This is a genomic window from Streptosporangium sp. NBC_01469, from assembly GCF_036227305.1.
Lineage (GTDB): Bacteria > Actinomycetota > Actinomycetes > Streptosporangiales > Streptosporangiaceae > Streptosporangium.
The window spans coordinates 7,120,258-7,581,630 of the sequence record NZ_CP109465.1; the positions used below are offsets into that span (position 1 = coordinate 7,120,258).

Annotated in this window: 397 protein-coding genes and 3 pseudogenes; 185 read left to right on the forward strand and 215 right to left on the reverse strand. The window is 71.1% G+C overall.

The genetic code is table 11. The features are described 5' to 3' along the window. Positions 1-95 precede the first annotated feature (95 nt). On the forward strand, positions 96-2,780 hold the full coding sequence (locus tag OG587_RS31325) for a hypothetical protein (protein WP_329081484.1): 2,685 nt from the start codon (positions 96-98) through the stop codon (positions 2,778-2,780). 737 nt (positions 2,781-3,517) lie between these two features. On the opposite strand, the gene OG587_RS31330 is transcribed toward OG587_RS31325, so the two are convergent. Together OG587_RS31330 and OG587_RS31335 are read right to left on the reverse strand one after the other, a co-directional pair. Then, positions 3,518-3,925 (reverse strand): HIT family protein, encoded by a 408-nt coding sequence (locus OG587_RS31330; protein ID WP_329081487.1) that lies wholly within the window; start codon positions 3,923-3,925, stop codon positions 3,518-3,520. A 469-nt stretch (positions 3,926-4,394) separates the two neighbouring features. Further along, positions 4,395-5,234, reverse strand: coding sequence for an IS5 family transposase (locus tag OG587_RS31335; RefSeq protein ID WP_329081489.1), 840 nt, complete (start codon positions 5,232-5,234; stop codon positions 4,395-4,397). Positions 5,235-5,571: 337 nt separating this feature from the next. Here OG587_RS31335 and OG587_RS31340 point away from each other — a divergent pair, with 337 nt between their 5' ends. From OG587_RS31340 to OG587_RS31360, 5 genes are all read left to right on the forward strand, one after another. Further along, positions 5,572-6,423, forward strand: coding sequence for an IS5 family transposase (locus tag OG587_RS31340; protein ID WP_329081492.1), 852 nt, complete (start codon positions 5,572-5,574; stop codon positions 6,421-6,423). Then, on the forward strand, positions 6,420-6,851 hold the full coding sequence (locus tag OG587_RS31345) for a hypothetical protein (RefSeq protein WP_329081494.1): 432 nt from the start codon (positions 6,420-6,422) through the stop codon (positions 6,849-6,851). Before OG587_RS31340 ends, OG587_RS31345 begins: the two co-directional genes overlap by 4 nt. A 579-nt stretch (positions 6,852-7,430) precedes the next feature. Continuing rightward, positions 7,431-8,189, forward strand: coding sequence for an endonuclease/exonuclease/phosphatase family protein (locus tag OG587_RS31350; RefSeq protein ID WP_329081496.1), 759 nt, complete (start codon positions 7,431-7,433; stop codon positions 8,187-8,189). 307 nt (positions 8,190-8,496) lie between these two features. Next, positions 8,497-11,250, forward strand: coding sequence for a Tn3 family transposase (locus OG587_RS31355; RefSeq protein WP_329081498.1), 2,754 nt, complete (start codon positions 8,497-8,499; stop codon positions 11,248-11,250). A gap of 355 nt (positions 11,251-11,605) precedes the next feature. Then, a complete protein-coding gene (locus OG587_RS31360) occupies positions 11,606-12,190 on the forward strand; it encodes a dihydrofolate reductase family protein (protein ID WP_329081500.1) in 585 nt (194 codons plus the stop codon). Positions 12,191-12,517: 327 nt separating this feature from the next. Here the strand turns inward: OG587_RS31360 and OG587_RS31365 are convergent, their stop codons facing one another. Both OG587_RS31365 and OG587_RS31370 read right to left on the reverse strand, forming a co-directional pair. Next, positions 12,518-13,525, reverse strand: a complete 1,008-nt coding sequence (locus OG587_RS31365; protein ID WP_329081502.1) for an RNA polymerase subunit sigma-70 — start codon at positions 13,523-13,525, stop codon at positions 12,518-12,520. 290 nt (positions 13,526-13,815) lie between these two features. After that, positions 13,816-13,992: a hypothetical protein gene (locus tag OG587_RS31370; protein WP_329081504.1), complete on the reverse strand. Its 177-nt coding sequence runs from the start codon at positions 13,990-13,992 to the stop codon at positions 13,816-13,818. 48 nt (positions 13,993-14,040) lie between these two features. Between OG587_RS31370 and OG587_RS31375 the strand changes: the two genes are divergently transcribed. Further along, a complete protein-coding gene (locus OG587_RS31375; protein WP_329081506.1) occupies positions 14,041-15,264 on the forward strand; it encodes an RNA-guided endonuclease InsQ/TnpB family protein in 1,224 nt (407 codons plus the stop codon). A gap of 130 nt (positions 15,265-15,394) precedes the next feature. Here the strand turns inward: OG587_RS31375 and OG587_RS31380 are convergent, their stop codons facing one another. Beyond that, complete coding sequence (locus OG587_RS31380) at positions 15,395-15,517, reverse strand: hypothetical protein (RefSeq protein WP_329081508.1); 123 nt, start codon at positions 15,515-15,517, stop codon at positions 15,395-15,397. A gap of 208 nt (positions 15,518-15,725) precedes the next feature. Between OG587_RS31380 and OG587_RS31385 the strand changes: the two genes are divergently transcribed. Both OG587_RS31385 and OG587_RS31390 read left to right on the forward strand, forming a co-directional pair. Next, positions 15,726-16,748, forward strand: a complete 1,023-nt coding sequence (locus OG587_RS31385) for a tyrosine-type recombinase/integrase (protein WP_329081510.1) — start codon at positions 15,726-15,728, stop codon at positions 16,746-16,748. Positions 16,749-16,829: 81 nt separating this feature from the next. After that, positions 16,830-17,366 (forward strand): site-specific integrase, encoded by a 537-nt coding sequence (locus OG587_RS31390; protein WP_329094071.1) that lies wholly within the window; start codon positions 16,830-16,832, stop codon positions 17,364-17,366. Here the strand turns inward: OG587_RS31390 and OG587_RS31395 are convergent. The 3 genes from OG587_RS31395 to OG587_RS31405 all read right to left on the reverse strand — a co-directional run bounded on the left by OG587_RS31395 (position 17,323) and on the right by OG587_RS31405 (position 19,659). Further along, entirely contained in the window at positions 17,323-17,793 is a 471-nt protein-coding gene (locus OG587_RS31395; RefSeq protein WP_329081512.1) for an isocitrate lyase/phosphoenolpyruvate mutase family protein, read from the reverse strand. The genes OG587_RS31390 and OG587_RS31395 overlap by 44 nt on opposite strands. Continuing rightward, positions 17,790-18,647 (reverse strand): cytochrome P450, encoded by an 858-nt coding sequence (locus OG587_RS31400; RefSeq protein ID WP_329081515.1) that lies wholly within the window; start codon positions 18,645-18,647, stop codon positions 17,790-17,792. The genes OG587_RS31395 and OG587_RS31400 overlap by 4 nt, the downstream gene beginning before the upstream one ends. A gap of 307 nt (positions 18,648-18,954) precedes the next feature. Then, positions 18,955-19,659: a CTP synthase C-terminal region-related (seleno)protein gene (locus OG587_RS31405; RefSeq protein WP_329081517.1), complete on the reverse strand. Its 705-nt coding sequence runs from the start codon at positions 19,657-19,659 to the stop codon at positions 18,955-18,957. Positions 19,660-19,736: 77 nt separating this feature from the next. Here OG587_RS31405 and OG587_RS31410 point away from each other — a divergent pair, with 77 nt between their 5' ends. Beyond that, positions 19,737-20,309, forward strand: a complete 573-nt coding sequence (locus tag OG587_RS31410; protein WP_329081519.1) for a LysR family transcriptional regulator — start codon at positions 19,737-19,739, stop codon at positions 20,307-20,309. Continuing rightward, entirely contained in the window at positions 20,246-20,653 is a 408-nt protein-coding gene (locus tag OG587_RS31415) for a LysR substrate-binding domain-containing protein (RefSeq protein ID WP_329081521.1), read from the forward strand. The genes OG587_RS31410 and OG587_RS31415 overlap by 64 nt, the downstream gene beginning before the upstream one ends. Here the strand turns inward: OG587_RS31415 and OG587_RS31420 are convergent. The 4 genes from OG587_RS31420 to OG587_RS31435 all read right to left on the reverse strand — a co-directional run bounded on the left by OG587_RS31420 (position 20,596) and on the right by OG587_RS31435 (position 26,091). Beyond that, positions 20,596-21,951 (reverse strand): serine hydrolase domain-containing protein, encoded by a 1,356-nt coding sequence (locus tag OG587_RS31420; RefSeq protein WP_329081523.1) that lies wholly within the window; start codon positions 21,949-21,951, stop codon positions 20,596-20,598. The genes OG587_RS31415 and OG587_RS31420 overlap by 58 nt on opposite strands. Positions 21,952-22,013: 62 nt before the next feature. Then, positions 22,014-24,401, reverse strand: a complete 2,388-nt coding sequence (locus OG587_RS31425; protein ID WP_329081524.1) for a HelD family protein — start codon at positions 24,399-24,401, stop codon at positions 22,014-22,016. A 371-nt stretch (positions 24,402-24,772) separates the two neighbouring features. Beyond that, positions 24,773-25,708 carry a M56 family metallopeptidase gene (locus tag OG587_RS31430; protein WP_329081527.1) on the reverse strand — a complete coding sequence of 312 codons (936 nt, stop codon included), beginning with the start codon at positions 25,706-25,708 and terminating at the stop codon, positions 24,773-24,775. Then, on the reverse strand, positions 25,705-26,091 hold the full coding sequence (locus OG587_RS31435) for a BlaI/MecI/CopY family transcriptional regulator (protein ID WP_329081528.1): 387 nt from the start codon (positions 26,089-26,091) through the stop codon (positions 25,705-25,707). The genes OG587_RS31430 and OG587_RS31435 overlap by 4 nt, the downstream gene beginning before the upstream one ends. A gap of 222 nt (positions 26,092-26,313) precedes the next feature. Between OG587_RS31435 and OG587_RS31440 the strand changes: the two genes are divergently transcribed. From OG587_RS31440 to OG587_RS31455, 4 genes are read left to right on the forward strand one after another with little or no spacing between them, the layout of a single operon-like run. Then, positions 26,314-27,054: a DsbA family protein gene (locus tag OG587_RS31440; protein WP_329081529.1), complete on the forward strand. Its 741-nt coding sequence runs from the start codon at positions 26,314-26,316 to the stop codon at positions 27,052-27,054. Further along, entirely contained in the window at positions 27,035-27,748 is a 714-nt protein-coding gene (locus tag OG587_RS31445) for a vitamin K epoxide reductase family protein (protein ID WP_329081532.1), read from the forward strand. The genes OG587_RS31440 and OG587_RS31445 overlap by 20 nt, the downstream gene beginning before the upstream one ends. 51 nt (positions 27,749-27,799) lie before the next feature. Continuing rightward, positions 27,800-28,144 (forward strand): ArsR/SmtB family transcription factor, encoded by a 345-nt coding sequence (locus tag OG587_RS31450; protein WP_329081534.1) that lies wholly within the window; start codon positions 27,800-27,802, stop codon positions 28,142-28,144. Beyond that, entirely contained in the window at positions 28,141-28,860 is a 720-nt protein-coding gene (locus OG587_RS31455; protein ID WP_329081536.1) for a cation transporter, read from the forward strand. Before OG587_RS31450 ends, OG587_RS31455 begins: the two co-directional genes overlap by 4 nt. 204 nt (positions 28,861-29,064) lie before the next feature. Here OG587_RS31455 and OG587_RS31460 read toward each other — a convergent pair whose 3' ends face one another. Both OG587_RS31460 and OG587_RS31465 read right to left on the reverse strand, forming a co-directional pair. Beyond that, positions 29,065-29,802 (reverse strand): class I SAM-dependent methyltransferase, encoded by a 738-nt coding sequence (locus OG587_RS31460; protein ID WP_329081538.1) that lies wholly within the window; start codon positions 29,800-29,802, stop codon positions 29,065-29,067. 235 nt (positions 29,803-30,037) lie between these two features. Beyond that, on the reverse strand, positions 30,038-30,922 hold the full coding sequence (locus OG587_RS31465; protein ID WP_329081540.1) for a sigma-70 family RNA polymerase sigma factor: 885 nt from the start codon (positions 30,920-30,922) through the stop codon (positions 30,038-30,040). A gap of 105 nt (positions 30,923-31,027) precedes the next feature. Between OG587_RS31465 and OG587_RS31470 the strand changes: the two genes are divergently transcribed. After that, positions 31,028-31,789 carry an SDR family oxidoreductase gene (locus OG587_RS31470; protein ID WP_329081542.1) on the forward strand — a complete coding sequence of 254 codons (762 nt, stop codon included), beginning with the start codon at positions 31,028-31,030 and terminating at the stop codon, positions 31,787-31,789. A gap of 290 nt (positions 31,790-32,079) precedes the next feature. Here OG587_RS31470 and OG587_RS31475 read toward each other — a convergent pair whose 3' ends face one another. Further along, complete coding sequence (locus tag OG587_RS31475; protein ID WP_329081544.1) at positions 32,080-32,652, reverse strand: helix-turn-helix domain-containing protein; 573 nt, start codon at positions 32,650-32,652, stop codon at positions 32,080-32,082. A gap of 47 nt (positions 32,653-32,699) precedes the next feature. On the opposite strand from OG587_RS31475, the gene OG587_RS31480 reads away from it, so the two are divergent. Further along, positions 32,700-33,536: a class I SAM-dependent methyltransferase gene (locus tag OG587_RS31480; RefSeq protein WP_329081546.1), complete on the forward strand. Its 837-nt coding sequence runs from the start codon at positions 32,700-32,702 to the stop codon at positions 33,534-33,536. A 49-nt stretch (positions 33,537-33,585) separates the two neighbouring features. Here OG587_RS31480 and OG587_RS31485 read toward each other — a convergent pair whose 3' ends face one another. From OG587_RS31485 to OG587_RS31505, 5 genes are all read right to left on the reverse strand, one after another. Beyond that, on the reverse strand, positions 33,586-34,788 hold the full coding sequence (locus tag OG587_RS31485) for an FAD-dependent oxidoreductase (protein ID WP_329081548.1): 1,203 nt from the start codon (positions 34,786-34,788) through the stop codon (positions 33,586-33,588). After that, positions 34,781-35,356, reverse strand: coding sequence for a TetR/AcrR family transcriptional regulator (locus OG587_RS31490; protein WP_329081551.1), 576 nt, complete (start codon positions 35,354-35,356; stop codon positions 34,781-34,783). The genes OG587_RS31485 and OG587_RS31490 overlap by 8 nt, the downstream gene beginning before the upstream one ends. A gap of 120 nt (positions 35,357-35,476) precedes the next feature. Continuing rightward, positions 35,477-36,733, reverse strand: coding sequence for an RNA polymerase sigma factor (locus OG587_RS31495; RefSeq protein WP_329081553.1), 1,257 nt, complete (start codon positions 36,731-36,733; stop codon positions 35,477-35,479). Next, a complete protein-coding gene (locus tag OG587_RS31500; RefSeq protein WP_329081554.1) occupies positions 36,721-37,092 on the reverse strand; it encodes a YciI family protein in 372 nt (123 codons plus the stop codon). Before OG587_RS31500 ends, OG587_RS31495 begins: the two co-directional genes overlap by 13 nt. Before the next feature lie 238 nt (positions 37,093-37,330). Next, positions 37,331-37,939: a dihydrofolate reductase family protein gene (locus OG587_RS31505; protein WP_329081556.1), complete on the reverse strand. Its 609-nt coding sequence runs from the start codon at positions 37,937-37,939 to the stop codon at positions 37,331-37,333. A gap of 534 nt (positions 37,940-38,473) precedes the next feature. Here OG587_RS31505 and OG587_RS31510 point away from each other — a divergent pair. The 3 genes from OG587_RS31510 (at position 38,474) to aspS (ending at position 41,184) form a co-directional block, all read left to right on the forward strand. After that, positions 38,474-38,926, forward strand: a complete 453-nt coding sequence (locus OG587_RS31510) for a nuclear transport factor 2 family protein (RefSeq protein WP_329081558.1) — start codon at positions 38,474-38,476, stop codon at positions 38,924-38,926. Positions 38,927-38,979: 53 nt separating this feature from the next. Continuing rightward, on the forward strand, positions 38,980-39,525 hold the full coding sequence (locus OG587_RS31515) for a YceI family protein (protein ID WP_329081559.1): 546 nt from the start codon (positions 38,980-38,982) through the stop codon (positions 39,523-39,525). 327 nt (positions 39,526-39,852) lie between these two features. Then, positions 39,853-41,184: an aspartate--tRNA(Asn) ligase gene (gene aspS, locus OG587_RS31520; RefSeq protein ID WP_329081561.1), complete on the forward strand. Its 1,332-nt coding sequence runs from the start codon at positions 39,853-39,855 to the stop codon at positions 41,182-41,184. 196 nt (positions 41,185-41,380) lie between these two features. Here aspS and OG587_RS31525 read toward each other — a convergent pair whose 3' ends face one another. Continuing rightward, the gene (locus OG587_RS31525) at positions 41,381-43,396 is read right to left on the reverse strand and encodes an AfsR/SARP family transcriptional regulator (protein ID WP_329081563.1); all 2,016 of its coding nucleotides are present in this window, start codon (positions 43,394-43,396) and stop codon (positions 41,381-41,383) included. Between the two features lie 116 nt (positions 43,397-43,512). Here OG587_RS31525 and OG587_RS31530 point away from each other — a divergent pair, with 116 nt between their 5' ends. After that, positions 43,513-44,391, forward strand: a complete 879-nt coding sequence (locus OG587_RS31530) for an alpha/beta fold hydrolase (RefSeq protein ID WP_329094073.1) — start codon at positions 43,513-43,515, stop codon at positions 44,389-44,391. A 148-nt stretch (positions 44,392-44,539) separates the two neighbouring features. Beyond that, a complete protein-coding gene (locus tag OG587_RS31535) occupies positions 44,540-44,809 on the forward strand; it encodes a hypothetical protein (protein WP_329081565.1) in 270 nt (89 codons plus the stop codon). On the opposite strand, the gene OG587_RS31540 is transcribed toward OG587_RS31535, so the two are convergent. Both OG587_RS31540 and OG587_RS31545 read right to left on the reverse strand, forming a co-directional pair. Beyond that, positions 44,775-45,053, reverse strand: a complete 279-nt coding sequence (locus tag OG587_RS31540) for a hypothetical protein (RefSeq protein ID WP_329081567.1) — start codon at positions 45,051-45,053, stop codon at positions 44,775-44,777. The genes OG587_RS31535 and OG587_RS31540 overlap by 35 nt on opposite strands. A 163-nt stretch (positions 45,054-45,216) precedes the next feature. Continuing rightward, positions 45,217-45,609 (reverse strand): DUF6326 family protein, encoded by a 393-nt coding sequence (locus OG587_RS31545; protein WP_329081569.1) that lies wholly within the window; start codon positions 45,607-45,609, stop codon positions 45,217-45,219. Positions 45,610-45,852: 243 nt separating this feature from the next. On the opposite strand from OG587_RS31545, the gene OG587_RS31550 reads away from it, so the two are divergent. Then, positions 45,853-47,073 (forward strand): sensor histidine kinase, encoded by a 1,221-nt coding sequence (locus OG587_RS31550; protein ID WP_329081571.1) that lies wholly within the window; start codon positions 45,853-45,855, stop codon positions 47,071-47,073. Beyond that, positions 47,052-47,732: a response regulator transcription factor gene (locus tag OG587_RS31555; protein ID WP_329081573.1), complete on the forward strand. Its 681-nt coding sequence runs from the start codon at positions 47,052-47,054 to the stop codon at positions 47,730-47,732. Before OG587_RS31550 ends, OG587_RS31555 begins: the two co-directional genes overlap by 22 nt. Before the next feature lie 613 nt (positions 47,733-48,345). Here the strand turns inward: OG587_RS31555 and OG587_RS31560 are convergent. The 3 genes from OG587_RS31560 to OG587_RS31570 all read right to left on the reverse strand — a co-directional run bounded on the left by OG587_RS31560 (position 48,346) and on the right by OG587_RS31570 (position 50,895). Next, the gene (locus OG587_RS31560) at positions 48,346-48,540 is read right to left on the reverse strand and encodes a helix-turn-helix transcriptional regulator (RefSeq protein WP_329081574.1); all 195 of its coding nucleotides are present in this window, start codon (positions 48,538-48,540) and stop codon (positions 48,346-48,348) included. 46 nt (positions 48,541-48,586) lie between these two features. Continuing rightward, positions 48,587-48,955, reverse strand: coding sequence for a hypothetical protein (locus tag OG587_RS31565; RefSeq protein ID WP_329081576.1), 369 nt, complete (start codon positions 48,953-48,955; stop codon positions 48,587-48,589). A 365-nt stretch (positions 48,956-49,320) separates the two neighbouring features. Beyond that, positions 49,321-50,895, reverse strand: coding sequence for an MFS transporter (locus OG587_RS31570; RefSeq protein WP_329081577.1), 1,575 nt, complete (start codon positions 50,893-50,895; stop codon positions 49,321-49,323). Positions 50,896-50,969: 74 nt separating this feature from the next. On the opposite strand from OG587_RS31570, the pseudogene OG587_RS31575 reads away from it, so the two are divergent. Further along, a pseudogene (locus OG587_RS31575) lies at positions 50,970-51,155 on the forward strand (MerR family DNA-binding transcriptional regulator); the annotation flags it as partial. 162 nt (positions 51,156-51,317) lie between these two features. Here OG587_RS31575 and OG587_RS31580 read toward each other — a convergent pair. Beyond that, positions 51,318-52,535, reverse strand: coding sequence for an MFS transporter (locus OG587_RS31580; protein WP_329081580.1), 1,218 nt, complete (start codon positions 52,533-52,535; stop codon positions 51,318-51,320). A 73-nt stretch (positions 52,536-52,608) separates the two neighbouring features. On the opposite strand from OG587_RS31580, the gene OG587_RS31585 reads away from it, so the two are divergent. Beyond that, on the forward strand, positions 52,609-52,977 hold the full coding sequence (locus OG587_RS31585) for a MerR family transcriptional regulator (protein ID WP_329081581.1): 369 nt from the start codon (positions 52,609-52,611) through the stop codon (positions 52,975-52,977). On the opposite strand, the gene OG587_RS31590 is transcribed toward OG587_RS31585, so the two are convergent. After that, positions 52,947-53,102, reverse strand: a complete 156-nt coding sequence (locus OG587_RS31590; protein ID WP_329081584.1) for a hypothetical protein — start codon at positions 53,100-53,102, stop codon at positions 52,947-52,949. The genes OG587_RS31585 and OG587_RS31590 overlap by 31 nt on opposite strands. 38 nt (positions 53,103-53,140) lie before the next feature. On the opposite strand from OG587_RS31590, the gene OG587_RS31595 reads away from it, so the two are divergent. Both OG587_RS31595 and OG587_RS31600 read left to right on the forward strand, forming a co-directional pair. Then, a complete protein-coding gene (locus OG587_RS31595) occupies positions 53,141-53,275 on the forward strand; it encodes a hypothetical protein (RefSeq protein ID WP_329081586.1) in 135 nt (44 codons plus the stop codon). Between the two features lie 287 nt (positions 53,276-53,562). After that, a complete protein-coding gene (locus OG587_RS31600; RefSeq protein ID WP_329081588.1) occupies positions 53,563-54,984 on the forward strand; it encodes a S1 family peptidase in 1,422 nt (473 codons plus the stop codon). Positions 54,985-55,148: 164 nt separating this feature from the next. On the opposite strand, the gene OG587_RS31605 is transcribed toward OG587_RS31600, so the two are convergent. Next, positions 55,149-55,886 carry a sulfite exporter TauE/SafE family protein gene (locus OG587_RS31605; RefSeq protein WP_329081589.1) on the reverse strand — a complete coding sequence of 246 codons (738 nt, stop codon included), beginning with the start codon at positions 55,884-55,886 and terminating at the stop codon, positions 55,149-55,151. Positions 55,887-56,003: 117 nt separating this feature from the next. Continuing rightward, complete coding sequence (locus OG587_RS31610; protein ID WP_329094075.1) at positions 56,004-57,140, reverse strand: TetR/AcrR family transcriptional regulator; 1,137 nt, start codon at positions 57,138-57,140, stop codon at positions 56,004-56,006. Between the two features lie 103 nt (positions 57,141-57,243). Here OG587_RS31610 and OG587_RS31615 point away from each other — a divergent pair, with 103 nt between their 5' ends. Then, positions 57,244-58,464, forward strand: a complete 1,221-nt coding sequence (locus OG587_RS31615; RefSeq protein ID WP_329081591.1) for a cytochrome P450 family protein — start codon at positions 57,244-57,246, stop codon at positions 58,462-58,464. A gap of 48 nt (positions 58,465-58,512) precedes the next feature. Beyond that, positions 58,513-59,799, forward strand: a complete 1,287-nt coding sequence (clpX, locus tag OG587_RS31620; RefSeq protein ID WP_329081593.1) for an ATP-dependent Clp protease ATP-binding subunit ClpX — start codon at positions 58,513-58,515, stop codon at positions 59,797-59,799. Positions 59,800-59,809: 10 nt separating this feature from the next. Here the strand turns inward: clpX and OG587_RS31625 are convergent, their stop codons facing one another. The 5 genes from OG587_RS31625 to OG587_RS31645 all read right to left on the reverse strand — a co-directional run bounded on the left by OG587_RS31625 (position 59,810) and on the right by OG587_RS31645 (position 66,215). Further along, positions 59,810-61,063 (reverse strand): RNA polymerase sigma factor, encoded by a 1,254-nt coding sequence (locus OG587_RS31625; protein ID WP_329081594.1) that lies wholly within the window; start codon positions 61,061-61,063, stop codon positions 59,810-59,812. A gap of 8 nt (positions 61,064-61,071) precedes the next feature. Beyond that, entirely contained in the window at positions 61,072-61,479 is a 408-nt protein-coding gene (locus OG587_RS31630) for a YciI family protein (RefSeq protein ID WP_329094076.1), read from the reverse strand. A gap of 195 nt (positions 61,480-61,674) precedes the next feature. After that, a complete protein-coding gene (locus OG587_RS31635; protein WP_329081596.1) occupies positions 61,675-63,228 on the reverse strand; it encodes a hypothetical protein in 1,554 nt (517 codons plus the stop codon). 355 nt (positions 63,229-63,583) lie between these two features. Further along, the gene (locus tag OG587_RS31640) at positions 63,584-64,585 is read right to left on the reverse strand and encodes a DUF4394 domain-containing protein (RefSeq protein WP_329081598.1); all 1,002 of its coding nucleotides are present in this window, start codon (positions 64,583-64,585) and stop codon (positions 63,584-63,586) included. Positions 64,586-65,270: 685 nt separating this feature from the next. Next, positions 65,271-66,215: an alpha/beta fold hydrolase gene (locus OG587_RS31645; RefSeq protein WP_329081600.1), complete on the reverse strand. Its 945-nt coding sequence runs from the start codon at positions 66,213-66,215 to the stop codon at positions 65,271-65,273. Positions 66,216-66,403: 188 nt separating this feature from the next. Between OG587_RS31645 and OG587_RS31650 the strand changes: the two genes are divergently transcribed. The 5 genes and pseudogenes from OG587_RS31650 (at position 66,404) to recD2 (ending at position 72,175) form a co-directional block, all read left to right on the forward strand. Next, on the forward strand, positions 66,404-67,351 hold the full coding sequence (locus OG587_RS31650; protein ID WP_329081601.1) for a helix-turn-helix transcriptional regulator: 948 nt from the start codon (positions 66,404-66,406) through the stop codon (positions 67,349-67,351). Positions 67,352-67,644: 293 nt separating this feature from the next. Next, positions 67,645-67,980: a hypothetical protein gene (locus OG587_RS31655; RefSeq protein WP_329081603.1), complete on the forward strand. Its 336-nt coding sequence runs from the start codon at positions 67,645-67,647 to the stop codon at positions 67,978-67,980. Positions 67,981-68,067: 87 nt separating this feature from the next. After that, positions 68,068-68,166 (forward strand): annotated as a pseudogene (locus tag OG587_RS31660) (DNA-binding response regulator); the annotation flags it as partial. 375 nt (positions 68,167-68,541) lie between these two features. Beyond that, positions 68,542-69,780: a serine hydrolase domain-containing protein gene (locus OG587_RS31665; RefSeq protein WP_329081605.1), complete on the forward strand. Its 1,239-nt coding sequence runs from the start codon at positions 68,542-68,544 to the stop codon at positions 69,778-69,780. A 178-nt stretch (positions 69,781-69,958) separates the two neighbouring features. Continuing rightward, positions 69,959-72,175 (forward strand): SF1B family DNA helicase RecD2, encoded by a 2,217-nt coding sequence (gene recD2, locus OG587_RS31670; RefSeq protein ID WP_329081607.1) that lies wholly within the window; start codon positions 69,959-69,961, stop codon positions 72,173-72,175. Here the strand turns inward: recD2 and OG587_RS31675 are convergent. Beyond that, complete coding sequence (locus tag OG587_RS31675) at positions 72,150-72,716, reverse strand: hypothetical protein (protein WP_329081609.1); 567 nt, start codon at positions 72,714-72,716, stop codon at positions 72,150-72,152. The genes recD2 and OG587_RS31675 overlap by 26 nt on opposite strands. A 153-nt stretch (positions 72,717-72,869) precedes the next feature. After that, positions 72,870-73,340 (reverse strand): hypothetical protein, encoded by a 471-nt coding sequence (locus tag OG587_RS31680; RefSeq protein ID WP_329081611.1) that lies wholly within the window; start codon positions 73,338-73,340, stop codon positions 72,870-72,872. A gap of 513 nt (positions 73,341-73,853) precedes the next feature. Here OG587_RS31680 and OG587_RS31685 point away from each other — a divergent pair. Further along, entirely contained in the window at positions 73,854-75,068 is a 1,215-nt protein-coding gene (locus OG587_RS31685; RefSeq protein WP_329081613.1) for a L,D-transpeptidase, read from the forward strand. A 168-nt stretch (positions 75,069-75,236) separates the two neighbouring features. Then, positions 75,237-75,929 (forward strand): HAD family hydrolase, encoded by a 693-nt coding sequence (locus tag OG587_RS31690; RefSeq protein ID WP_329081616.1) that lies wholly within the window; start codon positions 75,237-75,239, stop codon positions 75,927-75,929. Between the two features lie 16 nt (positions 75,930-75,945). Here the strand turns inward: OG587_RS31690 and fumC are convergent, their stop codons facing one another. The 3 genes from fumC to OG587_RS31705 form a co-directional block, all read right to left on the reverse strand. Then, positions 75,946-77,466: a class II fumarate hydratase gene (fumC, locus tag OG587_RS31695; RefSeq protein WP_329081618.1), complete on the reverse strand. Its 1,521-nt coding sequence runs from the start codon at positions 77,464-77,466 to the stop codon at positions 75,946-75,948. After that, the gene (locus OG587_RS31700) at positions 77,430-79,169 is read right to left on the reverse strand and encodes an NAD-dependent malic enzyme (RefSeq protein WP_329081620.1); all 1,740 of its coding nucleotides are present in this window, start codon (positions 79,167-79,169) and stop codon (positions 77,430-77,432) included. Before OG587_RS31700 ends, fumC begins: the two co-directional genes overlap by 37 nt. A gap of 124 nt (positions 79,170-79,293) precedes the next feature. Further along, positions 79,294-80,256 (reverse strand): radical SAM protein, encoded by a 963-nt coding sequence (locus OG587_RS31705; protein WP_329081623.1) that lies wholly within the window; start codon positions 80,254-80,256, stop codon positions 79,294-79,296. Between the two features lie 142 nt (positions 80,257-80,398). Here OG587_RS31705 and OG587_RS31710 point away from each other — a divergent pair, with 142 nt between their 5' ends. From OG587_RS31710 to nhaA, 6 genes are all read left to right on the forward strand, one after another. Beyond that, positions 80,399-80,725 carry a DMT family transporter gene (locus OG587_RS31710; RefSeq protein WP_329081625.1) on the forward strand — a complete coding sequence of 109 codons (327 nt, stop codon included), beginning with the start codon at positions 80,399-80,401 and terminating at the stop codon, positions 80,723-80,725. 65 nt (positions 80,726-80,790) lie between these two features. Continuing rightward, complete coding sequence (locus OG587_RS31715; protein ID WP_329081627.1) at positions 80,791-81,351, forward strand: GNAT family N-acetyltransferase; 561 nt, start codon at positions 80,791-80,793, stop codon at positions 81,349-81,351. A gap of 74 nt (positions 81,352-81,425) precedes the next feature. Beyond that, entirely contained in the window at positions 81,426-81,773 is a 348-nt protein-coding gene (locus tag OG587_RS31720) for a DUF952 domain-containing protein (protein ID WP_329081629.1), read from the forward strand. Then, the gene (locus OG587_RS31725) at positions 81,770-82,318 is read left to right on the forward strand and encodes an NUDIX hydrolase (RefSeq protein ID WP_329081631.1); all 549 of its coding nucleotides are present in this window, start codon (positions 81,770-81,772) and stop codon (positions 82,316-82,318) included. The genes OG587_RS31720 and OG587_RS31725 overlap by 4 nt, the downstream gene beginning before the upstream one ends. Before the next feature lie 130 nt (positions 82,319-82,448). After that, positions 82,449-82,715 carry a hypothetical protein gene (locus OG587_RS31730; protein WP_329081634.1) on the forward strand — a complete coding sequence of 89 codons (267 nt, stop codon included), beginning with the start codon at positions 82,449-82,451 and terminating at the stop codon, positions 82,713-82,715. A gap of 424 nt (positions 82,716-83,139) precedes the next feature. Further along, positions 83,140-85,038: a Na+/H+ antiporter NhaA gene (nhaA, locus tag OG587_RS31735; RefSeq protein ID WP_329081635.1), complete on the forward strand. Its 1,899-nt coding sequence runs from the start codon at positions 83,140-83,142 to the stop codon at positions 85,036-85,038. A 16-nt stretch (positions 85,039-85,054) separates the two neighbouring features. Here nhaA and OG587_RS31740 read toward each other — a convergent pair whose 3' ends face one another. From OG587_RS31740 to OG587_RS31750, 3 genes are all read right to left on the reverse strand, one after another. Then, on the reverse strand, positions 85,055-85,705 hold the full coding sequence (locus OG587_RS31740) for a TetR/AcrR family transcriptional regulator (protein ID WP_329081636.1): 651 nt from the start codon (positions 85,703-85,705) through the stop codon (positions 85,055-85,057). 166 nt (positions 85,706-85,871) lie between these two features. Continuing rightward, positions 85,872-86,555: a sulfotransferase family protein gene (locus OG587_RS31745; protein ID WP_329081638.1), complete on the reverse strand. Its 684-nt coding sequence runs from the start codon at positions 86,553-86,555 to the stop codon at positions 85,872-85,874. A gap of 358 nt (positions 86,556-86,913) precedes the next feature. Further along, positions 86,914-88,143 carry an alpha/beta hydrolase family protein gene (locus tag OG587_RS31750; protein WP_329081640.1) on the reverse strand — a complete coding sequence of 410 codons (1,230 nt, stop codon included), beginning with the start codon at positions 88,141-88,143 and terminating at the stop codon, positions 86,914-86,916. Between the two features lie 154 nt (positions 88,144-88,297). Between OG587_RS31750 and OG587_RS31755 the strand changes: the two genes are divergently transcribed. The 3 genes from OG587_RS31755 (at position 88,298) to OG587_RS31765 (ending at position 91,797) form a co-directional block, all read left to right on the forward strand. Next, positions 88,298-89,557: a sensor histidine kinase gene (locus tag OG587_RS31755; RefSeq protein WP_329081642.1), complete on the forward strand. Its 1,260-nt coding sequence runs from the start codon at positions 88,298-88,300 to the stop codon at positions 89,555-89,557. Then, positions 89,554-90,267, forward strand: a complete 714-nt coding sequence (locus OG587_RS31760) for a response regulator transcription factor (RefSeq protein WP_329081644.1) — start codon at positions 89,554-89,556, stop codon at positions 90,265-90,267. Before OG587_RS31755 ends, OG587_RS31760 begins: the two co-directional genes overlap by 4 nt. A gap of 1,062 nt (positions 90,268-91,329) precedes the next feature. After that, positions 91,330-91,797, forward strand: a complete 468-nt coding sequence (locus OG587_RS31765; protein WP_329081646.1) for an SRPBCC family protein — start codon at positions 91,330-91,332, stop codon at positions 91,795-91,797. 468 nt (positions 91,798-92,265) lie between these two features. On the opposite strand, the gene lepB is transcribed toward OG587_RS31765, so the two are convergent. Beyond that, on the reverse strand, positions 92,266-92,871 hold the full coding sequence (gene lepB / locus OG587_RS31770; RefSeq protein ID WP_329081648.1) for a signal peptidase I: 606 nt from the start codon (positions 92,869-92,871) through the stop codon (positions 92,266-92,268). A gap of 434 nt (positions 92,872-93,305) precedes the next feature. On the opposite strand from lepB, the gene OG587_RS31775 reads away from it, so the two are divergent. The 3 genes from OG587_RS31775 to OG587_RS31785 all read left to right on the forward strand — a co-directional run bounded on the left by OG587_RS31775 (position 93,306) and on the right by OG587_RS31785 (position 97,439). Continuing rightward, the gene (locus OG587_RS31775) at positions 93,306-93,581 is read left to right on the forward strand and encodes a hypothetical protein (protein ID WP_329081650.1); all 276 of its coding nucleotides are present in this window, start codon (positions 93,306-93,308) and stop codon (positions 93,579-93,581) included. 187 nt (positions 93,582-93,768) lie between these two features. Continuing rightward, positions 93,769-96,099, forward strand: a complete 2,331-nt coding sequence (locus OG587_RS31780; protein WP_329081653.1) for an ATP-binding protein — start codon at positions 93,769-93,771, stop codon at positions 96,097-96,099. 458 nt (positions 96,100-96,557) lie between these two features. Beyond that, on the forward strand, positions 96,558-97,439 hold the full coding sequence (locus OG587_RS31785; protein ID WP_329094078.1) for an NAD(P)-dependent oxidoreductase: 882 nt from the start codon (positions 96,558-96,560) through the stop codon (positions 97,437-97,439). A gap of 177 nt (positions 97,440-97,616) precedes the next feature. Here the strand turns inward: OG587_RS31785 and OG587_RS31790 are convergent, their stop codons facing one another. Together OG587_RS31790 and OG587_RS31795 are read right to left on the reverse strand one after the other, a co-directional pair. Then, positions 97,617-98,114 carry a pyridoxamine 5'-phosphate oxidase family protein gene (locus OG587_RS31790; RefSeq protein ID WP_329081654.1) on the reverse strand — a complete coding sequence of 166 codons (498 nt, stop codon included), beginning with the start codon at positions 98,112-98,114 and terminating at the stop codon, positions 97,617-97,619. Between the two features lie 19 nt (positions 98,115-98,133). Beyond that, entirely contained in the window at positions 98,134-99,525 is a 1,392-nt protein-coding gene (locus OG587_RS31795) for an MFS transporter (protein WP_329081656.1), read from the reverse strand. Positions 99,526-99,661: 136 nt separating this feature from the next. Between OG587_RS31795 and OG587_RS31800 the strand changes: the two genes are divergently transcribed. Continuing rightward, positions 99,662-100,186, forward strand: a complete 525-nt coding sequence (locus OG587_RS31800) for a winged helix-turn-helix transcriptional regulator (protein WP_329081658.1) — start codon at positions 99,662-99,664, stop codon at positions 100,184-100,186. A 176-nt stretch (positions 100,187-100,362) separates the two neighbouring features. On the opposite strand, the gene OG587_RS31805 is transcribed toward OG587_RS31800, so the two are convergent. Continuing rightward, positions 100,363-100,638: an isoamylase early set domain-containing protein gene (locus tag OG587_RS31805; protein ID WP_329081659.1), complete on the reverse strand. Its 276-nt coding sequence runs from the start codon at positions 100,636-100,638 to the stop codon at positions 100,363-100,365. A 530-nt stretch (positions 100,639-101,168) separates the two neighbouring features. Between OG587_RS31805 and OG587_RS31810 the strand changes: the two genes are divergently transcribed. Next, positions 101,169-102,236 carry a tyrosine-type recombinase/integrase gene (locus OG587_RS31810; RefSeq protein ID WP_443075274.1) on the forward strand — a complete coding sequence of 356 codons (1,068 nt, stop codon included), beginning with the start codon at positions 101,169-101,171 and terminating at the stop codon, positions 102,234-102,236. A gap of 353 nt (positions 102,237-102,589) precedes the next feature. On the opposite strand, the gene OG587_RS31815 is transcribed toward OG587_RS31810, so the two are convergent. Further along, on the reverse strand, positions 102,590-103,147 hold the full coding sequence (locus tag OG587_RS31815; RefSeq protein ID WP_329081663.1) for a TetR/AcrR family transcriptional regulator: 558 nt from the start codon (positions 103,145-103,147) through the stop codon (positions 102,590-102,592). Positions 103,148-103,286: 139 nt separating this feature from the next. Between OG587_RS31815 and OG587_RS31820 the strand changes: the two genes are divergently transcribed. Next, complete coding sequence (locus tag OG587_RS31820) at positions 103,287-104,243, forward strand: zinc-binding dehydrogenase (protein WP_329081665.1); 957 nt, start codon at positions 103,287-103,289, stop codon at positions 104,241-104,243. A 33-nt stretch (positions 104,244-104,276) separates the two neighbouring features. Beyond that, positions 104,277-105,110 (forward strand): MerR family transcriptional regulator, encoded by an 834-nt coding sequence (locus OG587_RS31825; protein WP_329081667.1) that lies wholly within the window; start codon positions 104,277-104,279, stop codon positions 105,108-105,110. 61 nt (positions 105,111-105,171) lie between these two features. Here OG587_RS31825 and OG587_RS31830 read toward each other — a convergent pair whose 3' ends face one another. Further along, positions 105,172-107,094: an ABC transporter ATP-binding protein gene (locus OG587_RS31830; protein WP_329081668.1), complete on the reverse strand. Its 1,923-nt coding sequence runs from the start codon at positions 107,092-107,094 to the stop codon at positions 105,172-105,174. A 328-nt stretch (positions 107,095-107,422) separates the two neighbouring features. Between OG587_RS31830 and OG587_RS31835 the strand changes: the two genes are divergently transcribed. After that, entirely contained in the window at positions 107,423-107,728 is a 306-nt protein-coding gene (locus OG587_RS31835) for a DUF3817 domain-containing protein (protein WP_329081672.1), read from the forward strand. An 8-nt stretch (positions 107,729-107,736) separates the two neighbouring features. Here the strand turns inward: OG587_RS31835 and OG587_RS31840 are convergent, their stop codons facing one another. From OG587_RS31840 to OG587_RS31860, 5 genes are all read right to left on the reverse strand, one after another. Next, positions 107,737-108,042: a hypothetical protein gene (locus OG587_RS31840; RefSeq protein WP_329081675.1), complete on the reverse strand. Its 306-nt coding sequence runs from the start codon at positions 108,040-108,042 to the stop codon at positions 107,737-107,739. Next, positions 108,020-108,763, reverse strand: a complete 744-nt coding sequence (locus tag OG587_RS31845) for a DUF4037 domain-containing protein (RefSeq protein WP_329081677.1) — start codon at positions 108,761-108,763, stop codon at positions 108,020-108,022. The genes OG587_RS31840 and OG587_RS31845 overlap by 23 nt, the downstream gene beginning before the upstream one ends. 111 nt (positions 108,764-108,874) lie before the next feature. Continuing rightward, positions 108,875-109,624, reverse strand: a complete 750-nt coding sequence (locus tag OG587_RS31850; RefSeq protein WP_329081679.1) for a GNAT family N-acetyltransferase — start codon at positions 109,622-109,624, stop codon at positions 108,875-108,877. Between the two features lie 11 nt (positions 109,625-109,635). Further along, positions 109,636-111,066, reverse strand: coding sequence for an adenylosuccinate lyase (gene purB / locus OG587_RS31855; protein WP_329081681.1), 1,431 nt, complete (start codon positions 111,064-111,066; stop codon positions 109,636-109,638). 124 nt (positions 111,067-111,190) lie between these two features. After that, the gene (locus OG587_RS31860; RefSeq protein WP_329081683.1) at positions 111,191-114,445 is read right to left on the reverse strand and encodes an efflux RND transporter permease subunit; all 3,255 of its coding nucleotides are present in this window, start codon (positions 114,443-114,445) and stop codon (positions 111,191-111,193) included. A 91-nt stretch (positions 114,446-114,536) separates the two neighbouring features. Between OG587_RS31860 and OG587_RS31865 the strand changes: the two genes are divergently transcribed. The 3 genes from OG587_RS31865 to OG587_RS31875 all read left to right on the forward strand — a co-directional run bounded on the left by OG587_RS31865 (position 114,537) and on the right by OG587_RS31875 (position 117,062). Further along, positions 114,537-115,016: a MarR family winged helix-turn-helix transcriptional regulator gene (locus OG587_RS31865; protein WP_329081684.1), complete on the forward strand. Its 480-nt coding sequence runs from the start codon at positions 114,537-114,539 to the stop codon at positions 115,014-115,016. 14 nt (positions 115,017-115,030) lie between these two features. Beyond that, positions 115,031-115,804, forward strand: coding sequence for an SDR family NAD(P)-dependent oxidoreductase (locus tag OG587_RS31870; protein ID WP_329081686.1), 774 nt, complete (start codon positions 115,031-115,033; stop codon positions 115,802-115,804). Between the two features lie 97 nt (positions 115,805-115,901). Then, positions 115,902-117,062: an MFS transporter gene (locus OG587_RS31875; protein ID WP_329081688.1), complete on the forward strand. Its 1,161-nt coding sequence runs from the start codon at positions 115,902-115,904 to the stop codon at positions 117,060-117,062. Between the two features lie 275 nt (positions 117,063-117,337). On the opposite strand, the gene OG587_RS31880 is transcribed toward OG587_RS31875, so the two are convergent. Next, positions 117,338-118,156, reverse strand: a complete 819-nt coding sequence (locus tag OG587_RS31880) for an ABC transporter permease (protein WP_329081690.1) — start codon at positions 118,154-118,156, stop codon at positions 117,338-117,340. Continuing rightward, a complete protein-coding gene (locus OG587_RS31885; protein WP_329081692.1) occupies positions 118,153-119,097 on the reverse strand; it encodes an ATP-binding cassette domain-containing protein in 945 nt (314 codons plus the stop codon). The genes OG587_RS31880 and OG587_RS31885 overlap by 4 nt, the downstream gene beginning before the upstream one ends. Positions 119,098-119,155: 58 nt before the next feature. On the opposite strand from OG587_RS31885, the gene OG587_RS31890 reads away from it, so the two are divergent. Then, complete coding sequence (locus OG587_RS31890) at positions 119,156-120,001, forward strand: TetR/AcrR family transcriptional regulator (protein ID WP_329081694.1); 846 nt, start codon at positions 119,156-119,158, stop codon at positions 119,999-120,001. A gap of 137 nt (positions 120,002-120,138) precedes the next feature. On the opposite strand, the gene OG587_RS31895 is transcribed toward OG587_RS31890, so the two are convergent. Beyond that, positions 120,139-121,242, reverse strand: coding sequence for an epoxide hydrolase family protein (locus tag OG587_RS31895; RefSeq protein WP_329081695.1), 1,104 nt, complete (start codon positions 121,240-121,242; stop codon positions 120,139-120,141). 151 nt (positions 121,243-121,393) lie between these two features. Beyond that, positions 121,394-121,585, reverse strand: coding sequence for a nuclear transport factor 2 family protein (locus tag OG587_RS31900; RefSeq protein ID WP_329081696.1), 192 nt, complete (start codon positions 121,583-121,585; stop codon positions 121,394-121,396). 87 nt (positions 121,586-121,672) lie between these two features. Here OG587_RS31900 and OG587_RS31905 point away from each other — a divergent pair, with 87 nt between their 5' ends. Beyond that, on the forward strand, positions 121,673-122,113 hold the full coding sequence (locus OG587_RS31905) for a MarR family winged helix-turn-helix transcriptional regulator (protein ID WP_329081698.1): 441 nt from the start codon (positions 121,673-121,675) through the stop codon (positions 122,111-122,113). Positions 122,114-122,209: 96 nt separating this feature from the next. Here OG587_RS31905 and OG587_RS31910 read toward each other — a convergent pair whose 3' ends face one another. From OG587_RS31910 to OG587_RS31920, 3 genes are all read right to left on the reverse strand, one after another. Then, a complete protein-coding gene (locus OG587_RS31910; protein WP_329081699.1) occupies positions 122,210-123,073 on the reverse strand; it encodes an LLM class F420-dependent oxidoreductase in 864 nt (287 codons plus the stop codon). 179 nt (positions 123,074-123,252) lie between these two features. Then, positions 123,253-123,732, reverse strand: coding sequence for an RNA polymerase sigma factor (locus OG587_RS31915; protein ID WP_329081701.1), 480 nt, complete (start codon positions 123,730-123,732; stop codon positions 123,253-123,255). Between the two features lie 66 nt (positions 123,733-123,798). Further along, positions 123,799-124,299 (reverse strand): methylated-DNA--[protein]-cysteine S-methyltransferase, encoded by a 501-nt coding sequence (locus OG587_RS31920; protein WP_329081703.1) that lies wholly within the window; start codon positions 124,297-124,299, stop codon positions 123,799-123,801. 426 nt (positions 124,300-124,725) lie between these two features. Between OG587_RS31920 and OG587_RS31925 the strand changes: the two genes are divergently transcribed. Beyond that, positions 124,726-125,118: an ATP-binding protein gene (locus OG587_RS31925; RefSeq protein ID WP_329081705.1), complete on the forward strand. Its 393-nt coding sequence runs from the start codon at positions 124,726-124,728 to the stop codon at positions 125,116-125,118. Positions 125,119-125,249: 131 nt separating this feature from the next. Here OG587_RS31925 and OG587_RS31930 read toward each other — a convergent pair whose 3' ends face one another. The 3 genes from OG587_RS31930 to OG587_RS31940 form a co-directional block, all read right to left on the reverse strand. Beyond that, positions 125,250-126,068: a hypothetical protein gene (locus OG587_RS31930; RefSeq protein WP_329081706.1), complete on the reverse strand. Its 819-nt coding sequence runs from the start codon at positions 126,066-126,068 to the stop codon at positions 125,250-125,252. A gap of 15 nt (positions 126,069-126,083) precedes the next feature. Continuing rightward, positions 126,084-126,638, reverse strand: coding sequence for a hypothetical protein (locus OG587_RS31935; RefSeq protein ID WP_329081708.1), 555 nt, complete (start codon positions 126,636-126,638; stop codon positions 126,084-126,086). A 777-nt stretch (positions 126,639-127,415) separates the two neighbouring features. Then, on the reverse strand, positions 127,416-128,444 hold the full coding sequence (locus tag OG587_RS31940; protein ID WP_443075276.1) for an LLM class flavin-dependent oxidoreductase: 1,029 nt from the start codon (positions 128,442-128,444) through the stop codon (positions 127,416-127,418). A gap of 301 nt (positions 128,445-128,745) precedes the next feature. On the opposite strand from OG587_RS31940, the gene OG587_RS31945 reads away from it, so the two are divergent. Then, positions 128,746-129,696 carry a sporulation protein gene (locus OG587_RS31945; protein ID WP_329081857.1) on the forward strand — a complete coding sequence of 317 codons (951 nt, stop codon included), beginning with the start codon at positions 128,746-128,748 and terminating at the stop codon, positions 129,694-129,696. Between the two features lie 178 nt (positions 129,697-129,874). Here OG587_RS31945 and OG587_RS31950 read toward each other — a convergent pair whose 3' ends face one another. Then, positions 129,875-130,696: an SDR family NAD(P)-dependent oxidoreductase gene (locus OG587_RS31950; protein WP_329081859.1), complete on the reverse strand. Its 822-nt coding sequence runs from the start codon at positions 130,694-130,696 to the stop codon at positions 129,875-129,877. Positions 130,697-130,813: 117 nt separating this feature from the next. Here OG587_RS31950 and OG587_RS31955 point away from each other — a divergent pair, with 117 nt between their 5' ends. After that, positions 130,814-131,413 carry a TetR/AcrR family transcriptional regulator gene (locus tag OG587_RS31955; protein WP_329081861.1) on the forward strand — a complete coding sequence of 200 codons (600 nt, stop codon included), beginning with the start codon at positions 130,814-130,816 and terminating at the stop codon, positions 131,411-131,413. Positions 131,414-131,679: 266 nt separating this feature from the next. On the opposite strand, the gene OG587_RS31960 is transcribed toward OG587_RS31955, so the two are convergent. After that, entirely contained in the window at positions 131,680-133,158 is a 1,479-nt protein-coding gene (locus OG587_RS31960; RefSeq protein WP_329081863.1) for a condensation domain-containing protein, read from the reverse strand. A 939-nt stretch (positions 133,159-134,097) separates the two neighbouring features. On the opposite strand from OG587_RS31960, the gene OG587_RS31965 reads away from it, so the two are divergent. The 4 genes from OG587_RS31965 to OG587_RS31980 all read left to right on the forward strand — a co-directional run bounded on the left by OG587_RS31965 (position 134,098) and on the right by OG587_RS31980 (position 138,081). After that, positions 134,098-135,369: a serine hydrolase domain-containing protein gene (locus OG587_RS31965; protein ID WP_329081865.1), complete on the forward strand. Its 1,272-nt coding sequence runs from the start codon at positions 134,098-134,100 to the stop codon at positions 135,367-135,369. 360 nt (positions 135,370-135,729) lie between these two features. Continuing rightward, the gene (locus OG587_RS31970) at positions 135,730-136,077 is read left to right on the forward strand and encodes a YciI family protein (RefSeq protein ID WP_329081867.1); all 348 of its coding nucleotides are present in this window, start codon (positions 135,730-135,732) and stop codon (positions 136,075-136,077) included. A 5-nt stretch (positions 136,078-136,082) separates the two neighbouring features. Further along, positions 136,083-137,387 carry an RNA polymerase sigma factor gene (locus OG587_RS31975; protein ID WP_329081869.1) on the forward strand — a complete coding sequence of 435 codons (1,305 nt, stop codon included), beginning with the start codon at positions 136,083-136,085 and terminating at the stop codon, positions 137,385-137,387. Between the two features lie 61 nt (positions 137,388-137,448). Continuing rightward, complete coding sequence (locus tag OG587_RS31980; RefSeq protein WP_329081872.1) at positions 137,449-138,081, forward strand: maleylpyruvate isomerase family mycothiol-dependent enzyme; 633 nt, start codon at positions 137,449-137,451, stop codon at positions 138,079-138,081. A 45-nt stretch (positions 138,082-138,126) separates the two neighbouring features. On the opposite strand, the gene OG587_RS31985 is transcribed toward OG587_RS31980, so the two are convergent. Continuing rightward, on the reverse strand, positions 138,127-138,993 hold the full coding sequence (locus tag OG587_RS31985) for a PEP/pyruvate-binding domain-containing protein (RefSeq protein ID WP_329081874.1): 867 nt from the start codon (positions 138,991-138,993) through the stop codon (positions 138,127-138,129). An 86-nt stretch (positions 138,994-139,079) separates the two neighbouring features. Continuing rightward, positions 139,080-139,604: a MarR family winged helix-turn-helix transcriptional regulator gene (locus OG587_RS31990; RefSeq protein ID WP_329081876.1), complete on the reverse strand. Its 525-nt coding sequence runs from the start codon at positions 139,602-139,604 to the stop codon at positions 139,080-139,082. A gap of 127 nt (positions 139,605-139,731) precedes the next feature. Between OG587_RS31990 and OG587_RS31995 the strand changes: the two genes are divergently transcribed. Continuing rightward, positions 139,732-141,330, forward strand: a complete 1,599-nt coding sequence (locus tag OG587_RS31995; protein ID WP_329081877.1) for a DHA2 family efflux MFS transporter permease subunit — start codon at positions 139,732-139,734, stop codon at positions 141,328-141,330. 500 nt (positions 141,331-141,830) lie between these two features. Beyond that, entirely contained in the window at positions 141,831-143,903 is a 2,073-nt protein-coding gene (locus tag OG587_RS32000; RefSeq protein ID WP_329081879.1) for an AfsR/SARP family transcriptional regulator, read from the forward strand. A 71-nt stretch (positions 143,904-143,974) separates the two neighbouring features. On the opposite strand, the gene rfbA is transcribed toward OG587_RS32000, so the two are convergent. The 18 genes from rfbA to OG587_RS32090 all read right to left on the reverse strand — a co-directional run bounded on the left by rfbA (position 143,975) and on the right by OG587_RS32090 (position 156,525). Continuing rightward, a complete protein-coding gene (rfbA, locus tag OG587_RS32005; RefSeq protein WP_329081881.1) occupies positions 143,975-144,847 on the reverse strand; it encodes a glucose-1-phosphate thymidylyltransferase RfbA in 873 nt (290 codons plus the stop codon). Next, the gene (locus OG587_RS32010) at positions 144,844-145,704 is read right to left on the reverse strand and encodes an LLM class flavin-dependent oxidoreductase (protein ID WP_329081883.1); all 861 of its coding nucleotides are present in this window, start codon (positions 145,702-145,704) and stop codon (positions 144,844-144,846) included. Before OG587_RS32010 ends, rfbA begins: the two co-directional genes overlap by 4 nt. 3 nt (positions 145,705-145,707) lie before the next feature. Further along, entirely contained in the window at positions 145,708-146,721 is a 1,014-nt protein-coding gene (locus OG587_RS32015; protein WP_329081885.1) for a methyltransferase, read from the reverse strand. After that, positions 146,718-147,623, reverse strand: coding sequence for an NAD(P)-dependent oxidoreductase (locus OG587_RS32020; protein WP_329081886.1), 906 nt, complete (start codon positions 147,621-147,623; stop codon positions 146,718-146,720). Before OG587_RS32020 ends, OG587_RS32015 begins: the two co-directional genes overlap by 4 nt. 5 nt (positions 147,624-147,628) lie before the next feature. Next, the gene (locus OG587_RS32025) at positions 147,629-148,009 is read right to left on the reverse strand and encodes a SchA/CurD-like domain-containing protein (protein WP_329081888.1); all 381 of its coding nucleotides are present in this window, start codon (positions 148,007-148,009) and stop codon (positions 147,629-147,631) included. Next, positions 148,009-148,749, reverse strand: coding sequence for an SDR family NAD(P)-dependent oxidoreductase (locus OG587_RS32030; protein WP_329081890.1), 741 nt, complete (start codon positions 148,747-148,749; stop codon positions 148,009-148,011). The genes OG587_RS32025 and OG587_RS32030 overlap by 1 nt, the downstream gene beginning before the upstream one ends. Positions 148,750-148,774: 25 nt before the next feature. After that, on the reverse strand, positions 148,775-149,263 hold the full coding sequence (locus tag OG587_RS32035; RefSeq protein ID WP_329081892.1) for an anthrone oxygenase family protein: 489 nt from the start codon (positions 149,261-149,263) through the stop codon (positions 148,775-148,777). Positions 149,264-149,265: 2 nt separating this feature from the next. Beyond that, positions 149,266-149,601 (reverse strand): antibiotic biosynthesis monooxygenase family protein, encoded by a 336-nt coding sequence (locus OG587_RS32040; RefSeq protein WP_329081894.1) that lies wholly within the window; start codon positions 149,599-149,601, stop codon positions 149,266-149,268. An 8-nt stretch (positions 149,602-149,609) separates the two neighbouring features. Beyond that, the gene (locus OG587_RS32045; RefSeq protein WP_329081896.1) at positions 149,610-149,948 is read right to left on the reverse strand and encodes an antibiotic biosynthesis monooxygenase family protein; all 339 of its coding nucleotides are present in this window, start codon (positions 149,946-149,948) and stop codon (positions 149,610-149,612) included. Position 149,949: 1 nt separating this feature from the next. Then, the gene (locus OG587_RS32050) at positions 149,950-150,681 is read right to left on the reverse strand and encodes an SDR family NAD(P)-dependent oxidoreductase (RefSeq protein WP_329081899.1); all 732 of its coding nucleotides are present in this window, start codon (positions 150,679-150,681) and stop codon (positions 149,950-149,952) included. Between the two features lie 16 nt (positions 150,682-150,697). Continuing rightward, complete coding sequence (locus OG587_RS32055) at positions 150,698-151,162, reverse strand: DUF1772 domain-containing protein (protein WP_329081901.1); 465 nt, start codon at positions 151,160-151,162, stop codon at positions 150,698-150,700. Between the two features lies 1 nt (position 151,163). Beyond that, on the reverse strand, positions 151,164-151,631 hold the full coding sequence (locus OG587_RS32060; protein ID WP_329081903.1) for an SRPBCC family protein: 468 nt from the start codon (positions 151,629-151,631) through the stop codon (positions 151,164-151,166). Between the two features lie 16 nt (positions 151,632-151,647). After that, the gene (locus OG587_RS32065) at positions 151,648-151,905 is read right to left on the reverse strand and encodes an acyl carrier protein (RefSeq protein ID WP_329081905.1); all 258 of its coding nucleotides are present in this window, start codon (positions 151,903-151,905) and stop codon (positions 151,648-151,650) included. Positions 151,906-151,937: 32 nt separating this feature from the next. Then, positions 151,938-153,161: a ketosynthase chain-length factor gene (locus OG587_RS32070; protein ID WP_329081907.1), complete on the reverse strand. Its 1,224-nt coding sequence runs from the start codon at positions 153,159-153,161 to the stop codon at positions 151,938-151,940. 94 nt (positions 153,162-153,255) lie between these two features. Then, complete coding sequence (locus OG587_RS32075; protein WP_329081909.1) at positions 153,256-154,527, reverse strand: beta-ketoacyl-[acyl-carrier-protein] synthase family protein; 1,272 nt, start codon at positions 154,525-154,527, stop codon at positions 153,256-153,258. Then, positions 154,527-154,988: a cupin domain-containing protein gene (locus OG587_RS32080; RefSeq protein ID WP_329081911.1), complete on the reverse strand. Its 462-nt coding sequence runs from the start codon at positions 154,986-154,988 to the stop codon at positions 154,527-154,529. Before OG587_RS32080 ends, OG587_RS32075 begins: the two co-directional genes overlap by 1 nt. Continuing rightward, positions 154,981-155,319: a TcmI family type II polyketide cyclase gene (locus tag OG587_RS32085; protein ID WP_329081913.1), complete on the reverse strand. Its 339-nt coding sequence runs from the start codon at positions 155,317-155,319 to the stop codon at positions 154,981-154,983. The genes OG587_RS32080 and OG587_RS32085 overlap by 8 nt, the downstream gene beginning before the upstream one ends. Before the next feature lie 12 nt (positions 155,320-155,331). Further along, on the reverse strand, positions 155,332-156,525 hold the full coding sequence (locus OG587_RS32090) for a nucleotide disphospho-sugar-binding domain-containing protein (protein ID WP_329081914.1): 1,194 nt from the start codon (positions 156,523-156,525) through the stop codon (positions 155,332-155,334). 245 nt (positions 156,526-156,770) lie between these two features. On the opposite strand from OG587_RS32090, the gene OG587_RS32095 reads away from it, so the two are divergent. Next, positions 156,771-157,568, forward strand: coding sequence for an SDR family NAD(P)-dependent oxidoreductase (locus OG587_RS32095; protein WP_329081917.1), 798 nt, complete (start codon positions 156,771-156,773; stop codon positions 157,566-157,568). A 95-nt stretch (positions 157,569-157,663) separates the two neighbouring features. Here OG587_RS32095 and OG587_RS32100 read toward each other — a convergent pair whose 3' ends face one another. The 3 genes from OG587_RS32100 to OG587_RS32110 are packed head-to-tail and all read right to left on the reverse strand — an operon-like array spanning position 157,664 to position 160,225. Next, positions 157,664-157,858 carry a ferredoxin gene (locus tag OG587_RS32100; RefSeq protein WP_329094082.1) on the reverse strand — a complete coding sequence of 65 codons (195 nt, stop codon included), beginning with the start codon at positions 157,856-157,858 and terminating at the stop codon, positions 157,664-157,666. Positions 157,859-157,863: 5 nt separating this feature from the next. Beyond that, a complete protein-coding gene (locus OG587_RS32105) occupies positions 157,864-159,057 on the reverse strand; it encodes a cytochrome P450 (RefSeq protein ID WP_329081919.1) in 1,194 nt (397 codons plus the stop codon). A gap of 25 nt (positions 159,058-159,082) precedes the next feature. Continuing rightward, positions 159,083-160,225 (reverse strand): cytochrome P450, encoded by a 1,143-nt coding sequence (locus OG587_RS32110; RefSeq protein ID WP_329081921.1) that lies wholly within the window; start codon positions 160,223-160,225, stop codon positions 159,083-159,085. 169 nt (positions 160,226-160,394) lie between these two features. On the opposite strand from OG587_RS32110, the gene OG587_RS32115 reads away from it, so the two are divergent. Both OG587_RS32115 and OG587_RS32120 read left to right on the forward strand, forming a co-directional pair. Continuing rightward, the gene (locus tag OG587_RS32115; RefSeq protein WP_329081923.1) at positions 160,395-161,585 is read left to right on the forward strand and encodes a nucleotide disphospho-sugar-binding domain-containing protein; all 1,191 of its coding nucleotides are present in this window, start codon (positions 160,395-160,397) and stop codon (positions 161,583-161,585) included. A 42-nt stretch (positions 161,586-161,627) separates the two neighbouring features. Next, positions 161,628-162,653 (forward strand): methyltransferase, encoded by a 1,026-nt coding sequence (locus OG587_RS32120; protein ID WP_329081925.1) that lies wholly within the window; start codon positions 161,628-161,630, stop codon positions 162,651-162,653. Positions 162,654-162,832: 179 nt separating this feature from the next. On the opposite strand, the gene OG587_RS32125 is transcribed toward OG587_RS32120, so the two are convergent. The 6 genes from OG587_RS32125 to OG587_RS32150 form a co-directional block, all read right to left on the reverse strand. Beyond that, positions 162,833-163,525, reverse strand: a complete 693-nt coding sequence (locus OG587_RS32125; RefSeq protein WP_329081927.1) for an SDR family NAD(P)-dependent oxidoreductase — start codon at positions 163,523-163,525, stop codon at positions 162,833-162,835. After that, positions 163,522-165,024: a peptide MFS transporter gene (locus OG587_RS32130; RefSeq protein WP_329081929.1), complete on the reverse strand. Its 1,503-nt coding sequence runs from the start codon at positions 165,022-165,024 to the stop codon at positions 163,522-163,524. Before OG587_RS32130 ends, OG587_RS32125 begins: the two co-directional genes overlap by 4 nt. A 52-nt stretch (positions 165,025-165,076) precedes the next feature. After that, positions 165,077-167,164, reverse strand: coding sequence for a KedN5 family methylcobalamin-dependent radical SAM C-methyltransferase (locus tag OG587_RS32135; RefSeq protein WP_329081931.1), 2,088 nt, complete (start codon positions 167,162-167,164; stop codon positions 165,077-165,079). Between the two features lie 130 nt (positions 167,165-167,294). Further along, positions 167,295-168,644, reverse strand: a complete 1,350-nt coding sequence (locus tag OG587_RS32140; RefSeq protein ID WP_329081933.1) for an acetyl-CoA carboxylase biotin carboxylase subunit — start codon at positions 168,642-168,644, stop codon at positions 167,295-167,297. Next, complete coding sequence (gene accB / locus OG587_RS32145) at positions 168,619-169,143, reverse strand: acetyl-CoA carboxylase biotin carboxyl carrier protein (protein WP_329081935.1); 525 nt, start codon at positions 169,141-169,143, stop codon at positions 168,619-168,621. Before accB ends, OG587_RS32140 begins: the two co-directional genes overlap by 26 nt. Continuing rightward, positions 169,140-170,813, reverse strand: coding sequence for an acetyl-CoA carboxylase carboxyltransferase subunit alpha (locus OG587_RS32150; protein ID WP_329081937.1), 1,674 nt, complete (start codon positions 170,811-170,813; stop codon positions 169,140-169,142). Before OG587_RS32150 ends, accB begins: the two co-directional genes overlap by 4 nt. A 238-nt stretch (positions 170,814-171,051) precedes the next feature. On the opposite strand from OG587_RS32150, the gene OG587_RS32155 reads away from it, so the two are divergent. Both OG587_RS32155 and OG587_RS32160 read left to right on the forward strand, forming a co-directional pair. Beyond that, the gene (locus OG587_RS32155; protein ID WP_329081939.1) at positions 171,052-172,404 is read left to right on the forward strand and encodes a nucleotide sugar dehydrogenase; all 1,353 of its coding nucleotides are present in this window, start codon (positions 171,052-171,054) and stop codon (positions 172,402-172,404) included. A gap of 4 nt (positions 172,405-172,408) precedes the next feature. Continuing rightward, positions 172,409-173,389, forward strand: a complete 981-nt coding sequence (locus tag OG587_RS32160; protein ID WP_329081941.1) for an NAD-dependent epimerase/dehydratase family protein — start codon at positions 172,409-172,411, stop codon at positions 173,387-173,389. Here the strand turns inward: OG587_RS32160 and OG587_RS32165 are convergent, their stop codons facing one another. After that, the gene (locus tag OG587_RS32165; RefSeq protein ID WP_329081943.1) at positions 173,390-174,520 is read right to left on the reverse strand and encodes a DegT/DnrJ/EryC1/StrS family aminotransferase; all 1,131 of its coding nucleotides are present in this window, start codon (positions 174,518-174,520) and stop codon (positions 173,390-173,392) included. A gap of 443 nt (positions 174,521-174,963) precedes the next feature. Between OG587_RS32165 and OG587_RS32170 the strand changes: the two genes are divergently transcribed. After that, positions 174,964-175,536 (forward strand): SAM-dependent methyltransferase, encoded by a 573-nt coding sequence (locus OG587_RS32170; RefSeq protein ID WP_329081945.1) that lies wholly within the window; start codon positions 174,964-174,966, stop codon positions 175,534-175,536. 11 nt (positions 175,537-175,547) lie between these two features. Then, positions 175,548-176,540, forward strand: coding sequence for an amidohydrolase family protein (locus OG587_RS32175; protein ID WP_329081947.1), 993 nt, complete (start codon positions 175,548-175,550; stop codon positions 176,538-176,540). 397 nt (positions 176,541-176,937) lie between these two features. On the opposite strand, the gene OG587_RS32180 is transcribed toward OG587_RS32175, so the two are convergent. Then, the gene (locus tag OG587_RS32180) at positions 176,938-177,384 is read right to left on the reverse strand and encodes a hypothetical protein (RefSeq protein WP_329081949.1); all 447 of its coding nucleotides are present in this window, start codon (positions 177,382-177,384) and stop codon (positions 176,938-176,940) included. A gap of 544 nt (positions 177,385-177,928) precedes the next feature. Between OG587_RS32180 and OG587_RS32185 the strand changes: the two genes are divergently transcribed. The 4 genes from OG587_RS32185 (at position 177,929) to OG587_RS32200 (ending at position 181,873) form a co-directional block, all read left to right on the forward strand. Next, positions 177,929-178,993 (forward strand): methyltransferase, encoded by a 1,065-nt coding sequence (locus OG587_RS32185; RefSeq protein ID WP_329081950.1) that lies wholly within the window; start codon positions 177,929-177,931, stop codon positions 178,991-178,993. Positions 178,994-179,086: 93 nt separating this feature from the next. Next, positions 179,087-180,106 (forward strand): LLM class flavin-dependent oxidoreductase, encoded by a 1,020-nt coding sequence (locus OG587_RS32190; RefSeq protein ID WP_329081952.1) that lies wholly within the window; start codon positions 179,087-179,089, stop codon positions 180,104-180,106. Positions 180,107-180,373: 267 nt separating this feature from the next. Continuing rightward, a complete protein-coding gene (locus tag OG587_RS32195) occupies positions 180,374-180,838 on the forward strand; it encodes a PPOX class F420-dependent oxidoreductase (protein WP_329081954.1) in 465 nt (154 codons plus the stop codon). Positions 180,839-180,856: 18 nt separating this feature from the next. Continuing rightward, positions 180,857-181,873, forward strand: a complete 1,017-nt coding sequence (locus OG587_RS32200; RefSeq protein WP_329081956.1) for an aldo/keto reductase — start codon at positions 180,857-180,859, stop codon at positions 181,871-181,873. Between the two features lie 121 nt (positions 181,874-181,994). Here OG587_RS32200 and OG587_RS32205 read toward each other — a convergent pair whose 3' ends face one another. Both OG587_RS32205 and OG587_RS32210 read right to left on the reverse strand, forming a co-directional pair. Continuing rightward, complete coding sequence (locus OG587_RS32205; RefSeq protein ID WP_329081958.1) at positions 181,995-183,170, reverse strand: HAMP domain-containing sensor histidine kinase; 1,176 nt, start codon at positions 183,168-183,170, stop codon at positions 181,995-181,997. Beyond that, positions 183,167-183,820 (reverse strand): response regulator transcription factor, encoded by a 654-nt coding sequence (locus OG587_RS32210; protein ID WP_329081960.1) that lies wholly within the window; start codon positions 183,818-183,820, stop codon positions 183,167-183,169. Before OG587_RS32210 ends, OG587_RS32205 begins: the two co-directional genes overlap by 4 nt. 88 nt (positions 183,821-183,908) lie before the next feature. On the opposite strand from OG587_RS32210, the gene OG587_RS32215 reads away from it, so the two are divergent. The 3 genes from OG587_RS32215 (at position 183,909) to OG587_RS32225 (ending at position 186,222) form a co-directional block, all read left to right on the forward strand. Beyond that, positions 183,909-185,279, forward strand: a complete 1,371-nt coding sequence (locus OG587_RS32215) for a S41 family peptidase (RefSeq protein ID WP_329081962.1) — start codon at positions 183,909-183,911, stop codon at positions 185,277-185,279. A gap of 100 nt (positions 185,280-185,379) precedes the next feature. Further along, positions 185,380-185,514, forward strand: coding sequence for a hypothetical protein (locus tag OG587_RS32220; protein ID WP_329081964.1), 135 nt, complete (start codon positions 185,380-185,382; stop codon positions 185,512-185,514). 237 nt (positions 185,515-185,751) lie between these two features. Beyond that, positions 185,752-186,222 carry a hypothetical protein gene (locus tag OG587_RS32225; RefSeq protein WP_329081966.1) on the forward strand — a complete coding sequence of 157 codons (471 nt, stop codon included), beginning with the start codon at positions 185,752-185,754 and terminating at the stop codon, positions 186,220-186,222. A 24-nt stretch (positions 186,223-186,246) separates the two neighbouring features. Here OG587_RS32225 and OG587_RS32230 read toward each other — a convergent pair whose 3' ends face one another. Both OG587_RS32230 and OG587_RS32235 read right to left on the reverse strand, forming a co-directional pair. Beyond that, positions 186,247-186,615: a hypothetical protein gene (locus tag OG587_RS32230; protein WP_329081968.1), complete on the reverse strand. Its 369-nt coding sequence runs from the start codon at positions 186,613-186,615 to the stop codon at positions 186,247-186,249. Further along, positions 186,612-187,241 (reverse strand): ABC transporter substrate-binding protein, encoded by a 630-nt coding sequence (locus tag OG587_RS32235; protein WP_329081971.1) that lies wholly within the window; start codon positions 187,239-187,241, stop codon positions 186,612-186,614. Before OG587_RS32235 ends, OG587_RS32230 begins: the two co-directional genes overlap by 4 nt. 328 nt (positions 187,242-187,569) lie before the next feature. Here OG587_RS32235 and OG587_RS32240 point away from each other — a divergent pair, with 328 nt between their 5' ends. Together OG587_RS32240 and OG587_RS32245 are read left to right on the forward strand one after the other, a co-directional pair. Next, positions 187,570-188,793, forward strand: coding sequence for an SfnB family sulfur acquisition oxidoreductase (locus OG587_RS32240; RefSeq protein ID WP_329081973.1), 1,224 nt, complete (start codon positions 187,570-187,572; stop codon positions 188,791-188,793). Between the two features lie 46 nt (positions 188,794-188,839). Then, complete coding sequence (locus OG587_RS32245) at positions 188,840-189,997, forward strand: LLM class flavin-dependent oxidoreductase (protein WP_329081975.1); 1,158 nt, start codon at positions 188,840-188,842, stop codon at positions 189,995-189,997. A 104-nt stretch (positions 189,998-190,101) separates the two neighbouring features. Here OG587_RS32245 and OG587_RS32250 read toward each other — a convergent pair whose 3' ends face one another. Both OG587_RS32250 and OG587_RS32255 read right to left on the reverse strand, forming a co-directional pair. Continuing rightward, a complete protein-coding gene (locus OG587_RS32250) occupies positions 190,102-190,845 on the reverse strand; it encodes an alpha/beta fold hydrolase (RefSeq protein ID WP_329081977.1) in 744 nt (247 codons plus the stop codon). A 282-nt stretch (positions 190,846-191,127) separates the two neighbouring features. Then, the gene (locus OG587_RS32255; RefSeq protein ID WP_329081979.1) at positions 191,128-192,111 is read right to left on the reverse strand and encodes a helix-turn-helix transcriptional regulator; all 984 of its coding nucleotides are present in this window, start codon (positions 192,109-192,111) and stop codon (positions 191,128-191,130) included. A 57-nt stretch (positions 192,112-192,168) separates the two neighbouring features. Here OG587_RS32255 and OG587_RS32260 point away from each other — a divergent pair, with 57 nt between their 5' ends. Next, positions 192,169-192,927: a DeoR/GlpR family DNA-binding transcription regulator gene (locus OG587_RS32260; protein WP_329081982.1), complete on the forward strand. Its 759-nt coding sequence runs from the start codon at positions 192,169-192,171 to the stop codon at positions 192,925-192,927. 15 nt (positions 192,928-192,942) lie between these two features. Continuing rightward, positions 192,943-194,112, forward strand: coding sequence for an MFS transporter (locus OG587_RS32265; protein WP_329081984.1), 1,170 nt, complete (start codon positions 192,943-192,945; stop codon positions 194,110-194,112). Between the two features lie 82 nt (positions 194,113-194,194). Here OG587_RS32265 and OG587_RS32270 read toward each other — a convergent pair whose 3' ends face one another. Next, positions 194,195-197,806 (reverse strand): AAA family ATPase, encoded by a 3,612-nt coding sequence (locus OG587_RS32270; protein ID WP_329081986.1) that lies wholly within the window; start codon positions 197,804-197,806, stop codon positions 194,195-194,197. Positions 197,807-197,945: 139 nt separating this feature from the next. Between OG587_RS32270 and OG587_RS32275 the strand changes: the two genes are divergently transcribed. Next, positions 197,946-198,983 (forward strand): GTPase family protein, encoded by a 1,038-nt coding sequence (locus OG587_RS32275; RefSeq protein WP_329081988.1) that lies wholly within the window; start codon positions 197,946-197,948, stop codon positions 198,981-198,983. Positions 198,984-199,380: 397 nt separating this feature from the next. On the opposite strand, the gene OG587_RS32280 is transcribed toward OG587_RS32275, so the two are convergent. The 5 genes from OG587_RS32280 to OG587_RS32300 form a co-directional block, all read right to left on the reverse strand. After that, entirely contained in the window at positions 199,381-200,946 is a 1,566-nt protein-coding gene (locus OG587_RS32280) for a glycoside hydrolase family 13 protein (RefSeq protein WP_329081990.1), read from the reverse strand. A 39-nt stretch (positions 200,947-200,985) separates the two neighbouring features. Then, positions 200,986-201,966, reverse strand: a complete 981-nt coding sequence (locus OG587_RS32285) for a carbohydrate ABC transporter permease (RefSeq protein ID WP_329081992.1) — start codon at positions 201,964-201,966, stop codon at positions 200,986-200,988. A 16-nt stretch (positions 201,967-201,982) separates the two neighbouring features. Then, a complete protein-coding gene (locus tag OG587_RS32290; protein ID WP_329081994.1) occupies positions 201,983-202,900 on the reverse strand; it encodes a carbohydrate ABC transporter permease in 918 nt (305 codons plus the stop codon). Positions 202,901-202,971: 71 nt separating this feature from the next. Continuing rightward, complete coding sequence (locus tag OG587_RS32295) at positions 202,972-204,345, reverse strand: ABC transporter substrate-binding protein (RefSeq protein WP_329081996.1); 1,374 nt, start codon at positions 204,343-204,345, stop codon at positions 202,972-202,974. A 423-nt stretch (positions 204,346-204,768) separates the two neighbouring features. Continuing rightward, positions 204,769-205,851, reverse strand: coding sequence for a LacI family DNA-binding transcriptional regulator (locus tag OG587_RS32300; RefSeq protein WP_443075281.1), 1,083 nt, complete (start codon positions 205,849-205,851; stop codon positions 204,769-204,771). 507 nt (positions 205,852-206,358) lie between these two features. On the opposite strand from OG587_RS32300, the gene OG587_RS32305 reads away from it, so the two are divergent. The 4 genes from OG587_RS32305 to OG587_RS32320 all read left to right on the forward strand — a co-directional run bounded on the left by OG587_RS32305 (position 206,359) and on the right by OG587_RS32320 (position 210,245). Further along, positions 206,359-206,775 (forward strand): hypothetical protein, encoded by a 417-nt coding sequence (locus tag OG587_RS32305; RefSeq protein ID WP_329082000.1) that lies wholly within the window; start codon positions 206,359-206,361, stop codon positions 206,773-206,775. Beyond that, positions 206,742-208,313: a multicopper oxidase family protein gene (locus OG587_RS32310; RefSeq protein ID WP_329082002.1), complete on the forward strand. Its 1,572-nt coding sequence runs from the start codon at positions 206,742-206,744 to the stop codon at positions 208,311-208,313. The genes OG587_RS32305 and OG587_RS32310 overlap by 34 nt, the downstream gene beginning before the upstream one ends. Before the next feature lie 94 nt (positions 208,314-208,407). Beyond that, positions 208,408-209,781, forward strand: coding sequence for an FAD-dependent oxidoreductase (locus tag OG587_RS32315; protein WP_329082004.1), 1,374 nt, complete (start codon positions 208,408-208,410; stop codon positions 209,779-209,781). Between the two features lie 176 nt (positions 209,782-209,957). Continuing rightward, positions 209,958-210,245, forward strand: coding sequence for a Fe-S cluster assembly protein HesB (locus tag OG587_RS32320; RefSeq protein ID WP_329082006.1), 288 nt, complete (start codon positions 209,958-209,960; stop codon positions 210,243-210,245). A gap of 105 nt (positions 210,246-210,350) precedes the next feature. Here OG587_RS32320 and OG587_RS32325 read toward each other — a convergent pair whose 3' ends face one another. Together OG587_RS32325 and OG587_RS32330 are read right to left on the reverse strand one after the other, a co-directional pair. Then, complete coding sequence (locus tag OG587_RS32325; RefSeq protein ID WP_329082008.1) at positions 210,351-211,064, reverse strand: CBS domain-containing protein; 714 nt, start codon at positions 211,062-211,064, stop codon at positions 210,351-210,353. 26 nt (positions 211,065-211,090) lie between these two features. After that, the gene (locus OG587_RS32330; RefSeq protein ID WP_329082011.1) at positions 211,091-211,945 is read right to left on the reverse strand and encodes a universal stress protein; all 855 of its coding nucleotides are present in this window, start codon (positions 211,943-211,945) and stop codon (positions 211,091-211,093) included. Between the two features lie 167 nt (positions 211,946-212,112). On the opposite strand from OG587_RS32330, the gene OG587_RS32335 reads away from it, so the two are divergent. From OG587_RS32335 to OG587_RS32355, 5 genes are all read left to right on the forward strand, one after another. After that, entirely contained in the window at positions 212,113-212,277 is a 165-nt protein-coding gene (locus OG587_RS32335) for a hypothetical protein (RefSeq protein ID WP_329082012.1), read from the forward strand. A gap of 33 nt (positions 212,278-212,310) precedes the next feature. Beyond that, positions 212,311-212,739, forward strand: coding sequence for a pyridoxamine 5'-phosphate oxidase family protein (locus tag OG587_RS32340; RefSeq protein ID WP_329082015.1), 429 nt, complete (start codon positions 212,311-212,313; stop codon positions 212,737-212,739). A gap of 139 nt (positions 212,740-212,878) precedes the next feature. Next, on the forward strand, positions 212,879-213,226 hold the full coding sequence (locus tag OG587_RS32345) for a spore germination protein GerW family protein (protein WP_329082017.1): 348 nt from the start codon (positions 212,879-212,881) through the stop codon (positions 213,224-213,226). A gap of 478 nt (positions 213,227-213,704) precedes the next feature. Further along, positions 213,705-214,613, forward strand: coding sequence for a helix-turn-helix domain-containing protein (locus tag OG587_RS32350; RefSeq protein WP_329082018.1), 909 nt, complete (start codon positions 213,705-213,707; stop codon positions 214,611-214,613). Continuing rightward, positions 214,597-215,490 carry an SAM-dependent methyltransferase gene (locus OG587_RS32355; RefSeq protein ID WP_329082020.1) on the forward strand — a complete coding sequence of 298 codons (894 nt, stop codon included), beginning with the start codon at positions 214,597-214,599 and terminating at the stop codon, positions 215,488-215,490. The genes OG587_RS32350 and OG587_RS32355 overlap by 17 nt, the downstream gene beginning before the upstream one ends. Positions 215,491-215,502: 12 nt before the next feature. Here OG587_RS32355 and OG587_RS32360 read toward each other — a convergent pair whose 3' ends face one another. Both OG587_RS32360 and pdxR read right to left on the reverse strand, forming a co-directional pair. Then, positions 215,503-216,372: an LLM class F420-dependent oxidoreductase gene (locus OG587_RS32360; protein WP_329082022.1), complete on the reverse strand. Its 870-nt coding sequence runs from the start codon at positions 216,370-216,372 to the stop codon at positions 215,503-215,505. A 184-nt stretch (positions 216,373-216,556) separates the two neighbouring features. Continuing rightward, positions 216,557-217,951: a MocR-like pyridoxine biosynthesis transcription factor PdxR gene (gene pdxR / locus OG587_RS32365; protein ID WP_329082024.1), complete on the reverse strand. Its 1,395-nt coding sequence runs from the start codon at positions 217,949-217,951 to the stop codon at positions 216,557-216,559. Positions 217,952-218,033: 82 nt separating this feature from the next. Between pdxR and OG587_RS32370 the strand changes: the two genes are divergently transcribed. The 10 genes from OG587_RS32370 (at position 218,034) to OG587_RS32415 (ending at position 226,745) form a co-directional block, all read left to right on the forward strand. Continuing rightward, positions 218,034-218,606, forward strand: a complete 573-nt coding sequence (locus OG587_RS32370; protein ID WP_329082026.1) for a TIGR03086 family metal-binding protein — start codon at positions 218,034-218,036, stop codon at positions 218,604-218,606. After that, positions 218,603-219,376 carry an SGNH/GDSL hydrolase family protein gene (locus tag OG587_RS32375; protein WP_329082028.1) on the forward strand — a complete coding sequence of 258 codons (774 nt, stop codon included), beginning with the start codon at positions 218,603-218,605 and terminating at the stop codon, positions 219,374-219,376. Before OG587_RS32370 ends, OG587_RS32375 begins: the two co-directional genes overlap by 4 nt. 212 nt (positions 219,377-219,588) lie before the next feature. Then, a complete protein-coding gene (mdcA, locus tag OG587_RS32380) occupies positions 219,589-221,241 on the forward strand; it encodes a malonate decarboxylase subunit alpha (RefSeq protein WP_329082030.1) in 1,653 nt (550 codons plus the stop codon). Between the two features lie 7 nt (positions 221,242-221,248). Continuing rightward, entirely contained in the window at positions 221,249-222,178 is a 930-nt protein-coding gene (locus tag OG587_RS32385) for a triphosphoribosyl-dephospho-CoA synthase (protein WP_329082031.1), read from the forward strand. After that, positions 222,166-222,459 carry a malonate decarboxylase subunit delta gene (locus OG587_RS32390; RefSeq protein WP_329082032.1) on the forward strand — a complete coding sequence of 98 codons (294 nt, stop codon included), beginning with the start codon at positions 222,166-222,168 and terminating at the stop codon, positions 222,457-222,459. The genes OG587_RS32385 and OG587_RS32390 overlap by 13 nt, the downstream gene beginning before the upstream one ends. Beyond that, on the forward strand, positions 222,456-223,358 hold the full coding sequence (locus tag OG587_RS32395) for a biotin-independent malonate decarboxylase subunit beta (RefSeq protein WP_329082035.1): 903 nt from the start codon (positions 222,456-222,458) through the stop codon (positions 223,356-223,358). The genes OG587_RS32390 and OG587_RS32395 overlap by 4 nt, the downstream gene beginning before the upstream one ends. Continuing rightward, entirely contained in the window at positions 223,355-224,161 is an 807-nt protein-coding gene (gene mdcE / locus OG587_RS32400; protein WP_329082037.1) for a biotin-independent malonate decarboxylase subunit gamma, read from the forward strand. Before OG587_RS32395 ends, mdcE begins: the two co-directional genes overlap by 4 nt. Next, positions 224,158-224,766, forward strand: a complete 609-nt coding sequence (locus OG587_RS32405; protein WP_329082039.1) for a malonate decarboxylase holo-ACP synthase — start codon at positions 224,158-224,160, stop codon at positions 224,764-224,766. The genes mdcE and OG587_RS32405 overlap by 4 nt, the downstream gene beginning before the upstream one ends. Continuing rightward, positions 224,763-225,749: an acyltransferase domain-containing protein gene (locus OG587_RS32410; protein ID WP_329082041.1), complete on the forward strand. Its 987-nt coding sequence runs from the start codon at positions 224,763-224,765 to the stop codon at positions 225,747-225,749. The genes OG587_RS32405 and OG587_RS32410 overlap by 4 nt, the downstream gene beginning before the upstream one ends. Positions 225,750-225,845: 96 nt before the next feature. Next, positions 225,846-226,745, forward strand: coding sequence for an alpha/beta hydrolase (locus OG587_RS32415; protein ID WP_329082042.1), 900 nt, complete (start codon positions 225,846-225,848; stop codon positions 226,743-226,745). 148 nt (positions 226,746-226,893) lie between these two features. Here the strand turns inward: OG587_RS32415 and OG587_RS32420 are convergent, their stop codons facing one another. Then, positions 226,894-227,706, reverse strand: a complete 813-nt coding sequence (locus tag OG587_RS32420; protein WP_329082044.1) for an aminoglycoside 3'-phosphotransferase — start codon at positions 227,704-227,706, stop codon at positions 226,894-226,896. A 279-nt stretch (positions 227,707-227,985) separates the two neighbouring features. Between OG587_RS32420 and OG587_RS32425 the strand changes: the two genes are divergently transcribed. Next, the gene (locus OG587_RS32425; protein WP_329082045.1) at positions 227,986-228,894 is read left to right on the forward strand and encodes a LysR family transcriptional regulator; all 909 of its coding nucleotides are present in this window, start codon (positions 227,986-227,988) and stop codon (positions 228,892-228,894) included. Beyond that, positions 228,876-229,778: a serine hydrolase gene (locus OG587_RS32430; RefSeq protein ID WP_329094084.1), complete on the forward strand. Its 903-nt coding sequence runs from the start codon at positions 228,876-228,878 to the stop codon at positions 229,776-229,778. The genes OG587_RS32425 and OG587_RS32430 overlap by 19 nt, the downstream gene beginning before the upstream one ends. A gap of 181 nt (positions 229,779-229,959) precedes the next feature. Here the strand turns inward: OG587_RS32430 and OG587_RS32435 are convergent, their stop codons facing one another. The 3 genes from OG587_RS32435 to OG587_RS32445 form a co-directional block, all read right to left on the reverse strand. Beyond that, the gene (locus OG587_RS32435) at positions 229,960-230,883 is read right to left on the reverse strand and encodes a hypothetical protein (RefSeq protein ID WP_329082048.1); all 924 of its coding nucleotides are present in this window, start codon (positions 230,881-230,883) and stop codon (positions 229,960-229,962) included. Positions 230,884-230,906: 23 nt separating this feature from the next. Further along, the gene (locus tag OG587_RS32440) at positions 230,907-231,428 is read right to left on the reverse strand and encodes a SigE family RNA polymerase sigma factor (protein WP_329082050.1); all 522 of its coding nucleotides are present in this window, start codon (positions 231,426-231,428) and stop codon (positions 230,907-230,909) included. Positions 231,429-231,710: 282 nt separating this feature from the next. Next, the gene (locus OG587_RS32445) at positions 231,711-233,333 is read right to left on the reverse strand and encodes a condensation domain-containing protein (RefSeq protein ID WP_329082052.1); all 1,623 of its coding nucleotides are present in this window, start codon (positions 233,331-233,333) and stop codon (positions 231,711-231,713) included. 375 nt (positions 233,334-233,708) lie between these two features. Here OG587_RS32445 and OG587_RS32450 point away from each other — a divergent pair, with 375 nt between their 5' ends. Continuing rightward, a complete protein-coding gene (locus OG587_RS32450; RefSeq protein ID WP_329082054.1) occupies positions 233,709-234,455 on the forward strand; it encodes a hypothetical protein in 747 nt (248 codons plus the stop codon). Here the strand turns inward: OG587_RS32450 and OG587_RS32455 are convergent. Beyond that, the gene (locus tag OG587_RS32455; protein WP_329082056.1) at positions 234,449-235,531 is read right to left on the reverse strand and encodes a hypothetical protein; all 1,083 of its coding nucleotides are present in this window, start codon (positions 235,529-235,531) and stop codon (positions 234,449-234,451) included. The genes OG587_RS32450 and OG587_RS32455 overlap by 7 nt on opposite strands. Before the next feature lie 307 nt (positions 235,532-235,838). Here OG587_RS32455 and OG587_RS32460 point away from each other — a divergent pair, with 307 nt between their 5' ends. Then, on the forward strand, positions 235,839-236,312 hold the full coding sequence (locus tag OG587_RS32460) for a low molecular weight protein-tyrosine-phosphatase (RefSeq protein ID WP_329082058.1): 474 nt from the start codon (positions 235,839-235,841) through the stop codon (positions 236,310-236,312). A 122-nt stretch (positions 236,313-236,434) separates the two neighbouring features. Here OG587_RS32460 and OG587_RS32465 read toward each other — a convergent pair whose 3' ends face one another. Next, a complete protein-coding gene (locus OG587_RS32465) occupies positions 236,435-237,271 on the reverse strand; it encodes an ABC transporter permease (RefSeq protein ID WP_329082060.1) in 837 nt (278 codons plus the stop codon). Beyond that, complete coding sequence (locus OG587_RS32470; protein ID WP_329082061.1) at positions 237,268-238,173, reverse strand: ABC transporter ATP-binding protein; 906 nt, start codon at positions 238,171-238,173, stop codon at positions 237,268-237,270. Before OG587_RS32470 ends, OG587_RS32465 begins: the two co-directional genes overlap by 4 nt. Before the next feature lie 168 nt (positions 238,174-238,341). Here OG587_RS32470 and OG587_RS32475 point away from each other — a divergent pair, with 168 nt between their 5' ends. Both OG587_RS32475 and OG587_RS32480 read left to right on the forward strand, forming a co-directional pair. Beyond that, on the forward strand, positions 238,342-239,688 hold the full coding sequence (locus OG587_RS32475) for a sensor histidine kinase (protein WP_329082064.1): 1,347 nt from the start codon (positions 238,342-238,344) through the stop codon (positions 239,686-239,688). Then, the gene (locus OG587_RS32480; protein ID WP_329082066.1) at positions 239,685-240,356 is read left to right on the forward strand and encodes a response regulator transcription factor; all 672 of its coding nucleotides are present in this window, start codon (positions 239,685-239,687) and stop codon (positions 240,354-240,356) included. The genes OG587_RS32475 and OG587_RS32480 overlap by 4 nt, the downstream gene beginning before the upstream one ends. A 139-nt stretch (positions 240,357-240,495) precedes the next feature. Here OG587_RS32480 and OG587_RS32485 read toward each other — a convergent pair whose 3' ends face one another. The 3 genes from OG587_RS32485 to OG587_RS32495 all read right to left on the reverse strand — a co-directional run bounded on the left by OG587_RS32485 (position 240,496) and on the right by OG587_RS32495 (position 242,441). Continuing rightward, positions 240,496-241,419: a hypothetical protein gene (locus OG587_RS32485; protein ID WP_329082067.1), complete on the reverse strand. Its 924-nt coding sequence runs from the start codon at positions 241,417-241,419 to the stop codon at positions 240,496-240,498. Beyond that, positions 241,416-241,808 (reverse strand): PadR family transcriptional regulator, encoded by a 393-nt coding sequence (locus OG587_RS32490; protein WP_329082069.1) that lies wholly within the window; start codon positions 241,806-241,808, stop codon positions 241,416-241,418. The genes OG587_RS32485 and OG587_RS32490 overlap by 4 nt, the downstream gene beginning before the upstream one ends. Positions 241,809-242,054: 246 nt before the next feature. Further along, a complete protein-coding gene (locus OG587_RS32495) occupies positions 242,055-242,441 on the reverse strand; it encodes a winged helix-turn-helix transcriptional regulator (RefSeq protein WP_329082071.1) in 387 nt (128 codons plus the stop codon). Positions 242,442-242,632: 191 nt separating this feature from the next. Here OG587_RS32495 and OG587_RS32500 point away from each other — a divergent pair, with 191 nt between their 5' ends. Together OG587_RS32500 and OG587_RS32505 are read left to right on the forward strand one after the other, a co-directional pair. Further along, complete coding sequence (locus OG587_RS32500) at positions 242,633-243,268, forward strand: NAD(P)-dependent oxidoreductase (RefSeq protein WP_329082073.1); 636 nt, start codon at positions 242,633-242,635, stop codon at positions 243,266-243,268. After that, positions 243,268-243,690, forward strand: a complete 423-nt coding sequence (locus tag OG587_RS32505) for a nitroreductase/quinone reductase family protein (RefSeq protein WP_329082074.1) — start codon at positions 243,268-243,270, stop codon at positions 243,688-243,690. The genes OG587_RS32500 and OG587_RS32505 overlap by 1 nt, the downstream gene beginning before the upstream one ends. A gap of 73 nt (positions 243,691-243,763) precedes the next feature. Here OG587_RS32505 and OG587_RS32510 read toward each other — a convergent pair whose 3' ends face one another. Genes OG587_RS32510 through OG587_RS32520 form a run of 3 tightly spaced genes read right to left on the reverse strand, consistent with a single transcriptional unit; the run spans position 243,764 to position 247,466 of the window. Then, on the reverse strand, positions 243,764-244,687 hold the full coding sequence (locus OG587_RS32510) for an FAD binding domain-containing protein (RefSeq protein WP_329082076.1): 924 nt from the start codon (positions 244,685-244,687) through the stop codon (positions 243,764-243,766). Further along, positions 244,684-244,956: a hypothetical protein gene (locus tag OG587_RS32515; RefSeq protein ID WP_329082078.1), complete on the reverse strand. Its 273-nt coding sequence runs from the start codon at positions 244,954-244,956 to the stop codon at positions 244,684-244,686. The genes OG587_RS32510 and OG587_RS32515 overlap by 4 nt, the downstream gene beginning before the upstream one ends. After that, a complete protein-coding gene (locus tag OG587_RS32520) occupies positions 244,953-247,466 on the reverse strand; it encodes a molybdopterin-dependent oxidoreductase (protein WP_329082080.1) in 2,514 nt (837 codons plus the stop codon). The genes OG587_RS32515 and OG587_RS32520 overlap by 4 nt, the downstream gene beginning before the upstream one ends. A 91-nt stretch (positions 247,467-247,557) precedes the next feature. Here OG587_RS32520 and OG587_RS32525 point away from each other — a divergent pair, with 91 nt between their 5' ends. Then, positions 247,558-248,103, forward strand: coding sequence for a TetR/AcrR family transcriptional regulator (locus OG587_RS32525; protein WP_329082082.1), 546 nt, complete (start codon positions 247,558-247,560; stop codon positions 248,101-248,103). A gap of 146 nt (positions 248,104-248,249) precedes the next feature. On the opposite strand, the gene OG587_RS32530 is transcribed toward OG587_RS32525, so the two are convergent. The 3 genes from OG587_RS32530 to OG587_RS32540 all read right to left on the reverse strand — a co-directional run bounded on the left by OG587_RS32530 (position 248,250) and on the right by OG587_RS32540 (position 251,295). Next, positions 248,250-249,902, reverse strand: a complete 1,653-nt coding sequence (locus tag OG587_RS32530; protein ID WP_329082085.1) for an SDR family oxidoreductase — start codon at positions 249,900-249,902, stop codon at positions 248,250-248,252. Between the two features lie 110 nt (positions 249,903-250,012). Next, the gene (locus OG587_RS32535) at positions 250,013-250,930 is read right to left on the reverse strand and encodes a helix-turn-helix domain-containing protein (RefSeq protein ID WP_329082087.1); all 918 of its coding nucleotides are present in this window, start codon (positions 250,928-250,930) and stop codon (positions 250,013-250,015) included. Between the two features lie 128 nt (positions 250,931-251,058). Then, on the reverse strand, positions 251,059-251,295 hold the full coding sequence (locus OG587_RS32540) for a DUF397 domain-containing protein (RefSeq protein ID WP_329082090.1): 237 nt from the start codon (positions 251,293-251,295) through the stop codon (positions 251,059-251,061). Positions 251,296-251,600: 305 nt separating this feature from the next. Between OG587_RS32540 and OG587_RS32545 the strand changes: the two genes are divergently transcribed. From OG587_RS32545 to OG587_RS32555, 3 genes are all read left to right on the forward strand, one after another. After that, positions 251,601-252,029: an ATP-binding protein gene (locus tag OG587_RS32545; protein ID WP_329082091.1), complete on the forward strand. Its 429-nt coding sequence runs from the start codon at positions 251,601-251,603 to the stop codon at positions 252,027-252,029. 302 nt (positions 252,030-252,331) lie between these two features. After that, positions 252,332-253,147, forward strand: a complete 816-nt coding sequence (locus OG587_RS32550; RefSeq protein ID WP_329082093.1) for an SAM-dependent methyltransferase — start codon at positions 252,332-252,334, stop codon at positions 253,145-253,147. 105 nt (positions 253,148-253,252) lie between these two features. Then, a complete protein-coding gene (locus OG587_RS32555) occupies positions 253,253-254,071 on the forward strand; it encodes an SAM-dependent methyltransferase (protein WP_329082096.1) in 819 nt (272 codons plus the stop codon). A gap of 64 nt (positions 254,072-254,135) precedes the next feature. On the opposite strand, the gene OG587_RS32560 is transcribed toward OG587_RS32555, so the two are convergent. Beyond that, a complete protein-coding gene (locus OG587_RS32560; protein WP_329082098.1) occupies positions 254,136-255,782 on the reverse strand; it encodes a RecQ family ATP-dependent DNA helicase in 1,647 nt (548 codons plus the stop codon). A 69-nt stretch (positions 255,783-255,851) separates the two neighbouring features. Here OG587_RS32560 and OG587_RS32565 point away from each other — a divergent pair, with 69 nt between their 5' ends. Beyond that, on the forward strand, positions 255,852-256,049 hold the full coding sequence (locus tag OG587_RS32565; protein ID WP_329082100.1) for a hypothetical protein: 198 nt from the start codon (positions 255,852-255,854) through the stop codon (positions 256,047-256,049). Here the strand turns inward: OG587_RS32565 and OG587_RS32570 are convergent. Further along, the gene (locus tag OG587_RS32570; protein ID WP_329082102.1) at positions 256,036-256,710 is read right to left on the reverse strand and encodes a fasciclin domain-containing protein; all 675 of its coding nucleotides are present in this window, start codon (positions 256,708-256,710) and stop codon (positions 256,036-256,038) included. The genes OG587_RS32565 and OG587_RS32570 overlap by 14 nt on opposite strands. A gap of 211 nt (positions 256,711-256,921) precedes the next feature. Here OG587_RS32570 and OG587_RS32575 point away from each other — a divergent pair, with 211 nt between their 5' ends. Continuing rightward, positions 256,922-257,383 carry a PPOX class F420-dependent oxidoreductase gene (locus OG587_RS32575; protein WP_329082103.1) on the forward strand — a complete coding sequence of 154 codons (462 nt, stop codon included), beginning with the start codon at positions 256,922-256,924 and terminating at the stop codon, positions 257,381-257,383. 183 nt (positions 257,384-257,566) lie between these two features. On the opposite strand, the gene OG587_RS32580 is transcribed toward OG587_RS32575, so the two are convergent. Continuing rightward, a complete protein-coding gene (locus OG587_RS32580) occupies positions 257,567-258,202 on the reverse strand; it encodes a hypothetical protein (protein ID WP_329082105.1) in 636 nt (211 codons plus the stop codon). 17 nt (positions 258,203-258,219) lie between these two features. Here OG587_RS32580 and OG587_RS32585 point away from each other — a divergent pair, with 17 nt between their 5' ends. Beyond that, positions 258,220-258,435, forward strand: a complete 216-nt coding sequence (locus OG587_RS32585; RefSeq protein WP_329094240.1) for a hypothetical protein — start codon at positions 258,220-258,222, stop codon at positions 258,433-258,435. 230 nt (positions 258,436-258,665) lie between these two features. Here the strand turns inward: OG587_RS32585 and OG587_RS32590 are convergent, their stop codons facing one another. The 3 genes from OG587_RS32590 to OG587_RS32600 are packed head-to-tail and all read right to left on the reverse strand — an operon-like array spanning position 258,666 to position 261,514. Beyond that, positions 258,666-259,769: a Gfo/Idh/MocA family protein gene (locus OG587_RS32590; protein ID WP_329082107.1), complete on the reverse strand. Its 1,104-nt coding sequence runs from the start codon at positions 259,767-259,769 to the stop codon at positions 258,666-258,668. Then, positions 259,766-260,515: a sugar phosphate isomerase/epimerase family protein gene (locus OG587_RS32595; protein ID WP_329082109.1), complete on the reverse strand. Its 750-nt coding sequence runs from the start codon at positions 260,513-260,515 to the stop codon at positions 259,766-259,768. The genes OG587_RS32590 and OG587_RS32595 overlap by 4 nt, the downstream gene beginning before the upstream one ends. Before the next feature lie 57 nt (positions 260,516-260,572). After that, positions 260,573-261,514 (reverse strand): ROK family protein, encoded by a 942-nt coding sequence (locus tag OG587_RS32600; protein ID WP_329082111.1) that lies wholly within the window; start codon positions 261,512-261,514, stop codon positions 260,573-260,575. Between the two features lie 283 nt (positions 261,515-261,797). On the opposite strand from OG587_RS32600, the gene pgm reads away from it, so the two are divergent. After that, on the forward strand, positions 261,798-263,435 hold the full coding sequence (gene pgm / locus OG587_RS32605; protein ID WP_329082113.1) for a phosphoglucomutase (alpha-D-glucose-1,6-bisphosphate-dependent): 1,638 nt from the start codon (positions 261,798-261,800) through the stop codon (positions 263,433-263,435). A gap of 274 nt (positions 263,436-263,709) precedes the next feature. Here the strand turns inward: pgm and OG587_RS32610 are convergent, their stop codons facing one another. The 4 genes from OG587_RS32610 to OG587_RS32625 all read right to left on the reverse strand — a co-directional run bounded on the left by OG587_RS32610 (position 263,710) and on the right by OG587_RS32625 (position 266,570). After that, positions 263,710-264,585: a diacylglycerol/lipid kinase family protein gene (locus OG587_RS32610; RefSeq protein ID WP_329082115.1), complete on the reverse strand. Its 876-nt coding sequence runs from the start codon at positions 264,583-264,585 to the stop codon at positions 263,710-263,712. 23 nt (positions 264,586-264,608) lie between these two features. After that, positions 264,609-265,157, reverse strand: coding sequence for a hypothetical protein (locus tag OG587_RS32615; protein WP_329082117.1), 549 nt, complete (start codon positions 265,155-265,157; stop codon positions 264,609-264,611). 213 nt (positions 265,158-265,370) lie between these two features. Next, the gene (locus OG587_RS32620) at positions 265,371-265,925 is read right to left on the reverse strand and encodes an NADPH-dependent FMN reductase (protein WP_329082119.1); all 555 of its coding nucleotides are present in this window, start codon (positions 265,923-265,925) and stop codon (positions 265,371-265,373) included. Positions 265,926-266,393: 468 nt separating this feature from the next. Continuing rightward, positions 266,394-266,570, reverse strand: a complete 177-nt coding sequence (locus OG587_RS32625) for a hypothetical protein (RefSeq protein WP_329082121.1) — start codon at positions 266,568-266,570, stop codon at positions 266,394-266,396. Between the two features lie 48 nt (positions 266,571-266,618). On the opposite strand from OG587_RS32625, the gene OG587_RS32630 reads away from it, so the two are divergent. Next, the gene (locus OG587_RS32630) at positions 266,619-267,842 is read left to right on the forward strand and encodes an RNA-guided endonuclease InsQ/TnpB family protein (RefSeq protein ID WP_329082123.1); all 1,224 of its coding nucleotides are present in this window, start codon (positions 266,619-266,621) and stop codon (positions 267,840-267,842) included. A gap of 13 nt (positions 267,843-267,855) precedes the next feature. Here the strand turns inward: OG587_RS32630 and OG587_RS32635 are convergent, their stop codons facing one another. Then, positions 267,856-268,548 (reverse strand): DsbA family protein, encoded by a 693-nt coding sequence (locus OG587_RS32635; RefSeq protein WP_329082125.1) that lies wholly within the window; start codon positions 268,546-268,548, stop codon positions 267,856-267,858. 315 nt (positions 268,549-268,863) lie between these two features. Here OG587_RS32635 and OG587_RS32640 point away from each other — a divergent pair, with 315 nt between their 5' ends. Beyond that, the gene (locus OG587_RS32640; protein ID WP_329082127.1) at positions 268,864-269,490 is read left to right on the forward strand and encodes a GNAT family N-acetyltransferase; all 627 of its coding nucleotides are present in this window, start codon (positions 268,864-268,866) and stop codon (positions 269,488-269,490) included. A gap of 57 nt (positions 269,491-269,547) precedes the next feature. Here OG587_RS32640 and OG587_RS32645 read toward each other — a convergent pair whose 3' ends face one another. The 3 genes from OG587_RS32645 to OG587_RS32655 all read right to left on the reverse strand — a co-directional run bounded on the left by OG587_RS32645 (position 269,548) and on the right by OG587_RS32655 (position 273,812). Continuing rightward, complete coding sequence (locus OG587_RS32645) at positions 269,548-270,924, reverse strand: FAD/NAD(P)-binding protein (protein ID WP_329082129.1); 1,377 nt, start codon at positions 270,922-270,924, stop codon at positions 269,548-269,550. An 86-nt stretch (positions 270,925-271,010) separates the two neighbouring features. Further along, positions 271,011-272,168, reverse strand: a complete 1,158-nt coding sequence (locus OG587_RS32650) for an anhydro-N-acetylmuramic acid kinase (protein ID WP_329082131.1) — start codon at positions 272,166-272,168, stop codon at positions 271,011-271,013. Positions 272,169-272,186: 18 nt separating this feature from the next. Next, positions 272,187-273,812 (reverse strand): glycoside hydrolase family 10 protein, encoded by a 1,626-nt coding sequence (locus tag OG587_RS32655; RefSeq protein WP_329082132.1) that lies wholly within the window; start codon positions 273,810-273,812, stop codon positions 272,187-272,189. A 295-nt stretch (positions 273,813-274,107) separates the two neighbouring features. Here OG587_RS32655 and OG587_RS32660 point away from each other — a divergent pair, with 295 nt between their 5' ends. Then, positions 274,108-275,613: a glycoside hydrolase family 3 protein gene (locus OG587_RS32660; RefSeq protein WP_329082134.1), complete on the forward strand. Its 1,506-nt coding sequence runs from the start codon at positions 274,108-274,110 to the stop codon at positions 275,611-275,613. Positions 275,614-275,640: 27 nt separating this feature from the next. Next, positions 275,641-276,558, forward strand: a complete 918-nt coding sequence (locus OG587_RS32665) for a MurR/RpiR family transcriptional regulator (RefSeq protein WP_329082135.1) — start codon at positions 275,641-275,643, stop codon at positions 276,556-276,558. 128 nt (positions 276,559-276,686) lie between these two features. On the opposite strand, the gene OG587_RS32670 is transcribed toward OG587_RS32665, so the two are convergent. From OG587_RS32670 to OG587_RS32685, 4 genes are all read right to left on the reverse strand, one after another. Next, complete coding sequence (locus OG587_RS32670; RefSeq protein ID WP_329082137.1) at positions 276,687-276,938, reverse strand: hypothetical protein; 252 nt, start codon at positions 276,936-276,938, stop codon at positions 276,687-276,689. Next, positions 276,935-283,150 (reverse strand): RHS repeat-associated core domain-containing protein, encoded by a 6,216-nt coding sequence (locus OG587_RS32675; RefSeq protein ID WP_329082139.1) that lies wholly within the window; start codon positions 283,148-283,150, stop codon positions 276,935-276,937. The genes OG587_RS32670 and OG587_RS32675 overlap by 4 nt, the downstream gene beginning before the upstream one ends. Positions 283,151-283,164: 14 nt before the next feature. Next, on the reverse strand, positions 283,165-286,515 hold the full coding sequence (locus OG587_RS32680) for a DNRLRE domain-containing protein (protein WP_329082141.1): 3,351 nt from the start codon (positions 286,513-286,515) through the stop codon (positions 283,165-283,167). Between the two features lie 403 nt (positions 286,516-286,918). Further along, entirely contained in the window at positions 286,919-289,228 is a 2,310-nt protein-coding gene (locus tag OG587_RS32685; RefSeq protein ID WP_329082144.1) for a helix-turn-helix transcriptional regulator, read from the reverse strand. Between the two features lie 101 nt (positions 289,229-289,329). Here OG587_RS32685 and OG587_RS32690 point away from each other — a divergent pair, with 101 nt between their 5' ends. After that, positions 289,330-291,891 (forward strand): helix-turn-helix transcriptional regulator, encoded by a 2,562-nt coding sequence (locus tag OG587_RS32690; protein ID WP_329082146.1) that lies wholly within the window; start codon positions 289,330-289,332, stop codon positions 291,889-291,891. 95 nt (positions 291,892-291,986) lie between these two features. Here the strand turns inward: OG587_RS32690 and OG587_RS32695 are convergent, their stop codons facing one another. From OG587_RS32695 to OG587_RS32730, 8 genes are all read right to left on the reverse strand, one after another. Next, positions 291,987-293,069 (reverse strand): serine hydrolase domain-containing protein, encoded by a 1,083-nt coding sequence (locus OG587_RS32695; RefSeq protein WP_329082148.1) that lies wholly within the window; start codon positions 293,067-293,069, stop codon positions 291,987-291,989. 149 nt (positions 293,070-293,218) lie between these two features. Continuing rightward, on the reverse strand, positions 293,219-294,148 hold the full coding sequence (gene murQ, locus OG587_RS32700; RefSeq protein ID WP_329082149.1) for an N-acetylmuramic acid 6-phosphate etherase: 930 nt from the start codon (positions 294,146-294,148) through the stop codon (positions 293,219-293,221). Positions 294,149-294,236: 88 nt separating this feature from the next. After that, positions 294,237-295,283, reverse strand: coding sequence for a GNAT family N-acetyltransferase (locus tag OG587_RS32705; protein WP_329082151.1), 1,047 nt, complete (start codon positions 295,281-295,283; stop codon positions 294,237-294,239). Next, positions 295,280-296,290: an ABC transporter ATP-binding protein gene (locus OG587_RS32710; protein WP_329082153.1), complete on the reverse strand. Its 1,011-nt coding sequence runs from the start codon at positions 296,288-296,290 to the stop codon at positions 295,280-295,282. The genes OG587_RS32705 and OG587_RS32710 overlap by 4 nt, the downstream gene beginning before the upstream one ends. After that, complete coding sequence (locus OG587_RS32715) at positions 296,287-297,714, reverse strand: ABC transporter ATP-binding protein (protein ID WP_329082155.1); 1,428 nt, start codon at positions 297,712-297,714, stop codon at positions 296,287-296,289. Before OG587_RS32715 ends, OG587_RS32710 begins: the two co-directional genes overlap by 4 nt. Positions 297,715-297,718: 4 nt before the next feature. Further along, entirely contained in the window at positions 297,719-298,672 is a 954-nt protein-coding gene (locus OG587_RS32720) for an ABC transporter permease (RefSeq protein ID WP_329082157.1), read from the reverse strand. A 97-nt stretch (positions 298,673-298,769) separates the two neighbouring features. After that, the gene (locus OG587_RS32725) at positions 298,770-299,777 is read right to left on the reverse strand and encodes an ABC transporter permease (RefSeq protein WP_329082158.1); all 1,008 of its coding nucleotides are present in this window, start codon (positions 299,775-299,777) and stop codon (positions 298,770-298,772) included. Next, positions 299,774-301,582: an ABC transporter substrate-binding protein gene (locus OG587_RS32730; protein ID WP_329082160.1), complete on the reverse strand. Its 1,809-nt coding sequence runs from the start codon at positions 301,580-301,582 to the stop codon at positions 299,774-299,776. Before OG587_RS32730 ends, OG587_RS32725 begins: the two co-directional genes overlap by 4 nt. A 470-nt stretch (positions 301,583-302,052) precedes the next feature. On the opposite strand from OG587_RS32730, the gene OG587_RS32735 reads away from it, so the two are divergent. From OG587_RS32735 to OG587_RS32750, 4 genes are all read left to right on the forward strand, one after another. Then, positions 302,053-303,363, forward strand: a complete 1,311-nt coding sequence (locus OG587_RS32735) for a M20/M25/M40 family metallo-hydrolase (protein ID WP_329082163.1) — start codon at positions 302,053-302,055, stop codon at positions 303,361-303,363. Further along, positions 303,360-304,193 (forward strand): GNAT family N-acetyltransferase, encoded by an 834-nt coding sequence (locus OG587_RS32740; protein WP_329082165.1) that lies wholly within the window; start codon positions 303,360-303,362, stop codon positions 304,191-304,193. The genes OG587_RS32735 and OG587_RS32740 overlap by 4 nt, the downstream gene beginning before the upstream one ends. A 156-nt stretch (positions 304,194-304,349) precedes the next feature. Next, complete coding sequence (menC, locus tag OG587_RS32745; protein WP_329082166.1) at positions 304,350-305,450, forward strand: o-succinylbenzoate synthase; 1,101 nt, start codon at positions 304,350-304,352, stop codon at positions 305,448-305,450. 323 nt (positions 305,451-305,773) lie between these two features. Continuing rightward, a complete protein-coding gene (locus OG587_RS32750; RefSeq protein ID WP_329082168.1) occupies positions 305,774-306,871 on the forward strand; it encodes a cellulose binding domain-containing protein in 1,098 nt (365 codons plus the stop codon). A gap of 262 nt (positions 306,872-307,133) precedes the next feature. Here the strand turns inward: OG587_RS32750 and OG587_RS32755 are convergent, their stop codons facing one another. Beyond that, positions 307,134-307,691 (reverse strand): ferritin-like domain-containing protein, encoded by a 558-nt coding sequence (locus tag OG587_RS32755; protein WP_329082170.1) that lies wholly within the window; start codon positions 307,689-307,691, stop codon positions 307,134-307,136. 137 nt (positions 307,692-307,828) lie between these two features. Here OG587_RS32755 and OG587_RS32760 point away from each other — a divergent pair, with 137 nt between their 5' ends. Both OG587_RS32760 and OG587_RS32765 read left to right on the forward strand, forming a co-directional pair. Then, a complete protein-coding gene (locus OG587_RS32760) occupies positions 307,829-308,872 on the forward strand; it encodes a YihY/virulence factor BrkB family protein (RefSeq protein ID WP_329082172.1) in 1,044 nt (347 codons plus the stop codon). Between the two features lie 279 nt (positions 308,873-309,151). Next, on the forward strand, positions 309,152-311,251 hold the full coding sequence (locus OG587_RS32765; protein ID WP_329082174.1) for a tetratricopeptide repeat protein: 2,100 nt from the start codon (positions 309,152-309,154) through the stop codon (positions 311,249-311,251). Positions 311,252-311,282: 31 nt separating this feature from the next. Here OG587_RS32765 and OG587_RS32770 read toward each other — a convergent pair whose 3' ends face one another. After that, complete coding sequence (locus tag OG587_RS32770; RefSeq protein ID WP_329082176.1) at positions 311,283-312,818, reverse strand: hypothetical protein; 1,536 nt, start codon at positions 312,816-312,818, stop codon at positions 311,283-311,285. Between the two features lie 659 nt (positions 312,819-313,477). Here OG587_RS32770 and OG587_RS32775 point away from each other — a divergent pair. After that, positions 313,478-314,491 carry a LacI family DNA-binding transcriptional regulator gene (locus OG587_RS32775; protein ID WP_329082177.1) on the forward strand — a complete coding sequence of 338 codons (1,014 nt, stop codon included), beginning with the start codon at positions 313,478-313,480 and terminating at the stop codon, positions 314,489-314,491. A gap of 109 nt (positions 314,492-314,600) precedes the next feature. Here OG587_RS32775 and OG587_RS32780 read toward each other — a convergent pair whose 3' ends face one another. Both OG587_RS32780 and OG587_RS32785 read right to left on the reverse strand, forming a co-directional pair. After that, positions 314,601-314,960, reverse strand: a complete 360-nt coding sequence (locus tag OG587_RS32780; protein ID WP_329082179.1) for a hypothetical protein — start codon at positions 314,958-314,960, stop codon at positions 314,601-314,603. Then, a complete protein-coding gene (locus tag OG587_RS32785) occupies positions 314,947-315,309 on the reverse strand; it encodes a hypothetical protein (RefSeq protein ID WP_329082181.1) in 363 nt (120 codons plus the stop codon). The genes OG587_RS32780 and OG587_RS32785 overlap by 14 nt, the downstream gene beginning before the upstream one ends. Positions 315,310-315,630: 321 nt before the next feature. Between OG587_RS32785 and OG587_RS32790 the strand changes: the two genes are divergently transcribed. The 3 genes from OG587_RS32790 to OG587_RS32800 all read left to right on the forward strand — a co-directional run bounded on the left by OG587_RS32790 (position 315,631) and on the right by OG587_RS32800 (position 317,982). After that, positions 315,631-316,503: a DUF5919 domain-containing protein gene (locus OG587_RS32790; protein WP_329082183.1), complete on the forward strand. Its 873-nt coding sequence runs from the start codon at positions 315,631-315,633 to the stop codon at positions 316,501-316,503. Then, positions 316,500-317,309 carry an inositol monophosphatase family protein gene (locus tag OG587_RS32795; protein WP_329082185.1) on the forward strand — a complete coding sequence of 270 codons (810 nt, stop codon included), beginning with the start codon at positions 316,500-316,502 and terminating at the stop codon, positions 317,307-317,309. Before OG587_RS32790 ends, OG587_RS32795 begins: the two co-directional genes overlap by 4 nt. Positions 317,310-317,520: 211 nt before the next feature. Next, positions 317,521-317,982 (forward strand): NUDIX hydrolase, encoded by a 462-nt coding sequence (locus tag OG587_RS32800; protein WP_329082187.1) that lies wholly within the window; start codon positions 317,521-317,523, stop codon positions 317,980-317,982. Between the two features lie 180 nt (positions 317,983-318,162). Here OG587_RS32800 and OG587_RS32805 read toward each other — a convergent pair whose 3' ends face one another. The 8 genes from OG587_RS32805 to OG587_RS32840 all read right to left on the reverse strand — a co-directional run bounded on the left by OG587_RS32805 (position 318,163) and on the right by OG587_RS32840 (position 327,596). Then, positions 318,163-319,287, reverse strand: coding sequence for a hypothetical protein (locus tag OG587_RS32805; protein ID WP_329082189.1), 1,125 nt, complete (start codon positions 319,285-319,287; stop codon positions 318,163-318,165). Continuing rightward, positions 319,284-319,562: a helix-turn-helix domain-containing protein gene (locus OG587_RS32810; protein ID WP_329082191.1), complete on the reverse strand. Its 279-nt coding sequence runs from the start codon at positions 319,560-319,562 to the stop codon at positions 319,284-319,286. The genes OG587_RS32805 and OG587_RS32810 overlap by 4 nt, the downstream gene beginning before the upstream one ends. Then, complete coding sequence (locus OG587_RS32815) at positions 319,559-320,284, reverse strand: hypothetical protein (RefSeq protein ID WP_329082192.1); 726 nt, start codon at positions 320,282-320,284, stop codon at positions 319,559-319,561. Before OG587_RS32815 ends, OG587_RS32810 begins: the two co-directional genes overlap by 4 nt. A gap of 9 nt (positions 320,285-320,293) precedes the next feature. Beyond that, on the reverse strand, positions 320,294-322,195 hold the full coding sequence (locus OG587_RS32820) for a hypothetical protein (protein ID WP_329082194.1): 1,902 nt from the start codon (positions 322,193-322,195) through the stop codon (positions 320,294-320,296). Continuing rightward, the gene (locus tag OG587_RS32825; RefSeq protein WP_329082196.1) at positions 322,188-322,397 is read right to left on the reverse strand and encodes a hypothetical protein; all 210 of its coding nucleotides are present in this window, start codon (positions 322,395-322,397) and stop codon (positions 322,188-322,190) included. The genes OG587_RS32820 and OG587_RS32825 overlap by 8 nt, the downstream gene beginning before the upstream one ends. Positions 322,398-322,566: 169 nt before the next feature. Continuing rightward, the gene (locus tag OG587_RS32830; RefSeq protein ID WP_329082198.1) at positions 322,567-323,406 is read right to left on the reverse strand and encodes a hypothetical protein; all 840 of its coding nucleotides are present in this window, start codon (positions 323,404-323,406) and stop codon (positions 322,567-322,569) included. A 19-nt stretch (positions 323,407-323,425) separates the two neighbouring features. Further along, positions 323,426-324,070: a Crp/Fnr family transcriptional regulator gene (locus tag OG587_RS32835; RefSeq protein WP_329082200.1), complete on the reverse strand. Its 645-nt coding sequence runs from the start codon at positions 324,068-324,070 to the stop codon at positions 323,426-323,428. A gap of 385 nt (positions 324,071-324,455) precedes the next feature. Further along, on the reverse strand, positions 324,456-327,596 hold the full coding sequence (locus OG587_RS32840; RefSeq protein ID WP_329082202.1) for an AfsR/SARP family transcriptional regulator: 3,141 nt from the start codon (positions 327,594-327,596) through the stop codon (positions 324,456-324,458). A 257-nt stretch (positions 327,597-327,853) separates the two neighbouring features. Between OG587_RS32840 and OG587_RS32845 the strand changes: the two genes are divergently transcribed. From OG587_RS32845 to OG587_RS32855, 3 genes are all read left to right on the forward strand, one after another. After that, positions 327,854-328,798 (forward strand): M23 family metallopeptidase, encoded by a 945-nt coding sequence (locus tag OG587_RS32845; RefSeq protein WP_329082204.1) that lies wholly within the window; start codon positions 327,854-327,856, stop codon positions 328,796-328,798. 177 nt (positions 328,799-328,975) lie between these two features. Beyond that, positions 328,976-330,427: an N-acetylmuramoyl-L-alanine amidase gene (locus OG587_RS32850; RefSeq protein WP_329082206.1), complete on the forward strand. Its 1,452-nt coding sequence runs from the start codon at positions 328,976-328,978 to the stop codon at positions 330,425-330,427. Positions 330,428-330,778: 351 nt separating this feature from the next. Continuing rightward, on the forward strand, positions 330,779-331,477 hold the full coding sequence (locus tag OG587_RS32855; RefSeq protein WP_329082208.1) for a neutral zinc metallopeptidase: 699 nt from the start codon (positions 330,779-330,781) through the stop codon (positions 331,475-331,477). 469 nt (positions 331,478-331,946) lie between these two features. Here the strand turns inward: OG587_RS32855 and OG587_RS32860 are convergent, their stop codons facing one another. After that, positions 331,947-332,981, reverse strand: coding sequence for a tetratricopeptide repeat protein (locus OG587_RS32860; protein WP_329082209.1), 1,035 nt, complete (start codon positions 332,979-332,981; stop codon positions 331,947-331,949). A 215-nt stretch (positions 332,982-333,196) separates the two neighbouring features. Continuing rightward, a complete protein-coding gene (locus tag OG587_RS32865; protein WP_329082210.1) occupies positions 333,197-334,612 on the reverse strand; it encodes a hypothetical protein in 1,416 nt (471 codons plus the stop codon). A gap of 23 nt (positions 334,613-334,635) precedes the next feature. Between OG587_RS32865 and OG587_RS32870 the strand changes: the two genes are divergently transcribed. Continuing rightward, positions 334,636-334,923, forward strand: coding sequence for a hypothetical protein (locus OG587_RS32870; protein WP_329082212.1), 288 nt, complete (start codon positions 334,636-334,638; stop codon positions 334,921-334,923). A 56-nt stretch (positions 334,924-334,979) separates the two neighbouring features. Here OG587_RS32870 and OG587_RS32875 read toward each other — a convergent pair whose 3' ends face one another. From OG587_RS32875 to OG587_RS32885, 3 genes are all read right to left on the reverse strand, one after another. After that, positions 334,980-335,120: a hypothetical protein gene (locus tag OG587_RS32875; RefSeq protein WP_329082214.1), complete on the reverse strand. Its 141-nt coding sequence runs from the start codon at positions 335,118-335,120 to the stop codon at positions 334,980-334,982. A 248-nt stretch (positions 335,121-335,368) separates the two neighbouring features. Beyond that, positions 335,369-338,128 (reverse strand): helix-turn-helix transcriptional regulator, encoded by a 2,760-nt coding sequence (locus tag OG587_RS32880; protein ID WP_329082216.1) that lies wholly within the window; start codon positions 338,126-338,128, stop codon positions 335,369-335,371. A gap of 653 nt (positions 338,129-338,781) precedes the next feature. Further along, complete coding sequence (locus OG587_RS32885) at positions 338,782-338,922, reverse strand: hypothetical protein (RefSeq protein WP_329082218.1); 141 nt, start codon at positions 338,920-338,922, stop codon at positions 338,782-338,784. Positions 338,923-339,128: 206 nt separating this feature from the next. On the opposite strand from OG587_RS32885, the gene OG587_RS32890 reads away from it, so the two are divergent. Further along, a complete protein-coding gene (locus tag OG587_RS32890; RefSeq protein ID WP_329082220.1) occupies positions 339,129-339,578 on the forward strand; it encodes a group II truncated hemoglobin in 450 nt (149 codons plus the stop codon). A 112-nt stretch (positions 339,579-339,690) separates the two neighbouring features. On the opposite strand, the gene OG587_RS32895 is transcribed toward OG587_RS32890, so the two are convergent. The 9 genes and pseudogenes from OG587_RS32895 to OG587_RS32935 form a co-directional block, all read right to left on the reverse strand. Beyond that, positions 339,691-340,371, reverse strand: a complete 681-nt coding sequence (locus tag OG587_RS32895; RefSeq protein ID WP_329082222.1) for a hypothetical protein — start codon at positions 340,369-340,371, stop codon at positions 339,691-339,693. Then, complete coding sequence (gene nagA, locus OG587_RS32900; protein WP_329082224.1) at positions 340,368-341,465, reverse strand: N-acetylglucosamine-6-phosphate deacetylase; 1,098 nt, start codon at positions 341,463-341,465, stop codon at positions 340,368-340,370. The genes OG587_RS32895 and nagA overlap by 4 nt, the downstream gene beginning before the upstream one ends. Further along, a complete protein-coding gene (locus OG587_RS32905) occupies positions 341,462-342,307 on the reverse strand; it encodes a GntR family transcriptional regulator (protein ID WP_329082226.1) in 846 nt (281 codons plus the stop codon). Before OG587_RS32905 ends, nagA begins: the two co-directional genes overlap by 4 nt. A gap of 105 nt (positions 342,308-342,412) precedes the next feature. After that, on the reverse strand, positions 342,413-343,435 hold the full coding sequence (locus OG587_RS32910) for an SIS domain-containing protein (RefSeq protein WP_329082228.1): 1,023 nt from the start codon (positions 343,433-343,435) through the stop codon (positions 342,413-342,415). Beyond that, positions 343,432-344,658, reverse strand: a complete 1,227-nt coding sequence (locus OG587_RS32915; protein WP_329082230.1) for a sugar ABC transporter permease — start codon at positions 344,656-344,658, stop codon at positions 343,432-343,434. Before OG587_RS32915 ends, OG587_RS32910 begins: the two co-directional genes overlap by 4 nt. After that, positions 344,655-345,482, reverse strand: coding sequence for an ATP-binding cassette domain-containing protein (locus OG587_RS32920; protein ID WP_329082232.1), 828 nt, complete (start codon positions 345,480-345,482; stop codon positions 344,655-344,657). Before OG587_RS32920 ends, OG587_RS32915 begins: the two co-directional genes overlap by 4 nt. Beyond that, positions 345,466-346,479, reverse strand: coding sequence for an ROK family protein (locus OG587_RS32925; RefSeq protein ID WP_329082234.1), 1,014 nt, complete (start codon positions 346,477-346,479; stop codon positions 345,466-345,468). Before OG587_RS32925 ends, OG587_RS32920 begins: the two co-directional genes overlap by 17 nt. After that, entirely contained in the window at positions 346,480-347,610 is a 1,131-nt protein-coding gene (locus tag OG587_RS32930) for a substrate-binding domain-containing protein (protein WP_329082236.1), read from the reverse strand. 389 nt (positions 347,611-347,999) lie between these two features. Next, positions 348,000-348,161: pseudogene (locus tag OG587_RS32935) on the reverse strand (transposase); the annotation flags it as partial. Positions 348,162-348,287: 126 nt separating this feature from the next. Here OG587_RS32935 and OG587_RS32940 point away from each other — a divergent pair. Both OG587_RS32940 and OG587_RS32945 read left to right on the forward strand, forming a co-directional pair. After that, positions 348,288-348,848, forward strand: coding sequence for an RNA polymerase sigma factor (locus OG587_RS32940; protein ID WP_329082238.1), 561 nt, complete (start codon positions 348,288-348,290; stop codon positions 348,846-348,848). Next, positions 348,845-349,804, forward strand: coding sequence for a hypothetical protein (locus OG587_RS32945; RefSeq protein ID WP_329082240.1), 960 nt, complete (start codon positions 348,845-348,847; stop codon positions 349,802-349,804). Before OG587_RS32940 ends, OG587_RS32945 begins: the two co-directional genes overlap by 4 nt. Positions 349,805-349,988: 184 nt before the next feature. Here the strand turns inward: OG587_RS32945 and OG587_RS32950 are convergent, their stop codons facing one another. Then, a complete protein-coding gene (locus OG587_RS32950) occupies positions 349,989-350,918 on the reverse strand; it encodes a zinc-binding dehydrogenase (RefSeq protein WP_329082242.1) in 930 nt (309 codons plus the stop codon). A gap of 99 nt (positions 350,919-351,017) precedes the next feature. On the opposite strand from OG587_RS32950, the gene OG587_RS32955 reads away from it, so the two are divergent. The 3 genes from OG587_RS32955 (at position 351,018) to OG587_RS32965 (ending at position 353,224) form a co-directional block, all read left to right on the forward strand. After that, positions 351,018-351,710: a TetR/AcrR family transcriptional regulator gene (locus OG587_RS32955; RefSeq protein WP_329082244.1), complete on the forward strand. Its 693-nt coding sequence runs from the start codon at positions 351,018-351,020 to the stop codon at positions 351,708-351,710. 36 nt (positions 351,711-351,746) lie between these two features. Beyond that, positions 351,747-352,103, forward strand: coding sequence for a FecCD family ABC transporter permease (locus tag OG587_RS32960; protein WP_443075287.1), 357 nt, complete (start codon positions 351,747-351,749; stop codon positions 352,101-352,103). 947 nt (positions 352,104-353,050) lie between these two features. Continuing rightward, complete coding sequence (locus OG587_RS32965; RefSeq protein ID WP_329082245.1) at positions 353,051-353,224, forward strand: hypothetical protein; 174 nt, start codon at positions 353,051-353,053, stop codon at positions 353,222-353,224. Positions 353,225-353,317: 93 nt separating this feature from the next. Here OG587_RS32965 and OG587_RS32970 read toward each other — a convergent pair whose 3' ends face one another. The 9 genes from OG587_RS32970 to OG587_RS33010 all read right to left on the reverse strand — a co-directional run bounded on the left by OG587_RS32970 (position 353,318) and on the right by OG587_RS33010 (position 367,984). Further along, a complete protein-coding gene (locus tag OG587_RS32970) occupies positions 353,318-354,952 on the reverse strand; it encodes a cupredoxin domain-containing protein (RefSeq protein ID WP_329082247.1) in 1,635 nt (544 codons plus the stop codon). Between the two features lie 83 nt (positions 354,953-355,035). Continuing rightward, positions 355,036-358,980, reverse strand: a complete 3,945-nt coding sequence (locus tag OG587_RS32975) for a ThuA domain-containing protein (protein WP_329082251.1) — start codon at positions 358,978-358,980, stop codon at positions 355,036-355,038. 227 nt (positions 358,981-359,207) lie between these two features. Then, positions 359,208-360,194 carry a multicopper oxidase domain-containing protein gene (locus OG587_RS32980; protein ID WP_329082253.1) on the reverse strand — a complete coding sequence of 329 codons (987 nt, stop codon included), beginning with the start codon at positions 360,192-360,194 and terminating at the stop codon, positions 359,208-359,210. 576 nt (positions 360,195-360,770) lie between these two features. Then, complete coding sequence (locus OG587_RS32985) at positions 360,771-361,721, reverse strand: winged helix-turn-helix transcriptional regulator (RefSeq protein ID WP_329082256.1); 951 nt, start codon at positions 361,719-361,721, stop codon at positions 360,771-360,773. Positions 361,722-361,863: 142 nt separating this feature from the next. Then, positions 361,864-363,090, reverse strand: a complete 1,227-nt coding sequence (locus OG587_RS32990; RefSeq protein ID WP_329082258.1) for an acetyl-CoA acetyltransferase — start codon at positions 363,088-363,090, stop codon at positions 361,864-361,866. 204 nt (positions 363,091-363,294) lie between these two features. Continuing rightward, the gene (locus OG587_RS32995; protein ID WP_329082260.1) at positions 363,295-364,674 is read right to left on the reverse strand and encodes a pyridoxal phosphate-dependent aminotransferase; all 1,380 of its coding nucleotides are present in this window, start codon (positions 364,672-364,674) and stop codon (positions 363,295-363,297) included. 298 nt (positions 364,675-364,972) lie between these two features. After that, positions 364,973-365,443 (reverse strand): hypothetical protein, encoded by a 471-nt coding sequence (locus OG587_RS33000; protein ID WP_329082261.1) that lies wholly within the window; start codon positions 365,441-365,443, stop codon positions 364,973-364,975. 236 nt (positions 365,444-365,679) lie between these two features. Then, on the reverse strand, positions 365,680-367,029 hold the full coding sequence (locus OG587_RS33005; protein ID WP_329082263.1) for an MFS transporter: 1,350 nt from the start codon (positions 367,027-367,029) through the stop codon (positions 365,680-365,682). A gap of 13 nt (positions 367,030-367,042) precedes the next feature. Then, positions 367,043-367,984, reverse strand: coding sequence for a DMT family transporter (locus OG587_RS33010; RefSeq protein WP_329082265.1), 942 nt, complete (start codon positions 367,982-367,984; stop codon positions 367,043-367,045). Positions 367,985-368,823: 839 nt separating this feature from the next. Here OG587_RS33010 and OG587_RS33015 point away from each other — a divergent pair. Next, positions 368,824-369,987 carry an epoxide hydrolase family protein gene (locus tag OG587_RS33015; protein WP_329082266.1) on the forward strand — a complete coding sequence of 388 codons (1,164 nt, stop codon included), beginning with the start codon at positions 368,824-368,826 and terminating at the stop codon, positions 369,985-369,987. A 328-nt stretch (positions 369,988-370,315) separates the two neighbouring features. Beyond that, positions 370,316-371,242 carry a hypothetical protein gene (locus OG587_RS33020; RefSeq protein WP_329082269.1) on the forward strand — a complete coding sequence of 309 codons (927 nt, stop codon included), beginning with the start codon at positions 370,316-370,318 and terminating at the stop codon, positions 371,240-371,242. 182 nt (positions 371,243-371,424) lie between these two features. Here OG587_RS33020 and OG587_RS33025 read toward each other — a convergent pair whose 3' ends face one another. The 5 genes from OG587_RS33025 to OG587_RS33045 all read right to left on the reverse strand — a co-directional run bounded on the left by OG587_RS33025 (position 371,425) and on the right by OG587_RS33045 (position 375,874). Then, positions 371,425-372,246 (reverse strand): phosphoenolpyruvate hydrolase family protein, encoded by an 822-nt coding sequence (locus tag OG587_RS33025; protein ID WP_329082271.1) that lies wholly within the window; start codon positions 372,244-372,246, stop codon positions 371,425-371,427. A 187-nt stretch (positions 372,247-372,433) separates the two neighbouring features. Next, complete coding sequence (locus OG587_RS33030) at positions 372,434-373,654, reverse strand: Tm-1-like ATP-binding domain-containing protein (RefSeq protein WP_329082273.1); 1,221 nt, start codon at positions 373,652-373,654, stop codon at positions 372,434-372,436. A 62-nt stretch (positions 373,655-373,716) separates the two neighbouring features. Then, positions 373,717-374,076: a PRC-barrel domain containing protein gene (locus OG587_RS33035; protein ID WP_329082274.1), complete on the reverse strand. Its 360-nt coding sequence runs from the start codon at positions 374,074-374,076 to the stop codon at positions 373,717-373,719. 330 nt (positions 374,077-374,406) lie between these two features. Further along, on the reverse strand, positions 374,407-375,552 hold the full coding sequence (rhaI, locus tag OG587_RS33040) for an L-rhamnose isomerase (RefSeq protein ID WP_329082277.1): 1,146 nt from the start codon (positions 375,550-375,552) through the stop codon (positions 374,407-374,409). Positions 375,553-375,688: 136 nt separating this feature from the next. Beyond that, on the reverse strand, positions 375,689-375,874 hold the full coding sequence (locus OG587_RS33045; protein ID WP_329082279.1) for a hypothetical protein: 186 nt from the start codon (positions 375,872-375,874) through the stop codon (positions 375,689-375,691). 665 nt (positions 375,875-376,539) lie between these two features. Here OG587_RS33045 and OG587_RS33050 point away from each other — a divergent pair. From OG587_RS33050 to OG587_RS33105, 12 genes are all read left to right on the forward strand, one after another. Then, positions 376,540-377,229 (forward strand): nucleotide exchange factor GrpE, encoded by a 690-nt coding sequence (locus OG587_RS33050; protein ID WP_329082281.1) that lies wholly within the window; start codon positions 376,540-376,542, stop codon positions 377,227-377,229. After that, entirely contained in the window at positions 377,229-378,812 is a 1,584-nt protein-coding gene (locus OG587_RS33055) for an Hsp70 family protein (RefSeq protein ID WP_329082283.1), read from the forward strand. Before OG587_RS33050 ends, OG587_RS33055 begins: the two co-directional genes overlap by 1 nt. 4 nt (positions 378,813-378,816) lie before the next feature. Beyond that, entirely contained in the window at positions 378,817-381,480 is a 2,664-nt protein-coding gene (locus OG587_RS33060) for a hypothetical protein (protein WP_329082285.1), read from the forward strand. 10 nt (positions 381,481-381,490) lie between these two features. Further along, the gene (locus OG587_RS33065; RefSeq protein WP_329082287.1) at positions 381,491-382,696 is read left to right on the forward strand and encodes a TRAFAC clade GTPase domain-containing protein; all 1,206 of its coding nucleotides are present in this window, start codon (positions 381,491-381,493) and stop codon (positions 382,694-382,696) included. Between the two features lie 3 nt (positions 382,697-382,699). Beyond that, on the forward strand, positions 382,700-385,315 hold the full coding sequence (locus OG587_RS33070) for a GAP1-N2 domain-containing protein (protein WP_329082289.1): 2,616 nt from the start codon (positions 382,700-382,702) through the stop codon (positions 385,313-385,315). 118 nt (positions 385,316-385,433) lie between these two features. Next, positions 385,434-387,308, forward strand: a complete 1,875-nt coding sequence (locus OG587_RS33075) for a TRAFAC clade GTPase domain-containing protein (protein WP_329082291.1) — start codon at positions 385,434-385,436, stop codon at positions 387,306-387,308. 241 nt (positions 387,309-387,549) lie between these two features. Beyond that, on the forward strand, positions 387,550-388,131 hold the full coding sequence (locus OG587_RS33080; protein WP_329082293.1) for an RNA polymerase sigma factor: 582 nt from the start codon (positions 387,550-387,552) through the stop codon (positions 388,129-388,131). A gap of 34 nt (positions 388,132-388,165) precedes the next feature. Further along, positions 388,166-388,978 (forward strand): zf-HC2 domain-containing protein, encoded by an 813-nt coding sequence (locus OG587_RS33085; RefSeq protein WP_329082294.1) that lies wholly within the window; start codon positions 388,166-388,168, stop codon positions 388,976-388,978. Then, positions 388,975-389,829 (forward strand): ATP-binding cassette domain-containing protein, encoded by an 855-nt coding sequence (locus OG587_RS33090; RefSeq protein ID WP_329082296.1) that lies wholly within the window; start codon positions 388,975-388,977, stop codon positions 389,827-389,829. The genes OG587_RS33085 and OG587_RS33090 overlap by 4 nt, the downstream gene beginning before the upstream one ends. A gap of 308 nt (positions 389,830-390,137) precedes the next feature. Further along, positions 390,138-391,484, forward strand: coding sequence for a hypothetical protein (locus tag OG587_RS33095; protein WP_329082299.1), 1,347 nt, complete (start codon positions 390,138-390,140; stop codon positions 391,482-391,484). After that, positions 391,475-392,191 (forward strand): hypothetical protein, encoded by a 717-nt coding sequence (locus tag OG587_RS33100; RefSeq protein WP_329082301.1) that lies wholly within the window; start codon positions 391,475-391,477, stop codon positions 392,189-392,191. The genes OG587_RS33095 and OG587_RS33100 overlap by 10 nt, the downstream gene beginning before the upstream one ends. A 169-nt stretch (positions 392,192-392,360) precedes the next feature. Then, the gene (locus OG587_RS33105; protein WP_329082303.1) at positions 392,361-392,693 is read left to right on the forward strand and encodes a YnfA family protein; all 333 of its coding nucleotides are present in this window, start codon (positions 392,361-392,363) and stop codon (positions 392,691-392,693) included. 192 nt (positions 392,694-392,885) lie between these two features. Here the strand turns inward: OG587_RS33105 and OG587_RS33110 are convergent, their stop codons facing one another. Further along, a complete protein-coding gene (locus tag OG587_RS33110) occupies positions 392,886-396,773 on the reverse strand; it encodes a S8 family peptidase (protein WP_329082304.1) in 3,888 nt (1,295 codons plus the stop codon). A gap of 179 nt (positions 396,774-396,952) precedes the next feature. Between OG587_RS33110 and OG587_RS33115 the strand changes: the two genes are divergently transcribed. The 3 genes from OG587_RS33115 (at position 396,953) to OG587_RS33125 (ending at position 400,902) form a co-directional block, all read left to right on the forward strand. After that, on the forward strand, positions 396,953-397,975 hold the full coding sequence (locus OG587_RS33115; protein ID WP_329082305.1) for a helix-turn-helix transcriptional regulator: 1,023 nt from the start codon (positions 396,953-396,955) through the stop codon (positions 397,973-397,975). A gap of 81 nt (positions 397,976-398,056) precedes the next feature. After that, positions 398,057-399,751 (forward strand): rhamnulokinase, encoded by a 1,695-nt coding sequence (locus OG587_RS33120; protein ID WP_329082307.1) that lies wholly within the window; start codon positions 398,057-398,059, stop codon positions 399,749-399,751. Between the two features lie 137 nt (positions 399,752-399,888). Continuing rightward, positions 399,889-400,902: a zinc-dependent alcohol dehydrogenase gene (locus tag OG587_RS33125; protein WP_329082310.1), complete on the forward strand. Its 1,014-nt coding sequence runs from the start codon at positions 399,889-399,891 to the stop codon at positions 400,900-400,902. 47 nt (positions 400,903-400,949) lie between these two features. On the opposite strand, the gene OG587_RS33130 is transcribed toward OG587_RS33125, so the two are convergent. Further along, positions 400,950-403,667 (reverse strand): ATP-binding protein, encoded by a 2,718-nt coding sequence (locus OG587_RS33130; protein ID WP_329082312.1) that lies wholly within the window; start codon positions 403,665-403,667, stop codon positions 400,950-400,952. Between the two features lie 126 nt (positions 403,668-403,793). Here OG587_RS33130 and OG587_RS33135 point away from each other — a divergent pair, with 126 nt between their 5' ends. Then, entirely contained in the window at positions 403,794-404,525 is a 732-nt protein-coding gene (locus OG587_RS33135; protein WP_329082314.1) for a DUF2306 domain-containing protein, read from the forward strand. Between the two features lie 195 nt (positions 404,526-404,720). Here OG587_RS33135 and OG587_RS33140 read toward each other — a convergent pair whose 3' ends face one another. Further along, positions 404,721-405,146, reverse strand: a complete 426-nt coding sequence (locus OG587_RS33140; protein ID WP_329082316.1) for a VOC family protein — start codon at positions 405,144-405,146, stop codon at positions 404,721-404,723. A gap of 106 nt (positions 405,147-405,252) precedes the next feature. Between OG587_RS33140 and OG587_RS33145 the strand changes: the two genes are divergently transcribed. Then, on the forward strand, positions 405,253-406,197 hold the full coding sequence (locus OG587_RS33145) for a helix-turn-helix transcriptional regulator (protein ID WP_329082318.1): 945 nt from the start codon (positions 405,253-405,255) through the stop codon (positions 406,195-406,197). Positions 406,198-406,303: 106 nt separating this feature from the next. After that, the gene (locus OG587_RS33150) at positions 406,304-406,786 is read left to right on the forward strand and encodes a metallophosphoesterase family protein (protein ID WP_329082320.1); all 483 of its coding nucleotides are present in this window, start codon (positions 406,304-406,306) and stop codon (positions 406,784-406,786) included. Between the two features lie 24 nt (positions 406,787-406,810). Here OG587_RS33150 and OG587_RS33155 read toward each other — a convergent pair whose 3' ends face one another. Beyond that, positions 406,811-407,641 (reverse strand): PhzF family phenazine biosynthesis protein, encoded by an 831-nt coding sequence (locus OG587_RS33155; protein WP_329082322.1) that lies wholly within the window; start codon positions 407,639-407,641, stop codon positions 406,811-406,813. 268 nt (positions 407,642-407,909) lie between these two features. Here OG587_RS33155 and OG587_RS33160 point away from each other — a divergent pair, with 268 nt between their 5' ends. Then, on the forward strand, positions 407,910-409,673 hold the full coding sequence (locus OG587_RS33160; RefSeq protein ID WP_329082324.1) for a ThuA domain-containing protein: 1,764 nt from the start codon (positions 407,910-407,912) through the stop codon (positions 409,671-409,673). 145 nt (positions 409,674-409,818) lie between these two features. On the opposite strand, the gene OG587_RS33165 is transcribed toward OG587_RS33160, so the two are convergent. After that, the gene (locus tag OG587_RS33165) at positions 409,819-410,667 is read right to left on the reverse strand and encodes an LLM class flavin-dependent oxidoreductase (RefSeq protein WP_329082326.1); all 849 of its coding nucleotides are present in this window, start codon (positions 410,665-410,667) and stop codon (positions 409,819-409,821) included. Positions 410,668-410,935: 268 nt separating this feature from the next. On the opposite strand from OG587_RS33165, the gene OG587_RS33170 reads away from it, so the two are divergent. The 3 genes from OG587_RS33170 to OG587_RS33180 all read left to right on the forward strand — a co-directional run bounded on the left by OG587_RS33170 (position 410,936) and on the right by OG587_RS33180 (position 425,575). After that, positions 410,936-411,241, forward strand: a complete 306-nt coding sequence (locus OG587_RS33170; protein WP_329082328.1) for a hypothetical protein — start codon at positions 410,936-410,938, stop codon at positions 411,239-411,241. Positions 411,242-411,539: 298 nt separating this feature from the next. Beyond that, complete coding sequence (locus OG587_RS33175) at positions 411,540-424,331, forward strand: hemopexin repeat-containing protein (protein ID WP_329082331.1); 12,792 nt, start codon at positions 411,540-411,542, stop codon at positions 424,329-424,331. Positions 424,332-424,339: 8 nt separating this feature from the next. Then, entirely contained in the window at positions 424,340-425,575 is a 1,236-nt protein-coding gene (locus OG587_RS33180) for a T3SS effector HopA1 family protein (RefSeq protein WP_329082333.1), read from the forward strand. A 111-nt stretch (positions 425,576-425,686) separates the two neighbouring features. Here OG587_RS33180 and yjfF read toward each other — a convergent pair whose 3' ends face one another. The 7 genes from yjfF to OG587_RS33215 form a co-directional block, all read right to left on the reverse strand. Then, a complete protein-coding gene (gene yjfF / locus OG587_RS33185) occupies positions 425,687-426,667 on the reverse strand; it encodes a galactofuranose ABC transporter, permease protein YjfF (RefSeq protein ID WP_329082335.1) in 981 nt (326 codons plus the stop codon). Then, the gene (locus tag OG587_RS33190; protein WP_329082337.1) at positions 426,664-427,710 is read right to left on the reverse strand and encodes an ABC transporter permease; all 1,047 of its coding nucleotides are present in this window, start codon (positions 427,708-427,710) and stop codon (positions 426,664-426,666) included. Before OG587_RS33190 ends, yjfF begins: the two co-directional genes overlap by 4 nt. Further along, the gene (locus tag OG587_RS33195) at positions 427,707-429,218 is read right to left on the reverse strand and encodes a sugar ABC transporter ATP-binding protein (protein WP_329082340.1); all 1,512 of its coding nucleotides are present in this window, start codon (positions 429,216-429,218) and stop codon (positions 427,707-427,709) included. Before OG587_RS33195 ends, OG587_RS33190 begins: the two co-directional genes overlap by 4 nt. A gap of 95 nt (positions 429,219-429,313) precedes the next feature. Further along, on the reverse strand, positions 429,314-430,318 hold the full coding sequence (locus OG587_RS33200; protein WP_329082342.1) for an ABC transporter substrate-binding protein: 1,005 nt from the start codon (positions 430,316-430,318) through the stop codon (positions 429,314-429,316). A 70-nt stretch (positions 430,319-430,388) separates the two neighbouring features. Further along, entirely contained in the window at positions 430,389-430,853 is a 465-nt protein-coding gene (locus OG587_RS33205) for a LacI family DNA-binding transcriptional regulator (RefSeq protein ID WP_329094085.1), read from the reverse strand. Positions 430,854-430,957: 104 nt separating this feature from the next. Further along, positions 430,958-431,215: a hypothetical protein gene (locus OG587_RS33210; RefSeq protein ID WP_329082344.1), complete on the reverse strand. Its 258-nt coding sequence runs from the start codon at positions 431,213-431,215 to the stop codon at positions 430,958-430,960. A 353-nt stretch (positions 431,216-431,568) separates the two neighbouring features. Continuing rightward, a complete protein-coding gene (locus OG587_RS33215) occupies positions 431,569-432,717 on the reverse strand; it encodes a lectin (RefSeq protein ID WP_329082346.1) in 1,149 nt (382 codons plus the stop codon). Between the two features lie 835 nt (positions 432,718-433,552). Between OG587_RS33215 and OG587_RS33220 the strand changes: the two genes are divergently transcribed. Further along, on the forward strand, positions 433,553-433,882 hold the full coding sequence (locus OG587_RS33220; RefSeq protein WP_329082347.1) for an endo-1,4-beta-xylanase: 330 nt from the start codon (positions 433,553-433,555) through the stop codon (positions 433,880-433,882). 435 nt (positions 433,883-434,317) lie between these two features. Here OG587_RS33220 and OG587_RS33225 read toward each other — a convergent pair whose 3' ends face one another. After that, positions 434,318-435,061, reverse strand: a complete 744-nt coding sequence (locus tag OG587_RS33225; RefSeq protein WP_329082349.1) for a FadR/GntR family transcriptional regulator — start codon at positions 435,059-435,061, stop codon at positions 434,318-434,320. Positions 435,062-435,656: 595 nt separating this feature from the next. Here OG587_RS33225 and OG587_RS33230 point away from each other — a divergent pair. The 3 genes from OG587_RS33230 (at position 435,657) to OG587_RS33240 (ending at position 440,281) form a co-directional block, all read left to right on the forward strand. Further along, on the forward strand, positions 435,657-437,015 hold the full coding sequence (locus tag OG587_RS33230) for a lectin (protein WP_329082351.1): 1,359 nt from the start codon (positions 435,657-435,659) through the stop codon (positions 437,013-437,015). Positions 437,016-437,298: 283 nt separating this feature from the next. Next, positions 437,299-439,683: a ricin-type beta-trefoil lectin domain protein gene (locus OG587_RS33235; RefSeq protein WP_329082352.1), complete on the forward strand. Its 2,385-nt coding sequence runs from the start codon at positions 437,299-437,301 to the stop codon at positions 439,681-439,683. 205 nt (positions 439,684-439,888) lie between these two features. After that, positions 439,889-440,281 (forward strand): hypothetical protein, encoded by a 393-nt coding sequence (locus OG587_RS33240; RefSeq protein ID WP_329082353.1) that lies wholly within the window; start codon positions 439,889-439,891, stop codon positions 440,279-440,281. Between the two features lie 140 nt (positions 440,282-440,421). Here the strand turns inward: OG587_RS33240 and OG587_RS33245 are convergent, their stop codons facing one another. Beyond that, positions 440,422-441,192 (reverse strand): FadR/GntR family transcriptional regulator, encoded by a 771-nt coding sequence (locus tag OG587_RS33245; protein WP_329082355.1) that lies wholly within the window; start codon positions 441,190-441,192, stop codon positions 440,422-440,424. A 139-nt stretch (positions 441,193-441,331) separates the two neighbouring features. Here OG587_RS33245 and OG587_RS33250 point away from each other — a divergent pair, with 139 nt between their 5' ends. The 5 genes from OG587_RS33250 to OG587_RS33270 all read left to right on the forward strand — a co-directional run bounded on the left by OG587_RS33250 (position 441,332) and on the right by OG587_RS33270 (position 448,064). Next, positions 441,332-442,606, forward strand: coding sequence for an ABC transporter substrate-binding protein (locus OG587_RS33250; protein WP_329082358.1), 1,275 nt, complete (start codon positions 441,332-441,334; stop codon positions 442,604-442,606). A gap of 130 nt (positions 442,607-442,736) precedes the next feature. After that, positions 442,737-443,597, forward strand: coding sequence for a carbohydrate ABC transporter permease (locus tag OG587_RS33255; protein WP_329082359.1), 861 nt, complete (start codon positions 442,737-442,739; stop codon positions 443,595-443,597). Beyond that, positions 443,597-444,424, forward strand: a complete 828-nt coding sequence (locus OG587_RS33260) for a carbohydrate ABC transporter permease (RefSeq protein WP_329082361.1) — start codon at positions 443,597-443,599, stop codon at positions 444,422-444,424. Before OG587_RS33255 ends, OG587_RS33260 begins: the two co-directional genes overlap by 1 nt. Positions 444,425-444,449: 25 nt before the next feature. Next, complete coding sequence (locus OG587_RS33265; protein WP_329082363.1) at positions 444,450-445,643, forward strand: mandelate racemase/muconate lactonizing enzyme family protein; 1,194 nt, start codon at positions 444,450-444,452, stop codon at positions 445,641-445,643. A gap of 60 nt (positions 445,644-445,703) precedes the next feature. After that, positions 445,704-448,064, forward strand: a complete 2,361-nt coding sequence (locus OG587_RS33270; RefSeq protein WP_329082365.1) for an NEW3 domain-containing protein — start codon at positions 445,704-445,706, stop codon at positions 448,062-448,064. Positions 448,065-448,223: 159 nt separating this feature from the next. Here the strand turns inward: OG587_RS33270 and larE are convergent, their stop codons facing one another. From larE to OG587_RS33295, 5 genes are read right to left on the reverse strand one after another with little or no spacing between them, the layout of a single operon-like run. Next, the gene (larE, locus tag OG587_RS33275) at positions 448,224-449,051 is read right to left on the reverse strand and encodes an ATP-dependent sacrificial sulfur transferase LarE (RefSeq protein WP_329082367.1); all 828 of its coding nucleotides are present in this window, start codon (positions 449,049-449,051) and stop codon (positions 448,224-448,226) included. After that, positions 449,048-450,217, reverse strand: a complete 1,170-nt coding sequence (larC, locus tag OG587_RS33280; RefSeq protein WP_329082369.1) for a nickel pincer cofactor biosynthesis protein LarC — start codon at positions 450,215-450,217, stop codon at positions 449,048-449,050. The genes larE and larC overlap by 4 nt, the downstream gene beginning before the upstream one ends. Then, entirely contained in the window at positions 450,214-450,969 is a 756-nt protein-coding gene (gene larB, locus OG587_RS33285; RefSeq protein WP_329082371.1) for a nickel pincer cofactor biosynthesis protein LarB, read from the reverse strand. Before larB ends, larC begins: the two co-directional genes overlap by 4 nt. Beyond that, the gene (larA, locus tag OG587_RS33290) at positions 450,966-452,246 is read right to left on the reverse strand and encodes a nickel-dependent lactate racemase (RefSeq protein WP_329082373.1); all 1,281 of its coding nucleotides are present in this window, start codon (positions 452,244-452,246) and stop codon (positions 450,966-450,968) included. The genes larB and larA overlap by 4 nt, the downstream gene beginning before the upstream one ends. Then, complete coding sequence (locus OG587_RS33295; RefSeq protein WP_329082375.1) at positions 452,243-453,028, reverse strand: FadR/GntR family transcriptional regulator; 786 nt, start codon at positions 453,026-453,028, stop codon at positions 452,243-452,245. The genes larA and OG587_RS33295 overlap by 4 nt, the downstream gene beginning before the upstream one ends. Positions 453,029-453,337: 309 nt before the next feature. On the opposite strand from OG587_RS33295, the gene OG587_RS33300 reads away from it, so the two are divergent. From OG587_RS33300 to OG587_RS33320, 5 genes are all read left to right on the forward strand, one after another. Continuing rightward, complete coding sequence (locus OG587_RS33300; protein WP_329082377.1) at positions 453,338-454,726, forward strand: enolase C-terminal domain-like protein; 1,389 nt, start codon at positions 453,338-453,340, stop codon at positions 454,724-454,726. Continuing rightward, positions 454,723-455,790, forward strand: coding sequence for a sugar ABC transporter substrate-binding protein (locus tag OG587_RS33305; RefSeq protein ID WP_329082379.1), 1,068 nt, complete (start codon positions 454,723-454,725; stop codon positions 455,788-455,790). The genes OG587_RS33300 and OG587_RS33305 overlap by 4 nt, the downstream gene beginning before the upstream one ends. Next, entirely contained in the window at positions 455,780-457,306 is a 1,527-nt protein-coding gene (locus OG587_RS33310) for a sugar ABC transporter ATP-binding protein (protein ID WP_329082381.1), read from the forward strand. The genes OG587_RS33305 and OG587_RS33310 overlap by 11 nt, the downstream gene beginning before the upstream one ends. Beyond that, positions 457,290-458,321 carry an ABC transporter permease gene (locus OG587_RS33315; RefSeq protein WP_329082383.1) on the forward strand — a complete coding sequence of 344 codons (1,032 nt, stop codon included), beginning with the start codon at positions 457,290-457,292 and terminating at the stop codon, positions 458,319-458,321. Before OG587_RS33310 ends, OG587_RS33315 begins: the two co-directional genes overlap by 17 nt. A gap of 77 nt (positions 458,322-458,398) precedes the next feature. Then, positions 458,399-461,254 (forward strand): glycosyl hydrolase family 95 catalytic domain-containing protein, encoded by a 2,856-nt coding sequence (locus tag OG587_RS33320; RefSeq protein ID WP_329082385.1) that lies wholly within the window; start codon positions 458,399-458,401, stop codon positions 461,252-461,254. Positions 461,255-461,373: the final 119 nt, after the last annotated feature.

Here is a 461,373-nt window from a genome sequence, read left to right on the forward strand (position 1 = left end):
GTCTGACCTGACTTGTTGTGGTTATTGTGAGTATCTACTTGGTTGCCTAGCGTCAACGGGCGTGGGCCCTCAGGGCCCGGCCAGGAGGCGCATCGATGGGGTTCATGCGGGCGAAGACGTCAGGGTTCGACGCGATCTTCGGGGTGACGGAGGATCCGTGGCGGGCGATCGTGGTGCGAGGGGACCGGGCCGCGCGGATCACCCAGGCGACGATGCAGACCGAGGGCCTGCTCACCAACGTCTACGACAACGAGCTGAAAGCGATCCCCGAGCCGTTCGCCAGCTGCAGTGACGGGGCGTTCGAGGTCCGGGTGAACGCCTGGCCGAAGCGGACGGTGTTCCTGGCCGGGGACCAGTGCCTGTACTGGGTGTGGGGCAAAGGCGCGGAGTACCAGGGGCCGATCACGGGTCTGCCGGGCTTCGGGGAGCACATCCCGGCCGACTACCGCAGCGACGTCGACGCCGTCATGTGCCTGCCGAACGTCCCCTACCGCACCATGCTGTTCAAGGGAAACCAGTGCGCGATCATCGAGTGGGGGCCCAAGGGCCGCGGCTGCTACTACGTCGGGCCGCTGACCGGGCTGGCCGAGAAGGGGTGGTCGAAGCTTCCCGCGGACATGAGCGGCGACTTCGACCACGCCGCGTTCCTCGGCGGATCGGCAGGGTGGTACCACACGCTGTTGATCAAGGGCGATAAGGCGCTGACCATGAACTGGGACTCCGGCCCGGTGAAGGTCGGCACCTACGCCGAGGTGGCGGCCGGACTCGGCGCCCTGCCCGCTAACTACCGAAAGCTCCGCCTGCCGGCCGCTGGCCGCTTCTCCGGCACCACCGGCGGGACGCGGGTCGAGCTGCGCGTCGATCTGGAGGGCGAGCTGCCGGTGGTGTCGGGGGACGTCTTCACCGACGGCGACTACCGCAACTCCTTCGTCCTGGAGGGCACCGAGCCCCTCACGCTGCCCGCCACCCTCACCGGCGTCGCGAAATTCGCCTTCAACACCAGCGCGCCGCTGATCTCGGTGCAGGTGGACAAACTCGCCCCCGGCGGCGTCGCCACCCTCACCCGCAGCGCGGAAGACGAGACGAACGCCATCACCTACACCTGCTCGTATGTCTCCCGGTTCCTGCGGACCATCGAGTGGGAGGTCGACGCCATGGCGGGCACCCAGGCGGCCGGCCAGTACGCCACCACCACTCATCCCCGCCCGCCCGGCCTGGCCAAGAAGATCGTCACCGTTCAGTCGGCCTACGCCGATGTCGGGATCGAGGTGCGCACCTCCGGCACCGTCAACGAGGTCCCCGTCGATGAGACGGGCCAGGACCTGAAGTGGTCGGACGCCGAACTGCACGCCGCGATGGTCAGCAACTTCAGCGGCCACCGCGACACGACGCAGTGGAAGCTGTGGAGCCTCGTCGCCACCCGCTACGTGGATAAGGGCGTCCGGGGCACCATGTTCGACAGCGACGACGCGGACGACTCCCAGCGGCACGGGGTGGCGATGTTCAGCGACGAGATCCGCGACCAGGGATATGCCGGGACGCGCATGGAGATCCGCACCTACGTCCACGAGATCGGCCACGCCCTCAACCTGATCCACTCGGTGGACAAGAACACGGCCGTCCCCCCGCAGCCACTCGGACCGCGCGACGGCGCCGGTGACGTGTCGTGGATGAACTACGTCGACGTCTACCAGGGACCGGACGGGGAAGAAGGCGAGGAGGCCTTCTGGAGGGACTTCACCTACCAGTTCACCGACAACGAGCGGCGCCACCTGCGCCACGGCTTCTACTACGACATCGTCCCGGGCGGCTCCAAGTTCGGGACCGACGCCGCCGACCGCCCCGCGCTGAAGCAGTTCACGCCGCCGCCGCCGAGCCGATCGGGGCTGAAGCTGGAGCTGTCGGGACGACAGTCCTACTCCCACGGCGAGCCGGTCGTGGCCGAGATCAAACTGTCCCTGGACGGCAGCACCTCCCAGGCCGAGGCCTTCCCCGGCCTCAGCCCCCGCCGCGACAGCCTGACCATCCTGGTCACCGACCCGGCCGGAGCGATTCGCCCGTTTCGACCCCTCGCCCGCTCCTGCGGCAGTCTCGACCAGACCGTCACCCTGAACGCCGACACCCCCGCCCTCTACGACAGCGCCTACATCGGCTACGGCGCGGGCGGCCTGACCTTCCCCGAGCCCGGCACCTACCGGCTGCGCGCCCTGTACCGGGCCCCCGACCACTCCACCGTCACCTCCCCCGAACTCACCATCGACATTCAGGCTCCGACCGACGAGACCGACCAGAAGGCCGGCGATCTGCTGAGAGGCTCCCAGCAGGGCACACTGCTGGCCCTGCTGGGATCGGACGCCCCCCAGCTGGCCGAGGGCAACGCCGCCCTGGACGCCCTCATCGCCACCTACCCCGACCACCCGCTGGCGGTGTACGCACTGACGGCCAAGGGCACCAACGCCGGACGCCACTTCCTCACCCTCACCGAGGACGGCATCGGCGTGCGGCCCGCCGACACCGACACCAGCATCGCCCAGCTCGGCGAGGTCGTGGCCACCACCCTCGATGAGGGCACCGACGCGGGCGTCGACAACATCACCCTCAACGCCACCATGCGCCGCCTGGCCCGCGCTCATGCCCGCGGCGGCGACATCAAGGAAGCCGACGCCGTCTTGGACCAGCTCGTCGAGGTCTTCCGCGACAAGCACGTCCCCGACCCCGTCCTGGCCACCATTACCGAACAAGCCGAAGCCACCCGCACCGAGCTGCACGAGCAGGCCTGACGATCAGACCTGACAGCCTCCACCAGATCTGACAGCCCCGTACGCAGCGCCTCCGGCCCCTCACGCAAGGGCCGGGGGCGCCGCGCGATCACGACAGACCAGAGCCGGACGTCCGCGCGCTGACACTCTCACGGCAAATCCACTGACACTCTCGTGGCAGTTGGCAGCGGCCGCGTCGCGCTGCATGCGCAGGTGAGCGCGGGCGGCTTGGTGGTCGGCGCGGCCGCGGTGGTCTCGCGGGTAGCGGGCCCGGTTCGCGTGCGAGGGTGCCCCAGCCAGGATGAGGCGGCCTTGGCCGGCGATCGCGTTGTTGCGGTGGCGTTTGCCGGGGGTGCGCATCCACTCCTCCTCGGCCAACCACCAGGCGTAGGCCCGGCGCTCGGGTCGGTGTCACCAGGGGCAAAGTGGCTCAGCGTGAGGTCTGACCGGACAGAACGTTAGCTCTGTCCGGTCTTCCGAATCGCATCCGCCCAGCTCAGCGCCCTAGGACGCCCGAACGCCATGATTCGGCCACTGCCCCGCCCCGGTTGTCCACAGCCATAACCGCTCCGGCGGCTACCCGCCGTCCGGCCCTCTGACCAGCGCGGACGCTCTACTTTGCGTCTGGTGACACCGACCCGAGCGCCGGGCCTACTGGCAAGACGCCGAGGAGCGGTCTTTCTCATACAAGTCCGATCATGGCCCGCACACGCTTTCATGATCAATCGTTAGTTCGGCGCCCATACTGGTGCTCGTCTTCAGCACCAGACCCTTATCTTTTCGGCCAGCCCCGCGAGGGACTCGACCGGGTGCTCGACCTCCGTCCACGGCGGCGTGAGGTCGGTGGGCTCGAAGCGGGGCACCACGTGGAGGTGGAAGTGGAAGACGCTCTGCCAGGCCGTCTCGCCGCTGGCGTGCCAGAGATTCACGCCAGGAGCCCCGAGCGCGCCGACGACCCGTCGGGACACCTCGACCGCAGCCCGCATCACGTGCGCCGCCGTCTCCACCGGGATCTCCCCCAAATCCCGGTGGTGCGCTCTCGGCACGACCAGCGCGTGACCCTTGGTGGCCTGGGCGAGGTTGAGGAAGGCGATGGCGTGCTCGTCCTCGTGGATGGTCTGCGAGGGCTCGGTGCCGGCGACGATACGGCAGAAGATGCAGCTCATGAGCGGCATGATCACAGCGCGCCCGGCTGGCACACAAATGCATTTTCTGCATCAGGACGCCGGCAAGACAGCCACAAGAACTTCAACACGCAGACTTGACGAGGAAGGCCACCGCTCGTTCAGCCCGGTAGTGCCGCTCGGCCGCACCTGACCTGCCCAACATGCCGTACGGACCCCCAGATACTGTGCGTCAAGTAGCCACTTACGCTACTTGAAGTACTTGCTGAATGACTGAGAGTCACCAAAGATAACGCTTGCCGTCCCCGCAGGCCATCGCCACCATGTCTGGCAGAGCTGGTCTAAGCATGTACCGGATAACGTGCCCGAGTCGCGCGGCTGCCGTCTTCACGCCGCTGCTGGTCGCCTGCGGTGATTTCACACTCGAGCGGGGGCACGCCGGTGGCCTGCCCCCGCTTGGTGAGATTGGTTCTCAGAGGGCATTTGATTTGAGTAGATTGCGGCTTATGTCCTAGTAGGTGCCTCGCCAGGTTGGGGTACTCTCGTCCGTTATGCGCTTGGTGAGGTTGTTGATCGATGCGATGTGGATCATGGCTTGGGAGCTGGCGGGGAGGGTCTCATAATCGCGGGTTAATCGGCGGTACAGCATGAGCCAGCCCAGGCTGCGTTCGACAACCCATCGGCGTTTGACGACGTGAAAGCCGCGGGTCTCGGCCTTTCTGGAGACGACCTCGACGTCAATATCTAATTTTGCTCCATGCTCGATCACAGCGTTTTTAAATCCGGTGTCGACCCAGGTTTTAGATATCGCCGGGTGGGTGTCTTTGGCCTCGTCAAGTAGCCGTATTCCGATGGCGTTGTCGGAGAGGCTGGCAGCGGTGACCACCACGGCGAGGATAAGGCCGAGCGTGTCGGTGGCAATGCCTCGCTTGCGGCCGACGATCTTCTTCCCTGCGTCGGTTCCTTGGCTGGTGAGGGGTACGTTGGTGGAGGTCTTCACGCTCTGGGTGTCGATTACGCACGCGGTCGGTTCGGCCTTGCGGCCTTCCTTGACGCGGGCCAGCCCGGTCAGCTCGTAATTGAGCTGTGCGAGGATTCCTTCATCGCGCCAGGCTGCATAGTAGGCGTAGACGGTGTTGTACGACGGGAAGTCGTGGGGAAGGTATTTCCAGGCGATGCCCGTGCGGTTGATATACAGGATCGCGTTGAAGATCTCTCGTAGTTCGACCGAGGCCGGTTGACCGGTGGGCCGGCGATCGAGTCTGGCCTGCCGCCAGGCGGTTAAGGTGGGCTCGATTAAGGCCCAGCGGGCATCGGATAGATCGCTGGGGTATGGTTTCCGTTCAGTCATGGCAAAACTTTTACATGAAATGCATGATCGGCGGTGCCCCTCGACACCCCACGACGGGTTGGGAGTTTCTGGGCCATCTCTAAACCAGACGGAATCGGAGCTACATATGACAATCAAATGGGCGCTCCGGTCGCCACTGCGGACCGCATAAATGCACTTCTATAGGACGAAGCACCCCAAAATCAGTAACCTCAAAGGCGACGTCTCCCCAGAGAACGTAGATAAATGCCCTCTCAGAGGGAGTTTTGAGAGGGTTTGCCCGCGCATGAGATTCCCCCAGGGTGAGGATCTCGTGACGAAGAGTTGACATCCGATACGGCTGCGATGGACTGGCGGCATGGGCGAGCGCAAGCCTTATCCCAGCGACCTGTCCGACGAGCGATGGGCACTGATCGAGCCAGTGATCACAGCGTGGAAGACGCGGCACCCCTCGGTCAGCGGACACCAGGGACGCTACGCGATGCGGGAGATCGTCAACGCGATCCTCTACCAGGCCCGGACCGGCTGCCAGTGGCGTTATCTGCCGCACGACCTGCCGACACACACCGCGGTGTACTACTACTTCGCCGCCTGGCGCGACGACGGCACCGACCAGACCATCCACGACCTGCTGCGCTGCCAGGTCCGGGAGAAGGCCGGACGGCGCGAGGACCCCACCGCGGTGGTCCTGGACACCCAGACCGTACGCGCCTCGGTCAGCGCGCCCGCCGCCACGACCGGGCTGGACGCGGGCAAGAAGAGTCCGGGCCGCAAGCGCGGCCTGGCCGTCGACGTGACAGGGCTGGTGATCGCGGTGGTGGTGGCCGCCGCGAGCGTGCACGACAACGCGATCGGCATCCAGTTGCTGGACAAGGTCGCGATCGACAACCCCGCCGTCACCAAGGCGTGGGTGGACGCGGGATTCAAGAACGCGGTCACCCGGCACGCAGCCGCGCTGGGCATCGAGGTGGAAACCGTCCGCCGCGACCCGCAGACCAGAGGCTTTGCACCGTTACCCAAGCGGTGGGTCGTCGAGCAGGTCTACGGCACTTTGATGCTGCACCGTCGCCTGGTGCGAGACTACGAACGACTGACCGCCAGTGCCGAGTCGATGGTCTACTGGTCGATGGCCGACAACATGACCCGCCGACTGACCGGCACCGCCACCACGACCTGGCGGTCGAGGTCGCTGCTGGGCCTGGCGGCGTGACGACACGCCCCAACGCCGCACCGGTGGTGCCCGATGAACTGCTGCGGCACCTGGACGAACGCGAACAGGATGCCCACGCCGAAGTCGACCGGCTGCGCGCCGAGATCTCCGAGTTGTCCGCCCGGCTGGAGGACATCCAGCAGGTGGTGTCCCGTCTGCGGCTTACCCGGCAGACCCTGCTGGAGATCGCCGGGCAACAGGACGAGCAAGACCAGCCCGGCACTGCCGGCGCCGACGCCGCCGATCCACTGCCGCCCGCCTATCAGGAGATTCTGGCCGTCTTCACCCGCACCGACGGTGGCCTGCGCGCCAAGGATCTATGCCGCGCTCTGAACGTCGGGGATCGGCCACGCCACGTCGAAGGCATGCGCGCCAAGCTCAAACGCCTAGTCGGCCGAGACATCCTCACCGAACGAGGACAGCGCTGACCTCGCACAATCGGTCCGTTTCTGCGAATCGCCCACCGTTACCGCCGTCACACAGAGTTACTTTGCCCCTGGTGACGCCGACCAGAGTGGGGAGCCTTCTGGTGGGTGCGAGTGTTGTGCTCGGGCCGATTTTGGGTGCCATAGGGTCATGTGCCAGGCGGCCGGGAGCGATCGGTGTGCTCGCCAAAGTAACCGTGCCGGTCGGCGCGGCCGTCCAGATGTTCATGATACCACCCGGCAGGAATGAGGTGATCACGACCATCGGGCAACGGGTTGTGTGGACGACATCTGCCGTGATCATCGGCGCGGTGGCGGTTCGTCAGGCCGGACCGTGTCTTCAAAGTAATCTAGGTCTGTCCTGATCTCTGGCGTGATCCGGCGTCATGAGTTGGCTGTGAGGAGTAGGAGAAACTGCGGCGGTTTCTCCTGGCTGGGCAGATGGGACGTCCGTCCCGCCCCGATCACGTGGTGGCCGATAGACGAGGAGCCCTGCCAGGCCCTCGACGGCTACTGAGACCTATCCGGGCGGTCCCAATATCCGTAAGATCTTTGGGCATGCGTGTGACAAGAGGGATTTATATGGTTACGGCGGTCGTGCTCGCCACCGCCTCCGCCATACCCGCCACTGCCCAGGCCGCGACACAGCTCGTCGTCCTCGACTGGAACATCCGCGGCGAGAACGCCGACATGAAGGCCATCGCCAAGGTGGTCCGCGACAGCGGCGCCAACATCGTCACACTCCAGGAGGTCCACCGCAGGCCGAACGCCGACCAGGTGAAACAACTGGCCGATGAGCTCGGCTGGGACATCACCGCCAACGCCCACTTCGGCGCGGGCGACAACGTCGGCCCCTGCGACGACCCGCAACCCGGCAAGGCGGGCAACGCGATCCTGTCCTCGTTCACGATCGTCGAACGCGTGACGCTCCCGCTCACCAACTTCACCACCTGCCCCGTCAACCGTTCCATGGCCGGGGCGAAGCTCGCCCTCGGCGGCACTTCGACGATCACGGTGTTCAGCACCCACCTGTCCCCCGGCTTGTCGCAGACCTCGGTCAGCCACCGTGAGGCTCAGGCCGCAAAGGTGCTGGACTACTTCGGCTCCAGATCCCAGCTCATCCTCACCGGCGACTTCAACGCCAAGCCCACGGACGCATTGTCGAAGCGGTTCGTGAGCGCGGGCTGGGTGGACACCGGCGCCAAGTACGCGAACAAGCCCACCCACGGTAACGCCCGCATCGACTACATCTACACGAAAGGAGTCACCACCACCGGCGGCTCCGTACTGTCGGCCACCCTGTCCGACCACAGGCCGATCATCATGAGGATGACCCGCTGAACTCGCTTGAGAGCGGTTGACGAGATCCCGTCCGATCACCTTGATCGGGATGCCGTCGAGGCGGGCCGGCAGCGCGGCCGCGGCCGCCTTACCGGCCCCGTTCCCCTCACCGTGCACCGGCACGTTCAGGCTCTCGGCGGCCTGGCGGATTGTCAGCCCGCCCGACAGCAGCGTCCGGGCGACTTCGATGACGCGGCGGGTTCGCGGCGCCTCTCTTGGGGTCCCCGTAGTACTCGCCGAAAATCGGGCGGATATGGCTGGATAGGCTTCTGAGCTGGGAATCTGTGGGTCTGGCGGGAGGTCGTTCTTGGCGACGCAGGTGTTCGCGGACGAGGAGCTGGAGCGCTTGCGGGAGTTCCCGGAGATTGGCAGGGACGAGCTAGCGAGGTTCTTCACCCTGACTCCGGCGGATGTCGCGTTCGTCGATCCCGGTCGGGGCCGTGGTCCGGCGGACCGGCTCGGCTTGGCCGTGGCGTTATGCACGTTGCCGTGGCTGGGGTTCGTGCCGGACAAGGTGCTTTCGGCCCCGCCGGTGGCGGTGGCCAGGCTGGCCGAGCAGCTCGGCGTCGACCCGACCAGGCTGCGCTCGTACGGGCGGCGGGCGAAGACGCGGACCGAGCATTTGCGGCTGGTGGCGAAGTATCTGGGGTGGCGGCTGCCGACCACGCTGGAGCTCAAGGAACTAGACGAGTTCCTGCTCGCCAGGGCGATGGAACACGACTCGCCGACCCTGCTGTTCCGGCTCGGGTGCGAGTACCTGATCTCGGCACGCGTGATTCGTCCGGGACTGGTGACCGTGGTCGAGCGGGTCGCCCACGCCCGCGCCGAGGCGCAGCGGGAGACGTTCGACCGGCTGGCGCACGAGTTCACCGAGGCACGGTGCGCCGCGCTGGACGGGCTACTGATCACCGATCCGGAGATCCGCATGACCCGTCTGCGGTGGCTGGCCACCGGCCCGGTGGAGGCGTCCCCGGCCGCGGTGGAGGCCGAGGTCGCCAAGCTGGAGTTCCTGCGCTCGTTGGGCGCGGACGGTCTGGACCTGTCGGCGCTGCCTGCCGAGCGGCGCAGGTTCCTGGCCACGGTCGGTCGGCGGTTGACCGCGCAGGCGCTGGAACGCCGCGATCCGCAGCGCCGGTACCCGATCCTGCTGACGATGCTGGCGCAGTCGGCGACCGACGTGCTCGACGAGGTTGTGCAGCTGTTCGACCAGGCGATCTCCGCGCGGGAGAGCAGGGCCGAACGCAAGATGCGCGATGGGCTGCGCAGCGGGGACGTGTTCGTGCCGGGCTCGCGTCGTTACTCCGACCCGGCCGCCTACCTGCTCCCACCGGACAAGTGGGTCGACCAGCGCGCGGAGTTCTGCCAGCTGGTCGGCAAACCCGCCGACCCCGACCGCGCGCTGGCTGCGGCCGCCGACGAGCTGGGTGAGGCGCTCGGCGAGCTGGAGGGAGTCCTCGCTGCTGGGGATGGCCTGGTGCGTCTGGACGACGGCGGTGATCTGGTGATCTCGCCGCTGACCGCCGAGGACGTCCCGGCCGAGGCGACTGCGTTGAAGGCGGAGCTGACCGAGATGCTGCCGTTCGCGCCGATCGTGTCGCTGCTGATCGAGCTGGACAAACGCACCGGCTACCTGGATTGCTTTACCCACGCCAGCGGCAAGCAGGCCCGCAGCCCCGAGCTGAAGCGGAACTTGATCGCAGTGCTGCTGGCCCACTCCACCAATCTCGGGCTGACGCGGATGGCCGACGCGTGCGGGATCTCCTACGACGTGCTCGCGTGGACGTCGGAGTGGTACGTACGGGAGGAAACGCTGCGCGCGGCGAACCTGGCCATCATCGACTACCACCAGCGCCTGCCACTCATCCCGATCTTCGGCACCGGCACCCTGTCCTCATCAGACGGACAGCGGTTCCCCACGCGCGGAAAGTCAGTCACCGCAAGGGCTTTGAGCCGGTACTTCGCGTCCGAGGGGCTCTCGACGTACACACACGTGACCGACCAGCACACCACCTACGGCACGAAAGTCATCGTCGCGACCAAGCGCGAGGCCCACTACGTCCTCGACGAGATTCTCAGGAACGCGACCGACATTCCCGTCACCGAGCACGCGACGGACACCCACGGGGTCACGCTGGTCAACTTCGGCTTGTTCGACCTGCTCGGCTTGCAGCTCTCCCCGCGGATCCGGGATCTGGGCAAGATCACGCTCTACCGGGCCGGATCGCGTGCGCAGGTCGAGGCCGACTTCCCGCACACCGGGCCGCTGCTGACCCGCAAGCTCAACACTGACCTGATCGCCGAGCACTACGACGACCTGCTCCGGCTGGCCGGTTCGCTAAAGTTCGGTCACGCCACCGCCTCGCTACTGGTCGGCAAGCTGTCCGCGGCCGGCAGGCAGAACGCGCTCGCCGCAGCGCTCAAGGAGTACGGGGCACTGCGGCGCACCATCTACGCCGCCCGATACCTCGCTGACCCGGCCTACCGGCGCAAGATCTCCCGGCAGCTGAACAAGGGCGAGTCGCTGCACGCGCTCAAGCGAGACCTGCTCTACGCCCACGAGGGCGCCATCCGAGCGCGGCACCTCGAAGCTCAGACCGAGCAGGCGTGGTGCCTGACGCTGGCCACCAACGCCGTGGTCGCCTGGACCACCGAGTACTACGGCCTCGCGGTCGAGTCGATGCGCAGGGCGGGACGCCGCATCGACGACGAGATCCTGGCCCACATCTCCCCGGCGCACAGCGAGAACATCAACTTCTTCGGCGCAATCGAGGTCGACATCGAAGGTGAACTCGCCCAGCTCGGCCGCTGCGCGTCCGCGACACGCTGTTCTGACGGGCTTCCCTCACGGGGCGCACTCGGCGTCGGGGGCATTGCCCCCTCAGGGGCCCCTTCAGTAGTAGGCGCCGAAAAAACAACGCTTAGCTGCGTCGGCGCTGGGAGAGGTAGGTACTCGCGGATCTTGCCGGGCACGTGCGGCCGCTGGTCGCCGAGCGAGATGCCCAAGCGTCGGGAACTGGTTGGCGATCTCCAGCGCGGTGAGGGGGCCTGGCTGGCGCTATAGCTGTGTGATCAGGCGTTCGGGGACCCAGATCGCTCACACTCCTGCTCGCGCAGCGAGCGCGTCGAGCGCCACCGCAACGCCTCTGCGAAAGTAGACAGCCTCTGTTGCAGGTGGCCGTGGAAGGCCTTCCCGTCCGGGCAGACGGCAGCAGCGGTCGGGGAGAGCTGGCCATGGGTGCGCCGCTGCCCGTACGAGGGTGAAGTCGAGATCCGGTGGGTAGCGCTCGAGCCCAGCCGAGTACGCCGTGCCGAATCCGGAACGCGAGGACTACCTGCGGACGCAGATCGCGCACCGATTAGGTTTCCGCGCCGTGCCCGTCTGTACATGTGAGATCGACTCACGAGAGGCTGGCACGATGCGGAAACTGATCTTCGGCATGAACATGAGCCTGGACGGCTACATCGCCGCGACCGGCGACGACCTCGGCTGGAGTGGGGGGGAGGGACCGGACTCATCGCCGAGCGACGAGCTGTTCCAGTGGTGGTCCGACCGGGTGGACGCGACCGGCTTGGCGCTGTACGGGCGCAAACTGTGGGAGGCGATGAGCTCCCACTGGCCGACCGCCGACAAGCAGCCCGGCGCCACACCGGCGGAGATCGAGTACGCCCGCCGCTGGCGGGACATGCCGAAGGTGGTGTTCTCCTCGACGACCAGCACGGTCGACTGGAACACCCGCCTGGTCACCGGCGACGCGGTCACCGAGATCACCAGGCTCAAGGCCGACGACGGCGACCCCATGGACATCGTCGGCGCCACACTCGCCGCAGCGGCCATGCGGGCCGGGCTGATCGACGAGTACGTGCTGGTCACCCACCCGGTCCTGGTGGGCGGCGGCACGCCGTTCTTCACGGCCCTGGACAGCTGGGTGAACCTGAACCTGGTGGAGACGCGGACGTTTCCCGGCGGCGTGGTACTGACCCGATACGAGACGAGGCGATGAGCACGGGCCAGATGCTCGGCTCGTGAGGCCAGGTCGAAATCCTTCCTGGCGTGCTCACCGTGACCCTCGGCTATGAGGGAACCTTCCCCGGGCCCTTTCTTGCGTTCCGAGTGAGCTGTTGACCGACTCGCTGAAGATGAGGGACGACAGCGTCGTTGATCATGACGATGATCTTCGGGCATAAAGATGCCCCGCCGGCAACGCCGGCGGGGCGGTGGGGTTCGCGTTGCCGCGTTGGTGTTCAGCTGGTCGGGGTGCTCATTCCGCGGTGACTTCGGTGACGGCGGCCCGCGCGCTGGACTCGTCGACGATGGGGCCTTTGTCTGATCACAGTGTCGGGGGCAGGCCCAGCCATGGTTTGTCGGTGGCGTCGAATCCGGTGAGCTCGGCGACCTTCCCGTCGACGATGTGCAGGACCGCGATGGTAAATAGCCGGTACTCCGGGTCGTCGGGGGTGCGGAGGTACAGCACGGCGGCAGGCATGCGGTTGACCGTCGTGGCGATACAGCGCCAGTCGTCGTAGCCGCGCTGGAAGAGCCCACCGGAGACCCAGCCGTCCACCGCGTCCTTGGCCGTGATGACCGAGGTTCCCGGCTCGGGCAGCATCGCGAAGCGCAGGTCGTCGCGCAGCAGGGACATCAGCCCGTCCAGGTCGTTGCGCTCATGGGCGTCGATATACGACTTCACCACGCCCCGCTCGTCATTCGACAGCTCGTGGGTGGCGGGGCTCCGCCAATCGAGGCGGCGGTCGGGCAGCTGCTCGCGCATCGTCACACGCGCCCGCTGCAGTGCGCTGGTCACCGATGCGACGGTCAGCTCGAGGGCCTCGGCGGCCTTCGACGCCGGCCAGCCGAGGACGTCGCGCAGGATGAACACCGCCCGCTGCCGCGGCGGCAGGTGCTGGACGGTGACGATGAACGCCAGCTCGATCGTCTCCCGCGCCACCACCGATTCCTGCGGGTCCTCCGGGAGCATCCGGTCGGGGTAGGGCTGCAGGTACAGCACCTCGGAGCCGGGGTCCGGCAGCTCGGACGGTACGGGTGTGCGGTCGTTGCGCTTCTCCAGGAAGTCGAGGCAGGCGTTCGTCGCGATCCGGTACAGCCAGGTCCGCAGGGCCGCGTGGCCCTTGAACGACTCCCGCTTGTTCCACGCTCGCAGGAACGTCTCCTGCGTCATGTCCTGGGCATCCTCGTAGTTCGCGAGCATCCGGTAGCAGTGCACCTGCAGCTCACGCCGGTGGCGCTCCGTGATGAGTGCGAACCGCGCCGTGTCGCCTGAGCGGACCGCCGCGAGGAACGTGGCCTCGTCGGCGCCCAGCGGTCTGGTGTCGGTCATGGTCATCAATCCTTCCACCGGTGCGAGGGCTAACAGAACTGACGACGTGGCGGAGGATTTCTGATCGGTGAAGCCGCTGACACCGGGCCGTTCGCCAGGCCGGATGGGTCGGGTCGATCCAGGGAACGTGCTCCGGGATCGGGCACACCCTCGATGTCGAGGTGGGGCCAGCACGGCTAAGCGTTGTTTCTCGGCGCCTGCTACCGAAATGCGGGCCAGTGCTTCGGCCTTCGGGCCGGGGGTGAAGGCCCGCGCGGGAGGGCCGCCAAGGTCCGAGCGTGCTTTAACGATCAGTGTTCGTCTTGTGCCCGCTCGGTGGACTCGGCGACGTGTATGGACGCCACGGCGGCGATCTTTCGCCCACGGTTGGTGACGCGGGTGATGCGCCCCCGCGTCGCTGCGTCGTTGAGCACATCGAGCACCTCGAGCACATCGGTGAACCGGCTGCGCGCTTCGGCGACGCTCATCTCTGCGGATTCCCTGCACGCCACGGCGCATGGACGCACAATTGATCCGTGCGGCTCAGGTACAACTTCCGCCTTTACCCGTCGCCGGGTCAGCGTCAAGCTCTGGCGCGGGCGTTCGGGTGCGCGCGGACGGTGTTCAACGACGGGCTGCGCCTGAGGCAGGACGCCCGGATGCGGGGCCTGCCGTACATCTCGGATGGGGAGTTGTCCAAACACGTCATCACGCGGGCCACGGCGACGCCGCAGCGGGCATGGCTGGGCGAGGTGTCGGCCGTGCTCTTGCAGCAGGCGCTCGCGGATCTGAACACCGCCTACCGCAACTTTTTCGCCTCCCTGTCCGGCAAACGCAAGGGCCGCACGGTTGCCCCACCCCGGTTTCGATCCCGCAAGGACTCCCGCCAAGCGGTCCGGTTCACGAAGAATGCCCGATTCACGGTCACGGCGGGCGGGAGACTCCGGCTGCCGAAGATCGGTGAGGTGGAGGTGCGCTGGTCGCGGTCTTTGCCGTCGGACCCGTCATCGGTGACGGTGGTCAAGGACTCGGCGGGCCGGTACTTCGCGTCGTTCGTCGTCGAGACCTCAGACGGGCCGTTGCCCGAGACGGGTCCCGAGATCGGCCTCGACCTGGGTCTCACCCATTTTGCGATCACCTCCGATGGCCGGAAGATCGCCAACCCGCGCTTTCTGCGGCGGGCGGCCAAGCAGCTCCGCAAGGCACAGAAGGCGTTGAGCCGAAAGAAGAAGGGATCGGCGAACCGGGCCAAGGCCAAGCTCAGGGTTGCCAGGGCGTACGCCAAGGTGACCGATACGCGCCGCGACTTCGCCCACACGTTGTCCACCACGTTGATCCGCGACAACCAAGCGGTGTATGTGGAGGATCTCGCCGTGTCCGGTCTCGCGCGCACGAAGCTGGCCAAGAGTGTGCATGATGCGGGCTGGTCGCAGTTCGTCGCCATGCTGGAGTACAAGGCGAAGCGATACGGCCGCCACTTTGGCAAGATCGACCGCTGGTTTCCGTCGTCGAAGCTGTGCTCGGCCTGCGAGACCATCACCGATTCGATGCCGTTGAACGTCCGGTCCTGGACCTGCCCCTGCGGGGCCGGCCACGACCGGGACGTCAACGCGGCGATCAACATTCTCGCCGCCGGGCAGGCGGAGAGGCTAAACGACTGTGGAGCGCGGGTAGGACCGGGAGCGATCCCGGCACCGCGCGAAGAAGCAGTAACCCGCCAGGAGCCGCACACGCGGCAGACCGGAATCTCCGTCCTTTAGGGCGGAGTGGATGTCAATTAGGGGCCGCATCGGCGCGCCTCCGACCGCGATGCCAAACCAGACGCCGCCTCGGCGAGGTCAGTCACCCGCGCGGCCTCGCCGAGGTCGGACAGGACGCCTAACCGACGGTTCAGACCGGCGGTGGCGCGGTCACAGCGTCGCGCTGAGCTTGGAGTTGCTTCATGTCGGCGCGCTCCTCGGCCTCGCTGGCCGGGCTCCAGCTGAGCAGCTCGCGGTCCGACGGCGAGATCATCGCGCCACCGCCCTTTCCTGGACCACTCTTAGCCGGCACAACTCCGCTCAGTGAGGCCTGTCCCGGTCGTCCTCGTCTTTGTCGATCTGCTGAGATTGTCAGATAATGGCGTATTATCTGACAACGGCAGGATCGGCTCCTGCGGGAACACCCGTGCGGGCCGTGCACCTTTCCCGCGTTTTATCTGACAACCAGGGAAACGGGCCAGATGGCGACAGACCGGCACCTCACCGCCGTGCCCGACCGTGACAACGCGGAGACGCCGGGAGGGGTGCCGACCGCCGAGGCGCTCGCCTCGTTCCTGCGCCACCTCGCTGGCCGACGCGGCCGGTCCGGCCGAATCACCTCGCCGGAGACCGTGCGCGCCTACACCTCGGCCCTGCCGACCGCGTTCACCGGGATCGTGCACCTCGGCGAGCTCGCCAGCGTCGGCCCAGACCAGCTGCACACCAACATCCGCGGCGCGTGGGGCGGCGCGGCGCCGTCGACGTTCAACGCCAAGCGGGCTGCCGTCGCCTCCGCCCTGGCCTACTTCCACGACCAAGGCTGGATCGGCGACCCGGCCGCGGTACTGCACGGCCTGGACCGAGAGCACCAGCCCAGGCCGGACGACACCCGCGTCCGCAGTCGCGAGCGGATCGACCGGCTCATCGCCGACAAACGCCGCCCGCTGGAAGACCGGACGCTGTGGGCGATGCTCTACTCCACCGCCGCCCGCGCCGAGGAAGTCCTGCGCCTGAACGTCGAAGACCTCGACCGCGCCAACCGCCGCGCACGCACCATCCGCAAAGGCGGCAAAGCCGACGAGCTGCTCTACGACATCCGCACCGCCCGAATGCTCGGCCAGCTCCTCGGCCGCCGCACCCGCGGGCCGATCTTCCTGTCCGCGCGCATCGCCCCTGACGACGGCACCGCGCCCGTACGTGACGTCGACCCGGCCAGCCGCCGCCGACGCATGACCTACCGCACCGCCGAACGCCACCTCGGCGCCGCCACCGACGGCTGGAATCTGCACGACCTGCGCCACTCCCGACTCACCCACGCCGGCGAGGACGGCGCCACCGAAGCCGACCTGATGAACCTCTCCGGCCACGAAGACCGCCGCACCCTCCAGCGCTACCTCAAGCCCAGCAAAGAAGGCACCCAGCGCCGACTCGACGGCATCGAGGCCCAGCGCGGTACCTGGACACCCAGCGCCGACGAACTCGCAGACCGCATGACCACCCGGTGATCGTGCCGCCTGCTCGGTCGGATCATCGCTGGTCAGCGCCATATCCGCTCGATTTTCGGCGAGTACTACGGGGACCCCCTCCTGTACGAAACCGCGGCCCGGGCCGAGGAGATCTTGTCCCTCAACATCGAGGACCTCGACCTGGAATTCCGACGCGCCCGCGTCACCTCCAAGGGCGGCGCCATCGAGTACGTGCACTGGGCCACCGCCACCGCCCGACTGCTGCCCCGACTGCTGCCCCGTCTGCTGGCCAGCCGCACCGCGGGCCCGGTGTTTTTGGCCGACCGGCGCGCCCCTACCTCTGGACCGCGTGCGCCCGCGGCCGCCGACATCTGCCCGGCCACGGGCCGGGGCCGGCTGTCCTACCCGCGCGCGGAGTACCTGTTGAAGACCGCCTCCACCAAGCTCGACCCGCACGGGGACGGGTGGACGCTGCATCAGCTGCGCCACTCGGCGCTTCAGCATCTTGCCCAGGCCGGCCGTACTGCACCGAAGTTGCAGGCCAAGTCCCGCCACCAGCACCTATCCAGCCTCGGCCGCTACGTACGCCTCGGCGAGGAAACCTCAGCCCGCATCACCGCCGAGCACGACCCCGCGGCCCGACGGCGCAAGCGCTGACCCGAGCGCCTGCAACACGCGGTGTGTTTCTGGCGTACTCCGGCCGACCCCCCAGTTCCGTCTGCGCCGGGAGGTCGGCCAGGCGGACACCGCGCCCGTCTTCGAGGTTGATCCCCGCGACTCCCAGTTCCGCCAGCTTCGCCACCAGGTCGGCGACCTGCTCGGGCGCCTCGGCGAACCCCGCCTCGATGTCCACCGTCACCGGGATCCCCAGCCCCGTTGTCGTCCGTGCCAGTACCAGTGTCTCCTCCCGCGTCGCCCGCCCGGCGTCCGGCTTGCCCGCCGCGGCGGCCACCCCCAGGCTCGTCGTCCCAATCGCGGCGAACCCCGCCTGCGCCAGGGCCGCCGCGGAGGCGTGATCCCACACGCAGGGAAGCAGCAGCGGCTCGCCCGCGTGGTGCAGCGCCCTGAACCGTGCGAACGTCACCGGATCACCGCCTCGATCGTCCCGGCCGCCAGGGCCAGCGCGACCTGCCTACCCGGACAGGCCCGCGGTCCCGCCCCGAACGTCAGATACTCCGGTTCGCCTTCCGTACGCGAGAGGTCCCGGCCGCGAGGCGCCTCCGGATCCCGGCCGGCCGCCGCGACGTCGAGCACCACGGTCCTTCCGTCGCCGGGCGCCCTGCGGCGCAGCGTCCGGACCGGAGGGTCGTGGCGCAGTGTCTCGTCCAGCAGTTCCTCCACCGTCCGCGCTCCGGCCGTGCACGACTCCGCCGACCCCGGTGCCGGTGCGGCGGTCAGGGCGCCGCGGACCAGGGCGACCGTGGGAGCGTACGCCTGGGCGAGCAGCCCCGCCACCACGGCCAGCCGCTCCGGAGCCGGGTCGCCCAGCAGGCGCGAGAGCCGCATCAGCCCTTCGTCGGCCGCGGCGAGATCCGTCTCATCGGGCCCGGCCCCGGGCCCCGGCAGGTAGGCCGGGGCGATCGCCGCGACGGCCCCCACGGCCCCCGGCCCGTCTTCGGCCCGTACGCCCAGCGCGACGGCCAGGACCAGCACCGGAACCAGTTCCGGGGGACAAGGGGGAGGGGCGGTGTCCCACGAGGCTAGCCGGGACGCCTCGGCGCGCAGCGCGCCCGGGTCCAGCCCGGCCAGCACCGCCGTGCCCGCGGCCCGGCGCTCGGCGTGCACGGATCCCTCGGCGAAGCGGCCGACCGCTCCGCGCAGCCAGGCCACGGTCAGCGCGAACGGCGGGCGTGGTACGGGATCGACGGTGAAGCGGGGGTCGGCCAGCACGGCCCTTATCTCGGCGGGGCGGCTCACGACCAGCGGATCGGACGTCATCGGTTCTCCTTGAGGTGAGACCTCCCCACTCGATCGAAGGGCGAAGGAGGAGGCGCGGGACCGTCACGGTCTCCACCGGGGAGCGCACGGTACGCGCCCCGCGGCTCGGCGATCCTCAGAAGGTTAGACGCCGGACGCTTCGGCACCCGCCGAAGCGTCCGCGTCCAACCACCGGCGTCCAACCACCGGCGTCCAACCACCGGCGTCCAACCACCGGCGTCCAACCACCGGCGTCCAACCACCGGCGTCCAACCACCGGCGTCCAACCGGGGCCGGTGGCTTCCCCCTTTCGTCGTCCCAGGGGCGATCACGCTCGCGCGGGCGAGGTGGCGCGGGTGACGCAGGCCGTGGCGAAGGCGGTGACGACCGGGTGCGGGCGGCTGCCGTCTCCGGCCAGCTCCGGCTGGAAGAGGGTGGCCAGGAAGAACGGATGGCCCGGCAGTTCCAGGACCCGTACCAGCCCGGCCTCGTCGTGGCCGGTGAAGCGCAGCCCGCCCGCCTCCAGCGCGGGCACGTAGTCGGCGTTGAGCCCGAAGGCGCAGGAGTATCTCTCCACGGTCTTCTCCGCACCGACAATCTTCTCGGCCAGTGATCCCGGCGTCAGCCGGACGGCGTCCTCGTGGCCCGCCAGCGAGCACGCCAGCGGCAGCAACAGGAAGTCCTCGGCGCCCGGGTCGTTCTCGGCGTGCGCGACGGGCAGGCCCAGGACGTTGCGCGCGTACTCCAGCAGGGTGTGCTGGAAGCCCCCGCAGGTGCCCAGGAACGGGATGCCGTGCTCGCGGGCGGTGCGGGCGGCGTTCACCGCGCCGCTCTCGCTGCGGTACGGGCTGCCGGGCACCATCCAGATTCCGTCGAACCCCTCAAGGGCGGTGGCCTCGGTGGTGGGGATCCAGTAGGCGTCCAGCACCAGCCCGTCGCGCTCGCGCAGCGCCTCCAGGAGTACCGGGATGCGGGCGTGAGACCGGACGGACGGTGACTTGTCGCCCACCAGGGCGATTCTCGCGGTGGTCATGCCCCGATCCTGGTCCCGGTGGCCGGGTAAGCGCCAACGATGATTCCTGGTGGGCCGATAAGCGATACTGATGCACCGTGGACCCGCACCTGCTGCGCACGTTCGTCACCGTCGCCGACCGGCGATCCTTCTCCGACGCCGCCACCGAGCTCGGCTACACCCAGTCGGCGGTCTCGCAGCAGATCGCCGCGCTGGAGGCCGATCTGGGGCTGGCGCTGCTGCACCGCCGCCCGGTGGCGCCCACGCCGGCGGGGGAGCGCCTGCTGGAACATGCCGGGCCGCTGCTGCTGCGCCACCGGGCCGCCCGCGCGGACGTGCTGCGTGCCGCCGCGGGACCGGCCGGGCGGCTGGCGGTGGTCGCCTCCTCGCTGGCCTGCACCCCGGCGATCGTGCGGAGCCTGTCCCCGGACGCCCTCGGCGGGACGCGGGTCGGGTTGCGCACCGTCGCCCGCGAGCGCGTCGCCGGGAGGTCGCCTCGGGCGCGGCCGGTCTCGGCCTGGTCGACGGGATCGCCGCCCCCAGCGACCCGCTGCGGCTCCCCGACGTGGGACCGCTGTCGGGCTTCGGGATCGCCGAGGAGGAGCTGGTGGTGGTCCTGCCCTCCGGCCACCCGCTCTCGCACCGGCACGGCCTGGACCTGGCCGACCTGACCGACGCCCTGTGGCTGCGGGCGCCGGTCGCCATACCGGTGGAGCGGCTGCGCGAGCTGGCCGGCGGGGGCGGGTTTCGCACCGGGTTCGGCTACGACGGCGAGGACGTGCGCACGGTGCTGAACCTGGTCGCCGCCGGGCACGGGCTGGTCCTGCTGCCCGCGTCCGTGGCGGCGGAGGCGGCGGGCGCGGTGGCACCGGGGGTGCCGCTGAGCTCGCCGCGCGTGGTGCACCGGGTGGAGGTCCTGTACGCCGAGGCCGCGGGCCCGGCCGCCGCGCTCGCCGCTCAGCTGCGCCAGCCGCCCTCGTCCACCCCGCCGGGCACCTCCGCCTCCGGGTCGTAGGGGGTGCGGGTGAAGACGAAGGTGTTGAGGTCCAGGTGGCTGAGGGAGCCGTCGGGCCTGCGGACCACCCGCAGGGTCTCGCCCGCGTAGTAGCCGTCCAGTCCCAGCCAGGTCCCGTCGGCCTGGGGGATGAAGCGCGAGGCCCGTCCCGCGCCGCCGGCCGGGTTGAGGGAGACGCCGCCCTCGGGCAGCAGCCGCAGCGCGTACACGCTGGGCCCCCAGTACCACGGGCCGGTAAGCTCCAGCAGGCCCGCGGTGTCGGCGACGGGCCTCCACTCCTCGGGCAGGCGCGGCTCGTGCTGGTCGAGGATCGCCAGCAGGTCGGTCAGCAGGTTGCGGCTGACGCCCGAGGTGGAGTTGGCGGTGAACAGCACGCCGACCTTGTCGGACGGGTCGGCCCACACCGTGGCCAGGAAGCCCGGCATGGAGCCGGTGTGGCCGGCCAGGCGGCGGCCGTTCACGCGGGCCAGCTGCAGGCCCAGGCCGTACCCGCCGGTCCAGGCGTCGCCGTCGTCGACGATCGCCGGTTCGCGCATCTCCGCCACGGTGTCCGGGGCGAGCACGCCCCCGGTGTCTCCGGCCACGAACGCCGCCCACCGGGCGAGGTCGGCGGGGGTGGACCACAGCTGCCCGGCCGGGGCCATGGCGACCGCGTCGTGCTCGGGTTCGGGCAGCAGCACGTCCGCCCAGGGGTGCACGGCGTAGCCGGTGGCGTGCGGCGCGCGCGGCCGGGGGGTGGTGTCGCGCATGCCCAGTGGCAGCAGGATCTCCTCGTGCACGGCCTGTGCCCAGCTCACGCCGCGGTGCCGGGCCACCAGCTCGCCCAGCAGGGCGAAGCCCACGTTGGAGTAGTGGTAGCGGCGTCCCGGCCGGTGCTTGGCCGCCTCGGGCCCGAGCGCGGCGACGAGTTCGGCGGCCGGCACGCCCGCGGTCCGCTCCCACCACGGGCCCGGGGACTCGGCGCTCAGCCCCGAGGTGTGCGACAGCAACTGGGCGACGGTCATCTCGCCGACCCGCAGGTCGGGGATGTGCTTGGCGACCGGGTCGAGCAGGTCGACCTTCCCCTCGTCGCGCAGGCGCATCACCACGGCGGCGACCAGGCTCTTGGTGATCGAGCCGATGCGGTACTGGGTGCCGGGGGTGGGAGCGGCCCCCTCCACCCGGCCCCGCGCGCCGAACCAGGCGAGCTCCCCGTCGCGCACCACCGCGGCGGTCAGCGAGGGCAGGCGCCCCTGGGCCTGCTCGACCGCGATCCTGCGCAGCAGCGCGCGAGCCGTACTCTCCAGAACCGGCGACATCAAATGGCTCCTCACCCGATACGAAATCCAACACGAAACTCAATGCGAAAAGTGCCCCCAGATTAGTGCCGTACGAGCCGGGAGAGCATCGGTGGCAGCTCGGCGCGGTGGGTGACGGTCAGCCGCCGGGTCGCCCGGGTGATCGCCACGTACAGGTCGTGCCCGCCCATGGGGGTCTGGGCCAGGATCTCGGCGGGTTCGACGACCACCACGGCATCGAACTCCAGCCCCTTGGAGGCGGTGACGGTCAGCACCGCGACGGGGGAGTCGAGGACGCTGAGGACGCCGAGGACGCTGTCGGGCGGAGGGAAGGCCGCGCGGATCGCGGCGTGGCGGGCGTCGGGGACGATGACGGCCAGGCGGCCCTCACCGATCTCGGCCAGCTCGTCCTCGACCAGGGCCGCCAGCGCGCCGAGACCGTCACGGTCACCCGGACCGGCGTGGCCGTCGCGATCGTCGCGGCTGCCGGGGGCGCCGAGGTCGAGGAGCAGGGCGCGGGGCGCGCTCCCGCCCTCCCGGACCGACTCGGGGGGTTCCTGGCCGGGCGCGACGGCCGCCAGCACGTCCGCGGCCACCCGCATGATCTCGGCCGGGGTCCGGTAGTTGACCCGCAGGTGCTCCTCACGCCGGCGGCCCCCGACATAGGGATCGAGCATCTCCCCCCAGGAGCGGGCCCCGGCGGCCGACCCCCGCTGGGCGATGTCACCCACCACCGTCAGAGACCGGGCGGGAACGCGGCGCATCACGGTCCGCCAGGCCATCGCCGAGAGCTCCTGCGCCTCGTCGACGATGACGTGCCCGTACGCCCAGCGCCGGTCGCGGCGGGCCCGTTCCGCGGTGGTCGTGGCCGGTCCCGGCGCGCGGTGGCGCTCGGCCAGCGCTCCGGCCTCCATCATCTCCTCCTCCAGCAGGCCGGTGAACTCCAGCACGCCCAGCGCGTACCGCTCCTCTTCCTCGCGTTCCTCCTCCGACGCCGCGCCGCCCGTGCCGCTTCCGCCGTTCTCATCGTTCTCGCCGTTCTCGCCGCCGATGCCGGTGTCCTCGCCGAGGAGCTCCGCCGCCTCGTCCAGCAGCGGCACGTCGCCGACGGTCCACGGCTCGCCGTACGGCTTCAGCAGGGCGGCGCGCTCGGCCCCGGACAGGCCGGGGGCGGCCGACCTGAGGGCGTCGGGTGAGGCGAGCAGGTCGGCGATCAGCTGTTCTGGGGTGAGCGGCGGCCACAGCGCGTCCAGCGCCTCGCGGACCGCCGGTTGCGCCCACAGCGTCTTGCGGGCGTACCTCAGGTCCTCCTCCTCCAGCGGCCCGTCCAGCCGGGCGGCCTCCTCCAGGGCGAGGGCCCTGAGCATGTCGATCACGAACAGCCGGCGGGCCACGTTGTGGGGGTGGCGCGCGGACCTGGCCCGGTCGCGGGCGCGCGCGCAGGTGGCGTGGTCCACGGTGAGCGTCATCCGCTCGACCACCACCTCGACCCCGTCGCGTACCGAGGTCCGTGTGACGATCGCCACCTCCAGGCCGTCGCCGGGGACGCGCTGGCGGTCGGCGAGCGCCGCGGCCACGACCCCGGCCATGCGCGGATCACCTTTGACGACGGCGGCGGCGGGGGAGTCGGCCGCGGTGGCGTGCACCCCGGGATGGAGTTCGCCCAGGCTCGACAGCACCACGTCGGTCTCGCCGAGGGAGGGCAGTACCTGGCCGATGTAGCGGGAGAACAGCGCGTTGGGGCCCACCACCAGCACGCCGCGCCGCTCCAGGGTGGCGCGGTGGGCGTACAGCAGGAAGGCGGCCCGGTGCAGCGCGGCGACGGTCTTGCCGGTGCCGGGACCGCCCTGGACCACCAGCGCGCCGGGCAGGCCCGAGCGGATCACCCGGTCCTGCTCGATCTGGATGGTGGCCACCACGTCGCCCATCCGGCCGGTGCGGGCCCGCCGCAGGGTCGCCATGAGCGCGGCCTCGCCGACCAGCGTGCGGCGGTCGCCCTCGCTCAGGCGCTCCAGGTCGAACACCTCGTCGTCCAGGCCCACCACGGCGCGGTCACGCAGGTGCAGGTGGCGGCGGCGGATCAGCGGCCCGGGGACGGCGGGGGTGGCGGTGTAGAAGGGGCGGGCCGCCGGGGCGCGCCAGTCGACGAGGATGATCTCGCGGTCGGCGTCGCGCAGGCCGACCCGGCCGATGTAGAGGGTGTCGCCGTCGGCGTTGTCGATCCTGCCGAAGCACAGGTCGCGCTCGACCCCGGACAGCTGGGCCAGGCGGCGGGCGTACTCTCCGGCGGCGACCTCCCGCTCGATCCTGGCCTGGCGCGGGCCGCCGATCTCACCGCGAGCGTGCTCGGCGCGCAGCGCGGCCAGTGTCTCCTCCCTGACGAGGTCAAGGCGATGGTAGAGCTCGCTGACATGGGCCTGCTCGACCCGTATCGCTTCGGTGAGGGCGGAATCGCGTTGACGAGGCTCCATGTCTTTGGTAGACTCCTGTCTACTGGGTTATCCGTTTCTCGCGTGAGCGCTACAGCGTAGCGCATTCTCCTTCGCGTCACCAGTACGCGTCCACCGCGACATGTGACCCCCCTCCCAGGCGCCGGTGAACACGGCGACCCATCCGCTCAGAGGTCGTTCCGCCGCACTCACGCGATGACGAGCCTTCGTACGAGTGACGACGCCGACCGGGCCGGTGGTGTGCGAGCCGGACACGGCGACGCGATGGTCGGGGGCGCGATGGCAGAGATACCCGGCGCCCGATGATTGAGCGGTTCGCTCCTGGGTCGTGCGAGTTGTCCGGGCGGCTGCTGTCGGGGCGGCTGCTGTCCGGGCGGCTGCTGTCCGGGCGGCTAGAGGAGGGTGCAGATGATGGGGGCGACCAGGACGGTCAGAGGGCCGCTGATCAGCCCGGCCGCGGCGCTGTAGGCCGCGATGGCCGTTCCGCGGCCCGGGGTGGCCGCATCGGTCAGGAGTCGCTGGAGGCGTTGGGCGACGTCCAGCTGGGCCAGAGCCAGGGTGTGAGCCGGTTGCTGCTCTCCGGGGGTGATCATCTGGACGATGGCCTGGGCGAGGACCAGATCGCCGTGATGTCGGCGTGCCTGATCGTCGGCGAGCATCTCCAGCAGCACCGACACCGCCCGCATGGCCGTTCGCGGGGCGCTGAGGATCGGGAAAGCCTGCGCCAGCGCCGCGAAGGGCAGTAGGACCAGGTCATGATGGCCGCGGGCGTGCGCGCGCTCGTGGGCCAGGACGGCGTGCACGTGGCGAGGGCTCAACCGCTCCAGCGTGCCCCGGCTGACCACGACGCGGGTTTGGCGTCCGGGCACACAGTAGGCGACGGGCCGGGCCTCGGGCAGGACGTAGGCGCCGTAGCCGCGGTCGAGGTCGGCGACCAGGTCGATCAGCAGGCGCTGGCGTCGCTGGCCGGCGGCTGCCCTGGTGAGGGTTCGCGCCGTGTGGGCCAGCAGCCAGGCCGGCAACGACAGCGACCACAGCAGCGCGGCGACATGACCCCAGCCCAGGCCGGACAGACCTCGTCCGTCGACGATCTGGTCGCCAAGGACGTGTGCGCCGTGCGGGAAGGCCGCCGCCAGCGGCGCGACCGCGGCGATCAGCCCCAGCCCGAAGGCGCCCAGGCCGGCGGACAGGCCGATGGCCTGCCACAGCACCAGCGCGGCCCGCGGACGGCGGCTCGTCCACGCGGCCGAGGCCAGCCGCACGGTCACTTGCCCGCCGAGCAGGAGGGGGAGCAGCGCGATTCCGGCGGCGAGCGTCCACGCCGTCATGGCGCCTGCCCCTCTCGCGGGTGCTGCTCGTCGTGCCGGCCTTCTCGTTGCTGCAGGGCCAGGCGCAGGGCGGCGGCGACCTCGGGGGAGACGGTCCCGACGAAGCGGTGGACCACGGCGTTGACGTTGCCCGCTTCGCTGAGGGCTTCTTGCATGACCTCCGCGACGAAGGCGTCCTTGCCGCCGCTGGACCGGTAGCGGTGTGCTCGGCCGATGCGTTCCCGGGTGACCAGGCCCTTGCGGGACAGTCGCAGCAGCACGGTCAAAACGGTCGTCACCGCGGGCTGGGACGGCAAGAAGTCAGCGAGTTGCTGGGCGAGCATCCCGCCGGGGTGCTGCCACAGGGCCTCCATGATCGAGCGCTCCAGATGGCCGAGCCGCACTGGTGACCCCTCTCTTCCTGATCGCTCCACCGTGGGTGGAAGGGTACGCCAAGGCGCCGGCGAGCTTTTCCGGGCCAGGACAACCCTCACGCCCCGGGCCGAAGCGGTGCGGACAGTTTTATGCGAATCTTCTACGCCGTGTAGAAGTATGGGGACGGCCGCCAGGCCCCGGCCACCAGGCCGGGGCATCCCCGCGCGGCGGCCCGACAGTGAGGAGCGTAGGTGTCGCAGCAACAAGACCGGCCCAAAGACAGGCGCGCCAAGATCACGGCGATGCGTGCCGCGGACGCCCGGCAGTCCGCCCGAAGGAAGAACCTCGCCGTGACCGCGGCCGTGGCGGGCGCGGTGGTCGTGGTCCTGGCCGCCTTCGTCCTCATAAGCAAGATCGGTGGCGGTGACGGAGGGGCGACCGGTGCCGTGGCCGCCGGTGAGTCGCAGCTGGTGCGGGCCGACAGCCACACGGTGCAAAGCGCCGCCGACGGCAAGGTGACCTTGGTGGAGTTCCTCGACTTCGAGTGCGAGGCCTGCAGGGCCTACTTCCCGATCGTGGAGGAGTTGCGCAAGCAGTACGCGGGCAAGGTCACGTTCGTGGTCCGCTACTTCCCGCTGCCCGGCCACTTCAACGCCGAACGCGCCGCCCGCGCCGTGGAGGCCGCCGCCCAGCAGGGCAGGTTCGAGGCGATGTACCAGCGGATGTATGAGACGCAGACCCAGTGGGGTGAAAAGCAGGTCCCGGCCGATACGGTCTTCCGCGGTTTCGCTCAAGGCCTCGCCTTGGACATGGCCGCCTGGGACAAGGCCTACAACGACCCGGCCACCTTGGCGCGGGTGAACAAGGACGTCGCCGACGGCCAGGCCCTCGGCGTGAGCGGTACGCCCACGTTCTTCCTCAACGGCACCAAGATCCAGCCTCAGTCCCGCGACGAGTTCAAGGCGGCCATCGATGCAGCACTCGCCGGCTGAACCCGTCCCCGCCGAGCACCCAGACCACCTCGAACACGGCGGCCATCAAGCAAGCCGTGAAGAGACAGGCGAACGGTGGCCCGAGGAGCCGTTCCCCCGCCTGCTGCCCTGGCTGCTGGTGATCGGCGGCGCGGTCGGGCTGCTGGCGGCGTTCGTCTTGGCCGTTGAGAAGATCGCCCTGCTGAAGAACCCGGAATACGTGCCCAGCTGCAGCATCAATCCGGTGCTGTCGTGCGGCTCGATCATGACAACTCCGCAGGCCGAGCTGTTCGGCTTCCCCAACCCGCTCCTGGGCGTCGCCGGCTTCGCCGTCATCGTGACGGTCGGCGCCGCGCTGCTGGCCGGGGCCGACCTCGGCCGATGGTTCTGGCTGGGCCTGCAGGTAGGGGTCACCTGCGGCGCGGTCTTCGTGCACTGGCTGATCTTCCAGAGCCTCTACGTCATCGGCGCCCTGTGCCCGTACTGCATGATCGTGTGGGCGGTGACCATCCCGCTGTTCTGGTACGTCACCGTGCATAACCTCGCGCGGGGCCACCTGCCGGGCGGCGGCGGCCCTGGGGTCCCGCCCGCTCGCGGGGCCCGTGTCGTGGCGGCCTTGAGGAACTATCACTCGGCCGCGATCGCGCTGTGGTTCGGCGTGGTCATCGCGCTGATCGCCGTGCGCTTCTGGTCGTTCTGGATCACCCTCATCTAATCCTCTGAGTACAGGGTTTTCTGAATTCAGGGAATCCTGTACTTTGGGGATATGTTGACGATCGCCTCCGAGATCGAGGTTCTGGCGCGCTTTGGCCGCGCGCTGGCCGATCCGATCCGCTGCCGGATCCTGCTCGCGCTGCGCGAGGCTCCCGCCCACCCGGCCGACCTGGCCGACCTCCTGGGCATCTCCCGCACCCGGCTGAGCAACCACCTGGCCTGCCTGCGTGACTGCGGCCTGGTCGTCACCGTCCCGGTCGGCCGCCGCACCCGCTACGAGCTGGCCGACCCCCGGCTCGGCCACGCCCTGACCGACCTGAGCAGCGCCGTCATCGCGGTCGCGGCCGATGCCGAGCGCACCTGCGCCGACGCTGACGAGAAGGGCTGCTGCCGATGACCGTCATCACGCTCGGCCCCACCCCGGCCCGGCGCGCCGCGCTGGCACGCCGCATCCGGCTGCTGGTGGCCGCGACCATCACCTACAACGTCATCGAAGCCGCCGTGGCCATCACCGCCGGCACCATCGCCTCTTCGTCCGCCCTGATCGGCTTCGGCCTGGACTCCATCGTCGAGGTCGCCTCCGCCGCCGCGGTCGCCTGGCAGTTCTCCGCCACCGACCACGAACGCCGGGAACGGGCCGCGCTGCGGGTCATCGCGCTGTCGTTCTTCGCGCTGGCCGCCTACGTCACCTTCGACGCCGTCCGCGCGCTGCTCGGCACCGGCGAGGCCGGGCACTCCACCCCCGGTTTGATCCTGGCCGCCCTGAGCCTGGTCATCATGCCGTTCCTGTCGGCCGCCCAGCGCCGCGCCGGCCGCGAGCTCGGCTCCGCCTCCGCGGTCGCCGACTCCAAGCAAACCCTGCTGTGCACCTACCTGTCCGGCGTGCTGCTGGTGGGGCTGGCGCTCAACAGCCTGTTCGGCTGGTCCTGGGCCGACCCGATCGCCGCCTTGGTCATCGCCGCCGTAGCGGTCAAGGAAGGCCGTGAGGCCTGGCGCGGGGACGCCTGCTGCGCCGCCCCTGCCGCCGCCCTGTCCGCCAGCACGGTGTCCGCGGCCGAGGGCTGCGCGAATGGCTGCTGCTCACCCGTCCAGGACACGCCGCAAGACAAGTGATGACCGGCCGTCCGATGCCCGCGCGGGCGGGCCGCCTACCGCGCCGAGATGCGCGCCGCCCGCACCACCACCGAGGCAGAGGCGCGGTGGCGTCACCTGGAACGGGCGCACATCGCTCCAGTGCCGCCTCGGCCTGATCAACACTCCGATGATCCAGGACACCCTGGCGCTGCCGGGGTCGGCGGACATCTGGTCATCGAGCCACTACCGCTCGTAGTGCCGACGTGCGATATGGACGGTGATGTCGGCGGCAAGCTCAACCGTCTCAGGCAGAACCTGCATGATCCGGCTGAATACGTGCTCTCGCTCCAAGGCCGGCAGTACGAGATAGGCCGAGATGGTCGAGAGATGGCCAATGTAGTCGCGGGCACTCAGGATCAAGCGCCGCTCGATCACGGACTGCTGGATATCGGTGAACCACCGCGACCGCTGGAGTTCCGTACCCGGCCACTGCATGTCGTTCTCCGGAGGCGTCCCATCGGGAGACGGAACCTCGTCGCTCGCCAAGAACTGCGACCGTGCCACGCGAACAGCTTCCTTTACAGCCGGGTCGGCCAGCTGGATCGGCCCGCCGAACGAGGCGAACACGCCCCCCGGCTCCAGCAGCGCGGCCATGCGTGACCACCGATTCTGCGGGTTGGTCCAATGCAACGCTGCCGCCGCATAAACCAGCCCGTACCTCTCGCCCGGCTGCAAGTCCTCGAACGCGGCTTGCATGGTCCTGACGTTTGCCGGCACATGCTTGCGCAGCTCGGCGAGCATGGCCCCACTGGGCTCGGTCGCGGTGACCGTGACCCCTTGTCGAGCGAACAGGCGGGTTGCCTTGCCTGTCCCAGCGCCGATTTCGAGGGCGGTCCGAACCGGCTGTGCCGCGTACTCCATCACCATGTCGAAAAGCTGCACGGGATACCCCGGCCGAAACCGTTCGTACGCTTCGGCCATCGCTCCGAAGCTCAACGCGCGACCAGACATGCCAGGCATGCCAAGCATCCTGACACACCAGGCGGTACCCGGAGCGTTCGTCGCAGTCCACGCCGCCTACGCCGCGACGCCGAAACGGGCACCCCTGGACCGCGACACCCGCCGCCCCTGGCCGCGCCATCGGCCGGCCGCTGTTCCACTCCGGCCTGCGGATCGCCGAACTCGTCAGACGCCGTCCCCGGATCCGGCGCATGGGTCAGACGTCGAGTACGGCGAGGTCGATCCGGCCGAGGCGATCCGGCTCCGCGATCACGTCGATCTCGGTGATCCCGTCCTCGGTGATCGTGAAGCTGAGCACCAGGCGCAGCCTGCCGCGCGGGGCCATCACGAGCCCGACCGCCCCGTCGACCAGCGCGGTTCCGGTGGACCAGGCCCGTTCCATCGCGGCCATCGCGCCCTTGCCCACGGAGTGGGCGCCGCGGACCACGATGGGTTCGGGGGTGGGGACGACCGCCCTGTCGGCCCGCAGCACCACGTCGGGATGGAGCAGGGCGACCAGCGCCTCGAGGTCCCCGCCGCGCGTGGCGGCCAGGAAGGCGTCGACGACTCGGCGGCGTCGGCTCAGGTCGGCGTCGGGAGCCGGGGCGACCCCTTTGACCCGGCGGCGGGCGCGGCTCGCGAGCTGTCTGGTCGCGGCCGGTGACCGCTCGATCATCGGGGCGATCTCCTCGAACGGCACGGCGAACATGTCGTGCAGCACGAAGGCGAGGCGCTCGGCCGGCGTCAGCGTGTCGAGCACCACCAGCAGCGCCACCCCGACCGAGTCGGCCGTCAACGCCTCCTGCTCGGGGTCGCCCCCGAACTCCCGGCCGATGACCGTGCCGGGCATCTGGACGTCGATGGGTTCCTCGCGTCGATGCTCGCGCGAGCGCAGCATGTTCAGGCACACCCGCGCCACCACCGTGGTCAGCCACCCACCGAGGTTTTCCACCCCGCCGGTGCCGGCGCGGCTGACACGCAGCCAGGCGTCCTGCACGGCGTCATCGGCCTCGCTGAGCGAGCCGAGCATCCGGTAGCCCACCGCCCGCAGATGGGGCCGATGCTCCTCGAAGCGCTCCGCCAGCCATTCGGGTTCGTTCACCGTGTCACATTCCTTCGCCTCCGGGGGTCATAGCGGCAGATCCGCGAAACACGAGCCGAAGGTACCGGGAGGCCGACTCCCGGCAGAAAGAATACTGGAGGAGCCATGACGGTACCCATCCTGGTCACCGGCGGCACGGGCACGCTGGGCGGGCACGTCGTCCCCCTGCTGCGGGAGGCCGGCCGCGACGTACGGATCCTGAGCCGGCGTGTCCGCGAGCCCGAAAAGGGCGTCGTGTACTTCGCCGCCGACCTGCTCAAGGGTGAGGGGATCGAGCCCGCGCTGGAGGGGGTCGAGACGGTCCTGCACCTCGCGGGCGGCACCAGGGGTGATGACAGGGCGACGCGGAACCTGGTGAGGGCCGCATCGAAGGCCGGCGTGAAGCACATCGTGTACATCTCGGTCATCGGGGCGAACACGATGCCACTGGGCTGGTTCAGGACCCAGTTGGCCGCGGAGCGGGCCGTGACGGACTCCGGTATTCCGTGGACGATGCTGCGCGCGGCCCAGTTCCACGACCTTGTCCTGAAAATAGCGGAGAAGATGGGCAAAATGCCGGTGATCCCGGTCCCGGGTGGCCTGCGCTTCCAGCCGGTCGACTCGCGTGAGGTGGCGGCCCGGCTGGTGGCGCTGACATCGGGGCGGCCGGCCGGCCTGGTGCCCGACCTCGCCGGACCGGCGGTGTACGGGATGAGGGATCTGGTCGGCGGATACCTGCGGGCACGCGGCAAGCGCCGGATGATGATGCCGATGCGGATGCCGGGAAAGGCCGGCCGGGCGTACCGGGCCGGCGCGAACCTGTCGCTCGAGGGGGCCGACGCGGGCAGGCGGACCTGGGAGGAGTTCCTGACGGAGCGGGTGGGCTAGCCGGCCCCGCTACGTCAGGGGCCCATCCGCCGTCGGTGGCGCGCCACGGGAGGCGGCCGGTGGTCGGAGGCGGTCCGGCGAAGCGGTGGCGATCGCCCCGGCCGATCTCGGCTGAGAGCGCCACGCCCACCGACCGGGGGCGCGAAGCCCGCGCCACCTCACGAGGGCGCGGGCCCCCTTGAGCGAGGTGGGCTTCACCGGGCGGGAGCCGTCGGCCGATCCCACCGCGTTCCGGACCGGGAGGTGTTCCGGGCGGTCATCGCCCCGAAGGAGAGGTGCGCGACGCCTCCTCAGGGGTGGAGGTGGATACGCTGCCCGTCGTGGTCGAGGATGCACAGGATCTCCGCCGGCCCGTCGTGGGCCCTCAGGGCGTGGGGGGTCATGGTGGAGAACTCCGCCGCCTGGCCCGTCTCGACCAGGACGGTCCGTTCTCCCAGCAGCAGCACCACGGTTCCCGACAGGACCGTGAACCAGTCCTTGCCGGGATGAACCCCCAGCTCGTCGGCGCCGTTCCCGCGGACCGGCTCGGTGATGCGCATCTTGGCCACGGTCACGCCGTGCGGCCCGGACCCCCGGCTCAGCAGCCAGGTAATCACCCCCCGCACCTCGTCACGCCGCGGCCTGATGACCACGTCCTCGTCGTCGGCGGACTCCACCAGCTGGTCGAGCGAGGTCCCCAGGGTCCGGGCGAGCGAGATCAGCTGGTCGAGGCTGATCCGCCGGTGGCCCGTCTCGATACGGCTCAGGGTGGAGGGGCTCATGTAACAGCGTTCGGCCAGGTCGTCGAGCGACCAGCCCCGGGCCAGGCGCAGCCCCCTGAGGCGCAGGCGAACGATGCCGTCCACATCACCTTCTTGCTTCATACGCAAGAGTGTATGTCCTCGGCGCAAAGCGGCGTTACCGTCGAAACATGAAGCACCAGCACGAACATCACCATTCAGCGAACGCCGCAGACGAGGCCGCCATGGCCGAACTCCTGGACCTCGACGCCGAGGTACTGCACGCCTACCTGTCCGACGTGACCGCCTGGCTCAAGGAGATGACCGGCGATCGGCCCCCGCGCCGGATCCTCGACCTGGGCAGCGGTACCGGTACCGGTACCTTCGCCCTGCTCAAGCGCTTCGAGCGAGCCGACGCGACCGCCCTGGACATCTCCCCTCACATGCTGCGCCACCTCGGGCACAAAGCCCGCGATCTCGGTGTGGCCGGCCGGGTCCGCGCCGTCCAGGCGGACCTGGGCGTGGCGTGGCCGTCCCTCGGCCCCGTCGACCTGGTGTGGGCAGCCTCGTCCATGCACCACATGGCGGACCCCCCTCACGTCCTGGCCGAGGTCTTCAAGGCGCTGCGTCCCGGCGGGCTCCTGGTCGTCAGCGAGATGGACTCCTTCCCGCGCTTCCTGCCCGACGACCTCGGCCTCGGCCGCCCCGGACTCGAAGCCCGCGTCCATGCCGCCCGTGACGGGGGACCGGCCGACGCCGCGAGCGCGCACCTGTCCCCGGCCGGCTTCACCCTCGAGGCGAAGCGGTCCTTCGTCATCGACCTGCGAGACCCCCTCCCGGCCGCCGCCCGCCGCTACGCCCAGGTGTCCCTGCGGCGTGTGCGCGCCCACCTCGACGGCCTGCTGGACGCCGGCGACCTGGCCACGCTCGACACCCTCATCGACGGCGACGGGCCCGACGGCGTTTTGCGGCGCGACGACCTCGCCGTCCGCAGCACCCGGACCGTATGGGTGGCCAGGCGGCCGTAGACGCCCCGGCAACCGCCCGCGGGCACCACGGCGACTCCGGTCCGGGGATTCAGCTTCGGGTGATGTGCTCCTGGCGTACACCCAGCCCGATGAAGCGGCCCATCACGTGGCGCAGCGGGGGTAGCGCTTTGAAGGCGGTGAAGATGGGCGGCACGTGCTCGGCGGTGTCGTCGGCCAGGTCCTTGGGATAGAGGTCGCGCAGGATGCCGAGCTGAAAGGCCTGGGTGATCCTGGTCGGTCGTTCGCGTCTGGCCTGTACCCGTGCCAGGTCGCGCTCGTCCGGCCGTCGTTCGCCGAGCACGGGTCCCAGGAGGTTGGCGGTGGCGACCGCGTCCTGCACGGCGAGGTTGATGCCGACGCCGCCGGCCGGTGACATGGCGTGCGCCGCGTCGCCGATGAAGAGCAGCCCCGGCCGGTGCCATGTCTTGAGACGGTCGACCCTGACGGTGAGCTGGTGCAGGTGCCGCCAGTCGTCGATCAGGGCGACGCGATCCGACAGGCCGGGCGCGAGCCTGGCGATCCTGTCGTGGAAGGCGGGCAGGCCCGCCTGGCGCAGTTCGGGGTAGGCGGAGGTGGGGATGGCGTAGGCGAGCTGCCAGTAGTCGCCGCGGTCGATCGAGATGAGCGCGCCGTGGCCACCCTGGAAGAACGGCACTTCGTCGCCCTGGTGGCGGGGAAGGCGAAACCACAGCACGTCCATGGGCGGGGAGCCGGCGGCCGGCTCCAGCCCCGCCGCCGCGCGGGCGGTCGAGTGGCGGCCGTCGGCCGCGACGACGAGGTCGGCCCGCACCTCCAGCGGACCGTCGGGGGTGCGGGCCTGCACGCCGGCCACCCGGCCGTCCTCGAGGAGCAGGTCGGTCATCTCGGTGTCGCGCAGCAGCCGGAAGCCCGGATAGGCGGCGGCCTTGCGGGCGAGGAAGTCGAGCACGTCCCACTGCGGCATGAACGCGATGTAGGGGCAGCGCACCTTCAGCCTGCTGAAGTCGGCGAAGGTGACCGCCTTGCCGCCGATGCTGACGGTGACCTCGTGCATCTCGGCGTGCGGCAGGGTCAGGAACTCCTCGATCCAGCCGAGCTCGGCGATGAGTTCGAGTGTCGACGGGTGGACGGTGTCGCCGCGGAAATCGCGAAGGAAGTCGGTGTGCTTTTCCAGCACGGTCACCTCGATGCCCTGGCGGGCCAGCAGCAGGCCGAGCATCATGCCGGCGGGGCCGCCGCCGACCACGCAACACTGGGTTGACTCATTACGCACGATTTTGTTCCCCTAAGGTCAGGCCGGTGAACAGGATCTGGACCAGCGCGGTCACGTCGACGGGGGCCTGAGTTCTGCGGCCGATCGCCACCGTTGCCAGCAGCATGCTGGCCGCGGTCCGGGTGTCGTGGGGGCGCAGCTCGCCCGCCGCGACCCGCGCCGCGAGGAAGCCGCCGATCTGCCGCTGCCCCTCGGCGACGAGTTCGCGTAGTTCGGCCCCGGCGTGGGCGGTGCCGAAGAACAGCGCGACGAGCTTGGCGTTGCCTGCCAGCAGCCGGTCGAACTCGCTCATCAGCTCGGTCAGTACTTCGAGCGCGGGCCGGTCGTCGCTGTCTCGCGCCAGCGACTCACGCAGTTGCGAGATGAAGCCGCGCTCGCGCAGCAGGGCGGCGACCAGGGCTTCCTTGCTGTCGAAGTAGTGATAGAGCAGGCCGGGGGTCGCCTGCGCGGCCTGCGCGACCTCCTTGACCGAGGCGCCGTCGACCCCTTTTTCCGCGAAGACGTCCAGCGCCGCGTCCAGCAGCCGCTCGCGCCGCCACTCCGCCTGCTCACGCCGTGTCCGTGCCACGCGCCCTCCATTGACTAAACGTTTATTCAACGAATTTATAGCACGACGGCGCCGGGAGCGGCAAGATCCAGCCTTTGGGGGGCGCCGTGGTGTTCGCCGCGGCCAACGGATGCGTGCCTGCTATGTCGTGGGTTCTGGTGCGCGGGTGTTCCCGAGCCGGTCTCGCGCGGTGATGAGGTGCCGCCGGACGGCCGGGTCGGTGGTCAGGCCGATGGCGGTCGTGAACGCCGTCCGTGCGGCGTCGACGTCTCGCGTTCGGGCGAGCAGGTGCGCGCGGGTGGCCCAGGCCGGCTGGAAACGCCGTGCGGCCGGGCCGGAGAGGGTGTCGAGGAGGGCGAGCCCTTTCTCCGGGCCGTCGGTGTGGGCGAGGACGGCGGCGAGCGAGACGGTGGCGCCGAGGGTGGGCGTGGTCTCCAGGAGCGCTTCGTGCAGGGTACGAAGCGCGGCCCAGTCGGTGCGTCCGGTGACACGTCGAGCGCAGTGCACCGACTGGATGGCGGCCTCGAGCTGGAAGCGGCCGATGCGATCAAGCCGGTGGGCGTCGCGCAGGCGGCGTTCCCCCCGTGCGATCAAACCGCTGTCCCAGCCGGTGGTGTCCTGCTCGGAGAGCGGGACGAACGCGCCGTCGGGCCCGGTCCTGGCCGATCTGCGCGCCGCTGACAGACAGATCAGCGCGGCGAGGCCGAGGACTTCAGGTTCGCGGGGCAGCAACTGCGCGAGCGTTTCGGCGAGGTGGAGCGCCTCGGCGGCCAGGTGGTCGCGCTCGACCGGCGCGGCGACGCCGCGCCAGTCGATGGCGTAGGCGCCGTAGACGGCTTCCAGCACGGCGGCCAGCCGGGTGGGCATGGCCGATTGGTCGGGGATCGCGAAGGAGATGCCGGCATCGCGGATGCGGCGTTTGGCGCGTACGAGTCGTTGCAGCATGGTCGGCGCGGGCACGGCGAATGCCCGGGCGATGTCCTGCGAAGGCACGCCCAGGACGGTCTGAAGCATCAGCGGGGTGCGGATGGTCGCCTCGATCGCCGGGTGCGCGCACACGAACATCAGTGCCAGGCGCTGGTCGGGTATCGCGCCGGGATCGGCGTGGTCCGCGGTGTGCAGGTGCAGGGCGTGGTCGAGTGCGACGCCGGTCCGGTAGGCCGCGGAGCGGTGGCGGTCGCGTTGGCGGTTGCGGGCCACGGTCAGCAGCCATGCCTCGGGGTTGTCCGGTACGCCCGCCTTGGGCCAGCGGGTCAGTGCCTGCTCGAACGCGTCCGCCAGGGCGTCCTCGGCGGCGCCGATGTCCCCGGTGCGCACGGCGAGCAGGGCGAGCAGGCGGCCGTAGCCGGTGCGGGCGATGGTCTCCGCCCGCACCCGCACGTCGGTTAGCTCGACCACTGACCGTCCAGGAACGCGGTCGCGGTCGGGCGGATCTCGATCACACCGTACTGCGCGCCGGGGCACTGTTCGGCCCAGGCCAGCGCGGCGTCGAGGTTGTCCACTTCGATGATGAACATCCCGGCCAGGGCTTCCTTGGTATCGGCGAACGGCCCGTCCTGCACCTCAAGGGTTCCGTTGCGCACCGTGACGGTGGTCGCCGCCGTCGTGGGCTGCAGCACGTCAGCCGAGCGCAGCACTCCGGCCGCCGCCAACGATGAGGTGTACGCCTGGTAGGCCTGTTTGAAGGCTGACATGCTCTCCTCGGATATCTCGCCGGCGGCGGGCTCCGGGTTGTGCAGCAGCAGAGAGTAACGCACTGTGATCCTTCTCCTCGTTGACGATGCCGCGAGAGCGGCTCCACGATGATGACGACCGGGAATCGGCCCGAACGACACCGTCGCCATATCGTGCCGGTTCCGGCGTCGCGCCCGGTCTCCTGCGGCCCCCGCCACGGACCGGGCATCCGCGGAGGCCGTGAGCACCGGCGGGCGGGGCCTGGCAGGTGGCTGACAGGCGGCTGACAGGGCCGTGTCGTGTGGATGACCGCCCCATGCGCTATCCGGCGGCGGCTTCATGCGCCGGGGCCGGGGGACGGGGCCGATAGGTGGCGATGATGACGCCGGTGGTCGTCGGCGTCGTGTCGACGAGCTGGCACGTGGCCGGGGCGAAACCGTCGGCGAACAGCCGGTGTCCGGTGCCGAGGACGATCGGGTGGATCGAGAGCATGTACTCGGCGATGAGGTCGAACCGGCCGAGGGACCGGATCAGCGCGCCACTGCCCATGATGTGGAGGTCCTTGCCCGGGGCCTGCTTGAGCTCGGTGACCGCTTCGATGATGTCGCCGCCGAGCAGCGTGGAGTTGGGCCATGACAGCGGTTCGGTCAGCGTGTTGGAGACGACGTACTTGGGGGTGTTGTTCAGGGCATCGCGGTACGGGCTGTCCTGGGTGTTCCAGTGGGCGAGAACGTCCTGGTAGGTGCGACGGCCCAGTAGAAGCCCGCCGCCGGCGCCCATGCGCGCGCCCCACGCTCTGCCCATGACGTCGTCGCCGTTGGGCTCTGCCCAGCCACCGTGGGTGAAGCCGTCACGGGTGTCCTCGTCGGGCCGCCCGGGTCCCTGCATGACGCCGTCCATGGTGACGTGGTTGATGACAACTATTCTCATAACGCTCACTTCTCCGTGAATTCGTACCACGCTGGTACGAGGACGCCGTACCGGCCTGCGCCCTCCAGGACGATGACGAATCAGGGGCGGCCATAACGACACCGGTGCTGGCGGGGGAGACCGGCCCGGCTCCGTGCGGGTCGCTCAGGCCTACCGGGCGGTCGCCGTCAGCCCGTCGTCCAGGGCCGGGGCTTCTCGGGGTCGCGTACCGCCCAGAGGCGCTTGATCCGGTCGCCCGCGACGTCGAACGCCATCACCACCACGGTGACGCCGTCCTGCTGAGCCACCAGGCCGGGCTCGCCGTTGCTCCTGCGCCCCTCGGAATGTGAGGTTGGCGCGTCGCCTCACATTCGGCGGGGTTGTGTCGTCGTACCACCGAGACGAAAACCATCTCGCGAACACCGACCTCGAGGTTGGGACGCCCCTTCCGCCCGCACGCGCGACCCCAAGAAGGCAGGCCGGAGCGACGAGCGGATCCGGGCCGTCACGGCCTGGCGCGACGCGCCCCTCTCCATCGACGCAGGGAAGGCACCGATGAGCGACTTTCAGACCATCTCCGACCGCTTCGAGATCGAGGCGCTGCGCGGCGAGTTCACCGATGCGGGAATGATGCGCGACTACGACCGCTTCGCGGCACTGTTCACCCGGGACGGCGCGTGGCGGATGCCGCACATCGGCGTCGCGTTCGTCAGCCGGGAGGAGATCCGCGCCGGGATCGAGCGGCTGCAGGGCCTCTGGGACTACTTCCTGCAGAACGTGCACCCGGGCACGATCCAGCTCGAGGGTGACACCGCGACCGGCCGCGCGTACGTCTCGGAGTTCGGGCGCCTGCGCGACGGCCGCTCGCACCTGAATTACTCCGTGTACCACGACCGCTACCGGCGCACCCCGGATGGCTGGAGGTTCACAGAACGCGTCTACGAGGTCAGATACAGCGACACCACTCCGCTGACGGGCTCGGCGCCCGGCCCCTCACGCGAATCATGACCGGCCCGGAACCGGACGACCAACCACCTCTTCCCTTCCAGGAGCGACCAGGCATGACGGCCACCACCAAGCCCGATGAGCTGACCGGCGACTACGTCCTCGACACCGCCCGCACGCGGATCGGCTTCGTCGCCCGGCACACGATGGCCGGCAGGGTGCGCGGGCGGTTCGACGAGTTCGAGGGCAGTGCGCACCTGGACGGCGACGACCCGTCGAGGTCCAGCGCCGAGCTCACGATCCAGGCGAGGAGCATCCAGACCCGCAACCAGCGGCGCGACGAGCAGCTGCGCGACAGGTTCCTGGCCATGGATGACCACCCGTCCATCGTCTTCACCTCCATCGGGGTGGAGCCGGTCGGCGAGACCACCTTCAAGGTCACCGGTGACCTGACCATCCGCGGCGTGACCAGGCCGGTCACCGTGGACTTCGAGCTGACCGGCGCCGGGAACGATCCGTCGGGCGACTTCCGGGTCGCCTTCGAGGGCGGCGTCACGGTCAACCGCGGGGACTGGGGGGTGAACTGGAACGCCGCGACCGCGTTCCTGGTCGGCGAGAGGGTGGTGCTGGAGTTCGACGTCGCCGCGATCCGGCGGTCCTGACCGGCGGCCCGGTGGCGTCGATCATTGCGATACGCGGCGGTGCACGCGTATCCTTTCGGCAACGCATTGACGGAGACGAGTAGTCACGGGATCAGGGCAGGCAGGAGAGAGCCGTCGGCAGCTGCGAAGGCGGACCTGTCCCCGGTGACGAAGACCCTCCCGAGTGCGGGGAGAAAAGGCGTCCGCGCCCAATGCCCCGCCGGCCGGCCCCCGTCACCGGGCCCATCGAGGCCGCCGTCGTCACGGCGGTGAAAGTGCGGTGGCACCGCGAGTTCCCTTCTCGCCCGCACTCCCAAGGGATCACCACTCACTGACCAGAGGTTTGTGATGATCTCCTCATCCGCAATCGTTCCACCCGTCTGCCGGGTCCTGGCCGCGGAGCTTCCGCGGCGAACAGGCCGGCAGGTGACCGTCCAGGGCTGGCTGCACCGCAGGCGGACCCTGAAATCCGTGGTCTTCCTCGTCCTGCGGGACCGCTCCGGCCTCATCCAGGCCGTGGTCACCGACCCCGAGGCCATGGCCGAGGCCGGCGGCCATCCCGAAGAGACCGTCCTGCAGATCACCGGGACCGTGACCGCCAACCCCCAGGCCCCCGGCGGAGCCGAGGTGACCTCCCCGGTGGTGACCGCCCTGTCGGGGCCGGCCGCGGCCCCGCCGTTCGACCTCTACCGTCCCTCGGTGGCGGCCACCCTGCCGACCATCCTCGACCACGCCCCGGTCGCCCTGCGCCACCCGCTGCTGCGGGCACCCCACGCCATCTCCGCGGTCTCGGTGGCGGGTTTCCGTACGACGCTGGACGCGCTTGGCTTCACCGAGATCCACACGCCCAAGGTGGTGGCCTCGGCCACCGAGTCCGGCGCCAACGTCTTCGGGATCGACTGGTTCGGCACCCGCGCCTACCTGGCCCAGTCGCCGCAGTTCTTCAAGCAGGCCATGGTCGGCGTCTTCGAGCGCGTCTACGAGACCGGCCCGGTCTTCCGCGCCGAGCCCCACGACACCGCGCGGCACCTGGCCCAGTACACCTCGCTGGACGCCGAGCTCGGTTTCGTCACCGACCACCGGGAGGTGATGGCCGTGCTGCGCGAGGTTCTCGCGGGCATGACGGCCGCCGTCGAACGGCACGCCGGCGAGGCGTGCGCGCTGCTGGAGGTCGAACTGCCCGACGTCCCGGAACGGATCCCGGAGATCCACTTCGCCCAGGCCCAGGAGCTCCTGGCCGCCCACACCGGCGAGGACCCCCGGGGTGAGCCGGACCTCGCACCGGCCCACGAACGCTGGCTGTCGCGATGGGCGCTGCGCGAGCACGGCAGCGAGTTCCTGTTCGTCACCGGCTACCCGATGGCCAAACGCCCCTTCTACACCCACCCCGAGCCCGGCAGGCCGCAGTACTCCAACAGCTTCGACCTGCTCTTTCGCGGCCTGGAGCTCGTCACCGGCGGCCAGCGCCTGCATCGCCACGAGGACTACCTCGCGGCCCTGGCGGCCCGCGGCGAATCACCCGAGCCGTACGCCGGTTATCTCGCCGCCTTCCGGCACGGGATGCCCCCGCACGGCGGCTTCGCCCTCGGCCTGGAACGGTGGACCACCCGGCTGACCGGGGCCGACAACATCCGCCGCGCCACCCTGTTCCCCCGTGACCTGCACCGCCTGACCCCGTGACGCCCGCGGGTGCGGCCCGTTCCGGCCGGAACGGGCCGCACCCGCTCGGCGCGCGGGAGCGTCACGACGGCATGCCGCTCGCGTCGAGGACGTACACGGCGGCGTGGCGCTCGACGGGGCGGGCGAGGCGCGGCATGTGCCGGTCGCCGACGGCATCCCGCGGCGTGGTGTCTCCCGGCGCCGGGGCCGGGCCGGGTCACCGCGACCGGCGGGGGCGGGCCGCGGTGTCGTGGTGTGCGAGGGCGTCGGCGAGGTCGCCGAGGTGTCGGGAGACCGGCCCCAGGGTGAGCAGGCCGCTGCCCGCCCCGGCCAGCTCGGCCGCCGCGGGAGCGAGCTCGCCGTGCGCGCGTTCCATCGTCCGCCGGTCGCCGACGGCGATCGCGGCCCGCGCGGCCAGGCACCACAGGGCCTCGAACAGCAGGTCGCGGGGCGGGTCGGGGACCTCGCGCAGCGCCTCGGCGGCCTCGGCACGGCGATCTCGGGCCAGCAGCACCAGGGGACGGGCCCATGGCTCGTAGGGGCCCCAGTCGGTGTGCTCGTCGATGTGCTCGCCGGCGGGGGCGGGCAGCGCGTGCCGCAGGCGCAGGCACAGCAACGCGAGCGGCAACAGGCCGTGTTCCAGGCCGGGCATGCCGGCGCCGTCCAGCCGCGCGGCGGCGTCGCGGTAGGCCGCCTCGGCCTCGGCCAGGGGTGCCCGCCCGGCCTCGGTGAGCCGCAGTGCCCGGTACCACCGGGTGAACACACCCACCAGCGGCCGCTCGTGGCGTTCGGCCAGCCGGTCCGCGGCGGCCGCGTGCCGGTCGGCCGCGGGGAAGTCGGCGAGCGCGGCGCGGGCCTGGACGCGGATGAGGTGCCCGAGTATCTGGAAGGTCACCAGGTCGTGCCGGGTGGACAGGGCGACCAGCTCGGCGCCGATCTCGTCCCGGCGCGGGGCCAGGCCGGCGCGGTGGAAGGTCTGCATGAACACGCCGTTGAGGGCGAACGCCAGCAGTGCGGGATCGTCCAGGCGGCGGGCGATCTCCTCGGCCTGGCGGGCGGCCTGCGGGCCGCGCGCCGAGCGGGTGCCGCGCGACTCCAGGGCGATCGTGGCCAGCAGGCCGGCCCGCGCCGCCTCGTGCGCGCCGGGCGAAATGGCGGCCAGGGTGCGTTCGGCCGCCGCCACGACGCGCGCCGCCTGCGAAGGGTCGTCGGAGCGGGTCCAGATCGCCGGTACGTCGTAGGCGCCGATCACCCGGGCGGTCAGTTCCGCGTCACCCAGTTCCTCGGCGGCGGCGATGGCCGCCGGGCGGTGCCGGCGGGCGGCCTCCAGGCCGCTGCCGCCGGTCACCGCGAGGCTGCGCAGCAGACCCACCGTCGACTCCAACCGGGCCCGGGCACCGGAGGTCACCGTGCGGTCGTAGACGGCGGCCGTCTGCGCCCATACCCGGGCCGCCGCCCCGCCGGGGCCGGATGCGAGGTCGAGGTGACCGGCGTGGTGGAGGATGTCGGTCTCCAGGCGGCGAAGGGGCGGGCCCGGATCCACCCCCAGCTGCTGAACCAGCGTCGTTCGTGCCCGGCGCAGGACGGCGAGCGCGTCGCCCTGGCGGCCGGTGCGATACAGCGCGAGTGCCAGCAGCCGCCAGGCGTCCTCGCGCCAGGGGTGCTCGGCCACGTGCGCGTCCAGTCCCGGTATCGCCTCGGCGGCCAGGCCGAGGGCGAGCCGGATCTCGGCCTGGCGCTCGACGGCGTGCAACCGGATCTCGGCCAGGCGGGCGCGCTCCGTACCGGCCCAGGCCTGGCCGGCGAACTCGGCGTAGGCGGGCCCGCGCCACCACCCCAGTGCCTCGGCCAGCTGGGCGAGCCCGTCCTGGGGAGGCAGCGTCGCGGCGGCCGAGACCACCCGTTCGAAGCGCCAGGCGTCCACCGCGCCCGGCTCCGCGCGCAGCGCGTACCCCGGCCCCTCGGTGACCAGCAGCCGGGGCGGGGTCCGGGGAGGGCGCTCGGGTTCCAGCGCGCGGCGCAACGCGGCCACGAAGGTGCGCACCGCGCCCACCGCGCCGGGGGGCGGATCGTCCCACAGGTCCTCGACCAGGCCGGTGATCGGGACGACGCGGCGGCGGGCGACGATCAGCCGGGCCAGCACCTCGCGGTGCCGCGGCCCCTTGAGGGCGATCGCGCCCCCGGCAGCGTCCCAGGCCGTCACCGGCCCCAGCACCCCGAACACGACCCGCACCCCGTGACCGTCCTTTCCCGGGACATCGCCCCTGGCCACGGTAACGCGCTGACCGGATGCTCATTCAGGCCCGGCAGGCTGGAGGCATCCAACCACCTACGGAAAAGAGCGTGACCATGGCGCCTGTCATCGCCGGATTCGACTACCGGCGCGTCCCCGTCGCCGACGGCGTGTCCCTGAACGTGGCCGTCGCGGGGACGGGCAGTCCGATCGTGCTGCTGCACGGCTTCCCCCAGACCCACCTGATGTGGCGGCACGTCGCCGCCGACCTGGCGGCCGACCACACCGTGATCTGCCCTGACCTGCGCGGCTACGGCGCCAGTGACAAACCGGCCGAGACCGACGACGCCACCTACGCCAAGCGCACCATGGCCGCCGACATCGTCGCCCTGGCCCGCGCGCTGGGGCATGAGCGCTTCGCGCTGGCCGGGCACGACCGCGGTGCCCTGGTCGCCATCCGCGCCGGCCTGGACCACCCCGAGACGATCACCCACCTGGCCAGCCTGGACGTGCTGCCCACGCTGGACATGTGGGAGGTGATGCACGGTGTCAGCGCCGCCGTCGGCTTCCACCTCTACCTGATGGCCCAGCCTCCCGGCCTGCCCGAGAAGATGATCGCCGCCAGTTCCGACGCCTTCTTCGGGCACTTCCTGGACATCTGGACCAACGATCCGCGGGCGATCCCCGCCGATGTCCGCGCCGCCTACCTGGACGCCTCCCGCGCGGCCGTCACCTCGATCGTGGCCGACTACCGCGCCTCCGCCGGTATCGACGTCGCCCACGACCGGGCCGACCGGGACGCCGGCAACCGGCTGCGGATGCCGGTCACCGTGCTCCAGCAGGACTGGGGCGCAGCCCTCGGCTTCGACGCGGTGGCGCTGTGGAGCGCCTGGGCGCCCGACCTGCGGCACATCCCCGTCACCTTCGGCCACTTCATGGCCGAGGAGGCCCCCGCCGACGTCGCCAAGGCCCTTCGGGACCTGCTCTCGCGCTGAACGACCGGGCCTCTCGCGCTGAAGAGGGCCGGACCAAGTACGAGAGAAAGGGGCAGTGGGGCGCTAAGCCGCAGGCCAGAAGGCATGTGCGTCGGATGATGTGACCCTCCGCGTGGGTTTGGTTGCGGTTTGGTGAACAAGGTGTCTGGTGGAGGTGATCGTCGCTACGGTTCGACGTCTCGACGTCTGGACGTCTGGACGTCTGGACGTCTGGACGTCTGGACGTCTGGATCGAGGCGAGGGACGGCCCGGGATGACGTGGATCGAGCGGACCGCCTATCCGCAGTTCAAGCGGCTGGCATCGGCACGGGTGCTGCATGTGTTCTTTACATCCCGCATCGATCCCCTCATCGAACGCGGCCCGTTCTGCCGGCCACCAGAGATCAGGCCGGGCGGAGTCTGCTTCCTTCCGGCGTGAAGGTGAAGGCGTCCTGGAATGCTTCCCTTCCCAAGCGGACGGCCCAGAGGACGGGCTCGTCGTAGAGGGAGGACCAGGTCGGTTCGGTTGCCCCGGAGGGCCTGTTCCAGAAATGCAAGAAGATGATCGGTTCGGTCGCCATCTCACCACCGAACATGCCGGGCCGGCGAAGCGCCTGGTTGAGCCGGGTCTTGAGGTAGGCGCGGATCTCGGCCGACGAGCGCGGGCCGGGGAGGGTCGTCATGATGCTCATTCTCATGTCACAGCCGTCCGGCGCTTCCGCGAGGCCGGTCCACGCCCTCCTCGATCGCGCCTTCGCCCGCCTGCGCGCCCAGGCATGCGTGGACTGGCACGCGCATCTGACGGAGGCGGCCTTGAGGCCCGCCGGGCCCGGCATTGGCGAAGCCTCATCCCGCAGGACGGCTCACGGCGGGTGAGGTGTCCATGCGCCAGGCCTGCCGCAGGATGACGGCCAGGCACACCACTTCCACGGCGGCCAGGACCAGGTAGTGGGGTTTCGCCGATCCGCCGCCGATGATGAACGCCGCGGTCAGCGGGACCGCCACCAAGGTGACCCGCCGGGTCACCGCCGGTTTCAACACACGCGACAACACCACCATCACGATCGGGATCTCGACCATGACCGCGGATCCCACCAGGAGCAGCGGGGTGACGGGAACGCCCTCGGCATGCCCCGCCATGAGCCCCCGCAGAAATCCGGCGTTCAGGAAACTGAGGACATCCGCGTAGAGCATGGTGAACATGACGACGATCCACAGGGTGGAGAGTCTTGCTCGCACGTCACTCATTTCGGCCTCGGCGCCTTTCTGGGTCGTTGGACGGGGGTCCGGGGATTCCCGGCCGGTTCCGCGCGGCTGCCGGCGATGACGGAAGCTGCCCGTACCGGTCATGGGGACAGGCTGGCGCGACGGGCGGGCGCATCGCTACGGCCGCAGGTCGGCGCCCGGATGGCCGAAGGTTGGCGGTACGGGATCTACTTTGGTCGGATTCCGCTGGACCGGGGGCGGTCGTACCCTTTGATCGTGACGACCCCGGCAGGCCTGGACCATCGGATCCTGCTCCCCTCCAGCGCGCTCAGCGGCCCCGAGCCCGCCCCGGCGCGCCCGGCCGGACGCACCAGGCGCGACTGGGCGGCCGATGTGGCGTTGTTCCTGCTGGCCATCGGCCTCACGGCGCTCAGCGTGGTGGAAGGCCTCGGCCAGCATCCCGCACCGGTGCCGTTCGCGGTGGACGCCGCCCTCGGCGGGCTGAGCTGCCTGGGGGTGTGGCTGCGCCGGCGCCGGCCGGTCGGCTTCGCGGTGGTCACGGTGGCGTTCAGCGTCTATTCGATGTCGGCCGCAGGGGTGGCGCTGATCGCGCTGTTCACCGTCGCGGAGCACCGGCGCGTGGCGGTGGCCGGCCCGATCGTGGCCGGGTGCGTGCTGGTGCCGTTCCTGACGCCGCTGGTCCGGCCGGACGTCCCGGTGCCGCCCTGGTGGCAGGTCCTGCTGGGCTTCGCCTGCATCGCCGCGGTGCTCGCCTGGGGGATGTTCGTACGAGCCCGGCGGCAGTCCCTGCGCGAACGGGCCCGGCGGGTCGAATCCGAGCGGGAACTGCGCCTCGCCCAGGTCCGCCAGTCCGAACGCGACCGGATCGCCCGGGAGATGCACGATGTGCTCGCCCACCGCCTGTCCCTGCTCAGCCTGCACGCCGGGGCGCTGGAGCTTCGTCCCGACGCCGCGTCCGAGGAGGTCGCCCGGGCCGCCGGGGTGATCCGCGACAGCGCGCACCGGGCGCTGGAGGATCTGCGCGAGGTCATCGGCATGCTCCGCGCCGGCCTCGACCGGTCCGAGGAGGGGCCGGAGCGGCCCCAGCCCACCCTGGCCGATCTTCCCGACCTGGTCGATCAGTCACGGCGCGCGGGCATGCGGGTGCTGCTCGACTGCCGGGTGGGGGAACCGGCGGCCGCGCCTGCGGCGATCGGGCGCGGCGCGTACCGGATCGTGCAGGAAGGGCTGACCAATGCCCGCAAGCACGGCCGCGACGGCCAGGTGTCGGTGGCCGTCGGCGGGGCGGCGGGGGAGGGGCTGACGGTCGAGGTGCGCAACCCGGCCGGCGCCACCGCCGTCGCCGGGATCCCGGGCGGCGGCAGTGGCCTGATCGGCCTGGCCGAGCGGGCCGGCCTGGCCGGTGGACGGCTGGAGTACGGCCCGACCGCCGCGGGTGAGTTCCGGCTGTGGGCATGGCTGCCGTGGCCGAGGTGAACGCCGCGATCCGGGTTCTCATCGTGGATGACGACCCGCTGGTACGGGCCGGCCTGGCGATGATCATCGGCGGTTCGCCCGAGCTGAGCGTGGTGGGCGAGGCGGCCTGCGGAGCCGAGGTGCCCGCCGCGGTGGAGGCCTGCGCCCCGGACGTGGTGCTGATGGACATCCGCATGCCCGTGCTGGACGGCCTGGCCGCCACCGAGCTGCTGCGTGCCCGGCCCGACCCGCCCGAGGTCGTCGTGCTGACGACCTTCGACGCCGACGAGTACGTGCTGCGCGCCCTGCGCGCCGGGGCCAGCGGCTTCCTGCTCAAGCACACGCCGCCCGCCGAGATCCTGCGCGCGATCGTACGGGTGTCGGCCGGGGAGCCCATCTTGTCGCCGACGGTGACCCGCCAGTTGATCGCCCACGTCGCCGACACCGGCGCCGCCGCCCGGCGGCAGCACGCCGTACGCGTGCTGAGCCTGCTCAGCGAACGGGAACGGGAGGTGGCCGTCGCCGTGGGCCGGGGCAGGTCCAACGCCGAGATCAGCGGCGAGTTGTTCATGAGCATCGCGACCGTGAAAGCCCACATCTCGCGCATTCTCGACAAGCTCGACCTCAACAACCGCACCCAGATCGCCCTGCTCGCCCACGACGCCGGCCTGACCGGCTGAACCTCACCCCGGCGGCACCCACCTGACCCGGATGCCCGCCGTCTCGCCTCCCGGGCGCGTTCTGGGCTCAGGTGAACCCCTACGGCCGGTTCCGCCTTGACGTTGCCGTGAGCGGGTCCCCGCTTCACTGCCGGGTGCGCGGCCGCGGCAACCTCGGCGAACGCGGGGCTCTCCAGGACGGGGATCTTCGAGGTGGCCGCCGGGTCCTCGAACAGCAGCACCCCTCGGGGACGCCCTCGGTCCGGATGAAGGAGGCCAGCCTCGGTGAGAATGTACCGCTGCTGCAGCTGCAGATGCAGCAGCGACTGCGTCGCGGTCGACGAGCGCGAGTAGACGATCCGCACCGGGAGCTCCTCGAGGAGAAGACGGAACCCTCTTCTACCTGTCGGGAAATCCTGTCGTCGATCCGAGCCCGGAATCGGCCGCCTGGAGCGATGCTTCATCACCCGGCGTCTGGTTTTCCGGGCCACTGGAAACCGGTTGGGCGGGGGTGTCGGGAGACCTTCCAATCCTGACACTTCTGCCAGGGCACTGCGGCGCAATCAACCGCCGATCGTTCCTGGAAGCGCACCAAGCCGAGGAACGTACGTCCGCGAGCTACACCCCAGGCGCTTCATTGATCGTCGAGAAAGAGCTCTTCGATCTTCAGGTTGAACAGCTTGGCGAGACGGAAGGCAACTGGAAGGCTCGGGTCGAACTTCCCTGTTTCGATTGCGTTGATCGTCTGCCTTGACACGCCGACACGCTGAGCCAGGTCAGCCTGCGTCCAGGCGCTTTCGGCGCGAAGGTCCTTGATGCGGTTCTTCATCGGTATCTGATCTTGCCGACGATGATGGCGATCGAGTAGACGACTCCTAGGAACGTGGGAGGACTGCGATATCGACGTCGTAGACGACGAGGTCGGCGGCGTCCGCGACGACGTAGGCGAATCCGCTGACCCACCCCATTCCGAGGGTGACCGCCAGCGCATCCTGCACGATCTTCCGCTGCAACTCATCTTGTCCCCGGAGAAAGCGCGCGAAGGCGACGATCCATCCGATGCCGACGACAAGATTGGCGGCAACTGCGGTCCAGCTCGCCACCGGTTGCTGCGAATCCCACAAGAGTCCGGGAGCGAACCTGGCCAAGGCAAGGGTCGCCAGCCAGGCGAGTGTCCAGAGTACAAGTCGAACGGTTGTCTTGATCGAGTCCCGATAGGCCCCGGTCGCGTTGTGTGCTTGCACGAGTTGCCCTTCCTTCGGCGAGAAGTCAAGTACACTTGACAATGGCCGAGCCGACCCCGGTCCGAGCGGCATGGGACTGCCGTCAGTTCCGCCTAACAGGTCCTCCACTCGGGTCGGCGTCACCGGCTGCAAATTAGCGAGAAAGGCCAGGTCAAAGCCCTCCCGACAGACCCTTGATCAGGATGCGAAGCCATGGCGCTCCGCGGTCGCCTGGGATGCCGATCTCCTTCGCGAACCCGACCGCCTGGCGCGAGATCGGCTACGCGCTGCTGTGGGCGACGATCCCGCCTGCGGTCAACGGCCTCGTCATCTCTTTGGCGGCGTTGACCGTCTTTTCCTACGCCTCGGCTCTCCCGTCTGGCGGCTCACCGCTGGTGGTGTCGCTGGCCGTCGTCGTGGTGCTGGTCGGGCTGGCCGGTTGCGCGTACCTGTTCACGGTGGTGGCCGCGGCGCAGGGGGCACTGACGCGGGGTCTGCTCGCCGCGCCCCCCGAGGAGCGTTCGGGGCGAGTGGCGCCGGCCGAGGGCGGCGCCGGTGACCAGGACGCCGAGAACGGTCACACCGGCGGCCAGGTAGTAGGACGCGCTCAGGCCCCGGGTGAGTTCCCGGCGCAACGCGTCGCCGTCCAGGCCGCCGGTTCCGGCGTTGGCGACGAACACCATGAGGGCGGTGCCGGCCGCCAGCCCGCTCTGGTGGGTCACGGACGCCATCCCGGACGCGACGCCCTGCTCGCCCGCCGCGACGCCGTTGCCTGCGGCGATCCACATCGAGGTCCAGACGACGCCCATCCCGAAACCGGTCACCATGACGCCGGGCAGCACGGCGGCGAACGGGGCGTGCGGGGAGAGGGTCAGGGCCAGCAGGACCATGCCGGCCGTACCGGTCACCAAGCCGGTGGACAGGGCGGCGCGCATGCCCGCACGGGTGATCAGGCGTTCGGCGACCTTGGTGCCGACGATGTTGAGCAGCGTCAGCGGCAGGTACGCCAGCCCCGTCCGCAGGGGGTCGTAGCCAAGGACGTCCTGGAGGTAGACGGTGAGCAGGTAGTACTGGGCGCCAAGGCCCGCCCCGAACACCGCCGTGATCGCCATGGCCGCGACCAGGCTGGGGTTGGCGAACATGCGCGGGGGCATCAGCGGGTCACGGCTGCGCGATTCGATCACGGCGAACACCACGAGCAGCGCGAGGCCGAGACCGAGGGCGGCGAGGACCGGCGAGGAGGTCCAGCCCCACTCGGGGCCCTGCGCCAGGACGAGGACCAGCAGCGTGATCCCGGCGGTCGCGGTCAGCGCTCCGGGTAGGTCGAAGCGGCGTTCCCGCGCGGCGGCGTCTGGGCCCGCGCCGGAGGGGCGGTCGGCGGGCAGCAGGGGAAACGCCGCCAGCAGGGCCGCGCCGGCCAGCAGCACGAAGACGTGGAACACCGACTCCCACCCGAAGAGGTCGGTCAGCACCCCGCCGAGCAGCGCGCCTCCGGCCAGACCGCCGCCTCCCATGGCGGCCCACACGGCGAGCGCGCGGTTGCGCTCGGGCCCCTCGGCGAAGGTGGTGCCGATCAGGGACAGGGTGGCGGGAAACAGCAGTGCCGCGCCCAGCCCCTGTGCGGCGCGCACCCCGATCAGCGGTCCCGGGCTCTCGGCGAGCCCGCCCGCCAGCGACGAGACGGCGTACAGGACGAGGGCCAGGACGAACACGCGGCGCCGCCCGAGCAGGTCCGCGGCGCGCCCGCCCAGCAGCATGAAGCCGCCGAACGCGACCGCGTACGCGCTGACCACCCACTGCAGGGTCTGGCCGGAGAAGTCCAGTTCCCGCCCGATCTCGGGCAGCGCGACGTAGACGATGTTGTAGTCGGCGGCGATGATGAACTGGGCGAATGCCAGCAGGGCCAGGGTCGGTCCCGCGCGGCGAGGCCGTCGAGACGCGCTCGTGGAGGTGTCCGTCATGCCGGTACGGTAAAAGGTGCCATCAGTGTCAGGTTCAAGTCCCGGATCGGCGAGTGCGGCGGGTGAGGTGGGAAATGCGGATCGGCGAGCTGGCCCGGCGCACCGGCGTGAGCGAGCGGTCGCTGCGCTACTACGAGGAGCAGGGGCTGCTGGCGGCCGAGCGCACCCCCGGCGGCCATCGCGACTATCCGGGCGGCTCGGTCGACCGGGTCATCCGCATCCAGGAGCTCTTCGCCGCGGGACTGCACAGCGCGAAGATCGCGCAGCTGCTTCCCTGCATGCGGGACGCCGACGGCGGCCCGTCCGAGATCGCCACCCCGCGGCTGGTCACCGAGCTGACCGCGGAACGAGATCGTGTCAATCGGATGATCGCCGACGTGATCCGCTCCCGGGACGTCCTGGACGAGGTGATCGAGGCGGCGTCACGCGTGGTGGCGGGCGGGGAAGGCGTGGCGGCGGGCCACGGCGACGATGACCAGGGCGGCGGTGACCAGGGGGAGGGCGGTCCAGGGCAGGGCGTCCGCGCCGCTCGCCGTACCTTCCAGGACGAGGCCGCCGGCCAGGGATCCGGCGGCGATGCCGGCGTTGTAGACGGTGGTCTGCAGGGAGGTGGCCACGTCCGCGCCGCCGGGTCCTGAGACGTCGACCAGGGCGGTCTGCAGCAGGGTGGGCGCCGCGCCGAAGGCGGCGCCCCACAGGGCGACCGCGACGAGCAGGACCGCGGGGACGTGCCCGGACAGGCCCAGGGCGAGCATCGCGGCCGCGATCAGCGCCAGGGCGCCCAGGAGGGTCGGCCGCAGGTGGCGGTCGGCGAGGAGCCCGGCGATCCAGACGCCGGCGACCGTGGCGACACCGAAGACGAGCAGGACCAGGCCGGTGTGGCCGAAGCCCGAGCGCTCGGCGAACGGCGCCGTGTAGGTGTACATCGACTGGTGGCCCAGCAGCAGGAACAGGGTGACGGCCAGGAGGGCGCGGATGCCGGGCGTGGCGGCGACGCGGCGCAGCGGCGGGCGCCCGGCGGCGGGCTCGCCGGGAAGGCCGGGGACCGTCCAGCTCACCCAGGCGATCGAGACCAGGGCCAGGACGGCCAGGGCGGCGAACCCGGTACGCCAGCCGAACGCGGTGGCCAGGGCGGTCCCCGCGGGGATGCCGAGGCACAGCGCGGCGGTGATGCCGGCCAGGACGACGGCGATGGCGCGCCCGCGCCGGTGGGCGGGGACCATCCGGGCGGCGTAGCCGGCGAGCATCGCCCACAGCATGCCGCCCACCACACCGGCCAGCAGCCGGACCGCGAAGGTCAGCGGGTAGGAGGAGGACAGGGCGGTGACGGCGTTGAGCAGCGCGAAGCCGGCGAGCCCGGCGAGGAGCACCGGGCGGCGGGGCAGGCCGCGCAGGGCCGCGGTGAGGGGGATCGCGGCGAGGAGGGAGGCGAGCGCGTACCCGGTCACCAGGAACCCGACCCGGCCCTCCGGCACGCGCAGGGACGCGCTCATTTGCGGCAGCAGCCCGGCCGGGAGCAGTTCGGTCATCACGGCGCCGAACGCCACCGCCGACAGGGCGAGCAACCCCCACAGCGGTGGTTTCGGCGGCGCGGCGGCCGAGGGGGTGGGCGGGGTGGAGGTGGCCGGGGTGGTGGACATGCGACCATGGTGAAACCTTCACATCAATGTGAAGGGAAATGTGGTTCCCGTCACCCCGCCTCCGAGGAGCGCCATGAGGATCGGTGAGCTGTCGCGGCGCACCGGCGTCCCCACCCGGATGCTGCGCTACTACGAGGAGCAGGATCTGCTGCACCCCGAGCGGACCGGCAACGGCTACCGCTCCTACGACGTCTCGGCGCTCCAGCGGGTCCAGCAGATCCGCGGGCTTCTCGACTCCGGCCTCACCACCGAGATCATCCGCAGGATCCTGCCCTTCCTGAACACACCGGACGAGATCCACCTTCACCCCGAGTGCCTGACCCCGGAGACCGCGGAGCTGCTGCGGGGCGAGGCCGAGCGGATCCAGCGGCGCATCGACTGCCTGGCCGGAAACCGCGACGTCATCCTCGCCTACCTTGCCGTCGTCCAGCCGGAGGCCTGAGAAGCGAATCCCGCGGCGTCCCCGCGCAGGCCGAACAGCACGACGACGCAACCGGCCCGCAGGAGGCGCCCGACGAAGGCGAGCACGCGCAGGGACTCGTCGAGCCACCGGGCGTCGTCGCACACACAGCGACGGCCGCTCCTCGGCGTGGTCGGTGAGCAGCATGAGCACCGCCGGCCCGATCAGGAAGGGGCCGGGGCAGGCGTTCTCCGCCGGGCCGGAGGCGGCGCCCAGCGCGGCGCGCTGGAAGCCGGCCTGCCGGGACATGATCATCTTTATCGTCACCCGCGTGGCGTAAGGGCTTTCGAGGTGTTGAGCGGCGATCACTCCGTAAGATGACATTGCCTATATCCCGGGTCGACCGGTGTTGCGAGGCGATCTCCCCCTCACGCTTACGGAGCCGAGGCCAAGGAGATCATCATTTCTTCCAAGAACGCCGCCGTCGCGGGATGTTTCCTGGCGATCACCGCCCTGGCCCCGATGACGGCCCCCGCCGTCGCCGGCCGCCCGGCTCAGGCGGTCCCGGCCGTTCCAGGTGTGGAGGTTGCCGACCGGGGTCTGTCAGCGTGGAAACCTCCGCTGGGCATGCTGACGGCCATACAGCGCGACCTGGACCTCACCGCGGACCAGGCCCAGAGCCGTCTGCTCAACGAATCCCGCCTGATCCCGGTCGCGGTGCATCTACGCAGAAGGCTCGATGATCGTTTCGCCGGCTCCTGGCTCCTGGGATCCATCGCGCAAACTCTGGTGGTGGCCACCACCAGCCGCGCCGACGCCGCCCGGATCAGCGCCGAAGGCGCCCAGCCCCTCATCGTCAGCCGGTCACTGGCGAGACTGGAGGAGGTCAAGGAAAAGCTCGATGACGCCCAGCCCGCCCTTTCGAAGGTGAGCAGCGTGCGCTACGTCGACGTCAGAACCAACAAGGTCGTCATCTTGTCGAGCACGCCCAGGGCGACCGCGAACTCCGTCAAGACCGCCGGAGTCGCCCCCGCCGCGATACAAGTGATCACCTCAACCGAGCAGCCCCGGCTTCTGCAGGCCAACCTGCGGCCCGGACCACCCGCCGATCCGCAGACCGGCCTGCAGACCCGCCTGGTGGGCGGCCAGGCCTACTACGTCGACACCGCGACCCGCTGCTCGGTCGGTTTTTCGGTGACCCGCGGTGACCAGAAGGGGTTCGTCAGCGCCGGGCACTGCGGCAGACCGGGCAACGCCACCATCGGCTTCAACCGGCTCGCCCAAGGCACCGTGCAGGCCTCGACGTTCCCCGGCGGCGACCACTCCTGGATCGCGCTCAACGACACCTGGACACCCCGGCCGCTGGTGGGCAACGACAGCGGCGGCACCATGCGCGTCTACGGCTCCAAAGAAGCCATCGAGGGCAGCTCGGTCTGCCTGTCCGGGTCCTCCACCACCGGCCTCGACTGGCACTGCGGCACCATCACCCAGCGCGACACCGACGTCACCTATCCCGAAGGGGTCGTCGACCATCTGATACGCACCAGCATCTGCGGCGAACCCGGCAACGCGGGCGCCGCCGTGCTCGCGATCGGCCATGCCCAAGGGATCGTCTCGGGCGGCTCCGGCAGTTGCACCACCGGCGGCGTCACCTATGTCGAGCCGATCGGCAAGATTCTCACCGCCTACGACCTGACCCTGATGACCAACGAAGGGAAGGCTCCGGCGAGCACCGGCTCCTGCCAGGCCTACCCCACCGTCCTCACCGGCACGCTGGGCAGCGGCCAGTCCGTCTACCAGCCCAACGGCCTGTACTACCGCACGACCGCCACCCGCAACCACTACGGCTGCATGGAGAGCAACGCCGGCGGCGACTTCGACCTCTACCTGCAAAAACGGATCGGTTCCACCTGGAGCACCGTCGCGGCCTCCGACAGTCCCAACCCCTTCGAGGAACTCGCCTACTGGGGGTCGCCCGGCGACTACCGCTACCTGGTCATCTCCTTCAAAGGCGTCGGCCCCTACACGTTGGGCTACACGACACCGTAACCGGCACCGGGGAAAACCCCGTCCGCCGCACCGCCGTCGGCGGCACCGAATCCGCGCCTTCCCCGATGTGGGGGCCGCTGCGAGACAGGGCGTTCTCGCGCCGGTGGATCGCGGTCCTCGCCGGGGCCGCGGCCGGTCGTGACGACCGGCCGCCGGGAGGGACGTCACAGCAGCAGGCGCACCGCGGCCAGCAGCGTGAGCCCCAGCGTGATCCGCTCAAAGAGCGTGCGGTCGATGCGGTCGATGACGGCGCGCCCGGTCGCGGCTCCGGCGAGGACCGCCGGGGCGCCCAGCGCGGCGAAGACGAGGCCGGCGGGGGTGATCAGGCCCAGCGCGACGCTGAACGGCACCTTGAAGGCGTTGATCGTCAGGAAGAACCAGGCGCTGGTGCCCAGGAGGCCCAGCATCGGCAGGCCCGCCGCCAGGAAGTAGACGGCCATGATGGGACCGGCCGCGTTCGCCGTCATGGTGGCGAAGCCCGCGAAGACGCCCGCGAGGGCGGCCACCGGGCGGCGGTGAGCGAGCGAGTCCTCCGGTGCCCGGCGCCGGTTCCACAGGTGTACGGCGATGATCACCAGCAGGATCGTCCCGATGAGCCGTCTCATCTGCCCGTCGTCGACCCAGCGCACCACCACCGCCCCGGCGACCACGCCCAGGGCGACCCACGGGAACAACCTGATCAGCCTCGGCCATTCGGCGTGACGCCGGTAGGAGGCCACGGCGACCACGTCGCCGACGAGCAGGAGCGGCAGCAGCGTCCCCGTGGACTCCTTGGTCGGCAGCACGAGCGCGAACAGGGCGATCGCCACCGTCCCCGTACCGGAGACGCCGGTCTTGGAGAAGCCCACCAGGAACAGGGCGGCCAGCAGGATCACCCACTGGGCGGCGTCAAGGGAGGGCATCAGCCTCGCCGGCGGGAGGAAGCGGGAGATGAGGTCACAGATGACCGTACATGATGCGTCAGCCGGCGAATCCCCTGGCCGGGCACCCGAACCTCCGGGCGGGGGAGTGGAGCGGCTTCACCGCCCCGGCGCGGAGGGCCGCACCGGAGCGGCCCTGCCCTCCGCGCTCTCCGCGCCCTCTGCGCTCTTTGCCGAGGCGGCCGTGTGGCACGCGCCGCGGCCGTCGGCGCGTACGACGATCCGGCCCGCCTCCACGCGGACGGCGGCCTCGGTCGCGTCGCTGACGGCCAGGACGCCGGCCGCCGCGGCCAGGGCGCCCGAGGTGTCGAACACCACCTGCAGGCGCGGCCACGCCGAGGGCGGGAAGGCCTGGCGCAGGCAGCCGCAGAGGTCGGCGACGGCCAGCCGCGCCAGCGGTGCCAGCTCGCCGGGGTCGCCGGTGACCAGGACGGCGGTGATCGTGGCATCCGCCGGTGCGGCCCGTACCGCCTCCTCGACGGCCTCAAGCCGGTGCAGTCCGAGGATCGCCACCACGCCGTCGCCGGCGAGCCGGGCGGGCTCGCCGCGCACCACGTCCACCGCCGGTGGCGGGGACCACGGCTCGTCGGCGGGCCGCGCCCGCGGGATCCACGGGGTGGACGGCCACCTGTCGTCGAGGCCGAGGTCGGCGAGCCGCTCGCAGGCGCTGACGATGGTGAAGGGATCGGTGAAGCCGGGGGCGGCGGCGGCCACCTGGGTCGCGCCGTGCAGGGTGGTGAGCGCGGCCTCGGCCACGCGCACCAGGCGGCCGTCAGGGGTCGCGGGCGGGCGCAGGCGCTCCAGGGCGAGCCCGAGCAGGATCGCGTCGAGCCTCATCAGCTGCGCGAACGGCAGCCGGATCCGCTCGTCGGCGAGGATCTCGGGCATCAGGTCCACGCCGATCCTGGCCAGGCCGTAGCGCTCGTCGGTGGTCAGCGGCAGGCGGGCCAGCCAGGCGCGGGCGAGCGAGGCGAGCGCCTCACGGGGGGTGAGGCTCGGCTCCGAATCCGGGGCCGGCGGCTCGGCGCGCTCGGCGAGGTCGGCCAGGACCGTGAAGTACAGGGCCCGCTTGCCGGGGAAGTTGGAGTAGACCGCGCCCCGGGTGAGCTCGGCGCGCTCGGCGATGGTGTCGATCTTGGCGTCGCGGAATCCGCGTTCGGCGAACTCCTCCACGGCCGCGGCCAGCACCTTGGCGCGGTTGTGTTCCTGCAGTTGCGCCCTGCTGAGCCGGCCCATCGTCCTCCTCGTCGCGGCGTTGCCGTCCGTCGTGATCCAAGATACCGTGACCACTCAGATGATAAGAGCATCTGTTTATACCATCTGAAATTCTGGAGGATCCATGACGGCTGTCGACCAGGACGTGAGCGGCGCCCCCGAGGTTCCCGAGATCCATCTCACCGACGCCGAGGTGCTGCGCGACCCCTTCGCCGCGTACGGGCGCGCCAGGGAGGCCTCGCCGCTGGCACGGCTGGTGGCCCCCGGCTTCGGCCCGATGCTGGCCCTCACCCGGCACGAGGACGCCAAGGCGATGCTGAGCGATCCGCGGTTCGAGATCAACGCCGCCAGCTTCATGCGGCCCGACGTGCCCGAGGACTGTCTGCCCTACATGCGGACCATGAGCGAGATGGACGGGCCCGAGCACCTGCGGCTGCGCCGGCTGGTCGCGCCCGCGTTCAGCGCGCGCCGCGCCGCCGGGTTCCGGCCGCGGATCGAGCCGATCGTCGCCGCCCTGCTGGACGGCCTGCCCGGCCACGCCGAGCACGGCGTGGTGGACCTGCTGGCGCACTTCGCCCGGCCGCTGCCGATGGACGTCATCTGCGAGCTGGTCGGCGTCCCCGGCGCCGACCGCCCGCGCTGGCGCGAGTACGGCGCCACCGTCGTGGGGAGCATGGGCCGGCAGTTCGCCGACGCCATCCCGGGCATCATGGAAGGCGCCAAGGCGGCGGTCGCGCGCCGGCGCGCCGAACCCGGTGACGACCTGCTGTCGGACCTCATCCGCGCCCAGGCCGACGACGGTGACCGGCTCAGCGACACCGAGCTGGTCACCATGGTCTGGCACCTGGTCATGGCGGGGCAGACGCCCACGAACCTCATCGCCAACGCCGTGGAGGTCCTGCTCACCCACCCCGGCCAGGCCGCCGCGCTGCGCGAGGACGCCGGGCTCATGCCGCGCGCCGTCGAGGAACTGACCCGCTGGTGCGGCCCGACGCTGCTGTCGATCCCCCGCTACGCGCGCGAGGACGTCGAGCTGCACGGCACGCTGGTCCGCAAGGGCGAGCCGGTCACCGCCGCGATCGCCGCCGCCAACCGCGACCCGCGCGCGTTCACCGCCCCCGACCTGCTCGACCTGGGCCGGAGCACCGAGGCGGCCGGACACCTCGGATTCGCCCACGGACCGCACTTCTGCCTCGGCGCCTCGCTGGCCCGCGTACAGACCGAGGTCGCGCTCACGGCGCTGCTGCGCCGCTTCCCCGCCCTGGCCATGGCCCCGGAGAACGCCGGACGCGCGCCCGACCCGGGCACCTGGCGCCTGGCGTCACTGCTCGTGACCCTCTCCTGACCCTTCCTGGCCTCCCGTCCCGTACGACCGTTGAGGAGACGTTTCCACATGGCACGCACCGGTGACCGTGGCGACCCGCTGAAATGCACGTTCTGCGCGAAGAGCCAGAGGCAGGTCATGAGGCTCATCGCGGGTCCCGGCGGTGTCCACATCTGCGACGAGTGCGTCGGGCTCTGCAACGAGCTCATCGCCGAGGAGTTCGGCGAGTCTCCCGGCTCCCTGGGAGGCGGGCTCCGCAGATCGCCGAAGCCGCGGGAGATCCATGAGTTCCTCGGGCAGTACGTCGTCGGGCAGGAGGGCGCCAAGAAGTCGCTCGCGGTGGCGGTCCACAACCACTACAAGCGCGTGCTCGCGGACGACCGGCCCGCCGCGGGCGGCGAGCCGGTCGAACTCGGCAAGTCCAACATCCTGCTCCTGGGCCCCACCGGTTCCGGCAAGACCCATCTCGTCCAGACGCTCGCCCGGATGCTCGACGTCCCGTTCGCGATCGCCGACGCCACCGCCCTGACGGAGGCGGGATATGTGGGGGAGGACGTCGAGAACATCCTGCTCAAGCTGATCCAGGCCGCCGACCACGACATCAGGAAGGCCGAGACCGGCATCGTCTACATCGACGAGATCGACAAGATCGCCCGCAGAGGCGAGAACTCGTCGATCACCCGCGACGTCTCCGGCGAGGGCGTGCAGCAGGCCCTGCTGAAGATCCTGGAGGGCACGACCGCGAGCGTTCCCCCGCAGGGCGGCCGCAAGCACCCGCACCAGGAGTTCATCCAGATCGACACCACCAACGTGCTGTTCGTCTGCGGTGGCGCGTTCTCCGGCCTGGAACAGATCATCGAGTCCCGGACCGGCCGCGGGGGCGCCGGGTTCGGCGCCACGATCCGCGTCGGCCGGGAGCGGGACGTCCTCGCCGAGGTCATGCCCGAGGACCTGCTGAGGTTCGGGCTGATCCCCGAGCTGGTCGGCCGGCTCCCGGTGGTGTCGACCTTCCAGCCGCTGGACCGTACGGCGCTGGTGCGGATCCTCACCGAGCCGCGCCACGCCCTGATCAAGCAGTACCGCAGGCTCTTCGAGATGGACGGCGTCGAGCTGGAGTTCACCGAGGAGGCCGTCGGCGCGATCGCCGACCAGGCGCTGCTGCGGCGCACCGGCGCGCGGGCGACCCGCGCGATCCTCGAAGAGGTCCTGCTCAACGTGATGTACGAGGTACCGGGCCGCGACGACGTGGCCCGCGTCGTGATCGACCGCGACACCGTGCTGGGCAACGTCAACCCGACACTGGTGCCGCGCCGCCATCCCGGCCACGGCCCGGAGCGCCGCGACAGGTCCGCCTGACAGGCTCCCGTCAGGGGCCGGTGTGCCCGTCCGCCAGGCGTGCCGCCCTGGCGTGGAGGTAGCGCTGCCGCGGGAGGCTGGTCGTGCGCCGGGCCGCCTCCCGGTAGCACTCACGCGCCGCCCCCCGGTCGCCGGCCATCTCCAGCAGGTGCGCGCGGACCGCGTGCAGCCGGTGGTCGTCGGCGATCCGCCCGTCGGCCGCGAGCGGATCGAGCAGGCCGAGCCCGGCGCGCGGGCCGCGGGACATGGCCACCGCCACGGCGTGGTTCAGCGCCACCACCGGGTTGTCGGAGATCCGCATCAGCAGCTCGTACAACGCGGTGATCTGCGGCCAGTCGGTCGCCTCGGCGCTGGGTGCCTCGTCGTGGATCGCGGCGATCGCCGCCTGGAGCTGGTAGGGGCCGATCGTCCCCCGGGGGAGCGCGCCGGTGATGAGCGCCACGCCCTCGGCGACGGCGGCGGCGTCCCACCGGCTCCGGTCCTGCTCGGCCATCGGGATCGGGGAGCCGTCGGGCCCGGTGCGCGCCGGACGGCGCGCGTCGGTGAGCACCATGAGCGCGAGCAGTCCCGTCACCTCGCCGTCGTCGGGTAGCAGCCGGTGGACCGTCCGGGTCAGCCGGATCGCCTCCGCCGACAGCTCGACGCGCTGCAGGTTCGGCCCCGAGGTGCTGGCGTACCCCTCGTTGAAGATCAGGTAGAGCACGTGCAGCACCACGCCGAGCCGTCCGGCGCGCTCGGGCCCCGAGGGGATGGCGAAGGGGATGCCGCTGTCTTTGACGCTGCGCTTGGCCCGGGTGATGCGCCGGGTCATGGTCGCCTCCGGCACGAGAAACGCGCGGGCGATCTCCGCGGTGGTCAGGCCGCCGACCGCCCGCAGGGTGAGGGCGATCTGCGAGGCCGGCGACAGCGAGGGGTGACAGCACATGAACAGCAGGATGAGCGTGTCGTCGGACTCGGCGGCGGGCCTGTCGGCGGCGGGCGCCGACCACTGGCCGGGCGGCATCCACCGGGCGACGGTGTCCTCCCGGCGCCGGCGCGCCTGCTCCGCGCGCAGCAGGTCGGTCAGCCTGCGCGAGGCGACCGTGATCAGCCAGCCCAGCGGGTTGTCGGGGAGGCCGTCCTTCGGCCACCGCGTGGCGGCGGCGAGGAGCGCCTCCTGCGTCGCGTCGTCGGCGGTGTCGAAATGCCCGTAGCGCCGTACCACCGCGCCGAGGACCTGCGGCGCCAGCCGGCGCAGCAGGTCCTCCACCTCGGTGCCGGGCACGGAGGCGATCAGATCACCGGCTCGCCCCGGAACTCCTCGACCGGCCGTACGTCGGCGTAGGCGTTCGCGGCGAGCTGCTCGGGGGCGGGGCACTCCGCCAGCCGGGCGGCGATCTCGGTCGCCCGGTCGAAGCTCTCACACTCCACGATCCAGTAGCCGGCCAGGACCTCCTCGGTCTCGGCGTAGGGCCCGTCCGTCACGACCGGGACACCGTCCTTCGACCCCACCCTGCGGGTGTGGACCGGAGCGGCCAGGCCCCGCGTCTCGACGAACTCGCCGGACCTCTCCAGGTCCTCGCCGAACGCCCGCATGAAGGCGTGCATCGGCTCGAAGTCCTCCGGGGACAGGCCCGGGTGGCCCTCGGCGTCGCCCGACATGGCGTCGTAGTCCCGCTGCGAGGCGTACATCAAGATCATGTACTTCACGGTCTCTCCTTCTCCGCCGGCGCCGCCGTGGCGCCCGGCACCGGAGACGTCGGGGCCGGCGGCCCGTACCGGACATCCGTCCGCGACCGAATCGGAGACAGTCGTCGATCCGCCCGCGCCGGTGCCCCAGGCTAGTCAATCTTCCCCGGCCGGATGTCCGCCGGCCGGGGTTGCAGGTGACGGAGTTCAGGTGACGGGGATCAGGTCCGGGCCCACGACGTGTCCCTGGTGGGGCTCGGGGTCGTTCTGGTCGTGGCGGAAGTGCCCGGCGTACCAGACGACGACGTTGGTGGCGCTGACGCTCTCGCCGTTGACGAAGCGGTTCAGCATCGCCCGGTTGTCGGGGCCGGTGTTGCCGTCGTAGAGCTCGGCCGGGTGGTGGCGCAGGAACCACAGGTCGGCGACGCCGTAGGGGTCGGTGGTCTTGTCATGCCCGCCAGGGACCATCCGCCACCCCCGGCCGCTGGTCTTGTCGGTGACCTGCCAGAACAGAGCGGGAGGGCGCCGCCTGCGGGCGACCTCCCGCACGATCGGCACCGCCTCGGGAACGCCCGAGCCGGTGTCGTCGAACTGCTCGATCACGTCGTTGGCCGACCCCTCCACGTCGAAGTCGAAGCGCCAGTAGACGTGGTGGCGGTGGCGCATGCAGGTGCGCGGGTTGCGCACCCCGGCGAACCCGAAGCGCGGTTTGATCGTGCCCTCGTCGGTCAGGCGCCACTCCGAGGCGTAGCGGTACCAGCCGGCCGCCAGCTCGCTGACGATCCGCAGCTCGCCGCCGTCGTGGTGGAAGGCCACCCCCTGGAAGTTGCCGGCGTCGTTGTCGGGCCGCTCCAGGATGGTCCGGGGCGCATCAGCGCAGATCCGCCATCCCCAGCCCACCGGCTCGGTGCCGGTCGCCGAGAAACGGGTCTCCTCGTACTGCCAGTCGCGGTAGGTGACGCCGTCCTCCTCGTACTGGACGTTGAGGATCGGCACGTGCGCCTGGCGCAGCACGAGCCTGCCCCGGTAGCGCACCTCTCGCAGCTCGACCCCCGAGCCGTCGCCGGGGTTGACGGGCGTCGAGGCGCGGGGCCGCACCACGATCATGTTCCACAGCTCGGTGGTACCGTCGACCACGCGCAACCGCACCTGGTCGGGGCCGCCCCGGTCGCGCAGGCTTTCCACGGGTACGGGCAGGTGCGACTCGCAGTCACCCGGGTGGTGCATCGCGACGCTGACACCGGCCGGAGACCAGTCGACGACGCCTCCGGCGACGTCCACCGCGACGATGCGGTGCCGGGTGGCGCCCGAGGGGTCGTAGACGCCCAGGGTGGGGCGGCGGGTGGTGGTGCCGTCGGGGTTGTCCAGGTCGGCCAGCGGCGGCATGGGCTGGTAGACCAGCACGTCGTCCCCGGCGGGGAAGCGCTCGTCGGCCCGCAGGATCGCCGCGGCGGCCTTCAGCTCCTCGTGGCGCGGGTTGGGCCGGTAGGCGCTGGGCAGCACCTGCGCCTCCTCGGGCCGGTCCAGGGTCCCGCGCAGCTCGACCCCCCGGTTGGAGACCGGGTCGAACACCCCCGCCCGGAACGGGGCGCTCGCGTCCGGGTCGTGGCCGAGCGCCACCGCGGGGCCCACGATCAGCCGCCCGGTATCGGTGACCTCCAGGTGCGCGAGCACGGCGGGATGGGCTCCGGCCACCTCCCGTACCCGCTCGGCCGTCAGCTCCGTCCGGCCGACTGCCTCAATGATCACTTGTACGGTCATGTGGTCTCCCCGTCGTGACGTTCGATGGCCGTGCCGCCCCCGACATACGGCGCATCCTTGTCATATCGCCCCGGTCCGGCGCTGGGAAGACCCTGGATCTTCGCGTACGGCGGCCCCGCGCCGTCGCGCGGGGCCGGGCCGCGGGCCGTTCGGCCGCGTACGGCGTCGTGGCCGGTGTCACGACCGGCCACGATCGGTGTCACGGCCAGCGTCACGGCCAGCGTCGTGGGTGGCGTCGTGGGTGGCCGGTGTCACCTCCGGCGGAAAGGTCCGTGTCGTGGACCGGCGGCGCGACCCGTGCGCGGTCGCCGGGGCCGGTTTCGGCCACGGCCGGCCTCAACCACGACGGCCGGCCTCAGCCGCGGTCGAGCCGGATGGCGATGTCGCGCACCTGCCGGTTGGCGGGGAAGAGGCCGTAGTTGTAGTTGACGGCGCCGGTGAGCAGGTTGACGCCGTAGAACCCGTAGCGCCCGCCGACCCTCAGCGCGGCGAAGGCGCTGTTGGAGACGGTGACGCCGTCGCGCAGCGAGCTGTGGACGTCGAAGCCCGCCGCGCCGGTCGCGGCCACCCGCAGGTTGCCGGTCGCCACCAGCGTGCCCGCGTTGGCGGGGGACTGCAGGATCACCCGGGCCGCCGTGGTGTCCACGTCGAAGAGCGTCGTGGCGGTGGCCGGGCTGAGGTCGTTGTTGGTGTACCCGGCGCCCGAGGCGCCGGTCGCGACCGCTCCCGCGACGGCCGGGTCCGGGGTCGGGAACGGGCCGCTCGACGGGCCGGTCTGCGGGCCGCTCTGCGGAGCGGTCGACGGATCGGTCTGCGGGCCGACCGGCGGGCCACCCTGCGGAGCAGCCGGGGAAGCGGCCGGGGGGCGGATCTGCGGGCCGGTCAGCGGCCCGTCGGCCACGGTCCGCCCCGCGGCCGGGGCGCCCGTCGGGTCGTCGAGGTTGTGGCGCAGGTTCTGCCCGGTGTCGCTGATCACGCGCAGCCGGTCGGCGGCGGGGTTGAAGTCGACGCCGAAGTCGACGCCGCTCAGCGGCACGGTCAGCTGCGAGACCTTGACCGCCCTGGCCGGCCCGCCGAGCGTGTAGACACCGCCCCGGTTCCCGACGCCGTACAACTTGCCGTCGCGCACGCGGTAGTCGATGCCGACGAGCGCGGTGTCGCCGGCGAGCCCGCGGACCCTGCCGAGGTCGCGGGTGCGGCCGGGGGAGCGGATCTCGAAACCCACCAGACGCTGGTCACCGGTGAGCCCGATGACGTCGATGCCGGGCCTGCGCCCGGCCATCGCCGGCGCGCTGCCCGTCACTCCGCCCGCCACCGTGCTCAGCGCCACCACGGCGGCGATGAGTGTCCTTCGCATGTGCCTCTCCTTCGCGGTCGGGTGCCACGGCACCCGCGTCCTCGGCGACAGAGCCGTTACAGATCGCAGAGACTTCATCACACACCGCGACGACATGGCCCGCGAAAGGGTGGCGGGCCACCGGCGTGTCTGGGATCGGCCGGCGATCCACCCCGCCCGCACCCGGACGGAGCCTGGCGAAACCCGCGAAACCCCGCCCCCGCGTTCCACCGGGTCCACCGGCGGCTCCGGCGCGCTGAGAACCACGGTCCCGCCGAAGCGGCCGGCCGCCGGCCGGTCACCGGTCGGCCCGGTGGCCGGGGCGTCACCCGTGCCGAGGCCGGCTACCCGCACATCCAGATGCGCGGGGTCTCACTGGTCGGCGGGGAACCGGTCGGGATCGCGGCGCGGGCCGCGTTTTTAGCTTGTACATGCGAAGAACGGGCCGGAGGGTTTTCCCTCCGGCCCGTTCGGGTTTTCCGTACCGCTGTCAGATGCTCCGGCGGGCCACCGGGGGAGTGGCGGCTCGGCCGCTGCCTCGCAGTGCCGCTGTTCCCCCGTGAGTCTGCCCTCGGCTTGCCGTACGGCCGGTGGCCGTGGCTGATCGGACGGTGGCGGCTGCTGCTCGGGCCTCGGCCGAAGAGAGATTCACACACTGCCCGACGACTCGAAGAGCTTCAGGTGACACGAACCGGATCACGAGCCACTAAATGGCATCCTGCTGTTCCAGCCATTTCGTAATCGCCTGGTTCGTTTCTTCCGGCTTCTCTTGCTGGATCCAATGACCGCAATCCAGATTGACAACTTCCACATTGGGCACGAACTCTGCCAGCTTTTCAGACCTCCGGACCACATCCCGGTCGCCATAGATCATGAGTGTGGGCTGCTGGATGATCGGGTCCACGTCCGCCAGCAAGCGCCAGTTGCGGTCAAGGTTCCTGTACCAATTCACACTGCCCGTGAACCCTGTCGATTCGAAGGCGGAGACGAAAACGGCCAGTTCGCTGTCGCTCATTACGGGCTCACCGAGGGGCGTTTCCGCTCTGGCGAGATCGATCAGCGCCATACCCGGCCGAGGCTCCCTGGGGGGCTCGTTCTTCCGGTACATGTTGCGAAGGAACTGGAAGGTGTTCTCTTCGAACACGGCGTCCGCGACGCCTGGCTGCCGATTGAAGTGGACGAAATAGAAGTCGCCGCCAAGCACATCTTCCATGAACTCGACCCAGGGCTTTTCTCCGCGCTCCTGGTAAGGCAGGCTCAGGTTGATCACTTTGTTTACACGGTTCGGATGCAGCAGGGTCAGTCCCCAGACGACCATTGCACCCCAGTCATGACCGACAAAGGTGGCATCCTCGTACCCGTAGTGATCGAGAAGTGCGACGAGATCACCCGACAGGTGTTCAATGTCGTAGTCCGTCACTTCGGCCGGACGGGATGAATTGCCATAACCCCGCTGGTTCGGAACGATGACATGGTAGCCCACTGCGGCAAGGGCGGGCACCTGATGGCGCCAGGAAAAGGCATGCTCCGGCCAGCCATGACAGAGCACAATGGGCTTTCCGGCATTCTGCCGGCCTGCTTCAAAGACTTCAAGCTCCACACCGTTGACCGAAATAAGGGTGGGCTTGGGAAAATCGACTGGATCGAACATTGCATTTCCTCTCTAATCTTTCGGGGTGATCAGACGGCGAAGGTTACCGAAGAAAGCGCCGGCGCACCCCGACGGGCCGAGGGTCGATACGGTCGTGGGCAGTGGGACTCGTCGGTGAGGTCATGTCGCCATCTTGCCGACCGAAACCGGTCACCCCATGACCGGTTTTACGTGAAAGTGTTGTCGGCGTGCGAACCGACCGGCTGGTGGCCATCCTCCTCTTGCTGCAACGGCGCGAGCAGGTGACAGCAGCAGAGGTCTCCCGAGAGCTGGAGGTCTCCGAGCGCACCGCCCGCCGCGACCTCGACGCCCTGGCCATGGCCGGGGTGCCCGTGTACTCCATGCAGGGCCGAGGCGGCGGCTGGCGCCTCGTGGGCGGCGCCCGCACCGACCTGTCCGGGTTGACCGCGAGTGAGGCCCGCGCCCTGTTCCTGGTTGCCGGCCCGGCCTCGGCTGCGACGCCGGCCGTGAAAGCAGCTCTGCGCAAGCTCGTCCATGCCCTGCCGGAGCCCTTCCGGGTGCAGGCCGAGGCAGCAGCGTCGTCGTTGGTCATGGACCCGCAACGATGGGGGTCGAGTCGGGTCGAGCACCGACCACCTCGCTTCCTCGACGAACTCCAAGACGCGGTGATCCGCGGCGTCCAGGTGCGGCTCGGCTACGTCGACAGCAAAGGCGCCGAAACCGAGAGAACCGTCCACCCGCTGGGCATCGTCGCCAAAGGTCCGTCGTGGTACCTCGTCTCCAACACCGAGGCCGGCCGGCGGACCTTCCGGATCGACCGCGTGTCGTCCGCCGACCCGACCGACGATCCCGTGCACCGACCCGAGGACTTCGACCTTGCCGAGAGCTGGCGCGAGATCGCCGACGAGGTCGACCGCAAGCGAACGCCCCTCGAGATCCAGGCGGTATGCACGCCCCACGGGATAGGCCTGCTCCGGATGGCGCTCGGCGGTCGGCTCGAGGTGGGAGGTTCCACGACCGACGGCCGCATCGAGGTCGTGATCCGCGGCCACAACGAGTACATGCTCGCCGGCGAGCTTGCCGGGCTGGTCGAATGGCTCGAGGTGACCGGCCCTCCGGGTGTGCGAGACCACCTGGCCTCAATCGGCAACGCGCTCGTCGAGCGATACGGCTGAGACCGTCCCATAGTGTCGAAGTGCGGATCTTGGAGGCGTCCTCGCGGAAAGCGGTGTCCCGGACGAAGTGGAGCCTGTTTTCGATCACCCAGTGCGCCTTCAAGTTTCAGCAGCGTCGTCTTGCCTGCTCCGTTGGGTCCCACCAACCCCACCACGTGGCCCGCCGGGATGTCGACGGTGCACTCGCCCAGCGCTTGCCGTACTTCCTGCCCAGTGCCTGAGCTTCACTCGCCGGCGTCCCGTCCGGCAACGCGCCTGCCCGGCCTCTGCCCTACGACCCGGCCGCCTTCCTCGTGGCGCTGACGGCGTTACCGCTGGCGGCGCGGCGCCACTACCCGCTCGTCACCTTCTGGGTGGTGCTGGCCGCAGCGCTGGCCACCCACGCGGGTGCCACCTGGATCACCGTGCTGACCTGCGCTGTCGCCGCGTACGGTGCCCTCGCCCACAGCCGTAGCCGGTTCCTGGCGATGGGTGGTCTCGTGCTCGCGGCCGCGCTCGCCGGTGCCGCCTTCATGGTGGTCCAGGCCGGCGCGGCCCGCAAGGTCATGGACGCGGAGCCCGAGCAGTCGAAGCAGGCCCTGCTCGCGATCGAGTCCGGCGGCCGCCGCGTCCGTAACGATCGGTCATGACGGCGACCGGCTGGAGATCGAGGTGACCGACACCGGCGGGGCACGAGGCGCCGGGCCGCGGACCGGCGACGGCAGGGGGCTGATCGGGTTGCGCGCATCCTGTCCGAACTCGGCCTGCGCGACCGTGTCCAAGCCGTGGTGGTCACCTACGAGACCGGCCTGATCTCCCCCGGCGGCCCCGGCTGAGTCGCCCGCCCCCACACGCTCTCGGTCCCGGGTCGCGCCCCAGCTATCCGGTGTTGCTAAGTACCGGTAGTCAGCGCTACTTTGTACCGGTAGATAGCACTACCGAGTAGCTGAAGGGGGGGTGTTCCATGGGCAAGCAGGCGACGGAGATGCTCAAGGGAACGCTGGAGGACATCGTCCTGGCGATCCCGTCCGGCGGGCCCGCCTACGGCTACGAGATCACGGCGTGACTGCGCGATCAGGTGCGCCCTCGGGGCTGAGAACCGGGCCACGCCGAGCTTCCCCCGCCCCCCGTTCGTCGCTCACGCAAAGCCCATGAGCGCCACGCCGGGACGGGTCCCGCAAGATCGAACACTGTAGGTGAGGAAATTCACGATGAGTAAAGGCAACGGCGGCTTCTCCGAAGCGGGGCTGCGCAGACTGCGCGAGGTGCTGGCACGGCATGTCGAGTCGGAGAGGATTCCCGGACTCGTCGCCCTGGTCGCCAGGGGCGACCAGACGCATGTGGAGGCGATCGGGACGATGCGCCATGACGATGGCGCGCCGATGCGCCGGGACACCATCTTCCGGATGGCCTCGACGACCAAGCCGGTCGCGGCGGCGGCGGCGATGGTCCTGCTGGACGAGTGCCGGCTGCGGCTGGACGACCCGGTAGATCGGTGGCTGCCCGAGCTCGCCGACCGCCGGGTCCTGAAGCGGGCCGACGGCCCGCTTCAGGACACCGTGCCGGCGCGGCGGCCGATCAGCGTGCGGGACCTGCTCACCAACACCTTGGGGCTCGGGCTGGATATGACGGCACGGACCTCTCCGATGATGAGCGCCTTCTTCGAACAGGGGGTTTACGGCCAGGAGGACGGATGGATGTTGCCGGCACCGGACCCGGACGAGTGGATGCGCCGCCTGGGCACGCTCCCGCTGATGTACCAGCCCGGCGAGCGGTGGCTGTACAACGTTGGCGACGACGTGCTCGGGGTGCTGGTGGCCAGGGTCACCGGCCAGTCGTTCGAGACGTTCCTGCGCGAACGCATCTTCGACCCCCTCGGCATGACCGACACCGGTTTCCACGTGCCCGCCGACAAGATCGACCGGCTGCCGCCCCTGTACGCCCCCGATCCGCAGACCGGAGAGTTCACCGTGGCGGACGAGGTCGAAGGGGGACACCACAGTCGGCCCCCGGCGTTCCAGTCGGGCGGCGGCGGACTGGACTCCACCGTCGACGACTATCACGCCTACTTCCGGATGCTGCTGAACGGCGGAACGCACGGGAGCGAGCGGATCCTGTCGCGGCCCGCCGTCGAGCTGATGACCACCAACCGCCTCACGCCCGAGCAACATGCCGCCCTACAGGCCTGGGCCCGCGGCGTCGTTCATTTGTCGTTCGGTCAGGGGCAGCACGGCGGCTGGGGTTTCGGGATGGCGGTGCGCACCTACCGCGGCGACTACGCGCCCGTTGGCCAGTTCGGCTGGGACGGCGGAAGCGGCACCTCGACCTACGCCGACCCGGACAACCGGCTCGTCGGCATCCTGCTCACCCAGGTCGGGATGTCCACCCCGGATTCGGCGCGGGCCATCCACGACTTCTGGACCACCCTCTACCAGGCGATCGACGACTGACCCGCCGACGATTCCGCTCACAGCCGCGGTGAGGTCGGGCCGGGCTTCCATGTCCAGGCGCAACCGGCCGCAGGGGGTCACGTGAGCCCGGTCATCCTCGGTCGCCGAAACGAGCGCCTTCGGGGCTTCGGCGGCTGTCCTACACTTGCGCGAGCGGGTCCAGCGCGAAGGAGGTGGCGTGCAGCCGGAGGAACGCGGGGTTTCTGGCGTATCGATCTCAGCTGTTCTCGAACGCATCACGTATGCCAACGAGGAGACGGGCTACACCATCGCCCGGGTGGCCACCGACCGTTCCGGCGCCGACCTGCTGACCGTGGTCGGGCCGCTGCTGGGGGCCCAGCCCGGCGAGTCGCTGCGGCTGACCGGGCGCTGGGCCTCCCACCCCAAGTACGGCAAGCAGTTCGAGGTGTGGTCCTACACCACCGTGCTGCCCGCCACCATCCAGGGCATCCGCCGCTATCTGGGCTCCGGGCTGATCAAGGGCATCGGGCCGAAGATGGCCGAACGGATCGTCGACCACTTCGGCGTCGACACCCTGGAGGTCATCGAGACCACCCCCGAGCGGCTGGTGGAGGTCCCCGGGCTCGGCCCCAAGCGGACCAAGATGATCGGCGTCGCCTGGGAGGAACAGAAGATCATCAAAGAGGTGATGATCTTCCTGCAGGGGGTCGGCGTGTCCACCTCGATCGCGGTCCGCATCTTCAAGCAGTACGGCGACAAGTCCATCACGGTCGTCAGGAGCGAACCGTACCGGCTGGCCGACGACGTGTGGGGCATCGGTTTCAAGACCGCCGACACCATCGCCCAGGCCGTGGGCATCCCGCACGACAGCCCCGAGCGCGTCAAGGCGGGCCTGCGCTACACCCTGTCGCAGGCCGCCGACGACGGCCACTGCTACCTGCCGGCCCCCAACCTCGTCGGCGACGCGGTGAAGATCCTGGAGGTTCCCGCCGAGCTGACCGCGTGGTGCCTGGAGGAGCTGGTCGCCGAGGAGGGCGTGGTCCGCGAGGAGGTCCCCGTCGGCGACGGCAGCGTCCCGGCGGTCTACCTGGTGCCCTTCCACCGCGCCGAGCTGTCGCTGGCCGGCGCGTTGCGCTCCCTGCTGGCCTGCGAGCACGACCGGCTGGGCGCCTTCGCCTCCGTCGACTGGGACGCGGCGCTGAAATGGCTGCGCACCAGGACCGGCGCCGAGCTCGCCGAGGAGCAGGCCCACTCGGTGCGGCTGGCGCTGACGGAGAAGGTCGCGGTGCTGACCGGCGGCCCCGGCTGCGGCAAGAGCTTCACCGTGCGCTCCATCGTCACCCTGGCCCGCGCCAAGAAGGCCAAGGTGATCCTGGCCGCGCCCACCGGCAGGGCGGCCAAGCGCCTGGCGGAGCTGACCGGCCACGAGGCCACCACCGTGCACCGGCTGCTGCAGCTGCGTCCCGGCGGGGACGCCACCTTCGACCGCGACAACCCCCTGGACGCCGACCTGGTCGTGGTCGACGAGGCCTCGATGCTGGACCTGCTGCTGGCCAACAAGCTGGTCAAGGCCGTCGCCCCGGGCACGCACCTGCTCTTCGTGGGAGACGTCGACCAGCTGCCCTCGGTCGGCGCGGGCGAGGTGCTGCGGGACCTGCTGGCCGCCGAGGAGGAGATCCCCCGGGTGCGGCTGACCCACATCTTCCGCCAGGCGCAGGAGTCGGGGGTGGTCGTCAACGCCCACCGGGTCAACACCGGCCTGCACCCCGCCCTGGAGGGCATGACCGACTTCTTCCTGTTTCCCTGCGAGGAGCCCGAGGAGATCGCGGCACTGACCGTGGACGTGGTCGCCAACCGCATCCCGCGCAGGTTCGGCCTCAACCCGCGCCGCGACGTACAGGTCCTGGCGCCGATGCACCGGGGCCCGGCGGGGGCCGGCAACCTCAACAACGCGCTGCAGGAGGCGCTGACCCCCTCTCGCGAGGGCATGCCCGAGCGCCGCTACGGCGGGCGGGTCTTCCGGGTCGGCGACAAGGTCACCCAGCTGCGCAACAACTACGAGAAGGGCGCGGCGGGGGTGTTCAACGGCACCGTGGGCATGGTGGTCGACATCAGGCCCGACGACCACAAACTGACCGTGCTGACCGACGAGGACGAGAACGTCGAGTACGCCTTCGACGAGCTGGACGAGCTGGCCCATGCCTACGCGGTGTCGATCCACCGTTCCCAGGGCAGCGAGTACCCGGCGGTGGTCATCCCGCTGGCCACCAGCGCGTGGATGATGCTGCAGCGCAACCTGCTCTACACCGCGATCACCCGGGCCAAGAAGCTCGTCGTCATCGTCGGCTCGCGCCGCGCGCTGGCCCAGGCGGTACGCACCCGGGGGGCCGGGCGCCGCCACACCAGCCTCACCCACCGCCTGCGCGGCCGCTGAGGAGCCCCTGCGGCTCCGCCGGGCCGCTCACCGGGCCGCCGCCCTCCAGGCCGGTCAGGCCCAGCCGGCGCTCCAGCGCCTCGTGCCCGGCGCGGGTGACGCTCAGGGCGCGCCCGGAGCCGATCCGGCCGACCCAGCCGCGCTCCAGCGCGGTCGCGCACAACACGGCCCCGGCGCTGCCGGCCAGGTGGTGGCGGCGTTCGGTCCAGTCCAGGCAGGGCCGGGCCACCGGGCGGCGCCCGGCGGCGGGCAGCGGCGCCCCCAGCTCGACGGCGAACCACGACAGCCCCTCGTCGCTGAGCGCGAACCCGGCGTCCTGGCGCAGCAGGCCGCGCGCGGTGAGCGCGTCGGTGATCGTCACGCCGAGCCGCCCGGCCAGGTGGTCATAACAGGTGCGGGCCCCGGCCAGCGCGCGGGCCGCGCTCGCGGCGCGCAGCGTCGCGGGCCGGGCGCCGGCCCCGTGGGCGGCGCCGGCCCCGTGGGCGGCGTGGGCGGCCAGATCCTCGATGAGCTGGGCCACCCGCGGCCCGGCCGGGCGCACATACCGGTGGCGCCCCTGGCGTTCCTCGGCCAGCAGCCCTCCGGCGACGAGCTGCGACAGGTGCTCGCTGGCGGAGGTCGTAGGCCGCCATCGGCGGGTAGGCGCGGGTCAGGGTCTCCAGCGCCCGGGTGAGCAGCTCGGCGCGCCGGCGCGTCAGGTGGGTGTACTCCTCGTCGGCGAGGTGGGCCGGCGCGTCGGCCGGGCGGGGCGGGGCGGGCCGGTCAGGTCGCCGCGCTCCAGACGGTCGGCCGCGGCGTCGGCGGTGGGCGCCCAGGCGTCGGCGCCCAGCAGGCGGGCGTGGCGGCCGTCGGCGCCGAAGCCTGCCCCGCCGGCCATCACCGGCACGCCGACGGCCTGGCAGGCGGTGAGCGTGGCGTGCGCCCGGGGCAGGCGGGTGGCCGGCGCGCAGCCCAGCGCGACCGCGTCGGGCCCGGTCTGGTGCAGGTGGGTGATCAGGTGCGGGCCGGGCACCAGGTCGATGGCGGCGAACTCGTCGGCCCGCCCGATGTGCCCCAGGTAGCGCCCGGCGGCCTCGGGCGAGAGCGCGCCCGCCTCTGTCGCACCTGCCGCCTCTGTCGTGCCCGCTGTGCTTTCGATGTCCGAGCAGGTGTTCGGCGCGCTCATCGGGCCGGCCTCGCCCGCACCGCCAGCAGTGCCCGGTCGTCCTGGACGTCGCCACCCAGCCAGAGTCGGTGCTGATCTGCTCCAGCCGCTCCACCAGCGCCGCGACCGGCCATGCCCGCGCAGCCGGCCAAGTGCAGAGGGATCGATCAGCTTATCTTCCGGCCGCGGCCGGGGCGGGCCGGGTGGGATCCGGCACGCGGCCCCAGGGGTCTCTCACCGCCCCATGCCCTGGCGGGGGCTCTTGATGCGGCCGGGGCACGACGACCTGCGACCCGCCGCCGTCCGTGTTTTCGTCCGTGTTTGCGTCCATGTCGCCGTCCGTCCCGCCGGAGCGGCTCTTTTGCGGCCGGGCCCGCGACGTGGGCACTTTGTCTTTCCCTGACTCTCGGTTGGCATTTTTCTGACTTTACGAAGAGTCCGAAATGTTATCAAACCGGTCGCAACCATGTTCGGTCACCATGCATCTCCTATTAGTGTTTTAAGAGCAGTTTGCTGTAGTGGGGGAGAGAAATTGTGCTGATCGTGGAACGCCGACGCCTCAGGACGCCGCTGGCCGGTCTGGCCCTGGCGACCGCGGCGGTGCTGGTCACCGCCTGCTCCGGAGGGGCGGACCCGAAGGCTACCGCCGGTCCCGGCGCCGGAACCGGCGCCGGATCGGGTGCCGGCACCGCCAGCACGCCGGCCGCGCCGCAGATAGAGATCAGCCCTGCCAAGGGCAGCAGGACCGTGCGGCCGGACAAGAAGGTCGTCGTGGCGGCCTCCAACGGCGCGCTGGAGGAGGTCACCGTGGAAAGCGGCGGCCAGGTGCTGGAGGGCGACTTCGACGCCGAGCGCACCAAATGGGTCTCCACCACACCCATGAAACCGGCCAGTGACTACACCGTGTCGGCGCGGGCGGTGGACGGTACGACCGCCAGCAGCTCCTTCAGGACGCTCAAGCCCAAGCACGAGCTCGAGGTGGCGGACGTGACCCCGGCGATCAAGGGGGAGAAGGTCGGCGTGGGGGCGCCGATCATCGTCATCTTCAACCAGCAGATCGCCAACAAGGCTGGGGTGGAGAAGGCCCTGGAGGTCAAGGCCGAAAAGCCGGTCCAGGGCGCGTGGCGGTGGATCAACGACACAACCGTGATCTACCGGACCGCGAAGTTCTGGCAGCCCCACCAGAAGGTGACCTTCACCGCCCGCCTCAAAGGCGTGCAGGGCGGCAAGGACATGTACGGCGTCAAGGACATGACCAAGGTCATCCAGATCGGCGCGGCCCAGATCTCCACGATCGACACCCGCAAGCACAAGATGATCGTCAAGCGGGACGGCAAGGTCGTGCAGACCATGCTGATCAGCGCCGGCAACGCCAGCACCCGCGAGTACACCACCACCAGCGGCGTCCACCTGGCGATGGGCAAGGCCAACCCCGAGCGCATGATCTCCCCGGGCCGCAAGAAGGGCGACCCCGGCTACTACGACCTGATGATCAACCACGCGGTGCGGTTCTCCAACAGCGGCGAGTACGTGCACGCGCTGAACAACGTGTGGGCCCAGGGACGCCAGAACGTCAGCCACGGATGCATCAACTCCCGCCCCGACCAGGCCAAATGGTTCTACAACCAGGTCCAGCGCGGCGACGTGATCACCATCAGGGGCACCAACCGCGAGATGGAGTGGAACAACGGCTGGGGCTTTTGGCAGCTGTCGTTCAAGGAATGGCGCAAGGGCAGCGCCCTGGCCTGAGCCTCCCGGCCCGGAGATCACCCGGCACCCGGGTGATCTCCGGGGCGGCGGCGAGGACGGCGGAAAAAACGGGCCGCGCCCGGCCTGCCGGGCGCGATAACGTGTGCGGCGGACACACGCGGCGGCGACCGGCTCCGCCGATGAATGACGTTCTCGGGGGAGGACCGGGTGAAACTCCAGGCGCAGGTGCTCATCTTCGACGCCGACGACACGCTGTGGGAGAACAACGTGCTGTTCGAGCGGGTCATCGAGGACTTCTTCGACTGGCTGGCGCATCCGACCCTGGAGCGGACCCAGATCCGCGCCGTCCTCGACGACATCCAGGCGGCCAACGCCGTCACCCACGGCTACGGCAGCAGGATGTTCCTGCGCAGCCTCGGCGAGTGCTTCGAGCGACTGCGCGAGCGTCCCGCGACCGCGGCCGAGCGCCGCCGCATCGACGAGCTGGTCCTGGCCCTCCTCGAGCACCGGGTGGAGCTGGTCGCGGGCGTCAGCGAGACGCTCACGGCCCTCGGTGAGCGCTACGATCTGCTCCTGCTCACCAAGGGCGACCTGGACGAGCAGCGACGCAAGCTCGAGGCCTCACAGCTGGCCCACCACTTCCGCGAGGTGCACATCGTGATGGAGAAGAACGTCGACACCTACCGGCTGCTGGCCCGCGAGCACGCGCTGGCGCCCGCGACGACCTGGATGATCGGCAACTCCCCGAAGTCGGACATCCTTCCCGCCCGGCAGGCGGGGATGAACGCCGTCTTCATCCCCAACGACCACACCTGGGCGCTGGAGCAGAGCGACCTCGACCCCGATGACGAGCGGGTGCTGCGGCTGAGCAGGTTCCCCGAGCTGCTGGACCACTTCTGAGGGCTCCTCCCCGGCCTCAGGTCCCGTCGGCGCAGGCCACACCGGGCCGGGTGAGGCGCTCGGGATCGACGACGTGGTCGTAGAGGTCCTCACCGACGCCCGACCTCAGGGCGGCGTCCTTGAGGGTGAGGTCCTCGCGCAGCGCGCGGTGGGCGATGCGCGCGGCCTCGTCGTAGCCGATGGCCGGGCTGAGCGCGGTGACCATCATCAGCGACCGGTCCACGTTGTCTCGCAGCCTGGCGGTGTCGAGCCGGACGCCCTCGACGAGATAGGCGCGGAAGTGGTCCATCGCGTCGGCAAGCAGGCGCAGCGAGCGCAGGACATTGTCGATGACGACCGGCCGGAAGGCGTTGAGCTCGAAGTTGCCCTCCGCACCCGCCATCGCCACCGCCGCGTCGTTGCCCATCACCTGCACGCAGACCATCAGCACCGCCTCGGCCTGGGTCGGGTTCACCTTCCCCGGCATGATCGAGGAACCCGGCTCGTTGGCGGGCAGCACCAGCTCGCCCAAGCCCGTACGAGGCCCCGACCCCAGCCAGCGCATGTCGTTGGCGAACTTGAACAGGGGCACCGCCAGGGTGCGCAGCGCCGCCGAGAAACGCACCAGCGCGTCGCAGGAGGCCTGCGCGGCGAACGCGTTGGGAGCGCCGGTGAAGTCGAGCCCGGTGAGAGCGGCGATCCGCGCGGCGACCGCGTCCCCGAACCCCGGCGGCGCGTTCAGCCCGGTGCCCACCGCCGTGCCGCCGATCGCCAGCCGGCGCAGCCCCGCCAGCGTGTGCCGGAGATGCTCGGCGGCGTCGCCGAGCTGGGCTGCATACCCCGACCACTCCTGGCCGACCGTCAGCGGCGTGGCATCCTCCAGATGGGTACGGCCGATCTTGACCACGTGCTCCCACTCGCGGCTGCGGGCCCCGGCGGCGTCCCTCAGATGCGCCAGCGCGGGCAGCAGGCGGCCGGTGGCGGCCCGCAGCGCGGCGATGTGCATCGCGGTGACGAAGGTGTCGTTGGAGGACTGCCCCATGTTGACGTGGTCGTTGGGATGGATCGGCTCCTTGGCGCCGAGCCGGCCGCCGAGCAGCTGGATCGCCCGGTTGGAGATCACCTCGTTGACGTTCATGTTCGACTGCGTGCCGGAGCCGGTCTGCCAGACATACAGCGGGAACTCCGCGTCCAGCTCACCGGCGATGATCTCATCGCAGACCCGGCAGATCAGGTCGGCCTTCCAGCCGGGCAGGCGCCCGGCCTCGCCGTTGACCAGGGCCGCGGCCTTCTTGACGACACCGTAGGCGTGGTAGACGGCCCTGGGCATCCGGTCCTCGCCGATGTCGAAGTGGATCAGCGACCGCTGGGTCTGCGCACCCCAGTAGTGATCGGCCGGGACCTGGATCTCCCCCATGGAGTCGCTCTCGGTACGGGTGCCCGCGACCGGCAGCCCGATCGGCACGTCAAAAATCTTCGGCGCGGCCTGCCTGGCGCGGCGCGGAGGGTGGGCGGCCACCGTCAGACCCCCCTGACCGGCCGGTAGCGCGGCTGCCACATCGCGTCCTGGACCTGCTGGACGGGATCGGGCAGGTCCACCCGGGCCAGGCCCTCGGCGGCGGCCTGGCGGGCGACCGCGACGGCGACGGTGGCCGAGACCTCCCGCAGGTCACCGACCGGCGGCAACAGCGAGGCGCCCGGAGCCGAGAGGTCGGCCATCGCGCCGACCGCCTCGGCCGCGGCCTGGAGCATGCCGCCGCTGACCCGCCGGGCCCGCGAGACGATCACCCCCAGGCCCAGCCCCGGGTACAGCAGGGCGTTGTTGGCCTGGCCGATGGTGTGGGTGAGGCCGTCGCAGGTGACGGGGCCGGCCGGGACGCCGGTGGCGACCAGGGCGCGGCCCTCGCTCCAGCCGATCAGGTCCTCGGGCATCGCCTCGATGCGGCTGGTCGGGTTGGAGATCGGGAAGATGACGGGCCGCTCGACGGCGGCGGCCATGGCGCGCACGATCTGCTCGGTGAAGGCGCCGTGCGCGGTGGAGGTGCCCAGCAGCATGGTCGGGCGGATGCGGCCGACGACCTCGCCCAGCCCGATCCCGTTCTCGCGGGCGTCCCTGGACCAGCCGGCCACCTCCGAGGCCGGGCGGGCGTAGGGGAGCTGGAAGTCCCGCAGGCCCGACATGTCGTCGGTCAGCAGCCCCTGGCGGTCGACCGCCCAGATCCGCCGGGTGGCCTCCCGCACCTCCAGGCCGTCGCGCGCCATCGCGTCGCGCAGCTGGTCGGCGATCCCGATGCCCGCCGTGCCGGCGCCGAAGACGACGATCCTCTGGTCGCGCATGGGCGTGCCCGAGACGCGGACGGCGCCCAGCATGGCCGCCAGCACGATCGCGCCGGTGCCCTGCATGTCGTCGTTGAAGGTGGGCAGGCGGCCGGTGTAGCGCTCCAGGATGCGCCGGGCGTTGGAGGGGCCGAAGTCCTCCCAGTGCAGCATCGCGCCGGGAAACAGGGCACTGACCGCCGAGACGTAGGCGTCGACGAAGTCGTCGTAGCGCCGTCCCCGCACCCGCGAGTGCCGGTTGCCGACGTAGAGGGGGTCGTTGAGCAGTCTCTCGTTGTCGGTGCCCACATCCAGCGCCACGGCGAGGACCCGGGCGGGGTCGACTCCCGCGGCGGCGGTGTAGACGGCCAGCTTGCCGACCGCGATGCCCGCGCCGCCGCCCACCCCCCAGTCGCCGATGCCGAGGATCTCCTCGGCGTCGGAGGCGACGATCAGGTCGACGTCGTCGGGCCCCAGGCCCAGATTGGCGAAGGCCCGCTCGATACCCGCCGCGTCGTCGACCGACAGGTAGACCCCCTGCGGCCGGCGGTACTCGTGGCTGTAGCCCTCGATCGCCCGCGCGATCGTCGGGTCGTAGACGATCGGCAGCATCTCGGGCAGGTGATCGCCCAGCAGCCGGTAGAACAACACCTCGTTGCGGTCCTGCAGCGCCGTCAGGTAGATGTTCTTGCGCAGGTCGTCCGGTTGCGCCAGATACTGCGCGTACGCGCGGCGCGCCTGCCGCTCCAGCGTCTCGACGGCCGCCGGCAGCAGTCCGTGCAGGCCCAGCTCCTCGCGTTCGGCCGGGGTGAAGGCCGTGCCCTTGTTCAGCAGCGGGTTGTCCAGGACCTCCAGGCCGCGCCCCGTGGTGGCGTAGCTCCCGTCGGGATTCTCCGCGAAGCCGCGGCGCGTGCCCTTGGGCTGTGCTCTCCTGCCTGGTGACATCGCCTTCCCCGTCCCTCGGCGCGCGGGCTCGTACCCGTTATGCCCTCCCCGGGGTACGGCGGCGAACGCCACAACAAGGACAAAGATTCCTTTTGCCGCTTATCACCCTTTCAGCGGAGCCCTTTCAGAGGAGGGTGAGCTGGGCCTGGCGGGGCAACGCCAGCGGCAGGGGCTGCTCGGGCCGCGTCGGCCCCATCCCGTAGCGGGCGGCCAGCTGCAGGACCTGGCCGGTCAGGCTGCGCACATAGCCCGGCTCGGCGTCGGCGCCCCCGCCGTACAGCTCGGCGTAGCGGGGCTCGAGCTCCGGATGGTGCTCACCCAGCCAGGCGAGGTACCACTCGCGCGCGCCGGGGGGCAGGCGCAGCACCTGCGGGACGCAGCTGACGGCCCCGGCGTCGGCGATGCGCCGCACGGTGGCCGCGAGCTGGTCGGGGGAGTCGGTCAGCAGCGGCAGGATCGGCGCCATCGCCACCCCGCACGCCACCCCCCGCTCGTTCAGCTCCGCCACCAGCTCCAGGCGTTTTTGCGCACTGGGCGCCCCGGGCTCCACCGTGCGGCGGATCCGATCGTCGACGAACGCGACCGACACCACCGCCCCGGCCCCCGGAGTGGCGGCCAGCAGCTCGGCGTCGCGCAGGATCAACCGGCTCTTGGTGTGGACGGTGAACGGCGCCCCGGCCTCGCGCAACGCCGCCACCAGGCCCGGCATCAGCCGGTAGACCTCCTCCACCCCCTGGTAGCAGTCGCCCCCCACCCCCACGGTGACGTGCTCGCCGTCCCAGCGCGAGCCCAGCTCCGCGCGCAGCCGCCGCACGATGTTGGTGCGCACCACGATCCGCGACTCGAAGTCACCTCCGGCGTCCAGCCCCAGGTAACGATGGCCGCGGCGCACCGAGCAGTAACGGCAGGCCTGGGCACACCCCCGGTAGGGACTGACCGCCCAGCCCTCGGGGGTACGGTCCAGCGCGGTGCGCGCCTGCACCTCGTAACAGGTCAGGGCCCCGTGAACCCTGATCAGCGCGGAGCGCTCGATCCGCGGCCTGGCGTCGGGCGGCGCGGCGAGCAGGGGAGGCGCGTCCCATCGCATACGGCTCAGTGGAACACGCTTTCGACACCGCCCGCAAGCCGGGCAGGTCGTGGCGCCGCACGGCCCCGCTCCCGGACCCGGCCATCGGCGATCGACGAAAAATGGTATGTTTGTGCCGATTTTCGGGGGAGTGGAGTCAGTTATGGCGTGGTTGATCCTGGCCGGGGCGATCATCGCCGAGATCGTGGCTACCACCGCCCTCAAACTGAGCGACGGATTCGCCCACAAGGGCTGGTCGCTCCTCGTCGTCGCCGGCTACGCCGCCGCCTTCATCCTGCTGGCACAAGCCCTCAAACTGCAGATGGAGGTCGGCACCGCCTACGCGGTCTGGGCCGGAGCCGGCACCGCCCTCATCGCCGCCATCGGCGTGCTCTTCCTCGGCGAGACGATCAGCCTCGCCAAGATCGCGGGCATCGCCCTGATCATCGGCGGCGTCGTGGTACTCAACCTGGCCGGAAGCACCCACTGACCCCCGGCACACCCCCCGCGGATAACACCTCGCCCGCCACACCGCCGCTGCCCTACCCTGGCCGGGTGCTGAAGCCTTCCTACCCCATCCGGACCGACCGCCTCATCCTGCGCCCCTACACCCCCGACGACCTCGACGCCCTGCACGCCATCCACCGCCTGCCCCAGGTCACCCGCTACCTGTACTGGGGACCACGCGAGCGCGAGCAGACCCGCGAGGCACTGGAAAGAAAAATCACCGAAACGGCGCTGCTGGAGGAGGGACAAGCCCTCACCCTGGCCGTGGAACTGGCCGCCACCGGCGAACTGCTCGGCGACGTCCTGCTCATCTGGCACAGCCGCGCGAACCGCACCGGCGAGATCGGCTACGTCTTCCACCCCGACCACAACGGCAGGGGATACGCCACCGAGGCCACCCGGGCCATACTGGAACTCGGCTTCGACGGCCTGGACCTGCACCGCGTCATCGGACGCCTCGACGCCCGCAACGAGGCCTCGGCCCGGGTACTGGAAAAACTCGGCATGCGCCGCGAGGCCCACTTCCTCGACAACGAGATCGTCAAGGGCGAGTGGACCAGCGAGGTCGTCTACGCCATCCTGAGCCGCGAATGGCACGCCCGCCACTGAACCCGCACCCCGCCACCCCCGCCCACGGCGGGCCCCGGTTGAACGACGGGCACGCAGAAGGCACCATGTCTGCGATGACCATTCTGCATCTCGCCCTGGCCTCCGACTGGGAAAGCGCCCGCCGAGCGGGGGAGTACCGCGTCTCCACCATCGGCCGCACCCTCGACGACGTCGGCTTCATCCACGCCTGCGCCGACCACGAGCAACTGCGCGGCGTCGTGGAACGCTTCTACCGCGACGTCACCGACCCTCTCGTGCTGCTCAGCGTCGACCCCACCGGCCTCGACGTCCGCATGGAGATCCCCGACGACGCCCCCGAGGCCTTCCCGCACATCTACGGCCCCCTCCCGGTCACCGCGGTGACCTCCGCCCAGCCGTTCACCCCGCCCGGCCCCGACCCCGTCGGTAGGCTCCGCGCATGAGCGACGTACCCGGACCGACGATCCGCACCCTCGACTCCATGGTCGTCTACACCAACCCGTGGATCAGCGTGCGCGAGGACCGCATCCAGCGCCCCGACGGCTCACACGGCATCTACGGCGTCGTGGACGTGCCCGACTTCGCCATCGTCATCCCCATGGAGAACGACGGCTTCCACCTCGTGGAGGAATACCGCTACCCGGTGGGGCGGCGCACCTGGAACTTCCCCCAGGGCGGGGTCAAGGACAGCCCGTCACCCCTGTTCACCGCCCACACCGAACTGGCCCAGGAAACCGGCCTGCGAGCCACCTCGATGACCCACCTGGGACGCCTGGACAACGCGCACGGCACCACGGGCCAAAACTACGACATCTTCCTCGCCACCGGCCTGACCGCCGGCGCCCACGAGCGCGAGCACACCGAACAGGACATGCGCCAGGACTGGGTCACCCGAGCCGAGCTGGAACAGATGATCCTGCGCGGCGCCATCACCGACAGCAACTCGATCGCCGCCTACGCCATGCTCCTGCTGCGCGGCGCGGCCTGAGCGGCCACAAAGACCGGCCCCGCGTGCTCCTGCGCGCCGGCAGGGACCCACCCCGCACCACCCGCATCACCGCCACGAATCCGATGATCTCACCCCCCACACGACGGCCCCGCGGCGCTACGCTCAGCCCATGTCGAACCTGACCATCCTCCTGCTGACGGCGGTCATCGTGGCGGCGGTCATTGCCCTGATCGTCTTCGCGGTACGAGCGGCACAACACCCCAGAAACACCCTGGTCGGCGGGGGAATCGGCCCCGAACTCGTCGAACGGCTCCTGGAACTCAAGGCCTCCGGCCAGTTCGACCAGGCCGTCTTCCTGGTCCGCGGCGAGACCGGCATGAGCCACCGCGCCGCCGCCCGTTTCGTCAGGAAACTCAGGCCGACACCCCCACCCTGACCCCCCAACCCCTCGAGCGGGGCCGGCCAAAACCACCGGCATGAACCCTTCGATACCCTGAGGACGACCCCGGCGAGCTCCGGCGACCCCCGGCGACCCCCGGCGACGTGGACGGGGCCGCCCGGCGGGCGTCCGGACCCCGACCACCCGCCCCGCGGCCCCGCACCCGCCACCGCAGCCCCCCCGGGCCGCCCCACCGCACGACCCCGCACCTTCGCCGCAGCACCACCCCCGCCCCACCGCCGGGCGGCGCGGCACCCGAGCGCGAGCACACCACCGCACCCCCCACCCGCAGGCCACGGCCGGCACGAACCGGCCGGGCGACACCTGATCCACCGGCCCCGCGCCCTCCACGACGCGAGATCGGCGGCCACCAGCGGCACCAGGGGGGAAGAACCACCATGCGCCCGACGAGAACCCGACGATGACCGCGCCCCGCCGGGAGAGCACCCCACCATCCGCCCGGACCGTGTGGGCACCGACCTCCACCACCCCGCTGCGCGACTTCCTGCGCACCGAGACCGGCAGCGCCATCGTCCTGCTCGCCGCGACCTTGGCCGCCCTGGTCTGGGCCAACGCCGCCCCCTCCACCTACGAGCAGTTCTGGCACACCCCCCTGTCCATCACCGCCGCAGGCTCCGGCGTCTCCCAGGACCTGCGCCAGTGGGTCAACACCGGCCTGATGACGTTCTTCTTCTTCGTCGTGGGACTCGAAGCCCGCCGCGAGTTCGACATGGGGGAGCTGCGCGACCGAAGACGACTCCTCCTGCCCCTCGCCGCCGGTATCGGCGGCATGATCGTCCCCGTCGCGATCTACCTCGGCTTCAACGCGGGCACCCCGGCCGCCCACGGCTGGGGCATCGCCATGTCCACCGACACCGCGTTCGCCCTCGGCATGCTCGCCCTGTTCGGATCCCACCTGCCGGCCCGCCTGCGCACCTACCTGCTCACCGTCACCGTCGTCGACGACCTGCTCGCCCTCGCGGTCATCGCGATCTTCTACAGCGAGCACGTCACCCCACTGCCGCTCCTGAGCGCCACAGCCGTCTTCATCGTGATCCTCACGGTCCGCGCCCTCGGCGTACGCCACGGATCCCTCTACGCCCTGCTGGGCGCCGTGGCATGGGTCGCGCTGCTGCGCTCCGGCGTCGAACCGGTCATCATCGGCCTGGCGATGGGACTGCTCACCTACGCCTCCCCGGCCTCACGCGGCGACCTGGAACGCGCCACCGACCTGTTCCGCCTCTTTCGCGAACAACCCACCCCCGCCCTGGCCCGCTCGGCCCAGGGCGGCCTCACCTCGGCGATCTCCCCCAACGAACGGCTGCAACAGCTCTACCACCCCTGGACGAGCTACGTCATCGTTCCCCTGTTCGCCCTGTCCAACGCCGGGATAACCCTCAGCGGCGACTTCCTGGCCCACGCCCTGCTCTCCCCGATCACCCTGGGCGTCCTGCTGGCCTACACGGTCGGCAAACCCGCCGGGATCATCGCCTCCTCCTGGCTGGTCACCCTGCTCAGCCGCGGCCGCGTGCGCCCGCCGGTCGGCTGGGCCGCCGTCACCGCCGGCGGCGCGATCGCCGGCATCGGCTTCACCGTCTCCCTGCTGATCGCCACCCTCGCCTTCGACGGCCCCCAGCTCCAGCAGGCCAAGTTCGGCATCCTCGCCGCCGCCCTGTGCGCGCCCGTCATCACCTGGGCCGTCTCCCGCGCCACCACGATGCTCCCGGTACGGCTGCGCATCCGCGCCCTGCTGGGCAGCGCCGACACCATCGTCGACCTCGCCGCCCCCGTCGACCCCGACCGCGACCACCTGCGCGGCCCCGCCGACGCACCGGTGACCGTCATCGAGTACGGCGACTTCGAATGTCCCTACTGCGGCCAGGCCGAACCGGTCATCCGCCGCGTCCTGGCCGACCTCGGCGACGTCCGCTACGTCTGGAGACACCTGCCGCTCACCGACGTCCACCCCTTCGCCCAGCTCGCCGCCCAGGCCGGCGAGGCCGCCGCCGCGCAGGGAGCGTTCTGGCAGATGCACGACCGCCTGCTCGCCCACCAGGACCGCCTGCGTCCCTTCGACCTCATCGACCACGCCCGCGACCTCGGCCTGGACCTCGACCGCTTCCGCACCGACCTGCACGACCAGGCCGCCGCCGCCCGAATCGCCGCCGACGTCGACTCCGCCGACGTCAGCGGCGTGTCCGGCACCCCGACGTTCTTCATCAACGGGCGGCGCCACCACGGCGCCTTCGACCTCGACAGCCTGTCATCGGCCATCCGCTCGGCCCGCGCCCGCGCCACCCTGGACCACCGGCAAGGATAGAGCGCCACCCCGGCACTCACCGCCCGGCGTCATCTCCAGGACACCGCGGGGGAGCGGGGCGGCCGATGCCGCCCAGCAGGTTGACGACCAGGGCCTCGGCGAACTCCTCGGTCAGCGGCCGGTCCGGCACCAGGAGCCGGTGGTAGCAGGCACCCCACAGCTGGTCGACGACCACCTCGGGATCCAGGCCCTCCCGCAGCTGACCCCGCTGCCCGGCCCGCTCCAGAGCCCGCACGGCCAGGGCCCGGCGCGGCCCCGAATAGCGCTCCCGGTAAACAGCCGCCAGATCGGGATCGGTCTGGGCCTGACCGATGAGCTGCGGCACCACGATCCCGGCCCGGGTGTCACGCATCAGCCGGACGAACGCCTTCAGCTGCGCGGTGAGATCGGCGGCGATGTCCCCGGTGTCGGCAAAAGCCAGGACGGGGCCCACCACACCGAAATAACCCTCCAGGGCCAGCGCCCCCTTGGAGGGCCACCACTTGTACAGCGTGACCCGGCTCGCACCCGCCAGGGCGGCGACCTTCTCAACCGTGAAACCGGCCATGCCCTCGGCCAGCAGGAGCTCACCGGCCGCCCGCAGCACCTCCCGGCGCACCTGGTCGGCCGGGCGGCGCCCCCGACCGCGCCGGACCGGCGGATGGGCGGGCGGGCTGGGATGCGTCACGATCAACCTCCCGGGAACACGCACACGGCGCGACCACACATATGTACACAGCGTACATAGCTTTGAGTACCGTACCGGCCCCCACGACAGGCCGCCCCGGCGGACTTGATCCGGACGCCGCCCCGGCGGACCGCCCGGACCAAACCCCCAAGACAGGGGAGAGGACCTACCCGCTGCGGCGCAGCAACATCGCACCCAGGGCCGCCCGAGCGTTCCTGTCGAAATCCGCACTGTCGTTGACCCGCGGAAAGGGACCCTCAGGCACCGCCACCCCCAAAAACCCGCACAGCGGCTCCCACCCCTGACCAACCTCGAACCGCAACAGCCTGCCGGGCGGGATCGCCGCCACCACGTCGTCGACATGCGCCCGAAACACCCTCAGCACCCGCTCGGGATCCTCCCAGCACCCACCGAAGACCCGCTCCTGGACCGTCAGCCTGACCATCTGCGAGAAGGCGGCCAGGTCGGTGCCCAGCACCGAGGACAGCCCGCGCATCGCCCTGCCGGAAAACCCGCCGCCGCGCCGGAACCGCTCGAAGACGGTGGCGTTCATACTGGCCAGCCAGCACCCCGGATCCCGCACGGTGAGAACGACCTTCGCCTCGGGAAAGTACTCGGCGAGCTCACGCCAGTAGGCCGCCGACGGCCAGTCCACACAGGAGTCGTAACCCCCCAGAAGATCCTCCCAGCTCACCGGCCGCCCCTCGGCCAGCGCGAGCCACCCGCGCACCTGCCCCGGCCGCTCGATCACCTCCGTCATGTGGTGACACGGCCCGAAACCCAGCCGCTCCAGGGCCATCTTGAGCGAAAGCGTCCCCGTACGGCCGAAACCCGCCCCGATGACCCGCATAATCCCTGCCAATCCACCTCGGAAACCGCCCGGCGGCCACCCCGGCAATCTCTCACCGACCCCCGCGGCCACCGAAAAGCCCCGCCGGACGCGAGGAGAGCCTCGACCGTGACATGGCACTTCACAGCCGGCCCGAAACTCCGGGAGAAGGTACGCGAGATGCAGCGGCACGCCTTCGAGATACAACTGGCCGCCGCCGAGGAGTTCGAGACCATCAAGGTCGAGACCGGCCTCTTCGCCGTCACCGCCCCCAGCATCGCTTCCTCGGCCCCGGACAAGGGCCTGCGGCCACTCGGCGCTGCCCCAGGACGCTTCTTCCACCATCGTGGACAAGGACGGTGTGTGAACTGTTCCTCTTTCAGGCGCAGCTCTTCCGCTCAACCAGGCACACCTTGACCTCTGGATAGCTCGCCGACGCCCGATCGAGCAGGGGCTGCGGTGTGCCGCGCAAGTGCAGGTCGAGGAAGGCGGCCACGTACGCGCGGGTGATCTCCATCGACCGGGCGGCGGGCAGCGTCGCGCCGGTGTCCAGGCCCGCTTGCTCGCCAAGCAGGGAGATGTCGGTGAAGGAGGCGTGCTCGGCGCCGGCGACCACGAGCCAGCGCTTCCACCCGGTCAGGTGCTGCCAGGCCGCCTGCCACGAGGCGGATTCCTGGTCGCCCGGGGTGCGCGTGGCCTGCGCGCCGAAGAAGAGGAACGGCTTGCCGAGCCCGCTCGGCGGCACGGGCACGATGGCCAGGCCGTCGATGTTCACCCCTGCCTTGATCCTGGGGTCCTTCAGCAGGGCCGCCACCGAGCTGGCGCCGCCCGCTGAGTGGCCGGCCATGGCGATCTTGTCCGGGTCGATGAGCCGGGCCCCCTTCCACATGGGGCGCGGGCCGGTCAGCTGGTCGAGGACGAAGGAGACGTCGTCGGAGCGGGTGGCGCCCACCTTGTCCCAGAAGGTTTGGTCGTGTGGCTGGACTTGGCAGGCCGTGCAAGTGACCACGCGGCCGCTGGGGAAGACAGTGGCGATGTTCTCGTGCGTGTGGCTGATGGCGGCCACGACGTAGCCTCTGCTCGCCAGGTCTTCGGCGAGGCCGGTGAGCGAGCTGCGGGTCTTCTGGAAGCCGGGGGAAAGAACGACGAGGGGCAGCTTGCGGGCCTTGCCCGCCGGCGGCGCGTCACTGAAGGCGTGGGTGTGCGTCCGGGCAAGCAGGTCGGCCCGGACGCCGGTGACACCGGCGTCCTTCAGGGTGAGTTCCGATTCCTTGGCGCTCATGTACGGCGCTGCCTGCCTACCCGCCTTCCTGGCCGGGTACCACAGCGAGACCATGAGCTGTCTGGACTTCGAACCGGCATCCCAGGGATCGGGGCGCGAGGTGTCGGTGAGGTGCAGCGAGGTGGTGCCGACCGGTTGGGAGCCGGTCGGGTCCGGGAGTGAGAGCGCGGTGTCACGTGCCGTCTTGGGCGGTTCGGCGGGGGCGCCCGGAGAGGGATTGCGTGACGGGCGGTCCACGGAGGGGCTCCCGGCCTTAGGGGCGGACGCCGGCGTGCACGCGGTGATCGCCATGACGAGCAATCCGGCCGCGATGGCCATATGACGCATGAATTCGCCTTTCGAAGATGTATGGCGACGACGCTAGGCGCGGGCGATGCCGTGCCGCGTCGGCCGTCGTGCCGATCCTCGCGGCGGGGTCATCATTGCGATGTAGTCACGCGGACCGACGCGCCCCTTATGGGACATACAGGACAATGCCTGGGTGGTAGCAAGATGGCTGGCTCTCGTGCGTCCCGACCAGTGGCCTCCTCGTCCGTCCAAGCGGGCGCTCCTGGCCGACCTGCTGGTGGCGCTCGCCCTGACCGCCCTCGCGGTAACGGCGACCGCCTCCGCCCCCGAGGGCGCGCATCGGGTCCCGCTGGCCGAATCCTTGCGGCTGCAACCCGTGATCGCCTCGCCGGCCGACGAAGCGCGCCCGATCGTGCCTGCGCAGGATCCGCCGCAGGGTCCGCTCGTGCTGCTGGTGATCGCGACCGCCCTGCCGCTGGCGGCGCGGCGACTGAGCCCGCTCGGCGCCTTCTGGGTGGTGCTGCTCGCCGCACTGGCCACGCACGACGACGCGACCTGGATCACCGTGCTGACGTGTGCCGTCGCCGCCTACAGCGCGATGGCACACAGCCGACACCTGACCCTGGCAACGGGCGGGCTCGCGGTGGCCGCCGTGCTGGCGGGCGTGGCTTTCCACGACTCCGTCGCCAGCCTGCCGAACTGGCTGGGCCCGTTCACCGTCCTGCTGAGCGCCGGGGTCGTGGCCGGCGCGGTCCGCCTGTGGCGCCGGCGACTGGACGAAGCCGGCCGTACCCAGGAGGAGGCCACTCGCCGGGCCGTGGAGCTGGAGCGCTCCCGGATCGCGCGCGAACTCCACGACATCGTCACCCACAACGTGAACGTGATGGTCATCCAGGCCGGAGCCGCCCGCAAAGTGATGGACGCAGCGCCGGAACGGTCGAAGCAGGCCATGCTCGCGGTCGAGGCCAGCGGCCGGGCGGCCATGGCGGAGCTGCGCCACGTCATGGGCCTGCTGGCCGGTCCGGGCAGCGGTCCTGCGGAGATCTCAGACGACGGGCTGCAGCCGCAGCCGGGGCTCGACCAGCTGGACACGCTGATGGAGCGGGTGCGCGCGACCGGGGCGCGGATCCAGGCGGACGTGGCGCAACCACCCGGCCCGCTGCCGCCAGGGGTGGAAATGGCCGCCTACCGGGTGGTGCAGGAGGCACTGACCAACACCATGAAGCACGCGAACGGCGCGACGGCGTCCGTCACGATCCGCTACCCCGGGGAATGGATGGAGATCGAGATCGCCGACACCGGCGGAGCACGCGCGCCGCGAACAGGAGGCGGGCAGGGCCGAGGACTGGCCGGACTACGGGAAAGACTGGCAATCTACGGCGGCAGCCTGCGTGCCGGACCTACCGGCGACGGATATCTGGTCACCGCACGCCTCCCCTGGAGCACGACGTGAGCGCCTCCCTGCGCGTGGTCATCGCCGACGACCAGGCGCTGGTGCGCAGCGGGTTCGGCATGATCCTCACCGCCGACGGCATCGAGGTGGCGGCCGAGGCGGCCAACGGCGCCCAAGCCGTCGCCGCCGTCCAGCGGACCGCCCCGGACGTGGTCCTGATGGACATCCGCATGCCCGAGATGGACGGCATCGAGGCCACCCGGCGGATCGTCGCGGCCGACACCCGCGGGGCGCGCGTCCTCATCCTGACCACCTACGACCTCGACCAATACGTCTACGCCGCCCTGACCGCAGGCGCCAGCGGCTTCCTGCTCAAGGACGTCACCCCCGAGCAACTCGTGGCGGCGGTCCGGGTGGTACACGCGGGCAACGCCCTGCTCGCCCCCGCCATAACCCGCCGCCTGGTCGAGCGCTTCACCCGCCCCGACGAGGCGATCCACCGCGACCTGTCCGACCTGACACCCCGCGAGCTGGAGGTGCTGCGCCTGATGGCCACCGGGTTGAGCAACGCCGAGCTGGCCGAACGGCTGGTCCTCAGCCCGGCCACGGTGAAAACCCACGTCGCGCGCATCCTGGGCAAGCTGGATCTCCGCGACCGCGTCCAGGCAGTGGTGCTCGCCTATGAGGTCGGGCTGGTCACCCCACGCTCGACCGGCCGTTCGGCGGTTGGCCAAGCACTCGACGCACTCGACGCACTCGACCACGCCTGATGGCAGGCGTGGAGGGTTTCTTACCGCCGTCGTGGGCCTGGATATCACGCCCGCGCCCCATCGGTGAAACCACCAACCGGGGTAGTGGTCCACCATCGGATCCACAGCGGCTGGCCGGTCGCGAGGATCTTCAATAGCGCTGACCTGCCCATATTCGTCCGCCAAAGCGAATACTTACCCTGACAACACAGGGGAGAGGCCACCCACGCGCCGATCTCAAGGACGATAACAACCGCTGCCATCAAACAGGCAAAAAAGATGCTCAGCGAATCAGGGCAAATGAGACAAATCGCTCGGCCGAGCAGATCGTTTGAGATGACCATGATCACCGATCAGGCGAGGTGGGACGCGAGGCCCTACATCTACGAATGAGACAGGACGGTCCCGTGCGGCACGCGCCGGCGGAACCTCGCCACCGCTTGATCATTTTGGAGTCCGGCGGCTTGTGGATCTTGTTCGACGAAACGATCAAGCGGGGGTGATCATGCACGGAAAGGGACTCCGGGCGCCATGGCGCACCCGGGAGGGAACCGCGCCGTTCTCCGCCTTCCCGCGGCGGCGGGGAGCACTCGGCGGGCAAAGAACCGCACGGCACACCGGACAGGCCCTATCAGCACAAAACAGCTCTAACCATACAGAAGGTCAATTCTGTCTGGTATCAAGTGAGCAGCCCAAATCTGTAGCTTCTCCGTTCTTTGTCCTGTCTCACGGAACGTGGCCCTCGTCTCACCAAAGTGGCCCCGCACGTGATTTCTGTCCCGTCTCATCGAACCTGGCCCACGTCTCACGCAGCTGGCCCAATTCGCAAATTTGTCTCACCGCGCTGGAGAACGCTCACCATCGATCGATTCGTCGACGGGCTGGCTGATTTTTACGCCGAGATTCGGAAGGTCGCACCCGATTACATCCCTCGCGGCGCGAACGATCCAGTCCTGCACTGGGTCGATGATCAGTTACGCCTTAACGAGGCCCTCCGCAGTGGGAGAGACCCGAGAATCGTGCTGCCGCAGCTCGGGTTGAGCTGGGCATTCCGCTGACATGACACAGCCTTAGACTTAGCGCATGCCGCGCTTCGAGGTCGTTACGCATGTCATCGCGCCGCCGGATCGGGTCTTCGACATCTCGCTGGACGTGGGCGTCCATACCACCTCGATGGCGGGCTCGTCCGAAAAGGCGGTCGGCGGAGTGACCGCCGGCGGCTTGGAACTCGGTGAGAGCGTCACCTGGCAGGCACGACACTTCGGCATCCGCTGGCGGATGACCTCCGCGATCAGCGCTTACGACCGGCCGGGGTATTTCGTTGACGAGCAGGTGTCGGGCCCGTTCAAGCACTGGCACCACGCTCACCGTTTCCAGTCCGACGGCCATGGCGCCACGGTGATGAGCGACATTATCGATTTCGCCGCGCCGCTTGGTCCTCTGGGGACCATCGCTGAAGTCCTGGTCCTCCGCCGCTACATGCGCAGGTTGATCCAAGTCCGGAACCAACACGTCAAACAGGTTGCCGAAACCGCTCCCGCAGTCGAGTGACGATCCGCCACGTTAGACCACATCGTGTGAGGCGGTTTGAGCATTCCGTTGAGATGGACCACATTGAATGAGACAGGACAATTTCGTCTCATCAAGATGGCCCACCGATCCAGCCCCGCCCTGGCCTATGGTGGCGATCATGAGATGGATGGCGGCCGGGGTCCGATAAGGTGGCGTTCTTCGGCCGACGCGGGCTTCCGGAGTCTCTGAAGGCGAACGCCCGTGATGAACCTCTGTTGAAGGCCCTGTTTCACCCGATCTGGAATCACCTGCTGACGGCGGATCCGCACACCGCTCCCCTGGGCTCGGCCACGTTGATCGACAAGGGAGGGCGGGGCGGATGAACCTGCGTAATGCGGTTCTATGGGGAGATCGGCGACCGCGTGCGCTCTGGTTACCAGCGGGCAGGAGACGGCTACGATCTTCTCCGCCGGTGGGTGGAGACTCCGGCCCGTCTCCTTCGGCTGGTCAGGATTTGTCTCCGGTGAACGCCTGGGCGAACGTGTCCGGCGTGAAGAGGACGGTCAGCCGGGAGAGGGGCCAGCAGATCGCCACGGCGCGGCCGGTCACATCGTCCTCCGCGATCGTCCCCTCGCCTTCCTGCTCCTCGTGGTTACGGGAGTCCCGGGAGGCCGAGCGGCGGTCGCCCATGACCCACAGGCGGCCCTCGGGAACGACCTTCTCGAACTCCTCCTTGGAGGGGAAGTCATCGGGGTGGAGGTAGTCTCTCTCGTCGAGCGGGATCCCGTTCACAGTGATCCTCTTCTCGGCGTCGCAGCACTTGACGGTGTCACCGCCGACCGCCATGACCCGCTTGATGGTGTCCTGTCCGTCCCAGCCTTTGAAGACCACCACATCACCGCGCTCGGCCGCACCATGCAGCTTGTTGACGATCACACCGTCGCCCTCGCGCAGGGTGTTCTCCATGGACTCCGACGGGATCCAGAACAACCGGAAGACGAACACCTGTAGCAGCATCGCCACCGCGACGCTGCAGGCCAGCAGGAACAGGCTCTCGCGTACGCCCCCCTTGCGGGACGACTTTTTCTGCTTGTTCTCAGACCCGGCCGTCATGAGACGCCTCCATTGGCCTCAGGCTTTCGCGGTGAACTTCGCCGGGCTTGATCGCCTACACGACAAAAGCGCCTGCGACCTGGAAGGATGGGACTTGCCGGAAGTCCTGTCCGCACCAGTTCGCGAGGCATTTTTCGCGTGAAGGTTACCGCTTCCCGCCACACAAGATCAACGCGTTCGTCAACGGGCCTGGTTCGGCAAGCTCGGTTCCACCGACCGGGAGCCCCCGACCGCCTTGGAGAAGTCGTCATGACCATGCCTGAGAGCCTCACGACCTGGCGCGACGCTCGCTACGACATGCCTGTCGGTCAGCAGTTGGAGCGCTACAACGAGTTGGCCGTCAAGAACGCGTCGGCTCGCGCCCGGATTGAGCTGGTGGCCCGGGGGTCTATGACCCTGCGCGGCACGGAGCCGATGACCGGCCTCCGCTCACCGTGGCCGAACACATCGAACTGCTGGCACTTGCGGAGTGCGTCGCGCGTACTGTGCGCCATCCCTCCAACGTCCACCATGCGCTGTTGGCCGGGGTTACCTGGGCCGAGATCGCCCGCGTTATCGATTCCGACGAGATCGCCGTCCGGCGGGACTACCGGCAGTGGGCTGACGACCAGTACGACCTCAACCAGCGCTACTCTGACCGCGGCATGACCGCCGACGAGCACGCCGCCGCGATTGCCGGAGCCGCGGAGGGGGTGGGAGACACCCGCTGAGTGAACACCGTCGACGGGCCGTATTCGAAACCGGCCATGGGTCGATCTTGAAGGCTGTTTTCGCAGGTCGGTATGTGGTCAGCGGCCCGATCTTCACGAGATCCGCCGCCGGTCACCCCGAACTACAATCGCCGAGTTGGACAGGTACTCCCCTGCCGGTCCCGTAGACCAGGAAGGTGACGAGTCAGTGGGCAACATTTCACGGTCGAGTCGCGTGCTCCCCGCCGAACTGACCCCCTTCATCGGCCGCCGCCAGGAGGTCGCCGAAGTCCGTCGCCTGCTTGAGCCGAGCCGGCTGCTGACTCTGACAGGTCCCGGTGGCATCGGTAAAACACGGCTCGCCATGCATACGGCGCGCATGAGGCACCGGGCGTTCCCCGGCGGTGTCTGGTCCGTCGACCTCAGTACGCTGACGGATCCGAGTCTCCTCCCGCAGATGGTGTCCGCGGCGATGGGTCTTGCGGATGTGTCCACCGCGTCGCGGATGGAGGCGCTGGTCGACTATCTGGCGGACCGGCAGGGGCTGCTGGTCCTGGACAACTGTGAGCATCTGGTCGACAGCTGTGCCCGTCTCGCCCGTACTTTGCTCCGGGCGTCCGAGAGCCTTCGGGTCCTCGCCACCAGCCGTCAGCCACTCGGTGTTGAGGGTGAGCAGATCTTCCAGGTCCCACCGCTCACGGTGCCGCTGGAAGCCTCGGCCGGGGAGTCCGCCGAGATCCTGATGCGTTATGAGTCCGTCGGTTTGTTCGTCAGCCGGGCACAGGCGGTCTTCCCGGGGTTCCAGTTGGATGCCGGCAATGGCCTGTCGGTGGCGCGTCTGTGCCGCGATCTGGAGGGGATCCCCCTCGCCATCGAACTGGCCGCGGTTCGCATGCGCTCGTTGTCCGTGGAGCAGATCGTCGCTCGTCTTGATGATCGATTCAAGCTTCTGTCGATCGGGCACAGGGGGCGTGAGGCCCGGCAGAGCTCGCTCACGGCGATGGTCGAGTGGAGCTATGACCTGCTGGATCCGCTCGACCGTACGCTGTGGGCGAGATTGACCGTCTTCGCCGGTGGCTTCGACCTCGCGGCGGCGGAGGCGGTGTGCTGTGACGAGGGCCTTCCATCGGAGTTGTTGCTGGATCGTCTGCACAGCCTTGTCGAGAAATCGATTGTGATCCGGGATGACGGCAGCACGGGTGTGCGTTACTGCATGCTTGACACCTTGCGGCAGTTTGGCCGTGCCCGCCTGGGCGAATCGGGCGAGCTGGAAAAGATCAGAGCGCGACACCGTGACTGGTGTGGCGCGCTCGCCGCACGGGCGGCGGCCGGGTGGGCGGAGTCGGGACAGCGTCACTGGAGCCGGCGGCTCAAGGCTGAGCGGCACAACATCCGGGTCGCGATCGAGTACTGCCTGACGACTCCGGACGAGGCCGTCAGGGGTCTGCATCTGGCCGCGGATCTTTGGCCGTTCTGGCTGGTTCACGCGGTGAGCGAGGGCAGACGCCATGTGGAGCGCCTGCTGGCCGCCCTGCCCGGGGGCGCCGAGGCGGACGCGGGTAGGGTCCGGGGGTTGTGGCTGGCGGGTTGGCTGGGGTTCTACCAGGGGGACATCGGAGCCGCCCGGCGCCATGGCCAGGAGGGCAGTGCGCTGGCCGAGCGGCTCGGCGACGACCTCAGCGGTGCGTACGCGACCTATGTCCTGGGGTTGGCCGCCGCCTGCGATCGTGACTACCTGGGGGCCAGGGCTCTTTTGAGCGCGGCGCGTGATCGTTGCGATGTGGTGGGTGACCTGCCGGGACGGTGGCTCGTCACCGCGGATCTGGCGGGTGTGCTGGGTGTGCTGGGTGAGATCGACGTGGGCGTGGAGCTGTGCGGTTCGGCGATCGAGCAGTGCGCTCGTCGGGGCGCGCGTTGGAACCAGTCGTATCTCTTGTGGATCCTCGCCGATCTCAGGCGCAGGCAAGGAGATCTCGATGAGGCCACGCGCCTGCTCAAGGAGATCCTTGAGACCAATCGCGACTTCGAGGATCCGACCGTCATCGGTGCCTGTCTGGAGTCGCTGTCGTGGGTGGCGGGCTGGCGAAAGGACGCGGACTCGGCGGCGTGGCTGCTTGGTGCGGCGCATGCGATCTGGGGCAAGGCGGGAATCTCCCTGTTGCAGTACGCCGCGTGGGCGGAGGCGCACGAGGACACTCGTGAGTACGCGCGTGGATCACTGGGGCAGGCGGCGTTCGAGAAGGCGTACCAGCGTGGCGAGCAGATGACGCCCGCGGCCACGATCGACCATGTTCTCGACAGGGCGGCGAAGGTGTCGCTCCAGGATGTGCGCGCCACGGCGAGCTCCGGGGAGCTCACCGCCCGGGAGATCGAGATCGCGGAGTTGATCAGTGAGGGTCTGACGAACAAGAAGATCGCGCAACGGCTGGTCATCGCGCAACGTACGGCCGAGGGTCACGTCGAGCGGATTCTGCGCAAACTTGGATGTACTTCCCGGGCGCAGGTGGCGGCCTGGTGGATGTCGCGCGCCGCGTCATAGGGCTCGACCCGGTGAACCGGCCGTCGCGTCCGGCCCCGGGCCCCGGCTCCGTTCGTGGAGCCTGGGTCGGCTTCGAGCCAGGACGGTCGCGCGACGTCTCCCGCGCATGCCGGCCACTGAGAGTGATTTCAGATGGAACGCGGGAAAGTGGGGGATTTCTCCCCTAACTCCGTGACGCCGGGTCGCCCAGACTGTTCGGCGAGCGCGTGAGCTTTTCGCGGGACGCGGAGCATCGGGCATCGAGCGGGTCATACGGACTCCGAGACGGACTCCGAGGGGGCCGCGTGGTCGCCCATGTGAGCCGGGACGTCCCGGCGAGGCGTTCGTGGACCGAGTTCACGCGGGAGATGCCTCATCGGCCCGGGCGTACGCCCGCGGGCGGATGTGGCCAAACAGGGGAGGAATGAGATGCGCAAGCGTGCCGTCTCGATCGCTGAGGACAAGGGGAGGGCACTGTGATGGCCCACAACGATCGTTCACCCGTCACCGTCATCGGTCTCGGCCTGATGGGCTCGGCGCTGGCCCGGACGCTGGTGAAGAACGGATATCCGACCACCGTGTGGAACCGTAGCGCCGAGAAGGCCGATGAGCTGGTGGCTCAGGGGGCGACCCGGGCCGCGACCGCTCGTGAGGCCGCCGCGGCGAGCCCGACGGTGATCGTCTGCGTGACGGACTACACCGCCGCGTACGAGGTCCTGGGCTCATGCGGGGATGCCCTGGCGGGGCGCAATCTCGTGCACCTGAGCACGGGCACCCCGGAACAGGCCCACGAGGCGGCCGCGTGGGCGTCCGAGCGCGGCGCCCACTACCTCGACGGGGCCGTGATGGCCACGCCGAGCGGTGTGGGGGGATCCGAGGCCGTTCTCTTCTACAGTGGATCAGAGGCCGTGTTCTCGGCCGAGCAGGAGATGCTGAACCATCTGGGCGGCGCCACGTCGTATCTCGGGGCCGACCATGGCTTGGCCTCGCTGTACGATTCGAGCCTTCTCGGCGTGGAGTGGGGCGTCCTGAGCGGCTATTTTCACGCCTTCTCCCTGGTCGGCACCGAGGCAGGCAAGGCCTCGACGTTCCTGCCGGTCGCCATCCAGTTCCTCAGGTCCATTGAGGCGGTCTTCCACGAAGCCGCCAGGCAGATCGACGAGGGCGAGTATCCCAGCGACGAAGAGACGCTCGAAATCCACCTGAACGCGATGGATCGCCTCATCGAGACGAGCCGTGCCCGCGGTATAGGTGCCGACGTGCCCGAATTCTTTAAGTCCATCATCACGCGGGCGGTCGCCCTCGGCCACGGTGGCGACGGCATGCCGAGCGCTTTCGAGGCGATCAGGCGACCGGCGTAGCTCGCCGCGTAGCCGGGGCACCGGGAACAGGGGGGCACCGCCCATCACAAGAGGGGTGGTGCCCCGTCCGGCCCGTCCCGCCACCCGCAGGGGAAGGTAAGCCGGTACGGACGGCGGCCGTACGCACTGTTAGGGCGGCTGCGGATCGAGAATTCGCGGTGTCAGGATCAGGCGGTGTCAGGCGGTGTCTTCGGTGTCTTCGGCTTTCCAGATCCTGCTGCGCAGGTCGGTGCCCCGGATGACCTGGATACGCCAGGGCTCCAGGCGGAGCACGTGCAGCTCGGGATCGGTGGGGCCCCCACGCCAGAAGTTGCCCAGGTCGTATCCGGCCCCTGCCGGGCTGGTCTGGCGGTAGAGGTCCCATACGTGCCGTTTGATTTCCAGATCGTCGGCCCATCGGGCGACGGTGTCGATGCTGACGGCGTTCTGCCGGGGGGTCCAGTAGGAGAAGGTGGTGTGCGGGTTGCCGGCCAGGTGTGCCGCCTTGACGGGGGTCTTGTAGGTGGCCAGCCAGCCGAGGGGGCGACCTTCGACGATCTCCCAGACCGGGATCAGCACTCGCGCCCGGGGACGCCCCTTCTTGTCGACGGTGGTCATGGTGGCGTAGACGATGTCGCCGATGTAGGCGTCGAACTCGTCCTTGATCGCGGTGAATGACGTCACTTCGGTGGCCATCGGCTCTCTCCGATCGTTGTCAGGCCGAGGTCTCGGCGAGGACGGGTTCAGCGCTTTCCGGCACCCTACGGGTGCGCAGGCCGAACGCGGTGATGACCGCGCCGAGGACTCCGGCGACGACCGGGACGAGGAGAGCGGTCCTGAGCGCCTCCAGCCCCGCTTGCGGTGAGAGGCCGTCGCCGAGCGCCGCGACGTTGACCGCAGTCACCGCCGACAGGCCGAGGGCGGTACCGAACTGCATCGCGGTGTACAGCAGACCGCCGGCCAGGCCGTGTTCGTGTTCGTCGATGCCGTCGGTGGCGGCCATGGTCAGCGGGCCGTAGGCCAGGGAGAAGGCCAGCCCCAGCAGGAGCATGGTCGGCAGCATGGCGGTGTAGGCCCAGTCCATCCCGACGGGCAGGAACAGCACGTAGGACAGGGCCGCCAGCACCAGCCCCCCGAACAGCACCGGGACATTGCCGAACCGGTTCACCAGCCGTGGTGTCAGGGTCGGGGCGAGAACCGTGTCGATGCCGATCACCAGCATGGCCAGGCCCGTCTGCAGCGTGCTCCAGCCCCGCACCTCCTGCAGGTACAAGGTGACCAGGAACTGGAAGCCGGCGAAGGAGGCGAGGAACAGCAGTGCCCCCAGGTTGGCGCGTACCAGGGGTCCTGATCGTAGGATGCCCAGCCGCACCAGCGGGTTGGCCGACCTCCGCTCGATCACGACGAAGGCGGCCAGCAGTGCCAGCCCCGCGAAGAGCGTCCCCACCGTGCCGGCCAGGCCGTTGCCGGGATCCTCCAGGCGGACCACCCCGTACACCAGCAGCAGCATCGCGCCGGTGATGCTGAACGCGCCGGCGAGGTCGAGACCGCCGCCGTCGCGCTCGGGGGCGTCGGGCTCCTTGAGAAGGGGGATGGCGGCCAGCAGGATCACCGCCGACAAGATGACCGGGGCGAAGAACACCCACCGCCAGCCGAGCGAGGCCAGCAGACCACCGGCGACCAGTCCGAGGGAGAAGCCGCCCGCCGCCGTTCCGGCGTAGACGCCCAGCGCCTTGGTGCGCTGGGGGCCCTCGGGAAAGTTAGCGGTGACGAGCGACAGTCCCGCGGGGGCCATGAACGCGGCGGCGACTCCGGTGACGAACCGGGCGACCAGCAGCATCCAGCCCTCGGTGGCGAACCCGCCCAGGCCGGAGAAGACCAGGAAGACGGTCAGCCAGATCAGGAACATTCGGCGGCGGCCGAACAGGTCGGCGATGCGGCCGCCCAGCAACATGAATCCGCCGTAGCCGAGCACGTAGGCGCTGACCACCCCGCTGAGCATTCCGGTGGACAGGCCCAGGTCGGCCCGGATCGACGGCAACGCCACGTTCAGCATCGCCACGTCGATCCCCTCCAGGAAGATCGCTCCGCACAATACGAACAACACACCCCAAGCGCGTCCGTCCATGCGGCCGCTCGATGTGGACATGGGTTTGTTCCTCTCGAAAAGGTGGGACCGGCCGTGGTTCTCCATCTGAGTGCCGGTTCCCTCTTGTAACCAGCTGCATCTTCGGACACCATCGATGACCGTGGAAGACGGCACTTCAAAGTCCCCTGGTTACTGCGGGGATACCGACGGCAACTACGACGTTCTCCAGTGGGACACGCGGGAGGATTGCGAGGTACGGCAGATCCTCGACCGGGTCGCCGACAAATGGTCGCTACTGGTCATCGCCCTGCTCGATCAGCGCAGCCTGCGTTTCACCGAGTTGCGTCGCAAGATCGACGGGATCAGCCAGCGGATGCTCGCCCGGACCCTGCGCCACCTGGAGCGCGACGGTTTGGTGAGCCGTACCGTGTATCCGGCCGTGCCACCGCGGGTGGACTACGAGCTCACGCCCATGGGCATGACGCTGCACCACACCATCCGCGCGCTGGTCGCCTGGACCGAGGAGCATCAGAACGAGATCGCCGCCGCCCGTTCGACGTACGACGCCCGGGTGGCGATCGAGCAGGAGATCACGGAGCGGGAGGCGCGGGAGCGAGCCGCCCTCGCCCGGGACGTCCTCGCGGGCGGGCACCGGCCGCAGCGCGCGAATGTCGGCTGAGCGCCGCCCGCTGTGACGTGCGGTCGCACCTCCCGGAAATGATCAACAGCTCCGGCCTGGGCGGCACGGGCCGGAGCGTGTACGGGATCCTTCACCGGGCTCTGTCTGGGGGCTCTGTCTGGGCCGAGCCGGGAACCGAGGTCGCCGAAGGCCCCCGTCGAGCGCGCTCCCCCGCCTCACAGGTGCATGACGCTGCTGTGGTGGTCGATGTGGTCGGCGGTGTCGTCGTCGAACCAGAGGCCGCCGGTGGCGAGGTAGCGGAATCGGTGGATTCCCGGTGGCAGGATGACCGAGACCGTGCGGGTGCCGTTGCGACGGCGGCGCATCTCGTGCAGGCCGGGCCGCCAGTCGTTGAAGTCGCCGACGACGCTGACGGTGCCGGAGGGGTGGTCGGCGGGCAGGGCGAAGGTGACGCGGGTTTTGCGGCCGAACAGTTGTGTGCGCCTGAGCATGTACGTCCTCCCTGGGAGCGGGGAATGAGGTCAGCTTCCCGGTTGGCGCGGTGGTTCGGTAGGGGTGCCTGCAGGCCGTAACACACTGTTCACGCCGGTTTCGTGATTTCAGCATTATCCGGATGACATTTGATAGCCCGCCGCTTCGGTTTCCCCCGGGACCTTCGAGACCTCGCACGGCCGGGCAGGCGGCGGGTCGGCCGGTGGTTCGCGCGGGGTCCGCCCGCCGGGGTGAAGGGCCTCTCCCCCGTACGTGATACGCCGCCCGGGGCGAGATGACGGGACTTTTCTCGCGGGCCCTGCGGGAGCGGGCGTTCGTCTACCGTGGGGGGATGAACATGATCGGTGATCTGCCGGGCGGGCCACTCCCCCGCGGCCGTGGCCGGCGGTGTCGTCCGGGCGGTCGCCGGTGACGCCGGCGTGGCGGGTGGGCTCGGGTGGCGGTGTTTCGGCGGGCGGGGCCGTGGCACTGGTGGCTGGTGAGCGGCCGTCGACGACGGCCCGGATGCGGGAGGGGTGTCGCCGGGATCATGCGGCCAGCTGATCTGAATCGTCTCAGTGTGGGCGAGTCGGCCGATCGTTACGTGGAGCTGGTGCGGGCCAAGACCCTGACCGGCGCGTTGTCGGTGTCGACGGCGGAGGTGTACGCGCGTGATGTGGCCACCTTCGTGGATCTGGCGGGCGAGGAGGTGGTGCTGGACGACCTGACCGGTGAGGACGTGGACGCCGTCCTGCTGGCTTTCGCCCGCAAGCCCGACGGGCGGCGGCGCTCGCGGCCCGAGGAGCGGGCGGGCGCGTCGCAGTCGGCCTCCTCCCAGGCGCGGTTTCGGCGGTCGATCTCGGCGTTGTTCAAGCACGCGGTGCTGGCCGGGTGGGTGCAGGTCAATCCGATGGCGATGGCGACGGTGACGGCCAGGGAGCGCGGCGGGCTGCGGCCGGAGCGGCGGGCGCTCACCCGTGAGCAGGCGCGGGGGCTGATCGGCGCGGCGCGTGAGCTGGGTGGCGAGCGAGACGGCGGGGCGGGTGCGGCCGAGGCGGCCGCGGCGCCGGCGGGGCGGGTGCGGCGGCGTGATCAGCACACCGAGTTGCGTGACGGGCTGATCGTGTTGATGTTGTCGACGATGGGGCCGCGGGTGTCGGAGCTGGTCCGGGCCAACGTGGAGGATTTCTACACCAACGACGGGGTGCGTTACTGGCGGATCTTCGGTAAGGGGGGCAAGACGCGGGATGTGCCGCTGCCCGGTGATGTCGCGCTGGTGCTGGAGGCTTATCTGCTGCATGGGCGGATGGCCTCCTCAGACAAGGCGTTGCTGTTGTCGTGGCGGGGGCGTCGTCTGGCGCGGGGGGATGTGCAGGCGGTGATCGACCGGGTGCAGCGGAGGGTGGATCCCGATCGTCGCCGTTCGGTGACGCCGCACGGGTTGCGGCACACCACGGCCACTCACCTGCTGGCCGACGCGGTGGACATGGACGCGGTGCGGCGGGTTCTGGGGCACAGCGATCTGGCGACGCTGGGGCGTTACCGCGATGAGCTGCCCGGGGAGTTGGAGGTGGCGATGCGGTCGCATCCGTTGCTGCGCGGTCCCGCGTCGAGCTGACCCCGTTTCCCGCGATGAGCTGCGCCTGGGTCAACGACGTGATCGTGTACGGCATCGGCCGTGCCATGCACGAGGACTCGCACGTGCATGGCGCGCCCCCACGACACCGGCTACGACCGGCTACGACAGCGTCGCCCGTGATCGAGGCCGGTGCCCGGCTACCTCCTCGGGGCGCTCCCGGCGACGAGCCGTCCACCGCCGTGCGCGCCGGTGACGGAAGGCAGGGCCGTGCCGTCGTGCGCCGTCGTGCGCCGTCGCCGTCTGTTCGTACGCTCCCCCGCCCTGAGTGTCCGAGTGCGCGAGTCCCGCCTCCGGTCGCCAGGGGCGCCTTCGGCGGTGAGGTGGCCGCCGTTTTAGGTCAGCAACTCCCCCACCAGCTGCCGTAGCGAGCGGGCGAGCCTGCCGGGGTCGCCCTCCTGGGTGAGGCGGCGCACCATGTCGGCGTCGAACATGCCCAGCAGGGCGTGGGCCACGAAGGCGGCGTCCAGGTCGGGGCGGGCCTGGCCGATGAGGGTTTCCAGGTGGGTGTGCCAGCGCACGTAGGTGGGGTCGGCGTGGCGGTCGGTGGCGCAGGAGCGTTCGTGGGCGGCCAGCAGGGCGAGGTTGCCGGCGGCCAGTTGGGAGAGGGCGTCCAGGAAGGCGACGATGCGCTCGGCGGGCGGCGCGCCGGGTCCCAGTGGTGCCGGCCCCGACTCCAGTGCCTGGCGCAGCTGCGCGGCCCGCTCCTGCAGCAGGGCCTGCATCAGCCCGGTGCGGCTGCCGAAGCGCCGGAAGACGGTGCCCTTGCCGACCTGGGCGTGCGCGGCGACCTGGTCCAGGGAGATGTGGGCGCTGCCGTGGATGGCGAGCAGTTCCTCCGTGGCGCGCAGGATGGCGCGGCGGTTGCGGGCGGCGTCGGCGCGTTCGCTCACCGCTCTCCCCCTTTTTTTTGCTTTGCGCAACCGGACTATTAGTCCGTATATTAGCCCATATCTAACCGGACTATTAGTCCGATTAGCTCGGTCTGCGGGGTTTCCCGCAGGTCGCCCTTCTCGATCAGGAGCATCCGCCATGCGCGCTCTCGTCGTCGACCCCTCCGCCCCCTGCGGTCTGCGCCTGGGTGAGGCCACCGACCCCGAACCCGGCCCCGGCCAGGTGCTGGTCCAGGTGCGCCACGCCTCCCTCAACCCCGGCGAGCTGGGCATGCTCGCCCAGCTGCCCGCGGGTCACGTGGGTGGCTACGACGCCGCCGGGGTCGTCGTCCGGCCCGCCGCCGACGGCACCGGTCCCGCGGCGGGCACCCGCGTGCTGGCTTTTGGGCCCGGCGCGTGGGCCGAGCTCCTGGCGGTCTCCAGCGCCGACGTCGCCCCCCTGCCGCGCGGAGCCGCCCTCGCCGAGGCCGCGGCGCTGCCGATGGCGGGCATGACGGTCCTGCGTACCCTGCGCGCCGCCGGCTCGGTCCTGGGCCGGCGGGTGCTGGTCACCGGGGCGAGTGGCGCCGTGGGCCGCTACGGCGTGCAGCTGGCCGCCCGGGCCGGCGCCCACGTCCTTGCCTCGGTTCGCGACGGCGTCCACGCACCCGCCCTGACCGCGCTCGGCGCCCACGAGGTCGTCGTCGGCCTCACCGGCCTGCGACAGGTGAGCGAGCCGGTCGACGTGGTGCTGGAGACCGTCGGCGGCCCGCACCTGGTGGCCGCCTGGGCGTTGCTGGCCCCCGGCGCCACCCTGCAGAGCATCGGCTGGGCCGGTGGTGAGCCGGCCGTCTTCCCCCCCGGCTCCACCTTCTTTACCGGCGCGGCCCGTACCTTGAGCTCCTTCGGTGACGCCGCCGCCGTCGGGGCCGACCTGGGCCTGCTGGCCGGTCTGCTCGCCTCGGGCGCGTTGTCGGCGCAGATCGGCTGGCGCGGGTCCTGGGAGCGGGCCGAGGAGGCGGTGGGGGTGGTGCGCGAGCGGAAGGTCACCGGCAAGGCCGTCATCGACATCGCCCCGGGCGAACCGGCCGACACCGGTACGCGGGCAACGGCTTGACCCTGCCGTAGCGTGAGGGTTCAGGCTGGCACCGTGAACGAGGGGACCACCATGAGGGACCCGGTGAACGCCCAAAACGGCGAGGACGGCGAGGGTGCTGTGGACTACGCCGTCGGGCAGGTGGCGCGCGTCGCCGCGGTCAGCGTGCGCACGCTGCACCACTACGACGAGATCGGGCTGGTCTCGCCGGGGCGGCGTACCGCGGCGGGATACCGCCGCTACACCGAGGCCGACCTGCAGCGCCTGCAGCACGTGCTGTTCTACCGCGAGCTCGGCTTCGCGCTGGAGGACATCACCGCCATCCTCGACGACCCCGCCACCGACACCCTGGCGCACCTGCGGCGCCAGCACGAACTCCTCACCCGGGGCATCGACCGGTTGCGGTCGATGGCGGCCGCGGTCGAGCACGCCATGGAGGCGAACATGTTGAACATCTCCCTGACCCCCCAGGAACGTTTCGAGGTCTTCGGCGACTTCGTTCCCGAAGACCACGACGAGGAGGCGCGCCGGCGCTGGGGGCACACCGACACCTGGCGGCAGTCGCGCACCAAGACGGCCGCGATGACCAAGGCCGACTGGGCGCGCTTCACCGGCGAGGCCGCCCAGACGGTGCGCGACTTCACCGAGGCCTACCTTTCGGGGCTGCCGGCCGGCGGGGAGCGGGCGATGGAGCTGGCCGAACACCACCGGGCGCACCTGACCCGCTGGTGTTACGACTGCTCCTACGACATCCACCGCGGCCTGGGCGACATGTACGTCGCCGATGCGCGTTTCGCCGCCGTCTACGAGGCCTCGGCCACCGGCCTGACCGCCTACATCCGCGACGCCATCCACGCCAACGCCGACCGCGCCGAGCACTCCTGCTGACCCGCCCCCTTCTCCCCCGCGCCCCGGTACCGGCGACGCGGGGAAGGAGGGGGGCCGGTGTTCAGCCGGCGGCCACGGTGACCCCCTCCTCGACCCCCTCCTCGGGGGCGGTCGTGGTGGCGGGGCGCTGGTCGAACTGGGTGCGATACAGCTGCGCGTAGCGGCCGCCCGCGGCCAGCAGCGCGGCGTGCGTGCCCCGCTCGGCGATCCGCCCGTCCTCGACCACCAAGATCAGGTCGGCGGCGCGGACCGTCGACAGCCGGTGGGCGATGACCAGCGCGGTCCGCCCGGCCAGCGCCTCGGCCAGCGCCTCCTGGACCGCGGCCTCGGAGGTGGAGTCCAGGTGCGCGGTGGCCTCGTCCAGCACCACCAGCCGGGGGCGGGCCAGCAGCAGCCGGGCGATGGTCAGCCGCTGGCGCTCCCCGCCCGAGAGCCGGTAGCCGCGCTCGCCGACCACGGTGTCCAGCCCGTCGGGCAGCGCCGCGACCAGGTCGGCCAGCCGCGCGCGCCGCAGCACCTGCCATAGCTCCTCGGTTTCGGCCTCCGGGCGGGCCAGCAGCAGGTTGGCGCGGATCGAGTCGTGAAACAGGTGCCCGTCCTGGGTCACCACGCCCAGCGTCTGGCGGATCGAGGCCGCCGACAGCTCGCGGAGGTCCACCCCCGACAGCCGCACCGCGCCGTCGTCGACGTCGTACAGGCGTGCCAGCAGTTGCGCGATCGTTGACTTGCCCGCCCCTGAGGAGCCCACCAGCGCGACCATCTGCCCGGCTTCGGCGCGGAAGGACACCTCGTGCAGCACCGTCGCGCCGCCGCGCGCGTCCAGGGTGGCGACCTCCTCCAGGGAGGCCAGTGACACCTTCTCGGCCGAGGGGTAGGCGAAGCCGACGTGGTCGAACTCCACCGTCACCGGCCCCTCGGGCACAGCCCGGGCGTCGGCCCTGTCGGTGATCAGCGGCCGCAGGTCGAGGATCTCAAAGACCCGCTCGAAGCTGACCAGGGCGCTCATCACCTCCACCCGCGCCCCGGCCAGCGCCGTCAGCGGCGCGTACAGGCGCGTCAGCAGCAACGCCAGCGCCACCAGGGCGCCCGGCTCCAGCCGCCCGCTCAGCGCATAAAGGCCGCCGAGCCCGTACACCAGGGCCAGCGCCAGCGCCGAGACCAGGGTGAGGGCGGTGACGAACACCGACTGCACCATCGCGGTGCGCACTCCGATGTCACGCACCCGCCGCGCCCGGGCCAAGAACTCGGCCGACTCCTGGGCGGGGCGGCCGAACAGCTTGACGAGGGTGGCGCCGGGTGCGGAGAACCGTTCGGTCATCTGGGTGCTCATCGCCGCGTTGTGGTCGGCGGCCTCGCGTTCCATCCGGGCCAGCCGGGTGCCGACGCGCCGGGCGGGCAGGACGAACACCGGCAGCAGCACCAGTGCCAGCGCGGTCAGCTGCCAGGAGATGCCGACCATCACCACCAGGGTCAAGGTGAGCGTCACCAGGTTGCCCGCCACCCCCGAGAGGGTGTCGCTGAAGGCGCGCTGGGCGCCGATGACGTCGTTGTTCAACCGGCTGACCAGCGCGCCGGTACGGGTGCGGGTGAAGAAGGCGATGGGCATGCGCTGCACGTGGTCGAAGACGGCGCCGCGCAGCCGCAGGATCAGCCCCTCGCCGATGCTCGCCGACATCCACCGGCTCACCAGTCCCAGCGCCGCCTCGGCCAGTGCGATCACCGCGATCAGGGCGGCCAGCCTGACCACGACGCTGCCCGCGGCGCCGCCGACGATGGCGTCGACCACCTGCCCGGCCAGCACCGGGGTGGCCACCGCCAGCACCGCCGAGACCACGCTCAGCAGCAGGAACCACACCAGCAGGGTGCGGTGCGGGCGGGCGAAGGCGACGATGCGCCGCAGCGTGGCCGCCGAGAAGGGCCGCCGGCCGTCTTGGGCGTGCATCGTGCTGTACAGCGAATGCCAGGCCGCCATTTCCATGCTCATCACACGTCACCACGTTTTCTGTGCTCGTCATCGCGGGGGGGGGGTCATCGGTGGCCGGCCCGCACCCGGCGGGGACACGGGCTGCGGCGGGGTAGGGAGGCGTGGCGGCGCCACACCACGACCCTAGAAGCTGAAGTTGACTTCAGGTCAAGGGCGGCGCCCTTCGCGCGTTCGCGCCGCCCACCTCGGCGGGCCGGCGCCGAAACCGGTGCGCGGGCGGGGCCCGGCGGGGCGGGCGAGGCCCCGCCCCCCTAGGCTGGAGGCCATATCCCCTTGTCCGGACGCCCCGTTCTCCGGACGTCTTCCCCTCTGGAGAGGTGTACTCGCCGTGCCGACCGCACTCCGCCTGTTCCGTTACGTGGCGATCGCCGAAGCGTGCTCGTGGGCGGGACTGCTCATCGGCATGTACTTCAAGTACGTCGCCGCCACCGGCGACCTCGGTGTGAAGATCTTCGGCCCGGTGCACGGCGCCCTGTTCGTCCTGTACCTGGCCGCGGTGCTGTACGCGGCCCGCCAGGCCCGCTGGAGCCGGGGCACGGTCATCATCGGCCTGGTGTGCTCGGTGCCGCCGCTGGCCACCTTGTGGTTCGAGCGGCGCATGCTCGCCCGCCACCGCGAACCGCTCCCCGCCTGACCCCACCGCTAAAGCTCCAGGACGGCGCGGGTGACCGCCCGGCAGCGCCGCGGATCGGTCAGCAGTTCGGCGCCGTCGCCGAACTGGTCGATCGAGCCCACCGCGGGCAGCGCCCGCACGCGGGCGTCGGTGATGGCGCCGCAGAGGGCGTCGGCGAACCGGCCGGCGTCGAGGACCTGGAAGGGCCGCCGATGATAGGGCCGCAGGCTTCCCTCCAGCGCCGGGGCGGCCCCCATCCGGTTGTGCAGGGCCGCCACCCGCCGGTACACCACCCCCAGGTGCTCCTCGCGCTCACGCCACCCGGTGGCCGCCACCGCCGCCGACAACGCGTCCCCCAGTTCCGCCGTCCCCGGCAGGCGGGCAAAAGCACTCACTGCCCAGCCACTTGGCGTACGGCGGGTAGCGGCGGCGCATCAGCACCACCAGCCGCATCAGCTCCCGTGCCAGGCCCGCGGTGACCAGCGCCGAGCCCAGGTCGTCACCGACCTCCCCGCACCGCCCGGGGAAGGCCTCCTGCTGGGCCAGGCGCCGCCACTGCCCGGCCAGCACGTAGCGTTCCAGGTCGGGCGGATACCAGCGCAGCGCGGCGCGGGCCGGCTCCAGGACCTCCAGGCCGTCGTGGAAGACCTCCCCGCTGGTGACCTCGGCCAGCCGCTGCCAGGGAGTCGACAGCCAGTCCAGCACGCTCACCCCCCGCAGCGGGTCGAACCCGAGCCGGGCGGTGAACCAGGCCGCCGGATCGCTCACCTGCACCCCGTGGCGCTCTGCGGTCACGGCGGTGCGGTAGCCGCCGAAGTCCTCGGGCAGATCCTCGGCGACGGCGCGCCGGACCCGCTCGGCCCGGTGCGCCGCCACGAACACCACCACCCTGGGCCCCCAGTCATGGTCGGTGGAGCGTTCGGTGTCGAACGCCAGCACCTCCGACCCGGCACCGATCAGCGCGGCACTGTGCGGCTCACCGGCCACGATCGGCCGCACGACCTGGGCGTAGAAAGCACGGGAAAGCTCCAGGCCAGGTACGAAACTGGACATCATTTCGTCCACTTTGCCTGCCGCGCCCGCGCCCCGCACCCGATTTTCCCCCCGGCCCCCGCCGCGCGGGCCCGCAGGCGAGTCCACCTTCTGCGCTCCCCCGCGGGCCGGGGTTCAGGCGCCGTCCAGGGCCGCGGCGGCCAGCGGGCGCCCGCGCAACCCCAGCCGCCCGTACAAGGCGATGGCCGCGTGGTTGCCGGTGTCGACCATCAGCGCGACCCGCTCGTGCGCGGCCGCCAGCTCCCCCAGCACGAACCGGCACACCCGCTCGCCGTACCCGCGGCCGCGCGAGGCCGGCGCGGTGGCCACACCGGCGACGAATCCCACCGGCGGGCAGGACCAGGCGTCGGCGGCCACCGCCACCAGCCGTCCGTCGTCGCCGCGCACACCGGCCCAGCGCCGCACCCCCGCCACGCCCGGCACCGCCCAGGAGGAGGGGGCCGCCCGCGCCAGCAGGGCACTCACCTCCCCCTCCTCGGCGTCCTCCAGCCACCCCGCCCGCCCCGCACCCGTGTCCGCGGGGCCCGGGGGGAGCGCGCCGGCCGGGGTGTCCATCCACTCGAACGAGCCCAGCACCCGCATCCGCGCGGTCCGCCCGGCCACCTCATCGACCAGCGCCCGTGAGCCCACCACCCGATAAGACGGGCCGACCTCGGCCAGCACCCGCTCCACCAGGGCGCTCACCGCCCCGGCCTCGCCGCACACCGTGAGACGATCTCGGCGGTTGAGGTCGGGGCAGGCCACCGCCACCGCCTCCCCCAGCGTCCACGCCCGCACCCCGGGGCCCATCCCCTGAGCCCCCCACAGCACCAGCGCGTCACCCGAGCAGGCCTCCGCCACCTCGGCCGCGTCCCCCAGCCGCACCGGCTCGCCGCTCAGAGGATCGCCCCCGGCCGGTAGGCGGCCGCCTGCGGGTAGCGGGCCACGACCGCCTCCACCCGCGCCACGACCGCCTCCACCTGGGCCGAGGCCGCACCGGTGAAGGAGATCGGCTCACCCAGCAGGGCCGCCAGCGCCGCGGCGTCCAGCGGGAAACGCTCGTCGGCCCCCAGGCGGGCGATCAGCTCGTTGCCGGCCGACCCCTCGCGCATCGCCAATGCCGCCGCCACCGCGTGCTCCTTGATCAGCTCATGGGCGCTCTCGCGGCCCACCCCGGCCCGCACCGCGGCCATCAGCATCTTCGTCGTCGCCAGGAACGGCAGGTAGCGCTCCAGCTCGGCGGCGATCACCGCGGGGAAGGCGCCGAACTCCTCCAGCACCGTCAGCATGGTCTCCACCAGCCCGTCGAACGCGAAGAACGCGTCCGGCAGCGCCACCCGGCGCACCACCGAACACGACACGTCCCCTTCGTTCCACTGGTCCCCGGCCAGCTCCCCGGCCATCGACGCGTACCCCCGCACGATGACCGCCAGCCCGTTGACCCGCTCGCACGAGCGGGTGTTCATCTTGTGCGGCATCGCCGAGGAGCCGACCTGTCCCTCGGCGAACCCCTCGGTGACCAGCTCGTGCCCGGCCATCAGCCGGATCGTCCTGGCCAGCGAGGAGGGGGCCGCGGCCAGCTGCACCAGCGCCGTGACCACCTCGTAGTCCAGTGAGCGCGGATACACCTGCCCCACGCTGGTCAGCCGGTGGGCGAACCCCAGGTGCGCGGCCACCTCGTCCTCCAGCGCCACCAGCTTGGCCGCGTCCCCGCCCAGCAGGTCCAGCATGTCCTGGGCCGTGCCGACCGGCCCCTTGACGCCGCGCAGCGGGTAGCGGCCGATCAGCTCCTCCAGCCGGGCGAACGCCACCAGCAGCTCGTCGGCGGCCGAGGCGAACCGCTTGCCCAGCGTCGTCGACTGCGCGGCCACGTTGTGCGAACGCCCGGCCATCACCAGCTGCGAGTGCCGCGCCGCCAGGTGCGCCAGCGCGGCCAGCAACGCCACGCACCGCTCACGCACCAGCACCAGGCTGTCGCGGATCTGCAACTGCTCGACGTTCTCCGTCAGATCCCGCGACGTCATGCCCTTGTGCACCTGCTCGTGGCCGGCCAGCGCGTTGAACTCCTCGATGCGGGCCTTGACGTCGTGGCGGGTGACCCGCTCACGGGCGGCGATCGACTCCAGGTCGACCTGCTCGAGCACCTTCTCGTAGTCCTCCAGCGCCCCAGGGGGAACCTCCACCCCCAGCCGCGCCTGCGCGGCCAGCACGGCCAGCCACAGGCGCCGCTCGGCCACCACCTTGTACTCGGAAGACCACAGGCGGGCCAGCGGCGCGGAAGCATAGCGGGCGGCAAGGACATTGGGGATACGCGGCTTGGCAGTCACGTTGCCTCAGTATATTCCGCCGCCCCCACCCACCCCGACCAGGGGCACCGGAAAACCCCGGCGGGGAAAAGGCAAGAGCCGGCCGCCACGCGGGCGACCGGCTCTCACACTCTTGCGTCGACGGCTACCGGGCCGTCGGCGCCAGCTCGTCCTTGTCGTAGACCTTCAGCGGCGGCCGCTCACCGCCGTCCTTGGGCGTGCGCCGCAGCCGCTCCTTGAGCCGCTCCACCATCACGTACAGGGTCGGCACCAAAACCAGCGTCAGCAGCGTCGACGACAACAACCCGCCGATCACCACGATCGCCAGCGGCTGGGAGATGAACCCGCCCGAGCCGGTCAGCCCCAGCGCCATCGGGATCAACGCGAAGATCGTCGCCACCGCGGTCATCAGGATCGGCCGCAACCTGCGCCGGCCACCCTCGATCACCGCCTCCACGATGCCCATGCCCTGCTCGCGGTACTGGTTGATCAGGTCGATCAGCACGATCGCGTTGGTCACCACGATGCCGATCAGCATCAGCATGCCGATCAGGGCCGGAACCCCCATCGGCGTGCCCGTCGCCAGCAGCAGCCCGATCGCGCCGGTCGCCGCGAACGGCACCGACACCAGCAGGATCAGCGGCTGCACGAAACTCCGGAACGCCGCCACCATGATCATGAAGACGATCGCGATCGCCGCCAGCATCGCCAGCCCCAGCTGCCCGAACGCCTCGGCCTGATCCGCGCTGACCCCGCCCACGGCGAAACTCGCCCCCGCCGGCAACGTCAGAGCCTCCAGCTTCGACGTCAGCTCCGTCGTCACGCTGCCCAGGTCACTGCCGGTCGCCGTACCCGACACCGTCGCGCTGCGCTCACCGTCGATCCGCGTCACCTGGGTGGGACCGTCGACCTTGGACACCTCCGCCACCTGCGACAGCTTCACCGTGCCCGTCGCCGTCGGCAGCTTCAGCGCACCCACCGCCTTGACGTCCTCGGGCGCGTCCGCGGTCCGCAAAACCACCGCCCCGGCGCGGCCGTCCAGCGTCAGCTCACCCAGCGGCGCCCCCCGGAACCGCTGCGCCACCAGCTGCCCGATCTGCGTCTCGGTCAGCCCCCTGGCCGCCGCCTTCTCCCGATCCACCCGCACCTCGACCCGCTCGGCGCCGGCCTCCAGGTTCGAGGTCACATCCCGCAACCCGCCCAGATCCGCCATCGCCGCGCGAACCGTCTCGGTCGCCGCCCGCAGCGCCGTCACATCCGGCGCCTGCACGATCACCTGCAGCTGGTCGGTCGCGCCACCGCCGGGGCCGCCCTGACCGCCGCCCACCGTGACCTTGCCGACCTCCTCTTCGGACAACCCCGCCAGCCGGCCGCGCAGCTCCTCCTCCAGCGCCGCGGTGTCGGTCTCCTCGGCCACCGTCACCGAGTACGAGGCCCGGTCACCGCCACCGCCACCCGTGCCCAGGAAGCCGCCGCCACCGCCCACGTTCACCTGGTAGTCCCGCACGCCCTTCAGCGACGCCAGAACCTCCTCGACCCTCTTGGCCGCAGCGTCCGTCGTCGCCAGGTCGGTGCCCGCCGGCATCCGCTGGCTGATCGACACCGTGTCCTGCCCCGAGGAGTCGATGAAGTTGGTCTCCAGCCGCCCGGCCAGCCCCATCGTCGCGGCGAACACCACCACACCGACCAGCACCGTCACCAGCCGCCGCCGCGTCGCGAACCGCAGCACCGGCAGGTACGCCCGCTGCAACGGGCTGCGCAGCTCCTTGGCCTCGGCCTCCTCACGCACCACCCGCGCCTGCTCCGGCGACAACACCGGCGCCTTCAAGAACCAGTACGCCAGCACCGGGACCACCGTCAGCGACACCAGCAACGACGCCAGCAACGCCACCGTCACCGTGATCGCGAACGGCGCGAACAGCTGCCCCACCATGCCGCCCACCACCGCGATCGGCAAAAACACCGCCACCGTCGTCAACGTCGAGGCCGTCACCGCGCCACTGACCTCGCGCACCCCGGCCAGCACCGCCTTGCGCTTGGCCTCCCCGTACCCGAGATGACGCTTGATGTTCTCCAAGACCACGATCGAGTCGTCGACCACCCGGCCCACCGCGATCGTCAGCGCCCCCAGCGTCAGCAGGTTCAGCGAGTAGTCGCCCACCCACAACGCGATCAGCGCGATGACCACCGACAGCGGGATCGACGCCGCCGTCACCAGCGTCGACCGCACCGACAACAGGAAGATCAGGATGACCAGCACCGCGAACGCCAGGCCCAGCAGCCCCTCGGTCGTCAGATCCTCGATCGACCGCTCCACGTACGGCGCCTGATCGAAGATCACCGTCATCTCCGAGGAGTCCCCGATGGCCCGCACCATCTCCGGGAGCCTCTCGCGCACCGCGTGCGAGATCGTCACCGCGTTGCCGTCCGGCGTCATCGTCACCGACAACCCCAGGCTCGGCTGCCCGTTGGTCCGCGTCAGCGACGTCCCATCGGCCAGCGTCCGCTCCACCGTCGCCACGTCCCCCAGCCGCACCGGCTTGGGAGCCGCCGGCGGGCGCTGCCGCGCCTGCGACTGCTGGACCTGCTGCGCCTGCCGGGCCTGCGGCGGCGCCTGCTGCGCCACCGGCGCGGCAGGCGTCAGATACAGGTCCTTCAGCTCCTCCAGCGTCGAGACCCGCGCCCCCACCTGAACCGTCAGCGACACCTTGTCCTCGGTCACGCTGCCCGCGGGAACCGGCTGCCCGTTGGCCCGCAGCACCTCGGCCACCGCCGTCGGCGACAACCCCAGCAACGCCAGCTTCCCGACATCCGGAGTGATCGTCACCACCTCGTCGCGGGTGCCCGTCACCGTCGCCTCGCGCACCCCCTCGATGCCCTGCAGCTCCGGCACCACCAGCCGCTCAAGCCGCTCGGCCATGACCCGCTGATCGCCGCCGTCGCCCACCGCCAGCTGCATCACCGGAATGTCGTCGGTCCCGCCCGTCAGCACCTGCGGATCGACCGCCTCCGGCAGCTGCGCCTCGATCCGCGAGATCGCCTGCTGCATCTCCGCGACCGCCGCGTCGATGTCGGTGCCGTACTCGAACGCCACCTGGACCTGCGACATCCCCTCCCGGGACGTCGAGGTCACCTCCGAGACCCCCTCCAGCCCCTGGAAGCTGTTCTCGATCGGCTCGGTCACCTGCTCCTCGACGATCTCGGGAGAGGCGCCCGGATACGAGGCCGCCACGAACGCCCCCGGAAACGACAGCGAGGGCAACAGCTGTTGTTTCAGTGAGGGAATCGCAAACAGGCCGAACGCGCTCAACACCAGCGCGATCATTATGACGAGGCTGCGGTTGGCGAGGCTCAACCTGGCCAGGGAGGTCATGGGGGCGGGCTCCTCAAGGAGGGACATCACAACAAGATTCGCCCCAGACTAACACTTCGCCTCATGCGAATATTTAACGAAGCTCACCAATCCTGATAACCTTCTCAGGAAGCGAGAGGTGAGCGTGAACGACGACCGCGAACAACTGATCGACCAGATCGGCGCCATGCAACGCGACCTGGGCAGGCTCCTCGCCCAGCACAGCGCCCCATCCCCCCTCTTCGACTCCAACCTGACCATGCGCCAGCTCAAAGTCGTCATGATCCTCTCCGGCCAGGACTCCGCCTCGGGCCAGGACCTCGCCACCCACCTCGACGTCGGCCTCGGCACCGTCACCGGCATCGTCGACCGCCTCGTCGCCCACGGCCTCGTCGCCCGCCGCGAAGACCCCCACGACCGCCGCATCCGCCGCGTCGAACTCACCCCCGCCGGCCGCACCCTCATCGAACAGATCGCCGACGCCGGCCTCACCGAGTTCCGACGCCTCCTGCGACACCTCGACACCCCCACCCTGCGCGACCTGTCCACCATCGTGGACAAACTCCAGCGCGCAGCCCTCACCCTCCAAAACCACACCCCTCACAAAAAGGTCGGATGATAGGTTCTGTCGCTGTGACAGCACCCACCGACACCCTCTTCTCCCTCACCGGACGCACCGCCCTCGTCACCGGCGGCAGCTCCGGCATCGGACACACCATCGCCCACGCCCTCGGCCACGCCGGCGCCGCCGTCGTCATCGTCGCCCGCCGCACCACCCACCTCACCAAAACCCTCACCGAACTCCACCACCACGGCATCACCGCCGCCGCCATCACCGCAGACCTCGCCAACCCCGACGACATCACCCGCATCTGCCACCAAGCCCCCACCCTCCTCGGCGACATCGACATCCTCGTCAACAACGCCGCCAACAACATCCGCCACCCCATGGCAGAACTCACCACCGACGACTACCAACAGACAATGGCCGTCAACATCACCGCCCCCTACCTCCTCGGCCAGCACTTCGGCCCCCAGATGGCCCAACGCGGCTGGGGCCGCATCATCAACATCGGCTCCCAGCAATCCCACAAGGCCTTCGGCGACAGCGGCGCCTACGGCATCTCCAAAGCCGCCATCACCGGCCTCACCCGCTCCCAGGCCGAAGCCTGGTCCCCCCACGGCGTCTGCGCCAACACCATCATCCCCGGCTTCGTCCTCACCCCCCTCACCGAACCCGCCCAAGCCATCCCCGGCCGCGTCGAAGCACTCGCCGCCCGCACCATGACCGGCCGCAACGGCCACCCCGCCGACTTCGCCGGCATCGCCGTCCTCCTCGCAAGCAACGCCAGCGCCTACATCACCGGCCAGGCCATCTGCGTCGACGGCGGCTTCTCCGTCCACTGACCCCCACCAGCACACGACTACCCGCACCGGCCACCCCCGACGACCCAAAACCCACCATGATTGAATACGCCCCGGATCCAACACACCCGGGGAGCTCATGACCACCACCCAGCACCCCGCAGGAGCCCGCAAAGCCGTCTCCTACTTCTTCATCCTCCTCGGCATCACCTCCGGCGCCTGGGCCGCCCGCATCCCCGCCGTCAAACACACCCTCGACCTCAGCGACGGCCAGCTCAGCTACGGCCTCCTCGCCACCGCCATCGGACTCGTCACCGGCATGCGCTTCGCCGGACACCTCACCGACCGCCTCGGCAGCGCCCGCCTCATCACCCCCGCCGCCATCGCCACCGCACTGTCCGTCATCCCCCCCGGCTACGCCACCACCCTGCCCGCCCTCACCGCCGCCCTCTTCCTCTTCGGCTTCACCAACGCCTTCCTCGACGTCTCCATGAACGCCCACGGCGTCGAAGTCGAACGCGCCTACGGCCGCCCCATCCTGTCCTCCTTCCACGGCATGTTCAGCATCGGCTGCCTCACCGGCGCCGGCATCGGCGGCCTCTTCGCCTGGCTCGACCTCAGCGCCGCCGCCACCCTCACCGCCGTCGGCCTCCCCCTCGCCCTCATCTCCCTGTACGCCCGCCACCACCTCCTCACCACCCCACCCCCCGCACCCTCCACCCCCCACCGCGACCGCACCCGCGCCCCCTGGACCAGCTGGATCATCCTCATGGGAATCGTCGCCTTCGCGGGCCTCGTCGGAGAAGGCGCCGCCAACGACTGGACCGCCGTCTACCTCTTCCAGAACCTCGGCGCCCCCCAGGCCGTCGCCGCCGCCGGATTCGCCGTCTTCTCCACCACCATGACCATCGGCCGCTTCGCCGGAGACCACCTCGCCCAGCGCTTCGGACCGGTACGCCTGGTCCGCTACTCCGGACTCATCGCCGCCATCGGCCTCGGCACCGCACTGCTGGCCGGCCAGATCCCCATCGCCTTCGCCGGATTCGCCCTGTTCGGCTTTGGCCTGTCCACCATCGTCCCCCAGGTCTTCTCCGCCGCCGGCAACCACGACCCCGCCCGCGCCGGACAGGCCATCGCCCAGGTCGCCACCGTCGGCTACGCCGGCCTCGTCGCAGGCCCCGCCATCATCGGCGGCGCCGCCGAGCTCATCGGCCTGCCCGCGGCCCTGGGCATCCCCGCCCTGCTCGCCGCCTTCATGGCCGCCTCCGCCGGAGCACTGCGCCCCCGGAAAACACCGTGACCGGCCGACAACGCGGCCCTGTTTTTCGGTGATGAGTCTTTAGTCCGCTGTAAATGATCTTGGACTCGGCCGAACGCCTTTACAATGTAGATCAATGCCAGTGGGCCACCGACGACCACGTCGCCGGATTCACCGCCGTCGCCACCAGGCCCCCCCGGGGGCCGTTGCCGCGGACCTCGCGCGAGAACGTGGACGAGCAGGACCGCCATGACCGCCGCGCCCGCCCACATGGCCCACTGCCGGCCCGTCGCCCAAGGACTCCCGGGCGGCCGCGGTCAGCGTCCTTTGCGCAGGTAGGCGCGGAGCGACAGCGGGACGAAGATCACCATCAGTGCGGCCGACCAGAGCAGGACGGCGATCACCGGATGCGCGAGTGGCCAGGCCACGTTTCCGGACGGGGCGCCCGGGTTGCCGAACAGCTCCCGTGAGGCGGCGGTGAGCGCGCTCACCGGGTTCCAGTCGGCCAGGAAGCGCAGCCAGCCCGGCATGCCGTCGGTCGGGACGAACGCGTTCGACAGCATCGTGAACGGCAGGCCCAGCGGCACCATCGCGTCGGCGACCTGGTCGTTCCTCACCGCCAGGCCCACATAGACGCCCACCCAGCTCAGCGCGTACCGCAACACGATCATCAGCAGGAACGCCTGGGCCGTGGGGATCAGGCCGCGGTGCGGCTGCCAGCCCACCAGCAGGCCCGCGCCCACCATGACCGCCAACATCGGCAGGCCGGCCAGCAGGTCGGCGCCGGTCTGCCCGAACGGCACCGCCAAGCGCGCCATCGGCATGGAGCGGAACCGGTCCATCACACCGCGGGAGGCGTCGGTGGCCATCCGCGTCATGACCCCCAACCACGCGGAGAAGGTCACCATCGCGAACAGGCCGGGCATGAGGTACTCGCGGTAGTCGCCGCCGTCCGGCACCTGGATCGCGCTGCCGAAGACGTACCCGAACAGCACCACCATGACGGCCGGGAAGACCAGCGCGGCGACAATCTGCCCAGGTTCTTGCCGCAGCCGTCCCAGCTCGCGGCCGACCAGGGTCAGCCCGTCGGTGAACGTCCAGCCCAGGCGACGCAGTGGTGAGGTGAGGGCGGTCATCGGACGGGCTCCTTGCGGTCGGTGAGGCGCAGGAACACCTCGTTGAGGGTGGGGCGGCGCAGGCTCACGTCGGCGGCGGCGACTCCTGCGTGGTCAAGCTCGCGCACGACGTCGGCGAGCCGCAGGCCGCCGACGGGCAGGACGACGCTGAGCCTGTTGGCGCCCGTCGGCGTGGGAGCGGTGCCGGCGAGGGTGTTCAGGACGGTCATCGCCGCAGGCAGCGCGGCGGGGTCTTCGAGGGTGACGTCGAGGCGGTCGCCGATCGTGGCCTTCAGCTCGTCGGGAGTGCCCTTGGCGATCACCTGCCCGTGGTCGATGACGGCGATGTCGTCGGCCAGGTGGTCGGCCTCGTCCAGGTACTGCGTGGTGAGCAGCACCGTGGTGCCATCGGCCACCAGCGCACGGACGCTGTCCCAGATTTCGCCGCGGCTGCGCGGGTCCAGGCCGGTGGTCGGCTCGTCCAGGAAGAGCACCTCGGGGCGCAGGATGAGGCTGGTGATCAGGTCGAGGCGGCGCCGCATGCCGCCGGAGTAGCCGAGAACCGGGCGGTCGGCCGCGTCCATCAGGCCGAAGCGCTCCAGCAGCTCGTCGGCCCGCCGGTGCGCATGGCGGCGGGGTAGGTGGTAGAGGCGCCCGAACATGCGCAGGTTGCCACGGCCGGTGAGCTTCTCGTCCACGGCGGCGTACTGGCCCGCGAGCCCGATCCTGGCGCGCACCTTGCCTGCCTCGCGGACGACGTCGTATCCGGCGATGCGGGCGTGCCCGGCATCGGGATCGGACAAGGTCGCCAAGATCCGCACCGCGGTCGTCTTCCCCGCGCCGTTGGGCCCCAGCACGCCGCAGACCGTTCCCCTCGGAACGCTCAGGTCCAGCCCCCGCAGCGCATGGGTGTCGCCGAAGGACTTGTGCAGCCCCTCGGCGACCACGATCGGATCAGGCATGACCCCTCCACTGGGTACGTTGTACGCGGTTTCGGGTCAGGTTAGATTACTGGGTACCATGTACGCAACTGGGGAGGAGGAGACGGTGGCCGACGCCGAGTACGTGAACATCTGGATGCGGCCCGAGCGCCCCGCCCGCGGGCCGAAGCCGGTCTACAGCCGCGCGCAGATCACCGAGGCGGCGATCCGGATCGCCGACGCCGAGGGGCTGGAGGCCGCCACCATGCGGCGGATCGCCGCCGAGATCGGCGCGGGCGCGATGTCGCTCTACCGGTACGTCCCGAGCCGCGACGACCTGGTCGAGCTCATGGCCGACCGGCTGATGGGCGAGATCGACGTCACGGGCATGCCCTCGGGCGACTGGCGCGCCGACCTGACCCGCTACGCCGACGGACTGCGGGCCATGTGGCTGAGGCACCCGTGGATCGCCACCGTGCAGCGGTCACTCCCCAGCTTCGGCCCCAACCAGCTGCTCTTGATCGAACGGCTGATGGGAGTGCTCGACGTCTTCGTCCCCATCGACGAGAACCTCGGCCTCGTGGCCATGCTGAACAGCTACGTCGAGGGCACCGTCCGCGAGGAGATCAGCTCGGCCAGGGAATTCCGCCGCAGCGGGCTCAGCGAGTCGGAGTGGATGGCGCGGAGCTACCCGTACGTCGACCGGCTGGTGAAGAGCGGGGAGTACCCGATCTTCACCAAGATCGTGATGGAGGCGCGCCAGCCGCACCTGAGCCGCGACGACCAGTTTTGGTACGGGCTCCGGCGCGTCCTCGACTGCATCGCCGCGGCCCTCCCGTCAACGGCCGAGTCTTCGATGCCGGCGCACCGGGAGGGGCGGGAAGAACAGGACGGGCCAGGGCAGGCTCGTAGCCGACCATCCGAGAGGGCATCAAAAGCGAAATAGCCGCAAAGGCGAACACGCGCGCATCCGTGCGGCACCAAAACACGGCCCGGCCGAGTAAGGCCGAAGTGCGACCTGACCCAAATCGCCTGTTGGCCGCGAGACTCCGGGGCGCGGGAGTTCTCGTTCGACGGTGTCTCCTAGCCGGTGGTGACCCGGTCGTCCTTGAGGTGGGTGAGGAAGAAGTCCCGGACGTCCTCGGCGAGCAGCTCCGGCACCTCCATCGCGGCGAAGTGGCCGCCACGCTCGAACTCCGACCAGTGCCTGATGTCGTACAGCCGCTCGGCCAGCGGTCGCACCGACTGCGTGATGTCGTGCGCGAACACCGCCACGCCGACCGGTACCGGGCACGGCTCGATCCGCCGCGGAGCCTCGCGGGACAGCCGCGCCGAGGAAGCCGCGGTGGCGGTCAGCCAGTACAGCGAGATGTCGGTAAGCATCCGCTCGTCACCGATCTGCGAGCGAGGGTCCGTCCACTGCGCGAAGCGCTCGGCGATCCAGGCCAGCTGGCCGACCGGTGAGTCGGTCAGCGCATAGCCGATGGTCTGCGGAGTGGTGGCCTGCAGGGCCTGGTACGGCGGACGATTCGCCATCAGCTGCCTGATCTTGTCCAGCCGGGCTTCATCCGTTTCGGACAGTTCAATGCCGGCGTCCGGGACCGGCCGGGTCGGCAGGTAGTTGACGTGCACCCCGACGACCTGCTCGGGTGCCACCGCGCCGAGCGCCGTTGAGATGCCCGAGCCGAAGTCGCCACCCTGCGCGCCATAGCGCTCATACCCGAGACGGCGCATCAGCTCAGCCCAGGCCCGCGCGACCCGGACGATGTCCCAGCCGCGCTCGTGGGTCGGCCCGGAGAAGCCGAAACCCGGGATGGACGGAATCACCAGATGGAAGTCGCGCGACAGCGGCTCGATCACGTCGAGGAACTCCAGGAACGAACCGGGCCAGCCGTGGGTGAGGATCAGCGCGAGCGCGTCCGGTTTCGAAGACCGGACGTGGACGAAGTGGATGTTCTGGCCGTCGATCTCGGTGGTGAAGTGCGGAAGCTCGTTGAGCTTGGCCTCGTGCTCGCGCCAGTCGTAGCCGGTGCGCCAGTATTCGGCCAGTTCCTTGAGCCGCGCCAGCGGGAAGCCGTAGTCCCACCCGGCGTCGGCGACCTCGTTGGGCCAGCGGGTGCGGGAGAGCCGGTCGGTCAGGTCGTCGAGGTCGGCCTGGGGGATGTCGATGCGGAACGGCTTGATCATGGTCTTGACTCCAGGGGGATCATCCGGCGCCCGGATGTTCGGGCGAGCCGGGGTCGGGAGCGATGAGGTCGGTGCGGACGGCGACGGTGTGACGGGTGCCGGTGGTGCGGGCCGCACTCGCGCGGGTGTCCACGGCCTCCCGGAAAGGAGGTCAGTTCTCGCGTGTCCAGGTGGGCGTGATCCGCACCTCGCGGAGTCGCCGGCCCGCCGGCGAGCGCACCGCCACATCGCCGGCGAAGACGGTGTCCGCCCCCTCCCACCGCTCCTCGTCGAGCAGGCGCGCGAAGCGGGTGAACAGATCGGCGATCTCGATACGGTCGGCGATCAGGGTGTCCGTGGACATGACGTCCCTTTCGTTGGCGACTCCAACATTGGCAACACCCACTATATGCAGATTTATTGGCAACGCCAACAATGTATGGTGGCTGTCGTGGAAGAGACACCCGCACGCCTGACCGCGAAACCGAGCTGGCTGCTCACCCAGCTGGCGGTGCACGCCCACCGGTTGGCCTCCAACGGCTTCGGCGAGGTGGGCGCGCGTGGATACCACTACCGCGTCCTGGCCGTGCTGGACGAGTTCGGGGTGGCCAGTCAGGCCGAGCTCGGCCGCCGGTGCAACATGGACCGCAGCGACGTCGTGGCGGCGATCAACGAACTGGCCGAGCAGAGTCTCGTCGAGCGGACACCGGACCCCGACGACCGAAGGCGCAACCTGGTCACCCTCACCACGGCGGGTGATCGGCAACTGCTACGCATGGAGCGAGTACTCGACAGGGTGCAGGACGACCTGCTCGGACCGCTTCCGGCCGAGGACAGGCAGACCTTGACCCGCCTGCTCACCCAACTGCTCGCGCACCACCAACGGGGGTGAGCTCGGAGGCGCACCAGGAACCGGCCGCCGCCGTCCACGCGCACACGGCCGGGTGACACCGGACCCGGACCGGCTCGAAGGCCCCCCCGTGCCCGCTCAGCGCCCGGCCGGGACGATGGCGGAGATCCGCGCGGCGAGCGCGGCCAAGTGCGCGAGCCAGGAGTCGGCGGCGGCGTCGGGAACGGCGACGATGACGTGGTCGATCCCCAGGGCGGCCAGCTCACCGCAGCGCCGGACACTCTCCTCGACATCCTGGCCGTCGGGAATGCGCATGTGGAGGGTCTTCTCGATCTCCTCGTAGGGTCGTCCCAGCCGTTCGCAGTGCGCGCGCAGCACGCCGAGCTTGTGCCGCACGTCGGCGCCGTACAGGAGGTTGCAGGCGTCGGCGTGCTCGGCGACGAGACGCAGGGTCTTCTTCTCCCCGCTGCCGCCGATCAGGATCGGCGGGCGCGCCTGCGGCGCGTTGAGCGTACGCTCCAGCCTGTAGTGCCTGCCCTCGTACGGCCCGTCCTCCTCCCCCCACATCTGCCTGGCGATCTGGAGCGTCTCCTCCAGCCGCTCGAACCGCTCGGCCAGGGAGGGGAAGCGCAGGCCCAGACCGCGCGCCTCCTGCTCGTACCAGCCGGCGCCGATACCGAGGACGGCGCGTCCGCCGGAGAGCGCGTCCAGGGTGCTGACCTGCTTCACCAGCAGCCCCGGCTCACGGTAGACGGCACCGGTGACCAGGGCGCCCAACGTGACCCGGCCGGTGAGGGCCGCGGCATAGGACAGCGCGCCGTACGCCTCCAGCATCGGATCCTCCACCGCGCCGAAGTTGGGGATCTGGAAGAAGTGGTCCATCACCCACAGGCTGTGCAGCCCCGCCTCGTCGGCACCGCGGGCGACGGCCGCGAACCGGCCGGCGATGGCGGCGTCGCCACCGGGCCAGGTGAAACGAGGGCAGGTCAGACCGAGTTTCATCGAACACTCCTTGAATCGGGGGAGCATGCCCGCCGCGGGATGACAGGATGACGTGTCATCGCGGGCATGAAAAAACCCTCTCGCCCGGGTCGCTGAACCCGGAGCCGAGAGGGCACCGTACGAACAATTATCTCACAGGCCACGCCCGGCCCCCGCAAAAAACACCCCGGGGGCTCCCGTCACCACCGCACCGTCGGCCCCCGGCGACAAGGAACACAGATCACCATGCCGTCGGCCGCGGCTCTGCGGGCGGCGTCGGTGCTGCCGCCGTGCAGGGCGGCGATCTCCTTGTAGGGCAGCCCGGCCAGGTAGTGGTAGGCCACCGCCTGGCGCTGCCGGGCCGGTAGCGCCTTGAGCGCCCGCCACAGGTCGCCGTCCCAGTCCTCGGGGCGGCCGATGTGGCTGGGGTGCTCCGGTGGCGTCTCCACCGGGGTGGGCCTGCGGGCGGCGGCGCGGGTGACGTCGATGGCCTTGCGGTGGGCGATCGTCACCAGCCACGCCTCGACGTTCGCGTCGGGCGGCAGGTCGGGGTAGGCCTTCAGCGCCGACAGGAAGGTCTCCGACCAGGCGTCCTCAGCCTCCTGAGGGCCGAGGACGGCCCGGCACACGCGCAGCACCACGGGGCCGTACTCGGTGATGATCTGCTCGAAGGGTCGCATGGTCCTACCTTGTCGTCGAGGGGTCGCCTCCCGGGGGCCAGGCCCGCCGGGAGGTGGGGTCGTCGCTCAGAACAGCCTCGCCGCCTTCCGCTCGGCCGGCTCCTCCAGATCCAGCAGGAACCGCTTGCGCGCCAGGCCCCCGGCGTAGCCGGTCAGGCCGCCGTCCGCGCCCACCACCCGGTGACAGGGCACGATCACGCTCAGCGGGTTGCGGGCGTTCGCGGCGCCGACCGCCTGGGCCAGCGACACGTTACCCAGCCGCCGCGCGAGCTCCCCGTACGAGCGGGTCTCCCCGAAGGGGATCTCCGTCAGCAGCCGCCACACCCGCTGCTGGAACTCGTCGCCCCGAGGCGCCAGGGGGAGCTCGAAGCGGGTCCGCTCACCGGCGAAGTACTCCCCCAGCTGGCGGCGCACCTCCTCAAAACCCGACTCGTCGTAGGTTCCCCGGTCCTGCGGCGCGGGGCCGCGCAGGTGCCGCTCGAAGTACAGCCCGCACAGCACGCCGTCCTCGGCGACCGCGGTCAGGTCACCCAGCGGCGACGCGATGACGGTGTGGGTCCTGGCCATGTCACTCGTCCCTTCCAGGGCTGCGGGACCACCGGTGCGGCCCCTCACCCCCTGAAGACGTCCGGCGGCCGGAAAACGTGAGGCCGGTCCGCGGAGATCATCGGACGCCGGTCACCCCGCGGCTGAGCCGCCGCCCCCCTCCAGCCGCCTCCGGTGATCATGCCCGCCCCGGAATGATCGACACGCGGCGCCGGGATGCCGGCGCCCGGCCCCGAAGCCCACCGGTCACGGCCCGGCGGCACGACCGGGCGCGATCCGGACGGCCTCACCTGGGGATGGAGCGCTCCCACCACAAAGGGATGATTGAGCAGGTCCGGACGGGTAGGGAACCTTCACAACCTCCACAGCGACCGTTCTGGTTCTGGCGGACACGTCGGTAGCGCCCCCGGTGAAAGCCACAGGCGGCCCTCACGTAAGGGGACAGGCATGCACACCGATCAGCGTGGCCACTGGCCGATCAGCCCCGATCTGATCGGCCTGCGCCGGCATCTGCACCGCTACGCGAGCCAGGTGGGGCTGGCCGGAACCCGACGCGACGACCTGCTGCTGGCGGCCAACGAGGCCGTCATCAACGTGCTGGAACACGGCGACGCGGCCGGAACCGTGAGCGTCTGGCGCGACGAGGCGGACCTCGTCGTCGACGTCGTCGACGACGCCGGACGCCTGGCCCCCGACCAGGCCGACCACCGCAGGCCCACCCCCGGCTCGGTTCGCGGGTTCGGGCTGTGGCTGATGGGCCGGCTCTGCGACGAGTTCACCATCTGCCAGAGCGGCGGCCAGTCCCGCGTCCGGTTGCGGATGCACCTGCACACCACCTGACGACCGGACGGCGGCCACCGCCCGTGACGCGGCCGGCAGCGCACAAGCCGTACGAGAACCGGACGGCGGCCACCGCCCGCCGTCCCGCGCCCCCGGCAAGGCCGCGCTTCTCGCACGGCGCGCCGCCGGGCTCAGCCGACGTGCGGATCCGGCCCTTCGGATGGGCCGGCCGTGAACATCAGCGGGGTGCCGACCCCGTACCGGGAACCCGCGTCGGCGAGGAAGGCCGCCAGCCAGCCCAGGGCGTCCAACGACCACTCGGCCAGGGTGCCCCGGAAGGTGGCCCGGTGGCGGGCGGGCCCGAGCCACACCTCGTCGATGACGGCGGGCTCCAGGACCACACCGTCGTCGTCCGTCACGGAGACCGAGTCGCACGAGAAGACGTCCTGATCGAGCTCCCGTATCCACCGGAGCATCTCGGGCGCCGCCGAGCGGATGGACGGATCCTGCCCGCCGTCCAACGTCACCCGCACCCGCGTTCTCAGACCCGGGTCGCTGTCGGCGAACCAACCGGCGTCCTGAAGCAGGGTCGTCACCGCGCCCACGCGCCACGACGCGCCCGCGGGCACGTCGAGGCTCTGCACGGGCAGCAGAACCTGAACCGCCCGCAGGCGCGGAGTGCCGACGCGGGCCACGACGTCGCCCGCGCACGAGAGGAACTCCTGCACCGGCAACGGCCGGCCCGCCGGAACCGGCGTGGTCAACGACACCTGAAACCACGCCACGCGTGCCGGTCGCGATCCCGGGACCGGATCCTGCCCGGCGTCGTTCATACCCCACAGGCCGCCGGACGCGCTCTCCACAGCCTCGGTGAGCCATCCCATCGCGGACGACCTCGCGACGAACAGGCTGTAGGCGTCCGAGGAGGCGACGAGAGGATCTCGCCACGGATGCGGCACCAGCTCACCGTACAGAGCCGCGAGCATGGTGCTGTCGGGCCTGATACTCACGCCGCCCCCTTCGAATTACCGCCTGCAGTAGATGTTTCGCGCCGGGGTGACGAGCTTGCCCGGGTCGTCGGGCAGGCCGACCAGGTCCACGTCGACGACGCTGCGCCAGCCGGTCAGGCTGCCGTTGTTACAGCCCGCGCGACCGGTCGCACGGTTACCGGCCCCGCCGCCGGACCTCACCGTCGCGCTGCCCACCGTGCCGGCGTTTCTCCAGCTCCCGTCAGCGTAATACTGCTGCAGCTGCACCGTGACGACCGCCAGCGTGGCGTTGCAGTTACCGTTGACCCACCAGCCGTGCCCGGACGCCTCGAAGGCGGAACTGGAGACGTGGACGTAGTCGCCTCTGGTCTCGAAGAAGCACACCGCGGAAGTCGACCGGTTGTTCGTCGGGGAGCTCGTGTTCCTCGTGCTCGCCTCGCCTCCGGCGGGGGCGGGCGCGGGAGCGGGCGCAGGGGCGGGAGGAGGCGCGGATCGCGCCGGGGCCGCGATCGCCGAGGGCTGCGACATCCCGAGCAGCACCGCACCCACGATGCCGGCTGTCGTGGAGATCGTACGAAAAGAGTGACGCATGACCGCACCTCCGAGCTGAGTCGAGCATGATCAGGGACTACCGCGCGCCCCTGTCCGGCGGTGGGAATACACACAGCGCTGACTTCGATCGGCGCGCAGCATAAACAAACGTGTCATTGACGTTCTATCGTGTCAAGAAAATTAAAATTGTTAAGCAGTGTTTCGTTGCTATATGACGTGCAATTTCACATACATCCCACCGGCTCGCCAGATAACTGATTTAGCGGGATTTTTAGACACAACGCCCTACAAGCCCGAAATAGGGAATTAGATTTCCGCACACCTAACCGTCGACGACGTCGGCGGGCCGGTCGGCACCCGTGCGATCGACGCCCTGACCAGGCCATCCATCGTCGGCCCACCTCTCGCGTGCGGCAGCGAAAAATACGGACAAAAACATAAATTCCCGCGATCCCCCAAAGTCGGTGAAATGTGTTCGACACCGACCCCAGTCCCGGGAACCGGCTCCGGCCGACCGCCCGTCGAATGAGATGCGTCCGCGCGACACGGGTCACCACATCGGGCCGTCCATCAACGCCGCCACGACCATCGGGCCTGTCTTTTCGGGGTGGAGTCTTTAGTCCGTTCTTTTATAAATGATCTTGAAATCGCCCGAGCGCCTTTACAATGTAGATCAATAAGAAGCGGTCGTTCGCGACCGGTAACGCGGACTCGCGACACCCGCCCGCACGGCGGTCCGCACCCAGAGCGGTTCCCGGACACCCCGATGCGGACACTCCGGTGCGCGGTCCACCCCGGCACCTCGGTCGTGGACCGTCAGCCCCTGAGCCTCGGCAGCACCTCGGCGCCCAGCCTGCGGATGTTCTCCAGGGTGCGGGCGTGCTCACCCGCACCCTCGACCATCAGGATCAGGTGTTCGAGCCCGGTCACCTCGTGGGTGCGCCTCATCGTCTCCACGCAGTGGTCGGCGTCACCCACCGGATGGACGCCGGTCAGGAAACCGACGTACTCCCCCACGTCCCGCGTGGGCCGCCGCCGGTCGTCCACCGGCACGTACCCCGCCAGGCCGGGCTCCAGCCAGCGGGGCATGGCGGTCTTCAACTCCCGCACGGCCGCCCTCGTCGAGTCGGCCACGTACCCGACGACGGCGGCCACGTGCCGGACCGCGCCCGCGTCCGGCGGGAACGGCGAAGCGGCTCCGGGCGCGGGTGGACGCGCCGCGTCGTAACCGGCGAGCATCGCGGCCTTGTCCGTGTCGTCCATGTGCATGCCGAGCAGCATCGGCAGCCCCCGCCCGGCCGCCAGCCGCGCCGTCCCCGGCGAGGTGCACGCCACGACGGGCCGCACCGACGCCGCCGGTACCATCGCGACCTCACGGAAGCGGAAGAACTCCCCCTCGGCCGAAACGGTGCGCTGTCCCAGGGCACGGCACAGCAGGTCGAGCGACTCGGCGAAGCCGTGCTCGAACCTCGCCAGGCCGGTGCCGAACACCTCCAGGTCCACCCAGGGTCCGCCCCTGCCGACCCCCAGCGCGAAACGCCCGCCGGACAGGTGGTGCAACATCGCCGCCTGCTCGGCCAGCGCCACCGGGTGCTGCGTGGACAGCACGCTCACGGCCGTCCCCACTCCGATCGTCCGCGTGCGCCCGAGCGCCACGGCCGCCAGCGTGGCCGCCGACGGGCAGACCCCGTACGACATGAAGTGGTGCTCGGCGATCCAGGCGTCGTCGAACCCCGCCTCCTCCGCGACCGCGATCGCCTCCACGCAGTCGCGCAGCACCCGTCCCTGCGGCCTGCCGGGGAAACCCGCCGCGACCAGGAAGATTCCGATCCGCACCCTGCTCATGCTCTCTCACATACGGGCCGGCGGCTGCGAATTCACCGGACCGGCTCGCGCGGGGAGAAGCCGCGCGAGCCGAGGACCACGGGCCGGCCGTCGCGTGTTCACCCCGGTGTTCCTCGTCGTCGGACCGCCCGTCCGGACGCCGTGACCGGCGCGACGCGGGCCCGGCCCCCGGATGAGAGCTTGGCCCCCAGGTGAGGAGCACTTTTTACCCGCCGATCCGCTCCGGGGGGAACCGCGACCCCATGGTGATCGTTTGACGTGCGGTCACAGCACAACGCACGTGAACGAGGAGAGGAAACCCGTGATCTTCAAACGGATGCTGGGAGCCTTCGGGGTCGGAGCGCCCTCGGTGGACACCGTCCTGGCCACCCCGCGGGCGCGGCCCGGCGAGCCGCTGAGCGGCGAGGTACGCGTCAAGGGCGGCGACTTCGACGCCGACATCGAGTACATCGCGCTGGGACTGGTCACCCGGCTGGAATCCGAGCACGGCGAGGGTGAGCAGATCGGCCTGGTGGAGTTTCACCGCGCACAGGTCTCCGGAGCGTTCCGGCTGCGCAGCGGCGAGGACAAGGTCGTCCCCTTCCAGTTCCCGGTGCCGTGGGAGACTCCGGTCACCGAGATCGCCGGACAGCACCTGCACGGCATGGCCATGGGGGTGCGCACCGAGCTGGCGATCGCCGCGGCCATCGACAAGGGCGACATGGACCCGGTCGAGATCGAGCCGCTCGCCTCCCAGCGGGCCGTGCTGGACGCCTTCGTCCGGCTCGGCTTCCAGTTCAAGGGCGCCGACGTGGAGCGGGGCCACATCTACGGCCTCAGCCAGCAACTGCCGTTCTACCAGGAGATCGAGTTCTACCCGCCGCCCGCCTACGCCGGGCAGATCAACGAGGTCGAGCTGACCTTCGTCGCCGGTCCCGCCGGTCTGGACGTCGTGGTGGAGGCCGACAAGCGCTCCGGCGGTCACGGATCCGGGGGTGACGCCTTCGGCCGCTGGCAGGCGGGTCACCAGGAGGCGGCGCACCGCGACTGGGCCTCGGAGATCAACGGCTGGCTGGCCGCGCTGGCCCAGCGGTCTCACGGCGGCTTCCAGTACGGCGGTCACGACCCGTACGCCCGCCACGACTCCCACCACGGTCATCACGAGGGACGCGGCCCCGGTTGGGGCGGCGTCGCCGCCGGTGTGGCCGGTGGCTTCGTGGCCGCCGAGGTCATCGACGAGATCTTCGAAGACGAGGGGGAAGAGGAGGAGTGACCGCGCCGCGACTCACCCGATGAGCCCGCGCGCCCCAGGACGGTGACGGCCCGTCCCGCGACATCGCGGGACGGGCCGTCGTAACGGTCCCTGCCGGTACAGCGTGCTTCTCGGCACACGCCCGTCCCCGCGACTGCGCAGCGGGACGGGGACGGGAATGTCGTGGCGCGGGGCCCGGTCAGCCGGGGGCGATACGGCTGAGATGCTCCCAAGATCGATACAGATCCGCTTGGGCCTGGTCCATCTCCAAGACGTGATCGAAGGACTGGCTGCCGATTATCAGCCGTCGGGGCGGGTCCGGCAGTGCGGCCAGCTTTATGATGACCGAAGCGGCGGTGCCCGGCTCCGGGGCGACGGCGTCGCCCCACATCGCCTCCATCTCGGTGCGCAGGGGCTGATACTGCGCCAGGGGTTCGGTGTTCGTGGTGCCGGCGGTGAACAGGCCGGTGTTGTAGCCGCCCATCTGCACGATGGTGACCTTGACGCCGAAACCTTCGACCTCCATCGCCAGCGCCTCGCTGACCGAGTCCAGCGCGGCCTTGCCTGCGCCGTAGAAGCCGACGGTGGCCATACCACCGCCGCTGCCCATCGAGGTGACCTGGAGGAGTCGTCCCCCGCCTTGGGCGCGCAAGTGAGGAAGGACCGCCTGAGCCACCCACACAGCGCCGAAGAAGTTCACATCCATATGCGCCCGGATCTGCTCCTCCGTGGCTTCCTCCACCATCCCGTAGAGCAATACGCCGGCGTTGTTGACGACAACGTCCAGCCTGCCGAACGCAGCTACCGCCCGCTCCACCCCGTCGAACACGCCCTGACGGTCGGTGACATCCAACGGAAGCGGGACAAGGCGGTCGGGGTACTTCTCGGTCAGTTCCTCCAGGGGTTCGACGTTGCGGGCGGCAGCCACTACGCGGTCGCCGTCCGCCAAGGCGGCCTCGGCGAAAGCCCTGCCCAGGCCGCGGGATGCGCCGGTGATGAGCCAGACTCTTGCGTTCGCCACGGCGTCTCACTCTCAGTAAAGAAAACGGTTCGTCTCGATTCGTTTTGAATCTAGGATATCGCCCCCAATCCGTCAATACGGATCGTCTCGTTTAGTTTCAGGGGTAGGCTGAGCGGCATGTCCAACGAGAAGGGGCCGGACCACTCCCGGCGCAAGGAGCGGTCCCGGCAGGCAATCTTCGCGGCTACCCGCGCCCTGGTCACCGAGGAGGCGTACGAGAAGGTCACCGTCGAAGCCATCGCCGCCCGGGCCGGCGTCGGCAAGCAGACGATCTATCGGCGGTGGCCGTCGAAGAGCGCGGTCGTCTTCGCCGCCCTTCTGGCTCTGAGTGAGGACGCGGACGGGCAGTCGGTCGCGCTGCCGGACACGGGAGACCTTGAGGCAGACCTCAAGCTTGTCATGCGTGCCACGGCGGAGGAGTTCGCCGACCCGTCCTTCGACCGGCTGATCCGGGCCTTCAACACCGAGATCGCCAACGATGCCGCGCTGGCGGCCGAGTACCGCGAGAAGCTGTCCCAGCCGCTGGAAGAGGTGAAGAAAGCACGTTTGCGCAGCGCCCAGGAAGTCGGCCAGCTCGACGCAGACGCCGACCTCGACCTGGTCCTCGAAGTGCTCTACGCCCCCCTCTTCCAGCGGTGGCTGCACCGCAGCGGTCCGCTGACCGCCACGTACGCCGACTCACTTGTCGACGTGACCCTCAGAGCTTTCGGCCCCTGAACAGGAGTGGGCCCATATCCGCAGGGCTCGGCCCGGTCGGCTCCTGACTCCTGAGCGAATCTGCTCGGCAGTCGGGGTGCGGAGGCGGTGACTCCGGGACCGGACCGTTCTTGATCGTACGGGTGGCTGTCCGTCCTCGGCGTCGTCCGTCTCGTCATCCGTGTGCGGGGCGCGCGCAGGTGCCGCAGGCCCGGCGCCGGCGGGCGAGTGAAGGCGTAGCGGCCGAGAAACAGGCACGTCGCCGAACCGGAACCAAGATCGCTCCGCTACCGCTGTTTTCCGTTCGGGTACTCCCCGAGGGCCGACCTGGAGCGGTCCCAGCCGTCGGGGCGTTCGACCGGGGTGATGCCGCACAGCGCGGCGACGGTGTCGAGGGGGACCTCCTCGGCGACGGCCCGCACCAGCAGGGTCTCCATCCCGCGCAACAGCGCGTGAACCGTGGCCCGGGGCAGGTAGGCGGTGTCGGCCAGCAGGGAGAGCTCGCAGGTGTGCCTGGCCTGGCCGGTGGCGAACTGTGCCGTGGCGTCCACCTCCGTCCAGGAGCCGGTGAGGGAGAACGTGGTCCGCTCGGTGAGCGCGGCGATCGCCGCGGGGTCTCCCGGCGGCTCCACCGCGGGCAGCTCGGGCCAGTCGCCGGTGCTTCGAGCGTCGTTGAAGTAGGCCGACAGGTCGATGGGGCCGCCCCGTTCGCGGCCGATCTCAGCCCGGAGCGCCATCATCTCGAACGGCTCGTAGAGCGCGTGCTGATAGCCGGTCAGCGCCTGCCGGTGCCCCACACGGGTGGCCTCGGCCAAAGTTCCGCCAGGCAAATCCAACGCGAAGATCCCGTCCTGCGCGGCCGGGCCCACCAGCCCGCCGATCCGCGCATCGTGCCGGTTGGCCGCGATGAGCTGCATCACGACCCGCCGATGCCCGGTCAGCGCCGACAACAACACCGCACTCGCCGTGGTCAGCACACTGGCCGAACTCACCCTCCAGCGCGCGGCCAGCGTATCGGCCGCCACCCCGAGCGCGACCGACTCCATCCGGACCCGGATGAACCTCGGCTCCTCCGCCGGATACGGCGGATAGTCGAACATCGAGCCAGGCGCCCGCTCCAGCACCGCTCGCCAATGCCGAAACGCCCGCTCCCCCCGCGCCGCCCCCGGCCCCTCCCGCTCGAAAAGCGCCTGATCCATCGGCTGCCACCCCGGATCAGGCCCCTCACAACCGGCCAGCAGATCACGCCAGTCGGCCGCCAGCAGATCCAGCGCGCCCCCATCGGCCGCCAGATGCGACAACCCGAACGCCACCGCCCGAGGCCGCCCGCCCACCATCACCACCGCACACCGCACCGGCAGCTCCGCCGCGTAATCGAACACCGCGGCCGCCAGCCTCCCGGCCAGCTCCCGCGCCACCGCCATCGGCCTGACCAGGCCACCCGCTTCCCCCGCCTCCACGACCTCGATCGTCACCCGCCCCGCCCGCGCCACATGCTGCGCCATGCCCTCAGGCCCCCGCCGGAAATTCGTCCGCAACGTCTCATGCCGCTCCACCAACCGCCGCATCGCCCCTAGAACCACCTCAAGACCACGCCTGCCATACACCGGCAACACCCAGGAGATGTTGAAGTAGGGATCACCCTCGGGACGCCACGTCGTCAACCGCCAGATCGACGACTGCCCCCAGGTCAGCGGAGCCTCCCCGCCCCGGGCACCGGCGAACTCCACGACGACCGTACGCCGCGACACGTGACCGGCCGTCATCGGGATCGGACGATCTCTTCGGCCACGCCGGCCACGGGGGACGCCGTCACGTCGAGCGGGCCACGGAACCGGACGGCGGGCGACGCGGGCGACGCGGGCGACGCGGGCGACGCGGGCGACGCGGGCGACACAGCGTGAGCCCGGTCCCCGGCGGATGTCATGGCCTGGCCCCGGCTCCCGGCGCCCACTCGCCCGGTGGTCCACGTCCCCCGCCGGGCGAAGGACTCCCTGCCCCGCTCGTCTACCAGAGATACCGACATCTCACGCGCCTTCCCGCTGACCCGTCGCGGCGCCGAACAGGCCGCGCGACTTCCTTTCCCGGTGGTTCCGCGGCAGGTCGTCGACGAGGAGCACTCTTTCGGGGATCTCGTGTCGGGCCGGTCGCCTCGCGAGGCTAGAGATCACGTGCCGAATCCGTCAAGGTTTCGCGCTCGTTTCCAACCGTCACAAAGGGCCGCGTCCTTACGGTGACACGGCAGGGCGACCGTCCCGTCCTCTCCGCGACCGGCACCGACCCCGGCGACACCGGCGCCCCGCACTCGCCGCCGCCCCCGCTTCCGGCATCGCACCGAGGCCGGATGGACTCCCGAACCCTCACCGGGCCACCGTCTGTCAACACCGCCACGCTCGGCGGGAAGGGCCGACCCGGTCCCTGGGCCATCCGGCTTCGCCTCACGACCTCATAGGGGGCACCGCAGCGGGACCTCGGCGCTCAGTCTGGTCAGCCAGTACTCGGTGGGCGCTTGAGTGCCGGTCGGCCACTCGGTCAGCAACGTCACCGCGGGCAGGACCCGGTGGTGGCCGCGCTGGAGGATTTGATCGCGGTTCCCGATCCGGATCCGGACGGCGAGGGCGCCTCGCCGGGGGCAACGGAAACGCGGAGGAAACGCACTGCGTGCTGGTATCCCCTCGTACGTCACTCCTCGTAAAAGGACTTCCATGATGTTGTCGCGTCGCTCGCATGACCACAACCCTTCGCGCCGTTCCGCCCTCGGGTTCCTGGGCGCGGTCCCGCTGGCGGCCGGTGGTCTCCTGGCCGCGCAAGGAACTGCAGAGGCGAACGCCGACCTCTCGTCAGGCTCTGGCCGGATCCCCAAGGACCTGCGCCCCGGAGGCGCCTTCGACCAGCACATCAAAGAACTGGCGGACAAGGATCAGTTTTCCGGCACCGTGATGATCGCACACCGCGGCCGCCAGGTCCTGGCCCGCGCCTACGGCTGGGCGGACAAGGAAGGCAAGGTCCCGAACAAGATCGACACCATCTACGCTTTGGCTTCGACCTCCAAGCCGTTCACCGGGCTGGCTGTCGTGCAGCTCGTCCAGCAGGGCAAGCTCAAGTTCTACGACCTGGTGAGCAAGCATCTAAACGGCCTACCGGCGGGGATGGCCGAACGCATCACCGTGCATCATCTCCTTACGCACACCAGTGGCCTGGGCGACGCCCGGCGCGCCGGCGAGCAGCCGCCGCCGGAGAAGATCCACAACAGCTACGAGGAGCAGGTGGCGGACTTCTGGGCGAATCTGAAGACCTTCGAGCTGGAGTTCGCCCCAGGGACGAAGAAGGCTTACAGCAGCATGGGCTACACCCTGCTCGGCGAACTCGTGGCGAAGGTCTCCGGCACGTCGTTCCAGGACTACGTCCGCCAGAACGTCTTCGTCCCGGCAGGCATGAAGGACTCCGCCTACTACGACCGCCGCCAGTGGCTGGCCGACAAGCGCATCGCCCATCCGTATATGTATCAAAAGGACGGCACGCGGGTCGACGCCGTCCGCAACCTCGACAAGGGCTCCGTCTACGGCGACGCCGGCCAAGGCAGCAACTCCGCCCGGGGATGGATGGGGACAGGCGGTGGCAACGGCTTCTCCACCGCCCCGGACCTCGTGCGCTTCGCGGTCGCGCTGCAAGGAGGCAAGCTCACCGCCCGGCCCTACACGGAGTTGTACGTGAACGGAAAGATCTCCGCCAAGCCGCTGAGGGAGAACACCTCCGGCAGCTCCCTTCGCGGGGAGACCTTCCAGGCATACGGGCCAGTGGCCGCTACCTACAACAACCAGCGCATCGTCACCCACGGAGGTGGCGCAGGCGGCATATCGACCAGTTGGTCCGTCTACCTCGACATGGACTGGACAGCCGTCATCCTCAGCAATTACGACCTGCAAAGCATCGAGCCGATCATCGACCTGGAACGACGCCTGATCACCGGCGCGTAGCTCGGGACCGGCCGTGACACGGAGAAAAGCGGCCATAAGCTGATCTTGGAACTGCCGGCCCGGGAGGCGGCGCACCAGCTTGCCCAGCCGGTCCTCACCACCAGGATCTCGCGCCACGCCTCGGTGACGAAGTCGACGACGATTTCGCTCGCGCGTGCTCCGCTTCGGAGTGCCGGTGTCCGGTGCCGGCGCGTGCTCGGTCGTGGAAGGCCCCCGCCCGGTCGACACACCGGCACCGTCTGCGGGACATTTCATGAGGGCCAAACCGATGGGGCGTGTCGATCCGACCGTGTCCCGTTCGTCGTCATGGTGTACGGCGGCCCGCCATACGAGAACACGGCAAACGCCAAGGAGCCGACCATGAAGTACATATTGCTGATGTACGGTGCCGCGACGGCCGACGCGGCCGACGAGTGCGACTTCCAGGACTGGGTGGTCTACGACAAGGCGTTGAGGGAGGCGGGGGTCCTGGTCTCCGGATACGCGCTGAAGGACGTGAGCACCGCCACGACGGTCCGGGTCGGCCCGGCGGGCGAGCGGACCGTCACCACGGACGGGCCGTTCGCCGAGACCCGTGAGATCCTCGGCGGCTACGACGTCATCGACGTACCGAACCTCGACGTCGCGCTCGACTGGGCCGCCCGCTGTCCCGGCGCGCGTGACGGCGGGTCGGTCGTGGTGCGGCCGATCGACGAGTTCGAGGTCTGACGGCGATGGACGGGCAGGTGGGCGGGCAGACGGGCGGGCGGGTCTCCGATGCCAGGTCGTCCGTGGAGTCGATGTTCCGTGAGGAGCGCGGCCGGCTGCTCGCCTCCCTCGTCCGTCGCTTCGGCGACCTCGACCTGGCCGAGGAGGTCGCCTCCGAGGCCGTCGAGGCGGCGCTGGTGCACTGGCCGGTCGAGGGCGTTCCGGCCAGGCCCGGGGCCTGGCTGCTGACGACGGCGCGGCGCCGGGCCGTCGACCGGCTGCGGCGGGACCAGGCCTACGCCGCCCGGCTCGCCGTCCTGCAGGTGGAGGCGGAGCGGGCCGACCCCGCCCCGCCCGCGGAGGCGGACGGCGATCTGCCCGACGAGCGGCTGCAGCTGTTCTTCACCTGCGCCCACCCGGCGCTTCCGGCCGACGACCGCACCGCCCTGACCCTGCGCTGCCTCGCCGGCCTGACGACGCCCGAGGTCGCGCGGGCCTTTCTCGTCCCGCCCGCGACGATGGCCCAGCGGATCGTGCGGGCGAAGAGGAAGATCCGCGAGGCCCGTATCCCGTTCCGCGTACCCGGCGCCGACGAGTTGCCGGAGCGTCTGCCGGGCGTGCTCCAGGTCATCTACTCGATCTTCACCGAGGGCTACGCGGCCAGCTCGGGCCCGGATCTGCAGCGGCTCGACCTCGCCGAGGAGGCCATCCGGCTGGGGCGGATACTGCGCCGGCTGCTGCCCGCCCAGCGGGAGGTGGCCGGGCTGCTCGGGCTGATGCTGCTGGTCCACGCGCGGCGTGACGCCCGGACCGGACCGGGCGGCGAGATCGTGCTGCTCGACGACCAGGACCGTGGCCGCTGGGACCGCGCCATGATCGAGGAGGGCCGTGACCTGGTGCTCGTCGCGCTGACCGGCGGCCCGCCCGGCCTGTACGGGGTGCAGGCCGCGATCGCCGCCCTGCACGACGAGGCCGCGGACGTCGCGACCACCGACTGGCCGCAGGTCGTCGCGCTCTACGACGTGCTGCTCGCCCTCGTGCCGTCCCCGGTCGTCGCGCTGAACCGGGCCGTCGCGGTGGCGATGCGCGACGGGCCGCGGGCGGGCCTGGCACTGCTCGACGAGCTGGCCGGCGAGCCGCGGCTGCGCGACCACCACCCCTATCCGACGGCTCGGGCGGACCTGCTGCACCGGCTCGGGCGGTTCCCCGAGGCCGCGGCGGCCTACCGGCAGGCGCTCGACCTGGTCGGCACCGAACCCGAGCGGGCGCACCTGCTGCGCAGGCTCAATGAGGTCGAGACCGCCGATCCCGGCGGTACGGCCCGCGCCTGACGGCGGGGAACACCTCCCGGCCGTCGCCATCACCTACGCATCCGACCGAGAAGAGCCTGACATGGACGATGGAAAGATCTTTTCCTGGATAGAGGACGAACGGCTCAGCCTGGCCGCCTTCCTCGACGAACTCGACGATCACGAATGGAAGGTGGCCTCCCTCTGCCCCGGCTGGACGACGCACGACGTGGTCGCTCACCTGACGCTGTCCACGCACACCCTGTTCCTCGACACGCTCAGGGGCGTGATCCGGACGCGTGGCGACATCAACCGGGTGTTCGCCGACCAGGCGCGGGAGCGGGCGGCCAGGTTCGGGCCCGCGGAGCTCGTCGCGCAGTTCCGTGAGACGGCCGGCTCACGCCGTCGCGGGCTCGGCTCCCGTCCGCTGGACACGCTCGTCGACGCGCTGGTGCACGGGCAGGACATCGCGCGCCCGCTCGGGCGCGTGCGGGAGATGCCCGCCGAGCGGGCGGTCGCGGGGCTCGGCCGCGTCCTGGGCACCGGCTTCTACGGCGCCCCCAGGCGCCTGCGCGGCACGAGGCTGGTCGCCACCGACCTGGACTGGTCGGCGGGTGAGGGTCCCGACGAGGTCCGGGGGCCGGCGGGTGATCTCCTCCTGCTGGCGACCGGGCGGGCCGCGGGGCTCGCGGGCCTGTCCGGGCCGGGTGTCGAGCGGGTCGCGGCCGCGCTGTAGGCGGGGGCGCCACAAGGCGCCGGCGGGGACGGTCCCGGCCGTCTCTCACGTGGGCGGGTCCGCCGGAGGCTCGCACCAGAGGATCTCCAGCCCCGCCTCCCCCGCGACCAGGTCCAGGCTTGCGGGCTCCCCCATACGGGCCGCGACCGCGTGATAGAGGTCCGCCATCTGGTGGATCAGCGGTTCCGGGACGGCGGCCGCGCGGTGCAGCATCGACGGCACCCTGAACTCCTGCACTCCCCCGATGTCGGCGACCACGGCGTCCCTCTTGAGCGCGATCCGGCTGTGGGCGACCCGCCGCGCGCTGACGATGAACTCGTCCGCGGGCAGCGGGCGGCCGACCGACTGCTCGTGCAGCCCCCAGCCCGCCCGCACCTTGATGTCGCCCGGCCGGCCGGTGAATGCGCCGGCGGGCGAGAGCGTGGCCCAGCTCCTGGAGTCGTTGAACCGGCGGATGAAGATGACCTCCCGTACGACGGACTCCGGCCAGCCGTACCGGCGCCGCAGCGCCCGGGCCCGGTCGGAGAAGAACGGGGCCAGGCATTCGGTCACCGCCTGGCCCACCGCCTCCTCGCCGGAGACGTTGAGGAACGTCCAGGGGCGGCCGACCCAGGAAGGCACCGACGGCGGCTCGACGAGGAGCGAGCGCACCTCCACCGAGGGCGCGTACAGGCCGCACACCTCGCCCAGCCGGTGATAGGCCCTGCTCAGGGTGTCCCGCCAGGGACCCAGGGCGCCGCGCGGGAACACCTCGAAGGGCGGAGCCGAGACGCAGAAGGCGGGGGCCACGGGGAACGCGTCCCGCAACCTCGCCAGGCAGGCGATCCCCTCCCCCACGATCGCCCGATCCAGACTCGCCGGAGTGCCGAGCCAGTGAATGCCCTCGTCGGCGTCGAACTCTGTGCCGGCCACGCGAATCGTCACCTCCTGGTGAGAGTTCTCGTTGCCGGGGCTGCGGGCCGGACAAGACGGCAGACCCCGGCCCGCGGGTGGGCTGGTTACGGTCGCGAGGTCTCCGGACGCCGCGGCGGTGTCGTGCCGGCCCCCTCGGAGATGACCTTCCCGTGCCGGATGCGGTCGGCCTGGCGGGCGTGACGGCTGACGGTGGCCTTCAGGAAGTCCCGGATGAGCACGAGTTCCTCCTCGGTGTGGCAGGCCAGCCCCGCCTCGTCCTCCTCGCTCAGCTGACCCCAGATCTCCTTCGCGACCTGCTCGGCCTGGGGCGTCGGCACCACTCGCACCTGCCTCCTGTCCCGCAGGTCGCGGACCCGTTGTGCGTACCCCGCCCTCTCCAGCCTGTCGATGGCGATGGTCGCCGCGCCGGGGGACAGTCTCGCGGCCACGGCCAGCTCTCCGGCCGTCATCGGGCCGAGTGCGAACACACATCCCATGCAGCGCATGTCGGTGCGGTTGATCCCCAGGCGTGCCGCCGCGGCCTCGTCCACCGCGTCCGAGACGTTCTGCAGCTCCATGACGGCCACCTGGACCTCATCTATCAGGGACTTCCAGATTTCTTTTGACATTTAAAATTTCCAACTACTAGACTTGTCGATAGTCAAAGCATATACCGTTCTCCCTGGCAACACACCCCTCCCGGGCATCCGCCGAGGCGGCCTTCCGGGATCTGAGTCTTCTAAGGAGGTGCGAAAAGTGAGCAAACGCGGGAACCCGTGGGTCGTCATGGTGACACTCTGTATCGGCTTCTTCATGACCATCCTGGACACCACGATCGTCAACATCGCCATCCCCGACATCCTCGTGGACCTGAATGCGACGATCACCGAGGTCCTGTGGGTGATGAGCGCCTACATCCTCGTGGTGGCCGTGCTGGTGATCACGGCGGGGCGACTGGGTGACATCGTCGGACCACGCAACGTCTTCATCGCGGGCATGATTCTCTTCACGGTCGCGTCGGCACTGTGCGGGGCCGCCCAGGAGCCCTGGCAGCTCATCGCCGCCCGCGCCGTGCAGGGCATCGGCGCCGCACTGATCACACCACAGACCCTGACCATCCTGACCGCGGTCTTCCCACCCGAGAAGCGGGGCCTGCCCAGCGCGGTGTGGGGCGTCACGGCCGGGCTGGCCGGACTGGCCGGACCGACGCTCGGCGGGCTCCTCGTCGCGGAGGGCACCTGGCGCTGGATCTTCTACGTCAACGTGCCGATCGGCATCGTCACCATCGTCATGGCGTTCACCCTCATCCCCGACATCCGTCCGGGCAAGCGTCCCCATCTGGACCTGACCGGGGCGCTCCTGGCGACCGCCGCGCTCGGCGCGATCACCTACGGCCTCCTCGAGGGCGACCGGTACGAGTGGGGAACGATCACCTCCTTCCTCACCGTCCCGATGGTCATCGCGGCCGGCCTGGTGCTGCTGGTGGTGTTCCTGGCGACCCAGGCGCGGACCCGGCAGCCGCTGCTCCCCCTGGGCATCTTCAAGGACCGCGGCTTCTCCCTGATGAGCTTCGTGATCATCGCCGTCTCCTTCGGGATGATGGGGCTGTCGCTCACCCTCACGATCTACCTGCAGCAGGTGCTCGGGCTCAGCGCGCTCCAGGCGGGCCTCACCCTCGCGCCGACCGCGCTCGCCATGATGTTCTCCTTCCCGGTCGTGGGATTCCTGATCGACAAAATCGGCGGGAAGTACGTCCTGATCACCGGGCTCACCCTCTATCCGATCAGCCTGGTGCTCATCGCGCTGATGGCACAGGCCGATTCCAGCCGGTGGGCGCTGCTCGGGCCGCTCATCCTGGCGGGCATCAGCCAGGCGGCCGCCTTCGCCCCGACCATCACGATGGCCATGCAGGACGTGCAGAAGGAGTTCACCGGGGCCGCGTCGGGCGCCTTCAACGCGATCCGCCAGATGGGCTTCCTGATCGCGGTCGCCGCGATGGGCGCGGTGCTGCAGAACCGTCTGAGCAGCGAGCTCGGTGACGAGGCGCGGCGCCAGGCGGAGCAGCTTCCCGGCGAGTACCGCGGGGACTTCGTCGACGCGATCACCACGGCGGCCAGGGGCGCCGAGGCGGGAGCCGACCAGGTGCAGCTGCCCGCCGGGGTGAGTGGCCAGCTGGCCCAGCAGATGCGGGAGATCGCCCAGCTGACCTTCGATCACGCCTTCGTCGGCGCGCTGCGATGGACCCTGCTGGTCTGCGCCGCGGTGGTGATCGTCGCGGGTCTGCTGAGCTTCGCCGCCAAGCGGCCCGACCCGGCCAAGGCCCCCACCCCCGAAGAGGAACTGGCCCTGATGTGAGACCTCCGTCCCCCGCCCCGTGCCTGACACGGCCCCTCCCGAGCACGGGGTGGGGGAACGGATCCCGCGGCGGGGGCCGAGGGAAGTCTCACCTCGGCGCCGGCCGAAAGAACAAGAAGATCCCAATCCCATATCAAAAAGGACATGACTTAATTCACATGGCCAATTACACAGCGCTCACCCCCCTACCCCCGCGGATGGAATTAAGGCCTAACTCGCTGGTCTTCTATCAAGCTTCCAGTAAAAATCTACCACCGTGTTCAACGATCCTAATCATGTGCCACATGGGACCATGATCCGCATATAGGGGATACACAATCGATCATTCCTGATGTAGGCATCAAGCCGCGAACGTGGGCGCGGCGACGGGGATAGCGAAGACTTCGGGGAGTCTGCAGGCTTTCGGGAGGTCTGCGCGCCTGTTACGTGCCAGAAAGCGGCCTGCAATGCTCAAGAGGCTGTCCGGAGAAGGCCAGGTGTGCGCGATGAGCAGGTCTGCGATGAGATTCTGTGTTCTGGGGACCCTGAAAGTTCTCGACGGCGGCCGGGAGGTGACTCCCACCGCGCCAAAACTTCGCCAGGTGCTTACTTTTCTCCTGCTTCGACGCAACAACATCGTACAGACCGCCGAACTCATCGACGAGCTGTGGGGGGAAAGCCCGCCGATCAGCGCTCTTTCCACACTACAGACCTACATCTACAAGCTACGCAAGATCCTCTCCAACGACAAGATCGATTCGTTCGAGGAGGTGCTGCGCACCCAGTCGTGGGGATACATGCTGGTGGTCGAGCCCGACGACCTCGACCTGGACCCGTTCGAGCGGCTGCTGGGGGCGGGCGCCGCGGCGCTGAAGAAGAACGATCCCGAGCAGGCCGCCGAGAACCTGGCCCGTGCCCTGTCGCTGTGGCGGGGGCCGGCGCTGGCGGACGTGGCGGCGGGAAATCTGCTGTCGGCCTATGTGGCCTCCCTGGAGGAGAGCCGGCTGCGCGCCCTTGAGCTGCGCATCGAGAGCGACCTGCGTCTGGGCCGGCACCGTGAGGTCGTGGGCGAGCTCAAGCACCTGGTCTCGGTGCATCCGCTCCACGAGGCCTTCTACGCGCAGCTGATGACCGCCCTGCACCGCTCGGGCCGGCGCTCGGAGGCGCTGGAGGAGTACCAGCGGCTGCGCGCGACGCTGGTGGAGGAGGTCGGCATAGAGCCGTCCGCGGAGTCGCAGCGGCTGCACCAGTCGCTGCTGTCGGCGGAGAGCCCCGCGAGCCCCGCCAAGGCGGAGCCGGCGATCGAGCCGAGCAGCGTGATCTCGGGCGCCGGGGACAGGCCCAGGAACGCGAAGGCGCCGCTCTGCCCGGCCCAGCTCCCGCCGGACATCTGGGACTTCACCGGTCGCCAGGGCTATGTCGGCGAGCTGGTCACGGCCGCCACCATGACGGAGCCGACGGTCACCACTCCGCCGACCATCCTGATCGCCGGCATGCCGGGGGTGGGGAAGACCGCGCTGGCGGTGCATCTGGCGCACCTCGTCAAACAGCATTTCCCGGACGGGCAGTTCTATTGCACACTCCGCGGCACTCACGGTGAGGCCGTGGACCCGAGCCAGATTCTCTACAATTTCCTTATCACTGCCGGTATGCCCGCCGAAAAACTTCCGAACAGCATCGAGGAACGCTCGAATCTGTTCCGGAGTTGGTGTTCCGCGCATCGCGTTCTCATCGTTCTCGACGATGCCGTGTCGGCCGCCCAGGTTTTTCCCCTCCTTCCGGGCAGCGAGTACTGCACGACAATCATCACCAGCAGGTCCGGGCTTTACGGATTCTCGTGCAGAAATCGAATAGACCTCGCTCCGCTGCCCCTGGACGAGGGGGTTCGCCTGCTGGCTGCGGTGGCGGGCGGGCAGCGCATCGAACGCGAGAGAAACAACGCCGAGAGCGTGGTGCGTTTTTGCGAGGGACTGCCGCTCGCGGTACGGGCGGCGGCCGCGCGGCTTACCGCCTCGCCGACCCTTCCGGTCCGGAGGCTCGCGGCCCGGCTGGCCAACCCTGAACTACGCCTCAAAGAATTGAATTCCGCTGACTTCGATATCTACGATCTGTTCGACACCATTTACCGGGAGCTTGACCCGCGTGAGCGCAGCGCTCTGTGGCTGCTCTGCCTGCGGCGCAACACGAGGTTCACCCTCGAGAGCGCCGCGCAGTCGATCGGCTGTGACATCGACACCACCGAGACGCTCCTGACCCGGCTGGTCTCGGCGCACTTCCTGCGCGCGGTGGGCGACGCCGGCGCGGGCGAGGGGACCGTCTACGCCATCAACGAGCTGGCCCGCATCTACGCCGAGGAGAAGCTGGAGAGCGAGCTCGGCAAGGGCAGCGCGGCCCTGGCCCCCACCACGGCTCCCACCACAGCCCCCGCCACGGCCGCCGAGCTGCAGAGCCCGGTCGACGTGACCGTCAGGAGGGCTCACCCTCCCGCGCTCACGCTGACCCAGACCGCCGCGCAACTCGACCTCGACCCCTTGCCCAAAGGTGCCGAGGAGCCCTACCGGGCGGACAGCGACCACTCGCGGAAGGTGTCCTGACGGCGGGCGCCACATGGGACGTCTCGGGCCGGGAAGCCACGGGCTTCCCGGCCCGAGACGTGGGGAGCGGGTCAGCGGAACTCCTCCGCGACGGCGCGGACGTACCGGCCGTAGTCGGACGACGCGAGCCGCTCGCCGAGCCGATGGCAGGCCTCCGCGTCGATGAACCCCATCCGCAGGGCGACCTCCTCGACGCAGGCGATGCGCACGCCCTGCCTCGCCTCCAGCGCGCTGACATACTGGCCGGCCTGCATCAGCGACGCCGGGGTGCCCGCGTCCAGCCACGCGCACCCCCGTCCCAGGTCGACCAGGCGCGCCTTGCCTCTCTCCAGGTACACGCGGTTGACATCGCTGATCTCCAGCTCGCCGCGGGCCGACGGCCGCAGGTTCTTGGCGATGTCGAGCACCTCGTTGTCATAGAAGTAGAGCCCGACGATCGCGCGGTTGGAGCGGGGCCTGGCCGGCTTCTCCTCGATGGAGACGAGCCTGCCCTCGCGGTCGGTCTCACCCACGCCGTACCGCTCGGGGTCGGTCACCGGATAGCCGAAGAGAACGCATCCGTCGACGTCGCGCGCGTTCTCCTGCAGGACGTCGTCGAACCTGTGCCCGTGGAAGATGTTGTCGCCCAGCACCAGCGCCACCGGATCGTCGCCGGTGTGGCCGGCCCCGATGACGAACGCCTCGGCCAGCCCCCGCGGCTCGGGCTGCTCCGCGTAGGAGAGGTTCAGGCCCAGCTGCGTGCCGTCGCCGAGCAGCCGGTGGATCTGCGGGAGGTCCACCGGCGTTGAGATGATTAATATGTCCCGGATGCCGGACAGCATCAGCGCCGACAGCGGGTAGTAGATCAACGGTTTGTCGTTCACCGGGAGCAGCTGCTTGGAGACCGCGAGGGTGATGGGATGCAGGCGCGTTCCCCGCCCTCCGGCCAGGATGATCCCCTTCATGTCCTCGCCGCCTCCGCCAGCAGGTCCACCTGGTCCGGGTCACCGGAGCACGGGAAGAGGATGAGCTCGTCACAGCCCGCGGACTCGTACTCCTTCAGCGTCCGCTGGAGCGCGCTCTCGGTCGTCACGGTCTGCGCCGCGGCGCGGTCCGCGTACGGACCGGCCTGCGCGTAGTACCGGCGCATGTGCGTGACGGCCTCCCGCGGCCCCGCCGTCCCGAGCGAGAAGTAGGCCAGCGCCACCATGCGCGGCCGGTCCGTCCGCCCCTCGGCCTGCCAGGCGGCACGGGCCCGCGCCACCAGTTCGGGGTAGGGGACCGAGGAGGAGCCGCCGGCGATCCAGCCCTGCCCGAGGCGGGCGGCCCGCCGCAGCGCCGCGTCCGTGTGGCCGCCCACCCAGATGGGCGGCCCGCCGGGCAGGACCGGCCGCGGCCCGATGCCGCCGCCCGGCCCCTCCCCCGCCCAGATCTCGCGCATCTCCGTGACCAGGGCGTCCAGCCGCCGCCCCCGCCTCCCGTACGCCTCTCCGGTCGCCTCGAAGTCGTCCGCGCGCCCGCCGGCGGCGACCCCGACCGTGAGCCGGCCGCCGGACAGCTCGTCCACCGTCGCCAGCTGCTTGGCCAGGACCGCGGCCCCGCCCCGGTAGGCGGCGATCAGGATCGTCGTCGCGAGCCTGATCCGCCGTGTCACTGCGGCGGCGGCCGCGAGGGTGACGACGGGTTCCTGGTTACCGGCCACGAGGCGGTCCAGCACGCCGAGCGAGGACAGGCCACGGGCCTCGGCACGCCGTGCCCATTCGAGCACGGTGCTCCCGTTCACCCCGTGTACCGTCGTCGGCAGGCCGACTCCGACGTCCATGGATCAGCTCGCCTTCCGCGCCACGATCAGCGTGTCGTGGTCACCCAGGGGCTTGACCGACTCGACGGTGAAGCCCGCCTCCTCCATCCACTCGCGGCACTCCCCGACCGGGTACTCCGAACCGCCCTCCGTCGTCAGCAGCATGTCCAGGCTGATCACGAGGTTCTCCGGGTCGGTCGGCTCGTCGGCCAGCATCCGGTCGTAGACGATCAGCGCGCCGCCCGGGTGGACGGCCTGGAACGCCTTCTCGACGAGCACGCGCCGCTCGGCCGGGGACCAGTTGTGCAGCACGTGCCCGATGGTCAGCACGTCCGCCTCGGGCAGCGGGTCGGCGAAGAAGTCCCCCGGGTGGAACGTGGCGCGGTCGGCGACCCCGAGCAGCTCGGTGTGCGCGTGGAACGCCTTCTCCATGGGCGGCAGGTCGAAGACGTGGACGTCCAGGTGCTCGTGCTCGCGCGCGACGCGGCTCACGAGGTTGCCCCGGGCGCCGCCGATGTCGGCGTAGGTCTTGACGCTCTTCCAGTCGAAGGAGTTCGCGATCAGCGGGGCCAGCATGGTGCTGAGCGCGTCCATCATGCCGAGGTAGCTGCTCAGGCGGGCCGGGTCCTCCAGCATCTCGCGGAACGCGTTGTCCACCCGCGGCTTGCCCGTCCGCAGCGCCTCGGTCAGGTCGCCCCACGCCGGGTAGAGGATGCGGTCGGAACGCTCGAGGAAGCCGCCGACGTACGCCGGCTCCCCCGGGTCGAGGAACCGTCCCGTGACGGGGGTGTTGGAGTAGCGTTCCCCCTCGCGTACCAGGAGGCCCAGCGCGACCAGGGTGTCGAAGAAGTCGCGGGAGGCACGCGGGTGCAGGCCCAGCCGCTCGCGCAGCTGCGGCTCGGTGAGCGGCTGCTCGGCGAGCACGGCGAACACCCGCAGTTCGAGGGCGCTGAGAAGCACCTTGGCCGTGCAAAAGGCGGTCTTGCCCAGCTGGATGATCTCCGCTGGGCCGGTGATCCGCGAGGTCTGCGTGGTCATCTGACGACTCCGTTCTCCGGTCGTTCACTCTCGCTGAGCCGCCGCTGCGGCAGTTCGATGATCACGGCCGCGTCCTGGTCGCCCAGTCCGGCGGCGATCGCGTCGGCCATGAGGTCACCCGCGCCCTCGGTCAGCGGCAGGGTGATCCCCCTGGCCATGGCGTCGTTGGCGGCCAGGCGCAGGTCCTTCTCCATCAGGCTGGTCCTGAAGGCCGCCGGCTCGTAGCGGCGCTCTCGCATGAACCCGGCGCGGAAGGCCAGGACCGGCGAGCTGAAGCCGCTGTTCGCGATCGCCTCGATCAGCAGGTCGCGGTCGAGCCCGGCGCTCACCCCGTAGGACACCGCCTCCGCCAGGGCCGCGGTCTGCACCCCGAGCAGGAGGTTGAAGGCCAGCTTCATGGTGCTGGCGGAGCCGGCGGCGCCCAGGTAGCGCGCCTCCTGCCCCAGTACGCCCAGCAGGTCGCCGACGGCCTCCACGTCCTTCCGGCTCCCCGCGGTGAAGATCCGCAGTTTGCCGGTGTGCGCCATCACGGGGTTGCCCAGGACGCACGCCTCGACGCGGGCGAGCCCCGCGGCCGACAGCCGCGTCGCCGCCTGCCGCGCGTACAGCGGTGAGGTCGTGGTGGTGTCCACCACGACGGTGCCCTCCCGCAGGGCGGGCAGCATGGCCTGGAAGAGCACCTGCTCGACGGCCGTCTCGTCGCTCAGGCTGAGCAGCACGATCGGCGCCTCGGCCGCGGCCTCGAGGGTCGCCAGGGCGCGGGCGCCCGCCTCGACCAGCGCGGCGGCCTTGCCGGGGGTCCGGTTGTAGACGGAAACGGGGTGGCCGGCCTCCAGGAGCCGGTGGCCCATTCCCACGCCCATCGCCCCGCTCCCGACGAGCGCGACGTGTGGAGGGGCCATCTCCCTCAGCCCCCGACCGGCAGGGTGTCGGCGGAGAGCTGCGAGATGCAGCGCATCGTCGCGTTCCTGAAGTACTGCCCGAACGCCTCGGGGGTGCTGGTGTCGCGCGTCTCGGCGAGGTAGGGCGCGAGCTTCGCCTCGAGCGCGTGCACGCCCTTGTGGCGGGCCATGTTCCCGGCCACGTGGATCAGGTCGCCCTCGTAGTGGATGACCCTGATCATGAGGTCGTCCTTGATGAACACCGCCGTGCCCACGAGACGGCCCGCCTCCTTGCCGTCGTCGTCGACCAGCACGGGCGTGCCCACCCGCTTGAAACCGGCGAAGATCTCGGCGATCTCGTCCTCGTGACCCGGCTTCACCCGGTAGGTGATCGCGGCGTACGGCATCAGATTCCTCCATCGACGTTCAGGGTCGTTCCAGTGATGTAACGGGACAGGTCACCGGCGAGGAACAGCACGGCGCCGGCCACGTCGTCGGTCGTGCCCAACCGGCCCAGCGCGGTCATCCTGGCCAGGCGTTCCCTCATCTGGGGCGGCGGGCCGAGGCCCTCGCCCTTGTCGATGACCCCGGGAGCGATCGTGTTGATCCGGATTCCCCGCGGTCCCAGCTCCTTGGCCAGTGATCTGGTCAGCCCGATCAGCGCGGCCTTCGAGGCGGTGTAGTGGCCGGTCTCCGCGCGGCCGCGCAGCGCGGCCGAGGCCCCGATGTAGACCACGGAGGCGCCCTCCGACAGCAGCGGCAGCGTCGCCTGGGTGACCAGGAAATGGGAGGTGAGGTTGGCGTCGAGGACGCGGTGCCACTCCTGCGCCGACAGTTCCCCCACCGGCGCCTCGCCGACCACTCCGACGTTGTTGATCACCGCGTCGAGTCCGCCGAACGCGTCCCGGCACACGCCGGCCAGCCGCGCCACGTCGTCCTCGGCGGTCACGTCCGCGCGGACCACGTGGTGCTGGTCGCCCAGCTCCTTCAGCTCGCGGGAGAGGTCGTCGGCCGCCGTCCCCGCGCTGTGGTGGCAGGTCACCACCCGCGCGCCCTCCCGGGCGAGGGAGAGGACGATCGTCTTGCCGAGGCCGCGCGTCCCGCCCGTGACGAGGACGCGCTTGCCGGATATCCCTAGTTCCATCATTCCTCCGTTCGGTTCCACGCCGGCCTCACGTCAGCACGACGGCGACCGCGTTGACGGTCAGGGCCAGCACGGCGAGTACGGTTCGCAGCAGGTGCCACCTGCGCCACAGGGGGCGCGGGTCCATCCAGTCCTCCGGGATCGCCGCCGGATCCAGCGCCTTGACCCGCCGGTTGATGGGCACGTTGCACAGGTGGGACACCACCGAGACGCCCAGCATCAAGGCGGCGGCGACCGCGAAGAGCGAGCGCGGCGCCGTCCCCGGCGTCACCACCGCGAGCACGACGTCCACCACGGCGGTCGTCAGCACGATCAGCGGCATCGTGGGGTCGTAGTTGCGGCCCACCAGCTTGTGGGTCTGCACGTAGCGGTCGGGGGGCAGGGCGAACAGCGCCGGCACGACGCTGAGGGCGACGCAGAACAGGACTCCCGCGGTCAGGCCGCTGCCCACCATCGCCGCAGTGCCCATCATGCCCATCATGCCCATACCGCCCATACCGCCCATACCGCCCTGCATGCCTAGTCCTTCTCCCCGCCCGCGTACACCGCGGTCCTGTTCTCGTACACGGCCTGGACCGTGTAGACGCCGAAGGACGCGCCCCGCGAGTGGTCCTGCAGGGGGCGCAGCGGAGCCGTCGTCGAGCGGTGCGACTCCCCCTCCTCCCAGGCGCGGAAGGCGTCCATGTCCCGCCACTCGCTCATCACCACGAAACCGGCCGGGTCGTGCACCGAGCGCAGCAGCTCGTTGGCGAGCAGCCCGGGGGTGCCGGTCAGGCTCCGGCTGATCCGGTGGTAGGCGCCCTCGACGGCCTCCGGCCCGGCGTCCGCGGCGGTGACGAAGACGAGGATGCGCACCCGGTCGCTCATCGCCGCCGAGCCGTCTCGCGCGACATGTCGTAGACCACGTTCATGGTGGTCATCGAGCCGCCCGACCGGTACGGGTGCAGCTTGGTGCGGTGCTCCAGGTGGCGGTCGCTCCTCTCGAACTCCCGGAAGCGCTCCTCGTCGGCCCAGTCGCTGACGATGTAGTAGACGTCCTCCTCCTCGGCGCTCCTGGAGAGCCACTGCCCGCGGTTGGCCGGGTGGTGGGTGACCGCGTCGGCGACCTGGTACCAGACCTTCTCGAAGTCCTGCCCCATCCCCGGCTTGATCTGCATGCGCAGCGTCACCCGGAACATGGACGCGCCGGTTTCGGCCGTCATGTCAGATTCCCCCGTCCACGTGGATCGTCTCGCCCGACACGAAGCTCGACAGGTCGCTGGCCATGAAGAGCACCACGTTCGCGACCTCCTCGGAGATCCCCATCCGACCGAGCGGGATCATGTTCTGGTAGCGCTCCCTGACCGGGGCGGGGATCTCGCTCTCGGTCTCCACCGGTCCCGGCGCGACGACGTTGACCCGGATCCCGCGGGGGCCGAGTTCCTTGGCCAGCGACCGGGTCAGCCCGATCAGGCCGGCCTTGGACGCGGTGTAGTGGGCGCGCAACGGCACCCCCACGGTGGCCACCCGCGAGCCGACGTTGACGATCGAGGCGCCCGCCGACAGGAGCGGGAGCGAGGCGCTCACGACGAAGGCGGTGCCGGTGAGGTTGGCGTCCAGGACCCGCCGCCACTCCTGCGGCGGCAGTTCCGCGAACGGTATGTGGCTGATCACGCCCGCGTTGTTCACCACGATGTCGAGGGAGCCGAACCGTGCCCGGCATTCCTCGGCGAGCCGCTCGATGTCGTCGAGCCGGCCGACGTCGGCCTTGATCACGTGGTGGTCGCCGCCGATCTCCTTCAGCTCCCGGGCGAGCCGGTCGGCCGCCTCGCCCTCCTGCCGGTGGCAGGTGACGACGTCGGCGCCGGCGCGGGCGAGACCGAGCACGATCGCCCGGCCGATGCCCCGGGTGCCGCCCGTGACGAGCGCCTTCTTCCCGGCGAGTCCGAATTCCATGGTTGTCCCTTCGCGTTCAGATGAGGGCGGTCGTGGCCCAGGCGTTCACTCCGAACGCGACGAGGGCCAGGACTGTGCGGGTGAGGTTCCAGTTCCGCCAGCGCACCCGCGGATCCCGTTCCTCCCAGTCGGCGGGGCGGGTCTCGGGGTCGAGCGAGGTCACGTACCGGTTGATCGGCACGTTCTTGACGACCGAGATCGCCATCACGACGAGCAGCAGCCCGGCCGCGACCCCGAAGAGGGCCCGCGACGTGGCCGTGGGCGCCACGAAGATCAGGACGATGTCCAGCACACAGGTCAGCGCGTTGACGATCGGCATGAAGGGGTCGTAGCGCGGCCACATGAAGCGGATCGCCCCGACGTACCTGTCGTACGGCTGGGCCAGCATCCACGGCACGACGCCGATGACGGTCGAGAGCATGATGCCGGCGGCGAGGCCGTTGCCGAGCAGCACCAGCGGCAGCAGGATCTGGACCACCACGTCACACCGGAGCCGACGCCGCCCGGGCGGCCTCCTCGACTCGTTCCTTGATGCGGCGCATCTGCACGGCCGAGTTGCGGTTGATCCGGTCGGTCATCCCGGCGTCGTCGACGGGGGCCTCCGGTTTCATGTGGAAGTCCTGGATCCAGCGCATCCGCACGCCGTCCGGGGTGGTGGTGTACTCCCACCGGATCTTCATGTGGTCGAACGGGCCGGTCTCGACCCGCTGGGCGCTGACGGTGCCCGCCCCCCGGTCGACGGTGCGCTCGGAGACCCAGCTCCAGACCTTGCCGTTCTCGTCGGGGTGCATCGTCAACCGGAAGCGCACCGTGTCGCCCTCGCGGTGCAGGATCTCCGCGGCGGCGTACTCGCTGAACAGCTCCGGCCAGGACGCCACGTCGTTGGTCATGTCCCAGACCAGGTCGAACGGGGCGGCGATCAGGATCTCGTTGTCGGTGTGACCTGCCATGACACCACTCCTTCGCTCAGGCCGCCGGCAGTCGCTGGTTGACGAAGTCGAGCGTCTGCCGGGGCGTCTCCAGTTCCTCCATGGCGTCGTCGGGGACCACGACGCCGTAGTCGCGCTCCACCCGGGCGCCGATCTCCAGGACCGCCAGGGAGTCCAGGCCGAGCTCCCTGAACGAGACGTCGAGGATGTCGGCGTCCAGGTTGGCCGACGCCTCCACCCCGCACTCGCGCATGATCCGCTTCAGTTCGTCCAGCCGGAGTTCCGTCTTCTCCACGTGTTCCTCCAAAAGTGCCGATGAACGGGCCGTCAGTCGCGGACGGCCCGGACCACGAGCGCGGCGTTGAACCCGCCGTGACCGCGGGCCAGGACCAGCGCTGTCCGCACGCTCTTCTCTCTGGGGACATCCCGGACGAGGTCGATGTCGCAGCCCGGGGCGAGCCGGGCGACGTTGGTGGTCGGCGGGATGACCGAGTGGTGCACGGCCAGCAGCGCCGCGGCCAGGTCGAGCGCCGCGCCTCCGGCGTAGAGGCGGCCCGTCATGGTCTTGGGGGCCGTCACCGGCACGCCGAACGGCCCGAACACCTCGGCCAGCGCCTGGGACTCGCGCAGGTCCGCCCCCTGGACGCCCTTCGCGTCCGCGAAGACGACGTCCACCTCCTCCGGCGTGACCCGGGCGTCGGTGAGCGCGCCCTCGATGGCGCGGCGCAGTCCCGGCTGCCGGTCCGAGCCCGGCCGCGGGTCGAAGGTGGCCGCGTAGCCGGCGATCTCGCCGTAGATCCGCTCCGCGCCGCGCGCCCTGGCGGCGCCCTCGTCCTCCATGACGAGCATCGCGCCGCCCTCCCCCGGCACGTAGCCGCAGGCCTCGATGTCGAAGGGCAGGTAGGCGCGGTCGGGGTCGGCGGAGCGGCTCAGCATGCCGGTGGGCATCTGGGTGACCAGCCCGTACGGGCTGAGCGAGGCGTCGGTGCCGCCCGTCAGCACGACGCCGGTCCCGCCGCGCAGCACCCGGCGCGCCTGCGCGACGGTGTCGAGGCCGCCCGCCTGCTCGGTGGCGATCACCCCGCAGGGGCCGCGCATGCCGTGCCGTATCGAGATCTGGCCGGTGGAGGCGGCGTAGAACCAGGCGATGGACTGGTAGGCGCCCACGTGACGCGGGCCGTTGCTCCACAGCGCCTGGATCTCGCGCTGCCCGAACTCGTTGCCGCCGGAGGAGTTGGCCGTCATCACGGCCATCTCGTACTCGGGCTGCCGCGCCGGGTCGATGCCCGCGTCGGCGAGCGCCATCTCGGAGGCCGCCAGCGCCAGGTGGGTCATGAGGTCGGTCTGGACGGTGATCTTCCTGGGCAGGTGGTCGTCGACGGCGAAGTCCCTGACCTCGCCGGCCAGGGTCACCGGGTAGGGCGCGGGGTCGAACCGGGTGATCCGCCCGAGGCCGCTCCGGCCGGCGAGGGTGGACGACCAGAACCTCTCGGTGCCGAGGCCGTTGGGGGCGGTCACCCCTATGCCGGTGACGACATACCTTCCGGTCACCTGGCCACACTCCTTTCCGCGAAACCCGCAAGGCCCGCGCGGGGTCTCGGGGAAGGGACGCGGCGGGGGCCGGAGGGGGCGCGCGCGGGGAACGTCATGCGGGCACCTTCCCGGGATGCGCGAGCACCATCGCGGTCTGGAACCCGCCGAAGCCGCTGCCCACGGTGAGCACCCCGCCGAGCTCCCTCTCCCTGGCCGTCAGCGGCACGTAGTCCAGGTCGCACTCCGGGTCGGGGTTGTGCAGGTTCGCCGTGGGCGGCACGACCTGGTGCTCGATCGCCAGCGCGCAGGCCGCCACCTCGATGGAGCCGATGGCGCCCAGCGAGTGGCCGACCATCGACTTGATCGAGCTCACCGGCACCTCGTAGGCGCGGTGGCCGAGGCTTCGCTTGAAGGCCGCGGTCTCGTGCCGGTCGTTCTGCTTGGTGCCGGAACCGTGCGCGTTGACGTAGTCGATGTCACCGGGGTTGAACCTGGCCTGCTCCATCGCGACCCGGATGGCCTCGCCCATCTCCCTGCCGTCCGGTTTGAGGCCGGTCATGTGGAAGGCATTGCTGCGGGCGGCGAAGCCGACCACCTCGCAGTAGATGTGCGCGCCCCGGCGGATCGCCAGGTCACGGTCCTCCAGCACCATCACCGCCGCGCCCTCGCCGAGCACGAAGCCGTTGCGGCTCCTGTCGAAGGGGCGCGCGGCGTGCTCGGGGTCGTCGTTCCTGGGGGTGGTGGCCCTGATCGCGTCGAAGCACGCCACGGTGATCGGGGAGATGGGGGCGTCGGTCGCGCCCACCACGGCCACGTCGGCGGCGCCCTCCTGGATGAGCTGGTAGCCGTGGCCGACGGCGTCCAGCCCCGAGGTGCATCCGGTCGAGGTCAGCGAGACCGGGCCCTCGGCGCCGCACGCCCAGGCGACCTCGACGGCCAGCGTGCTGGGCACCAGGTAGTCGTAGAGGTGCGGGGCGGCGTAGGAGTGGTCGACCTCCCAGCGGCTGCCGCCGTCGCTGGCCACGACGTACTCCTGTTCGAGGCTTATGGTGTTGCCGACCGCGCTGCCCAGGCTCACCGCGAGGCGCTCGGGCGGCACGCCCTCCCCGCCCAGCCCGCTGTCGCTCCAGGCCTCCCGGGCGGAGATCACCGCGAGCTGCGCGGCGCGGTCCATCCGGCGGATCTCCTGGGGCGACAGCCCCTCCGCCTTCGGGTCGAAGTCGCATTCCGCGGCCACCTGGGAGCGGAACCCGGCCGGGTCGAAGAGCGAGATCGTGCGGGTCGCCGTGCGGCCGGCGGTGAGCAGCTCCCAGAAGGCCTTGGAACCGATGCCTCCCGGGGTGGCCGTTCCGATGCCGGTGATGACGACCCGCCGTCCGCCCATCACTTCCCCGCCTCGGGGCCGCCGGCCTGGCCCGGGTACGGCTCGGTGTCGACGTGACCGAGGTCGGGCCGCGGGGCCAGGGGGCACAGGTGGAAGACGGCGAACGCCTCGCTCTCGCTCCGGTTCATCACCCGGTGCCGGACGTTCTTGGGGATCACCATGCCCTCGTCGGCCTCGAGCGTGAGCTCCTGCTCGCCGTTGATCCGCACCACCAGGGTCCCCCGGGTCACGTAGAGGAACTCCTCGGAGTAGGGGTGGTAGTGCTCGGACACGTACTCGCCGGGCCGGATGGTGAGCAGGCCCATGAATCCCGTACTGGTGCCCACCGTGTTCGGGCTGAGCAGCACGCGGATCTCACCGCCTCGGCGGTTGTTGACCACCGTCTCCTTCAGGCTGACCTTCGTCAGCGTGACCTCTTCCTTCGAGCTCGCCTCGGGGGGCGCGACACCGGTGTCAGACACGTCGGTCACCTTCTCCTTCCTCCCACTCGTAGAACGGGGTGGCCATCGCGTCACGCGGGCCGCGCCAGCTCGGGTCGTAGGGCAGCACGTACGGGGCCAGCCTGTCGCTGACGTCCTTGAAAAGGTGGTGCCGTCGCACGTCGTCCACGCGTGCGGCCACGTCGGTCTCCGACTCGGCCAGGTGGAAATAGAGATCGTGGAAGCGGAAGAGCGTGCGACGGGTCACCCCGACCAGTCCTGGCAGCTCCGTGGCGTCGGAGCCGGCGAAAATCCCCGCCACCGTGTCGGCGTCACCGGGGTTCATTCTGGCGACGATCAATGTACGGCGCACCCGCGCCTCCTTTCAGCCCATCGCATGGTGAGTAAGAGTGCTCAGTTGCCTGTCGTGCCCGCCGACCGGCTCGGGCGGCACCCGGGCCAGGTTCTCCAGGTCGGCGACGAGCTCCGCCGGGGTCGGGTGGGCGGCCATCTCCTCGCCCAGGCGCCTCGCCGAACGTCCGTGACCGGGTGAGGCCAGGAGGTCCTCGACGGCCCGGCGGATCTCGGCCGGTTCGAACCCGTCCGCCGGGTCCAGCACCAGCCCGGCACCCGTGGCCGCGAGCCGTCGGGCGTGCCCGGCGTGGTCGGGAAGCCGGGGCAGCGCGAGCTGGGGAAGGCCGTTCACCAGGCCGGTGAGCATCGATCCCGCGCCGCCGTGGTGGACCACCAGGTCGCAGCCGGGCAGCAGCAGGTGGAGCGGGACCGACTCGGCCACCCGCGCGTTCGGCGGCAGGTCGCCCAGGACGGCCCGCTGCGCGGGAGTGATCGCCACGACGACCTCCGCGTCCAGGCCGGCCAGGGCGCGGGCCGCGTGCCCGGCGAGGAAGAACTCGTCGCCGAGCCGGGACATCGTGGTTCCCCAGGTCACGCAGATCCTGGGCCGGCCCGTGCGCTCCGGCGGCCGGGCCGGGTACGCGTCGTGCGCGCCGTTGTAGGGGAGGTAACGCATCCGCCGCCTGGCCCCGGGAAAGTCCTCCTGCAGCCCCGCGGGGCAGGGGTCGACGGTCAGGGCGCCCAGCGGGTCGGCCTCGTCGACGCCGAGCCGGTCGCGGATCGGTTCCAGCGCCCGGATCACCGCCTCCCGCGCGGGAAACAGCAGGTCGATCCCGTACAGCTGCCGGACGGCGGGCACACCGGCCGCCGCGGCCGCCGGCGGGCCCGCCCAGGCGGTCGGGTCGTACACGACGAGGTCGGCACGCCAGTCACGGGTGAAGGCCGCCAGGTCGTCGACCATGGACTCGGCCAGCTCGACGAACATGCCCAGCGCCCGGGGCGTCCTCGCGGACGGTTTCCCCTCCGCGGGGCGTGCCGCCGGTCCGGCCCCGTTCTCCGGCACCAGCCCGCGCACGAAGCTCCGCACGACACCGGTGACGTCCACGTCGTACCCGACGGGGACCGGGGTCAGCCCCGCGTGGGCGATCACTTTCGCGAGGCCGGGCGGGGCGGCGACGCGAACCTCGTGACCCGCGGCCCGGCACGCCCACGCGAGAGGAATCATCGGATACACATGCGAGGGCCATGCCCACCCCGTGAACAGCACGCGCATCGAAGAACGCCTTCCTGTCGGTACCGGCGACTCACTCATCCGGACACTGACAGCTCCCCCTCGAGGGCTGGACGATGGCGCGGCGCTCGCCCGACGGCGTGATCGAGCGCCGCTCGAGCGTCCTGCGATCGGAGCTATTTAGCGTAACTCGCGTAATAACTCGCTTTCCCACCACACCAACTCCAGGGAGTCTGTCGATGGATCTCGGTCTCGCCAGCAAGGTCGTCCTCATCACGGGCGGCAGCGGCTCGATCGGCGGTCACCTCGCCGGCGCGTTCGCGGCCGAGGGCGCCAGGGTGGCGATCACGTATCACCGCAACAAGGACGGCGCGCTGCAGGTGGCGGAGGATGTCATCAAGCAGGGCGGCGAGGCGATCACCGTCCAGTACGACCTGACCGACCCCGAGTCGATCAGCGCCGCCTTCGACACGGTCACCACGAAATGGGGTGGCGTGGACGTGCTCATCGTCAACGCCTCGGCCATTCCGGGAACGAAGGTCGACCCGGTCGCCTTCGAGGACATCTCCGTCGAGGAGTGGCAGTCGTCGCTGCGCGCCGACGTGGAGGGGTCCTTCCACACCGTGCAGGCCGCCCTGCCCGGCATGAAGGAGCGGGGCTGGGGACGGATCGTCTTCATCTCGGCCAACATCGTCCAGCGCGGCGGCGCCGGTGACGAGGCGTTCGTCGCGAGCAAGATGGCCATGCACGGCCTGAGCAGGACGCTCGCCACCGAGCTGGCGCCGGAGGGCATCCTCGTCAACGTCGTCGCCCCCGGCCCGACCGTCACCAAGGGCTTCCTCGCGCGGGTCCCCGACGAGTACAAGCAGGACCTCGACGGCAAGTCCCCGGAGCAGATCAAGCGCTTCCTGAACCGGGGCAAGCCGGCCGGTCACATCTCCTCGCCCCAGGACGTGGCGGGCATCGTCCTGTACTTCGCCTCCGCGACCAACGGTAACGTCACCGGCAGCGTGGTCCACGTCGCCGGAGGCAACTAGCGGCGGCCGGACACCTTCCCCGGGATCGGCGGCTCGGCCGCCGGTCCCGGGTTTTTCTCCTCCCTCTCCTGTTTTCTCAGTACTTTTCGGTTTTCTCAGTCCCGGACCTGGATCGTCCCGGTGGGGCAGCGCCGCGCGGCGGCGCGGACCCTGTCGTGCAGCGCGGCCGGCGGCTCGGGGGCGAGGAGCAGCACGACGCACTCCTCCTCGTCCTGCCCGAACACCTCGGGCACCGAGAGCGCGCACAGCCCGCTGCTGCAGCACTTCTCCGGGTCGACGAAGACGCGCATCACGCTCACCAGGCGATCGGGATCTCGACGAGGCCCTCGATGAGGGTGCCCTCCGTGCGCCGCAACTCCTCCGCCGGGATCGCCAGGCGCAGGGTGGGGAACCGCCGGAGCAGGGTCGCCAGCGCGGTCTCCAGCTCCACCCGCGCCAGCGCGGCGCCGATGCAGAAGTGCGGGCCGACGCTGAAGGTGAGGTGCGGGTTCTCCGCGCGGGTGATGTCGAGGTCGTCGGGCCGGTCGAAGACCCGCTCGTCCCAGTTCGCGGACTCCACCGCCGGGATGACGCCGGACCCCTTGGGGATCGTCACGCCGCCGACCACGATGTCCTCGGTGACGTAGCGCAGCATCGACAGCGAACCGCTCATCAGCTTCCAGCGCAGCAGCTCCTCCACCGCGCCCGACAGCAGCCTCTCGTCCGCGCGCAGCAGCTTCAGCTGCTCGGGCTCGGCGAGCAGCTTGGCCACGGTCAGGCCGAGCTGGCTGGCGGTGGTCTCGTACCCGACGAGCAGCAGCAGCCGGCACCACCAGTGCAGCTCGTACTCGCTCAGCCGGGTGTCGTCCTCGTCGTGCACGTTGATCAGTGCGCTGACCAGGTCGTCCGCCGGGTTCTCGCGCTTGGCCGCGATCAGCGCGCCCATGTACTCGTTCAGCTCGCCCAGCGCGCCGTGGATCTGTTCCCTGGTGTACTTGCCGGTGGACAGGAAGTGGTCCGTCCAGCGGCGGAACCGGTGCTGGTCCTGCGCGGGGACGCCCAGCAGGTCGCAGATGACGCGGATGCTGAGCGGGAAGGACAGCTCCTCGGACACGTTCACCGGCGGCGCCTTGGCGGCCATCGCGTCGATGAGCTCGTCGGTGATCTCCTGCACGCGCGGGCGGAGCCGCTCCACCCGGGTCGCGGTGAACGCCTTCATCACCAGCCGCCGCACCCGGGTGTGCTCGGGCGGGTCGGGGTCCATCTTCGAGTCCTGGAACATCATGTTGTTCTTGCTGACCCGGGGGGCGTCGGGGCGGTTCAGGTTGCGGCTGACCCGCAGGTCGGTCAGCACGCTGCGGACGTCCTCGTGCCGCGTCACCAGGTAGGCCTCGTCCCCGCTGGGGAGGACCACCCTCAGCACGGGTTCGTCGCGCAGCGCGCCCAGCTCCTTGGGCACGGCCAGCGGGCCCGGACGGCGGAACGGGTACGGGATGGGATTGGCGGTCATGGCTGCCTGCCTTCTGTTGGGTCGTTCACCACGCGACGGGAACCTCGCGGAACCCCAGGTCCAGCGGGCTGTCGTGGTGGCGCAGCTCGCTCGGCGGAACGGCCAGGCGCAGCGTGGGCATCCTGCGGATCAGCACCTCCAGCGCCACCTGCAGCTCCAGCCTGGCCAGCGCCGCCCCCATGCAGAAGTGGGGCCCGGCGCTGAAGACGAGGTGCTGCTTGTCCGCCCGGGTGATGTCCAGCCGCTGCGGGTCGGGGAAGACCGTCTCGTCGAAGTTGGCGGACTCCAGGACCGGGATCAGCCCCGACCCCTTGGGGACCGTCACGCCGCCGATCTCGATGTCGTCGGTGACCAGGCGCAGCATCGACAGCGAGTGCCCCGCGATCTGGCAGCGCAGCAGTTCCTCCACCGCGTCGGGGATCAGCGCCGGGTCCTCGCGCAGCAGGTCGAGCTGGTCGCGGTGGGTGAGCAGCAGGACGGCGCTGCCACAGAGCTGCGTCGCCGTCGTCTCGAACCCTGCCAGCAGCAGGATCACGCACCACACGTGCAGCTCGTGGGCGCTCAGCCGGCCGTCGTCCTCGTCGTGCACCCCGATCAGGGCGCTGATCAGGTCGTCGCCGGGGTCGCGGCGCTTGGCCTCGATCAGCTCCCCCATGTACTGCCACGCCTCGTTCAGCGAGCCGCGGAACCGCCCCTGGTCCTCGGGCGGCACGCCGAGCAGGCCGCAGATGACCCGCAGGGTGAGCGGTACGGCGAACGCCTCGTGCAGGTCGGCCGGCGAGTCCCGCGCAAGCAGGTCGGTGACCAGCTCCTCGGCCACCCGCCGCACGTGCGGGCGCAGCGACTCCACCCGGGTCGCGGTGAACGCCTTGGCCATCAGCCGCCGCATGCGCGTGTGCTCGGGCGGATCCCGGTCGATCTTGGGGTTCTGGAAGACCTTCGTCTTCTGCTCGGTCATCCGCGGCGCCCCCGGCCGGTCCCGGTTGCGGCTCAGCCTGGGGTCGGAGAGCACCCGCCGGATGTCCTCGTACCGCGTCACCAGGAACGCCTCGTCCCCGCTGGGCAGTGTCACCCGGACCACCGGCTCCTTGCGCAGCGTGAGCAGCGCCTCCGGCGGGCCGGCCGCAGCCGGCCACTCGAACGGGAACTGCGGCGCCGAGGACTTCATGGATCGTCTCCCCATCGATGATGGATCACCGTGATCGCCCCATCGTCGTGGGCGCCGCTTGAGGCCGGGCCGAGAAGCGCTGGAAGCGCGGGCCGGCGCCTCCAGCCGTCTTCTAACGGCCCCTGACATGGTGGGCGCAACCAAGCATGCGTGAGCAGGGAAGGTGCCTATGCGCGTCTTGTTCGTCACCACGAACTGGGGATCGCACTACTACCATCTCGTCCCGCTCGTATGGGCGATGCGCGCCTCCGGTCACGAGGTGTACGTGAGCAGCGAGCCCTCCTTCACCGAGACGATCGTCCGCTCTGGAGCGACCGCCGTTCCGACGAGCCGGGACGTCGACCAGGCCGAGCTGCGCAAACGGGTGCTGGCCGACCCGCCGGACTGGCCGGAGGAGGCGCCGGAGGGCGTGTCCGACGAGGAGTGGAAGGGCGGCTGGCGGGACGTCTCGCGCCGGGCCTTCCCGATGTTCGCGGCGCTGGCCGGGGAGCTCGCCGACGACCTGATGCGGTACGCCAGGGCGCTGCGGCCCGACCTGATCGTGTACGAGCCGACCAGCTTCGTCGCCCCCCTGGTCGGCGCGGCGCTGGGCATTCCCGCCGTCCGGCACGTGCTGGGTGTGGACGTCATCTACATGGCGCGCAACATCGTGCCGCCGCTGCTGCGTCCGCTGGCCGAGCGGCTCGGCGTGGGCGACCTGGGCGACGTGGACATCCTCGGCCAGGCCACGATCGACAACTGCCCGCCCAGCATGCAGCTGCCCTCCGAGGTCAACCGGATCATGACGCGCTTCGTGCCGTACAACGGTCCCGGGGCGATACCGGACTGGTTGCTCGAGCCGTCGCCGCGGCGACGGGTCTGCGTCAGCTGGGGCCTGTGCGCCTCAGACCGCGGCCGCGGCTTCCTGGTGCCCGAGCTCGTCAAGGCGCTCTCCGACCTCGACGCCGAGATCGTCGTCACGCTCTCCGCGGCCGACCGCAAGAACCTGCGGGAGGGCGAGCTGCCGGACGACGTACGGGTGATGGAGGCCCTGCCGCTGCACCTGCTGATGCCGAGCTGCGACGTGATGCTGCACCAGAGCGGGATCAGCACGATGCTGACCGCGCTGAACTACGGCGTCCCCCAGCTCGTCGTGCCGCAGATGCCCGACGAGCTCATGGAGTCCCGGCCGCTCGTCGCCGCGGGCGCAGGCATCGCGGTGGCCCCGGAGGCCGATCTCGACACCTTCGCCGAGCGCGTCGCCGAGCTGCTCACCGTCCCCTCCTACCGCGACGCCGCCGCCGGGCTGCGCGAGGAGATCCGGCGGCAGCCCGCGCCCACCGAGATCGTCTGGGAGCTTGAGGCCTTCACCCGGACCTGAGCGCCCCGCCGCCCGTCAGCCTCGAACCGAAGGTGGTCAGCCGTGATCGAATCAAACCAGAAACCCGCCTCCCCCGCCGAGGCGGTCTTCCGCCTCTCCACCGGCATGTCCGCCGCGGCCATCGTCCTGGCCGCGGCACGGCTCCGGATCGCCGACGCGGTCGGCGACGAGCCCATGCCGGTACGCGACATCGCGGTCAAGCTCGGCGCCGACCCGGACGCCCTGACCCGGATGCTCCGCGCGCTGGCGGCGTTCGGCGTCTTCCGCCAGGTCGACCCGGCCACGTACGAGCACACCGACATGTCGCGGGCCATGCGCACCGACCATCCCGAGCGGGTGCACGACAGGTTGCTGACCGGCGGCGACTGGGGGTGGACGATGTGGAGCAAGCTCCCCCAGGCGATCCGCACCGGCGAAAGCGCCTTCAAGGAGGAGTACGGCACCGACTTCTTCTCCTACCTCGACGCCAACCCCGACGCCCAGGACATGATCTACCGGGGGGTGACCGCGTGGTCGGACCCGATGCTCCCGAGCATGGTGGACGCGCTCGACCTGACCGGGGTGCGCACGTTCGCCGACATGGGAGGCGGCAGGGGCGCCCTCCTGCGCCTGGTGCTCCAGCGGAACCCGCACATGGACGGCCTGCTCTTCGAGGACGAGCGGACGTTGCGCGTGGTGCTGGACGACCTCAGGACGGGTGAGCTGGCCACGCGGTGCCGGCTGGTCTCCGGGGACTTCTTCGAGAAGGTCGAGTACCCGGCCGACCTCTACTTCTTCAAGCTCACCCTGCACATGTACGACGACGAGCAGGTCGCGCGAGCCCTGCGCAGCTGCGCGGAGGCGGCGGCCCCCGGCGCCCGGGTCGTCATCGCCGACCCCCTGCTGACCGACCCCCCGGTCCACCCGTTCGCGTCGAGCATGGACCTGCACATGCTCCTGGTGATGGGCGGGCGCGAGCGCACCGAGGAGGGCTACCGGGCCGTGTTCGAGCGGGCCGGGCTGCGCTTTCGCGGTGTGACCCCCACGGACGGCGTGCTGCACCTCGCGGAGGGCGAGGTCGTGGCCTGACATCGGAGCGGACGGCACGCGGCCGGCGGCCGGTCCCCCTGGCAGGGGGACCGGCCGCCGGCCGTGTCACCTCTGTGTGGACGCCGCGTCACCGGCGGATCGGCGGCCGGCCCTGTCACCGGTGGGCCGGCCGCCGGTCGTGTCACCGCCGTACCGCCGTGGGGCGATCGAGAGCCGCGCTACCAGGGGATCGTCCGCCGGCCGCGGAGGAACGCCCCCGTGGGCCCGTCCTCGGGGAGCGTCGCCGCCCAGGCGATGTCCACCGCGGCGTCCTGGGGCGTCCGCTCCGCGCCCGGGTACATGCGGGTGCGCACCCTGCCGGGGTTGACCGCGTTCACCAGCACGCCGCGGTCGCGGGTCTCCTCGGCGAGCAGCACCGTGACGGCGTTGAGCGCGGCCTTCGACACCGAGTAGGCGGGGGCGCCCGTGAAGAGGCCGTTGCTGAACGCGCCGGTGCCGCTGGAGACCATGACGATCCGGCCCCAGCCCCGCTCCAGCATGTCCGGCAGGAACATCTGGCTGACCCGCCAGGCGCCCACGGTGTTCACCCGCAGGTGACGCTCGACCAGATCGGGGGGCACCGACGACGGGGACGTCCCTCCGTCGAGCAGGACGCCCGCGTTGTTGACCAGGATGTCCACCGCCCCGGCCCGTTCCCGGCAGCGGCGCGCGCTCTTGTCGTCGGTGACGTCGAGCGCCACGGCCAGCGTGTCGCCGCCGATCTCGGCGGCGACACGCCCTGCCTCCCGCTCGTCCCGCCCCGCCACGACCACCCGGTGCCCCAGGCCGGCGAGGGCCTCGCAGACCGCCCTGCCGAGACCGCGGTTGGCCCCCGTGACGAGGGCCGTCCTGCGCGCCGCCGTCTCGTTCACGCCGGCCCGGTCTTGCCGGCGACGGGACCGACCCTGTCGGTGACGGGCTCGGCCTCGGCGGCGTCGGAGAAGCGCAGGCCACGCCCGAGGCCGGCCACCAGGAGCCCGACGCAGACGACGAGCAGGCCCAGGCCCAGGTAGTAGTACTGGTCGGGTACCACGTCGGCGAGGTGCACGACCTGGCTGCTCAGCCCGGCGCCGAGGGCGCTGAACAGCCAGACCAGGCCGATGGTCCGCCCGATGAACGCGGAGGAGGTGACCTCCGCCGCCGCGGCGATCCCCACCGGGCCGATGATGACCTCACCGCAGGCCACCAGGAAGAACGCCGCCAGCAGCCAGAGCGCCGACACCTTGCCGCCGTCGGAGGCCGACGCCGCGGCCCCGTACATGACGACGAAGGCGGTGCCCACCAGCAGCAGTGCCGCCCCGAACTTGGTCGGCGAGCCGATCCTGTCGTCGAACCGCACCCACAGCCAGGCGAACACCGGGGCGGAGACCAGGATGAAGAACGGGATCACCGACTGGAACCAGCTCCCCGGCAGGGTGAAGCCGAACAGGTCGCGCTCGGTGGAGTTCTTGGCGAACAGGTTGAGCATCGACCCCGACTGGCCCGCCAGCATCCAGAACATGGAGAACGACAGCAGCAGCCAGAAGAAGGCGCGCAGCCGCCGCCTGCCGCCCTCGCCCATCGCGGGGTTGCGCGACAGCAGCCGGAAGTAGACGAACGGCACCGTCAGGGCGACGAGGCCGAAGGCCGCGACGAGATGCATGATGGTGAAGGTGCCGGCCACGACGTCCAGCGCGATCAGGGCGGCGAGCACCGCGACGATCGTCACCGTCCGGCGGAGCACCTTCGTCCGCTCCCGGTCCCCGGCCGGATGCGGCGGCACCTTGCCGATCTCGCCGAAGTGCCGGCCGCCCATCGCGAACTGCGCGACGCCGAACGTCATACCGACGCCCGCGGCGGCGAACCCCCAGTGCCAGCCGAGGGTCTCCCCGAGGAGGCCCACCACCAGCGGGGCGATCAGCGCGCTGATCTGGATGCTGACGTAGAGGATGGAGAACGCGGCCTCGCGCCTGGCCCGCTCACCCGTGCCGAAGAATCCGCTGATCAGCGCGAACATGTTGGGCTTGAGCAGGCCGGTGCCCAGCGCGATGAGCAGCAGCCCGAGGTAGGAGGTCGCGTCGCTCGGGATCGCCATGCTGTAGTGGCCGAGCGCGATCAGGATCCCGCCCCACAGCACCCCCCGCCAGGCGCCGAGGATCCGGTCCCCGAGCCAGCCGCCGGGAAGGGAGAGCACGAAGACCAGGCCGATGTAGGAGCCGTACATGGCCGACGCCTCGGTCATGCTCAGGCCCAGCCCGCCCTCGCTCCGGTCGGCGGCGGCGTACAGCGTCAGGATCGCCATCATCCCGTAGAAGCTGAAGCGCTCCCAGATGTCGGTGAGGAAGATGGTCGCGAACCACCGCGGATAGCCGAAGGCTGCTTTCGAACTCATTTCGATCTCCAGGCGGCATACTTGAGGGGGTGATCCCGATCGGACCGGGAGTTCACGAACAGCCGCCGTGATCCCGCAGGATCGTCAGGTAGCGGTTCGGGTCGGTGGGGGTGGGGGCGAGGACCGGTTCGGCGCCGACGGTCTCGGTCCCCTCGGGGGAGACGACCACGACGGTCTCGTCCCCGTCGGCGGCCACGACCACGACGGCGGTCCTGGTCCTGGTGGCCGTGACCTGCTCCCGGGTCATGCCCATGAAGTAGACGATCTCCTCGTGGTTCGTCGTCTCGGCGAAGTTCTCGAAGCCCGTCTTGTAGTAGAGGTCCACCCGGGTCGGCGCGGGTGACAGATCCGGCTCGCGGTCCGCGCGCAGGTCGGCGACGATCTCCGGGATGGGATAGGCCAGTTCGACGCCGGCCCGCATGTGGTACTTCTCGCCCTCCACCTCGACCAGGGGCAGCGGGACGACGTCCTGCGAGGGGTCGTCCTCCTTGCGGTATATCGGCCGGGTGAGCAGGTCGTACCGGAAGATCTCGTCGAGCACCGGGGCGGTGTCGGCGGGCAGCACGGGGCGCATCGACTCGCTCCACCACCGCTGGAGGAGCCGCTGGGCGTCGCCGCTGCCGTAGAGGTAGCCGAGGGCGGGCCCGTAGGAGTCCTGGTCGGCGGCGGCCAGGGACTGCGCGGTCAGCAGCGGCGCGGCGCGCGGGTCGTCGGTCCCCTCGATCCACTCCTCGAAGTTGCGCAGGACCTGGGACTGGGTCATCCCGGCCAGCTTGAGCGCCGGGACCCAGAGGTGGCGCAGGATCATGTACTCCGCCATCAGCCGCGCCCAGAAGAGGAAGCGCTGCATGCGCTTGTTCTCCTCGAACGTCATCGTGTTGTGGCTGAGGACGTACTCGAAGTCGTCGGTGTCCCCGCGGACCGAGACGATGCCGTACTCGGCCTTCTTCTCGGAGTACTCGGTGTTGGGCAGCATCAGCAGCGGATACACCGCGATGCGCGAGACCTTGCGCGCCAGCCGGTCATACCCCTCGAAGAAGGTCTCGATGGTCTCGCCCGGCGCTCCCCACAGGAGCTCGGCGTAGCATTCGAGGCCCTCCTCGCTCAGCCAGGCGGCGAGGTCCTCCCACGCGTTGACCTTCATGTTCTTGCGGTTCATCTCGCGCAGGGCGGTGTCGCTCAGCGTCTGCAGGGCGAGCGTGAACGAGCTGCGCAGCCCCGCCTGCTTCATCTTCCTGACGATGGAGTAGAAGACCTTCGACTTGTTCTTGGCCCACGAGCTCTCCAGGGCCTTCGGGTAGCCGTATTTCTGGCGGATCTGGATCAGGTCGTCGACGAACTCCTCGTCGATCGGGAGCAGTCCGAAGTTGGCGTCGCACAGCGCGATCGTGTGGACGTTCATCTTCGCGAAGAGTTCGAGTTCGGCCCGGAGCCGTTCCCGGGAGAAGGCCCGGACCCGCTGTCCCGTCGCACCGCCCCAGTAGCAGAACGAGCACTTGTAGGGGCACCCGCGGTTGGTCTCCATGAGTGCCACGTCGTACAGGAATTTCCCGTCGGCGTCGGTGAGCTCTATGGCCCCGGTGAGCACGGGGGACGGGATGACGTCGAGGTCGTCGATCCGTTCCGGCACCGCCGTCGTGACCGTCTCCCCGGCCGTGTCCTTGAAGGAGATGCCGATGATCTCGTGGAGGTCGTGGCGCGAGTGGCCGTCCAGGTAGGCGCCGAGGAGGTCGCGGAAGACGAGCTCGCCCTCGCCGTTGACGATGACGTCGACCTCGGGGAACATCCCGAAGACCCGGTCGGCCTGGTTGGCCACGTGCGTTCCCCCGAAGACGACCCAGCCGTCGGGGTTCATCTGCTTGAAGGTCTCCGCGAGCGTCCCGAAGGCGCGGTAGTTCCACCCCAGGACGGAGCACGCGAGAATGTCCGGCGGATCACCCTGGAAGAAATCGGCGGCCATTTCCGGAAGAGTGACGGCTCCCCGGTAGTTGCAGATCTTGATGTCCGCCCTAGCCGCGATTCGCTCGTCCGCGTAGGCGGTGGACTTGAGATATCCGGCCGCGAGCGGCATGGACTCAAGGGGCATTTCCCAGACGCCCTGCTGCAGAATATGTACGAGGATCCGACCATCAGCCTTCACGTAGATCTCCTAACGTGATCTACCCACTAAATGTCGACATAGTGTCATTTGCCGCTCGTCGAATCCTCGCGGGTACCTTGAATCGAATTGATATGGCTGTCGAGCGCGGCACCATCGGAGCCGATTTCGCTCACCGCACGTCCATTTCGTCGATCAGCGCGGTGGTGTGCTTGGCGGCCCGATAGACCGGGTGCTCCAGCACTTCCCTGAGGAAGTCGCGGGTCGTGCACACCCCCGGGCCCTCGACGCGGAACTCGCCGAGCGCGCGGTCCGCGCGGGCGATGGCCTGACGCCGGTCGGGCGCCCAGACCACGACCTTGGCGAGCAGCGGATCGTAGTCGGGCGTCACCCGCATGCCGGACTCCCCGTGGGTGTCCACCCGGACGAACGGCCCGGCCGGCGGCACGAATTCGTGGATCGTCCCCGGGGTCGGCAGGAACCCCCGGCGCGGGTCTTCGGCGTTGACGCGGCACTCGATGGCCACCCCGCGGGGGACGACGTCCTCCTGCCGGATGGTCAGGCCGTACCCGGCGGCCACGTGGAGCTGCTCGCGGACCAGGTCGACGCCGGTCACCATCTCGGTCACCGGGTGCTCCACCTGGATCCGGCAGTTGACCTCCATGGCGTGGAACCCGTCCTCGTCGTCGACGAGGAACTCGTACGTCCCGGCGCCGGCGTAGTCGACGGCTCGGGCCGCCCGCACCGCGGCGGCGCAGATCCGGTCCGCGAGCTCCCGGGACAGCCCCGGCGCCGGGGTCTCCTCGAGCAGCTTCTGCCGCCGCCGCTGCACGGAGCAGTCCCGTTCCCCGAGGTGGAGCACGTTGCCGCGGCCGTCCCCGAGGATCTGCACCTCGATGTGCCGGGCGTTCTCCAGGAAGCGCTCAAGGTAGACCCGGGAGTCGCCGAACGCCGTCTGGGCGCCCGCCCTCGCCTGGGCGTACTCGCGTGCGAGGTCACGGGGGTCGCGCACCACCCGCATGCCCCGGCCGCCGCCCCCGGCGACGGCCTTGATGATGACCGGGTAGCCGATCTCGGCGGCGATCGACCGCGCCTGCGCCAGCGTCGCCAGCGGCTTGGAGCTGCCCGGCAGGACCGGGAGCCCCGCCGCCGTGGCGATGTTGCGCGCCTCCGCCTTGTCGCCGAGCCGGGCGAGCAGCGAGGCGGCGGGCCCGATGAAGGTCAGCCCGGCGTCCTCGCAGATCTCGGCGAAGTCGGGGTCCTCGGACAGAAAGCCGTAGCCGGGGTGCACCGCGTCGGCCCCCACCTGCAGCGCCGCCGTGACGACCGCGGCGGGGTTGAGGTAGCTGCGCCGCGCCTCCGAGGGGCCGATGCGGACGGACTCGTCGGCGAAACGGGCCACCGTGGAGTCGCGGTCGCTGTCGGAGCAGACCGCGACGGTGCGGATGCCGAGCTCACGGCAGGTACGCGCGATGCGCAGCGCGATCTCTCCGCGGTTAGCGATCAGAACCGTCGAGAACATGCGTTCCCCTCACCGTCGGCGACTCCGTGGCCCGCAGGGGTTCGAGCACGAACAGCGGCTCGCCGTACTCCACCGGGTCCCCGTTCTTGACGAGGATCTCGACCACGCGGCCGGGCCTGTCGGCCTCGACCGCGTTCATCAGCTTCATCGCCTCGATGACCGCCACCTGCTGGCCCGCCTCGACGGTGTCGCCGACCTCGACGAACGCCCGGCTCTCCGGGGAGGGCGCGCGGTAGAAGGTCCCGACCAGGGGCGCCTCGAGCACGGCGGCGTCCGGTGGCATCCGCAGGTCGGCCGGTGCCTGGACGGCCGCGACCGCCTGAACGGTCTGGACGGCGGGGGCGGGGGCCCCGGCGGTCTCCGGCCATTCGACCTCGACGCTCATGTCGCCCACCTGTACCCGCACCCGCTTCAGGGGGCCGGGGGTCGTGCTGAGGATCTCGCCGGCCTGCCTGCAGAGCTCGCCGATGCCGCTGTGCCTGGTGTGATCGTCGGTCATGTGTTCCTCGCGTCCTCGTTGCCGTATCGGCGGAAGCGGCGCCGGCGCCGTTCCACCAGTTCGCGGGAGTTCAGCCGGGTCAGCTCGTGCAGGGTCGCGCGGAGCGCGGCGCGCAGCCGCTCCGCCGCCGCGGCGGGGTTCTCGTGCGCCCCGCCCTCGGGTTCCGGCACGACCGCGTCGACGATGCCCTGCCGGAGCAGGTCGCGGGCGTCGAGCCGCAACGCCGCCGCCGCCCGGGGCGCCTCGGCGCGGTCCTTCCAGAGAATGGCGGCGCATCCCTCGGGGCTGATGACCGAATAGACCGCGTTGGCGCAGGCCAGCACCCGGTCCGCGACGGCCAGCGCCAGCGCCCCGCCGCTGCCGCCCTCGCCGGTGATCACCGACACGATCGGCACCTTGAGCCCCGACATCAGGCGCAGGTTCTCCGCGATCGCCCACGCCTGGCCGCGTTCCTCGGCCTCGACGCCGGGATGCGCCCCGGGCGTGTCCACGAGCGTGACGACCGGGAGGCCGAGTTTGCCCGCCAGCCGCATCAGCCGGGCGGCCTTGCGGTAGCCCTCGGGCAGCGCCATGCCGAAGTTGCGGGCGACCCGCTCGGCGGTGTTGTGGCCCTTCTGGTGTCCGATGAGGACGATCGGCCGTCCGTCGAGGCGGCCGATGCCGCCCACGATGGCGGGGCAGTCGCCCGAGAGCCGGTCGCCCTTCAGTTCCTGGAAGTCGTCGAGCAGCTGGTAGACGTAGTCCAGTGTGGTCGGGCGGTCCTCGTGCCGGGCGAGCCTCACCACCTCCCAGGGGTCGCGCTCGGGCAGTTCCGCGGGGTCGTCGATGAGCCGCACCGTCTCCGGCGCCTGGCCGGGAACCCCCGCCGGGCGCACCACGCCGAGCAGCGCGCCGAGCACCGGCCTGAGGGCGGAACGGGGAACCACGGCGTCGAGGAATCCTCGCGCCTGCATGAACTCCGCGCTCTGGAAGCCCTCGGGCAGCTCCTGCCGGATCGTCTGCTGGATCACCCGCGGCCCGGCGAAGCCGATACGCGCCCCCGACTCGGCCAGGATCACGTCGGTCAGCGTCGCGAAGGACGCCGCCACGCCGCCGTAGGTGGGATTGGTGATGAGCGAGACGGTCAGGATGCCCGCCTCGTCCAGCTCGGCGAGCGCCTGGCTGGTCTTCGCCATCTGCATCAGGGAATAGGCGCCCTCCTGCATGCGCGCGCCGCCGGAGGCGGTGACCAGGAGCAGGGGGGTACGCGTGCGCAGCGCCGTCTCGCAGGCGCGGACGATGCGCTCCCCCACCCCGACGCCGAGGCTGCCGCCGAGAAACCGGAAGTCCATCACCGCGGCGATCACGGGGTGGTTCATGATGGAGGCGGTGACACAGGTGATGGCCTCGGCCGCCCCGGTGCGCTCCCTGGCCTGCCGCAGCCGGTCGGGATAGGGGCGGGAGTCGGCGAACCCGATCGGGTCCTCGACCGTGGCCGGGGGCTCGAAGGGCACGGCCGAGCCGGCGTCCAGCAGCTGCGCCATCCGCTGCGACGCGGTCAGGCGAGTGTGCGTCCCGCAGCCGGGACACACACCTAGATCGCGCTCGAACCGCTTGACATAGATGAGTTCGCGACACTCGGGACAGCTCGTCCACTGTGCCGCTTCCGGCGCCTCTGTTTGCACATCCACGCCTGCAGCCTGATCCGCGTCCCTCAACGACCGCTGGTCAACGGCTGTACCGCCCGCTCCCGGACACACCCGGCGCTCCACGGGTCCTCGAGCGACCGTGGAGCACCGCCTTCGACACTTGGGCCGGTGTCCGCCAGGACCATCGGGGGGAGGCCGCGACCGTGCGACCCGCCTCCGAGGGCCGGTGCGCACGGCTGGCGGCTGACGGCCCCGCACTCACACCGCAGGGAGTCTCTGTATGCGCTTTCTTCCCGACTTGCGTGAGCCGAAGGTGGCGATCGTGGGCTTCGGCTGGGTCGGCTGCTGCCTCGGCGTCGCACTGGCCGACCGAGGCCTGTACGTGACGGGCATCGACAGCAATCCCGGCCTGGTCGCCGAGCTGAGGGCGGGGCGGTGCCGCATCGCCGAACCCGGGCTCGCCGAGGCCCTGGAGAGGCTGCGGGACTCGTCCCGGCTCACGTTCGACACCGGGTACGACGCGATCGAGGACGCCGACGTCATCGTCATCGCGGTCGGCACCCCGATCGCCCCCGACCGCTCGCTCGTCACCGCGCAGCTGGAGGCGGTCTGCGAGGCGCTCGCGCCACGGCTGCGACGCGGGCAGCTGGTGGTGCTGAAGAGCACCGTCGCCCCCGGCACCACCAAGGAACTCGTCCGGCCGCTGCTCGAGGCGGGCGGGCTGGTCCAGGGGGAGGACTTCGGACTCGTCTTCTGCCCGGAACGGCTGTCGGAGGGCAACGCCCTCTCCGAACTGGTCGAGCTCCCCGTCATCGTGGGGGGCTGCGACCCCGACAGCACGCAGTCGGCGACGGCGTTCTGGAAGCGGGTGCTCGGCGTACCCGTCTGGGAGTACGCCTCACCCGAGGTGGCCGAGATCATCAAGCTGGCCGACAACTGGTGGATCGACCACAACATCGCCATGGCCAACGACCTGGCCCGGTTGTGCGACGCCTTCCGGGTCGACGTCCTGGAGGTCATCTCCGGGGCGAACTCACTTCCCAAGGGCAACAGCCACGTCAACATCCTGCTGCCCAGCGTGGGCGTGGGCGGCTACTGCCTGACCAAGGATCCGTGGATGACCTGGAGCGCCGCCCGCGGGCGCGGCGTGCGCCTCGACACCATCGAGACGGTGCGGGCGGTCAACGACGCGATGCCCGCCTACACCCACGAGACGATCTCGGCCGAGCTCACCCGGGCCGGCTGGGACCCCGGCCGCGCCAAGGTCGCGATACTCGGCGCGGCCTTCAAGAACAACACCGGGGACCTGCGGAGCACACCGGTCAAGCACGTCGTGGACGGTCTGCTCGCCGCCGGCACCACGGTGTCGATCTTCGACCCGCTCGCGGATCCGGACGAACTCCGTTCCACCATGGGCGTCGAGGGGTCCGCCACCCTGGAGGAGGCGGTGGACGGTGCCCACTGTCTCGCCGTGCTCGCGGGCCACGAACCGTTCCAGCAGCTGGACTTCGCCGCGCTGCGCGAGCGCGTCCCATCGCCCTGCCTGGTCTTCGACGGGCGGGCCTACTACTCACGGGAGACCATCTCCGAGCTGCGACGGCTCGGCTTCGGCTACCGCGGAATCGGACGGTGACGCAATGTCCAAGATCGTTGTCACGGGAGGGTGCGGCTTCATCGGCGGCCACCTCGTCGAGCGCCTGGCCGGGAGCGGGCACGAAGTGGTCGTCTACGACACCTCGCCGCCGCCGCCCGACATGCCGCCCGACGGTATGGACGGCGTCCGCTACGTCAAGGGCGACATCACCGCCGAGTCGTCCCTGGCGGCCGTCATCACCCCCGACGTCGACCTGGTGTACCACCTGTCGGCCATGGTCGGCGTCGACCGCTACCTCCGCCAGCCGCTCGACGTCATCGACGTCAACGTGCTCGGCACCCGCAACGTCCTGCGGCTGGCGCTGGCCGCGGACGCCAAGGTGGTGGTGGCCAGCACCAGCGAGGTCTACGGCAAGAACCCCGAGGTGCCCTGGTCGGAGGACTCCGACCGGGTGCTGGGCGGCACCTCCACCGACCGGTGGACCTACTCCTCCAGCAAGGCCCTCGCCGAGCACATGACGTTCGCCCTGGTGCGCGAGCACGGACTGCGGGCCACGGTGGTGCGCTACTTCAACGTCTACGGCCCCCGCCAGCGGCCGGCGTACGTCGTCAGCCGCAGCGTCCACCGCGTCCTCAACGGGCACCCCCCGGAGATGTACGACAGCGGGACGCAGACGCGGTGCTTCACCTTCATCGACGACGCGATCGAGGGCACCGTCCGCGCCGCGTCGAGCCCGGCGGGGCAGGGCGAGTGCTTCAACATCGGCTCGCACCAGGAGACCACCGTCGGCGAGGCCATCCGGCTGATCGGCCGGGTCGCCGGGTTCGCGGGGGAGAACGACGCGCTGGACACCGGCGTGGCCTTCGGGACGGCCTACCAGGACATCGAGCGGCGCATCCCCGACACGGCGAAGGCCCGCACGGTGCTCGGCTGGCAGTGCGCCGTCCCGCTGGAGGAGGGCATCACCAGGACGGTCGAGTGGGCCCGGCGCAACCCGTGGTGGCTGCGCGGGCCCATCGGCTGATCACCATCCGGCCTTGATCGTGTCCACGATGTGCAGGCGCTCCTCGTCGGACAGCCACCAGCCGACCGGGACGCAGACCATGCGCTCGACGACCTCCTCAAGGCCGGGAAGCAGGGACATGTACGGGCGCAGCGCCCCGTGGTGGTCGTTGCGCTCGTGCACCTGGCTCACCGTGATCCCGGCCTGGGTCATGTGCTTGACGAACGCGTCCTTGTCCGAGACCAGCAGCGGGTAGGCCCAGAACGAGGACTGCCGGTCGGGGGCGCGTTCGGTCAGCCGCACGCCGTCGGCGGAGGCCAGCTCGCGGTCGAAGAAGGCGGCGTTCTCCCGGTAGCGGCGGACCACCTCGTCGGTCTTCGCCAGGTTGGCCAGGCCGATCGAGGCGTTGATGTCGTTCATGTGGAACTTGTAGCCCCACTCGGGGATGTCGTCCCGGGTGAGGCCGCGCCCCGGTGAGTCGCGGTCGATCCCGAACCACCGCAGCCGCCTGGCCCGCTCGTTCAGCTCCGGGGTGGGCAGCACCATGAGCCCCCCGTCGCCCGTGGTGAAGTGCTTGACCGCCTGGAAGCTGAACACCGCGATGTTGCCGTGGTTGCCCAGCGGCGCCCCCCGGTAGGTGGAGCCCCAGGCGTGCGCGCAGTCCTCGATCACGAGGGGCCGGAACCCGTAGAGGGCCTCCGCCTCGTCCAGGATGCCGCTCAGCCGGGCGAGGTCGACCGGATAGCCGGCGAAGTGCACCACCATGATCGCACGGGTGGCCGGAGTGATCTTCCGGGCCAGGTCGTCGAGGTCCACGTTCAACGTCGCGGGATCCACGTCGACCCACCTCGGCCGCAGCCCGTTGGCGAGGATCGTCCAGTTCGTGGCGACCATCGTCAGGGGGGTGGTGAGCACCTCTCCCCCGCCCTCGCCCGCCCCGGTCCCGGCCGGATCCGTCGCCAGGCGCAGGGCGAGGTGGAGACCGGCGGTCCCGCTGTTGACCGTGGCCACGTGGGGGTTGCCGATCCGGTCGCGCAGCGCCTGCTCGAACTCGTCGACCACCGGCCCCTGGCCGATCATTCCGCTGGTGAGGACCCTGGCCACGGCGGCGGGGGCCTCCTCGGACATCTGCACCTTCAACAGTGGGATCACCGGTATCTCCTCACGTGGTCATGGACGGCACCGGATCTCCCTCTCACGTCCGGGAGGATCTCCGGCGTGGCCGGGAAGGCGCCGTCGGCCCCGAGCGCCTCGATCCGCGTTCACGAACCCGATTTCACCGGGCCGCCACCGCCGCCAATAAAAGAATATGCCAGCGGTAAACGTAACAGGCAATCCCCTTTGACCTGCCCGGCGCGCTCTCCCGTCATTCGAGCGCGGCACCAACGAACATCGATCCCGCCTCCAGCGGGACCTGTCATTATCGCGCAGTGCGGCCCGTTCACCGAAGGTGGAATCAAAAGTGGAGTCGATTTAAACGGGCCGCGAAAAACCCCTGCCCCAAAACCGATCCGCGACCATTGCAAAAGACGCCCGTTGCAAAAGGGAGACCAATGCCTAAGTCATGGTCATACAGCGTCCAGTACAAGACCGGAATGGCCCGTTGGGCAGGCCGCCTGGGACTCGAACTGCGAGGCCTGGTGCAGTCGGGCCGGATATCGCCGGAGACGCATCCCCGGGTCGTCGACCTGGGCTGCGGGCGCGGCGAGGCCGCCATCTATCTCGCCAAGCACGGATTCCAGGTGGTCGGGGTGGACTTCTCCTCGGTCGCGCTGAACGAGGCGCGGGCGGCCGCCAGCCGGGCGGGGGTGGCCGACCGCTGCCGGTTCGTCAAGGGCGATCTGACCGCGTCGCGCATCCCCGGCGTGGAGGGCCCGTTCGACGTGGTCACCGACCTGGGCACGCTCGACGACCTGAAGGGAGAGGACCGGGAGGCGATGGCCAGGACGATCAAGCGGCTGTCCGGGCCCGGGTCCCTGTACTACCTGTGGTGCGTCCACCACGACGGCAACCTCCCGATGAACCTCAAGGGCATCCTGCTCCGCCTCAACCCGAAACTGGTGCCGGGCGAGGAGGAGGCCCTCTTCGGCGATGTCTTCAAGATCGAGCGGCTGCCGTCGCCCCCTCCCTCCTCGTACTTCGCCAGCTTCCTCATGACCCACCGCTGAACGGAGAGAGCGTGACCGACAAGCACGGCACCGACGGCACCGGCGGGTGGCGCATCGACACCCACAACCACGCCGTTCCGCCGAAGATGCAGGAATGGGCCGTGCGGGCCGGCATCCTGCCGCCGAACCAGTCGAGGTGGCCGACCTGGGCGCGCTGGAGCCTCGCCGCGACCGAGGAGGTCATGGCGGAGAACGAGATCGCGGCCGTGGTGACCTCCTCGCCCGCGCCGTTCGAGGTGTTCAAGGACGCCACGCAGGTCAAGGAGGGCGCCCGGGTCATCAACGAGTCGCTGGCCGACCTGGTCAGGGAGCAGCCGGCCCGGTTCGGCTTCTTCGCCTTCCTGCCGCTGACCGATGTCGACGACGCCCTGGCGGAGACCGCCTACGCCCTCGACACGCTCGGCGCGGACGGCGTGCTCCTGCTGACGCACGTGGACGGCACGTACATCGGCGACAAGTCGTTCGAACCGCTCTTCGCCGAGCTCGACCGGCGGCACGCGGTGGCCCTGGTCCATCCGCAGTTCCTGCCCGGCGGCACACCGCCGGGAATCCCCGACTTCATGGGCGACTTCCTCCTGGACACGACCAGGGCGGCGCTGAGCCTGATGATCGGGGGAACCCTGGAGCGTCACGAGAACCTGTCGATCATCCTCTCCCACGGCGGCGGTTTCCTGCCCTACATGGCGGCCAGGATCGACTCCCGCTCGCACGACGAGGAGGGCATCGAACCGGGAATCCTCCGCTCCTACGTGCGGCGCTTCTACTACGACACCGCCATGCCCACCTCCCCCTACGCGACGCCGTCGCTCCTGGGTGCCGCGGACCACTCGCGCATCCTCTACGGGACCGACTACAGCATGCGAACGGCCGAGGCGACCCGCTACGTGACACAGGAGTTGACCCGCGACCCGCTGATCGGGCCCGCGTTGCACCGGCGGATCGAACGCGACAACGCGCTGCGCCTGCTTCCCTCCCTGGCGAGGCGCATGGGCGCCACCGTCTGACCGTGCCGTCACGAGCCGCCCGGGGTGCCCGGCGATCCTCAACGGATCGGCGGAGCCGCCCCGGGCTCGTTCACGCGGGCCGACGGGACGGCCTCGGCGACCTCGCACGCCGGGACATGCCGGGTCGTGCCGGGTCGTGCCGGGATTCGCCGCCTCCCGCTCACCGGCGACCCGAATCCCCGGACCGGAACGGGCGGGTTCGGGTTCGCCGGCGTCTTCGTACGCGGTCGTACCCGTCCGTGCCCGTACACGTGCCCGCCAGCGCGCGCTCCCCGCGCTGGGGACACCTCCGGTTCCCGGCCGGGGACTCGGATCGTCGAGCGTTCACCGATCGCATGTGTTCGCCGTCGGTGCGGGGCGCCTCCGCACCCACGGCTCACCCCCAAGCCTCATGTGTTCAGTAACGCACTCCGGTGACCTGGGACGACACGCTCTCGGACAGGGTCCCGTCGGTGTTGTACACGGTGCCGGTGCCCGTCGAGCTGAAGGTGTTCCCCGTGACGGTGCCCGAATGGGCGATGTCGAGGGTGCCCATCCAGGTGCCGTCGGGCCCGTACATGTGGTGCCTGAAGGTGAAACTGAAGCGGGACGAGCTGATCGACAGCCACTTCCCCAGCCCCAGGTCCCTGATCCGGGTGTTGGTGCAGATCACCGCACCGGTCTCGGTGAAGAGGAAGAGACCTTTCTCCGGCGGGTTCCCGACCGGGCCGGGAAACGAGATGTCGACGTGCCAGGTCCCGGCGATCCGGTGGGCAGTCCCCGCCGCCTGACCTGCGTTCGCCGCGTCGGCGCCGATGATTGCCGCCAGCCCCGCGGCGGGGGCGAGGATTCCGCCTTTCGCCAAGAGTTTTCGACGATTAATCGCCTGTACCATTGCGCCTCCGAACTGAATGATTCCCGCGACTTCCAGCCTGTTTCGGAAGTTGATTTCCGGGAATGATGGGAAGAATAGGGTCATCCCCTCTGGGACCACTCGAAGGTCGCTGGTCTTCGAAGAGCCGCCGATCGTCGGCCGGTGGTTCGTAGAACCCGAAACCGATCATCGCCAGGCCTTCGGCCAGCCACCTCGCCGTCACGCTGCGCATTCGCCGCCAGCGGGGTTCGGTTCGCATCTGTCCTCCCGATAGAGGGACTCGGGCGCTCGCCCGGCCGTCACTGACGAGATCGTGACAACGTGCTCTCCACGTTCGATCGAGCCCCGCTCACCGAGAATGCGCGCCGCGGCCGGTGACCCCGCTGACGAGGATCGCTCGAACCGGTGGCGAGCGGATCTCCAGCGGCGGCTGCCAGCATCACGGCGGCACCGGTCTTCACCGCACCGGTCCTCCGCGACACCGGCGTCCCCGCGACGCGATGCGAACCTTCGCCCACACGATGGAGGGAACACGATGAACGAGCCCTCGCCCATGGCACTCGGCACCGCGCCGTTCAGCGACGACCGGCCCGACCAGGAGCAGATCCTGTTGATGCTGGCGGGCAAGTGGATATCGGGGGTGATCCACGTGGTCGCCCGCCTGGGCATCGCCGACCTGCTCGCCGGCGGGCCACGCACGTCGGACGACCTCGCCGAGACGACCGGCGCGCACGCCCCCACGCTCTACCGCTTCCTGCGCGCGTCGGCCGCCGTGGGCGTCTTCGCCGAGCGGCCCGACGGCCGCTTCGAGCTCACCCCCAAGGCCGAGTACCTGCGCAGCGACGTTCCCGGGAGCATGCGCAACCTCGCCTACTTCTACGGCGAGACGACCGTGTGGAACTGCTGGGGACACGTCATGGACACGGTCCGCACCGGCGAGGCCGTGGGGCCCAAGCTGCGCGGCGGGAAGACCTGGTTCCAGTATCTGGAGCAGGACGCCCCGGAGTTCGCCGAGGTGTTCCACGCGTCCATGACCGCCCTCAACGACGCGCGCGCCCCGCGCATCGCCGACTCGTTCGACTTCGGCCGCTTCCCGGTCGTCGCCGACATCGGCGGCGGGCAGGGCCAGATGCTCTCGGCCATCCTGCGGCGCCACCCGTCGGTGCGCGGGATCCTGTACGACATCCCGACGGCGATCAAGGGTGCCGGCGAGCTCCTCGAGCGCGAGGGCGTGGCCGACCGGGTCCACTGCGAGGAGGGCAGCTTCTTCGAGAGGATCCCCGGCGGCGCCGACGCCTACGTGCTGAAGGCGATCATGCACGACTGGAGCGACGCCGAGTGCGAGGGCATCCTGCGCCGGGTCCGCCGGGCCATCGGCGACAGGGCGGACGCCCGGCTGCTGATCATCGACGGCGTGCTCCCCGAGCTCAACGAATGGCACTACAGCAAGCTCATGGACATCGCGATGCTCGTCAACGACAAGGGCGCCGAGCGCACCGCCGCCGACTGGCGGCGACTGCTGGAGGCGTCCGGATTCGAGCTGGCCGCCATCCACCCGACGGCCCCGCCGCACGGCATCGTGGAGGGCAGGCCCGCCTGAGCCCGGCTCCGGCTCGCGCGGCCACCGCCGTCCGCGCGTCCCCGGGCACGAAGCCGTCCCCGCCACCCGCCTCACCCCGAAGGAGCCACAGCGATGAGACTCGGTGTCAACCTCACCTATCGGAACGCCGTGCACGTGGCGCGGGAGGCGGAGAGCCTCGGCTACGACCTCGCGCTGGCGCCCGAGGGATACCGCTCCGACGCCGCCACCGTGCTCGGCACGGTGGCGTTGCGCACCCGGACCATCGATCTGGCGTCCGGGGTGTTCCAGATCCCGGGCCGGACCCCCGCGATGACGGCCCTGACGGCGGCGACGTTGGACACCCTCTCCGGCGGGAGGTTCCGGCTCGGTCTCGGCATATCCAACCCCGACATCTCCGAGGGCTGGTACGGCGTGCCGTTCGACCGGCCGCTGGGACGGACCCGGGAGTACGTCGAGATCGTGCGCCGCGCTCTCGACCGCGAGCAGGTGACCCACGACGGAAAGCACTTCCAGCTACCGGCGCGGGGGTGCACGGCGACGCCCCTCAAGCTGCTCACCGAACCCGTCAGGACCCGCGTCCCGATCTACCTGGCCGCGGTCGGCCCGCGGAACCTGGAACTGGCGGGCGAGATCGCCGACGGGTGGCTGGGGGTCTTCTGCACCCCGGAGTCGCTGGCTCTCTCCGTCCGCCATCTGCGGGACGGGCGGGCCCGCGCCGGCAGGGAGCCGGACGGCTTCGAGGTGCTTCCCGGCCTGCCGGTGGCCGTGAACGACGACCTGGACGCGGCCGTGGACGCGGTGCGGGGCTATGCGGCGCACTTCGTCGGCATGGGCGACCACAAGCGGAACTTCTACTACGCGCTGGCCGGGCGGATGGGATTCGAGCGGGAGGCCGCCACGATCCACGAGCGCTACGCCGCGGGCGACCTCCGGGGCGCGCAGGCCGCCGTGCCCGCCGGGTTCGTCGACCGCGTGTCCCTGCTCGGCCCGGTCGAGCGGATCGCCGACCGGATGAGGGAGTACATGGACAACGGGGCGACGACCCTGGTCGTCTCCCCCTTCGCCACCACCGGCGAGGGACAGACCGAGATCCTCCGCGCCGTCGTCGCCGCCCGCGAAAGCCTCTCCTGACCGGCGACGTGCTCGTCGTACGCCCAGCACCCGTTGCGCCCGTGCTCCCGGGACGGCCACCGTAACCGGACCGACGGCGTGCTCGTCGTACGCCCAGCGCCCAGCGCTCGGCGCCCGTGCGCCCGGGGAGGGCGGCCGATGCCCCGGGACGGCCACCGAACCGGAGACCGGCGGTGACGGGTCCGGCTCTCCCGCGATCGTGGCCCCGCCGGGGCTAGTCTCACCGCGGCCTTCCTGGGCGCGGTCCGGGCTGCCAGGCTCGGACCCATGAGCGCATTCACCGACGACGAGATCGCGTACCTGACCGGCCAGCCACTGGGGCGCCTCGCCACCGTCGGCCGCGACGGCAGGCCGACGGTCAGGCCGGTGGGGGTCATCTACGATCCCGAGGCCGGGGCGATCGTGATCGGCGGGGTCGCCGGTTCCGACATGGCGGGGAGCAAGAAGTACCGCGACGCGCGGCACCACCCGCACGTGTCGTTCGTCATCGACGACCTCGCGGCCGTGGACCCGTGGACACCGCGCGGGATCGAGATCCGGGGGTACGCGGAGACGTACACCGAGGGCGGGGAGCAGGTGGGCGAGCGCCTCGACGCGCCGTTCCCGTTCGACCCCGCGTGGATCCTGATCCGCCCGCGGCGCATCCTGACGTGGGGCATCGGCAACGGCTCCTTCGAGATGTCGGCGCGCGAGGTGGCGCCCGGCGGCGCGGCTCGAAGCGGCACGGCCTGAGCGGGAAGGAGACCTCCTATGCGTTACCGACCGCTGGGCCGGACCGGGCTGCGGGTGTCCGAGCTGTTCTTCGGCGCGATGACCTTCTACCAGCGCGACGGCTCCGGCACGCCGCAGGAGCACCGGGCCATGCTCGACACCTACGCCGACGCCGGAGGCAACGTCATCGACACGGCCTCGGCGTACGGCGAGAGCGAGGACGTCCTCGGCGAGCTCCTCACCGGCCGCCGCGACCGCTTCGTCGTCGCCACCAAGTACACGCTCTCCCGCGACCACGACGACCCGAACGCCGCCGGCAACCACCGCAAGAACCTCACCCTGTCCCTGGAACGCAGCCTGCGGCGGCTGCGGACCGACTACGTCGACCTGTACTGGGTGCACCTCTGGGACCGCCACACCCCGGTGGAGGAGACGATGCGGGCGCTGGACGACGCCGTGCGCGCCGGGAAGATCCTCTACGTGGGCATCTCCAACGCCCCGGCATGGCTGGTCAGCCGCGCCAACACCCTGGCGGAGTGGCGGGACTGGACGCCGTTCGCGGGCCTGCAGGTGCCGTACAACCTGCTCAGGCGCGACGTCGAGCGCGAGCTGCTGCCGATGGCCGAGGCGTTCGGGATGAGCGTGGCCGCGTGGGGGCCGCTCGCCGGCGGCGTGCTGTCCGGGAAGTTCAGCGACCAGGGAGGCGCGGAGGCGGCCACCCGGGTCGATCCCGGCTCCCTCACCGCCCGGGACCACGCGGTCGCGCGCGCCGTGCTGGAGGTCGCGGACGAGCTGGGCGTCACGGCGGCCCAGGTGGCGATCGCCTGGATCCGCGCCCGCTCCCCCGCCGTCCACCCGATCGTCGGCGCGAGGGACGTCAAGCAGCTCACCGAGAACCTGGGCGCGATCGACGTCGTCCTTCCCGAGGAGGTGGTCCGGCGCCTGGAGGCGGCGACGGAGTTCGAGGTGGGATACCCCGGTGACTTCATCGCCGAATGCGAGGCCGACCCATGGGTGTTCGGCGAGGCGCCCACGGAGCCCCGCGCCCGGTCATAGGTCCGCCGGGCCCGGCACTCCTGCCACCGGCCCCCCTCGCGCGCCCGGGGACGCCCGTCACCACGAGCGCCCCACCAGCAGGTGGGCTCGGCGCGGCGAGTGCGCGTCATCACGTCCGCCATCACGTACGGCGGGTGTGATCGGTCCGGCCCGGCGGGGGGCCGGGTGGCGTCGGCGGGATCCCCCGGTCCCGGCACCCGGCGAAGACCACGACGAGCTCCAGCCCGCCGCCCGGGTTGGGGCTCGCCCGTACGTCGGCCCCGTGCGCCTTCGCGATCGACGCGACGATCGACAGGCCGAGCCCGACCCCCTGCCCCCGGGTCGTGTGCAACCGCCGGAAGGGCTCGAAGAGATCGCCGAAACGTTCCCCCGGCACCTCCGGGCCGGTGTTCCGGACGGTCAGGACCCCGTGGACGAGCGTCACCTCGACGGTTCCGCCGGGATGGTTGTGGCGGACCGCGTTGTCGACGAGGTTGGTGATGAGCCGGTTCAGCAGAATCGGGTCCCCGTCGACGACGAACGGTTCGATCCGTGCCGTCACGGTGACGTCGCCCGAGCCTCCTTCGGCCAGGACGAGCCGTACCACCTGGTCCAGGGCCACCGGCCTCCTCCCCTCCAGGCCGTGTTCCGCCTGTGCCAGGACCAGCAGGGCGTCGATGAGGTTCTCGGTGCGGCGGTTGTGGAACAGGAGCTTGTCGCGGATCTCACCGACGTCCTCGGGGAGACCGATCTCGATCGCCGCCCGCTGGACGGCCAGCGGGGTGCGCAGCTCGTGGGACGCGTTCGCGATGAACCGCCGCTGCCCCTCGACCGAGCGCTCCAGCCGGTCGAGCATCGCGTCGAAGGTGTCGGCCAGTTCCTTCAACTCGTCCTTCGGCCCGGTGAGCGCGATCCGTTCGTGCAGGTTGGACAGGGACAGCCGCCGCGCGGTGGCGGTGATCCGGTGGACGGGCCGCAGGATCCGCCCGGCGACCAGCCAGCCGACGACCACCGACACCAGCGTCAGGATCCCGACCGTCAGTCCGGTCACCTCCCACTGGTAGGTGACCACGTCGTCCACCAGCCTGGGAAGTGCCGGCGGCCGATCCGCCGGCACTTTCGGCCTCGGTGCCACCGGCGCCACCGGAGGCCACCCCGGAAGTGACACCTCCGGCGACGGCATCGGAATCGGAAACCGTGCGATCCGCACGTGCAGCGCCTGGCTCAGCAGCAGGTTGACCGTGACGAGCAGCACCACCGAGGTCAGCAGGAACAGTCCGGAGTAGATCAGCGTGAGGCGTACCCGGACCGTCGTCACAGCAGGTATCCCGCGCCGGGGATCGTCTGGATGCACGGCGGGTCGCCCAGTTTCGCCCGCAGGCGGCTGACCACGACCCGCACCACCGTCGTGAACGGGTCGGCGTTCTCGTCCCACGCCTCCTCGAGCAGCCGTTCGGAGCTCACGACCGCGCCGTCCGCCCTCATCAGCACCTCGAGGACGGCGAACTCCTTGAGCGACAGGTGCAGATGCCGCCCGTCCCGCGACGCCTGGAGCCGGTGCGTGTCGACCACGATCCCGTGCCGCGTCAGCACCGGCGGCACCCGCGATTGGCTGCGCCGCCCCAGCGCCTTCACCCGTGCGACCAGCTCGGCGTAGTCGAACGGTTTGGTCAGGTAGTCGTCGGCGCCCATCCCGAGACCCGCGACCCGCTCCGGCACCGACGTCGCCGCCGTCATCATCAGGATTCGCGTACGGCTCCCGCGCGCCACCAGCTCGTGGCACACGAGGTCGCCGTGCATCTCGGGCAGGTCCCGATCCAGCACGAGAACGTCGTAGTCGTGCAGCGCCAGCCGTTCCGCCGCGGCGGCCCCGTCGTACACCACGTCGACGGCCATGGCGTGGCGGCGCAACCCCATCGCCACGAGATCGGCCAGGTCACGTTCGTCTTCGGCTACCAGAACCCGCATGCCGACGTTCCTACCCGAACCGGGGTAACAGTGGCGTTAACCATTCCGTTCACAGCCGCGCAACCCGCTTCCGGCCACGCTGGCGACCATGATCAGAACCTTCTGCGCCGCCCTTCTGGTGACGGCCTGCTCGGTGTCCGCACCCGCATCGGCGTTCGCGTCAGACCCGGCACCCCGGCCGAAGCCGTCGTCCCCGTCGGCCGCCACCCCGGGCGGGGACTGCGCGCCCGCCACGGCGCCACCGCCGGAATCGGCGCCGCCGACCTCGGTGAACACGCTCCGGCAGGCGTACTTCTGCGTACTGGACAACTACTACAGCGGCCCGGCCATGGACTCGAGGGAACCGCTGAAGAGTGCCTTCGCCGCGTACACCCAGGACCTGATGCGGCGTGGCATCGACCGGGCCGACCTCCGGCTGCCCGCCCTGACCGGGAACCGCGACAGCGACTGGGCCGCCTACGCGAAGGTCCTGGGCACCGACGACCCCGCCGCGCTGCGCGCCGCGATCACCGGCATGGTCGCCGGACTGCACGACAACCACGCCCGCTGGGTCAGGCCGACCCCGCCGTCGGAGAGCGGGCCGGTCGGAACGGGCATCGTGGGCACGTCCGCCCAGCAGGGCCCCCAGCTCGACCCGGCGGCCCGGCCGCCGCTGTTCATCACCCGCGTCCTGCCCGGCAGCCCCGCGGCCGAGGCCGACGTCAGACCCGGCGACATCGTGGTCAAGGCCAACGGCATGCCGCCGTTCGCCGGGGACAAGGTGAACCAGAGCTTCGTCGACGCCCTCGCCTCCGACACGGTACGGATCACGCTCAAGCGCCCCACGACAGGGCGGACCCGCACCGTCGAGCTCAGGGAGGGCCCCCTCACGCGGCAGCCTCCGGCGGCGACGTCGAAGACGCTCCCCGGCGGCGTCGCGTACGTCCAGCTGTCCGGATTCCACGAAGGCGCCGCCGACCAGGTCATCGCCAAGCTCCAGGGCAAGCCGAAGGCGGTCGTCCTCGACCTGCGCGGCAACGGCGGCGGATCGCCTCGCGAGGTGACGCGACTGCTCGGCGCGTTCGCACACGGCAAGATCACCAGCTACTTCTGCCCGCTCAAGGGCGACTGCGTGCCCAACCGGACCGACGACGGCGTCCCGCTGCTCGGCCTGCGCCTGGTCGTTCTCACCGACCGCGGGTGCGCCTCGGCCTGCGACGACTTCAGCGCGGCCGTCAAGGGCAACGGTTTGGGCACCCTCGTCGGGACCCGCACCGCCGGAGCCATCTCCGGTCCCGCCGCAGCGTATCTCCTCGACGACGGCAGCGTCCTGCGCCTGCCCAAGGTCCGGCACCTCGGCCCCGCCCGCGAGATCATCGACACCATCGGCGTGCCGGTCGACCACTACGCCCCCATGACCGCCCTCGACCTGGCCACCGGGCGCGACCCCGGCGTGGCCAAGGCGCTCACACTCCTGTAACCCGCGCAGAGTGCCTACCGACGGCCGTGAGGCACGGTCGTCCACCTGCCCGCGCGGAATCCCGGCGCCCGGCCGCGACTCATGGCCGGTCGTCGCGGCGATGCTCATCGGCGCCTGCCAGCAGTACGTGTATCTTGAGCTGCTTTCGCCCGCCGGCATTCACGGCGTCGCACCGCACGTCGCCTCCCCCGCCGACTACGCGCGCGAAGTGGTTCACACACTGCTTGGCGAATAGTCCAGATCCGGGCGGATCCCGGGCACCCGCGGCAGCCGACATCGCCCACCACCGGACGCGGCCGGCTGTCCCCCGTGCCGAACACCCGTTCAAGACCGCGGCGGCCGAACTCGACCCGCACGATGGACCGGCGGTTGCCCATTTGACCATTTCGGTCATTTCATGTCGGATCCTTCGGCAGAATGATCAACCGTCAGTCCCCGGAAGGCGGGGAGACGGCTGAGAAGGGATGACTGAATGCGCGGGTCCACGAAGACGATCCTCCTCGCCGCGGCACTGTCGATCGGCGGAATCGTCGCCAACCCCGCGCACGCGGCCGCCTCAGCCCCCAGCCCGGAGCGGGTGTGCGGTTCCGGCTTCGCCCGGGTCGCCCACAGCAAGCAGGCCGCGAAGACCCCCTCCGGAGACGTGTTCGGTCACGTCTACCTGTTGTACAACCGCAGGACCGGCTACAACTGCGTCACCACGATCAAGACCTCGAACGTCGGCGTCGCCACCTTCGTCTCGGCCACGATCACGACGCAGACACGGGGGGTACACGGGCGCACGGGCGGCAAGAACGAGGGCCGGCAGGTCAAGCACTACCTGGGCCCGCTGAAGGTCTACGGCAAGGGCCGGTGCGTCAAATACTCCGGCACGATCTGGGATGACGGGCGCGGTGCCGCCGTCGCCACGGCTCGCTGGAAGTCCTGGGGCAACTGCGGCTGAGCGCCGATTCGGGTCGGTTCCGCGTCAGAACCTGTCTCGGACAACGCGCCGCTCGACCAGTCCCAGTACGGCGTCGGCGGCCTTGCCGAGCAGCACCCGCTGCCCGCTGATCGCGACATGCAGCCACAGCTCGCCCCGCCGTACCAGCTCGCCCAGCACGGCCGAGGGCGGCGGCAGCTGGCTCTGCGTGAAGAGCCCGGCGGCGGTGGCCGCCTGCCAGGCGGCCAGCGCGGCCACCGGCACCAGCAGCCCGGCGGCCGCCCCGGCACCGCGCGGTCCCCTGCCGAGCCTCGGCCGGTTCCTCCGGCGCTCGGGCGCGGCGTCCCCCGAGGTGTCGTCCGGTGTGTCCCCCGCGCCGGGATCCGGGGGGCGCCTTCGGGTGACGAGGCTCACGAAGAGCTCGCCTTCTGGGCGAAGGCGGGCTCGAACAGCGAGTCGAGCGCGGCCCTGGCCTCCGCCTCGGAGCGCACCTGGTTCTCCTCGACGAGGGTCGGCAGGATGCGCTCCAGTACGGCGCGTTGCTCGGCTCCGGGCACCGGGCTCAGGCCGACCTCGGTCCGCTCCTTCAACACGACCCCGGCGACCTCGGGCGCCAGCTTGGCCTCCCGGGCCAGCGGGGCGACCGTCTCGTCCGGGTGCTCGCCGACCCACGTCCGGGCGCGCTCGTAGGTGTCGGCCACGGCCTGGACGAGTTCCGGGTGTTCCTTGATGAAGTCCTCGCGGGCGTTGAGGAAGCCGTAGGAGTTGAACGCGGGCTCGCGGTGGATGAGGGTGGAGCCGGACTCGATCTGGCTCTGCGCCATGAGCGGGTCCAGGCCCGCCCACGCGTCGACGTCGCCGCGCTCCAGCGCGGTCTTGCCGTCCGCGTGCTGCAGGTTGACCACCTCGACGTCCGTACCGGCCAGGCCCGCCGCCTTCAGCGACTGGAGCAGGAAGAAGTACGGGTCGGTGCCCTTGATCGCGGCGATCTTCTTTCCCCTGAGCTGGGTCACCTTGGTGATCGGCGATCCCTTCGCCACTAATACCTATACAAAAAGTAGGAAAAGTAGGTATAATTGTCAACCTTTTTCACCGGAAGATGATCGCGAGACCCGCCGGGATTCGGAGGGGGACACGAGGTCACACGCCTCCGAGGCGACGACCCCACCACTCCCGGACGACACGACGTGCGACGCGACGCACGGCGCGTGCAGCGCGCGACATACCGACGACACGCGGCGCGTCACGTCTCCGGGAGCGACGGCCCGGCCGTCCGACACGGAGTCGCACGTCACCAAAGCAGATATTGTCTACCTTTTATGCAGGAATTAGGGTGATCCTAACGTAACGCGCAGAACGGACACCAGTATGAGTATCGACAGCACAACGTCCCAGGCTCCTGGCCTGCCGGGGGCGCATGTGATCGCCGATGACGCGGAGGCGGTCACCACGGCCCGCGCGCTGGCGGCCGAGTTCGCGCCCGGCGCCGCCGAGCGGGACACCGAACGACTGCTGCCCGTCGGAGAACTGGACCGGCTCTCCACGAGCGGGCTGCTCGCGATCACCGTGCCGCGCGAGCACGGCGGCGCGGAGGTGAGCGCGGAGACCCTCTCCGAGGTGGTACGCCTGCTGGCCGCCGCCGACCCGAACATCGCGCAGATCCCGCAGAGCCACTTCGTCTACGTCAACGTGCTGCGCCGCCAGGGCACCCCCGAACAGCGGAAGTTCTTCTTCGGCGAGGTACTCGCCGGTGCCAGGCTCGGCAACGCGCAGTCCGAGGCCGGCACCAAACACGTGCAGGACTACCGCACGCGGCTGGTGTCCGACGGCGAGGACGGCTTCCTGCTGCGGGGGGTCAAGCACTACAGCACCGGCGCGCTGTTCGCGCACTGGATCCCGGTGCTGGCCCGGCGCGAGGACGAGACACTGCACGTGGCGTATGTGCCCAGGGACGCCGACGGGCTGACCGTGATCGACGACTGGGCCGGGATGGGCCAGCGGACCACGGCCAGCGGCACCGTGCGCCTCGACGACGTGCGCGTGCCCGCGAACCGCGTGGTGCCGCACCACCTGACGTTCACCGGGCCGCAGCTCCACGGCGCGGTGGCCCAGCTCCTGCACGCCGCGATCGACGTGGGCATCGCCGGCGGGGCGCTGGCGGAGGCGCTGGAGTTCGTCCGCACCAAGGCGAGGCCCTGGTTCGAGAGCGGGCTGGACAGCGCCGCGGAGGACCCGCTGATCATCCAGCGGGCGGGCGAACTGGCGATCAAGGTGCGTGCCGCGGAGGCGCTCCTCGCCGCGGCCGGCCGGGAGGTGGACGCCGCCGCGGCGGACCTGACGGAGGAGTCCGCCGCCGCCGCGTCCGTCGCGGTGGCCACCGTGAAGGCGTACGTCGACCCGGTCGCGGTCGAGCTGGGCAGCGCGGTCTTCGAGCTGGGCGGCACCCGCGCCAGCCTGGACGGGCTCAACCTCCACCGCCACTGGCGCAACGCCAGGACGCACACGCTGCACGACCCGGCTCGCTGGAAGATCCAGCACATCGGCCGCTACGTGCTCAACGGACAGCTTCCGCCCCGCCACGGCCTGCTCTAGCGATCTCGCCGACAAGACGGCGACCCACGACGACTACGGAAGTGCGATGACAAACCTGACGTTCCACTGGTTCCTCCCCACCTACGGCGACAGCCGCGACATCGTCGGCGGCGGCCACGGCCTGCCCCCGGGAGCGGCCGGCGGCGCGCGCCCGGCCACGCTGGCCTACCTGCGGCAGATCGTGCACGCCGCCGAGCACCTCGGCTTCGTCGGCGCGCTGACGCCGACCGGCGCGTGGTGCGAGGACGCCTGGCTGACCACGGCCATGCTCACCGAGACCACCGAACGGCTGAAGTTCCTGGTCGCGTTCCGGCCGGGACTGGTCACGCCGACCCTGGCCGCGCAGATGGGCGCCACCTTCCAGCGGCACTCGGGCGGGCGCCTGCTGCTCAACGTCGTCACCGGCGGCGAGAGCCACGAGCAGCGCGCCTACGGCGACTTCCTGGACAAGGACGCCAGATACGCGCGGACCGACGAGTTCCTGCACATCGTCCGGGCGCTGTGGCGCGGCGAGAGCGTCGACTTCACCGGGGAGCACCTGCGGGTCGAGGACGCGAGACTGAACCGGGTGCCCGACCCGGTGCCCGACATCTACTTCGGCGGATCCTCCCCGGCCGCGGGCAGGGTCGCGGCCAGGCACGTGGACGCGTACCTCACCTGGGGCGAGCCGCCCGCCGCGGTCGCCGAGAAGATCACCTGGGTGAACGGCCTGGCCGCGGCCGAGGGCCGCACGCTGCGGCAGGGCATCCGGCTGCACGTGATCAGCAGGGACAGCGCCGACGAGGCGTGGGCACAGGCCCGCAGGCTGCTCGACGGCATCGACCCCGCCACGATCGAGAAGGTGCAGGCGGGCCTGGCCCGCAGCGAGTCCGAGGGCCAGAAGCGGATGCTCGCCCTGCACGGCGGCAGCCGCGACGGGCTGGAGATCTCCCCCAACCTGTGGGCCGGCGTCGGGCTGGTGCGCGGTGGCGCGGGCACCGCGCTGGTCGGCAGCCACACCGAGGTGGCCGACCGGATCGAGGAGTACGCCCGCCTGGGCATCACCGAGTTCATCATGTCCGGCCACCCGCATGTGGAGGAGGCGTACTGGTTCGGCGAGGGAGTGCTGCCGATCCTGCGCGAGCGCGGGCTGTGGGAACACCCCGCCGCGCCGGGCGCGCACGAACCGGCCTCGATCCCGTTCGCGTCCACCGGATCGAGCTGAGCGATGCCCCGGACCGGCCCGCCGCCCGTCCTACCGTGACCGCGGACGGGCGGCCGCGACAGGTGTGAGGAGGAATTCGGCTTCACGCCGCTTCACGCAGCGGATCAGGTGAGGTGATCGAGGATCAGGGCGGTGATCTCCCCGGGCCGCTCCATGCTCGGCAGGTGCCCGGCCCACTCCAGGTGCACCGCCGTCACCGAGGCCAGCTCTCCGGCCAGATGGCGGGCCGTCATCTGGAAGTAGGGCAGGTCATGGGCGGCGCTGACCACCAGTGTGGGCATGGTCACCCTGGCCAGGTCGATCTCCCCCTCCAGCTGCGACGGCTCGGGGTCGGCGGCGAGCTGGACCTCGAAGGCGTGGCGCTGCATGGCCATCTGCCGGGCGCGCGTCTCCCCGTCCGCCTCGGGGCCGAGCCAGGTGCGGGCGTTGAGCTCGACCGCGGCCTCGACCTCCCCCGCCTCCAGCAACCGGTCCTCCTCCTCGCCGAACGCGGCGAGGTCGGGCGTGGGCTCCAGCCCGCAGTGCGGATTGAGCAGCACCAGCCGGGAGACCAGGGCCGGATGGGCGGTGGCCACCTGCAACGCGACCCGGCCGCCGTAGGAGGACCCGACCAGCACGGCCCTCTCCACCGCGAGCGCGGCGAGCAGATCCGCCACGTCGCCGGGATCGGAGTAGGGGGTCTCGGAGGCGTACGGCGTGCGGCCGTGACCTCGCAGGTCTGGCCGGATCACTCGGAAGCGGGCGGTCAGCGCCTCCCACTGCGAATCCCACATCCGCGAGTCGGCGGCGCTGGAGTGCAGCAGCACCACGGGGTCGCCCGCTCCCCCGTCGTCGTAGGCGAGCGTCATCGGACCGCCGGAGAGCAGGGGCCACTCAAGGTGAGAAAGAACATCCGGTCATCGTCGCGGCTCCCCCCGGCGCCCGCAATCGATTAACCACGGACACGACCCGCGCGGCCGGGTCCGGGAGCGGACCGACCGGAGGAGGTCCGAGAGCGCGAAGGGCCAGGACGGGTCGGCTCCGGGAGCGGGCCAGGCGGTCGGGACGACCCGGGGAAGAGGACCGGGACGGGCTGGACGGGCTGGACGGGCTGGGAGCGCCCGAGGTGGGAGGGGCGGGACGGGCCGGTGTCAGCCGGGGCCCGTGCCGTACAGCGTGGCGAGGCCGGCGACGGTTGCGGCCATCCGCTCGCGCAGCTCGGGCGGCTCCAGCACCTCGATGTCGGCGCCCAGGCGCAGCAGCTGCCAGTGGGCGTGCTTGACGGACTCGGTCGGCAGGCGCAGCACGACCCAGCCGCGCTCGTCGGGCGGGCCCGCCTCGGCGAGCGCGGCCTCGGCGACCTCGGTGCCCACCGTGTAGCGCAGCATCCCCTCGGTGCCCGGCGCCATCCGCACCACGGCCTCGCCGGTGTGCATCCGCTCGCGGAAGTCGGCGGCGTAGTCTCGCCAGAAGACGGGCAGGTCGAAGTCGGCGGGACGCTCGAAGTGCCCCTCCGCGAGCTCGGCGCTCACGATCCGCGACACCCGGTAGGTGCGCGGCCCTCCCTCACCGGCGACCGCCACCATGTACCACACCCCGCCCTTGAGGACCAGACCGTACGGGTGGGCCAGGCGCTCGACGTCGCGGGGGCCCCAGCGGCGGTAGGTCATGCGCAGCGGGCGCTGCTCCCACACCGCCTCGGCGACCTCCCCCAGGAAGGGGGCCGCGTCGGCGTCGTGGTACCAGCCGGGGACGTCCAGGTGGAAGCGCTGGCGCATCCGGGAGGCCTGGAAGCGCGGCTCGGGAGGAAGCGCGGCGAGCATCTTCAGCTCGGCGTTGGCCGCGACCTCGGCCAGTCCCAGGTCGGCGGCCGGACCGGGCAGCCCGGCCAGGAACAGCGAGGAGGCCTCCTCGGCGGTCAGGCCGTTGAGACGGGTGCGGTAGCCGTCCAGCAGGCGGTATCCGCCGGCGGGGCCGCGGTCGGCGTAGACCGGCACCCCTGCCGACGACAGCGCCTCCACGTCTCGGTAGACCGTGCGGACGGAGACCTCCAGCTCCCCGGCCAGCTCGGGGGCCGTCATCTGCCCCCGGGTCTGCAGGAGCAGCAGGAGTGAGAGCAGACGACTCGCGCGCATGCCGGCCATTGTCCCGCACGTTTGCCAACCGCACACAGTCCATGTTCAAATGAACATATGGAAAGTAACAATCGCATTCGCGCGATCATGTCGGCGCTGCGCTCCAGCGACGTCGTCTCGGTCGCGGAGCTGGCCGTCGAGCACACGGTGTCGGAGATGACCATCCGCCGCGACCTCGACGAGCTCGCCCAGCAGGGCGTGGTCAGGCGGGTCAGGGGCGGCGCGGTGAGCCTGCTGCTGCGCGGGGACGAGCCGCCCTTCGGGGTGCGCGAGCGCGAGGCGGTGGAGGCCAAGCGGCGGATCGCCACCGAGGTCGCGGCCCTGCTCGCCGACGGAGAGGCCGTGCTGCTCGACAGCGGCACCACCTCCCTGGAGATCGCGCGGGTGATCCGCGACCGCCGCCTGACGGTCCTGCCGCTCTGCCTGCAGTCGGCCACCGAGCTCAGCTCGGCCTCCCGGATCCGCCTGGTGCTTCCCGGGGGCGAGGTCCGTCCCGGCGAGCTGAGCTTCACCGGCCCGTTGACCGAGAACGCCATCCGGTCCCTGCGCTTCGACACCGCGGTCATCGGCTGCTGCGGCCTGTCCGCCGAGCACGGCCTCACCGCCCACGACCTGTCCGACGTCGCCGTCAAGCAGGCGGCGATCGCCTCCGCCCGGCGCGTGGTCGTGGCCACCGACTCCGGCAAGTTCACCCGCACCGCGTTCGGCGCCGTCTGCCCGCTGGACCGCCTCGACATGGTCGTCACCGACACCGCGCTGCCCCCCGCCGAGCACGACGCCATGATCGCGGCGGGCGTCGCCGTCCGCACCGTCTGACTGGAGCCCTCCCCCATGCACGTCACCACCCTCGACCGGGCCGCGCTGCTACGCGGCCGGGTGGCGGTCTACCTGCTCTTCCTGCTCTCGGGCATGTCCATCGGCACCTGGACGGCGCGCATCCCGTCGATCAAACAGGGGCTGGGGCTGAGCGAGGGCGAGCTCAGCGTCGGACTGCTCGGCATCGCCGCCGGGGCGATCGCCGGCATGCAGGTGGTCGGCCGCCTGGTCGACCGCTACGGCAGCGTCAAGGTGATGCTGCCGATGGCCTTCGCGCAGAGCCTCGTGCTGGTCCTGCCCGCCTTCATGCCGAACCTGGCCGGCCTGGCCGTCGCACTGTTCGCCTTCGGCGCGGTGCACGGCACGCTGGACGTGGCGATGAACGCCAACGCCGTCGAGATCGAGCAGGCCACCGGCCGTCCGATCATGTCGTCCTTCCACGCCGTGTTCAGCATCGGCGGCTTCCTCGGCGCCGCCACGGGAGGGCTGCTCGCCCAGGCCGCGCTCAGCCCGGGGGCGACGTTCACCGCGGTCGCCGTCGCGATCGTCGCGCTCGCGCTCTGGGCCGCCCGCTGGGCGCTGCCCCTGACCGCGCACGCCCCCGCCGGGACGAAACCGGCGGCCGGTGGTGGCGGCGGCGGGGTGCTGCTGTTGGGTGTCCTGGCCTTCTGCTGCATGATCGGCGAAGGGGCCGCGGCCGACTGGAGCTCGGTCTACCTGAGTGAGAGCCTCAACAGTTCCGACGGGTTCGCCGCGGCCGCCTACGCCGCCTTCTCGATCATGATGACCGCGGGCCGCCTCGCCGGTGACAGGCTTGCCACCCTGCTGGGGCCGGTCAACCTGGTGCGCGCGTGCGGGGCGCTGGCCGCCTCCGGGCTCGGCCTGGGCCTGCTCGCCGACCACCAGATCGCCGCGGTGATCGGCTTCGGCTGCTTCGGAGCCGGCCTGTCCTGCATCGTCCCCCAGGTCTTCTCCGCGGCCGGCAGGCGCGACCCGGCCCAGGCCGGGAAGGCACTGGCCCGGGTGGCGAGCCTGGGCTACGTGGGATTCCTCAGCGGGCCCGTGCTGATCGGTGGCGCCGCCGAAGTGATCGGCCTGCCCCGCGCGCTCGCCGTTCCCGCCCTGCTGGCGCTTTTCGTCGCGTTGGCCGCGAGGGCGCTCAAGGCCCCGCCCTTTACAAAGTAGATCAGAATGGACCATCCGGCGCGGGTCACGGCGGGAACCGTGGCTCACACCGGGCCGGCACGGCCGGCGGCGTGAATGCGGGTCACAGCAGCGACAGCGCCTGGGCGGCGACCCCGGCCATGCCCAGGCGCTCGGCCAGGCGCAGCGCGCGGCGGAGCAGATGGGCGACCTCCCCCTCGACGGCCCCCTCCCCCTCGGACGCCTTGTATCCCTCGGGCCACTCGGAGCCTCCGGAGCCCCTGGACCCCCCGGTGCCCTCGGCGGAATTCCTCTGGGAGTTCCCCGAGGAGTCCCCCGGGGTGTGCGCGCCACCGCGCAGGCGCAGTGCCCTGGCACGGTCGAGGTGGAGGTGCGCGATCAGCGGTGAGGCGGCGTCGGCGAGCAGGAGCGCCTCGCCGAAGCACCGCAGCGCCTCCTCGGCGTCCCCCTCGGCCAGCGCGAGCAGTCCGAGATAGCGGTCCGTCGGCCCCAGCAGGATCGTGGGCCACCCGGCGAGCGCGATCTGCCCGCGATGAGCCGACAGGCGCTCTCGCACGAGGGCGGCGCACCGCGACAGCTCGGGATCGCCGTGCCCCGCCTCGATGAGCAGCGCGCACGACTCGGCCAGCAGGGCCAGCGTCGGAACCGACCACCCGTCGGGCGGCAGCGCGCCGAGATCGGAGGTCTCGCGGAAGAACGCCCTCAGCCGGTCCCTCGCGTCCTCGTGCCCGCCGATCTCGCAGAGCGCCAGGACGAGCGCCGCGCGCCAGATCGGGAAGTACTCGTACTCGACCACCTGCCTGGCGAGCCCGGAGCCGAACAGCTCCCCCAGCCGTCCCTGCTCGCGCAGCAGCCAGTAGTGCTGCCCGATCAGGGTCTGCCGCAGGGTGTCGGCGGAGACCGCCTCACCCTCGCCCTCCTCGTCGAGTTGCCGCCACTCGGCCAGGACGCGCTCCTCGGCGCGGCCGAACTCCCCGTGCCAGACGTCCATCAGCGTGTCGAGGGTGTTCTGCAGCCAGGGGCCGAAGACCCGGTGGTTGCGCGCGACGTGCCTGCGGTGACCGGCCACGGTGGCGGCGGCCTCCCTCAGGCGGCCCAGCCGGAGCTGGTCGATCGTGAGGGCGATCATGGCCTCGCTGCGAAAGTGCGCGGACGCCGCCTCGATGCTCGCCTCCCGGAGCCGCTCGGCGATGCCCAGCAGTTCCCCCGGCGGCGCGAAGTCGTACAGACCCCACCTGCACTCGTTCAGCACCTCGCAACGGATGAGCGGCCCCGCCCCGGACTCCTCCAGCTCGCGCAGCGTCGCGCGGGCCAGCTCCACCCCGGGCCGCAGGCCGGCGTACGTGGGGTCGAGGCTGTCGCTGACCGCCATCGTCAGCTTGTGGGCGAGATGCGCCTGCAGCTGCAGCCGCAGCGGGACCGCCTCGTCGCCGGTGTCGTCGCGGAGCGCCTCCAGGCTGCCGCCCAGCACATGCAGCAGCTGCCGGTCGGCCTGCCCGGGGGCCGACCAGCGGCGCGCCAGCCTGATCGCCGCCACCGCCGCGAGCCTCGGCAGTTTCTCGCCGTCGCGATGGGCCCGCAGGTACAGGCGCTCGGCCTCCTCCAGGTCACCGGCGTCGTTGCGCGCGTCACCCAGCGTGATCAGCAGGCCGACCCGGGTCTCGGCGTCGCACCGCAGCCCCAGCCCGGCCAGTGCCCAGGTGATCGCCCCCTCGGTGGCGAAGCCGCGCTGCTGCGCCCGCGCGGCGCCGAGGCAGGCCGCGGCGACCCGCTCCTGGGACAGCCCGGTCCCCGAGGAGCGGGCGTGTTCGGCGACGCGCACCGGCAGCGCCGGGTCGATCCAGCCGTCGCCGGTCGTCCGCGCCATCCACTCGTCCAGGATCTCGAACGCCCGGCGGTGCAGTTCCATGGCGAGTGCCGGATGGCGCTTCAGCTCCCGCAGCAGGCTTTCCCTGGCCGTGTCGTGGCCGAAGCGCAGCCCCTGGTGGTCGATGACCGTTCCGGCCGTCACCGCCACCGCGCGCCTGCGGTTCGCCTCCTCGGCGTCGAGCTCCAACATGCCCGCGACGAGATCGGCGTCGATCTCCCGGCCCAGGGCGGTGACGGCCGCCGCGGCGAACCAGCGGAACATCGGGCTGGAGGCGGTGTCGTGCCGCGGGAGGTCGCGGGGGAGGTCACCGGCCTCGGTGATCCGGCACAGGTCCAGCGGCAGCCCCCCGGTCCCGTCCACGGCCCTGCCGGTCTCCGCGCGTGTCGGTTCGCGTCCCCACGTGGTGCCCAGCCACTCCGCCACCTCCGCGACCCCCAGCGGGGACAGTGCCAGCACGTCCATCCGCCCCCGCCAGCGCGACGGCTCGGAGCGGTCGGTGAGCACGAAGCCGACGGGAGCCTCTCCGAGGGCCTCCCGCACGTTGTGCAGCAGCTCCTCGGCGTCGGAGCGGAGCAGGTGGGCGTCGTCGAAGACGACCAGGAGACCGGCGCCGGCGGTCAGGCGCAGCAGGGAGACCAGTAGGGCGACCAGCCGCCTCGGGTCGCGTTCGTGGCCGGGCCCGCCGAGCGAGACGAACAGGCCCGCCGACATCAGCCCCTCCAGGGTCTCGCGCTCCTCGGTGCCGATCGGGACGGCCGGGCTGGACAGGTCGCGCCGCAGATCCTCCCAGAGGGTCCCGACCAGCACCCGCCACGGCTGGAGGTCGCCGAGTTCCTGGCATGGGACGGTCACCATGCGCACCTTCGACGGCAGCAGCACGGCCAGCTCCTCCACCAGCCTGGTCTTGCCGACCCCGGGCACGCCGCAGACGGCCAGGGCCACCGGCTCCCCGCGTTCGAGCCGCCCGGCCAGGGCGGAGAGCAGCAGGATCTCGTCCCTGCGGCCGATCAGGGCTCTCGGGCCGCCGTGGCCGTAGGCGCGCCCGTGGACGTGAGCGGCGGAGGGCGGCGACGGCGGGCGGCCGAGGCCGTGCCCGCGCAGGGCCAGCAGGTCCCGCGCCCGGCCCACCGCCTCGTCCCCGGGGGAGATCGCGCGGCGACGCTCGATCATCTGCCTCGCGGTGACCGCCCCCTCGTCGCGCAGGGCGATGAGGAAGCGCAGCAGCCACAGCGGGCCGCTGTCCTCCTGCCCGTCGGCGACGCCCTCGCCGGTGAGGGATCCCGCGTCGCCCAGGAGGTCGAGCCGGATGGCGACGCGGGCGACGAGCCTGGTCAGCTCCCGGCGCCGCTCCCGCAGCCCGGCGTGGTAGCTCTCGCAGACCCTGGGCGGGATCCACCCGCCCGCCAGCGACGCGAACGGGTCGCCGGACCACTCCCCGAGCGCCTCCCGTAGCGTCCGCAGGGACGCGGCGAGGTCGCCCTGTTCCAGCAGCGTCCGCCCGTCGCGCAGGTAGGCCTCGAACCGCCGCGTGTCGACGGTGGCGGCGAGGCGCCCCGGGGCGTCCTCGACCAGTTCGTAGACGTGCGAGCGCCTGGCCCGCGGGATGTCCAGCCCGCTGCCGCGCAGCAGCCCACGGAGCCGCGAAACGGGCGGCGCCACCTCCACGTGCCTGTCCGCGGCCGGTTCGGACAACCCGGCGGCCAGGGCGGCCGGGGAGATCGGGCCGCGGGCGGAGACCAGCATGGCCAGCGTCTTCGCCAGTTGCGGGTTGATCTCCTGCGGCACCCCGTCGATCACGATGTCCACGGCACCGAACAGCTTGATCCCGAAGTTCGCCACATCCACCGCCCGAGAGGATCGATTCGTGTTTTTTCCGGCGACGGCTCCGGCTGCAAGGTCATCGCAAGGTTGTTCGCCACATCGTGGAGATGAGCGCGGAAAGCAGCTCGAAGCGCTCGACAACGATGTCACAGGAGACGACCTCATGGCCAAGATCGAAGATTTTTCCATCGGCCCGCTGAACATCGGCCCGTTGGACGACGGCCAGGTGAAAAAGGCCAGAGAGAATATTCGACGCGAAAGAAGTGCTGAATCAGATAAACCGCTAAGTGTGGCAATAATGGGACAAACGGGAGTGGGGAAGACATCGCTCCTGAATTGCCTGTTCGGCACCGACCTCGCCGTCGGTCACGTCCGGCCGGTCACCCGGAGGCCCGAGCCGGTCTCGGTGCCCGGCACCTCAGGTCACATGCTGACCTTCTGGGACATGCCGGGGATCGGGGAGTCGGGCGCCGCCGACGAGACCTACCTGGCCATGTACCTGGAGAGGCTGATCCAGTGTGACGTCGCCATCTGGGCCTTCCACGCCGACAGCCGCTCCACCACCTATGACGAGCAGTGTCTGCGCAGGCTGCTCGACGGCGTCGCGATCGAGACGCGGCGGCTCATCATGAGCAAGCTGACCTTCGTCCTCACCAAGGCGGACACCCTGACCCCGCCCCCGTGGATCTTCGACATGCGCGGGGGTCGGGGCACCTTCGGCCCCGGCGGGGCGCTCCTGCGCCGTCTGGAGGAGAAGGCCGCCTACTACGAGAGCGTCTTTCTCGAACCCCACGGGGACATGCTCCTCACGAGCACCTACGGCACCGGGGAGTTCACCGTCTCCGACGAGAGACTCGGCTTCGACCGTCGCGGCGTCCACTACCGCGGGCATTTCTCCCAGCAGGTGTGCGACGCGTACTCGGACCGTTATCCGGCGCACCGGGAGGTTTTCTCCCGGTTACGCGACAACCATCGGGTGCTGCCCTGTTCGGCGCTGTTCAGGTTCAACCTCACGCGGCTGATGACCGGCGTCGTGAACAGGCTCGGCCCCACGGCCGTCTTCCGCTTCCGGCGCCTGCTCCAGGAGATGGACGCGCTCACCGACGTACCGGTGGCCACGGCGCGCACGTACGGCAACGTGATGATCTGGGACGGCGAACGCGGCGCCAAGGCGTTCGACCTCACCGAGATCCCCCTTTGAGGGGGAGAGGCGCTGAGGGGCGGACCCGGCGACGCCTTCCAGGGAGGTGGCCGCGCCGCGACGGTGCTCCGCCGGGAGGGGAGACCCGGCGGAGCGAGACCTCGCGGGTGGCCGGCGCCGCCTGACCGGCCGGACGGGGCCCGGCCGGTCAGGGGCGCCCAGGGCCGCCGGACTCCGGCGGCCCCGAGTAGAGGGGGAATCCCCAGGGGCGGAAGGTCAAACCGTGACCGCCGGACCCCGGCGGCCCCAAGTAGGGGGAATCCCCAGGGGCGGAAGGTCAAACCGTGACCGCCGGACCCCGGCGGCCCCAAGTAGGGGGAATCCCCAGGGGCGGAAGGCCAGACCGTGACCGCCGGACCCCGGCGGCCCCGAGCCGGGAGTCCCGAGGGGTGGAGGGTCAGACCGTACGGAGCCAGACGGTGGTGTCGGAGGGGAGCAGGTTCTCCTCCAGCGGGCCGCTGGCCAGCAGGACCGACTCGTGCTCGGGCAGGGACACCGGCTCCGCGCCGAGGTTGACCACGCAGACCAGACCCGACTCCCGGCGGAAGGCCAGCACCCCGTCCTGCGCGTCCAGCCAGGTCAGCGTGCCGTCACCGAGCAGCTCGCGGCGCAGGTGCAGCCCGGCGCGATAGAGGGTGAACATGGACGTGGGGTTGGCGGCCTGGGCCTCGGCCGTCAGCGCCTTCCACTCCAGCGGCTGCGGCAGCCACGTCGACCCGGTGCCGAACCCGAACGGCGGCTCGTCACCCGACCACGGCAGCGGCACCCGGCAGCCGTCGCGGCCCGCGTCGGTACGGCCCGAGCGGACCCAGATCGGGTCCTGGCGCAGCTCGTCGGGGATGTCTTCGACCTCCGGCAGCCCCAGCTCCTCGCCCTGGTAGACGTAGAGGCCGCCGGGAAGCGCCATCGCGAGCAGCGCCGCCGCGCGCGCCCTGCGCTCGCCCAGCACCGGATCGGAGGGCATGCCGTGCTTGCGGTCGGCGTGGCTGAAGGAGGTGTCGGCCCTGCCGTACTTGGTCACCGGACGCGTCACGTCGTGGTTGGACAGCACCCAGGTGGGAGGCGCGCCCAGCGGGATGTGCGTGGCCAGGGTCAGGTCGATCGACCCGCGCAGCGCGGCCGCGTCCCAGGTGCACGCCAGGAAGTCGAAGTTGAACGCGGTGTGCATCTCGTCGGGGCGCAGGTACTGGGCGAACCGCTCCTGGTCGGGCAGCCATACCTCGCCGATCAGGATCCGGTCGTCGTACTCCTCGGCCACCCGGCGCCAGCCCCGGTAGACGTCGTGGACGCCGTCGAGGTCGGTGTAGGCCTCCTCACCCCCCAGGCTGTCCATGTCCTTGACCAGCAGGGCGGCCGAGTCGATCCGGATGCCGTCCACGCCCCGGTCGAACCAGAACCGCAGCACGTCGTGGAACTCCTCGACGACCTCCGGGTTGTCCCAGTTGAAGTCGGGCTGCTCGGGGGCGAACAGGTGCAGGTACCACTCGCCGTCGGCGATCCGGGTCCACGCGGGGCCACCGAAGATCGACTGCCAGTCGTTGGGCGGCAGCTCGCCGCTCTCGCCCCGCCCCCGGCGGAAGTGGAAGCGCTCCCGCTCGGGTGAGCCCGGCCCGGCCTCCAGCGCCTGCAGGAACCACTTCTGCCGGTCGGAGCCGTGGTTGGGGACAATGTCGGTGATCGTCTTGATACCCAGGGCATGCGCTTCGGCGATGAACTCCTCCGCCTCGGCGAGCGTGCCGAACGATGGCTCGATGTCACGGTAATCGGCCACGTCGTACCCACCGTCGGCCATCGGCGACGGGTACCAGGGGTTGAGCCAGATCGCGCCGACGCCCAGGTCGGAGAGGTACGGCAGGCGCGCGCGGAGTCCCGCGAGGTCGCCGATGCCGTCGCCGTTGCCGTCGGCGAAGCTCCGGAGATAGACCTGGTAGATCGCGGCTCCCCGCCACCACGTTTCGGACATGCTGGAACAACTCCTTGTAGTTGTAGGTGGGTGACGAGGTCAGCCCTTGAGGCTGCCGGCGGTGAGGCCGGCCATGATGCTGCGCTGGAAGATGAAGAAGACGATCATCGTCGGGATGCTCGCGATCACCAGTGCGGCGATCAGCACGTTCTGCGGCATCTGCGCCGAGAGCGAGGCGATGCCCACGCTGATCGTCATCTTGTCCCCGTCCGGCAGCACCAGCAGCGGCCAGACGAAGTCCTTCCAGACGCTGACCACCGAGAGGATGGACACCACTCCGATGATCGGCCGGGAGACGGGCAGCACGATCGACCAGAGGATACGCGCCGGAGAGGCGCCGTCGATCTGGGCGGCCTCCAGCAGTTCCCTGGGGATCGAGTCGAAGAAACGCTTGAGCAGGAAGATGAAGAACCCGTTGGCCGCGGCGGGAAGCCAGATCACCCACGGGGTGTTCAGCAGGTCCCAGCCGAAGATCGGCATGTCCTTGACCGTCAGGTAGGCGGGCAGCAGGATGACCATCGGCGGGATCATGAGCGTGGCGAGCATCAGGCCCAGGACCACGTTGCCCAGCACCGGCCGCAGCTTCGACAGCGCGTAGGCGGCCGAGACGTCGATGGCCAGCGTGAACAGCCAGGCGCCGCCGGCGTAGATGACGGTGTTGGTGAGGAAGGTCCCCAGGTCCAGCTGGTCCCACGCCTCGGCGTACACCCCGAAGTCGAACGACGTCGGGAAGAAGCTCGGCGGGATCTGGGCGAGCTCCTCCGAGGTCTTGAGCGCGCCGGTGACCATCCAGTAGAGCGGGAACACGAACACGGCGGTGAACAGGAGCACCACCGAGGTCAGCACGATGCGGTAGATCCACCGGCCGTGCGGGGTGGTGAGGGTGTGCGGGGAGACCAGGCTCCGGACCTCCCTGGACGGCTCCTTGGACCTGCGCGGCCGCCCGGTCTTCTTCCCGGAGCCCCGCTCCGGCGGCCGGACGGGAGCCGGGCGACTTGGTTGAACGGTGAGGTTCGACATCGGCTCAGCTGCCTCCTTAGCTCTGGTTGTCCCGCGACAGGCGCAGGTAGAAGGCGGAGAACACCATCAGCACGACCATGAGCATCAGCCCGAGCGCGCCTCCGGCGCCGAAGTCACCGAAGTTGAAGGCGTACTGGTACATGAGGTAGGCGACGGTGAGCGTCGCGTTCTCCGGGCCGCCGCCGGTGAGCAGGTACGGCTCGATGAAGACCTGCATGGTCGCCACGATCTGCAGCAGCAGCATCACCAGCAGGATGAGCCTGGTCTGCGGGATCGTCACGTGCCAGACCCGCTTGAAGATCCCGGCTCCGTCCAGCTCCGCGGCCTCGTACAGCTCGCTGGGGATGCTCTGCAGCGCGGCGAGGTAGATCAGCGTGCCGGTTCCCAGGTTCATCCAGGTGGAGACGATGACGAGGGAGATCAGCGCGGTGTCGGTGGAGTCGAGCCAGCTCAGGGCCGGCAGGTGCGCCAGGTCCAGGATCTGGTTGAACAGGCCGGCGCCCGGGTCGTAGAACCACTTGAACAGCAGCACCCCGACGGCGGGCGGCAGCATCACCGGGAGGTAGACGATGAACCTCAGGTAGGCCCGCGCGTGCCGCAGCTCGTTCAGGACGATCGCCGCCACGAACGGGACGACGTAGCCGAACACGAGCGCCAGGCCGGTGAAGGCGAGGGTGTTGAGCCACGCCTGGGCGAACGCCGAGTCCTCCGTCACGGTACGGAAGTTGTCCAGGCCGACCCAGGTGGGGTCGTCGACGAAGTTCGTCTGCTGGAAGCTGAGCAGAACCTCCCTCACCATGGGGTACCAGGAGAAGAAGGCGAAACAGATCAGCGCGCCGCACAGGAACCCGTAGGCGGTCAGGTTGCGCCGCAGCCCTCGCCGGAACGCTCCCGGCTTTCGCCGCCGTGGACCTTTCACGGTCATTGTGGTCATCGGTTGACTCCCGATATCAACATGAGTGTCGGGGTGCCGGCCGACGGGCCGGCACCCCGGGTGTCAGAAGGTCAGCTCGACTTCGCCAGCACCTTGTTCGCCTTGGCCTCGGCGTCGGCCAGAAGCTTGTCAACGTCGGCGTCCTGCCTGGTCAGCACCGCCGACATGGCCACGTCGAGGATCGCGTAGAGCTCCTGCGACTTCGGCGGCTCAAGCTTGTTCTGGATGGCCGCGGAACCCTCCACGAAGGGGGTGAAGTTCTCCACGGGAACGGTGGCGTTCGCCTTGCGCAGCTCGATGATCTCCTTGCCCGGCGCGGTGTCGCCGTACAGGTCGGGGATCGGCAGGCCGACGGGGCGGCCCTGCTGCTTGCTGCGGGCGTAGTTGAACTGGCCCTCGCCGGGGGTCAGCTCGTGGAACTCCAGCCACAGCATGGCGGCCTTGATCTTCTCGGGCGTGGCCTTGGGGTTGATCATGTAACCGTCACCGCCGCTGAGCGAGGCCTTGGCCTCGGGCAGAGCGGTGACCCCGTAGTCCTCGAACTTGCCCTTGAAGTCGTTGTTGACGGCCTGGACGACGTCGGGGGCGCCGATCATCATGCCGAGCTTGCCGCCGCCCATCATCCGCATCAGGTCCTCCCACTGGAGGAGCTGCTTGGTGCCCATGCTGTTGTTGGTCCAGCGCATGGTCTTGAGGTTCTCCAGGACGGCCTTGCCCTCGGGGCTGTTGAAGGCCGCGGCCTTGCCGTCGGGGGTGACCATCTCGCCGCCGCGCCCGTAGAGGGAGGCCGCGAAGTGCCAGCCGCCGGTGTTGCCGGCGCTGTACTCACCGAAACCGACGTATCCGGCGCCGAGACCGGAGATCTTCTTGGCGGCGTCCTGCACCTCGGCCCAGGTCTTGGGCGGGGCGGCGGGGTCGAGACCGGCCTGGGTGAAGAGCTTGCGGTTGTAGACCAGGCCCATGGAGTAGTTGTTCCTGGGCAGGCCGTAGAGCTTCTCGCCCTCCTTGAAGGTGGCCAGGACGTCGGGCCGGATGTCGTTCAGCAATTTGATGCCGCTGACGTACGGGCTGATGTCGGCCGCCTGGCCGGCGGCGATGATCTTCTTGATATCGGTGAAGTAAACGTAGAAGACGTCCTCCATCGAGCCACCGGCCAGCTTCGCCTGGAAGGTGTCCGGGTTGATGCAGGGAAAGGCGTCCTTGCTGTCGATCGTGATGTGCGGGTGCAGCTTCTTGAACGCTGCCACGTCCTCGTCCCAGGCGGTCCGCTCCAGCGGGTTGCTCTTCGGCGGCTGGCAGCCGACGGAAATCGTGACCGGAGCGTCGGCCCCGGCGGCACTCGGCGTGGTTTCCGCGGCCTGGGATCCGCTGTCGTCGTTGCCGCACCCGGCGGCGGTGAGCGCGATGGCTGCGGCGAGCAGCATCGAGAGCTTGGGGGATTTCATCCGAGGCACTCCTTGGCGGGTCGGTTGCGAGAAACATATAGAGGCGTGCAGGAAGTAGCAAGAGCCCGTCAATTCAGATGCAAAAAAGTGACAGTGATCGGACGGCCATCCCCCCGTAACACTCCTGCCGCGAGCGAGAACCCCTTCCGACCTGCGGCTACACGCACATGACACGGAGTGGAGTCATCCACTTGCGAAAAGATGCTTGATGACGTCATCTTCCTGTCGAAATTTTTAGAAAAGATCGCCCCAGAAGGACCGAGAGCGGGCGCGGGGCGGGCGTACCCCGGGGCCGGAGACCGTGGGCGGGACGGCCGGACCTGGGAAAACGCCGATCGGGGCGGTCAGCCCGGCGACGCGGCGACGCGGGAGCGCCCCTTGAAGCGACCGTGAAGCGACCTCGAGGCGGCGGCCCGGAAACGGTCAGGCCGGTATGGCCCTGGGCGCCGCCGGCGCGGTGGAGGCGCGGACCACGAGCTCGGGGTCGAACAACAGCTCGCCCCCCGGCAGGGCCGCGGCGTCGATCTGGGCGACCAGCAGGTCCACCGCCGCGCGGCCCATCGCCTCGATCGGCTGGCGCACCGTGGTCAGCGGCGGATCGGTCCGGTTCATCATGGCCGAGTCGTCGTACCCGATCACCGAGACGTCGCGCGGCACCGCCAGCCCCTCGCGCCGGGCGGCGCGCACCGCGCCGAGCGCGAGCAGGTCGCTGCCGCAGATCAGGCCGGTGACGCCGCGCCGCACCAGCCGGGCGGCGGCGGCCTGGCCGCCCTCCATCGAGAACATGGCGTGCTCGACGAGGTGGTCGCCGAAGTCCATGCCGTGGACCCGCGCGTAGGCGGCGAAGGTCTCCAGCTTCCGGCGCGACGGCATGTGGTCCGCAGGGCCGAGGACCATCCCGACGCGCTCGTGGCCGAGGGCGCGCAGGTGCCCGGCCGCCATCTCGGCGGCGGTGACGTCGTCGCAGGAGACCTGGGAGAAACCGAGGTGCCCGACCGAGGCGTTCACCAGGACGGCGGGCAGGCGCCGCTCCAGGATGCGCCCGTAGTGCTCGTGGGAGGCGTCCTCGTCGGCGTACGCGCCACCGGCGAAGACCACGCCCGAGACGTGCTGGGCCAGCATCAGGTCGACGTAGTCGGCCTCCTGCAGCCCGCCCGAGGTGCGCGTGCACAGCACGGAGGTGAACCCCTGCTGGGCGAGCGCCCCGCCGACGACCTCGGCGAACGCGGGGAAGATCGGATTGTGCAGGTCGGGGAAGACCAGGCCGATCAGGCGGGCGCGGTCGCGGTGCAGCCGGGTCGGGCGCTCGTAGCCGAGGGCGTCGAGCGCCGTCAGCACGGCGTTCCTGGTCGACTCGGAGACGCCGCGCCTGCCGTTGAGCACGCGGCTGACCGTCGCCTCGCTCATCCCGACCCTCTTGGCCACCTCGGCAAGCCTCCGCGTCATGCCCGCAAGCATACGGCGGCTTTCGCAAGTGTTTACATCAGATTTGCGGACCGGTGTCATACCGGTTCACGAGGATGACGCGTTATGGCGGTCCGAGATGAGAGCTTCATGCCCTGGTGGAGGCGATTGCCGGACCTCAAACGGCCATTCGCGCGCCATCATCACCCGAGTTCACCGGCCTGCGGACCTGGAGGGATCCGCCCGGCGTCGAATCCACGACAGCAGGGAGCCATCGGTGATCGATTCTTTGCGACATACGAATGAAATATTACAGCTATCTGTTTGTCATCTTATGATTTTTTATCATCTGATTCTGCCCTGCTGTCAAGAGGTCGGCATCCCCTCGCCATCCGGACGGCATCTCGGCGGCGTCCCGGAAGCCCGGCGCGTGCCCTCGCCCGCCTCGCGATACTCCGCGGGGCGGCGCCGTCTACTCCCCCGGACGCACGCCCGGACGCGGCCGGCCCCGCGTACGCCACCGGGAGTACGGCCGAGCCCCTCCGTCAGGGTGACGACGCCCGCGCTGCCGGCCGGGAGTCTGGACACCGAAATCCAACGGAGGTGTCCATGAGTTCCCCACCCGCTCCGACCGGCCGGGCCCGCGTGCCCGCCTGGATCGTCTGGTCCCTGCGGGTCACCGCCACCCTGCACCTGGTGACGGTGCTCGGCCAGGCGGTCATCGGCGGCATGTTCGTCACCGGGAAGGTGGACCTGCTGGCCCACCACAACCTCAACGCCACCGTGACCACGGTGCTGGTGGGCCTGCAGCTCATCGCCGCGATCACGCTGTGGCGGCCCGGACGCGGCCCGCTGTGGCCGCTCTGGGTGAGCGCCCTGCAGGTGGTTCTGGTGAACGCCCAGGTCGCGCTGGGCCTCGAGCGCCTGGTCGCCATGCACATCCCGCTGGCGATGGTGATCTTCGGCATGGCCGTGTCGATGACCACCTGGACATGGCGGGGACAGCGGCGGGGGGCGGCGGCGTGATCTCCAGAAGGCTCTTCCTGGGCGGCGCGCTCGGCGCGGCGGGCCTGGCCGCGGCGGGGTGCGGCTCCGTGTCGGCCGAGACCTCCGGTCAGGTCCTGTCCAGCGCGCTGCCGCTGCCCAGGCCGTTCACCGTCCCGCTGCCGATCCCCGCCGTGGCGCGCCCCACCCGGCCGGGACACTACGAGGTGGTCCAGCGTCCCGCGAAGGTGGAGATCGTCCCGGGGACGACGACCGAGGTGTGGGGGTTCGACGGCACGTTCCCCGGCCCCACCTTCGCGGTGCGGCGCGCGAGCCCCGTCACGGTCCGGGTACGCAACGAGCTGCCCGTGCCGACCTCCACGCACCTGCACGGCGGGGTCACCCCGGCCGGCTCCGACGGCTACCCCACCGACCTGGTGGTGGCCGAGGGTCGCGGCTTCCGGCCCCCGCCCGGCGGCCACTCCCACCACGGCATGCTCGTGGATCCGTCACAGTGGACGCTGCACGCGGGGGCGAGGGACTACGCGTACCCGCTGGACCAGCGGGCCGCCACGCTCTGGTACCACGACCACCGGATGGACTTCACCGCCCCGCAGGTCTGGCGGGGGCTGGCCGGGTTCATGATCGTCGGTGACGACGAGGACGACGCGCTGCCGCTGCCCAGGGGCGAGCGGGACATCCCGCTGATGATCTGCGACCGTGCCTTCGAGGAGGACGGCTCGTTCCGCTACCCGGCGACCGACCCCAGCCTGCTGGTGAGCGCCGGGGTCGAGGCCGCCTACATGGAGGGTGTCGAGGGCGACGTGATCCTGGTCAACGGCGCCCCCTGGCCGGTGCTCGAGGTCTCGGCCACCCGATACCGGCTGCGGCTGCTCAACGCCTCCAATGCCCGCCGCTACCGGCTGGAGCTGACCCCCGGCGGCCGGTTCGCCCAGGTCGGCAGCGACGCCGGGCTGCTGGCCGCCCCCGTCGCGCACGAGGCGATCACGATGGCCCCCGCCGAGCGGTTCGACGTGGTCGTCGACTTCTCCGCCTACCCGGTCGGCACCGAGGTGACGATGGTCAACACCCTCGGCACCGGCCCCGCCCGCGACGTGATGCGCTTCCGCGTCGCGCGCCGGGCCCGGGAGGACAGCGCGGTGCCGGGGCGCCTGGCCGAGGTCGAACCGGCCGTCAGGCCGCCGTCGGCCGTGTCGCGGTCCTTCGACTTCCGCAGGACCGGACAGGGCCCGGAGGCCGCCTGGACGATCAACGGCCTGCCGTTCCGGCCCGGCAGCCCGCTGGCCCGCCCCCGGCTCGGCACCACCGAGATCTGGCGCTTCACCAGCGACTTCCACCACCCCGTGCACGTGCACATGGCCCACTTCCAGGTGCTGTCACGCAACGGCAGGACCCCGGCGGCGACGGACGGCGGCTGGAAGGACACCGTCGATGTCCGTCCCTACGAGGTGGTGGAGGTCCTGGTGCGCTTCGAGGGCTTCCGCGGGCGCTACATGATGCACTGCCACAACCTCGAACACGAGGACATGGCGATGATGGCCGACTTCGAGGTGGTCTAGGGGCCGCCGGAGGCGCACGGCGTGGCGGCGCGGCCGTTTGAGCGCGTCCCGGGGAGGAAGCCGTACCATCGGCGGTCCACAGGGGGGTTCGACGATGACGGAACGACTGGTGGTGATCGGCGGCGACGCCGCGGGGATGAGCGCGGCCTCACAGGCCAGGCGCAGGCGCGGGTCCGGCGACCTGGAGATCGTCGCCTTCGAGAAGGGCGCGCACGCCTCCTACTCGGCCTGCGGGATCCCCTATCTCGTGGGCGGGGAGGTCTCCGACGTGGAGTCCCTGATCAGCCGGCGTCCGGAGGTCTTCCGCGACGAGTTCGCCATCGACCTGCGGCTGGGCGGCGAGGTCGTCGAGATCGACCTGGACCGGCGCGCGGTGACCGTGCGCGACGACCGGGGCGGCCGGAGCCGGGAGCCGTTCGACCAGCTCGTGATCGCCACCGGCGCGGTGCCCGCCCGGCCCGACCTGCCCGGCGCCGACGCCGAGGGGGTGTACGGGGTGCAGACCCTGGACGACGGCGTCGCGCTGCTGGAGGCCCTGGAGGAGAAGCCGCGCAGGGCCGTGGTGGTCGGCGCGGGCTACATCGGCCTGGAGATGGCCGAGGCGCTGGTACGGCGAGGGCTGGAGGTCTCGCTCGTCGACGGCGCCGAGCAGCCGATGGGCACGCTCGACCCGGACATGGGTGTCCTCGTCGCCGACGCCCTGCGCGACCTGGGGGTGGGGGTGCACCTCGGCGAGCGCATCGAGGGCTTCGAGGAGTCCGCAGGGCGGGTCCGCGGGGCCCGCACCGAGAACCGGACCCTGCCCGCGGACCTGATCGTCCTCGGTCTCGGCACCCGGCCGAACAGCGCGCTGGCCGAGGCCGCGGGCGTCCCGGTCGGCGAGACCTCGGGGATCAGGACCAACCGGCGGATGCGGACCCCGGTGGAGGGCGTCTGGGCCGCCGGCGACTGCGTCGAGACCTTCCACCGGGTCTCCCGGCGGCCGGTCGCGATCGCGCTCGGCACCCACGCCAACAAGCAGGGACGCGTCGCGGGCATCAACCTCGGCGGCGGGTACGCCGCCTTCCCGGGCGTAGTGGGCACCGCGGTGTCCAAGATCTGCGAGTACGAGGTGGCGCGCACCGGCCTGACGACCGCGGAGGCGGTGGAGGCCGGGTTCGAGCCGGTCGGCGAGATCGTGGAGTCCACCACGCGCGCCGGATACTATCCCGGCGCCCGCAAGATGAAGATCAAGATAATCGCCGACCGGGGAACGGGCCGTCTGCTGGGCGCCCAGATCGTCGGCCAGGAGGGCGCGGCCAAGCGTATCGACGCCCTGGCCGTCGCCCTCTGGCACGAGATGACGGTGGAGGAGATGACGGGGCTCGACCTGTCGTACGCTCCCCCGTTCGCCCCGGTGTGGGACCCCGTCCTGATCGCCGCGCGCAAGGCGGCCGAGCGCGTCGACCGGCTCGACGGGAGGGCCTGAACCGTCCCGCCCCCCTGGATCTCCCCGGCCACCCCGCCCGCCGCGAGGCGGCTCCCGGGCGTTCCACATGATCGGCGGGTCGTCCACCGTCGCGAGAAAGTCCGGGGAGATGGTTGGGCGGGACGAGAGCGGGCAAGGGCGAAGAATCCAAGTCCCGATCCCGACAAGGAGTAGCAATGCTCACATTGACGGACACAGCAGCCCAGGTAATCCGGGATCTCAGCTCGCAGGTGACAGACTCTCCGGACACCGGGGTCCGCATCTCGTCCCAGAGCGACGGAACCGGATCGCTCGTGCTCTCGATCGCGGAACATCCCGAGTCCGCCGACAAGGTGGTGGAGTCGGAAGGAGCACGGATCTTCCTCGACCCGCAGGTCGTGGACATGCTCGACGACAAGTCGCTGGACGCCGACGTCGACGAGGGGGGCGGCGTCGCGTTTCTCGTCACCGAACAGCTTCCCTGACCACCTCGGGACGGACCCGGCGCACGCGGGCCCCGGCCCCCTTGCAAGGGGGCCGGGGCCCGTGCGTGCGGGAAGGACTGTCCCGAGCGGGCTTCAGGGCCCGGGTCACGCGCGGGAGAGGACGTCGCCGTCAGGACGCGGGTCGTCGCCGCCGTACTCGAGCCGCGAGGTGACGTCGATGACACCTTCGAGCCGGCGGATCGCCTCGACGAGCTGAACGGCCCGTGAGCGGCGTTCGACCTCGCCGTCGAGCGTCACCACGCCGTTCTCGACGCCGACGGCCACCTCGGAGCCGGGGGTGGCCAGGTCGCGGGCGACGGCTTCGGCCTCGGCGCGCAGCTCGGTCTCGGGGCGGTCGAAGACGCGCAGCAGGTCCGCCCGGTGCAGGATGCCGGCGAGGCGGCCGGTCACCGGGTCGATCACCGGCAGCTGCTGGATCCTCCTGTCGTGCATGAGCCGCGCCGCGTCCCGGGCGGCCATGCCCGGGGTGACGGTGACCGCGGGCGAGGTCATCAGGTCCCTGGCCGCGACCGCCGCGGCCTTCTCGTGCTCGCGGCGGCGGGCGGCGCTCTCGAAGACGGAGACGCCGTGGCGCACCGCGTCGCTCTCCTTGAGCAGCAGGTCGTCCTGGGAGACCACCCCGACCGGACGGCGGTCCGCGTCGACGACCGTCACCGCGCCCACGGCGAAGCGCCTCATCACGGCCACGATGTCGGCGAAGCCCGCGTCCTGCCGCACGGCGATGGCGGTACGGCCCATCACGTCACTCACGGTGATCGACATCTTCTTCCCCTCGGTTCCTGCGAGTCCTTCGAGCATTCGTATGAGTGTTCGCATGAGTGTCGTCATGAGCGGACGACCGCGACGGCGCAGTGCGCGTGGTGCAGGACGCCCCGGCTGACCGAGCCCAGCAGCAGCGAGCCCAGGGCACCACGGCCGTGGGAGCCGACGACGAGCAGGTCGGCGCCGGTGGAGGCCTCGACGAGCGCCTCGACCGGGTGCGCGCACCGGACGTCCTCGATGAGCCCCACCTCGGGATACCTCTGCCGCCAGGAGGCGAGCCGGTCGGCCGCCACGGCGTACTGGGCGATGCGGATCTCGTCCATGTCGTAGTCGATCTCCGGGGCGAAGGCGTGCACGGGCAGCTGCCAGGCGTAGAGGACGCGCAGCGTGCAACCGCGATACCTGGCCTGTTCGAAGGCGTAGGCGAGGGCGGGTTCGCAGGCGTCGGAGTCGTCGACGCCGACCGTGATCTCGCCGTACGACGGCGCCTGACCGGGGTGGACCACGACGACCGGGCAGTGCGCGTGCCCGGCGACGTGCGTGCTGACCGAACCGATGACGGCTCCGGCGAGGCCGCCGAGACCCCGGCTGCCGATGACGATCTCCGCGGCGTCCCGTGCCTGGTCGCGCAGCACCGTCGGGGGCGGGCCCTCGACCAGGGCGGTACTCACCTCGACGGTGGGCCGGCGAGTGCGTGCCGTCGCCTCGGCCTCGGCCAGCACCTTGCGGGCGGCCCTGGTCATCGCATCCTCCTCCCCGTCCAGGACGGCGAACCGGGGGATGTCGTTCGGCCACCGATGCACGGCGGTGACGATGCGCAGCGGCAGGCCCGTGCGGGCGGCGTCGTCGGCGGCCCATCCGACCGCGGCGTTCGCGCCGATGGAGCCGTCGGTCCCGGCGATGATCAGAGCAGACATGGCTGTTCTCCCTTCCTCTCCCATCAGATCTCCGCCGGACAGCCCGGCTCCAGGGCCACAGGTCCCGATCTCATCGCGTGAGGACAGGGTCTTTCGTCCCTCGCCGAGGACCGGCCGCCTCCGGTACCCGGCCGAGCGCGACCGGGCGGCGAGGGGAGCCGCCGGCCGTGCTGTCGGATCAGGAGCGGCGGCTCCTGAAGCCGATCGGCGAGGGCCTGACCGACCGGCGGATCGGCGAGCGGATGTTCCCGGCCGGGAAACCGCGCGACGGCGTGCCCGGGTCGCCCGCTCAAGGGCAGATCGTCGGCGATGAAAGGGACTTTCGCCCCTAACACCCCGCAGAACGACCGGGCAACCTGGAGGGCATGAAGCTCGACTCGGCAGGCCTGCAGATCCTCTCCCGCCAGGAGTGCGTCGCACTCCTGGTCTCGGCCTCGATCGGGCGCATCGTGTTCACCGACCGGGCCCTGCCCGCCGTGCAGCCGGTCAACTTCGTCCTCGACGAGGAGAACATCGTGATCCGCACGGGCCTCGGCTCCAAACTCGCCGCCGCCGCCAGCGACGCGATCGTCGCCTTCGAGGCCGACGAGTTCGACCACACCACCCGCACCGGCTGGTCGGTCACCGCCGTCGGGCCCGCGCGCGCCGTACGCGAACCGGGCGAGATCGAACGCCTGTCCACACTGCCCCTGCACCCCTGGGCGCCGGGCGACCACGGCCACTACATCGTGGTCCGCACCGAACAGATCACCGGCCGCCGCCTCTCCCACCGGCACGACGCGCGAGAGAACTGACACCCGCCCCGGAGCCGTCCCGGGAGGCCGGCCGGGGGCCTCCAGCCCGGGATGGGACCTTCGCCCCTTTCCCGGCACCGTGTCCCGCACGATCATGGAGGGGATATCGGCCACCGGAAGGGCAGACACGATGAGCATCATGGAAATGATCGAACAGGCGAAGGACACCGTTTCGATCAGGCGGGTCTTCGGCGAGCCCATCGTCCAGGACGGCATGACGATCATTCCCGTGGCCAGGGTCACCGGTGGTGGCGGTGGCGGCGGCGGGAACCAGAAGGGTGAGCGTCCCTCGGAGGGGACGGGGGGCGGGTTCGGCTTCGGCGTCACCGCCACCGGGGTGTTCGTCATCAAGGACTCCGAGGTCCGCTGGCAACCCGTGGTGGACGTCAACCGCATCGTCCTCGGCGGTCAGATCGTCCTCGTCGCCGCCCTGCTGACGGTGCGCTCCATAGCGCGCGCCCGCGCCAGGGCGGCGAAGAAGCGGTAGCGGCGGCGTGCAAGGTGCTGACCGTCTCCGGCCGCACCCTGCGGGACCAGGTCGTCGTCCCGGCCGCCCGCCTGACCCCCGCCAGGCCGCTCGGCGGCGAGGTCACCGGGGTGCTGGGCTGGAACATGGCCCAAGGCCGCCCGCCGGCACCGTCGGCACCCTCGGCAGGTGGTCGAGGCCATCGGGAGGCGACCTCCACGGCGACGCCGAGCGGGCGCGGCGGCGACGGGAGGCCCGGACACCCGCGGGAGCCGCCCGCCGCTCGGCCGGCTCACCCGGGGGTGGGCCTTGACCGGACGTGCCTTCCGCAAGTTTTGTGATCTTGAAATTTCGTGGAACGCTACCTGAAATCCCTAGACAGTAGGAGAAAATAAGCAATAGCCTCGATTTCACTTTCCAGGTGATCTTGCCATGGCAAGTCGAGGGCGGGCGACGGCTCCCACCGGTGGTCCGGCAGGTGGAGATGCTCGGAGGGGATGTGAAGGCTCACGCGGAGGCCGGCGACATAGCGCGCCAGATCGTCGGCGCCCGGCTCCGGCAGCTACGGCTCCAGTGCAACCTGACCGCCGCCGAGGCGGGCAAGGCCATCCGCGCCAGCGAGTCGAAGATCAGCCGCATGGAGACCGGGCAGCGGGGCTTTCGCCGGGACGACCTGCGCGACCTCTTCACCCTGTACGGGATCACCGACCCGTACCAGCAGGAGATGCTGCTGTCGGTGGCGTTCGGCGAGCGCAAACCGGACTGGTGGGACAGCAAGGAACTCCCGCTGGACGCGGCGGTGGTGATGCGCCTGGAACAGACCGCGGACCTCATCCGCACCTACCAGCCGTTCGTCGTCCCGCCGCTCCTGCAGACCCCGGAGTACGCGGCCGCGGCCTACCGGATGAGCCGGTACCCGACCCCGCCCCCGCACGTCGAGAGGAGCGTGGAGCAGCTGCTGCGCCGCCAGAAGGTGCTCTCCGGCGCCGACCGGCCCGTGCTGTGGGCCGTGATCGAGGAGCCCGTGCTGTGGCGGCCGATCGCGGGCGTCGACGCGCACATCCGCCAGCTCATCGCGCTGACCGCCTCCGCCCAGATGAAGGGCGTCAGCATCCAGGTGAATCCGATGGGCTCACGGTTCATGCCCGGCTACGGGCCTTTCACGATCTTTCGCAGCGGTCACAGCCGACCCCAGATGGTCGCCGTGCACGGCGAGAGGGACGAGGTCACCGAACGGACCGTCCGCGAGGATCACGCCATCACCTTCGACCGGCTCTCGATCGCGGCCTGCGAGCGTGGCGACACGACGGCGCTCCTCATGAGGATCTGTGACCGCATTCACGTAATGGACGACCCCCCACCTTCCGAGAACCCTCCGAGAAAGGCACCCGGTGACCCATCCCAGTGACGCGTCGCAGGCGAGCGCGGCCCGTATGTACGACGTCATGCTCGGCGGCGAGGAGAACTTCGCGGCGGACCGGGAGGCCGTCAAGATGCTGGTGGCCCATTTCCCGACGGTCCCCGACGCGTGCCGGGCCAACCGCGGGTTCCTGCTGCGATCCGCCAGGGCGATGGCCGAGGCGGGCATCGACCAGTTCCTGGACATCGGCTGCGGCCTGCCCACTCCCCCGAATCTCCACCAGGTCGTGCGCGGGGTCCACCCGGAGGCCCGCGTCGTGTACGTCGACAACGACCTGACGGTCGTCACGCACAACCAGTCGACGGTGGACCACTCCGGCGTGCTGACGATCCACGGGGACCTGCGCCGGCCGCAGGAGATCCTCGACCATCCCCGGGTGCGGGCCACGCTCGACTTCACCAGGCCGATCGGCGTGTTCACGGTCGCGGTGTGGCACTTCATCGTCGGAAACGGCGGAGACGGCAGGGACGGCAGGGACGGCAGGGACGGCAGGGACGGCAGAGACGGCAGAGACGGCAGAGACGGCAGAGACGGCAGAGACGGCAGAGACGGCAGAGACACAGCGCGCGACCTCATGGCCCGGCTGCGTGACGCCCTCGCGCCGGGCAGCTACCTGGGGCTGACCCATGCCTGCTCCGACACGATGCCGGAGGACGAGGCGTCCGCCGGGCTGGCGGTGTACGGGCAGACCCGCAACCCGGTACAGCTCCGCACCATGCGCGAGGTCGGCGAGCTGTTCGAGGGGTTCGAGCTCCTCGAACCCGGGCTCGTCCTGGCGGCGGACTGGCGCCCCGCCGACGACGATCCGTTCCCCGAGCACGCGTTCGAGGTCGTCGCCGGTCTCGGCAGGATCCCGCCGCGCTGAGGGGGTGGCGGTCTAGCCTTTCCGCGGTTCGAGCGTCTCGGCCACCGCCTCCAGCGCGCCCAGGTGGTCGTCGACCGAGCTCAGCCCCGCCTTCATGGTGTTGACGGCGAGGTGGGTGGCACCGGCCTCCCACCACCGGCGGGCCAGGTCACCCGCCTCCTCCGCGTCGCCCGTCCAGCTCACCCGGCCTTCCATGCCGAGCGCGGAGGGGTCGCGTCCCGCCTGCGCGGCGGCCTCCTCGATCGTCGCCCTGGCCTCGTCCAGCGCCGGGCCCGGAGGCATCTGCGGGAACCAGCCGTCGGCCAGCCGCCCGACGCGCCGGTACGCCGGGGGTGACTGCGCGCCGAACCAGACGGGGATCGGCCGCTGCACCGGCAGCGGCGCGAGCCCCGCCCCGGTCACCCGGTCATAGGTGCCCTCGAAGGTGACCGACCGCTCGGTCCACAGTCGGCGCATCAACTCCACCTGCTCCTCGACGCGCCTGCCCCGGGTGCCGAAGTCCTGGCCGAGGGCCTCGTACTCGACCTGGTTCCACCCCAGCCCCACGCCCAGCCGCAACCGCCCGCCACTGAGCAGGTCGACCTCCGCCGCCTGCTTGGCCACCAGAACCGTCTGCCGCTGGGGCAGGATGACGATCGCGGAGACCAGCTCCAGTGAGGTCAGCGCGGCGAGATACCCGAAGAGGACCATCGGTTCGTGGAACGTCGACTCTATGTCGTAGACGCCCTTCCAGCCCCGGTGAACCTCCGGGTCGGCACCGACGACGTGGTCGTAGGCCATCAGATGCCGGAAGCCGAGCTCCTCGGCGCCCTGCGCGTAGGCGCGCACCGCGCCCGCGTCCGCGCCGATCTCGGTCTGGGGAAAGACAACACCGATCTGCATCCATGGCTCCCGTCAACGGTCGGGCGAACTCTCCGACCATCATTCCGCGCACGACACCGCTCAACCGCGCGCGGCACCGTGGCGTCGCGTCCGGAGGGAAAGATCTACATCTGGAACGGCGCGAGGCGGCACTCGCTTTTGGCGCCATCGTTCGGCGGGTCCCGCGGGCCTTCCGGCCGCGAGCTCACGCCTCCCCGGTGCCGATGACCGACAGGAGCAGGGTGAGGCCGTCGTCGATCCGGTCGAGCGGGACGGCGCCGTAGCCGACGACCAGGCCGGGTCGGGTCGGGTTTACCGCGAAGTCGGACAGGGTCATCAGGCCGATCCCGGCGTCGCGGGCCCGGCGGGCGACGCCGGGACGGCCGGGCGGCAGGAAGCCGCTGGTGTGCAGCCCGGCGGCGGAGGTCACCAGGTCCAGCGCGCCGGCCAGGCGCTGGGTGACGCGCCGATGGCGGGCCTCGTACTCGGTTCGCATCCTGCGGACGTGCCGGGCCAGCAGCCCCTCGTCGATGAAACCGGCCAGCGCCGCCTGGCCGGGGAGCGGGGTGTGCCAGTCGGTGACGTACTTGGCCGCGCCGAGAGCCGGCAGCAGCGCGGGCGGCGCGACGAGGAAGCCGAGCCGCAACGTCGGCAGCATGACCTTGGAGAACGAGCCGACGTAGAGCACCCGGCCGGACCTGTCCAGATTCTGCAGCGGCTCGATGGGGCGACCGCCGTACCTGAACTCGCTGTCGTAGTCGTCCTCGATCACGGCGGCCCCGTGCTCCTCGGCCCAGGCGAGCAGCGCCATCCGGCGGGCCAGCGACATCGGCATGCCCAGCGGGAACTGGTGGGAGGGGGTGACGTAGACCGCGCGGGCGTCGGCGGGCAGCGCGTCCACCACCAGGCCCTCGGCGTCGACGGGAACCGGCGTGACCCGCAGGCCCATCGACTCGAACAACCTCCTCGGCGGCGGGTAGCCGGGGTCCTCGACCGCCACCCGGTCACCGGGTTCGAGCAGCACCCGGCCGATCAGGTCGAGCGCCTGCTGCGCGCCCGAGGTGACGACGACGGCGTCGGGATCGGCGAGCACGGCGCGGGAGACGCCGACGTGCCTGGCGATGGCCGCGCGCAGCCCGGCGTGGCCGAACGGGTCTCCGTACATGCCACTGCCCACGGCCGAGCTCCGCAACTCCCGGGAGACCAGCCGGCGCCACGCCTCGTAGGGGAACATCCGGACGTCGGGAAGGCCGGGACAGAAGTCGTACCTGGGCCGCCGGTCCAGGCCGCGCGGCACGGGGATCCCCTGCCAGACGGCGCGCGGCCGGAGCCGGCCGCGGTCCGTCCGGGGGCTCGCGGGCGGCAGGGCGGCGGCGCGGACGAAGGTGCCGACGCCGATCCGGCCCTCGACGAAGCCCTCGGCTGCCAGCCGGTCGTAGGCGGCGCTCACGGTGTTCCGCGAGACCGCGAGATCCCGGGCCAGCTCGCGGGTGGCGGGCAGCGGCTCACCGTGCCGCAGCCGCCCGTCGAGTACGGCGGCGCGGATCTGCTGGTAGATCTGGCCCGCCAGGTCGGTGCGTCCCTCCAGGCTCACGTGCACGGGGGCAAGTCTAGAGTGGCCCAGTCGATTCAGCCGTTTCTGGCCCTGACACAGGGCCGCTCCCGCTCCTAGAGTGAGCCGCATGGACATTCTCGAACTCGACCGGCGGGCGAGTGACGCCCTGGGGAAGGTCGTCGCCACCGTCACCCCCGAGGATCTCAGGCGGCCCACGCCGTGCGCCGACTGGACCCTGTACGGGCTGATCCGCCACCAGGTCTCCGACAATCTCGGCTTCGCCGCCGCCGCGAGCGGCACCGCCCCCGGCCGCTCCGGGTGGGACGGCGGCGTGCTCGGCGCGGACCCCTCGGAGGATTTCCAGCGGTCCGTCGCCCTGGTGAACGAGGCGTTCGCCGCGGAGGGCATGCTCGAACGGCGGGTGGAGGTGCGCGAGTTCGGCGTCCTCCCCGGCGCGTTCGCCGTCTCCATGCACTTCGTCGACGGCGTCGTGCACGGCTGGGACGTGGCCCGCGCCCTCGGCATGCCCGGCGACCTGACCCCGGACCTGGCCGAGGCCGCGCTGGAGATGGTGCTTCGCATGCCGCTGAGCCGCGGGCCGGGGCAGGCGTTCGGCCACCCGGTGGAGGCCGCCGGCGGCGCGCCGGTCTACCAGCGGCTCGTCGCCCACCTCGGGCGCGACCCGCGGTGGACCCCGTGACGGGCTTCGTCGCGATCGGCGACAGCTTCACCGAAGGGGTCGGCGACCCGCTTCCCGACGGCACGTTCCGCGGGTGGGCCGATCTCGTGGCGGCGGAGCTCTGCTCGCCGGGCTTCGGCTACGCGAACCTGGCCGTTCGGGGGCGCAGGTTCGACGACGTCGTCACGCGGCAGGTCGAGGCGGCGATCGCGATGGGCCCGTCACTCGTCAGCATCTCCGGGGGCGGCAACGACGCGCTGTGGCGCGGCTTCGACCTGGCCGCGATGCGCGACCGCCTCGACCAGGTGGTCGCCCGGCTGCGCGCGTCGGGCGCGGACGTGCTGCTCTTCCGCTTCCCCGACATGAGCGTACGGCTCCCGCTGCCCCGGGTGCTGCGGCCCCGCATCGTCGCGATGAACGACCTGGTCACGGAGGTGGCCGAGCGGCGCGGGGTCTACCTCGTCGACCTGTTCGGCGACCGGGCGCTCGACGGCCACGAACTGTGGAGCGCCGATCGCCTGCACCTCAACCCGCTGGGCCACCGCCGGGTCGCCGACCAAGTCCTGGCCACGCTCGGCCGCGCCGCCCCTCCCCCGCCTCCTCCCGGCCCGCCCGGGACCGGACCGGCGCCGCTCGCCGACCTCCGCTGGGCCTCGGCGTACCTCGCCCCCTGGCTGCGCCGCCGCCTGACGGGCCGCTCCTCGGGTGACGGGATCCTCCCCAAGCGCCCGGTCATGACAAGCGTCTTCGAGTCGCCGTCCGGCCCGCCCCCGGACCGGCGGCCCGGCTGAGCGGCCCGCCGGGGCCTGTGAGGGAGTCCGCCCTTTTCCCGGGAGGTCTCACCTTTCCTGGAAGGTCTCCTCTTCGACGCGGACGCCGCGCACCTCCGACTACCGAGGCGATACCGAACCTCGATCACCGATTATGACGTTTTAACAGGATTTGAGTTAATTCTTATTCTTCGCGAGGTATCAGCCCCAGGAACCTTAATTGGGGGCAGGCGATGGCACTCGCGAAGGCGGTCACCCGGGACTGGACACGTCGGCGCGCCGCGAAACGGGAGCGATTGGAGGCGGTGCGGTCCTTCACCTCGGGCCGGGTGCTGGACGCCGGACGGGCGCGCGACGCCCTGCAGGCGTTGCTGCGTCCGGGCGACCGGGTGGCGCTGGAGGGCGACAACCAGAAACAGGCGGACTTCCTCGCCGAGGCGCTGGCCGGCTGTGATCCGGACGTGGTCCACGACCTCCACATGCTGATCTCCTCGATCAGCCTGCGCGAGCATCTGGACCTCTTCGAGCGCGGGGTGGCCCACCGTCTCGACTTCTCCTACGCCGGCCCGCAGAGCGTGCGCATGGCGCAGCTGCTCGCCGACGGCAGGGTCGAGGTCGGGGCGATCCACACCTACGTCGAGCTGTACGCGCGGATGTTCGTCGACCTCACCCCGGACGTCGCGCTGCTCTGCGCCGAGCAGGCCGACCGCGGGGGAAACCTGTACACCGGCCCCGGCACCGAGGACACCCCGACCATCGCCGAGGCGACGGCGTTCCACGACGGCGTGGTCCTGGTCCAGGTCAACGAGCTGGTGGACGAGGTTACCCGGGTGGACATCCCCGGCGACTGGGTGGACCTGGTCGTGGAGAGCCCCCGGCCCTTCGCGCTGGAGCCGCTGTTCACCCGGGACCCCCGCCGGATCGGCCCGGTGGAGATCCTGATGGCCATGCTGGCGCTGCGCGGGATCTACGAGCGGCACGGCGTGACCACGCTGAACCACGGGATCGGCTTCGACACCGCGGCGATCGAGCTCATCCTGCCCACGTACGGTGAGGAGCTGGGCCTGCGCGGGAAGATCTGCAAGCACTGGGCGCTCAACCCGCACCCGACGCTCATTCCCGCCATTGAGAGCGGCTGGGTCGAGTCGGTGTACTGCTTCGGCGGGGAACCCGGCACGGAACGCTACGTCGCCGCCCGCCCCGACGTGTTCTTCACCGGCAGGGACGGCTCGCTCCGGTCGAACCGGGTGCTGTGCCAGCTCGCGGGTCAGTACGCCGTGGACATGTTCATCGGGTCGTCGCTGCAGATCGACGCCTGCGCGAACTCCTCGACGGTCACCGAGAGCCGCCTGACCGGTTTCGGCGGAGCACCCAACATGGGACACGATCCGCACGGCCGCAGGCACGCCTCCCCCGCCTGGCTGAGCCTGCTGACCGGCGAGGCCGGCGCGCCGCGGGGGCGCAAGCTCGTCGTGCAGATCACCCAGACCTTCCGCTCCGGCGGCGTCCCGGCGTTCGTGGAGTCGCTGGACGCCGTCCAGGTGGGCAGGGACGCCGGAATGCCCATCCCTCCGATCATGATCTACGGCGACGACGTCAGCCACGTGGTGACCGAGGAGGGGGTGGCCTACCTCTACAGAGCCGCCGGCCTGGCCGAGCGGCGCGAGGCGGTGGCCGCGATCGCGGGCGCCACCCCGGTCGGCCGCGACATGGACGAGCGACGCGTGGAGGAACTGCGCCGCGACGGCTTGGTCGCGCTTCCGGAAGACCTCAAGGTCGACGTCCGCAAGGCGGACCGCTCCCTGCTGGCGGCCCGCAGCATCGAGGATCTCGTCGCCTGGTCCGGTGGCCTGTACGATCCGCCCACCCGGTTCCGGACCTGGTGACCGGCCGATGACCGTCATCGGTGGCGTGCCCGCGGCGGGAACGGCGGGGACGATAGGGACGACGGGAGCACGGCCGTCGGGACCGTCCGCGGCCCTGCTCGCCGACCTGGCCGTCCGGGCGCTCGGCCAGGAGGCACGGCTCAGCCCCAAGCCCGGCCTGGCCGACCGCCGTGGCCCCGGTGCGCACGACGACATGGACCTGCCACTTCTCCTCGCCTCCGCCCGCGCGCTGCGCCCCACGTTCCGCTCCGTCGCCGAGGTGGCGGAGCGGACGGCCCTCGGGATCGAGCGCCGGGAGGAGCTGGGCCGGCTCGGCCGTGCGGGCGAGGCGGCCATGCTGCGGATCACGGGAGGAGTGAACACGCACCGCGGGGCGCTGTGGGCGCTCGGGCTGCTGGTCGCCACCGTCGCCGGCGCCGCCGACGCGCGGGAGGCCGCCGGCCATGCGGCCCGGCTGGCCGCCCTTCCCGACCGGCACTTTCCGGCCGGGGCGCCCTCCCACGGCGAGCTGGCCCGGCGGCGGTACGGGGTGCGCGGTGCCCGCGGCGAGGCCGAGGCCGCCTTCCCCCACGTCGTCAAGGTCGCCCTGCCGCGGCTGCGCCGGGCCAGGGCGGCCGGGCTGGCCGAGGAGGTGGCCCGGCTGGACGCGTTGCTGGAGGTGATGAGCCTCCTGGACGACACCTGCGTCCTGCACCGCGGCGGCCCCGAGGGCCTGCGCGTCGTACGGTCCGGCGCCGAGCGCGTCCTGGCCGAGGGAGGCGCGGGTACGGCCCGCGGTCACGCCGCCCTCGTCGAGCTGGACGAGCGGTGCGCCGCGCGGCGGCTGTCGCCGGGCGGGAGCGCAGACCTGCTGGCCGCCGCGCTCTTCCTCGACATGGTGCCGTGGCCGGAGCGCGGTGCCCGAACCGAACGGAGGGTACCCACGTGCAAACGCTGAACTACGAGTTCCCCGCCGACCGCCCGGCCGCCCGGCGGGCGCACGTCGGGGTGGTCGGTTCGGGGGATCTGGAGGTCCTGATGACCCCGGAGCCGACCGCCGTCGCCCGGGTGCGCGTACGCACCAGCGTCGACGGGTTCGACACGGTGTGGCGGACCGTGCTGGAGCGGTTCTTCGCCCGCCACGGGGTCGCCGGGAGCTTCGAGCTCAACGACTTCGGGGCGACACCCGGCGTGGTCACCCTGCGCCTGCGGCAGGCCGTCGAGGAGGGCAGGACATGACCGCGCGGGACACCCGGACGGACTGGGACGCGCTGCTCGCCCGTACCGGCTTCATCGAACTGGGCGCGCGGGCGCGCGCCACCGCGCTGCTCGACACCGGCACCGCCCGCGAGCTGTGCGGCCCCTTCGACCGGATCGAGTCGCCCTGGCTGGAACCCCAGGGGGTCGTCCCGGAGTCCGACGACGGCGTCGTCGTGGTCAAGGGAGGGCTCGGCGGACGCCCCGCGGTCGTGATCGGCATCGAGCAGGCCTTCCAGGGCGGCGGCATCGGGGAGGTCTCCGGCACGAAGATCGCCGCCACGCTGTCCCTGGCCGCCGCCGACAACCGCGACGGCACCCCGACGGTCGCGATCCTGCTGCTGGAGACCGGGGGTGTACGCCTGCAGGAGGCCAATCTGGGCCTGGCCACGACCGCGGAGGTGTGCTCCGCGCTGCTGGAGCTGCGCGCCCTCCAGCCCGTCGTCGGCGTCATCGCCGGAGCGCTGGGCTGCTTCGGCGGCATGAGCATCGCCGCCGGGCTGTGCACCAGGCTGATCATGACCGGGGAGGGCCGTCTCGGGCTCGACGGCCCCGAGGTGATCGAGTCCGAGGCGGGCATCGCCGAGTTCGACGCCTCCGACCACGCACTGATCTGGTCGATCGACGGCGGCACGCAGCGCACCGGGACCGCGCTGGCCGACGTGCTCGTCCTCGACGACGTCGCCGCCGTACGGTCCGCCGTGATCGACGCGGTGGGACGCGGCGTGCCCGGCGAACACCGCTCCCAGCGGATCAGCGAGCTGCGGGCCCGTCTCCTGGCCGTCGACCCGGCCGATCCACCGGAGCCCGCCGACCTCGCGGCCGTCTGGGCGCGGGCCGTGCCGCGGAAAGTCGCACCGCCGAAGGGGGACAGGTCATGAGCCGGGGCCGGAACTGGACGCGGGCGCTCGCCGACGGCGACGTGAGCGGCGTGGTCCCGTCGGTGATCACGGCGGACACCACGCTGGGGGGCGACGTCGCCCGCCTGGTCGCCGTCGTGCCGGACCCGCGGAGCCCGTACCACCGGGCCCGCGACGGCGAGGTCGGCCTCCTCGAGGGGCTCTCGCTCGCCGAGGCGGTGACCGGCGTCGTCACCGCGGACGCGCGCCTGCCCGACGACCGACGCCGCCCGATCGTCGCCGTCGTCGACGTACCCAGCCAGGCCTACGGGCGCGTCGAGGAGCTGCTCGGCCTCCACCACGCCCTGGCCGTCGCGGTGGACGCCTACGCCCGCGCCCGCACCGCCGGGCACCCCGTGATCACGCTCATCGTCGGAACGGCGCTGTCCGGCGGATTCCTGGCGCACGGCGCGCAGGCCAACCGGATCCTCGCGCTCAACGACCCCGGCGTGGTGGTTCACGCCATGCACAGGAAGGCCGCCGCGAAGGTGACCCGCCGGACCGTCGACGAGCTCGACGAGCTGGCACGACGGATCCTCCCGCTGTCCTACGACGTCACCGACTGGGCGAGGCTCGGCCTGTGCGACGAGCTCCTGGACGTCGAGAACGCCGACGACCCGACCGGCGGGGACGTCGGGAAGGTGAAGGACGCGCTCACCGCCGCCGTCGAACGGGCCCGCCGCGGTCCCCGCGACCTGAGCGACCGGCTCACCTCGCCCGCCGCCCGGCGAACCCGGGCGGCCTCCCGCCGCGTCCGTGAGACGCTCGCCGCCCAATGGCGGTGACCGCGCGTCCGCACGATCTGCTGCGGCTCTCCGGAGCCGCGGCTCTCCAGGACACGTCTCCGGCGTGGGTCCCCGCGTCGATCACCGCCTGTCCCTGGGGCGTCGTGCGGCGGGCACCGCACCCGCCCGGCCTCGTCCCGGTCGGCATCCGCGGGACCGAGCGATGGCAACGCCACGCCGCCCTCGTTCCCACCGGCGCGGTCATCCGCTCCGTGCCGCCCGAGGAACTGAGGGGACGCCGGCCCTGGCTCCCCCTGCTCGCCGTCACCCTCTCCGCCGTCGCCCTCCTGCTCGCCGGCGAACTGGACGCAGGCGCCGCCTGGGGACCGATCGGCGGGGTCGGCTTCGAACTGGCCACCGGGCAGCCGGTCACCCACCCCGGAAGCGACCTGGACCTGCTGATACGGGCACCACACAGGCTGGACCGAACCCTGGCCAGGCGGCTGGCGGCCGTTTTCGCCGCCCTCCCCGGCCCGGTCGACTGCCAGCTGGAGACACCCGGCGGCGGGGTCGGCCTCACCGAGTGGGCCCGCACCGGCGGCCCCGTCATGGCCCGTACCGACCACGGCCCGCACCTGGTGGACGACCCGTGGGCCCCCGCGTGAGCGTCGCGTTCCTCTACCCCGGCCAGGGCGCGCAGCGTCCCGGGATGCTCCACGACCTGCCCGGCCACCCGGCCGTCACCGCGACCCTCGCCGAGGCCGAGCGGATCCTGCCCGGCTCGTCGCGGCGGGACACCGCGGAGGCGCTGGAATCCACCGTCACCACGCAGGTCGCGCTCTGCGTCGCCGGGGTCGCCGCGACCCGCGCCCTCGCCGGCGAGGGCGCCGTTCCCGACGCCGTGGCCGGGCACTCCGCCGGAGCGTTCCCCGCCGCCGTCGCCGCCGGGGCCCTGACCTTCGCCGAAGCCCTCACAGCCGTGCGCCACCGCGGCGAGCTGATGCGCGACGCCTACCCTCGCGGGTACGGCATGGTGGCCGTACTGGGGCTGACCGTACCCCAGGTCCGGCGCGTGATCGAGTCGATCACCACCGACGACGACCCGGCCTACCTGGCCGTCGTCGACACCGACCAGCAGGTCGTGGTCGCCGGCAGCGACCGCGCCCTGGAACGCCTCACCGCGGCGGCCGGCCGGGCCGGCGCCCGGCGCGCACAACGCCTGGACATCGGTGTCCCCTCGCACTGCCCGCTGCTCGGCCACGTCGCCGGCGCCATGGCGGACCACCTCGCCACGATTCCCCGGCGTCCCCTCGCCGTCCCCTGCCTCGGCGGCGCCACGGGTCGCCTCCTGCGCGACTCCGGCGCCGTCCTCGACGACCTCGCCCGGGGCGTCGCCACCACGGTGAGATGGCGCGACGCCGTCGCCCTGCTCGGCGAGCTCGGCACGACCCTGTTCGTACAGACACCTCCCGGGCACGTCCTCGCGAGGATCGCGCGGGCCGCCCACCCCCGCGCCCGTGTCGTCACCCTCGCCGACACCGGCATCGCCGACGCGGCACTGCTCACCCGCCGCGCCCGGGGGGACGGAGCCGATCGACGCGCGACCGCCCGGAGAACGGACTCCTCGATGAGGCCGGTTCCCCGATGAGGCCGGTTCCCCGACGAGACCGGCGATATGGCACGGAGCCGCCGGGCACCGCTCATCGGCACCTGAAGATCACCTGTCACATCAAGGGAGAGAACGATGAAATCCGCACGCACCCGCCGAGGGCTCAGGGGGATCGCACCCGCGGTGGCACTCACCGCGATCGCCGCCTGCGCGGTGGCGGCGCCGGCGACCGGCGCCCAGGCGACCGGGGCGGCCCCGGCGGCACACGCGTCGCCGGCGCCCGCGGGCGACCCGGCGCCCTGCCGGTCACCAGGCCGAGCCAAGCCCACGATCGTCCTGGTGCACGGCGCCTGGGCCGACGCCTCCAGCTGGAACGGCGAGGTGAGCTCCCTGCAACGAGCGGGCCACGTCGTGCGGGCCATCGCCAACCCGCTGCGCGGCCTCACCACCGACGCCGAATCCGTCACCGACTTCCTGAGAACCCTTTCCGGCCCGATCGTGCTCGTCGGGCACTCCTACGGAGGCTCGGTGATCACGAACGCCGCCGCGGGCGTTCCGAACGTCAAGGCCCTGGTGTACGTCGACGCGGCGGCGCCCGACATCGGGGAGACCACCGGCGGGCTCAGCGGCCACGACTCCGCCCTCTCGGGGGATCCCGCCTCCCTCTACGACACGGTGTCCTATCCGGGGGCGCCCCGTGGGGCGACGGACCTGTACCTCAAACGGGACGTCTTCCTCCGCTCGTTCGCCTCGGACCTGCCCGGGGACACCGCCACGCGCCTGTGGGCCTCCCAGCGGCCCGCCTCGACCAGCGCGTTCACGACGCCGTCGAAGGCCGCGGCGTGGAGGACGATCCCCTCCTGGTACTTCATCAGCACCGGCGACCGGATCATCACCCCGTCCTCGGAACGGTTCATGGCCCGCCGGGCGCGCTCGAAGGTCACCGAGTTCCCCGGCGGCTCCCACCTGACCCTGGTGTCGCATCCGGACGCGGTGACGGCGGTGATCGGATCCGCGATCTGCTCCGTCCGTTAGACGCACCGCGTCACGTTCACGGCCCGTCCCCTCCTCCGCCCGCTCTTTCGCTGTGCCCTCAGCGTGGCGGAACCCGTTTACGGATTGTTCACGGCTTCCCGCGGGACGGGCGGCGAGGCCGGACCCGGGCCCGGCGGGAGACGACCGGTCACGCCAGGTCCCAGAGCAGGCGGTAGTAGTCGAGGCGCTCCGGGTCCGGGGCGATCCCGTACGCGTCGTACAGGACGCCGTCGTAGCCGGGGCCGTAGTCCTTATCCATGCTCCACGCCGCGACCGCGAGGTCCGCCCACCGGTCGGCCACCCCGAGCGAGCCCAGGTCGACGTGCGCGGCGAACGTGCCGTCATCGTGCAGCAGGGTGTTGGGGACGCACACGTCCCCGTGGCAGACGACGAGGCGGTCGACGGCGGGTGGCTCGCCGATGCGCGCCCGAGCCTCCGCGAGCCCCAGGTGCCGGTGCTCGGGGAACCAGTCGGCCGGTCCCTCGCCGTCGGCGATGCGTTCGTCGGCACGCACGAGCCGCCGCTCGACACTCCAGTCGTACGGGCACTCCTCCACGGGCAGGGCGTCGTGGAACAGGCGCAGCCCTCGGCCGATCGCGGCCGCCACGGTCGCCGGGGCGGCGCTCCACCGAGGATCCACCGCCGAGAGGCCGGGGACCTCCGCCGTGACCAGCCACGCGCCGTCGGCGTCCGTACCGTGCTCGAGGACCCGCGGGACGGTCACCCATCGCTGCGCCCAGTCCATGCGCTCCGCCTCCCCCGGGAGGTCTATCTCCGGGGTGCCGGTGGCGACCCACTTGACGTATCTGGTGCCGCCGCGCCCGTCTTCGAGGCGGAACGTCAGGCCGCCGAGCTCGTTGCGCCACACCGGGGTGACGGTGTCGCCGGCGGCGAGCGCCGTGACGACGCCGGGGACGGTGACGGGGCCGATCGGGATCTCAGAGATGATGGGGCGGCTCATAAGGACCTGATCCTCGCGGGAAGCGGCGCCGGTGACAAACGGTTTTCCGGCCGGAGGATCCGCCGGCCCCGCCCTGGACGGGGGGGCGGGGTGACGCCACGGCACGCACGAGCTCTCACCCCCGCCCGCGAGGCAGGGCGGCCTCTCGCCGAGGCGGTTTCCCGGGCGGCCGGCAACCCCGGTGGCCACGGCGGGCCGCCGCACGGTTGATCGCACGGGTTCGATGCCGCCAAAGCCGGAAGGAGCCGGTTCCATACTGAAACGACATAGACTTGCCTCGTGGACGTCCTCGGAGCCTGGAGAGCGTTCGTCAACGTGAGCGAGCGAGGGAGCTTCACGGAGGGCGCGGCGGCCACCCGCGTGCCGCAGTCGGTCGCCAGCCGCCGGATCGCCGCCCTGGAGAGCCACCTCGGGGAGCGGTTGTTCGACCGGTCGTCGCGCGGGGCGATTCTCACGCGGTTCGGCCGCGACATGCTTCCGTCGGCGAGGCGTCTCGTCCGCTTGGCCGACGACATGGAGCACGAGGCGGAACGGGCCAGACTCAGCCCTCTTCGCCTCGCCGTTCCCCATATCTGCGCCGTTCGCGACCTCGCGCGCCTCGACGCGGAGGCCCGCGGGAACGGCATCTACCTCGACTTCCATGCCGCCGCACCGTCCGAGCGGGCGGAGCTCGTCCGCTCTCGCGAGGTCCGCGCCGCCCTCACGGCCGTACCGCCCGGTGACGCGACCTGGTCCGTACGGCTCGGCCTCGCCGGCGCCGCGGATCTCCCCGTGGCGACCGTCTACGTCGAGACCCTCCGGGCCGGCCGTGCCGCGCAGTCGTCGCGAAGGAGCCGGATCTGGATCCAGCCCGAGGACGACGTCCCCCACATCCGCGACCGGATGTTCCGGATCCGGGACGCCGTCGGGCTCCAGCCCTCGCAGGTCGGCGTCTCGGCCACGCTCACCGCCGCCACGGCGGAGGTCCTCGGTTCGGCGGATCTCCTCCTGTGCTCGGCCGGGCAGGCCGAGGAGCTGGGGCTGCACTGGCGCCCGACCGGCGAGATCCAGCTCGTCCGCGGCTTCGAGGTGTCGGCCACCGCCGGGGACGACGCGGAGCGCATCCGGACCCGGCTGTGGCACGCGATCGCCCGCTGCCTCGGCGCGCGCGAGCGGGAGGGAGGGGCACCATCAAGGTCGAGAGCCTGATCCGCGAGCTCCGGCGGACGCTCGACGACGCCGGGCTGCGCGGATCGTTCCTGGTCCGGGACCTGCACTCCGGTGACGAGATCGGCATCGAGCCGGACCTTGAGTTCCCGATCGCCTCGCTCGTCAAGGTTCCGCTCGCCATCGCGACGCTCGAACGCATCCGGAGGGGTGAGCTCGACGGCTCCGCGCAGATCCTCGTGCGACCGGGCGGGATCACCACTCCGGGGCCGACCGGGCTGAGCAGGTTCCGGCACCCGGCCAGGATCGCCGTCGACGACCTGCTCTACCTCAGTACCGCCGTGAGCGACGGCACCGCGGCGGACGCGCTGTTCGCCCTCACCCCGCCCGCCGAGGTCGCGGCGCTGCTGCACGGGCTGGGGCTGCGAGGCGTCACGGTCCGCCACACCATCCAGGAACTCGTCGAGACCCCGGCGGAACGCCTCGACCTGGCCGACGCCCACCTCGCCTACTTCCTCGCCATCGAGGCGGGGACGGCCGGGCGGGGACATCGGATCCCGCAGCTCGACGTGACGCGCGCGAACTCGGGATCCGCGCGAGCGTTCGTCGACCTTCTGCGGGCACTGTGGACGCCGTCCGCGATCGACCCGGGCGTCGCCGAGCGCGTACGCGCCCTCATGGCCGACAACATCCTGCGGCATCGGCTGGCGCCTGATTTCAGCTCCGACGCGTCGAAGTGGTCCTCCAAGACCGGGACGCTTCTCAACCTCCGCCACGAGGTCGGCGTCGTCGAGCACGCCGACGGCCAGGTCTTCGGTGTCGCCGTACTCACCGAGTCCCGCGTGCCGGCCATCAGCCAGCCCGGAGCCGAGGCGCTCATGGCACAGGTCGCGCGTACCCTCCGCGATCGGCTGCGCCACATGTGACCGGCCCTCTCCGTCCTTTGCCCCCCACCACTTGCCCAAGAGGTTTTGACGTGACGATCAACGGGTGGGGAGGGCGCGGAACCGCTTAGGGGGCACCGGCACCCGCCGGACCACGTGTACCGGGACCGGAGTGGCTACCGCCCCGGCCCGGGTACACGGTCGACGGGTGCCGGATCGCCGGTCAGGGGTTCTTGACGATCGGCTCGTCGACCGGCTTCCAGCTCGGCTCGCCGGTTGGTTCCCGGTCCGGCCCGCCGGTTGCCTCCTGGTCCGGTTTGCCGGTCGGCTTCTGGTTCGGCTTGCCGGCTGGCAGCTGCTCAACCTGGTCGGCGGGCGGGGCCGTGACCGTCACCGGGGTGCCGAAGCCGCCGAAGTCCAGGACGTTTCGCTGGCCGGTGTCGCTGAAGACGACCTCCAGACGCCGGACCCGTCCCTGGTCGTCCACATTCACCGCTCCCGTCACCTCCACCGGCTTGTCCGCGCCCCCCTTGAAGCCGGACCCGCCCGCGTCCTCCAGCGAGAACGTGAACCTCTGGCCGGTCCAGCCCTGGCCGGAGGCGGAGCCGTTCTCACGGACGTCGGTGGCCGAACGGAGTCGCCGCAGGGCCGCCTGAGGATCCAGCGGGGCGAGCTTGACCAGGGCGATGGCTTCCGGAGCGCTCTTCAGCTCCGCCTCAACGCGCGGAGAGACCATCCACTTCGCCTCGCGCCGCTGCCGGACGTACATCAGGTCGCCGACGAACCGGGTCTCGGCCCCGTCCCCGGCCCTCGTGATGACGCCCACGCGCTGGGCGGGGTCGAAGGCACCGTCGAAGGTCTTGGCACCGCTGGTGCTGTGGATCCGGTAGCTCTCCCGGCTGGTGTTCTCGGCCGCGGCGGCCACCTGGGCCTGCGCCGAGGGCTGGCTCGCGGGCAGGACCAGCACGACCACCCCCACCGCGGCCGCGACGCCCAGCGAGGCGATCGGGACCAGGACCCGGGCCGGCCCGCGCTTCGGCGCCGCCGGTGCCGCCGGTATCGCCGGCATCGCCGGCATGAGGTCGATGCCCGCCGGCTGATCCTCGGTGGCCCTGACGAGCAGTGCGCGAAGTTCTCTCTCGTTCATGAACGGCTCCTCGTGTTGGTGTCTCACCGGATCCCACTCCCCTCCGCCTCGGTTCGGTTGACCACCGTGTCCGGCGAGATCATCCGGCGCATCGCCCGCAGGCCGCGGTGCGTATGGGTTTTGACCGTCCCCGCCGAGCAGCCCATCAGGTCGGCTACCTCCGTTTCCGGCAGGTCCACGAAGAAGCGCAGCACCAGAGCCGTCCGCTGCCTGACCGGCAGCCGCGCCAGCGCGTTCCGGATGTCCTCGGCCACCGCCCGAGCCTCCCCCGCGTCCCCTGGAGCGGGCAGATCGGGCAGATCGGCGCGCGGGATCTCCCGGCGCCACCGGGCACGCCACCAGGATCGATAGGTGTTGACCAGGATGCGGCGCAGGTAGGCGTCCGGCTCGCTGCTGGTGTCCAGTCGATGCCACACCCGATACAACTTGCCGAGGCAGGACTGCACCAGATCCTCGGCCGTGTGCCAGTCCCCGGTGAGCAGGACCGCCGTTCTCAGATGGTGATCTCCCCGGTGCCGCACGAAGTCCACGAAATCCGCGTCCACCCGGTCTCCTCTCGTCGGTGAAAACCACCCCTGACACTCCCTGAGCCCCGGCCCGGGTTGACCGGAAGAGTAGGAAGTATCCGGAAATTTCCGCCGCGCACGACAATCGCCCCGAACAGGCGGCCCGGCGAGTTCCGGCACCGCGGCACCGCCGATTCGCAGACGAGAGGAGCCCCTGCTTCCGCCGAGAACCGCACGGTCTCCCGGCAACGCGAAACCGCCCCGGCGGATCCCACCGGGGCAGTGACGTCTCGGCCCCTCAGGCTAGGAAGGGCCCTCGGTTCACCCGCCGGCCGTCCCGGCCACGACGGGCCCGGACGCGTCCGGCGCCTGCGCCGTTTCCCCGGCCGAGCCCTGCCGGGAACGTTCCCAACCGGGAGGACGCTCGACCGGGGTGATGCCGCACAGCGCGGCGACGGTGTCGAGGGGGACGTCCTCGGCGACGGCCCGCACCAGCAGGGTCTCCATCCCGCGCAACAGCGCGTGAACCGTGGCCCGGGGCAGGTAGGCGGTGTCGGCCAGCAGGTGGAGCTCGCAGGTGTGCCTGGCCTGGCCGGTGATGAACTGGACCGTGGTGGCGTCCACGTGCTCCCAGGAACCCGCCGGGGAGAACGTGGTCCGTTCGGTGAGCGCGGCGATCGCCGCGGGGTCTCCCGGCGGCTCCACCGCGGGCAGGTCAGGCCAGTCGCCGCCGCCCCGCGTGTCGTTGAAGTAGGCCGACAGGTCGATGGGCCCACCCCGTTCGCGGCCAAGCTCCTCGCGCATCGCCATCAGCCTCAGTGGTTCGTAGAGCGCGTGGCGATAGGCGGTCAGTGCCTGCCGATGCCCCAACCGGGTTGCCTCGGACAAAGTCCCCTCAGGCAACTCCAACGCGAAGATCCCGTCCTGCGCCGCCGGACCCACCAGCACACCGATCCGCGGATCATGCCGATTCGCCGCGATCAACTGCATCACCACCCGCCGATGCCCCGTCAACACCGACAACAACACCGCACTCGCCGTCGTCAGCACACTGGCCGAACTCACCCGCCACCGCGCCGCCAACACCTCCGCCGCCACCCCAAGAGCGACCGACTCCATCCGCACCCGAATGAAACGCGGCACCTCCCCCAGGCCGGGCGGATAATCGAACATCGAACGCGGCACCCCCTCCAACACCGCCCGCCAATGCCGAAACGCCCGCTCCCCCCGCTCCACCCCCGCCCCCTCCCGCTCGAAAATCGCCTGATCCATCGGCTGCCACACCGGATCAGGCCCCTCAACCCCCGCCAGCAGACCACGCCAATCGGCCGCCAGCAGATCCAGCGCACCCCCATCAACCGCCAAATGCGACAACCCAAACGCCACCGCCCGAGGCCGACCCCCCACCATCACCACCGCACACCGCACCGGCACCTCACCCGCATAATCGAACACCCGCGCCGCCAACCCCACCGCCACCTCCCGCGCCACCCCCATCGGCCCAACACCACCACCCTCCGCGACCTCCACCACCTCAACCACCAACCGCCCCACCCGCGCCACACACTGCACCATCCCCCCACCACCCCGCCGAAAATTCGTCCGCAACGTCTCATGCCGCTCCACCAACCGCCGCACCGCCCCCAACACCACACCAAGATCACGCCGCCCATACACCGGCAACACCCAGGGCATGTTGAAATAGGGATCATCGTCGCCCCGCCAGGTGGTCAGCCGCCAGATCGACGACTGCCCCCAGGTGAGCGGAGCCTCCCCACCCCGGGCACCGGCGAACTCCACGACGACCGTACGCCGCGATATCTCGTCCACCGTCACTCCCGGCCCGACCGGCGGGCGCACCCGCGACACCGGGGCCGGATCGTCGATCTCGGCATGGGACTCCTCAGGATCAGTCCGCGGAAAGGCCGCGCCGTCAGAATTCACGCCACAAGGCTGATCTTCCCGAACCACGGTGTCAACAGGTGTTTCGGCAGCCGGACCCACGCGGGGGGTCTGTCGAATTCCGGTCCTGCATGCCGAGACGACTCGCACCCTGCGCTCGGCGCGCTAGCAAATGCGACAGAAGAAGGATCGCTCGGCCTCCTGGTGTCCAGGATGGGTAGCGGCCGGGCCGCCGCGGCGCAGAAACCAGATGCTGCTCGGCGGTGCTCACGAGTCCTTCCCCTGCCAGAACGGCCGCAGAGCCAAGAACAGCCAGGTACGGAACTCCGTCGTCCCTGGCGCGCGGCGTGATCACGAAATCGCGGCGGTGTGTGCCCGGCGCGAACAGGTCTGCCCCGCTCGGTGTCGAAGGGATACATGCGCCGACTCACGCCCCTCGTTCTGGCCTCGTTGCTGACCCTCACCGGTTGCGCCACCGCCCCTGCCGTGCGGGACGCACGAGAGCATGCCGACCGGATCGCCGACCAGCTGAAGGGCTACGACCCGTGGATCGCCGAAGACGTCGGCTACCACCTCTCGCGGGAGGAGGAGTACCTCACGGTCTTGGACGTCTCCGGCGACGGGCACGACGATCCGGGACGCGTCCGGATCAGGGTCCGCGGGAAGGACCGCACGCCACAACCTCCCATCGGCCCGGCAGATACTCCCTCTCCTGCTGCGGTGGTGTTCGTCTGCTTCGACCTGGAGGTGGTCAAGCCCGCGCGGGCGAATCACATCAAGGCGCGGAAAGAAGACTGGAGGGTGAACATCACCGAGATCGACTGTCCCAAGAGCACCCCTCGGCGCAGTTTCCGGCCACCGGCCAGGTTGCCGGCTCAGACCCATGCGTGGTTGAAGAAGCACCTGTCCACGGCCCTCGACCTTGACGCGGCCCGACGCGCCGTCCGGGGTCTGCATCTGGATCCGCGAATCCGCCAGGACGTCGCCGCGTACGACGGCAAGATCGGCATCGCCCTGCGAGCGCCGGACGGGGACTGTCTATTCGCCCAGGTGTGGCTGGACATCGTGCAGGTATGGAGTCCATGGCGTCCATGGGCGCCTCCCGCGCTACCCGCCGAACGCGCCTGCAGCGCGGCTCAGGCCGCAAGCGGTTACTCCTACTGATGTGGCTCGCCGATCGGCCTCAGGGGCGAGTCACACCGCGGCCATGCGAGCAGCTCCTGCCGCCCCGTTACGCATAGGGGCCGAGTCCGGCGCTGGTAGGAGACGGCGGCGATGGCCAGCGCCCAGCCGTATCCGCCGAACGCCAGCGACGCCGCTCCGCCGATGCCGAACAGGTCGTCGCCCAGGATCCCGGCGCCCGCCAGGATTCCGCTTCCGGTGCCGTACAGGGCGAGGGTCGGTGCGAGCGCCCAAACCGGTGTCAGCGGCAGGAACCGGGGCACCCGCCGACCCGCCAGCCACAGCGTCCAGCGAGGAAAGACCATGCCCCACGGCCGGACAAGTCCCAGCAGCAGGAACACGGCGAGCGCGATGCCGCAGACCCCCGCCAACACCATGGACCAGGTCGGCCGGAATCCGTTGGGCTCGATTCCGGGGACACCGGCCGCGCCGAGGATGTGCAGAATGAGGTAGGGAAGCCACGCGCAACATCCGGCGTAGGCGATCCATCGCACCGCGGAGGGCGCCGCGTGCGGCATGGGATGCCGCCGACCCGATACCTGCGGCGGATGCGCCCGGCCGCACCGGGGGCAGACGCCGGCGGTACGGCGGGCATGCGCCAGCGCGGTGGCCACGAACAGGGCTCCGACGACGGTCAGGCATAACCGCTCGGCGAAGGTCACCCAGGCGCTGTCGCCGTGGCGGTCGGTGACGGCACCGGTCAGGACCAGCTGGATCAGGTTGAGCAACACCCAGCAGCTCCCCGCCAGGGCCAGCGCCGCCACGCCCCACGCGCCGGCCGACACGGCACGGGGCGGCACTCGTGCGCCCCACGGGCGTACGGTGGCGGCCGCGACCACGGATCCGATGAGCAGCACGGCCGCGCCCGGCCACGTGACGTCGGGCAGGCCGAGGTCCGTGACACCGAGGAACGAGCGATACCCCATGAGTGCGGCCACCAGCAGCACGCAGCCGTACACGGCGGCCGCTCCGCTCGCGGTGCGCCCCGCCCACGACGCCCACCGCTGCCACCATCTGGTCGATGACGCGACCGTGTGGTCGTCGAAACATCGCCTCATACGGACCTCCGCGGGCTGGAGAAGAAGACCTTGGAAGCCTGCTCCACCGCACCTTTGATTTCGCTGAGGGACGCTGAGGACTCCCTCAGCCACTTCGGGTACCGCATGCAGCGGCCGGCCACCTGCTCGCCTTCCGGATACGGCCGTAGTCAACGCCGCGCCAGAGTCAGAGGCTGCTCCTACATGTCAGGCCCCTCTCAGCGTTCGCGACGCACTATCCGCCCGATTTTCGGCGAGTTCTATGGCAATCCCTCCCCGATCACCCCGCCCGGCCGGCGTACCTCGGGCAGGCGGCATCCTGGTAGGCATGAGTTATCGCATATGCGTGGTGTGCATGGGGAACATCTGCCGCTCCCCCATGGCCGAGGTCGTGCTGAGGAAGACCCTGGACGATCACGGTCTCGGTGATCTCGTCACGGTCGACAGCGCGGGCACCGGCGGCTGGCACCAGGGCGGCCCGATGGACGCGCGGGCCGCCGAGATGCTCTCCGAGCACGGCTATGACGGCTCTGAGCACCGGGCACGGCAGTTCCTGAGCGACTGGTACGACCGGGTCGACCTGGTGCTGGCCATGGACGCCCACAACCTCGGCGCCCTGCGCGGCCTCGCCCCCGACGGCGCGGACGTGCGCCTGTTCCGCTCCTTCGACCCGGCCGCCCCCGAGGGCGCCGAGGTGCCCGACCCCTACTACGGCGAGCGTGAGGGCTTCGCCGAGGTACTGGAGATGGTCGAGGCCGCCTCCGAGGGACTGGCCAAGCACCTGGCGGCCACCCTGAGGTGAGATCCCCGCCGGATCCGCGCCCGCCTCCGTGACCGGCGGGGTTTCCCTCTTTTTTCGTGAGGGGATTTCACCCGCCCCTCGCCTTTACAAAGTAGATCACCAACTGACCCCCGGAGCCCGGGTCACACGTCCCTCCGGGCGAGCGCGAACGCCGCCGCGCCGAGGGCGACGGCGACGTACAGGGCCATCACCGCCAGCGCCGCCGCCGGTGACAGCCCGATCCCGGCGGTCGCGTCGCCGAGCCCGACCGCCAGGGGCGGCTCGCCCGCGGCCTGCCTGGTCAGGTCCTCCAGCAGTACCGAGCCGACCCTGGCGTTCCACGGGTCGGGCAGCGCGGTCGCGAACCTCGGGAGGATGTACAGGTACGCGACGACGCCGGTGATCGCACCGGCGGTGGAGCGCAGGACGGCGCCCGCGCCGAGCCCGACCATGGCGAGCACCACCACCGACATCCCGCCGGCGAACATCCCGGGAAACTGCTCCGACAGCGGCGCGGCGAAGCCCGGGATCGGGCGGTCACCGATGATCAACCGGCCGGCGACGAATGCCACGAGCCCGCTCCCCTGCCCTACCGCGAACGCGACGGCGGCCACGACCGCCGCCCTGGCCGCCAGCACCACTCCCCGCTGCGGCACCGCGACGAAGCCGGTGCGGGCCATGCCGGTGGCGTACTCGGAGGTGAACGCGAGGACCCCGAGCACGGCCATGCAGATCTGTACCGGCAGCAGCAGGATCTGCTCGGGCCGCGCGGCGCGCAGGGTGGCCCGCCCTTCGGGAGGCAACCCGTCCCAGAGGCCGCCCACGTAGAGGGTGAACACGGCCATGAGAACGACGAAGGCCGCGACGACGGCCAGGACGTACCAGGTGGAGCGGACCGTGCGCAACTTCAGCCACTCGGCGGCCAGCACGTCGGCCACCAGCCGGCTTCCCGTCACCTCGCGCCGAGGAAAAGCGGTCATCGCCCGCCCGCCCGGTACTCGACGCTGTCGCCGGTCAGCTCCAGGTACGCCTCCTCCAGCGAGGCGCTGCGCGGGGTGACCTCGTGCACGGCGAGGCCGCCGCCCGCGGCGAGGTCCCCGATCTCCGCGACGCCCAGTCCCCTGACGACCAGTCCGCCGCCCGGCTCCGTCCCGACCGTCGCGCCGGCGGCCTCCAGCACGCCGGTGAGCTCGGCGGCGCGCGGAGAGCGCACCAGCACACCCCGGTCGTGGCGGGCGGCCAGCTCGCCGACCGTGGTCTCGGCGAGCAGCCGGCCACGCCCGATGATCACGAGGCGGTCGGCGGTGAGCTCCATCTCGCTCATCAGGTGGCTGGAGAGCAGCACGGTACGCCCCTCGGCGGCCAGCGAGCGCATCAGGTGGCGGATCCACCGCACGCCCTCCGGGTCGAGCCCGTTGACCGGCTCGTCGAACATCAGCACGCCCGGGTCGCCGAGCAGCGCCGCCGCGATCCCCAGCCGCTGCAGCATGCCGAGCGAGAAGTCACCGGCCCGCCTGCGGGCCACCCCCGCCAGGCCCACCTGTTCCAGGACGCCGGCCACCCGCGACAGCCCGATCCCGTTGCTTCGCGCCAGCCAGCGCAGGTGGTTGTAGGCGCTGCGCCCGCCGTGCACCGCGTTCGCGTCGAGCAGCGCGCCGACCTCGCGCATCGGGTGCCGCATCGTGGCGTAGCGGCGCCCGTTGACGAGCCCCTGACCGGAGGTGGGGGCGTCCAGCCCGAGCAGCACCCGCATCGTGGTCGATTTCCCGGCGCCGTTGGAACCGAGGAAACCGGTGACCAGACCCGGCTTCACCTGGAACGACAAACCGTCCACCGCGACGGTCGCGCCGTAGCGTTTGGTCAACTCCCTGACTTCGATCATGCCGTCGAGGTTCTCGCGAGGCGGGACCCGGGCGCGTCGGACCACGGCGGGCACTTCGCGGTCATCCCCGGGCCCGACGCCGGCGGCCTCGGCGCGGGAGGGTCGGCCCCGGGGATGACGTCCCACGGGAGGAGGCGGGCACGCGTCCCCGGCGGATACGGTTTCACGGTGGACCTCACCATGGACGACTCGCTCTTCCCGCGGCACTGGAGCCGCGGCCGGCTCGTCCGCCTCGACGCCCTGGGGGCGGCGGGGTACGCGGCCACGCTGCTGCTGTTCGGAGCCGGGCGCCTGAACCCGGCGGTGCCCGCGTGGGGGGAGTTGCTGGTCCTGGCCGGGATCACCCTGCCGCTCGCGGTACGGCGGCTGTGGCCGCTCACCGTCTTCTGCGCCGTCTTCGCGATGTCGCTGGTGTCCGTCGCCCTCCTCGGCACGGTGCACGACAGGTTCGCGGCGGCGGCCTTCGCGATCTACATGGTGGCGCTCACCCGGCCCCGGCCCCGAAGGGAGCCCACGATCGCGATCGGCGTCTGCGGCGCGGTGGCCGTCCTGCTGCTGTCGGCGATGGGCACCCCCGCCCCGGCGCCCGGCGTCGTCGGGCCGCTGCTGGTGGGGGTGGCGTTCATGGGCGGCGCCTGGGTCACGGGCCGCGCCGTGCGCGAGCGGCGGGCCTACACGGCGCGGGCGGCCGAGCAGCTCGCGGGCCGGGCGGTGGCCGAGGAGCGGCTGCGGATCGCCCGCGAGCTGCACGACGTGGTGGCGCACAGCATGAGCCTGATCGCGGTCAAGGCGGGTATCGCCAACCATGTCGCCGCCGTGCGGCCCGAGGAGGCCACGGACGCGCTGCGCGTCATCGAGACCACGAGCAGGGGCGCCCTGGCCGAGATGCGCCAGCTGCTCGGGGTGCTCCGCTCCGATCTCGACCCCGACCTCGCCCCCTCCCCCGGCCTCGCGGGTCTCACCGGCCTCGCGGAGCGGGCGTCGATGGCCGGGGTACGCGTCGAGCTGGACGTCCGGGCGACCGGCCTGCCCGAGGGGCTGGAGTTGTCGGTCTACCGGATCGTCCAGGAGGCGCTGACCAACGTCGTCAGGCACGCCGCCCCCGCCCGGTGCCGGGTCTCGGTCCAGGCGTCCGGGGGCGAGGTCGGGGTCGAGGTCACCGACGACGGACCCGGCGAACGGGTGCTGCCCGGCGGGCCGGGGCACGGGCTGATCGGGATGCGCGAGAGGGTGGTCATGTACGGCGGGAGCTTCACGGCCGGGCGCCGCCCGGAGGGCGGGTTCGGGATCTCGGCCCGCATACCGTACGAGGAGGCACGCGCGCCGAACGGGAAGCACGTGCCCGACGAGGAGACGGCCGCGCCACACGGGGAGACGCGCACGGCCGCTTCGCACGGGGAGACGCGCGTGCCGTACGAGAAGGCACACGTGCCTGACGGTGAGGCCCGCCCGCCACACGAGAAGACAGGCGTACCTGGCGGGGAGACGCGCGTGCCGTACGGGGAGGTTCCGTGATCCGGGTGCTCGTCGCGGACGACCAGGCGCTGCTGCGCGGGAGTTTCCGGGTGCTGGTGGACACCGCGCCCGACCTGGTGTCGGTCGGCGAGGCCGGGACGGGCACCGAGGCGGTGGAGCTGGCACGCGGCGAGGCTCCGGACGTGGTGCTCATGGACGTGCGGATGCCGGAGATGGACGGCATCGAGGCGACCCGCCGCATCTGCGGCCCGGAGGGCGTCCCGGGCGTGCGGGTGCTCATGCTCACCACGTTCGACCTGGACGAGTACGTCTACGCGGCGCTGCGGGCCGGGGCCAGCGGCTTCCTGCTCAAGGACACCCCGCCGGGCGACCTGCTGGCCGCGATCCGGGTGGTGGCCTCCGGTGAGGCGCTGCTCGCGCCGACGGTGACGCGCAGGCTCATCGCCGAGTTCTCCCGGCGTCCCGAACCGGCGCGCCCGGTGGCCCGCGGGCTCGACGGGATCACCGGCCGGGAGCTCGACGTGCTGACGCTCATCGCCAGGGGACTGTCCAACACGGAGATCGCCGATCACCTGACCCTGAGCCTGGCGACCGTGAAGACGCACGTGGGCCGCCTGCTCGGCAAGCTCGGCGCCCGCGACCGGGCCCAGCTGGTCGTCGTCGCCTACGAGACGGGCCTGGTCACGGCCCGCCCGTCCCGCCCGTAGCGCCGTGTCACGAGATGACGTCCGGCCAGGGCCGGTCGGTCCCCGACATCACCTCGTTGATGCAGGTCGGTGACGATTACGTGCGTGAGGTCATCTATGAGTTGCGGTTGTCTTCGCTCGTGAAGTGGGTCACTCATCGTCAGCCGCCGACCGACGTTGAGGTGGCATTTCCGGTTCTCGCAAGCCACGCCGTGATCGCCAGCACCGCCGCTGAAAGCGCGGCGAACATCGACGGATCCCATTCCCACGACACCCAGCCAAATTGCACAGCCAACAGGGGAAGCAGGGTGACCACGGTCCTACGGCCGACGGGGAAGTACAGCGCCACCACCATCACTGCCACCAGTACGAGGAGGGGAAGGTGACTCCCCCATGAAGAAGGGAGCTGGGTGCTTGCCACAAAAGCGGCGAACACCGCGGCCATCCAGCCCAGGAGCCGCGCGGTACCCAATGAGGCGGGACCTGGTGATGGTGCGAAAGTCAGCATCGCGGCGCACAGGAGGACAGGTAGTACGACGGGCCAGGCCGACCAGAGGTCGCTCGTGATGAACTTCCCGCCCCCGTACGACATCACGTAGACAGGGGACAGGCCGAGGTCGGGAGAACTGGTGATGAGCCAGGTGTGCAGCACCGTCCAGCCCCACGCGCAGGCAGCGGCGACCCTTCCCCGCCTGAGCCAGGCCAGCAACGCGATCAATCCGTACGGCAGGGCGAAGACGAGTGTATGAAGCGCCACTCCTGAGCCGGAGTGCCCTCGCAGCGCCTCCCCGGCGTATGCGGAGGCTCGGGTGACCTCGCTGAGAAGGAGCGGGATCGGCGCGAGGAGTGCCGCGAGGTTGACGGCATCACGCCAGTGCCGGCGCGACTCGGGCCCCACGGCACGGTGGAGGCGGATCGAAAGGCCACCGCGTACCAGGTCGAACGCATCGCGAGCGGTCGGCCGGTTCTGGCCGGGAGCCGCTCCTGTGAGCAGAACCGCGATCATCTCCTCCGCGTGCAGGGTGCGGTGCTCCTTCGGATACCACGTCAGTAGCCTTCGGTAACGCTGTTCCAGCGAGGTCACGTGGCGCTCCCGGGTGAGGTGGTGAGGACCACTCCGACGCGGGAGGCACTCAGGGCACGCAGCCCGGCACCGAGGGCCGGACGTGGCCCGCCACGCAATCGCGAGGCGGCGGTCTCGGCGTTACGGCGCAGTCGCTCGGCCTCGACCGACAGCCGGGTCCCACCTGCGGAGGTAAGACGGTAGTAACGCCGGGCGCGGCCGTCGACGACCTCCTCGCGGTCGGTCTCGATCAGTCCCTCTCCCTGCAGACGGTCGAGCGCGGCGTAGAGCGTGCCGGCGCGGAGCCGTACCTGTTCATCGGAGATCTGCAGGACGTCCGCGATGATGCCGTAACCGTGCTGGGGTCCGGCCGCCAGGGCCGTCAGGATCAGGAACGTTGGTTCCTGCATCGATCTAATTTTCATGTGGCCGATATATACCGGTCAATTGACTGAGGTGCAAATCTGGCCGAGACGGCCCCGGTAGGGAAGCGGTCGTCCAGGTGGGGCCCGGGTGACCTCCGGGCCATCAGCGGGCCGTCAAGGGCGGTCGACAGCGCCTGCACCGCACGCCGGGCATACGGGCTAGGGCCGGCCCCGCCTGACGGACCTCACATGCCGATGCCGACTACCCGGCCAACGTTCGGAGACGGGCCACTAGCCCGTACGGCCAAGCCCGTACGACGGGGCGGCGGAGGACGCTTCGCGCGCGTCGATGAGTTCGTCCCAGTGTTCCTGTGTCCAGGCGCACGCGGCGGCCATCGGTTCGAGCAGGCTGCGGCCGAGCGGCGTCAGCGCGTACTCGACCCTCTGCGCGGGATGGACGGTACGCGCGATCAGGCCGTCGCGCGCGAGCGCCCGGAGCGACTGGGTGAGCACCTTCGCGGTGATGCCGCGCAGCGGAATCCGAAGCTCCGAGAACCGCCGCGGGCCGTCTTCGAGACAGCGGATGATCATCCCTGCCCATTTGTCACCGAAACGGATGGGCGTGAGATCGGACGGGCAGACCGGGTCGAACATGTCCGGATCGAGGGGCTCTGTCACCGCTCCACGGTAGCCGGGTATCCCGCCGTCGACCACCGCCCGCCGTCGACCACCGCCGGCCGTCGCGCGCAGGCGCCCGTGGCGGTGCGGGAGCTCCGCGGCGGCCGGGTATCCCGGCGGTAACCACCTGCCCGGTTACTCTCCCGGCAGCGGTCGGCGATCAGGTCCGGCCCTGGACGCGAGGTGTTCGGATGAGCAAAATCATTGTCTTCGGCGCGGGTGGCAGGGCCGGCCGGGCGGCCGTCCACGAGGCCCTCCGGCGTGGTCACCAGGTCACCGCGGTCGTGCGTGACCCGGCCAGGCACGGTGACCTGGCGGCGGACGGTGTGCCGATCGTCGCCGGCGACGTCACGGACGCGAGCGGCATCGCGCGGCTCGCCGAGGGCCACGACGCCGCGATCAGCGCCGTCTACGACGCCGGCGCGCCGCAGGACGTCTTCTTCGTCGACGCCGCCCGCGCCCTGCTCGACGGGCTGACGAGGGCCAAGGTGGCCAGGCTGCTGGTGGTCGGCCTGGCGTCGGTTCTGGAGACCGCGTCGGGGACGCTCCTCATGGACACGCCCGGCTACCCGCAGGAGTACCGGTCGTTCTACCTGGGGCACGCGGCCGGAAACGACGTGCTGCGCACCGCCACCACCGCGCTCGACTGGCTGGTCGTCAGCCCGGCCGGTGACTTCGACCACGGCGGCCCCCGTAGCGGCCGCTACCGCACGGCCCCGGCCGAGGCGGAGAGCCGCATATCCTACGCCGACTTCGCGATCTCGCTGCTCGACGAGATCGACGCCCCCGAGCACCACCGCACGCACCTCGGCGTCGAGGGGGGCTGATGGAGGAGGAGGTCGTCGACAGCCCGAACGAATGGGTCGCCCGGCACATCCGTCGTTTCGTCGAGACCGGCGGGCAGGCCAGACCGGGCATGAACGACCTGCTGCTGACGACACGTGGCCGCAGGTCGGGCAGACTCCGCCGCACCGCCCTGATCTACGCGCGCGACGGCGACCGCTACGTCCTCGCCGCGTCCAACTCCGGGGCGGACCGGCATCCCGCCTGGTATCTCAACCTGGTCGACACCCCCGACGCCATGGTCCAGGTCGGCGCGGAGACGTTCGCGGTGAACACGCGGACCGCCACGGCCGCGGAGAAACCCCGGCTGTGGCGGCTCATGGTCGCGACCATGCCGTCCTATCAGAGGTATCGGCAGACGACCGAACGGGACATCCCCCTGGTGATCGTCGAGCGTACGGGGTGACGACCCGGGCGAGCCGTCCCACCGGTGCCCCCGCCGCACCCGGGCGACACGGCGGGGGCGCCGGCCGGGCCGGTCAGCGGGTCTCGCCGGTTCCGGTCGCGCGTTCCAGGACCTCCAGGACGGTCCCGGCGAGCAGCGCGACCTTGTAGTGGTTACGGGCCGCCGGAGCGCACCGGGCGGTGACCAGCCCGGCCGCCCGGTCGAGGGACTCACCCGCCAGGAGCGCCTCCTCCACCTCGGACAGGCGTACGGGGACGCGGGCGACGCCCCCCACGGCCACCCTGGCGAAGGTGATCCTCCCGTCGTCGACGACGAGCCGCGCCGCCGCCTCCACCAGTGGCCACTCGGCCTCGGACCTGCCGATCGCCCGGTGGTAGGAGGCCCGCTCTCCCGGCACGGGCGGCGGCAGGAGGACGGAGAGGAGGATCTCCCCCGGGGGCAGCAGGTGGTCGCGGGACGGGTCCGAGCCGTCTCCGTACAGGTCGGCGACGGGAAACGGGTCCCCGCCGTGCGCCTCGGCGGAGGCGTCGCAGGCGAGCAGGGCCACCGCCAGCGACGACGGGTGCGGCGCGACGCACGGGCCGCTGTCGAGGATCGCGGCGTTCGGGGCGAGCCCGGCGCGGGCCGGGCAGTGGTCGCCGCCGTTCTGGTGGCAGGAGAAGGCCGGGTTGCGGAAGTACGCGCAGCGGTTCCGCTGCAACAGGTTGCCCCCGACGGTGGCCACCTCCCGGATCTGGGGCGTGGCCAGGCCCGCCGCCGTCAGCGCCAGGCAGGGGTGGGCGGCGCCGAGGCGCGCGTCGCGGGCCAGCCGCGCGACCGTGGTCAGCGCGCCGATCCTGACGGAGCCGTCCGGCTGCCAGGTGACGCCGGACAGGTCGGGCAGGCCGCGCAGGTCCACGTGCGGCCCCGCCGCGCGGCGGCCCATCAGGTCGGTGCCTCCGGCGCGGAACTCGCCCCCGCGCCGCACGGCCTCGCCGAGGTCGGTGAGTACGGTCATCGAACACCTTCCAGTGTGGGGATCCAGGGGCCGCGCTCCGGGGAGAGGTCCGTCGGGCGAGCCCTTCCGAGTGGGCCGGGGGACGCCTTCGGGGAGAAGGCCATCGGGCGCCCCCTCACGAGCGCCCTGAACGCCCGTTCCAGGTCCAGGTCCAGGTCCAGGTCCAGGTCCAGGTCCAGGTCCAGGTCCAGGTCCAGGTCCAGGTCCAGGTCCAGGTCCAGGTCCAGGTCCAGGTCCGACTGTGGCCGCGGCCGCGGAGAGAGGATCAACGGGTGATCCCCTCGAGGAGCCGGTCGGGGCGGATGGGCAGGTCGTGGGGGCGCCAGCCGGTGGCGTTGTGAACGGCGTTGCCCACCGAGGCCGCCACGCCGACCGTGGAGATCTCCCCGACCCCGACGCCGTGGCCGGTGACGTGGTCCCACCCGTCGCGGTGGAAGTGCACGGTGATCTCGGGGGTGTCGCCGATGCCCGGGATGCGGTAGTCGTCGAGGTTCGCGGTCAGCACGGTTCCCGTCACCGGGTCGACCAGGCGCTCCTCGTACAGGGCGTAGCCGATGCCCTGCACGACGCCGCCCTCGCACTGGCTGCGCGCCAGCCGCTCGGCGTAGATGTGGCCCACCGCGATCCCTGCCCACACCCGGAGCGGCCTGACGACGCCCAGACGGGTGTCGACCTCGACCTCGGTGACGTGGACGGAACCGCTGAACCCGCGGCCGATCGCCATGCCGCCCACCGGGAACGGGGTGACGTAGCCGTGCCGGTCGCGGCGGCGCCCGCCCACGACCCTGGCTCCGTCGGTCACGCCCAGCTTCCGCAGGCGCCGCGCGGCGTCGCGCGCGGCGGGGGCTACCGAGGCGGTGGTGCGGCTGCCGATCGAGGGCGGCCCGTGCACGGCGCCCGTCCTGCCGATCTCGACGCGGACCCGCTCGGCGGGCAGCCCGAGTTCCTCGCACACGACGCCGGTGATGACGGTGCGGATGCCGGTCCCGATGTCCTGGGTCGTGGTACCGGCTACGACCACGTCGCCCTCGACGCGCAGCTCCACCTCCGTGGCGGGGTCGAGCATGTAGGGCCAGTTGGCGGCGGCCACCCCGACGCCCCGGCGGAAGCGGCCCGTCTGGGAGCCGGTCCGCGGCCTGGCCGTCCACTCGGGCAAGGTCATGGCCAGGTCGTAGAGGGCGTGCCGTTTGCGGTTGCCGTCCCAGCGGCGGCGCAGCGCGATCGGGTCCTCGCCCCGGCGGTGGGCGGCCTCGTCCACGGCCTGCTCCAGCGCCCAGAGCATGGGGGGCGCCCCCGGCCCGCGGAACGGGGCGCCCGGCGGCTCGTTGGTGACCACGTCGTAGTCGCGGAGCCGCCGGGGCGCGGTGCCGTACATGAGGCGGGCCATCACCGCGACGGCCGACCCGATGGCCACGCCGCCGCGCCCGTGGACGTCCATGGTGAGGGCGGCGAGGTCGCCCCGGTCGTCGGTGAGCAGTTCGATCGTGGTGCGGGTGCCGGGGCGGTTGCCCGCGTCGGTGAGCTCCTCGGCGCGGCTGAACACCACGCGCACCGGCGCGCCGCAGGCCCGCGCGAGCTCGACGGCGACGATCGACTCGGTGCCGATGCCGCTCTTGGCCCCGAAGCCGCCGCCGACGTGGTCGGTGACGACGTGCACCCGCCCGGCGGGCAGGTTCCACCGCTTGGCGGCCTGTTCGGCGGCGAGGCCCACGGTCTGGGTGGACAGGTGCAGGTGCAGGTCGCCCTCGTCGTCCCAGCGGGCGACGCAGGCGTGCGGCTCCAGCGGGGTGTGGACCTGTACGGCGGTGGTGAACGTGCCGGTCACCAGGTGAGGGCCGGCGTCGCGCCTGGCGGCCTCGATCCGCTTGACGGCGGTGCGCCCGCGCCAGCTCGCCCTGGTGAAGGGGCCGCGCACGTTGCCGTCCCAGCCGCCGGGCAGCTCCACCCCCTCGCTGGAGCTGGGAACGTGCTTCCTGGCGGCCTCGTCGTAGACGGGCGGGGCGTCCGGCGCGTCGTCGAGCGCGGCGGGCATCGAGTCGTAGCCGATCTCCGCGGCCTCCGCGATCGCCAGCGCCTCGCGGCGGGTGGGCGCTGCGACGGCGGCGACGGGCTGGCCCGCGTAGCGGACGGTACGGTCGGGCGGCAGCAGGTCGACCACGTGGGCGGCGTCCACCCTGACCGAGGTGACGCGGGCGTGCGCCCTCGCGGAACGGATGATCACCCCTTCCAACTGGCCTTCGAGGCGCACGTCGGTCGTGTAGCGGGCGCGGCCGGCGACCTTGTCCATCGCCTCCACCCGGGCGGGCGTCCCCTCGGCGCCGTCGTGCTCCCCCCGGCAGGCGGCGGCGATCGCGGCGTGGATCCCTTCGTACGCGCCGCACCTGCACAGGTGACCGGCGAGGGCGGCGGCGATCCGCTCGCGCGGCGGCGCGACGTCGCCGTGCTCGGCGCGCCAGGCGTCGACGAAGGCCGCGCCCTCGACCGCGAACCCGGGTGTGCAGTAGCCGCACTGCAGGCCGTCGTGGACCGCGAGCGCCCGCTGGACGGGGTGGTCGAGACCCTCCGCGGTGGTGATCTCGCGGTCCTCCAGGGCGGCGGAGGGCAGCAGGCAGCTCGCCTGGGGCACGCCGTCCACCATGACCGTGCACGCGCCGCAGACGCCGGTACGGCAGGCGGCCTTGGCGCCGGTAAGGCCGAGTTCGTCACGCAGGACGTCCACGGCGGCGTCGTCAGGTCCGGCGTCCACCGTGGCGGGCAGCCCGTTCACCGTGATCTTCATAGCTCTCCAGTTGACGTCGTCAACATCACGTTGACAGTGTCAACCAGGTACGTTGACGTTGTCAACACGGGATGCCGGGGAAGGGACCCACATGGTGGACGACACCAGGACCCGCCTGGTCGAGAGCGCGCTGAGACTGCTGCGCGAGGAGGGCCTCGACGCCGTGACGCTGCGCGCCGTCGGCGACCTGGCCGGCCTGTCCCGTACGGCCCCCTACCGGCACTTCGCCGACAAGACCGCGCTGCTGGCGGCGCTCGCCGTCCGGGTCCTCGCCGACCTCACCGCGCACATCGCCGGGGCGATCGGGGAGGGGGCGGGCCCGCGCGACCGGCTGCGGGCCTTCTACCTGAGCTACGTCGAGTACGCCGCGGCGCACCCTGAGGAGTACCGGCTGGTGTTCGCCTCGGAGTTCCTCGCGGGCAGCCACCCGGAGCTGGAGACGGCGATCGACCAGGTGATGACCGCGCTCGGCCTGGGAGGCCCCTGGGAGGGCCCGGCGCACAAGGCACGGGTGATGGCTTTGCTCGCGACCGCCCACGGCCTGGCGGAGCTCGCGGTGGCGGGACAGTTCGCCCACAAGGGGCTCATGTACGAGGACATCGTCGACGTCCTCGTCGCCCCCGACGACGAGCGGTGAGACGGCGGACGGCCCGGTGGACGGGCGCGGCCGGCGGACGGCCCGGCGGTCGGATGCGGCCGGCGGACGGCCCGGCGGTCGGATGCGGCCGGCGGACGGCCCGGTGGGACGGTCCGGTGGGACGGTCCGGTGGGACGGTCCGGCGGTCAGGTGCGGCCGGCGCCCCCCACCTCACCGTCCCCGGGACCGCCGCCCGGCGGTCGCGCCGAGGTGACGGACGGCCTCGCGCGGACGGCGTCCTTCGCTCCGCCGTCCCCGAAGTCACCCCGGGCGGGCGGGGCGGCGTCCGGGGACGCCCGGACCCCTGTCGAGACGCCGCGTTCGGCGGTCGTCGCCACGTTGCGCAGCATCGGCCCGAAGATCAGGCTGTGGAAGGGCGCGACCGACCACCAGTAGAGGTGCCCGGCCAGGCCGCGGGGATGGAAGATCGCCCGCTGGCCGTAGACGGTCTCTCCCCGGTGGGTGAGCACCCGCATCTCCAGCCAGGCGAGACCGGGCAGGCGCATCTCCGCGCGCAGCCGCAGCAGGCGTCCCGGCTCGACCTCCTCGACCCGCCAGAAGTCGACCGAGTCGCCCACCCTGAGCCGCCGGGGGTCGCGACGCCCCCTGCGCAGGCCCACGCCGCCGACCAGCCGGTCGAGGAGGCCGCGCAGGCTCCAGGCCAGGGGCAGGGAGTACCAGCCCACCTCTCCGCCGACCGCCTCGACAACCGCCCACAGAGCCTCCGGTGAGGTGTCGACCCGGCGGGCCCTCGCGTCCACGTACAGGCTGCCGCCCGCCCAGTCGGGGTCGGTGGGCAGCGGGTCACTCGGCGCGCCGGGGGTGGAGGCCGAGGACCAGCGGGTGAGGACCTTGGCCTCCTTGACGCGCTGGAGGGCGAGTTCGACCGCCCGCCTCAGCCCGACCAGGCCGCCGGGCGGGTCCTCGACGTAACGGGCGATGTCGTGCTCGCCACAGACGGCCTCGTTGCGCAGCGACTCCACCAGCGGGCGGGCCAGGGCCGCCGGGACCGGGGTGACCAGCCCCACCCAGTGGCTCGACAGGCCGGGGCTGAGCAGCGGGACCGGGATGATCAGCCGCGGGGGCAGCCCGGCGACCTCCGCGTAGGCCCGCATCATGTCGGCGTAGGTGAGCACGTCCGGGCCGCCGATGTCGAAGGAGCGGTTCACCTCCTCCTCGATGGAGGCCCAGGCCACGAGGTAGCGCAGGACGTCGCGGATCGCGATGGGCTGCGTCCTGGTGCCGACCCACCGCGGCGTCGTCATCACGGGCAGCCGTTCGGTGAGGTGGCGCAGCATCTCGAAGGAGGCGGAGCCGGATCCGATGATGACCGCCGCCCGCAGCACCACCGCGGGCACCGAGGAGCTCAGGAAGATCTCCCCCACCTCGACGCGGGAGCTCATGTGCGGCGAGAGCCTCTCGTCCGGCGCGGGACCACCGGGGTACGAGTGCCTCTCGTCCGGGACGAGACCGCCGAGGTAGACGACGCGGCGGACCCCCGCGCGCTCGCACGCGGCGGCGAAGGTGGTGGCCGCCTCACGGTCGGCGGCGGCGAAGTCGCTTCCCCCGCCCATCGTGTGGATCAGGTAGTAGACCACCTCGACGCCCTCCAGGGCCCCGGCGGCCTGCTCGGCGTCGGAGGCGTCCGCCTGGGCGACCTCGACCCTGGAGGCCCACGGCTGGTCGCGCAGGCGGCCGGCCGACCTCACCATGCAGCGGACCTCGTGCCCCGCGTCCAGCAGTTCGGGGACGAGCCGCCCCCCGATGTATCCGGTCGCGCCGGTCACGAGACATCTCATTCAGACATCTTCGTACGGCGCCGCCCGGCGGTTGCGGCCGGGCCGCGTCACGGGCTCACGGCTTCGCGTTCACCGCTGTGTTCACCGCCGGGTTCACCGCGTTCTCCGGCTCAGAGCCTCCGCTGGAACTCCTCGCGGATCCCCAGGAGGATCTCACGGGTGCGCGTGACGGGCTCGGCCTCGATGCACAGGCGCTCCATGACCTCCAGGTAGCTGTCGACGTCGTCGCGCTTCTCCAGGTAGACGGCGCTGGTGAGCTGCTCCATGTAGACGACGTCGGGCAGGTCGGGCTGGGAGAACCGCAGGATGCTGAAGGGCCCTCCGGCCGCGGCGTGGCCGCCGACGCTGAACGGCACGATCTGGACGGTCACGTTGGGCAGTTCGAGCGCCCGCAGGATGTGGTCGATCTGCTCGCACATCGCCTGGACCCCGCCGAGCGGGCGGCGCAGCACCGCCTCGTCCAGCACGGCCCACAGATGGGGCGGCTCCGGGCGGTGCAGCAGCCGCTGGCGTGCCATGCGCAGCTTCACCCTGCGGTCCAGCTCCTCGGCGGAGGCCGAGGGGAAGCCCAGCTGGACGACGGCCCGCGCGTAGCCCTCGCTCTGCAGCAGGCCGGGCACGAACTGGACCTCGTAGTTGCGGATGCCGGTGGCCGACTCCTCCAGGCCCACGTACGTCTCGAACCAGGGGGGCAGCACGTCGTTGTAGTTGTGCCACCAGCCGGTGAGGTTGGCCTTCTCGACGAGGGACAGCAGCGGCTCACGCTCGGCGTCGCTGGTCACCCCGTACAGGGTGAGCAGGTCGGCCACGTCCCTGATCCGGAAGCTGACCCTGCCGAGCTCCATGCGGCTGACCTTGGAGTGCGAGGCGCGGATGGAGTGCCCCGCCTCCTCCAGCGTGATGCCCCGATGCTCGCGCAGGCGGCGGAGCTGCGCGCCCAGAACGATCCGCAGCACGGTGGAGCTACCCCTCGGCGCGGCCATGGGGGTGGGACTGACCGGCCGGCCGTCGGCGTTAGGTGTGATCATCTACAGTCCTTTGGGCGCGGAACGCGAGCCTCTGCCCACTCTTTGTGGCGATCGCGAGCCTTCACGGTACTCCGCTCGCCGCGCTCAGACTATAGAGAGTTTTATCTTTCAACCACAGCCGCGGATTTTCAGATGATCAGATCGTCGAACTCCCCGCCCTTCACCCTGCGGACGAAGTCGTCGGCCTCGCGGCGGGTGTAGATCAGCGCGGGCCCCTCGGGGTCGCGGGAGTTGCGCATCGCGACCCTGCCGTCGGGAAGCTCCGCGAGTTCCACGCAGTTGCCGCTGGGGTTGCTGAAGTGGCTCTTGCGCCAGACGACGCCGTCCATCAGGGCGGCTGACATGCCGTTGTACAGCTGGTTCATCCTCGCCTCTCACCGATCAGGGAGGGATACACACCTCGAGCATAGAGCTTTTTGTGCAGATGCACGTGCATCTGTACTTGCCTATGCACATTACGGAAGGCAAGATGACTAGACGGATCAACCTCGCCATACGATCGCCCCCCTCCGCAAGGTCGCCGATGACTGGTTACCAAAGACATGAAGCCACACCCATCCGAGCTGAGATCGGAGGGTGGGAACGGTGGTTGTCGATGCTTGATCACCTACTCCCCCCAAGCGGCCTGCCCCCCTGGGCAGGCGAAGAGGGCCACGCCGGCCAGTTACAGATGGCCGTGCGCAGCCTCCGCTACGACCCGTGCGCGGCACGGACCGCCCGCGAGTTCACCACCAGGGCCCTGCGAGCCTGGGAGCTGGAGCCGCTGATCGACGACACCGGCGTCGTGGTCTCCGAACTCGTGACCAACGCCGTACGCCACGGCACGCGGGGTGTCCTGCACGCCCGCTCCTTCCCCGAGGTCAAGGTGATCCTCTGCCACACCGAGCGGTCGATGCTGTGCGCGGTCACCGACCCCAGCGACCAGGGACCCTGCCTGCGCGAGCCCGACTACGAGGCGGAGAACGGCCGGGGACTCCAGCTGGTCGACGGCGTCAGCGAGACGTGGGGCTGGGCTCCGCTGGAGAGCCGCGGCAAGGCGGTGTGGGCGGCCTTCGCCCTGCCCCCGAGAGGTGAACGCCACCTGGAGGCCTGCCACTGACGCCATGCGAAGGCCCGCCACCGGCGACACCCGGAAATCCGTCACACCGACGGCACCCCGGAACCTCTCTCCGGCGGAACCGGGAAACCCGTGGCCGACGGCACGGAGGCCCGCCACCAGCGGCGCGGCGCCGTGAGCGCGGCCCGGCCCCGCCTGCGGCGGGGGGGACGGGAGCGGGACATGGGCGGCCGAGTGCCCAAAAAGTGACACGAACAGAAGGAGACTCTGCCAAGAAATACATCACAGCGTGGGCGGAAGGTCGATAATGTCCGCTGGAACCGCATGGCTGGATGGAGGGCATCATGGCGTCGCCACAACCTGAGCGCCTCAGGTTCGACCCCACCATCCCGAACGCGGGCCGGATAACCGACTACTTCCTGGGTGGCAAGGACAACTTCGCCACCGACCGCGCCGCCGCGCAGGCGGCACTCTCGATCGCCCCCGAGCTCCCCGCCATGTCACGGGAGGGGCGCAGATTCCTCGGCCGCGCCGTGCGGTTCCTGGTGGAGGCCGGCATCCGCCAGTTCGTCGACATCGGCTGCGGCCTGCCGACCCAGGGCAGCGTGCACCAGATCCTGCGCGGCATCGCGCCCGAGGCGCGGGTCGTCTACGTCGACAACGATCCGATGGTGGTCGTCCACGCCCAGGCCCTCCTGAAGGAGAACAGCCCGGCCACGGTCATCGAGGCGGACCTCCGCGACCCGGAGCGGCTCCTGGCGCATCCCGGCCTCACCGACGTGATCGACCTCGACGAGCCCGCGGCGATCCTGCTGTTCTCGATGCTGACCGACATCCCCGACGACGTGCAGGCCCTGCAGTCCACGGCCGCCCTGCAGAAGGCCCTCGTGCCGGGCAGCTACATGGCCCTCTCCCACGCCGTCTCGGACCTGTACCCGGAGAGGACCGCGCGGCTCGCCGCCCTCTTCCAGGACAGCGGGTCGATCACCGGTCCCCGCCGCACGAACCTGCGGACCAAGGCCGAGGTCGAGCTCTTCCTCGACGGGCTGAAACCGGTCGAGCCGGGCGTCGTCTACATCCCCGAGTGGCGGCCGGAGGGCGAGGCACCCCACCGGCCGGACTCCATCTGGGTCGTCGGCGGAGTTGCCCGCAAGGAATAGACTTTCTTGGGAAATAACCGGGTTTTTTATGTATTCACTGCGCCTTGACATCTGTTCACACAACGCGCGGTTCTTTAGTGTCACAGGCAACAGAGGAGATGACACATGAGTGACGCGTCCCGGCGGCCGGGGGCGGGCCTGGACACCAGCGTTCCCAACATCGCCAGAATGAACGACTACTTCCTGGGCGGTAAGGACAACTTCGCCGCCGACCGCAAGGCGGCCGAGGAGGTGCTCGCCATCGCGCCCGAGGTCAGGGCCATGACACATGAGGCCCAGGCGTTCCTGGGCCGGGTGGTGCGCTATCTCGTCGGACAGGGCATGACCCAGTTCGTCGTCATCGGCTCCGGGCTGCCCAACCGCCGCAACGTCCATCAGGTGGCCCAGGAGATCGCGCCCGACACCCGCGTGGTCTACGTCTCCAAAGACCCGGTGGTGCTCTCCCACGCCCGCGCCACGCTGGCCACCAACCCGTACACCACCGCCGTCGAGGGCGACGTCCTGCACCCCCGCGAGCTGCTCACCGACCCGGAACTGCTGCGCCTGGTCAACCTGGACCTGCCGGTGGCCGTGCTGATCCTGTCGGCCCTGCAGTTCATCCCCGACGAGGACGACCCGCACAAGAGCGTGGCCATCCTGCGCGACGCGGTGCCGGTCGGCAGCCACTTCGGCATCGGCCACGTCGTCTTCGACACGCGCTCGGAGGTCAAGGCCCCGCTGGTCGAGATCTTCCAGCGGGTCCTCGGCCGCACTGAGGACGCCTCGCGGCGGAGCGAGCAGGTGCTGCGCTTCTTCGACGGGCTGGAGCTGGTCGATCCGGGCCTGGTCTACATACGCCACTGGCACCCCGACAACCCGCTCGCCGCGCAGGGCCGCGACAAGACGTGGACGATGGGCGCGGTGGCCCGCAAGATCGAGGGCTGACGAGGGCTGACGGGGGCCGGCGGCACCGGCCAGGCCCGCGACCGGCGGGTCCCGCGCGCCCGGCCTAGCCCGCGACCAGGAGGTCGTCGCGCTCCACGGCCTCCAGCGAGAGCGTCTTGTAGCCGACCTCGTCGAAGAGCACCGTGATCCGGTCGCTCTCCCTGCTCATCACCATCCCCGGACCCCAGGCGCTGTGCCGCACCCTGGCGTGCATCGCGAAGGGCCCGCCGTCCCCGGCCATGGCCTCCGGCTCGTCGGGCAGGCCCGCGCGGCAGGTGTCGCAGGCCTCGCAGCTGCGCTCGCGCGGCTCGCCGAAGTACTCGAGCAGGAAGCGGCGGCGGCAGCCCGTGGTCTCCGCGTAGGCGCGCATCATGTCGATCCGGGAGTCGTCGATGCGGCGCCGGGTGTCGTCCAGCTCGACGGCACGCGCCGCGGCCGCCTCGGGCTCGGGACCGCCGGGCACCCGGCGCAGGTCACCGTCCCCGGTGACCTCGATCGCGCCCGCCCGCTCCAGCAGGTTGACCAGCCGGGTGAGCCGGGTGGCGCCGACGTCGAGCAGGGTTCGCATCTCTGCCGCGGGTACGGTGCCGCCGTGCTCGTGCACCAGCGTGGCGACCCGCAGCAGGAGTTCCTCGTCGGCCCGTCCCCCGGCGAAGAACCTGCGCAATCCGAGATCCTCGGAACGGTAGAACAGCACCGCGGCGGCGGGCTCGCCGTCCCGCCCGGCCCGGCCGATCTCCTGGTAGTAGGAGTCCGGTGACTCCGGCGGGGCCGCGTGCAACACGAACCGCACGTCCGGCTTGTCGATGCCCATGCCGAACGCCGAGGTCGCGACCACGACGTCCAGCTCGTCGTCGCGGAACATCTCGTGGATCCCGTGGCGCTCGGCCGCCTTCATCCCCGCGTGGTACGGCTCGGCCCTGCGACCGGCCTCGCGCAGCGCGGTGGCGTACTCCTCGGCGGCGCGGCGGGTGGCGACGTAGACCAGGCCGAGCCCGGAGCGGGACGCCGCGTCCTCCACCAGCGCCCGCCTCAGGTCCTCCTGGGTGACGAAGCGGCGCACCTCCAGGTCGATGTTGGGCCGGTCGAAGCCCCGCACGACCTGGCGGACGTTCCTCAGGCCGAGGGCGGCGACGATCTCCTCGCGTACCGCGGGGGCGGCCGTGGCGGTCAGCGCCACCACCGGCGGATGCCCCAGCCGCTCGATGACCTGGCCCAGCCTCAGGTAGTCGGGCCGGAAGTCGTGGCCCCACGCCGACACGCAGTGCGCCTCGTCCACCGCGATCAGCGAGGGCCGCGCGGCGCGCAGTCGCTCGACCGTCTCCGGTTTGGCGAGCTGCTCGGGTGAGAGGAACACGAACTCGGCCGTGCCCGCCCGTACGGCCTCCAGGGACGCCTCGCCACCGGACTGCGCGGAGTTGACCGCGACCGCTCCGCCCGCGTCGGCCTCGGCCAGCCCGGCGACCTGGTCGCGCTGGAGGGCGATGAGCGGTGAGACGACGACGGTGGGCCCGTCGAGCAGCAGTGCCGGCACCTGGTAGACGGCCGACTTGCCGCTGCCGGTGGGCATGACCACGAGGGCGTCGCCCCCGCCCAGCAGGTGACGCATGGCGTCGAGCTGTCCGGGCCGCAGGTCCCGCCAGCCGAAGACCTTGCGGGCCACCGCCCGCAGTCTCCGCGCCCTCGGCCCGAACCTGTCCTTGATGCTCATGCCCTCCGCCTTCCCGCCGTGTGACGGCCAGTTACCCGCGGATCGGGGCACTAGTCACACAACGCCCCCTTGATCACCGGAGGGCACGAGACGGGCAGGGCGGGCCGCGGGCACGAGCGGAAGACGGGCCCGGCCTGTCAGAGGCACGGCTCTCCCGTCAGGGGCACGGCGGCCGCGGGGATCGTGACGGCCGCCGCGGTCGTCGTGACCGCCGCAGCCGTCACGGCCGTCGTACTCACCGCGTTCACCGCGTTCACTTCGGCATGAGCACCTTGTCGACGAGGTAGACGACGGCGTTGGAGGTCTGGATATTGCCACAGAGGACCTTGGCGTCGTTGACGGTGAAGTCCTCACCGGAGCCCTTGACGGTCAGCGTCCCTCCCTGCATCGTGGTCAGCTCGCCGCTCGCCAGCTCCTCCGGAGTCTTCTTCCCCTCCACGACGTGGTAGGTCAGGACCTTGGTCAGCTCCGCCTTGTCGGCCAGGAGCTTGTCGAGCTGGTCCTTCGGGATCTTGGCGAACGCCTCGTTGGTGGGCGCGAACACCGTGATGTCCTTGGCGGAGTTGAGCGTCTCTGTCAGGCCGGCCTGCTCGATCGCCTGGGCCAGCGTGGACAGGGAGGGGTTGGCGGCGGCGGCGGTGGCGACCGGCTGCGAGGCCATCTCGCTGAGGCTGCCCTCGCCGCTGGCGGGCAGGGACGCGCATCCGGGACCGAACGGCTCCGTCATCGCACCCGAAGGCTCGGGCGACATGCTGTCCGTGGGCGCGGCGCTCTCGCTGGGCATCATGGAGTCCGTGGGTGAGGCGCTGTCGGTCGGGAGCGGGGTGGGAGAGACGATCCGTACGGGGGCGGCGACCGCCTGCGCGGCGGGGACGGCGGTCAGGGCGAGCACGGTCAGGGCCGATGCCAGAAGAGACTTCTGCTTCACGGTTATCTCCTTGATTGGGCGGATGAGCCATCCGGGTCCGTCGGCGGGTTCCCGAGCCACTCATGTCCTGCATTGGAGATCAATTCCCTGATATTTGGTGCTAAATGCCCCATTAGAAGACTCTTGACCACATATCTCCTGAGAGAGGTAGCTATTTTCCATTCGGTGGGGCGTTAATTCGGGCGTGCCGTATCCCCGTAGAGTGGGAATCATGAGCCCAAAGATCGCAACCAACGAGGTCGTCTCCCGCGACCGGCTTCTGGACTTCCTCCGTGGCCGCCACCGCGCGCTGGTCATCACGGCACGGCGCGACGGCAGGCCGCAGGCGTCCCCGGTGGCCTGCGGCGTCGACGCCGAGGGCCGCATCGTGGTGTCCACCTACCCCGAGCGTGCCAAGACCTCCAACGCCCGCCGCGACCCCCGGGTGAGCGTCGTGGTCCTGTCGGACGACTTCGACGGCCCCTGGGTGCAGGTGGACGGCACGGCCGAGGTCCTCGACCTGCCGGAGGCCCTCGAACCGCTGGTCGACTACTACCGGTCCATCTCCGGCGAGCATCCCGACTGGGACGAGTATCGGGCGGCCATGGCGCGGCAGGGCAAGTCGCTGCTGCGCGTCACCCCGGAGCGCTGGGGCCCCATCGCCACCGGCGGCTTCCCCGCCCGGCTCGCCTGAGAGCCTGGCGCCGGAACCGGCCCGCCCGGCGGCACGAGCCGCTCCCTGGCGAAGGAGACAGGCCGGACGGGATGGGGCGCAGGTCCAGGCCGCCGACGTCGAGGACCCGCGCGACCTCCGGGCGGGCGGTGCCGGGCACCTGGGTGCCGGGGGCCGTGCCCGCCTCCCCGTTCCTCGTGCGGACTATCCCAGCTTCACGGTGATCTCTCCCCCGAGCCGGAAACCGCCGGTCAGCTCCAGGTCGTCACCACTCCAGAAGCGGCCGGGGTCGTACCAGTTCGGCCGCCGCCCTCCGGGCAGCAGCCCCATGGCCTCGTACGTGACCGCGACGACCTCGGCGCAGTAGGCGCTCTCCAGGGCGCTCTCCTCCGCGCCCCGTTTGAAGATCTTGGGCACCCGCCCCCTCATCCAGCGGCCGGCGAGCCTGGCCGTCGACGGGAAGGGCGTGCCGTCCAGCCGGGCGACGGTGCGCAGGACGGCGTCCTCCATCTCGCGGGGGGTCTGCGGCTCCAGCTGCCGCAGCCAGCCGCGCTGGCCGTATCTGGTGGCCCAGACCGTGACCGCCTCCCGCAGGTCGTGCAGTTGGACGCCGCGCTGGTGGGTTCCCGACCACAGGTCGGGCAGGGAGCGGCCCAGCTCGGCGTGCCACATCAGGGGTGGCATGTCGTCGATGACGACCGACATGCCGACGTGGTTGACGGGGCTGTTCGTCATGGTCTGGATCGCTCGATCGGGCACCGTTCGACCGCGGAACAGCCACACGTCGCCGGTGCGGGTCAGGTTGACGGCCTCATCGAGGCTGATGCTCTTGCCGGACATTCCGATAGCGTAGGCACATGCGATGGTGGAAGATACTCGGTCTGGCCGGTGTGGCGGGCGTCGCGGCCACCGGGGTCGTGATCGCGCGGGCCGAGCGCCGCCGGCAGGCGTACACCCCGGACGAGATCCGCACCCGGCTCCGCGCCCGCCTGGAGGAGCCCTCCGGGGAGCCCTCCAAGAAGTCCCCCGACCCCGGTCTGAGGATCGTCGGCCCCGCCGACCAGGCACCCTAGACCTCCCCGCTCCTCCCCGGAGCGGCCCCGCCGATCACGACCGCCCACCGGGGCTCCCTCGCGGAGCGGAAGCCGGGGGACCGCCGCCGACGACGGACAGCCCGGCGCTCGCCGTGAAGGGGCCACGGAGCCGAGGCGGCCTGGTCACTCGCGTGGGCGATCGACGACTCGGGCGAGTGACGCGCGCGAGGGGCGGGCCGTCTCCCGGCCCGCCCCTCGTGTCCTCGCCGTCAGCCGAAACGGATCGCGGCCGGGTCCCATCCCTCGGGCAGCGGGGCGGGCACCCGGCAGGTGCTCCCGATCTCCACGAACTCGCCCCGCTCCGCGGACTCCGCGATGGCGATCATCGTGTCGAGGACGTGCAGGCCCAGCTCGCCGGTGGTCCGGTGCGGCCTTCCCTCGCGGATGGCCTGGGCCATGTCCAGCACGCCCAGGCCGCGACCGGCCTCGGTGCCCTTGGTGGGAACCGGCACCCACTCGTCGTCGTCGGCCCGGCGCAGCCGCACCTCACCGCCGAAGGTGTTGGGATCGGGCACCTCCATGGTCGCCTCGGTACCGGTGATCTCGACGAACCCGGTGCGGCGCAGCGGCGAGTCGAAGCTGAAGACCAGCGTGGCCGCCTGTCCCGCGGCGAATTCCAGGAGCGCGGTCGTGTGGGTGGGCACCACCACCGGAAACCGCGCCCCGGCCTTGGGGCCGGAGCCGACGACCCGCTCGTCCCTGGCCCTGCGGCCGACCGCGGACACCCGCGCCGCCGGGCCGAACAGGGTCACCAGGGTCGTCAGGTAGTAGGGGCCCATGTCGAACAGCGGCCCGGCCCCCGGCTGGAAGAAGAACTCGGGGTTGGGATGCCACGCCTCGGGGCCCGGCGTCTGGAACAGGGTCAGGGCGGTGAGCGGGGTGCCGATGGCCCCCTCGGCGACGAGTCTGGCCGCGGTCTGCAGCCCGGCGCCCAGGAAGGTGTCGGGGGCGCTGCCCAGGAGTACCCCGGCCGCCGCGGCGGCCTCGACGAGCCGCGCGCCGGACTCCCTGTCCACGGTGAACGGCTTCTCGTTGTAGACGTGCCGCCCGGCCCGGACGGCGGCGAGCGCCACCTCGGCGTGCGCGGACGGGATCGTGAGGTTGACCACCAGCTCCACGTCGGGGTGCGAGATCGCCTCCTCCGGCGAGGTCGCCACCGGCACGCCGTACCGCGCGGCGACCTCCCCGGCGCGGTCCAGGTCGAGGTCGGCGCACGCCACCACCCGCACGCCGGGGAAGGAGGTGAGGTTGCCCAAATACTGGTGGCTGATGTTCCCGCAGCCGACGATCGCCACCCCGAGCGGACCGGTCACGGGCTCACCCGCCCGGCGCCGGCGAGACCGGTCAGGTAGGCGTGGCTGTCGGCCAGCGCCTGGAGCATGTCGGTGGCGCAGTGGTCGAGCTCCACGATCCGCACCGCGTCCGGCGCGGTGTTCAGCGCGTCCACGATGGGCACCCGGCCGGAGCCGACCGCGGTCATCGGGCCCTCCTGGGTGGCGGGGCCGTCCTTGACGTGCAGGTGGCTCACCCGCTCGCCCAGCCGGGTCAGCAGCTCCGACGGGTCGACCCCGCCGGTCGCCGCCCAGTAGAGGTCGACCTCCAGCAGCACCGAGGGGTCCAGCAGCTCCGCCAGCACCTCCAGCGCGGGACGGCCGTCCACCCGCTGCTCCAGCTCCCACCAGTGGTTGTGGTATCCGAGCCGCAGCCCGTGGTCGGCCGCCTCGCGGGCCGCCTCGCCGATGTTCCTGGCCGCCAGCTCGACCCCCTCCCTGTCGGCGAACCACTCGGCGGGGGCGGCGGGCACGATGACGGTCTCCGCGCCGACGGTGACGGCCCCGGCCAGCGCGGCCGCGCGCCGCTCGTCGAGGAGCGGGGCGTGCACGCTGCACACCGAGAGCCCTGCCTCCTGCAGGTCGTCGCGGAGACCGCCCGGATCGAGGTGCACGTCGTACGGCTCGACCGCGCCGTACCCCATACCGGCGATGCGGCGCAGCACGGCGCGGCGGTCGACGGCCGCCTGCTCGCGCACGGAGTACAGCTGGACGGCGAGTGAGCTCATCGGTTCTCCTTAGGCGTGGACACCTCCGCCTGCGGGCGGAGGAGAGAACGCGGTCCCCTATCCCGCGACGGGGAGGACCAGGGCCGCGGCGCCGTACAGGCCGGCGTCGCGTTCCAGGGCGGTACGTTCGACGTTCAGGCGGCGCAGGAAGGCGAGGCCCGCCCGCTTGGCGACCGCCTGGCGCAGCGGGGCGAGCAGGGTCTCCCCCGCCCCGGACACGCCGCCCCCGATGACGACGTCGTCGATGTCGAAGAGCGCCGCCGTGGTGAGGATCGCCGTGGCCAGCGCGTCGGCGGCCCGCTGGAAGGCCAGCTGGGCGACCGGCGTCCCGCGCGCGGCGTCGGCCGAGAGCGCGCGGGCGTCCGGATGCGCGCCGGGAGCGCTCCAGCCGTTCGCCAGCGCCCAGCGGACCATGCTCGAGCCGCTGGCGATCGTCTCCAGGCAGCCGGTCGCCCCGCAGGGGCAGAGCTCCCCGTCGCGGTCCACGGCGATGTGCCCGATGTGCCCGGCGTTTCCGGTCGGCCCCACGTACGGCACCCCGTCGAGGACCAGACCCCCGCCCACCCCGGTGGACACCACGATGCCCAGCAGGGCACGGGAGCGCGAGTGCCCTCCCCGCCACCACTCCCCCAGCGCCATGCACTGCGCGTCTCCGGCGAGCGCGACGGGAAGGCCGGGAAGGAGCTCGCTCACCGCACCGACCAGCGGGAATTCGCGCCAGGCGGGGATGTTGACCGGGCTGACCGTACCGGCGACGGCGTCGAGGGGGCCCGCGGAGCCGATGCCGGCCCCGACCAGATCCCCGGTGCCGGTGTCCGCGCCGGCATCGCGAACATCCTGGACGCCTCGGGCATCCCGGATTTCCCGGATGAGCGAGACCAGCGTCGCCTCGGGGTCCCGGCCGACCGGGACCTCCACCCTGCGTGTCACGGTCCCGTCCGGCCGGACCAGCGCCGCGGCGAACTTGGTGCCGCCGATGTCGATCGCGAGGGCGGTCATCGGCCGGACCGCCCGGCATACCGGAGCGCGACTGGAGGGCAGACGGCCACCGGGGCCACCACGCGGCTGTACAAGGGGATCCTCCGGTGATCGATGGCACAAAGGGCGCTTTCCCCAAGTGACCGGGCAAACAGGGTGAAGGTACGACGGCGATGACAACGTTGTCAACGGCCTATCGGGAGTGCGGAGCCACCGGTTCACCACCGGCCCACTATGAGTTGTGCAGGCTTATCCGATTTAAGGGCAGATACGGTTAGCTCAGGTGTGATGTGAGGAGACTGCGATGACGCACGAACACGCGGGACAGCCCGCCAGACCGTCCGACCTGGTCGACGTGGCCCGTCTGGTGACCTCCTACTACGCCCTGCACCCCGACCCGGGCGAGGTCGGCCAGCGGGTGGCGTTCGGGACGTCGGGACACCGGGGCTCCTCGCTGAACGTCGCGTTCAACGAGGACCACATCCTCGCGACCAGCCAGGCCATCGTGGAGTACCGGGCGGCGCAGGGCATCGACGGCCCGCTGTTCCTGGGCGCCGACAGCCACGCGCTGTCGGAACCGGCCCAGGTGTCGGCGCTGGAGGTCTTCGCGGCCAACGGGGTGACGGTCATGATCGACAGCCGGGACGGCTACACCCCGACCCCCGCGGTCTCCCACGCGATCCTGGCCCACAACCGGGGACGCTCCTCGGGACGGGCCGACGGCGTGGTGGTGACCCCCTCGCACAACCCTCCCGGCGACGGCGGCTTCAAGTACAACCCGCCGCACGGCGGCCCGGCCGGCACCGACGCCACCTCCTGGATCCAGGACCGGGCCAACGCGCTGATCGCCGACGGCCTGAAGGAGGTCAGGCGGGTCCCGTACACCCGGGCACTGGCCGCCGACACGACCGGCCGGTACGACTTCCTCGGCCACTACGTGGACGACCTGCCCTCGGTGCTGGACCTCGACTCCGTCCGGGAGGCGGGGGTGCGCATCGGCGCCGACCCGCTGGGCGGAGCGAGCGTCGCGTACTGGGGGGAGATCGCCGAGCGGCACCGGCTGGACCTGACGGTGATCAACCCGCTGACCGATCCGACGTGGCGGTTCATGACGCTGGACTGGGACGGCAAGATCCGGATGGACTGCTCGTCGCCGTACGCGATGGCCTCGCTCATCGCCAACCGCGACGCCTTCGACGTCTCCACGGGCAACGACGCCGACGCCGACCGGCACGGCATCGTCACGCCCGACGGGGGGCTGATGAACCCCAACCACTACCTCGCCGTGGCGATCTCCTACCTCTACTCCCACCGGCCCGGCTGGCCCGCCGGCGCCGGGGTCGGCAAGACGCTGGTGAGCAGCGGCATGATCGACCGGGTGGCCGCCGACCTGGGCAGGCGGCTGATGGAGGTCCCCGTCGGGTTCAAGTGGTTCGTACCGGGCCTGCTGGACGGCTCGCTGGGCTTCGGCGGCGAGGAGAGCGCCGGGGCGTCGTTCCTGCGGCGCGACGGCTCGGTGTGGACCACCGACAAGGACGGCCTGATCCTGGCGCTGCTCGCCTCGGAGATCATCGCGACCACGGGCCGCTCGCCGAGCGAGCACTACGGCGACCTGGTGGCCCGGTTCGGCGACCCCGCCTACGCCCGTGTCGACGCCCCCGCGACCCGGGAGGAGAAGGCGGTGCTCGCCAGGCTCTCGGCCGAGCAGGTCACCGCCGGCAGCCTCGCCGGTGAGGAGATCACCCAGGTGCTGACCTCGGCCCCCGGTAACGGCGCCGCCCTCGGCGGGCTCAAGGTCTCCACCAGGAGCGCCTGGTTCGCCGCCCGCCCCTCCGGCACCGAGGACGTGTACAAGATCTACGCCGAGTCCTTCAAGGGCCCCGAGCACCTGGAGCAGGTGCAGCAGGAGGCACGCGACCTGGTCTCGGCGTCCCTGGGCTGACGACGACGTGCGACCGGCGGGCGCGTCCCGGACTGTGGACACCCGCCGGTCCGCCGGAACCCCGCGAACCGGCCTCGGACGTGCACCCGGCAGGGCGACCGGCCTCCGCGAGCACGACCTCGGACACGTACCCGCCCGTCGCCCGGAACCCCGCGAACCGGCCTCGGACGTACGCCCGGCGGGGCGACCCGGCTCCGCGAGCACGACCTCGGACGGACATGCCCCAGGCGGCCGGAATTCCCTGGACACGACCTCGGACCGGGCGGGCGCGGCCTCAGGTGAACATGCGCCAGGCGGCGGGCAGGACCGTCCAGCGGCGCCGGGTGATCCGGCCGGTCAGCTCTCCGTCGGCGTTCACCGGGACCGGGCCGCCCTCCACGGTCACCTCCCTGCCGCGAGTGGTGGTCACGTCGCGCAGGCCGGGATGGGTCCCCCGGCGCAGCCGGAGGGCGTAGACGATCCTGTCCAGCGGGCCGGTCGTCAGCGAGAGGACGACGTCGGCCATCCCGTCGTCGGGCCTGGCCCGGGGGGCCAGCGGGGTGCCGCCGCCGATGGTGACGCCGTTGCCGATCCCCACCATGAGCACCGGGCGCCCGTCGCCGACGGAACGGCCGTCCACGGTGACGCGCAGCCGCCAGCCGGGGCTTCGCACGCCCGCGAGCAGTGCTCCCGCCGCGTAGGCGAGCCGCCCGAGCGCCGGCTTGAGCGGCGTGGCCTCCTCGGACGCCTCCGCGCCTATGCCGAGGTGGACCATGTTGACGACGACCCCGCCCTCGTCGTCCACCAGGAGGTCGAGTGGCCGTGGCCGTCCGGCCAGCACGACGCGGGCCGCCACCGGCGGGTCCAGCGGGATGCCCAGGCCGCGGGCGAAGTCGTTGCCGGTGCCCAGCGGGACGAGTCCCACCGTGCGGGTGTTCAGCTCGCCGCGCCGGTGCAGGGTGGCGACCACGACGTGCAGCGTGCCGTCGCCGCCCAGCACGACCACGTCCCCGCCGGGGCAGGCGTCGAGCATCTCGTCCAGGTCCTTCTTCCCGGCGGGCGCCTCGATCACGTCGGCGCCGCCGCCGCGCAGCGTTTCGAGGGCGGCGGTCCTGGCCTCCTCGTCGGCGCTCCCCGCTCTCTCGTTGTAGATCGCCAGCAGTTCGGCCATGTCGTTCCTCCACGTGGTCGTCCCTACGGTCCCTGCCCATCGGAATCCCGATCACGCGGCTCCCTGTCCATCCGCCACCAGCGCAGGGACACCCAGAGCCCGGTCGCGACGCCGATCAGCGCGGCCAGGACGTACACCACGCGGATCGTCGTGTCCGAGGTGTAGCCGTTGCCGGCCACGAGGACGGCCATGAGCAGCGCGGCCAGCACCCCCATGCCCGCGCCCCCCGCGAGACCGAGCAGCCCCACCTTCAGCGCGCGTGACAGGCGGCCGCCCGCGGGCCGGGGCACCGGCGTCATGACGACCATGAGGCGGCTCACGACGAGGGCGGGATCGTCGTCGACCCCTCCGGCGACGAGCTGGACGGCCACCCCGCCCCGCCCCGGCTCGCTCAGGCAGATCCAGTGGCGGTCGTCGAGGAAGACGATGGCGCCCCCCGCGCCGGGAACGGTCAGCCACAGGAACGGCGTGCCCTCGGGGAACGTCCTGACGCCGTGACGGGCCATCGGGGCGTGTACGTCGAGCGCCGCGCCGAGGGCTCGCAGCGCCACCTCCTGGCCGGATCTCCCCACGGCTGCCTCCCTTACCTCATCCCCTCATAATCCCCTCGTAGCGCACGACGCGGCGGTCGCCTCCCGGCGAGGGGGCCGGTGACGGGTCGGGGGCGCTCTGGGAATCGGGACTGTACGGCGGGATCGCGAGCCCTGTACGGGCGGATCCCGGGGACCGGGGCCGAGGGCCCGGTGAGCGGCCGGGTGAGCGGCCGGGTGGCTCTCACCCGGCTCTCACACGGCGGACCTGCCGAGAGAACCGGCCCCGGTGAGGGAGAGGGAGCAGATCTCGTCCAGCACGCCGCGGAGCCTGGCCCGGTAACCCTGGTCGGCGAGCCTGCCGTCGGCGTCGAACTGGTCCGGGGCCGGGGACACGGCCAGTTCCGCGCCGCGTACCACCGCGCCCGCCGCGCCGAGGGCCCTGCGCAGCTGGATCTGCGTCCACATCCCCTCGTGGGCGCGCGGGCAGGCGGTCACCACGCCCACCGGCTTGCCCACCAGGACCGCGCCGCCGCGTGCGGACGAGATCCAGTCGAGCGTGTGTCCCAGCTGCGCCGGGAGCGCGCTGTGCGCCGGCGCGGTGATCAGCGCGCCGTCCGCGGCGGAGAGGCGGTGCCACAGGTCGGCCACCGGCCGCGGGAGCTCGCCCTCCTCGAAGGACGGCACCTGTTCCAGGCCTCGCCAGATCTCGAAGTCCACCGTCTCGGGCAGTTCCCGTGCCGCCGCCTCCAGGAGCCTCCAGACGTACGCCCCCGGGCGAAGGCTTCCCGCGATCCCAACGATTCTCATCCCGGCCCCATCTCTGTCGCCATGCGGCGACGTTACGAGTGAGGGAGATCCCGCCTTCGGTCACGCGGTCGCGGCCGTCAGCGGGGCTGCTCCCCGAACTCACCGACAAAAACCGCTACTCGACGCCACCGTGACACGGGGCGAGGGGTCCGCTCGCGGTACCGGTCGAGCCGCCCCGCTCACGAATCCCGGAACGACGATCACGCTTCCGCAGGTCGGCGCCGCGACGGCGGTGCCGGCGAACCTCACGCTCCATCACATCCGGGGGCCTGCCCTCAGAAAGGGGGGACGAACATGATCAAGCATATGGTTCGCGAAAAAGCCGGTTATTTCTCTGCCAAGAGCGGCGAGGACGCTGGCAGGAGGGCCCCGTCCGCGCTACCGAAATGCGGGCCAGTGCTCCGGCCTTCAGGCCGGGGGTGAAGGCCCGCGCGGGAGGGCCGCCAAGGTCCGAGCGTGCTTTAACGATCAGTGTTCGTCTTGTGCCCGCTCGGTGGACTCGGCGACGTGCATGAACACCACGGCGGCGATCTTTCGCCCACGGTTGGTGACGCGGGTGATGCGCCCCCGCGTCGCTGCGTCGTTGAGCACATCGAGCACCTCGAGCACATCGGTGAACCGGCTGCGCGCTTCGGCGACGCTCATCTCTGCGGATTCCCTGCACGCCACGGCGCATGGACGCACAATTGATCCGTGCAGCTCAGGTACAACTTCCGCCTTTACCCGTCGCCGGGTCAGCGTCACGCGCTGGCGCGGGCGTTCGGGTGCGCGCGGACGGTGTTCAACGACGGGCTGCGCCTGAGGCAGGACGCCCGGATGCGGGGCCTGCCGTACATCTCGGATGGGGAGTTGTCCAAGCACGTCATCACGCGGGCCAAGGCGACGCCGCAGCGGGCATGGCTGGGCGAGGTGTCGGCCGTGCTCTTGCAGCAGGCGCTCGCGGATCTGAACGTGGCTTACCGTAACTTCTTCTCCTCGGTCACCGGGAAGCGGAAGGGGCGCAAGGTCGCCGCCCCTCGGTTCCGGTCGCGAAAGGATTCCCGCCAAGTGGTCCGGTTCACGAGGAACGCCCGATTCGCGGTGACAGCGGGTGGGAGACTCCGGCTGCCGAAGATCGGTGAGGTGGAGGTGCGCTGGTCGCGGGCTTTGCCGTCGGACCCGTCATCGGTGACGGTGGTCAAGGACTCGGCGGGCCGGTACTTCGCGTCGTTCGTCGTCGAGACCTCAAACGAACCGTTGCCCGAGACGGGTCCCGAGATCGGTATCGACCTGGGTCTCACCCATTTTGCGATCACCTCCGATGGCCGGAAGGTCGCCAACCCGCGCTTTCTGCGTCGGGCGGCCAAGCAGCTCCGCAAGGCACAGAAGGCGTTGAGCCGAAAGAAGAAGGGATCGGCGAACCGGGCCAAGGCCAAGCTCAGGGTTGCCAGGGCGTACGCCAAGGTGACCGATACGCGCCGCGATTTCGCCCACACGTTGTCCACCACGTTGATCCGCGACAACCAAGCGGTGTACGTGGAGGATCTCGCCGTGTCCGGTCTCGCGCGCACGAGGCTGGCGCAGAGTGTGCATGATGCGGGCTGGTCGCAGTTCGTCGCCATGCTGGAGTACAAGGCGAAGCGGTACGGCCGCCACTTCGGCAAGATCGACCGCTGGTTTCCGTCGTCGAAGCTGTGCTCGGCCTGCGAGACCATCACCGATTCGATGCCGTTGAACGTCCGGTCCTGGACCTGCCCCTGCGGGGCCGGCCACGACCGGGACGTCAACGCGGCGATCAACATTCTCGCCGCCGGGCAGGCGGAGAGGCTAAACGACTGTGGAGCGCGGGTAGGACCGGGAGCGATCCCGGCACCGCGCGAAGAAGCAGTAACCCGCCAGGAGCCGCACACGCGGCAGACCGGAATCTCCGTCCTTTAAGGCGGAGTGGATGTCAAGGAGCCTCCGGGTGGGTGCGGGGAACCGCCCGGTCGGTGACCCGCTTGAGCTCGAAGAACGCCTCCTCGGTGGCGAGCACCTTGAACGCGTCCCAGAGCCGCCCGGCCCGCTCGCCGGTCGGGATCTCGCTGATGACGGGGCCGAACTGGCCGGCGTGCCCGTTCACCGAGATGGTCGGGACGCCGATCAGCGACTGCTTCCGCCTCCCCGCGGGCACCAGGGCGTGCGAGGCGTGGATCGCCTCGTCCCAGGTGCCGTCGGTCCTGGCGGCGAGCAGTTCGGCGGGCAGCCCGGCGTCGGCCAGCGCGGCGGCGATCACCGGTTCCCGGGCCTCCATCGCGGCCCGCCAGCTCGCGAGACCGCCGTCCGGCGTCGTGTCTCGGGGCCGCTGGAACAGGCCGTCCTCGCCGTGGTAGCGGGTGCCGAGCGCGGTGTAGAGGTCGCCGACCGCGGCGTCCCCCGCCGCCGCCCGCGCCGCCGCGAACACCCGCAGGGTGCCCCGGCCGAGCTCGACGATCTCGCGGTACCCCTCGGACATGTCCTGCTTCTCGTTGAGCACCGCCAGGCTCATCTCCCGCCAGTTGACCGTGATGGGGCGCACCTTCCGCACCTCCAGGATCCAGCGGGAGGTGATCCAGGCCCAGGGGCAACCGGGATCGAACCAGAAGTCGACCAGATCCTCGCTCATGGGAATCCTCTTTCCACGGAAGTCCCTTCCAGGATGAGACCTCAACCACGCTGGAGGTCAAGCCGGGACCGGTCACGACGGGTGCGGCTCACCGGCTCCGCTCCCGGACGCCCCGTCAGGCGTGGCGAGCCCGCCGTCGTGTACGCGTCGGTGATCGGCGCCGTCCTTCCCGCGGTGCGAACGTCCCGTTCACCACACTTCGCGAGGGAGACGTGTTCCTCTTCCGCGCGGGCGTGGACCCACCGCCGAGGTCCAGAGCTCGCTGATCATCATCCCCGTGCGGGTGGGCCGCCGAGCCGCGATACCGTTCCATCCGTGATTCGAGACGACGGCGCCGAGGGAAGCGAACGAGCGGCGGCGATCGAAACGCCCTCCGCCGACGGGCGGACAGGCGCCTCCCGCGTGACCCTGCGCCCGGTCACCGGCCACGACCGGGACGAGTTCCTCGAACTGGCCCGCGCCAGTGTCGACCTGCACCGTCCGTGGATGGCTCCGCCCACCACGGCCGAGGAGTTCCAGGCTCTCGTCGCCCGCTACGACCAGCCCGGCGAGGAGTGCCTGCTGATCCGCGCACGCGGCACCGGAGCCATCGCCGGCATGGTCTACATCAACAGCATCATCCGCGGACGCTTCCAGTCCGGATCCCTCGCCTACGCGGCCTTCGCCCCCTCCGCCGGCCGGGGCTACATGTCCGAGGGCCTCGGACTGGTGCTGAGGTACGCCTTCGAGGACCTGCGGCTCCACCGCCTGGAGGCCCAGATCCAGCCCGGCAACGAGGCGTCCCTCAGGCTCGTCCGGCGGCTCGGTTTCAAAAAGGAGGGCCACTCACCCGGCCTCCTGTTCATCGACGGCGCCTGGCGGGACCACGAACGGTGGGCGATCACCGCGGAGATGACCGACGCCCGGCCGGTGCCTCCGCATCCGACCCGGCCGGTCCGCTGAACCGCTCCTGACCTCGGCGACCGGCGGTCCCAGGGCCTTCCCGACGCCGAGATCCCGCTAGCCGGTCGACGCGGCGCGCCGGGTGGCGGAGACGACCGCCGCCACGAGGCGTGGCGCGAGGGCCGCGGCCTGGGCGCGGATCTCCGGGATCGCCGTCGTCTCGTACAGGCTTCCGCGCCGCATGGGCCCCAGCGTGAAGATCCTGTCGTCCGGGTCTCCCGACGCGTCCAGGACCGCGCCGCCGGGGTCGGCGTCCAGCCCGAGCCGCAGCCGGTCCGGCCGGACCAGGCCGTCGGCGACGAGGCCGGCGAGGAGGGGGTCGCGGGTGATGTCGGCCCCGGGCCCGGTGGCGTTGACCAGCCAGCCGGCGTCGAGCTCCCGGACGGCGCCGTCGGCGCTCACCTGGACGCGCAGCCCGCGGGGGCCGGACGCGGCCCGGACCATCTGGCCGCGGAGCACGTGAAGGCGGCCGGTGGCCCGCAGGTCGGCGATCCTGGCGGCCGTGACGGGAGGGATCCGGTGCCGGTGGACCTCCCAGTAGCGGGCGGCGAGGCCGAGGAACCTCCTCTGGTCGTCCGGGGTGAGCCGGGCCCACAGCCGCTGGGCCTGTGGCCGCAGCCCGTCGACCACGCCGTGCCAGTCGCCGCCGTTGTCCCGCACGGCGAGGCGTACGGCGCGGAGCAGGTCGCCGACCCCCAGCGGCCCGTCCGGGATCGGCGTCGGGACCGGGGGCGGCACGGGCCGGGGGTGCGGCCTCGGCAGCAGCGCGTGCCGCGACACCGCGTAGACCACGGTCTCCGGGTGCGCCCGGGTGACGGTCACCGCCACGTCCACCATGGTCAGCCCGGTCCCCAGCACGAACACCGGCGCGCCGTCGCGGATCCCGGCCAGCGCGTCCGGCGCCCACGGATCGGCGACGTAGCCGGGGCTCCCGGCGTCCACGATCGGCGGCCGGGCGGACTGGGATCGGTTGCCCAGGGCGAGGACGGCCGCCTCTGCGTCGATCCGGCCGCCGCCGGACAGGTGGAGCCGCACCCCCCGGTCCCGGGTCAGGGCGCTCACCGTGCCGGTCACCCTGCGCACCACGCGGACGGGCCACTCCTCGGCACCGGCCAGCAGGTCGCGGAGATAGCGGCCGTACGTCCGTCTCGGCAGGTAGTCGGCGGCGGAGACGTCCAGTCCGTCGTCGAGGGCCCAGCGCAGGAGGTGGCCGGGGTCGTCGTCCAGCCCGCTCATCTTGTTCGCGCAGGCGTTGAGGAGGTGGTGCGGATCAGTGGTCGAGTACGCCTGTCCCAGCGCGTGCCGTCCGTACTGGTCGATCAGCACGACCTCCAGCGGCGTGTCCCGCGCCCGCGCCTCGCGGAGCAGGTGGACCGCCGCCAGCGTGCCGCTCGCGCCGCCGCCCACGACGGCGACCGTTGGGGAACCTGACACGCGACCCAGCATAACCTACTATTCCTGTAGGGTATACAGGATAGTGAGGATGTGGCGCGTCCCGGGGCCCGGAAGGGTGAAGTCGTTCAGGATCTCCCGGCCGCCCCTGTCGCCACGGTGAGACGCAGGCGGCGGGGGGCCTCGGCGAGGGGCTCCGGCAGCCTCAGCGGTCCGGCGCCGGGTGTGATCGCGCCGAGGAGTCGGGGACCGGACGCGCCCGTGCAGCCGGGAACCGTCGCGGGCAGCCCGTGCGCGGTCAGCCAGCCGAAGAGCGAGAAGGCGATCGCCTCCTTGGCGTCGGCGGGGACGCCCAGCTCGTCGCTCGGCACGATCCGCGCGCCCCCGGCCCGCGCGGCCAGCATGGCCATCAGGACCGGGTTGCGCACCCCGCCGCCGGAGACGACCACCGTTTCGAGGCGGTGGCGGCGGATCTCCGCCGCGACGGTCTCGGCGGTGAGCGCGGCCAGCGTCGCCAGCAGGTCGGGCAGGGGCAGCCCGTACGGCGACGCCGCCCTGGCCAGGTAGCCGGGGTGGAACAGCTCCTTGCCGGTGCTCTTGGGCGGCGGCGCCCGGTAGTACGGCTCGGCCAGCAGGTCCTCCAGCAGCCCCCGGTGTACCTCTCCCGAGGCGGCGAGACGGCCGTCCTCGTCGTAGGGCGCGCCCGTGGCGGCCGACACCGCCGCGTCCATCAGCGCCGACGCCGGGCCGGTGTCGTAGGCCGTCCCCGCGTCCCGCACGGTCAGGTTCGCGATCCCGCCCAGGTTGAGCGCGCCGCTCGGCCCCGGCAGCCCGGCCAGGAGCAGCAGGTCGAGGTAGGAGACCAGCGGGGCGCCCTGCCCTCCGGCGGCCACGTCCCTGGCCCGGAGGTCGGAGACCACCGGCACGCCGGTCCGCTCGGCGATCCAGGCGGGCTGGCCCAGCTGCAGCGTGCCGCGCGCCCGGCCGTCCTCCACCCAGTGGAACATCGTCTGCCCGTGCGAGCAGATGAGATCCACCGGCCCGCACGCCTCGGCGGCGTCGGCGAACGCCTGGCCGATCAGGGTGTCGAGCCGGCACACCTCGGCCATGTCGGCCGGGTTCGGCGGCAGCGCTCCGGCGACGCGCTCGCGGAGCCGTCCCCCGTACGGCCGCGCGCCGGTGTGCTCGACGGCACCGGTGAGCACGTCGCCGTCCGGGGACCAGTCCACGATCGCGCTGTCGATCCCGTCGTGGGACGTCCCCGACATCAACCCCAGTACGCGCATGCCCACCTCCCCTCTGGACTACCTCCCCGGATCCCGCCCGGCCCTCACCGCGCGGCGGCCGGCGCTGGGCGGGCTGAGGCGACCGGCCCGGTCGACGGCCACCACGTGGTAGTGGGCGCCCACGGTGCCCGCCGGGTCCACCCAGCGCAGGTCACGGCCCGCGGGGACGGTCGCGATCAGGTGCCGGGCGTCGGCGAGGTCGCCGGGCCTGGCCGGCCGGTCGAGCCGGAAGATCGCGTACTGGAACGGGACGTCCCGGCCGGTGGCCAGGACGCGCAGCTCGACGCCACCGTCCACCAGGCGGGCGAGGGGGACGAGCGGGCGGCCCGGGGCCCGGCCCGAGGCGAGCCTGGGCAGCAGCGGGGGCAGCGCGGGACGGGTGTAGTGGCCGGTCACGACGGCGCTGATCGAGCCGATCCGGTCGTCGCGGACGTCGCCGGAGTTGTACCAGATGTCGCCGCCGACCTCGGGGTGGTCCTGGTTGAGGGTGAGGTGCCTGCTGAGCTCGTCGGGCCGGGACCACTCGACGGGCTGGCCCGCCGCCCCGGCCTTGTAGGCCGCCTGGCCGATCCACAGCTGCGTGCCCGTGCCCGCCGCCACGTCGGACCACCAGGGGACCAGCTTGGCGTAGTCGGCGTTTGACTGGCCGATGTACCAGTAGAGCTGCGGCGCGATGTAGTCGAGCCAGCCCTTCTTGACCCAGCCGCGCGTGTCGGCGTGCAGGTTGTCGTAGGACTGGCCGCCGCCGGTCTCCGAGCCCAGGGGGTCGGTGGCCCGGTTGCGCCAGATGCCCGAGGGGCTGATGCCCCAGGCGACCTCGGGCTTGGCCCGCCGCACCCGCTGCTGCATCTCCCGTACGAGAAGGTCGACGTTCTCGCGCCGCCAGGCCGCGAGGTCGGGGAAGCCGCCGCCGTGGCGGGCGTAGGCCTCGCTGTCGTCGAAGGCGGTGGTGTTGACCGGGTAGAAGTAGTCGTCGAAGTGCAGGCCGTCGATGTCGTACCTGGTGACCGCGTCCATCATCGCGTCCTGCACGAAGGCGCGGACCTCGGGCATGCCGGGGTTGTAGTAGAGCTTGCCGCCGTAGGGGACGATCCATTCGGGGTGCCTGCGGCCGGGGTGGTCGGGGTGCAGCAGGGCCGGGTCGGCCTGCATCGACACCCGGTAGGGGTTGAACCACGCGTGGAAGGCCAGGCCCCGCCGGTGGGTCTCCGCCACGAGGAAGGCCAGCGGGTCGTAGCCGGGGTCGCCCCCCTGGACGCCGGTCAGATACTGCGACCAGGGCTCGTACGGGGAGGGCCAGAAGGCGTCGGCGGTGGGCCGGATCTGCACGAACACCGAGTTGAGCCCGCGGGCCCGCGCCAGGTCGAGCCAGGCGACGTACTCGGCCTTCTGCTGCGCGGCGCTCAGCCCGGTCCTCGACGGCCAGTTGATGTTCACGACCGAGGCGATCCACATGCCGCGCATCTGGCGCAGCGGCGGCGCCCCCGCGGCCCCGGAGGAGCCCTCATGGAAGGTCCCCGAGGAGCCCTCATGGGAGATTCCGGAGGAGGCGGAGGCCGGGGCCCGGCCGGACAGGGGCACGGCGGTCGCCGCGGCGGCGAGGGCGAGGCCGCGCAGGACGGCTCGCCGGCTGGATGAGCTCATGCGGACTCCAGGGGGGTTCGGCCCCTGACGGCGGGCCGGGGGCCGGGCGCCGCCGGGCCGCCGCGAGGGCGGGCGCGAAGGAACATGAGGACGGGCACGAGAACGGACGCGGAGATGATCGCGAAGCCGGTCACGGGGTCACAGGATCACGGGGTTCTCGATCGCGAGAATGACAGAAAGCTACTTTGAAGGCAATGATAATGAAGAAAATTGTCATTGATGGGTAATCTGCCTTGAGACATCTCCCTGCACCGACCCGTCGGAAGACGCCTGCCTCGATCGAGAAGGTGACCGCATGCCCCATCGCAGCCCCGACCTGGCCCGGCTGGCCATGACCGTCCTCCAGCCGGGTTTCGACGGCACGGAGCCGCCCGGGTGGCTGCTCCGCGCGCTCGGCGACGAGGGACTCGGCGGGACCGTGCTGTTCGCCCGCAACCTCACCGGCCTCGACCACACCGCCGATCTGGTCGCCCGGCTGCGCGCGGAGAACCCCGCCGCGGTGATCGCGGTGGACGAGGAGGGCGGATCCGTCACCCGCCTGCAGGCGACGCGGGGCAGCTCGTGGCCGGGCAACCGGGCACTGGGCGTGGGCGACGACGTCGAAAGGACCCGGCTGGTCGCCCAGGAGATCGGCCGCCTCCTCGCCTCGGCCGACATCACCCTCGACTACGCCCCGGTGGCGGACGTCAACGCCAACCCGGCCAACCCGGTGATCGGCGTCCGCTCCTTCGGCGCCGATCCCGGGCTGGTCTCCCGGCACACCGCGGCCTGGATCTCCGGGCTCCAGGGGGCCGGGGTGGCCGCCTGCGCCAAGCACTTCCCCGGCCACGGCGACACTCACACCGACTCCCACCACGCCCTGCCGACCGTGCACGTCTCCCCCCGGCTCCTCGCCGAACGCGATCTGCCGCCCTTCCGCACGGCGGTGGCCGCCGGGGTCCGGGCCGTCATGTGCGGGCACCTGCTGATCCCGGCCCTCGACCCGGAGAACCCCGCGACGCTGAGCCGGAGGATCACGACCGGGCTGCTCCGCGAGGAGATGGGGTTCACCGGCATGATCGTCACCGACGCCATCGAGATGCGCGCCGTCGCGGCACTCCACCCGCCGGGGGAGATCGCGGTCCGGGCCCTGATGGCCGGGGCCGACGCGGTCTGCGCGGGCATCTCCTCCCCCGGGGGCGAGAACGTCCACGAGCTGCGCGACGCCATCGTGGACGCCGTACGGGAGGGCAGGCTCGGCGAGGACCGGCTGGCCGAGGCCGCCTCCCGCGTCCTCGCGCTGTCCGGCTGGTACGCCTCGGACGCCGCCGCGGAGGCGCGGGCGGCGGGGAACGCCGCCCGGGGCACGGGGAGCGAGGGCGAGGAGCTCGGCCTGCGGACCGCCCGCGCGGCCATCCGGGTGACCGCCACGGGCGCCCCGACCGTGCTCTCCGGACCGCCGTTGGTCGTCGACATCGCCCCCCGGCTGAGCGAGGCGGTCGAGCCGGGCATGCTCACCGGTCTCATCGGCGCCTTCACCGAGTTGCTGCCGGACACCGTCGGCCACGTCGTCACCGTGGAGACACCCGAGCTGCCCGACCTGGGTGACGGGGGCCGCCCGCTGGTGATGGTGGTGCACGACGCCGGGCGCCACCCCTGGGTCGGCGAGCTGCTGGCGCGGGCCGTCGCGCTGCGCCCCGACACCGTGGTGGTCGAGACCGGGATGCCCGGCGAACCCTCCGGAGCCGTGTACGTGACCACGAACGGCATCTCCCGGGCTTCGGCCCGCGCCGTGGCCCGCTGGCTGACCGGCGACCAATAGGCTGATTTATGACATGAAAGGCGTTTAATGAATGTCCTCGATGGCCCCACCCCCGTGAACCTGGTGGCCACGGTGAGGGCCGTCCTGCCCTCCCTCACCCCCGCGGCTCAGTCCATCGCCCGCCTCATCCTCGACGACCCCGGCGTGGTGGCCCGCAGCACCATCACCGAGTTCAGCGCGGCCTCCGGTACCAGCGAGGCCACGATCGTGCGCACCGCCAGGGCCCTGGGCTTCGCCGGATACTCCCAGCTGCGCTTCGCCCTGGCCGCGGCGGTGGCCAGGGACGAGCCCGAGCGGCTGGTTCCCGGCGACCTCGGCCCCGACGACCCGCTGACCGACGTGATCGCGAAGGTGGCCAGGGCCGAGTCCGAGGCACTGGCCGACACCGCGGCGCAGCTCAACCCCGACCGGCTGGGCATGGTGGTGGAGGCGGTGGCCGGGGCGCGCAAGGTCGACGTCTACGGGGTCGGCGCCTCCGGGCTCGTGGCGGCCGACATGGCGCAGAAGCTGATGCGGATCGGCCTGCCCGGTCACGCCTACACCGACGCGCACCTGGCGCTGACCAGCGCGGCACTGGTACGGGACGGCGACGTCGCGGTGGCGGTGAGCTGCACCGGCGAGACCCCCGACGTGCTCGCGCCCATGCGCGTCGCGCAGCGGGCGGGCGCGACCACGGTGGCCATCACCAACAACCCGCGCTCCTCCCTGGCCGGGCTCGCCGACCACGTCCTGGTCTCGGCGGGCCGGGAGACCGCCTTCCGCCCGGGAGCGCTGGCCAGCCGGATCAGCCAGCTCCTGATCGTCGACTGCATCTTCGTCGGCATCGCCCAGCGCACCTTCGAGACCTCGGACGCGGCCCTGAGGGCCACCAGGGACGCCATCGACGGCTTCAGAACCGACTACCGCCGCCGGAGCAGACCTTCCGGTCCCGGGCCTTCCCGGTAAATCTTGAGGTGGGCCGGGACGGCCCGGGGGGGGCTGGTTCACCCTCAAGGACTCCGGCAAGACGTACGGCGGCGGCTCCGGCTTCCCCGCGCGGGGAAGCCGGAGCCGCCGGTCGTCGTCATGGCCCGCTACGGCGAGGTGTCACCCCCGCCGGGGCGCGGGCCCGCCCCGTGTCCCGCCCGGCCGCCGCCGTCCCGGTAGACGGGGTCCACGAAGGCGGACCCGGTCAGGCCGATCAGCACGACGAGCCAGGAGAAGACGGCCGGATCGGCCCACACCGCCGTGGCGGCGCACAGCACGACCGTCACGGCCGCGATCCCGAGGTTGCGCGGCCTGCGAAAGGTCGCGGCGAAGCGCACGATCATCCAGCTTCTCGTCATGGCCTCGGCAGGTTGTACGGAGCCTTGGTCATATCGGGGCTGAACTTTATCGGCTTCAGCTTCCACTGCCAGTGGTACTTGTTCAGAAACTTCGCTCCCCAGATGAAATCGGTCCTTGGCGTCACGGCGGGAAGATTGGGGGTACCCCGCGTGAGCCGGACCGCGGCGACGCCCCTGGCCGTCTTGTAGGCGTCTCGGGCGCCCTGGTAGGCGCGGCCCATACCGCCGGAGAAGGCACCCTTGGCGCCGACCTTGCCGAAGTCGGCCCAGTTCCAGGTGTCCTGACCCGCGTTGACCATGGTGTATCCGGCCAGGCCTATGGCGGTGCCGGCCACGAGCCCGCAGACGATGGAGACCCCGCAGCCGACGACGACACCGAGCAGGCTCCCCTTCATGAGGATCTCCCCGGTGAAGTCCAGCGACTTCCTCCACCACGGCTTCTTCTTCTTGGTCTTCTGCGCGGACGCCTCCTTCTGTCGCTCGAGCCGCTCTATCTCGCGCGCCTGCCTGAGCTTCTCGGCGTTGATCCTGTTGATCTCCTCCTGGTACCTGCGCGCCTGCTCTTCGTAGAGCCGGAGGTAGCACTGCTGGGTGGTGCAGTTGGCCGCGCTCATCTGGGGGCCCGACCTCGTGCCACTGGAGGACCCGGAAGACCCGGAGGACTTGGATTTGCCCTTCTTGCCGGGCTTCTTGGCCTTCTTGGGCTTCTTGGCCGGCTGGCCGTCGGGACGGATGCCCTCGTTGGCGCACTCCGTGTCGTTGCAGACCCGCTCGCCCGAGGCGTCGTGCCAGGTGACCGGGTTGTTGCTGGCGTAGGCGTAGCCGTTGATCTGCTGCGGATCGGTGAGATCCATGACCGGGTCGGCGGAGACGAACCTGCCGGTGTCGGCGTCGTACTCGCGGGCACCGAGTTTGGTCAGGCCCATCGTCTTGTCGATCGTGCCGCCGACGAAGCCACGCTCCCCCGGCCAGGAGGCCGGGTCCGTGCCGCGTACGGCGCCGTAGGGCGTGGTCGAGCGGCGGACGTAGGCCAGGGTGGTGGCGTTCACCGACAGCTCGCCGGTGTCGTGGTGGTCGGCCAGTACGTAGCTGACCCCGCCGCCCGTGGTACGGACCACGGTCGCCTCCGGGACCTCGTAGTAGCGGGTGCCGTCGACCTTGGCCGTCGCCCTGGTGAGCTTCAGCTCCTGGCCGCCCAGGTAGAGGGTGACGGCGTCGGGGTCGCGACGCAGCAGCCGCTCGCCGTCGGCGTCGTAGACGAACGACGTCTCCTTGCCCCCGACCGTGGAGGTGCCCAGGCGCCCCTCGGCGTCCCAGGTCATCCCCTGGTCGCCCAGCGCGGTGACCCGCCGGGTGGTGTTGCCGGTGTCGTCGTACTCGTAGCTGTCGGTCCGCGCGCCGGGGCCGGTGGAGGCCACCTGGCTCAGGGTGTGCGGTCGCACCTGGCCCGGCGCGGGATAGGTGTAGGTCCGCACGGTGTCTCCGGTGTCTCCGGTGCCGCCGCCGACGGCGTGGCGGGTCTCGGAGGTCCGGTTGCCCACCGCGTCGAACCCGAAGCTCTGCCAGTACGGCTCGGGCCCGCCGACCGTGGCGGTGGACGGGTCGCCCGCGCAGTCGTCGAGGGCCGTCCACGCCTTGGTCAGCCTGCGCAGGTGGTCGTAGCGGTAGCACTGGGTGTCGGTGCGGGTCTTGTCGTCGCGGTCGTTGCGGACCTTGACGATGTTCCCGGCCGCGTCGTAGGAGTAGACGACGTTGTCCATCGTCTGCGGCCCGGTCTTCTCCCGGTCGTTGAGGACCTGGGCCAGACGCCGGGTGACGTCCTCGTACACCAGCGTGTGCACGACCCTGGAGCCGACGGTGCCGAGCACGGTCTGCAGCACCTCGCCGTAGGGCGAGTACTGCGTGCCGTTGGCGTAGACCTGGGAGCCGTTGTTCAGCGAGGCGGGGTTGCCGAAGGTGTCGTACCCGTGGCTGAGGGTCTCGGCGGGCAGGCCACCGACGGCCGGGTAGGAGGTGGTCGCGACCGTGCCGGTGACCGGCCGGTAGGTGGTGCCCGTGGTGTAGGTGCCCGCGAGCGCGCCCTCGGCCGCCGGGATCGTCACCGTGGTGCCGGTGCCCCGGCCCACGGCGTCGTAGCCCTTGACGGAGGTCGTGTAGGCGTTGCCGTTCTCCCACCGGGTGTCGGTGACCGGCAGGCCCTTGCCGCCGGGCAGGGTGTCGTAGGACCACTCGGCCCGCTTGGTCGCGCCCTGGCTGAGCGAGACCTTGCGGTCGAGGTCGTCGTAGACGTAGGTGAGGGTGACCTTGCGCGCGTCGGTGCTGGTCTCCAGGTTGCCCGCCGCGTCGTAGGTGAACTTCGTCAGGCCCTTGTCGGGGTCGGTCGTCTGGACCTGGTCGCCGCGTACGTCGTAGTCGTAGGTCCAGGTGTTGCCCGCCGGGTCGACCACGGTGTCGAGCCGTCCCGCCGGGTCGTAGGTGTACTTGGTGGCCTCATAGGCGGAGGCGGGCGCGTCGAAGACCGGTTCGCGGTCCCGGTACTGACGCAGTTCGGTGGTACGTCCCTCGGAGTCCAGGACGGTAAGGGTGGCCGTGTCACCCTCGGGCGGGGTGATGGCGGTGTAGTTGCCGCCGTGTACCGTGTCGGTCCGCCACTTCGCCACGTTCAGCGACTTGTAGATCTCCGCGACCGTACGGTCCTGCCCGTCGAAGACGGTCTCGGTCTGGGTGGGGACCAGGTTGTCCGCCACGCTGAGCAGGGTGGCGGTGGGGGCGGCGGAGTTCCAGTAGACGTCGTTGGTCTTCCAGACCCGGCCGTGGGAGTCGTAGAAGTTGTCCTGGACCACCCTGCCGCCGGTGGGCGCCGCCACCTGCGTCTGCCGCTGCCGCAGCAGGCCGTCGTACAGCGTGATCGTGGTCTTGTACGTGCCGTTCTCCAGCAGGTCCTTCTTGGTCACCGCGGTCGGGACCGTGGTGGAGGGGGCGTAGGAGAAGGTCATGCTGGCGCTCGCCGTCTTGGCACGCCCTCCCATCCAGACCGCGGTGAGCCTGCCCAGCGCGTCGTGGTCGGTGTAGGACATCCGGCCGTTGAGGTCCTTCTCCGACAGGACCAGGCCCCGGGTGCCGTCCAGGGTGATCGTCGTCGCGTGGCCCTTGACGTTGGTCACGGTCTTGGCGGTGGGGAACGCGCCGGTCGCCGGACTGTAGGTGGTCGTGGTCGGACGGCCGAGCTCGTCGACGGAGGACACGCCCCGGCCGTAGGCGTCGTACTCCTGGGTGGTCTCGGTGTGGACCGGCCTGCCCTCGTCGTACTTCCACAGCTTCTCGGTCCGCGTGACGCCGGCCCTGCCCACGGCGGGCGCGGCGCCGAGCGCCTGCTTGTCGTAGTACAGCCGCTCCTCTCCCACCGTGTTCGCGGCGGAGGCGGGCGTCTGGCAGGTCGCCGACGTCGTCAGCGTGGAGGCGGGGTAGCCGACCAGCCAGTTGGTCGTGTCCCTGGTGGCGTAGGTGGTGCGCCTGCACTCCTCGTCACCGGTGACCGACAGGTCGCCCTGGTCGCCGACCTGGGTGACCAGGCCGTCGCCGTTGTAGGACGAGTCGACCTGGGTGCGCCGCCACGCCGTACCGCTCGCGGTGGTGATCAGGGTGCGGGCGCGGACCTTGGCGACGTCCTGCATCCGGGCGGTCAGCGCGGGCAGCCCGGGGCGGGCGCGGGTGGCGGTGACGGCCGACAGCCACGGGTCGGAGACGCTCGCCGTGGCGATCTGGCCGTTCTCGCCGGTGTAGGTGACGAGCTCGCGCGAGGTCCCGGCGAGGACGTCGGCGTCGTCGACCTTGGCCCCCTCCGAGTCCGCGACCGTGACGTTCCGCACCGAGCCGTCGGCGAGCTTGTCGCCGTCCATGCCCCGGTAGTAGATGGTGTCGCTCTGCGTCCGGTTCTGCTCGCCCTCCTTCGTCCGGACCTGCCCATAGCCGCGGAACATGTTCCACGTCCGGTGCTTGTCCAGGGTGAACTCGGAGTCGTCGCGGCGCCAGGCCGCGCCGCCGAGGTACTCATAGGAGGTGACCTTGGACTCCGAGCCCGAACCGGCCACCTTGTCGTCCTCGACGACCTTCGTCACGACGTACTTGTGGAACCAGTCCTTGATCGGGTCGATGTAGCCCTCGGGCGACCAGAAGGCCGGGAAGCAGCGCTTGGTGTTGGTGTCGGGCTGGGGGGTGGCGCCGTAGGTGCACTCCTTGGCGGAGTAGGTGACCAGCGTGTCGGCGCCCGACTCGGAGCTGATCCTGGTGAGGCGATACTTGTTCAGCGGCGGGCGGCCCTCGGCCGCGTCCACCCGGTTCTCCATCAGCGTGCCGCCGAACGTCACGGCGGGCAGCGTGATCGCGGTGCCGGCGGCCTTGCCGGTGTGCGTGACCGACGACAGCCACAGCGCGGCGCTGGAGGCGTCACCGCTGCCGGGGAACTGCTGGGCCAGGGCCCAGGAGTCCACGTCGGCGTAGGCGGTGCCCTTGAGCACCTGGGTGGTGATCGAGGTGAGCCGCTTGCGGGACCAGAAGGTGGGGGCGATCGTCTTGCACGTCTTGTCGACGGTGCAGTTCTGGTCCACCGGGGTGTCCGGCCAGTTCGCCGCGTGCGCGACGTCGAAGGTGGTGCAGGCGGACAGGCACCGCTCGCTGACGCCGAAGACGACCTTCGCCGGGGCGGTCGCGTAGACCTGGCCGGAGCGCAGGCCGTACTCGATCCGGTTCAGGTAGCCGCCGCGCGTGTAGGAGGCGGTGGCGGTGGACGCCTTGTTCTTGGCGTAGGCGCCGGTCTCCTTGGTGTAGTAGTACGCCATGGCGTTGCCCTGCGGGTCCACCACGTAGTCGAGTTGCCAGCGCCACATCTGGTTACAGAAGGAGTCGGCGTAGGCCGAGGCGCGGCAGGGATCGCCCGAGTGGTTGCCGGCGACCGGGACGGCGCGCCCGGAGCCGGTCTCCGGCTTGCCGGTGCTCCAGCCGGGCAGCCGGTTCTTGCCGAACCAGTACTGGGTGCCGTCGGTCTTGGTGATCCGCCAGTACTCGTTGTCGTTGTCGCCGTTGGCGGTGTCGCTGGACGTGCCGTTCAGGTGCTCGACCCTGGAGCCGTCGTCGTCGGCCAGCCGCCACCTGCCGGTGGCGTCGTCGCGGACCAGGGCGGTGGAGGCGCCGTCCATGCTGAGCGTGGCGTTGTCGGACTTCCAGCACAGGTCGCCGACCTTGTCGGGGCTGTTGGAGCCCTCGCCCCTGTCGTCCTTGCAGGCCACGTAGTTGCGCTCGATGTAGCCGGGGTCGTAGTCCCAGCCCTCGCCCACCCATGACGGCTGGTTGTTGGTGGCCGCGGTCCTGCCGTCCACCGAGACCGAGGAGTAGGACAGGCTCACGTCCGGGTCCAGCTCACCGGGGGAAGGCGGCACGTCGATGTCGTAGCCGTAGCCGAAGGAGCCGGAGTTACCGCCGCCGGACCACTCGCCGGAGGGCGACAGGGAGGTGGCGGTGTAGGTGCCGCTGGAACCCGCGGGCGCCGCCGCGGCGGCCAGCACGGTCGCGCCGGCCACGTCCACCTCGGCGGCCAGCGTGCCGGCCGCGGTGTCGTTCTTGGTGATGAGCGGCCGACCGGTGCGGCACTCGTCGCGTTCCGGAGTGGTCAGCGCGCACTCGGGGAGCTGGACCAGGGTGAGCCGGGAGGCCCAGTCGGCGCCGAAGGCGCCCTTGAGGGTGCCGTAGCCGACCTCGACGGCCGACCGCTCGGCGCCGCTCTCGCCGTCGGCGCGGCGCAGCGTCAGCAGCAGACCGTCCACGCCGGCGCGCTGGGCGGCGGCCCGGTCGGCGACCTCGACCCGGACCTTGGCCGGGCCACGGGCCAGCCGCACCGGCAGGTTCCCCGCCGCGCGACGGGGTCCCAGCTCGGCGGCGCCCGTGGGCCAGGCGACCGGCGCCGGCGCCTTCCACGGGCGGCGGTCGCTGTCACTGGGCGGCGTGGCGGCGTCCTTCGCCACGGTGCCGCCGCCGACCGATTTCTCCTTCTGGACGGGTCGGATGGTGAAGTCGGGGACCTGGGCGGTCGCGGGCGGGACCTGGAGCACGGAGCTCACCATCACGCCGGTGACGACCATGGCGATCAGGCGGGCGGTACGGGTCCGGCCCGCGTACAGCAGCCGGCGGGTATGGCCGGCCGCGGGTGTCTGCGTCATCCGATGCGTTCCCATCAGTAGATGCCGGCCATGTTGCTGACCCAGTACGAGTCGCCGATCTTGATGGCCGCGCCACGGTCGGCCGGGGCCCCGGGGGAGAAGTAGAGGACGCCGGTGTTGTCGACCCCACCGGTTCCGGTGGACCAGATGTCGGGCGTCTCCTGTCCGGGCGTGGGCTGGAAGCGCTTGGCCCCGTCCACCGTGGCGACCGTGCCCTGGGCGTTGCCGTTGGAGGTGAGAGCCGGCCGGGCGGCCGAGGTCCAGCCACCGAGGCCGTAGGCGCGGCGCGGCGCGAGCGTGTAGCCGCCGTCGGCGGCCCGGACGCCGGGGTGGATCCACATCTCGCCGGTGGAGCGGCTCCTGGTGATCAGGTCGGGCGCGTTGCCGTCGTCGGGCGCGCCGTCGCCGTTGGCGTCGGGAGTGATCTCACCGGGTGCGATCGCGTCGAGGTCGGCCCAGCCGGAGGCCCCGATCACCGTCGGCGTGGCCAGCTCGCCGTTGGTGGCGGTCGCGAGCGGCCCGGCCTGAGTGCCGGAGAACAGCAGCAGCTTGCCGCCCTCGTTGACGATGAGATCGACGCCCAGCTTGCCGTCGATGTCACCGGGTGCGATCACCTGGGTGGCGGCCGCCCAGTTCCCGCCGCCGGGGTGCTTCAGCTCTCGGCGGCCCCACAGCAGCGGCTCGCCCAGCCCGTCCCCGGGGTAGATCCAGAGCCGGTCGGACTTGAGTACGAAGACGTCCTCGTAGCCGTCCGGTCCCATGCCGTTCTCGGGGCCGATGAGGTCACCGCGGTGGGCGAGCTTGGCGTCGTTCCAGCCGCTGGGGAAGGTCCGGTTCCAGGCGATCGTGCCGTCGCCCTTGCCGGTGTAGAAGAGCAGGCGGCCGTCCTTGGCCACGGCCAGGAAGTCGGGGTGGCCGTCGCCGTTCAGGTCGCCGTCGCGGTCTCCGGCGGCGATGCCGTCGGGGTCGGCGACGAACTGGGGGGCGGTGGTGAGGATCAGCGTGGTGTTGGTCTCCGCGTCCGAGGACGCGCCGCTGTAGGTGGAGACGTTGCCCGCGACGTCGTAGGCGACGACGTGCAGGCGGTTGTTGGGCCATCGGGGCGGCACCACGTTCACCGTGGCCGCGCCGTTGACGGCGTCCACCCAGGTGCCGTCGGAGCAGCGGTCACCGCCGATGGACAGCGGGTGGTTGAGCGCGTAGCAGAAACCGTCCAGCTGCGTGTCGGTGGACGTGAACTTGATCGTACGGCGCGCGCGGGCGGGCACCGTGGCGACGTCGAGCGGCTGCCCGTCGGTGGCGGCGACGACGGGCTTGGTCGGCGCCTTCTTGTCGAACACGAAGCCGCAGTCGCCCGACCCGCCGGTCGTGTCGACGCCGTCGGTGGCCTGGACGGTCCAGCGGTAGCTGACCGCGTCCCTGAACGTCGCCGCGGCGACGGTCACGCTCGCGGTCCCGCCGCTGCTCACCTTGTCGGAGGGGGTGGCGACGTTGTTCCCGCCCACCTGCCAGACCAGGAACTTCGCCGTGACGTCGTGGTCGTCGGGGTCGCTCACCTTCGCGGTCAGCGCGATGCCGGTGTTGCCGACCACCGGCCAGGTCGCCGGGTTGTTGTCGCAGCGGATCGGCACGTCGTTCGCGTTGTTTCCCCACGTGCCCAGGTAGGCGGCCTTGGAGTTGACCTTGGGCATGTTGTTGTAGGTGACCTCGAGCACCGGGTTGGTGGCGTTGACCCGGAACCGCTTCCAGCTTCGCGGGTCGTCCTCGGTGCCGGGCTCGGCGCGCAGACCCAGGGTGATCTGCGTGCCGCCCAGGTCGGCGTTCTCCTGGACGGCCTCGCGCAGCGCGACGGCGGCGTAGTCCTCACCGCCTCCGGCGCAACTGGTGGACCAGCCGTGCGCGTAGGACTTGGTCTGCAGCGTCGCCTTCCAGGTCGGCTGGTTGTTCCAGGTGGTGCCGGAGCCGATGCCACCGGTCCAGCCGAGCTGCACCGGCATCTTGGTGCAGCTGTAGGAGTAGGTGTTGAGGACGTTGAACGTCGCCGCCACGATGCGTGAGCCCCGCAGGTCGTCGGTGTTCATCTGGAAGTAGGAGCGTGCCGTTCCGCCGGTCCAGTCCTCGTAGCCGACCCGCGCCTCGACCGGGCTCTCACTGCCGATCTTCTTGGTGCCGTCGTAGAAGGCGGTGTCCGCGATGGAGGGCGAGCCCGCCTGCTTGTAGGCGACCGACCAGTGGTTCTTGTAGCCGTCGTTGAAGATCGGGTCGATGGTGACGGGGTAGACCGTGGCGGGGTCGTCGAGCATCGCCCTGTCGGGCACGATCCGCAGCCGGCCGCCGCCGACCTCGGCGGTCATCTGGGCGGTGCGGGCGGGACCGGTCTCGGCCGGCTTCGCCGAGCGGGCGTTCCCCTGACGGAGCCCGGCCCGGGACTCCGCCGAGGAGTCCCACATCAGGGGACGGGGCGCGGTGAAGACCTGCCCGCCCGCGTCGTCGGTGGCGGTGAGGCCGCCCTGCGAGTCGGTGGCCAGTCGCAGCCCCTTCCCGCCGACGCGGAAGGTGAGGGTGCGCAGTCTGGGGTCGGCCGCGGCCCGCGCGTTCTTGACGATCAGGTGGCTGACGAAGTTGTCGGCCTCCACCAGGATCTTCAGATCGACGCCGGGCAGCACCTCGGAGTAGGTCATCTCGCTGCCGGACACGGCCGGGGCGGGGAGCGGCTCCGGCCAGGTCAGGGTGAGGCTCCTGCCTCCCTTGACCATGGTCGCCAGCGGGCCCGTGCCGCCGCCGGAGAAGGCCATGCCGAAGGTCGTGGACCGCGGGACGACCGTCCCGTCGGCGCGGCGCCGCAGCGTCGGATCCACCGGACGCCACCGGCCGTCTGCCTGGGCGCGCACCGGGCGCAGGTGCTGGCGGAGGGTGAGGGTGCCGTTGGGGTTGGCGGTGATGTCACTGGTCTCGGTACGCCGCTCGACGACCTCCACCTGCCGGCCTGTCTCCCGGGCCTGCCCCAGCGCCCGAAGTTCCTCGGGCGTGGGACCCGCGGGCTCCGGCTCGGACGTCCCGGCGGCCGGCGCGGCGGGCTCGGGCGTGGCGGGCTCGGGCGTGGCGGGCTCGGGCGTGGCGGGCTCGGGCGTGGCGGGCTCGGGCATGGCGGGCTCGGGCGCGGGGGTGAGCGGCGCCGCGCCCGTTGCCTGCTCCGGTGCCTGTGCCGACGGCTGTTCCGGCACGGTGGTCTGGGGTTCGGGCTTCCCCGCGGTGGACGGGTGCAGTGGCTCGGCCACGGCGGCCGGCCCGAAGGCCCCGCCTGTCATCACGGCGACCGCCAGGATCGCCGCCCCCGTGCTCCACCGCTTTCGCGATGGCGTCATGTCCCAACTCCGATCTCGATTGCAACTCAAGGCACGCTGCGGGCGTAGGTCTCCGCTCGCACGGCGAACCACCGCGAACCATAGATCGCCAAAAATGCGGGCGAATCTGTCATCCGGACGGCCAGGTCAGGGTGCGGCACCGCCCGCCTGAGTCATCCGCGCCCCCTGGCTCAGTGGTTCTCGGCGACTCCCGGCGGCTCTCGGCGACTCCCGGCGACTCCCGGGCGGCGGAGTCCCCGCGCCTGAGGCCCCGGCCCCTCCCCCGCTCCCGGAGCCGGCCACCGCGACGGGTCCGCGACCTCGCGGGCGAAAACCTCACGAACGGAAAAAGGCGTGCCCCGGAGGTCGGCTCCGGGGCACGCCCTGCTCGGCTCCGCGCCGATGGACGGTAAATCCGTGTGAGTCACCCGGAATAGAGTTCGGGGAGCCGCCGGGCGAGCTCTCCACGGGAGGAGACACCGAGTTTCTGGAAGGCCCGGTAGAGGTGGGACTCCACGGTGCGCGGACTGAGGTTGAGCCGTTGCGCGATCTCCCGGTTCGCGACTCCCCTGGCCGCCAGCCGGGCGACACGGGACTCCTGCGCGGTCAGACCCGCGATCGGATCACGTCTCGCGCCGCCGGTGGCGTCGCGCTCCTCGGCGGCCCTGAGGGCCCAGGGCACCGCCCCGAGCCGCTGGAAGATCTCCAGCGCGGTGGTCAGCCGGGCCCGCGCCTCCGCCCGGCGGGCCATCCTGCGCAACCACTCGCCGTAGACGAGGGCCGTTCTCGCCAGGTCGTACGGGCGGCCGAGCCTGTCGTGCGCCCGCAGTGCCCTCGCGTACGCCTCGTCGGCGGCCTTCCCGCGCGCCAGCAGCCCCTCACATCTGGCCCGGACCGCCCGCGCGGCGGGCCCCGAGGTCTCCATCCGGGACAGCGTCCAGGCGGCGAGGTCCAGACGGCCGCTGCGCACGGCCGCCTCGGCGAGGTCGGGACCGGCCCCGCCGACCAGCTCCAGGGTCCGCGCCGCCTCACCGTACCTGCCCCGGCCCAGGTCGAGCAGGCCCAGGGCGCGCAGACCGAGCGCGACGACCTCAGGGGCGGCCCGCGCCTCACCGTAGGCGATCGCCTCGGCGGCCAGGGCGCGGCACCCTTCCTCCTCACCCCTGGCGGCGGCCAGCCAGGCCAGCCGGGCTCTGATCCTGGCCGCCTGGTGTTCCTGCCCGGTCTCCCGGGCCATGTCCAGCCCCTCCTCCAGCGCCTTTTCCGCCCCGTCCCACGTGCCGCTCTGGACCAGGGTGCCCGCGGCGACCTCCAGCGCCTGGGGCAGCAGGCCGTACTCGTGCCGGGAGCGCAGCCGGGCCAGCAACCCGGCCGCGGTCAGCCGGGCCTCGGTGTCGTCTCCCTCGGCCAGGTTCCGCCACGACGAGGCCAGCGCGGCGGCCGTCGCGCCCGAAGCCTCCGCCCCGGCCCGGTCCCCGGGCCCCCCGGCCACCTCCGCCCCGATCCCGCCGTGTCCCGGGTGGTCCTCGCACCCGGCGTCCAGCACCTTCGCCCGTTCCGTCTGGCCGGCGTCCCGGGCCAGGCGGGCGGCGGCGGCCAGACGGGCGGCGCGGGCGGCCGGATCGGGCGTCAGGTCGGCGGACGCGCACAGCGCGTCGGTGCGTTGTGCCGCGTCCACGGTCTGGGCGGCCAGTTCCTCCAGTTCGGCGGCGAGTCCCTCGTCGGGGCCGATCGCCACGACCGCGCGGTGCCAGGGCCCGTCCGGGTGCCCGGCCGCCGCCAGCGCCCGGTGCACGGCGGCGCGCAGCGAGAACGACGCCGTGCCGTACGCGATGGCGGGTACCAGGGGTTGCCTGACGACGATCCGGCCGTCCAGGACCCCGACCACGCCTGCCCGCTCGGCCGGGGCGAGATCGCCGAGTGAGACACCGAGGAGGTTCGCCGCCGGGGTGATGGAGCGCAACTCCCTCGTGTTCTCGACGGCGACCAGGGCGAGCAGCGCCACCGTGGGCTCCGGCAGCGCCGCGAGCACCGCGCCGGGCGCGGCCAGACCGGCCTGCGCCGGGGAACGGAACCTTTCGAGGTAGGCCCAGGGCGAAGCCGCATGCCCGAGGCGATGCTCCCTGGTCAGCGCGTGCGCGCAGGTGGTCAGCGTGCCCGGGTTGCCGCCCGCGAAGGCGACGAGCCGCTCGCGTACCCGCCTGATCATGTCGGGGTGGTGTTCGGCGAGTATCGCCGCGCACGCTCCGGCGTCCAGCGGGGTGAGGTCGCATCCTGGCAGCGCGGCCAGCCTGGAGACCCGCCCCGCCCGCTCGGCGATGATCACCACGAGGCCGTGACCGGCCGGTCTTCTGAGGAGCGAGACCAGGGTGTCCGCCGATGCCCGGTCGATCCAGTGCGCGTCGTCCAGCAGGACCACCAGGCCCTCGGCTCGCGCGGCGGTCGTCAGCAGGTCGCGCGCGGCGAGGGTGGTCGCCACGCGATCCCCGCGTTCCACCCGGCCGAGCGGCGCGAGCAGGTGGGACAGTGCGGCGAGCGCGACACCGGACTCCCCGGCGTGGCAGGCGCCGCGCAGGACGGGGACGCTCCCGGCGGTGGCCGCGGCGTGGTCCAGGAGGGCCGTCGCACCGGCCCCCTGCTCACCCCGCAGTACCAGGACACCGTCCTCGGCACGGCCGGCCCCCGCGACCAGGCTCTCGATCCGGCCACATTCGATGGCTCTCCCGTGAAGCACGCCGACCATCGAAGCAGCACCGGCGACGGCGATTCACTCCAGGTCCCGACTGTTCATTCTTCGTTCACTGAAACGATCAAGGTGGGGGCTACAGTCCAGGCGTGTTGTACGGGCGGACAACTGAGTTTGACCACATCTGGCGGTTGTTGAAGGCGGTGAGAGGCGGCAGGGCGGCGTCTCTCCTCGTTCGGGGGGAGTACGGGGCCGGGCGGTCCGTTTTCCTCGATCATGTCGCGGACACCGTCCGGGGCATACGGGTGCTGCGAACCCAGGGCGTCGAATCCGAGACGGACCTGCCGTACGCGGGGGTCGACCACCTCTTCGGCACCGGCCTCACCGGCCAGGGGACACCGGAGGCCGTCGCCGGCAGGCTCGCCGACCTGGCGGCCACCGGCCCCGTGCTGTGCCTGGTGGACGACGCGCACCTGCTCGACCCTGAGTCCACCGAGGCGCTGGCGTTCGCCGCGCGGCGGCACGCGGCACCGTACGCGCTGGTCCTCGCCCTGCCCGACGGCGCGCGCTTCCCGCTCGACCTGCCCTCCCTGCGCCTGTCCCGGCTGGGACGCGAGAACTCCCTCGCGCTGCTGGCCGCCCACACCGGGCGGCTGACGCCGTTCACCCGCCGGAAGATCGCCGAGGCGGCGGACGGCAACCCGCTGGCGCTGGCGGAGTTCGCCACGGGAGTGGCGGCCGATCTGCACCGGTCCCCACTGAGGCTGAGGCCCGAGACCATGCCGGTCGGCGCGACCACGCTGAGAAGGTTCGCGGAAGGCGTCACCGCGCTCCCCTCCCCCGCCCGCCTGGCACTTCTCGTCGCCGCCGCCTCGGGCTCCGGCGAGCTGGCGCCGATGGCGGCGGCCGTCGAGCGGCTCGGCGGCGACCTCGGCGACCTCGAACCCGCCGAGCGGGCGGGGCTGGTGTCGCTGTCCGGCCGGCGGCTCGGCTTCACCCATCCGCTGCTGCGGCCCGCGCTCTACCAGGACGCGCCCGTCGCCGAGCGGATCAGGGTGCACGGGGCACTGGCCGAAGGACCGGGCCAGGACACCGCGCATCACGCGGCCACGGCGGCGGCCGTCCCCTGCGACAGGCTGGCGGTCCGGCTGGAGCTGCACGCGCGGCGCAGCACCGACCGCGGCCACGGCGGCGCCGCGCTGGAACACGCGGCACAGCTCAGCGAGTCCCCGGCCACGCGCGCCCGCCTGCTCACCGAGGCCGTGGCGGCGGCGATCGACGTGGGCGAGTTCGCGCACGCCATGGCCCTCAGCGAGCGGGCGCTGCCGCTCGCCGCCCCGGCGACCCGTCTCGAACTCACCCGCCTCAGGCAGGAGATCCTCTCCGCGGGCGCCCCGGACCCGCGACCGCCACAGTGGCCGGCCCCCTGGCCGGATCCCTGGCCGGACCTCTGGCCGGGCCTCTGGCCGGACACGGCAGGTACGGTCACCTGGCGGTCGGAGCACGCGGGGATGCCTCCCTGGAGCGCGGCGTGGTTGCTGTCCATGGGCGACGACCTCGCGGCCTGCCGGTGGGCGGAGGGCCTGGTGGCCCTGTGCCGTACACACGGTATGCCGGGCAGGGAGCCGAAGGCCCTGCACATGCTCGCGGCGGCCCAGGCCGCCGCCGGGTTGCACGGACAGGCCGCGGCGAGCGCGACGCAGGCCCTGCTGCTCGCCGGGGACGCCGGGCGGCACGACCTGACCGGCTCACTGACCGGCCTGCTCGCCTGGCTGGCCGCGGTGCGGGGCGCCGAACAGGAGTGCCGTCGCCTCGCCGCCAGGAGCATCGCCTACGGTACGGCGGAGGACGACGGCCGGAGCTCATACGATTCCGGGAAGAACAGCGGCGGAGGCAGGGCCGGAAACCGCGGGAAGGTCAGGAGCACCGGAAAGGTCGGGCACGCGGTGGGCGGCGTCCCGTTCAGGCGCCCGCCGGGTCCCGCCAGGCCCTCCGTCGGCCCCTGGGCGCTGGCCCTGCTGGATCTCGGGTACGGCCGTCCCGGCCTGGCGCTGCGGCGGTTCGCCGAGGGCCCGCTGCCCCCGCTCCTGGCGATCCGCTCGACCCCCGACCTCGCCGAGGCCGCCGTGCACGCGGGCAGGGGCGCCGAGCTCGGTACGCGGCTCGTCAGGTTCGAGGCGTGGGCGACGGGCACCGGCAGGCCGGGTCCCGCCGCGCTCGTCCTGCGCGTCCGGGCGCTGCTGGAGCAGGGCCGGGAGGCGGACTCGCTCTACAGCCAGGCGCTGAACCTGCACGAGAGCGCGGGCCAGCCGTTCGAGCTCGCCCGTACCCGGTTGCTGTTCGGCGAATGGTTGCGCCGCAGGGGCCGGCGCGCCCGTGCCTCGCGCGAGCTGGGCGCCGCGCTCGCCGGCTTCGAGGAACTGGGCGCCCGCCCGTGGGCCGACCGTGCCCGTGCCGAACTGCGCGCCGGTGACGCCCGGCGCGTGTCCCTGGCAGGCGAGCTGGACCTGCTGACGCCCCAGGAGCTCCGGGTCGTCCGGCTGGCGGCCGGTGGGGCCACCAACCGGGATATCGCCGCCCAGCTCGTCCTCAGCCGGCGGACCGTGGGCAACCACCTCTACAAGGCGTTCCCCAAGCTCGGCGTCACCTCGAGAGACCAGCTCCGCGAGCTGAGCCCCGCCCTGTTCCCCCAGGACACCGGGGCGACATGAGTCGGCAGGTCCCGTGGAGGACCCAAGGCCGGCCGGGACTTGGGGCGGGCCCCGCCGGGAGGCTCATCCACATCGTCACTGTCAGAACAGGCTGGTCAGGACAGGCGCAGGGCCTCGGCGGCGACGGCGTGGCGCAGGTCACGGATGCCCGCGCGGCCACGGAGCGGGTGGACGTTGTTGGTCAGCAGTACGACGGTCAGTGCCCGCCCCGGGTCGACGACGAGTGAGGTGCCGGTGAAGCCGGAGTGGCCGTAGGCGTCGGCCAGCGGGCCGACGATCGCGGGGTCGCCGATCCGCACGCCCAGGCCGTGACGGAAGTCCGCGCCCCTCACGCCGTGGTCGCGGGTGATCTCGGCGGCCGTCTCCCCACGTAGCAGCGGGGCTCCTCCCGTGCGCAGGGCCTCGGCGAAGCGTACGAGGTCGTCGGCGGTGGAGAAGATCCCGGCGTGCCCGGCGACCCCGCCCAGGCCGTGCGCGGTCTCGTCGTGGACCTCGCCGCGCACGCATCCGGGCCCCGGGCGCTCGGGCTTGTGCTCGGTGGCGACGATCCGGGGCAGCAGGGACGCGGCGGGGCGGTAGCCGGTGTCGGGCAGGCCCAGGGGGCCGGTGACCCGGGTGCGGACGAGCTCGTCCAGGGAGGCCCGGCCGGCGATCTCCGCCACCCGGCCCGCCGTGATCAGCCCGACGTCGGAGTAGAGGTAGCGCTCACCCGCGGGGCCGACCGGCGACGTCGAGAGGATCCGCTCCATGCGCGTGGCGCGGATCTCCGGGCCGTCACCGGGAATCTCCTCGTGGGCCCTGCGTCCCGGCGGCAGTCCCGCGGTGTGGGTGAGCAGGTGCCGCAGGGTGACCTCCGGGGCGCCGCCGTAACAGGCGGGCAGCCGGACCGCGACGGGCTCGTCCAGGCCGAGCAGGCCGTCCTCGGCCAGCGACAGGATGACGGCCGTGGTGAAGAGTTTGGTGATCGAGGCGAGGTCGAAGATCGAGTCGCGGAGGGTGGGCGGCCGGTCTCCGGCGAGCTCCTCCGAGGCCGACGAGTAGCGCACGGCCTCCCCCACCGCGGCGGCGGCCACCGTGACACCGCCCACGGCGATCGCGGCCACCGCGGCCGAGCAGACACGCGGCACCGCCGCCCCGAGGATCCCGGCGAGCCGGGCGCCTTCCCCTCGATCGGACATCGCTCCCGCTCCCGCCCTCGGTCCCGGTTCCGCGTTCCGGCCTCGCGCCCGGTGTCGGCCCCGGTGTCGGCCCCGGTGTCGCGCGGGGAACCTGTTCCGTGCCCGGCGCCGGTCTCACGTCCGGTTCCGGTTCCCCCTCCGCCGGAGGGTCAGGCCCCCCTGGCCTGTCCCGCCGCCTCCAGCGCCGCGTCGAGGTGGTCGCCGTGCCGCTCCAGCAGGACCCGGGCGCCACCGGCGTCGAGACCGTGCTCGATCATCAGTACCGCGACCTTCACGTGCCATCCGGCGGCCTCCAGCGCGGAGCGGGCGGCGGAGAGTGCCGCCCCGGTGATGTCGCTCACCATTCTGGCCGCCCGGTCGGCCAGCTTGGAGTTCATCGCCGACACCTCGATCATCGTGTTGCCGTAGGTACGGCCCAGCTTGACCATCGCGATCGTGGAGATCATGTTGAGGACCAGCTTCTGCGCAGTCCCCGCCTTGAGTCTGGTGGAGCCGGTCACCACCTCCGGGCCGACGATCACCTCGATGGGGTGCCGTGCCGCCGCCGACAGCGGGGTCTCGGCGTTGCACGACAGTGCCACGGTGAGGGCTCCGCGGCGGCTCGCCTCGGCGAGCGCGCCGAGCACGAAGGGTGCGCGGCCACTGGCGGAGACGCCCACCACCGCGTCGAGCTCGCCCACTCCCCGTTCCGCGAGGGCGGCCGCTCCCCCGGCGTGGTCGTCCTCCGCGCCCTCGACCGAACGCGTCAGCGCGGGAGTGCCACCCGCGATGACGCCCTGGACGAGCTCGGGATCGGTACCGAAGGTCGGCGGGCATTCGGAGGCGTCCAGCACGGCCAGCCGGCCCGACGTTCCCGCGCCCACGTAGAACAGGCGGCCCCCCGACTTCATCCGGGCCACGACCGCGTCCACCGCGGCCGAGATCTCCGGAACCGCCTCGGCCACCGCCGCGGGCACCGTGGTGTCCGCCGCGTTCATCAGCCGGGCCACCTGCTCGGTGGGGAGCCGGTCGATCCGGCTGTAGCGCGGATCGCTCTGCTCGGTGGAAAGCGTGGACAGTGCGGCTGGTTGATCACTCATGACATCCCATGTCGTTAGTTGTCCTGTCTCACTGCTGCCAAGTGGATGATCTTCTGACAGTGATGGCGGTGTCCGGTGGGCGAGGCCGTCACGGCAACCCACGGCGGTAGAGCCAGAAGACCCGCTCGGCGTGCGCGCCGACCGTCCGGGCGTAGAAGCGCAGCGGCCCCACCCAGCCGATCTGGGCGCTCGACATGCCCGCGGCCCGCTGCTCGGCGAGGCAGCGGCGTACGAGCACGCGGCCGACCCCCAGGCCCCGCGCGGCCGGCGCGGTACCCATCGGGCCGAACCAGGAGGGCCTCGTACCCCACGCGGCGAAGCCGAGGATCTCGCCTTCCCTGACGGCGTAGTGGCAGCCGACGGCCTGCTCCGCCTCCCACGCCCAGTTCGCGTTCCACTGCTCCCCGACGAAGGCCGACACGGCGGCGCGGTCCCCGGGGGCGGCGGCGTGCACGGTGACCCCGGAGTCCGCCAGCCGCGCGAGGTCGGCATCGACGGACAGGTCCCCGCCGAGGTCGACGGTCATGTTCCAGGCGACGTTGTAGCGCTCGTAGCCGAGGCTCTCGGCCAGGCAGGCGGCCTCGGTGTAGCGCACGTCGACGCCGGGCCAGGCGTAGCAGGGCGGGTTGCCGGCGAAGCGGGCCTCGGTCGCCCCCCGGCCGCGCAGCCAGTCCTCGGCCGCGGCGACCAGCGCCCGGCCGAGACCCGTTCCCCGAGCCTCGGGACGCACGGCGAGCAGGTCGACGTGGCCCACGCGCGGGTCGCGCGCCGACATGGAGGCGAACACCACACCGTCGAGACCGCGCGTCACCAGCGCCGTCCAGGACCGGTGCGCGGGCGGCGCGGCGAGCCTGGCGACCAGGCTCGCCGCCTCCCCCGCGTCATGGGTGAGCGCCGCCCCGGCGATCCCCGCGAGCGCCGCCGCATCGGCCGCGACGGCCTCGCGGATCCCGGACGCCTCACGCGTCCGGGGCGTCTCGCGGATTCCCGGCGCCTCGGAGGCCCGCGGCGCTTCAGGGGGCCCCGGCACTTCGGGAGCCCCCGACGTCCGGCGGACTCTCGACGGTTCGTGCGCCCCCGGCCCCTCGCCCACGTTCCACGGCCCCGCGCCGGGACCGTTTCCCAGCGGGGTCACGAACGGCCGACCGGCATGGCGACGACGTCGCGGGGAGCGGGGTGGAAGCAGGCGTGCTCCTGGGGTGTGCCGCCGCCGTGGCCGAGCGCCGGGTGCTCCGACTCGCAGCGGCCGGTACGGAACGGGCAGCGCCGGGCGAACAGGCAACCCGCGTCGAGGCGGCTCTCGTCGAGCGCCCCGGTCGGCGTCACCGGCTCCTCGCCTGGCCGCTCCAGGCCGTGCAGCACGGGGATCGCCGACAGCAGCGACTGGGTGTACGGGTGCACGGGGCCGGAGATGATCGTCTCGACGTGACCGCGTTCGACGACCTCCCCCCGGTAGATGACGTACAGCTCGCCGTCGTCGCCGATGTAGCGCGCGGTCGCCACGTCGTGGGTGATGAACAGCACGCTCACCCCGAGGCGTTCGCGAAGGTCCTTGAGCAGGGCGAGGATGCCCAGCCGCAGCGATACGTCGATCATGGAGACGGCCTCGTCGGCGACGAGCATCTCGGGGTCGACGGTGAGGGCGCGGGCGATGACGACCCGCTGGCGCATACCGCCGGAGAGCTGGTGGGGGTAGCGCGACAGCACGTAGCCGGGGTCGAGACCGACCAGTTCCAGCAGTTCCTGGGCACGCCCGTCCACCCACGACCGTGGGCGGCCGGTCTGCGCGGCTCGCAGCGACAGCGGCGCGTCCAGCGTCTGGTGCACCGTGCGGGTCGGGTTGAGCGCCGAGTACGGGTCCTGGTGGATGAGCTGGATGCGGCGGAAGTAGGGCTGGCGCCGCTTCGGGCGCAGCGACGACATGGGCGTGCCGTCGATGGTGATCTCTCCGGAGTCGTGGCTCTCCAGCCCGGCGATGATCCGCCCGAGTGTCGTCTTGCCGCAGCCCGACTCCCCGATGAACGACGCCGCCCCGCCCTTCGGGATGGCGAAGTCGACGCCGCGCAGCGCCTTCACCTCCCGCCCGGCGAGCACGCTGCCCCGCTGCCTGAAGGTCTTCGTGATTCCCTGCCCAGTGATCACGCCTTCTCCCTCGGTCCGTCTGTCCCGGCCGCCCGTCCGGCTCCCCGCAGAAGCACCTCCCGGTCCTCGTACGCGTTCCCGTTCGTGTTTCCGGCTTCGTCTCCGTTCTCCGTCCCGGTCCCGTTCGCGGCACGCGCGACGTTCCCGTTCTCCGTCCCGTTCGCGGCACGCGCGACGTTCCCGTTCTCCGTCCCGGTCGCGGTAGGCGCGACGTTCCCGGCTCCGTCGCCGGTCCCGTTCGCGGTACGCGCCGCGTCCGCGTCCTCTTCCGCGTGGTGGGCGGCGACGGCGTGGCAGGCCACGATCCACTCGCCGCGCGAGACGGCGGGCGGCTCCTCGGTCTCGCAGACGTCCACGCGCAGCTCGCAACGCTCTCTGAAGACGCATCCCCGCGACGGAACGGTCCCAAGCGTCGGCGGGCGTCCGGGCAGCGCCCTGGCCTCCCCGATATCGCCGATCAGGCGCGGGATGGCCCGGATCAGCCCCTGGGTGTAGGGGTGGCGGGGGGCGCCGAGCACCTCGGTGGTCGGCCCCTGCTCCACCACGCGCCCGCCGTACATGACGGCCAGCCGGTCGGCGACCTCGGCCACCACGCCGAGGTCGTGGGTGATGACGAGCGTGGTGAGCCCGCGCTCCTCGTGGACCTCCCTGACGATCCGCAGGATCGTGGCCTGGGTGATCATGTCGAGCGCGGTCGTGGGCTCGTCCAGCACGACGAGGTGGGCGTTGAGCACCAGCGCGAACATGATGCCGACCCGCTGGCGCATCCCGCCGGACAGCTCGTGCTGATGGGAGTCGAGCACCCGCGCGCCGTCCATGCCCATCCTGCCGAGCAGGTCCCTGGCGTCCCTGACCAGCCCCCGCAGGTCCTGGACGTCGTGCGAGCGGCCCAGGTCGAGGAGCTGCTTGCCGACCGTCTTGAGCGGGTTGAGGGAGTTCTGGGCGGCCTGGAAGACGTACCCGATGTGCCGTCCCCGCGCCCGGCGCAGATCGTCGCCCCGCAGCTCGACGACGTCGCCGAGCCCGTCGATCTCCACACTGCCCGAGCGGATCCTGCCGGGGGGCTGGACCGCGTTGAGCAGCGACAGCGCCAGGGTGGACTTGCCGGACCCCGACTCGCCGACCACCCCGGTGATCGTCCCGGGCACCAGCTCGAGATCGATTCCCGACACGGCGGGCAGTTCCCCCGCCGACGTCCGGTAGACGACGGACAGGTCGCTGACGCGTACCCCCGGCGGCCCGCCCCTTTCCGCCTCGCGGGCGCTCGCGGTGCCCCCGGCGCCCGCAGCGCTCTCGGTGCTCGCGGTGCTGTCGGTGCCCTCCGGGTTCCCGGCACCCCGGGTGCTCCGGGCGCGCCGGGCTCTCACGGCGGCGAACAGCCGCCCGCCCGGTGTCACCGACACCTTCTCCGAACGTGCGAACATCTGTTCAGTCCTCCCGCAGCCGGGGGTTGAAGATCTCGTCCATGGCGTCAACGACGAGAACGATGCCCAGGGTGAGCAGCAGGATCGCCAGCAGCGGCGCCAGCATGTACGGCAGCGCCGTGGTCGTCGTCAGCGCGCCCCCGCCGAACACGGCGAGGTTGAGCATCACGCCCCAGTTGTTGGCGTCGAACGGCAGGACGCCCAGGAAGAACAGGCCCACCTGCGCGTACACCGCGCCGGTCACCGCGATGAGCATGTTCATCGCGATGAAGGGAGCCATGCTGGGCAGCAGTTCCCTGCCGACGATGTGCCCGCTGGACAGGCCGAGTCCCCTGGCCGCCTCGATGAAGCCGCGCTCGCGCAGCGAGAGGGTCTGCGCCCGCACGGCGCGCGCCACGCCGCCCCAGCCGAGGAGCCCGAGCACCAGGCCCATCTCGAGCGCGCTGGTGAACTTCCAGACGGTCGACAGGACCAGCAGCAGCGGGAGGGCGGGGATGGTCAGCTTCATGTCGGTGATCCGCATGAGCACGGTGTCCCAGCGCCCGCGCCGAAACCCCGCGAACAGCCCGACGGCGGTGCCGAGGGCGACCGTGATGACGGCGGTGACCAGGGCGGTCAGCAGGACGTACCGGGCCCCGGTGATCACCAGGGCGAGCACGTCGGTGCCCTCGAAGTCGGTGCCGAAGGGGTGTGCCAGGCTCGGCGCGGCGTAGAGCGCGTTGTCGTCGCGCGGCAGCCGCGCGGGGTAGAGCAGCGGCCCGAAGATCCCCATGAACGCGAACACGCCCAGAATGGCCACGCCCACGATCCGGCTGGGCTTGCGCCGCAGGACCCGCCAGACGCCGCGCCGGAAGTTGCGTCGCAGCGTCGCGCGGGTCCCGGAGACGCCGGGGATGGCCGGGGTGTCCGGAGTCCGGGGGGCGCCGGGGGCGCCACCCGTGATGACCGGCGCCGTCACGCGACCACCCCCGCCGGGTGCGTGTACGAGCTCGCGAGATCCCCCGCCGCCCGTGTGACCGGGAGACCGTTTCCCACGGCTCCCCTGATTCGCCCGGTCATGACGCCTCCTGTCCGGAACGGACCCGTGGATCGATGGCGGTGTAGAGCATGTCGGCCACGATGTTGGCGATGACGATCGCCACGGTGATCAGCAGGAAGGCCCCGCCCATCAGTGCGTAGTCGCGGTCGGTGATGCTGTTGAGCAGCAGCAGGCCCAGCCCCGGGTAGGTGAAGATCCGCTCGATGAAGATCGCACCGCCGAACAGCAGGCCCAGCGAGAGCGCCAGGATGGTGAACAGCGGCAGGATGGCGTTGCGCGCCACGTAGCGGAAGATGATCCCGCGCTTCATGCCGCGCAGTTCGGCGGCCAGGATGAAGTCGTCGCCCAGCACGGTGACCACGCTCGACTTCATCGCCAGGATCCAGCCCCCGTATCCGGCCAGCGCGTAGGCCAGGACCGGCAGCGTGGCGTACTGGACCAGCGAGCCGATGTAGGCGGCGTTGAGGCCGGGTTCGAGCGTGACGTCCGCCGTGCCGCTCGCGGGGAAGATCGGCAGCAGGGTGGTGAAGACCGCGCTCAGCAGCAGCGCGAGGACGTACTGCGGCAGGCCGTGCAGGAGCGAGCCGGAGACGGCCAGGATGTCCCCCAGTTTGCTCGACCGCTTGATCGCCGCGTAGACGCCCAGGATGATGCCGACCGCGAAGCTGAGCAGGGTGCCGACGAGGACCGGCAGGATCGTCCATGTGGCCGCCGAGCCGAGCAGGGTGGTCACCTCCGCGCCGGGGACGCTCAGCGACTGGCCCAGGTCGAGGTGGAACAGGCCCCTCATGTAGTCGAGGTACTGCTCCCACATCGTGCCCTTCGGCATGAACCCGTACAGCACGGCGACGGAGCGTTCCGCCTGGTCGGGCGACATGCCCTGCTCGACCAGCTTCTCGTAGCGGGCCCGCATGGGGTCCCCGGGGATGTTCCTGATGATCACGAAGCTGATCGTGGTGACCACCAGGATCATGACGAGCCCGCGGGCGAGGTGGCCCGCGAGGCGGCGTGCGATGACCGTCATATGTGGCTCTTCCTCTTGACCATGCCGAGCTGGAGCCAGACTCCGGAGGTGAGGCGCAGCGCGTCGCTCTCGTTGCCCGGGAATCCGGTGAAACGGGTGGTGTTGACGACCTGGGTGTTGACGTAGTCCCACAGCTGGATCACCGGGAGGTCCTGGTTGGCGGTCCTGGCGAGGGTCGAGACGATCCGCCGCTGCTCCGCCTCGGGCACGGAGTTCAGCCTGACCGCCAGCTCGCCGGGGTTGACCCTGCCCGCGCCCTTGACGTCGATGACCTCGGCGCCGCCCATCCAGTTGCCCTCCGTGCCGGGGGCGACGTGCCTGAGCCTGCCGCCGAAGAGCTGCCAGCCGTTCTGGGCCCCGTACAGGCGCTGGAAGATGTTGTACGGAGCGGGGCCGAGCGCCACCAGCCAGAAGCCGAGGTCGTATTTCCCGGCCGCCATCTCCTCCAGGTAGAGCGGGTAGTCGGCGGTGGTGACGACCTCGGCGTCGATCCCGGCGTCGTTGAGCTGGCTGGTGACGGCCTTGGCGCCGGCCAGCCAGTCGGAGAAGGACGCGGGCACGTTGATGGTCATCTTCCAGGGGCCGCCGTCGGGCATCGTCCACCTGCCGGCGACCTTTTTCATGCCCGCGGCCCGCAGCTCGTTCGCGGCCCTGGCGGGGTCGTGCCGGTAGGGGTCCAGGGCGGCGAGGCCGTCGCCCAGCCACGCCTTCGCGGCCTGCTGGTGAAGGCCGGAGGTGGTGAGCGAGGCGGTGCCGCCCTCGGGGGAGGCGACCTTGGTCACCTGCCTGCGGTCGATCAGGTAGGCCAGCGCCCGGCGGACGTGCACGTTGTCGTAGGGCTTCCTGGACTGGTTGAACGCCAGTCCCTCACTGACGGGCGAGTATCCCCTGACGACGGCGTTGCCCGGGGTCTCGGTGATCCGCCGCATCACCCCCGCGGGGACCGCGGTGAACGGCGCGCTGTCCAGCCTGCCGGAGACCAGGTAGTTCCAGACCTGCTCGTTGCCGGTGTAGTTGAGGATGCGCACCTGGTCGGCGGCGACGTTGGCCGCGTTGTAGAAGTTCTTGTTCTTGACCAGCAGCGCCTCGCCCGGGTTGACGCGCTTCAGGACGAACGGCCCGGCCGAGACGTCCCTGGGCGGGGCGAAGGAGATGACCTTGTCCGCGAGGCTGGTGATCCCGGCCCGTGCCACCTCGGCCCCGGGGGCGTCGCTCTGCGCGAGCTTCAGCCTCTGCCAGAAGTCGGCGGGCAGCACGCCGCGCCAAACGTGCTCGGGGACGATGACGGTCTCCATGACACTGCGGACGAAGGAGGAGCTCGGGTTCTTCGCCGCCTGGGTGATCTTGATCGTCCTGTCGTCCACGATCTTGATGTCGGAGGCCGTACCGGCCGCGGAGGGATCGAGGGCGTAGGCGGTGCCGCCCTGGGTGTAGGCCAGCCCGATGGAGAACTTCACGTCCTTCGCGGTGATCGGCTCGCCGTCGGACCACTTCCCGCCCGGGTGGAGCCTGAGGGTGATCGAGGACTGGTCGGGGGCGATCTGCCAGCTCTGCGCGACGCCCGGGTAGAACTGGTTCGGATCGGTCAGATGGTTCTTGGTCCACCCGAGCCACTCGGCGTTGTATCCCCGAAAGGCGTTGCCCTTGGGGTTGTACGGGTTGATCGGCGCGTTCGCGTCGATGCCCGGTTTGAGCGCGTCGATCGTGGTGAAGACGCCACCGGCGGAGCTGTCCGCGTTGCCGCCACACGCCGCGGTGACGGCGGCAAGGCAGAGGACGACCGCTGCCGCTGCTAGTCGCTTCATGAACGCTCCGTTGGGTGTTCTTCGAGGTCAGGGCACCAGTACCGGGGTGTAGGCGTTGTCCGGACAATACGTTCGACCCGCCATCCGCGTCAATTATCTCCACTCCCGTGATACTCCCTGTAGCTTTCCTTCACCGACCGCCCGCCCCCGGCGCCGCCCCGAGCCGATCACCGCGAGCCCCGTGCGGAGCGGGCGATCCGGGCCGGACGGCGAAGCGGACGCGCCCGGCCGGGCGTACGGGCCGGGAATTCCGACCGGACGGCGGAGGTTGACGATCTTTACCGGACCGCGGGAGGGACGGCGGGGCAGGGCAGGCTGGGGACAGACAGGTCGGGAACAGGGAGACCGGGGACGGGGCGCCCTTGGCCAGACACACGAAGAACCCGGCCGCTATTAGGTGAACCAGACGAATTCCGGCGCCCCGGCCTGTCATATGGTCGCGGTGACAACGGATCGGCGGAAAGGCGACCATGGTGAACCTGGACGTCATGCTTGAGGACCTGCGAGAGCTGGTCGTGTGCGAGTCGTTCTCCGCCGACCACCGGGCGGTGGCCCGCAGCGCGCGGGTGGTCGCCGACCAGGGGCACCGCAGGCTCGGCGTCAGGGCCGAGACGATCGTGATCGGCGGGGTAACCCACCTGCGGTGGACCTTCGGCACGCCCAGGGTGCTGCTGCTCGGCCACCACGACACGGTCTGGCCGATCGGCTCCCTCCTGGCCCGCCCCTGGTCGGTCGCCGACGGGATCGCCCGGGGACCCGGGGTATTCGACATGAAGGCCGGGCTGGTCCAGATGTTCCACGCGCTGGCCGCGCTGCCGTCACCGGACGGGGTGTGCGTGCTGGTCACCGGAGACGAGGAGGTCGGGTCTCCGACCTCGCGCGCGCTGGTCGAGGAGTCGGCACGCGGCTGCGCGGCCGCGTTCGTCCTGGAGGCGAGCGCCGAGGGCGGCGCGCTCAAGATCGCGCGCAAGGGCACGTCGATGTACGAGGTCGTGGTGCACGGCCGTGGCTCGCACGCGGGGCTCGCCCCCGGCAGGGGCGCGAACGCCGGGGTCGAGCTGGCCCACCAGATCCTCGCCGTCACCGGCATCGCCGACCGGGTGAACAACGGCCGGGCGGACAGCCACCAGACGCCCGATCACCGGGCCGACGGCCAGGCGAACGACAGCCGGGCGGACGGCGACCAGACGGGCAGCGGCCAGGCCCACGGACGCCGGGTCGGCGGCGGTCAGGCGAGCGACGGCCAGGCGGACAGCGACCAGACGGGCAACGGCCAGACCCACCGGCACCGGACGGACGGCGGCCAGGGGGCGCCGGAGCTCCTCGGACCGGTCACCGTCACGCCCACCGTGCTGTCGGCCGGGACCACGGCCAACACCGTGCCCGCGCTGGCCCGCCTGTCGGTGGACGCCCGCGTGCCCACCCTCGCCGCGCAAAGACGGGTGGACGAGCTGATGCGGGCGCTCTCCCCCCGGATCGCCGGGACCCGCCTTGAGATCACCGGAGGCCCGAACCGCCCTCCCCTGGAACACGCCTCGTCGGCCGCCCTGTTCGCGCTCGCCCGAAAGGTCGCCGCCGACCTGGGACTCGCCCCCCTCACCGGTGTCGGCGTGGGCGGAGCCTCCGACGGCAACTTCACCGCCGGGGCCGGCTGCCCCACCCTTGACGGGCTCGGCGCGGTGGGCGGCGGCGCCCACGCCGACGACGAGCACGTCGTCGTGGCCGAGATGCCCGGCCGCGCGGCACTGCTGGCGGGCCTGATCAGGGCGGTGCTCGCGTGAGCGGCGTGGTGTCACCGGCGAACCAGGGGGACGCCCGGGTGAACGGCCTGGTGTTGCGCGAGCTGCGCTCCATCGAGGAGTTCGAGGACGTCTTCCGCCTCTTCGACGGCATCTGGCACTTCAGCCCCAGCGGCGCGCCCGTCACGGTGGAACTGATGCGGGCGCTGTCGCACGCGGGCAACTACGTGGCCGGGGCCTACCGGTGTGATCGGATCGTCGGCGCGTCGGTCGGCTTCCTGGGGACGGCCGGCGCGGAATGGGTGCTGCACTCCCACATCACCGGCGCCCTGGCCGGGCACGGAGCCGGGTTCGCGCTGAAGACGCACCAGCGGGCGTGGGCGCTGGAGCGAGGGCTGGAGCGGATCACCTGGACCTACGATCCGCTGGTGCGGCGCAACGCGCACTTCAACCTCGCCAGGCTGGGGGCCCGCCCGGAGGAGTACCTGCCGTCCTTCTACGGCACGATGAGCGACGAGATCAACGCCGGGGACGAGTCGGACCGGGTGCTGGCCGTCTGGCGGCTGACCGCGCCGCACGTCCTGGCCGCCGTCCGGGGCGAGCCGCACCGTCCGGTGATCCCGGCGGACGCGGTGGCCGGGCTGCGCGAGCGGGACGGCAGGCCGGTGCGAGGCCCGGCCGACGCGGCCAGCGCGGGAACGGTGCTGGTCGCCGTGCCCCGGGACGTCGAGGCGCTGCGGCGCACAGAGCCGCGGGCGGCCGGGGAGTGGCGGGTGGCCGTACGCGAGGTGCTGGGCGACCTCCTGCGGGACGGCGCCCGCGTCACCGGCTTCCACGACAGGTCCTGCTACGTCGTGGAACGACCACCGTGACACGCCTCCGGGGCAGGGCCGCGAACGCGGGACCCGCGTGAGCGCGTGCCCGGCTCACCGAACCGCGCGGCCCGAGCCGCTGCCGTCCGGACGGCAGCGATGACCACGACGACAAAACCATCTCGAAGGGAGACGCGGCGCGGGCCGCGGACCATCATGAAGATCACTGGTATCGAGTTGCGGCGGGTGGCGATGCCGCTGGTCGCCCCCTTCCGCACCTCCTTCGGCACCCAGACCCAACGCGACGTCCTGCTGCTGCGCGTCGTCACCCCCGACGCCGAGGGCTGGGCCGAATGCGTGGCCATGTCCGACCCCCTCTACTCCCCCGAATACGTCGACGCCGCCGCGGACGTCCTGCGACGCTTTCTCATCCCCGCCCTGCCGCCCCACACCGACGCCCACACCACCAACCAGGCCCTGCACCCCTTCAAAGGCCACCGCATGGCCAAGGCCGCCCTCGAAACCGCCATCCTCGACGCCCAGCTACGCACCGGCGGCCAATCCCTGGCCACCTACCTCGGCGCCACCACCGACCGCGTCCCCGCCGGCGTCTCCATCGGCATCATGACCACCATTCCCGAACTCCTCGACACCGTCACCGGCTACCTCCACGAGGGTTACCGGCGCATCAAACTCAAAATCGCCCCCGGCTGGGACATCGCCCCCACCCGTGCCGTCCGCGAGCACTTCGGCCCCGACCTCCTGCTCCAGGTCGACGCCAACGCCGCCTACACCCTCGCCGACGCCCCCCACCTCGCCAAACTCGACCCCCTCGACCTCCTGCTCATCGAACAACCCCTCGCCCACGACGACCTCGTCCAGCACGCCCAGCTCGCCAAGAAGATCACCACCCCCATCTGCCTCGACGAATCCATCGAATCCGCCCAGCACGCCGCCGCCGCCATCACCCTGGGCGCCTGCTCCATCATCAACATCAAACCCGGCCGCGTCGGCGGCTACCTCGAAGCCAGACGCATCCACGACCTCGCCCAGGCCCACGGCCTCGCCGTCTGGTGCGGCGGCATGCTGGAGACCGGGATCGGCCGCGCCGCCAACCTCGCCCTCGCCGCCCTGCCCGGCTTCACCCTGCCCGGCGACACCTCCGCCTCCCGCCGCTTCTACGCCACCGACCTCACCCCGCCCTTCGAACTCCAGGACGGCCACCTCGCCGTCCCCGCCGAACCCGGCATCGGCGTCGACCCCATCCCCGCCATCCTCGACGAACTCACCACCTCCACCGAATGGATCACCCTCTGACCCCGGAGCCGGACCCGCCCACCTCGGCGGCCGAGGGAGCTCACCGGCGGCAGGGACCTGCCGATCTCCGTGCCGGGCGGCGAGCCGACACGCGCGTGGATGGAGAGGTGCGCGGCGCCGGAGGCGAGCCTTTCGACCGGCAGTTCCTCGACCACCCGGCCCGCGGACAACACCACACCCAGGAAGGCCCCGGGATCGGGGGCGGGTTGAAAGTTACACCCCCGCCGGTGACGGTCGCGCAGGTCAGGCCCTCCCCGGTCGGCGGGTGACTTCCCGCCTCCATCCGGGGCGCCTAGCATCGGCCCCCACCGAGGCGGGAGCGGATGATGCGAAGGACGGCACGCGGAAGCGGCGCGATTCCGATGGTTCTGGCGGCCGCGACGGCCGCGGTCGTGACCCTGGGACTCCTCCTGGCGGGCACCGCGGTCCCCGCGCGGGCGGCGGCCACCAGGATCATGGCACTCGGGGACTCCATCACCGGCTCTCCCGGATGCTGGCGTGCCCTCCTGTGGAACCGCCTCGTGAACGCGGGCCACACCGGCATCGACTTCGTCGGCACCCTGCCGCCGCAGGGTTGCGGCGTCGCGCACGACGGGGACAACGAGGGGCACGGCGGGGCGCTGGTCACCAGCGTCGCCGACCAGAACCAGCTCCCCGGCTGGCTCTCGGCGGCCAGGCCCGACATCGTGATGATGCACTTCGGCACCAACGACGCCTGGAGCAACCGCCCGACCGCCACCATCCTGTCCGCGTACGGCAAGCTGGTGGACCAGATGCGGGCGAGCAACCCCGACACGAAGGTCATCGTCGCCCAGATCATCCCGATGAACCCCAGCACGTGCGGTGAGTGCGCGCAGCGGGTCTCCGCGCTCAACTCGGCGATTCCCGGCTGGGCCGCGGGCAAGACCACCGCTCGGTCACCGGTGGTCGTGGTGGACCAGTGGACGGGCTTCAGCACCGCGTCCGACACCTACGACGGGGTGCACCCCAACGCGTCGGGCGACCAAAAGATCGCCAACCGGTGGTTCCCCGCACTTGTGGCCCTGCTCGGCTCCGGACCGACCACCACTCCGACCCCGACGATCACCCCCACCCCGACGCCGACCGTCACGCCCACCGCGGGCGGCGGTTGCACGGCCGCCTACCGGACGGCCAACCAGTGGTCGGGCGGCTTCCAGGGCGAGGTGACCGTCAGGAACACCGGCCCGGTGGCCGTCACCGGCTGGACGACGAACTGGACGTTCGCCGGGCGGCAGATCAGCCAGGCGTGGAACGCGACGGTGACCCAGTCGGGAACCGCGGTCTCGGCGCGGAACGCCGCCTGGAACGGCTCCCTGGCTCCCGGCGCGACCGCGACCTTCGGTTTCATCGCCTCGGGGACGGGCTCCCCGGCCCCCGAGGTGTCCTGCACGACCGGCTGACCGGCCGGACCGTCGCGCGGCCGGGATCTCCGCCGTCCGAACCCCGGCCGCGACCGCTCGGTCGCGCCCCTTCGAAGCGGATCCCGGCCACCCGACACTCAGCACCGCCCCTTCGAAGCGGGTCCCGGCCACCCGAAACCGGACGCTCAACACTCCCTCTTCGAAGCGGGTCCCGGCCACCGGACGCTCAGCGCCGCCCCTTCGAAGCGGGTCCCGGCCGTCCGGCGCCGGACGGCCGACGCCTGCCCGCCCGGTCCCGGCCCTACGAGTCCTGGCCGCCGTTCAGGGCGCCGGGAAGTCTCTCCAGCAGGCTCTTCAGATCGTCGGCGTGCTCCTCTTCCTGGGCCAGCAGGTCCTCGAAGATACGCCTGGTGGTCACGTCGTCGTTGCCGAGCCAGTTGACGATCTCCGTGTAGGAGGCGATCGCGATCCGCTCCGCGACCAGGTCCTCCTTGACCATCTCGACCAGGTCGAGGCTGTCGTCGTACTCGGCGTGCGAGCGCGCGGCCAGCGTCTCGGGGTTGAAGTCCGGCTCGCCACCGAGCTGCACGATGCGCTGGGCGAGACGGTCGGCGTGCTCCTGCTCCTCGGCGGCGTGCTCCAGGAACTCCGCGGCCACCACCCCGGCGTGGATGCCCGAGGCGGTGTAATAGTGCCGTTTGTAACGGAGCACGCAGACCAGCTCGGTCGCCAGGGCCTCGTTGCACACCTGGATCACCCGGGGCAGGTCCGCGCCGTAGGCCGACGTGATGGGACCCTTGTCGATCTCCTGACGCGCCCGCGCCCGAAGCTCTTTGATATCTGTCAGGAATTCAGCCATGAGCCCGCCCTACCCAGAATCGGCCGGTTATCCAGTGTCGTCGGCCACAGTCGGCGGCGTTTTGTTCGTGACGTGACTTTCGGGGTAGCGGGCCGTCCGAGATGGGAACAGCGACGAAGGTCCCGCAGACGCGGACCATGAACGGTGAAGAGCTCTCCGCCGACCACGCCTGGGCCGCGCTGCGCGAATACGGCCGCTGGCACCTGGTCCGCGACTCCGTCACCAGGTTCAGGTACGGCGAGGGCCTGACCAACTCCAGGGCCCTGGCCTTCCAGATCTGCCTGTCGATCATCCCCGGCGCCATCGCGCTGGTCGGGCTGAGCTCGGTGATCAACCAGGAGCATCTCGGCGAGGTGCTGGAGCTGGTCCTGAGCCGGCTCGCGCCGGGGGCGGGGGTGGACGCGGTCAAGGCCGTGCTCTCCGACAGCCACCGGCAGGCGGGCCGTACCGGGGGCGCCCTCGCGCTCTGGCTCGGCCTCGCCACCGCCGTGTTCTCGCTGACCAGCGCCATGGCCCAGGTGGAGCGCGGGGCGAACCGCATCTACGGCGTCGAGCGGGACCGGCCCTTCCTCCGCAAGTACGGCAGAGCCCTGCTGATGGCGCTGACGGCCGGCGCCTTCATGACCGCCGGTTTCGTGGTGATGGTCGGCGGCGGCGCCATCGGCAGGGCACTGGCTCAGGTCTACGACTGGAACGACGCGACCGTGGAGGCGTTCAACCTGGTGCGCTGGCCGCTCGGTTTCCTCCTCGCGCTGCTGTCGACCTCGGTGCTGTTCCGCGCCGCGCCGCACAGGAGGCAGCCCGGTCACACCTGGCTGGCGTTCGGGGCCCTGGTCTCGCTCGTCCTGTGGACGGTCTTCACCCTCCTGCTGGCCTTCTACACCGAGAGCAGCGGCACCTTCGGCGCCACGTACGGACCGCTCACGGCCGTCATGGCGCTGCTGCTGTGGTCGTTTCTCAGCTCGATCGCCCTCTTCCTGGGGCTCGCGTTCGCCGCGCAACTGGAGGCCGTCCGCGCGGGCCGGGCCGGACCCGCCCACCCCGATCCCGGCCCCACGGCCGCCGAGGAGCGGGAACCCCTGGTCGGAGCGGCGGGTACGGCGACCATCGCGGTCGCCAGGACGCTCGTGGAGGCCGTGCGCGGGCGCCGGTGGGGCTCCAGGAGCGGGCGGCGCCCGTAGGTGACGCGATCCTCGGCGCGACGACCGCCGGCTCCGCCGCCTCGTCCGCCCTCGTCCTCGTCCGGGGCGCCGTACGATGTCGATCTCACGTGTGATCACCTCTGGCGCTCGCCGGGCTCCTGACACCGGCGAACCGGCGCGTCCGTCCGGCGTCCCTGTCGCGATCCGGCGATGCCCGGGCGACATCGGGACATCCGTTGCGATAGTCAACTCATCAACCCAGAGTCCTCCGAACCATAGTGAGATATATTCATGTGCGGATCCGAAGGGGGTGCAAGGGTGTCGGCACAGGAACGCAGGCTCGCGGCCATCGCGGCGGCATCGGCCGACGCCTTCCGGGGCGGCGACTACCACCAGGTGAGGGCCGAGGACGTCGCGGAGCGGGTGCGGCTGCCGCGGGGCACCGAGGGTGACAGGGGCCGCAGCGCCGTCTGGCTGTACAACGAGGTCAGGAGCCGGCGCGTGCTGGTGGCCCTGGCGGTCAAGCATGCCTTCGACGAGTTCACCTCCGGCGACGGCGCGCCGGAGCCGCCGCGCTCACTGCTCGACGCCCAGCGCCTGGTCACGGCGGCACTGCGCAGGGTGGCGCGCTTCCACCAGGTGGAGCGTTTCATGCTGGCCCAGGTGCGCCTGGGCATCGGCGACATCTCCACCTCCGAGAAGCGCCCGTCGGCCGGGCAGACCCAGCCGGTGTGGGAGACGACGGAGGTCTACGGCGCCACGGCCGCCACGGGGTGGGAGGGCCGCGTCACCGCGTACGCACGCTACCTGGAGCCCCGGCTGGAACTCGCCGCGCTGACGGTCGGCGTCCCGTCCGCGGGGTGGGCCGCGGCGAGCGCCGAGCGCCTGTCGGAGCTGGCCTTCCGGTCGATGGCCGACGACCCCGAGGGGCCGGCGGACCGCCAGGCGGCCGCGCTCTGCGCGCACTGGCTCGCCCGCGACCTGTTCCCGCTGGCCGGGGAGTGGGCCGAGCGGCTGCACACCGCCGAACGGACCGCCGAGCTCACCGAGCGGATGGGCTCCGGCGGCCGTGCCAGGGTTCGCGCCCTGGAGGTGGTCCTGCAGGTCCTGCTCGACAGCAGTCCCCTGCTGGCGCGGGCGGCGGAGGTCGGCGGCGAGCTCGCGGGCCTGCTGGCGGCCGGTGAGTCCGACCCGCGGACCCTGTGCGACGTGACCAGCAGGCAGGGCCTCGCCCTGCTGCGCCTGGGGGACCTGCCGGGCGCGAGGTCCTGCTTCGAGCGGTCGCTGCGGGTGGCGGGCGAGCTTCCCGCCTCCTCTGACGTGACGTCGCTCAGCGCGCGGGCCCGGCACAACCTCGCCGAGGTGCTGGTGGAGGCCGATCGTCCCGGCGAGGGCCTGCGCGAGCTGCGGAAGGTGAGCGAGCAGCGGACCAAGGGCGTACCCGCCACCGGGGTCGCCCCGGCGTGGCGGCGGTTCACGCTCACCCAGCAGGCGATGGCCAGGGCCGCCTCCCGCGCGGGCCGGATCGTCACCGGCGTGACCGTGGCCGAGGCGACGCTGGCCGACCGCGAGCAGCGCCTCGGTCCCGACAACGTCAACACCGCCTCGGCCAGAGTGACCCTCGCCGAGGCGCTGCTCGCGGCGGGCCAGCCCGCGCAGGCGCGCCACCATCTGACCGAGGCGCTCCGGCTGCGGACGCAGCACCTGCCGCCCGAGGGCTACTGGCCCCAGTACGACACGGTGCGCCTGGCGGAGATCGAGCTGACCGCGGGATTCCCCGCGCAGGCGGTGCGGCTGCTCACCGGGACCGCCGTCACCACGGAGTGGTTCGCGCGGGAGGTGTCGCCCCGGCTGGGCGCCGAGGCGACGCTGGTCCGCGCGACGGCGCTCACCGCGTCAGGCGACCCCACCCAGGCGCTCGCCGTCCTGCGTACGCTCCCCGCCGAGCGGCCGGTGCGGCGTGCCCAGGCCGTCGCGCAACTGGCCCTCGGCGACGCGGCCGGCGCGGCGCGGGTGCTCGCGTCCCTCGCGAAGGACGAGCGCGGCATGGACGACGACTTCCCCGGCCAGGCGGAGCGGCTGCTGCTGACCGCCCGTGCCGCGTACGCCCTCGGGCAGGAGGGCGAGGCGGAGGCCGCGAGCGCGGCACTCGTCGCCATGGGCGAGGACGTGCTGGACACCTCCCACCCGCTGGTCCTCGCCGGGCGGCTGAACCTCGCGCTGTGCCGGATGAGCTCGGGCAGGGTGGAGGAGGTGGCGCCCCTGCTGGCGCCACTGCTCGACCGCCGCCCGCTGGCCCACGGCCGCCCGCCCCTGGGCGACGGGCACCCGCTGCTGGCCGAGGCGCGATCGGTGGCCACGCGGGTGGGCGAGTCCCCGTCGAGCACCCCGGAGGACCGCCTCTGGGAGGACGACTGACCGTGTCGTCTTCGGCCCGTCCGGAGGCCTCTCAGTCGCGGTTGTCCGCGACGAGCTCCACGCGGCCCCGTACGGCGGACTCGCTTTCCAGGGCGGCGAGCACGGCGGGGCGGAACGGGTGACCGGTGTCGAGGTCGGCGGCGGCCCTGGCGAGGTGCTCGACGAGGCTGTCGTGTCCCGGCCGGGCCTCGGGGACGGGTTCCGAGCGGAGCAGGACGGCCAGCCCGCCGAGGCGGGACCGCACGGGATCGCCGGATGCCAGCCGGGTGGCGGCGCGCTCCAGGAGACCGGCCGCGCGCTCGGCCGGTCCGGCGGCACCCGCCAGCCGCACCAGGCCGAGCAGGATGGCGGATCCGGCGTCGCCGGGATCGAGCGCGACGGCCACCTCCAGGTGCCGGAGCGCGGCGTCCAGGTCGTCCTGCCCTCTCGGGGGGAGCCGCCGGCGGAGGCGGAGGGCGAGCAGCGCGCCCTCGTCGCCGAGGTCGGCCGTGAGGCCGGTCCGGCTCCGCACGATGAGCAGGACGGCCAGGTAGGAGTGGCAGCCGGCCACGGTGGGGCTCTCCCTGCGCTCGGCGAGACCTGGCTCGCCGAGCACGCGGCGGGTCCACTCGACGGCCGCGTCGAGGTCGGCCGGCGACCCGCCGGGGGTCTCCGAGCGCGTCGCCAGCGCGAGGGCGAGATCCCAGGCGGCTCCGACGGCGGCCTTCCTGTCGGCGGTGGCGTGGATCCTGGCCAGGAGGCTCATGCCCCGGCCCAGCGGCGCGGGATCGCCCGACGTCTCACCGAGGTGGGTGAGCGTGCTGGCCAGGTCGTGCGCCGCCCTCGGCCAGAGCGGGTCGTCGTCGGGAGTGGCCTCCAGGAACAGTCCGAAGTGCCCCGCCGCCCGCTCCAGGTCGGCGGCGCTGCCGTTGGCGAGTCCCCTGCTCCGCAGGAGCCCGCCCAGGGCGAACGTCACCTGGTGCGTGGCCGGGTCGCCCTCCGGCAGGTCGGGGAGCACCTCCTCGAGCAGGGCGACGGCCTCGCCGAGATCCGCGCGGCCCGCACCCGGGCGGGTGACGCGCAGGGCCAGCGTGGTGCCCAGCCGGTAGCGCAGGTAGAGGGCCGACCACCCGTCGTCGCACTCGCGCAGGGCCGCCCTGAGCCTGTCGACCGCCAGGTCCAGGTCGTACGGCACGCCCCGGTCGGCGTGGCGGCTCAGCAGCAGCTCGGCGAGGGCCTCGTGGTCGGCGGCGCTGAACCAGGTGTTCTCCCCTCGGAGGTCGTCCGCCTCGGTGAGCATGGTGATGGCGACGTCGCGATCGGCGGGGTCCCCGAGCTCCTCCCAGCGGATCTCGTGCACCCGTCCCACCAGGGCGAAGGACCACTGGTCGCAGTCGTGGGCGAGGAGCCAGCCCGCGTGTTCGGCCGCCTCGTCGAGATCCGCCCGGTTCGCGGTGCCCGGGGCGTCCTCGTCCGTGCATCGGCGCAGGATCGCCTGGGTGAGAGCCTGGCGCCACCCGGCCTCGCCATAGGTGCCGGCCACCTCCGCCCGCAGGGCACGCAACCGCGTGACCTCATCCCCAGCCATGCCGGATCTCCCTTCCGAGCCTGTATGAAACTATATAAATAGAATCCTCTCATCCTTGTGGCAAGTAAAGAACTGTCCGTGAAGGGGAGAATGGACGGACCGGTGCCGAGCATCGTTCTCCCGGAGCCCTCCGGAACGTTCACGGCAGCCCCGATTCGGGGCCCGGTCCGGTCGCGCGCCCCGGGCGGCCCGGACCCGGTCTCCGCCTCCGGGCTCGGGCGAAGGGTCCGTACGGGAGGACCGCGCATGCGTGCGGTGCGCGGGGCGGTGCGGGTTCCCCATCGGGTCACGGTGAGAGAGGCCGGGCTCCGGGGACGCGTGCGCCTCGGCCGGCGGGCCCGTCTCCTCCACGTCGAAGTCGTCGCTCACCGCGGCTCCCATGCATCCATGTAAAGCTCAGGTCGTTGCTCCATATTGCCAGAGCTATACGAACCGGCACGACCTTTCCTCACCCGGTCGGGCGTTCTCCCTCTCGCGGGCTCACACCCGCGGCGCGAGCCGGTGAACATTTCCGTCGATCACAAAAATTTTCCATCCGGGATACGAAGAGAAGGCTCAAGCGCGGACGGCGTGGCGTGCGAGAACTCCCAGGGGAAGGAGGAAGGCATATTCCCAGGCCACCGGCCACACTCCGAAAGGTTTCGGATATGCTGCCGGGCATGCCAGGTAAGCCCCGGGTGACGATCGCCCGCATCGCCGAGGAGGCGGGCGTCTCCGCCCCCACGGTCTCCAAGGTGATCAACGGCAGGTCCGAGGTGTCGCCGGAGACCCGCAAGCGGGTCGAGCGACTTCTCCGCGAGCACGGTTACATCCGGCGCACGCCCGGCGCCGACGGTCCGGCGGGCCTGATCGACCTGATCTTCGCCGAGCTGGAGAGCCCGTGGGCGATGGAGCTCGTCCGCGGGGCGGAGAAGGCGGCCGCGGAGGCCGAGGCCAGCATCGTGATCTCCGTCCTGCACACCCGCGCGGGGCCCGGCCGCGACTGGCTCGACCGGCTGGCCGCCCGCCGCACCGACGGTGTGATCATCGTCGGCTCCCGCCTCTCGGCACAGCGGTACGACCGGCTCAACTCTCGCTCGATCCCCTTCGTGGTCGTCGACCCCGAGGGCGAGCCGGCCCCCGGCGTGGCCTCGGTGGGCGCGACCAACTGGCAGGGTGGCCTGACCGCCACCCGGCACCTCCTGGAGCTCGGCCACCGCCGGATCGGCATGATCGGCGGTCCGCCCGACGTGCTGTGCAGCCGCGCCCGCATAGACGGTTACCGGGCCGCGCTGGAGACGGCGGGGGTCGAGGTCGACCCCGCGCTGATCCTGCACGGCGACTTCCTCGTCGGCTCCGGCCACGACCACGGCCACACCCTGCTATCGCTGCCCGACCCGCCCACCGCCATCTTCGCCGGCAGCGACCTGCAGGCCTTCGGCGTCTTCGAGGTGGCCAGGCAGCGCGGGCTGCGTGTCCCCGACGATTTGAGCGTCGTCGGCTTCGACGACCTTCCCCTGTCCAGGTCCGCCTGGCCGCCGCTCACCACGGTCCGCCAACCCCTGGAGGAGATGGCCTTCCTCGCCACCCGCATGGCCCTGGGCATCTCCCGCGGCGAGTCCCCCGAGCCCCGCCGGGTCGAGCTCTCCACCGACCTCGTCGTCCGCGAGAGCTCCGCTCCCCCGGCCGGCTGACACACCGAGGGCACTGCACGAATCCGGAACGACCCCCCTCGGGTGAGGAGTGTGACGGTACGGCTTTCGCGGCGCCCTCCGCACCGGACGGCCGTACTGTCACACTCGTCTACCGGGCCTGCCCGGCCAGCAGTGCCGACCAGACGGCCCGAGCCTCGGTGATCCGCCACAACCGGGTCTCGTGAACCCGGTGACCGTCCTCATCCTGGAGGGTCCGCCGGATGAACCCCTGCCCGGCGCCGACGCGCAACTCGTAGAACGTGGCCCGGCACGCACACGTCCACGCCTCCGGACGCGCCCGCCCCAGGACGTCGTCCGGCGCCCGCCACTCCAGCCGCGCATGATCTCGCTGAGGCATGGAGACGTGCCACGGGCTGACACACTCCTCAGACAAGGGCAGCACGGTGAACCCCGCCCCGTAGCTCATCGGCTTGGCGTACGGCGACGCCCGCCCCTCAGCGCGGCCCATGATCCATCTCCGCGACCTCCGGGACCAGCCAGGGCGGCATGTGCCGCTCCTGTAGTTCCGCGTGAACCGCCGCGATCCGGCCTGCGGCCCGCTCGGGATCACCGGCCGGATGCCAGGCGTAGACGAAGCGGCCGCGCTGAAGACTCCACCCGGTACGCCACCAGAACCGCTCCCCGTCACACCAGACGACCAGCCCCACCCAGACCGACACCAACGCCAGCCCGTACCCGCCGTGAACATCGCCGGTGATCTGCCGAACGGCGAGTTCGCGCCGAAGCGACTCCGCCGTCTCCAGCGCGGTCGTCCCCGTGGGAACCACCGGCCCGAACGATTCGGACGACTCCCTCACGGTCGCCACCCCCGTGCCACACCAGAGGAACACCTTCCCCAGCACATCGAGCGGTCATCACTCACCCGGAACAGAGACGCGCCTTCACATGAGGCGGCGAGCGGCCCACGCGGAGGGTTCACATGCTTCCAACGCCGTCCGTCATATGAAATGCGCTGCTCAGCCATGACGCGAGGGTTTCGCGAAACCATGTCACGTCTCGACAGCGTTCATGCGTCATCTGTATTCATCGCGTTTCCCTTTGTCTCTTCTATGTCTCCTCTCGCTTCGCATCCATGGATAACCTGGCATGGCTAAGCCCTCCTACCCAAGGTGTTGATCATGGCCGATCGACAGATTCTCCTGAAGACGCTTTTGCAGCAGCGCCATTGGCAGACATATAGAATATTTTGCAAGGAATACGACAAAGCGGCTGGATTGATAGATTCAACCTTGCAGGGAAAATGGCCGAGTCGTGCTCAGCTTCATCGTTGGCTCTCCGGAGAGCTCAAAGGTCTGCCGTACTCTGATCACTGCCGGGTTCTGGAGACGATGTTCCCCGGCCGATCCGCCGAAGAGCTGTTCTCCCCGGGAAAGGGTGAAGTCCTCGCGTCCAGGATCGACGTTGAACCATCGAAGAGCGCGGACCGCATCGCCGAAACCTCTCCTACTCCCCAGCTGGCCGATGTGACGGCTGTGTTCAGCAGCCGGTCGGCGTTCGCCTCCGCCTATTCGCCTTCGGCTCTGTTCGACACCGCCAGAGAGATCAACGCCGCCGGGCTGTCACTCAACGTGCTCTGCCAGAACTACCCCGACCACCGACTCAAACGACTCCTCGAAAGCGGAACCACGATCCGATGCCTTTTCCTTGATCCCGAAGGAAACGCGATCCGCGCCCGCGAGGACGAGGAAGGCTACAAAGACGGCACACTCACCACGCTGACCGCGCTCAACATCAGCATGTTGACTCGTCTCAAGGAAAAACTCGCACCAGAGGCGGCCTCTCTACTTGAGTTGCGGGTCTACGACGAGACGATTCGTTTCAACATTCTCATCGTGGACGGAACCACGTGCGTGGTGCAGCCGTACCTCCCACAGGCTCGCGGAGTCGACTCCCCTACCATCGTGATCAACGACAACACCGCCGCTGACGGGCTGTTTCCCGTCTTCGACCAGGTGTTCACCTCGATGTGGGAGCGGAGCAGCCCCGTATGACCGTCGACGCCCGCGCACTCCTGCCGATCGCCGAGCAGGCCGTCACCATCGCCGGCGAGATCGTGAAGACTCGCCTTCCCGGAGTCGTCACCGCCAAGGGCGACCGCGACATGGCCACCGAAGTGGACTACGCCGTGGAGCACGCGGTCCGTGACTTCCTCAGCCGCGAGACACCCGACATCGGGTTCCTCGGCGAAGAGGAAGGGTCCACGACCGCTGCCGAAGGCGGCCTCATGTGGATACTCGATCCGGTCGACGGAACCGCCAACTTCCTGCGCGGCATCCCGCTGTGCGGCGTCTCCCTCGGCCTGGTCGACAAGGACATACCAACCCTCGGCGTCATCGACCTGCCGTTCCTCGGCTCCCACTACAGCGCGGCGCAAGGTGACGGAGCACAGGCGGACGGACGGGAGATTCGCGCGAGCCAGACCAGTGACCTTCACGCCGCCGTGGTCTCCATCGGCGACTATGCCGTGGGCGGTGACGCGGAGAGGAAGAACCGCCTTCGCCTGGCACTCACCCACGAACTCGCCGCCCGCGTGCAACGCGTCCGGATGTTCGGCTCAGCCGCCGTCGACCTCGTCTGGGTGGCGGAGGGCAAGACAGACGCCATCGTCATGCTCAGCAACAAGCCGTGGGACACCGCGGCGGGAGTGCTCATCGCCCGCGAGGCCGGAGCCACCGTTGTCGACATGGACGGCAGCCCGCACACCATGAGCTCCGGGGCCACCATCGCCGCCGGCCCCAAGCTCCTCGCCGACCTCCTCGAACTCATCGCCAAGGCAGACAAGAACACCCAAACGTAGCGCTGTCCAGTCCCAATTGACGCGCGACCGCGCCGCCCGTCACAGATGCTCGTTCCAGGACTGTCTGACAATTCAGAGTGGCGAACCAGAGCATGCCAGATGTCAGGGGACGAAGACCCCACGTCCGTGCTCGGCCACGACCAACCCCTCAACTCGTACATACGTGTACCGCAGCTTGAGAATAGCGATCAACAGCCCCGGAGGACATCCGATGGATCACCACAACACGCAGTACTCCGTCAGCGTGGCAGGCGTGATCATCGACGACCAAGGCCTCGCACTCCTCACCCAGCGCAGAGACAACGACCACTGGGAAGCACCCGGCGGAGTCCTGGAACGCGACGAGGACATCACCACCGGCCTGCTCCGAGAGATTCACGAAGAGACCGGCCTGCGCGTCGAGCCCGTCACCCTGACCGGCGTCTACAAGAACATGCCCCGCGGCATCGTCGCCCTCGTCTTCCGCTGCAAGGTCATCGGCGGCCACCTCACCGAAACCGACGAAGCCCGCGCGTTCCGCTGGGTCACCGCGGACGAGGTCCAGGAACTCGCATCCGAGGCCTTCGCCATCCGCGTCCTCGACGCCATGCGCAACGACCAGGCACCGGCCATTCGCCACCACGACGGCATCCGCCTCCTGGGCCGGCGTAGCCACACGACCGACCTTTTGTAAGCATCGGACAAGGTGCGGTGGCTACAGAATCTGCTCGACGGCCCCTCACCTGCGCCACCATCGTCACGCCTCCCGCTCTCGCTCTTGCCCTCGCCCTCGGAATCATCCAGCTCCCGAGGGGCTTGACGACGAAGGACCCGCGACGCCTTTCGGCGATGCGGATCCAGGTCGTTTCACGCGTTACTGCAGCAGAGAGCGGGCGGTCTCCGCCCACGCGTTTATGCGGGCTGTCACGAAAACCATTTTCCCGATCGCGGAGGAGATCTTCACCAGTGGTTTCCGCATTTGACGGCTCATACCGCTGACCCCGTCGACGATTGCACCGAACTCGTTGAGTTCCTCGGCGCTACTGTGGGCCATGGCGGCCAATTCGATCAAGCCGTTGAGGAACTCGACGTTCTCCTCCGAGCGCTTGTCGCGTGGGGTGGTGGCGATGATACTCAGCATGCCCTGCACGCCACCGTCGATCGCCTGCATCCGCTCGGCGAACCGCGTGGCGCTCGCCTCCAGGTCATCGGCCGGATCGCTGATGGCCGCAGCGCACCTGGCGATCACGGCCAGACGGACGCTCATCGGAGCGCCTTCGCGGGAGAGCCGCTTCATATCCGGCCCGAACGCGGTGGTGAGCGCAGCGATAGCTTCGAGAGAGGTGAGGATGTTCCCCAGATCTCCTGTCATCGCCTCCATCTCGGTTTCGATCAGGGCGATTTCGTCAAGGAAGCCCGGGGCGTCCTGGGCATCCTCCGCGAGGACGGGATCAGCCGACGCGGAGACGACTTCCTGTCCCCGCAGGATCCTGGCCGGGGTCAGAACATCGAACCCGTCGCGTATGCCTGCTTCCAGCGCGTCCTCAAGGGCCTTGCGGGCCTTGATCAGGCCGCCCCTGGAGCGAACGAACCTGATGGTCCTGATCGTCGAGATGTCGAACGGGAGCTTGCTGTGCTCGCCTAGCTGGATCGTGGGTTTCCCGGTGGCGTGGCGTAACCCGAGTTCGTACATCACGTTCGCGTTGCCACCACCGAGATCGGCGATGACGATGTCGGCTTCTCGGATGCTCCGACAGATCTGTTCGTTGATCTCGCCCGAGCCGGGAAGGTCATCCGCGCGAACCGGGTTGATGCCGGACTTCCGGCAGGCGGCCAGGGTGACGTGCTCGAAGACTTCCAGTGCGTCCTCGTAGATCTTCTGCTCCGGACTGCCGGGAAGTGCGAAAGCGTCGCCGATCGGGCCGATGGCGAAGCACGTCCAGACGCGCTCCGGCTCCTCCGGCGGTTCCGCGAGGGTGGGCGGGGCCATGATGGTCATCGAGTCTCCTCCATTTCTCGGGCGGCGTACCTGGCGCCCGTCTCCAGGTCTTCGATGTAGACCGGAACCCGGTCGATGCCGAGGGTGTTCAGCAGGAACGCGGTCGGGATGCGGTAGTGGTTGCCGACCCGGACCACGGGACAGGGAAAGCTTCCGACGCGGATCAGGCGGTAGGCGGTAGCGGTACAGATGCCGAGGGCCCTGGCGGCGGTGCGCAGGTCAACGGCGAGCGGGAGGCCGAACACCTCGGCGAAGGTCAGCGGTGTCCTGGTCATCGGGCGGCCCCTACGGGACGCAGTGACAGGGTTCCGATGGGACGGCCCTCGTCGGGCCGCCGCGCGCGGTAGACGATGTCCATCAGCCCGAGTCGATGGGCGAGTGTCCCGAGCCGTTCGCCCTCGACCTGTGCGGGCGAGGCGGTGAAGCGGATCGAGGCGGGGAGTCCGCCCTCGCGGGCCGGTGGACTGATCTCCAGCTCCCACCCGTCCTGGGGGGACAGGTCCAGGTCGTCCGGCCGCACGAATACGGAGGGGTCTTCCGTAGCGATCTCCCGGGCGCCGCTCCGAGCCTCGGACCAGGCTCTGCTGGCCGCGTACTTGAGGAGCCTCTCGCCCGCGCCGGGCAGTTCGGCGTCGGCGGTCGTCAGGCCCTCCAGAAAAGAGGTGACCATCTCGGCCTCGAGGTCCTCGTGACTCACCCGCAGCCGAGTGGAGATCATGGAGAGGACACGACGCATCCAGGGCTCCGCCAGCCAGACGGCGAACAGCCGCCCCGTCTCGTCCCCCGGCGCGTCTCGCCGCGCCGCGAGGATCGCCTCCCGCCAGACCGCGTCACGCAGCGATGTGTCGCCGCCGACGCCGCGTACCGCGTCCCGGGCCTGATCCGCGGTCAGTTGGACGCGGCCGGTGCCGGAGTCGACCGACAGGCCGGGATGCCCGCCCGAGACGATCCGCTTGTCGATGGTGTGGAGCAGTGCGCCCCACGAACTAAGTGCCATGAGTGCTCCTCAGCCTTGTCGGTTGATCGCGTCGAGAAACCTCCCGACGCTGGGATGCCGGTCGCCGCCGACGGCGAACAGCACAGCGTCGACGGCCGCCTTATGGATCGGGTCCCAGGCCGCGACGCGCCGCCAGAGCAGGACCGCGTCGCGGAGGGCGCCGCCCGGCCCACGAGCCCGCAGTGTCCGCCTGATCAGCCGGACGGTCAGGGTGAACACCTCATCGTCCGTGGTCTGCGCCCCGAACCAGGCCAGATCACGGCGAAGCAGCTTGGGCAGGATGCGGGTCGCGTATTCCGCCTCCGCGCCCTCGGACTCCGTCCAGGCGAGCAGCGTCCGGAGCACGACACGCCGGTCGCCTCGGTGGAACAGGTCGAGCAGCGCGTCGTCGACGGCCCGGTCGACGTAGCGGTGAGGCTCCCCCTCTGCGCCCCGAACGAGTTTGCGCATCAGCGCCAACGCCGACCCGAGCGGAGCGATCTCGGAGCCGCCGCCGCAGGTGAGGGCCGCGACGCAGCGTAGGGACCAGGATCGCTCGTAGGCCCAGCTTCCCAGCTGGCCCGCGGTCTCTCGCGAAAAGTCCGGGTCGTTCATCAGGACCCGCAGCGCTTTGGCGGCTACGGCACGCCCAGAAGGCCCGCCGGACGTCGCGCAGGCCCGGATCCGGTTCAGCCGTCCGGTTCCCCGCTCCGGTGGAACCGACAGCGCGAGCGCCCACCCTGCTCGCTCGATCAGCTCGTACCCCTCGATGCTCCACAGCCAGGGAACGAGGAGATCGGCCAGTGGCCCGCGCCACACATTCCGCAGAATGGCTCCGGGCCACTGACAACGAGCGAAGGCCATATGGGTTACCGGGGACCGGCCGGGGCGCTGAACCCTGTCGGTACGGACGCCGACCGGGCGCAGCAGCGCGGAAAAGGAACGCCGTCCCCCTTGGCCGGAGACGCCGGAGACGCCGGGGCCACCGGACGCCCCCTCCACCTTCGACGCCAGGCGTTCGGCCTGCTCCGCGATGCTCTGAGGGCTGGATCCGCAGAAAACCGCCGCCGCGATGAGCGCGTTCCGGGCCTGCGGGTCGTCCAGCCAGCCAGGCAGGAACTCCGCGACCTCACGGTCGGCCTGTTCGGCCAGGGTTCCTCGAACGCGTGCGGCGCGCGCGTCCGTGGCCCCAGAGGACTCTCCGGCGTCGATCACCGCGTCCACCACGTCCAGTGCGTCGCGGGGGGAGGCACCGGGAGGAAGGAGCTCCGGCAGCAAGTCCGGGGGAAGCCCGTGAAGCAGTCGTCGCCGCTCCTCCTCTCCGGGGACGGCGACGGCGAGCTGCGCGTGGAAGATCCGCTCGGCGGCCGGCGGTGTGCAGTGAACCGGTGCCATGCCGAGGGAGTCCTCCAGCCCTGCCACGAGTTCGGGATCGTCCGGGAGGATGACGACCATCACGGCGTCCGCCTCAAGCAGCCGGGAACCGATCGAGGTGAGGGCCGCGCGATTCCTGACAAGACCGCCGAGAGTGCCTTCGACCAGGTATCCGTTCGCCTCGCCGGGAGCCGGACGCCAAGCGCCGAAGTCAAGATCGTCGTCGAGGTGATGAACGGAGGCGTCGGTGCCGTGCGCACCACACAGCAGGTTCAGCGCGGCCGTCTGCCGACCGGTTCCACGTCCGCCTGCCAGGAGTACGATTCCGCCGCGGCTTCTCTTTCGCGCACGCGCCATCCATTCGGGAGCGACGAACCCCTTGGCGGCGTCCGCGAGCAGGCTCGCGGGCAGCCTGCCCCGCAACCCCCTCCCCTTCCGGAGGTCCGGACCGGCAGGGACGTGGCTGCTCACGCTCTGGTTTCCACCGACGCGACCGGTGTTCACAGCGATGTTGAAGTGCAGCGGGTTGACGGGTTCTGAGGGCGAAGTCTCAGACATCGCGGCCACCCCGGCCGGTCGCGGCCGGGCCTCCGGCCTGGATCCTCGTCGGGCATGGGAAGGGCGACGGGGCCAGGGCGCGCCGGGCGGTCACGGGAGTGCGGGCGGTGACCGCGAGGACAGCGGTGTCGCGCTCGTCGCGAAGCCGGTGGAGCCGGGGGCGGGCTCCGGGGTGGAAGGCGTGCAGGGTCGAGTCGTTCATGTGGATGACCTCCATGTGCTCGGGACCGAGCCGGGGCCGCTTGGTGGCCCCGGCTCTTTCCTGTCGGCATGAGTGTCCGGCGGCGCCCAGCGGGCCTCAGCACTGCGAGTGCACAGAACATGTGATCTGGGTCTCACCTGCGTCCGATGGGACACACCCCGGACATGCGTCAACTGAAGTGCGTGATGGCTTGGTTCCCGTGAATGACGCCGTTGTTCAGGTTGCCTCTGGTGAACTGGTTGACCACTTGCGCTTGGCGCCCTGGCTGATCGGCGAAGGAGGGCGGCGGCTTGTCATCCGGCGCGGGGCTTCGGCTTGTCATCCCGGGAGAGGGCGGCTCGTCGTCCGGGGGCGGTTCCCCCATGAGGCGGCGGTCGAGGAGATTGCCCGAGGGGGTCGGCAGGTGGATCCATGCCCGCTGCTCGAATCGCTTGCCCTTGACGGTCGCCGACACCTCGACGAAGTGGTCGGGATGCAGCGTCCGGCGGCTGAGGACCGCGTCCTCATAGCAGCGGCCGGAAAGGATGGCCGCTACCCGGGTCACGTGCGGGCTGGCCTCGGCGAGGATTGCCTTGAGCTGGTCCGCGTTGAGCAGGCGGTGGGTGTCGTTGCGGGGGGTGCCGTTGCCGTCGTGCTCCAGACCTTCGGCAGGGAGAGGCCCGATGTGCAGACTCACACGGAGCCGCATCGGGATCGGCCCCAGAGCGAAGTCGGAGAGAACGCCTTGAAGCTCCTTGAGCCATGGATCAATGACATGCGGCATCATGCTCGGATCGAATCCGAACACATATCCGTCTCCTCGGGTGGCGGGAAACTCACGGTCATTCCAGATGGCCGCCAGACCAGCGCGATCGAATGACGATTCGAGGATTTCGGGGACGGTTCGGGCGATGACCTCATGCTCGACGGATGAGAGCTTGGTGAAGTCCTCAGCGTCCACCGCGACTATGCCCCGATAACCTGGCATTGAGATGCTCTGGTTTGGGTATTTAAATGGCTCTTTAATCATTTTATTTCCTTTCGTCCCTTCAGATCCCTAGTTTCTCCGCGACGGCGCGAAGCTTTGGAAGATCGGTGATCGTGATCGCGTTCCGGTGAGCCTCGACACCAAAGCCCTCCAGTTGTCCGAGCAACGTGGAGACGGTGTTCCGGCCGACCCTGAGATGGCGGCCAAGGTCGGTCCGGGTGGCGTGCAGCACCACCTGCGCGGCGAGCCCGACACCGTTCCAGTTCCGGTCAGCGAGGCAGGTAAGGGCGAACACCAGCCTGGCCAGGGGGTGGTCCTTCCCTTGCACGATCATCGACTCGATGAGGCGCCCCTGGGCGTGCTGCGCCACCTGAACGGCGAGCGAGCTCTTCGCCATGAATTCGAGGTACGCGTCGGCGGAGATGACGGCGACCTTGCACGGCTTCAGCGCCTCAACGCTCGCGAAGCGGCGGCAACTCCGCAGGACGGCAGTCCTTCCCAGAATCTCCCCTGGCCCACGAAAGGCAAGGATGCTACATTTTCCATCCGGTTCCGAGCGCTCCACCTTGACCTGGCCGTCGAGAATGAAGACCACTTTGTCGCCGAGTTCGCCCTGCCTGAGAAGGAAGGTATCGGCGCGGTAGTGGACCCACCGAGAGCCAGCGATTAGCTCTTTCTTGAATTCCTGTTCCGGAGTTGTATTCATGCGGCGATTCTAGGAGCCATGCAGCTCAGTATGGAACTATAATCGAGTTATCAGAAACCAGGCCGCGACGGCACCGTTCCTTGGTCTTTTGGGGAAGTCGTCGAATTGTTGAGAATTTTTCATATCCGGGGAGCGGGCGGTTCCGAGGAACGGCGGCGGCTTCGCATGGACCACCTGGGCTTTGCCGGGCGACGGAGAGCGCACCAGATCCGGGCGGCGCCCAGGTCATGGCTCCTGCAGCGCAGCGCCCCGCACGTCCACGGGACCGTTCTGTCCTGGATAGGCATGATCTGAACTTTCATCCCGCACGCGATGCCACCCCAGGGGCGCCGATCTTCGCATGGCTTTCCACGCCGCCCGCGGACAGCCTCCGCCCGCGCCTGGTTCAGCCGTCGGCCGCGACCGGGGCGGCGAGGTCGACGCAGCCCATGACCTCCCGGCGGAGTCTGCGCGCGCGGTGCAGGTAGTCGCGGGCCAGCCCGGCGCGGCCGGCGGAGCGGTGCAGCTCGCCGAGTGTCTGGGCGGCGGTGGCCTCCCCGCTGCGGTCGCCGAGCTGCTGGAAGATCACCAGAGACCGCTCCAGCCGGGCCGAGGCGTGCGCGCGCTCACCCCGGACCGCCTGCAGGCCGCCCAGGCCCTGCATGGCGTACGCGCCGCAGTGACGGTCACCGAGGCTCTCGAAGATGTCCAGTGCCTGCCCCTGGAAGCGCATCGCCCGGTCGAGTTCGGCCGACAGGACGTGCAAGCGCCCGAACTGCAGGGAGACGGCCCCCTCCCGGTGCGGGTCGCCGAGTCGCGTGGCCAGCCGGAGTGCGTCGCCGAGCCACCTGGCGGCCCGCTCCAGGTCGCCCGACTCCAGGCAGACCCGTCCCATCGCCTGCCGCGCGTAGGCCTCGCCACCCGGATCGTCCATGGCGAGGAACATCCCGAGGGCCCGCCGGAAGTAGCCGAGGGCGGCGACGTACTCGCCGCAGAACTGGTTCACCGCTCCCAGCCCGCAGATCGAGATCGCCTCCCCCCGTACGTCGCCCAGCTCACGGAAGATCATCCGGGAGCGCCGGAACATCCCGGCCGCCTCGGAGTAGCGGTCCTGGTAGAGGCAGACCTGGGCCAGGCCACGGAGCATGGCCGCCTCGCCCTGGCGGTCGTCCGCCAGGCGCGCGGCCTCCAGCGCGGTCCGGTGGGTGCGCTGCCACGCGTCGAAGTGGCAGCGCAGGTCGAAGTAGGGGACGAGGGCGGCGGCGAGTCCCCAGGCCGAACCGGCCAGCCCGGCGTCGGCGGCCAGCCCCACCGCGCCGACCAGCACGTCGTGCTCGGCGTCGAACCACGACAGCGGGTCGGCGGTGAGCCGCTCCGCGGTGTCGTCCGGCAGGTTCCATCGGACGGCACTCTTCGCGGTCATGCCGAAGATCGTGGTGGGCAGCCGTGCCGCGGCGGTCTCCGCGGTGGCCGTCCAGGCTCCGAGTACGCGGGTGAGCGCGGGCCGCTCGGCGAGGCCCGCGGCCTTCTCCCCGGCGGTGCGGCGGAACAGGTCGTGCAACCGGTAGCGCGGCTCGCCCAGCGGGCCGGTTCCGGCGAGCTGCACCAGGTTCGCGTCCACCAGGACGTCCATCACGTCATCGGCCCGCCGCCGGTCGAGTACGGCGCCCGCCACCCACCCGGGCAGCGGGCCGGGACCGAGAAGACCGAGCGCGCGGAACGTCCTGGCGGCGTCGTCTGGCAGCAGTCGGTAGCTCTGCTCGATGCTGCCCCGCACCTCCAGGTCACCGGCGCGCAGCTCATCGAGCCGGCCGGGCTCGTCGGCCAGCCGCCGCCGCAGCACGTCGAGCGACTGGCCGGGCCGCCCGACCAGTCGCGCCCCGGCGATCCTGACGGCCAGCGGCAGGAACCCGCAGTGACGCACGATCGCCGAGGCCGCCTCCCTCTCCCCGGCCACCCGCTCGGCACCCACGATCCTGCCCAGGAGCTCCTCGGCCTCCTCCGGCGGCAATACCTCCAGCTGCAGCCGTAGCGCGCCGGGCAGCTCCGCGATCCGGCGCCGGCTCGTCACGAGCACCGTGCAGCCGCTGCCGGGCAGCAGCGGGCGCACCTGGGCGGCTCCCGCGGCGTCGTCGAGGAGTACGAGCATCGGTTGCTCGGCCAGCAGGGACCGGTAGAGCGCGGACCTCTCGTCCGTGCCACGCGGCAGGGCCGCGTCGCCGACGCCCAGCGCCCGCAGCGCCTGGGCGAGCAGCTCACCCGGATCGACCGGCTCTCGGTCGGTGCCGCCGAGGCGCAGGTAGAGCTGCCCGCCGGGATAGGCGTCCCGTACGGCATGGGCGCAGCGCACCGCCAGCACCGACTTGCCCACCCCCGGCGGCCCCGACACCACGGCGATGGCGGGCGGGCCGCCCGGCTGCCCCTCGCCGGGGGAGATCGCCCGGGTGAGCGCCGCCACCTCCCCGGCCCTCCCGGTGAAGTCCGGCAAGTCCGCGGGCAGCTGGCGTGGGGGGCAGCCCCCGGCCGGCGACGGCGGCACGGCGGTCGTCGCGGTCACCGGGTCTCCTGCGGGAACGAGCGGGTGCGCCGGGCCTCCTGCGGGGACGGCCGGGTGCGCCAGGTCTTTGTGGAGGATGGCCGCGGTCGCGGGTTCTCCCGTGGAGACGGCCGGGTGCACCGGGTCTCCGTGGAGGATGGCCGCGGTCGCGGGTTCTCCCGTGAGGACGGCCGGGTGCACCGGGTCTCCATGGAAGGTGGCCGCGGTCGCGGGTTCTCCGGCGAGAACGGCCAGGTGCGCCGGCCGTCCTGAAAGGACGGCCGCGTGCGCCCGCTGGAGTTCGGTGCCGGGTTCGACTCCAAGCTCGGCGACCAGGCGCCGTCTGATCTCGGCGTAGGCGCCGAGCGCCTCGGCCTGGCGGCCGCTCCGGTGCAGGGCGAGTATCAGGCGCTGCCAGAGATCCTCCCGGAAGGGATGCTCCGCGAGCAGCCCGCGCAGCTCGCCGACCGCGGCGGCGTACCGGCCCAGGGCCATGCCCAGGTCGACGAGCCGCTCGGCGGCGGCGAGCCGCGCCTCCGCGAGGGCTTGCAGGCGGCCGTCCCAGAGTGGACTGCCCGGCAGGTCGGCCAGCGGAACGCCGCGCCACAGCGCGAGCGCCGCGCGCAGCGAGCCGAGAGCCCCGTGCGCGTCCCCCGCGTCCTCCGCGGCCCGCGCCCCGGCCAGCAGGTCCTCGAAGAGGAGCAGGTCGAGCCGCTCCACCGGTACCTCGATCGCGTAACCGTGCGGGCGGGCCAGGATCGCGACACCGGCCGCGCCCAGGCCGCCGCGCAACGAGCTGACGTAGGTGCGGATGTTGGCATGGGCGGACCTCGGCGGGCGCCGCGGCCACAGCACCTCGACGAGATGCTCCGCGCCAACCGTCCGGCCCGCGTCGAGCAGCAGCGACGCCAGCAGCTGGCGGGGCTTGGTACCACCGACACGAGCCGGGTGGCCCGCGATCCGGACGTCCAGCGGGCCGAGCACGCTGAATATGGGCTGATCAACCACCATGACCGCACCTACTCCTGCTGTGGAGGGGTTGCAACCGTTCAGTCGTTCAGTTGGGTCGTGCTGTTCGAGCGGACCGCGTCGTTCGAGGCAGGCAGCTCTTTGTACCGGTTTCAGATGATGCTCTATGCCGGTTTTGGAGGTTTCTTATACGGCCTGACCGGACCCTGTACCTCGGCAAGATCTCTTCAGAGAGATCCAACAGATAGTGCCCGGTGCGGTCAAGACCTTGCCCACCGGTACTACGAGAAAGGATCCGCATGAGACTCACAGGGGTGCTCACAACAGGGTTCGCCCTGCTGCTGGCCCTGACGAGCGGAGCCGTCGCGGCGAGCCCGGCGGGGGCCGCTCCGGCGGGCCCGGCCCGTACCGGCGACGCGGCCGCTCCGGCACAGGCGGCCACGGCGAACATGGCTCCGCCCTTCCAGCTGCCCTTCCCCTGCGGCCAGACCTGGGCGGGGAACTCCAGCGCGAGCAGCGCGCACCGCGCGTGGGAGATCGACTTCAACCGGGGCGACTCGCCCGACGCCGACCTGGGGGACACCGTCGTCGCCGCGGCGGCGGGCACGGTCGGTATCTCCTCCCACCAGGGGTCGCTCAACCGCTTCGGCAACCTGGTCAGGATCGATCACGAAGGTGGCTGGTCCACCTACTACGCGCACCTCAACTCCCGCTCGGTGAGCGTGGGCGCCCAGGTGGCCAAGGGGCAGGCGATCGGCACGGTCGGCAAGACCAGCGCGCCGGGCAACAACGTCAGCCCCCACCTGCACTACGAGGTGCGGCTGGGAAGCGGCTACCCGGGCAACATCCAGAAGGCCGTCTTCGACGGGGTCACGTTCGGCTACCCGGCCCAGACGTTGACCGCGTGCGGCGGCTCGACGAATCCGCACACCCCGCAGGAGGTCTGTGGCAGCGGCTACGACGTCGTCGACAGCGCCGCCCTCGGCTCGGCCGGGACCGTCTACCTGCTCTACAACACCGCCAACGGCAACAACTGCGTCACCACCATCAAACGCACCTCCCTCGGCACCGCCACCGCCACCACCGCCTACCTCGAAGTCCAAGGCAAAACCCGCATCACCGACACCGGCAACTTCGCCTACTACGCCGGCCCCGTACGCGCCGCCGCCCCCGGAACCTGCGTCAAATGGGGCGGCAAAGCAGGCGGTTCCACCTACGACAGCCCCTTCGAACACTGCGGCTGACGACCGGGGGGCCACCCGACCGGCGGCCCCTTCCCCGTCGCGCTCCCACACATCGCCCCGAACTCCCTCCGGTGGAGAAACGTGCGCGCGGAGCACTCCCTCCACCGGCCGGGGCGGTCCACCCGGCGACTCGCGAGACCCTTCCGCGAACCCCCCATATCCCGAGGAGAATCCCCGATGGCCCGACTCCGACGTCTCGCCGTACTGCTGGCGGGCTCGCTCATCCCCCTCATCTGCCTGTCCGGGCAGACGGTGAGCGCCTCCGCCGTTCCCGCCGCGCCGGCCGCGCCGGCGAGCCCGGTGGCGGAGGCGTTCACCCGCGCCGCCGCGACCTACGACGTCCCGCGCGACCTGCTCGTCAGCCTCGGGTACGCGGAAACCCGCCTCGACGGTCATGGGGGAGCCCCGAGCGCCAGCGGCGGGTACGGGATGATGCACCTGGTCAGCACCCCCGCCGCCCGTGTGCTTGAGCGGGCCGCGAAGCTGACGGGGCTGCCGGTCGCCAAGCTGAAGTCGGACGACCCGGCCAACATCACGGGCGGCGCCGCGGTGCTGCGTGCCCACGCCGACGCGCTCGGGCTGGACGCGGCCGCCAGGAAGGACATCGGACGCTGGTACCCGGCCGTGGCCGGATACGGCAACGCCTCCTCGCCCACACTGGCCCGGCTGTACGCCGACACCGTCTACGAACTGCTCACCGCCGGGGTCCGCGCCGTCACCCCGGGCGGCGAGACCATCGTCGTGACGGCGCGGGCGGTACGGCCCGACCGCGGCGCGTACGCCGAGGTGGAGGACCTGGACAGGACCTTCGCCGCCGCGGCCGTCGACTACCCGCCGGCCCACTGGGCACCGGCGCACTCCAGCAACTACGCCGTCTCCAACCGCCCGTCCAGTGACGCGATCGACCGCATCGTCATCCACGTCGCCCAGGGCTCCTACTCGGGGACCATCTCCTGGTTCCAGAACTCCGCCGCGAAGGTCTCCGCGCACTACGTCGTCCGCTCCTCCGACGGGGACATCACCCAGATGGTCCGAGAGAAGGACCGGGCCTTCCACGCCGGCAACGACAACCGGCGGTCGATCGGCATCGAGCACGAGGGCTACGTCAACAACGCCTCCTGGTTCACCGACTCGATGTACCGCGCCTCGGCCGCGCTGACCCGCGACATCGCCGGCCGGTACGGCATCCCCAAGGACCGCGCCCACATCGTCGGGCACAACGAGGTGCCGGGCGCCGACCACACCGACCCGGGCCCGAACTGGGACTGGACCAGGTACATGCAGCTGGTCACGGGCACCCCCACCAACCCCCACACCCCGCAGGAGGTCTGCGGCAGCGGCTACGACATCGTCGACAGCGCCGCCCTCGGCTCGGCCGGGACCGTCTACCTGCTCTACAACACCGCCAACGGCAACAACTGCGTCACCACCATCAAACGCACCTCCCTCGGCACCGCCACCGCCACCACCGCCTACCTCGAAGTCCAAGGCAAAACCCGCATCACCGACACCGGCAACTTCGCCTACTACGCCGGCCCCGTACGCGCCGCCGCCCCCGGAACCTGCGTCAAATGGGGCGGCAAAGCAGGCAGCTCCACCTACGACAGCCCCTTCGAACACTGCGGCTGAGCCCCTGCCCGCCTCCGTGACCCCGGTGTCACGGAGGCGGGCACAGGGACGGTGCGGAGGCTTGTGAACGGCTCGAAGAACGGGGGGCCGATCCGGGAACCGGGCCCGCTCGGGGGCGCCGGCGTCGCCGGTGCCAGAAAGGCGGCGCGGCGACCGCCCCCGCTTCGCACCGATTACGACGTGCCTCTAATCCCCCGAATCCAGAGACGAATTAACACGATATTGCATATGATCTCGCGATAGCGCTTCTCTCGTATTACCTTTCCCCATATGGTGACCGTGCCCTGCGAAAACACCCTGCGATAAACCATTGCATCCGGTATGTGGCCGCCAGCGACAGGGGAGAAGCCCATGGCCGCTTCACGATGGAGAACCGCTCGTCTCGCACTCGCCGCGCTGCTCACCGGCGTTCTGATAGCGGGCCCCACGGGCACCGCGAGCGCCACGACAAGCGGAAACGCCCCGGTGAGCGCCTCCACCGCGAGGAGCCTCGACGACATCAACGAGGACATCCGCAGCGCCCAATACATCATCAACCGGTTCTGGGCAACGCACTGGTCGGACTTCTTTCCCGGCAGGTATTCACCCCCGCGCGTTCTCGGCGCGTACGACGGCGCGTGGGGCAACGCGGCGAGATGCCAGGGATATCCCCTTCCCGATGACAACGCCCTGTACTGCTGGCCGCCCTACGACTTCGTCGCGTGGGACGTCGACCTCATGCGAATGGGATACCGGCAGGGGGACGCCTGGGTCTACCTGATCATCGCGCACGAATGGAGCCACGCCGTCCAGGCCCGCATTCCCGAAAGGCTGCTGTCCCGGCAGCTCGAACTCCAGGCCGACTGCCTCGCCGGAGCGACGCTTTTCGGAGCCGCCGAGGACGGCATCCTGTTCTTCGAGACCGGCGACACCGAGGAGATCGCGGCGGCCCTGCGGACGCACGCCGACGACACCCCCTGGACCGACGTGAGCGATCACGGCACCGCCGCGCAACGCCTGGGCGCCTTCAACCGGGGCGCGCGCCAGGGCGTGGCGGGATGCTTCGCGTGACGAGGGCGATCCCGGCTCGCGACCGCCAGAGCACCCGGCCCACCGCCGGGTAGGACCCCGGCCTGGGTGATGGAGGGGTCATCTGGGCCGGGGTCGTGAATCCCCACCCGCCGGACCGGTGTCGCTCACACCGGCCCAGGACGTCGCGAACCCCGCACGCGATCCCACACACGAACCTCGCACGCGGATCGGATCCGCCCGCGCACGCCCTGCCCGCGCGTACTCCTGCCCGCGCTCATGCCCCCGGCCCGCGTGCGGGTCTCCCCTCCCGCACGCGGGCCCAGGCCCGCGCGAGTCCCCTCCTCCCGCGCGGGACGCGAATCCCGCCCTCACCGCCGCGTTCCCCTTCGTGCGGGAAACCACCGGGTTCCCTCCTTCGTACGGGAGACCCACCGCGCTCCCTCTCCGTACGGGAAGCGGAGCTCCGCACGGGAACCGGAACCGACTCGCCCGTACGGAACCCGGGGGCTCAGACGCGGATGCTTCCGGCACGTTCCATCAGGGCGGCCAGGCGGTCCGCCCGTTCGGTGTCACCGGCGTGCAGTGAGGCGGTTCTGGCGATCTCCAGTGGCTCCATGGCCGCCGTGAGGCGGCCCGCGTCCATGAGGAGGTCCGCCCACTCCCCCGCCACGGCGGCCAGGTAGTCGTGGTCGGCGGCCTGGGCGTTCTCCGAGCGGGCCAGCCGGTGGCGGATCGTCACCGACTCGGCGTAGGCGGCGATGGCCTCCTCGCGGCGTCCCAGCGCGGCCAGTTGCCAGCCAAGGCCGTGCAGCGCGGTGGCGAAGGCCACCGAGTAGGCGGGCGGGTTCTCCGTGGCGAGCCTGCGCCGGATCGAGACGGCTCTCGTACTGTGGAGCACGGCCTCCTCCAGCCGCCCCAGCGACGCCGTCCGCTGAGCCAGGGTGTGCAGCGCCATGGCGAGACTCGGCTCGTGTGCCACCGGGTTCCTGGCGGCGAGCCCCTCGTAGATGCCGACCGCCTCGCGGGCGGCGTCCAGGGCGGCCTCCGGCTTGCCGATCCGGCCCAGGTCGCAGGCGAGGCCGTTCAGCGAACCCGCGAGGTGGGGCAGATACTCCTCAGGACGCGCCTCCGCCAGCTCGCGCCTGACGGCCACCGCCTCGCGCCCCGCGTCGACCGCGTCGTGCCTGCGGCCCAGCCGGACGTACCGCATCGCCGCGCCGGCCAGGCACAGGGCCAGGTCGGGAAGGTAGGTGTCACGGTCGTCCGCGGCCAGCCGCCGGGTGATCTCCAGGGCCTCCTCGCTCGCGGCGAGCGCCTCCCGGTGGCGTCCGGCGGCTCCGAGCGCGCTGGAGCGGCGGCTCAGCGACAGTGCCCGGCGGTGCTCACGGTCCGCGGTCCCGCCGGACTCACCGGGAGCACCCCGGACTCCGGCGACGTCACCGGAGTCCGGATCGCCGACCGGTTTCCCCTCCGGGGATCCGGCCGGTTTCCCGCACGGTTCCCGGGGGAGCCGCGCGGCTCCCCCGCCGTCCTCCGCCTTCACCGGGGTCTCCCCCGGGTGCTCCGGTCCGCGGACCGGAAAGGGGTGGCGTTCATCCGTTCTCCTTGAACGTGGGGAACTCTCCTTGAGCGGTGTCAACGGGATCCGTCTCGCCTCCTTTCACCGAATCGAGCCCATCTGCGGCGATGACCAGGTCCTCTGATGTTTTGGAACGCTCCCATTCCCGGGGTGGCGAACCCCTGGGGCTGCTCGCCCCGCTAGACGGAACTGCGCGCCGAGAGCCACCTCCTCCTGATGGGAGACCCCCTGTCCCGGGGATCGGGGGCGGCGTCGACGTCCTTCCTCCCGGGAAGCGGTTCCACGCCCCTCGGGCCGTCCGGCAGCACCTGCCAGACGGGGTCGCGCTGGATGACCGGCCGGTCCCGCTGGGATTCCCCCTCCGGGACCGGTGTCCAGAGCGTGCGGACGCCGTGCTCGTTGACGAGCCTCAGGTGGGTACGGCATCCGGGACAGCGGATCCCTCCCGTGCCGAGGTCCTCGCGCCGGGCGGTGAAGTAGCCGTAGTGGTCCACGTCCCGCTCGTCCCACGACAGGTCCATGTGCCGGTCCCAGTCGACCTTCGCGGCGGCCCTGCCCCGGGGGGCGCAGACGGGGCACGGCACCCGCATCTCGTCCCAGAACCGCGAGACCGCAAGTTCGGGATCGTGGTGGCCGACGTGCTTCATCGTCCCGGTGACGGCCCTGCCCGTGCCCTCCGGGGGTCTCCGGAACCGCGGGACGGTGGTGATCGGGTCGGAGTGGTTGATGAGCCTGGCGAAGCGGTCGGCGTGGGCGTCGCCCAGGAGCGGGACGCCCAGGACGGCACGGGCGCTGAGGTGCTCCAGCCGCCGGATGCCACCCGAGGGCCGGGCGGCGTACGCGGAGGTGATCATGGGTGGCGTGGAGCCGCGCGGCAGCAGCCACAGCGTGGCCAGCAGCTCGCTCACCGTCCAGAAGGACGCGAAGTAGTCCGGCGCGGGATGGACGATGGCCCTGCCCGTCGCGATGATCTCGTACATCAGCCGCGCCACGCCCTCCCACATCTGCTGCCGCGTGACCACCTCGGCCGGGTAGGAGTACTCGCGGGGCGGCACCATCCGCACGGTGACCGAGTGGGCCTTCTCGAAGGCCGCGCGCCACTCCCCGGCCTCCTGCCGTCGCTCACCGTGGAAGCTGAGGAAGTAGTCGGCCGGGTCGTCGAACATCCAGTAGTGCCCCTGGGGTCCGGGCAGGCGCGGCGCGGGCGTCCGGACCACACCCAGCACGCGGCGCAGACGCCGCTCCAGCCACACACCCAGCTCCGGGTTGCCCAGGGCCTCGCCGTGGACGGGAGCGTGGCTGGCGCGGGTCAGCACATTGCGCGGCAGCGGGGTGCGGCTGAGGACGATGCTGCCGGGGTCGAGTTTGGCGCGCGTGTTGAAGGCCACGTAGACGTCCTCGGGCCCCTCGACCGAGCAGTCCCACACGACGAAGGTCGACGCCCGCTGCGCCGCGAGCGCGGTGGCCCGGCCGGCGCCGGGGAGGGCGACCGCCAGGCGGATCCCCAGCCTCGCGCAGATCGGCCGTATCCAGTTGTCCAGCAGGTCGTGACCGCTCTCGGTCGGCGGCACGAAGGCCGTCATGGTGGCGTTCACACGACCACCCCGGCCGACCCGGCGTGCCCGTTCCTCCCGGCCCGTACGACCGTCGCGCCCTGTACGACCGGCACGACTCGCACGGCCTGCGGGGCCTGTACGACCTCGACTCGCATGACCTGTACGCCCTCGACTCGCACGACCCGCGAGACCTGTACGACCGGCATGGCCCGCGCGACCGTCACGACCGATGGCCGACGGTACGCGTGGCCCGACGCCGGTCTGCGGTGCCGGTGGCGTCGACGGCGTCGGCGGTGTTCCCTCCCGAGGTGGGACGTGATGCCCATCTGATGCTCTCCCCCCTGGCGTGACACTCCATGGACGACTGCCTCCGGCACCGGAGGGTGCGCGGCGTTCCCTCGCGCGCTCATCCGTCCAGGTGGGTTTCCAGGAGGGTGACCAGCTCGATGACGCCGTGGAAGGGGACCGGCGGCGCGGAGTCGTCGGATTCGACCGTCCCGGCGATATGACCGGTGGCGGTCCTCTGGACGTCGATGGTCAACCGCATTCCGGCCTCCTGTCGGCGGCGCCGCTCTCCCGGCGCTCTGGCAGGCGCCCACGGTAGTCGCCGGGTGCCGGGAAGGCGTCCAGGTACCACCCCTACGGATGGCATGACGGACTTCGACATGCCCGCCTCCCGCGCGCCGGCCCGGCCGCGACGCCGTTCCCCACGCCCCGGGTGCCGGGAGCCGCGCGCCGGGTGCCGGGTGCCGGGTGCCGGGTGCCGAGAGCCGGGAACCAGGAGCCGGGAGCCGGTTATTCCTCGGGGTCGGACAGGACGGCGCGGAGCTCGATCCGGTTGGTGACGTTCAGCTTCGCGTAGATGCGGTTCAGCTGCGTCTCCACGGTGCTGATCGCCACCGAGCGCTTCTGCGCGATCTGGCGGGTGGTCATGCCCTCGCAGACCATCGCCACGACCTCGCGCTCGGCCCCGGTGAGGCTGCTGAAGGCGGCGTTGGGGCCGTCCACGGAAAGCCTGAGCTCCCCGGCGGTCTTCAGCGCGAGGGCCGCGTAGGCCGCGGCGCCGGTGCGGTTGAAGGCGACCAGTGCCCGCCTCAGCAGCCGTTCCGCCTCGGCGTGGCGGCCCCGGGCGTGCTGGGAGCGCGTCATCACCAGGTCGATCCTTCCCGCCTCGATCGGCAGGCCCACCTCGCGGGCCAGGGCGAGGGCCTCCTCGCACTCCCGTACGGCGCCCGCGTGGTCTCCCCGGGCTGCGGCGATCTGGCCCCGCACCCTCGCGATGGACATCAGGGTCGAGCGGCGCCCGCTCGACGCGGCCCTGTCGCTGAAGACACCCAGCGAGGCCTCGGCCTCCTCGACCCGGCCGAGCTGGGAGAGCGCGTCGGCGCCGATCGGGCCGAACAGGTGGGTGCCCGGCTCCAGGGAGTCGTAGTGCAGCTCGATGGCCTCGGCCGCGCTGAGCAGCCGCCGGACATCGCCCTGGGCCTGGGCGATCGACGCGCGCGCGCCCGCCGCGTAGGCGAGGCTCACCCTGCTCTCGACGATCGGCGCCCATTCCGCGGCCTGGCGGGCGTGCTCGCGCGCCAGGTCCCACTCGCCCCGGGCCGCGCGGGGAAAGCACGCCAGGGAGTGCAGGAGCGCGTAGTCCCAGACCCTCTCGTTCTCCTCGGCGTCGCCGACGGCGAGCCGGGTGAACTGGACGGCGTCGTCGAGCCTGCCCCGCCGGTACTCGACCTCACCCAGGAAGCCGAGTGCCTGGCCGACCCGCAATGCCTCGCCGCGCGTGGCCCGCGCGACGCCGTCGCGCAGGTCGGCGGACGCGCCCTCGAGGTCGTCGGTCCACAGCCGGATCATTCCGCGGGCCACCAGCCCGTCCAGCCCGGCCACCGACCCCGGCAGGTCGGCGTCCGTCAGGGACGCCAGCGCCTCCTCCGCCCGTCCGGCCAGGGTCCAGCCCAGGGACTGGGCGAACCAGGCGAACGCGCGCACCCACGGCTCGTGGCTGCCCGCCGCGACGGCCGCCGTACCGTACTCGACCATCTCGGGGTAGGAGATCTCGACCACCCCGATGATCGCCAGCTGGGCCGCGACGCGCGCCCGCAGGTCCGCGGGCACGTGCGGGTTCTCCGCGCTGTCGCGCCCGGCGGCGCCCAGCGCCTGGACCAGCAGCAGCTTGGCCTCCGCGACGCGCCCGGAGATCAGGGCCTGATAACCGGCGACGTAGTCGCGCCAGGGACCTCGCGGCGCGGCGAGGACCTCGCTCTCGTAGCGCCGGGCGACGGTGGCGTCGCCGGAGACCAGCAGGGTCTCCACGGCCGTCAGCAGGCGGGCCACCCGGTCGGGGCCGGGCGGGGTCAGCTCCACGGCGTGGCGGGCGTACACCGCCGCCAGGGGAAGCCTGCCCCGCGACAGCAGGGACTGGGCCTCCTCCTGGGCCAGCGCGGCGAGCTCGCCGTCCGTACCACCGCCGGACGCCGCGATCCCGTGCCACAGCGCGCCGGGACCGCCGAGCAGCGCGGCACTGCGGTGCAGGGCGCGGCGGCGCTCGACGCCGGAGTCGTAGTAGATGCGGTCCCAGACGAGCAGGGTGGTGAACGCGAACTCCTGCCCCGCCGTCCCGGGGATCTCCTTGACCAGCCCGGCGCCGACGGCCTCCGCGAGGGGCGTCGTGGCGTCGGCGACGCCGGAGAGCGCACGCAGGTCGGCCAGGCCGAAGCGACGGCCGAGCACCGCCGCCGCGCCGACGACCTCGCGGGTACGGCGGTCGCACGACGCCAGCCGCGCCACGACGGCCTGCGTCATGCCGCGGGGGGCGGGCAGCGGGCCGTTGCCGAAGTTGATCGAGTGCATCTCCACCTGGTCCAGCAGGAGGAGCGAATGCAGCGCGTTGCCGTCGGTGTGCTCGTGCAGCCTCCTCGCGCCGGAGGGGGTGAGCCCGTCATGGCCGCTCGCGACGGCGAGCCTCACGAGATCGTCGGCGGGAAGCCCCTCGACCTGGAGCAGGCGCCCCTGCCCCGAGTCGAAGATGCGGGTCCAGCCCTCGTGGAGTTCCAGGCGGGGCGCGTCCGGCACCGCTCCCGTCGCGTACCCGGGAGCCTGGTGGACGACCAGGAGCATGACCTGGGCATTGCGCAGGCGCCGGGCCGCCAGGCGGAGCGCGGCCATCGACTGCCGGTCGCCGCAGTGCGCGTCGTCGACGACCACGATCAGCGCGTCCGCGGCGGCGAACTCCGCCGCGAGGGCCTGGCCGATGAAGGCGGCCTCGGCCTGACCCGCCAGCGTCCTGGCGAGCGCCGGGGTCGGCAGCTGCTCGGCGATCTGTTCCAGCACGCCCCAGGGATGGGCGAGCGCGTCCTCGTCACCGAAGGCGCGAACGGTCCGCACACCGGGCACGGTGCGCAGGAAGCGCTCGACCAGCTCGGTCTTACCGATCCCCGACGTTCCCCGGATCCCTACGATCCGCGCGTCACGGCGTCTGGCATCCCCCCAGGCCTCCCCGAGGAAGTCGAGCTCCCGCTTCCGGCCGATGAACAGCGGAGAGGTTCTGCCGTACAACGCAGCGCTCCCTTTTCACGATTCACATGTTCTTGACGGCGATTATGGGTCAGGAATCAACCTATCGGCATGGATTTCATCTGAAGATTTTTCACAAAACGGATCCGAATGAATTTCACATCGTTCGCGCACCCGCCGGATTCCCCCGCCCTCGCGGGTGCCGGACGCCTTCGGAAGCAGGCTGCGACCGCCCGGACACGCTGGGAATCCATCGCCAGGAAGATCCACGGTGCCCTTTCCCACCTGGTGCTCGCCGGGTTTCATGCGGGTTTTCCCCGGAAGGGAACGATCCACCCTCACCGAAGGGGACGGCGGTTCACGGAGCGGTCGACCACAAAGAGGTCGCGACCATTGATTACCGCACGTGCGGCACAGATTTCGCGCGATCGGCGTTTTCTGCGCTCGGTAAGTATGCGGTGACACGAAGTGTCCAATACCTCGCACATTACGCGAGGAAGCACGCCTCGGATACGGTGTGCGATTTCCCAATCACGGTACGAGGCATGCCGCACCTTCACTTAGGAGCTTTGGTGATGTTTATCGCAAAATAGGGCATTTAGTCTCTTAAGTTCGGAATATCTTTGAGAATCTCCGTCCGGCCGGCCGAGGGGATCGACCGGTCCCCTTCGACGCACACGGGCGCCGTCGGCCCCTCACCGCACGCGGGTGCGGGTCAGCTCGAAGTCGAGGTCGCAGGTCACACCGTCCACCGACATCTCCCACCGCCCGTCCACGGCACACCCCTTCGACGACGCGCCGTCAGGCAGCGCGCCTTCGGTGCCGGATCGCGTCACCCCTGGACAGCGGTGAGATGTTGATCTGTAATGTTGATTACAGGCCGCTTCGTGTCCTGTTCCAGGAAGTGGAGGGCCTTCATGCGGATATCGGGCATCGTGACCACCGGTCACCCCGGGGCGGTGGGCGCGACGGCGTTCCGCGGGCGGCGACACCGGAGCGTCCGGCCGCCGCTCCGGTCGACGGTATCCATGGAGGCCGGTTCATGACCAGTCTCCACGCGCACGCCGGCGGCGACGAGGCACTGCACCGGCTCGAAGAGGCGTTCTACGCGAAGGTCCTCGCCGATCCGGTGCTGAAGCCCCTGTTCCCCGAATTCCGGCCGCACCACGTCGAACACCTGACCTGGTTCACGGCGGAGTCCTTCGGCGGCCCCGACCACTTCACCCGCGAGCTGGGTTTCGACCACATCATCCGGGTACACCGCCATCTTGAGATCACCGAGGAGCAGCGGCAACGGTTCGTGGCCCTGTACCTGGAGGCGTTCGACGAGGCCGACCTGCCCGCCGATGAGCCGTTCCGCGAGGCGGTGCGCTCCCACGTCGAGTTCGGCTCGCAGGTCGCCCTGCAGAACTCGCACGCCAAGACCGACGCCGACCTGCATCCCCTGCGCGAGGTTCCACGGTGGACGTGGGCCGGGGACTCCGGCGGCTAGGGCCTGTACGGAATTCGGATCTTCAGGTGGGTCGAAGGCTTCGGATCCTCTCCCGCGTGACCCGGCCGGGAGCCCGCTGTTCCTGCGGGCCTCCGGCCGGTTTCGCGTGGAACTACGGGACGGGGATGGACGCCGCGCCCGCGAAACGGGCGGTCAGCCAGACCGGGTCGACGATGGCCGAGCCGACCACGACGGCGTGCGCGCCGGCGTCCATGGCCGCGCGGACGTCGGCGATCGCCGAGTAGCCACGCTCGGCGACGACCGGCACCCCGGCGCCGGCCACCAGGGTCTCCACCAGCCCGAGATCGGGCAGCGGACCCGTGTTCGCCTTCGCGGGATAACCCATGGTCGACGAGCTGACCATCGCAGCGCCCGCCCGTACGGCGGTGCGCGCGTCGTCGAGTCCCGGCACACCGGCCTTTACCGGCACGCCGAACGCGGCGAACGAGGAGATCAGTTCGAACAGGTCCTGGCCGTCGTGCCGGCGCGCCGCCGAGTCCGCCTCCAGCTCCACGACGTCGGCGCCGGCCTCGACGAGGGCGGCCGCGTGGGCGAGCGTCGGCGTGATGCGCACGACCCCGCCGTGGGAGTCGTCGATGTTCACGGCGAGCACGAGGAAGCCGGGGACGGCGCGCTTCACCGCGCGCACCGCGTCCGGCCCATCGACCTTGACGGCGACGGCGCCTCCGGCCCTCGCGGCGGCGGCTAGCCGGACGACGTCGTCCACGTCCTGCCAGGGAGACTGCGGGGAAGGGGTGAGCGAGACGATGAGCCCGCGGGGAAGGACGTTCACGCCACGAACTCCTCTCCGCCGACGAGCACGCGTTCGACGTCGACGTTCTCGTCGGTCACCACGAGGTCGGCCGGTCCGCCGAGGGTTAGCTCGCCCACACCGGTGAGCCCGTAGAAGCGGGCGGGCGCGCGGCTCGCGAGGTTCACGGCGCGGTCGATGGGCCAGTCGTGCTCGACGAGCTTGCGCACCTGCTGCAGGAGCGTCACCGTGCTGCCTGCGAGCGTGCCGTCGGGAAGGCGCGGCACCCCGTCGGTGACCGTGACCGTGAAGCCGCCCACCGTGAAGACGCCGTCGCCGGCCCCGGCGGGTGACGCGGCGTCGGTGACGAGCATGGTGCGGTGCTCGGCGGCCTTCAGCGCGAACAGCGAGGTCTCGCGCGACAGGTGGATGTCGTCGGCGATGAGCTGGATGGCGATGTCCTCGCGGGCGAGCGTCGCGCCCGCGATGCCCGGAGCGCGGTGTTCGAACGAGATCATCCCGTTGAACAGGTGCGTGACCGCGCGGGCGCCCGCGTCGAACGCGGCATGAGCCGTCGGCGCGTCGGCGCCCGAGTGCCCGGCCTGCACGATCACTCCCTGCCGGGCGGCCCAGGCGATCAGCTCGAGGGCGCCGGGCAGTTCGGGGGCGACGGTGATCGTGCGCAGCGGGCCCGCGTCGAGAAACCGCCGTACGATGCCGATGTCGGGGTCACGCAGGTACTTGGGCCGGTGCACGCCGCGGTGGTGCGGGGACAGGAACGGCCCTTCGGCGTGCACGCCGACGACCTTCGCGCCGCGCGGCCTCGCCTCCCGCAACGTCTTCAGCACGCGCAGCCGGTCGGCGACGTTCTCCTCGGAGTCGGTGATGACGGTGGGCTGGACGTGGAACACGCCGTCGCGGGTGAGCGCCGCGAACGCCGCCTCGAACCCCTCCGCCGTCGCCGCGTTGAAGTCGACCCCTCCGTACCCGTTGACCTGAAGGTCGACGAGGCCGGGGAGCACATACCCCTGCCCGGTCGACGGCAGGCCGGCACGGATGAGCCGCCCGTCGCCGACCTCCACGTCGCCCTTCACCCAGGCGCCGCCGATCACGGCGCCACGTGCGGAAACTCTCATCTGTACAACCTCGCTAGATCTGGGATGACGCGGCCCGTCGCTTCGGCGGCCGCGCGGGGGCGGGGGCGGCGTAAGGTGCCGGCCGCGCCTTCCAGGGTCGCCCGGAAGCGGTAACGGTCGCCGCGGTAGACGCTGCGGCACCACTGCACGACCCGGTGGTTTTCGTCGAACGTGGTCTGGACGATCTCAAGGACGGGGTCGCCCGGGGGCAGGCCGAGGCTATCGGCGATCTCGGGGGCCGCGCCGCGTGCCTCGATGACGCAGTCGGCGGCGATCGCGTGCAGTCCGTACTGCTCGGTGAGCGTGCCGTACAGCGATGTCGTCGTGAAGTCGAGCTCACCTAGCCCCGGCGCCAGTCCTTCGGGGATGAGCGAGAAATCGATCAGCGTTGGGATGCCGTCGAGGTGCCGCAGCCGGACGAGTTCCACGATGGGGGCGCCCGGCGCGATGCCCAGAAGGTCTGCCTCGTCCAGGGAGCTCGCGCGGGTCAGGCACTTCAGTACCCGCGAACTGGCCGTCAGGCCGTTCGCCTCCGCGAGGTCCGAGAAGCTCACGAGCCCGGTCGCGCCCTCCTCGATCGACTCCGCCCCCGGCTCGGCTGGGCGGACGGTGACCAGGCTGGGCGCCTCCCGCCGCACCCACCGGGCGCCCGCGACGACCTTGACCAGGCCGTCCTTCTCAAGATCCTTCAACGCCTGGCGGACCGTCACGCGACTGACGTCGAACTGCTCGGCGAGCACCCGCTCGGACGGCATGCGCGACCCGGGCGCGATGACCCCCGACTCGATGCGTTCCCTGAGGTGCTGCGCGACCCTGCGGTGCAGGACTGACGAACTAGACATAACCCCGATTGTGTCCGTTGGAAGTGTCGTGGATGAACGTATTCAGGGGGGCGGTACGGCACGGATGGATAGCGATCGTCCGGTGCGTGATCCGGTCGGGACGGCTCACTCACCGTCGTCCAGCTTGGTGCCGGTGTCGAGGAACAGGAACTCGTCGGGGTCGATGCCCCGGGCGCCCGCCGAGCGCAACGCCACCTCCTGTAGCAGCACCGCCACGAAGATCGGCACCTCAAGAGGGCTCTGTGCCTCGATCGGCACGACCAAGGTCTGCTCGTCGTGGGCGACGGGACCCCGGCGGAACTCGACGATCTGCCGGCCCAGCGAGCCGAGGGCCCGGACGACCTGCCCGTCGTCGGCGCCGTCCAGTATGACGTGCAAGGTCGTGGGGTTGGTCGACTCCATCAGCCCGTGCAGGTACTGCCGTGTCTCGAAGGGCGCCACCGGGACCCGCGTCACCTCCCGGAGCAGCAGCGCGCCGCCCTCGGCGACGCCGATCTGGTCGGCCGGCGCCACCATGTCGATGACGGACGCAGCCGTGAGCAGGCCCGCGATCTCCTCGGCCTGCGCGGACCGCGCCACGCGGAACTCCGCCAGCCGCTCTCCCAGGCTCAGCCACGCCGCCGACGGCTCGCCGTCGGTCCAGATCTCGGCGAGCATCGAGACGGCCATCGCCGAGGCGGTGAAGCCGATCGTCGAGGCCAGGCTGTCGGGCAGGTCGCCGAGGGTGAGCACCGAGTCGGCGGCCTCGGCCATCGGCGAGTCAGTGACGTTGATGACCGCGAGCCTGCGGCCTGTGGCCGCGCGCATGACGTCGACCGTCTCGCGGCTGCGGCCCGACTGCGACAGCGCGATGAGCGTCGCGCCGTCGCCGGAGGTGCCCGCCTCGGCCGCGTTGAGCCTGATGCTGGGAATACCGTGCGCCGAAAGATGGGCGACGGGCGCGGCGAGCGCGGCGAGGCTCGCCCCGATGCCGATGAAGGTGAGCCGTGCGGGCCTGCCGATCTCGGCCGCCGCCGCGAGGGCGCGCTCCCGCAGCATGGGGGCAACCTCGGTGAGCCTCCCGGTCTCCTGCGCCACGGCCTCGCCGAACGGGATGAACCCCTGTCTGAGAAACGCCTTGACACTCATCTGCCGCTTGCCACCCTTCCTCGTCGTGCTAGGGAATCGATCACGACGGCGGCGACGAGCACCCCGCCGGTGATGATGTACTTCACGGCCGAGGTCTGGTTGAGCAGATCCATGCCGTTGGAGACCGCGCCGATGACGAGCATGCCGAGCAGCGCGGAGTAGGCGCTGCCACGGCCACCGAACAGGCTCGTGCCGCCGATGACCGCCGCGGCGATGGCGTTCAGCAGGATGTCGCTGCCGCCGCTCGCCTGGTTGACCGCGAACAGACGAGACGCCGCGAGCACACCGCCGAAGGCCGCCAGGGACGAGGCGATCGTGAAGGCGATGACCTTGACCGTGCCGACCTGGATGCCCGCGCGCCGGGCCGCCTCGGCGTTGCCGCCGACGGCGAAGAGCTTGCGGCCGAACGTCGTGCCGCGCAGCAGCACGTCGACGACCACGACGAGCCCGACGAAGATGACGAGCGACAGCGGGATGCCGTGCCACTGCGCGAAGACGATCGTCGCCGCGAGGATCACCACCGTGATCACCCCCGTGCGGACGAGACCCCCGGTCAGCGGCCGTACGGTCAGCCCGCGCTCGCGCCGCCGCCTGCCGGTTCGGAAGGTCGTGGCCACCGCCCCCACCGCGTACACGACCGCGATCACGAAGCCGATCCACGCCGGGAGCGTGGTGTTCGCGAGCGCGGCGATCGCGCCGTCGTAGGGGAGGTTGATCGTGCCCTGGTTGCCGAGGACGAGAAGCTGAGCACCCTGCCAGGCGAGCAGCCCGCCCAGGGTCAGCACGAACGACGGAACGCCGAGCTTGGTGAACACGGCCCCGTGGAACAGGCCGATCGCGGCGCCGAAGACGACCGCGAGGACGATCGCCAGGACCGGCGGCCAGCCCGCGTTGATGTTCAGCACGACCATGGCGGCGGACGTCACGCCGCTCACCGACCCCGCCGACAGGTCGATCTCACCGATGACCAGCACGAACACGACGCCGAGCGCGATGACGCCGGTCGAGGCGATCTGCTGGCTCAGGTTGAAGATGTTCTGCGGGGAGAAGAAACGGTCGTTGGCGAGCTGGAAGACGAGCGAGATGACGACGAGCCCGAGGATGACGGGCAGCGGCCCGAAATCGCCGGTACGCAGCCGCTGCAGGGGCTGGCGGAACCAGCTTCCCTGGGGTGGTTCTGCCGGGACGGTGCCCTGGGGGGCGAGGCCCGTGGCTGTGCTCACGATCCCTCCTGCGTCATGCCGCGGCGCCGCATCCGGCGCTTTTGGGCGCTGCTGTCGGCGACGCCCGTGATGGCGGCGACGACCTGCTCTTCCGTGGTCCCCTCGACGGGGAATTCCGCGACGCTGCGGCCGAGCCGCAGGCAGACGATCCGGTCGGCCACGTCGAAGACGTCGGCGAGACTGTGGCTCACCATCAGCACCGCGTGCCCTTCCGCGCGCAGCCGCTCGATGAGCTGGAGAACCTCCGCGGTCTGCTCCACGCCGAGCGCCGCCGTGGGCTCATCCAGGATCACCAGCGCCGGGTCGCCGAGCAGGGACCGCGCGATGGCCACCGACTGCCGCTGCCCGCCGGAAAGGGACGAGACAGGCACGCGCAGATCCGCGATTTTCACGGAGAGCCGCTTGAGCAGCCCGACGGCGACCTGCTCCATGTCGAGCGCGCTGAGGAACCCGCTGTGGTTCTTCTCGCGCCCGAGGAACAGATTGGCGACTATGTCGAGGTTGTCGCACAGCGCGAGGTCCTGGTAGACGGTCGCGATGCCGAGGCGCGTCGAGTCGATGGGCCTGCGCGGGGACACCGGCTCGCCGTTGACCGACATGGTGCCGCCGTCCCGGGGATGCGCGCCCGCGATCGTCTTGATCAGCGTGGACTTGCCCGCCCCGTTGTCGCCGACGAGCGCCACGACCTCCCCGGTGCCGACGCTCATGCTGACGTCGCTCAACGCGCGCACCGCGCCGAAACTCTTGCTGATGTGTTCGAGTTCGAGCACGGGTGGCGGCGCCGCAGGCGGGCGCGCGTCCGTCCTCTCACCGGTCAGTGTCATCGCCGTCTCCTTTCTTCCTGGTCATGCTGTGCTGGTCTTGAGCCCCGGGCCGGCGGCCCTGGGCCGCGGCGGCGGCCGCGTACGGTTCGGCGAGATGCCAGACGGCCGCGCCGAAGAGCCCGGCGTCGTCACCGCACCGGGCGGGGCGCACCTCGACGTCCCACGAGACGTGCGAGGTTCCGGCGTCGTGGACGCGCCGGTCGATCTCGTCGAGGAGGGCGGTGCCCGCGGCACGGGCGAGCCCACCGCCGACCACGAGCACGTCTGGCGAGCCGACGTGGCACATGAGGATCGCGGCCGCCGCCGCCGCGTCGGCGATGTCGGCGAGCGCGCGGCCCGCCACCTCGCGGGCGGCTCGCGTGCCGTCCGCGGCGTCGTTCTCGGAGGCGATCTCGGTCAGCGTGCGATAGTCGACCTCGGCGCCGAGTTCGCGCGCGACCTCGCGGACGCGCTGGCCCGAGCCAAGAAGCTCGATCATGGGGCGTCCGGCGCCGAGCAGGTGCAGGAACCCGATCTGGAAGCCCGACACGCGGCCCGCCAGCACTCGGCCCTCGCTCACCACCGCCGCGCCGATACCGGTGGAGATGGTGAGATAGGCCGTCGTTCCCGTCCGGGACCCCGCGCCGAAGTACGCCTCGCCCGCCGCAGCCAGCTCGGCGTCACCGGCGAGGCGTACCTCGAGGCCGGTGGCCCGGCCGAGATGCTCGGCCGACAGGCGACCGAGGTCGGTCGCGGGGAGGTTCCTGGCCACGTGCAGACGGCCCCGGACGCGGTCGACGCGTCCGGGCAGCCCGACCACGGCGGACACGGCGCCGCTGTCGCCCGCGACCCGGGTCATGAGGTCGGCGACCTGCTCGTGCGCGGCGCCGTGCCGTACGGGTTCCTTGAGCCGGGCGGTCACGACGCCGTCCCGGCCGACGAGCGCCGCACGCGCCATGGTGCCGCCCAGGTCGACCGCGACGATCTGGGCGGCACCACCGGTGGAGAGAGAGGACACCTACTGCAGTCCCGCCTTGGCGCACGCCTTCGCGTAGTCGGCGGTGCAGATCTCCTCGACTGTCAGGTAACCACCGTCGAGAAGGATCTCCTTCATGTTGTCCATGGTCACGGCGATGGATTCGAGCAGGTACGCCGGCACCTTGTTCGTTCCGTCGTCGATGGTGCCGTTGAGCAGGTCACCCGCGGGTGCCTGGCCTGTCGCGAGTGCGGCCGCGGCCTTGGCCCCGATCTGGGCCTCGGTCTCGACCGGCAGGTATGTGCTCTCGTACAGGTCGCCGGCGACCATCTTCTGGATGGCGTCGAGCTGTGTGTCGAGGCCGGTGACGGGCGGCATCGGATCGACGCCCGCGCTCTTGAGCGCCGCGATGACCCCGGTGGCCATGCCGTCGTTGCCGGCATAGACGCCGTCGATCTTCCCGGCGCCGATCTTGGTGATGGCCTGCTGCATCTGGTTCTGCGCGTTCGCGGCCGACCAGCCCTTGGTGTCGTACTCGGCGGCCACGGTGAAGCCGGAGTTGTCGACGACGCTGTGCGCGCCCTCCTTCTCGGGCTTGGCACCCGAGTCGACCGGGTCGCCGTTCATCATGACGATGTTGCCCGAGGTCTTGCCGTCCGCCTTGAGCTTGTCAATCAGCGACTGCATGCCGATAGCGCCCTGCTGGACGTTGTCGAACTTCACCCCGTAGTCGACGCCGGCCTTGTAGATCACCCGGTCGTAGCTCATGACCTTCGCGCCCTGCCGGCGGGCGGCGGCGACCATGGCACCGGCGGCGTTGGAGTCGACGGGGCCGATCACGAGGACCTTCGCCCCCTCGGTGAGCGCCGACTCGGCCTGGCTGAGCTGCTTACCCGCGTCTCCCGCCGCGTTGTAGTACTTGAGCTGACACTTCGGGCAGCTCTCCGCGAGCTGCTTCTCGAACGTCGGTTTGTCACGTGCCTCGTAGCGCGCGGTCTGGTTCTCCGGGAGCAGGAGCGCGACGATCGGGTCGCCGCCCTCGGCCGCGGCCGAGGGGCTTGCCGCCGGGCCGGAATCCCCGCCCGAGCCGCAGGACGAGAGCAGGAGAGCCCCGGCCGCAGCAAGTGCCGTGACGGCCATGAGGCGGCCGCGTGAATGGAGGGTTGAGTTCATCGTGTTGCGTCCACCTCTAGGCCAGTTGGAGCATCGTGAGATGAACCAAGCTAGAACCGGTACTAACCAGTGGTCAACGATTTGGTATTACATGTACATAACAGGGACAAACCACTGGTATTAACTTCGCCGATCACGGAGACCGTCGGCCAGCGGTCCGCAAACTCCCTCCTGGCGCCACCGGCAGGCCTTCACGGAGCGATCGGACACCTCACCTCGCGGTCCGCCACCTACGTTCTCCAAGGTCGGCCAGGGCGAGCCATCCGCTGCGCTCCCCCTACGCAGTCGGCCCCGACCGCATCCGGCCGTCCCCACAATCACCCAGCCGACCATGCCTCCAACGAAGAAGGCCCCCGTACCGCACGACGCCCCCGACACCCGGCGGCTGCTCCGGCCTTGGCCCAGCCGTTGAACCGGGAGTAGAGCGTGGACCAAGATCCGTAGCGTTCCGGGACATCACGCCAGCCGGATCCGGTGCGAAAACGCCACAGGATCCCGTTAAACCGATCACGCACTCGTCGTGGCAGTGGCCTAGAGCGACGACCCAGCATCGGACCACTCGACAGAGCGGCGTTTCGGGAAATTTCCGGTTCTGGGAGAAATGATGCTGGCGCCTTCGACATGGATGGGTGTCCACGAACCCCACCAGAGGAGGCGTCCTGCCATGGGAACCGCCCGTGCCTGACGACCGAGGAACCCGGTTCGAGAAGGTCTACCTCGACACGTACGAACAGATCCTCGGCTACGCGATGCGCCGCTGCGACTCTCCGGAGGACGCGGCCGACGTGGTGGCCGAGACGTTCGAGATCGCGTGGCGCCGGGTGGACGACCTGCCGCCCGGTGAGCAGGCCAGGCTGTGGCTGTACGGCGTGGCGCGCAACGTCCTCGCCAACCATCGCCGGGGTCTGACACGCCGTCACACCCACCAGACGGCACTGCTCGAGAACATCGCCGACCTCTACGCCCACACGTCCCCTGCCGGGGAGGAGATGGAGCTCAGGGCGATAGGGCAGGTCTTTCGTGAACTGTCCGACGACGATCGCGAGCTGCTGTCGCTCGTGGCCTGGGAGGGCCTGGACGCCGGGGAGATCGCGTCCGCCCTGGGCCGCTCCCGCAACGCCGTACGCATCCGGCTCCACCGGGCCCGCAAGCGCTTCTCGCACGGGCTGGCGAGGGCCGGGATCGAATTCACCCCGACGAGCCGGGCCGCAAGGGTCCCGACATGGAGGTCCTCGTGAAGCACACCGATGAACCGGTGATCCCGCCGGCCCGCGTCCGCGACGACGAACTGGCCGGGCAGGCGTCCGCCGCGGGGGCGCGGGCGCTGCTGGCGTCGATCACGTCCGAATCCGGGTCCGAGGTCCCCGCGGCCTCGCCGTCGCGCCGGTGGTCGTGGAGCGCGCGCCTGGTGGCCGGGGCACTCACCGCCGGAGTGCTCGTCGCCGGGGTCGTCGCCGGCCCCGGCCTGCTGCGCGACGGGAGCGCCACGAGCTACGCGAACTCCGCCGTCGACATCGTGCTGGACGGCGAGCAGTACGTCGCCCGCATCAAGGACCCGTTCGCCGACCACGCCAGGTACACCGAGGCGTTCCGCGCGGTCGGCCTGAACATCACGCTGCGCCCGGTACCCGTCTCACGAAGCAGCGTGGGAGAGATCATGGGAATGATCATCACGGGTGACGGCGGACCTGACGCGGGCGCGACACCGGATCCCTCCGGTCCCCGGTTCGGCGGTGTCCCCCTCACCATGGGGACGACTTCCAAGGGATGCGAGCCGGGCAAGGACGCCGGTTGCGTGATGGTGATGCGGATTCCCGTTGGCTTCACCGGCAAGGTGGACGTCAGGCTGGGGCGCCAGGCGAGGCAGGGAGAGGAGTACGCGAACTTCGACCTGGCCATGGCTCCCGGCGAGATGTTCGCCGGGGTCCGGCTGAGGGACGGCCGCCCGGTGGACGAGATCCTGGCCGAGGCGCGGAAACGCGACCTGACCACGGTGTTCAGTCTCATCCGGATCGACGCGAGGACGGGCGGGATGTCGTCCTTCGAGCCGCTCCCCGCCGACCGGGTCGGGCGTGACTGGACCGTCTGGAACGCCTGGCAGGTGAAGGCCGGGGTGATCCGGCTGCTCGTCACGCCCGAGCGGCTGCCCGAGAACCCGTTCTACAACGGAAGCGCGCCACCCCCCGCCTCCTGACCGGGCGGGAACCGGCTCCCGCCCGTACGAGAGGGCGGGAGCCAAAGGACCGTGTCGTCCGGCGAGAGCGGGCTCGGGCCGAGGTGATCCAGCCCAGGGAGAAGACACCACACATCGGCTCGGTGGATCAAGCCCGCCGTCTCGGCCCGGTGAACCGGGGCGGCGGTGAGCCGGGGCGGCGGGCTCAACCGATGTCGAGGACCGCCTTGCCGTGCAGCCGGCGGCCGAGGAGGGCCTCGACCGCCTCCGCGGCCCTGTCCCAGCCACCCCGCCAGGAGACCTGCGGATCCAGGCCGCCGGTCGCCACCTGCCCGGCCAGCCAGGTCAGGTCCGTGTCCAGCCCGGGGTCGGACAGCAGGTAGAAGGTGACGACCGAGCGGTCGTGGCGGCCCTGGTCGCCGAGCAGTGCCCCGAGCGGGAAGTGCTCGGCCTCGTCCGTCATGTGCCCGACGGACACCAGCGTGCCACCCCCGGCGAGCTTGCCGAAGGCGTCCACCAACTGGTGTCCGCCGACCAGTTCCACGACGCCGTCCACCGGGTGGCCGACCCCGGAGGGCCCGGCGACCACCTCGTGCGCGCCCAGTGCCCGCAGGCCGTCCCCGTGCGCGACCGGGTCACCGGTGGACGCCGTCACGTGCGCGCCGCCGAGCCGGGCGAGCTGCACGGCGTACCGCCCGACCCCGCCGGTGGCACCGGTGACCAGCACCCGCTTCCCGACGATGGGGCCGAGCCGTCGCAGGGCCCGCAGCGCGCTGGCGCCCGCCACCGGGACCGTGCTGACCGCGCCGAGATCGGCGCCGCGCGGCACCGTGCCGATCAGCGCCGTGTCGACGGCCCGGAACTCCGCCCACGCGCCGTCGCCGGAGAGTGTCACCACCGGGGTGCCCGCGGCCGGACCGGAGCCGTCGGCGGCGGCCCGCTCCACCACCCCGGCCGCGTCCCAGCCCGGCACCGTGCCCTCGGGGGCGTTCTCCAGACCGGTCTTCACCTCGCCGTAGTTGAGGGAGGTCGCCGTCACCCGGATCAGCGCCTGGTTCGGGGCGGGGTCGGGATCGCGAACCTCACCGGACCGCAGGCCGCCGGGCACGGAACGATCGACAAGCAGAGCACGCATAGGTCATACACCTTTCACGGAGAGCATCGGTGACCACAATAACGCCACTGAGTGGCATAAACCTACAAGAGGCATTCGCGCTCCGCTACACTGACCGTGATGACTACTCAGCCCTCGCCGGCCGCCACAGCCGCGCCGGTCTCGCCGATCGCCCTGGCCGACCGGCTGCCACTGCGCGAACGCAAGAAGCTGCGCACCCGCCAGGCGCTGATCGACACCGCCCTGGAGCTGTTCACCGAGCGGGGTTTCGACGGCACGACACTCGACGATCTGTGCGAGGCGGTCGAGGTCTCCAAACGCACCTTCTTCCGTAACTTCGGCAGCAAGGAGGACGTGGCGACAGCTCCCCTCCACGACCTGTGGACGGCCTTCCTCGACGACCTCGAATCCCGCGACCCCGGCGGCCGTCCCGTCCTGGAGATGCTGCAGGACGCCCTGCTCGCCACCCTCGACCGCATGACGGCCGAGGGCTGGGCGCGCCGTGTCCGGCTCAGCCACCGGCTCGCGGAGAAGACCCCCTCGATGGACGCGCACGGCCTGCACTTCTGCGACCGCACCAGCCGCGCCGCACTCGCGATCCTGCACCGCAGGCTCATCCTGGCCGACCCGCACGACCTGCGCCCACGACTCGCCCTCGACATGCTCGTCGCCGCGTTCCACCGCGCCCTGGAGACGTGGACGTCCCGGCCCGGTCCCGGCACCCGCGCCGAGCTGGCCGCCCACGTCCGCGACGCCTTCACCGCGATCCCGGGCACCCTCACCCTGACCGCGGGACTGCGAGACGAGACCTGAGCGGTTCCTCCTCAATCAGTCGTCGGCGCTGCCCAGGTGGAGCTTCGACGCGGTGCTGACCTCCACGGCGCCGCACCGGCTCTCCCCCCGGGCAGGACACGGCTCGTCCTGCTCGTCACCACCGCGCTGAGCACCGCGGTCCTCGTCGCCGCGAGCGGCGCCATCGGGTTCGTGGGCCTGGTCGTCCCGCACGCCGTCCGCTTCCTGGTGGGCATCCGCCACCGCGTGCTGCTCCCGGCCTGCGCGCTGTACGGGGCGATCTTCCTGCTGTGGGCCGACACCGCCGCGCGCACGCTGTTCTCCCCGCGCGAGGTACCCGTCGGGGTCCTCACCGCCCTGATCGGCGTCCCGGCTTTCGCGCTCATCATGCGCGGAAAGAGCGCGAGATCATGAGTCTGGACACCCGCGATTGTCAAAGGGCGTGGGACCTCGCTTACACCTACTCCATCCAGCCTGACACCGAGAAGGAACGGCAATGGGCTTGATCTTGTAGGGGCCGCGTCCGGCTCCTGGTACCTCTGCCCGTTCCTCACGGCAGCGCTGAACCCTATCGCACTGGACGTGCCACCCAGATTGCCGACAGCAATACCAAAGGGTGCAATATCGACACAGGCGCCAATTGCAGCAGCCTCGATGGCACGTAGTTGGTCAGAGGTGATCTCACCTTCGAATGCAATTCGATCGAGCGTAAGATGCAGGCTCCCCGGAGGGATCAAGTCATAGTAAGGAAAGGAGATGACTTCTTGGCATTTCCTGGCAAAAGACTGCAGGTCCGGTGAATTCTCGAACGTCAGATACCAGTAGTAGGCACGCACGTCGGGGCGCGTCCAATGATTAGCGAGTTGTCGCGGCCTCAGAAAAGAATCGTCGGGTCCTTCGGCTGTAGAGGGACCCGGAAAGGCATCATCAAGCGTTTCATTCATTAGTTCACCTTCTGCGCGGATATGGCGGAACGAATTTCGCTTACCTGTCTCGCGTCGCTCCATCGTCGAGTAGCTTCACGGACGAAATCCAAAGCGCGTTGCTGGGCAGTCTCGCGCGTCTGGTCGACGGCGCGATGAACCGCCTGCAGATCCAGCTCAACACCAGGGACGGTCGTGCCGCAAAACGCCTCCAGGGACCTGACAACACTCGGTGATCACCGGTCCGAGGAAGCTCGACGAGCCGATGCGGCGCTGCGCTTCCCCGCGCGGCCCACGTCTCGCGGGACCCGGTGGCTCTGGTCCGCGCCGGAGCGACCTTCGTCAATGGACTCCTGGTCGAACGACCAGGCCTCATCCGCAGCCGCCCGAAACTCTCGATCCACAGATCTTGACGATTGCTCGGCGGAGAGAGAAATCATGGAAGAGGCACTCAAGGCGAGCGCGGCGCTGACCCCTTGGGTTCACCGGCACGTGGACGAGGCGTCGGTGGCCGCCTTCGGGCAGAATCCGCTCTCCCCGGCCACCCGCCGCCCCTCCGCCGAGGCCGGCCGGGCCCGGGCCGCCGCCGTCGCCGCCTTCTGGGCGGCCTGACGCGTGAGCGGCCCCCGTCCTTGGACGGAGGCCGCTCACCGGCTGACGAAGTCGCCTCTCGGGGCGGCCGTCACCCCTGCCCGGCGGCGGGCGCTACTCGCCGCCGGCTTCCACGATCATGAACTTGGCCGTGCCCACCGACATGTTCCCGGCCTTGTCGGTGGCCCGGTACGACAGGGTGTGCGCGCCGGGCTGGTTGACCGACAGCGGCTGCGTGTACGCCGCGAACGGCTGGCCGTCGAGCGAGTACTCCACGGTGTCCAGCCCGGAGCCGACGTCGCTCGCCGTCAGCTTCACCGTCGCCGAGCCGACGTAGTTCCAGGCCCAGTCCTGGGTGCCGGTGAGCGCGGCCGACACCTGCGGCAGCGTGGTGTCGTCCTCCGGAGCCACCACGGTGAACCTCAGCGTCGCCACCGGCGAGGTGTTCCCGGCCTTGTCGGTGGCCCGGTACGACAGGGTGTGCGCGCCCGCCTTGTTGACCGACACGGGGGACGGATACTCGGTGTAGGCTCCGCCGTCGAGCGAGTACTCCACCGTGGCGACCCCCGACTCGGTGTCGCTCACCGAGATCATCACGGTCGCCGAGCCGACGTAGTTGCCCGCCGAGTCCTGCTCGCCCGACAGCTGCGCCGAGACCTGCGGAGGGGTGGTGTCCTCCTCCTGCGAGGCCGCCACCGTGAACTCCACCGAGTCCACGGGCGAGGTGTTGCCCGCCTTGTCGGTGGCCCGGAAGGTCACCGTGTGCGCGCCGGGCTGGTTGACCGACAGCGGCTGCGTGTACACCGCGAACGGCTGGCCGTCGAGCGAGTACTCCACGGTGTCCACCCCGGAGCCGGCGTCGCTCGCCGTGACCGTCACCGTCGCCGCGCCCACGTAGTCGCCGTCCGCGTCCTGGTCACCGGTCACCTCCCCGGTGACCTCGGGCGCAGTGGTGTCCTCCCCCTGCGGAGCCACCACCGTGAACTCCACCGAGCCCACCGGCGAGGTGTTGCCCGCCTTGTCGGTGGCCCGGAAGGTCACCGTGTGCGCCCCCACCTGGTTGACCGACACCGGGGCCGAGTAGGCCGCGAACGCCCCGCCGTCAAGCGCGTACTCCACGGTGTCCACCCCGGACTCGGCGTCACTCGCCGAGACCGTGACCGTCGCCGCGCCCACGTAGTCGCCGTCCGCGTCCTGGTCGCCCGCCACCTGCGCGGAGACCTGCGGTGCGGTCGTGTCCTCGCCCCCGCCTTCGGTGACGACGAGTTCGCCGGTCATCTGGCCGTGACCGGGGATCACACAGTAGTAGCGGTACTTGCCGGGGGTGAGGTTCACCTGGGCGGTGTGCCGGCCGCCGTCGGCGTCGAAGGGGCTGGCGATGATGTTGAGGCTGACGTCGTGGTTGTAGCCGGGGGTGGAGGTGTCGAACGTCAGCGTGTGCGTCATGCCGGTGGTGTTGCCGGTGGCCGCGCTGTTCTCGAAGACGATGGTGGCGGGACCCGCCGTCGCCGATTCCGGCGCCGACTTGTACGCGGTCATGCTGTTGTCGGCGGTCCAGGTGAGCACCTGGTCCGCCGCCTGCGCGGCGGTGAGCTGCGTACGGGGCTGCGCGGCGGCCTGGACCGACGACAGGAAGAGCGCGGGAAGCGCCACGGCGAGCAGCACCACGGCGAGGCGCGGCGCCGTCACCGCTCCGGATGCCCGCCGTAACGCTCTGATCGTGAGGGAGGGGAGAGATCCGACATGCATGTGTCGATGCACCTTTCCGAGCTGGGGTGGGGTGCCGGGCACGGGGAACGCTCCCCGGCCCGGCACCCGGCCGGTGTACCGTCCTAGAGTTCGCGCACGCGGATGTTGCGGAAGTCGATCACGTCGTTGTTGCCGTGGTTCTGCAGCCCGATGAACCCGCTGATGAACTGGCGCAGGTCCGTGGGCGGGTCACCGGCGCGGGACGACGCCTTGCCCGGCGTGTTGTCGAACTCGCTGATCACCGTGCCGTTGCGGATGATCGTGTAGTGCTGGCCGACCGCCCGGACCTCGTAGTCGTTCCACTGGCCCTTCGGGGTCACCCCGGCCCGGTTCAGGCCGTTGGGCGAGAAGTTGTAGACGGAGCCCGTCTTCTGCGGCTCGCCCGTGTCGCCGTCGTAGATCTGGATCTCGTGGCCACAGAAGATCGCGACCCACGCGGGTGACGTGCGCGCCGCGCCGACCGTGCCGCAGCTTCCGGCGGGACGCTGCTCCAGCGGGGTCCTCGGGTCCGGGAACCGGACGAAGACGCCGCTGTTGGCGCGATGCGGGTCGGGCGAGCTGTCACGGAACTGCAGCCGGACCGAGAAGTCCGCGTACGCCTTGTCGGAGTACCACAGCATGCCCAGACCGCCGGAGCTGCGGATCGTGCCGTCCGGCTGGAGGGCGAACCGCCCGGACGGGGCCTGGCTCCAGCCCAGCAGCGACGACGCCGTGCCGTCGAAGATGGGCTGGTACCCGCTCACCCTCCCGACCTCCGACTTGGCGCCGGCGGTGCGCAGCGCCTCCGCCTCCTGGGCGGTGATGACGCCGTCCTTGAGGAGCTGTTTCACGACGGTGTCGAGGTGCTGGACGAACTGGTTGCGGTTCTTCCAGTCGCGCTCGTCGTCGATCAGGTCGTTGATCGTGCAGCCGCCGCCGGCCGCCTTGTTGCGCACGCCGGTGAAGGCGTCGAGCAGTTGCACCGTCGGCCGGGCGTCGGGCGCGGCGCAGCCGACCGTGACAGCGATCTTCCCGGTGGCCTGCTCGCCGTCGGCGTAGGTGACCTTCAGCGTCGCCTCGTAGGTGCCGAAGCCGGCGTAGGTGTGCGTCGGGTCGGCCTCCTTCGACGGCGCGCTGCCGTCGCCGAAGTCCCACTCCCACGCCACGCCGCCGGCCTTGGCGCTGGAGAACGTCATCGTCCTGGGCTCGGCGTTCTGCCGGGCGGGACGCGCCACGGCGGCGTCCGGGTCCGGCGTCGCCGGGCCGCCCTTGTAGGTGACGCGGACCAGCTTCTGGTTCGCGTGCAGGCTGAAGAAGCCGCTGGCGTAGTCGAGCATGTAGAGCGCGCCGTCGGGACCGAACTTCGCGTCCATCCACGACTGCAGCTGGTTGGCGCCGTTGCCGCCCGGGATGATGTTCCGCAGGTCCTCGGCGAACGCCGGCCGGCCCGCGTCCCGGGCGGTCTCCGGGTTCACGGTCACGGCGACGCGGTTGTTGGCGTTGGACTGGTCACCGATGAACCACTTGTTGTCCCAGTACTCCGGCCACGCGACCCCGCTGTCGGTGTCGGTCTGGGAGCGGTGGTAGGTCGGGCCCGACATGACCGCCTGGCCGCCGCCCTTGAGGTAGGGCATGGTGAGGGTCTCCTCGCCCTGCTTGTACGTCGGGAGACCGCTGCCGTCCTGCCGCTTCGGGTAGACCGGGCCGCCGCCCTGCGGCGAGTACCAGATCATGTTGTCGCGCGCCGGCGGGATGTCGACGAGGCCGGTGTTGCGCGGCGAGGTGTTCTTCAGGTTGTCGCAGTCGTACCACTCGGCGGGCTGGGTGGCGTTGCCGTTGCTGCGGTCGCGGTAGGGCTGCTTGTTGCCCATGCAGTACGGCCAGCCCTGGTTGCCGGCGGAGGTGAGAACCGTCACGGTCTCGTACTTCGCCGGTCCCCACGTCTCGCTCGGGCCGCTGGCGTCCGGACCGACCCAGCCGGCCGTGATCCAGTCGTTCTTCTTGTCCCACTGCAGCCGCGCGATGTTGCGGACGCCCATCACCCAGATCTCCGCGCGGGACTTGCCGCCGCCCTCTTCCTCGCCGGTGAACAGGTTGCCCTCGGGGATCGTGTAAGTGCCGTCGGGCTCCGGGTGGATGCGGAGGATCTTGCCGTTGAGGTCGTTGGTGTTGCCGGAGGTACGGCGGGCGTCCTGGAAGGAGGTGCCCTTGTAGTCCTGGGTCCAGTTGTTCCCTGAATAACCGCTGGATCCGCCGGAGGAGTTGCTGTCACCGGTGCCGATGTAGAGGTTGCCGTCCTCGTCGAAGGTCATGCCTCCGCCCGCGTGGCAGCAGCTGTGGATCTGGGTGTCCCACTGCAGGAGGTCCTTGCGGCTGCTCTGGTCGATCGTCTGGGTCCGCGAGTCGTAGTCGAACCGGGAGACCGTCCGCTTGCCGATGCGCCTGTCCCGGTCGATCGACGCGTGCGGCATCCAGTACGCGTAGATCCAGCCGTTCTCCGCGAAGTCCGGGTCGAGGGTGATGCCGACCAGGCCCTCCTCGTTCTTGACCAGCTCGTCGCCGCTGCCGCGGTTGCCCATGACGGGCAGCGTGGTCAGCAGCTTGACCTGCTTGGTCCTCGGGTCCCACTGGTGGATGGTGCCGCAGCCGAGGCCCACCTTCGGGTCGTTCCAGTTGGGGATCGGGCCGGTGGCGCATGCCGCCTTGCCGATGTAGAACACCTTGCCGTTCGGCGCGATGGTCAGGCCGTGCGGCTCGCCGATCTGGTCGAGCTGGCCCTGCGTGTTCGGCGTGGTCAGCCGTTCCGTGGTGTAGTTGGCCGCGATGGTCGCCTGGCAGTCGCCCCGGACGATGCCGGTCGCCCACCGGATGGCGCCGGCGAGGTGCGTGCGAAACTGCTTGTCGCCGGTGTAGCTCGCCGCGGTGCCGCCCATGCCGGTGTAGAAGGACCGGCCGCCGTCGTAGTCACGGCACCAGGAGACCGGATGGAACGGGCCGTTGCCGTTCATGCTCGGGTTGTAGGTCCACTCCTCGACCTGCGCGATCGTGTGGACCTTGCCCACCGGATTGGGGTTCCAGCTCAGCCACTTGTCGGTCCGCGACAGGGTGAGCGGAAGTCCCTCGTTCGCCGGATGCCGGCGGTCGAGGATGTCCACGACGGCCTTCTGCTCCTTCGCCACGGGGGGAGGCGCGGAGTCGGGGCCGAACAGCCGCAGCTCGGCGAGCTGGGTCAGGGGCTCGCCGCCGTTCGCGGTGACGTTGAGCCGGTAGTACTGGTACGCCGTGGTGTTCTCGAACTTGTATTCCTTGCTCTGGGCCCGTTGGGGGAAGATCTCCCCGCTGCGCTTGTCGAGATCCGTCCAGGTCGTCCCGTTCTGCGAGCCCTGGAGGGTCCAGTCCTTCGGGTCCCGGCCGGCGGAGTCGTTGGCCGACGTCAGCGCGTAGTGCGCCACCGCGACGGGCTTCTCCAGCTTGCCCTGCACCCACCCGGTCGGCGTCCGGGCCAGCCACTTGGTGTCGTTGTCCCCGTCGAAAACCTTGTCCTTGGTCTCGTTCGGCGGGTTCTCCGCGCTCGCCGCGGTCTCCGTCACCTTCTCCGCGATGGGGAGGGCGCCGACGGGACGGGTGCCGATCAGTTCGGTGAACCAGGTCGAGTCCACCTGCGCGCGGGCGGCGTCGCGGATACCGACGAACCCGCCGCCGCCCCTGATGTACGCCTGAAAGGCGGCGAGCTGCGATTCGTCCAGGCTCACGCCGTTGGCGGACAGGAACACCACGCCGCGGAACCGCGCCAGGTTGTCGGCGGTGAAGACCGCCGGATCCTGGGCCTCCTCGACGGAGAACCCGTTCTTCTTGCTCAGTTCCCTGATCGCCGTCGCGGCCGCCCGCACCGGGTCGTCCTGCTGCGCGGCCTGACCGCTGAAGACCAGCACGTTGACGGCGGGCTTCTTGGCGGCCGGGGCGGGGGCCTGTGCCTGTAGCCGGGCCTGTGCCTGGGCCGGCACGGCGGTCGGGGTCGCCAGTCCGAGCACCAGGACGGCACTCGACATCGTGATCAGTACGCGTCGCCAGGCGGGTGCTCGGGGCGGTAAATAGCCTGTTCGACCCATCATTGCTCCTTGGGATCGAGGGTGGTTCAGGACCATCTGCGGACGAGTTCGGGGGTCGGCCGCGGTCCGGGATGTCGACGTCTGCGTAGGGCCGTGCTCGTACGGCATGGGGCGACCGGATCCGGTCTCGGGGGGGCGCCCGGGGCCGGGCCGGCCGTGCGCGGCCGTCAGTGGCCCGCGTGGTCACCGTCCGCGTGGTCACCGTGACCGCCGCCCGGTTGACCCGGCACGTTTCCGTCCGCGTCCGTCACCGTGAAGATGCCGGCCATCCCCATGTCGGAGTGGCTCTGGACGTGGCAGTGGTACATCCACGCCCCCGGGCCGACGCGCTCGCCCGCGATCAGCTGGAAGCCGAACGACTCGGCGGGCCCGGTGATCTTGGTGTCGATGATCCGGCTCGGGTCCTCGAGGCTCTCCAGCATGCCGGTGCGGTTGTCGGCCCAGCGGTGCCCGTGGATGTGGAACGTGTGGTAGAACTCGCCGTGGGTGATCACGATCCACTCCACCCGCTCGCCGACCTTGGCGACGAACTCCGGCGCGTGGTGCGCGGGGTGATTGTTGATCATCATGTCGTTGAAGACGACGGTGAACGTCTTGTCCGGCCTGACGTCCTTCTTCCGCCGGACCACCAGCGGGCCGTACAGCCCCCGCCGGATGCCGCCCGTGCCGTGATCGGTCCCCACCACGTGGTCGTGGTAGTGCCAGTAGCCCGCGCTGCCGGGCTCGATGCCGGCGCCGCCCCCGCGCCTGCCCTGCGCGTGGGTGCGCCAGATGTAGGTGCGCCGGCCCCCGGGCTCGACCACGCTGTCGTTCAGTCTCGTGCCGTCGCTGGCCACGTCGTAGTCCACCCCGTGGACGTGCAGGCTCGCCGTCACGTCCAGGTTGTTGACCATCTCGATCTCAAGCGTGTCGCCCTCGACCATCTCGATGAGCGGCCCGGGAATCGTGGCCTTGCCGGGCTCCAGGCCGTAGCCCAGCTGGCCGTCCTCCAGCCGCTCGGCGTACAGGGTGATGCGGCGGACCGCGCCCATGGTCGTGCCGGCCGTACCGGCCTGGGTCGACGCCGCGGTCTGATTCGTTGTGACCAATGGTGCCAACGCGGCAGCCGCCGCGGACGTGGTGAAGGCACGCCGGGAGAGCAGGCTTTTCGCCATGCCTCTGCCTACCTCGGTCATGGTTCCCCAATCGGTGACGCTTGCGTGAGGGTGACTTGCGAGTGCTCGGGACACTGCTTTCGCGCGACGTGGGTCTAGGCCTGGACCGGTCGCGTCGTGATCGGTGGTGCTGTGGGGAGTAGTGGGATCAACATTCGATCGAAGTACGCGACATTTTCGGCGAAATGTCAAGAAGTATCACTGGAAGAGTCAGAACTTCTGCTTGTATCTGGCCAAAGGTGGATGCGGACTGTTACGGTGACCCCAAGATCGGACTTCCCCGCATCCCCACGTCCGCGCCCCCGCCCCATAACCCCTGTCGCCGCCCCTCCCGGCGATCCACATGGTGAATCCGCATGGTGAATCCGCCCACGCCCGCACCGACTCGGCCACACGCCGCCGTCCTGCCGCCACCTCTCGGCGGCCCTCCTGCCAACGGCCCGTCACTGTCTGTGCCGGCCATTGGCCCGTCCCCCGCCGCACCCCGCCACCTGGCGCGCTTACCGGCTGCGACCCATGCGCCCTGGCCTTCGGGCGGATAGCGTGGGGATGCCGATGTCGAGTTGTCGAGCCGTTTCACCCCCGGCGTCGCACCACGATCTCGTGCCCGCGTAGCGATGCCATGCAGGCGTCGCAGGTCAGCTGGATCTGGAAGTCATGCCCGCACGCCCGGTGGGTGTGGACCAGGGCGGGTCCCTCGGCCGCCCGGAACCATCGCTGTCCCCAGTCGATGCCGGTCATCGTCACGGGGAAGAAGGCGCGGCCCTTCTCCGTGAGGTGGTAGCTGGGCCAGTCCGGCCGCTCGGCGCCGGGCACCTGCTCGAAGACGCCGAGCTCGCAGAAGACCCGGAGCCGGTCGGCGACGATGGTGGGCGGGGCGCCCAGGCGCTGCTCGAAGTCGCGGAAGCGGTGCAGTCCCTGGAAGGCGGCGCCCAGGATGGCCGCCGACCAGCGGTTGCCCACCAGCGCCATCGTCTCGGGGAACATGCCCGCGCCGCCGTCGACGGTGGAGCCGGAGCGGCGGCGGGTCGTGGCGGCGGGCACCGAGCGTTCCCAGGTGCCGCTCGGCCCGAAACCGCCGACGACGTCGCGGGGCCGTACGGAACGCGAGCAGGCCGCGCAGGTCAGGACGGGCAGGAACTCACTGCCGCAGCTCCGGTGGACCATCCTGGGCAGCGACTCCTGGTGCTCGGGCACCCAGCGCGACTCCCACGCCCAGACCGAGAGCAGCGTCGGCCACAGGTCCCGTCCCCGCTTGGTCAGCCGGTACTCGAACCGCTTGGCCCCGCGCTGGTACTCGACCCGCTCGAAGACGCCCATCTCGGTGAGGAACGCCAGCCTCCGGGTCAGCACGGCGTGCGAGATGGGCAACTCCTGCCGCCACTCCCCGTAGCGGCGCACCCCAAGCAGGGCGTGGCGCAGGATCAGCAGGTTCCACTCGTCGCCGATCAGGCCCAGGGTGAGGCCGACGGCGTTGGTGTGCCCCGGGGGAAGCCGCGTGGGACGGTTCATGGGGTGCACGAGCACGCGCGTCTCCTGTAGGCCACGGTCCCGGGTGCCCTCCGCCGCCGCGCCCCCTCCCGATCCCGAGGTTCCTGGACCGGGAACGGCGGGATCGGCGACCTCGGGACCCCGCCACGTCACGACCGTCGGCGGCGTCGGTCCCGGCCTACTCGGCTCCGACGACAAAACTGACGGTCGTGGTGGTGCTGCCGCCGATGTTGAGCGTGCCGAACCGGCGTGCCCCCTCGACCTGGTAGTCACCGGCCCGGCCGGTGACCTGAAGGGCGGCGTCGAGGAGCATCCGGACCCCGGTGGCGCCGACCGGGTGGCCACCGCCGATGAGACCGCCGCTCGGGTTGACGGGGATGCGCCCGCCGATCTCCAGGTCGCCGTTCTCGATGGCCTTCCAGCTCTCACCGGGCCCGGTGATGCCGAAGTGGTCGATCGCGGCGTACTGCGACATGGTGAAGCAGTCGTGCGTCTCGATGCCGTCGAGGTCGTCGACGCCGCCGACACCCGCGCGGGAGAACGCGTCGAGCACCGCGTTGCGCACGTGCGGCAGCGTGTACGGCTCGTCGCGGCTGCGCTCCAGTTTCATCGCCAGCGGGAGCCCGACGGTCCGGTGCCCCCAGCCGAGCACCCTGGCGAGGCGGCCGCCGCGCGCGAGCTCGGGGTGGCGGGCCAGGAAGCGCTCCCCGGCCAGCACCACCCCGGCGCCGCCGTCGGTGATCTGGCTGCAGTCCGTACGCCGCAGCCTGCCCTCCACCACCGGGTTGGCCTCGTCGTCGGCGGCGAAGCTCGCCTCGGTGAACGTCCACCCGCGTGTCTGCGCGTTGGGGTTGGCCCTGGCGTTGCGGAAGTTGAGCTCGGCGACGGCCCGCAGGTGGGCGTCGTCGAGGCCGTAGCGCCGGTCGTACTCGTCGGCGAGGGCGCTGAACATGTGGGGCCACATGAACTTCGCGTCCTGTCCCTCGTGGCCCACCCACGCGGCGGCGCCGAGGTGTCCTGCGGCGAGGTCGCCGGGCACGGTGCGCTCCAGCTCCAGGCCGAGGACCAGGGCGCATTCGTAGCGCCCGGACTCGATGTCTGCCATCGCGGCCAGCGCGGCGACGCCGCCTGAGGCGCAGGCCGCCTCGTGCCTGGCCGAGGGGACCTCCCACAGCTCGGGCTCGACGGTGGCGGGCATGCCGCCCAGCTGGCCCTGGCCGGTGAAGAGCTGGCCGAAGGCGTTGCCGACGTGGATGACGTCGATGTCCGAGGGGGCGAGACCGGCGTCGTCGAGGGTGCCGCGCACGACCTCCCCGGTCAGTTCCGCGAACCCCTGACCGGCCCGCGACCAGTTGCGGGCGAAGTCGCTCTGGTAGCCGCCCAGGATCCATACCGCGTCCGGCATGGGCGCGCCTCCTCGCCGAGATCCGTCTGCTGTCCGCTTCTTACTACAATAAGAAGAGTATGCCGTCAACGCGCCTCGAACCGTTCCTCCAGGGCGGATGGCGCGCCATCGCAGCCCCGAGTAGGCCGACCACCCGGCCGGGACCGGCGGTTTCCCGCCCCGGCCGCCCCGGCGCGGCACCTCGGGAGGTTGGGCGCGGGCGTCTCAGACGGAGGGCGGCAGGGCCGACAGCATGTCGAAGCGGCGGTCGCCCTCGTACAGGGGCGTCTGCGTCTGCGGGGGCGTCGAGAAGGACGCGGGCAGGGAGTCGTACGGAGGCGGGGGCGTCGAGAGGGACGCGGGCAAGGGGTCGTACAGCGGCGGGGACGTCGAGAGGGACGCGGGCAGGGGGTCGTACAGCGGCGTGGGCGTCGGGATCGGTGTCGGGATCGGAAGGGGCGGGGGTACGGGGCTCAGCGACCTGTTCCCGCTCTCGTAGAGGACGGCGTACAGCCCGCTGATCAGGCGCCGCACGTCCCGCTCCGGCCGTACCACCAGGCGCATGAACTGGCTGGTCATGCCGAGTTTGTTGCCGCACTCTCGGACGAACAGGTTGTGCTCGTCGAGCAGCTGGTCGCGGAGGGCGGCGCCGTCCCTGCCCCCGGGGAGCCGTACCAGCAGGAAGTTGCCCTGGGAGGGGAAGACGGTCAGGCCGGGGACCCGGGTCAGCTGGTAGCGCATCGACTCGCGGTCCAGGGCGACCAGACGGAGGCTGTCCAGATACTCGGACATGTACTGGCGGATCATGAAGACCACGGTCTCGGCGAAGGAGTTCAGGTTCCACTTGGGCAGGGCGCGCCGCACCCTGTCCGCCAGCGCGGGGTTGGCCACCATGTAGCCGAAGCGGATGCCGTGCAGCCCGAAGTTCTTGCCGAGGCTCTTCAGCACGATCACGTTGGGCCGGATGGCGGCCTCGTTCGCGACGCTCGGGTACGGCTCTGCGTCGACGAAGTCGATGAACGACTCGTCCACCACGACCAGGTCGAGGTCGACGAGCCTGTCGAGCAGGGCGATGACCTCGTGGCGGCGCAGGTAGCCCCCGTCGGGGTTGTTCGGGTTGCAGATGACCGCCACCCGGGAGCCGCGGTGCCGGACGAAGTTGACGAAGGCGTCCACGTCCAGCGCGAACCCCTGGTTCTCCGGCAGCGGATACATGTCCACGCGCTTGCCGGTCTCCATCGGCTGGTCGGTCCAGCGGCCGAACGTGGGGATCGGCACGGCCAGGCTCTCCCTGACCAGCAGGTGGTCGATCCAGGTGATCAGTTCCGTCGACCCGTTGCCCATGACGACGGTCTGCGGGTTGAGACCCAGCACCCCGCAGAGTTCGGCGGTGATCGTGTCGGCGTCGCTGGGGTAGAACTTCAGGATCGTGCTGAGGTTGTGCTCCAGGACGCCGAAGGCCTCGGGGGTGGGAAAGTACGGGTTGCAGGGGACGCAGAAGTCGATCAGCTCCTCCCCCTCCTCCGGCGCGGCCCGGATGAGCGAGAAGTACGACGGGCTGTGCGCGGCGGTGCGCACTCGGCTGCGATCGGTCGGACCGGCCAACTGGGGCCTCCTCCTGACGGACGTTCAGGCTTCTGACACCCCCAGCTACGCACCTGGATACGGGCTGGTTCAGCGGGGGTCCGTGGGCGGTCGCCGTCCCCGGAGTTCACGGGCGGTGAGACCTCGTGTCCGTGCGACCGGCGGTGATGACGCCGCGGCCCGCGGCCCGCCGGGGCTTCCCGGCCGTCGAACTCCGTGCTCCGGAGCTCCTTGGGAGCCGGGATTCCACGGACCGGAAACTCTCGGGGACCACCGGGAACTCGCATCGAGGCTCGAAGCGTTCCGAGAATCCTCGAGATCAACACCAGCCCCCGCTACCGGTCATGGAGGAGGTCACGTCCACCTGGTATTCGTCGCCGTACCGCCCGTCCTCCTCCACCACCCACGCGGAGAAGCCGACGTCTCTCCCGTCGATGGACTTGACGAAGCAGCTCACCCTTTCGCCGTCACCCTCCCGAGGGGGCTTCCAGCCATCCATGGTCGCGGCGTCCCGGTAGAAGGACAGCACATCGGCTACCGGGCCTGAGAAGCGATAGAACTGCGAGACGGTCACTATTCGGCCGTCGTCGTAGCAACCGGAGCCGCGTTCCCCCTGAGGCGTCGCGTTCACCGGATGGGCATCGAGGATATCGAGCGTGGCCAGGGAGGCGGCGAGCCGGTCATCCTCGGCGGTACACACCTCGGGAAGCAACCGGAGGAAAAGGGCGACCAAAGCGGCGACGCCCCCCACGCAGACGACCAGCAGCACCGCAATCGTCGAGCGCTTCATAACCGGGAGCCTAGGACGGGTGAGCCCGAAGTGCGGGGACCGTGTTCCACCGGGCATCGGCCCGCGGGTCAGCCGCCCGCCGCAAGGCCTGATCATCCTCTCGACCGCACCACAGGTGAAGATCGATGAGGAAATACGCCGATGGGGACACCCATCCTGTGGGCGCCGGCCTGCCCGAGGACCGGCGATGCTCGAGGTCGAGGTCGCCGGGCCAGACCGGCGGGGCGATCGGCCTGTTACCCGGCCCCACCAGGCTCCAGGGCCGGCTTCCCCTCCTGGATCCCGGTGGATCCTTCGTGTTGCCGTGGCAGTTCCCGCCGCGTACGAACCGGAGAGAGGAAGACCGGCAGGAAAGCCGTCGCCAGGAATACGCCTCCCACCCAGAGCGTGGTGTGAACGGTGGTCAGTTCGCCGACCAGGCCCGCCACGGCGGCGCCGACCGCGAGTGCGCCGGTGAGCAGGAAGCGGAAGGTGGCGTTCATCCGGCCGAGGAGGGAATCCGACGTCATCCGCTGTCGCAGGCTCACGCCGAGCACGTTGTCCATGCCCGTCTTGAACATGGCCGTCAGATAGCCGGCCCCCGCCAGCCACAACCCGAGGCCATGGTCGACGAGAGGGACGAGCAGTCCCGCGGGCGCCAGCCACAGGCCGACCAGACCGAGCGTGCGGCCGTGGCCGAGCCGTCCGGCGATGGGGCGGGCACAGCGCGCTCCGAGGAGGAGTCCGGCTCCGCCCACCGCCCAGAACAGGCCCAGCGCGCCTGCCGGGAGGCCGAGTTCGCGGATGAACAGCACCGGGAGCATGGTGTTGACGATCTGGGAGCCGAGGTTGTTGAGAGCCGCGGTGAACGCGAGGGCTCGCAGTTCCCTGTTGCCGAAGACGTGACGCAGCCCCTCCGCGATCTGTGCCCCCAGCCGGACGGGTCGCCCGTGGAGGAGCGAGGGCGGCGCCGGCACGCGGTGGATGGAGATGAGCCGAAGAGCCGAGGCCAGATGGCTCACGGCCGTGAACGCCACGGCCACGGGCGCCGTGAGCAGTTGGACGAGTCCTCCGCCCGCGCCTCGTCCGGCCACGTTGCCGACGGCTATGAGACTCATCACGGCGGCGTTCGCCTGGACGAGGCCGTCGCGGCCGACCAGTCGCGGTAACACGCTCTGCGAGCCGACGTCGGAGAAGACGGTGGCGCAGCCGTTCAGCAGGACGACCACGTAAAGCTGCTCAAGCGTGAGGACGTCCAGCCACCAGGCCATCGGGATGGAGGTGAACAACCCCGCTCGCACCAGATCCGCGGTGATCAGCACACGCCGATGACGCATCCGGTCCACCCACGCCCCGGCGGGCAGACCGATGAGGAGGAAGGCGACGGTGCTCAAGGTCGCGAGCGCCCCGACCTGGCCGGGGCTCGCGTCGAGAGCGGACACCGCGATGAGCGGGACGGCGACGTAGCCGACGTTGGTACCGAACTGGCCGAAGGTGATCGCGGTGAACAACGTACGGAAGTCGGCGATACGCCATGGGGAGTCGGGGTGCATGGTCCGTTCGTCCGGTGGTCGATCTGGGGCGGCGGCCTGTACGGCGGCCGTCATGGGCGGCGTCTCCTCACCCTCGGTTTTCCCGCGCGGCGCGCGCCGCAGGCTCCTCCCCCACCGGGGGCGACGGAGGTCGCCGCTGCCACCGCGTCATCGCGACACCGGCGAGCACGACGACCATTCCCGCGATGACACGGAGCCCGAGCTCCTCGTCGAGCACGATCGCCCCCAGCGCGACCGAGACGACCGGCAACAGGTAGCCGACGGTGGCGGCGCTGGTCGCGCCTTCGTCCGCGATGAGCCGGTAGTTCAGGTAGAAGGTGAATCCGGTGCTGAAGATCCCGAGGATGGTGACGGCGATCACGGCCTCCGGATTGAGGGCCATCGGCGCCGGATCGTCGGCGGGCAGGGCGAGCGCGCCGAGTCCGGTGGCGGCGATGAGCTGGGCCGCGGACAGGGCCATGGGGGCGGTGCCCCTTCCGGTGAGCCTGCGCCCCATGTAGGCGAAGGCGAGGGCATAACTCGCCGCCGCCCCGAGCAGGGCCAGAGCCCCCGGGCTGAGAAGCCCGCTCTCGTGCCAGGGGGCGAAGATGAGCAACGTGCCCGCGAACCCGAGCAGGAGCCCGCCCAGGCGGACCGGGTGGAATCCGCGCTCCGTGCCGATGGCCATGCCGATCAGCAACGACCAGAGCGGAGTCGTCGCGTTCAGCACGCCGGCCACCCCGGAGTCGACGGACTGCTCACCGATGGCGAAGAGGAAGAACGGCAGAGCGTTGCAGAAGAAGGCGGCCACGACGAGGTGGCCCCAGGTCGCGCGATCCCTCGGAAGACGCTGGCGTGCGAGGCAGGCCAGGCCGAGAAGGACGGCCGCACCGAGCGCTGAGCGGGTGAAGGTGATCTGGAGCGGGGTCAGCCCGTTGTTCAGGGCCAGCTTGATCCACAGAAAACCCGACCCCCACAGCAGCGCGAGTACGGCCATGCGTACCAGCGAGCCGCGTCCGCCCGAGATCATGCCGCGCCTTCCTGTCCGGTTGGGTGTGGGATGAACGTTGTCCGAGAGAGACCCGACAGGACAAGTGCAAAGTTTTACACGTACCTTTAAGCTCTGCTACACAGTCGGAGAGGGCCTCATCTGCGCCCATCCGGCCGAGGGCGGCACCATTCCGAGCGAGTGGAACGGCTTCGCCGGCACGATCCACGGTGGCTGCCCGCCCTTCCTCACACCCGGTCCAACGACCGATCATGTTCCCGGACGCGCCCGGCCTCACTCTGTCAGGAGTTCTCAGGAGAGTGGGCGGATGTGCTTTCGCATGTGGGCCGACCTGCTGAAAGAGGAGATCCACTTCCCTGGAATCCCCGTTCAACGTCAGATCATCTTGACGTCAGGCTAACTTGACGCAATGCTGGGGTCATGTCCACTTCCAGCGACCTCGAGAGCCGGTTCACGCCACTGACCGCCGTCGGGCGTGATGACAAACTGCGTGCCCGCGACGCTCCAGAGTCAGCGGTCGATGCCGGCGCCCCCAGCCGCGTCCCCCGATCCCCGGCACGGTGCCCCTGACACGTGACGAGGTGTTGGAAATCCTCGCGCCGGGTGAGGTGATCGCGCGGAAGGCGGGCCATGGACGTCGGCCCTCCGTCCGATCCGCCCGGAGAGCCGGCGCTTCGTGGTCGCGGATCGGTGCGGCCTTGGGGACGACCGGCAGGCAAGCCGCGTGGAAGACGCACGGCCGATGGATCGATGACCAAGCCGAGCAAGCAGCGCCGGCGCAGTGGCTACGAGGGCCTGGACGAGAACGATGTGGCGACCGCACGCGCAGTCGCCGGCGAACCCGAAAGTGAGGAAACAGAATGAGTGAGCATGGCGAGACCGCCGTCCGCCCTTTCGCGCTCGACATCCCGCAAGCGGACCTGGACGACTTGACCGGCCGCCTGGCCGCGACCAGGTGGCCGGATGAGATAGCCGGTGTCGGCTGGTCCCGCGGAGTGTCGCTGACCTACCTCAAAGAGCTGGCCGAGTACTGGCGCACTGTCTACGACTGGCGGGAACATGAGGCAAACCTCAACCGGATCCCCCAGTTCACGACCATGATCGACAACGCCAACGTCCACTTCCTACACATCCGATCCGCCGAACCCGATGCGCTACCGCTGCTGATCACCCACGGATGGCCCGGATCCGTCATCGAGTTCCTCGACGTCATCGGGCCGCTGACCGACCCCCGCGCTCACGGGGGCGACCCCGCCGACGCCTTCCACCTGGTGATCCCCTCCATCCCCGGCTACGGGCTGTCCGGGCCGACCCACGAAGGCGGCTGGGATGTGCGCCGTGTCGCCAGGGCTTGGGCCGAGCTGATGCGACGCCTGGGCTACCACCGCTACGGCGCGCAAGGCGGTGACTGGGGGCACGCGATCACCCGGGAACTTGGCGTCATCGATACCGGCCACGTCATCGGAATCCACCTCAACACCCTGCTGACACCGCCTCCCAGTGACCCGGCCGAGGCAGCCGAGCTCACCGATGACGACAAAGCACGGCTTGAACGGATGATCAGCGCTGAACCCGATATGTCGGGCTACGCGAAGATCCAAGGCACCCGGCCGCAGACACTGGCCTACGCGCTCACCGACTCCCCGGTCGGACAGCTCGCCTGGATCGTCGAGAAGTTCAAGGAGTGGACCGACTCCACCGACGTGCCCGAAGACGCGGTCTCCCGCGACCGGCTCCTGACCAACGTGATGCTCTACTGGCTCACCGCGACCGCCGGCTCGTCGGCCCGCCACTACTGGGAGGCTTTCCATCCCTCCCATCCGCCGCGCACCGAGCCATTGGCAACGCCCACCGGGGTGGCGGTCTTCGCCGCCGACCTGGCCCGCCCCGTCCGGCGGCTCGCCGAACGAGACAACAACATCGTCCACTGGTCCGAATTCGACCGAGGCGGCCACTTCGCCGCGATGGAGGAACCGGACCTGTTCACTCACGACGTCCGCGCGTTCTTCCACCGGCTTCGCTGATGGACCTCCCGGCCGAGCACGGCCGCAGACGACACTTCCGCGAAGATATCGGCTCAGATTCGGCTGACGGGAAAGCCCGCGGTGCGCACCCGCGACACGCCCAAAACCGTGGCGGCACCCGGTTCTCGTGCGCCGACCCCGCGTGCGGGTGGACCGGCCACGCCGACCCCAACGCCGCGATCAACATCCGCAACGCCACAGGAACCGCCGTGTCAGGATGTGGAGACCTCGGGATTACCCGGTCTGCGAAGCGTCAACCCCCGCGCCGCTCAACCGCTACGCGACGGGAGAATCTCCGGCCTTCAAGCCAGGGAGGAGTTCAAGAACTGTGAAGCCTTCCACTTTGATCGGTCTCGGCCTCGCGGCGGCCGGGGTGTGTGCGGCGGCCGTAGTGCTCGCGGGAGCGGTCGGCGAGTCACCGCCCGTACCGGCCACCTGCCCGCAACGCTGGGACAGCGACGACATCGGCGGCTGGGTACCGGCCGCCGCCGACATCGACGGCGTGGAGGAGTCGCTCGTCCCCGGCTCGCCGGTGAAGGCCCTCATCTGCGCCTACCCCGGGGACAACACGCGTCCGGGTCGTGAGCGGCTGGCCGGTTCGCGAACGCTGACGGACCAGGCGTCGGCGATGGCCCGTGACCTCGCCTACCTCCCGGTGGCCGGCGCCGACGTAGGCCACGGATGCACGGCGATGGGGGGACCGATGACCAACTACCTCATCCGGTTCGCCTACCCCGATGGCCGCGCCCTGTGGGTGGGCGCCGCCGAGGAGGTCAACCGCTGCGGGAGGATCACCAACGGCACCGCCAGCAGCAACTCGTACGCCGGGCCCGCCATCACCACCGCCTACAAGAACGGAATCTGGCGGCCCGTACCGCCGGAAGACCCCTGCCGCGGTCCCGGCGACCGCCGGGGTCAGGACGAGCTGCTGGTTCCGGGACGGCCCGGCCGGCTCACGGTGTGCAGGGACGCCACGTACTCAAGGCCGCCGTACCGCAAACGACACAACAGGGACATCGCCCGCGCCCTGGCCGCGACACTGAACTCCCTGGACACCGTGCCGAGCGAGAACACCTGCAAAGGGCTCGGAGCCACCAGCGAACGCGGTATCCGACTCATATTCGACTACCCGGAAGGACCGGCCGCCGCGGTGAACATCTCGATGAACTGCGCCCCCGCCATCAACAACGGCCTGCTCCAGGCCGACCTGAGCGCCCCCGTCCGCGACCAGATCCTCCGCCTCGCCCCACCATGACGATGGAACAGGCAGGCGAACTCCGATGACCTTGAGTGCCTCACCTGGCGCTTCACGGGTTGTCGCTGAGCGGGCCGCCGTGGTCGCGGGTCAAGCCGGCGAACACCACGGCTACTTCGACCTCACCGGGTCGAATATCCGGAGTACCGTCCCGAAGGCCTGCCTGACGACAGCTTCCGTGGCTAGAACCTCAGCGACTTGAAGGCGCGCACCTGCTCGGTGATGGCGCGTTCCGTCGGCAGGCGCTCGACCGAGGAGGCGCCGAAGAAGCCCACCACGCCCTCGGTGCGGGCCAGCACGTGGGCCGCGTCCTCCGGTTCGGCGATGGGTCCGCCGTGGCAGAGCACGAGGACGTCGGGGCGGACGGCCACCGCGGCGTCGCGCATCGCCTGGACCCGCTCGACCGCCTCGTCCAGGGACAGCGCGGTGCCGGCGCCGATGCTGCCCTTGGTGGTCAGGCCGACGTGCGGGACGAGGACGTCGGCGCCCGCCTCGGCCATGGCCCGCGCCTGGGCGGGGTCGAAGACGTAGGGGGCGGTGACCAGGTCGCGCTCACGCGCCAGCCGGACCATCTCGACCTCCAGGTCGTAGCCCATCCCGGTCTCCTCCAGGTTCTGCCGGAAGACGCCGTCGTACAGGCCGACGGTCGGAAAGTTCTGCACCCCGGCGAAGCCCATGTCCGCGAGTTGGTCGAGGAACCTGGGCATCAGCCGGAACGGGTCGGTGCCGCACACCCCGGCGAGCACCGGGGTGTCCCTGACGACGGGAAGCACCTCGGCCGCCATCTCGACGACGATCTGGTTGGCGTCGCCGTACGGCAGCAGCCCGGCGAGCGAGCCACGGCCCGCCATCCGGTAGCGGCCGGAGTTGTAGATGATGATCAGGTCGACGCCGCCCTCCTCGGCGCACTTGGCGGACAGCCCGGTGCCGGCGCCCGCGCCGATGATCGGCCGATCCCCGGCGACGGTACGGCGCAGCCTGGCGAGGACGTCCTCCCGGTTCACGCGGCACCTCCGGCGGCAACCCGGTGAAGGCCGGAGAGGAACCTCCTGTGCCGACCGGCCGAGCGCGACACGGACGGGAAACGGTGGCGGGCCACACGCGGACCGGCCGGTCGCGGCGTGGCCAGGAAAGGGTGGCGGGCCACATGCTGACCGGCCGAGCGCGACGCGGACGGGACCTGGCCGCGGGTCATGTCCCGTACCTCGCGGTGATCATCTGGTGCAGCCGGTCGGCCATGGCGCGACCGAAGGCGGGGTCGTTGACGTGCAGGTCCAGTTCCTCGACCTCGACGGCCGAGCCTCGCAGCCCCTCGGCCAGGGCTTCGAAGCAGGCCTCGTCGGCCTTGGGATCGCGGAAGGGCGCCCCCTCGGCGTCGAGGGCGGAGACGCCTCCGCGCGGGACGAACAACGCGGTCGGGCCGCTGGCCGCGCCCAGCTTGGCGGCCATCCGGCGGCCGAGCTCGCCCATCTCCTCGGCCGTGGTCCGCATCAGGGTCACGGCCGGGTTGTGGACGTACAGCAGGCGGTCGCCGAAATGCTCGGGGACGGTGTCGCGGGAACCAAAGTTGACCATGTCCAGCGCGCCGGGGGCGACCACCTGGGGCACCCCGCGCGCTCCGGCCGTGGTCAGCCGGTCGGGGCCGGCCGACAGGACCCCGCCCACCAGGTCGTCGGCGAGTTCGGTGGTGGTGAGGTCGAGCACGCCCGAGATCAGGCCGCTCCCGGCCAGCGACTCCAGGGCCCGCCCGCCGGATCCGGTGGCGTGGAAGACCAGCACCTCGTAACCGAGCTCGTCCAGCCGCTCCCTGGCGGCGTCGACCGCGGGCGTGGTCACGCCGAACATCGACGCGGCCACGAGCGGGCGGTCGTCCTCGACGACCGGGGACGCGATGCTCACCATGCCGGCCATGGCCGCCGCGGCGTTGCCGAGGATGCGCACGGAGACGCGGTTGACCCCGGCGAGGTCGACGACGCTGTACATCAGCGTGACGTCCTTGGCCCCCACGTAGGGGGACACGTCTCCGGAGGCCATGGTGGAGACGATGAGCTTGGGCAGGCCGATCGGCAGGTCCCTGACGGCCCGCGCCGCGATCGAGGACCCGCCGCTGCCGCCCACCGCGAGCACGCCGTCGAGACGGCCCTGGGCGTACAACTCGGCGAGGACGGCGGCGGCGCCCTCCCCCATCGCCGTGACGGCCGCTCCCCGGTCACCGGTCGCGCGCAGCACCGCGACGTCGGCCCCGGCCGCCAGCGCGACCCGGTCGTTGCCGACGTCGGCGGGTACCCGCGCCTCACCGATGCCCGCGTCGACCAGGACGACCTCGCAGTCGAGGGCGAGTAACCGGTCGTGGAGCCAGGCGTACTCCCATCCCTTGGTGTCCAGCGTTCCCACCAGGCCTATCGTCGGCATCTCGCGCCACGCCTCTCTGCTCGCCGTTGTCCCTGTGCCGCGCCGCCTCGTCGCCGTACCGGTCAGAGCGCGGCGGAGAAGGTGCCGTAGTAACCGTCCAGCTCCTGGCGGTAGACGCTCTGCCGGTAGGTCGCCGCGTCGTACTCCGGCGCGTCCTGGATCTCCTGCTTGGTCCGCGAGATGTACACCTTGCGCTCGTGCCGGTCGATCCGGGACACCGTGCTGGCCGGGAGCACGACCTTCCTGCCGGAGAGCCAGGAGCCGACGTCGGCCACGACGTAGCTGTCGTCGGTCACGTTGCTCTCCTCCTCCACCAGGCCGACCTTGCCGTCGACGGCCTCCACGTCGAAGCCGATGACGCTCATCGTCTCGTCGGGACCGTAAACGCCCTCGCGATAGCTCCACAGTCCTTCGCTCGTCATGTGCGGGCTCTCCTCGTCGCGATGTGTGTGGCCCCCCGCCTACCCGTGGCGGCCGAGGTAAACGGTGCATCAGGTGGCCGTCGTCCGCCAGGAGGCGGGCCGTACGACGCGCGAAAAGGCGCCCGGACGATCATCGGGCCGTCCGGGTACGCGAGGGGTCGCCCCGGAGGTTCCCTCCAGGGGGAGAAATCGCTGCTGGGAGGCTCCCCCTCGGCCCCGCCTTCCGTCCCGGCCCGGGAGCCAGGGCGAGAAGCGCCGGGCTGAAGTCCTCCGGCGGTCAGGCGCGGTGGTCGTGGCGCTCTCCTGTCGCGCGGTGGCGTCGCGGGGACGTCAGGCGCCCCAGCCCGCCTGGGCGCCGCCGACCCGCTCGGCGGCGATCTTCTCGAAGTAGCCCGACCTGGCGTACGCCGCCATCGGGTCGGGGTCCAGTCCCAGCTCGGCGCGTACCTCGGCCAGCAGGGGCCGCACGTCGGTGTTGTAGGCGTCCATCACCACGGCGTTGGCCCCCAGCACGTCACCGGCCGACTGTGCCCTCGCCAGCGCCTCCCGGTCGACCAGCAGCGCCTTGGCCGTGGCCTCCTGCACGTTCATCACCGACCGGATCTGGCCGGCGATCTTCGGCTCGATGTTGTGGCACTGGTCCAGCATGAACGCCACGTCCTCGGTGAGCCCGCCCCCGCCGATCACCTCGACCATGATGCGGAACAGCTGGAACGGGTCGGCCGCCCCCGCCATCAGGTCGTCGTCGGCGTAGAAGCGGGAGTTGAAGTCGAATCCGCCCAGCTTTCCCTCGCGCAGCAGGAACGCCACGATGAACTCGATGTTGGTGCCGGGCGCGTGGTGGCCGGTGTCCACCACCACCTGGGCCTTGGGGCCCAGCTTCAGGCAGTGCGCGTACGCGGTGCCCCAGTCCGGCACGTCGGTGGCGTAGAAGGCGGGCTCGAACAGCTTGTACTCCAGCAGGAACCGCTGGCCCTCGCCCAGCCGCTCGTACACCCGGCCCAGCGCCTCGGCCAGCCGGTCCTGGCGGGCGCGGATGTCGTCCTGGCCCGGGTAGTTGATCCCGTCGGAGAACCACAGCTTCAGCGTGCCGGAACCGGTGGCGTCCATGATGTCCACGCAGTCCAGCAGGTGCGCCAGAGCCTTGGCCCGCACCCGCGCGTCCGGGTGGGTCACGCTGCCCAGCATGTAGTCGTCGTCCTGGAACACGTTGGAGTTGATCGCCCCGATCCCCACCCCCAGCCCCGACGCGTGCGCGGCCAGCGCGGCGTAGTCGTCGACCCGGTCCCACGGGATGTGCAGCGCCACCTTCGGCGCCACCCCGGTGAACGCGTGCACCTGGGCCGCGTCCGCGAGCTTCTCGAAAGGGTCCCTCGGCACCCCCCGCTGCGCGAACACCTTGAACCGCGTTCCCGAGTTGCCGTACGCCCACGACGGGGTCTCGATGACCTGCGCCCGCAGCGAATCCTTGATCATGAATCGGTCCCCGATCAGTTGAGGTGGGCGGGCCTGTGCCTTACCCGGGGTGCGGGCCTGCGCCGTATCCGGGTGCGGTCGCCTTCCGGGTGCGGGCCGCGTCCGGCGCATCCGGACGCGGATCGCGCCGGTGGCGTCAGAAGTCGAACTGGTCGATGTTGGAGGCGTCGAAGGTGAACGGCGGGCCGAGGATGATCTCCCCGTCCTTGCCGATCGTCCGCTCGCCGAGCCTGCCCGCCTTCAGGACCTCGCCCTCGGCCCCGGTGATCTGCCCGGAGACCACCACCGCGGCCGGAACGGACCTTCGCGAAACAGTGAACATAAGCGCTTCCTCAGGAAGTGGGGGTGATCGAACTCCTGCAAAAAACGATTTAACCGGTTGAGCTGGACAGTAGAACCAAGCTTTGGTAGGTGTCAATGGCGTATGAACGCGCCGTTTCCTTAGCGTTACACGGCGCTCGCCCCGGGCTGCCCGGCTCTCCCGGGGAAACCCACCGGGTCCACGGCCGGGCAATCGGAGCCGCCATCCGTTGTCACGTTTTAACCGTTTCGGCACCTGGCGGGACGTGATAGAGCCGGGCGATCCCCGTCAACGGGACGAGCCGGGGCGGGATCACCGGCTCGTCCCCCGGGCCTGCGAGGAGGTACCGCTTCTGAGCGTTGTGCGGGATATCCCGCCGCCCGGAGTCGGGCCACCCGCCGCACCACAGGCGCGGGCGCGATCTGGCGCGAGTGCCGCCGCTTCCCGGGGCCGATCGGTAGTGTTTCAATGAAATCGCCGTCGCCCGGACCCCACATCCGGTGCGGCCACGCTGTTCCCGCACGTCCTGGCCGTACCCTCCGGATCGGCCGGGCAGTTATCGCACGTCGGCGGGCCCCCTCGCCGAGCACGACGTACCAGGCCTGTCCGCCGTCCGACGGCGGTACGCTCCCGGGCCCCCACGGTGACCTGACGTGACCCGACGTGACCCGACCACAGGAATGCGGATGCTGCCACACTCCCCCGGACAACACCTCCCAGCGACTCCCGCTCCCCCGGACACGGGCGAGGTGCTCGAAGCCCTCACCCTGCTGGCCGAGCAGGTCGCGCGCGAGCACGAGCGGGCCGGGCACCGGGAGCAGATCATCGACCGGCTGCACGCGGAGAACCAGGAGTTGCGGCACGGCCTGCTGCAGGAGGCGCTGACTCCGGTCAGGGCGGGGCTGTACCGCCTGTACGACACCGTGCACCGGGAGGCCGCGCGCTGGCGGGGGCCGGAGACGCCCTCGGCCGAGCACGTCGGGGCGCTGCTGGAGGCGATCGCCGAGGAGGTCGCGGAGGTGCTCGCCCGCACCGGGGCCGAGCGCGTCGAGGCGGCCCCCGGCGACCCGTACGACACGGCCCTGCACCGGCCGGTACGGACCGAGCCGGTGGAGACCGGCCGCGACGGCCTGGTCGTGGCGGTGCTCGCCGACGGCTTCGCGACCGGCGACCGGGTGCTGCGCAAGGCGGGCGTGGTCGTCGGCAGAACCCCGGCCCCGGTTCCTCCGCTCCCGGGAGCGGAGGAACCGGAAGCGGAAGGCCGTGGAGCCGGAGCCAGAGGCGGTGGCGGTGGCGGAAGGGAGGAGCGGCCCGAGGAGAAGGCGGCGGAGCGGCGCGGCACGGCGGCACGGAACGGCGACGAGGGGAACGTGTGATGGCTGTTCACGGCATCGACCTGGGAACCACCTACTCCTGTATCGCGGGGGTCGACGACATCGGGCGGCCGACGGTGCTGCGCAACCAGGAGGACTCCGACACCACCCCGTCGGTGGTGTTCTTCGAGACGCCCGACAACGTCGTGGTCGGCGCGACCGCCAAGGACAGCGCGGTCGTCGAACCCGACCTGGTGGTCAGCAGGATCAAGCGGGACATGGGCCACGAGGTGACCCGCACCATGCACGGCCGCGCGTACACCCCCGAGGAGATCTCCGCCTTCGTGCTGCGCAAGCTCGCCGAGGACGCCCGGGTGGCGACCGGCGAGGAGGTCGCCGACGTGGTGATCACCGTCCCCGCCTACTTCGGCGCGGCCGAGCGGGACGCCACCCGCAAGGCCGGGCGGATCGCCGGTCTGAACGTCATCGACATCGTCTCCGAGCCCATCGCCGCGGCCATCACCTACGGCGTGCTCAACCCCGACCAGGACTGCCGCATCCTCGTCTACGACCTGGGCGGCGGCACCTTCGACACCACGGTGATCAGCCTGCGCGGCGGCGACATCGAGGTGGTGTGCACCGACGGCGACCACGAGCTCGGCGGCGCCGACTGGGACGACCGGCTGGTGGAGCACATGGCCGAGCGGTTCCGCGGCGAGCACCCCGACGTGGGCGACCCGCTGGAGGACAGGCAGACCGAGCAGCAACTGCGGCGCGACGCCGAGGAGCTGAAGAAGACCCTGACCTCCCGGACCCGGCACGTGGTACGCGTCATGCACGAGGGCCGGGTGACCAAGGTGGAGCTGACCCGCGAGGAGCTGGAGTCGCTCACCCGCGACCTGCTGGACCGGACGGTGGAGATCACCCGCAGGACCGTCGCGACCGCCGCGGGCAAGGGCGTGGACGGCTTCGACCAGCTGGTCCTGGTGGGCGGCTCGGCCAAGATGCCCGCGGTGACCGAGGCGCTGCGCGCGGAGTTCGGCGTCACCCCGCGCCTGCAGGACCCCGACCTGGCCGTCGCCAAGGGGGCGGCGCTGTACGCGTTCGAGGAGACCTACCGGCGGCTGCTGAGCGCGGGCGAGGGCGCGAAGGCCGAGGAGATGGCGGTCCGGGCGGGCCTGTCCGGCGGCCAGCGCGAGCAGATCGCCGGGCGGACCATCAAGACGGTCGCCTCCCGGGCCTTCGGGATCAGGACGACCGAGCGGACCAGCCGCCGCGAGTACGTCACCCACCTCGTCCACGCCAACGACCCGCTGCCCGCCGACGCCACCCAGGGCTTCGCCACCCTGGACGACTTCCAGAGCCACGTCGCCATCGAGGTCATGGAGCAGGCGGGCAGTGTCGCCTCGGAGGAGCCCGGGGACAACACCAAGATCGCTGAAGGTGATCTGCGCATTCCCCCCGGCAAGCCCGCCGGGTATCCCATCGAGGTCACCTTCGCCCTCGACGCCTCCGGCCTGCTGCACGTGACCGCCCGCGAGCACGAGACCGGCGAGCGGCTGGAGCTGCGCGTCCAGATCGGCGGCATGTCCGACGAGGACGTGGCACGCTCGCGCAACGCCCTAGCCCGCGTCCAGGTGAACTGAGCCGATGCCCTTCGACGAGGAGCGCTACGTCCGGGAGGTGCTCGACCCGGCCAGGCAGGCGGGCGGCACGCCCCCCGAGGATCTTCGCCTGCGCTACCAGCTGCGCGACTCGATGAGCGGCGCCGAGGTGACCTCGGCGGTCAGGCAGGTCCGCCAGTGCTGGCGCCGGCAGCGGCAGATGCTGAGGTTCCGCCGCCTGGTCGACCGCCTGGAGGCCGACCACGCGGGATACGCCCCGATCTTCGCCGCCGCGGCGGAGGGCGACCTCGGGCCGCTCCGCGCCGAGCTGCGCAGGGCGGGCGAGCGCACGGGCGAGCGGCTGGCGAGCCTGCGGCGCAGGCTCGACGACGCCGCCGGGCGGCTGCGGATGCTGCCCCCCGAGATCGTGCTCTCCATCGCCAGGTCCGCCGGGTCCGGGGCGCGCGACGCCGAACGGCTCGCCGCCGAGCTGGGCATCGAGGTGACCGAACCCGACCGTCTCCCCGAGGCGCCCCCGTACTCCGGGTACGCCAAGGCCCGCGAGGCCCTCGACACCCTCGGCAGGCGCCACCTGGCCGAGTTCGTCTTCGGGGAGCCGTGCCGGGGGATGCGGGTGCTGGGCGCCGTCTCCGTGCCGGGGGCGCCCTCCCTACCCGGCCGGATCGACCGGGTGGAGGCGGAGTGGGGGCGCAGGACGCGCGGCCCGTGGACGACCGGCGCCGGTACGGTGCTGACCGCGCTGCGCAACACCCCCGACCCCGCCGAGCTGATCCGCTACGACATCGTGGCCCGGCTGCGCGAGCGGGTCCGCGAGCACCCGTACGACGACACTCTGCTGCGCCACGCCGTCGAGGAGCTGGACCTCGACCAGGCCGACGCCCGGCGGCTGGTCTTCGCGGTGCGCCACGAGGGCGGGGCGGCGGGCGGTCCCGCGGCCCGGCTGCGCGAGCTCGTCGACGCCGGGGAGGTGCAGGCCGCCTCCGACCTCGCCGAGGCGCTGGACGGCCTGACCGGCGAGGCCGCCGAGCTGGCCGTCGAGATCCGCGCCCGGCTGGCCGAGGCCGTCCGGCTGCGCGACCTGGCACTGGCCTCCGGCGACCCGGACAGGGCGTGGATCGCGGTGCAGGACGCCCTGCGCAGGGTGCCCGACCTGCCGGGGGCGGCCGACCTGCTCGCGCGGCTGGCCCCGCACCCGGCGCGGGAGCCGCGCGCCGAGACGCGCGACGGCGCCGTGACGGTCACCTGGCGGCCTTCGGCGTCGCGGGCGGGCGAGATCTCCTACGAGGTGCTGCGCGACGGCGTCCCGCTCCCGGAGACGGGTGGCGCCGCGCCGCCGGGGACGGGTCCGGGGGCGGGTGACGTCCCGCCGGGCACGGCGGACGGCCTCCCGCCGAACGCGACCGGTGGCGTCCCGCCGAACGCGATCGGTGATGTTCCGCCGGACACGACCGGCGGGACGAGCGCGAGGGACGCCGCTCCCCCGGTGAACGTCCCGGTGACGTACGCGGTGGTCGCGCGTCGCGGTGCGGCCCGCGCCGCGCCGGTGGCCGCGGCGCCGGTGGTGGTGCGGCCCGAGCCGCGCGAGGTGCGGCTGGTCGCCGGGGACGGCGTGGTGACCGGCCGGTGGGTCACCCCCCGCGAGGCGCTGCGCGTGGTGGTCACGCGCGACGGGCGGCCGGTGCGGGTGGAGGGGTCCGGGTTCCGGGACCGTGAGGTGACCAACGGGACCGATCACGTGTACGTGGTCGGCGCCGTCTACCCCGGCCCCGGCGAGAGGACGACGGCCACCCCCGGCGTGCGCGTGGCCGTCACCCCGCACGCCCGCCCCGAGCCGGTCGCGGAGTTCGGCGTGGAGCCCGACCCGTCGGCGCCGGGGCGGCTGGTGGTGCGCTGCGCCGACCCCCCGTCGGGCAGGGTCGAGTTCCTGTCGCTGGAAACGGCGCCGCCCTGGCCGTACGGGACCACGCTGTCCCTGGACGAGGTGGGACGGGCGGGCAGGACCCTGTCCGGCACCCCGGTCGGGGGCGGGTGGCTGGTCCGCCCGGCCCACGGCTCCGGGGTGCTGGTGGCCCTCACGGTGGCGGGCGACGTGGCGACCGTCGGGGCACACCGCGAGCACCTCACCCTCGCGCCGCCCCTGGGACTGGTCGCGCAGCGGCGCGGAACCTCGATCCTCGTCGGGTTCGACTGGCCCGCCGAGGTCCCGGAGGTCGAGGTGCGGTGGTCGGGACGGTCACTGCCGGTCAGCGCGGCCTCGTACCGCGCCCAGGGCGGCGTGCGGCTCGACGCGCCCGAGGGCGATCCGGTGACGGTGGAGGTGGCCCCGGCCACCGTGGTGCGGGGCCGGCGGGTGTGCGGCCCGGCGGCGACGGTGTCCCTGGAGGCCGTCGTGCCCGTCGGCTACGACCTGCTCACCCGGGGCCCGCCGTGGAGGCGCTCCCTGGTGGTCGAGGTGAGTTCTCCCCGGCCGGTGCGGGTGGCCCGGCTGACCCTGGTGCTCAGGCCGGGCCCCAATCAGCCGCGCTCGCCGGAGCAGGGCAGGGTGCTCGCCGAGTGGACGGAGGTGACGCCCCCCGCCCGCTTCACGGTCCCGCTGCCCAGGCAGGCGGGACCGTACTGGCTGAGGTGTTTCGCGGAGGGCGACGTGGAGCTGGTCGACCCTCCGGTCCGCCGGATGAAGTCGGGATGAAATCGGCAGGATGAAGTCCGCAGTCCGCAGGATGAGACCGAGGCAGACATTGATCACGTGCCCGTACTGCTTCACCCGGGTGGCGCGCGACCGCGTCGCCTTCCGCTGCGCGGGGAGGGCGGGGCACGGCACGGGCTGCGATCCCCGGGCCGACGAGGTCCTCGGCCGACACCGGGGAGGCGCCGCGCCGTCGCTGCCGCCGGTGTTCTCGGTCCGGCGCCCCGGGCGGCGGGCCCGCTGCCCCGACTGCGGGCGGGAGACGGGGTGGCGCGCCTGCCCCGAGTGCCACAGCCGGCTGCCCGCCGAGTACTGCACCAACCCCGGGAAGATCGTCGCCCTGGTCGGCGCGAAGGGGTCGGGCAAGAGCACCTACATCGCGGTCCTGCTGCACGAGCTGATGAACCGGGTGGGCGCCGAGCTGGACGCCTCGCTGGTCCCCTGCGACGACCGCACCATCGAACGCTACCGGCAGGACTTCGCCCGCCCGCTGTACGGGGAGCGGCGGCTGCTGAGCGCCACCCGGCCCGCCGTGACCGACCTGCGGCGCGACCCGCTGGTCTACCTGCTGACCCGTACGGTCAGGGGGCGGATCCGCAGCCGTACGGAGTCGCTGACCCTGGTGCTGTTCGACACCGCGGGCGAGGACCTGCGCAGCAGGGACGTCGCCGAGCTGCACCTGCGCTACCTGGCGGCGGCCGACGCGGTGATCTTCCTGGTGGACCCGCTGGAGCTGCCGGGGGCCAGGGCGGCGCTGAGCGGCACGGCGCTCGCCCGGAGCGGTTCCCTGGAGGACGACCCCGACAGCGACCCGGTCAACGTCATCGGCCGGGTGACGGAGCTGCTGCGCCGCCGGGACGGCGGGCGCCTGCGGATCCCGGTGGCCGTCGCGCTCAGCAAGATAGACGCGCTCAGGCCGGCGCTGGAGAGGCAGTCGGTGCTGCACCGGGCCAGGACCCCGCTGGGCGCCCTCGACCTGGACGACAGGGAGGCCGTGGACGAGCAGGTCCGCGCGCTGATGGACGAGTGGCAGGCCGGGATGGTGGACCGCTACCTGCGCCAGAACTACACCGACCACGCGTTCTTCGGGCTGTCGGCGCTGGGCGCCGTACCGGAGGCGGACGCCGTCGGTGCGGGCGGCATCCGGCCGTACCGGGTGGAGGACCCGCTGCTGTGGCTGCTGTACAGGTTCAAGATGCTCGACGGCGTGCGGAGGTAGGGCGTGGTCTGGCAGCTGCACTACACGTCGGCGGAGTCGGGTCCCACCGGCCGCGCCGGGTTCCAGTTCGTCGCCCAGAGCCCCGGCCTGCCCGACGGGCTCGCGGGCGCGGTGGCACGTCACCTGACGTACCGGCCGCCGCCGGGGGCGCCGCTGTCGCCGAGCCGGGGGCAGATCCTCGCGATGCCCGCCGCGCTCGGCTACACCCCGCTCGACCACGGGCTCGACCACGGGCCCGGCCGGGAGCCCGGCCGCGGGGCGGTGCTGGCGCGCTGCGTCTACCTGGGCCGCGACTACTCGGGCCGGTACGGCAACTTCCTCGGCCACGCCGTCGTGCTGAGCGAGGACGACCTCGTGGGCCTGCGGCCGGTGGAGTTCTGGCGGGCGCCCCTGTGGTCGGACGCGCCCGCCGCGCCCGGCACCGAGCTGCCCGAGCTGGCCGAGCTGACCCCGGGCACCTCGGTGGACCCCGAGTCGCTGGGCGCCTGGCTGGCCTCCGGCGGCGAGGACGCCTACCGGCGGCTCGCGCTCCTGCTGCGGACCGTGCACGGGGCACTGACCCGGGGGCACGGGCGGCTGGTACTCGTCACCGGCGACGTCGAGGACGTGGTGCGCTGGATCGCGGTGATCTCCTACTCGCTGCCGTGGACGGCCTCGGCGAGACTGTCCTTCCTCACCTACAGCGCCGACCCCGCCTCGGCCCCCCAGATGATCGTCGGCACCACCCCCGACGTCTGGCTCCCCTCCGACATCGACGCGACGGTGGTGGAGCTGGACGAGGCGCCGCCCGAGGCCGAGACCGGCAGGTTCGCCGGGACGGTCGTCGGTTTCTGGCGCCGGATGGACCTGGACGGCATCGACGCGCTCGGCGAGTTCGGTGACGAGGACCCGGAGACGGTGGCGGCCCTGCTGGCCCTGTGCCGGGGAGACGGCTCGGTCTCGGCCGCCGAGCAGTCGGCCGTCGCCGGGCTGATCCAGGCCGCTTCCCCCTCCCCGGAACGACCGTCAACGGGACAGCCGTCGATGGAACGGCCATCGGCGAGGCCTCCGGCAGCGGAACGGCTGCCGACGGAGCGGCCGTCTTCGCCGGGACGGTCGCCGGCGGGACGGGCGACGGTACCCGGCTGGGTCTGGGCCGGCCTGGGGCGGGCGGCCGGTCTGATGGGTCACGAGCTGGCCGCGGCGGTGTGCGCGGCGGGTCCCCCGGAGGCCGTCGCGCCGTGCGCCGTCCGCTGTGCCGCGCTGGCCATGCGCGACCCCTCCCTGCCACCACCCGCCCGGCCGCTGACCGTACGGGACGCGAGGGCGCTCGCCCCCGAGGCCGCGGCGGCGCTCGGCGCGGCCCGCGACCTCGCGGCGCTGGCCGGGGTGGTCAGGAACGCCGACGCCGCCGGGGTGCCGGTGGACGCGACGGATGTCGAGCGGACGGTCGCCGAGCTGGTGAGGGCGGGCGGCGAGGGGCTCGCGGAGGCGGTGGGACGGGTCCCGCACGGTCTGCGTGAAACGGTGCTGGCCGGCGCGGTGACCGGACTGGAGGGCACCTCCTCCAGGATCAGGTCGAGGCTGCTGACCCCCGAGGTGTGTGCGCTGCTCGCCGTCCGCGACTGGCCCGCCGCCCCGCGTACCGGGGCCGAGGTGCTCCGGTGGCTCGTCGAGTCCGGCAGGCTCGGCCGGGTCGAGGCGACGATCGCGCTGGTACGGCTCGCGTGGCCCGCGCCGGGCGAGGAACCGGAGGGGAAGGCGGACGGAGAGACGGGCGGACGCGAGGCGGCGGGCGAGAAGGCGAGCGGGGATACGGACGGAGAGGCATCAGGGCGCGGGGCGGCGGGCGGGGAAAAGGCCGGGGAGCCGAGCGGAGGGACGGCCGAGGCCGCAGGGAAGGCGACAGGGAAGGCGATCAAGGAGACGGCCGGGGAGGCTAGCGGGGATACGGACGGGGGGCGCGACGCCGTCCTGGCCGCCATCTGGCGGGACCCGCCGGACGCCGCCGAGTGCACGCTGCTGCTGCGGACGCTGGGCGACGCGATGAACGTCTCCACCCACCTTCTCGACCTGCCCGCGCGCGTCTTCCATCGGGCCGGGCTGAAGGGACCCGAGGTGGAGGGGCTGGCCGAGCAGGTCAGGCGGAGCATGTCCGGCGGCTACCCGGTGGACGACGCGGAGACCGCGCTCATCGCGTCGCGGCTGGCCGGCGCGCCCACCCCCGCCGAGGCGGCCCGCGCCGTCGACCAGCTGACCGAGCTGACCCGCGAGGGCGACAGGAACCTGGCCCCGCTGGCACGCAGGACGGCCGCGGGGGCACTGGCCGGACGCGACCCGCGCTTCCGTACGACCGTGATGAAGCGGACCTCGGAGCGGACGCGGCGGTGGCTGGTGTCCGCGTGGCTGGCCGCGAGGATCGACCGTGACGAGCAGCTCGCCCTGCTGGAGATCGCGATCCGGCTGCGGAGCGACGGGGTGGTGATCGCGACCCTCGACGAGTGGGCGCGTTCCCATGTCCGCAACTGGTCGCTGTTCGGGTCGGTGGAGGCCCGTTTCAAACGGGACCCGGAGCTGGCGGCCGGGCTGCGGGAGCTGACGGGGCCCAGGCGGCGGCTCTTCGGCCGGGGAGAGCGCTGATGCGCGCCGCGCCGGCCCGGTCGCGGAGGACCACCTCGATCACGAGGGATCACCCCGTTCCGGGGTCGCGGAGGATCACCCCGGTCACCGGGGAAGCGCGGACGACCGGCGGGCACTGATGTGGATCTTCGTGGTGGCGCTGTGGGTGGTGGCCGTCTGGCTGGGCGTCATGGCGGCGACCATCCTGCTCCCGCTGACCCTGGCCGCCACCACGCTGGGCGCGGTCGGCGTGTACTTCACGCACGCGGGACGGGTCCTGCTGCCCGCCCCCGTGTCCGGCCCCTCTCCGGTCAGGCTCCCCTCCGGCGGCCCGGACGGCGACCCGGTCTACCCGCACTACCTGGTACGGCAGGTCTGGCGGGACTGGTGGGCCGTCATCGGTGCCGCGCTGCCCGCCATCGGCGACACCGCGGGCACCGTCGTCTCCGCGACCACGCGCAAGCTGATGGGTGACGTCCAGGGCTTCTTCCTCTTCCCGATCTGGCTGGCGATCTGCGGGGGCGTGGTGCTGGCCGCCGTACCGCTGGCCGCCGTCGGTGTCCTGCTCGCCGCCGTCCACGGCGTGACCGTGCTGGCGGGCATGCTGGCCTGGCTGGCGTGCGTGGCGGTGCTGCGCGGGCTCGAACAGGTGCTCGCGCTAGTCCGGCGGATCCTGCAGACCTGTCCCTACCCGGGTTGCTACGAGCGGATCACCCTGCCGCACTATTCCTGTCCCACCTGCGGCGAGCGGCACCGCAGGCTCACCCCCGACCTGAACGGCGCCGTCCGGCACGTGTGCCGGTGCGGTACCCGGCTGCCGACGACGATCGCGCTGGGCCGGTTCCGGCTGCGGGCCCACTGCCCGCGGTGCGATCGCGCGCTGCCCGCCAGGATCGGCCGGGTCAGGGTGGAGCCCCTGCCGTTCGTCGGCGGCCCGGACGCGGGCAAGACCACCTTCATGGCCCTGGCCGTCAACGCCCTGCACGGCTCGGTGACCGCGGCGGGAGGTCACGCGCTGTTCGCCGACAAGGGCGACGAGATGTCCTTCCGTCGCCTCCGCGAGCAGCTGCGGGCGGGCAGGGTCGACAAGACCGGCACCGACCTGCCCCGGGCCGTGATGCTGGACGTCAGCGTCCCGGCGACCCGGCGGCGGGAGGGCGACCGGATCCTCTACCTGTTCGATCCCTCCGGCGAGCACTACACGGGCGCCGCCACGGTGGAGGCGATGGGATACCTCGCCCACGGCGAGGCCCTGCTGCTGGTCATCGACCCGTTCGCGCTGCCCGAGGTGCAGGACCACCTGCTGGCCGCCGAGCGCGAGGAACTGGCCGCCAGGGGCGTGGTGCTCTCCGGAGAGGACCCGGCCGACACCTTCAGCCGGGTCGTCACCGAACTGGCCGCCCGCTCCGACGGGGGCGGCCAGCGGCGGGTCGCGGTCGTGCTCACCAAGGCCGACCTGCTGCGCGGGATCGCGGCCGGGCGCGGCGCCGAGGACGACCTGCCGGGCTGGCTGACCCGGATGGGGATGGGCAACCTCGTACGGGAGGTGACCCGGCGCTCGGCCGGGCTGCGCTACTTCGCCTCGGGGCTGCCGCCCAGGGGCGAGGAGATCGCCGAGCTGATCGGCTGGCTGGTGGGCCTGCCCCTCGGCGGCCGTACCCGTGGCACGGCCGCCGACCCGGCGGCAGGCGAACGCGGCACCGGCGAGCGCGGCACCGGTGAACAAAGGGCGGGTGAACAGGGAGCGGGAAAGCAGGGAGCGGGTGAACAGGGAGCGGGTGAACAGGGGGCGGGTGAACAGGGGGCGGGCGACCTCGTCGCCGGTGACCCGCGCACGCCCTGGACACCGTCGTCCCGCCCCGCGGATCTGCTCCCGCTCAGCTACCTCCTCGCCCGCCGCGTGATCTTCGGCGCCACGGTCCTGCTCTCCGCCGGCCTGATCGTCCTGCTGGCCGCCGCCCTGTGGCGGATCAACGCGGGCGACGTGACGGCCGCCCTGTCCCTGACCGGGTAGCGGACGGCACGACCGCCGTCATGTCTCCGGCGGGGTGACCGGCTCGGTCCTGGCGGGGCGGCGGAGGACGCGACCGCGGCACCGTCCCTCCTGCCTCCGGGTAGCGGGCGGCGCGGGCCCGCGCGGAGCCGGGGTGGCGGGCGGCGCAGGGGCCGCCTCGGCCCGTACGGGGCCGGGGTGGCGGGTGCCGGGGATCGATCGGGAGAGAACCCTTTCTCACGCGCCGTGCGATAGATGAGATGTGAGTCTTTTCTCCCCGTGGCGGCGGGACCCTCCCCCCGTCACCACCGAGAGCGGTGACGCCGAGCTGATCGCCGCGATCGCCGCCGAGAGCATGACCGCGCTGCGTATCCTGCACCGGCGGCACGCCCCCTGGCTGCGTGCGCGCCTGGCACGCCGCTGCGCCGACCCCGACGCGGTCGACGACGCCCTCCAGGACACCTTCATGGCCGTCTGGCGGTCCGCCGCGCGCTTCAGCCCGGTCGGTGACGACGCCGCCGGGTGGCTCTGGACGATCGCGATGCGCAGGCTGGTGTCGGTGCTGCGCGGTCGCGGGGCGCGCTGGATCGGCCAGGGCCACGACCTCGACGAGGCACGCGGCACCGTCGAGTCGGCCGAGGACCTGGTCCTGGTCCGCGTGGAGCACGGTGACCTCGACGCGGCGATCCGCAGGCTCACGCCCGAGCTGCGCGCGGTCATCCAGGCCACCGTGCTCGACGGCCTCACCGTCAGGGAGGCCGCCCAACTCCTCGGTATCCCCGAGGGCACCGTCAAGACCCGCGCGATGCGCGCGAGGGCGCGTCTGCGAAAGGACCTGGCATGAGCGTGCGCCGCGAGCCCGGAGAGGTGGGCGACCGATGAGCACCTGGCACATCCCCGGCGACCTGCTGGACAGCTATCTGGCCGGAGAGCTGGACCCGGTACGGGCCATGTCGGTCGACGCCCACCTGGGGGGCTGCCCGGTGTGCCGGGCGGCCGTCCCGTACGAGCGGGAGTGGCTTGAGAGTTCCTGGCTGCGTCTTGAGGACCGGGCGGGCCTGCCCCGGCCGCGTCCGGCCGAGCGGCTGCTGCGCCTCGCCGGCCTGCCCGGCCATGTGGCGCGGCTGGTGACGGTGACGCCGGCGCTCGGCAGGGCGTGGCCGGTCGCCGTACTCGCCGTGCTCGCCTTCGGCGTGCTCGCGGCGAGGCACACGGCCGACGCCCTGCCGTTCTTCCTGGTGGCCGCCCCGGTGCTGCCTCTGGCCGGTATCGCCGCCGCCTACGGCCCGCGCGTCGACCCCGTCCACGAGCTGCTGGCCGCCACCCCCCTGGCGGGGCCGCGCCTGCTGCTCGTGCGCTCGACCGCCGTCCTCACGGTGGCGTCCGTGCTGGCCGGTCTCGCCTCGCCGCTGCTGCCCGCCCCGCCGGGGCTCAGCGCCGCGTGGCTGCTGCCCGCGCTCGTGGCGACCTCGGGCTGCCTGGCGCTGTCCACCCGGCTGCCCGTACCGATGGCCGCGCTCACCGCGGGCGGGCTGTGGCTGGCCGGTGTCGCCGCCGCGACCGGGGCGGGGGGCAGCTGGCGGGTCCCGTTCCAGCCGGGCGCGCAGATCCTGTACGGCTGCGTGGCCGCCCTTCTCGCCGTACTCGTCTACCGGCGGCGCGGCCGCCTCGACCCGGGGGAGTCTCGTTGAGCATCATTGTCAAAGGCCTGGTCAAGCACTACGGCCGCAACCGTGTCCTGGACGGCCTCGACCTGACCGTCACACCGGGCGTCACCGGCCTGCTCGGGCCGAACGGGGCGGGCAAGACGACGTTACTGCGCTGTCTGGCCACCACGCTCGCCCCCGACTCGGGCACCATCGACGTCCTCGGGCTCGATCCCGGGGACCGGCTCCAGCGCACGGCGCTACGCCGCAGGCTCGGTTACCTGCCGCAGGACCCCGGCTACTACCCGCACTTCACCGCGTTCGACCTGGTCGACTACGTGGCGATCCTGAAGGAGATGACCGATCGGCGCGAGCGCCACCGTGAGGTGCGGCGGGTGCTGGCGGAGGTGGGGCTGTCGGACCAGGCGAAGGTTCGCGCGCGCAAGCTGTCGGGCGGCATGCGCCAGCGCCTGGCGTTCGCGCAGGCGCTGCTGGGCGAGCCGGCCGTGCTGATCCTGGACGAGCCGACCGTGGGCCTCGACCCCGAGCAGCGGATGCGGTTCAGGGCGCTGGTGTCGAAGGTGGGTGAGAGCCGTACCGTGCTGCTGTCCACCCACCAGACCGAGGACGTCGCGGCGTTGTGCGAGCGGGTGGTGACCGTGGACGAGGGCCGGGTGGTCTTCGACGGGACGCCCGGCGAGCTCGCCGCGACGGCGGCGGGGAGGGTGTGGCTGTCGGGGCGGCCTCCCGCCGGGTCACAGCTGTTCTGGCGCACGGCCGACGGCCGCTACCGCACCCTCGGCGACCGGCCGGAGGACGGCGTGCCGGCGGAGCCGGGGGTCGAGGACGGCTACCTGCTCCTGCTCGGCGACCGCGCGCGGGCGGTGGTGGCGTGACCGGGCACACGACCGGACGCGCGACCGAAAGCGCGACCGGAAGCACGGCCGGACACGCGACCGAAAGCACGGCCGGAAGCATGGCCGGACACGCGACCGAAAGCACGGCCGGACGCGTCGCCGGTCGCGGTACGACGGACCGCGGGGAAGATCGGACTCCGGGCGACGGGGCCACCCGCCCCCTCCCCCGACGCGGGACACCGACCCTCCCCCACCGCGGGACACCGGTCCTCTTCCGTCGCGGAACGTCCTGGGAGCTCTTCGTCTTCGAGACGCGCCGCCTGGTACGGAGCCCGATCCTGTGGGCCGTGGCGGCGCTCGTCCTGGCGGTGCAGACGTACCTGAGCCGCGACCAGCAGCCGGACCTGAACATCGATCCGATCGCCGCGACGGGCATGGCCTCCTGCCTGGCCGGAGCCGTGTTGCTCGTGGCGAACCTCACCACCTCCCGTGACGGCCGGCACGGCATGCCGGAGAGTCTCGCCGGGCTGCCCGCCGGCGCGGAGCACAGGACGAGGGCCGTACTGTTCGCGGCGCCGCTGGTCGGCGGCCTGTCGGCGGCAGTGGTGCTCGGCCTCTATCTCGTCATCCGTCTCCTGTCGGGGCCCGTGGCCGGGACTCTGGACCCGTACGAGCCGCTGACCGCGGTGGCCGTCTCGGCGTTCGCGGCCGCGCTGGGAGTGGCGGTGGGCCGGTGGCTGCCCTGGCTGATCTCGGGGCCGCTGGTCATCGCGGCGCTCGGATTCCTGATCTTCCAGAATCCGGTCAACGGGCCGGCGGGCTGGTGGCTGCCGGTGATGCAGCGCCACTGGCCCGACTGGCCCGACCGGCCCTCGGGCACGCACCTGGTCTACGTGCTGGCCCTGGTCGTCCTGGCCGGCGGGGTCGCGTCGCTGAGGTACGGTCTCCGGCCGGCGCCCCTGGTCGCGGTGGTCGCGGCCGTCGCCGTGGCGGTGCCGACGGGGGTCACGGCGGCGGCGGTACGGCAGGGCTCCGCGATCGGCTCCGCCTGGACGGCCGGGGACGATGTCGATCCACGCCTCCGGGACCGCTTCCTCGGATCGCGCTCGCACCGGTGTGAGGAGCGCGGCGGGATCACCTACTGCGCCTATCCCGAGTACGTCCCGTGGATCCCGCTGTGGGAGGAGGCCATCGGGCCGGTGGTGCGGGCCGTACCGCCGGAGCGGAGGCATCTGGTGCCACAGGTTCGGCAGATGTCCTCGTCCTGGTTCTTCAACGAGGACATCGAGGCTCGCGCCGTGCGGCCGAGCATGTCCTGGGGGCATCCCGACCAGCGAAAACGACTCGCCGAGGACCTGTCGCTGCACGTCGCGGGATTTCACCCCATGTGCGACGCCCGCGGGCAGGCACGCACCCTGGTGATGCTCTGGCTGATCGGGCAGACGGCACCGGTCACGCGACCCCAGTCACTGCAGATCGACAGCAGGCTGAGCAGGAGAAGCACGATCGACTACGGCGACGCCGAGGTCGGTTACGCCAAGCGGCTCCTCGCCTCCCCCGGCGCGCGCGAACGCGTCCGGGCTCACTGGGACACGCTCATGAGGCCCGCCACCACGCTCGAACGAGCGCTGCCGCTGCTGGGCCTCGACCGGGAGTTCCCCATCTCGAAACCGGAGGGCACGCCATGTCGTTGACGATCGGAGAGCGGGAGAGAACGCGGCGGGCGCCCGGGAGCGGCACTCCCCCGGCGAGTTCCGGCGGGCCCGGGGCCCGGCGGGTGCGCACGGCTCTCGCCCTGGCCCGGCCGCTCGCGCGGGCGATCGACTGGGCGCCGCTCGCGGCCGTCACCGTTTTCCTCACCGCCCTGGTGTCGCTGGTCGAGGTGGGAGACGAGCTGTCGGCCGGTACCGCGCTCAACCTGATGCGGGTCGGCGGCACCCTGCTCGGCGGGGCGGCGGCGTTCGCGCTGGTCGACCCGGTGGCCGCCAACGCGGGGCCGGCCCCCGTGCCCCGCTGGGTCCGGCAGGGGCTGCGCTGCCTGCTCGCCGGCGCCGTCGCGACGGCCGTCTGGCTGGGCGCCTTCGCCGTCGTCGTCTCCCGCCTTCCCACGGGTCAGCTGTTCCCGCTCTCCGATCTGCTGGTCGAGGCCGTCGTGTGCCTGGGCGTCGGGCTCGCCGCCGCGGCGACCGCCGCCCGGTTCACCTCCGGGCGGCAGGCCGCCATCGCCGCCATCGTGGTCCAGCTCATGCTCGTGCTGGCCACCGTGCTCCTGCCCCCGGGGTTCCAGCTGTGGCCGCCGACGTGCGGGTACGGCCACTGGTACGAGGCGCACCGCTTCTGGCTCGTCATGTCGCCGCTCCCGCTGCTGTGGCTGGCGGCGGCGAACCGGGACGTCCGCTGACCGGATGGTCCCGGCGGCCCGTCCCCGGACGGAGCGGCGTGACGTCTCCGCCGTCCCGTCCTCGGACGGGTTCGTGATCCGGACGGTTGTGACCGGGAGGGAATGGGCGGGGCCGCCGGATCGGGGGCGGGGCGCGACCGGTTCGCGGGGGGCCGCTATTTTTCCGGGCATGACGATCGCCCGTTCACTGCTGTTGTTCGCGCTGGCCGCCGTCGCCGAGATCGGCGGTGCCTGGCTGGTCTGGCAGGGGGTCCGCGAGCAGCGGGGCCTGTTGTGGATCGCCGCCGGAGTCATCGCGCTGGGGGCGTACGGGTTCGTCGCCGCGTTCCAGCCGGACCCCAACTTCGGCAGGGTGCTGGCCGCCTACGGCGGGGTGTTCATCGCCGGGTCCCTGCTGTGGGGGATGCTGGCCGACGGCTTCCGCCCCGACCGCTGGGACCTGATCGGCGCGGGAGTGTGCCTGGCGGGGGTCGCTCTGATCATGTACGCCCCGCGCGGCTGAATCTGGAGAAACTCCCACAAAGTGCTCGGCGACTTTAAATGAGTCCGCTGCCCTCGATGCACCTGAAACGGGTGAGGACGAGTGCCGCGCGACCTCGCCGCCACCCCTTCTCGAAACCCTGTGGGCATGGCGCCGCGGGCCGCCGGGCCCCCGGACAGGACGTCCGGGGGCCCGGCGGGGCGACGGGAGGGTTCAGCGGGTGGCGTAGGCGCGGATCACCTCCTGCCTGAGGGTGTTGCCCTGCTTGTCGGAGGCGTTCAGCCGCAGGGAGACAAAGCCGTTGCCCCCGGACCCCCGGTCGAGCTGCGCCCGGTAGGATCCGGCGCCCGTGGAGGTGAGCCGCCGCACGGGCTTCCAGCTCGCACCGTCGTTGTACGACACCTCCAGTGAGACGTTCTTGACGGCGCTTCCGGCCGAGCCCTCCTGGTGGTAAAGCGTCAGGCCGATGGAGGAGGGGTTGCCCCGGTTCTCCTTGTCGAGCGCGATGTCGTAGTCGGCGAGCAGCAGCGGGATGACGGTCTTGGCGCCCTCCGCCGTGCGTTCCGAGGTGAACGTCCAGACGGAGCCGGTCTTCGTGGACAGCTTGGCCCAGCTCGCCTGGTTCTCCACGGTGAACTCGACGCGGTAGCCCGCTTTCTCCGCCGGGAGGTCGACGGTGCCCGCGGGCATGTAGTCCGTCTCCGCGATCAGTTCCTCTCCCTTGTACACCTTGAACTTGGTGCGCAGTCCCCGCTCGAAGTCGCTCGTGTACGCGGCGGCGAAGTTGCGGCTCGCGTCCACGAAGCCCTGCATGGAGACGAACAGCAGGTCGTCCTCCCTGCGTACCGGGTGGCGCGGGTCGACCCCCGGCGTCAGCGGCTGCTTGAACCAGGTGACGTCGGCCTTCTGCCCCGGCCGGACGTAGGTCCGGGTCTGCGGATCGTTGAGCTCCACGCGCGGCGTCTGGGGACGCGGCCACGCGTTGCCGTACGGCCGCTCGGGCGTGGTCACGCCGCTGTTCCAGCGCACCTCCGGGTCGGGGACGATGTAGGTGACCCGAGTGCGGGGCGTACGTGGCAGGGGCAGGCTCGTGGTGACTGAGGCGGTGTCCCAGGGCTGGAAGGCAAAGCGTGCCTCGTTCGCCACCACGTCACCGGCGAGCTGGGTGTGGAAGTCGGCCTCCTCCTTCGCCAGCGACTTGGTGTTCACGACGTAGCGCAGGTCGTCGGGCACCCGGCCCTTCTCCCGCAGGAACAGGTCGTACTGGTAGGGGCTCACCACGACACCCTTGGCCACGACCGGTACGGGGGCGCGTCGCGCCAGGGAGAGCAGCTTCTCTCCCTCCTCCCGTGACAGCCACACCGTCGGGACGGTGAGCTTCATGACCACCCCGCCCGGGGAGGGGTTGGCTCCGGGGCGGTCGTTGTAGATCGCCACCATCTTCGCGCCCGCAGCGGCCGCGTTGTTGGACTGGACCGCGACCGGGATCCCGTCGCTGCGCCGGATCAGGGCCAGCTTGCCGCGCAGGTTCCCGCCCTTGAGGTCCTCGGGCCTGCCCTGCCCGGCGTCGGCGGCGAGCAACAGCTCCGTACCGTCCAGCCTGGGCATCTCGGTGAAGTGGTCGCTGAACCACTGCGGCGCGTAGTAGTCGGGGTTCAGCTCGGTACCGGGTGCCTTCATGGTGATGGCGGGCGCGTCGAGGCGCCATTGGGTGCCGACGGAGAAGGTGCCCCTCGTGACCTTCCTCGTCGGCTGGACGAACAACCGTTCCTCGATCAACGCCCCGGGCCTGAGGTACGTGCCGCCCAGGTTCGGGGTGTCCCCCTTCACCGCCGACCGGTACCACTTGAGGTACGCGGCGGCCCCCATGTTGCGCTTGGTCTCGTGGTCGGGGGTCTGGACCTTGACCTCGACGGCCTTGCGGGCGTCCAGCACGATCTCGGTGTTCTTGGTGATCCGTATCTCCGGGTCGCCGGCAAGGCTCACATTCAGCGGCGTCCCCTTCGAGTTCGTGCTGTCCTCCCAGGCGGGCATCGTGAAGAGGTGGCCGAGCACGGAGTAGGTACCCTGTGGCACCAGCAGGCAGGTCCCCACATCGTACGGGTCCGCCGAGCAGGGCCGGGTGGCGTCGTTCGGCAGGACGCTGCCGAGGAGCGTGCCCCGCTCCAGGTCGAGCACTTCGAACCCGCCGTGCGCCGGACGGCCGTCCCTGGCGATGCCCCTGATCCGCAGTTCCACGCGCGGCTCGTCGATGTTCCCGGTGAGCAGCGTCCGCACGCCCCCGCGCTGCGGCACGCTCGCCACCAGTTCCCCCCGCAGCGGGCCAAACGGGGCACCGGCGGAGTCGAGGGTGACGGTGACCTCGGCCGTGCCCCCGGCCGGGAGGGCGACCGTCGCCGGTGACACGGTGAACGTCCCGGTCGCCTTCAGCGCGAGCTGTACGGGCGCGGTGGTGACGTTGCGGTAGGTGAGCTTACGGACGACCCGGTCAGCGCCCTTGACGACGTTACCGAACCCGAGCGTGCCCTCGGAGGCCACGACCTGTCCGGCGAGCGCCGCGGCGACGTCCACCCTGCCGCCGCCCTGCTCGTCGACGGTGTTGCCGTCCTGATGCCTGGCCGTGCCCATCATCAGGGCCTTCAGCTCGCCCGCGCCGATGCCGGGCCGGGCCTGCCGCAGCAGGGCCGCGGCCCCCGCCACGTGCGGGGTGGCCATGGACGTGCCGGAGACACCGGTGTAGAACTCGCCGGCCTCGTCGCCGAGCAGCGTCCCCTTGGCCCGTGCCGCGACGATGCCCACGCCGGGCGCGGTGAGGTCGGGCTTGACCGAGAAGTCGGTGGGCACGGGGCCTCGGCTGGAGAAGTCCGCGAGCTTGTCGGCGCGGTCCACGGCGCCGACGGTGAGCGCCGACGCCGCGTCGCCGGGGGCTCCGACGCACCTGTCACAGCCCCGGTTGCCCGCCGCGATGACGAAGAGCGCGCCGTGGCGCCGCGTCAGCGCGTCCACGGCGTCGGTGAGCGGGCCGCCGGGCTCCGGGCTGCCGAGGCTCATGTTCACGATGTCGGCGCGCTTCTCGGCGACCGCCCACTCCATGCCGTCGATGATCCCCGACATGCTGCCGGAGCCGTCCGCGCCCAGCACCTTGCCGTTCAGCAGCTTCGCGCCGGGGGCCACGCCCTTCAGCCGCCCGCCGGAGGCGGCTCCGCTGCCCGCGATGGTGTCGGCGACGTGCGTGCCGTGCCCGTGGCGGTCGGCCGCGTCGTTCTCCCCGGTGAAGTCCCGCGCGTCCGCGACCTTCCCGGCCAGGTCGGGGTGGCCCGCGTCCACTCCGGTGTCGAGCACCGCCACGGTCGTGCCGGTCCCGTCGAACCCGGCCGCCCACGCGGCGGGCGCGGAGATCTGCGGGACGCTGTGGTCCAGGGCGACCCGCACCCGCCGGTCGAGCCAGATCTTGTCGATTCCCGCCAGCGGAGCCGCCTTCTGACTCTCGGTACGGTCTCGCTGTCCGCCCTCGCTGCGGGCGAGAGCGGCCAGCGCGCCGCCGAGTTCCGCAGCCTGTTTCTTGTCCGCCGACATCCCGGCGCCGGCGATGCTCTCCAGCCGGCGTGTCAGGCTGGTCCCCGGGATCGCGGGCGGCGGCGCCGCGGCGGCGAGGGCCTGGTCGGTGTAGGTCATGATCAGCGGAACCGTCCCGCTGGCGGAGTCGGCGCCTCCCTGGTCGATCAGCGCCGTCACGTTGAACAGCTCGGGATCGAGACGGTGCGGGACCAGGCCGATGACGTCGTTGGGGATGACGCTGACCTCTCCCCTGTCCTCCAGCACCTGGAAGGTCGGGATGTGGCCGTCCTCGCGGCGGGCCGGGGTGACGGTGGCCGTCTGGCGGCCGTCGTCGAGGAGCCTGACATGGACACGGTCGCCGGTCACCAGCGTGACGTCGAAGGTGTCCGGCTTCGTGGTGAACGTGCCCGGCTTGGCCGTGGCGGCGTTCGGGCCACCCGGGGCGTTCCTCGCCTGGGCGTTGTCGATCGCGGCGGACGCGGGGGCCCCGAGTGCGGCACCGCACGCCGTGGCCACGGCGACGGCCGCTACCCATCTTCGCATCAACGGACCTCCGGAATACAATAAGTAGATCGACCGAATTCCTAACGGCCAGGAGTTGGGCGTGTCCATGCTTCTCAGGTGGCCAGAACATGACTTGTCGTAAACCCGTCACCTGGCTGTGACGGGACCCGCCTACGTTCGGTTCGCACGGCAAGGAGGCTCGGAGGGGGACCGACGTCATGGACCGGCGACTGCTGGACGGGCTCGGCGTCACGGCGACCGAGGAGGGGGCCTACCGCGCGCTGCTGCGCCACGGCCCGGCCACGCTGACCGAGCTGGCCGCCGAGGCCGAGGCGTCGGTGGCCGGGCTGCGCCGGATGCTGCCGCGCCTTGAGGACCTGGGCCTGGTCGCGCGCCTGGCCGGCCGCCCGCTGCGGCTGATCGCCACGCCGCCGCACCTCGCGCTGGACGCGCTGGCCGCGCGGCGCCAGAAGGAGATCGCGCACAGCCGCGCGGCGGCGGCCCTGCTGGCCGCCGAGGTCGCCGACCGTACCGGGCCGCAGCCCGAGGAACTCGTCGAGGTCGTCATCGGCCAGGCGGCCGTGGCCAGGCGCTACCTGCAGATCGAGCGCAACGCGACCGAGGAGTTCCTCGTACTGGTGCACCCCCCGTACGCCGTCGACGTCGGCACCGACCTGGAGGAGTGGGCTCCGCGATCCTGGCCGATGGTCAGGGGGATCTACGGCCCGCGCGCGTTCGAGGACCCGAGCATGTTCGAGCACACCCGGCGGGCGATAGCCGAGGGCGAGCAGGCGCGTCTCGGCCACGTCCCGATGAAGCTGGCCGTGGCCGACCGCCGGACCGCGATCCTGCCGCTGGGCTCGGAGGAGGACCAGGCGGTGGAGAGCGCGCTCGTCGTGCACCCCTCCGCCCTCCTCGACGCGCTCGTCGGACTGTTCGAGCTGCTCTGGCGGGCCGCCACCCCCCTGCGCCCCACCGCCCTCCGCTCCCCCGATCCCGGCCCCGGTGGAGCTCCACGGGCCGGGACGCCCCCGGCGCCGCCGGCCCCGCGGGAGGACTTCGACACGGACGTGCTCACGCTGCTGGCGGCCGGGCTGACGGACGACGCGATCGCGCGGCAACTGAACATCAGCCCGCGTACGGTCCAGCGCCGGGTACGCTCCCTCTGCGACCACCTCGGCGCGGGCACCCGCTTCCAGGCGGGCCTGCTCGCCGCCCGCCAGAACCTCCTGGGCGGCTGACACCGCGAAGGTGGGTCGTTTCACCTATCGTCTCTGATATATCTCCCGTATCGGGAAATGCTTTGCGGTTACCCTTGGACCGTGCCCGTCTACGTGGCCGTGGATCTCGGACCTGAGAGCGGCCGGGTATTGACCGGCGAATTCGATGGTGAACGGCTCGCGGTGCGGGAAGTGCACCGCTTCGCCAACCGGCCCGCCCGCGTTCTCGACGGCCTTTACTGGGACGTGCTGGGACTTCTCACCCAGGCCCGCGGGGGCATCGCGCTGGCCGCCGCCCGGGGCCGCCTCACCAGCGTGGGCGTGAGCGCCTGGGGCGGCGACTTCGCGCTCCTCGACCGCGACGGGCGGCTGCTGGCCAACCCCCGCCATCACCTCGACCCCTACACCTCCGGCCTGGCGGGGCTCGTCTCCTGGCAGGACCACTACGAGCTGACCGGCGTCCATCCGGGGCCGGGCACCACGGCCTGCCAGCTGCTGGCGCACGCCGGGTCCCCGCTCCTGGAGGCGGCCGACCACCTGGCGATGATGCCGGACCTGTTCACGCTCTGGCTGAGCGGCGAGATGCTCGCCGAGCGGACGATCGCGAGCACCAGCCAGCTGCTGGACGCCAGGACCGGCCGCTGGGCCGGCAGCCTCGTCACCCGCCTGGGCCTGCCCCGCCACCTGTTCGCCGACCGGCTCACCGAGCCCGGCACGGTCGCCGGGCCGCTGCGCGGCGAGAGCGGCGGGAACGGGAGGGGGCCCGGCGCGACCATGGTCGTCGCGGTGGCCGGCCACGACGCCGCCTCCGCGACGGCGGCGCTTCCCGTCTCGTCCGGCTCGGTCGGCTACATCTCCTTCGGTCCCCGCTCGCTGGCGGGGCTGGAGCTCGACGCGCCGGTCACCAGCCGGGAGGCCAGGATGGCGGGCTTCACCAACGAGGGCGGCGTCACGGGGACCGTGCGCTTCACCCGGGCACTCAACGGCCTGCAGCTGCTCCAGGAGTGCCGCAAGGCCTGGGGGGTGCGCACCTCGTACGCGGATCTGGTCGCCGAGGCCGCCACCGCGCCCGCGTTCGGCCCCCTGATCGACCCCGGCCATCCGTGGTTCCTCGAACCCGGCAACGTGCCGGCCAGGATCGCGGCCTACTGCCGGTCGACCGGCCAGACGCCACCCGCAGGCCGCGCGCAGACGGTGCGCTGCCTCCTGGAGAGCCTCGCCTGCTCCTACCGGTGGGCCCTGGAACAGGCCGAGTTCCTCAGCGACCGGCGGGTGGAGGCCGTGCACCTCGTGGGGGGCGGGGCCTCCAGCGACACCCTCTGCCGGCTCGTCGCCGACTTCGCCGGGCGGCCGGTGCTCGCGGGCCCCGTGGAGGCGACCGCCGTGGGCAACCTGCTGGTCCAGGCGATGGCCGACGGCCGGGTCGGCTCCCTCACCGAGCTGCGCGAGGTGGTCCGCCGCTCGTTCAGGCCCCGGCCGTTCCCGCCCGCAGGGCAGCGGGAACCGTACGAGATCGCCTACTCCCGCTACCGGCAGCTGACCGGGATCGACGGGTTCTGGAACGGTACGGGGCCCGAGCCGGCCGCCGGGCACCGGACGCGCCCGGCCCGTCACGCCGCGTCGACGACGTCGGCACCGTCGATGCCGTCGACGACGCCGGTGCGGTCGGTGCGCCCGGTGCCGTCAGTGGGACTCACGGGCGACCGCGTCACCGCCGGAGCCGACGAGGAAGTCGAGGTCGGCACTCCGGGGGGCCCGCATCACGTGGTCGACGTAAGGGCGTTCCCAGCCCCGTGACGGCCCGGCGAAGGCCGCCCGCATCGCGTCCGAGGGGTGACGCCTGGTCAGGTCCCCATTTGCCGAACGGTAGTCTACGGAACCCGATTCTCGTACCTCCGGCTCCGCCCGGCGGCGCCGTCTGGAAGGTTCCATCCGTGAGAGCGTTCGTCGTGACCGGGCCTCGCCGCTTCGCCGTGCTGGACGTCGAGCCGCCGGTTCCCGGCCCCGGGCAGGTCGTGGTCGACGTGGAGCGGGCCGGGGTGTGCGGCACCGACATGGAGTTCTTCAGCGGCGAGATGGCCTATCTCGAGGAGAGTCACGCCCGTTATCCCATGCGGCTCGGCCACGAGTGGTGCGGGACGGTCTCCTCCGTCGGCGAGGGCGTCGACGGAGGCTGGATCGGCACCCGCGTCACGGGTGACACCATGCTCGGCTGCGGCAGGTGCCGCCGCTGCCTGGGCGGGCTGCAGCACGTGTGCGAGGACCGCTTCGAGATCGGCATCCGGGGCGGGTGGCCCGGCGCCCTCGCCGAACGGCTTCCCGTGCCGGTCACGGCGCTGCACGCCCTGCCGGACGCGGTCGACGCGGTGGCCGGGGCGATGGTCGAGCCGGGCGGCAACGCGCTGCGGGCCGTCGAGGCCGCGGCCCTCGCCCCCGGCGACCGGCTGCTGGTGCTGGGACCGGGGACGATCGGCCTGCTCGCCGCCCGGTTCGCCCTGGCGCACGGGGCGGAGGTGCACATCATGGGCCTGTCGGAGCCGTCGCTGGAGTTCGCCCGCACCCTCGGGGTGCACGGGGCGTGGACCTCCGACCGGCTTCCCGATCTCCCGTTCGACGCCGTCATCGACGCCTCCAACGCCCCCGGCCTGCCCTCCCTCGCCGTCGACCTGGTGGAGCCTGGCAGGCGGGTGGTCTACATCGGCCTGGCGCCGAGCCCCAGCGCCGTCGACACCCGCGTGCTGGTGCTCAAGGACGTCACGGCCGTCGGCGTCCTGAGCGCCTCGCCCGGCCTGGCCGGGGCGATCGAGCACTACGCCTCGGGCTCGGTGGACCCCCGCCCGCTGGTGGCGGCCGTCGTCGGGCTCGACGAGGTGGGCGAGATCCTCTCCGGATCCCGCCCCGCGGGATCCGGTCCCGGCCCCAAGATCCACGTCGATCCCCGGGCCTGACCGGTTCCGCGCCGGCGCGGGCGTGGGCGCCTCTTCTCGCGGAGCGGCTAACCGAGATCGAGGTTGCGCAGCTGGGAGCGGGTGGAGATGCCCAGCTTCGGGAACAGCCGGTACAGGTGGGAGCCGACCGTACGCGGGCTCAGCACCAGCCGTTCGCCGATCTCCCGGTTGGTCAGGCCGCCGGCCGCGAGCCGAGCCACCTCGAGTTCCTGCGCGCTGAGCAGCCTCACCATCGAGCCGGTCCGGCGTACGCCTGCCCCTGCCCCTGCGACGCGTAGCTCGGTGTGGGCCCGCCGCGCCCAGAGCTCGGTCCCGATGCGCTCGAACGCCTCCAGAGCGGCGCGCAACGGGATCTGAGCCTCGACTCGACGCCGGTTGCGGCGCAGCCACACACCGTAAAAAAGGTTGATGCGCCCCTGGAAGAACGGGCGTTCCGCGACGCCCTGTACGGCCAGCGCGCGCTCAAAGTGCATCTCGGCGGCGCTGTCGTCGATCCCGGCCAACAGCGCGCGGCAGTAGTGCACGCCCGCGCTTCCCATAGGTGTGGGAGCGGCCTCCACCCATCTCTCGATGCCTTCCAGCAAACCGAGGACGAGTTTCGCCTGTCCCGCGAGCACCGCCGCCTCGACGACGTCCGTGACCACCGTCATGACGGTGTGCGGGTGCGCGTAGGGTGATCCCGGAGTGATCAGCCGGGTCAGATGCGCCCACGCCTCCTGTGGTTTCCTCTCCCCCAGCGCGAGCAGGCCCAGCGCGGCCGTCGCCACGCCGGCGGCGCAGCGCTCGCGCATGGGCAGCGCGATCTCCAGGGCCTGCCCGGCGTAGCGCCTGCAGTCCTCGCTCGCGCCTCGGGCCGCCGCGAACTGGGCCAGCAGTGCCAGGTGGTTGGCGACTCTCGAACGCTGGCCCGTCTCGTGGGCGAACCTCAGTCCCTCTTCCGCGTACGCGACCCCGTCGTGCCACTGGCCGAGCCGGTACTCGATGGTGGCCTGGTAGTAGTACAGCTCGGTCAGGTGCGCGGTCGCCCCGCTCGCGTGCAGCCGCCGCTCCGTCTCCCGGGCGAGTCGCCGGGCCTGGTGCTGGTCGGACCCCAGCCAGCCGATCACCGTCGCCCATATCCAGGGACGCTCGCCCGCCTGGGGGTGGGTTCGCGCGAGGGCGGCGGGCAGCTCCCACAGTTCCTGCCCGGTGAGCAGGCCCCATTCGGTCAAACCCCGGCCGGCCGTATGCGTCGCGGCGGAGCAGTCCAGGGCGGCGATTCGCCGCGAGACCTCCTGGGTCGCCTCCAGGTCTCCCGCGTGGAAGGCCGCGTTCGCGGCCTTGGTGAGGACCCAGGCCGCCTCCTCGGGATCGGTCGCGCCGAGCAGTTCCGCGCATCGCAGCAGGTGGACATAGGCCACGGCGGGGTCACCGGAGTAGAGCTCGATGTTGCCGATCAAATGGGTCAGCGTCACCTCGGGCACGGGTTCGGCGAGCACCTCCTCCGCCAGCTCCCGGGCCAGGTCGGGCCGGCCGGAGTCCAGGGCGACGATGGCCGCGGCCATCGTACGGTCCCGGCGGCTCTCGGCGGTCTCACTGAGCAGGGCCGCCCGCCGCAGCACCGACGCCGCGGCCGCCTCGCCACCCCGGCGCCGGGCCGCGTCGGCGCTGCGCTCCAGGGCCGTGGCCAGCTTCTCGTCGGGCGCGGTCGCGGCCACCGCACGGTGCCACGCCGCCCGATCGAGTTCGGCGCAGGCGGTCAGCTCGGCGGCGATGGCCCGGTGCGCGGAACTCCGTCGTTCGAACGACGCGTCCGCGTACGCGGCGGAGCGGACAAGGGGGTGGCGAAACCGGATCCGGGTACCGGAGATCCGGATGAGTCCCTCCCGTTCGGCGATCCCGAGCGCGTCGGCGGGCAGGCCGAGGCGGCCGGCGGCGCCCAGCACCGTCTCGGTGCTCCCCGTCTCCTCGGCCGCCGCGACCACCAGCAGCTCCCGTACCTCGGCCGGGAGGGTGTCGATCCTGCGCCTGAACGCCGCGCGGAGCCGGTCGCCGACCGGGGCGTTACCGGTCAGGGCGATGTCCGCGGGCAACCGGTCCCGATCGTCGAGCGCGGCGAGTTCGGTCAGGGCGAGGGGGTTTCCGCCGGTCACCGCGAGCACCGAATCGCGAGCACGGCTGGGCAGGTCCCACCCGCACTCGGCCAGCAGGCGCGCCGCGTCCGGTGGCGGAAGCCCGTGCAGCCACAGCTCGGGCAGGTCGCTGGTGTCCACCACGGAGCGCTCGGGATCGCGGGCGGTGAACAGTATCGCGACCGGCTCCGTTCCCAGCCGGCGCGCCGCGAACACCAGCGCCGCCGCCGTGGCCCGATCGAGCCACTGCATGTCGTCGGCGGCGACCAGCAGCGGACGCTCCCTCGCGACCTCGGCGAGCAGTGACACCACTCCCGCCGACACCAGTAGTTCCGTCGCCGCCGAGTCGGTGACGCCGAGCGCTCCCCGTAGCGCCTCCGCCTGGGCGCCGGGGAGCGCGGGGAGGTGGCCGAGCACCGGACGCAGCAGCTGGTGCAGCCCGCTGAACGCCAGCTCCACCTCGGACTCCACACCGGAGCAGCGCAGCACCCGCATGTTCCGGGTCAGTTCCGCCTCCCCCGCCGCGTGTTCGAGCAGGGTGGTCTTGCCGATCCCGGCTTCTCCACGCATCACCAGGGCCTGCCCCCGGCGGGCGCCCGCGTCGGCCAGCAACTGGGAAAGGGTGGCCTGCTCCGACTGCCGTCCGACTATCACATCTCCGACCCTAGGCGAATTCTCGATCATGTCCGCATAAATGCAGTCGATTCGACTCAAGCGCGGAGGGCGTCCATGACTCGACACTGAGGACCGACCCACGAACGAGGAGTATCGGCTGTGACCATGACGGAGAATGACACGGGCACGCCCGCGGCGCTTGGAAGGCGGCGCAAGCCCTGGTGGCAGCGACCTTGGATCGTCCCGCTCGCCCTGGTGACGGTGATATTCCTTGGTCTGTCGGTGCCGCCGTACATGACGTTGGATCCGGCCCTCGCCCGCTTCGAGCCCCGGGCGGACATCCCCTGGCACTACCCGGTGCTGGTCGTGCACATCTTCGCCGGGACGCTGGCGATGGTGGCGGTGTGCCTGCAGGTATGGCCGTGGTTGCGCCGGCGCCATCCCCGCGTCCACCGTTGGAGCGGGCGGGCGTACGTGATGATCGGGGTGCCCTTCGTGGGCATCGCCTCGCTGTTCATCGCACCGCTCAGCCGTGCCGGCTTCTCCGTCGCGGTCGCCAACACCCTGTGGGGGATCCTGTGGCTGTCCTTCACCCTCATCGGGTACCGGATGGTACGGCGGCGCCGCTACGCCGAGCACCGCGAGTGGATGCTGCGCAGCTTTGCGATGATCTTCGCCATCATCACCAACCGGGTGTGGGCGATCATCTGCGTCATGGCCGTGATGCCCCAGTTGGAGACGACGTACGGCGGCGACGAGAACATGTTGATGCTGGCCGCCGCTCCCGCGGCCAATTTCCTGAGTTGGATGGTCAACCTCCTCTTCGTCGAGTGGTGGATCCAGTACCGCAGGCGCGGCGGCGAGAGGCCGGGACGCCGGGCCGCGCGAGCGGCCTGAGCCATGGCAGCGGGAACGTCCTGCCTCGGCGGGGCCCGGCCAAGGTGAGCCCGGAAACGGTGATGACGGCCGGCTTCGACATCGTCCGCCCCTCGTCGGGAAAGGCTCCCGGGAGGCCGCGCACCACCCGGCCGGCGCGGGCCGCCACACCGCCCCGGCGGGCGCCGTCCGTCACCGGTGGCCGGCGCCCCGCGGCTACGCGGGCCGGCTCTTCCCGGTGGAGGCGAGGATCTCCAGGTAGTGCGGGTTGTACATGATGCCCAGGACGTTCCCGAAGGGGTCGACCACCGAGGCCCCGATGAATCCCTCGCCGAAGTCCCGGGGCGGCTCGTGCTCCTTCGCGCCCATGGTCAGCAACCGGTCGAGGACCGCGGGCACGTCGTCGACGTGCCAGTAGACGACGGCACCGGCCGCACCGGCCGACGTGGCGTCGTGCCCGCCGAGCTCCCTGCGGTACCTGCTGTCGAGGAAGCCCAGTTCGTGCTGGTAGTCACCGATACGGAACTCCATGTACGGGGGCCGGTCGAGATACGGCTCGATGCCCAGCAGTTCGGCGTACCACCGCCTGGCGGCCCCCAGGTCGTCCGTGTGGAACGTGACGGTGGTGAGTCCTCGCAACATGATGCTCCTTCGATGTCGTGGCGGGATGCGCCGCGGCGGATGACAGTGACCATCCTCCGTCGCAAAGTGCTCACCAAATGAGCACTTTGTTTGCCAGACTTGGCCCATGCGCGCCGACCGTCTCGTGGCCACCCTGTTGCTGATGCAGGCTCGCGGCCGGGTGACCGCGTCCGAGCTGGCCGATGAGCTAGAGGTGTCCGTGGCCACCGCCCGCCGCGATCTCGAAGCGCTGTCCACCGCGGGCATCCCGGTCTACCCTCAACCGGGCCGGGGTGGCGGGTGGTCGCTGCTGGGCGGTTCCCGGACCGACCTCAGCGGGCTCACGGCATCCGAGGCCCAGGCGCTGTTCCTCCTGGTCGGTCCGGCGGCCTCCGTCGTCCCCGAGGTCAAGTCGGCGCTGCGCAAGCTCGTACGGGCGCTGCCCGGCACCTTCCGGGCCGACGCCGAGGCCGCGGCCGACGCCGTCGTGATCGACCCGGCGCGCTGGGGCGAGCGCGGCCGGAAGCGCCCCGGCCTGGTCAAGCTCCTGCAGACCGCGACCGTCGGCCGTCGCAAGGTCCGCCTGGTGTACGCCAACCGGGCTCGCGAGCGGACGAGGCCGCTCGTCGATCCGTGGGGCCTGGTCGACAAGGACGACGTCTGGTATCTCCTGGCCGGCACCGAGGACGGCCGGCGGACGTTCCGGGTCGACCGCGTCGTCGAGGCCGTCGTGACGGACATCCCCGCCGAGCGGCCCGCCGGCTTCGATCTGTCGCGGGCGTGGGAGCAGGTCGTCGACGAGGTGGAGCGGCGGCGCTCGCACGTCTCGGCGACGGTGCTCATCGGCGCCGATCTGCTGCCGGTCCTGCGCGCCCAGTTCGGCCGCCAGTGCGCCGTCGAGGGCCCGGCCGGCGACGGGCGCGTCCGCGCCCGGGTGGCGGCGCCGACGGCGCTGACGATCGCCGAGCAGCTCGCCGGTTGGGGCGCCATCGTCGAGGTCGAGGAACCGGCCTCGGTCCGTGCCGAGCTCGCACGGCTCGGCTCGGAACTCACCGAGCGCTACAGGACGTGAGGAGCGAGCGGTGTGCCGCCCCACCGGGTGGGTGTCATCGAAGGGCGCGCGAGACACCGCCGAGGGGGAAGGGGGTTCTCCGCGACACCGGTGGGAGCATGGAGACATGAACGTGGTGGTGCTGTCCGACACCCACGCGCCCCGGCGGTGGAAGTCGTGCCCGCCGACCGTGGCCGAGCACCTGCGGGGCGCGGACCTGATCCTGCACGCGGGTGACATCTGTGTCGCCGGGGTGCTGGACGAGCTCGCCGCCTACGCCCCGGTGCGCGCGGTCAAGGGCAACAACGACGGGCCGGACGTGGTGGCCCCCGAGACGCTGGAGCTGGATCTCGGCGGGCTGCGGGTGGCGATGATCCACGACAGCGGGGCGGCGCGGGGGCGGCTCGCCCGGATGCGGCGCCGCTTTCCCGGGGCCGGCCTGGTGGTGTTCGGGCACTCCCACATACCGCTGGACCACGGCGGCGACGGGTTCCGCATCTTCAACCCGGGATCGCCCACCGACCGCCGTCGCCAGCCGCACGGCACCCTGGGCACCTTGCGCGTCGAGGAGGGCCGCCTCGTCGAGGCGCGGATCGTCGCCGTCACCTGACCCGCCCGCCGGACCGGGTCCGGCCTACAGCTCCACCTCGCCCGTGACGCAGGTGACGGTGCCGCCGCCGACCCAGACCGTCCCGTCGGGGTCGCGGGAGACGTGAGCGCGCCCGGTGCGCCCGAGCACGGTTCCCTGGCTCGCCACGTACGGCGTCTCGGCGCGGCCCGTGCGCAGCAGCCACTGCGCGAGCGAGGCGTTGAGGCTCCCCGTCACCGGATCTTCGGCAGTGGCGCCGTCCTTGGGGAAGAACGCCCGCACCTCGAACGCCTCCGGCGACCCCGGCGGGTAAGGGCCCACCACACCCACGTCGAGATCGACGAGTCCCGGCCGCAGCGCGAGCACCTCGTCCGCGCTCGCCAGCAGGACGGCCACCCAGCCGGGCCCGTTGTCGGCCCACTCGGCGTCCAGGATCTCCGCGCGGCCGATGCCCAGCATCCGCGCGACGCGCTCCACCACCGGCTCCTCGACCGGTCCCGAGCGCAGCAGCGGCGGCGCGGCGAAGGCCAGCCTGTCTCCGGTCCGGCGTACCGGCACCAGCCCGGCCCCGCATTCCTGGACGACCACATCGGGCTCGCCCGGCGTCCCGCCCGCCGACAGCCAGGCGTGACACGTGCCCAGCGTCGGGTGCCCGGCGAAGGGGAGTTCCCCGCCCGGCGTGAAGATCCGCACCCGGTAGTCCGCGCCCGGAACGCTCGGCGGCAGCACGAAGGTGGTCTCCGACAGGTTCGTCCAGCGCGCGAACTCGCGCATTCGCTCGGTGGTCAGCCCTTCCGCGTCGAGCACGACGGCGAGGGGATTGCCCCTATACGGGGTAGTGGTGAACACGTCGATCTGCTGAAAGGGGCGCGGCATGACACCGAGTGTGCCAGCCCCGGCGTACGCGACGGAGGCGATCGGGTGGCTCGATCGTTTTCCCGCCGACCTGCGCCGCCTTCGGCGGTTACTGATTCGTTACCTTCCGCGGGGGTGCGCGGGACGACATCTGCGTGTTACAAACCCCACTAATTGTTCTTCGAGCCAGATAACGACACCAAGCACCATGGCACCGAGCACCATGGCAACCAGCGCGGCGGCGCGCGCCTTGCCTGACTTAACCCCTCCGAGTCAGGAAAAGGACATCATGTCACCACCTTCCCAGCCCCGGAGCAGGCCGTTCACCACGGAGCCGCCCGCCGCGAGGACAGGCGTACGGAACCTCGTCCGGCGCGGCATGGCGACCGTCGTGGCCGCGATGGTCGGCGCGGCCATGCTCGTTCCCACAGCGGCCCAGGCCGCCGACCCCGCCTACCAGGTGCTGGTCTTCTCCAAGACGGCCGGTTTCCGGCACGACTCGATCCCCGCGGGCCTCCAGGCGATCCGCGACCTGGGCGCGGCCAACAACTTCACCGTCACCGCCACCGAGGACGCCGCGGCCTTCACCACGGCCAACCTGGCGCGTTTCAAGGCGGTGGTGTTCCTCAGCACCACCGGTGACGTGCTCAACGGCACCCAGCAGACCGCCTTCGAGTCCTACGTCAACGGGGGCGGCGGCTACGTCGGCATCCACGCCGCCGCCGACACCGAGTACGACTGGCCGTACTACGGCAACCTGGTGGGCGCCTGGTTCAAGGGACATCCCGCGCCCCAGCAGGCGACGGTCAGGACCGAGGACCGCGCGCACGCGGCCACCGCCCACCTGGGTGCGAACTGGTCGAGAAGTGACGAGTGGTACAACTACCGCACCAACCCGCGCAACAGCGCGCGAGTGCTGCAGAACCTCAACGAGGGCAGCTACAGCGGCGGCGACATGGGCGACCACCCGATCACCTGGTGCCGTCCGATGACGTCGGGCCGCTCGTTCTACACCGGGCTCGGGCACACGGCGAGTTCCTACACCGAGCCGGGCTTCCGGTCGCTGCTGCTCGGCGGCATCCGGTACGCGGCCGGGATGGCCAAGGCCGACTGCCGCCCGGAGACCGGCTACACGACCCTGTACAACGGCTCGACCACCGGCTGGACGCAGAGCGGTCCCGGCAGCTTCACCAACACCGACGCCACCCTCACCTCCACCGGGGGCATGGGCGTGCTGTGGTACTCGGCGAAGAAGTACTTCTCCTACTCGCTGAAGCTGGACTGGAGGGTCGCCGGGGACGACAACTCGGGCGTCTTCGTGGGCATGTCGGCCTCCGACCCCATGAACACCTCCAAGGGGTACGAGGTCCAGATCGACGCCACCGACGCCCCGGACCGCACCACCGGGTCCGTCTACGCGGTCAAGTCCGCCGACATCGCCGCCCGTGACGCGGCCCTGAACCCGCCGGGCGCGTGGAACACCTACGAGCTCCTCGTCCAGGGTGAGCGCCTGCAGGTCTTCCTCAACGGCGTCAGGATCAACGACTTCACCAACACCGACCCGGCCCGCAGCATCCGCGAGGGGCACATCGGCATCCAGAACCACGGCACGGGTGACGACGTCTCCTTCCGCAACGTCCGGATCAAGGAACTGGGCGGCACCGGCCCGATCACGACCACGGCCGAGGCGGAGTCCTACACCTCGAACTCGGGCGTGCAGGTCGCCGACCACGGCCCGGCCAGTGGCGGCAGGACCGCCGGGTTCATCGAGAACGGCGACTGGGTCGGCTACTCGTCGATCAGCACGGCGGGCGCCACCGCCTTCGGCGCCCGCATCTCCTCCGCCGGGTCCGGCGGCACCATCCAGGTCCGCTCGGGATCGGCCACCGGGACCCTCCTGGGCTCGGTCACCGTACCGAACACCGGGGGCTGGGAGACCTTCCAGAACGTCTCCACTCCCCTGACCGGATCGGCCTCGGGACCGCTGTTCCTCAGCTTCACCGGAGGCGGCGGATTCCTGTTCGACGTCGACACCCTCACCCTCACCAGGTGAACCACGGCTCGTGGCGCGCCACCCCGGCGCGCCACGAGCCCCGCCCGGCCCCGGGAGGCCCCGCGAGGCCCCGCGAACGGTGTTCCCGGCGCCCGCCGGATGGTGGGCACGGCGTAGGAGGATCCCGGGGGTCTTTCCGCGGCCGTCAGACCGCCACGTCGGCGAGGCGGTCGATCTGGTCGGCGTCACGGGCCCAGCAGTAGAGAATCACCTCGTCGGCGCCGAGGTCCGCGAACGCGGTGATCGCGTCACGGATCCGCTCCGGCGTGGTGAGCATGTTCTCCACGACCCGGGTGGTGTCACCCAGGAAGCCGTAGTAGGAGGTGATCGTCTCCTTGGCGTCCTGGACGGTGTCCTCGGGGCCGAGGGCCACGTTGACCTGCGCGACCATCCGAGGCCGTCCATGCCGTCCCGCCTCGCTCCAGAACCTCTCGACGTCGCGCATGAGCCGGTCGGCCAGGGCGGCGGGCGCGGCGCACAGATACCCGTCCCCCCATCGGGCGACGCGTTCCAGGGCGGCGGGCGCGAATGCCCCGATCAGGATCTCCGGGCCGCCCTCCTGGACGGGGGCCGGGCCGATCGGGCCGACCTCCTCGCTGTAGGGCTCACCGGACCAGACGCGCCGTAGCGTCGTCAGCTGCCTGTCGAGCCTGCGCCCGCGACGGCGGACGTCGATCCCCGCGGCGAGGTAGTCGTCCTGGCGGGCGCCGATCCCGACGCCGAGGGTGAAACGGCCGTCGGACACGCGGTCCAGGGTCGCGGTCTGCTTGGCGAGCAGCGCCGACTGGCGAAGGGGACCGAGCAGCACCTCGGTCTGTACGCGGATCCGCGAGGTGGCGCCCGCGATGGCCGCCAGCGTGACCAGGGGCTCGGGGTTCGCGTAGACGAGACGGTCGAGCAGGCCGAGGGTGGTGAAGGGGCCGGCGTCCGCGCGCCTGGCCCAGGAGAGCAGCGACAACGGATCACTGATGGGCAGGCCAAGACCTACGTTCATGGGATTCAACCTCCGGAAGGGCATGCGGAAAAGACTGCCGCCCCTCCACCGCCGCGCACGGTCATCGGGCGCGGCGCGCTCCCGTACTGCGACGTCTTTCCGGGGAGCGCGATCCTTGGAGTGCCACCATTCTACCCACCGCCGGACGCGAGGCCCCGGCGACCTCCCCGGCGGGGTACGCGTCCGGCGACGGGCGGGAGCCATCGGGGTTGATCCGCGACACCCGCGGGTTGGCTCATCGGGAAGATCTTTTGGATATGATCTTGTGGTGGCAGGATCGATGCGGCGCGGCATCGAGACCGCCGCCGCGGCCGGTGATCCGGCGATGGTCCGCCTGCGTGACGGCGGAGCGATCCGCTCGACGCAGAGGACCTATCGCTGGGTCGCCGACATCGCGGCGAGCCGAGCCACCGGACCGACCCACCGCACCGGGCCGCCAAAAGCCGACCCGCCGAACCCAGCCGCCGAACCCAGCCGCCGGGCCGGACCCCACCGAGCCGAGCCACCGAGCCGGACCACCGGACCGGACCCGCGCCGGATGGGTCCTTCCGAGCGCCGCGACCGCCAGGGGTAACGGCCGGCCGTCGGACGACAGATCCATGGACACGGTTCCCCCACGTCATCTTTTGTCAGACTTTAGGGGTTTTGCCCGGATATGCAGGCGGGAACTCGTGACGAACGGTCCGTCGTGGCGACGGCACGGACGAGGCCGGACGGCGTGTCACCACCCCCTCCGCGCCCCGAACCGGGGTTCTCGCCGGGAAACCAAATGGATCAAAGTTGTCACCATTTAGGTAGGTAGCCCTTCCTCTCCGGATCGGCGATCATGAAGCGGCCCAATCGGGGGCCTACTTACGGAGGGAACCTTCCGCGTGCGCAGCGATGCCTCGTTACCGGGTTACGAACGTCTTTTCGGACACCTCGACCTGCGGGCGGGAGATGAGGCCCGTTCCGTCTACTCTCCGGCGGCCTATCTGACCGATCTGCTCACCTTCCTCCAGGAGACCTTTCACGACGTCTCCCTGCTGCGGCGCCGACCGGGCATCGGGAGGGTCAAGCTCGACGCGGACAACACCTTCACCGCGCTGCCCTACCTCGACATCGTCAACGAGGTGCTCGAGGCCCTGGTGGGCGAGCGGCCGTACGAGCGGCTGAAGACGCTCAAGCACCCGCACGACCTGCCCTTCTCGCTGGACGCCACACGGTTCACCACCTACCTGAGGCATCTGGGTGTCGACCCGGTCGAGTTCTACCGGCTGTTCGCCGCCACGGTCGACCCCGACCGGGTGACCCGCGACTACCTCGGGCTCACCCCGGAGGACGTCGACCTCATCTCCGTCCCGCGCCCCGACGCCCCCTCCCTGGCCGAGGCCTACGGCCTGGGCCCCGAGGAGCCGGTCTCCGCGTTGTGCGACGTCGACCGGTTCCTGGCCGCGACCTCGCTGACCGGTGAGGAACTGCGCGACCTGCTCTACCAGGACCCTGAGCTGGAACGTTCCCGGAGCGGGTTCTGGGTGCACCAGGGCGCCGTCGTCGACGTCGGCCCCGACGACCGCACGCTCGTGCTGCGCTCCGGCGGCGAGCCGCCCCACGAGTGGTTCGACCGCGCCCATCGTTTCGTCCGGCTGGCCCGCAGGACGGGGTTGTCGTTCACCGACCTCGACCGGGTGGCCGCCGGCGTCTCCAACGACCTGCACCCGGTCGCGCTGCGCGCGGTGGCCGCCGCGACCCACCTGCACCGCACCCACGACGTGCCGTTCGACCTGATCGAGGCGCTCATCACCCGGACGCTGCCGGGCGAGATCAAGGACGGCCCGTTCCCGGCCGGTGACATCCTCGCGCCGCGGAACCACCCCTATCGCCGCATGTTGGCACGTTCCATCGACCTGGCGGAGACAGAGATCGCCGAGGTGGTCCGCCGCCTCCGCGCGCGCCACGCGGGCCCCCTCGAGGAGAGCCCGTTCGACCGGGGCATCGGCCGTCCGGGCCTGGTCGTGCTCAACCGGGTGGCCCGGCTGACCGGCGCCCTGGGCATGTCCGTCGAGGAGCTGTTCGCCGTGCTGGCCGCGCTGGAGGCCGACCCGGCCATCGAGCGCCACTCGACCTTCCCGGTGCTCCCGGTGCTCGACGGCCGGTCGGGCGACGTCCACCGCATGCTCGAAAGCGACGAGGACCCGGCCGCCTCGCTCTGGCTGGCCCAGACGGTCTTCGAGGTCGTGGCCTGGATGCGCGCGTGGGGCCTCACCGGGGAGGACCTCATCGCCATCCTCGGCGAACCGGCCACCCCCGAGTCGGAGGAGGAGCAGGCTCAGGTCATCGCCGGGATCGCCGAACGGTTCGCCGACGTGGCGCTGACCCCGCGGGCCCTCGTCTCCGACCGGTTCGACGAGCGGGCCGCGCGGGTCCTGTACGGGGTGCTGACCACGTACACCGACGGTGTGGTGTCCCCGCACGACCCGCGCCTGCTGCGGATCGACCCGGCCGCTGTGGCCACCGCCGCCTACGACGCCGTCGGCGACCTCGCCGTACTGGCGAAGGGCGACTTCCTGGGTCTCGGCCTGGGTGACCGGCTGACCACCAAGATCTTCGCCAACCTCGTCATCCGGAACGTCGTCCAGGCCGACGGGCTGCTCATCTCCGAGGACCTGCCCGCCGAGCTGACCTTGGCCGGAGACTTCTCCGCGCACCGAGAGCCCCTGTTCGGCGCCATCGCCGAACTGGAGGGCTCCTTCTACCCCTCCGACCTGGCCGCCGCCCTGCCGCGGCTCACCGAGGCCGACCGCGCCGAGCTCTACGACAACCTGGTGCACAACGGCTACCTCACCGAGAAGGGCGAGGTCCTCGACCCCGAGGTGTTCGCCGATCCCGCGCGGGCCGCCGGCTTCCGCGTCAACGCGCCCCTCGACGACGTCGCGCCCGCCGTGCTGGCCCTGCTCAGGGAGCGGGTCGAGGGCTACCGGGCGGCCAGGATCCCGCTCGACCCGGCCGCCTTCGGCGAGCTGAGGCTTACCGCCGAGCAGTTCGCCACGCTCGTCGAGAGCCTGCGCTTCAACGGCGTCGTCGACGCCGAGGGCGCCTACCGCGACAAGGCCGCCCTGGCCACGCTCGACCTCGCCGACCTCGGCATCGCCCTGGAGTTCCACCCGGTCCGGCGCATCGTGCTGGCGGCGATGAAGGCCCAGCTCGCGGCGGCCAAGGCCGAGATGCACCTGGTCACCCCCGCCGACTTCGCGGACCTGGCCGACGAGGCCATGGCCACCCGGCTGGTCAGGCGGCTGGAGGGCGTGGTCACCCACGAGGGCCGCGTCCAGGAGGAGCTGCGCCACGGGTTCGACGACGCCGAGGGCAGCCTCGACCTGGGCGAGGGCTTCACCGACGAGGACGGGGAGCTGGCCTTCGAGCGCATCGCGGGCATCACGCGGGCGCAGGCGCCCTACCGCCTCGACCTCGACGCCCTCACCGAGCTCGGCTTCGAGGACGGCGAGCGCTCCCGCCTGGTCGCGATGCTCGTCGACGCCGGGCACCTGACCGGGAGCCTCGGCGTGCCCGAGCACCGGCTGGCCTACTTCCGCACCGTCACCAGCGCGCTCGACTTCACCCTGCCCGGCGTCGACGACTACGCCAGGGACGTCTTCTTCCTGCTGCACGCGGTGGCCAAGGAGCAGACGGCCGCCGTCGTCGAGCTGGCCGGTACCCTCGGCGAGCTGGCCGCGCTCCAGCACGGCACCCTGCTCACCCTGCTCCAGGACGTGTTCGGCGTGCCCGGCCCGGTCGTCGAGGCGATCGGCTCGGCCGTGGCGCCCGGCGCGCTCGACGTGCTGGTGGCACCCGCCCTCGGCGGTGGCAGCGGCGGCGACGGCGGGGCCGGGCCGGACTTCCGGCGGGTCTACCGGCGGTTGCGCCGCTTCGCCCGGCTGGCCGCCAAGTTCGGCCTGGACGTCGACGAGGTCACCGTGGCCTTCCGCGACCAGGACCTGACCGGCAAGTTCCCCGAGCCGCTGGCCCTGCCGCCCGGCCACGACCGCTTCGACGCGCTGCTGACCGGCCACGACGGCCTGATCTACGTGTTCCACGACGACGTCTACTGGACCTACTCCGCCGAGACCCTGGCCCCGGCCGACTCCCGGCAGAGGCCGCTGACCGAGCTGTCGCCCCACTTCGCCGGCCTGTCCGCGATCGACGCGGCCTTCACCCTGCCCGACGGCACCGAGTGGATCGTCGGCCGGGGCCCCGGCCCCGTCTCGCGGTGCTTCACCCGCGAGCCCGGCGGCACCCGCTGGGCGCCGAAGGAGCAGGTCTGGGGCAGGGTACGCAACAACTTCACCGCCCCCAAGAGGATCGACGGCGCCTACGTCGATCCCGAGGGCCGCACCCACCTGTTCGCCGGCGACCAGTACCTGCGCTACTCCGGCGACGACCACACGTACGCCGACGAGGGCTACCCGAGGGCGATCACCGAGTGGTGGCAGGGCGACACCCCGCTCCCCGAGGCCTTCCGCGACGCGGTCGACGCCGTCTTCCACGGCCACGACGGCCGCACGTACGTCCTGTCCGGCGACCGCGCCTTCGACGGGGTGACCGAGCGGCCGCTCACCGAGCGGTGGGGCCGCCTGCGCAACACCTTCGACGGCGCCGAGCGTGTCGACGCGGCGTACGCCGACGCCGAGGGTTACCTGCTGTTCTCCGGCAACCAGGTGGTGCGCTACACCGACAATCCGGAGAACGACGGCGTCCGGGTGGCCGAGGGCTACCCTCGGCGCATCGAGACGTGGCGTCCGGGTGTGCCGGTCGAGTTCGAGGGGGCCGTCGAGGCGGCCTTCGAGGACGGCTCCGGCACCGTCCACCTGTTCAAGGACGGCAAGACCGTCGCCCTCGGCGCGTCCGGCGGCGACGTGACACCGACCGCGGAGAGGTGGGGCCTGCAGGCCGACGTGCTGCCCGGCGGCCGGGTCGACGCCGCGTTCGTCGGGCTCGACGGCAGGACCTACCTGTTCGGCGGTGACCGCTACATCCGCTACTCCGGCGCCGACTACTCCGTCGTCGACCTCGGTTATCCGCGCGCCGTCACCGGCGACTGGGGCGGGCTCGACCGGGTCGACGCCGCGTTCGTGATGGACGGCTCAGCCCACCTGTTCGGCCCGGTCGGGCTCATCCTCGACCTGCCCGCCGGCTACGAGGCCGAGCTGGCCGACGGCAACTGCTCGCCCGCGCTGCGCCGCCGCCTCTCCGACCACGGCGTGGTCGTCGGCCCGTCCGCCGCAGTGACCGGCGCCTCGCCCGAGTGGCGGGTGACCGCCGAGGGCGGCATCGTGCTGACCATCCGCCGCGCCGGTGACCGCGTCCGGGTCCACGGCGACGACACCCCGTTCCACGTCCGCTACTCCACCCGCGACCACACCACGCCCGACGAGGGCTTCCCCAGGCCGCTGGCGGAGAACTGGCTGAACCTGCCCGACGCGTTCACCGGCGTCGACGCGGTCCTCACCGGCCGCGACAACCAGACCTACCTGTTCAGCGGCGACCGCTTCGTCGTCTTCGACAACCGGCACCGCTGGTGGTCGGAGCCCAGGAACCTGCGCGAACGCTGGGACAGCATCCCGTTCGACCGCGTCGACGCCGCGTTCGTCGGCAAGGACGGCAAGACCTACGTCTTCTCCGGCGACCGGTACGTCCGCTACTCCACCGACGACCACACCGAGATCGACGACCGCTACCCGGCGACCACCGCGACGTTCTGGGGCAACGTCGTCAACACGATCCAGCGCACCGGCCGGGTCGACGCGACCCTGGTCATGGACGTGACCGAGAAGGTCGACGGCGCCGACGTCACCCGCACGTACACGTACCTGTTCTCCGGCTCCCAGTACGTCCGCTACCGCGACCACGACTACCGGGTGATCGAGGACGGCTACCCGCGTGCCCTGTCGGCGCTGGCCGGGGAGCCCCGCCTGGGGGCGCTGGAGGTCACCCTCGACGGGGTGGACGCGGCGTTCGCCGACCGGCGCACCGTCTACCTGTTCCGCGGCGGCGAGTGGCACGCCGTCTCCGACGGCCTCCACAGGTCCTACGAGCTGCCCGGCATCACGGCCGCCTACCTCGACCGCGGCTCGGTCATGGTGCAGACCGCCGAGGGCTGGCGGCGGCAGCACGCCCTGGAGGGCCCCGAGCGCCACGAGCCGGTCCGGCCGCCGGCGCTGCGCGCCGTCCCGGCCGGCTACCGCGACGGCCTCGACGCCGTGCTGACCGGGGCCGACGGGAACACCTACCTGTTCAAGGGCCCGATGTGCTTCGACACGGCCGTCGGCAGGGACTACCCGCTCGACGAGGAGTGGGGCCGCCCGCGCAACACGATCTACCAGGACAACACGGTCGACGCCGCGTTCGTGGGACGGGACGGAAGGACGTACCTGTTCAGCGGGGACCAGTTCGTCGTCCACGGCGACCCGGCCGACAGCGTCGACGGCGCCGACGGCGAGCCGGGGTCCATCGCCGAGCACTGGGGCGGGCTGACCGGTGTCGCGCTGGCCTACCACCGCGACGGCACGACGCACCTGTTCGAGCACCCCGGGCCCGGCGGCACGATGCGCCACCTCACCTACACCGGCGACGAGGGGCCCTACGAGAGCCCCGACCCCGGCTCCCCGGCGCTCGTCGACGAGACGTTCTGGAAGGCGCCGGACGGGTTCCCCGTGCCCGACGCGGTGTTGTTCGAGGGCCGGACGACGGTGCTGCTCAGCGGCGAACGCTGCGTGCGGTTCAACGAGGCCACCGGCCTGTGGTCCCACCCGCAGCCGATCGAACGCCTCTGGCGCGGCTTCACGGTCGCGCCCGGTGACCGGCTGAAGACCGCGTTCACCGCGGCCGACGGGGTGACCCACTTCTTCTTCACCGAGACCTTCACCACCTACGCCGACCGCGCGTTCACCGCGCCCGTCCGGATCCGCGACCGCTGGGGGCGCTCGCTCAACCCGTTCGGCTCGGCCGTCGACGCGGCGGTGGTCTTCGGCGGCCACACCTACGTGTTCGGCGGGAGCCGGTACGTCCGCTACACCGGTCCGAGCTACCGGTACGTCGACCCCGGCTACCCCAAACCCATCGTGCGCGAACTGCGAAGGGAGGCGGCCTTCGCCGGGCTGCCCGAGTCCTTCGACGACGCGGTCGCCGTGCACGGCGTCGACGCGGCGGTGGCGGGCGGTCGCACCGCCCACCTGGTCACCGGCCACCTCGTGCACGCCGTCTCGACGTCGGCGTCCGCGACGTACCCGATCGGCCTGCTGGGCAGGGTGCGCAACACGATCGCCGACCTCGGGAGGGTCGACGCCGCGCTGGTCCGCGACCGGCACACCTTCCTGTTCTCCGGCGACCAGTACGTCCGCTACACCGGCGCCGACTACCTCCACGTCGACGAGGGCTACCCCCGCACGATCGAGGGCGACTGGGGAGGCCTCCCGGCCGAGTTCGAGGACGGTGTCGACGCCGCCTTCCTGAAGGACGGCAGGATCTACTTCTTCAAGGGCGACCGCTTCACCGTCGACGGCGCCGTCGACTCCGTCGCCGCCCGGTTCGGCCGCGTCCGCAACGCGTTCGCGACCGCCCCGGTCATCGACGCCGCGTTCGTCGGCCGCAAGGGCGAGCTGTACGCCTTCGCCGGCGACCAGTACGTCCGCTACCCGCCCGGCACGCTCGACCACGCCGAGCAGGGCTACCCTCGCACGATCAAGGACGACTGGGGCGACCTGCCCTCGTCCTTCGAGGAGGGCGTCACCGGCGCCTTCACCCTGGGCGAGGCCGTCTACCTGGCCAAGGACGACCGGTACGTCCGCTACTCCGGCCGCCTGGACGTGCTCGACCGTACCTTCCCGCAGCTCTTCCGGCACCGCTGGTCCGACGCGGCCGACTACCGCCTGACCGACATGCACACCATCGTCGCCTTCGCCGACCTCAACCGGCGCCACCCCGGCCTGGCCCAGATGCTGGTCGGGGGCACGGAAGACCCGTACGAGCGGTTGTGCGAGCTGTTCCCGTGGGATCCCGACGAGCTGCGGTGGGTCAAGCGCAACGCGGGCCTGATCACCGAGTTCCCCGCCGAGGAGGACCGCTTCGAGATCGAGTTCCTGCTCAAGCTCACCCGCCTGTTCTCGGTCGCCGGCAGGATGGGCGCCGGTCCGTCGGCGCTGCGCGGCGCCACCGCCGACACCCTTGAGGCCCTGCTGCCCGAGGCGGCGATCCCGCTCGCGCACGGCGACCTCAACGTGGCCAGGCGCGACGCGCTGGTCCCGGCGGTGCTGCACCTGCACCCCGGGTTGGCCACCGCCGCCGAGATCTACGAGCACGCCCTCATCGACGTCGAGATGGGCCGCGAGGGCACCACCTCACGGGTGCGGGAGGCCATCGCGGCCACCCAGCTCTACCTGCACCGCTACCTCCTGGACCTGGAGGAGCCCGGCGGCGGGGAGGACGTCAAGCCGAGGTTGCGCACCTGGTGGCAGTGGCTGAGGAACTACCGGACCTGGGAGGCCAACCGGAAGGTCTTCCTCTACCCGGAGAACTACCTCCGCCCCGAGCTGCGCGACACCAGGACCCCCGCGTTCAGGGAGCTGGAGGACGACCTCCTCCAGGGCGAGATCACCGCCGACACGGTCCAGCGCGCCTACCGGCGTTATCTCGACGAGTACACCGAGGTCAGCCGCCTGGCCATCGCCGGGGCCTACGTCTACCGGGCCGACGACGACGCCGACGGCACCCGCCGGCTCGTCCTCTTCGGCCGTACCCGCACCGATCCGCGCCGCTGGTACCTGCGGGAGGCCGAGTTCCGCGACGGCGAGCGCCTGTCGGCGAGCTGGGAGCCGTGGCACCGGGTCGACGTGCAGATCGACGCCGACCGCGTCGACCCCGTGCACGCCTTCGGCCGGGTCTTCGTCTTCTGGAGCGTCGTGGAGGCGGTCGCGCCCGAGGACACCGGCAGGACCGTCATCACCGCCGAGACGGAGGGCGACAGGCAGAACGTCTCCGCGCCGCCGCCCAAGCACCGGGTGCGGATCCTCTACTCCTTCCAGAACCTCAACCGCGAGTGGGTCGCCCCGCAGACGTTGCCGCCCGGCCCGCTGCACGACGGCCCGATCACCGGCGAGACCCTGTTCGTGCGGGCCTCGGCCACCGTCCCCGGCGCGGGCACGCACGACTCGATCGTGGTGTCCTGCTCGTACACGATCGGGGAGAGCGGGCACGCCTCGTCGTTCGCGCTCACCCCCGAGTTGTACGCCGTCCCGATCGCCACGCCCGTGCGGCCCGCCAAGCCGGTCGACGTCGGCAAGGTCTTCGCCGAGCCGGTCGTCGGCGAGGTGGTTCCGTTCAACATGCCGGTCGAGTCGCCCGACGGGCCCTGGTTCAGCGTCGACCACAAGGGCGGCAGCTTCCTGGTGCGCCCGGTCATCGCCGACCCCGGTGAGGACCCGCCGGTGCTGGAGCTCAAGGGCAACGGCCACCGGCTGCCCGACTGGGAGCGCGTCGACGCCGCCTTCGAACACGGCGACACCCGCTACTTCTTCAACAACCTGACCGGGGAGTTCCTGGTCACCAAGCCGTTCGGCCCGCTGAAGACGACCGGCGAGTCCACCGCGGGCCGCTGGGGCAACCTGGCCGGCGGGGAGCTGGCCACCACCGGCCGGGTCGACGCGGTGCTGGTGCGCGGCGAGTCCACCTACGTGTTCACCGGCCGCGAGTACCACCGCTACCGGGGACGCCTGGCGGACCGGAAGATGGACCTGGGCTACCCCAGGCAGCTCAGCACCAACACCGAGGACCTCCCGCGCTGGACCTCTATCGACGCGGCGTTCACCTGGAACGGCGCCGAGTACTTCCTCAACGGCGACACCTACGCCCAGCGTGACGTGACGAGCGGCCTGTTCGGCTCGCCGGGCCGGGTGCGCGACAAGTGGCCGATCCCGGACCGGGCCCGCGTGCAGGCCGCGCTGGTCAGGGGCAGCACGCTGTTCCTGATCTTCGGTGACACGTACACGAGAATCACGAACGGCCGCCAGGAGGACGGCTACCCGCGGGCGCTCAGGGACAACCCCGACGGCCTGCCCGCGAGGATCCGGACGGCGGCCGACGTGAACGGCACACCGTACTTCTTCGGCGACGACACCTTCACCGTGGGCACCGACACCACCCAGCACCCGACGCGCCCGCTCGGGAGGATCGCCACGGCGCTCAACACGACCGGGACGGTCGACGCGGCCTACGTGTCCGGCGACCACCTGTTCCTGCTCAGCGGCCTGGAGTACTACCGCTACACGCTCGACGGCGCCGACATCCCGCTCGTCGCCGACACCGGCTACCCGAAGGCGCTGCCGCGCGCCGTCGACGCCACCTTCCAGCGCGGCGACCAGCGCTACCTCCTCAGCGGCGAGGAGTACGCCGTCGTCCCCGCAGCCCAGGAGCCCTCGGCACCGGCCGCCTTCACCCCGATCGAGGGCAACTGGCGCTCGCTGCCGCCCGGCTTCACCACCCGCTACACCGGCGCGATGGACACCGCGTCGGACCTGTTCCTCTTCCTCGGCGGCCAGTACACCGTCTACCCCAGGACCGGCGTCGTGCATCGCCCCTACGAGTACGCCGCCCTGCCGCACGAGATCGTGCGGCTCACCTCCAGCACGGCGTTCGAGCTCAACCGCAGGCTCCTGGTCGGCGGCGTGCCCGCGCTGCTCGCCCCGGAGACCCAGGAGATCGACGAGCTGCCCACCTTCAGCACCACGGCGACGGGCTCCACCACGATCAGGGTGCGGGCCGAGGTCGCGGGAGTGCCGGCCGGCACCCACCTGGACTTCCAGAGCGCCAACGGCCGCTACCACTGGGAGATCTTCTTCCACGCGCCGCTGCTCATCGCCCAGGCGCTCAACGCCGCCCAGCGCTTCGCCGACGCCAAGATTTGGTACGAGTACGTCTTCGACCCCACCGAGCAGGACCGCTACTGGCGTTTCCTGCCCTTCCTCGCGATCGACCTGCGGGCGCTGGTCGCCGGGTGCCTGAGCGACCTGGAGAACCTGCCCCCGGGCGTCGGCCGGGACCTGCGCCCGGTCCTGGCCGACGTCGAGTCGCTGGCCCCGCTCTTCGAGCACGCCCGCCCGTGCACCCCCGCCGACCTGGCCCTGCTCGACGGCCTGGCCGACCGGGTCCGCCCGTTCGAGAGCCACGACCGGCTCCGCGAGAAGATCGGCATGATCGCCCGCCTGCGCCGCCAGTACGACCTGATGGGCGACCACGGCGCCCTCCTGAAGGCCTACCGGGACGACCCGTTCGACCCGCACGCCATCGCGGAGCTGCGCCCGACCGCCTACCGCCGGGCCGTCGTGATGGCCTACGTCGACAACGTGCTCGACTGGGGCGACCTGCTGTTCCGGCAGTACACGCTGGAGAGCGTCGACGAGGCCAGGATGCTCTACATCCTGGCGTACGACCTGCTCGGCGAGCGCCCGCGGAGCGCCGGCCCGCGCCACCTGTCCCCGGCGAGGAGCTACGACGAGCTCGACCCGGCCGGGGTCACCGACCCGTACGCCGAGACCGTCACCGCCGGCGGCACCCTGCTCGACGGCATGGGGGCCGTCCACCGCGGCGTGGCCGACCCCTACTTCTTCATCCCCGGCAACACGATGCTGGGCGACTACTGGGACCGCGTCGAGGACCGGCTCCGCAAGATCAGGGCCTCCCTCGACATCATGGGCGTCAGCCGCCCGCTGCCCCTGTTCGAGCCGCCCGCCGACGTGATGGCCCTGGTCCGGGGCGCCGCGGCCGGGCTCACCCCCGACCAGGTCACGGCCGGGCTGTCGGCGCCGGTCCCGCACCACCGGTTCGGCTTCCTGTACCGCAGGGCGCAGGACCTGGCCGACCGGCTGCGCGGCTTCGGCGGCGAGCTCCTGGGAGTGCTCGAACGCCGCGACGCCGAGGAGCTGACCCTGCTGCAGACCCGGCAGGAGGGCAACATCCGGCAGATGACACGGGCCGTCCGCGAGGCCCAGGTCGAGTCGGCCATCGAGAACCTCGCCCAGTTCGAGGCCTCCCGCGAGGCCGCCGCGGCCCGGCAGAAGTACTACGAGAACCTCGTCGAGACCGGCCTCACCCCGCTCCAGCAGTCCCAGATCCGCGCGATGACCGACGGCGTCAACTCGCACTTCGCCTCCTCCGGCCTGAAGATCGGCGCCGCCATCGCGTACGCCGCCCCGCAGATCCTGGCCGGTCCGCTCATCATGGGCACCATGTTCGGCGGCGAGCAGGCCGGCCGGGTCCTGGACGTCGGCTCCGACATCGCCCAGTCCCTCGGCGAGGCCTTCAGCGTGCTCGGCGAACTGTACGGCGTCCGCGTCGAGCAGGAGCGCCAGGAGGGCGACTGGCGCTACCAGGTCATGCTGGCCAAGGCCGACCAGCGCGAACTGGGCCACCAGATCACCGCCGCCAGGGCCGGCCTCGCCGCCGCCCGGCGCGAACTGGAGATCGCCGAACAGGAGATCGCCGATCTGGAGGCCGTGGCCACCTTCCTCACCGGCAAGTTCACCAACGCCGAGCTCTACCGGTGGAAGGCCGGCCGCCTGGCGGCGATGTACTTCGCCTCCTACGGCCTGGCCCACGAGATCGCCAAGGCCGCCGAACGCGCCTACCAGTACGAACGGGGCACGTCGGAGTCGTACATCCAGCCGGTCTACTGGGAGAGCCGCCGCGACGGCCTGCTCGCCGGGGAGGCCCTGGCGGTCGACGTCGAACGCCTCGGCAACGCCTACACCTCCTCCGACAGCCGCGGCCTGGAGATCACCAAACGGGTCTCCCTGCTCCAGCTCGACCCGCTCGCGGTGCTCGCGCTGAGAAACGACGGCCGCTGCGAGTTCGCGCTGACCGAGGAGCTGTTCGACCGGGACTTCCCCGGACACTACCGGCGGCGCGTCAAGACCGTCTCGGTCGTGTTCGACGGGCCGGAGGGGCCGATCGAGGTCAACGCCGTGCTCACCCAGACCGGCCACAGAACGGTGCTCAGCCCGGACGCCGGGGCGGTGCGCTACCTGATCGACGCCAAGGGGGACGCGCCCGCGTCGATCCGGTCGGACTGGAGGCCCGGCCAGCAGATCGCCCTGTCGGACACCGAGCAGTACCGCGACAACAACGGCCTGTTCGAGCTGCGCTTCGACGACGAGCGCTACCTGCCGTTCGAGGGCACCGGAGCGGTGTCGACGTGGCGCATGGAGATCACCGGCCGGCGTCCCCACGACCTGTCCGACGTGACCCTGCTGGTCAAGTACACCGCCGAGCAGGGCGGGGACGTGTTCACCAACGCGGTGCGCGGGATGCGGCGGCCGTACACGGCGGCGCGGTACATCGACGTGGCCGGCGAGTTCGCCGAGCGGTGGCAGGCCTTCGCCGGCGGCGGCGACCTGGTGCTGCCGATCGCGCCGGAGATGTTCCCCGACATGGTCGGGGACCAGGTCACCGGGATGTACGCGCGCTACGAACCGGCCGGCGGAGGATCGGCCCGGTTGCGCCTCAACGGACGGCTCATCGACGACGGGAAGGCGATCCGGGTCCCCGGCCTGCGGGCCGAGGAGTGGACGCTGACCGTGGACGGCGATCGGAAAACCCTGGTCAACCTCGGGCTCGTACTCACCTACCGGGCGGTCTGACGATGTACATGTTCAGCAGGAAGAAGTACTCCAAGAAGCAGCAGCCACCACCGGCCCGCCCCGCGGACGGACCGCCGGTCGACCAGGGCGACCCGGTCGCGCAGGGCGCACCGGCCAACCCCGCGCCGGCGCGTCCCGACTGGGGGCGCATCACGCCGACCCCGAACGTCGACGGGCCCGCCCGCGACCACCTGACCGCCCCGAAGACGCGGGTCGTTCCCCAGATCCCCCAGATCCCCCGGATCGACACCGGCGGTGACCTCGGCGACATCGAGGGCGACGTCGACTTCGACACGGGTTTCGACGACGGCATCGGCCCGGCCATCCCGCCGCTCACGATCCCCGGGCGGGCGTTCACCTCGGCCGAGGCGTTGTCGCCGCGCCTGCTCGCGCTCGACGACGAGACTCGGTACGCGATGAACCACCGGCGCAACATGGAACTGTACGAGACCCTGTGGGCCTACTACTTCGATCCCGGAACGGGCAGCCCCAACCCGGACGCCAGACCGGACATGCTCTACGGCCTGATGTCGGGCGACATGGACAACACCACCTACCTGGCCAAGCCCGTCGAGATCACCGACATCCTCGACTTCGTACGGCGGGCCGAATCCACCGGCAACTGCCTCGTCCTCGCCCAGAACGGCGACGACCTGGCGGAGGGCCTCCAGCGGGCCGACTACATCCACGTCATAAACATGCGTCACAGGTTCGACCCCCGGTCGTTCAACCGGCGGATGCGACGGCTCGTGTTCAACGTCGGGTCCCAGAAGGCGGCGCTGGAGCTGGCCAGGGCGCTCACCCCGCTGTTCGAGCATCCCCAGATCGGCCCGCTGCTCGTCAAGTTCAAGATGATCGTGGGGGTCCTCCCCCTGGACGAGATGGTCAAGAACGACAAGATGGTCGTCTACTACCTCGTCGGCGACGACCCCGGTGACCGATCCGACGTCATCGGGGACACCCTGCTCACCACCGTCGCGAAGGCGATGCCCGAAGGTCTGGGCGGCTTCGCCGTCAGCCCCTTCTACTCCCGGGTCGCCACGTTCGCCGCGTGGGCGGAGGAGGCCGAGCACCACATGCCCGGCAAGAAGGAGACGAGCTTCACCGACAGCCGGGCCGAGGTCGTCCGGTCGGTGATCGCCCAGGCCGAGAGCATGCCGGACGCCCAGACGCTGGCGACCCTCGTCTTCCAGGCGATGGAGGAAGCCGGCATCCCCGGAGACATGCCGCACCGCCACTACTGAACCTCCACTACTGAACCAACGCTCGTCCCGGCCCGTGCCCACGAAGAGCGGGACCGGGACGAGCGGAGGTTTCCCTCCCGCGTGGATCAGGCCCGGAGCCGGCGGCCGCCGTCACGTGCTTCGAGCCGTGATCAAGCGCTGCATGAGAATGAAGGCGAACAGCAGCAGCCCGATGAAGATGCGCGTCCACCAGGAGCTCAGCGTGCCCTCGAAGCTGAGGATCGTCTGGATCAAGCCGAGCACGAGCACGCCCATCACGGTGCCGAACAGATATCCGGAGCCGCCGGTCAGCAGCGTGCCGCCGATGACGACCGCGGCGATGGCGTCCAGTTCCATCCCGACCGCGTGCAAGCCGTACCCGGACAGCATGTAGAAGGACAGCAGCAGGCCGCCGAAGGCCGAGCAGAATCCGCTGATCGCGTAGACCGTGATCTTCGTGCGGGCCACCGGAAGGCCCATGAGCATGGCCGACTGCTCGCTGCCGCCGATGGCGTGGACGTTCCTGCCGAGCCGGGTGTAATGCAGCACGTACATCGCCACGACGACCACGACGGCCGCGATCGCCACGCTGGGTGAGACCCACAGATCGGCGCCGAGGTCGATTCGCGTCTGGGCGAAGGCGGTGAACGTCGGGTCGTCGATGGGGATCGACGCGGTGTCGATCACGTAGCACAGGCCGCGGGCGAGGAACATCCCGGCCAGTGTGACGATGAACGGCTGGATCTCGAAATAGTGGATGATCGCGCCCATGCCAAGGCCGAGGGTCACGCCGATGGCCAGCACGAGCGCCATGACCGGCACGGCGGGCCAGCCCTGCTTCAGCAGCGTGGCGGCGACCATGGTGGACAGCGCCACCACCGAGCCGACCGACAGGTCGATGCCGCCCGTGAGGATCACGAAGGTCATGCCGACGGCCACGACCAGCAGGAACGCGTTGTCGATGAGGACATTGAAAACGACCTGCCCGCTGGCGAACCCCTCGTACCTGATCCCGCCGGCGACGAACATGGCAATAAGCAGGGCGGTTGTGACCAGGGTGGGGACATACCTGCGCGGAAGGCCGCGCGGGGCCGGGACGGTCAGGGTGCTCACGCCGGGACCCTCACCTTCTCCTGCGCCGCCGGGGATGTACCGGCGGGCGGGCGACGTCGGCGGATGACCTTCGCGCGGAAGGCCGGGGATTGGAGCAGGCACACGATGGTCACCACGAGTGCCTTGAACAGCAGCGTCGTCTCCGGCGGCACGCCGATCGAGTAGATCGTGGTGGTCAGGGTCTGGATGACCAGCGCGCCCAGCACTGTGCCGCTGAGCGAGAACCGGCCACCCGACAGCGAGGTGCCGCCGATGACGACGGCGAGAATGGCGTCCAGCTCGATCCACAGGCCGGCGTTGTTGCCGTCCGCGCTGGACACGTTCGAGCTGATCATGAGGCCGGCGATCCCCGCGCACAGCGCGCAGAACGTGTAGACCGTCACGATCACCCCGCGCGCGCTGATGCCCGCCAGGCGGCTCGCCTCGGCGTTCCCGCCGACCGACTCGATGAGCAGGCCGAGGGCGAGCCGCCGGGTGAGGAATGCGGTGAGCGCGAACACGACGAGCACGATGATGATCCCGAACGGGATCGTGAGCCAGTAGCCTCCGCCGATCAGCTTGTACGGGACGCTGTTGACCGTAAGGATCTGCCCGTCCGTGATGAGCTGGGCCAGACCGCGGCCGGCGACCATCAGAATCAGTGTCGCGATGATGGGCTGGATGCCCACGCTCGCGACGAGCAGGCCGTTCCAGACACCGAGCCCCAGCGAGAGCGCGAGCGCGACGCCGACCGCGCCCAGCATGCCGCCAACCGAGTTCTGGTCGCTCAGGTCGCTGATCTGCAGGCAGGCCAGGGCGCCGGAGATCGCCACGACCGAGCCCACCGACAGGTCGATCCCACTGGTCGCGATCACCAGCGTCATGCCGAGCGCGACGAGGATCAGCGGCGCTCCGAATCTGATGATGTCGATCAGGCTGCCGTAGAGGTGGCCATCCTTGATCTCAATGCTGAAGAAGTTGTCGGTGAACGCCACGTTGAGCGCCAGCAGGGCCACCAGGATCACGACGGGCCAGAACAGGCGATGCCTGAGGAACACTGTCATGACGCTGCTCCGCTCGCGATCGTCTCCGTCAGGACGTCGGTGGTCAGGCGTTCGTCGTTGTCGACCTCGGTGATGAGCCTGCGGTCGCGCAGCACGGCGACCTTGTGGCTGAGCCGCAGAACCTCCTCCAGTTCGGCGGAGATGAACAGCACGGCCATCCCGCCGTCGGACAGCTCGGCCACCAGGCGCTGGATCTCCGCCTTGGCGCCGACATCGATGCCGCGGGTGGGCTCGTCGAGGATGAGCAGACGCGGCTCCAGGATGAGCCAGCGGGCCAGCAGCACTTTTTGCTGGTTGCCGCCGCTGAGGTTCCCGGCGAGCTGATCGGGATCGGCCGGGCGGATGTTCAGCGCGGCGATGTACTTGCCGACCAGCTCGTCCTGCCTGCGCCGGGGCAGCGGCCGGGTCCAGCCGCGCGCGGCCTGCAGCGCGAGGACGATGTTCTCCCGCACGGTGAGTTCGGGGACGAGTCCCTCCGCCCGCCTGTTCTCCGAGCAGAAGGCCAGCTTGCGGTGGATCGCCGCCCGCGGCGTGCGCAGATTGACCGCCTGCCCCGCTATCCGCAGGGAACCGCTGCCGGCGTGGTCGGCGCCGAACAGCAGGCGGGCGAGCTCGGTGCGGCCGGAGCCGAGCAGCCCGGCCAGGCCGACGACCTCACCCTCGCGGATGGTCAGGGTGAACGGCTCGATGGCGCCGGCGCGGCCCAGCTCGCTGGCCTGCACGAACGGCTCGCTCTCCCGGGCGAGCGGCCTGCCCTCCAGCCTCTCCAGGTCGGCGAGTTCGCGGCCGATCATCTTGCCGACCAGGCTCACCTGGCTCAGCTGGTGGGTGAGGTACTCCCCCACGAGCCTGCCGTTGCGCAAAATCGTCATCCGGTCGGCGATCTCGTAGATCTGGTCGAGGAAGTGCGAGACGAACAGGATCGCGATGCCCTGCTCCTTCAGCCTCCGCATCACCCGGAACAGCTGGGCGACCTCGTTCGTGTCCAGGCTGGAGGTCGGCTCGTCGAAGATCAGGACTTTGGCCTCGACGTCCACGGCCCGTGCGATGGCGACCATCTGCTGGACGGCCAGGGAGTGCGTCGACAGGGCGGTGGAGACGTCGAGATCGAGGTCGAGGCGGCCCAGCAGCTCGGCGGCCCGGCGCCGCGTCTCCTTCCACCGGATACGGCCAAGGCTGCGCGGTTCGCGGCCGATGAAGATGTTCTCCGCGACCGAGAGGTTGGGGCAGAGGTTGACCTCCTGGTAGACCGTGCTGATGCCGGCCTGCTGGGCGGCCGGCGGACTGGAGAAGGCCACCTGGCGGCCCTCCAGTTCGATCTCGCCCTCGTCGATGTCGTATACGCCGGTCAGGACTTTGATCAGGGTCGACTTGCCGGCGCCGTTCTCTCCCATCAGCGCGTGCACCTCGCCCGGCAGCAACCGGAAGTCCACGGCGTCCAGCGCCTTCACGCCGGGAAACTGTTTGCCGATCCCGCTCATCCGCAGGATCGGCCCGGGGTGGGCCATGCGGCGCTCCTTTCTTCCGCGGGTCTTCCGCGGGTCTTCCGCGGGTCTTCCGCGGGCAACGGGCCGCCCCCGCGTCAGGGGCGGCCCGGTCCGGCTCAGTACTGGCGGGTGGGCAGGGCTTCCTTGGCCTGTTCCTGGGTGAAGGTGGTCTCCTCGGTCACCACGCGGGCGGGCACCTGCTCGCCGGCGACGACCTTCTTGGCCAGGTCCATCAGCTGGGGGCCGAGCAGCGGGCTGCACTCCACGATGTAGCTGATCTTCCCGTCGGCCAGGGCCTGCATCCCGTCCTTCACCGCGTCGATGGTGATGATCTTGATGTCCTTGCCCGGCACCTTGCCCGCGCCCTCGATCGCCTCGATCGCCCCCAGCCCCATGTCGTCGTTGTGCGCGTACAGCACGTCGATGTCCGGGGTGGACTTCAGGAACGCCTCCATCACCTCCTTGCCCTTGGCCCGGGTGAAGTCACCGGTCTGCGAAGCGGCGATCTTGAACTTCGGATCGGCCCCGATCACCTCCGCGAAGCCCGCCTTGCGGTCGTTGGCCGGCGCCGAGCCGGTGGTGCCCTGCAACTCCACGATGCTCACCGTGTCCCCGGCGTCGGTGGAGTCCTTGTACTCCTCCACCAGCCACTGACCGGCCTTCTTGCCCTCCTCGATGAAGTCCGAGCCCAGGAAGGTCTTGTAGAGGGTGGTGTCGGCCGAATCCACCGCCCGGTCGGTGAGGATCACCGGGATCTTGGCGTTCTGAGCCTCCTTCAGCACGGTGTCCCAGCCCGACTCCACCACCGGCGAGAACGCGATGACGTCCACCTTCTGCTGGACGTAGGACCGGATCGCCTTGATCTGGTTCTCCTGCTTCTGCTGGGCGTCGGAGAACTTCAGCTCCACGCCCGCCGTCTTCGCCGACTCCTGCACCGACTTGGTGTTGGCGGTACGCCAGCCGCTCTCGGCGCCCACCTGGGAGAAACCCATGGTGATCGTGCCGTCGCCGGCGGGCTTGCCACTGTCGGCGGGGTTGGCCGAGGTGCTGCCGTTTCCGCAGCCGGTCATCGTCAACGCGACGGCACCGACCGCGATCAGTGCCGAAATCCTTTGCAACACGGGGGGTCCTTTCGTGATGTGAGCGCTAACATTCACGTGGCGTCAACGCTCTTCCTGCTTCCGTGGGCAACTAGCGCACCGTCGCCGTGCCGGCTCCGAGAACGAGATAGGGAGGCACGACGTGACGCTCGCGCACGCATGGCCCCCCTATTTCGATCTGCTGCCCGAGCACGTCGATGCTGCGCCCGCCCACGGCCCCGAAGTCCTGTTTGATGGTCGTGAGAGGAGGGCGGCCGACCGGGCCGCCGACGTACCAGACCGTCTCGTGCCCGAGGTCCAGCAGGTGCCGGGGCGTCAAACGCTGCGGAGCGACCACGACGATGCCGTCCACGCCCTGTTCGGTCAGATAGCCGATGGCACCAAGCACCCCCGCCCTGCCGGCGATCCGAAGACTCACGAGGTTGCGCCGGTAGCCCAGCAGGTCGATCGCGCGTAAAACCCGGGTCCGAGTCTCCGCGCTGACGTTGAGGTGGTCGTTGAGCACACGCGAGACCGTCTGGTGCGACACGCTCGCCATCTTCGCCACGTCCGCCATGACAGGCGGGCGACGCCTCGGGCCAGGTCCCACCCGACGCTCCTCTCGTGCGATCTAGGAAGACTGTGAGCGTTAACACCATGTCGCGTCAAGAACTTCACATGTCACGGTCCCATCACGCCGAAACCTTTTGTTAACCAACCGCCGGCCTGCGGCGGTAAGTCCGGCGGGCGGACCGCGGGAGCGGCGGAACCGGCACGGTGGCACTGTGCAAGGTGGACCTGGATGTGTTTTAGATGAAATGCGACGGTGAGACTGTGCTCGCCGTCAATCACCCGCCGCCAGTCGGCACGGCGGCCGGGCGGCGACATTCCATTGCCCGTCACGGCCACCAAACCGTCAACGGCAGTGCCGATGACCATGCCCTTGATGACATGACCCCCACCCGCTCCTTCAACCGCCCGGAGCACCGTGACCACGCCGGGCTCGGCCCTCACCTCGCCCGGTACGCGGGAGACGAGGGTCGAGATGACTTTGTCATACGGCGGGAGAACGGCGCCGGCCAGGCGGGAAATCCACCGGCGGAGAATTCACCTCAAAGCATTTCCATGGCTCGGCGGCAAACGGGCCGACGCCCGTTTCATGGTCTGCCGAAGACCGAATACGAATGCCAACGAACAACCGCGTGCCAGTTTCATACTTCGCCGGGGCGGCCTCTCTGGGCCGGCTCCTGCCGGACCGTGTGAGAGACCGCCCCGCGAACTCCCCGCTCGCGTCAGACGCGGGTCCAGCGCTGGTTGGCGGCGCCGCCGCAGGACCAGATCTGGAGTTTGACACCGTTGGCCGTGGAGTAGTTGGGCGCGTCCAGGCACTTACCGGCGCCGAGCGCGGTGATGGTGCCGTCGCTGTTGAGGCGCCACTTCTGGTTGTTCTGGCCGTTGCAGTCCCAGATCTGCACCTGGGCGCCGTTGGCGGTGCTCATGTTGGCCACGTCCAGGCACTTGTTGCCGTACACCCGGAGCTCACCCGCGCCGGTCGGCGTCCACCGCTGGTTGGCCTGCCCGTTGCAGTCCCAGATCTGCGCCTGCGCGCCGTTGGCCTGCGAGGCGTTGGCGACGTCCAGGCACCTGCCCGAAGCCACGCCGCGGATCGCGCTCGCGGTCGAGGGCGTCGGTGTCGGTGTCGGTGTCGGGGTGGGGGTGGGGCCGCCGGGCTGGCCGATGCTGCCGGAGACCGACTGGAGTGCCGCGTACCAGGCGGCGGCCATCTTGTCGTAGCCGCCGGCGGTGGGATGGATGCCGTCGATCAGGTCGGACGTGGTCAGCTTGCTGTGCATGTCGACCAGGTGGACGCGCCTGCCACTGTTCACCTTGCTCTGCACGATGCCGGGGATGGCCGCGTTGAAGGTGCGGGCGGCGGCCTCCTGGCTCGCCGACGACAGCGGGATGATGGTGGCGACGAACACGTCCGCGTCCGGCACGGTCGTCGTGATGCGGTCGATCAGGGTGGACAGCCGCTGGGGCGCTCCGGCCACGTTGTAGTTCTGCAGTATGTCGTTGGTGCCGATGTGCAGCAGCACCGTGCGCGGACTGTAGGTCCGCGCCCAGCCGGTGATGTTCGCGTCGATCTGGTCGATACGCCAGCCGGGGTGCCCCTGGTGGTCGTGGTCACCCAGGCCACCCGGTCCGTTGAACTGCGACCCGACGAAATCCACCGTGTACCGGCCGGAGACCAGCCGCTGCCACAGGCCGATGCGGTATCCGCCCGGTATCTGCGTGCCCTCGGTGATCGAGTCGCCCAGTGGCATGACCCGCACTCCGCCGTTGGACTCCGCGCCGGCGACACTCGTTTGCGTCACCGCGCCCAGAGCAACCATGGTCACGGCCAACAGCGCCGCGCTGAACCACCGTCTCCACCCACGCATGCTCAACCTCTTTCCGGCGGCTGAGAGCAGTTACTGCTGACAGCCTGTGTAGCGCTAACGGCCTGTGTTCGGATCACTCGCCAGCAGATGTCATGTGCTGGCGAGCCTCGCGGCCGGGCGTGGCGGCTCGGGCGCGTCGCGGGTGTCCCCGGTCACCTGGAGGACTGCGAGGCCCGACGTATTGACTGATCCGAGCTCCGCCGTGCGGGAACCTCTCCTGTCAAGAGATCGGCGGCCGTAAGGAGGAGGGAACCCGCGGACGTGGTGTCTGTCCGGGAGTCACGGTCGCCGAACATGTCTTGGGGAACAGTGGAATGTGAGCGTTAACATCTCGTCTGCCAGTCGTGGCTCCTTCCCCGTCGAACGGTTGTGGTGGTGGAGCGGAGCAAACACGAGGCAGGGAGAAACTGTCAAGAGTACGAAACATGTCGTGCCGGCAGAGGTGAGAGGCAGGCACGGCTCACCTGGTGCTTCATGGGTCGCCGCGTCGGGCCGGACAGGCCGATGCGATGAAAATTTCACAAAAGACGTCTCGGCCCAGGTGACGGAACCGCGGCTTTTCAGGGATCGGGAGACGTTGGCGCAGGTGCTGGACATGGGGAGCAGGTAGTACGACAAAACCTTTCTGGATGAGCTTGACACATTTTGTAATAGTTTCCACACTGAGTCCCCGAGACGGCCCCATGCCAAATCGGTGGTGAGCGGCCGGGGCCGTCGACCACGACGCCCCGGTGGTGTGCGTTCCCTGATGACAGGACGCGGCGTCGATCCTGCGGGTTTCCCCTCGCGATTATTCGCTTCCGCGTTTCTGTGATGCAGTTATGGAGGCTCAGGCATGGGCTCAAATGCCATACCCCCACCCGGAACCCGGCGACCCCTCGGCGGCCTCCGCCGGGCCCTGGTCGCCGGCGCCCTCGGCACCCTCGTACTCGGCACGCTCACGGCGGTGACCGTCCAGGGTTCCGCCGGTGCCGCTTCCGCCGGTGCCGCGGCGACCACACTCGGCGCGGCGGCCCAGCAGAGCGGGCGATACTTCGGCGCCGCGATCGCCGCGGGCAAGCTCGGCGACTCGGCGTACACGACGATCGCGAACCGCGAGTTCGACATGGTGACCGCCGAGAACGAGATGAAGATCGACGCCACCGAGCCCAACCGGGGCCAGTAGCGGCGCCACCTGGACCAACGACATCAGCCACGGCGAACTACTACGCACCAACGCCGACCAGACCATGACCATCGACCCCTGCAACCTCCAACTGCTCTACCAAGGACGCAACCCCAACTCCGGCGGCGACTACGGCCTCCTGCCCTACCGCCCCGGCCTGCTCACCCACCAACGCTGACAGAGCGACACAGGTACGGCTCTCACGCGTTCCCGGCCTCCACCGCGAAGACGTGAACCCCATCAGGTGAACATCGTCACGGCACATGATCAGGACCGGGAGAGCCGGAACGGGCGGGCTCGGCACGAGGCCGAGCCCGCCCGGGTCACGCGGAGAGGGCGCACATGGTGCTCATACCGGTTGCCGCGTGCGACGGCGCCGGACGCGTCCCGGCGGCGCCGCCGGGACGCGTCACCCGCGTGTCCACTCCCGAGGAGTCAATCCGTCGGCGAGAAGATGCGCTGCTGGATCTCTCTGCGGTAGTCGTCCAGCGTGTTGTCGATGTGTGTCGCAGCGGCCTGGGCCGCCGCTTCGGGGTCGCCGGCACGGATGGCCTGGTAGATGGCGTCATGTTCCTCGACGGCCTTGGCCGCGTGCCCGCCTATCGAGCCGCGCAGCCCGATGAGGTTGGACTGGGCCTGCAGCCGGCGGACCTCCCGCACCGCTATCTGGAGGAACATGTTGTGCGAGGCCGTCGCGATGGCGGCGTGGAAGGCGTCATCGCCCTCGTTGAACAGATCCTCGCGTCCGTTGTCGAATCCGTAGCGGCACACCCCGGCCGACTTCTCGATGTCTCCCAGCTCCGCGGGGGTGGCGCGGCGGGCGGCGAGCCGGCTGGTCTCCATCTCCTGGGCCCGGCGGAACTCGAAGAGCATGTAGACGTGGTCCAGGTCGGTGGGCAGGAAGAAGGACGCCCAGCGTCCGGTGCCGAGCATCCCCTCGTCGTCGGCCACGTACAGGCCGCGCCCCTTCTGGGCGCGTACCCGGCCGAGTGCCGAGAGTATCTTCACCGCCTCGCGCACGACGGTCCGGCTCGTGCCCAGCTGCTGGGCCAGCTCGTTCTCCGTGGGCATGCGGTCGCCGGGCCGCAGGCGCAACCGGCTGATCAACTCCAGCACCTGCTCCGCGGCCACCTCGTAACCCGGCCGGTACACGCCTTCCGCACGCGGAGTATCGACCACGCTACCCGCTCCCTCCCTGCCACCACCTCCTCAAGAGTACGACCAACCGGGGTCCGGATCAGCATGATCTTCCCCAGCCCCCGAAATTGAGTGCTACACATTCGACCCGCCCACCGGCCTCCCGGATCGGGCGGAAGGAAGGGCGATGCGTCTAGCTGCACTTATTCTCGAAAGAGTTCTCACTTCGACGACAGACCCTGGTGAGGAGTCGGAAATAAGTAGGCTTAAGGTCTTGACTCGCCTCAGCGTGAGGAACGTAATTAGTAGCTAGGTCTCCGGGAGGCCTCCTGCCGGGGATTCCCTCCTCCGCTGGACCGCATCTGAAGTGAGGCACTCCGGGGCGGCCACCGGAGGTAAGGACGGACATCGTCGTCCACGACGGTGACGCGAACGGTCCCGGCCGCCCCGGACCAGGGCGCGGTCGTTCGGCGACACCGGCGAGAACCGGCGAGACGTGGTTCTCGGCACGGGAACCAGCGAAACGGCGTTGAGCCGCCACACCGGCCGGCTGAGACTCCCACCCCCCGACGAAGGAGAGCCAAGTGGTTTCCCCCTCCAAACACGTCGACGTCCCAGCCGCGGGAGGGATCGTGTGATGTCGAAGCACAGATCCCTTCTCGGAGCGATCGCGGTCGCGGTACTTCTCGTCCTGTCCACGGCTCACGCGGCGCTGAGCAACAGCTTCGGCGGGACCACGTCCTCCACGGGTGCCGGCGCCCTCGCGCCGACCGCCGGTTGCGGCAAGGCCCCGACGCTGAACAGCGGTACGCATACGATCCAGAGCGGCGGCAAGAGCCGCTCCTTCATCCTGCGGACCCCCGACAACTACAACAACACCACGCCCTACCGGTTGATCTTCGGGTTCCATTGGCGGGGCGGCACCGCCGCCGACGTCGACTCAGGCGGCACCAGCGGGTACCCCTGGTCCTTCTACGGCCTGCGGCAGATGTCGAACAACGGCGCGATCTTCGTCGCGCCCCAGGGCATCGGCAACGGCTGGGCCAACTCCGGCAACGAGGACGTGACCCTCGTCGACGACCTGATCAGGCGAATCGAGGCGGACCTGTGCGTCGACACTTCGCAGCGCTTCGCCCTGGGCTTCAGCTACGGCGGCGGGATGAGTTACTCGCTCGCGTGCAGCAGGGCGACGGTCTTCCGCGCGGTCGCGGTCTACGCCGGAGCGCAGCTCAGCGGGTGCGGCGACGGCACCCAGCCCATCGCGTACATGGGACTGCACGGCATCGGCGACTCGGTGCTCAACATCTCCCAGGGGCGGTCGCTGCGCGACAGGTTCGTCAGGAACAACGGCTGTACCACCCAGAACCCGCCCGAGCCGGCGTCGGGCAGCAGGACGCACATCACCACCACCTACTCGGGGTGCCGGGCCGGGTATCCGGTCGTGTGGGCCGCCTTCGACAACGGTCACATGCCCGGCCCGGTGGACGGGACCTACACCGAGAGCGGCATCACGACCTGGACCAAGGGAGAGGTGTGGAGGTTCTTCTCGCAGTTCGGGAGCAACCCGTCACCCAACCCCACTCCGACTCCGACTCCGACGTCGGGAACGGGGACGAGCCCGATCCGGGGTGTGGGCTCGGGCAGGTGTCTCGACGTGAGCGGCGTCTCGCAGGCCAACGGCGCCCAGGTGCAGATCTGGGACTGCAACGGCCAGAACAACCAGCAGTGGACCTCGACCGGTGCCAGTGAGCTGCGGGTCTACGGCAACAAGTGCCTGGACGTGAGTAACCAGGCCACCACCGACGGCGCTCAGGTGCAGATCTGGGACTGCAACGGCCAGAACAACCAGAAATGGCGGTTCAACTCCGACGGCACCATCACCGCCCTCGGCGCGAACAAGTGCCTGGACGTGCCCAACAGCGCCACGGCCAACGGCGTCAAACTCGCCATCTGGTCCTGCAACGGCGGCGCCAACCAGCGCTGGACCAGGAGCTGAGCCCCTTCCCGGACCTCTGAGACACCTCCAGGATCCCTCGCCGGGAAGAGCTCTTCCCGGCGAGGGATCCCCCACGGCAGGGCCACTTCCCCGTGCCTGCCCGCCCCAGAAAATCAGCACGTCCTCCCGCACCCGGACGGCTCCCCCCGGGGTGCCGCCCGGACCGTGAGCGCGGCCGTGCTCTCGACACGACGGCGTCACGAGGACCGGAGCCGCACCCGCCGGACCGGCTCCGGCGGGACGTCCGCCGACCGTTCCCCCACCCCCCACATAAGGAAGTTCCGTGTTCGAACTCTCGTACTCCGCGATGCGGAGGCTGATGGTGGCCGGAGCCGCCGCGATCGGGCTGACCGCCGCGTCCGCTCTGGTGGCGCCGGTCTCCCCCGCGTCGGCGGCCACCACGACCCTCTACGCCTCCCCTTCCGGCACCGGCACCACCTGCTCCGCCGCCCAGCCGTGCTCGGTGCCCGCCGCGCAGACCGCGGTGCGGGCGCTCACCGGCGCGATGTCCGGTGACATCGTCGTGGAGTTGGCCGGCGGGACGTACCGGCTCTCCGCGCCGCTCCGGCTGACCGCCGCCGACTCCGGCAACAACGGCTACACCGTCAAATGGCAGGCCGCCGCGGGCGCCCGTCCCGTCGTCAGTGGCGCCAGGGCGGTCACCGGCTGGTCGCTCGCCGACTCCGGGAAGAACATCTGGCGGGCCAACGTCGGCGCCGGGATCGACACCCGGCAGCTGTACGTCAACGGCGCCATCGCCACGCGTGCCCGCACCCAGGTAAACCGGGCGGACTTCACCGCGAACAGCAGTGGCCTCGCCTTCACCAGCGGGGCCCTGAGCTATCTGAACAACCTCGCCAACAAGAGCCGGATCCAGGTGGAGAGCGTCGGCTCGTTCACGGACCGGTACGCGACGGTGCAGAACATCACCGGGAACTTCATCACGATGCAGCAGCCCGGCTGGAGCAACAACAACTTCGGGTACGACACCTTCACCAGCCCGCACCGGGCGGGCCCGCTCTACCTCGCCAACGCGTACGAGTTCCTCGACGCGCCGGGCGAGTGGTACATCGACCCCGGGACCGGCGCGCTCTCCTACATCCCGCTCTCCGGGCAGAACATGAGCAACGTCAGCGTGGAGCTGCCGGTGCTGCAGTCCCTGGTGAACGTCGGGGGCACCTACGACGCGCCCGCGCATCACATCGCGTTCACCGGGATCACGTTCACCGGCACGACCTGGACGGCGCCCAACGGCAACCAGGGCTACGTGGACCAGCAGACCGGTTCCTACATCGCCGGCAACTGGAGCTGGCCGAGCTTCACCTCCTGCCACAACGGCTGCCCGCAGTTCGAGGCCACCCGGCCGAACTGGTACCAGATGCCCGCCGCCGTGCAGGTGTCCGCCGCCAACAACATCACCTTCAGCGACTCGCAGTTCGTCAACCTGGGGCAGACGGCCGTGGGCATCGGCAACGACGCCAACGGTCACACCAGCGGTGTCGGCCTGGGCGCGAGCAACATCACCGTCACCCGCTCCGAGATCGCCCGCAACTCGGCCGGCGGCATCGTGATCGGCGGCGTGCGCGCCGACGCGCACCACCCCGGCGACCAGCGGATGGTCAACCGGAACATCACCGTCAGCAACAACCGCCTGCACGACCTCGGCGTGGAGTACCGGGGCATCGTCTCGGTCCTGACCACCTACGTCAGCACCGCCACCATCTCCAACAACGAGGTCTACAACATGCCCTACACCGGCATGTCGATCGGGTACGGCTGGGGGGCCAACGACGCCGGCGGCAGTGAACACTACGCCGGCCGCGGCCTGTACAACTACCAGCCGCGGTACACCACGCCCACCACCGCCTCCAACAACCGGCTCACCGGCAACTACGTGCACGACGTCATGCAGCAGATGAACGACGGCGGATGCATCTACACGCTGTCGGCGAACCCGAACGGGCTGATCAGCGACAACTACTGCCTGCGGACCAACGGCTACTTCGGCGTCTACTTCGACGAGGGCTCCCGCTACTACACCGCCCGCAACAACGTCTTCTCCTCCACCGGCACCTGGGCCACCGCCAACTACTGGTACGCCGAGAACATGGGGAACTTCACCGTCACCGGCAACTGGTCGACCAACAACAGCACCAACGTGACCAACGGCGACCGCGGCAACGTCGTCAGCGGCAACGTCACGGTCACCAACGGCAACTGGCCGTCGGGCGCCCAGGCCGTGATGGCGTCCGCCGGACCCCAGGCGGGCGGCGGCCAGCAGAACGTGCAGGTCGTCGGGGCCCAGTCGAGCCGCTGCCTCGACGTCACCGGCAACAGCACCGCCAACGGAGCCCAGGCGCAGATCTGGGACTGCGGCACCGGCACCAACCAGCGGTGGACCCACACCGCGGGCAAGCAGCTGCAGGTGTACGGCAACAAGTGCCTGGACGCCTTCGGGCAGGGCACCGCCAACGGCACCCAGGTGATCATCTGGGACTGCAACGGCGGGACCAACCAGCAGTGGAACGTCAACGCCAACGGCAGCATCAGCGGCGTGCAGTCAGGGTTGTGCCTGGACGTGCCCAGCGGCGCCACCGCCAACGGCACCAAGCTCAACCTCTGGGCCTGCAACGGCGGCGCCAACCAGCGCTGGACCCTGCGTAGCTGATCCAGCCACCTCATGCCTTCGCCGGGACGGTCCACCGTCCCGGCGAAGGCCATCGCCCGCCCGCTCCGGCCGCGGAAGGCCGGGGCGGGCGTAGACGGTCCCGGACGAACCCACCGGTCCGGGACCGTCCGGGGACGTCGTCGCTGGCACGCGGTGCCGGGCATCCCCATCCCACCGACATCACCGACACGAAGGAGAGCGCCGCATGAGCACTCCGGCCGACATCGACGACCTCCTGCGGCACCTGGAACGTGAAGGCCTCATCCTCCATCTCGGCATCGGTGACGCCACCGTGTGGTTCGCCGCCGAGTTCCGCGAGCGCATGATCGCCGAACGGCTGGCGATGCTGCCCGACAAGCCCCTGGTGAGCGTCGCCACGGCCGCCGCGGTGCTCAACGTTCCACACTCCCACGTCATCGCAGAGGTTCACGCCGCCACCCTGGCCGGCCACGACAGCGGCCGGCAGGTCCAGGTGCGGCGCGAGGCCCTGGTGCGGCGCATCACCACCCTGGGCCTGCCCCAGCCGGGCCCCGCCGAGGCCTCCACCGGGCACTCGAACCGCCCCGACAGCCCTACGCGGGGGAACGCACGTCCATGACCGCCGGCATCACCGGGAACGCTCCCGCGCCGGCCCCCTTCTCCGCGCCTCCGCGCTCGTGGAGGGTTTCGTCCGCTCTCACGCCTGCCCCATCCGCTGACGCCGGCGGCCGAGGCCGTCGATCCGGGCGAGGCCGGCGCTCAGCGCTCCAGGCGTACGGGGTCGCCCGGCCCGCCGCGGCGGACGAGCCAGGCGTCGGTGATGTGATTGAACATCGCCTCGGCGGCGCCGCCGGGGTCGTGGGCGGCGATGCGCTCGTAAATGCAGCGATGGCCGAGGTTGGACGCCACGCACAGGGCCCGCTGGGGCTGGCCCATGTAGCGGGCGGTGTTGATGACCTGGCTCTCCAGGGCCCGTACCACGCCACGGGCGATACGGTTCCCGGACGCCTGCATGATCGTGTCATGGAAGGCGCGGTCGTGATCGGCGTACGTGATGTGATCGTCCACGAGCTCGTCCATCCGATCCACCAGCGCACGCAGCCGGTCGACGGTGTCCTGATCCGCGAGGCGAGCGGCGAGGTTCGCCATGTCGGACTCCAGCACGCGCCGCGTGACGACGAGGTCGTCAAGGATCGCCAGGCTCTCGTCCTCGGCGATTGTCGCCGCGAGGACGAGCTCGTCGAGCATGTCCCACATCGTCGGCGGGGTGACTATGGTGCCGCTGCCCTGGCGGACCTGCACCAGCCCCTTCTCCTGAAGGATCTTCACCGCCTCGCGGATGACGGTCCGGCTCACCGAGAAGGCGTCACAAAGCGCGGGTTCGGCGGGCAACGGCGTACCCGGGGGGTGCACCCCCCGGACGATGCGCTCCACCAGCTCCGCCGTAACCGCCCTGGCGAGGTTGGCCGGCCGTCGCACCCACGCCGGCGGGGACGCGGCGCCCGGCGGCGACTCCTGCGATGTCGTCATATCTCCTCCGGTGCCGCGGGCGGCGCCACATTTCAACATCAGTATATGTCACACATATTGACGTCAGACGTCATACGAATTACGTTTCGCCTCAAACAGCGGCCGGGCGAGCCGGCCGTCCTCTGGAGAGAGAACAGCAATGAAGCAGCGCACACTGTGTTCCGCGATCTTGGTCGCGGGGCTGGCCTTAGCCGGCTGCGGAAGCGCCACCCGGCCCGCGTCGTCGCCGAGCGATTCCGGCAAGGTCACGAAGCTCGTGGTCTGGGACTGGAAATCCGGTGACGCGGCCGCGGCCTCCTACATCCAGAAGGCGAAGGACGACTTCGCCAAGAAGCACCCCGGCGTCACGGTCGAGTTCGTGGCCCAGCCGTTCGACCAGTACTACACCCTGCTGGGCGCGGCCATCCAGGCCGGCACGGGGCCCGATGTCATGCTCTTCAACGGAGGCGGCCAGATCCGCGACCGCGTGGACTCGCTCCTCCCGCTCGACCAGTACGTGGCCGAGGACAAGCAGCGCCTGGCGGGCTGGGACGCGTTCAGCAAGGACGGCAAGATCTACGGCGCGCCGGTGACGTTGCAGGGCCACCCGATCTACTACAACAAGACGCTGTACGAGAAGGCGGGACTCGACCCGGCGAGCCCCGCCAAGACCTGGGACGAGCTGGTCGACGACTGCGCCACCATCAAGCAGAAGACCGGGGCCAACTGCTTCGCGCTCGGCAACAAGGAGGGCGCCGGCATCCAGTTCTTCATGTCGGGCCTCGGCTCGGGCATCCTGACGGCGCAGGAGTACGACGACTGGATCGCCGGGAAGCGCGTCTGGGACTCTCCCAACGTGAAGCAGATCTTCAAGCTGTGGAAGGAGGCCGGCGACGCGAAGCTGAACAACGACGGGGCCAACTCGACCGCGATGTTCAACGACGCCTTCACGATCTTCAACTCCGGCAAGGCCGCCCACATCATCGGGCTGATGTCGGACATCGGGCACTGGAAGGACTTCAGCGAGTTCCTGGGGGCCGACAAGGTCGGCGTCATGCCGTCCCCGGTCGTCACCAGCGGAACCACCCCGAACCTCCCGTACGACGGCGGCATCGGCTACGCGGTCGCGAAGTGGGCGAAGGACCCGAAGACGGCCGCCGACATGGTGCGGTCGCTGACCACGACCGACGCCCTGACCTCCTTCTACTCCGACGCCGGCGCGATCGCGTCCGACACCACGATCGACGTGTCGCAGGGCCCCGTGGCCGTCGGCACGATCGTGTCCCAGATCAAGGGCGGTAAGCCCGCCCTGCATGTCGCGCTGTCCTCCAAGACCCTGGATCTGATGGGAAGGCTGTCCCAGCAGCTCCTGAGCGGATCGGCGACCGTCGACGAGGTGGTGGAGCAGCTGGCCGCCTCGGATCGGACGAGCTGATCCCGTGCCGATCCGAAATTCGTCACCGCCTGCCCGCCCGGTCGACTCCGGGCGGGCCGGCGGAGGAGAGACGAGGCGGCGGGCACGTCACGACGACACCGGGACCGCTTCCCGGCCGCCCTCTCGCACGTTGCGTTCCGAGCGCCTCGCGCCCTACGTCCTGGTGGCTCCGGCCTTACTGATCATCGTGGCGCTGCGGCTGTGGCCGCTGCTGCTGGGCGTCAACTTCTCCTTCACCGGCGACGGCGAGCGCAACGGGGCGATGGTCGGCCTCGACAACTACCTGGAGATGTTCCAGGACGCGACGTTCCAGAGCGCGCTGCGCAACGTCGGGCTGCTGGTGCTGCTGCTTCCGGTGGCGGTGGCCATCCCCGGCCTGCTCGCGACGTTCATCTACCTGCGCGTACCCGGGCACCGGTTCTTCCGCAGCGTCTACTTCTTCCCGGCCGTGCTCTCACCGGTGATCGTCGGTGCGATCTTCAACCTCATGCTCGCCTTCGACGGCTCGTTGAACACCGTCCTCGCGGTGTTCGGCGTCGGCCCGGTCGACTGGCTCGGTGATCCGGACGTCGCCATGTTCGCGGTGGTCGGCGTGCAGATCTGGGCGACGTTCGGGATGGCCCTGGTGGTGTTCCTCGCCGGATTCGCCACCCTGGACTCCGCGCTGCTGGACGCGGCCCGGATGGACGGCGCGTCGCTCCCCCAGACCATCTGGCACGTGATCATCCCGGGCCTGACCCGCACCATCCAGTTCGTCTTCGTGACCACGATGATCGGGATGCTGACGTCCATGTTCGGCCTGCTGTACGTCATGACCAGCGGCGGCCCGGAGGGATCCACCTACCTGCCGGAGTACTACATCTGGATCCAGCAGGGACAGATGAACCGCCCCGCGCTCGCCTCGGCCGCGTCGACGGTGCTCTTCCTCATCATGCTCGTGGTGGGGCTCCTGCAGATCAGCGTGCTCCGCCGCGCTGGAAGGGAGGACTGATGTCCGGCAAACGCCTGAGCAGGTGGGTGGCCGCCGTTCCGATGGCGCTCCTCGCGCTGGCGACGATCTATCCCCTCGTGTTCACCGCCAACGTCGCCATGAAGACCCGGCGTGACTACGTCCTCGACCGGTTCTCCCCGGCGACCTCCCCGAACTGGGACAACATCGTCACGGCGTGGACCAGCGTCGGCATGGCCCGATACTTCGCCAACTCGCTCATCGTGGTGTCGATCTCGGTGGTCTTCCTGCTGCTCTTCGGGTCGATGGCGGGCTTCGCGCTGAGCCAGCTGCGGTTTCGCGGTTCCAAGGTGCTTTTCCTGGGCTGTCTCGCGGCGCTGTTCATCCCGTTTCAGGTGATCATGGTGCCGCTCGCGCGGGTCATGGCGGACAGCGGCCTCATCGACACCTACCCGGGCCTGATCCTGGCCTACGTCGCGCAGTTCCTCCCGTTCACGATCTTCCTGATGACGAGTTACTACAAGACCATTCCGGCGGAGATCGTCGACGCGGCGAGGATCGACGGGAACACGACGTACGGCGTCTACCGGCGGATCATGCTGCCGATGGGCACTCCGGCCCTGCTGTCCGTCGGCATCCTCAACACCCTGTTCTGCTGGAACGACGTGCTCATCTCCCTGCTGCTGATGCCGTCGGCCGACCACCGCACCCTCATGGTCGGGGTCACCTCGCTGCGCGGACAGTACTCCGACGACATCCCCACCTTCGCCTCCGGGGTTCTGATAGCCGCCGTACCCATGTTGATGATCTATCTCTTTCTCCAGCGCCAGATCGCCGACGGTGTCACCGCCGGTTCCACGAAGGGCTGACATGCGTATTTCGGGGTATCGCACTTTGACGACGGTCCAGGAATGGGACCGCCCGGTCGGTGATGCCAACGGCGTCTACGCCGATGGCATCGTTCCGGTGTCGATCATCGTCGTGGACACCGACGAGGGGATCACCGGCGTCGGCATCGGGCCGCACGTGGAGCTGGACAACGTCTTCGCCGCCATCGAGGGTGAGGATCCGCGTGGCGTGACGGCGCTGTACGACCGCATGTTGCGGCAGACCTTCAAGGCGGGCCACGCGGGCGCGGTGTTCGGGACCATCGGCGCGCTCGACACCGCCCTGTGGGACATCAAGGCGAAGGCGGCCGACGAACCGCTCTGGCGTCTGCTGGGCGGGCGTGACAGGCGGGTCCCCGCCTACGCCTCGGGCCTGGACATCGGCCTGACCGACGACGAGCTCGTCTCGGCGTACGAGGTCTACGCCCAGCACGGCCTGCGGGCGGCCAAGCTCAAGGGCGGCCTCGACATCGAGCGGGACCGGCACCGCCTGACCCTGGTCCAGGAGGTCCTGACCGAGGCCGGGCACGGGAGGCGGCCGGGCCTGATGCTCGACGTGAACGAGGCCTGGTCGCGCAAGCAGGCGATCCGGCACGTCTGCGAGCTCGAGCGCACCCTGGATCTCACCTGGATCGAGGAGCCCGTCCGGCGGTGGGACGCCGAGGGCCTGGCCGTCGTCGGCCGTGGGATCCGCGCGTCGGTCGCCACCGGGGAGAACCTCACCGGGCTCGAGCAGTATCGCCCGCTGCTGGCCGCGGGGGCCGTCGACATCGTCCAGGCGGCCGCGGTCTGGGGAGTCACCCATTTCCTGCGGGTGGCCGCCCTGGCTCATGCCCACGACCTGCCGGTCAGCCCGATCGGCAACATCCCGGTCGGCCTGCTACACGCCGCGACGTCGGTGCCGAACCACATGGCCAGCGAGCTGCAGGATCTGCGGCCGCCGCTCGGGGTGTCCGTCGGCCATCGCGTCGAGGACGGCGCGTTCGTCCTCGGAGACTCGCCCGGCCTGGGCCTCACGGTCGACGAGGACGTCATCGGGGGGCTCACCCGCCGGCCGGGCACCCGGTCGGCCGACGGTCCCGGAGTCCGGCCGGAGCAGGCCGGCCGCCGGCTGCTGGCGGTGGCCGATCACGGTCACGTCGCGCAGCAGTGCCGGCTCACCCCCCTGGTCGTGGACGGACAGCGTCGAATGCCGAGGTAAGTGCCACCGTTCGACGCCGACCGTCCACCCCGCACCCCGGACCGGAAGAAAGGAACGCACGTGCGCCCGTCACCCGTGCCGCACAGACGTACATCGGCCGCGCCCCGGGCGGAAGCCGCCCGGACGGGCCACCCGATCGTGGTCGCACCCACCGGAGCCGAGAACGCCGACGACAGGGGGCCGGGTGGTGCGGACCGGCCACTGGCGACCCTGAAGGAGGCACAGCGACGGGCGCGCGACGCGGCGGCCGAGGGGAACCGCGACATCACCGTCCTGCTTCTGGACGGGACCCACCGGCTGGCCTCTCCGCTGTGCCTCGACGCCGCCGACTCCGGCCGGAACGGGCACACCGTGACCTGGAAGGCGGCACGCGGAGCCACGCCCGTGGTGAGCGGCGCCCGGCCCGTCACCGGCTGGGAGCCCGACGACGACGCCCCAGGCGTCTACCAGGCCCACGTCGGCACCGGATTCGACAGCCGTCAGCTCTACGTCGACGGAATCCCGGCACAGCGTGCGCGGATCAGGCTGGCACGCGGCGACATCACGCTGACCCCGACCGGCTTCACCATCGACAACCCCGACCTCGCCTACCTGGCCACCCTGCCCGATCAGGGGCGCATCGACTTCCAGGCGATGCTGTCGTTCACCAACCGGTTCGCGCCGGTGCGGAGCATCTCCGGCCCGACGGTCGTCATGCGGCAGCCGGCCTGGGACAACAACACCTACGGCTACGACACCGTCCAGGCTCCGTTCCGCACGCCGACGTTCTTCCTGCTCAACTCCAAGAGCTTTCTGGACGAACCCGGCGAGTGGTACCTGGACCCCGCGGCGGGAACGCTCTACTACAGGCCGCTCCCGGGGCAGGACATCTCGCGCGCGCGGGTGGAACTGCCGCGGCTGGAGTCGCTGCTCCAGGTCGGCGGCACCTACGACGAGCCCGCCCGCAACCTGCGGTTCGAGGGCCTGACCTTCTCCGGCACCACGTGGCTGCGCCCCGGCTCGCCCGACGGGTACGCGAACCAGCAGGCCGGTGTGTTCATCAGCGGCGTCCAGCCCCACCGACCGGCCGACGCGTTCACCTCGTGCTCCTCCGGCTGCACGGGATTCGAGGCCTCTCGCGACGACTGGGCGCAGGCGCCCGCGGCGGTACAGGTGTCGGCGGCCGACGACATCGAGTTCGTCGGCGATACCTTCGTCAACCTCGGTTCCGTCGGGCTCGGCATCGGCAACGACGCGGGCGCCCACGCCACCGGTGTGGGGCTGGGCGCGCACAGGGTCTCGGTCGTGGGATGCACGTTCACCGCGAGCTCCGGCGGCGGCATCGTGGTCGGCGGCGTACGCCCCGACGCGCACCACCCGTCCGACCCCCGTATGGTCAACAGCGACATCGTGCTCAGTGACAACCGCGTCCACGCGACCGCGCTCGAATACCTGGACCAGGCCGCGATCCTCGCCACCTACGTGACGCGGCTGACCATCGAGCACAATCACGTCTCCGACATGCCCTACATGGGCATCGGACTCGGCTACGGCTGGGGCGCCAACGACCCGGGAGGCAGCCCCGACTACCTCGCCCGGGGGGTCTACGACTTCCAGCCGGTCCATGACACGCCGACGACTCTGAACGACGTCCGAGTCGTGGGCAACCACGTGCGCAACGTCGTGCGGACGATGTCCGAGGCCGGCTGCATCTACACACTCTCGGCGATACCCAACAGCCTCATCGACGAGAACTACTGCGAGAACAGCGGGCAGTTCGGCCTGTACTTCGACGAGGGTTCCCGATACCTGAGCGTGAGCCGCAACGTGTTCCTCGACACCGAGGGACAGTGGGCGCACGCCAACACCCAGAACGGCAATCACACCGGCGACCTCACGCTGATCGAGAACTACGTGACCAACCCCGCCATCACCGGCATCGCCCACGGTGACCGCGGCAACGTCGTCCGCGGCAACCTCACCGTCACCGACGGCAACCTCCCGATCGAGGCCAGCCGGGTGATCTACAACGCGGGCCCCACCGGCCCGTACCGCGGCGCCCCCGACCCGCGGCGTCCCCCGGTCGGCGCCTTCCTCGAGGCCGATCCGGTCCCGGTGAGCGCCGGTGATCCGGCCACCGTCACCGTCACGGTGAAGAACCTGGGCGATCGCCCGGTCACCGGCCTGACCGTCTCGATCACCGTCCCCGAGGGCCGGCGGGCCGAACGCGCCGGCAGGCCGGTGAGACGCACGCTGCCCCCCGGCGCCTCGGACACCGAGACGTGGAGGATCACGGCACCCGGGTCGTTCACGACCCCGGCCGACCACGTGACCGTCAGGGCGTCGGTGGTCTTCCGGGCCGGCGAAGCCGATCACGTCCTGGACAGGTCGCTGACGCCGACCGCGCCCGGCCCGCCGCGGGGAGGCGGAACGCCGGGTTGATCACCATGTGTCCCACACCGCCGGCGTGACGGGCCGGTCCTGCTCCAGCGGCCTCACCGTGCACCGGCCCGGGTTCGCCGGACCGTGACCGGCCCGTACGGCTTCCCGGTCGCCGGGGCCCCGCGCGGGCGATCCCGGTGCGCGGGTGTTCCCGGCCGGTCACGGGCGGAGCGGCTCGATGTTCAGGGCTCCGGAGCGGAAGGCCGCCACCTCCACCCGGGCGCCGGGAAAACCGGCCTCGCGTACGGCCGGCACCAGGCCCGGCAGGCCGGCGGCCCGGGGCGTCAGGCCCGCGTCCAGCTCCACCCGCACCCGGTCGCCGAGGTCGCGCACCCGCAGGTCGGTGACCGGCAGACCGGCCCGGCCCAGCAGGCGGCGCACCGCCCGCTCGGCCGTCTCGATCCGGTGCAGCCGGGCCGGCGTCACCTCCACGCCGTAGGCCACCCGGCTGGCCAGACAGGGCGCGGCCGGCTTGTCCCAGGTGACCAGGTCCCACGCCTTGCTGATCCGCCGTACCTCGGCCTTGGTCAGACCGGCGTCGCGCAGCGGGGCGAGCACCCCGCGCTCGTCGGCGGCCCTGATCCCCGGCCGGAACGGGTCCACGGCGTCGTCGGCGTTGGTGCCGGTGGCGACGTGCGCGAAGCCGTGCTCCGCCGCCACCCGGCCGATCACGTCGAGTACCTCCGATTTGCAGAAGTAGCAGCGGTCGCGGCCGTTGGCGCGATAACCAGGGTTCGCCGTCTCGGCGGTGCGGGGCAGCGGGTGCCGTACGCCGAGGGAGGCCGCGAACCGCCGGGCCACGTCGAGTTCCTCTGCCGCCAGGCTGTCGGAGACCGCCGTCACCGCCAACACCCGCCCGGTTCCAAGTGCCCGGACCGCCGCCGCGAGCACCAGCGCGGAGTCGGCTCCGCCGGAGAAGGCGACGGCGAGTGAGGGCAGGGCCGTCAGCCGGTCGAGCAGTGTGGTGATCTTGGCGTCGGGGGTCATCCCGGTCTCTCCTGCGTAGGGGGCCGTTCGTGGGTCAGCCGCAGCGCCAGGGCGGCCGTCTCGCGCAGGGACAGGCCGAGCGCTGCCGAGGCGGCGGCCACGTCGTCGTGTTCGGGTTTGGCCGAGTGGGGTCCGTGCTTGACACGCACGCGGTGGCCCGCCAGGTCCACCTCGGTGGTGTGGCGGGGCAGGGCCGTGCGCTCGACCGCGACCTCGCGCACGCCGAGCGCGCCGGTCTCGGTGAGGACCAGCTCGCGCAGGGCCGGTGCGGCGGCGGGACGGCACAGCAGGTGCAGCACGTGCGCCGGCCGGCCCTTCTTCATGGTGGCCGGGGTGGCCCAGGCGTCCAGGGCGCCGGCGTCGAGGACCCGTGCGATCGTGTGGCCGAGCACCTCGCCGGTGACGTCGTCCAGGTTGGTCTCCAGGACGACCAGGGGCTCGGTGCCGGCGTCGCGGGCGGGCTCGGCGACGGTGACGGCGACGATGTTCGGGCGGTCGGGAAGCTCCCGGGTGCCCGCGCCGTAGCCGGTCGCCACCGGGGTCATCGCCGGCGGCGGGGTGTATCGCGCCCGCATGGCGCGCAGCAGCGCCGCCCCCGTGGGGGTCACGGTCTCCCCTGGCAGGTCGCTGCCGGTCACCAGTGCCCCCCGCAGCAGGGCCGCGGTCGCGGGGGCCGGTACGGGCAGTACGCCGTGGCGGGTGGTCACCGTGCCGGTGCCGAGGGGGATCGGGGCGCAGTGCACGGCCGTGACCCCGAGCAGGTGCAGCGCGGCGGCCACGCCGACGATGTCCACGAGCGCGTCGTGGCCGCCCAGCTCGTGCAGGTGCACCCGGCCGGGGTCGGTGCCGTGGATCCGGCCCTCCGCCTCGGCGATCGCCCGCAGCGCGGCGGTGGCGAGGGCGGCGACCGGTTCCGGCCGGGCGGCCCCGGCCATGGAGATCAGCTCGGCCGCCCGTCGCTCGGTCGCGGTGTCAGTGACCACGACTCGTACGCGGGTCACCGCCAGCCCGTGACTGACCGCCCGCCCGGCCGTCAGCTCCCACCCGGTGAGACCGGTCGATCCCACCGCGGCACGGATGCCGTCCAGCGGCGCCCCGGCGTCGATGAGCGCGGCCAGCAGCATGTCCCCCGCCAGGCCGGTGAACGGGTTGACCCAGCAGATCACGGTTGTCCTTCCGGTGTCGTCGCCTTCGCGGCTGCCGGGGACGGCTGGGGTGCGGGAGTGAGAGGGGGTGGTGAGAAGGTGCGCCGGGTGGCGGTGTGGGCGAGACGGTGGGCGGCCATGGCGGCGCCGAAGCCGGAGTCGATGTTGACCACGGTGAGGCCGGCGGCGCACGAGGACAGCATCGCCAGCAGGGCGGTGACGCCCTCCAGGGCCGCGCCGTACCCGACGGAGGTGGGCACGGCGATCACCGGCACCGCCACGAGACCGCCGACGGCACTGGCCAGCGCGCCCTCCATACCCGCCACGACGATCACCGCGTCGGCCGCGCGCAACCGGCCGGTCTCGGCGAGCAGTCGGTGGATTCCCGCCACGCCCACGTCGCGGACCACGGTGACGTTCAGCCCGAGCGCCCGGGCCACGGCCGCCGCCTCGGCCGCCACGGGCCCGTCGGACGTGCCCGCCGTGACCACCGCGACCGCGAAGGGCCCGGCCGCCGCCGGCCGCCACACCAGCAGCCGCGCCACCGGGTCGTGGGATCCGCCCAGCACGGCCGCCAGGACGGGCCCGGCGACCGCCTCCTCGACCCGCGTGGCCAGCACCGGGCCGGTGTTGCGGGTGAGCAGGGCGGACACGATGGCGGCGATCTCCCCGGCGGTCTTGCCCGGCCCGTAGACGACCTCGGGCGTTCCCTGGCGGGCCTCCCGGTCCACGTCGACCCGGGCGAACCCCAGGTCCACCACGCGTTCGCTCATGCCCGGCCGCCGGACAGGTAGGGGATGGTCTGCGGGCCCTCCGGCAGCACGCACACGCGGGCGCCCGGCCCGGCGGCGGCCAGCGCCTCGGTCACCGTGGCCGCGATGTCGCCGGTCTGTTCCAGATGGGCGGTCGCCAGGTCGGCGTCGCTGAGGTAGGAGGTGTGCATCACCACCCGCGCGCCCGCCTGGACGCGTGCCTGGATCTGCACCTGCCACTGGTCGGGGACGGTCACCGGCCGGGCGGCGATCGCGTCGAGCAGCGCCCGCGGGGAGGACGCCGAGGCCAGTACCTCACGGTAGGAGCCGTGGTCGGGGAAGCCGTCGCGGCACTCGGCGGCGCAGACGATCACGCCGCCCGGCCGGACCACCTGGAACGCCGCCGACATGCCCTTGACCGACTGGTAGAGGTTCTGGTCGAGGGGATAACCGGAGTTGGTGGTGACCACCACGTCGAAGGGCGCCTCGACCCGTCGCATGGCGACCCGGCGGGCGGCGGCGGTGGCGGCGGCGTGCATGGGCAGGATGTCACCGCCGAACGCCGCCGCGATGTCCTTGTCCCGGTTGAGGATCACGTCGAGGGCGAAGGTCACCCCGGTGCCCTCGGCGATGGCCCGCACGTCGTCGTGCACGGGATTGCCCTCGATCACTCCCCAGGTGGCCCGGGAGTCGCCGATGCGCGCGGCGTCGTGCAGGGTGAGCACGGTCTCCAGCGCGGCCAGGCCGGGGGCGACCAGCTTGGGCCCGCCGGAGAAGCCCGCGAAGAAGTGTGGCTCCACGAAACCGGTGGTGATCCGTACATCGGCCTCGACCCAGGCGGTGTTCAGCCATACCGGCACGTCCTTGCCGAAGCGGCCGAGGTAGGTGAGCGATCCCGGGTCGCGGGCGTCGTGGTTGACGATCCGCACGGAGTCCACCACCGTGTCGCCGAACATCGCGCGCAGTTCGGCCTCGGTGTTGCCGCGATGGGTGCCGGTCGCGACGAGGATGGTCACGTCGTCGAGGTCGATGACGCCGTCGAGCTCGTCGAGGATCGCCGGGATCATCAGGTGCCGCGGCTGGGGGCGGGTGATGTCGCAGGCCGAGATGGCGACGGTCTGGCCGGGCCGTACCCTCTCACGCAGCGGCGGCCCGGACACCGGGTCGCGCAGAGCCGCCCGCAGCACGCCCGTCTGGTCGGGCGCGGCCGCGTGGTGGACGGGGGTCACCACCGTGGTGGCGGTGTCGGGCAGTTCGACCGTCAGGCCGGTCTCCCCGTAGGCCAGGCGGACCTTCATCGTGTCTCCTTCTCACCGAGATCCGGCCAGAGCCCGTCGGGGATGCCGGTGCCGGGGCCGGCCGGGGCCGGATCGCCGTCGGCCCCGCCCTGGGGGTTCTCGACGTCTTCGAGTACCGAGCGGATCCACGTCTCGGTCGTGCCGATGTGCATCAGCGCCGCCGCCTGGGCGAGCGTCGCGTCACCGGCGGCCAGGGCGTTGTAGATCGCCTGATGCTCGGCGATGGTCTTGTGCGAGCTGCCGTCCTCGACCGTGCCGCGCCACACCCGCATCCGCAGGGTGCGGCCGGAGATCCCGTCGAGCAGGGTGGACAGCGTCTCGTTGCCGGTCGCCCGCACCACGGCGCGGTGGAAGGCGGCGTCGTGGTGGTTCAGTTTCTCCACGTCGTCACTGACCGCGCACATCGCGGTCAGGTGCTCGCCGACCTCGGCGAGCTGTTCGGCGGAGATCCGGGAAGCGGCCAGCGCGGTCGCCGCGGGTTCCAGCATCCGCCGCACCTGGACGATCTCCAGCAGGGTGTCGTCGCGTAGCAGTTCGACGGCGAGCCCCAGCCCTTCCAGCAGCAACCGCGGTTCCAGGCTGGTCACGTAGGTGCCGTCGCCCCGCCGTACGTCGAGCACCCGGGCCACGACCAGCGCCTTGACCGCCTCGCGCAACGGGTTGCGGGAGACGCCGAGCTGGGCGGCGAGCTGGTGCTCGGGGGGGAGCCGCGCTCCCGGGGGAAGATCGCCCGACTGGACGAGCGCCCGGATGCGGGAGATCGCCTCGTCGGTCAGGGACATGGGCACGACCTCCGTTCGTGGAGGCGCTCGATCGGTACGCAGGTCACCGCGGGAACATAACAGACATCCCATGTCCATGCGAGGGGTCGATCGATCGCTGGACAAACATGGGCTGTATGCGCGCAGCAGAGCTAGTAAATATCCGACTAATACCTCATGTTAACGATATCTCGCCCAAGGGTCTAGACACATCGCGCCCGGGAGATTACAAAGACATCCCATGTCCTTGTGGTGAAGATCTCTTCACCTTCCGGAAACATCCGCTGGAGGTAGAACCTTCGTGCGCACGCATCGCCAGAGCGGGGCACCGTGACGGAACTGATCACCGCGGTCGAGGCCCACGACATCCGGTTTCCCACATCTCGATACCTCGACGGTTCCGACGCCATGAACCCCGAGCCCGACTACTCCGCCGCCTACGTGATCGTGCGAACCGGCGGCGGGCAGGAAGGGCACGCGCTCGCCTTCACCGTCGGGCGCGGCAACGAGATCGCCGTCGCCGCCGTGAAGTCGCTGGCGCCGCTGGTAACCGGACGACCGGTGGCCGAGGTGCTCGGCGATCTCGGCGGGGTGTCGCGCCGGCTCACCGGCGACAGCCAGCTGCGCTGGCTCGGCCCGGAGAAGGGCGTCATCCACATGGCGGCGGGGGCCGTGCTCAACGCCCTGTGGGACCTTCGTGCGCGCAGGGCGGGCAAGCCGCTGTGGCGGCTGCTGTCGGAGCTGTCGCCGGAGGAGATCGTCGACGTCGTCGACTTCCGCTACCTGGAGGAGGCGCTCACCCGGGAGGAGGCGCTGACCATCCTGCGCGACGCCGAGCCGGGCCGCGACGGGCGCCGCGCACGCCTGCTCGCCGAGGGCTACCCGGCCTACACCACCACCCCCGGCTGGCTCGGCTACACCGACGACAAGCTGGTCCGGCTGGCCAAGGAGGCGGTCGCCGATGGGTTCCGCCTCATCAAGCTGAAGGTCGGCGCCGATCCGGCCGAGGATGTGCGGCGCGTGCGGCTGGCCCGCGAGGCGGTCGGCCCCGGCGTGCGCATCGCCGTGGACGCCAACCAGGCGTGGAACGTCGGCCAGGCGGTCGAACGTCTGGCCCCGCTCGCCGAGTTCGACCTTTACTGGATCGAGGAGCCCACCTCCCCCGACGACGTGCTCGGCCACGCCGCCATCCGGAAGCGGGTCGCGCCCATCAAGGTCGCCACCGGCGAGCACGCCCACAACCGGGTGATGTTCAAGCAGTTCCTGCAGGCGGGCGCGATCGACATCCTGCAGCTCGACGCGGCCAGGGTCGCCGGGGTCAACGAGAACATCGCCATTGTGCTGCTGGCCGCCAAGTTCGGGGTGCCGGTGTGCCCGCACGCGGGCGGCGTCGGCCTGTGCGAGATGGTCCAGCACCTGTCGATGTTCGACTACGTGGCCGTCAGCGGCACCACCGAGGACCGCGTCATCGAGTACATCGACCACCTGCACGAGCACTTCACCGCCCCGGTGGTGATCAGAGACGGCCGGTACGTCGCGCCCCTCGAACCGGGCGGAGGCGGCGAGATGCGCCCGGCGTCGCGCGCCGAGTACGCCTACCCGCACGGCCCCCGGTGGGCCGCCGACACCACCAGCACCGCCGACACCGACCCGGCCGTGGACGGCGGCACGCACGGACCCCGGCCGCGACCCAGCACAGGAAAGGAAAAACAACCATGAGACGAGGACTCGCCCTGGGAACGGCCGTCGCCCTGGCGGCCGGTCTGGCCGGCGCCTGCGGGGGCGACGCCGGCAGCGGCACAACCGCCCCGGAAGGCGGCAAGCCGGTCGTCGGGGTGGACTATCCCCGTTCCGACACCGACTTCTGGAACTCCTTCATCAAGTACGTCCCCCAGTTCGGCGCCGAGAACGGCCTGGAGCTGAAGACCTCCAACTCCCAGAACGACATCTCCAAGCTCACCGCCAACGTGCAGAGTCTCATCAGCCAGGGCGTCAAGGGCCTCGTGCTGGCGCCGCAGGACACCGCCGCCGTGGCCCCCACCCTCCAGCAGCTCGCCGCCAAGAAGATCCCCGTCGTCATGGTCGACACCCGCCCCGAGCAGGGCGACGCCTACATGGTGGTGCGCGCCGACAACCGGGCCTACGGGGAGAAGGCGTGCAAGTTCCTCGGCGAGAAGCTGTCCGGCAAGGGCAAGGTCGTGATGCTCCAGGGCGACCTGGCCTCCATCAACGGCCGCGACCGCACCGAGGCGTTCAACGACTGCATGAAGGCCGACTACCCCGGCATCACGGTGTTCGGCGAGGCCACCAACTGGGACGGCGCCGTCGCCTCGCAGAAACTCCAGACGCAGCTCACCGCCAACCCCGACATCAAGGGCGTCTACATGCAGTCGAGCTTCGCCCTGTCGGGCACCCTCCAGGTGCTCAAGCAGCGCCGGCTGCTGGTCCCCCCGGCCGACCCCAAGCACGTCTTCGTCATCTCCAACGACGGCATCCCCCAGGAGCTGAAGGAGATCGCCGCCGGCAACATCGACGCCACCGTCTCGCAACCGGCCGACCAGTACGCCAAGTACGCGCTGGAGTACACCAAGGCCGCCATCGACGGGAAGACGTTCAAGCCCGGCGCGACCGACCACGACAGCACCATCGTCCAGGTGCGCCCTGGCCTGCTGGAGGACCAGCTCTCCGCGCCCCTGGTCACCGCCGACGGCGGCACCTACGGCGACGTCCCGAGCGTCAAGCCGGACGACTCCTCGCTGTGGGGCAACACCCTTGGCGGCTGACCCGGCGCCCATCCCTCTCGTCGAGGCGGTGGGCGTCACCAGGAGATACGGCGAGACCGTCGCGCTGGACCGCGCCGGAATCCAGATCATGCCCGGCCAAACCCACGCCCTGGTCGGCCGCAACGGGGCCGGGAAGTCCACCCTGGTCTCGATCCTCACCGGCCTCCAGCCCCCCGACGAGGGTGAGGTGCGGTTCGGCGGCGAACCCGCCCCGCGCCTGGCCGACCGCGACGCCTGGCGGCGGCGGGTGGCCTGCGTCTACCAGAAGTCCACGATCATCCCCGAACTGACCGTGGCGGAGAACCTCTACCTGCACCGCCACGACCTGAACCGGTTCGGACTGGTCCGCTGGGGCGCACTGCGGCGCAAGGCGGCCACGCTGCTCGCCGCCTGGTCGGTGGACGTCGACGTACGCCTGCCGGCCGGCGAGCTGGACGTCGAGCAGCGGCAGTTCGTGGAGATCGCCCGTGCGCTGTCCTTCGGCGCCCGGTTCATCATCCTCGACGAACCGACCGCCCAGCTCGACGCCGCCGCCATCGCCCGGCTGTTCACCCGCATCCGCACCCTGCAGGAACAGGGAGTGACCTTCCTGTTCATCAGCCACCACCTGCAGGAGATCTACGAGATCTGCGACACGGTCACCGTCTTCCGCGACGCCCGGCACATCCTGACCACCACGGTGGCCGACCTGACGCACGCCGACCTGGTGGCGGCGATGGCGGGAGAGGCCACCGGCCTGTCCACCGCACTCCCCCGGGCCTCCGTGCCCGCCGACGCCGGCGTGGTGCTCGGCGTGCGCGACCTGTCGTACGGCGACGCCTACCGGGAGATCGACTTCCACGTCCGGGCCGGCGAGATCGTCGGCCTGGCGGGCGCGGCCGCCAGCGGCCGGACCGAACTGGCCGAGACCGTCGCCGGGCTGCGCGCGGCCGGTTCGGGCGCGATCGAGGTCGCCGGCCGTCGCCCCCGCCCCGGCAGCGTGCCCGACGCGCTCGCCGCGGGGATCGGCTTCGTCCCTCGCGACCGGCATCACCAGGGATTCGTCTCGATGATGTCGATCGCCGACAACGCCACCATGACCGTTCCCGAACGGCTCGGCGAGGCCGGCCTGATCAACGGCCGGCGGCGTGACCGGCTGGCCAGGACTCTGATCACCAACCTGGCGATCAAGACTCCCGGCCCCGGCCTGCCCGTGATGGGCCTGTCCGGCGGCAACCAGCAGAAGGTCGTCATGGCCAGGGCGCTGGCCTCCGATCCCCGGCTGCTCGTGCTGATCACCCCCACCGCCGGGGTGGATGTGAAGTCCAAGGAGTTCCTGCTCGGCAAGGTCGAGGAGACGGCCGCCACGGGGAGCGGCGTGTTGATCGCCTCCGACGAGCTCGACGACCTGCGGCTGTGCGACCGGCTGCTGGTGATGTTCCAGGGCCGCCTCGTCGCGGAGATGGCCGCCGGATGGCACGACCACGACGTGGTGGCGGCCATGGAAGGAGTCCGGCTCGATGCCCTCGACGCCTGAGAAAACCCGCACGCCCGCCGCGGAGAGCGCCGCCCCCCGGCAGGAGCGGCCGCGAGTGCGGCTGGCCCGGCTGCGTGACCTCGCGCTGGTTCCCGCGATCATCGTGATCGCCGTCGTCGGCCAGATCGTCCACCCGATCTTCCTGCAGCCCGACAACCTGATCAACATCCTGCAGACCATGTCGGAGATGTCGCTGCTGGTGATGGCGCAGACGATCGTCCTGGTCGCCGGCAAGATGGATCTCTCGCTGGAGTCGACCTTCGGTCTCGCGCCGGGCGTGGCCGCCTGGCTGACCGTCGCCGTCGGCTCGGGCGCCGGGCTGGGCGTGCTGTCGGGCGTCTGGGCGATCCCGGTCACCCTGGCCGTCGGCGCGCTGATCGGCGCGATCAACGCGCTGCTGATCGTGCGGTTCGGGCTCAACGGCTTCATCGTCACCCTCGGCATGCTGATCGTGCTGCGCGGCCTGCTCACCGGCATCTCCGGCGGCCAGACCTTCTTCAACCTGCCGCCGTCGATGCTCTACCTCGGCTCGGCCCTGTGGCTCGGTGTGCCCGCCTCGATCTGGCTGTGCCTGCTGCTGTTCGCCGCCGGCATCGTGCTGCTCGGCTTCACCCGCTATGGCCGCGCCCTGTACGCCATCGGAGGCAACGTGGACGCGGCCAAGGCCGCCGGCATCCGCACCGGCCGGGTGCTGTGGACCGCCCTGGTGGGCGCCGGCCTGCTCGCCGCCCTCGGCGGCCTGCTGCTGTCGGGACGCCTCGCCTCGGTGGCCGCCGCCCAGGGCGACGGCGCCATCTTCACCGTGTTCGCCGCGGCCGTCATCGGAGGCGTCAGCCTCAACGGCGGCAAGGGCACCATGTTCGGCGCGTTCACCGGCATCCTGCTCCTCTACATGATCCAGAACGTCCTCACCCTGGCCGGCGTGCCCGCCCAGTGGATCCAGGCCCTCAACGGCGCCATCATCCTCATCGCCCTCATCCTGTCCCGCCTCACCGGAGGCAAAGTCCAGGAATAACCCGCCCCAGACACCCCTTTCCCGTTCCTCCGCCTCGGCACCTCCACATGCCACACCCCCTACCGATGGGAACGACCATGTCCGACGAGAACCACCTGACACGCAGGCAACTGATACAGATCGGAACAGCCGGAGCCGGCGCCCTGCTGTTGCCGCTGCAGTGGACGGCGGCCGCGCGGGCCGCCTCGGCGCCTCCTGCGGCGGTGAGCGCTGTCAATGATCTGGCGCTGTGGTACGACGAGAGCGCGGGCACCGAGTGGCTGCGCGCGCTTCCGATCGGTAACGGCCGGCTGGGCGCCATGGTGTTCGGCAACGTCGACACCGAGCGGCTGCAGCTCAACGAGGACACCGTCTGGGCCGGCGGCCCGTATGACCAGAGCAACACCAGGGGCGCGGCGGCGCTGGGCCAGATCCGCCAGCTGGTCTTCCAGAACCAGTGGAGCCAGGCCCAGACCCTGATCGACCAGAACATGCTCGGCAGCCCCGCGGGCCAGCTGGCCTACCAGACCGTCGGCAACCTGCGGCTCGCGTTCGGCAGCTCTTCGGGGGTCTCGGAGTACAACCGCTACCTGGACCTGACCACGGCCACCACGACGGTGTCGTACCTGCGAAACGGGGTGCGCCACCAGCGCGAGACGTTCGCGAGCGCGCCGGACCAGGTGATCGTCATGCGCCTGACCGCCGACAGGCCCGGCTCGATCACGTTCTCGGCGACGTTCGACAGCCCCCAGCAGACGACGCGATCCAGCCCGGACGGCACGACGGTGGCACTCGACGGCGTCTCGGGCAGCATGGAGGGCAAGACCGGCGCGGTCCGCTTCCTGGGTTTGGCCCGTGCCGTCGTCGACGGCGGCAGTGTCAGCAGCTCCGGCGGCACGCTGCAGGTGACGTCCGCGAACAGCGTGACGGTGCTGATCTCGATCGGTTCCAGCTACCGCACCTTCCGCGACGTCAGCGGCGACCACCAGGGCATCGCGCGGCAGCATCTGAACGCCGCCGTCGCCAGGACCCACGCCGATCTGCGTGCCCGGCACGTGGCCGACTACCAGCGGCTGTTCGGGCGCACGACACTCGACCTCGGCCGTACCTCGGCGGCCGACCAGCCGACCGACGTGCGGATCGCGCAGCACAACAGCGTCAACGACCCGCAGTTCGCGGTGTTGTTGTTCCAGTACGGCCGCTACCTGCTGATCTCCTCCTCCCGGCCCGGCACCCAGCCGGCCAACCTGCAGGGCATCTGGAACGACTCGCTGGCGCCGGCCTGGGACTCGAAGTACACCATCAACGCCAACCTGCCGATGAACTACTGGCCGGCCGACACGACGAACCTGTCGGAGTGTTTCGAGCCGGTGTTCAGGATGGTCAACGATCTCACGGTCAGCGGCGCCCGTACGGCCCAGGTCCAGTACAACGCCGGCGGCTGGGTGACCCACCACAACACCGACGCGTGGCGGGGCAGCTCCGTCGTCGACGGCGCGTTCTGGGGCATGTGGCAGACCGGCGGCGCGTGGCTGGCCACCCTGATCTGGGAGCACTACACCTTCACCGGCGACATCGAGTTCCTCCGGCAGTACTACCCGGCGATGAAGGGTGCCTCGCAGTTCTTCCTCGACACCCTCGTGCCGGAACCGAGCCTCGGGTTCCTGGTCACGAACCCGTCCAACTCCCCGGAGCTGGCCCACCACAGCGGCGTCAGCGTCTGCGCCGGCCCCACGATGGACAACCAGATCCTGCGCGACCTGTTCGACGGCTGCGCCAAGGCCGGCCAGGCGCTCGGCGTCGACGCCGACTTCCGGACGCGGGTCCTGGCCGCCCGCGACCGGCTGGCGCCGACGAAGATCGGCTCGCGCGGCAACATCCAGGAGTGGCTGTACGACTGGGTGGAGACCGAGCCCGCCCACCGGCACGTCTCCCACCTCTACGGCCTGCACCCCAGCAATCAGATCACCAGACGCGGTACCCCGGCGCTGTACACCGCCGCGCGGCGGACCCTCGAACTGCGCGGCGACGACGGGACCGGCTGGTCGCTCGCCTGGAAGATCAACTACTGGGCGCGTATGGAGGAGGGCGCCCGCGCCCACACCCTGATCCGTCTCCTGGTGACGACGGCCCGGCTCGCGCCGAACATGTTCGACCTGCACCCGCCGTTCCAGATCGACGGCAACTTCGGCGCCACCTCCGGTATCGCGGAGATGCTCCTGCAGAGCCACAACGGTGAGCTGCACGTGCTCCCGGCGCTGCCGTCCGCCTGGCCGGCCGGGAAGGTGCAGGGACTGCGGGGACGTGGCGGCTACACGGTGGACACGACGTGGAGCTCCGGCGCGGCCACCGAGATCCTCGTCAGGTTCGACCGCGACGGGACCGTCAACGTGCGCAACCGGATCTTCACCGGCACCTACCAGGTGGTCGACACCACGAGCGGCGCCGCCGTCACCGTCACCAAACCCGAGTCCGACGTCATCGCGCTGACCGGCCAGGCAGGCCGCACATACCGCCTGACGGGGTCCGGCGCACCGCCGACGAGTTACGTGCGGATCGCCAACGTGACCACCGGCCTGGTCCTGGACAGCGGCGGCAACGTCGCCTCCGGGTCGAACCTCAAACAGTGGAACAACGACGGCAGCACCAACCTGCAGTGGCAGCTCGTCGACCTGGGGAGCGGCTGGTACCGCATCGTCAACCGCACCAACGGCATGGTCGTCGACAGCTGGGGCAACACCGCCAACGGCGCGAGCGCCCGGCAGGCGGCCTGGAGCGGCAACAACAACCAGCAGTGGCGCCTCAACAACGTCGGCAACGGCCGCTACCAGATCATCAACCGCGGCACCGGAACGGCCCTCGACGGCATGGGCAACAGCACCGCCGGCTCCACCGTCGCCATGTGGACGCCCAACACCAACGCCAACAACCAATGGACCATCACGGGCGTGTGACGGCCGGTAACCCGTCCCAGACCTGATCCATGTGTGCTTCGCCGCGACCGGCCACCGGTTACGGCGAAGCACATCCCGGTGTGCCCGTCGTGCGCCGGGATGGCTCCGGCACCTACGCG

Bases quoted from the DNA above. Each gene is read 5' to 3' on its own strand.
- OG587_RS31325 (WP_329081484.1), top strand. From the start codon at position 96: ATGGGGTTCATGCGGGCGAAGACGTCAGGGTTCGACGCGATCTTCGGG.
- OG587_RS31330 (WP_329081487.1), bottom strand. From the start codon at position 3,925: ATGAGCTGCATCTTCTGCCGTATCGTCGCCGGCACCGAGCCCTCGCAG.
- OG587_RS31335 (WP_329081489.1), bottom strand. From the start codon at position 5,234: ATGACTGAACGGAAACCATACCCCAGCGATCTATCCGATGCCCGCTGG.
- OG587_RS31340 (WP_329081492.1), top strand. From the start codon at position 5,572: ATGGGCGAGCGCAAGCCTTATCCCAGCGACCTGTCCGACGAGCGATGG.
- OG587_RS31350 (WP_329081496.1), top strand. From the start codon at position 7,431: ATGGTTACGGCGGTCGTGCTCGCCACCGCCTCCGCCATACCCGCCACT.
- OG587_RS31360 (WP_329081500.1), top strand. From the start codon at position 11,606: ATGCGGAAACTGATCTTCGGCATGAACATGAGCCTGGACGGCTACATC.
- OG587_RS31365 (WP_329081502.1), bottom strand. From the start codon at position 13,525: ATGACCGACACCAGACCGCTGGGCGCCGACGAGGCCACGTTCCTCGCG.
- OG587_RS31370 (WP_329081504.1), bottom strand. From the start codon at position 13,992: ATGAGCGTCGCCGAAGCGCGCAGCCGGTTCACCGATGTGCTCGAGGTG.
- OG587_RS31380 (WP_329081508.1), bottom strand. From the start codon at position 15,517: ATGATCTCGCCGTCGGACCGCGAGCTGCTCAGCTGGAGCCCGGCCAGC.
- OG587_RS31385 (WP_329081510.1), top strand. From the start codon at position 15,726: ATGGCGACAGACCGGCACCTCACCGCCGTGCCCGACCGTGACAACGCG.
- OG587_RS31400 (WP_329081515.1), bottom strand. From the start codon at position 18,647: ATGACGTCCGATCCGCTGGTCGTGAGCCGCCCCGCCGAGATAAGGGCC.
- OG587_RS31405 (WP_329081517.1), bottom strand. From the start codon at position 19,659: ATGACCACCGCGAGAATCGCCCTGGTGGGCGACAAGTCACCGTCCGTC.
- OG587_RS31420 (WP_329081523.1), bottom strand. From the start codon at position 21,951: ATGTCGCCGGTTCTGGAGAGTACGGCTCGCGCGCTGCTGCGCAGGATC.
- OG587_RS31425 (WP_329081524.1), bottom strand. From the start codon at position 24,401: ATGGAGCCTCGTCAACGCGATTCCGCCCTCACCGAAGCGATACGGGTC.
- OG587_RS31430 (WP_329081527.1), bottom strand. From the start codon at position 25,708: ATGACGGCGTGGACGCTCGCCGCCGGAATCGCGCTGCTCCCCCTCCTG.
- OG587_RS31445 (WP_329081532.1), top strand. From the start codon at position 27,035: ATGCAGCACTCGCCGGCTGAACCCGTCCCCGCCGAGCACCCAGACCAC.
- OG587_RS31450 (WP_329081534.1), top strand. From the start codon at position 27,800: ATGTTGACGATCGCCTCCGAGATCGAGGTTCTGGCGCGCTTTGGCCGC.
- OG587_RS31455 (WP_329081536.1), top strand. From the start codon at position 28,141: ATGACCGTCATCACGCTCGGCCCCACCCCGGCCCGGCGCGCCGCGCTG.
- OG587_RS31460 (WP_329081538.1), bottom strand. From the start codon at position 29,802: ATGGCCGAAGCGTACGAACGGTTTCGGCCGGGGTATCCCGTGCAGCTT.
- OG587_RS31470 (WP_329081542.1), top strand. From the start codon at position 31,028: ATGACGGTACCCATCCTGGTCACCGGCGGCACGGGCACGCTGGGCGGG.
- OG587_RS31475 (WP_329081544.1), bottom strand. From the start codon at position 32,652: ATGAAGCAAGAAGGTGATGTGGACGGCATCGTTCGCCTGCGCCTCAGG.
- OG587_RS31480 (WP_329081546.1), top strand. From the start codon at position 32,700: ATGAAGCACCAGCACGAACATCACCATTCAGCGAACGCCGCAGACGAG.
- OG587_RS31505 (WP_329081556.1), bottom strand. From the start codon at position 37,939: ATGAGAATAGTTGTCATCAACCACGTCACCATGGACGGCGTCATGCAG.
- OG587_RS31510 (WP_329081558.1), top strand. From the start codon at position 38,474: ATGAGCGACTTTCAGACCATCTCCGACCGCTTCGAGATCGAGGCGCTG.
- OG587_RS31515 (WP_329081559.1), top strand. From the start codon at position 38,980: ATGACGGCCACCACCAAGCCCGATGAGCTGACCGGCGACTACGTCCTC.
- aspS (WP_329081561.1), top strand. From the start codon at position 39,853: ATGATCTCCTCATCCGCAATCGTTCCACCCGTCTGCCGGGTCCTGGCC.
- OG587_RS31530 (WP_329094073.1), top strand. From the start codon at position 43,513: ATGGCGCCTGTCATCGCCGGATTCGACTACCGGCGCGTCCCCGTCGCC.
- OG587_RS31540 (WP_329081567.1), bottom strand. From the start codon at position 45,053: ATGACGACCCTCCCCGGCCCGCGCTCGTCGGCCGAGATCCGCGCCTAC.
- OG587_RS31555 (WP_329081573.1), top strand. From the start codon at position 47,052: ATGGCTGCCGTGGCCGAGGTGAACGCCGCGATCCGGGTTCTCATCGTG.
- OG587_RS31560 (WP_329081574.1), bottom strand. From the start codon at position 48,540: ATGAAGAACCGCATCAAGGACCTTCGCGCCGAAAGCGCCTGGACGCAG.
- OG587_RS31570 (WP_329081577.1), bottom strand. From the start codon at position 50,895: ATGACGGACACCTCCACGAGCGCGTCTCGACGGCCTCGCCGCGCGGGA.
- OG587_RS31580 (WP_329081580.1), bottom strand. From the start codon at position 52,535: ATGTCCACCACCCCGGCCACCTCCACCCCGCCCACCCCCTCGGCCGCC.
- OG587_RS31585 (WP_329081581.1), top strand. From the start codon at position 52,609: ATGAGGATCGGTGAGCTGTCGCGGCGCACCGGCGTCCCCACCCGGATG.
- OG587_RS31595 (WP_329081586.1), top strand. From the start codon at position 53,141: ATGAGCACCGCCGGCCCGATCAGGAAGGGGCCGGGGCAGGCGTTCTCC.
- OG587_RS31600 (WP_329081588.1), top strand. From the start codon at position 53,563: ATGCTGACGGCCATACAGCGCGACCTGGACCTCACCGCGGACCAGGCC.
- OG587_RS31605 (WP_329081589.1), bottom strand. From the start codon at position 55,886: ATGCCCTCCCTTGACGCCGCCCAGTGGGTGATCCTGCTGGCCGCCCTG.
- OG587_RS31610 (WP_329094075.1), bottom strand. From the start codon at position 57,140: ATGGGCCGGCTCAGCAGGGCGCAACTGCAGGAACACAACCGCGCCAAG.
- OG587_RS31615 (WP_329081591.1), top strand. From the start codon at position 57,244: ATGACGGCTGTCGACCAGGACGTGAGCGGCGCCCCCGAGGTTCCCGAG.
- clpX (WP_329081593.1), top strand. From the start codon at position 58,513: ATGGCACGCACCGGTGACCGTGGCGACCCGCTGAAATGCACGTTCTGC.
- OG587_RS31630 (WP_329094076.1), bottom strand. From the start codon at position 61,479: ATGATCTTGATGTACGCCTCGCAGCGGGACTACGACGCCATGTCGGGC.
- OG587_RS31635 (WP_329081596.1), bottom strand. From the start codon at position 63,228: ATGACCGTACAAGTGATCATTGAGGCAGTCGGCCGGACGGAGCTGACG.
- OG587_RS31640 (WP_329081598.1), bottom strand. From the start codon at position 64,585: ATGCGAAGGACACTCATCGCCGCCGTGGTGGCGCTGAGCACGGTGGCG.
- OG587_RS31645 (WP_329081600.1), bottom strand. From the start codon at position 66,215: ATGTTCGATCCAGTCGATTTTCCCAAGCCCACCCTTATTTCGGTCAAC.
- OG587_RS31665 (WP_329081605.1), top strand. From the start codon at position 68,542: ATGAGTAAAGGCAACGGCGGCTTCTCCGAAGCGGGGCTGCGCAGACTG.
- OG587_RS31680 (WP_329081611.1), bottom strand. From the start codon at position 73,340: ATGAGCGCGCCGAACACCTGCTCGGACATCGAAAGCACAGCGGGCACG.
- OG587_RS31700 (WP_329081620.1), bottom strand. From the start codon at position 79,169: ATGTCACCAGGCAGGAGAGCACAGCCCAAGGGCACGCGCCGCGGCTTC.
- OG587_RS31705 (WP_329081623.1), bottom strand. From the start codon at position 80,256: ATGCGATGGGACGCGCCTCCCCTGCTCGCCGCGCCGCCCGACGCCAGG.
- OG587_RS31710 (WP_329081625.1), top strand. From the start codon at position 80,399: ATGGCGTGGTTGATCCTGGCCGGGGCGATCATCGCCGAGATCGTGGCT.
- OG587_RS31720 (WP_329081629.1), top strand. From the start codon at position 81,426: ATGACCATTCTGCATCTCGCCCTGGCCTCCGACTGGGAAAGCGCCCGC.
- OG587_RS31725 (WP_329081631.1), top strand. From the start codon at position 81,770: ATGAGCGACGTACCCGGACCGACGATCCGCACCCTCGACTCCATGGTC.
- OG587_RS31730 (WP_329081634.1), top strand. From the start codon at position 82,449: ATGTCGAACCTGACCATCCTCCTGCTGACGGCGGTCATCGTGGCGGCG.
- nhaA (WP_329081635.1), top strand. From the start codon at position 83,140: ATGACCGCGCCCCGCCGGGAGAGCACCCCACCATCCGCCCGGACCGTG.
- OG587_RS31745 (WP_329081638.1), bottom strand. From the start codon at position 86,555: ATGCGGGTCATCGGGGCGGGTTTCGGCCGTACGGGGACGCTTTCGCTC.
- OG587_RS31750 (WP_329081640.1), bottom strand. From the start codon at position 88,143: ATGCGTCATATGGCCATCGCGGCCGGATTGCTCGTCATGGCGATCACC.
- OG587_RS31765 (WP_329081646.1), top strand. From the start codon at position 91,330: ATGCCGCGCTTCGAGGTCGTTACGCATGTCATCGCGCCGCCGGATCGG.
- lepB (WP_329081648.1), bottom strand. From the start codon at position 92,871: ATGACGGCCGGGTCTGAGAACAAGCAGAAAAAGTCGTCCCGCAAGGGG.
- OG587_RS31785 (WP_329094078.1), top strand. From the start codon at position 96,558: ATGGCCCACAACGATCGTTCACCCGTCACCGTCATCGGTCTCGGCCTG.
- OG587_RS31790 (WP_329081654.1), bottom strand. From the start codon at position 98,114: ATGGCCACCGAAGTGACGTCATTCACCGCGATCAAGGACGAGTTCGAC.
- OG587_RS31800 (WP_329081658.1), top strand. From the start codon at position 99,662: ATGACCGTGGAAGACGGCACTTCAAAGTCCCCTGGTTACTGCGGGGAT.
- OG587_RS31805 (WP_329081659.1), bottom strand. From the start codon at position 100,638: ATGCTCAGGCGCACACAACTGTTCGGCCGCAAAACCCGCGTCACCTTC.
- OG587_RS31810 (WP_443075274.1), top strand. From the start codon at position 101,169: ATGCGGCCAGCTGATCTGAATCGTCTCAGTGTGGGCGAGTCGGCCGAT.
- OG587_RS31820 (WP_329081665.1), top strand. From the start codon at position 103,287: ATGCGCGCTCTCGTCGTCGACCCCTCCGCCCCCTGCGGTCTGCGCCTG.
- OG587_RS31830 (WP_329081668.1), bottom strand. From the start codon at position 107,094: ATGAGCATGGAAATGGCGGCCTGGCATTCGCTGTACAGCACGATGCAC.
- OG587_RS31845 (WP_329081677.1), bottom strand. From the start codon at position 108,763: ATGATGTCCAGTTTCGTACCTGGCCTGGAGCTTTCCCGTGCTTTCTAC.
- OG587_RS31860 (WP_329081683.1), bottom strand. From the start codon at position 114,445: ATGTCCCTCCTTGAGGAGCCCGCCCCCATGACCTCCCTGGCCAGGTTG.
- OG587_RS31875 (WP_329081688.1), top strand. From the start codon at position 115,902: ATGACCACCACCCAGCACCCCGCAGGAGCCCGCAAAGCCGTCTCCTAC.
- OG587_RS31880 (WP_329081690.1), bottom strand. From the start codon at position 118,156: ATGACCGCCCTCACCTCACCACTGCGTCGCCTGGGCTGGACGTTCACC.
- OG587_RS31885 (WP_329081692.1), bottom strand. From the start codon at position 119,097: ATGCCTGATCCGATCGTGGTCGCCGAGGGGCTGCACAAGTCCTTCGGC.
- OG587_RS31890 (WP_329081694.1), top strand. From the start codon at position 119,156: ATGTACGCAACTGGGGAGGAGGAGACGGTGGCCGACGCCGAGTACGTG.
- OG587_RS31895 (WP_329081695.1), bottom strand. From the start codon at position 121,242: ATGATCAAGCCGTTCCGCATCGACATCCCCCAGGCCGACCTCGACGAC.
- OG587_RS31900 (WP_329081696.1), bottom strand. From the start codon at position 121,585: ATGTCCACGGACACCCTGATCGCCGACCGTATCGAGATCGCCGATCTG.
- OG587_RS31910 (WP_329081699.1), bottom strand. From the start codon at position 123,073: ATGAAACTCGGTCTGACCTGCCCTCGTTTCACCTGGCCCGGTGGCGAC.
- OG587_RS31915 (WP_329081701.1), bottom strand. From the start codon at position 123,732: ATGCGACCCTTCGAGCAGATCATCACCGAGTACGGCCCCGTGGTGCTG.
- OG587_RS31920 (WP_329081703.1), bottom strand. From the start codon at position 124,299: ATGGCCAGGACCCACACCGTCATCGCGTCGCCGCTGGGTGACCTGACC.
- OG587_RS31925 (WP_329081705.1), top strand. From the start codon at position 124,726: ATGCACACCGATCAGCGTGGCCACTGGCCGATCAGCCCCGATCTGATC.
- OG587_RS31935 (WP_329081708.1), bottom strand. From the start codon at position 126,638: ATGCGTCACTCTTTTCGTACGATCTCCACGACAGCCGGCATCGTGGGT.
- OG587_RS31940 (WP_443075276.1), bottom strand. From the start codon at position 128,444: ATGAGCAGGGTGCGGATCGGAATCTTCCTGGTCGCGGCGGGTTTCCCC.
- OG587_RS31955 (WP_329081861.1), top strand. From the start codon at position 130,814: ATGTCCAACGAGAAGGGGCCGGACCACTCCCGGCGCAAGGAGCGGTCC.
- OG587_RS31960 (WP_329081863.1), bottom strand. From the start codon at position 133,158: ATGACGGCCGGTCACGTGTCGCGGCGTACGGTCGTCGTGGAGTTCGCC.
- OG587_RS31965 (WP_329081865.1), top strand. From the start codon at position 134,098: ATGATGTTGTCGCGTCGCTCGCATGACCACAACCCTTCGCGCCGTTCC.
- OG587_RS31970 (WP_329081867.1), top strand. From the start codon at position 135,730: ATGAAGTACATATTGCTGATGTACGGTGCCGCGACGGCCGACGCGGCC.
- OG587_RS31975 (WP_329081869.1), top strand. From the start codon at position 136,083: ATGGACGGGCAGGTGGGCGGGCAGACGGGCGGGCGGGTCTCCGATGCC.
- OG587_RS31980 (WP_329081872.1), top strand. From the start codon at position 137,449: ATGGACGATGGAAAGATCTTTTCCTGGATAGAGGACGAACGGCTCAGC.
- OG587_RS31990 (WP_329081876.1), bottom strand. From the start codon at position 139,604: ATGTCAAAAGAAATCTGGAAGTCCCTGATAGATGAGGTCCAGGTGGCC.
- OG587_RS32000 (WP_329081879.1), top strand. From the start codon at position 141,831: ATGAGATTCTGTGTTCTGGGGACCCTGAAAGTTCTCGACGGCGGCCGG.
- rfbA (WP_329081881.1), bottom strand. From the start codon at position 144,847: ATGAAGGGGATCATCCTGGCCGGAGGGCGGGGAACGCGCCTGCATCCC.
- OG587_RS32010 (WP_329081883.1), bottom strand. From the start codon at position 145,704: ATGGACGTCGGAGTCGGCCTGCCGACGACGGTACACGGGGTGAACGGG.
- OG587_RS32015 (WP_329081885.1), bottom strand. From the start codon at position 146,721: ATGACCACGCAGACCTCGCGGATCACCGGCCCAGCGGAGATCATCCAG.
- OG587_RS32020 (WP_329081886.1), bottom strand. From the start codon at position 147,623: ATGGCCCCTCCACACGTCGCGCTCGTCGGGAGCGGGGCGATGGGCGTG.
- OG587_RS32025 (WP_329081888.1), bottom strand. From the start codon at position 148,009: ATGCCGTACGCCGCGATCACCTACCGGGTGAAGCCGGGTCACGAGGAC.
- OG587_RS32030 (WP_329081890.1), bottom strand. From the start codon at position 148,749: ATGATGGAACTAGGGATATCCGGCAAGCGCGTCCTCGTCACGGGCGGG.
- OG587_RS32035 (WP_329081892.1), bottom strand. From the start codon at position 149,263: ATGCAGGGCGGTATGGGCGGTATGGGCGGTATGGGCATGATGGGCATG.
- OG587_RS32045 (WP_329081896.1), bottom strand. From the start codon at position 149,948: ATGACGGCCGAAACCGGCGCGTCCATGTTCCGGGTGACGCTGCGCATG.
- OG587_RS32050 (WP_329081899.1), bottom strand. From the start codon at position 150,681: ATGGAATTCGGACTCGCCGGGAAGAAGGCGCTCGTCACGGGCGGCACC.
- OG587_RS32060 (WP_329081903.1), bottom strand. From the start codon at position 151,631: ATGGCAGGTCACACCGACAACGAGATCCTGATCGCCGCCCCGTTCGAC.
- OG587_RS32075 (WP_329081909.1), bottom strand. From the start codon at position 154,527: ATGGGCGGACGGCGGGTCGTCATCACCGGCATCGGAACGGCCACCCCG.
- OG587_RS32090 (WP_329081914.1), bottom strand. From the start codon at position 156,525: ATGATTCCTCTCGCGTGGGCGTGCCGGGCCGCGGGTCACGAGGTTCGC.
- OG587_RS32095 (WP_329081917.1), top strand. From the start codon at position 156,771: ATGGATCTCGGTCTCGCCAGCAAGGTCGTCCTCATCACGGGCGGCAGC.
- OG587_RS32100 (WP_329094082.1), bottom strand. From the start codon at position 157,858: ATGCGCGTCTTCGTCGACCCGGAGAAGTGCTGCAGCAGCGGGCTGTGC.
- OG587_RS32105 (WP_329081919.1), bottom strand. From the start codon at position 159,057: ATGACCGCCAATCCCATCCCGTACCCGTTCCGCCGTCCGGGCCCGCTG.
- OG587_RS32110 (WP_329081921.1), bottom strand. From the start codon at position 160,225: ATGAAGTCCTCGGCGCCGCAGTTCCCGTTCGAGTGGCCGGCTGCGGCC.
- OG587_RS32115 (WP_329081923.1), top strand. From the start codon at position 160,395: ATGCGCGTCTTGTTCGTCACCACGAACTGGGGATCGCACTACTACCAT.
- OG587_RS32130 (WP_329081929.1), bottom strand. From the start codon at position 165,024: ATGAGTTCGAAAGCAGCCTTCGGCTATCCGCGGTGGTTCGCGACCATC.
- OG587_RS32140 (WP_329081933.1), bottom strand. From the start codon at position 168,644: ATGTTCTCGACGGTTCTGATCGCTAACCGCGGAGAGATCGCGCTGCGC.
- accB (WP_329081935.1), bottom strand. From the start codon at position 169,143: ATGACCGACGATCACACCAGGCACAGCGGCATCGGCGAGCTCTGCAGG.
- OG587_RS32155 (WP_329081939.1), top strand. From the start codon at position 171,052: ATGCGCTTTCTTCCCGACTTGCGTGAGCCGAAGGTGGCGATCGTGGGC.
- OG587_RS32160 (WP_329081941.1), top strand. From the start codon at position 172,409: ATGTCCAAGATCGTTGTCACGGGAGGGTGCGGCTTCATCGGCGGCCAC.
- OG587_RS32170 (WP_329081945.1), top strand. From the start codon at position 174,964: ATGGCCCGTTGGGCAGGCCGCCTGGGACTCGAACTGCGAGGCCTGGTG.
- OG587_RS32185 (WP_329081950.1), top strand. From the start codon at position 177,929: ATGAACGAGCCCTCGCCCATGGCACTCGGCACCGCGCCGTTCAGCGAC.
- OG587_RS32190 (WP_329081952.1), top strand. From the start codon at position 179,087: ATGAGACTCGGTGTCAACCTCACCTATCGGAACGCCGTGCACGTGGCG.
- OG587_RS32195 (WP_329081954.1), top strand. From the start codon at position 180,374: ATGAGCGCATTCACCGACGACGAGATCGCGTACCTGACCGGCCAGCCA.
- OG587_RS32200 (WP_329081956.1), top strand. From the start codon at position 180,857: ATGCGTTACCGACCGCTGGGCCGGACCGGGCTGCGGGTGTCCGAGCTG.
- OG587_RS32210 (WP_329081960.1), bottom strand. From the start codon at position 183,820: ATGCGGGTTCTGGTAGCCGAAGACGAACGTGACCTGGCCGATCTCGTG.
- OG587_RS32215 (WP_329081962.1), top strand. From the start codon at position 183,909: ATGATCAGAACCTTCTGCGCCGCCCTTCTGGTGACGGCCTGCTCGGTG.
- OG587_RS32220 (WP_329081964.1), top strand. From the start codon at position 185,380: ATGCTCATCGGCGCCTGCCAGCAGTACGTGTATCTTGAGCTGCTTTCG.
- OG587_RS32225 (WP_329081966.1), top strand. From the start codon at position 185,752: ATGCGCGGGTCCACGAAGACGATCCTCCTCGCCGCGGCACTGTCGATC.
- OG587_RS32240 (WP_329081973.1), top strand. From the start codon at position 187,570: ATGAGTATCGACAGCACAACGTCCCAGGCTCCTGGCCTGCCGGGGGCG.
- OG587_RS32245 (WP_329081975.1), top strand. From the start codon at position 188,840: ATGACAAACCTGACGTTCCACTGGTTCCTCCCCACCTACGGCGACAGC.
- OG587_RS32250 (WP_329081977.1), bottom strand. From the start codon at position 190,845: ATGACGCTCGCCTACGACGACGGGGGAGCGGGCGACCCCGTGGTGCTG.
- OG587_RS32255 (WP_329081979.1), bottom strand. From the start codon at position 192,111: ATGCGCGCGAGTCGTCTGCTCTCACTCCTGCTGCTCCTGCAGACCCGG.
- OG587_RS32260 (WP_329081982.1), top strand. From the start codon at position 192,169: ATGGAAAGTAACAATCGCATTCGCGCGATCATGTCGGCGCTGCGCTCC.
- OG587_RS32265 (WP_329081984.1), top strand. From the start codon at position 192,943: ATGCACGTCACCACCCTCGACCGGGCCGCGCTGCTACGCGGCCGGGTG.
- OG587_RS32275 (WP_329081988.1), top strand. From the start codon at position 197,946: ATGGCCAAGATCGAAGATTTTTCCATCGGCCCGCTGAACATCGGCCCG.
- OG587_RS32280 (WP_329081990.1), bottom strand. From the start codon at position 200,946: ATGTCCGAAACGTGGTGGCGGGGAGCCGCGATCTACCAGGTCTATCTC.
- OG587_RS32285 (WP_329081992.1), bottom strand. From the start codon at position 201,966: ATGTCGAACCTCACCGTTCAACCAAGTCGCCCGGCTCCCGTCCGGCCG.
- OG587_RS32290 (WP_329081994.1), bottom strand. From the start codon at position 202,900: ATGACCACAATGACCGTGAAAGGTCCACGGCGGCGAAAGCCGGGAGCG.
- OG587_RS32295 (WP_329081996.1), bottom strand. From the start codon at position 204,345: ATGAAATCCCCCAAGCTCTCGATGCTGCTCGCCGCAGCCATCGCGCTC.
- OG587_RS32300 (WP_443075281.1), bottom strand. From the start codon at position 205,851: ATGACACCGGTCCGCAAATCTGATGTAAACACTTGCGAAAGCCGCCGT.
- OG587_RS32305 (WP_329082000.1), top strand. From the start codon at position 206,359: ATGAGTTCCCCACCCGCTCCGACCGGCCGGGCCCGCGTGCCCGCCTGG.
- OG587_RS32310 (WP_329082002.1), top strand. From the start codon at position 206,742: ATGGCGGGGACAGCGGCGGGGGGCGGCGGCGTGATCTCCAGAAGGCTC.
- OG587_RS32315 (WP_329082004.1), top strand. From the start codon at position 208,408: ATGACGGAACGACTGGTGGTGATCGGCGGCGACGCCGCGGGGATGAGC.
- OG587_RS32320 (WP_329082006.1), top strand. From the start codon at position 209,958: ATGCTCACATTGACGGACACAGCAGCCCAGGTAATCCGGGATCTCAGC.
- OG587_RS32325 (WP_329082008.1), bottom strand. From the start codon at position 211,064: ATGCTCGAAGGACTCGCAGGAACCGAGGGGAAGAAGATGTCGATCACC.
- OG587_RS32330 (WP_329082011.1), bottom strand. From the start codon at position 211,945: ATGTCTGCTCTGATCATCGCCGGGACCGACGGCTCCATCGGCGCGAAC.
- OG587_RS32340 (WP_329082015.1), top strand. From the start codon at position 212,311: ATGAAGCTCGACTCGGCAGGCCTGCAGATCCTCTCCCGCCAGGAGTGC.
- OG587_RS32345 (WP_329082017.1), top strand. From the start codon at position 212,879: ATGGAAATGATCGAACAGGCGAAGGACACCGTTTCGATCAGGCGGGTC.
- OG587_RS32360 (WP_329082022.1), bottom strand. From the start codon at position 216,372: ATGCAGATCGGTGTTGTCTTTCCCCAGACCGAGATCGGCGCGGACGCG.
- OG587_RS32370 (WP_329082026.1), top strand. From the start codon at position 218,034: ATGGACATTCTCGAACTCGACCGGCGGGCGAGTGACGCCCTGGGGAAG.
- mdcA (WP_329082030.1), top strand. From the start codon at position 219,589: ATGGCACTCGCGAAGGCGGTCACCCGGGACTGGACACGTCGGCGCGCC.
- OG587_RS32385 (WP_329082031.1), top strand. From the start codon at position 221,249: ATGACCGTCATCGGTGGCGTGCCCGCGGCGGGAACGGCGGGGACGATA.
- OG587_RS32395 (WP_329082035.1), top strand. From the start codon at position 222,456: ATGACCGCGCGGGACACCCGGACGGACTGGGACGCGCTGCTCGCCCGT.
- mdcE (WP_329082037.1), top strand. From the start codon at position 223,355: ATGAGCCGGGGCCGGAACTGGACGCGGGCGCTCGCCGACGGCGACGTG.
- OG587_RS32415 (WP_329082042.1), top strand. From the start codon at position 225,846: ATGAAATCCGCACGCACCCGCCGAGGGCTCAGGGGGATCGCACCCGCG.
- OG587_RS32420 (WP_329082044.1), bottom strand. From the start codon at position 227,706: ATGAGCCGCCCCATCATCTCTGAGATCCCGATCGGCCCCGTCACCGTC.
- OG587_RS32435 (WP_329082048.1), bottom strand. From the start codon at position 230,883: ATGAACGAGAGAGAACTTCGCGCACTGCTCGTCAGGGCCACCGAGGAT.
- OG587_RS32450 (WP_329082054.1), top strand. From the start codon at position 233,709: ATGCGCCGACTCACGCCCCTCGTTCTGGCCTCGTTGCTGACCCTCACC.
- OG587_RS32455 (WP_329082056.1), bottom strand. From the start codon at position 235,531: ATGAGGCGATGTTTCGACGACCACACGGTCGCGTCATCGACCAGATGG.
- OG587_RS32460 (WP_329082058.1), top strand. From the start codon at position 235,839: ATGAGTTATCGCATATGCGTGGTGTGCATGGGGAACATCTGCCGCTCC.
- OG587_RS32465 (WP_329082060.1), bottom strand. From the start codon at position 237,271: ATGACCGCTTTTCCTCGGCGCGAGGTGACGGGAAGCCGGCTGGTGGCC.
- OG587_RS32470 (WP_329082061.1), bottom strand. From the start codon at position 238,173: ATGATCGAAGTCAGGGAGTTGACCAAACGCTACGGCGCGACCGTCGCG.
- OG587_RS32490 (WP_329082069.1), bottom strand. From the start codon at position 241,808: ATGCAGGAACCAACGTTCCTGATCCTGACGGCCCTGGCGGCCGGACCC.
- OG587_RS32500 (WP_329082073.1), top strand. From the start codon at position 242,633: ATGAGCAAAATCATTGTCTTCGGCGCGGGTGGCAGGGCCGGCCGGGCG.
- OG587_RS32505 (WP_329082074.1), top strand. From the start codon at position 243,268: ATGGAGGAGGAGGTCGTCGACAGCCCGAACGAATGGGTCGCCCGGCAC.
- OG587_RS32510 (WP_329082076.1), bottom strand. From the start codon at position 244,687: ATGACCGTACTCACCGACCTCGGCGAGGCCGTGCGGCGCGGGGGCGAG.
- OG587_RS32520 (WP_329082080.1), bottom strand. From the start codon at position 247,466: ATGAAGATCACGGTGAACGGGCTGCCCGCCACGGTGGACGCCGGACCT.
- OG587_RS32525 (WP_329082082.1), top strand. From the start codon at position 247,558: ATGGTGGACGACACCAGGACCCGCCTGGTCGAGAGCGCGCTGAGACTG.
- OG587_RS32530 (WP_329082085.1), bottom strand. From the start codon at position 249,902: ATGAGATGTCTCGTGACCGGCGCGACCGGATACATCGGGGGGCGGCTC.
- OG587_RS32535 (WP_329082087.1), bottom strand. From the start codon at position 250,930: ATGATCACACCTAACGCCGACGGCCGGCCGGTCAGTCCCACCCCCATG.
- OG587_RS32540 (WP_329082090.1), bottom strand. From the start codon at position 251,295: ATGAACCAGCTGTACAACGGCATGTCAGCCGCCCTGATGGACGGCGTC.
- OG587_RS32545 (WP_329082091.1), top strand. From the start codon at position 251,601: ATGGCCGTGCGCAGCCTCCGCTACGACCCGTGCGCGGCACGGACCGCC.
- OG587_RS32550 (WP_329082093.1), top strand. From the start codon at position 252,332: ATGGCGTCGCCACAACCTGAGCGCCTCAGGTTCGACCCCACCATCCCG.
- OG587_RS32555 (WP_329082096.1), top strand. From the start codon at position 253,253: ATGAGTGACGCGTCCCGGCGGCCGGGGGCGGGCCTGGACACCAGCGTT.
- OG587_RS32560 (WP_329082098.1), bottom strand. From the start codon at position 255,782: ATGAGCATCAAGGACAGGTTCGGGCCGAGGGCGCGGAGACTGCGGGCG.
- OG587_RS32575 (WP_329082103.1), top strand. From the start codon at position 256,922: ATGAGCCCAAAGATCGCAACCAACGAGGTCGTCTCCCGCGACCGGCTT.
- OG587_RS32580 (WP_329082105.1), bottom strand. From the start codon at position 258,202: ATGTCCGGCAAGAGCATCAGCCTCGATGAGGCCGTCAACCTGACCCGC.
- OG587_RS32585 (WP_329094240.1), top strand. From the start codon at position 258,220: ATGCGATGGTGGAAGATACTCGGTCTGGCCGGTGTGGCGGGCGTCGCG.
- OG587_RS32595 (WP_329082109.1), bottom strand. From the start codon at position 260,515: ATGAGCTCACTCGCCGTCCAGCTGTACTCCGTGCGCGAGCAGGCGGCC.
- OG587_RS32600 (WP_329082111.1), bottom strand. From the start codon at position 261,514: ATGACCGCCCTCGCGATCGACATCGGCGGCACCAAGTTCGCCGCGGCG.
- pgm (WP_329082113.1), top strand. From the start codon at position 261,798: ATGACGCACGAACACGCGGGACAGCCCGCCAGACCGTCCGACCTGGTC.
- OG587_RS32610 (WP_329082115.1), bottom strand. From the start codon at position 264,585: ATGGCCGAACTGCTGGCGATCTACAACGAGAGAGCGGGGAGCGCCGAC.
- OG587_RS32620 (WP_329082119.1), bottom strand. From the start codon at position 265,925: ATGAGAATCGTTGGGATCGCGGGAAGCCTTCGCCCGGGGGCGTACGTC.
- OG587_RS32625 (WP_329082121.1), bottom strand. From the start codon at position 266,570: ATGAGCGTCGCCGAAGCGCGCAGCCGGTTCACCGATGTGCTCGAGGTG.
- OG587_RS32635 (WP_329082125.1), bottom strand. From the start codon at position 268,548: ATGAGCGAGGATCTGGTCGACTTCTGGTTCGATCCCGGTTGCCCCTGG.
- OG587_RS32650 (WP_329082131.1), bottom strand. From the start codon at position 272,168: ATGCGCGTACTGGGGTTGATGTCGGGGACGTCCCACGACGGGATCGAC.
- OG587_RS32655 (WP_329082132.1), bottom strand. From the start codon at position 273,812: ATGAGCTCATCCAGCCGGCGAGCCGTCCTGCGCGGCCTCGCCCTCGCC.
- OG587_RS32660 (WP_329082134.1), top strand. From the start codon at position 274,108: ATGCCCCATCGCAGCCCCGACCTGGCCCGGCTGGCCATGACCGTCCTC.
- OG587_RS32665 (WP_329082135.1), top strand. From the start codon at position 275,641: ATGAATGTCCTCGATGGCCCCACCCCCGTGAACCTGGTGGCCACGGTG.
- OG587_RS32670 (WP_329082137.1), bottom strand. From the start codon at position 276,938: ATGACGAGAAGCTGGATGATCGTGCGCTTCGCCGCGACCTTTCGCAGG.
- OG587_RS32675 (WP_329082139.1), bottom strand. From the start codon at position 283,150: ATGACGCAGACACCCGCGGCCGGCCATACCCGCCGGCTGCTGTACGCG.
- OG587_RS32680 (WP_329082141.1), bottom strand. From the start codon at position 286,515: ATGACGCCATCGCGAAAGCGGTGGAGCACGGGGGCGGCGATCCTGGCG.
- OG587_RS32695 (WP_329082148.1), bottom strand. From the start codon at position 293,069: ATGTCCGATCGAGGGGAAGGCGCCCGGCTCGCCGGGATCCTCGGGGCG.
- murQ (WP_329082149.1), bottom strand. From the start codon at position 294,148: ATGAGTGATCAACCAGCCGCACTGTCCACGCTTTCCACCGAGCAGAGC.
- OG587_RS32715 (WP_329082155.1), bottom strand. From the start codon at position 297,714: ATGTTCGCACGTTCGGAGAAGGTGTCGGTGACACCGGGCGGGCGGCTG.
- OG587_RS32725 (WP_329082158.1), bottom strand. From the start codon at position 299,777: ATGACGGTCATCGCACGCCGCCTCGCGGGCCACCTCGCCCGCGGGCTC.
- OG587_RS32730 (WP_329082160.1), bottom strand. From the start codon at position 301,582: ATGAAGCGACTAGCAGCGGCAGCGGTCGTCCTCTGCCTTGCCGCCGTC.
- OG587_RS32735 (WP_329082163.1), top strand. From the start codon at position 302,053: ATGGTGAACCTGGACGTCATGCTTGAGGACCTGCGAGAGCTGGTCGTG.
- menC (WP_329082166.1), top strand. From the start codon at position 304,350: ATGAAGATCACTGGTATCGAGTTGCGGCGGGTGGCGATGCCGCTGGTC.
- OG587_RS32750 (WP_329082168.1), top strand. From the start codon at position 305,774: ATGATGCGAAGGACGGCACGCGGAAGCGGCGCGATTCCGATGGTTCTG.
- OG587_RS32755 (WP_329082170.1), bottom strand. From the start codon at position 307,691: ATGGCTGAATTCCTGACAGATATCAAAGAGCTTCGGGCGCGGGCGCGT.
- OG587_RS32760 (WP_329082172.1), top strand. From the start codon at position 307,829: ATGAACGGTGAAGAGCTCTCCGCCGACCACGCCTGGGCCGCGCTGCGC.
- OG587_RS32770 (WP_329082176.1), bottom strand. From the start codon at position 312,818: ATGGCTGGGGATGAGGTCACGCGGTTGCGTGCCCTGCGGGCGGAGGTG.
- OG587_RS32775 (WP_329082177.1), top strand. From the start codon at position 313,478: ATGCCAGGTAAGCCCCGGGTGACGATCGCCCGCATCGCCGAGGAGGCG.
- OG587_RS32780 (WP_329082179.1), bottom strand. From the start codon at position 314,960: ATGGGCCGCGCTGAGGGGCGGGCGTCGCCGTACGCCAAGCCGATGAGC.
- OG587_RS32790 (WP_329082183.1), top strand. From the start codon at position 315,631: ATGGCCGATCGACAGATTCTCCTGAAGACGCTTTTGCAGCAGCGCCAT.
- OG587_RS32795 (WP_329082185.1), top strand. From the start codon at position 316,500: ATGACCGTCGACGCCCGCGCACTCCTGCCGATCGCCGAGCAGGCCGTC.
- OG587_RS32800 (WP_329082187.1), top strand. From the start codon at position 317,521: ATGGATCACCACAACACGCAGTACTCCGTCAGCGTGGCAGGCGTGATC.
- OG587_RS32805 (WP_329082189.1), bottom strand. From the start codon at position 319,287: ATGACCATCATGGCCCCGCCCACCCTCGCGGAACCGCCGGAGGAGCCG.
- OG587_RS32810 (WP_329082191.1), bottom strand. From the start codon at position 319,562: ATGACCAGGACACCGCTGACCTTCGCCGAGGTGTTCGGCCTCCCGCTC.
- OG587_RS32815 (WP_329082192.1), bottom strand. From the start codon at position 320,284: ATGGCACTTAGTTCGTGGGGCGCACTGCTCCACACCATCGACAAGCGG.
- OG587_RS32820 (WP_329082194.1), bottom strand. From the start codon at position 322,195: ATGTCTGAGACTTCGCCCTCAGAACCCGTCAACCCGCTGCACTTCAAC.
- OG587_RS32825 (WP_329082196.1), bottom strand. From the start codon at position 322,397: ATGAACGACTCGACCCTGCACGCCTTCCACCCCGGAGCCCGCCCCCGG.
- OG587_RS32830 (WP_329082198.1), bottom strand. From the start codon at position 323,406: ATGATTAAAGAGCCATTTAAATACCCAAACCAGAGCATCTCAATGCCA.
- OG587_RS32835 (WP_329082200.1), bottom strand. From the start codon at position 324,070: ATGAATACAACTCCGGAACAGGAATTCAAGAAAGAGCTAATCGCTGGC.
- OG587_RS32840 (WP_329082202.1), bottom strand. From the start codon at position 327,596: ATGGTGGTTGATCAGCCCATATTCAGCGTGCTCGGCCCGCTGGACGTC.
- OG587_RS32845 (WP_329082204.1), top strand. From the start codon at position 327,854: ATGAGACTCACAGGGGTGCTCACAACAGGGTTCGCCCTGCTGCTGGCC.
- OG587_RS32850 (WP_329082206.1), top strand. From the start codon at position 328,976: ATGGCCCGACTCCGACGTCTCGCCGTACTGCTGGCGGGCTCGCTCATC.
- OG587_RS32855 (WP_329082208.1), top strand. From the start codon at position 330,779: ATGGCCGCTTCACGATGGAGAACCGCTCGTCTCGCACTCGCCGCGCTG.
- OG587_RS32875 (WP_329082214.1), bottom strand. From the start codon at position 335,120: ATGCGGTTGACCATCGACGTCCAGAGGACCGCCACCGGTCATATCGCC.
- OG587_RS32890 (WP_329082220.1), top strand. From the start codon at position 339,129: ATGACCAGTCTCCACGCGCACGCCGGCGGCGACGAGGCACTGCACCGG.
- nagA (WP_329082224.1), bottom strand. From the start codon at position 341,465: ATGAGAGTTTCCGCACGTGGCGCCGTGATCGGCGGCGCCTGGGTGAAG.
- OG587_RS32905 (WP_329082226.1), bottom strand. From the start codon at position 342,307: ATGTCTAGTTCGTCAGTCCTGCACCGCAGGGTCGCGCAGCACCTCAGG.
- OG587_RS32910 (WP_329082228.1), bottom strand. From the start codon at position 343,435: ATGAGTGTCAAGGCGTTTCTCAGACAGGGGTTCATCCCGTTCGGCGAG.
- OG587_RS32920 (WP_329082232.1), bottom strand. From the start codon at position 345,482: ATGACACTGACCGGTGAGAGGACGGACGCGCGCCCGCCTGCGGCGCCG.
- OG587_RS32930 (WP_329082236.1), bottom strand. From the start codon at position 347,610: ATGAACTCAACCCTCCATTCACGCGGCCGCCTCATGGCCGTCACGGCA.
- OG587_RS32950 (WP_329082242.1), bottom strand. From the start codon at position 350,918: ATGCGTGCTCTGCTTGTCGATCGTTCCGTGCCCGGCGGCCTGCGGTCC.
- OG587_RS32955 (WP_329082244.1), top strand. From the start codon at position 351,018: ATGACTACTCAGCCCTCGCCGGCCGCCACAGCCGCGCCGGTCTCGCCG.
- OG587_RS32965 (WP_329082245.1), top strand. From the start codon at position 353,051: ATGGAAGAGGCACTCAAGGCGAGCGCGGCGCTGACCCCTTGGGTTCAC.
- OG587_RS32970 (WP_329082247.1), bottom strand. From the start codon at position 354,952: ATGCATGTCGGATCTCTCCCCTCCCTCACGATCAGAGCGTTACGGCGG.
- OG587_RS32975 (WP_329082251.1), bottom strand. From the start codon at position 358,980: ATGTCGAGTGCCGTCCTGGTGCTCGGACTGGCGACCCCGACCGCCGTG.
- OG587_RS32980 (WP_329082253.1), bottom strand. From the start codon at position 360,194: ATGGCGAAAAGCCTGCTCTCCCGGCGTGCCTTCACCACGTCCGCGGCG.
- OG587_RS32990 (WP_329082258.1), bottom strand. From the start codon at position 363,090: ATGCCGGACGCGGTATGGATCCTGGGCGGCTACCAGAGCGACTTCGCC.
- OG587_RS33000 (WP_329082261.1), bottom strand. From the start codon at position 365,443: ATGAAGCGCTCGACGATTGCGGTGCTGCTGGTCGTCTGCGTGGGGGGC.
- OG587_RS33005 (WP_329082263.1), bottom strand. From the start codon at position 367,029: ATGACGGCCGCCGTACAGGCCGCCGCCCCAGATCGACCACCGGACGAA.
- OG587_RS33010 (WP_329082265.1), bottom strand. From the start codon at position 367,984: ATGATCTCGGGCGGACGCGGCTCGCTGGTACGCATGGCCGTACTCGCG.
- OG587_RS33015 (WP_329082266.1), top strand. From the start codon at position 368,824: ATGAGTGAGCATGGCGAGACCGCCGTCCGCCCTTTCGCGCTCGACATC.
- OG587_RS33030 (WP_329082273.1), bottom strand. From the start codon at position 373,654: ATGCCGACGATAGGCCTGGTGGGAACGCTGGACACCAAGGGATGGGAG.
- OG587_RS33035 (WP_329082274.1), bottom strand. From the start codon at position 374,076: ATGACGAGCGAAGGACTGTGGAGCTATCGCGAGGGCGTTTACGGTCCC.
- rhaI (WP_329082277.1), bottom strand. From the start codon at position 375,552: ATGATCAAGGATTCGCTGCGGGCGCAGGTCATCGAGACCCCGTCGTGG.
- OG587_RS33045 (WP_329082279.1), bottom strand. From the start codon at position 375,874: ATGTTCACTGTTTCGCGAAGGTCCGTTCCGGCCGCGGTGGTGGTCTCC.
- OG587_RS33050 (WP_329082281.1), top strand. From the start codon at position 376,540: ATGCTGCCACACTCCCCCGGACAACACCTCCCAGCGACTCCCGCTCCC.
- OG587_RS33055 (WP_329082283.1), top strand. From the start codon at position 377,229: ATGGCTGTTCACGGCATCGACCTGGGAACCACCTACTCCTGTATCGCG.
- OG587_RS33060 (WP_329082285.1), top strand. From the start codon at position 378,817: ATGCCCTTCGACGAGGAGCGCTACGTCCGGGAGGTGCTCGACCCGGCC.
- OG587_RS33065 (WP_329082287.1), top strand. From the start codon at position 381,491: ATGAAGTCCGCAGTCCGCAGGATGAGACCGAGGCAGACATTGATCACG.
- OG587_RS33075 (WP_329082291.1), top strand. From the start codon at position 385,434: ATGTGGATCTTCGTGGTGGCGCTGTGGGTGGTGGCCGTCTGGCTGGGC.
- OG587_RS33085 (WP_329082294.1), top strand. From the start codon at position 388,166: ATGAGCACCTGGCACATCCCCGGCGACCTGCTGGACAGCTATCTGGCC.
- OG587_RS33100 (WP_329082301.1), top strand. From the start codon at position 391,475: ATGTCGTTGACGATCGGAGAGCGGGAGAGAACGCGGCGGGCGCCCGGG.
- OG587_RS33105 (WP_329082303.1), top strand. From the start codon at position 392,361: ATGACGATCGCCCGTTCACTGCTGTTGTTCGCGCTGGCCGCCGTCGCC.
- OG587_RS33110 (WP_329082304.1), bottom strand. From the start codon at position 396,773: ATGCGAAGATGGGTAGCGGCCGTCGCCGTGGCCACGGCGTGCGGTGCC.
- OG587_RS33115 (WP_329082305.1), top strand. From the start codon at position 396,953: ATGGACCGGCGACTGCTGGACGGGCTCGGCGTCACGGCGACCGAGGAG.
- OG587_RS33135 (WP_329082314.1), top strand. From the start codon at position 403,794: ATGACGGAGAATGACACGGGCACGCCCGCGGCGCTTGGAAGGCGGCGC.
- OG587_RS33140 (WP_329082316.1), bottom strand. From the start codon at position 405,146: ATGTTGCGAGGACTCACCACCGTCACGTTCCACACGGACGACCTGGGG.
- OG587_RS33145 (WP_329082318.1), top strand. From the start codon at position 405,253: ATGCGCGCCGACCGTCTCGTGGCCACCCTGTTGCTGATGCAGGCTCGC.
- OG587_RS33150 (WP_329082320.1), top strand. From the start codon at position 406,304: ATGAACGTGGTGGTGCTGTCCGACACCCACGCGCCCCGGCGGTGGAAG.
- OG587_RS33155 (WP_329082322.1), bottom strand. From the start codon at position 407,641: ATGCCGCGCCCCTTTCAGCAGATCGACGTGTTCACCACTACCCCGTAT.
- OG587_RS33160 (WP_329082324.1), top strand. From the start codon at position 407,910: ATGTCACCACCTTCCCAGCCCCGGAGCAGGCCGTTCACCACGGAGCCG.
- OG587_RS33165 (WP_329082326.1), bottom strand. From the start codon at position 410,667: ATGAACGTAGGTCTTGGCCTGCCCATCAGTGATCCGTTGTCGCTGCTC.
- OG587_RS33180 (WP_329082333.1), top strand. From the start codon at position 424,340: ATGTTCAGCAGGAAGAAGTACTCCAAGAAGCAGCAGCCACCACCGGCC.
- OG587_RS33190 (WP_329082337.1), bottom strand. From the start codon at position 427,710: ATGACAGTGTTCCTCAGGCATCGCCTGTTCTGGCCCGTCGTGATCCTG.
- OG587_RS33195 (WP_329082340.1), bottom strand. From the start codon at position 429,218: ATGGCCCACCCCGGGCCGATCCTGCGGATGAGCGGGATCGGCAAACAG.
- OG587_RS33205 (WP_329094085.1), bottom strand. From the start codon at position 430,853: ATGGCGGACGTGGCGAAGATGGCGAGCGTGTCGCACCAGACGGTCTCG.
- OG587_RS33210 (WP_329082344.1), bottom strand. From the start codon at position 431,215: ATGGTCATCGGCACTGCCGTTGACGGTTTGGTGGCCGTGACGGGCAAT.
- OG587_RS33215 (WP_329082346.1), bottom strand. From the start codon at position 432,717: ATGCGTGGGTGGAGACGGTGGTTCAGCGCGGCGCTGTTGGCCGTGACC.
- OG587_RS33220 (WP_329082347.1), top strand. From the start codon at position 433,553: ATGGGCTCAAATGCCATACCCCCACCCGGAACCCGGCGACCCCTCGGC.
- OG587_RS33230 (WP_329082351.1), top strand. From the start codon at position 435,657: ATGTCGAAGCACAGATCCCTTCTCGGAGCGATCGCGGTCGCGGTACTT.
- OG587_RS33240 (WP_329082353.1), top strand. From the start codon at position 439,889: ATGAGCACTCCGGCCGACATCGACGACCTCCTGCGGCACCTGGAACGT.
- OG587_RS33245 (WP_329082355.1), bottom strand. From the start codon at position 441,192: ATGACGACATCGCAGGAGTCGCCGCCGGGCGCCGCGTCCCCGCCGGCG.
- OG587_RS33250 (WP_329082358.1), top strand. From the start codon at position 441,332: ATGAAGCAGCGCACACTGTGTTCCGCGATCTTGGTCGCGGGGCTGGCC.
- OG587_RS33260 (WP_329082361.1), top strand. From the start codon at position 443,597: ATGTCCGGCAAACGCCTGAGCAGGTGGGTGGCCGCCGTTCCGATGGCG.
- larE (WP_329082367.1), bottom strand. From the start codon at position 449,051: ATGACCCCCGACGCCAAGATCACCACACTGCTCGACCGGCTGACGGCC.
- larB (WP_329082371.1), bottom strand. From the start codon at position 450,969: ATGAGCGAACGCGTGGTGGACCTGGGGTTCGCCCGGGTCGACGTGGAC.
- larA (WP_329082373.1), bottom strand. From the start codon at position 452,246: ATGAAGGTCCGCCTGGCCTACGGGGAGACCGGCCTGACGGTCGAACTG.
- OG587_RS33295 (WP_329082375.1), bottom strand. From the start codon at position 453,028: ATGTCCCTGACCGACGAGGCGATCTCCCGCATCCGGGCGCTCGTCCAG.
- OG587_RS33305 (WP_329082379.1), top strand. From the start codon at position 454,723: ATGAGACGAGGACTCGCCCTGGGAACGGCCGTCGCCCTGGCGGCCGGT.
- OG587_RS33315 (WP_329082383.1), top strand. From the start codon at position 457,290: ATGCCCTCGACGCCTGAGAAAACCCGCACGCCCGCCGCGGAGAGCGCC.
- OG587_RS33320 (WP_329082385.1), top strand. From the start codon at position 458,399: ATGTCCGACGAGAACCACCTGACACGCAGGCAACTGATACAGATCGGA.